Source organism: Pseudomonas neuropathica (assembly GCF_051174785.1).
Taxonomy (GTDB): Bacteria; Pseudomonadota; Gammaproteobacteria; order Pseudomonadales; family Pseudomonadaceae; genus Aquipseudomonas; species Aquipseudomonas neuropathica_A.
Genome location: NZ_CP195111.1, coordinates 2,707,501 through 3,158,299, shown reverse-complemented (window position 1 = coordinate 3,158,299; position 450,799 = coordinate 2,707,501). Strand labels below are relative to the sequence as shown.

General features: G+C 59.8%; 414 protein-coding genes, 1 tRNA gene, 1 other RNA gene, 2 pseudogenes and 1 riboswitch (2 of these 419 running past the window's edge). Of the genes and pseudogenes, 214 read left to right on the top strand and 204 right to left on the bottom strand.

The genetic code is table 11. The features are described from left to right. Both ACRRSD_RS14430 and ACRRSD_RS14425 read right to left on the bottom strand, forming a co-directional pair. Positions 1-565, bottom strand: partial view of a phospholipase D family protein gene (locus tag ACRRSD_RS14430; RefSeq protein WP_435038449.1) — the beginning only. It extends 1,004 nt beyond the left edge of the window; 565 of the gene's 1,569 nt are visible here — the first part of the coding sequence; the start codon lies at positions 563-565; the stop codon falls past the left edge of the window. Positions 566-625: 60 nt separating this feature from the next. Next, positions 626-2,047 carry a PLP-dependent aminotransferase family protein gene (locus ACRRSD_RS14425; protein WP_134178440.1) on the bottom strand — a complete coding sequence of 474 codons (1,422 nt, stop codon included), beginning with the start codon at positions 2,045-2,047 and terminating at the stop codon, positions 626-628. A gap of 179 nt (positions 2,048-2,226) precedes the next feature. Here ACRRSD_RS14425 and ACRRSD_RS14420 point away from each other — a divergent pair, with 179 nt between their 5' ends. Further along, positions 2,227-2,472 carry a DUF1127 domain-containing protein gene (locus tag ACRRSD_RS14420; RefSeq protein WP_122596710.1) on the top strand — a complete coding sequence of 82 codons (246 nt, stop codon included), beginning with the start codon at positions 2,227-2,229 and terminating at the stop codon, positions 2,470-2,472. A 143-nt stretch (positions 2,473-2,615) separates the two neighbouring features. Here ACRRSD_RS14420 and ACRRSD_RS14415 read toward each other — a convergent pair whose 3' ends face one another. Further along, on the bottom strand, positions 2,616-3,926 hold the full coding sequence (locus ACRRSD_RS14415) for an NAD(P)/FAD-dependent oxidoreductase (protein ID WP_435038448.1): 1,311 nt from the start codon (positions 3,924-3,926) through the stop codon (positions 2,616-2,618). 147 nt (positions 3,927-4,073) lie between these two features. On the opposite strand from ACRRSD_RS14415, the gene ACRRSD_RS14410 reads away from it, so the two are divergent. Continuing rightward, positions 4,074-4,427, top strand: coding sequence for a YkgJ family cysteine cluster protein (locus ACRRSD_RS14410; protein WP_435038447.1), 354 nt, complete (start codon positions 4,074-4,076; stop codon positions 4,425-4,427). Between the two features lie 110 nt (positions 4,428-4,537). On the opposite strand, the gene ACRRSD_RS14405 is transcribed toward ACRRSD_RS14410, so the two are convergent. Next, entirely contained in the window at positions 4,538-5,026 is a 489-nt protein-coding gene (locus ACRRSD_RS14405; protein WP_003177284.1) for an Lrp/AsnC ligand binding domain-containing protein, read from the bottom strand. 156 nt (positions 5,027-5,182) lie between these two features. Here ACRRSD_RS14405 and dadA point away from each other — a divergent pair, with 156 nt between their 5' ends. The 6 genes from dadA (at position 5,183) to ACRRSD_RS14375 (ending at position 11,498) form a co-directional block, all read left to right on the top strand. After that, the gene (dadA, locus tag ACRRSD_RS14400) at positions 5,183-6,487 is read left to right on the top strand and encodes a D-amino acid dehydrogenase (RefSeq protein ID WP_095113224.1); all 1,305 of its coding nucleotides are present in this window, start codon (positions 5,183-5,185) and stop codon (positions 6,485-6,487) included. Further along, entirely contained in the window at positions 6,459-6,812 is a 354-nt protein-coding gene (locus ACRRSD_RS14395) for a RidA family protein (RefSeq protein WP_038359209.1), read from the top strand. Before dadA ends, ACRRSD_RS14395 begins: the two co-directional genes overlap by 29 nt. Positions 6,813-6,907: 95 nt before the next feature. Then, positions 6,908-7,981, top strand: coding sequence for an alanine racemase (gene alr, locus ACRRSD_RS14390; RefSeq protein ID WP_435038446.1), 1,074 nt, complete (start codon positions 6,908-6,910; stop codon positions 7,979-7,981). 88 nt (positions 7,982-8,069) lie between these two features. Further along, positions 8,070-8,618 (top strand): cupin domain-containing protein, encoded by a 549-nt coding sequence (locus ACRRSD_RS14385; RefSeq protein WP_007920393.1) that lies wholly within the window; start codon positions 8,070-8,072, stop codon positions 8,616-8,618. Between the two features lie 180 nt (positions 8,619-8,798). Next, positions 8,799-9,212, top strand: coding sequence for a c-type cytochrome (locus tag ACRRSD_RS14380; protein ID WP_435038504.1), 414 nt, complete (start codon positions 8,799-8,801; stop codon positions 9,210-9,212). 363 nt (positions 9,213-9,575) lie between these two features. Next, positions 9,576-11,498: an acetyl-CoA hydrolase/transferase C-terminal domain-containing protein gene (locus tag ACRRSD_RS14375; RefSeq protein WP_435038445.1), complete on the top strand. Its 1,923-nt coding sequence runs from the start codon at positions 9,576-9,578 to the stop codon at positions 11,496-11,498. Positions 11,499-11,627: 129 nt separating this feature from the next. Here ACRRSD_RS14375 and ACRRSD_RS14370 read toward each other — a convergent pair whose 3' ends face one another. Beyond that, complete coding sequence (locus tag ACRRSD_RS14370; RefSeq protein ID WP_203419986.1) at positions 11,628-12,200, bottom strand: xanthine phosphoribosyltransferase; 573 nt, start codon at positions 12,198-12,200, stop codon at positions 11,628-11,630. Between the two features lie 59 nt (positions 12,201-12,259). Further along, positions 12,260-14,269, bottom strand: coding sequence for a DNA helicase Rep (gene rep / locus ACRRSD_RS14365; protein WP_007920400.1), 2,010 nt, complete (start codon positions 14,267-14,269; stop codon positions 12,260-12,262). Positions 14,270-14,531: 262 nt separating this feature from the next. Between rep and ACRRSD_RS14360 the strand changes: the two genes are divergently transcribed. Then, positions 14,532-16,205: a putative bifunctional diguanylate cyclase/phosphodiesterase gene (locus ACRRSD_RS14360; protein WP_435038444.1), complete on the top strand. Its 1,674-nt coding sequence runs from the start codon at positions 14,532-14,534 to the stop codon at positions 16,203-16,205. A 107-nt stretch (positions 16,206-16,312) separates the two neighbouring features. Here ACRRSD_RS14360 and ACRRSD_RS14355 read toward each other — a convergent pair whose 3' ends face one another. Then, positions 16,313-17,707 carry a NorM family multidrug efflux MATE transporter gene (locus tag ACRRSD_RS14355; protein ID WP_435038443.1) on the bottom strand — a complete coding sequence of 465 codons (1,395 nt, stop codon included), beginning with the start codon at positions 17,705-17,707 and terminating at the stop codon, positions 16,313-16,315. Positions 17,708-17,865: 158 nt separating this feature from the next. Between ACRRSD_RS14355 and ACRRSD_RS14350 the strand changes: the two genes are divergently transcribed. Together ACRRSD_RS14350 and ACRRSD_RS14345 are read left to right on the top strand one after the other, a co-directional pair. Beyond that, complete coding sequence (locus ACRRSD_RS14350) at positions 17,866-18,786, top strand: LysR substrate-binding domain-containing protein (RefSeq protein ID WP_034152038.1); 921 nt, start codon at positions 17,866-17,868, stop codon at positions 18,784-18,786. A gap of 184 nt (positions 18,787-18,970) precedes the next feature. Beyond that, positions 18,971-20,947 carry a Cache 3/Cache 2 fusion domain-containing protein gene (locus ACRRSD_RS14345; protein WP_435038442.1) on the top strand — a complete coding sequence of 659 codons (1,977 nt, stop codon included), beginning with the start codon at positions 18,971-18,973 and terminating at the stop codon, positions 20,945-20,947. Positions 20,948-20,959: 12 nt separating this feature from the next. Here the strand turns inward: ACRRSD_RS14345 and ACRRSD_RS14340 are convergent, their stop codons facing one another. The 9 genes from ACRRSD_RS14340 to ACRRSD_RS14300 form a co-directional block, all read right to left on the bottom strand. Beyond that, positions 20,960-21,673: a phosphocholine cytidylyltransferase family protein gene (locus ACRRSD_RS14340; RefSeq protein ID WP_435038441.1), complete on the bottom strand. Its 714-nt coding sequence runs from the start codon at positions 21,671-21,673 to the stop codon at positions 20,960-20,962. Between the two features lie 7 nt (positions 21,674-21,680). Then, positions 21,681-22,301 (bottom strand): gamma-glutamyl-gamma-aminobutyrate hydrolase family protein, encoded by a 621-nt coding sequence (locus ACRRSD_RS14335; protein WP_435038440.1) that lies wholly within the window; start codon positions 22,299-22,301, stop codon positions 21,681-21,683. Then, positions 22,298-24,613 carry a PEP/pyruvate-binding domain-containing protein gene (locus ACRRSD_RS14330; protein ID WP_435038439.1) on the bottom strand — a complete coding sequence of 772 codons (2,316 nt, stop codon included), beginning with the start codon at positions 24,611-24,613 and terminating at the stop codon, positions 22,298-22,300. The genes ACRRSD_RS14335 and ACRRSD_RS14330 overlap by 4 nt, the downstream gene beginning before the upstream one ends. A gap of 6 nt (positions 24,614-24,619) precedes the next feature. Further along, positions 24,620-25,369 carry a class I SAM-dependent methyltransferase gene (locus tag ACRRSD_RS14325; protein ID WP_435038438.1) on the bottom strand — a complete coding sequence of 250 codons (750 nt, stop codon included), beginning with the start codon at positions 25,367-25,369 and terminating at the stop codon, positions 24,620-24,622. Positions 25,370-25,371: 2 nt separating this feature from the next. Continuing rightward, the gene (locus ACRRSD_RS14320) at positions 25,372-25,914 is read right to left on the bottom strand and encodes an adenylyl-sulfate kinase (RefSeq protein WP_435038437.1); all 543 of its coding nucleotides are present in this window, start codon (positions 25,912-25,914) and stop codon (positions 25,372-25,374) included. A 73-nt stretch (positions 25,915-25,987) separates the two neighbouring features. Further along, positions 25,988-27,160: a hypothetical protein gene (locus tag ACRRSD_RS14315; RefSeq protein ID WP_435038436.1), complete on the bottom strand. Its 1,173-nt coding sequence runs from the start codon at positions 27,158-27,160 to the stop codon at positions 25,988-25,990. 351 nt (positions 27,161-27,511) lie between these two features. Further along, the gene (locus ACRRSD_RS14310) at positions 27,512-29,005 is read right to left on the bottom strand and encodes a YifB family Mg chelatase-like AAA ATPase (RefSeq protein WP_435038435.1); all 1,494 of its coding nucleotides are present in this window, start codon (positions 29,003-29,005) and stop codon (positions 27,512-27,514) included. A gap of 171 nt (positions 29,006-29,176) precedes the next feature. After that, positions 29,177-29,347 carry a hypothetical protein gene (locus ACRRSD_RS14305; protein ID WP_172828102.1) on the bottom strand — a complete coding sequence of 57 codons (171 nt, stop codon included), beginning with the start codon at positions 29,345-29,347 and terminating at the stop codon, positions 29,177-29,179. A gap of 34 nt (positions 29,348-29,381) precedes the next feature. Further along, entirely contained in the window at positions 29,382-29,834 is a 453-nt protein-coding gene (locus ACRRSD_RS14300) for an N-acetyltransferase (protein ID WP_435038434.1), read from the bottom strand. 915 nt (positions 29,835-30,749) lie between these two features. Here ACRRSD_RS14300 and ACRRSD_RS14295 point away from each other — a divergent pair. After that, the gene (locus tag ACRRSD_RS14295) at positions 30,750-31,019 is read left to right on the top strand and encodes a HigA family addiction module antitoxin (protein ID WP_435038433.1); all 270 of its coding nucleotides are present in this window, start codon (positions 30,750-30,752) and stop codon (positions 31,017-31,019) included. Here ACRRSD_RS14295 and ACRRSD_RS14290 read toward each other — a convergent pair. Next, positions 31,014-31,541 (bottom strand): BRO-N domain-containing protein, encoded by a 528-nt coding sequence (locus tag ACRRSD_RS14290; protein WP_435038432.1) that lies wholly within the window; start codon positions 31,539-31,541, stop codon positions 31,014-31,016. The two genes, ACRRSD_RS14295 and ACRRSD_RS14290, sit on opposite strands and share 6 nt — an antisense overlap. Before the next feature lie 359 nt (positions 31,542-31,900). Next, positions 31,901-32,161 carry an accessory factor UbiK family protein gene (locus ACRRSD_RS14285; RefSeq protein WP_242207687.1) on the bottom strand — a complete coding sequence of 87 codons (261 nt, stop codon included), beginning with the start codon at positions 32,159-32,161 and terminating at the stop codon, positions 31,901-31,903. A gap of 413 nt (positions 32,162-32,574) precedes the next feature. Between ACRRSD_RS14285 and glnK the strand changes: the two genes are divergently transcribed. The 4 genes from glnK (at position 32,575) to sutA (ending at position 35,359) form a co-directional block, all read left to right on the top strand. Then, positions 32,575-32,913, top strand: coding sequence for a P-II family nitrogen regulator (gene glnK, locus ACRRSD_RS14280; RefSeq protein ID WP_002555808.1), 339 nt, complete (start codon positions 32,575-32,577; stop codon positions 32,911-32,913). Between the two features lie 38 nt (positions 32,914-32,951). Further along, positions 32,952-34,289 (top strand): ammonium transporter, encoded by a 1,338-nt coding sequence (locus ACRRSD_RS14275; RefSeq protein ID WP_038359173.1) that lies wholly within the window; start codon positions 32,952-32,954, stop codon positions 34,287-34,289. Between the two features lie 215 nt (positions 34,290-34,504). Then, positions 34,505-34,930: a secondary thiamine-phosphate synthase enzyme YjbQ gene (locus ACRRSD_RS14270; protein WP_102901435.1), complete on the top strand. Its 426-nt coding sequence runs from the start codon at positions 34,505-34,507 to the stop codon at positions 34,928-34,930. A 102-nt stretch (positions 34,931-35,032) separates the two neighbouring features. Beyond that, complete coding sequence (gene sutA, locus ACRRSD_RS14265) at positions 35,033-35,359, top strand: transcriptional regulator SutA (protein WP_435038431.1); 327 nt, start codon at positions 35,033-35,035, stop codon at positions 35,357-35,359. A 193-nt stretch (positions 35,360-35,552) separates the two neighbouring features. Here sutA and ACRRSD_RS14260 read toward each other — a convergent pair whose 3' ends face one another. The 6 genes from ACRRSD_RS14260 to lptM are packed head-to-tail and all read right to left on the bottom strand — an operon-like array spanning position 35,553 to position 40,162. Continuing rightward, on the bottom strand, positions 35,553-36,260 hold the full coding sequence (locus ACRRSD_RS14260; protein ID WP_435038430.1) for an HAD family hydrolase: 708 nt from the start codon (positions 36,258-36,260) through the stop codon (positions 35,553-35,555). After that, the gene (gene xerC, locus ACRRSD_RS14255) at positions 36,257-37,156 is read right to left on the bottom strand and encodes a tyrosine recombinase XerC (protein ID WP_122842218.1); all 900 of its coding nucleotides are present in this window, start codon (positions 37,154-37,156) and stop codon (positions 36,257-36,259) included. The genes ACRRSD_RS14260 and xerC overlap by 4 nt, the downstream gene beginning before the upstream one ends. 2 nt (positions 37,157-37,158) lie before the next feature. Beyond that, positions 37,159-37,884, bottom strand: a complete 726-nt coding sequence (locus tag ACRRSD_RS14250) for a DUF484 family protein (RefSeq protein WP_122604533.1) — start codon at positions 37,882-37,884, stop codon at positions 37,159-37,161. Positions 37,885-37,897: 13 nt separating this feature from the next. Next, entirely contained in the window at positions 37,898-38,728 is an 831-nt protein-coding gene (gene dapF / locus ACRRSD_RS14245) for a diaminopimelate epimerase (RefSeq protein ID WP_007911094.1), read from the bottom strand. 3 nt (positions 38,729-38,731) lie between these two features. Continuing rightward, complete coding sequence (gene lysA, locus ACRRSD_RS14240) at positions 38,732-39,979, bottom strand: diaminopimelate decarboxylase (RefSeq protein WP_123376122.1); 1,248 nt, start codon at positions 39,977-39,979, stop codon at positions 38,732-38,734. A gap of 9 nt (positions 39,980-39,988) precedes the next feature. Further along, positions 39,989-40,162 (bottom strand): LPS translocon maturation chaperone LptM, encoded by a 174-nt coding sequence (gene lptM, locus ACRRSD_RS14235; RefSeq protein WP_007911098.1) that lies wholly within the window; start codon positions 40,160-40,162, stop codon positions 39,989-39,991. Between the two features lie 285 nt (positions 40,163-40,447). Here lptM and cyaY point away from each other — a divergent pair, with 285 nt between their 5' ends. The 3 genes from cyaY (at position 40,448) to rnk (ending at position 41,557) form a co-directional block, all read left to right on the top strand. Beyond that, positions 40,448-40,780 (top strand): iron donor protein CyaY, encoded by a 333-nt coding sequence (cyaY, locus tag ACRRSD_RS14230; protein WP_007911100.1) that lies wholly within the window; start codon positions 40,448-40,450, stop codon positions 40,778-40,780. Positions 40,781-40,784: 4 nt separating this feature from the next. Next, the gene (locus ACRRSD_RS14225; RefSeq protein ID WP_080750722.1) at positions 40,785-41,009 is read left to right on the top strand and encodes a DUF1289 domain-containing protein; all 225 of its coding nucleotides are present in this window, start codon (positions 40,785-40,787) and stop codon (positions 41,007-41,009) included. 128 nt (positions 41,010-41,137) lie between these two features. Then, positions 41,138-41,557 carry a nucleoside diphosphate kinase regulator gene (gene rnk, locus ACRRSD_RS14220; RefSeq protein WP_053124969.1) on the top strand — a complete coding sequence of 140 codons (420 nt, stop codon included), beginning with the start codon at positions 41,138-41,140 and terminating at the stop codon, positions 41,555-41,557. Between the two features lie 6 nt (positions 41,558-41,563). Here the strand turns inward: rnk and ACRRSD_RS14215 are convergent, their stop codons facing one another. The 3 genes from ACRRSD_RS14215 to ACRRSD_RS14205 all read right to left on the bottom strand — a co-directional run bounded on the left by ACRRSD_RS14215 (position 41,564) and on the right by ACRRSD_RS14205 (position 45,380). Beyond that, entirely contained in the window at positions 41,564-44,407 is a 2,844-nt protein-coding gene (locus ACRRSD_RS14215) for a class I adenylate cyclase (protein ID WP_435038429.1), read from the bottom strand. A 182-nt stretch (positions 44,408-44,589) separates the two neighbouring features. Next, entirely contained in the window at positions 44,590-44,835 is a 246-nt protein-coding gene (locus tag ACRRSD_RS14210; RefSeq protein WP_435038428.1) for a TIGR02647 family protein, read from the bottom strand. A gap of 260 nt (positions 44,836-45,095) precedes the next feature. Then, positions 45,096-45,380, bottom strand: coding sequence for a hypothetical protein (locus ACRRSD_RS14205; RefSeq protein ID WP_435038427.1), 285 nt, complete (start codon positions 45,378-45,380; stop codon positions 45,096-45,098). 123 nt (positions 45,381-45,503) lie between these two features. On the opposite strand from ACRRSD_RS14205, the gene ACRRSD_RS14200 reads away from it, so the two are divergent. Further along, complete coding sequence (locus tag ACRRSD_RS14200) at positions 45,504-46,163, top strand: glutathione S-transferase family protein (RefSeq protein ID WP_435038426.1); 660 nt, start codon at positions 45,504-45,506, stop codon at positions 46,161-46,163. A gap of 125 nt (positions 46,164-46,288) precedes the next feature. On the opposite strand, the gene argH is transcribed toward ACRRSD_RS14200, so the two are convergent. Beyond that, positions 46,289-47,683 carry an argininosuccinate lyase gene (gene argH, locus ACRRSD_RS14195; protein WP_007911110.1) on the bottom strand — a complete coding sequence of 465 codons (1,395 nt, stop codon included), beginning with the start codon at positions 47,681-47,683 and terminating at the stop codon, positions 46,289-46,291. A 334-nt stretch (positions 47,684-48,017) separates the two neighbouring features. Here argH and ACRRSD_RS14190 point away from each other — a divergent pair. The 8 genes and pseudogenes from ACRRSD_RS14190 to ACRRSD_RS14155 all read left to right on the top strand — a co-directional run. Continuing rightward, a pseudogene (locus ACRRSD_RS14190) lies at positions 48,018-48,158 on the top strand (sensor histidine kinase); the annotation flags it as partial. Then, positions 48,155-48,901 (top strand): LytR/AlgR family response regulator transcription factor, encoded by a 747-nt coding sequence (locus ACRRSD_RS14185; RefSeq protein ID WP_007911111.1) that lies wholly within the window; start codon positions 48,155-48,157, stop codon positions 48,899-48,901. The pseudogene ACRRSD_RS14190 and the gene ACRRSD_RS14185, both read left to right, overlap by 4 nt. 138 nt (positions 48,902-49,039) lie before the next feature. Continuing rightward, on the top strand, positions 49,040-49,981 hold the full coding sequence (hemC, locus tag ACRRSD_RS14180) for a hydroxymethylbilane synthase (RefSeq protein ID WP_435038425.1): 942 nt from the start codon (positions 49,040-49,042) through the stop codon (positions 49,979-49,981). Beyond that, positions 49,978-50,739: a uroporphyrinogen-III synthase gene (locus tag ACRRSD_RS14175; protein ID WP_435038424.1), complete on the top strand. Its 762-nt coding sequence runs from the start codon at positions 49,978-49,980 to the stop codon at positions 50,737-50,739. Before hemC ends, ACRRSD_RS14175 begins: the two co-directional genes overlap by 4 nt. 16 nt (positions 50,740-50,755) lie before the next feature. Continuing rightward, positions 50,756-51,898, top strand: coding sequence for a uroporphyrinogen-III C-methyltransferase (locus ACRRSD_RS14170; protein WP_038359134.1), 1,143 nt, complete (start codon positions 50,756-50,758; stop codon positions 51,896-51,898). Next, positions 51,895-53,133: a heme biosynthesis protein HemY gene (locus tag ACRRSD_RS14165; protein ID WP_435038423.1), complete on the top strand. Its 1,239-nt coding sequence runs from the start codon at positions 51,895-51,897 to the stop codon at positions 53,131-53,133. Before ACRRSD_RS14170 ends, ACRRSD_RS14165 begins: the two co-directional genes overlap by 4 nt. 218 nt (positions 53,134-53,351) lie before the next feature. Continuing rightward, positions 53,352-53,903: a disulfide bond formation protein B gene (locus ACRRSD_RS14160; RefSeq protein WP_150648992.1), complete on the top strand. Its 552-nt coding sequence runs from the start codon at positions 53,352-53,354 to the stop codon at positions 53,901-53,903. A 183-nt stretch (positions 53,904-54,086) separates the two neighbouring features. Continuing rightward, entirely contained in the window at positions 54,087-54,545 is a 459-nt protein-coding gene (locus tag ACRRSD_RS14155; RefSeq protein ID WP_016772602.1) for an Rsd/AlgQ family anti-sigma factor, read from the top strand. A 59-nt stretch (positions 54,546-54,604) separates the two neighbouring features. On the opposite strand, the gene ACRRSD_RS14150 is transcribed toward ACRRSD_RS14155, so the two are convergent. Further along, the gene (locus ACRRSD_RS14150) at positions 54,605-55,270 is read right to left on the bottom strand and encodes an FKBP-type peptidyl-prolyl cis-trans isomerase (RefSeq protein ID WP_150706299.1); all 666 of its coding nucleotides are present in this window, start codon (positions 55,268-55,270) and stop codon (positions 54,605-54,607) included. 192 nt (positions 55,271-55,462) lie between these two features. Here ACRRSD_RS14150 and ACRRSD_RS14145 point away from each other — a divergent pair, with 192 nt between their 5' ends. Further along, positions 55,463-56,695, top strand: coding sequence for an AlgP family protein (locus ACRRSD_RS14145; protein WP_435038422.1), 1,233 nt, complete (start codon positions 55,463-55,465; stop codon positions 56,693-56,695). Here the strand turns inward: ACRRSD_RS14145 and ACRRSD_RS14140 are convergent. Continuing rightward, complete coding sequence (locus tag ACRRSD_RS14140; protein WP_435038421.1) at positions 56,692-57,153, bottom strand: TIGR02444 family protein; 462 nt, start codon at positions 57,151-57,153, stop codon at positions 56,692-56,694. The two genes, ACRRSD_RS14145 and ACRRSD_RS14140, sit on opposite strands and share 4 nt — an antisense overlap. Positions 57,154-57,203: 50 nt before the next feature. Here ACRRSD_RS14140 and ACRRSD_RS14135 point away from each other — a divergent pair, with 50 nt between their 5' ends. The 3 genes from ACRRSD_RS14135 (at position 57,204) to rhtB (ending at position 60,534) form a co-directional block, all read left to right on the top strand. Then, positions 57,204-59,114, top strand: a complete 1,911-nt coding sequence (locus ACRRSD_RS14135; RefSeq protein WP_435038420.1) for an ATP-binding cassette domain-containing protein — start codon at positions 57,204-57,206, stop codon at positions 59,112-59,114. Beyond that, positions 59,114-59,695 carry a mechanosensitive ion channel family protein gene (locus tag ACRRSD_RS14130; protein WP_016985893.1) on the top strand — a complete coding sequence of 194 codons (582 nt, stop codon included), beginning with the start codon at positions 59,114-59,116 and terminating at the stop codon, positions 59,693-59,695. The genes ACRRSD_RS14135 and ACRRSD_RS14130 overlap by 1 nt, the downstream gene beginning before the upstream one ends. Positions 59,696-59,901: 206 nt before the next feature. Beyond that, positions 59,902-60,534 carry a homoserine/homoserine lactone efflux protein gene (gene rhtB / locus ACRRSD_RS14125; protein ID WP_077574998.1) on the top strand — a complete coding sequence of 211 codons (633 nt, stop codon included), beginning with the start codon at positions 59,902-59,904 and terminating at the stop codon, positions 60,532-60,534. Positions 60,535-60,613: 79 nt separating this feature from the next. Here rhtB and ACRRSD_RS14120 read toward each other — a convergent pair whose 3' ends face one another. The 5 genes from ACRRSD_RS14120 to ACRRSD_RS14100 all read right to left on the bottom strand — a co-directional run bounded on the left by ACRRSD_RS14120 (position 60,614) and on the right by ACRRSD_RS14100 (position 65,386). Continuing rightward, positions 60,614-61,357: a penicillin-binding protein activator LpoB gene (locus ACRRSD_RS14120; protein ID WP_435038419.1), complete on the bottom strand. Its 744-nt coding sequence runs from the start codon at positions 61,355-61,357 to the stop codon at positions 60,614-60,616. A 3-nt stretch (positions 61,358-61,360) separates the two neighbouring features. Next, positions 61,361-61,948, bottom strand: coding sequence for a penicillin-binding protein activator LpoB (gene lpoB, locus ACRRSD_RS14115; protein WP_016772610.1), 588 nt, complete (start codon positions 61,946-61,948; stop codon positions 61,361-61,363). A 36-nt stretch (positions 61,949-61,984) separates the two neighbouring features. Further along, positions 61,985-62,359: a YcfL family protein gene (locus ACRRSD_RS14110; protein WP_095119853.1), complete on the bottom strand. Its 375-nt coding sequence runs from the start codon at positions 62,357-62,359 to the stop codon at positions 61,985-61,987. Positions 62,360-62,374: 15 nt separating this feature from the next. Beyond that, positions 62,375-63,769 (bottom strand): COG3014 family protein, encoded by a 1,395-nt coding sequence (locus ACRRSD_RS14105; RefSeq protein WP_435038418.1) that lies wholly within the window; start codon positions 63,767-63,769, stop codon positions 62,375-62,377. A gap of 210 nt (positions 63,770-63,979) precedes the next feature. Next, positions 63,980-65,386 carry a COG3014 family protein gene (locus tag ACRRSD_RS14100; protein WP_435038417.1) on the bottom strand — a complete coding sequence of 469 codons (1,407 nt, stop codon included), beginning with the start codon at positions 65,384-65,386 and terminating at the stop codon, positions 63,980-63,982. Positions 65,387-65,644: 258 nt separating this feature from the next. On the opposite strand from ACRRSD_RS14100, the gene ACRRSD_RS14095 reads away from it, so the two are divergent. Together ACRRSD_RS14095 and ACRRSD_RS14090 are read left to right on the top strand one after the other, a co-directional pair. Next, a complete protein-coding gene (locus ACRRSD_RS14095; RefSeq protein WP_435038416.1) occupies positions 65,645-67,540 on the top strand; it encodes an FTR1 family protein in 1,896 nt (631 codons plus the stop codon). A gap of 122 nt (positions 67,541-67,662) precedes the next feature. Further along, entirely contained in the window at positions 67,663-68,118 is a 456-nt protein-coding gene (locus ACRRSD_RS14090; RefSeq protein ID WP_221730814.1) for a YaiI/YqxD family protein, read from the top strand. 130 nt (positions 68,119-68,248) lie between these two features. Here ACRRSD_RS14090 and elbB read toward each other — a convergent pair whose 3' ends face one another. Next, the gene (gene elbB, locus ACRRSD_RS14085; protein ID WP_038359087.1) at positions 68,249-68,917 is read right to left on the bottom strand and encodes an isoprenoid biosynthesis glyoxalase ElbB; all 669 of its coding nucleotides are present in this window, start codon (positions 68,915-68,917) and stop codon (positions 68,249-68,251) included. Between the two features lie 290 nt (positions 68,918-69,207). Beyond that, on the bottom strand, positions 69,208-69,858 hold the full coding sequence (locus ACRRSD_RS14080) for a DedA family protein (protein WP_134175996.1): 651 nt from the start codon (positions 69,856-69,858) through the stop codon (positions 69,208-69,210). Positions 69,859-70,065: 207 nt separating this feature from the next. On the opposite strand from ACRRSD_RS14080, the gene hemB reads away from it, so the two are divergent. Together hemB and ppk1 are read left to right on the top strand one after the other, a co-directional pair. Beyond that, positions 70,066-71,079, top strand: coding sequence for a porphobilinogen synthase (gene hemB, locus ACRRSD_RS14075; protein WP_435038415.1), 1,014 nt, complete (start codon positions 70,066-70,068; stop codon positions 71,077-71,079). 18 nt (positions 71,080-71,097) lie between these two features. Continuing rightward, a complete protein-coding gene (gene ppk1 / locus ACRRSD_RS14070; RefSeq protein ID WP_435038414.1) occupies positions 71,098-73,323 on the top strand; it encodes a polyphosphate kinase 1 in 2,226 nt (741 codons plus the stop codon). Between the two features lie 282 nt (positions 73,324-73,605). On the opposite strand, the gene ppx is transcribed toward ppk1, so the two are convergent. The 5 genes from ppx to ACRRSD_RS14045 all read right to left on the bottom strand — a co-directional run bounded on the left by ppx (position 73,606) and on the right by ACRRSD_RS14045 (position 78,189). After that, positions 73,606-75,108 carry an exopolyphosphatase gene (ppx, locus tag ACRRSD_RS14065; RefSeq protein WP_435038413.1) on the bottom strand — a complete coding sequence of 501 codons (1,503 nt, stop codon included), beginning with the start codon at positions 75,106-75,108 and terminating at the stop codon, positions 73,606-73,608. Between the two features lie 234 nt (positions 75,109-75,342). Beyond that, positions 75,343-76,080: an amino acid ABC transporter ATP-binding protein gene (locus ACRRSD_RS14060; protein ID WP_007911148.1), complete on the bottom strand. Its 738-nt coding sequence runs from the start codon at positions 76,078-76,080 to the stop codon at positions 75,343-75,345. After that, on the bottom strand, positions 76,067-76,717 hold the full coding sequence (locus ACRRSD_RS14055) for an amino acid ABC transporter permease (RefSeq protein ID WP_435038412.1): 651 nt from the start codon (positions 76,715-76,717) through the stop codon (positions 76,067-76,069). Before ACRRSD_RS14055 ends, ACRRSD_RS14060 begins: the two co-directional genes overlap by 14 nt. Next, entirely contained in the window at positions 76,714-77,382 is a 669-nt protein-coding gene (locus ACRRSD_RS14050; RefSeq protein WP_122604505.1) for an amino acid ABC transporter permease, read from the bottom strand. Before ACRRSD_RS14050 ends, ACRRSD_RS14055 begins: the two co-directional genes overlap by 4 nt. A 21-nt stretch (positions 77,383-77,403) precedes the next feature. Next, positions 77,404-78,189 carry a transporter substrate-binding domain-containing protein gene (locus tag ACRRSD_RS14045; RefSeq protein WP_095049377.1) on the bottom strand — a complete coding sequence of 262 codons (786 nt, stop codon included), beginning with the start codon at positions 78,187-78,189 and terminating at the stop codon, positions 77,404-77,406. A gap of 256 nt (positions 78,190-78,445) precedes the next feature. On the opposite strand from ACRRSD_RS14045, the gene ACRRSD_RS14040 reads away from it, so the two are divergent. The 6 genes from ACRRSD_RS14040 to ACRRSD_RS14015 all read left to right on the top strand — a co-directional run bounded on the left by ACRRSD_RS14040 (position 78,446) and on the right by ACRRSD_RS14015 (position 84,636). Beyond that, positions 78,446-79,153 (top strand): FadR/GntR family transcriptional regulator, encoded by a 708-nt coding sequence (locus ACRRSD_RS14040; RefSeq protein ID WP_435038411.1) that lies wholly within the window; start codon positions 78,446-78,448, stop codon positions 79,151-79,153. A gap of 120 nt (positions 79,154-79,273) precedes the next feature. Beyond that, positions 79,274-79,603 (top strand): thioredoxin TrxA, encoded by a 330-nt coding sequence (trxA, locus tag ACRRSD_RS14035; RefSeq protein ID WP_003206727.1) that lies wholly within the window; start codon positions 79,274-79,276, stop codon positions 79,601-79,603. Positions 79,604-79,852: 249 nt separating this feature from the next. Then, positions 79,853-81,112: a transcription termination factor Rho gene (gene rho, locus ACRRSD_RS14030; RefSeq protein WP_003229334.1), complete on the top strand. Its 1,260-nt coding sequence runs from the start codon at positions 79,853-79,855 to the stop codon at positions 81,110-81,112. A gap of 224 nt (positions 81,113-81,336) precedes the next feature. Continuing rightward, positions 81,337-82,803, top strand: a complete 1,467-nt coding sequence (gene ubiD, locus ACRRSD_RS14025; RefSeq protein ID WP_008081413.1) for a 4-hydroxy-3-polyprenylbenzoate decarboxylase — start codon at positions 81,337-81,339, stop codon at positions 82,801-82,803. Then, positions 82,803-83,771 (top strand): CDP-6-deoxy-delta-3,4-glucoseen reductase, encoded by a 969-nt coding sequence (locus ACRRSD_RS14020; protein ID WP_435038410.1) that lies wholly within the window; start codon positions 82,803-82,805, stop codon positions 83,769-83,771. The genes ubiD and ACRRSD_RS14020 overlap by 1 nt, the downstream gene beginning before the upstream one ends. A 196-nt stretch (positions 83,772-83,967) precedes the next feature. Next, positions 83,968-84,636 (top strand): gamma-glutamylcyclotransferase, encoded by a 669-nt coding sequence (locus ACRRSD_RS14015; RefSeq protein WP_435038409.1) that lies wholly within the window; start codon positions 83,968-83,970, stop codon positions 84,634-84,636. On the opposite strand, the gene glpT is transcribed toward ACRRSD_RS14015, so the two are convergent. After that, entirely contained in the window at positions 84,612-85,961 is a 1,350-nt protein-coding gene (glpT, locus tag ACRRSD_RS14010) for a glycerol-3-phosphate transporter (protein WP_122596666.1), read from the bottom strand. The two genes, ACRRSD_RS14015 and glpT, sit on opposite strands and share 25 nt — an antisense overlap. Positions 85,962-86,184: 223 nt before the next feature. On the opposite strand from glpT, the gene ACRRSD_RS14005 reads away from it, so the two are divergent. Further along, the gene (locus tag ACRRSD_RS14005; protein ID WP_435038408.1) at positions 86,185-86,814 is read left to right on the top strand and encodes a flagellar basal body-associated protein FliL; all 630 of its coding nucleotides are present in this window, start codon (positions 86,185-86,187) and stop codon (positions 86,812-86,814) included. A gap of 17 nt (positions 86,815-86,831) precedes the next feature. On the opposite strand, the gene ACRRSD_RS14000 is transcribed toward ACRRSD_RS14005, so the two are convergent. Further along, positions 86,832-87,809: an NADPH:quinone oxidoreductase family protein gene (locus ACRRSD_RS14000; protein ID WP_435038407.1), complete on the bottom strand. Its 978-nt coding sequence runs from the start codon at positions 87,807-87,809 to the stop codon at positions 86,832-86,834. A 150-nt stretch (positions 87,810-87,959) separates the two neighbouring features. Here ACRRSD_RS14000 and ACRRSD_RS13995 point away from each other — a divergent pair, with 150 nt between their 5' ends. Continuing rightward, positions 87,960-88,367 carry a flagellar basal body-associated protein FliL gene (locus tag ACRRSD_RS13995; RefSeq protein WP_034151993.1) on the top strand — a complete coding sequence of 136 codons (408 nt, stop codon included), beginning with the start codon at positions 87,960-87,962 and terminating at the stop codon, positions 88,365-88,367. A 142-nt stretch (positions 88,368-88,509) separates the two neighbouring features. Here the strand turns inward: ACRRSD_RS13995 and ACRRSD_RS13990 are convergent, their stop codons facing one another. Then, positions 88,510-88,962 carry an EVE domain-containing protein gene (locus ACRRSD_RS13990; RefSeq protein WP_435038406.1) on the bottom strand — a complete coding sequence of 151 codons (453 nt, stop codon included), beginning with the start codon at positions 88,960-88,962 and terminating at the stop codon, positions 88,510-88,512. Between the two features lie 198 nt (positions 88,963-89,160). On the opposite strand from ACRRSD_RS13990, the gene ACRRSD_RS13985 reads away from it, so the two are divergent. Then, entirely contained in the window at positions 89,161-89,316 is a 156-nt protein-coding gene (locus ACRRSD_RS13985; protein ID WP_007911192.1) for a hypothetical protein, read from the top strand. Between the two features lie 36 nt (positions 89,317-89,352). Here the strand turns inward: ACRRSD_RS13985 and ACRRSD_RS13980 are convergent, their stop codons facing one another. From ACRRSD_RS13980 to ACRRSD_RS13965, 4 genes are all read right to left on the bottom strand, one after another. Next, entirely contained in the window at positions 89,353-89,958 is a 606-nt protein-coding gene (locus tag ACRRSD_RS13980; protein ID WP_435038405.1) for a 5-formyltetrahydrofolate cyclo-ligase, read from the bottom strand. A gap of 81 nt (positions 89,959-90,039) precedes the next feature. Continuing rightward, a non-coding RNA gene (gene ssrS, locus ACRRSD_RS13975) (6S RNA) lies at positions 90,040-90,218 on the bottom strand. A gap of 30 nt (positions 90,219-90,248) precedes the next feature. Next, complete coding sequence (locus ACRRSD_RS13970; RefSeq protein WP_007911195.1) at positions 90,249-90,566, bottom strand: cell division protein ZapA; 318 nt, start codon at positions 90,564-90,566, stop codon at positions 90,249-90,251. Beyond that, complete coding sequence (locus ACRRSD_RS13965) at positions 90,563-90,772, bottom strand: TIGR02449 family protein (protein ID WP_007911197.1); 210 nt, start codon at positions 90,770-90,772, stop codon at positions 90,563-90,565. Before ACRRSD_RS13965 ends, ACRRSD_RS13970 begins: the two co-directional genes overlap by 4 nt. A 130-nt stretch (positions 90,773-90,902) precedes the next feature. Between ACRRSD_RS13965 and ACRRSD_RS13960 the strand changes: the two genes are divergently transcribed. The 10 genes from ACRRSD_RS13960 to gcvP all read left to right on the top strand — a co-directional run bounded on the left by ACRRSD_RS13960 (position 90,903) and on the right by gcvP (position 103,641). Beyond that, positions 90,903-91,463, top strand: a complete 561-nt coding sequence (locus ACRRSD_RS13960; protein ID WP_016985920.1) for a YecA family protein — start codon at positions 90,903-90,905, stop codon at positions 91,461-91,463. A gap of 27 nt (positions 91,464-91,490) precedes the next feature. Continuing rightward, the gene (gene pepP, locus ACRRSD_RS13955; protein ID WP_435038404.1) at positions 91,491-92,825 is read left to right on the top strand and encodes a Xaa-Pro aminopeptidase; all 1,335 of its coding nucleotides are present in this window, start codon (positions 91,491-91,493) and stop codon (positions 92,823-92,825) included. Continuing rightward, positions 92,822-94,009 carry a 2-octaprenyl-6-methoxyphenyl hydroxylase gene (gene ubiH / locus ACRRSD_RS13950; protein ID WP_134176012.1) on the top strand — a complete coding sequence of 396 codons (1,188 nt, stop codon included), beginning with the start codon at positions 92,822-92,824 and terminating at the stop codon, positions 94,007-94,009. The genes pepP and ubiH overlap by 4 nt, the downstream gene beginning before the upstream one ends. Then, positions 94,002-94,487: a DUF4442 domain-containing protein gene (locus ACRRSD_RS13945; RefSeq protein ID WP_127930175.1), complete on the top strand. Its 486-nt coding sequence runs from the start codon at positions 94,002-94,004 to the stop codon at positions 94,485-94,487. The genes ubiH and ACRRSD_RS13945 overlap by 8 nt, the downstream gene beginning before the upstream one ends. A 9-nt stretch (positions 94,488-94,496) precedes the next feature. Beyond that, a complete protein-coding gene (locus ACRRSD_RS13940) occupies positions 94,497-95,714 on the top strand; it encodes a 2-octaprenyl-3-methyl-6-methoxy-1,4-benzoquinol hydroxylase (protein ID WP_435038503.1) in 1,218 nt (405 codons plus the stop codon). A gap of 197 nt (positions 95,715-95,911) precedes the next feature. Beyond that, the gene (locus tag ACRRSD_RS13935) at positions 95,912-96,916 is read left to right on the top strand and encodes an extracellular solute-binding protein (protein ID WP_435038403.1); all 1,005 of its coding nucleotides are present in this window, start codon (positions 95,912-95,914) and stop codon (positions 96,914-96,916) included. 355 nt (positions 96,917-97,271) lie between these two features. Next, positions 97,272-98,888, top strand: coding sequence for an ABC transporter permease (locus ACRRSD_RS13930; protein WP_435038402.1), 1,617 nt, complete (start codon positions 97,272-97,274; stop codon positions 98,886-98,888). Positions 98,889-99,044: 156 nt separating this feature from the next. Then, positions 99,045-100,127 (top strand): glycine cleavage system aminomethyltransferase GcvT, encoded by a 1,083-nt coding sequence (gene gcvT / locus ACRRSD_RS13925; protein ID WP_435038401.1) that lies wholly within the window; start codon positions 99,045-99,047, stop codon positions 100,125-100,127. Positions 100,128-100,177: 50 nt separating this feature from the next. Next, entirely contained in the window at positions 100,178-100,561 is a 384-nt protein-coding gene (gene gcvH, locus ACRRSD_RS13920) for a glycine cleavage system protein GcvH (protein WP_435038400.1), read from the top strand. Between the two features lie 206 nt (positions 100,562-100,767). Beyond that, positions 100,768-103,641: an aminomethyl-transferring glycine dehydrogenase gene (gene gcvP / locus ACRRSD_RS13915; protein ID WP_435038399.1), complete on the top strand. Its 2,874-nt coding sequence runs from the start codon at positions 100,768-100,770 to the stop codon at positions 103,639-103,641. Positions 103,642-103,819: 178 nt separating this feature from the next. Here the strand turns inward: gcvP and ACRRSD_RS13910 are convergent, their stop codons facing one another. From ACRRSD_RS13910 to ACRRSD_RS13900, 3 genes are all read right to left on the bottom strand, one after another. Next, complete coding sequence (locus ACRRSD_RS13910; RefSeq protein WP_171057234.1) at positions 103,820-104,140, bottom strand: DUF2388 domain-containing protein; 321 nt, start codon at positions 104,138-104,140, stop codon at positions 103,820-103,822. A 66-nt stretch (positions 104,141-104,206) separates the two neighbouring features. Next, positions 104,207-105,991 carry a GspE/PulE family protein gene (locus ACRRSD_RS13905; RefSeq protein ID WP_435038398.1) on the bottom strand — a complete coding sequence of 595 codons (1,785 nt, stop codon included), beginning with the start codon at positions 105,989-105,991 and terminating at the stop codon, positions 104,207-104,209. Positions 105,992-106,083: 92 nt separating this feature from the next. Then, a complete protein-coding gene (locus ACRRSD_RS13900; protein ID WP_435038397.1) occupies positions 106,084-106,422 on the bottom strand; it encodes a hypothetical protein in 339 nt (112 codons plus the stop codon). A 126-nt stretch (positions 106,423-106,548) separates the two neighbouring features. Between ACRRSD_RS13900 and ACRRSD_RS13895 the strand changes: the two genes are divergently transcribed. Next, positions 106,549-107,013 carry an Lrp/AsnC family transcriptional regulator gene (locus ACRRSD_RS13895; RefSeq protein WP_016983809.1) on the top strand — a complete coding sequence of 155 codons (465 nt, stop codon included), beginning with the start codon at positions 106,549-106,551 and terminating at the stop codon, positions 107,011-107,013. 89 nt (positions 107,014-107,102) lie between these two features. Here the strand turns inward: ACRRSD_RS13895 and ACRRSD_RS13890 are convergent, their stop codons facing one another. Further along, complete coding sequence (locus ACRRSD_RS13890) at positions 107,103-108,473, bottom strand: inorganic triphosphatase (RefSeq protein WP_435038396.1); 1,371 nt, start codon at positions 108,471-108,473, stop codon at positions 107,103-107,105. Positions 108,474-108,628: 155 nt separating this feature from the next. Here ACRRSD_RS13890 and argE point away from each other — a divergent pair, with 155 nt between their 5' ends. Beyond that, positions 108,629-109,783, top strand: coding sequence for an acetylornithine deacetylase (gene argE, locus ACRRSD_RS13885; protein ID WP_435038395.1), 1,155 nt, complete (start codon positions 108,629-108,631; stop codon positions 109,781-109,783). Between the two features lie 265 nt (positions 109,784-110,048). Further along, positions 110,049-111,347, top strand: coding sequence for an amino-acid N-acetyltransferase (gene argA / locus ACRRSD_RS13880; protein ID WP_158961078.1), 1,299 nt, complete (start codon positions 110,049-110,051; stop codon positions 111,345-111,347). An 81-nt stretch (positions 111,348-111,428) separates the two neighbouring features. Here argA and tauA read toward each other — a convergent pair whose 3' ends face one another. Further along, complete coding sequence (gene tauA / locus ACRRSD_RS13875; protein ID WP_435038394.1) at positions 111,429-112,364, bottom strand: taurine ABC transporter substrate-binding protein; 936 nt, start codon at positions 112,362-112,364, stop codon at positions 111,429-111,431. Positions 112,365-112,782: 418 nt separating this feature from the next. Between tauA and ACRRSD_RS13870 the strand changes: the two genes are divergently transcribed. The 8 genes from ACRRSD_RS13870 (at position 112,783) to ACRRSD_RS13835 (ending at position 120,056) form a co-directional block, all read left to right on the top strand. Next, positions 112,783-114,138 (top strand): OprD family porin, encoded by a 1,356-nt coding sequence (locus ACRRSD_RS13870; RefSeq protein ID WP_435038393.1) that lies wholly within the window; start codon positions 112,783-112,785, stop codon positions 114,136-114,138. Positions 114,139-114,433: 295 nt separating this feature from the next. Then, a complete protein-coding gene (locus ACRRSD_RS13865; protein WP_122604481.1) occupies positions 114,434-115,072 on the top strand; it encodes a peroxiredoxin in 639 nt (212 codons plus the stop codon). A gap of 308 nt (positions 115,073-115,380) precedes the next feature. Then, the gene (gene ssuE, locus ACRRSD_RS13860) at positions 115,381-115,974 is read left to right on the top strand and encodes an NADPH-dependent FMN reductase (RefSeq protein ID WP_435038392.1); all 594 of its coding nucleotides are present in this window, start codon (positions 115,381-115,383) and stop codon (positions 115,972-115,974) included. A gap of 90 nt (positions 115,975-116,064) precedes the next feature. Continuing rightward, positions 116,065-117,045, top strand: coding sequence for a sulfonate ABC transporter substrate-binding protein (locus ACRRSD_RS13855; RefSeq protein ID WP_435038391.1), 981 nt, complete (start codon positions 116,065-116,067; stop codon positions 117,043-117,045). A 25-nt stretch (positions 117,046-117,070) separates the two neighbouring features. Further along, positions 117,071-118,219 (top strand): FMNH2-dependent alkanesulfonate monooxygenase, encoded by a 1,149-nt coding sequence (gene ssuD, locus ACRRSD_RS13850; RefSeq protein WP_018928626.1) that lies wholly within the window; start codon positions 117,071-117,073, stop codon positions 118,217-118,219. A gap of 8 nt (positions 118,220-118,227) precedes the next feature. Then, the gene (ssuC, locus tag ACRRSD_RS13845) at positions 118,228-119,010 is read left to right on the top strand and encodes an aliphatic sulfonate ABC transporter permease SsuC (RefSeq protein WP_435038390.1); all 783 of its coding nucleotides are present in this window, start codon (positions 118,228-118,230) and stop codon (positions 119,008-119,010) included. Continuing rightward, on the top strand, positions 119,007-119,813 hold the full coding sequence (ssuB, locus tag ACRRSD_RS13840) for an aliphatic sulfonates ABC transporter ATP-binding protein (RefSeq protein WP_435038389.1): 807 nt from the start codon (positions 119,007-119,009) through the stop codon (positions 119,811-119,813). Before ssuC ends, ssuB begins: the two co-directional genes overlap by 4 nt. A 27-nt stretch (positions 119,814-119,840) precedes the next feature. Then, positions 119,841-120,056, top strand: coding sequence for a TOBE domain-containing protein (locus tag ACRRSD_RS13835; protein WP_003229256.1), 216 nt, complete (start codon positions 119,841-119,843; stop codon positions 120,054-120,056). A 148-nt stretch (positions 120,057-120,204) separates the two neighbouring features. On the opposite strand, the gene ACRRSD_RS13830 is transcribed toward ACRRSD_RS13835, so the two are convergent. Then, complete coding sequence (locus tag ACRRSD_RS13830) at positions 120,205-120,843, bottom strand: TetR/AcrR family transcriptional regulator (protein ID WP_435038387.1); 639 nt, start codon at positions 120,841-120,843, stop codon at positions 120,205-120,207. A 226-nt stretch (positions 120,844-121,069) separates the two neighbouring features. Continuing rightward, entirely contained in the window at positions 121,070-122,446 is a 1,377-nt protein-coding gene (locus ACRRSD_RS13825; protein ID WP_007913842.1) for a glutamine synthetase family protein, read from the bottom strand. Between the two features lie 278 nt (positions 122,447-122,724). Between ACRRSD_RS13825 and ACRRSD_RS13820 the strand changes: the two genes are divergently transcribed. From ACRRSD_RS13820 to ACRRSD_RS13785, 8 genes are all read left to right on the top strand, one after another. After that, positions 122,725-123,081, top strand: a complete 357-nt coding sequence (locus ACRRSD_RS13820) for a gamma-glutamyl-gamma-aminobutyrate hydrolase family protein (RefSeq protein ID WP_435038386.1) — start codon at positions 122,725-122,727, stop codon at positions 123,079-123,081. A 94-nt stretch (positions 123,082-123,175) separates the two neighbouring features. Next, positions 123,176-124,534: a glutamine synthetase family protein gene (locus ACRRSD_RS13815; protein ID WP_122596641.1), complete on the top strand. Its 1,359-nt coding sequence runs from the start codon at positions 123,176-123,178 to the stop codon at positions 124,532-124,534. Positions 124,535-124,590: 56 nt separating this feature from the next. Further along, positions 124,591-125,955, top strand: a complete 1,365-nt coding sequence (locus tag ACRRSD_RS13810; protein ID WP_435038385.1) for an aspartate aminotransferase family protein — start codon at positions 124,591-124,593, stop codon at positions 125,953-125,955. Between the two features lie 172 nt (positions 125,956-126,127). Further along, positions 126,128-127,240: a polyamine ABC transporter substrate-binding protein gene (locus ACRRSD_RS13805; RefSeq protein WP_435038384.1), complete on the top strand. Its 1,113-nt coding sequence runs from the start codon at positions 126,128-126,130 to the stop codon at positions 127,238-127,240. Between the two features lie 188 nt (positions 127,241-127,428). Continuing rightward, positions 127,429-128,526, top strand: a complete 1,098-nt coding sequence (locus ACRRSD_RS13800; protein WP_435038383.1) for a polyamine ABC transporter substrate-binding protein — start codon at positions 127,429-127,431, stop codon at positions 128,524-128,526. A gap of 66 nt (positions 128,527-128,592) precedes the next feature. Further along, a complete protein-coding gene (locus ACRRSD_RS13795; protein ID WP_007913856.1) occupies positions 128,593-129,735 on the top strand; it encodes an ABC transporter ATP-binding protein in 1,143 nt (380 codons plus the stop codon). 35 nt (positions 129,736-129,770) lie between these two features. Further along, positions 129,771-130,652: an ABC transporter permease subunit gene (locus ACRRSD_RS13790; RefSeq protein ID WP_176091783.1), complete on the top strand. Its 882-nt coding sequence runs from the start codon at positions 129,771-129,773 to the stop codon at positions 130,650-130,652. Next, positions 130,649-131,539 (top strand): ABC transporter permease subunit, encoded by an 891-nt coding sequence (locus ACRRSD_RS13785; RefSeq protein WP_034151963.1) that lies wholly within the window; start codon positions 130,649-130,651, stop codon positions 131,537-131,539. The genes ACRRSD_RS13790 and ACRRSD_RS13785 overlap by 4 nt, the downstream gene beginning before the upstream one ends. Positions 131,540-131,680: 141 nt before the next feature. Here the strand turns inward: ACRRSD_RS13785 and ACRRSD_RS13780 are convergent, their stop codons facing one another. Then, complete coding sequence (locus ACRRSD_RS13780; RefSeq protein WP_435038382.1) at positions 131,681-132,322, bottom strand: HD domain-containing protein; 642 nt, start codon at positions 132,320-132,322, stop codon at positions 131,681-131,683. Positions 132,323-132,575: 253 nt separating this feature from the next. Between ACRRSD_RS13780 and ACRRSD_RS13775 the strand changes: the two genes are divergently transcribed. Further along, the gene (locus ACRRSD_RS13775) at positions 132,576-133,541 is read left to right on the top strand and encodes a GlxA family transcriptional regulator (protein WP_435038381.1); all 966 of its coding nucleotides are present in this window, start codon (positions 132,576-132,578) and stop codon (positions 133,539-133,541) included. Between the two features lie 186 nt (positions 133,542-133,727). Here ACRRSD_RS13775 and ACRRSD_RS13770 read toward each other — a convergent pair whose 3' ends face one another. Then, positions 133,728-136,136 carry a penicillin acylase family protein gene (locus ACRRSD_RS13770; protein ID WP_435038380.1) on the bottom strand — a complete coding sequence of 803 codons (2,409 nt, stop codon included), beginning with the start codon at positions 136,134-136,136 and terminating at the stop codon, positions 133,728-133,730. A gap of 102 nt (positions 136,137-136,238) precedes the next feature. Then, positions 136,239-136,817: a DUF6436 domain-containing protein gene (locus tag ACRRSD_RS13765; protein ID WP_435038379.1), complete on the bottom strand. Its 579-nt coding sequence runs from the start codon at positions 136,815-136,817 to the stop codon at positions 136,239-136,241. A gap of 98 nt (positions 136,818-136,915) precedes the next feature. Here ACRRSD_RS13765 and ACRRSD_RS13760 point away from each other — a divergent pair, with 98 nt between their 5' ends. Then, positions 136,916-137,863 carry an alpha/beta hydrolase gene (locus tag ACRRSD_RS13760; RefSeq protein ID WP_435038378.1) on the top strand — a complete coding sequence of 316 codons (948 nt, stop codon included), beginning with the start codon at positions 136,916-136,918 and terminating at the stop codon, positions 137,861-137,863. A 132-nt stretch (positions 137,864-137,995) separates the two neighbouring features. Here the strand turns inward: ACRRSD_RS13760 and ACRRSD_RS13755 are convergent, their stop codons facing one another. Then, positions 137,996-138,727, bottom strand: a complete 732-nt coding sequence (locus tag ACRRSD_RS13755; RefSeq protein ID WP_435038377.1) for a DUF2059 domain-containing protein — start codon at positions 138,725-138,727, stop codon at positions 137,996-137,998. A 108-nt stretch (positions 138,728-138,835) separates the two neighbouring features. Here ACRRSD_RS13755 and ACRRSD_RS13750 point away from each other — a divergent pair, with 108 nt between their 5' ends. Both ACRRSD_RS13750 and ACRRSD_RS13745 read left to right on the top strand, forming a co-directional pair. Then, positions 138,836-139,468: a 2OG-Fe(II) oxygenase gene (locus ACRRSD_RS13750; protein WP_007913869.1), complete on the top strand. Its 633-nt coding sequence runs from the start codon at positions 138,836-138,838 to the stop codon at positions 139,466-139,468. A gap of 1 nt (position 139,469) precedes the next feature. Beyond that, the gene (locus ACRRSD_RS13745) at positions 139,470-139,955 is read left to right on the top strand and encodes a DUF523 domain-containing protein (protein WP_435038376.1); all 486 of its coding nucleotides are present in this window, start codon (positions 139,470-139,472) and stop codon (positions 139,953-139,955) included. Between the two features lie 193 nt (positions 139,956-140,148). Here ACRRSD_RS13745 and ACRRSD_RS13740 read toward each other — a convergent pair whose 3' ends face one another. Continuing rightward, positions 140,149-140,712, bottom strand: coding sequence for a transporter substrate-binding domain-containing protein (locus ACRRSD_RS13740; RefSeq protein ID WP_435038375.1), 564 nt, complete (start codon positions 140,710-140,712; stop codon positions 140,149-140,151). 135 nt (positions 140,713-140,847) lie between these two features. On the opposite strand from ACRRSD_RS13740, the gene ACRRSD_RS13735 reads away from it, so the two are divergent. Continuing rightward, positions 140,848-141,273 carry a DUF4399 domain-containing protein gene (locus ACRRSD_RS13735; protein WP_160059803.1) on the top strand — a complete coding sequence of 142 codons (426 nt, stop codon included), beginning with the start codon at positions 140,848-140,850 and terminating at the stop codon, positions 141,271-141,273. Positions 141,274-141,335: 62 nt separating this feature from the next. Here ACRRSD_RS13735 and serA read toward each other — a convergent pair whose 3' ends face one another. Next, on the bottom strand, positions 141,336-142,565 hold the full coding sequence (serA, locus tag ACRRSD_RS13730) for a phosphoglycerate dehydrogenase (RefSeq protein WP_095121592.1): 1,230 nt from the start codon (positions 142,563-142,565) through the stop codon (positions 141,336-141,338). Between the two features lie 204 nt (positions 142,566-142,769). Between serA and ACRRSD_RS13725 the strand changes: the two genes are divergently transcribed. The 4 genes from ACRRSD_RS13725 (at position 142,770) to ACRRSD_RS13710 (ending at position 147,222) form a co-directional block, all read left to right on the top strand. Beyond that, on the top strand, positions 142,770-144,164 hold the full coding sequence (locus ACRRSD_RS13725) for an FAD-binding oxidoreductase (RefSeq protein WP_064116316.1): 1,395 nt from the start codon (positions 142,770-142,772) through the stop codon (positions 144,162-144,164). A gap of 41 nt (positions 144,165-144,205) precedes the next feature. Next, on the top strand, positions 144,206-144,871 hold the full coding sequence (locus ACRRSD_RS13720) for a fumarylacetoacetate hydrolase family protein (RefSeq protein ID WP_007913879.1): 666 nt from the start codon (positions 144,206-144,208) through the stop codon (positions 144,869-144,871). A 267-nt stretch (positions 144,872-145,138) separates the two neighbouring features. After that, the gene (locus ACRRSD_RS13715; RefSeq protein ID WP_435038374.1) at positions 145,139-146,062 is read left to right on the top strand and encodes an SdiA-regulated domain-containing protein; all 924 of its coding nucleotides are present in this window, start codon (positions 145,139-145,141) and stop codon (positions 146,060-146,062) included. Between the two features lie 242 nt (positions 146,063-146,304). Next, positions 146,305-147,222, top strand: coding sequence for an SdiA-regulated domain-containing protein (locus ACRRSD_RS13710; protein ID WP_150793182.1), 918 nt, complete (start codon positions 146,305-146,307; stop codon positions 147,220-147,222). Between the two features lie 145 nt (positions 147,223-147,367). Here ACRRSD_RS13710 and rpiA read toward each other — a convergent pair whose 3' ends face one another. Next, on the bottom strand, positions 147,368-148,042 hold the full coding sequence (gene rpiA / locus ACRRSD_RS13705) for a ribose-5-phosphate isomerase RpiA (protein ID WP_007913886.1): 675 nt from the start codon (positions 148,040-148,042) through the stop codon (positions 147,368-147,370). Between the two features lie 147 nt (positions 148,043-148,189). Between rpiA and ilvA the strand changes: the two genes are divergently transcribed. Then, a complete protein-coding gene (gene ilvA / locus ACRRSD_RS13700; protein WP_435038373.1) occupies positions 148,190-149,704 on the top strand; it encodes a threonine ammonia-lyase, biosynthetic in 1,515 nt (504 codons plus the stop codon). A 40-nt stretch (positions 149,705-149,744) separates the two neighbouring features. Continuing rightward, positions 149,745-150,158: a DUF2269 family protein gene (locus tag ACRRSD_RS13695; RefSeq protein ID WP_435038372.1), complete on the top strand. Its 414-nt coding sequence runs from the start codon at positions 149,745-149,747 to the stop codon at positions 150,156-150,158. 105 nt (positions 150,159-150,263) lie between these two features. Here the strand turns inward: ACRRSD_RS13695 and ACRRSD_RS13690 are convergent, their stop codons facing one another. Then, a complete protein-coding gene (locus tag ACRRSD_RS13690) occupies positions 150,264-150,920 on the bottom strand; it encodes an HAD family hydrolase (RefSeq protein WP_435038371.1) in 657 nt (218 codons plus the stop codon). 143 nt (positions 150,921-151,063) lie between these two features. On the opposite strand from ACRRSD_RS13690, the gene ACRRSD_RS13685 reads away from it, so the two are divergent. Both ACRRSD_RS13685 and ptsP read left to right on the top strand, forming a co-directional pair. Then, a complete protein-coding gene (locus tag ACRRSD_RS13685) occupies positions 151,064-151,543 on the top strand; it encodes an RNA pyrophosphohydrolase (RefSeq protein ID WP_003229203.1) in 480 nt (159 codons plus the stop codon). 22 nt (positions 151,544-151,565) lie between these two features. Continuing rightward, complete coding sequence (ptsP, locus tag ACRRSD_RS13680) at positions 151,566-153,845, top strand: phosphoenolpyruvate--protein phosphotransferase (protein WP_127930148.1); 2,280 nt, start codon at positions 151,566-151,568, stop codon at positions 153,843-153,845. Between the two features lie 353 nt (positions 153,846-154,198). On the opposite strand, the gene ACRRSD_RS13675 is transcribed toward ptsP, so the two are convergent. Continuing rightward, positions 154,199-154,945: an NRDE family protein gene (locus ACRRSD_RS13675; RefSeq protein ID WP_435038370.1), complete on the bottom strand. Its 747-nt coding sequence runs from the start codon at positions 154,943-154,945 to the stop codon at positions 154,199-154,201. Positions 154,946-155,077: 132 nt separating this feature from the next. Between ACRRSD_RS13675 and ACRRSD_RS13670 the strand changes: the two genes are divergently transcribed. From ACRRSD_RS13670 to ACRRSD_RS13655, 4 genes are all read left to right on the top strand, one after another. Next, positions 155,078-155,860 (top strand): sulfite exporter TauE/SafE family protein, encoded by a 783-nt coding sequence (locus ACRRSD_RS13670; protein ID WP_435038369.1) that lies wholly within the window; start codon positions 155,078-155,080, stop codon positions 155,858-155,860. A 79-nt stretch (positions 155,861-155,939) separates the two neighbouring features. Beyond that, complete coding sequence (gene lgt / locus ACRRSD_RS13665; protein ID WP_101161410.1) at positions 155,940-156,755, top strand: prolipoprotein diacylglyceryl transferase; 816 nt, start codon at positions 155,940-155,942, stop codon at positions 156,753-156,755. Between the two features lie 50 nt (positions 156,756-156,805). Beyond that, a complete protein-coding gene (locus ACRRSD_RS13660; protein WP_435038368.1) occupies positions 156,806-157,777 on the top strand; it encodes a thymidylate synthase in 972 nt (323 codons plus the stop codon). A 153-nt stretch (positions 157,778-157,930) separates the two neighbouring features. Then, positions 157,931-158,764: a hypothetical protein gene (locus ACRRSD_RS13655; protein ID WP_435038367.1), complete on the top strand. Its 834-nt coding sequence runs from the start codon at positions 157,931-157,933 to the stop codon at positions 158,762-158,764. 20 nt (positions 158,765-158,784) lie between these two features. Here the strand turns inward: ACRRSD_RS13655 and cadR are convergent, their stop codons facing one another. Further along, positions 158,785-159,234 (bottom strand): Cd(II)/Pb(II)-responsive transcriptional regulator, encoded by a 450-nt coding sequence (gene cadR, locus ACRRSD_RS13650; RefSeq protein WP_105704602.1) that lies wholly within the window; start codon positions 159,232-159,234, stop codon positions 158,785-158,787. A gap of 84 nt (positions 159,235-159,318) precedes the next feature. Between cadR and ACRRSD_RS13645 the strand changes: the two genes are divergently transcribed. The 7 genes from ACRRSD_RS13645 to ACRRSD_RS13615 all read left to right on the top strand — a co-directional run bounded on the left by ACRRSD_RS13645 (position 159,319) and on the right by ACRRSD_RS13615 (position 168,473). Then, positions 159,319-161,628 (top strand): heavy metal translocating P-type ATPase, encoded by a 2,310-nt coding sequence (locus ACRRSD_RS13645; RefSeq protein WP_435038366.1) that lies wholly within the window; start codon positions 159,319-159,321, stop codon positions 161,626-161,628. A 13-nt stretch (positions 161,629-161,641) separates the two neighbouring features. Then, positions 161,642-162,505 (top strand): LysR family transcriptional regulator, encoded by an 864-nt coding sequence (locus ACRRSD_RS13640; protein ID WP_034153701.1) that lies wholly within the window; start codon positions 161,642-161,644, stop codon positions 162,503-162,505. Between the two features lie 223 nt (positions 162,506-162,728). Beyond that, a complete protein-coding gene (locus ACRRSD_RS13635; protein WP_435038365.1) occupies positions 162,729-163,805 on the top strand; it encodes a putative 2-aminoethylphosphonate ABC transporter ATP-binding protein in 1,077 nt (358 codons plus the stop codon). Further along, a complete protein-coding gene (locus ACRRSD_RS13630; RefSeq protein WP_435038364.1) occupies positions 163,805-165,529 on the top strand; it encodes a putative 2-aminoethylphosphonate ABC transporter permease subunit in 1,725 nt (574 codons plus the stop codon). The genes ACRRSD_RS13635 and ACRRSD_RS13630 overlap by 1 nt, the downstream gene beginning before the upstream one ends. A gap of 34 nt (positions 165,530-165,563) precedes the next feature. Continuing rightward, positions 165,564-166,589 (top strand): putative 2-aminoethylphosphonate ABC transporter substrate-binding protein, encoded by a 1,026-nt coding sequence (locus ACRRSD_RS13625; RefSeq protein ID WP_435038363.1) that lies wholly within the window; start codon positions 165,564-165,566, stop codon positions 166,587-166,589. Between the two features lie 190 nt (positions 166,590-166,779). Beyond that, positions 166,780-167,916, top strand: a complete 1,137-nt coding sequence (locus tag ACRRSD_RS13620; RefSeq protein ID WP_435038362.1) for a TIGR03364 family FAD-dependent oxidoreductase — start codon at positions 166,780-166,782, stop codon at positions 167,914-167,916. Further along, a complete protein-coding gene (locus ACRRSD_RS13615; protein ID WP_435038361.1) occupies positions 167,913-168,473 on the top strand; it encodes a phosphonate degradation HD-domain oxygenase in 561 nt (186 codons plus the stop codon). The genes ACRRSD_RS13620 and ACRRSD_RS13615 overlap by 4 nt, the downstream gene beginning before the upstream one ends. A 160-nt stretch (positions 168,474-168,633) precedes the next feature. Here the strand turns inward: ACRRSD_RS13615 and ACRRSD_RS13610 are convergent, their stop codons facing one another. Together ACRRSD_RS13610 and ACRRSD_RS13605 are read right to left on the bottom strand one after the other, a co-directional pair. Then, on the bottom strand, positions 168,634-170,019 hold the full coding sequence (locus ACRRSD_RS13610; protein WP_435038360.1) for a GTPase/DUF3482 domain-containing protein: 1,386 nt from the start codon (positions 170,017-170,019) through the stop codon (positions 168,634-168,636). Beyond that, a complete protein-coding gene (locus tag ACRRSD_RS13605) occupies positions 170,012-171,385 on the bottom strand; it encodes a DUF2868 domain-containing protein (RefSeq protein WP_435038359.1) in 1,374 nt (457 codons plus the stop codon). Before ACRRSD_RS13605 ends, ACRRSD_RS13610 begins: the two co-directional genes overlap by 8 nt. An 85-nt stretch (positions 171,386-171,470) precedes the next feature. On the opposite strand from ACRRSD_RS13605, the gene ACRRSD_RS13600 reads away from it, so the two are divergent. Then, on the top strand, positions 171,471-171,983 hold the full coding sequence (locus tag ACRRSD_RS13600) for a dihydrofolate reductase (RefSeq protein ID WP_435038358.1): 513 nt from the start codon (positions 171,471-171,473) through the stop codon (positions 171,981-171,983). A gap of 99 nt (positions 171,984-172,082) precedes the next feature. Here ACRRSD_RS13600 and ACRRSD_RS13595 read toward each other — a convergent pair whose 3' ends face one another. Further along, the gene (locus ACRRSD_RS13595; protein ID WP_435038357.1) at positions 172,083-173,474 is read right to left on the bottom strand and encodes an L-cystine transporter; all 1,392 of its coding nucleotides are present in this window, start codon (positions 173,472-173,474) and stop codon (positions 172,083-172,085) included. Positions 173,475-173,715: 241 nt separating this feature from the next. Here ACRRSD_RS13595 and ACRRSD_RS13590 point away from each other — a divergent pair, with 241 nt between their 5' ends. Further along, complete coding sequence (locus tag ACRRSD_RS13590; protein ID WP_435038356.1) at positions 173,716-174,777, top strand: haloacid dehalogenase-like hydrolase; 1,062 nt, start codon at positions 173,716-173,718, stop codon at positions 174,775-174,777. Between the two features lie 191 nt (positions 174,778-174,968). Here the strand turns inward: ACRRSD_RS13590 and ilvD are convergent, their stop codons facing one another. From ilvD to ACRRSD_RS13560, 6 genes are all read right to left on the bottom strand, one after another. After that, positions 174,969-176,810 carry a dihydroxy-acid dehydratase gene (ilvD, locus tag ACRRSD_RS13585; protein ID WP_435038355.1) on the bottom strand — a complete coding sequence of 614 codons (1,842 nt, stop codon included), beginning with the start codon at positions 176,808-176,810 and terminating at the stop codon, positions 174,969-174,971. A 268-nt stretch (positions 176,811-177,078) separates the two neighbouring features. After that, complete coding sequence (locus tag ACRRSD_RS13580) at positions 177,079-178,311, bottom strand: multidrug effflux MFS transporter (RefSeq protein WP_435038354.1); 1,233 nt, start codon at positions 178,309-178,311, stop codon at positions 177,079-177,081. Beyond that, positions 178,304-179,281, bottom strand: coding sequence for a diiron oxygenase (locus ACRRSD_RS13575; protein ID WP_435038353.1), 978 nt, complete (start codon positions 179,279-179,281; stop codon positions 178,304-178,306). The genes ACRRSD_RS13580 and ACRRSD_RS13575 overlap by 8 nt, the downstream gene beginning before the upstream one ends. Then, positions 179,278-180,351 (bottom strand): SagB family peptide dehydrogenase, encoded by a 1,074-nt coding sequence (locus ACRRSD_RS13570; protein WP_435038352.1) that lies wholly within the window; start codon positions 180,349-180,351, stop codon positions 179,278-179,280. The genes ACRRSD_RS13575 and ACRRSD_RS13570 overlap by 4 nt, the downstream gene beginning before the upstream one ends. 448 nt (positions 180,352-180,799) lie before the next feature. Then, complete coding sequence (locus ACRRSD_RS13565; protein WP_435038351.1) at positions 180,800-181,996, bottom strand: class I SAM-dependent rRNA methyltransferase; 1,197 nt, start codon at positions 181,994-181,996, stop codon at positions 180,800-180,802. A gap of 180 nt (positions 181,997-182,176) precedes the next feature. Further along, on the bottom strand, positions 182,177-182,716 hold the full coding sequence (locus ACRRSD_RS13560) for a type 1 glutamine amidotransferase domain-containing protein (RefSeq protein WP_435038350.1): 540 nt from the start codon (positions 182,714-182,716) through the stop codon (positions 182,177-182,179). 228 nt (positions 182,717-182,944) lie between these two features. On the opposite strand from ACRRSD_RS13560, the gene ACRRSD_RS13555 reads away from it, so the two are divergent. The 3 genes from ACRRSD_RS13555 (at position 182,945) to ACRRSD_RS13545 (ending at position 184,975) form a co-directional block, all read left to right on the top strand. Then, positions 182,945-183,757, top strand: coding sequence for an HDOD domain-containing protein (locus ACRRSD_RS13555; RefSeq protein ID WP_435038502.1), 813 nt, complete (start codon positions 182,945-182,947; stop codon positions 183,755-183,757). A 12-nt stretch (positions 183,758-183,769) separates the two neighbouring features. Next, entirely contained in the window at positions 183,770-184,582 is an 813-nt protein-coding gene (gene mutM, locus ACRRSD_RS13550) for a bifunctional DNA-formamidopyrimidine glycosylase/DNA-(apurinic or apyrimidinic site) lyase (RefSeq protein ID WP_435038349.1), read from the top strand. Between the two features lie 69 nt (positions 184,583-184,651). Then, a complete protein-coding gene (locus tag ACRRSD_RS13545; protein WP_435038348.1) occupies positions 184,652-184,975 on the top strand; it encodes a multidrug transporter in 324 nt (107 codons plus the stop codon). A gap of 133 nt (positions 184,976-185,108) precedes the next feature. Here the strand turns inward: ACRRSD_RS13545 and ACRRSD_RS13540 are convergent, their stop codons facing one another. The 5 genes from ACRRSD_RS13540 to ACRRSD_RS13520 form a co-directional block, all read right to left on the bottom strand. Beyond that, positions 185,109-185,360, bottom strand: a complete 252-nt coding sequence (locus ACRRSD_RS13540) for a YfhL family 4Fe-4S dicluster ferredoxin (RefSeq protein ID WP_038358877.1) — start codon at positions 185,358-185,360, stop codon at positions 185,109-185,111. 141 nt (positions 185,361-185,501) lie between these two features. Next, positions 185,502-185,981, bottom strand: a complete 480-nt coding sequence (gene coaD / locus ACRRSD_RS13535) for a pantetheine-phosphate adenylyltransferase (protein WP_003229157.1) — start codon at positions 185,979-185,981, stop codon at positions 185,502-185,504. Positions 185,982-186,096: 115 nt separating this feature from the next. Then, positions 186,097-187,692, bottom strand: a complete 1,596-nt coding sequence (locus tag ACRRSD_RS13530) for a GMC family oxidoreductase N-terminal domain-containing protein (protein ID WP_435038347.1) — start codon at positions 187,690-187,692, stop codon at positions 186,097-186,099. A gap of 133 nt (positions 187,693-187,825) precedes the next feature. Next, entirely contained in the window at positions 187,826-188,371 is a 546-nt protein-coding gene (locus tag ACRRSD_RS13525; RefSeq protein ID WP_435038346.1) for a twin-arginine translocation pathway signal protein, read from the bottom strand. Positions 188,372-188,400: 29 nt separating this feature from the next. Continuing rightward, positions 188,401-189,831 carry a coniferyl aldehyde dehydrogenase gene (locus ACRRSD_RS13520; protein ID WP_435038345.1) on the bottom strand — a complete coding sequence of 477 codons (1,431 nt, stop codon included), beginning with the start codon at positions 189,829-189,831 and terminating at the stop codon, positions 188,401-188,403. A gap of 146 nt (positions 189,832-189,977) precedes the next feature. Between ACRRSD_RS13520 and ACRRSD_RS13515 the strand changes: the two genes are divergently transcribed. Both ACRRSD_RS13515 and ACRRSD_RS13510 read left to right on the top strand, forming a co-directional pair. After that, positions 189,978-190,649, top strand: a complete 672-nt coding sequence (locus tag ACRRSD_RS13515) for a TetR/AcrR family transcriptional regulator (protein ID WP_007913599.1) — start codon at positions 189,978-189,980, stop codon at positions 190,647-190,649. Positions 190,650-190,681: 32 nt separating this feature from the next. Beyond that, the gene (locus ACRRSD_RS13510) at positions 190,682-191,536 is read left to right on the top strand and encodes a sulfurtransferase (protein WP_435038344.1); all 855 of its coding nucleotides are present in this window, start codon (positions 190,682-190,684) and stop codon (positions 191,534-191,536) included. A gap of 110 nt (positions 191,537-191,646) precedes the next feature. Here ACRRSD_RS13510 and ACRRSD_RS13505 read toward each other — a convergent pair whose 3' ends face one another. The 6 genes from ACRRSD_RS13505 to ACRRSD_RS13480 form a co-directional block, all read right to left on the bottom strand. Continuing rightward, positions 191,647-192,489: an AraC family ligand binding domain-containing protein gene (locus ACRRSD_RS13505; RefSeq protein WP_435038343.1), complete on the bottom strand. Its 843-nt coding sequence runs from the start codon at positions 192,487-192,489 to the stop codon at positions 191,647-191,649. Next, positions 192,486-193,481, bottom strand: coding sequence for a hydrolase (locus ACRRSD_RS13500; protein ID WP_435038342.1), 996 nt, complete (start codon positions 193,479-193,481; stop codon positions 192,486-192,488). The genes ACRRSD_RS13505 and ACRRSD_RS13500 overlap by 4 nt, the downstream gene beginning before the upstream one ends. A 63-nt stretch (positions 193,482-193,544) precedes the next feature. Next, positions 193,545-194,159 carry a 16S rRNA (guanine(966)-N(2))-methyltransferase RsmD gene (gene rsmD / locus ACRRSD_RS13495; protein WP_038358861.1) on the bottom strand — a complete coding sequence of 205 codons (615 nt, stop codon included), beginning with the start codon at positions 194,157-194,159 and terminating at the stop codon, positions 193,545-193,547. Beyond that, positions 194,159-195,646, bottom strand: a complete 1,488-nt coding sequence (locus tag ACRRSD_RS13490) for a M16 family metallopeptidase (protein ID WP_435038341.1) — start codon at positions 195,644-195,646, stop codon at positions 194,159-194,161. The genes rsmD and ACRRSD_RS13490 overlap by 1 nt, the downstream gene beginning before the upstream one ends. Then, a complete protein-coding gene (locus ACRRSD_RS13485; RefSeq protein ID WP_025112091.1) occupies positions 195,639-196,994 on the bottom strand; it encodes a M16 family metallopeptidase in 1,356 nt (451 codons plus the stop codon). Before ACRRSD_RS13485 ends, ACRRSD_RS13490 begins: the two co-directional genes overlap by 8 nt. A 152-nt stretch (positions 196,995-197,146) precedes the next feature. After that, complete coding sequence (locus ACRRSD_RS13480) at positions 197,147-197,341, bottom strand: hypothetical protein (protein WP_435038340.1); 195 nt, start codon at positions 197,339-197,341, stop codon at positions 197,147-197,149. On the opposite strand from ACRRSD_RS13480, the gene ftsY reads away from it, so the two are divergent. The 4 genes from ftsY to rpoH all read left to right on the top strand — a co-directional run bounded on the left by ftsY (position 197,340) and on the right by rpoH (position 201,520). Continuing rightward, positions 197,340-198,860, top strand: coding sequence for a signal recognition particle-docking protein FtsY (gene ftsY, locus ACRRSD_RS13475; protein ID WP_435038339.1), 1,521 nt, complete (start codon positions 197,340-197,342; stop codon positions 198,858-198,860). The two genes, ACRRSD_RS13480 and ftsY, sit on opposite strands and share 2 nt — an antisense overlap. Beyond that, entirely contained in the window at positions 198,857-199,528 is a 672-nt protein-coding gene (gene ftsE / locus ACRRSD_RS13470; RefSeq protein ID WP_003229148.1) for a cell division ATP-binding protein FtsE, read from the top strand. The genes ftsY and ftsE overlap by 4 nt, the downstream gene beginning before the upstream one ends. After that, positions 199,525-200,550 (top strand): permease-like cell division protein FtsX, encoded by a 1,026-nt coding sequence (gene ftsX / locus ACRRSD_RS13465; protein ID WP_435038338.1) that lies wholly within the window; start codon positions 199,525-199,527, stop codon positions 200,548-200,550. The genes ftsE and ftsX overlap by 4 nt, the downstream gene beginning before the upstream one ends. Positions 200,551-200,665: 115 nt before the next feature. After that, complete coding sequence (gene rpoH, locus ACRRSD_RS13460; protein ID WP_003229146.1) at positions 200,666-201,520, top strand: RNA polymerase sigma factor RpoH; 855 nt, start codon at positions 200,666-200,668, stop codon at positions 201,518-201,520. Positions 201,521-201,700: 180 nt separating this feature from the next. Here rpoH and mtgA read toward each other — a convergent pair whose 3' ends face one another. Further along, positions 201,701-202,423 carry a monofunctional biosynthetic peptidoglycan transglycosylase gene (gene mtgA, locus ACRRSD_RS13455; RefSeq protein ID WP_435038337.1) on the bottom strand — a complete coding sequence of 241 codons (723 nt, stop codon included), beginning with the start codon at positions 202,421-202,423 and terminating at the stop codon, positions 201,701-201,703. Between the two features lie 74 nt (positions 202,424-202,497). Here mtgA and ACRRSD_RS13450 point away from each other — a divergent pair, with 74 nt between their 5' ends. The 4 genes from ACRRSD_RS13450 to trmB all read left to right on the top strand — a co-directional run bounded on the left by ACRRSD_RS13450 (position 202,498) and on the right by trmB (position 204,740). Beyond that, positions 202,498-202,878 carry a DUF423 domain-containing protein gene (locus tag ACRRSD_RS13450; RefSeq protein WP_435038336.1) on the top strand — a complete coding sequence of 127 codons (381 nt, stop codon included), beginning with the start codon at positions 202,498-202,500 and terminating at the stop codon, positions 202,876-202,878. A 71-nt stretch (positions 202,879-202,949) separates the two neighbouring features. After that, entirely contained in the window at positions 202,950-203,150 is a 201-nt protein-coding gene (gene thiS / locus ACRRSD_RS13445) for a sulfur carrier protein ThiS (RefSeq protein WP_122604433.1), read from the top strand. A 60-nt stretch (positions 203,151-203,210) separates the two neighbouring features. Continuing rightward, a complete protein-coding gene (locus ACRRSD_RS13440; protein WP_007913621.1) occupies positions 203,211-204,005 on the top strand; it encodes a thiazole synthase in 795 nt (264 codons plus the stop codon). Between the two features lie 9 nt (positions 204,006-204,014). Continuing rightward, positions 204,015-204,740, top strand: a complete 726-nt coding sequence (trmB, locus tag ACRRSD_RS13435) for a tRNA (guanosine(46)-N7)-methyltransferase TrmB (RefSeq protein ID WP_435038335.1) — start codon at positions 204,015-204,017, stop codon at positions 204,738-204,740. A gap of 131 nt (positions 204,741-204,871) precedes the next feature. Here trmB and ACRRSD_RS13430 read toward each other — a convergent pair whose 3' ends face one another. From ACRRSD_RS13430 to ACRRSD_RS13385, 10 genes are all read right to left on the bottom strand, one after another. Continuing rightward, entirely contained in the window at positions 204,872-205,195 is a 324-nt protein-coding gene (locus ACRRSD_RS13430) for a DUF3392 domain-containing protein (protein ID WP_007913629.1), read from the bottom strand. A gap of 22 nt (positions 205,196-205,217) precedes the next feature. Further along, on the bottom strand, positions 205,218-206,423 hold the full coding sequence (hemW, locus tag ACRRSD_RS13425; RefSeq protein WP_435038334.1) for a radical SAM family heme chaperone HemW: 1,206 nt from the start codon (positions 206,421-206,423) through the stop codon (positions 205,218-205,220). Then, the gene (gene rdgB, locus ACRRSD_RS13420; RefSeq protein ID WP_007913634.1) at positions 206,420-207,016 is read right to left on the bottom strand and encodes an RdgB/HAM1 family non-canonical purine NTP pyrophosphatase; all 597 of its coding nucleotides are present in this window, start codon (positions 207,014-207,016) and stop codon (positions 206,420-206,422) included. The genes hemW and rdgB overlap by 4 nt, the downstream gene beginning before the upstream one ends. Continuing rightward, positions 207,013-207,447 (bottom strand): DUF4426 domain-containing protein, encoded by a 435-nt coding sequence (locus ACRRSD_RS13415; protein ID WP_435038333.1) that lies wholly within the window; start codon positions 207,445-207,447, stop codon positions 207,013-207,015. The genes rdgB and ACRRSD_RS13415 overlap by 4 nt, the downstream gene beginning before the upstream one ends. Before the next feature lie 26 nt (positions 207,448-207,473). Continuing rightward, a complete protein-coding gene (gene metW / locus ACRRSD_RS13410) occupies positions 207,474-208,094 on the bottom strand; it encodes a methionine biosynthesis protein MetW (protein WP_064116270.1) in 621 nt (206 codons plus the stop codon). Between the two features lie 7 nt (positions 208,095-208,101). Then, positions 208,102-209,241, bottom strand: a complete 1,140-nt coding sequence (gene metX / locus ACRRSD_RS13405; RefSeq protein WP_435038332.1) for a homoserine O-succinyltransferase MetX — start codon at positions 209,239-209,241, stop codon at positions 208,102-208,104. Positions 209,242-209,570: 329 nt separating this feature from the next. Continuing rightward, positions 209,571-209,867 carry a DUF167 domain-containing protein gene (locus tag ACRRSD_RS13400; protein ID WP_435038331.1) on the bottom strand — a complete coding sequence of 99 codons (297 nt, stop codon included), beginning with the start codon at positions 209,865-209,867 and terminating at the stop codon, positions 209,571-209,573. Continuing rightward, entirely contained in the window at positions 209,864-210,454 is a 591-nt protein-coding gene (locus ACRRSD_RS13395; protein ID WP_007913643.1) for a YggT family protein, read from the bottom strand. The genes ACRRSD_RS13400 and ACRRSD_RS13395 overlap by 4 nt, the downstream gene beginning before the upstream one ends. 10 nt (positions 210,455-210,464) lie before the next feature. Beyond that, positions 210,465-211,283, bottom strand: a complete 819-nt coding sequence (gene proC, locus ACRRSD_RS13390; RefSeq protein ID WP_435038330.1) for a pyrroline-5-carboxylate reductase — start codon at positions 211,281-211,283, stop codon at positions 210,465-210,467. 23 nt (positions 211,284-211,306) lie between these two features. Then, a complete protein-coding gene (locus ACRRSD_RS13385) occupies positions 211,307-211,993 on the bottom strand; it encodes a YggS family pyridoxal phosphate-dependent enzyme (protein WP_435038329.1) in 687 nt (228 codons plus the stop codon). 56 nt (positions 211,994-212,049) lie between these two features. Between ACRRSD_RS13385 and ACRRSD_RS13380 the strand changes: the two genes are divergently transcribed. Then, the gene (locus ACRRSD_RS13380; protein ID WP_007953348.1) at positions 212,050-213,084 is read left to right on the top strand and encodes a type IV pilus twitching motility protein PilT; all 1,035 of its coding nucleotides are present in this window, start codon (positions 212,050-212,052) and stop codon (positions 213,082-213,084) included. 151 nt (positions 213,085-213,235) lie between these two features. Here ACRRSD_RS13380 and ACRRSD_RS13375 read toward each other — a convergent pair whose 3' ends face one another. After that, positions 213,236-213,853 carry a C40 family peptidase gene (locus ACRRSD_RS13375; protein WP_016985978.1) on the bottom strand — a complete coding sequence of 206 codons (618 nt, stop codon included), beginning with the start codon at positions 213,851-213,853 and terminating at the stop codon, positions 213,236-213,238. A gap of 248 nt (positions 213,854-214,101) precedes the next feature. Between ACRRSD_RS13375 and ACRRSD_RS13370 the strand changes: the two genes are divergently transcribed. After that, a complete protein-coding gene (locus ACRRSD_RS13370) occupies positions 214,102-214,533 on the top strand; it encodes an NINE protein (protein WP_007913651.1) in 432 nt (143 codons plus the stop codon). An 84-nt stretch (positions 214,534-214,617) separates the two neighbouring features. Here ACRRSD_RS13370 and ACRRSD_RS13365 read toward each other — a convergent pair whose 3' ends face one another. The 7 genes from ACRRSD_RS13365 to gshB form a co-directional block, all read right to left on the bottom strand. Next, positions 214,618-215,889 (bottom strand): dihydroorotase, encoded by a 1,272-nt coding sequence (locus tag ACRRSD_RS13365; RefSeq protein ID WP_435038328.1) that lies wholly within the window; start codon positions 215,887-215,889, stop codon positions 214,618-214,620. Next, positions 215,886-216,890 (bottom strand): aspartate carbamoyltransferase catalytic subunit, encoded by a 1,005-nt coding sequence (locus ACRRSD_RS13360; RefSeq protein ID WP_007913665.1) that lies wholly within the window; start codon positions 216,888-216,890, stop codon positions 215,886-215,888. The genes ACRRSD_RS13365 and ACRRSD_RS13360 overlap by 4 nt, the downstream gene beginning before the upstream one ends. Before the next feature lie 27 nt (positions 216,891-216,917). Then, entirely contained in the window at positions 216,918-217,424 is a 507-nt protein-coding gene (gene pyrR / locus ACRRSD_RS13355) for a bifunctional pyr operon transcriptional regulator/uracil phosphoribosyltransferase PyrR (RefSeq protein ID WP_034153653.1), read from the bottom strand. An 80-nt stretch (positions 217,425-217,504) separates the two neighbouring features. Continuing rightward, positions 217,505-217,942 carry a Holliday junction resolvase RuvX gene (gene ruvX, locus ACRRSD_RS13350; RefSeq protein ID WP_008077844.1) on the bottom strand — a complete coding sequence of 146 codons (438 nt, stop codon included), beginning with the start codon at positions 217,940-217,942 and terminating at the stop codon, positions 217,505-217,507. Then, positions 217,942-218,514, bottom strand: coding sequence for a YqgE/AlgH family protein (locus tag ACRRSD_RS13345; protein ID WP_016985971.1), 573 nt, complete (start codon positions 218,512-218,514; stop codon positions 217,942-217,944). The genes ruvX and ACRRSD_RS13345 overlap by 1 nt, the downstream gene beginning before the upstream one ends. A gap of 171 nt (positions 218,515-218,685) precedes the next feature. After that, positions 218,686-219,585, bottom strand: coding sequence for an energy transducer TonB (locus tag ACRRSD_RS13340; RefSeq protein WP_422610250.1), 900 nt, complete (start codon positions 219,583-219,585; stop codon positions 218,686-218,688). A gap of 107 nt (positions 219,586-219,692) precedes the next feature. Continuing rightward, positions 219,693-220,664, bottom strand: coding sequence for a glutathione synthase (gene gshB / locus ACRRSD_RS13335; protein WP_435038327.1), 972 nt, complete (start codon positions 220,662-220,664; stop codon positions 219,693-219,695). A 225-nt stretch (positions 220,665-220,889) separates the two neighbouring features. Here gshB and pilG point away from each other — a divergent pair, with 225 nt between their 5' ends. The 16 genes from pilG to madM all read left to right on the top strand — a co-directional run bounded on the left by pilG (position 220,890) and on the right by madM (position 239,287). Beyond that, positions 220,890-221,294 carry a twitching motility response regulator PilG gene (gene pilG / locus ACRRSD_RS13330; protein WP_007913673.1) on the top strand — a complete coding sequence of 135 codons (405 nt, stop codon included), beginning with the start codon at positions 220,890-220,892 and terminating at the stop codon, positions 221,292-221,294. Between the two features lie 60 nt (positions 221,295-221,354). Continuing rightward, the gene (pilH, locus tag ACRRSD_RS13325) at positions 221,355-221,720 is read left to right on the top strand and encodes a twitching motility response regulator PilH (RefSeq protein WP_435038326.1); all 366 of its coding nucleotides are present in this window, start codon (positions 221,355-221,357) and stop codon (positions 221,718-221,720) included. Positions 221,721-221,730: 10 nt separating this feature from the next. Then, positions 221,731-222,270, top strand: a complete 540-nt coding sequence (locus tag ACRRSD_RS13320) for a chemotaxis protein CheW (protein WP_007913675.1) — start codon at positions 221,731-221,733, stop codon at positions 222,268-222,270. A gap of 154 nt (positions 222,271-222,424) precedes the next feature. Next, positions 222,425-224,473: a methyl-accepting chemotaxis protein gene (locus ACRRSD_RS13315; protein WP_435038325.1), complete on the top strand. Its 2,049-nt coding sequence runs from the start codon at positions 222,425-222,427 to the stop codon at positions 224,471-224,473. An 11-nt stretch (positions 224,474-224,484) separates the two neighbouring features. Next, on the top strand, positions 224,485-230,382 hold the full coding sequence (locus ACRRSD_RS13310) for an Hpt domain-containing protein (protein ID WP_435038324.1): 5,898 nt from the start codon (positions 224,485-224,487) through the stop codon (positions 230,380-230,382). After that, on the top strand, positions 230,375-230,845 hold the full coding sequence (locus ACRRSD_RS13305; protein WP_435038323.1) for a chemotaxis protein CheW: 471 nt from the start codon (positions 230,375-230,377) through the stop codon (positions 230,843-230,845). The genes ACRRSD_RS13310 and ACRRSD_RS13305 overlap by 8 nt, the downstream gene beginning before the upstream one ends. Positions 230,846-231,377: 532 nt before the next feature. After that, positions 231,378-231,743, top strand: a complete 366-nt coding sequence (locus ACRRSD_RS13300) for a DUF6124 family protein (RefSeq protein WP_034153647.1) — start codon at positions 231,378-231,380, stop codon at positions 231,741-231,743. A 312-nt stretch (positions 231,744-232,055) separates the two neighbouring features. Then, positions 232,056-233,726 (top strand): malonate decarboxylase subunit alpha, encoded by a 1,671-nt coding sequence (gene mdcA, locus ACRRSD_RS13295; protein WP_435038322.1) that lies wholly within the window; start codon positions 232,056-232,058, stop codon positions 233,724-233,726. Further along, complete coding sequence (locus ACRRSD_RS13290) at positions 233,726-234,583, top strand: triphosphoribosyl-dephospho-CoA synthase (RefSeq protein ID WP_435038321.1); 858 nt, start codon at positions 233,726-233,728, stop codon at positions 234,581-234,583. Before mdcA ends, ACRRSD_RS13290 begins: the two co-directional genes overlap by 1 nt. After that, complete coding sequence (locus tag ACRRSD_RS13285; protein WP_007913697.1) at positions 234,583-234,882, top strand: malonate decarboxylase subunit delta; 300 nt, start codon at positions 234,583-234,585, stop codon at positions 234,880-234,882. The genes ACRRSD_RS13290 and ACRRSD_RS13285 overlap by 1 nt, the downstream gene beginning before the upstream one ends. Beyond that, the gene (locus ACRRSD_RS13280; RefSeq protein WP_435038320.1) at positions 234,875-235,726 is read left to right on the top strand and encodes a biotin-independent malonate decarboxylase subunit beta; all 852 of its coding nucleotides are present in this window, start codon (positions 234,875-234,877) and stop codon (positions 235,724-235,726) included. The genes ACRRSD_RS13285 and ACRRSD_RS13280 overlap by 8 nt, the downstream gene beginning before the upstream one ends. Continuing rightward, complete coding sequence (gene mdcE / locus ACRRSD_RS13275; protein ID WP_435038319.1) at positions 235,723-236,508, top strand: biotin-independent malonate decarboxylase subunit gamma; 786 nt, start codon at positions 235,723-235,725, stop codon at positions 236,506-236,508. Before ACRRSD_RS13280 ends, mdcE begins: the two co-directional genes overlap by 4 nt. Then, positions 236,502-237,122: a malonate decarboxylase holo-ACP synthase gene (locus tag ACRRSD_RS13270; protein WP_435038318.1), complete on the top strand. Its 621-nt coding sequence runs from the start codon at positions 236,502-236,504 to the stop codon at positions 237,120-237,122. Before mdcE ends, ACRRSD_RS13270 begins: the two co-directional genes overlap by 7 nt. After that, entirely contained in the window at positions 237,119-238,039 is a 921-nt protein-coding gene (gene mdcH / locus ACRRSD_RS13265; protein WP_435038317.1) for a malonate decarboxylase subunit epsilon, read from the top strand. Before ACRRSD_RS13270 ends, mdcH begins: the two co-directional genes overlap by 4 nt. A gap of 65 nt (positions 238,040-238,104) precedes the next feature. Then, positions 238,105-238,521 (top strand): malonate transporter subunit MadL, encoded by a 417-nt coding sequence (gene madL, locus ACRRSD_RS13260; protein WP_038358777.1) that lies wholly within the window; start codon positions 238,105-238,107, stop codon positions 238,519-238,521. A 1-nt stretch (position 238,522) separates the two neighbouring features. Further along, positions 238,523-239,287 carry a malonate transporter subunit MadM gene (gene madM, locus ACRRSD_RS13255; protein ID WP_064388097.1) on the top strand — a complete coding sequence of 255 codons (765 nt, stop codon included), beginning with the start codon at positions 238,523-238,525 and terminating at the stop codon, positions 239,285-239,287. 304 nt (positions 239,288-239,591) lie between these two features. On the opposite strand, the gene ACRRSD_RS13250 is transcribed toward madM, so the two are convergent. Continuing rightward, positions 239,592-240,512 (bottom strand): LysR family transcriptional regulator, encoded by a 921-nt coding sequence (locus tag ACRRSD_RS13250; protein ID WP_122596566.1) that lies wholly within the window; start codon positions 240,510-240,512, stop codon positions 239,592-239,594. A 187-nt stretch (positions 240,513-240,699) separates the two neighbouring features. Here ACRRSD_RS13250 and trhA point away from each other — a divergent pair, with 187 nt between their 5' ends. Beyond that, the gene (trhA, locus tag ACRRSD_RS13245) at positions 240,700-241,317 is read left to right on the top strand and encodes a PAQR family membrane homeostasis protein TrhA (protein ID WP_038358773.1); all 618 of its coding nucleotides are present in this window, start codon (positions 240,700-240,702) and stop codon (positions 241,315-241,317) included. A 175-nt stretch (positions 241,318-241,492) separates the two neighbouring features. Here the strand turns inward: trhA and ACRRSD_RS13240 are convergent, their stop codons facing one another. Together ACRRSD_RS13240 and ACRRSD_RS13235 are read right to left on the bottom strand one after the other, a co-directional pair. Next, positions 241,493-242,212: a 16S rRNA (uracil(1498)-N(3))-methyltransferase gene (locus ACRRSD_RS13240; protein WP_435038316.1), complete on the bottom strand. Its 720-nt coding sequence runs from the start codon at positions 242,210-242,212 to the stop codon at positions 241,493-241,495. 143 nt (positions 242,213-242,355) lie between these two features. Continuing rightward, complete coding sequence (locus ACRRSD_RS13235) at positions 242,356-243,762, bottom strand: adenosylmethionine--8-amino-7-oxononanoate transaminase (RefSeq protein WP_435038315.1); 1,407 nt, start codon at positions 243,760-243,762, stop codon at positions 242,356-242,358. Between the two features lie 222 nt (positions 243,763-243,984). Between ACRRSD_RS13235 and ACRRSD_RS13230 the strand changes: the two genes are divergently transcribed. Next, positions 243,985-245,754, top strand: a complete 1,770-nt coding sequence (locus ACRRSD_RS13230) for a flavin monoamine oxidase family protein (protein WP_435038314.1) — start codon at positions 243,985-243,987, stop codon at positions 245,752-245,754. Between the two features lie 371 nt (positions 245,755-246,125). Here ACRRSD_RS13230 and ACRRSD_RS13225 read toward each other — a convergent pair whose 3' ends face one another. Then, positions 246,126-246,623 carry a hypothetical protein gene (locus tag ACRRSD_RS13225; RefSeq protein ID WP_435038313.1) on the bottom strand — a complete coding sequence of 166 codons (498 nt, stop codon included), beginning with the start codon at positions 246,621-246,623 and terminating at the stop codon, positions 246,126-246,128. A gap of 322 nt (positions 246,624-246,945) precedes the next feature. Between ACRRSD_RS13225 and ACRRSD_RS13220 the strand changes: the two genes are divergently transcribed. Beyond that, the gene (locus ACRRSD_RS13220; protein ID WP_435038312.1) at positions 246,946-247,497 is read left to right on the top strand and encodes a cytochrome b; all 552 of its coding nucleotides are present in this window, start codon (positions 246,946-246,948) and stop codon (positions 247,495-247,497) included. Positions 247,498-247,528: 31 nt separating this feature from the next. Beyond that, complete coding sequence (locus ACRRSD_RS13215) at positions 247,529-248,107, top strand: YceI family protein (RefSeq protein ID WP_038358767.1); 579 nt, start codon at positions 247,529-247,531, stop codon at positions 248,105-248,107. 267 nt (positions 248,108-248,374) lie between these two features. Here the strand turns inward: ACRRSD_RS13215 and ACRRSD_RS13210 are convergent, their stop codons facing one another. The 4 genes from ACRRSD_RS13210 to ahcY form a co-directional block, all read right to left on the bottom strand. Beyond that, positions 248,375-250,252, bottom strand: a complete 1,878-nt coding sequence (locus tag ACRRSD_RS13210) for a DEAD/DEAH box helicase (protein ID WP_435038311.1) — start codon at positions 250,250-250,252, stop codon at positions 248,375-248,377. 222 nt (positions 250,253-250,474) lie between these two features. Beyond that, positions 250,475-251,287, bottom strand: coding sequence for a substrate-binding periplasmic protein (locus ACRRSD_RS13205; RefSeq protein ID WP_435038310.1), 813 nt, complete (start codon positions 251,285-251,287; stop codon positions 250,475-250,477). Between the two features lie 145 nt (positions 251,288-251,432). Beyond that, positions 251,433-252,278 (bottom strand): methylenetetrahydrofolate reductase [NAD(P)H], encoded by an 846-nt coding sequence (gene metF, locus ACRRSD_RS13200; RefSeq protein ID WP_435038309.1) that lies wholly within the window; start codon positions 252,276-252,278, stop codon positions 251,433-251,435. Positions 252,279-252,451: 173 nt separating this feature from the next. Continuing rightward, positions 252,452-253,861 carry an adenosylhomocysteinase gene (gene ahcY / locus ACRRSD_RS13195; protein ID WP_007913721.1) on the bottom strand — a complete coding sequence of 470 codons (1,410 nt, stop codon included), beginning with the start codon at positions 253,859-253,861 and terminating at the stop codon, positions 252,452-252,454. A 23-nt stretch (positions 253,862-253,884) separates the two neighbouring features. Then, positions 253,885-253,983: riboswitch (S-adenosyl-L-homocysteine riboswitch) on the bottom strand. A 198-nt stretch (positions 253,984-254,181) separates the two neighbouring features. Here ahcY and ACRRSD_RS13190 point away from each other — a divergent pair. Then, positions 254,182-254,589 (top strand): acyl-CoA thioesterase, encoded by a 408-nt coding sequence (locus ACRRSD_RS13190; RefSeq protein WP_016984776.1) that lies wholly within the window; start codon positions 254,182-254,184, stop codon positions 254,587-254,589. 174 nt (positions 254,590-254,763) lie between these two features. Next, positions 254,764-255,651 carry a formate/nitrite transporter family protein gene (locus ACRRSD_RS13185; protein WP_435038308.1) on the top strand — a complete coding sequence of 296 codons (888 nt, stop codon included), beginning with the start codon at positions 254,764-254,766 and terminating at the stop codon, positions 255,649-255,651. Here ACRRSD_RS13185 and ACRRSD_RS13180 read toward each other — a convergent pair whose 3' ends face one another. Both ACRRSD_RS13180 and ACRRSD_RS13175 read right to left on the bottom strand, forming a co-directional pair. Beyond that, entirely contained in the window at positions 255,652-256,917 is a 1,266-nt protein-coding gene (locus ACRRSD_RS13180; RefSeq protein ID WP_435038307.1) for a cation:proton antiporter, read from the bottom strand. It abuts the gene before it with no gap. A 289-nt stretch (positions 256,918-257,206) separates the two neighbouring features. After that, positions 257,207-258,376, bottom strand: a complete 1,170-nt coding sequence (locus ACRRSD_RS13175) for an MFS transporter (protein ID WP_435038306.1) — start codon at positions 258,374-258,376, stop codon at positions 257,207-257,209. A gap of 321 nt (positions 258,377-258,697) precedes the next feature. Here ACRRSD_RS13175 and ACRRSD_RS13170 point away from each other — a divergent pair, with 321 nt between their 5' ends. Continuing rightward, positions 258,698-259,531 carry an EamA family transporter gene (locus ACRRSD_RS13170; RefSeq protein WP_435038305.1) on the top strand — a complete coding sequence of 278 codons (834 nt, stop codon included), beginning with the start codon at positions 258,698-258,700 and terminating at the stop codon, positions 259,529-259,531. A gap of 39 nt (positions 259,532-259,570) precedes the next feature. Continuing rightward, complete coding sequence (locus ACRRSD_RS13165; RefSeq protein ID WP_122604394.1) at positions 259,571-259,954, top strand: MAPEG family protein; 384 nt, start codon at positions 259,571-259,573, stop codon at positions 259,952-259,954. A gap of 121 nt (positions 259,955-260,075) precedes the next feature. Here ACRRSD_RS13165 and mltA read toward each other — a convergent pair whose 3' ends face one another. Further along, entirely contained in the window at positions 260,076-261,254 is a 1,179-nt protein-coding gene (gene mltA / locus ACRRSD_RS13160; protein ID WP_435038304.1) for a murein transglycosylase A, read from the bottom strand. A 128-nt stretch (positions 261,255-261,382) separates the two neighbouring features. Here mltA and ACRRSD_RS13155 point away from each other — a divergent pair, with 128 nt between their 5' ends. Then, on the top strand, positions 261,383-261,832 hold the full coding sequence (locus tag ACRRSD_RS13155) for a c-type cytochrome (RefSeq protein WP_116028377.1): 450 nt from the start codon (positions 261,383-261,385) through the stop codon (positions 261,830-261,832). Positions 261,833-261,910: 78 nt separating this feature from the next. On the opposite strand, the gene ACRRSD_RS13150 is transcribed toward ACRRSD_RS13155, so the two are convergent. From ACRRSD_RS13150 to ACRRSD_RS13135, 4 genes are all read right to left on the bottom strand, one after another. Next, positions 261,911-262,306, bottom strand: coding sequence for a DUF1090 domain-containing protein (locus tag ACRRSD_RS13150; RefSeq protein WP_435038303.1), 396 nt, complete (start codon positions 262,304-262,306; stop codon positions 261,911-261,913). Between the two features lie 97 nt (positions 262,307-262,403). Then, on the bottom strand, positions 262,404-264,080 hold the full coding sequence (ligB, locus tag ACRRSD_RS13145) for an NAD-dependent DNA ligase LigB (RefSeq protein WP_435038302.1): 1,677 nt from the start codon (positions 264,078-264,080) through the stop codon (positions 262,404-262,406). 260 nt (positions 264,081-264,340) lie between these two features. Continuing rightward, positions 264,341-265,531 (bottom strand): methionine adenosyltransferase, encoded by a 1,191-nt coding sequence (metK, locus tag ACRRSD_RS13140; protein WP_034153622.1) that lies wholly within the window; start codon positions 265,529-265,531, stop codon positions 264,341-264,343. A gap of 18 nt (positions 265,532-265,549) precedes the next feature. Beyond that, positions 265,550-266,545 carry an ArsR/SmtB family transcription factor gene (locus tag ACRRSD_RS13135; RefSeq protein WP_435038301.1) on the bottom strand — a complete coding sequence of 332 codons (996 nt, stop codon included), beginning with the start codon at positions 266,543-266,545 and terminating at the stop codon, positions 265,550-265,552. A 259-nt stretch (positions 266,546-266,804) separates the two neighbouring features. Here ACRRSD_RS13135 and tkt point away from each other — a divergent pair, with 259 nt between their 5' ends. The 6 genes from tkt to fba all read left to right on the top strand — a co-directional run bounded on the left by tkt (position 266,805) and on the right by fba (position 273,144). Beyond that, the gene (gene tkt / locus ACRRSD_RS13130; RefSeq protein WP_093429867.1) at positions 266,805-268,802 is read left to right on the top strand and encodes a transketolase; all 1,998 of its coding nucleotides are present in this window, start codon (positions 266,805-266,807) and stop codon (positions 268,800-268,802) included. A 150-nt stretch (positions 268,803-268,952) separates the two neighbouring features. After that, entirely contained in the window at positions 268,953-270,005 is a 1,053-nt protein-coding gene (gene epd, locus ACRRSD_RS13125) for an erythrose-4-phosphate dehydrogenase (protein ID WP_435038300.1), read from the top strand. Positions 270,006-270,017: 12 nt separating this feature from the next. Then, positions 270,018-271,181, top strand: a complete 1,164-nt coding sequence (locus ACRRSD_RS13120) for a phosphoglycerate kinase (protein ID WP_435038299.1) — start codon at positions 270,018-270,020, stop codon at positions 271,179-271,181. Between the two features lie 34 nt (positions 271,182-271,215). Then, complete coding sequence (locus ACRRSD_RS13115) at positions 271,216-271,437, top strand: hypothetical protein (protein WP_007913756.1); 222 nt, start codon at positions 271,216-271,218, stop codon at positions 271,435-271,437. Positions 271,438-271,494: 57 nt separating this feature from the next. After that, the gene (locus ACRRSD_RS13110; protein ID WP_083353737.1) at positions 271,495-271,827 is read left to right on the top strand and encodes an MliC family protein; all 333 of its coding nucleotides are present in this window, start codon (positions 271,495-271,497) and stop codon (positions 271,825-271,827) included. Positions 271,828-272,079: 252 nt separating this feature from the next. After that, a complete protein-coding gene (gene fba / locus ACRRSD_RS13105; protein WP_008081027.1) occupies positions 272,080-273,144 on the top strand; it encodes a class II fructose-bisphosphate aldolase in 1,065 nt (354 codons plus the stop codon). A gap of 216 nt (positions 273,145-273,360) precedes the next feature. On the opposite strand, the gene ACRRSD_RS13100 is transcribed toward fba, so the two are convergent. Then, on the bottom strand, positions 273,361-273,708 hold the full coding sequence (locus ACRRSD_RS13100) for a hypothetical protein (RefSeq protein ID WP_435038298.1): 348 nt from the start codon (positions 273,706-273,708) through the stop codon (positions 273,361-273,363). 486 nt (positions 273,709-274,194) lie between these two features. Then, a complete protein-coding gene (locus ACRRSD_RS13095) occupies positions 274,195-274,557 on the bottom strand; it encodes a DUF6124 family protein (RefSeq protein WP_435038297.1) in 363 nt (120 codons plus the stop codon). 810 nt (positions 274,558-275,367) lie between these two features. Here ACRRSD_RS13095 and ACRRSD_RS13090 point away from each other — a divergent pair. Continuing rightward, the gene (locus ACRRSD_RS13090; protein ID WP_435038296.1) at positions 275,368-275,778 is read left to right on the top strand and encodes a hypothetical protein; all 411 of its coding nucleotides are present in this window, start codon (positions 275,368-275,370) and stop codon (positions 275,776-275,778) included. A 144-nt stretch (positions 275,779-275,922) separates the two neighbouring features. Here the strand turns inward: ACRRSD_RS13090 and ACRRSD_RS13085 are convergent, their stop codons facing one another. Further along, complete coding sequence (locus ACRRSD_RS13085; protein ID WP_122604384.1) at positions 275,923-276,591, bottom strand: polysaccharide lyase family 7 protein; 669 nt, start codon at positions 276,589-276,591, stop codon at positions 275,923-275,925. A 321-nt stretch (positions 276,592-276,912) separates the two neighbouring features. Here ACRRSD_RS13085 and ACRRSD_RS13080 point away from each other — a divergent pair, with 321 nt between their 5' ends. From ACRRSD_RS13080 to ACRRSD_RS13070, 3 genes are read left to right on the top strand one after another with little or no spacing between them, the layout of a single operon-like run. Further along, positions 276,913-279,036, top strand: a complete 2,124-nt coding sequence (locus ACRRSD_RS13080; RefSeq protein ID WP_435038295.1) for a putative bifunctional diguanylate cyclase/phosphodiesterase — start codon at positions 276,913-276,915, stop codon at positions 279,034-279,036. Between the two features lie 44 nt (positions 279,037-279,080). Beyond that, positions 279,081-279,575, top strand: coding sequence for a M48 metallopeptidase family protein (locus ACRRSD_RS13075; protein WP_435038294.1), 495 nt, complete (start codon positions 279,081-279,083; stop codon positions 279,573-279,575). A gap of 24 nt (positions 279,576-279,599) precedes the next feature. Beyond that, positions 279,600-279,896, top strand: coding sequence for a winged helix-turn-helix domain-containing protein (locus ACRRSD_RS13070; RefSeq protein ID WP_007913779.1), 297 nt, complete (start codon positions 279,600-279,602; stop codon positions 279,894-279,896). Between the two features lie 183 nt (positions 279,897-280,079). On the opposite strand, the gene ACRRSD_RS13065 is transcribed toward ACRRSD_RS13070, so the two are convergent. Further along, the gene (locus ACRRSD_RS13065; RefSeq protein ID WP_099757392.1) at positions 280,080-280,532 is read right to left on the bottom strand and encodes a GNAT family N-acetyltransferase; all 453 of its coding nucleotides are present in this window, start codon (positions 280,530-280,532) and stop codon (positions 280,080-280,082) included. A gap of 255 nt (positions 280,533-280,787) precedes the next feature. Here ACRRSD_RS13065 and ACRRSD_RS13060 point away from each other — a divergent pair, with 255 nt between their 5' ends. Next, complete coding sequence (locus tag ACRRSD_RS13060) at positions 280,788-281,525, top strand: substrate-binding periplasmic protein (protein ID WP_435038293.1); 738 nt, start codon at positions 280,788-280,790, stop codon at positions 281,523-281,525. Positions 281,526-281,646: 121 nt separating this feature from the next. On the opposite strand, the gene yccS is transcribed toward ACRRSD_RS13060, so the two are convergent. From yccS to betI, 9 genes are all read right to left on the bottom strand, one after another. Further along, the gene (yccS, locus tag ACRRSD_RS13055) at positions 281,647-283,839 is read right to left on the bottom strand and encodes a YccS family putative transporter (protein WP_422610281.1); all 2,193 of its coding nucleotides are present in this window, start codon (positions 283,837-283,839) and stop codon (positions 281,647-281,649) included. A 223-nt stretch (positions 283,840-284,062) separates the two neighbouring features. Beyond that, entirely contained in the window at positions 284,063-285,241 is a 1,179-nt protein-coding gene (locus ACRRSD_RS13050; protein ID WP_435038292.1) for an NAD(P)/FAD-dependent oxidoreductase, read from the bottom strand. A 147-nt stretch (positions 285,242-285,388) separates the two neighbouring features. Beyond that, positions 285,389-286,726: an ATP-dependent RNA helicase DbpA gene (gene dbpA / locus ACRRSD_RS13045; RefSeq protein ID WP_230669476.1), complete on the bottom strand. Its 1,338-nt coding sequence runs from the start codon at positions 286,724-286,726 to the stop codon at positions 285,389-285,391. A 128-nt stretch (positions 286,727-286,854) separates the two neighbouring features. Further along, positions 286,855-288,282 carry a multidrug transporter subunit MdtD gene (gene mdtD / locus ACRRSD_RS13040; protein WP_034153607.1) on the bottom strand — a complete coding sequence of 476 codons (1,428 nt, stop codon included), beginning with the start codon at positions 288,280-288,282 and terminating at the stop codon, positions 286,855-286,857. A 151-nt stretch (positions 288,283-288,433) separates the two neighbouring features. Then, positions 288,434-289,771 carry a TldD/PmbA family protein gene (locus tag ACRRSD_RS13035; protein ID WP_435038291.1) on the bottom strand — a complete coding sequence of 446 codons (1,338 nt, stop codon included), beginning with the start codon at positions 289,769-289,771 and terminating at the stop codon, positions 288,434-288,436. Then, positions 289,771-291,213 carry a TldD/PmbA family protein gene (locus ACRRSD_RS13030; RefSeq protein WP_435038290.1) on the bottom strand — a complete coding sequence of 481 codons (1,443 nt, stop codon included), beginning with the start codon at positions 291,211-291,213 and terminating at the stop codon, positions 289,771-289,773. The genes ACRRSD_RS13035 and ACRRSD_RS13030 overlap by 1 nt, the downstream gene beginning before the upstream one ends. Positions 291,214-291,477: 264 nt before the next feature. Beyond that, entirely contained in the window at positions 291,478-293,181 is a 1,704-nt protein-coding gene (gene betA / locus ACRRSD_RS13025) for a choline dehydrogenase (protein WP_435038289.1), read from the bottom strand. Between the two features lie 153 nt (positions 293,182-293,334). Continuing rightward, positions 293,335-294,807, bottom strand: a complete 1,473-nt coding sequence (gene betB / locus ACRRSD_RS13020; RefSeq protein ID WP_077574839.1) for a betaine-aldehyde dehydrogenase — start codon at positions 294,805-294,807, stop codon at positions 293,335-293,337. Positions 294,808-294,895: 88 nt separating this feature from the next. Continuing rightward, positions 294,896-295,489: a transcriptional regulator BetI gene (gene betI, locus ACRRSD_RS13015; RefSeq protein ID WP_077574838.1), complete on the bottom strand. Its 594-nt coding sequence runs from the start codon at positions 295,487-295,489 to the stop codon at positions 294,896-294,898. Positions 295,490-295,918: 429 nt separating this feature from the next. Here betI and betT point away from each other — a divergent pair, with 429 nt between their 5' ends. Continuing rightward, a complete protein-coding gene (betT, locus tag ACRRSD_RS13010; protein WP_435038288.1) occupies positions 295,919-297,916 on the top strand; it encodes a choline BCCT transporter BetT in 1,998 nt (665 codons plus the stop codon). 246 nt (positions 297,917-298,162) lie between these two features. Here betT and choV read toward each other — a convergent pair whose 3' ends face one another. From choV to ACRRSD_RS12995, 3 genes are all read right to left on the bottom strand, one after another. Then, on the bottom strand, positions 298,163-299,341 hold the full coding sequence (gene choV / locus ACRRSD_RS13005; RefSeq protein WP_034153601.1) for a choline ABC transporter ATP-binding protein: 1,179 nt from the start codon (positions 299,339-299,341) through the stop codon (positions 298,163-298,165). Next, entirely contained in the window at positions 299,338-300,183 is an 846-nt protein-coding gene (gene choW / locus ACRRSD_RS13000) for a choline ABC transporter permease subunit (RefSeq protein WP_122604374.1), read from the bottom strand. The genes choV and choW overlap by 4 nt, the downstream gene beginning before the upstream one ends. Positions 300,184-300,249: 66 nt before the next feature. Next, on the bottom strand, positions 300,250-301,194 hold the full coding sequence (locus ACRRSD_RS12995; protein WP_064119194.1) for a choline ABC transporter substrate-binding protein: 945 nt from the start codon (positions 301,192-301,194) through the stop codon (positions 300,250-300,252). A gap of 437 nt (positions 301,195-301,631) precedes the next feature. Between ACRRSD_RS12995 and ACRRSD_RS12990 the strand changes: the two genes are divergently transcribed. Both ACRRSD_RS12990 and ACRRSD_RS12985 read left to right on the top strand, forming a co-directional pair. Then, positions 301,632-303,008 (top strand): L-serine ammonia-lyase, encoded by a 1,377-nt coding sequence (locus tag ACRRSD_RS12990; RefSeq protein ID WP_435038287.1) that lies wholly within the window; start codon positions 301,632-301,634, stop codon positions 303,006-303,008. Between the two features lie 522 nt (positions 303,009-303,530). After that, positions 303,531-304,634 (top strand): GlxA family transcriptional regulator, encoded by a 1,104-nt coding sequence (locus ACRRSD_RS12985; protein ID WP_007949927.1) that lies wholly within the window; start codon positions 303,531-303,533, stop codon positions 304,632-304,634. An 88-nt stretch (positions 304,635-304,722) separates the two neighbouring features. On the opposite strand, the gene ACRRSD_RS12980 is transcribed toward ACRRSD_RS12985, so the two are convergent. From ACRRSD_RS12980 to ACRRSD_RS12955, 6 genes are all read right to left on the bottom strand, one after another. After that, positions 304,723-304,986 (bottom strand): hypothetical protein, encoded by a 264-nt coding sequence (locus ACRRSD_RS12980; protein ID WP_435038286.1) that lies wholly within the window; start codon positions 304,984-304,986, stop codon positions 304,723-304,725. Between the two features lie 403 nt (positions 304,987-305,389). Next, positions 305,390-306,553 carry a gamma-butyrobetaine dioxygenase gene (locus ACRRSD_RS12975; protein ID WP_435038285.1) on the bottom strand — a complete coding sequence of 388 codons (1,164 nt, stop codon included), beginning with the start codon at positions 306,551-306,553 and terminating at the stop codon, positions 305,390-305,392. Positions 306,554-306,577: 24 nt separating this feature from the next. Continuing rightward, positions 306,578-307,054: a thioesterase family protein gene (locus ACRRSD_RS12970; protein WP_435038284.1), complete on the bottom strand. Its 477-nt coding sequence runs from the start codon at positions 307,052-307,054 to the stop codon at positions 306,578-306,580. Positions 307,055-307,280: 226 nt separating this feature from the next. Next, on the bottom strand, positions 307,281-308,246 hold the full coding sequence (locus ACRRSD_RS12965; RefSeq protein WP_414870659.1) for an L-carnitine dehydrogenase: 966 nt from the start codon (positions 308,244-308,246) through the stop codon (positions 307,281-307,283). Positions 308,247-308,386: 140 nt separating this feature from the next. After that, on the bottom strand, positions 308,387-309,274 hold the full coding sequence (locus ACRRSD_RS12960) for a 3-keto-5-aminohexanoate cleavage protein (protein WP_435038283.1): 888 nt from the start codon (positions 309,272-309,274) through the stop codon (positions 308,387-308,389). Between the two features lie 119 nt (positions 309,275-309,393). Continuing rightward, the gene (locus ACRRSD_RS12955; protein WP_435038282.1) at positions 309,394-310,338 is read right to left on the bottom strand and encodes a choline ABC transporter substrate-binding protein; all 945 of its coding nucleotides are present in this window, start codon (positions 310,336-310,338) and stop codon (positions 309,394-309,396) included. A gap of 192 nt (positions 310,339-310,530) precedes the next feature. On the opposite strand from ACRRSD_RS12955, the gene ACRRSD_RS12950 reads away from it, so the two are divergent. Then, positions 310,531-311,475, top strand: a complete 945-nt coding sequence (locus ACRRSD_RS12950; protein ID WP_435038281.1) for a GlxA family transcriptional regulator — start codon at positions 310,531-310,533, stop codon at positions 311,473-311,475. A gap of 121 nt (positions 311,476-311,596) precedes the next feature. On the opposite strand, the gene ACRRSD_RS12945 is transcribed toward ACRRSD_RS12950, so the two are convergent. After that, entirely contained in the window at positions 311,597-312,013 is a 417-nt protein-coding gene (locus ACRRSD_RS12945; protein WP_064388145.1) for a DUF3010 family protein, read from the bottom strand. A 230-nt stretch (positions 312,014-312,243) separates the two neighbouring features. Here ACRRSD_RS12945 and ACRRSD_RS12940 point away from each other — a divergent pair, with 230 nt between their 5' ends. Beyond that, positions 312,244-313,209: a tyrosinase family protein gene (locus tag ACRRSD_RS12940; RefSeq protein WP_435038280.1), complete on the top strand. Its 966-nt coding sequence runs from the start codon at positions 312,244-312,246 to the stop codon at positions 313,207-313,209. 63 nt (positions 313,210-313,272) lie between these two features. Here ACRRSD_RS12940 and ACRRSD_RS12935 read toward each other — a convergent pair whose 3' ends face one another. Beyond that, a complete protein-coding gene (locus ACRRSD_RS12935; RefSeq protein WP_435038279.1) occupies positions 313,273-313,596 on the bottom strand; it encodes a helix-turn-helix domain-containing protein in 324 nt (107 codons plus the stop codon). Between the two features lie 101 nt (positions 313,597-313,697). Continuing rightward, positions 313,698-314,099, bottom strand: coding sequence for a lysozyme inhibitor LprI family protein (locus tag ACRRSD_RS12930; protein ID WP_186616184.1), 402 nt, complete (start codon positions 314,097-314,099; stop codon positions 313,698-313,700). A gap of 234 nt (positions 314,100-314,333) precedes the next feature. On the opposite strand from ACRRSD_RS12930, the gene ACRRSD_RS12925 reads away from it, so the two are divergent. The 6 genes from ACRRSD_RS12925 to etfB all read left to right on the top strand — a co-directional run bounded on the left by ACRRSD_RS12925 (position 314,334) and on the right by etfB (position 322,126). Then, positions 314,334-315,311, top strand: coding sequence for a dipeptidase (locus ACRRSD_RS12925; RefSeq protein ID WP_435038278.1), 978 nt, complete (start codon positions 314,334-314,336; stop codon positions 315,309-315,311). Between the two features lie 106 nt (positions 315,312-315,417). Then, positions 315,418-315,948: a DUF5943 domain-containing protein gene (locus ACRRSD_RS12920; protein ID WP_005792152.1), complete on the top strand. Its 531-nt coding sequence runs from the start codon at positions 315,418-315,420 to the stop codon at positions 315,946-315,948. 15 nt (positions 315,949-315,963) lie between these two features. Further along, the gene (dgcA, locus tag ACRRSD_RS12915) at positions 315,964-318,024 is read left to right on the top strand and encodes a dimethylglycine demethylation protein DgcA (protein WP_435038277.1); all 2,061 of its coding nucleotides are present in this window, start codon (positions 315,964-315,966) and stop codon (positions 318,022-318,024) included. Between the two features lie 152 nt (positions 318,025-318,176). Beyond that, on the top strand, positions 318,177-320,126 hold the full coding sequence (gene dgcB, locus ACRRSD_RS12910) for a dimethylglycine demethylation protein DgcB (RefSeq protein WP_435038276.1): 1,950 nt from the start codon (positions 318,177-318,179) through the stop codon (positions 320,124-320,126). Then, complete coding sequence (gene etfA, locus ACRRSD_RS12905; protein ID WP_435038275.1) at positions 320,126-321,346, top strand: electron transfer flavoprotein subunit alpha; 1,221 nt, start codon at positions 320,126-320,128, stop codon at positions 321,344-321,346. The genes dgcB and etfA overlap by 1 nt, the downstream gene beginning before the upstream one ends. 9 nt (positions 321,347-321,355) lie before the next feature. Then, on the top strand, positions 321,356-322,126 hold the full coding sequence (gene etfB / locus ACRRSD_RS12900) for an electron transfer flavoprotein subunit beta (protein WP_435038274.1): 771 nt from the start codon (positions 321,356-321,358) through the stop codon (positions 322,124-322,126). Positions 322,127-323,075: 949 nt separating this feature from the next. Here etfB and gbcA read toward each other — a convergent pair. Further along, positions 323,076-324,371 carry a glycine-betaine demethylase subunit GbcA gene (gene gbcA, locus ACRRSD_RS12895; RefSeq protein ID WP_008083155.1) on the bottom strand — a complete coding sequence of 432 codons (1,296 nt, stop codon included), beginning with the start codon at positions 324,369-324,371 and terminating at the stop codon, positions 323,076-323,078. 297 nt (positions 324,372-324,668) lie between these two features. Between gbcA and gbcB the strand changes: the two genes are divergently transcribed. Further along, positions 324,669-325,769: a glycine-betaine demethylase subunit GbcB gene (gbcB, locus tag ACRRSD_RS12890; RefSeq protein ID WP_435038273.1), complete on the top strand. Its 1,101-nt coding sequence runs from the start codon at positions 324,669-324,671 to the stop codon at positions 325,767-325,769. Between the two features lie 205 nt (positions 325,770-325,974). Here gbcB and ACRRSD_RS12885 read toward each other — a convergent pair whose 3' ends face one another. Both ACRRSD_RS12885 and ACRRSD_RS12880 read right to left on the bottom strand, forming a co-directional pair. Beyond that, the gene (locus ACRRSD_RS12885; RefSeq protein ID WP_435038272.1) at positions 325,975-326,799 is read right to left on the bottom strand and encodes an SDR family oxidoreductase; all 825 of its coding nucleotides are present in this window, start codon (positions 326,797-326,799) and stop codon (positions 325,975-325,977) included. A gap of 173 nt (positions 326,800-326,972) precedes the next feature. After that, positions 326,973-328,013 carry a low specificity L-threonine aldolase gene (locus ACRRSD_RS12880; protein WP_016772826.1) on the bottom strand — a complete coding sequence of 347 codons (1,041 nt, stop codon included), beginning with the start codon at positions 328,011-328,013 and terminating at the stop codon, positions 326,973-326,975. A gap of 126 nt (positions 328,014-328,139) precedes the next feature. Between ACRRSD_RS12880 and ACRRSD_RS12875 the strand changes: the two genes are divergently transcribed. The 8 genes from ACRRSD_RS12875 (at position 328,140) to fdhA (ending at position 338,198) form a co-directional block, all read left to right on the top strand. Then, entirely contained in the window at positions 328,140-328,850 is a 711-nt protein-coding gene (locus ACRRSD_RS12875) for a TraX family protein (RefSeq protein ID WP_435038271.1), read from the top strand. 236 nt (positions 328,851-329,086) lie between these two features. Then, complete coding sequence (locus ACRRSD_RS12870; protein ID WP_008086924.1) at positions 329,087-330,340, top strand: serine hydroxymethyltransferase; 1,254 nt, start codon at positions 329,087-329,089, stop codon at positions 330,338-330,340. A 20-nt stretch (positions 330,341-330,360) separates the two neighbouring features. After that, complete coding sequence (locus ACRRSD_RS12865) at positions 330,361-331,611, top strand: sarcosine oxidase subunit beta (protein WP_003206307.1); 1,251 nt, start codon at positions 330,361-330,363, stop codon at positions 331,609-331,611. Between the two features lie 14 nt (positions 331,612-331,625). Further along, on the top strand, positions 331,626-331,955 hold the full coding sequence (locus ACRRSD_RS12860; RefSeq protein WP_016772830.1) for a sarcosine oxidase subunit delta: 330 nt from the start codon (positions 331,626-331,628) through the stop codon (positions 331,953-331,955). Then, complete coding sequence (locus ACRRSD_RS12855) at positions 331,952-334,969, top strand: sarcosine oxidase subunit alpha (RefSeq protein ID WP_435038270.1); 3,018 nt, start codon at positions 331,952-331,954, stop codon at positions 334,967-334,969. The genes ACRRSD_RS12860 and ACRRSD_RS12855 overlap by 4 nt, the downstream gene beginning before the upstream one ends. 143 nt (positions 334,970-335,112) lie before the next feature. After that, positions 335,113-335,745, top strand: a complete 633-nt coding sequence (locus tag ACRRSD_RS12850; RefSeq protein ID WP_008086919.1) for a sarcosine oxidase subunit gamma — start codon at positions 335,113-335,115, stop codon at positions 335,743-335,745. A gap of 222 nt (positions 335,746-335,967) precedes the next feature. Then, the gene (gene purU / locus ACRRSD_RS12845) at positions 335,968-336,825 is read left to right on the top strand and encodes a formyltetrahydrofolate deformylase (protein WP_435038269.1); all 858 of its coding nucleotides are present in this window, start codon (positions 335,968-335,970) and stop codon (positions 336,823-336,825) included. Positions 336,826-336,998: 173 nt separating this feature from the next. Further along, positions 336,999-338,198 (top strand): formaldehyde dehydrogenase, glutathione-independent, encoded by a 1,200-nt coding sequence (fdhA, locus tag ACRRSD_RS12840; protein ID WP_016772834.1) that lies wholly within the window; start codon positions 336,999-337,001, stop codon positions 338,196-338,198. Between the two features lie 268 nt (positions 338,199-338,466). Here fdhA and ACRRSD_RS12835 read toward each other — a convergent pair. Next, a pseudogene (locus tag ACRRSD_RS12835) lies at positions 338,467-338,604 on the bottom strand (anti-sigma factor); the annotation flags it as partial. 224 nt (positions 338,605-338,828) lie between these two features. Here ACRRSD_RS12835 and ACRRSD_RS12830 point away from each other — a divergent pair. Beyond that, complete coding sequence (locus tag ACRRSD_RS12830; RefSeq protein ID WP_122599255.1) at positions 338,829-339,386, top strand: DUF2780 domain-containing protein; 558 nt, start codon at positions 338,829-338,831, stop codon at positions 339,384-339,386. A 1-nt stretch (position 339,387) separates the two neighbouring features. Here ACRRSD_RS12830 and ACRRSD_RS12825 read toward each other — a convergent pair whose 3' ends face one another. Further along, positions 339,388-340,275, bottom strand: coding sequence for an acyltransferase (locus ACRRSD_RS12825; RefSeq protein WP_435038268.1), 888 nt, complete (start codon positions 340,273-340,275; stop codon positions 339,388-339,390). Positions 340,276-340,532: 257 nt separating this feature from the next. Between ACRRSD_RS12825 and ACRRSD_RS12820 the strand changes: the two genes are divergently transcribed. The 4 genes from ACRRSD_RS12820 (at position 340,533) to creD (ending at position 344,743) form a co-directional block, all read left to right on the top strand. Next, entirely contained in the window at positions 340,533-341,036 is a 504-nt protein-coding gene (locus ACRRSD_RS12820) for an ATP-dependent zinc protease family protein (RefSeq protein WP_007909997.1), read from the top strand. 68 nt (positions 341,037-341,104) lie between these two features. Continuing rightward, the gene (creB, locus tag ACRRSD_RS12815; RefSeq protein WP_435038267.1) at positions 341,105-341,785 is read left to right on the top strand and encodes a two-component system response regulator CreB; all 681 of its coding nucleotides are present in this window, start codon (positions 341,105-341,107) and stop codon (positions 341,783-341,785) included. Continuing rightward, the gene (gene creC, locus ACRRSD_RS12810; RefSeq protein WP_435038266.1) at positions 341,785-343,203 is read left to right on the top strand and encodes a two-component system sensor histidine kinase CreC; all 1,419 of its coding nucleotides are present in this window, start codon (positions 341,785-341,787) and stop codon (positions 343,201-343,203) included. The genes creB and creC overlap by 1 nt, the downstream gene beginning before the upstream one ends. Before the next feature lie 169 nt (positions 343,204-343,372). Next, complete coding sequence (gene creD, locus ACRRSD_RS12805; RefSeq protein ID WP_435038265.1) at positions 343,373-344,743, top strand: cell envelope integrity protein CreD; 1,371 nt, start codon at positions 343,373-343,375, stop codon at positions 344,741-344,743. Between the two features lie 202 nt (positions 344,744-344,945). Here creD and ACRRSD_RS12800 read toward each other — a convergent pair whose 3' ends face one another. The 8 genes from ACRRSD_RS12800 to ACRRSD_RS12765 all read right to left on the bottom strand — a co-directional run bounded on the left by ACRRSD_RS12800 (position 344,946) and on the right by ACRRSD_RS12765 (position 354,216). Next, complete coding sequence (locus tag ACRRSD_RS12800) at positions 344,946-345,575, bottom strand: glutathione S-transferase (RefSeq protein ID WP_435038264.1); 630 nt, start codon at positions 345,573-345,575, stop codon at positions 344,946-344,948. 181 nt (positions 345,576-345,756) lie between these two features. Further along, positions 345,757-345,936 (bottom strand): hypothetical protein, encoded by a 180-nt coding sequence (locus ACRRSD_RS12795; protein WP_435038263.1) that lies wholly within the window; start codon positions 345,934-345,936, stop codon positions 345,757-345,759. Further along, the gene (locus ACRRSD_RS12790; protein ID WP_435038262.1) at positions 345,933-347,063 is read right to left on the bottom strand and encodes a PepSY-associated TM helix domain-containing protein; all 1,131 of its coding nucleotides are present in this window, start codon (positions 347,061-347,063) and stop codon (positions 345,933-345,935) included. Before ACRRSD_RS12790 ends, ACRRSD_RS12795 begins: the two co-directional genes overlap by 4 nt. Before the next feature lie 74 nt (positions 347,064-347,137). Then, positions 347,138-349,573 (bottom strand): TonB-dependent siderophore receptor, encoded by a 2,436-nt coding sequence (locus ACRRSD_RS12785; RefSeq protein ID WP_435038261.1) that lies wholly within the window; start codon positions 349,571-349,573, stop codon positions 347,138-347,140. Between the two features lie 208 nt (positions 349,574-349,781). After that, entirely contained in the window at positions 349,782-350,756 is a 975-nt protein-coding gene (locus ACRRSD_RS12780; RefSeq protein ID WP_435038260.1) for a FecR domain-containing protein, read from the bottom strand. Next, on the bottom strand, positions 350,753-351,229 hold the full coding sequence (locus ACRRSD_RS12775) for an RNA polymerase sigma factor (protein ID WP_007910013.1): 477 nt from the start codon (positions 351,227-351,229) through the stop codon (positions 350,753-350,755). The genes ACRRSD_RS12780 and ACRRSD_RS12775 overlap by 4 nt, the downstream gene beginning before the upstream one ends. Positions 351,230-351,577: 348 nt before the next feature. Further along, positions 351,578-352,285: a 3'-5' exonuclease gene (locus ACRRSD_RS12770; RefSeq protein WP_435038259.1), complete on the bottom strand. Its 708-nt coding sequence runs from the start codon at positions 352,283-352,285 to the stop codon at positions 351,578-351,580. Beyond that, positions 352,282-354,216, bottom strand: a complete 1,935-nt coding sequence (locus tag ACRRSD_RS12765; protein ID WP_435038258.1) for a putative nucleotidyltransferase substrate binding domain-containing protein — start codon at positions 354,214-354,216, stop codon at positions 352,282-352,284. Before ACRRSD_RS12765 ends, ACRRSD_RS12770 begins: the two co-directional genes overlap by 4 nt. Positions 354,217-354,474: 258 nt before the next feature. On the opposite strand from ACRRSD_RS12765, the gene ACRRSD_RS12760 reads away from it, so the two are divergent. Further along, positions 354,475-354,921, top strand: coding sequence for a response regulator (locus ACRRSD_RS12760; protein WP_435038257.1), 447 nt, complete (start codon positions 354,475-354,477; stop codon positions 354,919-354,921). A gap of 394 nt (positions 354,922-355,315) precedes the next feature. Here the strand turns inward: ACRRSD_RS12760 and ACRRSD_RS12755 are convergent, their stop codons facing one another. Continuing rightward, complete coding sequence (locus ACRRSD_RS12755; protein ID WP_435038256.1) at positions 355,316-357,493, bottom strand: malate synthase G; 2,178 nt, start codon at positions 357,491-357,493, stop codon at positions 355,316-355,318. 443 nt (positions 357,494-357,936) lie between these two features. Here ACRRSD_RS12755 and ACRRSD_RS12750 point away from each other — a divergent pair, with 443 nt between their 5' ends. Next, the gene (locus tag ACRRSD_RS12750; RefSeq protein WP_311997901.1) at positions 357,937-358,455 is read left to right on the top strand and encodes a glycine cleavage system protein R; all 519 of its coding nucleotides are present in this window, start codon (positions 357,937-357,939) and stop codon (positions 358,453-358,455) included. Positions 358,456-358,678: 223 nt separating this feature from the next. On the opposite strand, the gene rarD is transcribed toward ACRRSD_RS12750, so the two are convergent. The 5 genes from rarD to ACRRSD_RS12725 all read right to left on the bottom strand — a co-directional run bounded on the left by rarD (position 358,679) and on the right by ACRRSD_RS12725 (position 364,570). Continuing rightward, positions 358,679-359,566: an EamA family transporter RarD gene (gene rarD, locus ACRRSD_RS12745; RefSeq protein WP_435038255.1), complete on the bottom strand. Its 888-nt coding sequence runs from the start codon at positions 359,564-359,566 to the stop codon at positions 358,679-358,681. Between the two features lie 206 nt (positions 359,567-359,772). Then, positions 359,773-360,747 carry a serine/threonine protein kinase gene (locus ACRRSD_RS12740; RefSeq protein WP_016983182.1) on the bottom strand — a complete coding sequence of 325 codons (975 nt, stop codon included), beginning with the start codon at positions 360,745-360,747 and terminating at the stop codon, positions 359,773-359,775. Positions 360,748-360,914: 167 nt separating this feature from the next. Continuing rightward, a complete protein-coding gene (locus tag ACRRSD_RS12735) occupies positions 360,915-362,816 on the bottom strand; it encodes a PhoX family protein (protein WP_435038254.1) in 1,902 nt (633 codons plus the stop codon). 70 nt (positions 362,817-362,886) lie between these two features. Beyond that, positions 362,887-363,651, bottom strand: a complete 765-nt coding sequence (locus tag ACRRSD_RS12730; RefSeq protein WP_435038253.1) for a TOBE domain-containing protein — start codon at positions 363,649-363,651, stop codon at positions 362,887-362,889. A 184-nt stretch (positions 363,652-363,835) separates the two neighbouring features. Then, complete coding sequence (locus ACRRSD_RS12725; protein WP_435038252.1) at positions 363,836-364,570, bottom strand: ComF family protein; 735 nt, start codon at positions 364,568-364,570, stop codon at positions 363,836-363,838. 91 nt (positions 364,571-364,661) lie between these two features. On the opposite strand from ACRRSD_RS12725, the gene bioB reads away from it, so the two are divergent. The 10 genes from bioB to ACRRSD_RS12675 all read left to right on the top strand — a co-directional run bounded on the left by bioB (position 364,662) and on the right by ACRRSD_RS12675 (position 377,088). Beyond that, complete coding sequence (gene bioB, locus ACRRSD_RS12720; protein WP_435038251.1) at positions 364,662-365,717, top strand: biotin synthase BioB; 1,056 nt, start codon at positions 364,662-364,664, stop codon at positions 365,715-365,717. Positions 365,718-365,847: 130 nt separating this feature from the next. Next, positions 365,848-367,026: an 8-amino-7-oxononanoate synthase gene (bioF, locus tag ACRRSD_RS12715; RefSeq protein ID WP_435038250.1), complete on the top strand. Its 1,179-nt coding sequence runs from the start codon at positions 365,848-365,850 to the stop codon at positions 367,024-367,026. After that, entirely contained in the window at positions 367,019-367,750 is a 732-nt protein-coding gene (locus ACRRSD_RS12710) for an alpha/beta fold hydrolase (RefSeq protein WP_435038249.1), read from the top strand. The genes bioF and ACRRSD_RS12710 overlap by 8 nt, the downstream gene beginning before the upstream one ends. Beyond that, positions 367,743-368,552 (top strand): malonyl-ACP O-methyltransferase BioC, encoded by an 810-nt coding sequence (bioC, locus tag ACRRSD_RS12705; RefSeq protein WP_435038248.1) that lies wholly within the window; start codon positions 367,743-367,745, stop codon positions 368,550-368,552. The genes ACRRSD_RS12710 and bioC overlap by 8 nt, the downstream gene beginning before the upstream one ends. Next, positions 368,549-369,229: a dethiobiotin synthase gene (bioD, locus tag ACRRSD_RS12700; protein ID WP_435038247.1), complete on the top strand. Its 681-nt coding sequence runs from the start codon at positions 368,549-368,551 to the stop codon at positions 369,227-369,229. The genes bioC and bioD overlap by 4 nt, the downstream gene beginning before the upstream one ends. 108 nt (positions 369,230-369,337) lie before the next feature. Then, complete coding sequence (locus tag ACRRSD_RS12695; protein WP_435038246.1) at positions 369,338-369,634, top strand: pyrroloquinoline quinone biosynthesis protein PqqE; 297 nt, start codon at positions 369,338-369,340, stop codon at positions 369,632-369,634. Positions 369,635-369,908: 274 nt separating this feature from the next. Beyond that, a complete protein-coding gene (locus ACRRSD_RS12690; RefSeq protein WP_435038245.1) occupies positions 369,909-371,714 on the top strand; it encodes a phenylacyl-CoA dehydrogenase in 1,806 nt (601 codons plus the stop codon). Positions 371,715-371,906: 192 nt separating this feature from the next. Continuing rightward, positions 371,907-373,196, top strand: a complete 1,290-nt coding sequence (locus ACRRSD_RS12685; protein WP_122599231.1) for a GGDEF domain-containing protein — start codon at positions 371,907-371,909, stop codon at positions 373,194-373,196. A gap of 90 nt (positions 373,197-373,286) precedes the next feature. Then, positions 373,287-375,083, top strand: coding sequence for an acyl-CoA dehydrogenase C-terminal domain-containing protein (locus tag ACRRSD_RS12680; protein WP_435038244.1), 1,797 nt, complete (start codon positions 373,287-373,289; stop codon positions 375,081-375,083). Between the two features lie 226 nt (positions 375,084-375,309). Beyond that, positions 375,310-377,088 (top strand): acyl-CoA dehydrogenase C-terminal domain-containing protein, encoded by a 1,779-nt coding sequence (locus ACRRSD_RS12675; RefSeq protein WP_435038243.1) that lies wholly within the window; start codon positions 375,310-375,312, stop codon positions 377,086-377,088. Between the two features lie 227 nt (positions 377,089-377,315). On the opposite strand, the gene ACRRSD_RS12670 is transcribed toward ACRRSD_RS12675, so the two are convergent. Next, positions 377,316-378,230: a LysR family transcriptional regulator gene (locus tag ACRRSD_RS12670; RefSeq protein WP_435038242.1), complete on the bottom strand. Its 915-nt coding sequence runs from the start codon at positions 378,228-378,230 to the stop codon at positions 377,316-377,318. A 169-nt stretch (positions 378,231-378,399) separates the two neighbouring features. On the opposite strand from ACRRSD_RS12670, the gene ACRRSD_RS12665 reads away from it, so the two are divergent. After that, positions 378,400-379,683: an aspartate aminotransferase family protein gene (locus tag ACRRSD_RS12665; protein ID WP_435038241.1), complete on the top strand. Its 1,284-nt coding sequence runs from the start codon at positions 378,400-378,402 to the stop codon at positions 379,681-379,683. Between the two features lie 195 nt (positions 379,684-379,878). Beyond that, positions 379,879-380,037: a YqaE/Pmp3 family membrane protein gene (locus ACRRSD_RS12660; RefSeq protein ID WP_003228885.1), complete on the top strand. Its 159-nt coding sequence runs from the start codon at positions 379,879-379,881 to the stop codon at positions 380,035-380,037. Positions 380,038-380,169: 132 nt separating this feature from the next. On the opposite strand, the gene ACRRSD_RS12655 is transcribed toward ACRRSD_RS12660, so the two are convergent. The 16 genes from ACRRSD_RS12655 to rpsU all read right to left on the bottom strand — a co-directional run bounded on the left by ACRRSD_RS12655 (position 380,170) and on the right by rpsU (position 400,705). After that, a complete protein-coding gene (locus tag ACRRSD_RS12655; RefSeq protein WP_435038240.1) occupies positions 380,170-381,981 on the bottom strand; it encodes a S9 family peptidase in 1,812 nt (603 codons plus the stop codon). Further along, the gene (gene pqqE / locus ACRRSD_RS12650) at positions 381,947-383,086 is read right to left on the bottom strand and encodes a pyrroloquinoline quinone biosynthesis protein PqqE (RefSeq protein ID WP_435038501.1); all 1,140 of its coding nucleotides are present in this window, start codon (positions 383,084-383,086) and stop codon (positions 381,947-381,949) included. Before pqqE ends, ACRRSD_RS12655 begins: the two co-directional genes overlap by 35 nt. After that, on the bottom strand, positions 383,079-383,354 hold the full coding sequence (gene pqqD, locus ACRRSD_RS12645) for a pyrroloquinoline quinone biosynthesis peptide chaperone PqqD (RefSeq protein ID WP_095050301.1): 276 nt from the start codon (positions 383,352-383,354) through the stop codon (positions 383,079-383,081). Before pqqD ends, pqqE begins: the two co-directional genes overlap by 8 nt. After that, positions 383,351-384,103, bottom strand: a complete 753-nt coding sequence (gene pqqC / locus ACRRSD_RS12640) for a pyrroloquinoline-quinone synthase PqqC (protein ID WP_435038239.1) — start codon at positions 384,101-384,103, stop codon at positions 383,351-383,353. Before pqqC ends, pqqD begins: the two co-directional genes overlap by 4 nt. Before the next feature lie 136 nt (positions 384,104-384,239). Then, complete coding sequence (pqqB, locus tag ACRRSD_RS12635; RefSeq protein WP_435038238.1) at positions 384,240-385,151, bottom strand: pyrroloquinoline quinone biosynthesis protein PqqB; 912 nt, start codon at positions 385,149-385,151, stop codon at positions 384,240-384,242. Positions 385,152-385,232: 81 nt separating this feature from the next. After that, entirely contained in the window at positions 385,233-385,307 is a 75-nt protein-coding gene (gene pqqA / locus ACRRSD_RS12630) for a pyrroloquinoline quinone precursor peptide PqqA (protein WP_003422658.1), read from the bottom strand. A 156-nt stretch (positions 385,308-385,463) separates the two neighbouring features. Then, positions 385,464-387,878, bottom strand: a complete 2,415-nt coding sequence (pqqF, locus tag ACRRSD_RS12625) for a pyrroloquinoline quinone biosynthesis protein PqqF (RefSeq protein ID WP_435038237.1) — start codon at positions 387,876-387,878, stop codon at positions 385,464-385,466. Positions 387,879-387,916: 38 nt separating this feature from the next. Further along, positions 387,917-388,711 (bottom strand): carbon-nitrogen hydrolase family protein, encoded by a 795-nt coding sequence (locus ACRRSD_RS12620; RefSeq protein ID WP_435038236.1) that lies wholly within the window; start codon positions 388,709-388,711, stop codon positions 387,917-387,919. A gap of 12 nt (positions 388,712-388,723) precedes the next feature. Then, entirely contained in the window at positions 388,724-390,406 is a 1,683-nt protein-coding gene (locus tag ACRRSD_RS12615; RefSeq protein ID WP_435038235.1) for a flavin monoamine oxidase family protein, read from the bottom strand. 223 nt (positions 390,407-390,629) lie between these two features. Next, on the bottom strand, positions 390,630-391,091 hold the full coding sequence (locus ACRRSD_RS12610; protein ID WP_160042596.1) for an Lrp/AsnC family transcriptional regulator: 462 nt from the start codon (positions 391,089-391,091) through the stop codon (positions 390,630-390,632). Between the two features lie 378 nt (positions 391,092-391,469). Continuing rightward, positions 391,470-391,946: a PBECR2 nuclease fold domain-containing protein gene (locus ACRRSD_RS12605; protein ID WP_435038234.1), complete on the bottom strand. Its 477-nt coding sequence runs from the start codon at positions 391,944-391,946 to the stop codon at positions 391,470-391,472. A gap of 217 nt (positions 391,947-392,163) precedes the next feature. Further along, a tRNA-Ile gene (locus ACRRSD_RS12600) sits at positions 392,164-392,240 on the bottom strand. Between the two features lie 15 nt (positions 392,241-392,255). Continuing rightward, a complete protein-coding gene (locus tag ACRRSD_RS12595; protein ID WP_435038233.1) occupies positions 392,256-396,002 on the bottom strand; it encodes a bifunctional diguanylate cyclase/phosphodiesterase in 3,747 nt (1,248 codons plus the stop codon). Positions 396,003-396,128: 126 nt separating this feature from the next. Then, complete coding sequence (rpoD, locus tag ACRRSD_RS12590; protein ID WP_038363308.1) at positions 396,129-397,973, bottom strand: RNA polymerase sigma factor RpoD; 1,845 nt, start codon at positions 397,971-397,973, stop codon at positions 396,129-396,131. 67 nt (positions 397,974-398,040) lie between these two features. Beyond that, positions 398,041-400,005 (bottom strand): DNA primase, encoded by a 1,965-nt coding sequence (dnaG, locus tag ACRRSD_RS12585; protein WP_127930004.1) that lies wholly within the window; start codon positions 400,003-400,005, stop codon positions 398,041-398,043. 484 nt (positions 400,006-400,489) lie between these two features. Continuing rightward, positions 400,490-400,705 (bottom strand): 30S ribosomal protein S21, encoded by a 216-nt coding sequence (gene rpsU / locus ACRRSD_RS12580; RefSeq protein WP_002551877.1) that lies wholly within the window; start codon positions 400,703-400,705, stop codon positions 400,490-400,492. 199 nt (positions 400,706-400,904) lie between these two features. On the opposite strand from rpsU, the gene tsaD reads away from it, so the two are divergent. Next, positions 400,905-401,930: a tRNA (adenosine(37)-N6)-threonylcarbamoyltransferase complex transferase subunit TsaD gene (gene tsaD / locus ACRRSD_RS12575; protein ID WP_053124416.1), complete on the top strand. Its 1,026-nt coding sequence runs from the start codon at positions 400,905-400,907 to the stop codon at positions 401,928-401,930. Between the two features lie 23 nt (positions 401,931-401,953). Here the strand turns inward: tsaD and plsY are convergent, their stop codons facing one another. Next, the gene (gene plsY, locus ACRRSD_RS12570) at positions 401,954-402,523 is read right to left on the bottom strand and encodes a glycerol-3-phosphate 1-O-acyltransferase PlsY (protein WP_038363312.1); all 570 of its coding nucleotides are present in this window, start codon (positions 402,521-402,523) and stop codon (positions 401,954-401,956) included. A gap of 74 nt (positions 402,524-402,597) precedes the next feature. Here plsY and folB point away from each other — a divergent pair, with 74 nt between their 5' ends. Together folB and folK are read left to right on the top strand one after the other, a co-directional pair. Then, positions 402,598-402,954 (top strand): dihydroneopterin aldolase, encoded by a 357-nt coding sequence (gene folB, locus ACRRSD_RS12565; RefSeq protein WP_435038232.1) that lies wholly within the window; start codon positions 402,598-402,600, stop codon positions 402,952-402,954. Next, positions 402,945-403,460, top strand: a complete 516-nt coding sequence (folK, locus tag ACRRSD_RS12560; RefSeq protein ID WP_277759541.1) for a 2-amino-4-hydroxy-6-hydroxymethyldihydropteridine diphosphokinase — start codon at positions 402,945-402,947, stop codon at positions 403,458-403,460. The genes folB and folK overlap by 10 nt, the downstream gene beginning before the upstream one ends. Positions 403,461-403,551: 91 nt before the next feature. On the opposite strand, the gene ACRRSD_RS12555 is transcribed toward folK, so the two are convergent. From ACRRSD_RS12555 to ACRRSD_RS12505, 11 genes are all read right to left on the bottom strand, one after another. Further along, a complete protein-coding gene (locus ACRRSD_RS12555) occupies positions 403,552-404,775 on the bottom strand; it encodes a multifunctional CCA addition/repair protein (RefSeq protein ID WP_435038231.1) in 1,224 nt (407 codons plus the stop codon). Positions 404,776-404,838: 63 nt separating this feature from the next. Further along, positions 404,839-406,401, bottom strand: coding sequence for a SpoVR family protein (locus ACRRSD_RS12550; RefSeq protein WP_435038230.1), 1,563 nt, complete (start codon positions 406,399-406,401; stop codon positions 404,839-404,841). After that, positions 406,398-407,669 (bottom strand): YeaH/YhbH family protein, encoded by a 1,272-nt coding sequence (locus ACRRSD_RS12545; protein WP_160059652.1) that lies wholly within the window; start codon positions 407,667-407,669, stop codon positions 406,398-406,400. The genes ACRRSD_RS12550 and ACRRSD_RS12545 overlap by 4 nt, the downstream gene beginning before the upstream one ends. A gap of 121 nt (positions 407,670-407,790) precedes the next feature. Beyond that, positions 407,791-409,713, bottom strand: a complete 1,923-nt coding sequence (locus ACRRSD_RS12540) for a PrkA family serine protein kinase (protein WP_007910115.1) — start codon at positions 409,711-409,713, stop codon at positions 407,791-407,793. A gap of 297 nt (positions 409,714-410,010) precedes the next feature. Continuing rightward, positions 410,011-410,340, bottom strand: coding sequence for a thiosulfate sulfurtransferase GlpE (glpE, locus tag ACRRSD_RS12535; protein WP_016983139.1), 330 nt, complete (start codon positions 410,338-410,340; stop codon positions 410,011-410,013). A gap of 33 nt (positions 410,341-410,373) precedes the next feature. Further along, on the bottom strand, positions 410,374-411,255 hold the full coding sequence (locus ACRRSD_RS12530; protein ID WP_435038229.1) for a symmetrical bis(5'-nucleosyl)-tetraphosphatase: 882 nt from the start codon (positions 411,253-411,255) through the stop codon (positions 410,374-410,376). Further along, positions 411,255-411,635: a Co2+/Mg2+ efflux protein ApaG gene (gene apaG / locus ACRRSD_RS12525; RefSeq protein WP_435038228.1), complete on the bottom strand. Its 381-nt coding sequence runs from the start codon at positions 411,633-411,635 to the stop codon at positions 411,255-411,257. Before apaG ends, ACRRSD_RS12530 begins: the two co-directional genes overlap by 1 nt. Before the next feature lie 113 nt (positions 411,636-411,748). Continuing rightward, positions 411,749-412,567, bottom strand: coding sequence for a 16S rRNA (adenine(1518)-N(6)/adenine(1519)-N(6))-dimethyltransferase RsmA (gene rsmA, locus ACRRSD_RS12520; protein ID WP_038363334.1), 819 nt, complete (start codon positions 412,565-412,567; stop codon positions 411,749-411,751). Next, complete coding sequence (pdxA, locus tag ACRRSD_RS12515; protein ID WP_435038227.1) at positions 412,564-413,553, bottom strand: 4-hydroxythreonine-4-phosphate dehydrogenase PdxA; 990 nt, start codon at positions 413,551-413,553, stop codon at positions 412,564-412,566. Before pdxA ends, rsmA begins: the two co-directional genes overlap by 4 nt. Then, positions 413,550-414,866 carry a peptidylprolyl isomerase SurA gene (gene surA, locus ACRRSD_RS12510; RefSeq protein ID WP_038363338.1) on the bottom strand — a complete coding sequence of 439 codons (1,317 nt, stop codon included), beginning with the start codon at positions 414,864-414,866 and terminating at the stop codon, positions 413,550-413,552. Before surA ends, pdxA begins: the two co-directional genes overlap by 4 nt. Next, positions 414,847-417,648, bottom strand: a complete 2,802-nt coding sequence (locus tag ACRRSD_RS12505) for an LPS-assembly protein LptD (RefSeq protein ID WP_435038226.1) — start codon at positions 417,646-417,648, stop codon at positions 414,847-414,849. The genes surA and ACRRSD_RS12505 overlap by 20 nt, the downstream gene beginning before the upstream one ends. Before the next feature lie 130 nt (positions 417,649-417,778). Here ACRRSD_RS12505 and ACRRSD_RS12500 point away from each other — a divergent pair, with 130 nt between their 5' ends. From ACRRSD_RS12500 to ACRRSD_RS12490, 3 genes are read left to right on the top strand one after another with little or no spacing between them, the layout of a single operon-like run. Next, entirely contained in the window at positions 417,779-418,798 is a 1,020-nt protein-coding gene (locus ACRRSD_RS12500; protein ID WP_435038225.1) for an aminoglycoside phosphotransferase family protein, read from the top strand. Beyond that, a complete protein-coding gene (gene murU, locus ACRRSD_RS12495; protein WP_435038224.1) occupies positions 418,795-419,466 on the top strand; it encodes an N-acetylmuramate alpha-1-phosphate uridylyltransferase MurU in 672 nt (223 codons plus the stop codon). Before ACRRSD_RS12500 ends, murU begins: the two co-directional genes overlap by 4 nt. A 1-nt stretch (position 419,467) precedes the next feature. Beyond that, entirely contained in the window at positions 419,468-420,235 is a 768-nt protein-coding gene (locus ACRRSD_RS12490) for a TerB family tellurite resistance protein (protein ID WP_435038223.1), read from the top strand. 123 nt (positions 420,236-420,358) lie between these two features. Here the strand turns inward: ACRRSD_RS12490 and ACRRSD_RS12485 are convergent, their stop codons facing one another. Then, the gene (locus ACRRSD_RS12485) at positions 420,359-421,342 is read right to left on the bottom strand and encodes an alpha/beta hydrolase family protein (RefSeq protein ID WP_435038222.1); all 984 of its coding nucleotides are present in this window, start codon (positions 421,340-421,342) and stop codon (positions 420,359-420,361) included. 73 nt (positions 421,343-421,415) lie between these two features. Between ACRRSD_RS12485 and ACRRSD_RS12480 the strand changes: the two genes are divergently transcribed. From ACRRSD_RS12480 to trpE, 10 genes are all read left to right on the top strand, one after another. After that, positions 421,416-423,812, top strand: a complete 2,397-nt coding sequence (locus ACRRSD_RS12480) for a PAS domain-containing sensor histidine kinase (protein WP_435038221.1) — start codon at positions 421,416-421,418, stop codon at positions 423,810-423,812. Between the two features lie 124 nt (positions 423,813-423,936). Further along, on the top strand, positions 423,937-424,566 hold the full coding sequence (locus ACRRSD_RS12475) for a response regulator (RefSeq protein ID WP_038363404.1): 630 nt from the start codon (positions 423,937-423,939) through the stop codon (positions 424,564-424,566). 348 nt (positions 424,567-424,914) lie between these two features. Continuing rightward, on the top strand, positions 424,915-426,039 hold the full coding sequence (locus ACRRSD_RS12470) for an ABC transporter ATP-binding protein (protein WP_397483773.1): 1,125 nt from the start codon (positions 424,915-424,917) through the stop codon (positions 426,037-426,039). Positions 426,040-426,087: 48 nt separating this feature from the next. Beyond that, entirely contained in the window at positions 426,088-427,131 is a 1,044-nt protein-coding gene (locus ACRRSD_RS12465; protein ID WP_435038220.1) for an ABC transporter substrate-binding protein, read from the top strand. Positions 427,132-427,312: 181 nt separating this feature from the next. After that, a complete protein-coding gene (locus tag ACRRSD_RS12460; RefSeq protein WP_435038219.1) occupies positions 427,313-428,560 on the top strand; it encodes an ABC transporter permease in 1,248 nt (415 codons plus the stop codon). 12 nt (positions 428,561-428,572) lie between these two features. After that, positions 428,573-429,397: an ABC transporter permease gene (locus tag ACRRSD_RS12455; RefSeq protein WP_435038218.1), complete on the top strand. Its 825-nt coding sequence runs from the start codon at positions 428,573-428,575 to the stop codon at positions 429,395-429,397. A gap of 391 nt (positions 429,398-429,788) precedes the next feature. Continuing rightward, positions 429,789-430,937, top strand: a complete 1,149-nt coding sequence (locus ACRRSD_RS12450; protein WP_435038217.1) for an iron-containing alcohol dehydrogenase — start codon at positions 429,789-429,791, stop codon at positions 430,935-430,937. Between the two features lie 114 nt (positions 430,938-431,051). Next, the gene (gene rpe / locus ACRRSD_RS12445) at positions 431,052-431,726 is read left to right on the top strand and encodes a ribulose-phosphate 3-epimerase (RefSeq protein ID WP_003228808.1); all 675 of its coding nucleotides are present in this window, start codon (positions 431,052-431,054) and stop codon (positions 431,724-431,726) included. After that, the gene (locus ACRRSD_RS12440; protein ID WP_435038216.1) at positions 431,723-432,541 is read left to right on the top strand and encodes a phosphoglycolate phosphatase; all 819 of its coding nucleotides are present in this window, start codon (positions 431,723-431,725) and stop codon (positions 432,539-432,541) included. Before rpe ends, ACRRSD_RS12440 begins: the two co-directional genes overlap by 4 nt. 71 nt (positions 432,542-432,612) lie before the next feature. Beyond that, complete coding sequence (trpE, locus tag ACRRSD_RS12435; RefSeq protein ID WP_435038215.1) at positions 432,613-434,091, top strand: anthranilate synthase component I; 1,479 nt, start codon at positions 432,613-432,615, stop codon at positions 434,089-434,091. Positions 434,092-434,259: 168 nt separating this feature from the next. Here trpE and estP read toward each other — a convergent pair whose 3' ends face one another. After that, positions 434,260-436,167 (bottom strand): esterase EstP, encoded by a 1,908-nt coding sequence (estP, locus tag ACRRSD_RS12430; RefSeq protein WP_435038214.1) that lies wholly within the window; start codon positions 436,165-436,167, stop codon positions 434,260-434,262. Between the two features lie 408 nt (positions 436,168-436,575). Here estP and ACRRSD_RS12425 point away from each other — a divergent pair, with 408 nt between their 5' ends. The 4 genes from ACRRSD_RS12425 (at position 436,576) to ACRRSD_RS12410 (ending at position 439,895) form a co-directional block, all read left to right on the top strand. After that, positions 436,576-437,169, top strand: a complete 594-nt coding sequence (locus ACRRSD_RS12425) for an aminodeoxychorismate/anthranilate synthase component II (RefSeq protein ID WP_038363368.1) — start codon at positions 436,576-436,578, stop codon at positions 437,167-437,169. Positions 437,170-437,178: 9 nt separating this feature from the next. Continuing rightward, complete coding sequence (trpD, locus tag ACRRSD_RS12420; RefSeq protein ID WP_435038213.1) at positions 437,179-438,228, top strand: anthranilate phosphoribosyltransferase; 1,050 nt, start codon at positions 437,179-437,181, stop codon at positions 438,226-438,228. Then, the gene (gene trpC / locus ACRRSD_RS12415) at positions 438,225-439,061 is read left to right on the top strand and encodes an indole-3-glycerol phosphate synthase TrpC (protein WP_435038212.1); all 837 of its coding nucleotides are present in this window, start codon (positions 438,225-438,227) and stop codon (positions 439,059-439,061) included. The genes trpD and trpC overlap by 4 nt, the downstream gene beginning before the upstream one ends. A gap of 135 nt (positions 439,062-439,196) precedes the next feature. Further along, complete coding sequence (locus tag ACRRSD_RS12410) at positions 439,197-439,895, top strand: lipoate--protein ligase family protein (RefSeq protein WP_435038211.1); 699 nt, start codon at positions 439,197-439,199, stop codon at positions 439,893-439,895. On the opposite strand, the gene crp is transcribed toward ACRRSD_RS12410, so the two are convergent. Further along, positions 439,892-440,536, bottom strand: coding sequence for a cAMP-activated global transcriptional regulator CRP (gene crp / locus ACRRSD_RS12405; protein WP_095122650.1), 645 nt, complete (start codon positions 440,534-440,536; stop codon positions 439,892-439,894). The genes ACRRSD_RS12410 and crp overlap by 4 nt on opposite strands. A 236-nt stretch (positions 440,537-440,772) precedes the next feature. Between crp and ACRRSD_RS12400 the strand changes: the two genes are divergently transcribed. Further along, positions 440,773-441,195 carry an OsmC family protein gene (locus ACRRSD_RS12400; protein ID WP_435038210.1) on the top strand — a complete coding sequence of 141 codons (423 nt, stop codon included), beginning with the start codon at positions 440,773-440,775 and terminating at the stop codon, positions 441,193-441,195. 237 nt (positions 441,196-441,432) lie between these two features. After that, positions 441,433-442,227 carry an adenosylmethionine decarboxylase gene (gene speD, locus ACRRSD_RS12395; RefSeq protein ID WP_024014530.1) on the top strand — a complete coding sequence of 265 codons (795 nt, stop codon included), beginning with the start codon at positions 441,433-441,435 and terminating at the stop codon, positions 442,225-442,227. Between the two features lie 119 nt (positions 442,228-442,346). On the opposite strand, the gene coq7 is transcribed toward speD, so the two are convergent. The 6 genes from coq7 to hemJ form a co-directional block, all read right to left on the bottom strand. Further along, positions 442,347-442,994: a 2-polyprenyl-3-methyl-6-methoxy-1,4-benzoquinone monooxygenase gene (coq7, locus tag ACRRSD_RS12390; RefSeq protein ID WP_435038208.1), complete on the bottom strand. Its 648-nt coding sequence runs from the start codon at positions 442,992-442,994 to the stop codon at positions 442,347-442,349. Positions 442,995-443,192: 198 nt separating this feature from the next. Next, the gene (locus ACRRSD_RS12385; RefSeq protein ID WP_182402700.1) at positions 443,193-443,531 is read right to left on the bottom strand and encodes a histidine triad nucleotide-binding protein; all 339 of its coding nucleotides are present in this window, start codon (positions 443,529-443,531) and stop codon (positions 443,193-443,195) included. An 81-nt stretch (positions 443,532-443,612) separates the two neighbouring features. Continuing rightward, positions 443,613-444,401 (bottom strand): SDR family NAD(P)-dependent oxidoreductase, encoded by a 789-nt coding sequence (locus ACRRSD_RS12380; protein ID WP_034155108.1) that lies wholly within the window; start codon positions 444,399-444,401, stop codon positions 443,613-443,615. Positions 444,402-444,462: 61 nt separating this feature from the next. Further along, complete coding sequence (locus ACRRSD_RS12375; RefSeq protein ID WP_435038207.1) at positions 444,463-445,413, bottom strand: DUF805 domain-containing protein; 951 nt, start codon at positions 445,411-445,413, stop codon at positions 444,463-444,465. Between the two features lie 78 nt (positions 445,414-445,491). Then, entirely contained in the window at positions 445,492-446,460 is a 969-nt protein-coding gene (locus ACRRSD_RS12370; protein WP_435038206.1) for an NAD(P)H-dependent flavin oxidoreductase, read from the bottom strand. Between the two features lie 33 nt (positions 446,461-446,493). Further along, a complete protein-coding gene (hemJ, locus tag ACRRSD_RS12365; RefSeq protein WP_053124346.1) occupies positions 446,494-446,922 on the bottom strand; it encodes a protoporphyrinogen oxidase HemJ in 429 nt (142 codons plus the stop codon). Positions 446,923-447,055: 133 nt separating this feature from the next. Between hemJ and argC the strand changes: the two genes are divergently transcribed. Beyond that, positions 447,056-448,090: an N-acetyl-gamma-glutamyl-phosphate reductase gene (gene argC, locus ACRRSD_RS12360; RefSeq protein WP_134177989.1), complete on the top strand. Its 1,035-nt coding sequence runs from the start codon at positions 447,056-447,058 to the stop codon at positions 448,088-448,090. Positions 448,091-448,258: 168 nt separating this feature from the next. Continuing rightward, a complete protein-coding gene (gene erpA, locus ACRRSD_RS12355; protein WP_008077999.1) occupies positions 448,259-448,609 on the top strand; it encodes an iron-sulfur cluster insertion protein ErpA in 351 nt (116 codons plus the stop codon). A gap of 68 nt (positions 448,610-448,677) precedes the next feature. On the opposite strand, the gene ACRRSD_RS12350 is transcribed toward erpA, so the two are convergent. After that, complete coding sequence (locus ACRRSD_RS12350; protein WP_435038205.1) at positions 448,678-449,769, bottom strand: anhydro-N-acetylmuramic acid kinase; 1,092 nt, start codon at positions 449,767-449,769, stop codon at positions 448,678-448,680. 3 nt (positions 449,770-449,772) lie between these two features. Continuing rightward, positions 449,773-450,799, bottom strand: the 3' portion of a protein-coding gene (locus tag ACRRSD_RS12345; protein WP_435038204.1) for a peptidoglycan DD-metalloendopeptidase family protein. Its footprint extends 392 nt past the window's final position; the window shows 1,027 of its 1,419 coding nt (coding positions 393-1,419); its start codon lies beyond the right edge, outside the window; it ends in the stop codon at positions 449,773-449,775.

Sequence of the window (450,799 nt, the reverse complement as noted above, 5' to 3'; positions counted from 1 at the left end):
CCAGATTGCGCCCGCCGACGATGGCCACGCTGTTATCCGCCAGCCACAGCTTGTTGTGCATGCGCCGGTGCTGCAGCGACAGATTGAACAAGCGGCCTGCCGCGCGGGTGACGCCGGTGCTACGGCCCAGATGCAGCGGGTTGAACAGGCGAATCTGGATCTGCGGATGCGCCGCCAGTGTGGCGATGATCTGGTCGAGGCCATCACTGGTGGTGTCATCGAGCAGGATGCGCACACGCACACCACGATCAGCGGCCTTGAGCAATTCCTCCACCAGCATCCGCGTGCTGATGCCGTCGTGGACGATGTAGTACTGCAAATCGAGACTGCTCTGGGCGTTGCGGATCAGCTCAGCACGAGCGGTGAACGCTTCGCTGCTGTTGGACAGCAGGCGAAAACCCGAGCGGCCTTGATAGGGCGCCGCTTGCGCCTGAATCGAACGGCCGAAGCTGGAATCGGCCGCTGGCAACGCCTGACTCGGCTCGCGCGGGACATCGAAACTGGCACAGCCGCTGAGGAACGAGGCGAGTAACAGCAAAGCGAGTAGGGGCTGTTTGAAGCTCACGTAGGATCATTCCAGTTGGCGGCAAGGGTCGGCATATGGACGCGGTTCTCTGGAAAAAAGTCAGTCGGCTTCTGCCAGCAATCTGACAGCGGTCTCGCCGACCTTGCGCACCGCTTCTTCGATCTGCGCTGTCGGTTTGGCAGCGTAGTTCATCCGCAGGCAGTTGCGGTATTTGCCCGAGGCGGAAAAGATGCTGCCGACGGCAATCTGCACGCCTTGGTCGTGCAACTCACGATTGAGTTTCAGGGTGTCGAAACCTTCCGGTAATTCAACCCACAACATAAAGCTGCCTTGCGGCCGACTGGCGCGGGTGCCCGCCGGGAAATAGCGAGTGACCCAGTCGATCATCAGGTCCCGACTGCGCTGGTATTGCGTGCGCATGCGCCGCAAGTGCGGTTCGAAATGACCGGCCTTGAGGAATTCGGCGATGGCGATCTGCGGCTGCGGTGCGGTCGATCCGGTGCTGATGTATTTCATGTGCAGCACGCGCTCGAGGTAGCGGCCCGGCGCTACCCAGCCAATACGCAGCCCTGGCGCCAAGGTCTTGGAAAACGAACTGCACAGCAATACGCGGCCGTCTTCGTCGAAGGATTTGATCGTGCGCGGACGCGGGTAGGTGTAGGCCAGTTCGCCATACACATCGTCCTCGATGATCGCCACATCGAAGCGCTGCGCGAGGGTGAGCAGGGCGCGTTTGCGCGACTCCGGCATGATGTAGCCGAGCGGGTTGTTACAGTTCGGGGTGAGCTGGATGACCTTGATCGGCCATTGTTCCAGCGCCAGTTCGAGAGCTTCGAGGCTGATCCCGGTGAGCGGGTCGGTGGGGATTTCCAGGGCTTTCATGCCCAGGCCTTTGAGCGTTTGCATGGCGCCGTGGAAGCTCGGCGAATCGACCGCGACGATGTCGCCCGGCTCGCAGATCGCGTGGATGCTGGTGGACAGCGCTTCGTGGCAACCGGTGGTGATCACCAGATCGCTGGCGCTTAACTGGCAGCCGGAATCGAGCATCAGTCGAGCGATCTGTTCGCGCAATTCGAGGGTGCCGTGGATGTTGTCGTAATACAGACCGGGCATGTCCTGGCGGCGGCTGATCCGCGCCAGACCGCGCAGCAACGGTTTCATGGTTGGCGAGCTGATGTCGGGCATGCCGCGACCCAGTTGCACGACATCCTTGCGCGGCACCGCGCGAATCAATTCCAGTACTTGATCCCATTGCGAAATTTCCACCGGCCGCTGGGCCGGGCGGCCAACGGCGGGCAGCTCGGGCAGTTCGCGTCCGACCGGCACGAAGTAGCCGGATTTGGGTTTCGGCGTGGCCAGGCCACCGTCTTCAAGCACGCGATAAGCCTGCTGCACCGTGCTCAGGCTGACACCGTGTTCGACGCTCAAGGCGCGCACCGAGGGCAACCGATCGCCGGGACGATAGAAACCTTGTTCGATGCGCGTGCCGAGCAATTCGGCGAGGTTTACGTAGAGGGTCATGGCACAGCCTCGATGCAGGGATTCGATAAACCAGTACAGATGCGGCAGAAATCGACAATTCAGTCTTCGAAGCGGTAAATCTGTATGGAATTAATACAGCTGCTTTGAATCTGTAACGATTTTGTCCGCCCGCGCATCATGGAATCTCTGGCTACCCAAGTAAACAGGAGCATTGAAAAATGAACGGCTTGAGCGATGTGCGGCTGACGTTACACAGTCAGGAACTGGAGGCAGGGCAGAAGGATCGTGCGCGCAATGAGACTTTGCGTAATGCACCGTCCGGCCTGAGTCACTGGGATCTGTTCTGGCATCGTCTGCACACGCGCAGGGCGTTGCTGGCGCTGACGGCGGATCAGCTCAAGGACATCGGACTGACCCGTGAGCAAGCGCAGGAGGAGGGGTTGAAGCCGTTCTGGCGGATCTGAGATCTGTATTGTTCTTTCGATCCATTCGCGAGCAAGCTCGCTCCCACATTGATCTCCAGTGGATACAAGCCTCCCATCCACCGCAGATCCCCTGTGGGAGCGAGCCTGTTCGCGAAAGCGGCCTCAGAATTGCTGCAAAACCATCAGACCAACTCTTTCAGCCGATGCCACAGCATCCCCAACGCCAACAACGGCGAACGCAAATGCTTGCCGCCCGGGAAAGTGATGTGCGGCACCTTGGCAAACAGATCAAAGCCACCGCTGTGCTGCCCGCTGATCGCCTCGGCCAATAACTTGCCCGCCAAGTGCGTGGCATTCACCCCGTGCCCGGAGTACGCCTGGGCGTAATACACATTCGGCTGATCCGCGAGTCGGCCGATCTGCGGCAAGCGGTTGGCACCGATGCCGATCATGCCGCCCCACTGATAATCGATCTTCACCCCGGCCAGTTGCGGAAACACTTCGAGCATCTTCGGCTGCATGTACGCGGCGATGTCTTTTGGATCACGCCCCGAATAATGGCAGGCACCGCCAAACAACAAGCGCCGATCCGCCGAGAGCCGGTAGTAATCCAGCGCCACACGTTGGTCGCAGACCGCCATGTTCTGCGGTAGCAGGTTGTGCGCCTGCTCTTCGCTCAACGGTTCGGTGGCGATGATGTAGCTGCCGGCGGGCAGAACCTTACCGCTGAGCTGTGAATTCAGATCATTGAGATAGGCGTTGCAACCGAGCACCAATGTTTTGGCGCGCACCGAACCCTGAGCTGTGTGGACTTTCACTTCAGGGCCATAATCGATACGGGTCACTGCCGAATGTTCGAACAGCTTCACGCCCGACTGCTGCGCCGCTGCCGCTTCACCCAGCGCGAGATTCAGCGGATGCAGATGCCCGGAACCCATGTCGATCAAACCACCGACATAGCGCTTGGAACCGACCACCGTGTGCATTTCGTGGGCTTGCAGTAAACGGGTTTCGTAGCGATAGCCGAGGCTGCGCAGTTCTTCGGCGTCTTCGGCAAAGCCTTCGAGGTCGGAAGGCTTGTTGGCGAGGTCGCAATAGCCCCAGGTCAAATCGCAGGCAATCTGAAAACGCTCGACCCGCTGGCGAACGATTTCCACCGCTTCCAGGCCCATCAGTTTCATCTCGCGCACGCCGTCGCTGCCGATGACGTTGGCGAACTGATCGAGACCGTGGCCGACCCCGCGAATCAATTGCCCGCCGTTGCGGCCGCTGGCGCCCCAGCCGATCTTGTGCGCTTCCAGCAACACCACGCTGAGACCGCGCTCGGCCAGTTCCAGCGCGGTGTTCAACCCGGAAAACCCGCCACCAACCACGCAGACATCGGCCAGCACTTCACCTTGCAATACCGAGTGGTCGGGTTGCGGCAGGCTGCTGGCGGCGTAATAAGAGGCAACGTGGGGTTGGCTCGCGGAAGTGTGGGCGCGGGCGGTCATGGGCGTCATCCAACGGCTAAGTGTCGAGAAAATTTGACGGAGCATAAGCCGCACGCCCGAACGTGGGCAACATTGGTCGGCCGGCGGTGTCTGGATCACGGCTTTTGCGGCACAATTGCCGTCTATTTCACCTCGGTCGCCGCTGCAATGAGCTGCAACAGCCAGAAAATCCGCAACTTGCGTCAGCAGATACCCTCGTTCGAGTGCGTGCCCGGCTGCCACGATTGCTGTGGGCCGGTGACCACCTCGCCGGAAGAAATGGCCCGCCTGCCGCGCAAGACCCGCGCCGAGCAGGATGCGGCGATGGAAGAACTGAACTGTGTGCATCTGGGGCCGGATGGCTGCACGGTGTATGAAGAGCGACCGCTGATTTGCCGGTTGTTCGGTACGACGAAAACCTTGCCTTGCCCGAATGAACGGCGGCCGGTGGAGCTGATTCATCCGCGCGTGGAGAAGCAGATTTTCGAGTACATGGCGGCGAATCGGCAGGTGTTGGTTTAACGCGTTCACTCGAGACCGAGTTGCGGCCTTCGCGAGCAGGCTCGCTCCCACATTTGAAATGCATTCCCCTGTGGGAGCGAGCCTGCTCGCGAATGGAGCGCCACCGATCTTCAATCCGGAATAGGTAAGCTCAGGCTCTCCTTCACTTCTTCCATCACGATATAGCTCTTCGACTCGCGCACATGCGGCAGCTTCAGCAGAATGTCGCCCAGCAGCTTGCGGTACGAAGCCATCTCGGAAATCCGCGCCTTCACCAGATAGTCGAAATCCCCTGACACCAGATGACATTCCAGCACGTGCGGCAATTTCAGCACCGCGCGGCGGAACTCCTCGAACGTGTCGCCGGATTTGTAGTCGAGGCTGATCTCGACAAACACCAGCAAGCTACCTTTCAAGTGCTGCGGATTCAGCCGGGCGTTGTAGCCCATGATGATGCCTTCGCGTTCCAGACGCCGCACCCGCTCGGTGCACGGCGTGGTCGAGAGACCGACCTTTTCGCCGAGCTCGGTAAACGAAATCCGCCCGTCCGCCTGCAGGATCCGCAAGATGTTGCGGTCGATCTTGTCCAGCTCACGTTTGGTCTGAGTGTTGGTACGCATAGGGGATGCGCCTCCGTGAAAAGGGTTTTTGCCGAGAATTGTCGCCAAATATAGGCGCTTATATAGTGAAAAGCACTGCCATTTCTTTTTTACACTGCGCGCATCATTGCTCTAACAACAGACGTACGCGGCCCTGCCGCGATGAGGGATACAAAAATGCGCGTAATGGTCTTGGGTAGCGGCGTTATCGGTACCGCCAGTGCTTACTATCTGGCCCGTGCCGGGTTTGAAGTAGTGGTGGTCGACCGGCAGCCTGCTGCGGCCATGGAGACCAGTTTCGCCAACGCCGGCCAGGTCTCGCCGGGCTACGCCTCGCCGTGGGCCGCGCCGGGCGTGCCGCTCAAAGCGATCAAGTGGCTGTTGCAGCGCCACGCCCCTCTCGCGATCAAGGCCACCGCCGACATCGACCAGTACTTGTGGATGGCGCAGATGCTGCGCAACTGCACCGCCAGCCGTTACGCGGTGAACAAGGAGCGCATGGTGCGTCTGTCCGAGTACAGCCGCGACTGCCTCGATGAACTGCGCGCCGAAACCGGCATTGCCTACGAAGGCCGCAGCCTCGGCACGACTCAGCTGTTCCGCACCCAGGCGCAACTGGATAACGCCGCCAAAGACATCGCCGTGCTGAAAGAATCCGGCGTGCCGTTTGAAGTCCTCGACCGCGCCGGCATTGCCCGGGTCGAGCCAGCGCTGGCAGGTGTCACTGACATCCTCGCCGGTGCCCTGCGCCTGCCAAATGACCAGACTGGCGACTGCCAGATCTTCACCACCCGTCTCGCCGAAATGGCCGTGAAGCTGGGTGTGGAATTCCGCTTCGGCCAGGACATTCAGAAACTCGACTACGCCGGTGATCGCATCAACGGTGTGTGGATCGACGGCAAGCTGGAAACCGCCGACCGCTACGTACTGGCCCTCGGCAGCTATTCGCCGCAATTACTCAAGCCGCTGGGCATCAAGGCCCCGGTGTATCCGCTCAAGGGTTACTCGCTGACCGTGCCGATCACCAACCCGGCAATGGCCCCGACATCGACTATTCTTGACGAGACCTACAAGGTCGCGATCACCCGTTTCGATAATCGCATCCGCGTTGGCGGCATGGCCGAGATCGCCGGTTTTGACCTGTCGCTGAACCCGCGTCGGCGTGAAACCCTGGAGATGATCGTCAACGACCTTTATCCTCAGGGCGGTAATCTGGCCGAGGCGAGTTTCTGGACCGGTCTGCGGCCGACCACGCCGGACGGCACGCCGATCGTTGGCGCCACACCGTTCAAGAACCTGTTCCTCAACACCGGTCACGGCACCCTGGGTTGGACCATGGCGTGCGGTTCCGGTCGTTTGCTGGCCGACCTGATGGCGAAGAAAAAGCCGCAGATCAGCGCCGAAGGCCTCGATATTTCCCGTTACGGCAACAAAATTCAGGAGTCCGCAAAACATGGCAATCCAGCGCCAGCTCACCAATGAGCGCATGAGTCAGATCGTCAGCCACAACGGCACCGTGTATCTGGCGGGGCAGGTCGGCGACGACTTCGACGCCGGGATTGAACAGCAGACCCGCGACGTACTGGCCAACATCGAGCGTTTGCTTGATCTGGCCGGCACTGACAAACAGCACCTGTTGTCGGCGACCATCTACCTGAACGACATCGAAGCGCATTTTGCCGGGATGAACTCGGTGTGGGACCAGTGGCTGCCAAAAGGCGCCGCCCCGGCCCGTGCCACCGTCGAAGCGAAAATGGCCAAGCCGAGCATCCTGGTAGAAATCTCTATCGTCGCCGCGCTGCCGTAAGCCGTTGTAAAGATCCCTCTCCCGGCGCTGTTGGTGGTTCACGTCGTCAGTCGGCGCCGGTTTTTCTTCCCATGACCGCCTAGAAGTCTGCCGCCATGCGTCCTGCCCGTGCCCTGATCGACCTAGAAGCCCTGCGCCACAACTACCGAATTGCCCGCGAAGTCACCGGCGCCAAGGCGCTTGCGGTAATCAAGGCCGATGCCTACGGCCATGGCGCGGTGCGTTGCGCCCAGGCGCTGGAAGCCGAGGCCGACGGTTTTGCCGTCGCCTGCATCGAAGAAGCGCTGGAGCTGCGCGCGGCCGGCATCAAGGCCCCGGTGTTGTTGCTCGAAGGCATCTTCGAAGCCGATGAGCTGGAACTGATCGTCGAGCATGATTTCTGGACCGTGGTGCATTCGTTGTGGCAGCTCGAAGCGATCGAGCAGGCAACCCTGAGCAAGCCGATTACCGTGTGGCTGAAGCTTGATTCCGGAATGCACCGTGTCGGTCTGCATCCGAAGGATTATCCAGCGGCCTATCAGCGGTTGCTGGCCAGCGGCAAAGTAGCCAAAATCGTCTTGATGAGCCATTTCGCCCGTGCTGATGAATTGCATGCGCAGAGCAGCACAGAGCAAGTCGCGGTGTTTGAAGCGGCGCGTCAGGGCCTGGCGGCGGAAGTCAGCTTGCGCAACTCGCCGGCTGTGCTCGGTTGGCCGCAGATTCACAGCGATTGGGTGCGCCCGGGCATCATGCTTTATGGCGCGACCCCGTTCGAAGAAGCCAACGCCGTGGCTGATCGGCTGCAACCGGTGATGACCCTGGAATCGAAAGTCATCAGCGTGCGTGAACTGCCGGCCGGCGAGCCTGTAGGCTACGGCGCCAAATTCATCACCGACAAGCCGATGCGCATCGGCGTGGTCGCCATGGGTTACGCCGACGGCTATCCGCGTCAGGCACCGACAGGCACGCCGGTGCTGGTGGCCGGCAAACGCAGCCGCATTCTCGGTCGCGTGTCGATGGACATGCTTTGCATTGACCTCACCGACGTGCCGGAAGCCGACCTCGGTTCGACTGTCGAGTTGTGGGGCAAAAACATCCTCGCCAGTGAAGTGGCGCAGTGGGCCGACACCATCCCGTACCAGATCTTCTGCAACCTGCGTCGGGTGCCAAGGCTCTATTCCGAGGGTTGACGCCGCTGCGGGGGCCAAGTGTTGTAAATACTGAACGCTGTCGCCATGATAACGCTCAATATTCTTACAACATCAGGAGGCTCCCGCCTTGGACGTCGGTGAACGACTGCAATCGATCCGCAAGCTCAAAGGGCTTTCCCAGCGTGAACTCGCCAAACGCGCGGGCGTCACCAACAGCACCATTTCGATGATCGAAAAGAACAGCGTCAGCCCCTCGATCAGTTCGCTGAGGAAGGTGCTCGGCGGCATCCCCATGTCCATGGTCGAGTTCTTTTCCGAAGAAATCCTGCAGGAAGTCCCGACCCAGATCGTCTACAAGGCCAACGAGCTGATCGACATCTCCGACGGCGCCGTGACCATGAAGCTGGTCGGCCGCGCGCACCCCAGCCGCGCCATCGCCTTCCTCAACGAAATCTACCCACCGGGCGCCGACACCGGCGAAGAAATGCTCACCCATGAAGGCGAGGAAACCGGGATTCTGGTGGAAGGTCGTCTGGAACTGGTGGTGGGTCTGGAAACTTTTATTCTCGAAGCCGGCGACAGCTACTACTTTGAAAGTACCAAGCCGCATCGTTTCCGTAATCCGTTCGACGCGCCTGCGCGACTAATCAGCGCAGCCACGCCGGCGAATTTTTAACAAAGAGGTGCCAAGCCATGATGGCAAAGGCATCCGGAGAGTTTTCTACCGTGCGGTATAACCCCTTCGACTATGGGGTTGTTTCAGTGTGACGGGCTACCCGCTATACTTCCGCCCGCCTGCGAACCGTGGCCGCAGGCGTGAATAGCCACCATTGAGGGTGAACGCGTGAACCTAATTATGAAAATGCTGGCTGCACCAGCAACCGTACTGGCCCTCTGGGCTGTCAGCGCTCAAGCTGCGACGAATGATGACATTGCCAAACGCCTCGAGCCGGTCGGCCAGGTGTGTGTGCAAGGGCAGGAATGCAAAGGGATGGAAGTTGCCGCTTCCGCAGGTGGTGGCGGGGCGAAGTCCCCTGATGACGTGATTGCCAAGCACTGCAATGCTTGCCACGGCACTGGCCTGCTGGGCGCACCAAAAATCGGTGACACGGCAGCCTGGAAAGAACGCGCTGACCATCAAGGTGGCCTCGACGGCATCCTCGCCAAGGCCATTACCGGCATCAACTCCATGCCGCCAAAAGGCACCTGCGCCGATTGCTCGGATGACGAGTTGAAGGGCGCAATCCAGAAGATGTCCGGCCTGAAATAAGGCGCGCTTCTGATGAAAAAAACCGTCTTCGGACGGTTTTTTTGTGCCTGGGATTCAAGAGCCCTCACCCCAGCCCTCTCCCAGAGGGATAGGGAGCCGACCGAGGTGTCTTTCGCTATCCATCGACCTGAAAGACCTTAGCGATTATGGATTCGGTACAGCTCGTTCAGGTCGATGTAGATGCCGAGCATCCCCGAATCAGTCCCCTCTCCCTCCGGGAAAGGGCTAGGGTGAGGGCAAGCAAGCTCCAGCCGTAAACAACTCCTGTGGCCGACAATCGTCCAGGACTTTGAGCTGTTCATTGCAGCAAACTCAAGGCAAGCTCGGTCTACCCCTATTCACGGAACGGGCAGGAGGCTTCAGATGGTGCAGTTGTGTTCGATCGAACAGGCAGTGGACGACGTGCTGGCACGCTTGCCGGCGCACATCCACATGGGCCTGCCGCTGGGCCTGGGCAAACCCAATCACTTCGTCAACGCGCTGTACCGGCGGATCAAAGACCTGCCCGAGCGGCAACTGACGATCTACACCGCCCTGTGCCTTGGCCGGCCGGCGTTGGGCGACGGCTTGCAAAAGCGCTTCATCGAACCCTTCGTCGAGCGCGTCTTCGGTGACTACCCGGAATTCGATTTCCTCGCCGACCTGCACCGCGACAGCCTGCCCGCCAACATCCGTATCGAACAGTTCTTCATGCAACCCGGCAGCCTGCTCAACAGCGCGCCGGCCCAGCAGGATTACGTCAGCAGCAACTACAGCCATGCCGCCCGCGACATCAACGCTGCCGGGCTGAACCTGGTGGCACAACTGCTCGCCAGCAGCAGCGAACACCCCGACCGTCTGAGCCTGAGCTGCAACCCGGATATCACTCTCGACCTGTTGCCGATGATCGCCAAGCGCCGCGAAGCCGGGGAGACGATTCTGCTGGTCGGCCAGGTACACACCGATCTGCCGTACATGCCCGGCGATGCTGAAGTCGACATCGATACCTTCGACCTGCTGATCGATGCGAAGGACAGCAGTACGCTGTTTTCTACGCCGAACATGCCAGTGGGGTTTCAGGACCATTTCATTGGATTGCACGCGAGTACGCTAGTGCGCGACGGCGGCACGTTGCAGATCGGCATCGGTTCGATGGGCGATGCCCTGACTGCCGCGCTGCTCGCACGACAAGCCGATAACACCGGTTATCAAGCGTTGCTCGACGACATCAACCTCAGCCAATGGGCGCAATTGATCAACCGCGAGGGCGGCACCGGGCCATTCGCCAAAGGCCTTTACGGCTGCAGCGAAATGTTCGTCAACGGCCTGTTGGTGCTGGCGGATGCCGGGATCATCCGGCGCAAGGTTTATCCCGATGTACCGACCCAAGAACAGGCCAACGCCGGCACCCTCGACGAGGCCGCGCAGACTGACGGCATCTCGGTGCATGGCGGTTTCTTCCTTGGCCCGCGCAGTTTCTATGAACGGCTGCGTGAGCTGCCGCAAAGCAAACTGCTTGAGTTCAACATGACCCGCATCAGCTATATCAACGAACTCTACGGGCAGGAAGAACTCAAGCGTTTGCAACGCCTTGATGCGCGCTTCATCAACACCGTGTTCACCATGACATTGCTGGGTGCGGGCGTGGCGGACCAACTCGAAGACGGCCGGGTGCTGAGCGGTGTCGGCGGGCAGTACAACTTCGTGGCGCAGGGGCATGCGTTGCACGATGCCCGCTCGATCCTGATTCTGAGAAGTTGGCGTGAGTCCGGTGGCGATGTCAGTTCCAACATCGTCTGGGAATACGGCCACTGCACGATCCCACGGCACCTGCGCGACATCGTGGTCACTGAATACGGCATCGCCGATCTGCGCGGTAAATCCGACGCAGTGGTGATCGAGTCGCTGCTGAACATCAGCGATTCCCGCTTCCAGCAGGGCCTTATCGAGCAAGCGCAAAAGGTCGGCAAACTGCCAAAGGATTTCCGCCTCGACCCACGCTTTGCCGACAACACGCCACAGCGTTTGCAAGCGATTGCCGCACGGCATCCGAACCTGTTTCCGGAGTATCCGCTGGGCTGTGATTTCACCGCGATCGAACGGGATCTGCTGCGTGCGCTGAACTGGCTGAAGAGCAAATTCAAACTCACCGAAATCCTCGAACTCGGCAAAGCAGCCCTCGACGCTCCCGAGGCATCGCTATACCCCGAACACCTCGAACGCATGCAACTCACAAACCCGGAAGGCCTGAAAGAAGACCTCTTCCAACGCCTGCTCCTCACCGGCCTGAAAGCCACCGCGCAGTAACTGCCCACCGCAAAACCCACTGTGGGAGCGAGCCTGCTCGCGAAAGCGGTGTATCAGTCAACCAAGATGTCGACTGACCCTAAGCATTCGCGAGCAGGCTCGCTCCCACAGGGGGATTGCGGTGTGGCTTTATTCGATGAAAGTGACGACGCCGTCCTTCAGCGATTTCACGCGGGCCAGCGATTCAACGCGGTAGCCCTGCGAGTCCAGCTCGGCGCGGCCGCCCTGGAACGATTTCTCGATAACGATGCCCAGACCGGCAACGGTCGCGCCGGCCTGTTTGATGATCGAGATCAGTGCTTGCGAGGCCTTACCGTTGGCCAGGAAGTCGTCGATGATCAGCACGCGGTCGCTGCTGGTCAGGTGACGCGGGGAGATGGCCACGGTGCTTTCGGTCTTTTTGGTGAACGAGTAAACGGTCGCCGACAGCAGGTTTTCCGTCAGGGTCAGGGACTGTTGCTTGCGGGCGAAGATCACCGGCACGCCGAGGTTCAGACCGGTCATGATTGCCGGGGCTATCCCTGAGGCTTCGATGGTGACGATCTTGGTGATGCCCGAATCCTTGAACAGCGCGGCGAATTCGTCGCCGATCAGCTTCATCAGGGCCGGGTCGATCTGGTGGTTCAGGAAGGCGTCGACCTTCAGGACCTGGTCGGAAAGCACAATGCCTTGTTCGCGGATTTTCTGCTGCAATGCTTCCATGAAGCTGTCCTCTTTTGGCGCTTTGTGCGCCGAAGGTCTAGTAAAAAAAGTGGTCAATTCTAGCGCTTTAACATCGCGCGTATATCAGCCAATGCGCTATTGCCGCGCACGACTTTGACTTCGGTCGGCGTGTCGTCGTTGCCTTCCCAGGCCAGATCGTCCGGCGGCAGCTCATCGAGGAAGCGGCTCGGCGCGCAGTCGATGATCTCGCCGTACTGCTTGCGCTTGGCGGCGAAGGTGAAGGCCAGGGTCTGGCGCGCGCGGGTGATGCCCACGTAGGCCAGGCGGCGTTCTTCTTCGATGGTGTCGGCTTCGATGCTGGAGCGGTGCGGGAGGATTTCCTCTTCCATGCCCATGATGAACACGTAGGGGAATTCCAGGCCCTTGGACGCATGCAGGGTCATCATCTGCACGCCTTCGGCGCCGTCCTCTTCTTCCTGCTGACGCTCGAGCATGTCGCGCAGGACCAGTTTTCCGATGGCGTCCTCGACGGTCATCTCACCTTCTTCGTCCTTCTCGAGGGTGTTTTTCAACGCCTCGATCAGGAACCAGACGTTGCTCATCCGGTAGTCGGCCGCCTTGTCGCTGGAGCTGTTGGTGCGCAGCCAGTTCTCGTAGTCGATGTCCATGACCATGCTGCGCAGCGCCGAGATCGGGTCTTCGCCGGCGCACTGCTCGCGGACCTTGTCCATGAAGCGCTTGAAGCGCGACAGGCGATCGGTGAAGCGGCTGTCCAGATGTTCGCCCAGACCGATTTCGTCGGTGGCGGCGTACATCGAGATCTTGCGCTCGGTGGCGTAGTTGCCGAGTTTTTCCAGGGTGGTCGAGCCGATTTCACGGCGCGGCACGTTGATCACCCGCAGGAAGGCGTTGTCGTCGTCCGGGTTGACGATCAGGCGGAAGTAGGCCATCAGGTCTTTCACTTCCTGGCGGCCGAAGAAGCTGTTGCCGCCGCTCAGGCGGTACGGCACCTGATGGTGTTGCAGCTTCAGCTCGATCAGCTTGGCCTGATAGTTACCGCGATAGAGAATCGCGAAATCGCTGTAAGGGCGGTCGGTGCGCAAGTGCAGGCTGAGGATTTCCATGGCCACGCGCTCGGCTTCGGCGTCCTCGTTGCGGCAGCGAATCACGCGGATCTCGTCGCCGTGGCCCATCTCACTCCACAGCTGTTTTTCGAATTCGTGCGGGTTGTTCGAGATCAGCACGTTGGCGCAACGCAGGATGCGGCTTGTCGAGCGGTAGTTCTGCTCAAGCATCACCACTTTCAGCGATGGATAGTCGTCCTTGAGCAGCATCAGGTTTTCCGGCCGCGCGCCGCGCCAGGCGTAGATCGACTGGTCGTCGTCGCCCACAACGGTGAACTGGTTGCGCTTGCCGATGAGCATTTTCACCAGCAGGTACTGGCTGGCGTTGGTGTCCTGGTATTCGTCGACCAGCAGGTAACGCACCTTGTTCTGCCATTTTTCGAGGATGTCGGCGTGCTCTTCAAAGAGCTTTACCGGCAGCAGGATCAGGTCGTCGAAGTCCACCGCGTTGAACGCTTTCAGCGTGCGCTGGTAGTGGGTGTAGACGATGGCAGCGGTCTGTTCCTTGGGATTACGCGCGTTCTCCAGCGCCTGAGGCGGCAGGATCAGGTCGTTTTTCCAGGCGCCGATCATGTTCTTGATCTCATCGACGCCGTCGTCGCCCGCGTATTCCTTCTGCATGATGTCGGTCATCAGGGCTTTTACATCGGTCTCGTCAAAGATCGAGAAACCGGGTTTGTAGCCCAGCCGCGCATGTTCCTTGCGGATGATGTTCAGACCGAGGTTGTGGAACGTGCAGACGGTCAGGCCGCGACCTTCGCCGGCGCGCAGCAGGGTGCCGACCCGCTCTTTCATCTCGCGCGCGGCCTTGTTGGTAAAGGTCATGGCGACGATGTACTGGGCGCGGATGCCGCAGTTCTGGATCAGGTGCGCGATCTTGCGCGTGATCACGCTGGTCTTGCCGGAGCCAGCACCGGCGAGCACCAATAGAGGGCCGCCGACGTAGTTCACGGCTTCTTGCTGCCGGGGATTGAGTCGGGACATACGAAAATTCGGGAGTCGTTGACGAAATGGGCCGGCATTTTAACAGGCTCAGAGAATTGTGCTGCTCTGTCCGACTTGTGACGTACTACGCGATTCAAATTTGCCGGTTTTGTTACTTTCGCGGAGGATGCGCGGTGATTTTCCGGCTAATGTTCTCCTTCGTGACACAAAATAACGTTTTGATAACCGTTGTCATTTGGTCATTGAACGGCGCAACGGCATAATGCCCCGCCCACATCATTGCAGAGTCTAGGGAGCTAGCTTGTCTACGCCTGTCGAACCCTTGCGTTTGCTGCTACTGGCCGAAGAGCCAGCGTGGACAGCGTTATTGCGCGAGTGTCTGGCTCCGATGGGGAGCGCGGCGGTGCTGATCAGCGCCCCGAGCTGGGACTCGGTCAGCAGCTTGTTCGAAGATAACCGCAATGCGGTGTTATTGACCCTTCCGGCATTACAACCGGCACCGGGCCGTTGCAGCCTGCCGACGGTATTGCTGCTGGAACATGAACCGGACACCGCGCCGATTGGCGTCAGTGACTGGCTGGTGTTCGACGCCGTCGACGCCGGCATGCTGCGCCGTTGCCTGCGCCATGTGCGCGAACGCGGCGTTCTCGAAAATACCCTGCAACGCCTCGCCGAACAGGATCCGTTGACCGGCATCGCCAATCGCCAGGGTTTTCAGACCTTGCTCGCCGCGCGCCTCGCGGAAAACGACGGTCGTGGCCTGGCCCTTGGGCATCTCGATCTCGACAACTTTCGTCACGCCAACGATGCGCTTGGCCATCAGGCTGGCGATCGCTTGATCCTGCAAGTCGTCGCGCGGCTGAAAAGTCAGCTGGAGGCCGGTGATCAACTGGCGCGGCTGGGCAGCGACGAATTCGCTCTGTTGATAGACACCCGCCGTGCGCCGCAGCGCGCCGAGTGGATAGCTGAACGTATCACCGAAGCGCTCGCCGAGCCGTATTGGGTAGATGGTGAAAGCCTGCTGATCGGCTCCAGCCTCGGCATCGCCCACGCCCGGGCGCAGGGCGGCGCCGACCCGCTGATGTGGCACGCGCACATCGCCATGCAGCAGGCCAAGAGCACCCAGGGTTGCACCTTTCATATCTTCAACGAACGCATCAACCGCAATGCGCGGAGCATGGCTGATCTGGAAAGCGAACTGCGCCGGGCCTTGCGTCGCGATGAGCTTGAGCTGCATTACCAGCCACGCCTGAATCTTGCGGACGGCCAGATCGTCGGCCTCGAAGCGCTGGTGCGCTGGCGTCATGGCGAACGCGGCTTGCTGCCACCGAGCGAATTCGTGCCGCTGGCTGAGCAGAGCGGGTTGATCGTGCCGCTGGGTTACTGGGTGATTTCCCGGGCCCTGCGCGATATGCAGGCGCTGCGCGAACGCGGATTGCCGGCGCTGCACATGGCGATCAACCTGTCGTTCCGCCAGTTTCAGGACAGTCAGTTGTTGCCGACGCTCAGCCGCTTGATCGCTGAGCGCGGTGTTGAAGCGCAGTGGCTGGAATTCGAACTGACGGAGACGGCGGTGATGCGCCGCAGCGATCTGGTCAAGCAGACCATGGACGCCCTTGGCCGCCTCGGTGTGCGCTTCTCGCTGGATGACTTCGGCACCGGGTTCTCATCGTTCGTGCACCTCAACAGCCTGCCGATCACCTTGCTGAAAATCGACAAGAGCTTTGTCGGTGGCATGGAGCAGCGCGAAGAGAACCGCAAACTGGTGCACGCGATGATCAATCTTGCGCACAACCTGCATCTGGAAGTGGTAGCCGAAGGGGTCGAGACGCCGGAGCAACTGGAGCTGCTGCGCGGGTTTGGCTGCGATCAGGTGCAGGGGTATCTGATCAGCCGGCCGTTGCCGCTGGCGGAGCTGGTTGAATATCTCACCTACGGTTCAAGCCAACAGCCAGCCCTCGAAATCGTAAGCTGAACACATGACCCTGTGGGAGCGAGCTTGCTCGCGAAGGCTGCGACACATTCAACTCATATGTGTCAGTTACACCGCTTTCGCGAGCAAGCTCGCTCCCACAGGGGGGCTCATTCAGGTTGCGGGATGTTGAAGCCCCGAGATTGCGGCTCCAGCCGAATCATCCGCTTCATCTTCCACTCAAACGCCAGCGTCAAACTCACCGCCGCGCACGCCAGGCCCAGCGCCAAGCCCCACCAGACGCCCGTCGGCCCCCAGTTCAAGTGGAACGCCATCCACCACGCCGCCGGCGCGCCGATCAGCCAATAGCAGCCGAGCCCGACCAGAAACGTGGTCTTGGCATCCTTGAGCCCACGGATGCAGCCCATAGCAATCGTCTGCGTGCCATCGAACAGTTCGAACCACGCCGCCACCGCCAGCAGGCTCACCGCCAGGCGAATCACTTCGGCAAACGCCGGATCATTGTGATCGAGGAACAGCCCCACCAACTGGTTCGGCAACAGCCAGAACACCATGGCGAAACCCAGCATCACCACCGCGCCAAAGACGATCCCGACCCGCCCGGACATCCGCGCATCGTTCAATTGCCCGGCACCGTAATGCTGGCCGACGCGCATGGTGATCGCGTACGACATACCCGCCGGCACCATGAACGCCACCGAAACGATTTGCAGGGCAATCTGGTGTGCGCCCAACTGCGTGCTGCCCATGGTGCCCATGCACAGCGCCGCGAAGGCGAACAAGCCGACCTCCACCGCGTAGGTGCCGCCGATTGGCAGGCCGAGGCGCCACAACTCTTTCAGGTACTGCCGATTCGGCCGTGACAGACCTGCACGCAGTGGATAAGCGTCATAGGCCGAATGCCGGCGGATGTGCCAGGCCAATGCCAACGCCATGCAATTGGCGACAATCGCCGTGACCAGGCCGATCCCTGTCAGGCCCATTTTCGGTAGACCGAACATGCCCGTGATCAGCGCATAGTTGAGCAGGAAGTTGGCCACCGTGCCGGCGAGGCTGATGACCATCACCGGTGTCGCTCGGCCAATGGCACTGGTGAAGCCGCGCAGTGCCATGAAGCTGAGGTAGCCGGGCAGGGCGAAGGGCAGGGCGATCAGAAATTGCCCGGCAGCGTTGACGTTGGTTTCGGTCTGGCCGAACAGCAGCAACACCGGTTTCAGATTCCACAGCAACAACCCGGCGCCCAATGCCATCAGCCACGCCAGCCACAGCCCGGCCTGAGTCAGCCGTGCGGCGCCAATGATGTCACCGGCGCCCTTGCGAATCGCCACCAGGGTGCCGACGGCCGCAATCACGCCGATGCAGAAAATCGATACGAACGAATAGGTCGCTGCACCCAGTCCGCCACCGGCCAGCGCTTCGGGACTCAGGCGCGCCATCATCAGGGTGTCAGTCAGCACCATCAACATGTGCGCCAACTGTGAAGCAATCAACGGCCCTGCCAGCCGCAGAATGGCCCAGAGTTCGGTTCGCACAGGATGCTGCATGGTCATCACCACTCAATTTCAGAGGGAACAGGAGAGCGTCGATTCTCGGCGCTTGGCAGGCTTTGCACAAAGGGATAAAAAGGATGGGTGGCATGATTAAAACTCATCTTGAGCAGTTTTCGTCAGACTGGCTGCATCCCGCTATAGGAGCTTTATGTATGTCTCGTCGTCTTCCTCCCTTGTATGCCCTGCGCGCATTTGAAGCGGCGGCACGGCACAGTTCGTTCACCCGTGCGGCGGAAGAGTTGTCGATCACCCAGAGCGCAGTCAGTCGGCATATTCGAACGCTGGAAGATCATTTCGCTTGCCGGCTATTCCATCGCAGCGGTCGCAACCTGCAACTGACCGAGGCCGCTCGCCTGCTGTTGCCTGGCATCCGCGAAGGCTTCACGGCGCTGGAGCGGGCCTGCAATACCTTGCGCGCCGAAGACGACATTCTGCGCATGAAGGCGCCGTCGACCCTGACCATGCGCTGGCTGCTGGCGCGGCTCAGTCGCTTCCGCCATTTACAGCCAGGCAACGAGGTGCAACTGACCAGCGCGTGGATGGACGTCGATTCGGTGGATTTCAACGATGAGCCGTTCGATTGTGCGGTGCTGTTGAGCGACGGGCATTTCCCGCCGGACTGGGAGGCGAGCTTGCTGTTTCCCGAGGAGTTGATTCCCGTCGGTGCGCCGAACCTGCTCAACGATCAACCGTGGGATCTGGCCCGGCTGGCCTCCACCGAATTACTCCATCCAACCCCGGATCGTCGTGACTGGCGCAGTTGGCTGGAACATATGGGTTTGTCCGATCAGGTGTCGCTCAAGGGCGGACAGGTGTTCGATACCCTCGAGTTAGGGATGATCGCAGCGGCGCGCGGTTATGGTGTGTCGATGGGCGATCTGTTGATGGTCGCCGAAGACGTGGCGCAAGGAAGACTGAGCCTGCCATGGCCAACCGCCGTCGCCAGCGGACTGAATTATTACCTGGTGTGGCCAAAAACCCGTCCGGGAGGTGAACGTTTGCGCCGCCTCAGCGACTTCCTCCAAGGCGAAGTCCGCGCGATGGAGTTGCCGGCGGTTGCGCGCTTGAGCTGAAACGTTCGAGCCGCCACAATGGCGGCCTTGCGCCATACCCACGTTGCGCGCTCAAGTATTCGGTTTTCCCGCCGACTATGAGCAAGTGGAACCGTCGTGCCGGTATCCACGATTCACCCCCACTATTAGAAAATTATCCGAGTCGAGATCAAGGAGGATCCCGTGGCTCGGCCAGGAGCTGTCCATGTCTCAACCTCGCGCTCGGATCGCCTCGCAGCTGGGCCTCGCGCTCGCTGTAATACTGGCGATAGTTATCAGTGGCAGTACGGTGTTCGCCTTGCGTTCGCTGGATTCCGCCAACCTCGCCACCCGTGAAGAGCATCTGGCCAGTGAGGCGCGGCTGCTGGCCGACCAACTGAGTACCTTTCACGGCACGCTGCGTGAAAGCACCCAACGCCTGAGCGGGTTGTTCGAAAAGCGCTTCAGCGCGGGTTTGAGCATTCACCCGAGTGAACCGGTGACCGTGGCAGGCACCCAGACCCCGGGCCTGCACCTGGGCAGCGAAGTGTTGAACAACAACTTCAAGGAAGTCGACGAGTTCAAGCAAATGACTGCCGGCGTCGCCACGTTGTTTGTGCGCAGCGGCGAAGACTTTGTGCGCGTCAGCACCTCGCTGACCAAACAGGACGGCACTCGCGCCATCGGCACCTTGCTCGACCACGCGCACCCGGCCTACGCGAAGCTGATGGCAGGACAAAGCTACGTCGGTCGCGCCTTGTTGTTCGAACGCTCCTACATGACCCAATACACCCCGGTGCGCGATGGCAGCGGCAAGGTGATTGCGGTGCTGTTCGTTGGTTTCGATTACACCGACGCGCAGAACGCCCAGTTCGACAACCTCAAGCGCTTCCGCATCGGCCAGACCGGTTCGCTGGCATTGCTTGATGAGCAGAACAAATGGCTGGTCGCGCCGGCAGGCGTGCAGGCCGCGGATCAGGCCATTGCCGTGATCAATGGTTTGGCCAAATCGCCGGGCAAGGGGCAGTTCTGGAACGATAAATCCGAGGATTTCTACAGTGTTGCCGTGCCATTTGACGGTGGGCCGTGGTCGGTGGTGGCGAGCATGCCGAAAGCCGAGATTCGCGCGGTGACCTGGAGCGTTGGCACGCAACTGGCCATTGGTAGCCTGTTGGCGATGTTGTTGGCGGTCGGTTCCGTGGTCTGGTTGTTGCGCAGCAAACTGGCGCCACTGAGCGATCTGGTACGTCAGGCCGAAGCCTTGGGCGCTGGCGATCTGAGCGTGCGCCTGAGCGTATCGAGCAACGACGAAATTGGTCAGCTGTCGCGCGCCTTCAATCAGATGAGCCAAGCGCTGTCGACGATGGTCGAGCACATCCGTCGCGCCTCGCAAGAAGTCAACAGCCGTGCGCAGGCGTTGTCCGGTTTGTCCGGCGGTGCTTATGAAGGTATGGAGCAACAGTCCGGCGAAATCACCAGCATGGCCGGTGCGGTGGAAGAATTCAGCGCGACTTCGTTGAACATTGCCGACAACATGGGCGCGACCCAGCGTCTGGCCCAGGAAAATGCCCAGCAAACGCAGATCGGCCGCAGCTCGATGGAAGAAGCCTCGTCCTCGCTTGAGCAAATCGCTGGCGCTCTGAACAGTACCGCGACCGTGATCAACACCCTCGGTCAGCGTTCCCAGGAAATTGGCGGCATCGTTGGCGTGATTACTTCGATTGCCGAGCAAACCAATTTGCTGGCGCTCAACGCCGCTATTGAAGCCGCCCGTGCCGGCGAACAAGGTCGCGGCTTTGCTGTGGTAGCGGATGAAGTGCGCAGCCTGGCCTCGCGCACTCGTCAGGCGACTGATGAAATTTCCAGCATGATCCACAGCATCCAGCAGGAAACCGGCAACGCGATCAGCACCATGGAGCAGGGCAATGTGCTGATGCAGGAAGGTCTGTCGCGTAACGCCAATGTCGCCTCGGCGCTGGCGCGCATCGATGAGCAGAGCCGTTCGGCGGGTCAGCAGTTTGCCGCGATTACCACGGCGACTCAGGAGCAGAGCAGCACAGCGACCTTGCTGAGCAGCAACCTGCAAAGCATTGCCATGGCCAACAGTGAGCAGCGTGAAGTGGTGTCGAATCTGGCCGTGACCGCCAAGGAACTGGAAAGCCTGGCGGCCGAACTGCGTCAGGAGGTTGACCGGTTCCGTTAAGGCGCCGGCGCCTTATTGATATACCGAGAGGTCTTCACTGGAGTCGACCTCTCCCCATTCGCCGGTGTAGGCGACGGCTTCAATCGGCACACGACCGGCATCGATAACGCGTTGCAGGGTGTTGGTCATGTGCATGCTGTCGCGTTGCTGCGGCGACAGTTCGGCGCGCAGCCGCACGACTTCCGCCCAGCCTTTGGGGGTGAAGCGCAAAAGTCCCATGTACTGCCCCTGAACATCGTCCACCGATTGCGGCTTGTTGCCGATTTCGGCCAGCGTATGCGCGGCGGTCAGGCGAAAGGTTTCGGCATCCAGCAACGGGTCGCCGAAGCGTTCGGTCCACAGCTGCAACCAATTGGGATCGTAGGTTACGGCCAGCGTTGCGTCGCTGTTGATCAACGACTGTACGGCCACAGGGCTGTAGAAAATATCCGAATAACTGACGATGCACGGCTCGCCCTGAAGCCAGGACTCGGCGCAGGCCAGTGATGAAACCATGTTGGTCTCGGCCCAGCGCGGGTTGTGAAACTCGATCAGACCACGTTCTGCCAGCAGCTCGCGCTTGTAGCCGGTCACCACCGCGATGTCGCTGATACCCGCTGCACGCAATGACTCCAGCTGCCATTCCAGCAGCGGTTTCCCGCGCAATTCGACCAGACATTTTGGACGTTCATCGGTGAGGCTTTTCATGCGACTGCCACGTCCGGCAGCCAGAATAATGGCTTTCACAACAGGTCTATCCCGTGAATTCTTCAGTGGATTCGGTTTCGCCAAACAGTTGCTGCAGACGCTGAAGGTCGTGTGTTGCGAAATCGCTCTCGCGCTCCGGGTGCCACATCCAGCCTTGCCACGGTAGTTGCAGGTGGCGGATCGCTTCGATTTCGCCGTCCTCGCTGCGCGCCAGCACTTCGAACCCGGGCGGGCAATCGGCGAGGGCGAGGGTGTGATAGCTGTTGACCTCGGCGGCGATCTGTCCGGACAACTGATGCCGCGTGCGTACATGACCGGTGACCGGTTTCAGCGAGACACCCGACCAGTGCGCAAGCATCTGCATGCCCCGGCAAATTCCCACCAGCGGCAGATGGCGCGCATGGGCGTGTTCCAGCAGTCTGCTTTCAGTCAGATCACGGGGCGGGCACTGACCTATGTCATTGCCACCCGACAGCATGATCGCTTGCGGGTTAACCGCTGCCAGCCAGCAATCGAGGTCATCCGGGGTTTGCCAACGGTTGGGGACCGGCACGGGGATAAAGCCTGCCGCCAGCACAAACGCGATCAGGCGCTGATCCAGCGCATCACGGCTTTCGCCGCGCTCAGGGAGGGTGTCGACACGCTGACTGATCACGACCACTTTCATGACATCAGCTCCACACGGCGACCCGGGCAATCGAGGTGCAGAAAGTCCGCCGTCGACCAGCGCCGGTAGAGCACTTCGCCCGCGCCAATGACCGCCGGCAGGCCAAGTTCACCGGCACGGATCGCCATGTGCGAATTGGCGCCGCCCCACGCGGTGATCAGCCCGGCAATCGGATAGGCGAACAGCCAGTCAAACCCCGGATCGGCATTGGGAATGCAGACGATCGCCCCAGCGAGCTTTTCCCGGTCATCACAAAGTACCACCGGCGCGGTCACGCGTTTTTGCGTGATGAAGTTGGGCGCCGTTTCCGGCCACTCGAAACACCAGACATCTTCCGGGCTTGTGATCACCGGCGGCAGCGACACCTTGAGCGTTTCGGCGTAACGCGCCTTGCCCTGTTCGATGCTGCGCATCAGCACTTCCTTCGGATCTGCTGCAGCTACATGCAGCTCCTGGAAGGCGCTGATGTCGCAATAGGCCAGATCCTCGCGATCAATGCCGTACTGCGCACCGACCTGCGCGATCAGGGCCAAGGCATCGGAGAGGTTACGCGTGAAGTGAAACTTGGCCAGCTCGCGCAGCTCGATGCCGTTCTGCAGGAAGTCCAGCAGCCCCACCGGATCAGGCTGCAGGCCATGGGCTTCGAGCTGTTTGACGATTTCGCGCATCTGCGGCAGCGTCAGGGAAAACGGTCGCAGCGGTTCCGGCGCGGCGGGGCTTTGCGTCCAGTCGAAATACAGCTCTGGCGCCTCGTCGTAACGCGGCGAGAGGATGTCGTAAGTGCCCGGTCGCAAATGCCCGTAGCGGGCGAGGAACGTGGTTTTGTCGAGGGTGGCGCGGTCACGGGCCAACTGCCCGCTGACCGTGGATACCCCGGCCATGAACGCATCGTAATCCGCCTGCGAAAATACGCCCACGCTGACCAGCGATCGAAGCATCTGCACGGCAACAAACCCGGCGCGGGCCAGGCCGGCGAAGGGCAGGGTGCCGTATCGCTTGGCATCCTCCAGCAGCCAGTAGATGCGCTCGAGCGGATCGGCATTGGAGGCCAGCAGCTCTTCGCGACGAGCGTTGAGCACCTCGAGCTTGCTGGCATCGCTGCGCCACAAACCGTCCTTGGGGTGCACGATGCGGTTGGTCAGCTTGCGCAGACTGGTGCTGATGGCGTCCAGTTCATGTTCAAGAAAACCGGCATTGCGCAAACGCTCCAGTTGCTGCGACAAGTCGAGGGTGTAGCAGGAGAAAACGATCTCGAACTCTACCTTGTCGTGCAGCGTCGGTTCCGCCAGCAAGCGATCGATGTAGTAATCGACCAAACGCCCCGCCAGTCCTTCATCAAGATCGGCCGGGATAAACGAGTTGAACGACAGACGCACATCGATATACGGCAGACCGAAAAAATGCGGCATCAACGGGAAGCTGCGCAAGTTACGGTAGCCATAGTTGTGACGCTGGTAGGCCCAGATCGAGTCAGTGACCAGATCCCGATACAGCGAAAGCGCCAGCGGTTTGGGCCGGATGCCGATGATCTCGGCCGGATTCCAGTCGGGCATCACGCCGTACACCGTGCGCTGACCGATCAGAAACGGGTGCGGACGCATGCCCCGTTCGACTTTGCTCTGAATGCTTTGCAGGCGAGCGAACTGAGTGGCCGCAGACTCAGGCGCCGTCGGCAGAATCAGTGGCCGGGCTTGCAGCAGCCAGAGTGTCTCGCCTTCAGCATCGCGGGTGACCGCGAACTCGCAGTCGACCGGCCGATCACCAAACAGGCTGAGCAATTCTTCGAGCAAGGCCACCACCGGTGCGAGCGACGCGGGCGCTGCCACTGCACTGTGCGCCGCCTGCTGCCAGAGCCGCCCGCCCATGCCGCCAGTGACTGCGGCGGTGTCATCGCCCTCCGACCAATTCACCACGCGATACGGTGCGCAGGTGTTGGGGTCGTGGGAGAAGGCTACGCCGGAGCGCGCCACATTGCCGAGCATTGGCTGAATCAGAATCTCGTCGGTCAGGTGCACATCGCCGTAACTGGCGATGACCTGTTCGATCGCCGAGACCAGTCCAGCCTCATCGACATTCAGCACCGACAGGAAGGCGCCGGCGAACGACGCCTGCGCACTGTCCTCGCGCCCGCAACTGGAGCGTACGATCCACGGAGCGGCTGGCAGCCGACGCTGGATATCCTCAACGCAAGCGCGCTGATCCAGTTGCCAGTCCGCCACAGTGAATGACAGCAACGGCGCAATGTGCGCCGAGGCGAGCCGCCCTTGCAGGCTGGTCAGGGTGCCGGCCTTGGTTGAGAAATGCAGGGCCATCAGCGGTTATCTCAGTTGAGCAACCCAGATGTTGGTCGAGTACGGAATCTGGATCGACGGCGTCTGCAGGCTTTTCAGGTAGTCGTCGATGGCCGCGATCACTTCATGGAAGCTGGCGCCAGCCTGACGTTCCAGCGTGGCGTGCGAACGCCAGGCTTCGAGGCATTCTTCGATCGACTGCTCGTGAATCACGCGGGCATCCAGATGCACGACCGGGCCGAACAATTCGCTGGCATCGATCACCGCGGTCTGGTCTTCGCGACGGGTGCCGTAGCCATAACCGGCCACGCGCTCTTTGATGATCGCTTCGATGCGTGCCTGGATCGGGTCTTCCAGATTGCGGTGGTTCCACATGCAGGCAAACCAGCCGCGCGGCTTGAGAATGCGCGCGGTTTCCTTGAGGGCCTGCTGACGGTCGCAGACGTTGAAGGAACTGCCGAACGTGACCATGTCGAACGCTTGCGCCGACTGGCCGGTGGCTTCACCGGTGCCTTCGTGCCATTTGACGTTCGGCAGTTCTGCAGTGCGCTTGATGCCATTGCCGCGCATCGCATCGTTGGGTTCTACTGCTGTGACATCCAGGCCACGGGCGGCCAGCATCAGCGTCAAGTGCGCAACACCCGCACCGACGTCGCAGAACTTGTCGCCTTGCTCGGCACCGGCAATCGACAGCATGGCGTCGATGGCCGCGTCGGCGTAGTCAGGGCGCTTCAAATAGGCATCGGCCAGAGTGGTGTAGTCCCATTCGGTTTTCATAGTCAGTTCCTTCGAAGAATTTTAGGGAGCAAATCATCGGCCAGGCGTTGGCTGGAGCGTTCGCGATCGAACTCAACCAGGCAGTCGGCGGCCAGCGGTTCATCAATGGCCAGGTCGAGCCCGGCAACGTTGTGCAGTTCGCCTGCATCGAAACGGCGATAGATGTCCTTGGGGTCGCGGCGACGCAACTCCTCGACGGGCACCTTCAGATAAATCTCGAAATATTTGGGCAGGTGGGCGCGGTTCCACTCGTGAACCTCGCGAAACAGCGAAATCGTGGCGATCACCACGGTTTGTCCCTGTGCTGCAACCATTTTGCACAGACGAGCGTATTGCAGAGCGAGGGCCAGGCGACCTTCGCGGCCATGGTTCTGAGAGTTGGCGGCGGCTGCGCCAAACACTTCGCGCAGTTCATCGCCATCGAGCATGACCACCGATCGTCCTTCCGCACGCAGTCTGGCAACCAATTCACCGGCCAGCGTTGATTTGCCCGCTCCTGAAAGGCCCGTAATCCAGATTACCTGTCCACCCGCATCACATTTCATAGTGTTCTGACTTGTGTTCGATTCGAGTGTATCGGCAGGCTGTTTCCTCGCATGAGGTCAGACCTGCGTAATTTTAATGTTTGTCCCGCTCGTAAATGTCCCCGAAAGAGTCAATCGAGAGTGAGCAGTACTTCGACTCGTGCCGGTATTCAATCAGGTCTTGGAACACTTCCTGTGGCAGGGGCAATTCGCTGTATTGTGCCTGGTAGAACTTGTTGTATATGTAATAGCTGTCTTCTGGTTTCAGCAGGCTGAACCCCAGTGCCATGTCTCTGAGCTCATTACTGCTTCTGGCAATTGGCAACAGGTTGTCCATTTGCTTTAGCCAGGCGTCGACCGTGAGATTGCTCTCTTCGGTAAAGGGCACATAATAAATTGGCAGCTTGCAGGTGTTGAGCATGAACGAAACGCCACCGGTGGATGCATCGGTGATGACCGTGTCGCATTGTGCGTAGAAAACCGTGCTGCTGGTCCCGGTCTTGTCGATGGTTATCCAGTCATGGGCAGACAGTTGTTCGCACAGATCCTTCACGGTCGGATGGGAAAGTTCGGCCATGTACGGGCGCAAGATGAAGGTTGCGTGGGGAATTTGCGACTTGACTGCATTGATGACGGTCTGCAGGTTTTCATACAGTGTCGCCCCGTTCGGGCAGATACCCACTTGGGTCGGCAGAAGTCCGACGACATAGTTGTCCGAGGTTTTTTTCGAAGGTGGCGATGATTCAAAGATGCCGGGAATCTTCACCGGCAGCGTAGCCACCGGGCTGGTCGTGCGCATGTCCGAACGCAAGGCCAGCCCATCGATCAACATTGTTTTCAGGGCCTTTCTGTCGCGACGGTAGGCCTGCAGCCCGGCCGTCATCAAATCAAAGCCCGACCGGGAAGAAGAGATGATCGCATCCCAGTAAGAGGTCAGCTCAGCGTAGTAATACTTGTCTTTGGTCGGCATCCCGACATTGCCGTGGCTGATGAAGATGCCAAAATTTGAATGGTCCAATATGCGTCCGGCGTAGGCATCATTTGAAATGACAACCTGCGATTTCAGGCTCGCAATGAAGTCATTGCCAATCTGCTGTACCGGGTAGTCGAGGACAGCTTCGACTTCCTCTCGGCTTGAGCCGGTGCGATCAGTATTGAGTACAACACAGTTATATTTTTCTCGAAGCGAGTTGAGCGCCGGGATCAGATACTCGAGATATGTTTTGCCACCATCCGCAACGTTGCTGAGCAAATAAACTGTTTTCATGATGAAGTTTGGCTTTTTGAGTTGTTTAAATAAGGCCAGTGTCAAACGGAGTAATAACGTTGGGCAAAGGCTTTTTTAGTTGTCTGGATATAAACTAATGACCAGATACACGCACCCAGGCCAGGTTTGGCTTATGAATACGCTGGTTGATTGAGCAGTTTTGCCCGGTGAACAGTAGAAATCTTGTCCATGATGTCCCGCCTCCATTTCACGCTGAAAAATGCTCGATGCCTTGACGATAGACGGCTAAGTCGTAAAAAAGAGCGCTGTCGTTATATCACATGTCGGTCAATGGCCATCAGCGCTCGATGGTTATTTTCGGAGCAGTCCGTTGCGGTAGAGTTGCCATTTTCATTGTGTTGCCGGCCGATACTGCAAAGCCTCCGCCAAGTGTTCGCGCGTGATGTCCTTTTCCTGGCTCAGATCGGCCAACGTCCTGGCGACCTTGAGCAACCTGTGCGCCGAGCGCAGTGACAGGGTCAGCCGTTCACAGGCTGACTCCAGCCAGGCCTCATCGGCTGTGGATAACTTGCAGTGGCGACGCAGGCCTGGCAGATCAAGAAACGCATTGGCACATCCCTGGCGTTTCTGTTGTCGCTCGCGGGCCTCCGCTACCAGCGCGGCCGCACTGGCGCTGTTTTCTCCTGGCTTTACCGCAGGGTTCAGCGCTGTCGCCTCCCGCGCTACCGTCAGGTGTAAGTCGATCCGGTCCAGCAGCGGCCCTGACAACTTGTTGCGATAGCGTTGGACCATGTCCGGCGTGCACGAACACTTGCCACTGGGTTCGCCAAGATATCCACAGGGGCACGGGTTCATCGCCGCCACCAACTGAAAGCGCGCGGGAAAACGTACGCGGTCCTTGGCCCGGGCGATGACGATGTGCCCGGACTCCAGAGGCTCGCGCAGGACCTCCAGGACCTTGCGGTCAAACTCCGGCAGTTCGTCGAGAAACAACACACCATGATGGGCGAGGGTGATTTCGCCGGGTTGCGGTTTTGAGCTGCCACCGACCAGTGCCGGCCCGGATGCCGAATGATGCGGTTGCCGGAAGGGACGCTGCGGCCAATGGGTCAGTGGCGCGCCACTGGCAACTGACTGAATCGCCGCGACCTCCAGTGCTTCACTTTCGGTCAGCGGCGGCAACAGTCCCGGTAATCGGCTGGCCAACAAGGTCTTCCCCGTTCCCGGTGGCCCGCTGAACAACAAGTTATGCGCCCCCGCAGCAGCAATCAGCAACGCCCGTTTCGCCGCCAGTTGCCCCTGCACTTCATTCAAGTCCGGATAGGGCTTGCTGGCATGCATCAACCCGTCAGACACATAGGGCTCAACCGGCGTATGCCCATTGAAATGCGCCACCGCCTCGAGCAAATGATCCACCGCAAACACCTTCAATCCCGAAGCCAGACACGCCTCCTCGGCGTTCGCGCGCGGCACCACCAGCGCACGACCCGCCTTGCGCGCTGCCAGTGCGGCCGGCAACACGCCGCGCACCGCTCGTACGGCGCCGGACAACGCCAACTCACCCAGACATTCCACATCATCCAGCGTCAGACACGGCACCTGCACACTCGCCGACAGAATCCCCAAGGCAATCGCCAGATCAAACCGCCCACCGTCCTTGGGCAGATCCGCTGGCGCCAGATTCAAGGTGATCCGCCGCGCCGGAAACTGCAGCCCGGAATTGATGATCGCGCTGCGCACCCGATCCTTGCTCTCCTTCACCGCCGCCTCGGGCAGACCGACCATGGTCAGCGACGGCAGACCGTTGGCCAGATGAACTTCGACGGTGACAGCGGGGGCTTCCACGCCAATCTGGGCGCGGCTGTGGACGATGGAGAGGGACATGGTCGTTCCTTGAGCTGAATCGGGGGCCGCTTCCTGCGGGTTTTTGAAGGGTAGTCGTGGGAGGGGATGTTGGTAGGTGGGTTCTATGAGCGAATTTTCACCGGATGTTGCAGGAGACAATAACCTGCAGGCATAAAAAAACCGCCTGTTAGGCGGTCATTTTTGCGGTACTCAGGTTCCACCACCGGCAAGCCAACCATCGGGCTCCATTTCCTTGCCATAGGTCGCGGCCACTTTCAGAAAATGCCGCTGACTGGCTGAAACTCTGTCCGGCAGACCGAGTGCCTCGGTACCCGGTTTGGAAACCCGTGCCGGTTGGGTTTGCTGCTTCTTCTGCTTCATAAACACCTCACGTGCCGGGATGCTTGATTCGATCTTATTGGTCGTCCAATGGAAAGACAAGGCGACCGGTTGTATCAAAATAAAATCCCAGCGTTTGATAGTAAGGGATGGCGCCTGAGTCTGGCTCTTGTACTTCGATTTGCGTGCACCCCAGCTTCCGGGCGTAGAACTCTGTTGTCAGCAATGCCATCGGAGCGATCCAGCCCCGCAAGGTATTCGTCTTGCAGGTGTGTCCCTGCAAAAGGACAATTTTCATGCAGATCGTGCTTCTTCGCGGCGTTGCGTAGCACAGTCCGCACAGTTCTTCTTCGTACCAGAACGCCAAGTCCAGCCCTTTTGCATCTTTGGTCTTCCAGTCCAAAACAGCGTCCCAGGGATACCCAACGGGGCCGGTCCACTGGTGGAATGCTTTGATTGCTACTGGAGTAATCGGATCGATCCTGAGTGACAGAGCATCAACTCCAGCCGCCAGGGCTTCTGGGTCCATGGACATTGTTTGATGTGCGAGTTTTCGGGAATCAGATTTGAGTGTCTGATTTCGAAGTTCGGTACCTTTGCCTTTTCTTCGCATCGTCTTGTTCTGTGGGATCAATCTGCAGACGATATCGAAGGCATTGATGCTTACGTAATCAGACGTAGGGGACGGTCCTCGTAGGACTGTGCTTGCGTTAGTGAAGGACGTTGGAGATGGCCAGTTCAGGGTGTGAGAGGGCGGAGAGGCAATACTTTATACCGGCATGGATGAGGGTTTTGCGCTGCTCTCGATCGTAAATGAGCTTTGACTCCTGAGCGGTACTGAAGGATCCTCACGCTCGAGGACTGCAACTGCGCATTCGTCGGGACTGGGCACCAGCAAAGCTCCCCCGCATTTTTGGCAGCAGAGAAAGCTGGTTTCTCTGAAGTAGTGACGACGGGCTAGCCTGTCGGATTCTGAACCCAAGGCCGTGAAGTCGGGAGCTAAAGAATCGCTGCGACTACTCCTCCGAACACAAAAAAGGCGTCCTATGGACGCCTTTTTTATTTTTCACTCAGGACCTTCTACCGGCCAGCGCGCCGCTTGGCTCAAGCGCTGGCCCACATGTAACAGCAACTTCAATAAATCGCCGTTGGTTGGCTGACATATCCCCAGCCAAACGGAGTGCTTCGAGGTGCAAATCAACAATCTGAAATAGCTTTTCCTTCCTCTTCTTATCCTTCACAGATACCTCCATCATGATGGGCGTATTTCGTTTGCCAATGTAATGACATGCGTAAGGGCTGCATAACTGGGCGCAGACGCTGATGTTTGTAGGGCCATGCCCTAATAGTTGTAGGACGCCGGCGAAAGGGGGGGGTGAAGGTCTTGTATCCGGGAGTCGGATGCTCCAGTTTGGCCACTCAACGCAGCCTCTGGAGGCGAAAAATGAACCGCAATGGTATGCGCCCGATTCATCCGGGCGAGGTTCTGAATAAGGAATTCATGGAGCCGTTGGGCATGACTGTCATGGATCTGGCCATGCCCACGAAATGGCCCGAAAGTGAGATCGAAAAGCTTGTGAAATGCCAGCTCAGAATCTGCGCCGATCTGGCAATCAGCCTTGCCACTCATCTCAGCACTACGCCTGAGTTCTGGATGAATCTCCAATCGACTTACGATTTGCGCAGGGCCCAGCTCCGGCATGCGGGTTTATAGCAATTGCAGTATCCGCGAAGCTCTTTTCCACCATGGCCCTGCCTCGGAGTGTTTCTGCTTTTCCCGCTCCACCACCATCAACGGTACATCCTCCAATCGAATCCACGGCTGATTATTCCAGTGCAACAAACTCAACGTCATGTCCGGCCAACTGAGCAGGCTCAGGTGTGGACGTTCGCTTGTGCAGGGATGTTGGGTGTCGCGCAGGGTGGGGATGACTTGGTGGGTGAGCCATTCGCGTAGCGCTCGGTATTCGGGGCAGTAGTGGTAGACGAGGAGGGCGTAGATGCCGGATTCGCTGATCAGCAGGGTGTTTTCGATTCGATTGTGGATGAGGGTTTTGCGGGTTTGATATTGGTCGGGGTCGAGTTTTCGCAGCATGCGTTCGTTGAGGTAGATGTGCAGCAGGCGGCTCAGGTCTCGGGCGCAGAACCAGGGTTGGTTCTGGATGAGGAGAGCGTGGAGGGGGAGTTTGTGGCGGGTGAAGATGTGCGGGGTCAGATAAGTCTCTTCTTGATTCATTGAGCAGTTCCTCTTGCTTAAGGGGCTGCCCTCAATCGTCGCCAAACGATTGGGTGGCAGTTGTACGCGGGTTGGCGAACCGGAGCAAAAGGAACCCGGCAGACCCGAAGGTCTCCCACGCACAACCGCCATGAAACGATGTGGCGGTAAATGTAGCCGCCATCATGGTTGTCGTGCGCCTTAAGCTGTCCAGGTCGCCAAACCCGCTGCTGAACATTCAGCATCGGGTGAGCTTAGAAACCTGGGCTTTTCGGCGCAATCGGACGGCGGTGGTGAAGGTTGTAGGACGTTGCCGCAATGATTGAAGGGCTGGAGATCAAAAGATCGCAGCCTTCGGCAGCTCCTACAGGGGGCGCAGATTATTCCGCTGGCGGAATCAGCTTCGCTTCCATCTCGGCAACCTTGGCTTCAAGGCTCTCGAGGCGTGCGCGAGTACGCGCCAACACAACCATCTGACTATCAAACTCTTCACGGCTTACCAGATCGAGTTTGCTGAAGGCACTTTGCAGCAGCATCTTGAACTGGCTTTCGATTTCGGCTTTCGGCAGCGGTGTGTCGCCGCTGAACAGGCGGGAGGCGGTGCCGCTCAGGGCGTCGAGGAAGTCTTTGGGCGCGAGCATGATGGATGTCCTGGAAACAATGGCCGGCAGTGTACCACGCAGTGTCTATAGTCAATCCCGTGGTCAGGGATGCACGCTTTTCGCGCAGGCGGACGGACGGTGACGCACCGTTGTTGTGCGTATCCGGATAGCGTTTTGCGCGGGATGGCTGGCAGCAGCGGCCAAGGGATTGAAATCAGGGGATTTTGGCGAGATGGCAAGGTTTCTGCTTAGTCACCTTCGACCCATGCACTGATGCAGTCGCTGTGACGAATGCAGTGCGGCAGACGGAGCGGGGAGTTTCGTCAGCAGCGGTTAGCTGGCGTCAGTCGGGCAGGTACGGCCGACGATGCGTTACAAAGCCAGGCACTGCGCTTAGACTTGAGTCGGGTTTGTTTTCCTGGGGCAAGTCCACCAATTCGGGAGAGAGTTTCATGAAGCTAGTCACTGCCATCATCAAGCCGTTCAAGTTGGACGACGTGCGCGAGTCGCTGTCCGAAATCGGCGTGCAGGGCATTACCGTTACTGAAGTCAAAGGCTTCGGCCGGCAGAAGGGTCACACCGAGCTGTATCGCGGCGCGGAATATGTGGTCGATTTTCTGCCCAAGGTGAAAATCGACGTGGCCATCGACGACAAGGATCTGGATCGGGTGATCGAGGCGATAACCAAGGCGGCCAACACCGGCAAGATCGGTGACGGCAAGATCTTCGTGGTCAATCTGGAACAGGCGATCCGCATCCGTACCGGCGAAACCGATACCGACGCGATTTAAACGCCGCCACAAACCCCAACGCCCCAGGAGAAAACAATATGACTCTGCGTAAATTCGCAGGGCTAGGAGCCCTGTTGTCCATCGTAATGCCAAGCCTTGCAATGGCGGCAGACGAAGTGGCGGCCCCAGTCCTCAATTCCGGCGACACTGCCTGGATGCTCACCTCGACAGCCCTTGTGCTGTTCATGACCATCCCCGGCCTGGCGCTGTTCTACGGCGGCATGGTTCGCTCGAAAAACATTCTTTCCGTGATGATGCAGTGCTTCGCCATTACCGGTCTGATCAGCATCCTGTGGGTCATTTATGGCTACAGCATTGCGTTCGACACCACCGGCATGGAGCAGGGCGTCGTCAACTTCAACTCGTTCTTCGGCGGCATGGGCAAGGCGTTCCTCGCCGGTGTCACGCCTTCGAGCCTGACCGGCCCAGCGGCTCTGTTCCCTGAGGCGGTGTTCATCACCTTCCAGATGACCTTCGCGATCATCACTCCGGCGCTGATCGTCGGTGCGTTCGCCGAGCGGATGAAGTTCTCCGCGATGCTGATCTTCATGGCTATCTGGTTCACCCTGGTCTATGCACCGATCGCGCACATGGTCTGGTCCGGCAACGGCGGCCTGATGTGGGACTGGGGCGTACTCGACTTCGCGGGCGGCACCGTGGTGCACATCAACGCCGGTGTCGCCGGTCTGATTGCCTGCCTGGTATTGGGCAAGCGCAAAGGCTTCCCGACCACCCCGATGGCTCCGCACAATCTCGGTTACACCCTGATGGGCGCGGCGATGCTGTGGGTTGGCTGGTTCGGCTTCAACGCCGGTTCCGCTGCGGCGGCCAACGGCACTGCCGGTATGGCAATGCTGGTCACTCAGATTGCTACCGCTGCTGCGGCACTGGGCTGGATGTTTGCCGAGTGGGTTACCCACGGCAAGCCAAGCGCACTGGGTATCGCATCGGGTGTGGTTGCCGGTCTGGTAGCGATTACTCCAGCTGCCGGCACCGTAGGCCCGATGGGCGCACTGGTGATCGGTCTGGCTGCAGGCGTGGTGTGCTTCTTCTGCGCCACCACCCTGAAACGCAAACTCGGTTATGACGATTCCCTGGACGCGTTCGGCGTACACGGTATCGGCGGTATCCTCGGCGCGATCCTCACTGGTGTGTTCGCTGCACCGGCGCTGGGTGGCTTCGGCACCGTCACCGACATCGGTGCGCAAGTCTGGATTCAGGTCAAAGGCGTAGGCTTCACAGTGATCTACACCGCGATCGTCACCTTCATCATCCTCAAGGTCCTGGACGCCGTCATGGGTCTGCGTGTGACCGAGGAAGAAGAGTCGGTTGGCCTCGATCTGGCACAACACAACGAACGTGGCTACAACCTGTAAGTACGCGCATTAAAAAACTTGCCCGGTTCGCCGGGCATTTTTTTGTCTGGAATTTGTCGCAGAGAGAACAGCTGAAAGGATTTTTCGTACGGCTTTGGTCGTGTTTACGACGAGCGTTTTTCTGCGGCCAATGGCTTACATCATTGCAGGAATATTAGGGCCTTTGTTTTTTCCCAGAGCGCGCTAGAATGCGCCCCGAACGTGCGGAGAACTGTATGTGGCAACAGACTCTGATAACCCTGCGGGCACGGCCCAGGGGCTTTCATCTGGTAACGGACGAGTTGATCAAAGGCCTGCCTGAACTCAGGGAGTGCCGGGTCGGTCTGTTGCATTTGTGGCTGCAGCATACCTCGGCGTCGTTGACCATCAACGAGAACGCCGATCCGGCGGTACGTCGCGACTTCGAACGATTTTTCAATCGTCTGATCCCACAAGGAACAGACGGCTATGAGCATAACGACGAAGGCCTGGACGACCTCCCGGCGCACTTCAAGGCCAGCGTGCTTGGTTGCCAGATCAGTCTGCCGGTTTCGGCAGGTCGTCTGGCACTGGGGACCTGGCAAGGTGTTTATCTGGGCGAGCACCGTGATCATGGCGGTGCCCGAAAAGTCCTCGCCACCTTGCACGGTGAAGGGGCATAAACCGTTGGTCACCAATGGTTACTGATTTTTTAACGGCGACTTTCGACAGTTGCCAAAGCTGGTCTATAACTAATCTGCTTTTCGCAAGTCATGAGGTAGAACATGAGCGACGATGATCTGGAAAACGACGACCTCGAAGTAGGCGACGAAGACGAGGCCGAGGAAGGTCTGGAAGCAGCAGCGGAAGACGTTGCTGACGACGATAGCGGTGACGATACGCCGGCTCCGGCTGCCAAAGGCAAAGCCAAGGCTGCGGTGTCGGTAGACGAATTGCCGAGCATTGAAGCCAAGAACAAGGAGCGCGACGCCCTGGCCAAGGCCATGGAAGAGTTCCTGTCGCGTGGCGGCAAGGTTCAGGAAGTGGAGGCCAATGTGGTCGCCGATCCGCCGAAGAAGCCAGACAACAAGTACGGCAGCCGCCCTATCTGAGGCGTGCCGCTTGCTTGCTTGCTGAAAAAGCCCGCCGTCGCTGCGGGCTTTTTCATGTCTGGAATAAAGGAGCTGAAGTGAATGCAGTTCCCTTGTGGGAGCGAGCTTGCTCGCGAATGCGGTAGGTCATTCAGCATTGCAGTGACTGACCTGACGCTTTCGCGAGCAAGCTCGCTCCCACAGGGTTTGTGGATTATTTCGAGGTGGTATTCCAGCGGGCGAGTAGCGCGGGCAGATCCGTGAGGCTACGGATTTCGGCGTCCGGCAGGCGATCCGCTTCCCAGGCTTTGCCCGCCGGGTTAAACCAGATCGCCCGCAACCCCGCCTGTTGCGCCCCGGCAATGTCATCACCCGGATGATCGCCGATGTGAACGGCGGTTTCGGCCGTGGCGCCACCGCGCTGCAAGGCTTCATGAAACAACCGGGCATCCGGTTTGGCGATGCCGATATCTTCCGCGCACAACGCAAACTTGAAGTAGTCCGCCAGCCCTAACCGGCGTACATCGGCATTGCCATTGGTGACCACGCCAAGCGAGTAATGATTGGCAAGAATCTCCAGCACCGGTTCGACTTCAGGGAATACTTCGATCTGATGCCGCGCATGCAGAAACACTTCAAAGCCCTTGTCGGCCAGATCGGATGCCTCATCATGGGCGTACCCGGCGTCTTCCATCGCATGAAACAACACCCGCCGCCGAAGCGCACTGATGCGATGTTTCAACCCCGGCTCACTGGTCAACACCCGCTCACGAATCGCCCACAAATGTTCGACCGGCACCGCGCCCAGATTCGGCGCATGTTCGCTCAGCCATTCGCGCAATACTGCTTCCGCGCTGACGATCACCGGGGCGGTGTCCCACAGGGTGTCGTCGAGGTCGAAGGTGATCAACTGGATGCTCATGAATCATCGCCTTTCATGCGTTTGGCCCGTGGATGGGCGCTGTCGTAGACCGCCGCCAGGTGCTGGAAGTCCAGATGGGTATAGATCTGCGTGGTCTTGATGTCGGAGTGACCGAGCAATTCCTGCACCGCGCGCAGGTCTTGCGAGGATTCCAGCAAGTGGCTGGCGAAGGAGTGCCGCAACATATGCGGGTGCAGGTTCTGCCCCAACTCGCGCTCGCCGGCCAGTTTGACTCGTACCTGAATCGCTCGCGGGCCGAGGCGCCGGCCTTGCTGGCTGACGAATACGGCGTCGTCCGCCGGGTTGGTCATGGCCCGCAGAGGCAGCCATTGTTCGAGGGCTTCGCGGGCCTTTTTGCCGACCGGCAGCAGCCGGGTTTTACTGCCCTTGCCGAGGACTTGAACCATGCCGTCGGCGAGGTCGAGTTGATCGAGATTGAGTCCGGTCAGTTCGGAAAGGCGCAGGCCGGAAGAATAGAACAACTCAAGAATCGCCTGATCGCGGCGCGCGAGAAAATCATCCTCGACCGCCCCTTCAAGCAATTGCAGTGCACGGTCGGTATCGAGGGTTTTCGGCAGGCGTCGCTCGCCTTTCGGCGGTGCCAGACCGGTCGCCGGATCATGGTCGCAGAGGCCTTCGCGATTCAGATAGTGATAAAGCCCGCGCACTGCCGAGAGCAGCCGTGCGAGGCTACGCGAGGATTGGCCTTGCGCATGCAGACGAGCGATCAGGCTGCGCAAGCGCTGAATATCCAGCGCTGCCCAGCTGGCGATGTTCTGCTTCACACACCAACCGAGGACTTTGTCGAGGTCGCGGCGGTAGGCCGACAGCGTGTGCGGCGACACCTGTCGCTCACTGCGCAGGTGTTCGCAGTAAGCGTCCAGTTGTCGTTCCATGTTCAGCGTACCGAGCGCAGGGAGCTGTTGACCCGTGGCAGCACGCGGCCCATGACTTCGGCGATGTAGCTCAAGAACAGCGTACCGACCGAGCTCTTGTAGTGCTGCGGATCACGGCTGGCGATCGCCAGAATCCCATGGATGCCTTGATGGCTGACCGCGACGACTGCGGTGGAGCCGATCTGCTTGCGCTGTTCTTCGCCGAAGAGGAAGTCCAGTTCGTGCTCGCGCAGGGTGCCGCTGACGCTTTTGCCTTCGGTGAGCAAGCCGCCGATGGCGACTTGGGCGTCAGCGTGGGTAACCCAACGGCCGACTGGCGCCGGATTGTCGCCAAGCAGGATCAGGCTGACAAAAGGCACCTGGAAGTCCTGACGCAGACTGTCTTCGACGCTGATCACCACGTCTTCCAGGCTGCTGGCGTCCATCAAAGACAAGATCAAACGACGAGTCTTGTCGAACAGGCGATCGTTGTCGCGGGCGACATCCATCAAATGCGAGAGGCGGTGACGCATCTCGATGTTGCGGTCGCGCAGGATAGTCATCTGCCGCTCGACCAGCGAAACGGTGTCACCGCGCTGGTGAGGAATGCGCAAGGCGGGCAGCAGCTCTTCGTGCTCGACGAAGAAGTCCGGATGCGCCTCGAGGTATGCGGCAACCGCTGCCGCCTCCAGGCTCTCGGACGCTGATTCGTCGGACTGTCGGGCGGGTACCTGAGGCTTATCGGTCATGGTTTCTGCTCACTCAAAGACGTACTTGTCCTTCGTATACACGCACTGCCGGCCCGGTCATCAGCACCGGTTGGCCAGGGCCTGCCCATTCAATGGACAGGCGCCCGCCGGGCAGGTCGATCAATAGCGGCGAATCCATCCACCCCTGGCTGATCGCAGCGACAGCCGCTGCACACGCGCCGGTGCCGCAGGCCTGGGTTTCCCCGGCGCCGCGTTCCCACACGCGCAATTGCGCGCGATTGCGGTCGATGACCTGGAGAAAGCCGACATTCACTCGCGCCGGGAAGCGCGGGTGGTGTTCGATTTTCGGCCCCAGTTCATGCACCGGTGCGCTGTTGATGTCCTGCACGCGCAATACCGCGTGCGGGTTGCCCATCGACACAGCGGCCAATTCGACTGTGGTGCCGTCGACTTCCAGCTGATAGCTGGTCGCCTGCGCCGGCGCTTCGAACGGAATGTCCGCTGGCACCAAGCGCGGGGCGCCCATGTTCACGCCGATCTGGCCGTCGTTACGCACGTCCAGTTCGATGATGCCGCCCTTGGTCTCGACGCGGATCTGCCGTTTGGCCGTCAGGCGCTTGTCGAGCACGAAACGGGCGAAGCAGCGTGCACCGTTGCCGCACTGCTCCACTTCCGAGCCGTCGGAGTTGAAGATCCGGTAACGGAAATCCACATCCGGATTGCTCGGCGCCTCGACGATCAGCAATTGGTCGAAACCAATGCCAGTGTGGCGGTCGCCCCATTGCTTGGCGTGCTTTGGCTGAATATGCGCGTGCTGGCTGACCAGGTCGAGAACCATGAAGTCATTGCCCAAGCCGTGCATTTTGGTAAAACGCAGCAGCATGGGTTACTCCGGCAGCAGGCTTTCGCCGGCAAACAGCTCGGCCACGGTTTCGCGGCGGCGCACTTCAAAAACCTGATCACCGTCTACCAACACTTCAGCGGCACGGCCACGCGTGTTGTAGTTGGAACTCATCACAAAACCGTAGGCCCCGGCCGAATGCACGGCCAGCAGATCGCCTTCGGCCAGGGCCAGTTCGCGATCCTTGGCAAGGAAGTCACCGGTTTCGCAGATCGGGCCGACGATGTCGTATTTGCGCGCAGCGGAGTCACGCGGTTTGACCGCCGTGACGTCCATCCATGCCTGATAGAGCGCCGGACGGATGAGGTCGTTCATCGCCGCGTCGACGATGGCGAAGTCTTTGTGTTCGGTGTGCTTGAGGTACTCGACCTGCGTCAGCAGCACGCCGGCGTTGGCAACGATGAAACGGCCCGGCTCGAACACCAGCGCCAGATCACGACCGTTCAGACGCTCGCGTACGGCTTTGATGTAGTCGGCAGCCAATGGCGGCTCTTCATCGCGATAACGCACGCCCAAACCACCACCGAGATCGATGTGGCGCAGGTGAATGCCGCAATCGCCGAGACGATCGACCAGATCCAGAAGGCGGTCGAGGGCATCAAGGAACGGTGGCAGCGTGGTCAGTTGCGAACCGATGTGGCAGTCAACGCCCACTACTTCCAGGTTCGGCAGATGCGCGGCGCGCACGTACACGTCTTCGGCGTCGGCGATGGCGATGCCGAACTTGTTCTCTTTGAGGCCGGTGGAAATGTACGGGTGGGTGCCTGCATCGACATCCGGGTTCACGCGCAGCGAAACCGGTGCGCGAACGCCCAGTTCGGCGGCGACCACTTGCAGGCGCTCCAGCTCGTCGGTGGATTCGACGTTGAAGCAGTGCACGCCGACTTCCAGTGCACGACGCATGTCGTCACGGGTCTTGCCGACACCGGAGAAGACGATCTTGTCAGGGCTGCCGCCAGCGGCGAGAACCCGCTCCAGTTCACCACGGGAAACGATGTCGAAACCGGCGCCGAGACGGGCCAGGACATTCAGTACGCCGAGGTTGGAGTTGGCTTTGACCGCAAAGCAGACCAGGTGCGGCATGCCGGCCAGCGCATCGGCGTAAGCCAGATACTGGGCTTCGATGTGCGCGCGCGAGTAGACGTAGGTGGGCGTGCCGAAACGGTCGGCGATGGCGGACAGCGCCACACCTTCCGCGAACAGCTCCCCGCCACGGTAGTTAAAAGCGTCCATGGCGATCCCTTATTGGTAAACGTCGTGCTTGTGTGCTTTGGACGGTTGCTTCTGCGAAGACTGGGCTTGCTCGGCCGGGTCCTGATCATCATCGGGCAGGTACAGCGGGCCTTTTTGACCGCAGGCCGAAACAAGGCAGGCAACCGCGACGAGCGCAGCAAGGGAAGAGATCAGGCGCTTCATGGCGAAATCCTTGAAAATGCGTTAATTGCGCCGGAGTATACCGGCCACCCGGCGGCTTGCCTATGTGATGGGGTTCCCGTCCGGCGGGGCTCTCTAAATGCACCAATATCTCTGTGGGAGCGAGCCTGCTCGCGATTGCGGCGGGTCAGCCAGCAATAATGTTGAATGTGCCGGCCATTCGCGAGCAGGCTCGCTCCCACAGGTCGTTAATCTTTGCAATCGGCCAGCAGCGTCCGTATCTTTCGGCGCTTGAGCCTGATCAGAACATTTTTTGAGGTTGCCGCAATGAGTTTGTCCGAAGCCCGTTTCCACGATCTGGTCGATGAAACCCAGGAAAAACTGGAAGACATCTTTGATGAAAGCGACCTGGATATCGACATGGAGAACTCGGCCGGTGTGCTTACCGTCAAGTTCGAAAACGGCTCGCAGCTGATCTTCAGCCGCCAGGAGCCGCTGCGTCAGCTGTGGCTGGCGGCGGTGTCCGGTGGTTTTCACTTCGACTATGACGAAGAAAGCGAGCGCTGGATGTGCGACAAGAGCGAAGAGCAACTGGGCGAAATGCTCGAGCGCATCGTCAAGCAGCAGGCCGGCGCTGAATTCGACTTCGAAGGTCTGTGATTCCGTGACTGACACCGCTCCTGTTCGTCCACCGAAGCCGCTTTACAGCAACATCAGTCCGGCCGTGCCCTCGCCGTGCAGCGGTGTGTGCCGACTTGACGAACAAAAGGTCTGCCTCGGCTGCTTCCGCCATGTCGAAGACATTCGCGAATGGCGCTCGGCGGACGACGAACGGCGACGGGTAATTTGCGCGCAGGCGTCGCAGCGCAAACAGTGCGGCGGGGCGTGACTTGTATATTTTTTGAGCTGTGATAGTGTCCGAACACGCCTCAACCCATCGAGGCCTGGTGAAAACCCCGTCTTTTTTGGCGGGGTTTTGCTTTTTTTGTGTGCAGAAGAAAGGAGTCTGCCCGGATCATGACCGCACCTTCCATCACCCTTACCCGTCTGGACGTGCAACGTCTGGAGCGCCTGATCGACAACCTGAATGAGAAAGACCAGGCTGCGCCGGGCGTGATTGCGCTGCAAACCGAGCTGGACCGCGCCGACACCGTGGTCGGCCACGATGAAGTGCCCGCCGATGTCGTGACGATGAATTCCCGTGTGCATTGCCGCGAAGAAGGCAGTGGCAAGGATTACCACCTGACGCTGGTCTATCCCAAGGATGCCAACGCCGATGAAGGCAAGATCTCGATCCTGGCTCCGGTCGGCAGTGCGCTGCTGGGCCTGAAAGTCGGTCAACACATCGACTGGCCGGCACCGGGTGGCAAGACCCTCAAACTGACTTTGCTCGAAGTCGAATCGCAACCAGCCAACGGTGGCGCGTTTCCCGAGTAACCCGCCTCAGACCTGTTCGAGCGCTTCGTTCAGGGCGCGCTCCAGGTCAGCCTTGTAGCGCAGATACAAATTGCTTGAACTCTGCCCGTCACCGAGCAGGCCTGAAAGGTCGAGGTCGGTGATGTAGCAGCGATAGCGTTCGCTATCGCGGCGCTGCTCGACGATCTCCCGGGCGACCACGCTGAACAGCTGGTCGCCATGTTCCAGTTCGCTGAATTCCCGTTGATTGCAATACAGGGTGACCTGCACTTCGCCCGGTGCGGCTTTGCCGACGATCGCCTGCACGTCATAGAACGGCTTGTTCACCGGCGTCTGCGGTGCCGGCCGCGATTCGACCCGGCGTGCGCGCCCCGGACCCGAAGGCAATAACTGGTAATACAACATTTCGAGACGGGCATCGGGGCCGGCGTCCATCGGCAGCACGGCTTCGCGGCGGAACAGGATCGATTGCAGGAAGCGTTGCAACGGCACCAACAGACTTTGCTCGTCGTGGTACGGCAAATGCTGCTGCCACAGTGCATTGAACTCATCCAGCACGTACAACTCTGCCTGTTGCTCGGTGATCCGGTAGAACACCTGAATACATTCCGGCTGGCCCATCGGCAGGATCAGCGCGAGGTCGTGATCCTCCAGCGCCATCGGGTCCAGGTGCAGCGGGCTGTAGCGCGGCTGTTCTTCACCAAGGTAATCCAGCAACGCTGGCAATGTCGCGAGCGCGACGTGGTTGACCTGGCCCGGCACCAATTCCAGCACGTGATAATGCTGCTGCACCTGAATCAGGTAGCGATGGTTCAACTCGCTGAGCAACAGGTTTTGCGCGGTGTCGATGATTTCCTCGACGCGACGGGCAATGAACTGCGCGCGGTTGTGGCAGAAGCAACGTACCTTCAACGACGGCTGCAATGGCCCGCGCGGCAGATTGTTGAGGTAATCACGCAGGCAATCAAGCAGGGCATGCGGGCCGTCGAAACGGTTGACCAGCACTTCGTTCCAGCTGTTGAGCGTGACCTGATCCAGGGTCAGCACAAGGTTTTCGCGCACCCCGGCGTAGCTCAGCGAGTCGGTGCGTTCGGTGGTCATCAGAATGTTGAGATCGCGGTGATGCTTGAGCGGATCAATCCCGACGTTGACCAGAATCAACACTTCGCTCGGCACGGCGGCGCGCAGCAGCGGCTCTTCGGCCACCGTGGGCAGGGGCAGGGCGATGCACTGTTGCAGGCTGCCGAGCAGGTTGAACAGTTCGAACTCGCTCAGGTCGCTGGTGCCGGGATGCAAAGCCAGGCGCGTGCTGCTGTCGATCACACCGTTGCGGTGGCACCAGGTCAACAGCTCCAGTAACTCGCGGCTGCGCTTGATCGGCGCGAAGTGTTCCCACTCCAATGCGGTGAGGCTGCCGTTATACAGGCCCCACTGGGTTTGCCCGGGTTCCTTTTTGTTGCGCGACTGCACCAGGGTCAGGGTGTCTTCGGCCAGATCCGGGGCGATGCCGGGGTTGATGAATTCGACCTTGTCGGCCTTGCGTTCGAAGGCAGCATAGAGCCGGCGGCCGAGCACATTGAGATCACGCTTGTTGATCAGGCTGACGGTCTGCTCGGTGCGGGCGAACTGGGTGAGGAAGCGATAGCTGTAGTTCAGCTCATTGACCAGCGCGCGGCGTTCGGCGCTGACCTGGCGGACTTTCCACTGACTGCGGCTGTCGAGCAGCGTCAGTTGTCGCTGATCCCAATGCCACTCGCTGGCCAGCCGTTCCAGCAGCGAGCGTTGCCAGCTCTGGGTGCGGCTGTTGCCGGTGAGCTTGCGGTTGACCTTCAGGTACAGCGCGCGGCGCACCAGCTCCAGCCGTTCCGTTTCGTTGCGTGCGGTGAGGTACTCCTCGATGCGCCGGTACACGACCATGTACGGGTCCAGCTCATCCAGATCCAGTTGGTTGGCGAACACGGCTTTTTTGAAGCGCAGGCTGAGACACTGCACCTGCGGGTGTTCGCTGGCGTAAACCTCGGTGAGCAACAGTTTGAGCACCGACTTGTAGGGCGACTCGATACCTTTGAACAACTGCCACAATCCGGCACCGATGAACTCGCCTGGCGGAATCGTTGCCAGATGGCCAAGGTCGAGGGTTTCGTCGGCGCGGATAAAACGCTTCGACAGCAGGGTATGGGTGTAAAGATCGTAGGCGGTTTCTTCGTAAACCGGCACCAGCCACCAGATCGGCGTGCGCCCGGCCAGCCAGATTGCGGTGCGGTAGAACTCGTCGAGCAGCAGATAGTGCTGAGTGCTGCCGCAGTTCTCCGAGCTGAGCTGGGAGTCGCGTTCGCCTTTGACGAAGCGCTCCGGGTCGATCAGGAAGAAGTGCGCCTCGGCGCCCTGACTGGCCGCCCAGGCTTCCAGCAACTGACATTTCTTGCCCAGTTCAGCGAGTTCGCTTTCGCTCAGATCCGGCGCGTGGCAGACCCAAACGTCCATGTCGCTCTGATCGGCCTGTGCCAGCGTGCCGAGGCTGCCCATCAGGAACAGGCCGTGGATCGGTCGTGGCGGGTTGCTGCCGTGGCGCGGCTTGTAGGAGAACGAACGGGTCAGGCGTTGCGCTTCGGCGAGGGTGTTGGCGTCCGGCTCGTAATTCGACAGTCCGGCCGGTGTACTGCCCGAGACATAACCCGGCAGCAGCGGATGATTGACGTGGAAGAAAAGCGGCAACAGCGTCAGTACGCTTTGCTGGCGTGTCGACAACCCTTCCAGGGCACGACCGAGGCGGCCTTCATTGAGTTTGAGAAAGCGCGCGCGCAGCTGGCTGAGGACCTTGCGGTCAATGCCTTCGTCCAGGTCGGGGCGGATTTCGTGGGTGCGCGTCATGTCAGCTCAAACCGGCTCGCGGGCTCGGACGTAGAGGGTCTCGGAATGTCCGGCAGTTTAGCCTTAGCGCGGCGGGACTTTTAGCTGATTTTGTTTTTTGGCGTCAGATTTCTATCGCGGGCGGCAGGGCAGGCCCGCGGAAATCCCGTGGCAGGAGTTCCCGTGGGCAAAGTCGGGGAGGATCAGGCGGTTTGTTCTTCTCTCAGAATGGTCAGCACGGTTTGCACGTTTTGCGCCGCATCGCGACCGAGGCTGGTCAGATAGCCGCCATCGGGCTGATCGGTCAGTTCTTTATCAAAGAGGCGTTGGGCAGCAGCGATGTGCTTCGGGGCAGCGGTCTGATGAATTTTCAGACCTTCCTGGGAACTGTCCAGGTTGAAGAGTGCGAGGACTTCCAGTTCGGCAACCAACTCAGGGGTAAGCGACATAAGGACTCCAGACTTTCTAGGAATTGGACGACAGCGTCCCTAAGGTGAACCCGCTTTTGCGGCATGTCCAGTGCTCAGATCAGGGATTTTGTCTTGAGGCGGATTTCAGTGTAGTCGGGGCCGGGGAGTTGACTGGATGGATGGGTGACAAATTGTGTGGGAGCTAGCCTGCTCGCGAATGCGGTGTGTCATTCAGCGTTGTTTTTGCTGATACAGGGCATTCGCGAGCAGGCTCGCTCCCACAGGGGGATGTGTTTGGTTTACTGCTTTTCTGGCGGTAATTCCGGCAATGCACGCAGCGCCGCTTCGTACCATTCGGTGTCGAACGGGCGGTCTTCATCGAGCATCGCGTCAATCTCGTAGGCCAGCACGTGCGCCATCAGACTGAGGATTTCTTCGCGCTCAACGCCCACCAGTGTCAGCTTGTTGAACGTCGCTTTGGCCGCTGGCGGGTTGTCGCTTTCGATCTGGTTCTCGATGGCTTCGATCAACGTAGCCTCGGTGAACTCTTCTTCGTCGTTGTCGATGTCTGTCGGCTCGCTCATGGCAGGCTCCTCATGGAAAGGCGCCAGTTTACCCCCATTCAGCGGGGTGATGCTGCTGGCGCGATTCGCCTGCACGATCTATAAACAGGCCCTGCCCACCCCGCACGGCCTGGAGGCTATGTGATGCTCAAGCTCTACGGATTCTCAGTCAGCAACTACTACAACATGGTCAAACTGGCACTGCTGGAAAAAGGCCTGCCGTTCGAGGAGGTCACGTTCTACCCGGCGCAGACCCCGGAATCACTGGCCATCAGCCCGCGCGGAAAAGTACCGGTGCTGGGCGTGGACGCCGGTTTCATTAACGAGACCGCGATCATCCTCGAATACCTCGAACAGACCCAGGAAGGCACACAGCTGCTTCCGAGCGATCCGTTCGAGCGCGCGCAGGTGTTGGCGATTGCCAAGGAAATCGAGCTGTACATCGAGTTGCCCGGCCGGGCCTGTTATGGCGAAGCATTTTTCGGCATGAGCCTACCGGAGGCGATCAAGGAAAAGACCAAAACCGAATTGCTGCTGGGTTTTGCCGCGCTGGGCCGACACGGCAAGTTCGCCCCGTACGTGGCGGGCGACACTCTGAGCATCGCGGATTTGTATTTCCTCTACAGCGTGCCGCTGGCGTGTGCGGTTGGGCAGAAGCTGTTCGGAATTGATTTGCTGGCTGAGATGCCGCAGGCCAAGGCGCTGCTGGAACGGCTTGAGCAGAATCCGCATGTGCAGAAGATTGCGGCGGACAAGGAGGCGGCGATGCCGGCTTTTTTGGCGATGATCGCGGCCAAGAAGTGATTTGTTGTTGTTCTGAAGATCGCATTCGCGAGCAGGCTCGCTCCCACAGGGTTATGTGCTGAAACACGATTATGTGTCCGACGCAAAACCTGTGGGAGCGAGCTTGCTCGCGAAGCTTTTGGCTTTTAGCGGCTGGCGATCAGGGCCTGACCGCGTACCACAGCAGCCTTGACCTGCGCCGGCGCAGTGCCGCCGATATGGTCACGGGCATTCACCGAGCCTTCCAGGGTCAGCACGGCAAATACATCTTGCTCGATCTGATCGCTGAACTGACGCAGTTCTTCCAGGCTCATCTCGGCCAGATCCTTGCCGGTGTCCACGCCGTACTTCACCGCGTGGCCAACGATTTCGTGGCAGTCACGGAACGGCAGACCACGGCGCACCAGATAATCCGCCAGGTCAGTCGCGGTGGAGAAACCACGCAGCGCCGCTTCACGCATGATCGCGTGCTTTGGCTTGATCGCCGGGATCATGTCGGCAAAGGCCCGCAGCGAGTCGCGCAGGGTATCGGCGGCGTCGAACAGCGGCTCTTTGTCTTCCTGGTTGTCCTTGTTGTAAGCCAGCGGTTGGCCTTTCATCAAAGTCAGCAGGCCCATCAGTGCGCCGAATACGCGGCCGGTCTTGCCACGCACCAGCTCTGGCACGTCAGGGTTTTTCTTTTGCGGCATGATCGAGCTGCCGGTGCAGAAGCGATCCGGCAGATCGATGAACTGGAACTGCGCGCTGGTCCACAGCACCAGCTCTTCGGAGAAGCGCGACAAGTGCATCATCGCGATGCTCGCGGCCGAGCAGAATTCGATGGCGAAGTCGCGATCGGAAACGTTGTCCAGCGAGTTGCCGCCGACAGCGTCGAAGCCCAGCAGTTGCGCGGTGTATTCGCGGTCGATCGGGTAGGTGGTGCCGGCCAGCGCGGCGCTGCCCAGTGGCATGCGGTTGGTGCGCTTGCGGCAGTCGACCAGGCGCTCGTAGTCGCGGCTGAGCATTTCAAACCAGGCCAGCATGTGGTGACCGAAGGTCACCGGTTGTGCCGTCTGCAGGTGAGTGAAGCCAGGCATGATGCTCGCGGCTTCGCGCTCGGCTTGCTCCAGCAGGCCTTTTTGCAGGCGGGTGATCTCGGCGAGAATCAGGTCGATTTCGTCACGCAGCCACAAGCGGATGTCGGTCGCGACCTGGTCGTTGCGGCTGCGCCCGGTGTGCAGCTTCTTGCCGGTGACGCCGATGCGATCGGTCAGGCGTGCTTCGATGTTCATGTGCACGTCTTCGAGGTCGATACGCCAGTCAAACTGGCCGGCCTCGATTTCGCCCTGAATGGTCTTCAGGCCGTCGATGATGCTGTCGCGCTCGGCATCGGTCAGCACGCCGACCTTGGCCAGCATGGTGGCGTGGGCGATCGAGCCCATGATGTCGTGGCGATAGAGGCGCTGGTCGAAAGTGACGGAGGCGGTGAAGCGGGCGACGAAGGCGTCGACGGGTTCACTGAAGCGGCCGCCCCAGGACTGATTGGTCTTGTCAGTGCTCATGAATTCGCTCGTATCGGCTTGAAGAAAAAAGGCGTGAAACGCTGGCGCGGATAATAACAGGGTTGCCAATCCTGTCGCTGACACTGGTCGATACGTTTTTTTCTCATTGTGTGCGCCATAGTCGGCGCCGGCTCAGGAGGTTTCGCGCAAGGATATTTTTCGATTGAGCAATATCGGCGCGGCAAGCGTCTACAGTTGGACATAAGGGTCGGTGTGACTTGGATCGGGCAAAGGTCTGGCCGCCGACTATAAGAAGAGGGGATGGGTGTAATTGTCCTTCGGCAATCCCCGTGAAACACGCAGGAAACAGCGGGCTTTGAGCAGTACGACCCGGACACTGGCAAATATTGCTGGCCGACGTACGGCACTTTTTGGCGCTCGGGCTAGTCTTAGCGTGGATCGCGGTGACGGACGTCACTTCACCTGTCTACGCTATCCTTGTGCGAGACTCACGCAGGAATCCAGCGCAATATGAATGTCCTGATCGTTGATGACGAACCACTTGCTCGCGAGCGCCTCAGCCGAATGGTGAGCGAGCTCGAGGGCTACACAGTTCTGGAGCCCAGCGCCACGAATGGCGAGGAGGCGTTGGCACTGATCGACAGCCACAAGCCGGATATCGTGCTGCTCGATATTCGTATGCCGGGCCTCGATGGCCTGCAGGTTGCTGCCCGTCTGTGCGAACGCGAAACGCCGCCGGCCGTGGTGTTTTGCACCAGCCCCGATGAATTTGCCGTGGAAGCCCTGCAGGCCAGCGCCGTGGGCTATGTGGTGAAACCCGTGCGAACCGAACATCTGCATGACGCCCTTAAACGGGCTGAACGTCCCAATCGGGCGCAACTCTCGGCCCTGACCCGCCCCGCTGCCGAAAGTGGCACCGGCCCGCGCAGCCATATCAGCGCCCGCACCCGTAAAGGCATCGAACTGATCCCGTTGGATCAGGTGGTCTACTTTATCGCCGACCACAAATACGTGACCTTGCGCCATGAGGCTGGTGAGGTGCTGCTGGACGAACCGCTCAAAGCCCTTGAAGACGAATTCGGCGAGCGCTTTGTGCGTATCCACCGCAACGCACTGGTCGCCCGCGACCGCATCGAGCGTTTACAGCGCACGCCGCTGGGGCATTTCCAGCTGTTCCTCAAGGGGCTCAATGGTGATGCGCTGATCGTCAGCCGTCGGCATGTGGCCGGTGTGCGCAAGATGATGCAGGGCCTGTAACCCGGTCACTCCGGGCGGCTCCAACTCCTTTTTACCGGGCATTGCAGGCCAGGGAGGCCGCGCCGACTCTGATTCAAGTCAAAGTGGATTTGGCTGAGCTGTTATTATCCGCCGTATCTATTCAGTACGGATTGATCCATGTCCTCTCGCGAAATCCGCATCGCCACCCGTAAAAGTGCGCTGGCCCTCTGGCAGGCCGAATACGTCAAAGCCCGTCTGGAGGCAGCCCATCCGGGCTTGCTGGTGACGCTGGTGCCCATGGTCAGTCGCGGCGACAAGCTGCTTGATTCGCCACTGTCGAAGATCGGCGGCAAGGGTCTGTTCGTCAAAGAACTGGAAACCGCGCTGCTGGAAAACCAAGCCGATATCGCCGTGCATTCGATGAAAGACGTGCCGATGGATTTCCCTGAGGGCCTTGGTCTGTTCTGCATCTGCGAGCGTGAAGATCCGCGTGATGCCTTCGTTTCCAACACCTATGCAAGCCTTGAGGCGTTGCCTGCCGGCAGCATTGTCGGCACGTCGAGCCTGCGTCGTCAGGCGCAATTGCTGACTCGTCGTCCGGATCTGCAGATCCGCTTCCTGCGCGGCAACGTCAACACCCGCCTGGCCAAGCTCGATGCTGGCGAGTACGACGCGATCATCCTCGCTGCGGCCGGTCTGATCCGTCTCGGTTTCGAAGACCGCATCACTTCGGCAATCAGTGTCGATGACAGCCTGCCGGCCGGTGGCCAGGGCGCAGTCGGCATCGAATGCCGCAGCGCCGACACTGAAATCCATGCCTTGCTCGCACCGCTGCATCACGCCGATACCACGTCGCGGGTGACTGCCGAACGTGCCCTCAACAAACATTTGAACGGCGGCTGCCAGGTGCCGATCGCCTGCTACGCCGTGCTTGAAGGTGAGCAGTTGTGGTTACGTGGTCTGGTCGGTGAACCGAGTGGCGGCAGGCTGCTCAGCGCCGAAGCTCGTGCGCCACGTGCCGATGCCGAAGCGTTGGGCGTGAAGGTGGCCGAAGATCTGCTCAGCCAGGGCGCGGACGATATTCTCAAAGCGGTGTACGGCGAGGCAGGTCACGAGTGACTGGCTGGCGCCTGCTGCTGACGCGCCCTGCAGAAGACTGTGCGGCGCTGGCGCAGACGTTGGCGGAGCAGGGGATTTTCAGTAGCTGTTTGCCGCTTCTGGACATTGTTCCGCTGCCGGTCTCTGCCAAAATCCGTCAGGCGATTGCGCAGTTGCCGCGTTGCAACGCGGTGATTGTGGTCAGCAAGCCGGCCGCTCGCATTGCGCTGGATCTGCTCGGTAATTCGTCTTCGCTGACGATGCCGTGGTTCAGCGTCGGAGCGGCAACCGCGCAGATTCTTAGCGATCATGGTCTGGACGTGAGCTTCCCGGCGGATGGCGATGACAGCGAAGCGTTGCTGCAGTTACCTCGACTGCGTGATGCGGTCAGCCAGCCCGGCGCGCAGGTATTGATCCTGCGCGGGGAGGGCGGTCGCGAGTTGCTCGCCGAGCGCTTGCGTACGCTTGGTGCTAGTGTCGAGTATCTGGAGTTGTATCGACGCGACCTGCCAGCCTATGCCCCGGATGAGCTGCCACGGCGGATCGAAGCGGAACGCTTGAACGGGCTGGTGGTCAGCAGTGGACAGGGTTTCGAGCACCTGCGAAAAATGGCCGGCGATATCTGGTCAACCATCGCGCGGTTGCCGTTGTTTGTACCAAGCCCAAGGGTCGCCGAGCTGGCACGTGCCGCCGGGGCTCAAACAGTTGTGGATTGCCGCGGCGCGAGTGCCGTGGCTTTGCTGACGGCGTTGCGGGAGCATCCCGAACCCGTTTTCTAATGCAAAGGATGGATACGTGAGCGAAACAGCCTTGCCTAAAGATGACGTCCAGCCTGTGATTGAAACTCAGGTTGAAACTCCACCGCCGGCCACAGAGCCGCGCCGAGGCAATGGACTGGCCATCGTCGCCCTGTTGCTCGGCGCTGCCGGCGTCGCGATCGGTGGCTGGGGTGTCTGGCAGGTCCGTCACCTGCAGACCAATACTCAGCAGCAGTCCGGTGAAGTGCAGGCATTGAACGATCAGGCGCAGAGCCTGAAGCTCAATGAACAGCGTCTGACCGAGCGCCTCGCGCAACTGCCCGGTGCCGACGAACTTGCCGAACGCCAGCGTCTGGTGACGCAGCTTCAGGGCGATCAACAGCGCCTCAATCAACGTCTGGAAACCGTCCTCGGCGCCAGTCGCAAGGACTGGCGTCTGGCTGAGGCCGAGCACTTGTTGCGTCTGGCCAGCCTGCGTCTGTCGGCGTTGCAGGACATCAGCAGCGCTCAGGCGCTGGTGCAGGGTGCTGACGAAATCCTTCGCGAGCAAAACGACCCCGGTTCCTTCGCCGCTCGCGAGCAAGTGGCGAAAACCCTGGTGGCGCTGCGCAGCACGGCACAACCGGATCGCACCGGTCTGTTCCTGCGTCTCGGCGCATTGCGCGATCAAGTCATCGACCTCACCGAGCTGGCTCCGGAATACAAGGATCGCGGCGAATCACTGCTGGGCCTGACCGCCGACGGTGATGGCGCCAGTCGTTGGGCGCAGTGGTGGGATCAGGTCTCGCGCTACATCCGTATCGATTTCAATGCCGACAAAAATGTGCGCCCGCTGCTGGCCGGGCAGAGTCTGAGTCAGGTACGTCTGGCCCTGAGCCTTGCGCTTGAGCAGGCGCAGTGGGCCGCGCTCAACGGGCAGGCGCCGGTCTATACCCAGGCACTGGCCGAAGCACGTGATGTGCTCAAGGGCAATTTCAACCCGGACAATCCGCAAAGCAAAGTGATGCTGGAACAGGTTGGCGAGCTGAGCAAGGAACCGGTTACGGTCGTGACTCCGGATCTGGCCGGCACGCTGAGTGCGGTGCAAGCCTATCTTGAGCGACGCAACGTCAATGCCGAAGAGTCGGTGAAACCCTTTGCCAAACCTGCCGCCAACACCGCGCAGGAGACCACGCCATGAAACGCCTGTATGTGATCGTGTTTCTGGTGATCGCGGCGACGGCGGCGCTGGGCTTTGCAGTGGCACAGCATTCTGGCTACGTGTTGATTGCCTACAAGAGCTTCCGTTACGAAGCGAGTTTGTGGGCGACACTGGCGGTGATCGCGGTGTTGTGGCTGCTGATCTGGGGCATCAAGGTGCTGGTTGAACTGGTCATGACCTCCAGTGGCGTGGTCAATCCATGGTCGCGCCGCAACCGCAGTCGTCGCGTGCAGGTCGCGATCGAGCACGGTCAACTGGATCTGGCCGAAGGTCGCTGGGCCAGCGCGCAGCGTCATCTGTATCGAGCGGCTGAAGCCGAGCGCCAGCCGCTGCTGTACTACCTCGGCGCAGCCCGCGCGGCCAATGAGCAAGGAAACTATGAGGAATGCGATCGATTGCTGGAGCGCGCGCTGGAGCGTCAGCCTCAAGCGGAATTGGCAATCGCTCTGAGTCATGCGCAGCTGCAGACCGACCGTGGCGACACCGACGGTGCCCTGGTGACCCTGCAAGCGATGCACGATCGCCATCCACACAATGCGCAGACACTGCGTCAGTTGCAGCGTTTGTATCAGCAGCGCGGCGAATGGTCGGCGGTGATTCGTTTGCTGCCGGAATTGCGCAAGGATAAAGTCCTGCCGCGCGCCGAACTGGCCGAACTCGAGCGCCGCGCCTGGGGTGAAAACCTCTCGCTGGCTGCGCAACGTGAAGAGGATGGCAGCGTTGGTTTGCAGTCGCTCACGCGCGCCTGGGAACAGCTCACCTCGGCGCAACGGCAGGAGCCGCCGCTGGTGTTGGCGTACGCCGAACAGTTGCGTCAGTTGGGCGCTCAGGTCGAAGCGGAAGAAGTCCTGCGCACCGCGCTCAAGCGCAAATACGACAGCCATCTGGCCCGTCTCTACGGTCTGGTGCGCGGTAGTGATCCAGCCCGTCAGTTGCAAAGTGCCGAAGGCTGGCTGAAGGATCACCCGAACGATCCGAGCTTGCTGCTGACCCTTGGCCGCCTGTGTCTGCAAACCAGCCTGTGGGGCAAGGCGCGGGATTATCTGGAAAGCAGCCTGCGTGCGCAGCGCAATCCGGAGGCCTGTGCGGAGCTGGCGCGCCTGCTCGCCCAGTTGGGCGATACCGAACGCAGCAATCAGTTGTTTCAGGAAGGCCTCGGTCTGCTCGACGAACGCCTGCTGGCCGCGCCGTTGCCGGTTCCTGCTCACGTCTGAAGTGGCGAGGGAGTGTGCTCCCTCGCGTGTCTTTTGTGACTGGAATTTCAACTTCAGTGAGTGCTTGGGGCAAATTCCTACAGCGGGTTACATCTATTCCTCTCGAACCTGTCGGGTTTTCCCTACACCTCTGGTGAACTGTCGGCAGGGCCTTGCCTTGAAAGGCTGACACGCTTTCCTCTACCGTAACCGTCTGTCTCTATTGGTACGGAAAAGCCATGTCGTTGGCCTGCTCACGCTCCTTGTTCTTCATGGCTTTCACTGCGGGGGCCTTTGCTCTGGGAGCTTCCTATTATCTTGAATATGCTGTTGGTCTGACCCCATGCAGCCTGTGCCTGGTGCAGCGCCTGTTCCTCACGCTGCTGTGTGTGTCCAGCGGCCTGGCGGCGGTGCACGGCCCCAAGCGTGTCGGTTTGTGGCTCTACTGGCTGTTGGCGCTGGGCGCGAGTCTGGGAGGTACCACGGCGGCCTGGCGACAGGTATTGATCCAGAGTGATCCGCTGCTGCAACTGCTCAATTGCACGCCTGCCCCGGAGATGTTGTTCAGTGGTCTGCCTTGGATCTGTGCGTTGCAGAGGATGTTTAGCGGCGGTGCCGATTGTGCGGAAATTTCCTGGACGTTGTTCGATCTGAGCATCCCGGAATGGAGCCTGCTGTTCTTTGTCGCAGTATCCATTCTGGCGGTTTATCAATTGTTGCGGCTGGTCTGGAGTGCTCTGCAACGACCGCTCAGCGGCGAAGCGTCGCACCCGGTGCTGCTGCGGGATTAAACACTTGTATGAACTTTATCTCCTGCGTACCTTGAAGCCATAGGCGTGCGGGCATAATCTGGCCCGCACGTGTCATTGGATTTATGTTGCTCGATGACGCTCTGCCCGGCCGACCCCCTAGCCAAAATCAAAAGAGGGGCGCGGGTGTAGAGCAGCATGACCCACAAGGGAAGAGAGATCGCCATGCTCGAAAGTTGTCAGAATGCTCAGGAACGCTGGGGTGGAGTTCATCTGCTGATCGACCGCTGGTTGCAAGAGCGTGAAGAGCTGATCGGCGCCTACGACAAACTCGGTGCGCAGCCGGAGTCGCTGTCCGAGAGCCGCAAGCCTTTGCAGGAATTCTGCGGCGTGCTGGTCGATTACGTGTCGGCCGGGCACTTCGAAATCTACGAACAGCTGACTGGCGAAGCCAAGGCGTTCAACGACAAACGCGGTCTGGAACTCGCCGAGACGATCTATCCGCGCATCGACGTCATTACCGAGAAGCTGCTCGCGTTCAATGACCTTTGCGATGAAGGCAAATGCGTAGCCGAGAAGTTCAAAGAGCTCGGAGGCCTGCTGCACGAGCGCTTCGAACTTGAAGACTGCCTGATTGAAGTGCTGCACACAGCACACAAGGCGGAAGATCCGGTTCAGGCCTGATCCCGAACCCTGAACAAAAAAACGGTGCGCCCGAAAGCGCACCGTTTTTTATTGCCTGCTCAACTCGTCGCGCCGCGCAATTCCACTTCAAACACCAGCGGTGTGAACGGTGCGATAAGGTCGCCGGCACCGTCGGCGCCATAGGCCTGATCCGATGGAATCACCAGACGCCATTTCGCGCCCACCGGCATGTTCTGCAACGCGGTGCGCCAACCGGCAATCACACTGTCGAGATTGAACCATTGCGGCTGAGTGTTCTGGTCGAACACTGTGCCGTCGGGTAGTCGTCCGACATACAGCACCTGCACTTTTCCATCGGGACCGGCCTTGGTCCCCGTGCCAGGTGTCAGCTCGGTGAGCAGGATGCCATCGGCCAATTCCTTAACTCCAGGTTTGGCTTTTTCAGCGGTAAGAAAACGCTGTTCGTTTTCCATCGCCGCGTCGCTCGAAGGCTGTGCCGAGTGTTCGGCATTCTGCGATTCGTGATCAGCCAGAATCTGCTCGATGCGTGCCTCGCTCAATGCCAGCGGCTTGCCTTGATAGGCTTGCTGCAAGCCATCGACCAACGCTTGAATCTGCAATTGCGGCACTTCCTGGCGCAGCCGTTCACCGAGGCTGGCACCGAGGCTGTAGGCCAGATCGTGAGCATCATTCGCGGTGGTTTTTTCGTCAGCGTGAGCGGCCGAAAAAACCATGCAGAGGGATAAAAAAAAGTAGCGCGACATGGGCACTCTCCGTCCTGAGATGCGGTGAATTATGCCAGCGCGAACGTCGGCAACGGTGAACTGCTTTTGACTTCGCGCAGAACATTTTCGCTTCGGTGCAACGCAACGCAATCGATACTGTCAAGATGCCCTAGCGGCGGTAACTGCAGAGGTCTAGTATGAGCCGCACTCACGTCAGCCAGGAGGTAAACCATGTCGGCCACCAAGAAGCCTGTAAATACTCCGTTGCACTTACTCCAACAACTCTCGGGCAGCCTGCTCGAGCATTTGGAAAACGCTTGCTCCCAAGCCTTGGCTGATGCTGAAAAACTGCTCGCCAAACTGGAAAAACAACGCGGCAAGGCGCAGGAAAAACTGCACAAGTCCCGCACCAAATTGCAGGACGCAGCTGCCGCCGGCAAAGCCAAGGCACAGACCAAAGCCAAGGGCGCAGTGAAAGAACTGGAAGACCTGCTCGATGCCTTGAAGGATCGTCAGTCCGACACCCGCAGCTACATTCTGCAACTCAAGCGCGATGCCCAGGAAAGCCTGAAACTGGCCCAGGGTGTTGGTCGCGTTCAAGAAGCCGTAGGCAAAGTGTTGTCCTCGCGCGCAGCCAAACCGGCAGCGGCCCCGGCGAAGAAAGCAGCTGCCAAACCTGCTGCTGCAAAAGCTCCAGCGAAAACCGCAGCGGCCAAGCCTGCTGCTAACACCGCTGCAAAAACACCGGTGAAAACCGCTGCAAAACCTGCTGCAAAACCAGCTGCCAAAGCGGCCGCAAAACCTGCAGCGAAGAAACCTGCTGCGGCGAGCGCGGCAAAACCAGCGGCTAAAACCACGGCGGCAAAACCTGCTGCGCGTACTGCCGCTGCCAAGCCGGCTACCCGTGCCGCCGCTGCTAAACCAGCCGCCAAACCAGCTGCTGCAAAAGCTGCTCCAGCGAAAACCGCCGCCGCCAAACCGGCCGCTAAACCTGCTGACAAAGCTGCCGCAAAACCTGCTGCTAAAACTGCTGCTGCAAAACCAGCTGCCAAGACTGCCGCTAAACCAGCTGCCGCCAAACCTGCTGCCAAACCTGCTGCCAAAGCACCAGCCAAAGCTGCTGCCAAACCAGCCGTGAAAGCCGCCGCCAAACCGGTAGCCAAGCCAGCCGCGAAACCGGCCGCTGCGGCCAAACCAGCGACTGCTGCTGCCAAGCCTGTCGCTGCAAAATCAGCCGCCAAGCCAGCTGCAAAACCTGCCACAAAACCAGCCGTTAAAAAGCCAGCTGCCGCCAAACCAGCTGCCGCTAAACCGGCTACCGCGCCTGCCGCTAAGCCTGCCGCACCGGCAGCGTCGGTTGCGCCATCGGCACCTGCGCCAGCCGCGACTACCTCGACGCCATCGACTGCGCCATCTCCAGCCGCTGTGTCGAGCACCAGCAACAACCCAACCAGCGCTTCCTAAACGCCGGTTGCCGCGACGCGCAGCACTTGCAGCGCGTCGCGGTTCGGGCTGGCCGCTGTGCCGGCCAATCCCTCCAGCCAGGTCGTCGAACCTGTGTCGTTTCGCGTCCACTCCTGCGCCACACCTTCAAGTCGTGACAGCAACGCTCGCTCAGCTTCCAGCTCAAGTGATTTGATCTGTTCGCGTATGCCTTTCAACACCGCGTCATCAACTGCCCGCGTTTTCCACTGCATGCGCAGTGTTCGCAGTGGCTGCACCACCTCGACGTCCCAAGGCTCGGTCAGCGCCTGAAGCAGTCGTATGCGTTGTTGATCGCAGATCACTGCGCGCTGCTCCAGCCATAAACCGCACAGCAGCAGGCAGACATTGGCGCCTGCCGTTTGCAGTTGCAGGCAGGCGTCTTCCACACCCGGTCGGGCGTAGGTGGCAAGGGAAAAGCTCCACAGGTCAGAGGACATCGTGCTACTCGCGCCAGTTGTGAGCGAAGCTGGTAGACTCCGCCGCCATTATGATCCGACTTCAGAACCTGACTTTACAGCGTGGCCCGCAACGTCTGCTAGAAGACGCCGAGCTGACCCTGCACGCCGGCCACAAAGCCGGCCTCATCGGTGCCAACGGCGCCGGCAAATCGAGCCTGTTCGCCTTGATCCGGGGTGAGCTGCACCCGGACTCGGGCGATTGCTTCCTGCCGGCTGACTGGCGCATCGCCCATATGCGCCAGGAAATCGAGACGCTCGAGCGCCTTGCCGTCGACTATGTGCTCGATGGCGACCTGCGTCTACGCGATGTGCAACGTGACCTCGCCGCCGCCGAAGCGGCGCACGACGGTGCCGCTCAGGCCCGTCTGCATGCCGAACTCGACAGCGCCGACGGTTACACCGCCGATGCGCGGGCGCGAAAGCTGCTGGCCGGTCTGGGTTTCACCAACGAGCAGATGGATCGTCAGGTCGGGGATTTCTCCGGTGGCTGGCGGATGCGCCTTAACCTGGCGCAAGCGCTGATGTGCCCGTCGGACCTGTTGTTGCTTGACGAACCGACCAACCACTTGGATCTCGACGCGATCATCTGGCTCGAAGAGTGGCTGAAAAGCTACCCGGGCACCTTGCTGCTGATTTCCCACGACCGCGATTTCCTCGATGAAGTCGTCGATCACGTGGCCCATGTCGATCAGCGCAAAATCACCTTGTATCGCGGCGGCTACAGCGCATTCGAACGCGCCCGTGCCGAGCGTCTGGCCCAGCAGCAACAGGCCTACGAGAAGCAGCAGGCGCAACGTGCGCACATGGAAAGCTACATCGCCCGCTTCAAGGCGCAAGCGACCAAGGCCCGTCAGGCGCAGAGCCGGATCAAGGCACTGGAGCGGATGGAAGAACTGTCGGCGGCCCACGTTGATTCGCCGTTCGATTTCGTCTTCCGCGAGTCGAGCAAGATCTCCAGCCCGTTGATCGACCTGTCGGATGCGCGTCTGGGTTATGGCGACAAAACCATCCTCGAGAAGGTCAAGTTGCAACTGACCCCGGGTGCGCGGATCGGCCTGCTCGGCCCGAACGGCGCGGGTAAATCGACCCTGATCAAGAACCTCGCCGGCGAGCTGTCACCGATCGCCGGGCGCCTGACCCGTGGCGAGAACACCGTGGTCGGCTATTTCGCTCAGCATCAACTCGACTCGCTGGATTCCAAGGCCAGCCCGTTGCTGCACATGCAGCGTCTGGCCCCGACCGAGCGTGAGCAGACCCTGCGTGACTTCCTCGGCGGCTTCGACTTCCGTGGCGCGCGCATCGATGAGCCGGTGCTGAATTTCTCTGGTGGCGAGAAGGCGCGTCTGGCCCTGGCGTTGATCGCCTGGGAACGCCCGAACCTGTTGCTGCTCGACGAACCGACCAACCACCTCGATCTGGAAATGCGCCTGGCGTTGACCATGGCGCTGCAGGAGTTCAGTGGCGCGGTGCTGGTGGTTTCTCACGATCGGCATTTGCTCAAGAGCACCACCGACAATTTCTACCTGGTCGCTGACGGCAAGGTCGAAGAGTTCGATGGCGACCTCGAAGACTACGCACGCTGGCTGGTGGAATACCGCCAGCGCAACGCGCCGGTCAGTAATACTCCGGTCAATCCGGACAAGACCGATAAGAAGGCTCAGCGTCAGGCGGCGGCTGCGTTGCGTCAGCAACTGGCCCCGCACAAGCGTGAAGCCGACAAGCTCGAAGCCGAACTGGGCAAGCTCCACGAGAAGCTGGCCAAGGTCGATGCCAGCCTCGGCGACAGCGACATCTACGAGCCGGCGCGCAAGAACGAATTGCGTGATCTGCTCGCCGAACAGGCCAAGCTGAAGGTTCGCGAAGGCGAGCTGGAAGAAGCGTGGATGGAAGCCCTCGAGGTGCTGGAAAGCATGCAGGCGGAGCTGGAGGCGCTGTCCTGATGGAAGCGTTCAAGCTGCCGCTGCCGGCGGTGTGGGTCGAGCCGATCTGGTTTACGGTGCAGATTCTGCTGATCCTGCTGGCCGGTTACCTCACTCAGCGCTTCGTCGCCAAAGGCCTGACCCGGTTGGGCGAGCGCTATCCGTTCCCGCCGCAGTTGCTGATGCCGCTGCGTGGCGTGTTGCGCTGGCTGATCATGGGCAGCGCGCTGATCTTCGTGTTGGAGCGCCTCGGCGTCTCGGCCACGGTGTTGTGGACGGCGCTATCGGGTTTCGTTGCGGTGGCAGCGGTCGCGTTCTTTGCGATGTGGAGTGTGCTGTCGAATTTGCTCTGCGCGATTCTGATCTTCACGGTCGGGCCGTTTCGGTTGGGGGATATTGTCGAACTGGTCGATACCACCGACAAGCCAGGCGTCAAAGGCCGGGTGGTGGCGATCAATCTGCTGTACACCACGTTGATCGAGGCTGAAGAGTTGGGGACTGGCAGCGCCATGGTGCAGGTACCGAACAGCTTGTTCTTCCAGCGTTCGGTGCGGCGTTGGCGTGGGACGGATGTGTTTCCTTCCAGCGGTTTCGAGAAGTAAATTCTGCGGCGTCTGTTCTGACGCCTTCGTCGGAACGCCGCCCGGAGCAGGCTCGCTCCCACATTTGATCGCGGTCTACTGTGGGAGCGAGCTTGCTCGCGAAGGGGCCCTCAGCAGCACCTGCAACATTCAGCAAAAATTGGTAGTCATCCATTCAAACCCGCATTAGCTTAGGCATTTGTCACGAGCATGAGTCGAGGTGTGCGATGGAGCTTCAAACATGGCTGGCGTTTTTTGCCGCCTGCTGGGTGATCAGTCTGTCCCCGGGTGCCGGCGCCATTGCGTCGATGTCCAGCGGTCTGCAATACGGTTTCTGGCGCGGTTACTGGAATGCCCTCGGGTTGCAAATCGGTCTGGCGGTGCAGATTGCGATTGTCGGCGCCGGTGTTGGCGCGATCCTGACCGCTTCAGCCACGGCTTTCCACGCGATCAAATGGTTCGGTGTCGCTTATCTGGTGTATCTGGCCATCAAGCAATGGCGCGCGCTGCCCATGGATATGAGCGATGACGCGGCGGTACGGCCGATCGGCAAGCCGCTGGCGCTAGTATTCCGTGGCTTTCTGGTGAACATCAGCAACCCCAAGGCCTTGGTCTTCATGCTCGCGGTGCTGCCGCAGTTCATCAATCCGCATGCGCCGTTGCTGATTCAGTACGTGGTGATTGGCGTGACCATGATCTGCGTCGACCTGATCGTGATGGCGGGCTACACCGGTCTGGCATCGAAGGTGCTGCGTCTGTTGCGCACACCGCAGCAGCAGAAGCGCATGAACCGCACGTTTGCCGGGCTGTTCATCGGTGCAGCGGCGTTTATGGCAACGTTGCGCAAAGCGGCTGCATAAACATCGCGGACACAAAAAAGGCGACCTTTGCGGGTCGCCTTTTTTGTGGCTGGAACGCGGAGCGTTCCGGAGCCAGTCATCAGCGCAAGATCACCGGCGCGGTATCGCGCGGCAGGTTACTGCGCTGTGGTGCTTCACGCGGCTGCTCGTAACCACCGCCACCGAGCTGCATGCTCAGTTGCCCGGCCACGTCCTCACCCAGCGCCTTCGACACGTCACGCACCACCCGAGGACGGTTCAGCGAGATCTTGATGTCGCGGTGGTTCACCAGTTTGGTGTCCTGCGCTTCGCCCATCGCCGTGAAGGCCGAGGTGATTTCGAAGGTCTTGGTGTTGATCAGGCTGAAGTCCGCCACCAGCGTCAGGCCCAGCACCGCCGAATAGCTGTCGGTGTTCGCCAGTTCGTTGACGTCCTGAGTGAAGTCGATGTCCGACACCGTACCAAACAGCACATAGTCGGCGCCTTTGAAGTTGCCGGCCTTGATGCGCTTGATCACGTCGTAGACGTCACCCTTGGACGACGCGGTGTACGGCGTGCCCTGCACCAGTTGGAACATGCCGGTACGCAGGATTTCACCTTTGATGTCGCCAGTGAATTTGCGCAGCTCGCCTTGCTCGATGTAGCTGGTGCTCGCTTCGATCTCGTTGTAGCTCGAAGAACCGCTGGAGCTGTAGTAACCCTCGCGATGATTGCTCTGGGCCGAAACGATGTGGATGTATTGCTCCACACGTTCCTGATAGGCCAGATCCGTCACCGCGACTTTCGGGGCCGCTTGCGCGCTGAACGCGCAAGCCAGGGCCATCATGCCAATCCATGCGCGCATCAATTAACGCTCCGTGGTTTTGCGGATCTCTTTTTCGTCCATCCACTCGGCCAGACCGCTTTCAACATCGATCAGTTGCAGGCTGAATTTGTAGAAGACGTCCTTGTAGTCGCTGCTGCGCTTGACGATCGAGCTGATCGAACCTTCGATGCGGTACTTGGCGGCAACCATGTTGCCCGTCTTGGCCACGGTGCTTTTCTTGTACAGACCGCTCTGGTTTTGCAGCTTGAGCTGATCAACCTGGCTTTGCATCGCGTTGTTGTCGCTGGCGAAGCGTGCCACACCGGTCTTCATCAGCTGGGTCTTGATGCTGGTGGTGATTTCGCGGGTATCGATGTACTCGCTGGTCTTGTTCTTCACGTCGTAGACCTGAACCACCGGACGGCCCTGCAGGATGCCGGACTGAGCCAGCGAGCGGGTCATCGATTCGGCGATCATTTGCAGGTCGGTCGAACCGAATTCGTTGGTCACGGTTTCAACCGCTTTGGTGTCGCCGTAGCTGATGTTCTTGCTGCCCAGGGTCGGCGAGGTGTTGGCGCAACCGGAGGCCAGCAGGGCGATGACGGCGATGCAGGAAAAGCGTGCAAACATGGGAGTGCTCTCTAAAACAGGAATAGGGTGGCAGGCTTACGGCGTCTTGATTTCCAGACGGAAGTCCACGGCTTTCGGGGTCGGGGCGATGCCTTGAATGAAGCTGGTCTGGGCGCCGTACATCATTTGGCTTTTCCAGACTTCTTCTTCGGCAATCGGGAAGCCTTCCGCGCCGAGCCAGGCGAAGCGGTAGTAGAACGTCTTGTTGCTGTTGAGGGTGTTGCTCAACTGCACATTGACGGTCATGAAACCGTTTTCGCGAGCGACGCGCATGGCGCCGACGACGATGTGTTTCTGCGGACCCATGGCCACGACTTTGCTCGCGGCGCTGCCCGGCTCCGGTGGTGGCGGGGTGGCGCAACCGCTCGCCAGCAAGGCGAGGGCGGCGACGGCGATGAGTTTGAAGCGCATGCAAAGACTCCGTTCTTAAGGTTGTTTGAGGCTGGCGACGTTGGTCGCGCTGGCGCTCGGGATGACGTGTGCGGCAAGACCACCGGCGAACACCTGGTTGCCCACGGCGCGCAAAGTGATCACTTGGTAACGCTGATCGACAGTCACCTTGACCACCGAGCCGCCCACGGCGCTTGGCAGGGTAACCTGATGCTCACCCTTTTTCAGACGCAGACGCACCACTTGGGTGTTGTCCGGCAGGGTGCGCCACGTACGGGTATCGGCACCTTCGAGCACAGCTGAAGAGATACCGACGGCGAGACCCGCCAGCGGGTTGGTTTCGTTGATCTGCTTCTGCGCAACACCCTTGGTGATTGCCCGCACGGTGGTGCGCAGGATGATCCCCGGCATGTCGTCACGCAGGGCCCGGCGGGACATCGCGGTGGTGCTGTTGAGCGCGGTCAGATCGACCTGCTGACCGTCGACGCCGATTTGCGCGAAAGTCGCCGTGGAGGTGTCAGGCTTGATGATCGGGAACGACAGCGGCGTGATCACCACATTGTTGGAGATCGGCAATGGCAGCGGCACGCGGATCGAGTCGCGGGCTGGCGCCAGACCACTCTGGACGACGATGAGAATGTCGCTGTCGTCGGATTTCCCCGGCTTGTCGAGGTTGACCAGCGCCTGTTCCAGCAGCGGCGTGTTCGGACGCAATTCGGCAGCCTTGCGGTAGCCCGGTGCAGCCAGGCCTTTTTCGCCCAGGGCTTCATAGACGAAACCGGACAGGTAATGGCTGAACGCACTCTGGTAGCTGTTTTTCAGACCGACCACTTCCGGCGCGTCGAGACTGGCGACCGGATAGCCCTGCAGGTCTTTGTACTGCGTCTTGATGCCTTCTTTCTCGGCCTCTTCTTCGCTCTTGAGGTATTCCTTGTCACGCAGCTCGGCGATCACCGCTTCGCGCTCGTGAGTCTTCTTGATTGCGGTACGCGCGCCGTCGAAGTCATTGATTGCCAGCAGGTTCAGGGCCATCTGCGTGGTCAGCATGACTTTTTCGTAGTCGTAGCCTTCGTAGCGACGCACTTTGTCGTTGACCAGGAAACTGCCGAATTGAGCCAGGTACTTGTCGGTGTCGAGCTTGACCGAGTCTTCCCACTTGCCAACCACCTGGTCGGCGCTGGTCCAGGCATTCTGGCTGCCGGACAGATCGCCCTTGGCGCGCAGCAATTCACCTTTCTCGAAGTAATAGAGCAGGTCTTTGTCAGGGCCGGTGTTGTTCTTTTCCAGCAGGGTCAGCGCGGCGTCGACGTTGCCGGTGGCCAGTTGCTGATTGGTCTGGGCCAGTTCGGAGTCGTAGTTGCGAAACGCCGAACAGCCGGAGAGCAGAGTGACGGCGCTGAGCGCGATCAAGGTGGGAGCGCGGAAAACCATGGGGTACTTCTTCCCTGAGTAGCTGATTTAACTGCAGCCGCGTGTGCTGGTCGGGCTGATGTGACCCATCGACAGGGCGTTGGCCTCCTGCCAATTCCTCGTTACCGGAGGAGCTTTTGTGCCGGCTCGCATGGCGAGGGCGCGGCATTATAGGCGTGACGTAGTGGCTATGTAATTGCTTTTTGATTGCATGTGTTTGGTGGTGTGCCATTACTTGTCAGGCGTCGGCGTTTTTTCCGGCAACGGAGTGTCCCGCGGGACGAAAGCCGAACCCACCGTATATGTCTGATCCCGGAACACTCGCAGATGCAGAATCTGGTGGTCTTGGTCGACGCGTAATTGAAACGGGTAATCAGTCGGTGGAATTGGCAATCGAAACGTATGCAAACCTTTTTTCAGGCGCAGGCGGGCGATCAGTGTTTTGTCCGGCAGCGCCCGCCAGGTTCGCGTGTCAGCTTCTTCAAACGGGTCATGCTGGGTGACTGTCAGCGAAGCCTTGGCCGGATTGCGCTCGTTCTCCTGAGCCTGACTGATGGCGGCCATGTTGGCGCGGAACATCGCCCGCGAGATGATTGCCGGCATATCATCGCGTAATGTGCGGATGGACATGTCGGTGACGCTGTTGATCACGGTCAGCGGCTGTTTTCGACCATCCACCGTGACATGACTGAAGCCGGGGGTCACGGTGTCCGGCACCATCACCGGAAAAGAAATCGGCGCGACGATGACCAGATTTTCGTTCAGGCGCACAGGAATAGGCACTTGCACCGAACTGCGGGCAGGTGCCAGGCCACTCTGAATAATGATCAACACATCGCTTTCATCGGTTTTCGCGATGGGCTTGTCGAGATTGCGCAAGGCTTTTTGCAGAAAGGGCAGGTCCGGGCGCAATTCGATCGCTTGGCGATAGCCGGGGGCCGCGAGGTTTCGCTCGCCCAAGGCCTCGTAAGTGAAGCCAGCCAGATAATGGCTGAAAGCACTCTGATAGCCGTTCTTCAGCTCTACCACATTCGGCGCGTCAAGAATGGCCACGGGGTAGCCTTGCAGATCCTTGTAACGCAAGACGATGCCGTGGGTCTTGGCTTGTTCTTCGGCTTCTTCGTATTGTTTTTCCCGCTGCCGGGCGATCAGTGCTTCGCGTTCGTGGGTTTTCTTGATGTCGGCGCGTGCCCCGTCGAAATCGTTGATGGACAACTGATTGAGGGCCATTTGCGTGGTCAGCATGACCTTTTCGTAATCGTAGCCTTCGTAGCGCCGCAACTTGTCGTTGACCAGCATGGTGCCCATTTCATCGCCGAACCGTGCCAGCAACTTCATGGCGCCTGACGGGTTGGCTTCTTCATGCTGGAAGATCATCCGGTCAGCACTGCGCCACGCTTGCTGACTTTCGGGCAGGGCGCTGCCAGCGCTGAGGATGGCGCCTGTTTCCAGGTAATACAGCAGATCCTTGTCTTCCCACGGGTTGTGCATCTCGACCAGCGCCAGTGCACCGGTAAGGTTGCCCTTGGTCATCTCGTCGGTGGTTTGCTGCATTTCCTGATCGTAATCGCGGTAAGCCGCGCAACCGTTCAATAAAGGAGCAGTGGCGAGCAGGACGAGCAACGGGATGATCCGCATAAACGGGTGTGTCTCCTTGAGCCGAAATGTTGAGGGCGCGCGCAGTATAGTGGCGGATGCTGGCCAATGGCTGTGATTCAGGTTGGGGGCCGATGTGCGCCGATCAAGGACCCTGTCACTGCGGCAATCCTCGGCGATAGTGCGGTTTTCGTCTGCCGGGCATATCCGCCCAATAAAAGCGAAAAACCGACAAAGCTTGAGAGAAAAGTCTGCGAAGTGAACAATATGTAACTTCGCATTTCCATTTGAGATCCGTTCATGACTGCCTCGTCCCGAATTCTGGCCTGGCTGGTGCTCCCATTGTTTGCCTTGAGCAGCTTCAATCTGCTGGCCGATACCGTGGAAGGCGCGCCGCAAGCGCTGCACCTGCTCGATTACATCAGTGCGGATTACCCGCCGACGGTAGCGGCGGGCAAGGTTGTCGATGATTCTGAATACCGCGAGCAACTGGAGTTTACGCAGGCGCTGCAAGGCTTGATCGCCGGCATGCCGGCCAAGCCTGAAAAAGCTGCGCTGGAGCAAGGTGTCAGCGCTTTGAAGGCGGCGATCATCGCGAAGCAGGATGGCGCCGAAGTGGCCCGTCAGGCGCGGCAACTGGGCGCACAACTGGCGGTGGCATATGAAGTCAGCCAGGCACCGATCATCACCCCCGATCCCACCCGAGGCGCTCCACTCTATGCGCAGAACTGCTCGGTGTGCCACGGCGACAGCGGCGCCGGTGACGGCCCGGCGGGACTCGGCATGACCCCGCCGCCGGCCAATCTGCGGGATGCGGCGCGGTTGGATCACTTGAGTCTGTATGCGATCTACAACACCCTCGGCCAAGGCGTCGAAGGCACTGATATGCCGGCGTTTGCCGATCAGCTCGATGATCGACAGCGTTGGGATCTTGCCACCTACATCGCCGGTTTCAGCGCCGATCCTACGGCGGCCAATGCCGAGAAGACCTACAACATCGCCGATCTGGCGCGCCAGACACCGGCCGAAGTGCAGGCCGTCGATGGCGCGCAGGCCGCAGCGACGTTCCGTGCGCAACGCGCGCAGCCGCCGCAGGTCAAGCGTGGCCCGGCGCAGTTGCTCGACTACACCGCTGCAACGCTGGACAAGAGTCTGGCCGCGTATCGCGCCGGAGAGCACGATCAGGCCTACGACCTGTCGGTCGCGGCCTATCTGGAAGGCTTCGAACTGGTCGAGAGCTCACTGGATAACGTCGACGCCAATGTGCGCAAGGACACTGAAAAGTCCTTGATGGCCTATCGACAATCGTTGCAGGACGGCTTGCCGGTCGAGCAGGCCGAGCAGCGTCTGGACGCGGCCAAGGCGAAGTTGAAGGAGTCCGCCGGGTTGCTCGGCAGTGATGGCCTGAGCTGGTCGCTGAGCTACATCTCCGGCCTGCTGATTCTGCTGCGCGAAGGCCTAGAAGCGATTCTGGTGCTGGCGGCGATCCTCGCTTTCCTGCGCAACACCGGCCAGCAGTCGGCGGTGCGTAGCGTCAACGTCGGTTGGGGCCTGGCACTGCTGGCCGGCCTCGGCACCTGGGCGCTGGCGGCGTATGTGATCGACGTCAGCGGCTCGCAGCGTGAACTGCTCGAAGGCGCGACGGCGCTGTTTGCCAGTGTCATGGTCTTGTGGCTGGGCGTGTGGATGCACGACCGCCGGCATGCTGCGGCCTGGCAGGATTACATCAAGAGCAGCCTGGTCGGTGGCGGCGGGCGTTTCGGTTTCGCGATTCTGGCGTTCTTCTCGGTATACCGCGAGTTGTTCGAAGTGATCCTGTTTTACGAAACCCTGTGGCTGCAGGCCGGTCCAGCCGGGCATGACGCGGTGCTCGCGGGTGGCGCAACGGCGCTGGTGTTGCTGGTTGGTCTGGCTTGGGTGATTCTGCGCGGTTCGGCGAAGCTGCCGCTGACGCTGTTCTTCAGCATCAACGCGGCGCTACTGTGCGCGCTGTCGGTGGTGTTTGCCGGGCATGGTGTGAAGGCGTTGCAGGAAGCCGGGATCTTCGGCACGCGGCCGGTGGCGTTCTTTGAATTCGACTGGCTGGGGATTCATGCCGATGCGTATTCGTTGACGGCGCAGGCGGTGGCGATTCTGGCGATTGTTGTGCTGTATGGGCGTAGCTGGGTGGCGGAAAAGCGGCGGGTAGTCGCCTAAAAAAGCATTCGCTGCGCTCATATTCGCGAGCAGGCTCGCTCCCACAGGGTTTACGCGTAACCTGTGGGAGTGACGGTGCGACGATTCGACCTGCTCGCGAATTGTTTTTGGAGGTTAGAAAAATGCGTGTATGGATCGATGCCGACGCCTGCCCGCGAGCGGCGAAGGATCTGGTGGTGAAGTTTGCCCTCAAGCGTCAGTTTGAAGTGGTGCTGGTGGCCGGGCAGCCGCAGATCAAGCCGGGGCTGGCCATCGTCAAACTGATCGTGGTGCCGAGCGGCCCGGATGCGGCGGACGATTATCTGGTCGAGCACGCGGTACCGGGTGAGCTGGTGATTTGCAGCGATATTCCATTGGCCGATCGTTTGGTGAAGAAGGGCGTCGCGGCGCTGGATCCACGCGGCAAGGAGTTCGATGCGCAGAACATGGGCGAGCGCTTGGCCGTGCGCAACCTGTTCACCGATCTGCGCGAACAGGGCCAGATGAGCGGCGGACCCGCGCCGTTTGGCGATCGCGAAAAACAGGCGTTTGCCAATGCGCTGGACCGGATTCTCACCCGACTGACGCGCAAAACTTAAGCCCTACACAAATCCTCTGTGGGAGCGAGCCTGCTCGCGAATGCGTTGTATCAGACAACATAGAGTTGAATGACACACCGCCTTCGCGAGCAGGCTCGCTCCCACCTTTGGTTTTGTACGCAGTTGGGGATCAGGCGTCGTTTTCGTGGGTCAGTTCGAGGACGCGATCCACGAGCTTGTTGATCCCCGAAGCCGCCTCACTGATGTTCTGCGCCAGCATGTAAGCCGGGGTCGTCACCAGTTTGCGCGCCTTGTCTTCGATAATCTCCGTCACCGCACAGTCTTCGTGAGTGGCGCCCATCTTGTTCATCGCTGTGGCCGTGTCGGCATCATTGCCGATGGTGCAGGTCACGCCCGGGCCATAGATCTTCGCCGCCAATGCCGGGGAAATGCACATCAGGCCCACCGGTTTGCCTGCTTCGGCAAACGCCTCGGCCAGCGCCAGCACTTCCGGCTGCACGCTGCAGCCCGCGCCTTCAACGGCAAAGTTCGAAAGGTTCTTCGCCGCACCAAACCCACCCGGCACGATCAGCGCATCGAAGTCATCGACGTCGGCTTCGCGGATGTCTTTGATGTTGCCGCGAGCAATGCGCGCCGATTCCACCAGAACGTTGCGCGACTCGGGCATTTCTTCGCCGGTCAGGTGGTTGATCACGTGCAATTGCGCGATGTTCGGGGCGAAGCATTGTACCTGCGCGCCGCGTTGGTCGAGGCGCAGCAGGGTGATCACGCTTTCATGGATTTCGGCGCCGTCGTACACACCACTGCCGGACAGGATCACTGCAACTTTTTTGCTCATGGGTTTCTCTCCAGATTCATGGCGCTAAATGTCCACTAAATTGTCGCGCGTTGCCATAGGCTCAAGGGGTGGCTGCACCTGCATGGAACACCTTCTACATGGATCGCAACGACGGCGAGGTGTTCATTATTTGCGGTTGCCTGCTGCGTAACGAGCGGGAGATTTTTGGCGTGAGAACGCCGCTGGCGAACTTGAATGCGCCAGAGCAGCGAGGATAAAAGTGACGTATCTGACTGAAAGGGTCAGCTGGCCCGCTCAGTGCCGGCGGGCTGTAGCCAGTCGCCAGCGAGTTACTCGGCGGGCGTCTTCGGTTCGGCAGGTTTGGCCACTTCGGCTTGATTCAGCAGTGCAGCTTTCGCGGCTTGCTCGTCGGCGTAGACCTGTTTGGCCAGCCGCGCATTCTTGAAGCGGCGGCGCAGCCACAGGCCAACGCCAAGAATCAGCAGCGCGCCGAGCACCCACAGTTCGTACTTCTTGATGCTGCCGAGCATGCCTTCCAGCACCGCGCCGAAGTGGTAAGCCGCAGCGGCCAGCGCCGTGGCCCAGATCGCTGCACCGATGCCGTTGAGCAGCAGATAACGTCCCGGCGGATAGCCCGATAGGCCGATCGCCACCGGCATCACCGTGCGCAGACCGTAAACGAAACGGAAGCTCAACACCCAGATGTCCGGATGCTTGCGAATGTGCTCCAGCGCGCGGTCACCCATCAACTGCCAGCGCGGTTTGCGCGCGAGCAATTTGCGCCCGTGCTTGCGTCCCAGGAAGTACCACAGCTGATCGCCGGCATAGCTGCCGAAAAACGCCACGACCACCACCAGGTTGATGTCCATGTATCCACGGAACGCGAGGAAGCCCGCGAGCACCAGAATGGTTTCGCCTTCGAAGAACGTGCCGAGAAACAAGGCAAAGTAGCCAAAGTCATGCAGAAATTGTTGGAGCATTGTCTGGGTGCTGGCGAAATGAACGCGCAGCCTAACCCTTCGGACACATTCATGAAAGTGTCCAAATGTGTCTCGACGTGAACAATTCCTACACTGACAATGGAATGCGGCTACATGTCACGGGGCACACATAACTGTCATCTGTTCGTCATAATGGCCGTCTATAACTGTCACGCTCGCCCGTTTGCGCGGGCTCAGGAGTCCGCCGTGAGCTTTACCCCTGCCAATCGTCTGTTCCCTGCCACTCGCCTGCGTCGCAACCGTCGTGATGATTTTTCGCGTCGGCTGGTGCGGGAAAATGTGCTGACGGTCGATGACCTGATCCTGCCGGTGTTCGTGCTTGACGGTGAAAACCGCCGCGAAGCCGTGGCCTCGATGCCCGGGGTAGAGCGGCTGACCATCGATTTGCTGCTCGAAGAAGCGGCCAAGTGGGTCGAGCTGGGGATTCCGGCGCTGGCGCTGTTCCCGGTCACTCCAGCCGAACTGAAATCCCTCGACGCCGCTGAAGCCTGGAATCCTCAAGGTATCGCCCAGCGCGCCACCCGTGCACTGCGTGAGCGCTTCCCGGAACTGGGGGTGATCACCGATGTTGCGCTGGATCCGTTCACCACTCACGGCCAGGACGGCATTCTCGACGACGAAGGCTACGTACAGAACGACATCACCGTTGACGCCCTGGTCCGTCAGGCGCTGTCCCATGCCGAAGCCGGCGCTCAGGTTGTCGCGCCGTCGGACATGATGGATGGTCGCATTCAGGCAATCCGCGAAGCACTGGAAATCGCCGGTCACGTCAATGTGCGGATCATGGCCTACTCGGCCAAGTACGCCAGTGCCTATTACGGCCCGTTCCGTGATGCGGTCGGTTCGGCGTCGAACCTCGGCAAGGCCAACAAGGCCTCCTATCAGATGGATCCGGCCAACAGTGACGAAGCGCTGCACGAAGTGGGTGCGGACTTGTCTGAAGGCGCGGACATGGTCATGGTCAAACCGGGCATGCCCTATCTGGACATTCTTTTCCGGGTAAAAGATGCCTTCAAAGTGCCGACCTTCGTCTATCAGGTCAGCGGCGAATACGCCATGCACATGGCGGCGATCCAGAATGGCTGGTTGAGCGAGGCGGTGATTCTTGAATCACTGACCGCCTTTAAACGTGCCGGCGCTGATGGCATCCTGACTTACTTTGCTGTCCGCGCCGCTCAATTGTTACGAGAGCAGAAATAGCCCTCCCAGGAACATTCAATGAATACCGAAGGACTCACGGAAGTTGCAGTAAAAGAAGCTCAACCGGTGGTCGAGCAAGTCACCGAGACCCCACCGGAGCTGGAGCCTGCGCCACCCGTGCCAGTCGCCGAACCTGTCGTGGCGGCACCAGTGATTGCGATCCCGGGCCTGGATGACAGCAGCCTGTACATCCACCGTGAGCTTTCGCAACTGCAATTCAATATCCGCGTGCTGGAACAGGCGCTGGACGAGTCCTATCCGCTGCTGGAACGCTTGAAGTTCCTGCTGATCTTCTCCAGCAACCTCGACGAATTTTTCGAGATCCGCGTCGCCGGTCTGAAGAAGCAGATCACCTTCGCCCGTGAACAGGCCGGTGCTGACGGCTTGCAGCCGCATCAAGCGCTGGCGCGGATCAGCGAGCTGGTGCACGGTCACGTTGATCGTCAGTACGCGATCCTCAACGACATCCTGTTGCCGGAGCTGGAGAAGCACCAAGTGCGCTTCATCCGTCGCCGCCACTGGACGACCAAGATCAAAACCTGGGTGCGCCGCTACTTCCGCGACGAGATCGCGCCGATCATCACGCCGATCGGCCTCGACCCGACGCACCCGTTCCCGTTGCTGGTGAACAAGAGCCTGAACTTTATCGTTGAACTGGAAGGTATCGACGCCTTCGGTCGCGACTCCGGTCTGGCGATCATCCCCGCGCCGCGCCTGCTGCCACGGATCATCAAGGTGCCGGAAGAAGTCGGCGGCCCCGGCGACAACTATGTATTCCTGTCGTCGATGATCCACGCCCACGCCGATGACCTGTTCCAGGGCATGAAGGTCAAGGGCTGCTACCAGTTCCGTCTGACCCGAAACGCCGACCTGGCGCTCGACTCCGAAGACGTCGAAGACCTGGCCCGCGCGCTGCGTGGCGAGTTGTTCTCGCGTCGCTACGGCGATGCGGTACGTCTGGAAGTCGCCGACACTTGCCCGAAACATCTTTCGGACTACCTGCTCAAGCAGTTCAACCTGAGCGAGAGCGAGCTGTATCAGGTCAACGGCCCGGTCAACCTGACGCGGCTGTTCAGCATCACCGGTCTGGACAGCCATCCGGAGCTGCAATACACGCCGTTCACCCCGCAGATCCCGAAACTGCTGCAGAACAGCGAAAACATTTTCAGCGTGGTCAGCAAGCAGGACATCCTCTTGCTGCACCCGTTCGAGTCGTTCACCCCGGTGGTTGACCTGCTGCGTCAGGCGGCGAAGGATCCGCACGTTCTGGCTGTGCGCCAGACCCTGTACCGCTCTGGTGCCAACTCCGAGATCGTCGATGCGCTGGTGGATGCCGCGCGTAACGGTAAGGAAGTGACGGCGGTCATCGAGCTGCGCGCCCGGTTTGACGAAGAATCCAACCTGCAACTGGCCAGCCGTCTGCAAGCGGCCGGTGCGGTGGTGATTTATGGTGTGGTCGGCTTCAAGACCCACGCCAAGATGATGCTGATCCTGCGTCGCGAGGCTGGCGAGATCGTGCGTTATGCGCACCTTGGCACCGGTAACTACCACGCCGGCAACGCCAAGCTGTACACCGACTATAGCCTGCTGACTTCCGACGACGCCTTGTGCGAAGACGTCGGCAAACTGTTCAGCCAGCTGATCGGCATGGGTAAAACCCTGCGCATGAAGAAGCTGCTGCATGCGCCGTTCACCCTGAAGAAGGGCATGCTCGACATGATCACCCGCGAGACGCAATTTGCGCTCGACGGCAAACCGGCGCACATCATTGCCAAGTTCAACTCGCTGACCGATCCGAAGATCATCCGCGCGCTGTACAAGGCCAGCCAGTCAGGCGTGCGCATCGATCTGGTGGTGCGTGGCATGTGCTGCCTGCGTCCGGGCATCGCCGGGGTTTCGCACAACATCCATGTGCGCTCGATCATCGGCCGCTTCCTTGAGCACACCCGAGTGTTCTACTTCCTCAATGGCGGCGACGAGCAGATGTTCCTCTCCAGCGCCGACTGGATGGAGCGCAACCTCGACAAGCGCGTCGAGACTTGCTTCCCGGTGGAGGGCAAGAAGCTGCTGACCCGCGTGAAAAAAGAGCTGGAGCTGTACCTGACCGACAACACCCACAGCTGGAGCCTGCAGTCGGATGGCCGTTACATCCGCAACACGCCGACCGGTAACCAGAACCCGCGCAGTGCGCAGGCAACGTTGCTGGAGCGGTTGGGCAGCCCGATTTTGCCAGTGAGCAGTTGAGGTCTTAAAGGTCAAAAGCCCCTCACCCTAACCCTCTCCCGGAGGGAGAGGGGACTGACCGAGGTGGATGTCAGGGTTACGCCGACTTGCAATACCGAGTCGAACTCAGGCTTCGAAGCCAACGGAGATCGGCTCCCTCTCCCTCGGGAGAGGGCTGGGGTGAGGGGCAGGCCCACCCCCAATCTCAAACCGAACCCAATAAAAAAGGCGATCCGAGCGGATCGCCTTTTTTGTACCCGAAACCCCTTTGCAGAAGCTGCCGAAGGGGAGGTTGGCGGTGTATCAGTGAACAGTAAGAACAATCCCCACTCGCGTCAGCCAATCCGCCTCAAGCCCGAAATCCGCCTGAGTCAGCTGATTCTCATCCAGCCAGTTCTGCGGAAACTCCACATCCAGGTTGTTGCCCTTAGCGTGCAACACCACCTGCGGCATCGCCTGGGTGCCGCGAATGTGGTGGAACAGGATCGCAAAGCGCAGCAGCACGCACAGGCGGATCAGCTTGTCGCCGTCGTCACCGAAATCGGCAAACTTGTCTTTGGGGATGTTGCGGCGATGGCCACGCACCAATAGGGCGAGCATCTGTTGGTCTTCGCGAGAGAACCCGGCAAGGTCCGAGTGCTCGATCAGGTAGGCGCCGTGCTTGTGGTAGTGATAGTGCGCGATATCGAGTCCGACTTCGTGAACTTTCGCCGCCCAGCCGAGGAGTTCGCGCCAGATGCCGTCATCCAGTTCCCAGTCCGCCGCCACTTGATCGAACGCGTGCAAGGCTTTGCGTTCCACCCGCGCCGCCTGTTCCAGGTCGACGTGATAGCGCTCCATCAGCGAAGTTAACGTACGTTCGCGCACGTCTTCATGATGATGACGACCGAGCAGGTCGTAGAGCACGCCTTCACGCAGTGCGCCGTCGCAGTGGTCCATGCGTTGCAATTCGAGGGCGTCGAAGATTGCTTCGAGAATCGCCAGGCCCGCCGGGAAGATTGTCCGGCGATCAGGCTTGATGCCTTCGAAGTCGATCTTGTCGACGTCACCGAGCTTGAACAGGCGACGCTTGAGCCAGGCCAGACCTTCGGCATTCACCTCGCCGGTGCCGTGACCGCCAGCCTTCAGGGCCAGGCCGATCGCACGGATGGTGCCCGAGGAGCCGATGGCTTCATCCCAGGTCAGCCGGTGCAGGGCGTGTTCGATGCTCATGATCTCCAGCCGCGCTGCGGTGTACGCCTGAGCGTAGCGGGCTGGGGTAATCTTACCGTCCTTGAAGTAGCGCTGAGTGAAGCTGACGCAGCCCATTTGCAGACTTTCGCGCAGCAGCGGTTCGAAGCGTTGGCCAATGATGAACTCGGTGCTGCCGCCGCCGATGTCGGCGACCAGACGTTTGCCCGGGGTGTCGGCAAGGGTGTGCGACACGCCCAGATAAATCAGTCGCGCTTCTTCACGGCCGGAGATGACTTCCACCGGGTGGCCGAGGATTTCTTCGGCGCGGTGGATGAATGCGAGGCGGTTGCGCGCTTCACGCAGGGCGTTGGTGCCGACGATGCGCACGGCGCCCAGCGGCATACCGTTGATCAGTTGGGCAAAACGCTTGAGGCAATCGAGGCCGCGTTGCATCGATTCTTCGTTGAGTTTGCGCTCATCGTCGATGCCGGCGGCCAACTGAACCTTTTCGCCGAGACGCTCGAGAATGCGGATTTCGCCATTCTGGGCCTTGGCCACGACCATGTGAAAGCTGTTGGAGCCCAGGTCGATTGCGGCGATCAGGGACAGATTCTTGGCTTGGGATTGCGGCATGGTCAGGGGGTCTCGTTCGATAACCCCGACATCGTGCCACGATCAAAGGCTGGCGCCAACGCGCATGGTTCAAACCGTTGATTCAGCGCAGAAAAGCTTGAGACCGCGGCGCGGCCATTCGCGAGCAGGCTCGCTCCCACAGGTTTTGCAGCGAACTCACCATAGTGGTCCAACAGAGATCCCTGTGGCAGCGAGCCTGCTCGCGAAGGCGTCCGCCCCATCACTACGGCTATTTCAGGCTGTCGCTTCGACGGTGCCAATAAAGTTCGCCAGCTCCGCCGTCTGCGGGTTGGCAAACAACACTTTCGGGTCCCCCACCTCATGCACCTTGCCATGGTGCATGAACACCAATTTGTCTCCCACCTCGCGGGCAAAGCGCATTTCGTGGGTGACCATGATCAATGTCATGCCTTCCTTGGCCAATTGCCGCACCACGCTGAGCACTTCATTGACCAGTTCCGGGTCGAGCGCCGAGGTGATTTCGTCGCACAACAACACTTTCGGCGACATCGCCAATGCCCGGGCAATCGCCACGCGCTGTTGCTGGCCGCCGGATAATCGATCAGGGAACGCATCGAACTTTTCCCCGAGACCCACGCGCTCAAGCATCTCGCGCGCCAACTCCGCCGCTTTGGCTTTCGGCACTTTCTGCACCACTTGCGGCGCGAGCATGACGTTTTCGCCCACGGTCAGGTGCGGGAACAGATTGAACTGCTGGAACACCATGCCGACCTTCTGCCGCAGGCTGCGCAGATCGGCGCGAGCAGCGTCGAGGTATTCGCCGTCGACTTCGATCACACCGTCGTTGATCGACTCCAGGCCGTTAAGCGTGCGCAGCAGGGTGGATTTGCCCGAGCCGCTGCGGCCGATGATTGCTACCACCTGGCCTTCCTCGACGCTGAGGTCGATGCCTTTGAGCACGTGGTGATCGCCGTAGTATTTATGCAGGGCGGAAATTCTAAGCAGAGGCATGCAGTCTCCTTTCCAGGTAGCGCGCACTGAGGGACAAGGGGTAGCAGAGCAGGAAGTAGCCGAGGGCGACGAGGCCGTAGACCATGAACGGTTCAAATGTGGCGTTGGCGAGCATGCCGCCGGTTTTGGTCAGCTCGGTGAAGCCGATGATCGAGGTCACTGCGGTGCCTTTGACCACTTGCACCGAGAAGCCCACGGTCGGCGCCACGGCAATGCGCAACGCTTGCGGCAGGATCACGTAGCGCAATTGCTCCAGAGGATTGAGCGCCAGACTCGCCGAGGCTTCCCACTGGCCATTGGAGATCGACTCGACGCAGCCGCGCCAGATCTCTGCCAGATAGGCGCTGGTGAACAAGGTCAGGGCAATCGCTGCGGCCATCCATGGCGAGATTTCGATCCCGGCCAACGCAACGCCGAAGAACACCAGAAACAGCTGCATCAACAATGGCGTGCCCTGGAACAACTCGATCCAGGTGCGGGCGATGCTGCTTGGCAGAGAGTTTTTCGAGATGCGCATGATCAGGATCAGCAACCCGACAATCCCGCCGCCGATAAACGCCGCCAGCGACAACGCCAGCGTCCATTGCAGGCCGGTGAGCAGGTTGCGCAGGATGTCCCAGAAGGTGAAATCGCTCATGCGCGGCTCCTGCTGATGTAGCGCCGGCCGATCCAGTTCAGTAACTGGCGGATCAGCAGCGCCATGCACAGATAGATCAGCGTGGTCAGCGCGTAGGTTTCAAAGGCGCGGAAGTTGCGCGACTGAATGAAGTTGGCGGCGAAGCTCAGCTCTTCCGTGGCGATCTGCGAACATACCGCCGAGCCGAGCATGACGATGATGATCTGGCTGCTCAGCGCCGGCCAGACCTTGCCCAGCGCCGGCAGCAAGACCACATGACGAAACGCTTCGAAGCGGGTCATCGCCAATGCCGCTGCGGCTTCCAATTGCCCGCGTGGGATTGCTTGAATGCCGGCGCGAATGATCTCCGTCGAATAGGCGCCGAGGTTGATCACCATCGCCAGCACCGCCGCCTGCCACTCGGAAATCTGCACGCCAAGCGACGGCAGGCCGAAGAAGATGAAGAACAACTGCACCAGAAACGGCGTGTTGCGGATCAACTCGACGTAGACGCCGAAGATCGCCGAGAACGGGCGGATGTGCCACGCCCGCACCAACGCCCCGACAATCCCGACGCCGACCCCGAGCAACGCGCCGATGGCCGTCAGCTCAAGGGTGAACAGCGCACCGCGCAGCAACAGGTCGGTGTTTTCCACCACCGGCATGAAATCGAACTGATAAGCCATGAAGGTCTCCCGCGCAGTCGATCAGAGATCGGCCGGCAGCGGCTCTTTCAGCCAGGTCTGCGAATTCTTTTCCAGTGCGCCGTCAGCCTTGGCGGTGGTCAGGATGTCGTTGACCTTGGCCAGCAGCGCCGCTTCGTTCTTGTTCACGCCGACGTAAACCGGCGAGTCCTTGAGCTTCACTTTCAACGCCGGCACACGCTTCGGGTTCTTTTCGCTGATCGCGACCATCACCACGTTGCCGCTGGCGATCAGGTCCACTTGCCCGGCGAGGTAGGCGGCGATGGTCGAGTTGTTGTCTTCGAAGCGCTTGATGGTCACGCCTTCGGGGGCGACTTTGCTCAGCTCGATGTCTTCGATGGCGCCACGGGTGACGCTGATGGTCTTGCCCTTGAGGTCGTCGAGGCTGGCGATCGCCGCGTCTGGCGGACCGAACACGGCGAGGTAGAACGGTGCATAGGCGCGGGAGAAATCGATGACTTTCTCGCGCTCAGGGTTTTTGCCGAGGCTGGAAATCACCAGATCGACCTTGCCGGTGGTCAGGAACGGGATGCGGTTGGTGCTGTTGACCGGGGTCAGTTCGAGTTTGACCTTGAGTTGATCGGCCAGCAGTTTCGCGGTGTCGATGTCCAGGCCGCGAGGTTTCATGTCCGGGCCGACCGAGCCGAACGGCGGGAAGTCCTGGGGCACGGCGACTTTTAGCGTGCCGCGTTTGACCACATCGTCCAGACCGTCGGCGTGAGCGGGAGCCTGGCTGAGCAACAGAGAGGAAAACAGGGCGGCGAGGAGGGCGCTGTAACGCTTGGTCATGAACAATCTCCGGATCGGCGGGAAGTGATTTCTGCGATCGGACAGAGCATGGGCCGTGCCAATACGCGGTTGTCATCCCGGCAGGCCATGGTTTTAGCGGGTTTGTTCGGTCTTACTGGTCTGAACAGTCAGGTTGTTTTTCGCACTGCCATGGCGCACCGGCCCTGTGCACCGAACCCCGCTGGGGCACGACTTGCCGGACTCGCCGAATAGCTTTACAACTAGCCGCACATTGGCCTGGCGCGTCTGAAAAACCATGAACTCGATTTCCCGTGCGGTACCCGAAGTGGCGCTGCAAGCGATCCGCAAACTGATCACCGAGCAAGGTTTCGGTGCGGGTGATGCTTTGCCTTCGCAGCGGGACCTGGCGCTGCAACTGGGCGTCAGCCGGGCGTCGTTGCGTGAGGCGTTGTCATCACTGAGCGCGCTGGGTGTGGTCAGCATTCAGCCGGGCAAAGGTGTGTTCGTGCAGTCGCCGGTGGAATTGTCGCGGGGCGACAGCGCGCCGGGGTGGTCGTTTGCGGCGCAGGCGTCACCGCTGGACATTTTTCAATTGCGCTATGCGCTGGAAGGCTTTGCCGCCGGACTGGCGGCGGTGACGTTGAGCACGTTCGATCTGGATGCGCTGGAAGACAATATCGCGGCCATGCGCGAGCAATTGAAGGTCGGCGACTTTGAAGCGGCGGCGAAACTCGACTTCGAGTTCCACCGCCGCATCCTGTTGGCCAGCGGCAATCAGGCGATGCTGAGCATCCTCACCGCCAGCGCCGAGATGTTCCTGGAGAGCCAGAAACTACCGTTCATCCGTGCTGAACGCGCCATGGAAACATGGCAGGAACACCGCAAGATCCTCCGGGCCCTCGCGCGCCGGGCGTCGGGTGCTGCGCAAAAAGCCATGCAGGAACACGTGCGCAACGCCGCCCTGCGTACCGGAATTTCCTTCATTGCCCCCGCCACGGCTTGACTTGAGCTATACCCAAACTCATCAAGTGCCATAGCAAGACTCAATCAACTGCGGCTTCCTGAACAGGGGAAGGGCGGCTATGATGGGCCACGTTTTTTTGCTTACAACCTGGAGAATTCCATGAGCAGCGATCTTATCAAACACGTTAGCGACGCTAGCTTCGAAGCCGACGTACTCAAGGCCGAAGGCGCTGTCCTGGTCGATTACTGGGCTGAATGGTGCGGTCCTTGCAAAATGATCGCTCCGGTTCTGGACGAGATTGCCGAGACTTACAAAGGCAAGCTGACCGTTGCCAAACTGAACATCGACGAGAATCAGGAAACCCCGGCCAAGCACGGCGTGCGTGGTATCCCGACCCTGATGCTGTTCAAGAACGGCAACGTTGAAGCGACCAAAGTCGGCGCCCTGTCGAAGTCGCAACTGGCGGCTTTCCTCGACGCCAACATCTAAGCGTCGCTGTAAAGTGCCTGAAAAAAAGCCCCGCAATCAGCGGGGCTTTTTGCGTATTCAGGGCTAGACGCTCCGAAACTCAGGTGGTACATTCGGCCCCGCACTGGTTTCTCCATTGCCCCCTGCTAGCCGTCGCCGACGCACTCCTTTTCGAATAAGTACGCGATCCTGTCGCCTTCTCTGCGGCGCGGCCTCATTAAGCCAAAAGCTTAATTTCCCCCCCTCCATAAATGATTACGTCATTCCTATATGAATCTGACTGAACTCAAGCAAAAGCCGATTACCGAACTGCTCGAATTGGCCGAACAGATGGGCATAGAAAATATGGCCCGTTCGCGCAAGCAGGACGTGATTTTCTCCCTGCTGAAAAAGCACGCGAAAAGCGGCGAGGAAATCTCCGGTGATGGCGTGCTGGAGATTCTCCAGGACGGCTTCGGCTTCCTGCGCTCCGCTGACGCTTCCTACCTGGCCGGCCCGGACGATATCTACGTCTCGCCAAGCCAGATCCGCCGCTTCAACTTGCGTACCGGTGACACCATCGTTGGCAAGATCCGTCCTCCGAAGGAAGGCGAGCGGTATTTCGCCCTGCTCAAGGTCGATACGATCAACTTCGATCGTCCTGAGAACGCGAAAAACAAGATTCTCTTCGAGAACCTGACCCCGCTGTTCCCGACCGTGCGCATGAAGATGGAAGCCGGTAACGGTTCCACCGAAGACTTGACCGGTCGCGTGATCGACCTGTGCGCCCCGATCGGCAAAGGCCAGCGTGGCCTGATCGTCGCACCGCCGAAAGCCGGTAAAACGATCATGCTGCAAAACATTGCAGCGAATATCGCCCGTAACAACCCTGAAGTTCACTTGATCGTGCTGCTGATCGACGAGCGTCCGGAAGAAGTAACCGAAATGCAGCGCACCGTGCGCGGCGAAGTGGTTGCCTCGACCTTCGACGAGCCGCCGACCCGTCACGTACAGGTAGCCGAAATGGTGATCGAGAAGGCCAAGCGCCTGGTCGAGCACAAGAAAGACGTGGTGATCCTGCTCGACTCCATCACCCGTCTGGCCCGTGCCTACAACACCGTGATCCCGAGCTCCGGCAAGGTATTGACCGGTGGTGTCGATGCCCACGCCCTGGAGAAACCAAAGCGTTTCTTCGGCGCTGCGCGGAACATCGAAGAAGGCGGCTCGCTGACCATTATCGCCACCGCGCTGGTTGAAACCGGCTCGAAGATGGACGAAGTGATCTACGAAGAGTTCAAGGGTACCGGCAACATGGAGCTGCCTCTGGATCGCAAGATCGCCGAGAAGCGTGTGTTCCCGGCCATCAACATCAACCGCTCCGGCACCCGCCGCGAAGAGTTGCTGACTGCCGATGACGAACTGCAGCGTATGTGGATCCTGCGCAAGCTGCTGCACCCGATGGACGAAGTGGCTGCCATCGAGTTCCTGGTCGACAAGCTGAAAACGACCAAGACCAACGACGAGTTCTTCTTGTCGATGAAGCGCAAGTAAACGCAGCTGTGTAAAAGAACGCTCCCGAAAGGGGGCGTTTTTTTTACTTTCGAGGGGCATGATCTTGCTGATGCTTCAGTCCTTTTGTTTGATCGGCAGGTATCCATAAGGGCAGGAAGTGTTTTGCGCCCGTTTGGCAATCGACGGATTAAGGGCACTGACGGGCTGCTGTTTGCCCTTCAGAGCAGGTAGGATGTACGCCTATTTTGAGGGTGCCATCGTCAATGAAATTCAAGGATCTTCGGGATTTCGTGCAGCAGCTTGAGCAGCGCGGAGAGTTGAAACGCATTCAGATTCCCGTCTCGCCGGTGCTGGAAATGACCGAGGTGTGCGACCGCACGCTGCGGGCCAAGGGCCCGGCGCTGTTGTTCGAAAAGCCCACCGGCTACGACATTCCGGTGCTCGGTAACCTGTTCGGTACCCCTGAGCGGGTGGCCATGGGCATGGGCGCCGAGTCGGTCAGCGAGCTGCGCGAAATCGGCAAGCTGTTGGCGTTCCTCAAGGAACCCGAGCCGCCGAAGGGCTTGAAAGACGCGTGGTCGAAACTGCCGATCTTCCGCAAGATCATCTCGATGGCGCCGAAAGTCGTCAAAGACGCGGTGTGCCAGGAAGTGGTCATCGAGGGCGACGATGTCGATCTGGCCATGCTGCCCGTGCAAACCTGCTGGCCTGGCGACGTTGGCCCGCTAATCACCTGGGGCCTGACCGTCACCAAAGGTCCGAACAAGGAACGCCAGAACCTCGGCATTTACCGTCAGCAAGTGATCGGCCGCAACAAGGTGATCATGCGCTGGCTCAGCCACCGTGGCGGCGCCCTCGACTTCCGCGAGTGGTGCGAGAAGCACCCGGGTCAGCCGTTCCCGGTGTCCGTGGCGCTGGGCGCGGATCCGGCGACCATCCTTGGCGCCGTGACGCCAGTGCCGGACAGTCTCTCCGAATACGCTTTCGCGGGCCTCTTGCGCGGTAACCGCACCGAACTGGTCAAATGCCGTGGCAACGACCTGCAGGTGCCGGCCACCGCCGAGATCATCCTCGAAGGCGTGATTCATCCGGGCGAGATGGCCGATGAAGGTCCGTACGGCGATCACACCGGTTATTACAACGAAGTCGACAGCTTCCCGGTGTTCACCGTCGAACGCATCACCCACCGGATCAAACCGATCTACCACAGCACCTACACCGGCCGTCCGCCGGATGAGCCGGCGATCCTCGGCGTGGCGCTGAACGAAGTGTTCGTGCCGATTCTGCAGAAGCAGTTTCCGGAAATCACCGACTTCTACCTGCCGCCGGAAGGCTGCTCGTACCGCATGGCTATCGTGACCATGAAGAAGTCGTATCCGGGGCATGCCAAGCGCGTGATGCTCGGTGTCTGGTCGTTTTTGCGACAGTTCATGTACACCAAGTTCGTTATCGTCACTGACGACGATATCAACGCCCGCGACTGGAACGACGTGATCTGGGCCATCACCACGCGCATGGACCCCAAGCGCGATACGGTGATGATCGACAACACGCCGATCGACTACCTCGACTTCGCCTCGCCGATCTCCGGTCTGGGGTCGAAAATGGGCCTCGATGCCACCCACAAGTGGCCGGGCGAAACCACTCGCGAGTGGGGCCGCGTGATCGTCAAGGACGACGCCGTCACCCAACGGATCGATGCCATCTGGAATCAGTTAGGAATAGATTGATGCGTGTAACCCTGCAGCCCTCCGGAGCAGTGCTCGAGATACAGCCCGGTGAGCGGATTCTCGACGGTGCGCGGCGCCTGGGCTACGAATGCCCGCAAAGCTGCCGCAACGGCAATTGTCATGTGTGCGCGGCGCTGCTGGTTGAAGGCCGTGTCGCCCAGGACGGCAAGGTGCACGACCACGGCGAGTTCTACACTTGCATAGCCGAGCCGCTGGAAGACTGTATCTTGCTGTGGGATGGCGTGCTTGCGCTGGGAGAACTGCCGGTGCGCAGCCTGTCGTGTCAGGTCATCGAGTGCCGCGATGTGGGTGGTGACACCTGGCGCGTGCGCCTGCGTGCGCCGGCGGGCAAGCCGCCGCGCTATCACGCCGGGCAGTATTTGATGATCGAGCGCGAGAACGGTGAGAAATCTGCATTCTCCATGGCTTCGGCACCGCACGGCGGACGTGATCTGGAGATCCACGTGCTGGCGCGCGAAGCCAGTGCACTGAGCCTGATCGAACAGCTGCAACGCAACGCGATGGTGCGCGTCGAGCTGCCATTCGGTGACACGCATCTGGCTGAATTGCCGGACGGGCCGCTGGTGCTGATTGCCGCCGGCACCGGCATGGGCCAGATTCACGCACTTATCGAGCACTGCCGCGCCAACGGCTTCAAACACCCGGTGCATCTGTACTGGGGCGTGCGTCGTCCGGAAGATTTCTATGAGATCGAACACTGGGACGAATGGCAGAAGTTGCCCAACCTGTTCCTGCACAAAGTCGTTAGCGATCAATGTGGCTGGGAAGGGCGCTGCGGCATGCTGCACGAGGCGGTCTGTGAAGATTTCCCCGACCTGAAACCTTTGCACGTCTACGCCAGTGGCTCGCCAGCCATGGTCTACGGCACGCTGGATGCGCTGGTCGAAGCCGGGATGGATGCCCATCAAATGCGCGCAGACGTCTTCGCTTACGCCCCTCGCTCCTGATTCTTTATAACTCGCTATATAGCCGATCGGTATTTATGTAATTGCATAAATACCGCTAGGTTATATATCAATCAGGCAATCAATTAAGAACTGTGCCATGGCACTCAAATTGCCTTGAAACATATGTGCCTTATTGTTACAGCGGTGCGTTCTATTAAGTAATTCTTCACCCGCGGGGAGCTGAACGCTATTCGCCATGAGTGCCATTGAAAACGCTTTTCTGAATTTGAATTACCCTCCGCGGCTCGATCTAGGGCCGCAGTTGACGCACGAACAACTTCTTGCCTCCATGCAATCGACCATGGCGCGCCACAAGGGCGGGCCGGTGTGGCTGTTCGCGTACGGTTCGCTGATCTGGCGGCCGGAGTGCTCGGCGGTAGAACGGGTGCGCGGACGCGTGCATGGCTACCATCGCGGCTTGTACCTGTGGTCGCACGAGCACCGTGGTACGCCGGAAATGCCCGGTCTGGTATTTGGTCTGGATCGTGGCGGTTCGTGCAGCGGCTTCGCCTATCGCTTGCCGGAAGACAATCTCGACGCGGCGCTGTACGCACTGTGGAAGCGCGAGATGCCGGTGCCGTCCTATCGGCCACACTGGCTCAACTGCCGTCTAGCCGATGGTAGTCAGGTACAGGCGTTGGGATTCGTTTTGGAGCGGCACCTGCCCAGCTATGCCGGCAACTTGCCGGATCACGTGCTGAGCCAGGTGTTCGAAAGCGCCAGCGGGCGTTACGGTACCACTCGCGATTATGTCGAGCAGACCGCCCACGCCCTGCGCAGCCACGCCATGCCAGATCGCAATCTGGAGGCGCGGCTCAAGCGCTGTAAATCACAGGTCGATCAAGCGACCGCTTCACGGCTCTGACTGGCGACTTGCTTGTGCCACAGTGTCGGGGCCAGGAAGGCCATCGACAGCAGGCAAGCGCCCACCAGCAGGACAAAACCACCGTCCCAGCCGAAATGGTCCACGGTGTAGCCCATCGCCGCACTGGCCGCGACCGAGCCACCCAGATAACCGAACAGACCGGTGAAGCCTGCTGCGGTGCCGGCGGCTTTCTTCGGTGCCAGCTCCAGTGCCTGCAAGCCGATCAACATCACCGGGCCGTAGATCAGGAAGCCGATCGAGAACAGCGCGATCATGTCGACGGTCGGGTTGCCGGCCGGATTCAGCCAGTAAACCAGCGTTGCAACGGTCACCAATGCCATGAACACCATGCCGGTCAGGCCACGGTTGCCACGGAAGATCTTGTCCGACATCCAGCCGCACAGCAGCGTGCCCGGGATACCCGCCCACTCGTAGAAGAAATAGGCCCACGAGGTTTTATCGACGGTGAAGCCCTTGGCTTCTTTCAGGTAGGTCGGCGCCCAGTCCAGCACGCCGTAGCGCAGCAGGTAGACGAAGACGTTGGCCAGGGCGATGTACCAGAGCATTTTGTTGCGCAGCACGTATTTGACGAAGATCTCTTTCGCGCTGAATTCGTCTTCGTGGCTGGCGTCGTACCCTTCCGGGTAATCGTTCTTGTACTTCTCGATTGGCGGCAGGCCCACCGATTGCGGGGTGTCGCGCATGGTGATGAACGCGAACACGGCCACGCCCAGCGCCACAGCTGCCGGTACGTAGAACGCTGCGTGCCAGTCGTTGAACAGGCCCATGCCGAGCAGGAACAGCGGGCCGATCAGGCCGCCGCCGACGTTATGCGCAACGTTCCACACGGACACCACGCCGCCGCGCTCTTTCTGCGACCACCAGTGCACCATGGTCCGGCCACTCGGCGGCCAACCCATGCCCTGGGCCCAGCCATTGATGAACAGCAGGATGAACATCATGGTCACGCTGGACGTTGCCCAAGGTGCGAAACCGAAAATGAACATCACCCCGGCCGAGACCAGCAGGCCGAACGGCAGAAAGTAGCGCGGGTTGGAACGGTCGGACACCAGGCCCATGAGGAATTTCGACAAGCCATAGGCAATGGCGATCGCCGACATCGCCAGACCCAGATCACCGCGGCTGTAGCCTTCGTCGATCAGGTACGGCATGGCCAGGGAAAAGTTTTTGCGCAGCAGGTAGTAACCCGCATAGCCAAAGAAAATACCGGCGAAGATCTGCCAGCGCAGGCGTCGGTACGTGCTGTCTATTTTTTCTTCAGGCAATGGAGCCTGATGTGCGGCAGGACGAAAGAAAGCAAACATTCAAGAGCTCCAGATTTCTTGTTTTGACTGCGGATGCGAATGTTACAGTTTCGTTACCGAAAATAGCACCGGTTCGCATCGACCAAACAGCGGAAAATGTTGGAAGTCGCATGTTCTTTTACGAACCTGTCGCTCAGCTGTAAGAACAGGGCGTTTTTGTGGCAGCCGGAATGTTGTGGCTTAGACTCGCGATCAATAAACCCGACTGATCGCAGAGAAAATGATGGCCGTGAAAGTTCGCATGTTGCTGCCCAGATTGCTGGTTGCGGTAGCGCTCACTGTTTCAGTGCTGGCGCTGAGTTATGCGCAGGACTCTGCGGCGCCAGGTTTACGCAATGTCACTGTGCTGATCATTCGCCATGCGGAAAAGCCTGAGGTGGGCCGTGAACTCAATGCCCGGGGCGAACAGCGCGCCGCGGCCTACGCGGACTATTTCACCTCGTTGCAGCTGGACGACCAGGCACTCACGCCCCACCGTCTGATCGCTACCGCCGACAGCCCGGAAAGCATCCGGCCGCGTCAGACACTGATTCCGCTGTCGCAGCGCCTGCAACTGCCGATTGAACAGCCGTTTGCCAATAACGACGTCGACAAACTGGTCAGCTCTCTGCGCAAGAGCAATCAGGCGAAAACCGTGCTGATTGCCTGGCACCACAGCCATATCAACAAACTGATTGCCGCCTTCGGCGGTGATGGCCCAATGCTGATCGGCCAGCCGAAATGGCCGGTGGATGTCTACGACTGGCTGATTGTTCTGCGCTTCGATGACAAGGGGCAACTGGTTGAGTCGCGAAGCGAAAAGGTTCAGGAGCATCTGATGCCGGGCGACATTGCGGCGTCGCCCGGTGGTTGAAGCGCTTTCATTGTTAATTAGCGCACCTGCACCACCACCTTGCCCACCGCCTTGCGCTGGCCAAGATCATTGATCGCCTGCGCCGCATTGCTCAGCGGATACACCTGCGACACCAGCGGTTTCAACTTGCCCTCGGCGAACCAGCCGAACAATTGCTGGAAGTTCGCCGCGTTATCCCGCGGCTGGCGCTGGGCGAAGGAGCCCCAGAACACGCCGAGCACTGCCGCGCCTTTGAGCAGGGCGAGGTTGACCGGCAGCTCCGGGATGCGTCCGCTGGCGAAGCCGACCACCAGCAGGCGGCCGTTCCAGGCGATGGCGCGAATGGCTTGATCGAACATGTCACCGCCGACCGGGTCGTAAATCACGTCGGCGCCCTGGCCGTCGGTGAGGCGTTTGATTTCATCCTTGAGGCTGGTTTCGCTGTAATTGATCAACTCATCGGCGCCGGCCGCCTTGGCCACTGCGAGTTTCTCGGCGCTGCTGGCGGCAGCAATCACGCGTGCGCCCATGGCTTTGCCGATTTCCACCGCCGCCAGGCCGACGCCGCCGGACGCACCGAGCACCAGCAGGGTTTCGCCCGGTTGCAGGTTGGCGCGTTGCTTGAGCGCGTGCATCGAAGTGCCGTAGGTCATGCTGAAAGCGGCGGCGATGTTGAAGTCCATCGACGGCGGAATCGGCAGCACGTTGTACCCCGGCACCGCGACTTGTTCGGCAAAGCTGCCCCAACCGGTCAGGGCCATGACGCGGTCGCCGACCTTGAGGTGGCTGACCTTTTCCCCGACTTCGCGAACCACGCCAGCCGCTTCGCCACCTGGCGAGAACGGGAAGGGCGGTTTGAATTGGTACTTGCCCTCGATGATCAGCGTGTCCGGGAAATTGACCCCGGCGGCGTGCACGTCCAGCAGGATTTCGTTCTTCTTCGGGGCGGGGCTGGCGACCTCTTCCAGCACCAGCGATTCGGCAGGGCCGAAGGCTTTGCACAGCACGGCTTTCATCAGGGCTATTCCTTTGGGAGTGATGGCCGATAAGTGTAGGTGTGTCAGTCAACGGGTCAACGAGCATGCCCGGCCCTGATAGTCAGCCATAAGCTTGTGCTTGCGCGGCGGGTCGTTATGCTAGGCCGCAAACCGGATAAGGAGCGAATTGTGAAAGCGTGGATCATGTTGTTGCTGGCCCTGTCTCTGCCTGTGGCAGCGCTGGCCGAAGAAGCCAAAGAAGGCGAGGCGCCGAAGGTAAGCTACATCACCCTGAGCCCACCGTTTGTGGGTAACTACGGGCTGGATGGCACACCGAAACTCAAGGTCTACAAGGCTGACGTGGCGCTGCGTGTGACGGGCGAAGAGTCGGCGAAACTGGTCAAGGCCAACGAACCGTTGATCCGCAATCAACTGGTGGCGCTGTTTACGCAGCAGACCACCGAGGCGATGGGCAGCATCGAAGGTAAAGAGAAGCTGCGTCAGGAAGCGTTGAAGCAGACTCAGCAAGTGATGAATGACGAGACCGGCAAGCCGGTCGTTGAGGATCTGTTGTTCAACAACCTGATCATTCAGTAAGACTTCTGCTGTCCGGGCGGGCCTCTTCGCGAGCAGGCTTGCTCCCACACTGGACTTGTGATGATGCGCATTTTTGCGTTCACCGAAGATCCCTGTGGGAGCGAGCCTGCTCGCGAAGGCATTTTGTCAGGCGACGGATAATTCAGGGTTTGAGAGCGATGACCGCCGCCCATTGCTCCGCCGTCACCGGCATCACCGACAATCGTGAGCCCTTCTGCACCAACGGCATCTCCGCCAGCGCCGTCTGCTGCTTCAGATAATCCAGCTTCAACACCCGCGCAAACGTCTCGACGTGTTCAACGTCAATCGCACTCCAGGCATTCTTCTCCGGCGTCGCCTTCGAGTCGAAGTAATGACTCTCCGGCTCCAGTGCGGTGGGATCCGGGTACGCCGCCTCGATTATCTTGCCGATCCCGGCAATCCCTGGCTCCGGGCAGCTGGAATGGTAGAAAAAGAACTCGTCGCCCACCGCCATCGCGCGCAGAAAGTTACGCGCCTGATAGTTGCGAACCCCGTCCCAGCGTGCCGTGCCGAGTTTTTCCAGACCTTTGATAGAAAGTTCGTCGGGCTCGGACTTCATCAGCCAATAGGCCATGGTTTTTTGCTCCTGAAACGGTCATTGGGCAGGTTGTCGGGCAATTTTATGACAAACCGACAGTCGGTTGACGTCAGCGTTTGCGCGCAGGTTCACGTTGTCGCAAAATGCCGGCCTTTAAAGCTTGACGCTGCTGCACGGCCTACAAACGGAAACCGCTGCTGTCATCGTGATGATGTGCCTTGAGGGGGGCAATCGATGAAACGCAAACCGGATTTACTATGGACTTTGGTAATTTTGTTCGGCCTGGGCGTGGTGACCACGGGTTACGCGCAGAGCCTGTGGGCGAACAAGGCCGACGCGCCGATCGAAGTTGCACAGCAAGTACAACAGTCGACAGCCTTCAAGCGCTGAAACTGCTTTCTCGACGCCGCTGATCTGCGCGGCGTCCTATCCCGCGAAATACCACGCCTTGTCGCTGACTGTGCCTTGTAACGGTACATCCCAGCTTGCCTGCGCTAAACGCTCGACCTTCTGACATTCATGGGCCAGTCCCAGCAGCGTCGGTTTGCGCCAGTTTTTGCGTCGGGCCAGATACGCCAGGCTGCGATCATAAAAACCGCCGCCCATCCCCAGGCGTCCGCCGACATCGTCAAACCCTACCAACGGCAATAACACCAGATCCAGCGCCCAGACCTTGCGTTGCTGAGCCAGATTGGCGCGCGGCTCGAGAATGCGGAAGCGATTGGGTTTGAGTTTCTCGCCGGGACGAATTCGCTGAAAGACCATTTTGGTTCGCGGCCAGGCGCTGAGCACCGGCAGATAGGTGGCCTTGCCCCGACGCTGCGCTTCACGCAGCAACAGACGCGGATCGATTTCACCGTCGGTGGGCAGGTACAGAGAGATATGTTTCGCCCGGCGAAAATGCGGATCTTGAGCCAATTGCCGGTACAGGCCTTTGGCGGCCTGGCGTTGCTCGCTTTTACTCAGCGAGCGGCGCGCCTTGCGCAGCAGGCGGCGGAGTTGCGGGCGGGGCAGCAGCGCGGGTTCGGTCATGGTTCGGCTTCGGCAGGATGGATGCAAAAACGTACGCATAAAAAATCCGATGGCGGTTTTCACCGACATCGGATTCGAATCAGGCTCCCCGGATGAACCGCTGTCAACTTAGCCCTTGAACCCGAAAGTTCAAGGTGGAAGATGCAGTAGACTTTAAGGCTTTCCGTCTAGCGGACATGCACACCAGCCCAACGTGCAACTTCCAGGGTAGTGCGAATCGGCTCAGGGACATCGTCAACTGGCAAGCACCCCAGGGAGTGCCGCGAGTATACCGCAAGCGGCCAGTCGAATCAGCCCTTGGTGGTGGTCTGATCGTCGGCGAGCACCAGATCGACACGATCGAGCAAGTCGCGCACCTGTTCACGGGTCGAACCACTGGCCTGGATATCCGGGCGCTCTTCTTTGTGCAAGAGGTCATGGGTGATGTTCAGCGCGGCCATCACGGCAATGCGGTCGGCGCCGATGACTTTGCCGCTGCTGCGGATTTCGCGCATCTTGCCATCCAGATAACGGGCGGCACTGACCAGATTGCTGCGTTCTTCCTGCGGGCAGATGATCGAATACTCTTTATCGAGGATCTGCACGGTGACGCTATTGCTTGAACTCATGAGTCTTGCTCCAGGGCCTTGAGGCGCGAAATCATCGATTCGACCTTACGCCGGGCGATTTCGTTTTTTTCAATGAGGTGAGCGCGTTCCTCGCGCCAGGTTTTTTCCTGAGCTAGTAAGAGTGCGTTTTGACTCTTTAGTTGCTCGACTCGGCCAATCAGCAGTTCGAGTCTAGCCATCAGCGCTTGCAGGTCGGTGTCTTCCATTGTGTCCACTGGGTCGGAGTCTGTCTGATGGGATAGCTGGCGGACAGCCTTTAATAGTCTTGGCGAGTCTGTCGATGTAGGATACAAGGCCTTCATTCTAGACATAGCGCCGTCTGGCGCCTAGCTGCCCATGACCATTGCGAATTCCCCGTACCAAGCCTTTGCCACCCTGCTGACCTCCAGCGGCCACAACGTCTCGCCTGCCGAACTGCATGGCGTGCTGCTCGGACGCAGCTGCGCCGGTGCCGGCTTCGATAACGAAGGCTGGTTGATCGACGCCGCCGAACTGCTCGAAGGCGACATCCAGGACAACGTCCGCAACGCCCTGATCGGCCTGCAAGAGATGGTCAAAGGCGAACTGACCGGCGACGACGTCACCGTCGTTCTGCTGCTGCCAACCGACGACGCGCCACTGGCCGACCGCGCCGCTGCACTGGGCGAGTGGTGCCAGGGCTTCCTCAGCGGTTTCGGCCTGAACTGCCGCGACAGCAGCATGCTCAGCACGGAAGCCACCGAAGTGCTGCAAGACTTGGCGGCCATTTCCCAGGTGCAAGACGCCCTCGAAGAATCCGAAGACGGCGAAACCGACTACATGGAAGTCATGGAGTACCTGCGCGTCGCGCCGTTGCTGCTGTTCTCGGAAACCAAGAAAACCGACGTGCCGCCAGCCGCCAAGCCGTCGCTGCATTAATCGCGTGCCAGGGAAAGCCATCTGCCCATGACCCATATCCCGAAAGCGGAATACAGCCGTCGCCGCAAGGCCCTGATGGCGCAGATGGAACCCAACAGCATCGCGATCCTGCCCGCCGCCGCGGTCGCCATTCGCAACCGCGACGTCGAGCACGTCTACCGTCAGGACAGCGACTTCCAGTACCTCAGCGGGTTTCCCGAGCCGCAAGCCGTCATCGTCCTGATGCCGGGGCGCGAGCACGGCGAGTACGTACTGTTCTGCCGTGAACGCAATGCCGAACGCGAGTTGTGGGACGGTTTGCGCGCCGGGCAAGAAGGCGCGATCCGCGACTTCGGTGCCGACGACGCCTTCCCGATTACCGACATCGACGACATCCTCCCGGGCCTGATCGAAGGCCGCGACCGGGTGTATTCGGCGATGGGCAGCAACCCCGAATTCGATCGTCACCTGATGGACTGGATCAACGTGATCCGCTCCAAGGCGCACCTCGGTGCCCAGCCGCCGAACGAATTCGTTGCCCTGGATCATCTGCTCCACGACATGCGTCTGTATAAATCGGCTGCAGAAGTGAAGGTGATGCGCGAAGCCGCACGGATCTCGGCGCAGGCGCATATCCGCGCGATGCAAGCCAGTCGTGCCGGACTTTACGAATACAGCCTCGAAGCCGAACTCGATTACGAATTCCGCAAGGGCGGGGCGAAAATGCCCGCGTACGGCTCGATCGTCGCCGCCGGGCGCAACAGCTGCATCCTGCATTACCAGCAGAATGACGCGCTGCTCAAGGACGGCGACCTGGTCTTGATCGACGCCGGTTGCGAAATCGACTGCTACGCCAGCGACATCACCCGCACCTGGCCGGTCAACGGCAAGTTTTCGCCCGAGCAGAAAGCGATTTACGAATTGGTGCTGGCTTCGCAAGAAGCCGCATTCGCCGAAATCGCCCCGAACAAGCATTGGAATCAGGCGCACGAAGCCACGGTTCGAGTGATTACCACAGGGCTGGTGAAACTCGGTTTGCTGCAAGGCGAGGTCGACGAGTTGATTGCGAGCGAAGCCTACAAAGCTTTCTACATGCACCGCGCCGGTCACTGGCTGGGCATGGATGTACACGACGTCGGCGAATACAAGGTCGGCGGCGAATGGCGCGTGCTGGAAGTCGGCATGGCGCTGACCGTGGAGCCGGGCATCTACATCGCCCCGGACAATCAGAACGTCGCGAAGAAATGGCGCGGCATTGGCGTGCGTATCGAGGATGACGTGGTGGTGACCAAAACCGGTTGTGAAATCCTCACCCACGGTGTGCCGAAGACCGTCGCCGACATCGAAGCGCTGATGGCGCAAGCAAGGACACACGCGGCATGAGTCGAATCAATCTGGCAATCATCGGTGGCGGTCTGGTCGGCGCCAGTCTGGCGTTGGCTTTGCAGGCCGGAGCCAAGGCGCGTGGCTGGAAGATCGTGCTGATCGAGCCGTTTGCCCCCGGCGACAGCTGGCAGCCGAGCTACGACGCACGTTCGTCGGCGTTGTCCTTCGGCTCGCGGCAGATTTATCAACGGCTGGGCGTGTGGCAGGAAATCTCCCGTCGCGCCGAGCCGATCAAACAGATTCACGTTTCCGACCGTGGCCGCTTCTCTACCGCGCGTTTGTCGGCGATGGAAGAGGGTGTGCCAGCGCTCGGTTATGTGGTGGAAAACGCCTGGCTCGGCCAGTGCCTGTGGCAGCACATCGATAAAGACGTGATCAGCTGGCGCTGCCCGGCGGAAGTCACGCGCATGGAACCGCTGCCCGACGGCTATCGCCTGACCCTCAACGACGAAACAACCCTGGAATGCGACCTCGCGGTGCTTGCCGATGGCGGTCGCTCCGGTCTGCGCGAGCAGTTGGGCATCAACGTGCGCAAGCGTCCGTACAACCAGAGTGCGCTCATCGCCAACATCACCCCGAGCGAAGCGCACAACGGCATGGCCTTCGAGCGTTTCACCGACGAAGGGCCGATGGCGCTGCTGCCACTGCCGGAAAACCGCTGCGCTCTGGTCTGGACCCGTTTGGGCATGGACGCGCAACGTCTGGCCGATTTGAGCGAACGCGATTTCCTCAGCGAATTGCAGGGCGTGTTCGGTTATCGCCTCGGCACGCTGAAACAGGTTGGCGCGCGGCATCTTTATCCGCTGACGCTGGTCGAGGCCGAAGAACAAGTGCGTTCGCATCTGGCCGTGCTCGGCAACGCGGCGCATAGCCTGCACCCGATTGCCGGGCAGGGTTTCAATCTGTCGCTGCGGGATGCTGATGCCTTGGCCGCTGCGTTGTTGTCCAGTGAAAAGCCGCTGGGCGACTTCGCCACGTTGCAGGCCTATCGCGAGCGTCAGCGTCTCGATCAGGACCTTACCGTCGGTTTCTCCGATCAGGTCACGCGGCTGTTTGGCAGCACGCAACCGCTGGTTTCGCTGGGGCGTAATATCGGCCTGCTCGGTCTCGATCTGTTGCCGCCGGCCAAGCGTTGGTTTGCTCGTCAGGCCATGGGTTTGGGAACGCGTCCGGATGCTTAAGTGGCTGACCGCAAAATTCGGCAAGGCGCGACTGATGCGCTGGGTGATGACGTTTTACCCGCCGTATCTGGGTGCCGGTGTGCGGGTACGGCATATCAGCGATGACTTCCGCGACGTTCAGGTGTCGATGGGGCTGGGCTGGTACAACCGCAACTACGTCGGCACCCAGTTTGGCGGCAGCCTGTATTCGATGGTCGATCCGTTTTTCATGCTGATGCTCATGGAGAACCTCGGTTCGCGCTACATCGTCTGGGACAAGGCCGCTGACATCGATTTCATTGCGCCGGGCAAAGGCCCGGTGTTCGCCCGCTTCAATATCGACGAGACTTTGCTCGCCGAGATTCGCCGGCAAACCGCCAATGGCGAGAAATACCTGCCGCAGTTGCAGGTCGACATTCATGACGGCGCCGGCAATCTGGTGGCGCGGGTCGGTAAAACTCTTTACGTGCGGCTCAAGCCGCAAGCGAGACAGGCTTAAAGCATGGAAATGCGCGCAGATCTGCTGATTGTCGGAGCCGGAATGGTCGGCAGCGCTTTGGCGTTGGCGTTGCAGGACAGCGGGCTTGAGGTCCTGCTGCTCGACGGCAGCCCGTTGAGCGTCAAACCGTTCGATGCCGACGCCGCGTTCGAACCGCGAGTGAGCGCCTTGTCGGCGGCGAGCCAACGCATTCTCGAACGCCTCGGCGTGTGGGACGGCATCGCCAAACGCCGCAGCAGCCCGTACACCGACATGCATGTCTGGGACGGCAGCGGCACCGGGCAGATCCATTTCTCGGCGAGCAGTGTGCACGCCGAGGTGCTTGGCCATATCGTCGAAAACCGTGTGGTGCAGGATGCCTTGCTCGACCGTTTGCACGATTGCGATCTGGGCATGCTGGCTAACGCTCGATTGGAACAGATGCGCCGCTCTGGTGATGACTGGCTGCTGACGTTGGCTGACGGTCGGCAGTTGCGCGCGCCGTTGGTGATTGCCGCTGACGGTGCCAACTCGGCAGTGCGACGTCTCACCGGTGTGGCGACGCGTGAGTGGGATTACCTGCATCACGCCATCGTTACCAGCGTGCGCAGCAGCAAATCGCATCAGATGACTGCGTGGCAGCGCTTTACCGATCACGGGCCGTTGGCGTTTTTGCCGCTGGAGCGTGACGGGCAGCATGATTGGTGTTCGATCGTCTGGTCGACCACGCCGAGCGAGGCCGAGCGTTTGATGGCGCTGGATGAAGCGGATTTCTGCCGTGAGCTGGAGCGCGCCTTTGAGGGGCGTCTTGGTGAGGTGATCAGTGCTGACCCGCGACTGTGTGTGCCGCTGCGTCAGCGCCATGCCAAACGCTATGTGGCTGAGGGCCTGGCGCTGATTGGCGATGCGGCGCACACCATTCACCCATTGGCGGGGCAGGGGGTGAACCTTGGCTTCCTCGATGCGGCGGTGCTCGCTGAAGTGCTGTTGCAGGCGGCGGAGCGCGGTGAGCGTCTGGCCGATGTGAAGGTGTTGAGCCGTTACGAGCGTCGGCGCATGCCGCACAACCTGGCGCTGATGGCGGCGATGGAAGGGTTTGAGCGGTTGTTTCAGGCCGATCCGTTGCCGGTGAGGTGGTTGCGTAATGCCGGGTTGAAGCTGGTGGAGCAGATGCCCGAAGCGAAAGCGCTTTTTGTGCGGGAGGCTCTCGGGTTGACCGGTGATCTTCCGGCCCTCGCCAAACCCTGACCTCTTCATTGAGGCTGATAGCCCCTTCGCGAGCAAGCTCGCTCCCACATTTGAAATGCATTCCCCTGTAGGAGCTGCCGCAGGGGTGGCGGTCAATCATGCAACATCTGGTAACTCCTTCAAAAAGAGTTCGATTGAGGTGGTAAATGTGAGTCCTTATCATTTAGCCCACATTTCCCGACCGAGAGACCACTCCCATGTTGGCACCCAAGCGTCTTCTGTCCGCACTGGCCCTGACCCTGATCGGCAGTACAACCGCTCAGGCCGCTGATGAGGTGGTGGTTTACTCGTCGCGCATCGATGAGCTGATCAAACCGGTGTTCGATGCCTACACCGCCAAGACCGGGGTGAAGATCAAGTTCATCACCGACAAGGAAGCGCCGCTGATGCAGCGCATCAAGGCCGAAGGTGAAAACGCCACCGCCGACCTGCTGCTCACCGTCGATGCCGGCAACCTCTGGCAAGCCGAGCAGATGGGCATTCTCCAGCCGTTCACCTCGAAAACCATCGACGCCAACATTCCTCTGCAATATCGCTCTTCCAGCCACGCCTGGACCGGCCTGAGCCTGCGTGCGCGGACCATCGCTTACTCCACCGAGCGGGTGAAACCGGGCGAACTGACTACCTACGAAGCACTGGCCGACAAGAACTGGGAAGGGCGCCTGTGCCTGCGCACGGCGAAGAAGGTCTACAACCAGTCGCTGACCGCGACCATGATCGAAGTCCATGGCGCCGAAAAGACCGAGAAGATCCTCAAGGGCTGGGTCAACAACCTGTCCACCGACGTGTTCTCCGATGACGTTGCGGTGCTCGAAGCGATCAATGCCGGGCAGTGCGACGTTGGCATCGTCAACACGTACTACTACGGTCGCCTGCACAAGCAGAAGCCGGAGTTGCCGGTAAAACTGTTCTGGCCGAATCAGGCCGATCGCGGTGTGCACGTGAACCTCTCGGGCATTGGCCTGACCCAGCATGCGCCGCACCCGGAAGCGGCCAAGGCTTTGGTCGAGTGGATGACCACGCCTGAGGCGCAGAAGATTTTCGCTGACGTGAACCAGGAATTCCCGGCCAACCCGGCGGTGGCGCCTTCGGAAGAAGTGGCGGCGTGGGGCAAGTTCATCGCAGATACCTTGCCGGTGGAAGTGGCGGGCAAGCGCCAGGCTGAGGCGATCCGGATGATGGATCGGGCGGGTTGGAATTGAGGCTTTTTCGATAAACTTGTCTGCTTCAAGATCCAGCCCCTCACCCCAGCCCTCTCCCCAAGGGAGAGGGGGAAGGGAGCCGACTTGTAGTGTTTCGAAACCTGAGTTCGACTCGATATCTCAGGTCGATGTAGCTTGCATGAGCACCTCGGTCAGTCCCCTGTTCCTCCGGGAGAGGGAGCCGATCTATGTTGGATTCAAATCCTGAGTTCGACTCGATGTTTCAGGTCGGCGTAATTTCCATAAACTACGCGGTCAGTCCCCTCTCCCTCCGGGAGAGGGTTAGGGTGAGGGCAACAATCCCAACCTGAAACACTCAACCCAAGAACACCCCAATCCCTCCAGAGACCCAAAAGTGGCCCACCCCGCCCAACGCCGCTGGTACCCCATCGTCTTCACCATCGCCGCGCTGGTGCTGTTGCCCCTGAGCGTTCTGCTGCTCTCCTGGCAGACCATCGACCAACAAATCTGGGCGCACCTGTGGGAAACCCAGATGCCACGCCTGCTCGGCAACACCCTGACGCTGGTCGTTGGCGTCGGTGTCGGTGTGACCCTGCTCGGCGTCAGCCTCGCCTGGCTCACCAGCCTCTGCGAATTCCCAGGGCGGCGCTGGCTCGACTGGGCGCTGATGCTGCCCTTCGCCATCCCCGCGTACGTGTTGGCGTTCGTCTTCGTCGGCCTGCTCGACTTCGCCGGTCCCGTACAATCCCTGCTGCGCGAATGGTTCGGCACAGGCCTGCGCCTGCCACGTGTGCGCTCCACCGGCGGGGTGATTATCGTCCTGGTGCTGGTCTTTTATCCCTACGTTTACCTGCTCGCGCGCACGGCGTTCCTCGCCCAAGGCAAGGGCCTGATGGAAGCGGCACGGGTGCTTGGCCAGTCACCGTGGCAAGCCTTCTGGCGCGTCGCGTTGCCGATGGCGCGTCCGGCCATTGGCGCCGGAGTAGCGCTGGCGCTGATGGAAACCCTGGCGGATTTCGGTGCGGTCTCGGTGTTCAACTTCGACACTTTCACCACCGCAATCTACAAAACCTGGTACGGCTTCTTCAGCCTGCCGAGCGCCGCGCAACTGGCCAGCCTGTTGCTGCTGGTGGTGATGCTGGTGCTCTACGGCGAACGTCGTGCACGTGGCGCCAATCGGGCGAGCAACGAGCGGCCACGGGTGAAAGCCCTGTATCACTTGCGCGGGTTCAAGGCCTTCGCGGCGATGAGCTGGTGCGGCCTGGTGTTCGCCTGTGCCTTCGTCATTCCGGTGCTGCAACTGATCGTCTGGTTCTGGCAGCGCGGTCGGTTCGATCTGGATGAACGCTACGCCGGGCTGATCCTGCATACCCTGTATCTGGGCGGCATGGCGGCGCTGATTACCGTAAGCGTTGCGCTGCTGCTGGCGTTTGCCCGGCGCTTGGCGCCGACTCGGGCGATCAACTCCGGCGTCGGTCTGGCCAATCTTGGCTACGCCTTGCCGGGTTCGGTGCTGGCGGTGTCGATAATGCTGGCGTTCAGTTATCTGGATCGTGAACTGGTGATTCCGCTTTCCATTTGGCTGGGTGGCGCCGGTAAGCCGTTGCTGCTCGGCAGTCTGGCGGCGTTGCTGATGGCCTATCTGGTGCGCTTTGTGGCCGTGGCTTATGGACCATTGGAAAGCAGTCTGGCGCGTATACGGCCATCTTTGCCTGAAGCGGCACGTAGCCTGGGTGTCAGTGGGCCGCGACTGTTTTTCAAAGTGTATCTGCCATTGTTGCTGCCTGGCACGCTTAGCGCGGCGTTGCTGGTGTTCGTCGATGTGCTCAAGGAAATGCCCGCGACCCTGCTGATGCGCCCGTTTGGCTGGGATACGCTGGCCGTACGCATCTTTGAAATGACCAGCGAAGGCGAATGGGCACGGGCATCATTGCCAGCGCTGACCCTGGTTCTGGTTGGATTGTTACCGGTCATCGGCCTGATTCGCCGCTCTGCCCATCGAAACACTTAGTAGTGAGTCCTGAATCATGCGGCTACAATGCGCGGCATTCGGTGCGGTTCGTCTGACAGATCTTTTCGCTGAAATTGGCTGAAAGCCTTCTATTCCGAGGCTTTCACGCTGCGCAGCGACTGTCCGCACCTTCGCCACGCCCGGAAGGAGAAACCCATGGGACAGCGTACGCCTCTGTATGACCTGCATCTCGCCCTCGGCGCGAAGATGGTCGATTTTGGCGGTTGGGACATGCCCTTGCATTACGGCTCGCAGGTCGAGGAGCACCACGAAGTGCGCCGCGATTGCGGGGTGTTCGATGTATCCCACATGACCGTGATCGATGTCACCGGCACCCAGGCCAAAGCCTGGCTTCAGCATCTGCTGGCCAATGATGTCGACCGCCTGCACCGCCCTGGCCGTGCGTTGTACAGCACCATGCTCAACGAGCGCGGCGGCATCGTCGATGACATGATCGTCTACCGCCTCGACGATGCGTATCGTCTGGTGTTCAACGCCTCCACCCGCGATCAGGATCTGGCCTGGATGAACACGCAGCGCGGCGATTACGACGTGCAACTGCACGAACGCGCCGAACTGGCGATGCTCGCCATTCAAGGCCCGCAAGCCCGGCACAAGATTGCCGAACTGGTGACCCAGTCCCGCGCAACGCTGATCCAGCACCTCAAACCCTTCGAAGGCTACACCGACGGTGACTGGTTCATCGCGCGTACCGGTTATACCGGTGAAGATGGCCTGGAAATCTGCCTGCCGGCCAGTCAGGCGCCGGGTTTCTTCAACGATCTGGTCGGTGCCGGCATTTCCCCGATCGGCCTCGGCGCCCGTGACACGCTACGCGTCGAAGCGGGGATGAACCTCTACGGTCAGGACATTCATCAAGACGTTTCGCCGCTGGCCTCGAACATGGCCTGGAGCATTGCCTGGGAACCGGCCACGCGTCAGTTCATCGGCCGTGCTGCGCTGGAAGCGGAAAAAGCCGCCGGCGTTGCGCACAAACTGGTCGGTCTGGTGCTGGAAGAGCGCGGTGTTTTGCGTGCTCATCAAGTGGTTCGCATCGCCGATGTTGGCGAAGGGGAGATCACCAGTGGTAGTTTCTCTCCTACGCTAAGCAAATCGATTGCCCTGGCGCGTGTGCCGATGGCCACCGCCGACCGCGCCGAAGTGGAAATCCGTGGCAAGTGGTACCCGGTACGGGTGGTCAAACCGACCTTCGTACGCCATGGCAAAACCTTGATCTAACCTTTTTCCGGCGGGCATGACCGCTGACCCAATTCCCGAGGACACCGAAGATGAGCAATATCCCCGCTGAACTGCGTTTTGCCGAAAGTCATGAATGGGCCCGTCTGGAAGCCGACGGCACCGTCACCGTGGGCATCAGCGATCACGCGCAGGAAGCGCTGGGCGATGTGGTGTTCGTCGAACTGACCGAAGTGGGCAAGGTCTTCGCTGCCGGTGATCAATCCGGAGTGGTCGAGTCGGTGAAAGCTGCTTCCGACATCTATTCGCCGATCAGCGGTGAAGTCATCGCCGTCAATGAAGAGCTGGGCGGTTCGCCAGAGCTGTTGAACTCCGACCCGTACGGCGCGTGGATCTTCAAGCTCAAGCCAAACGACAAGGCTGAGCTGGACAAGCTGCTGGATGCTGCCGCTTACAAGGCTGCCATCGGCGAGTAAGCGTTAAGCAAAGACCCAAAGCCCCGACTCGTCGGGGCTTTTTTTTTAGGATCAAAAGATCGCAGCCTTCGGCAGCTCCTACAGGAGGATGGTGTACATCTTGTAGGAGCTGCCGAAGGCTGCGATCTTTTGATCTTCAAGGGCACTGCTATGCTGGTTTGACCGTGTTGCATTGACGCCGAGCGCCAGCCAAGAGAGAGCCCGTCATGTCCCAGTTGCCGTCCCTGAGCCAGTTACGCGATCCCGACGCTTTTCTGCGCCGCCACCTCGGTCCCGACGCCGCCGAACAGCAGGCGATGCTCGACAGCCTCGGCCTCGGTAGTCGAATCGAACTGATCGAGAAAACGGTGCCGCCAGGCATTCGCTTCAATCGCGCGCTCGACCTGCCACCCGCGCTGGATGAACAAGCCGCGCTGGCCAGACTGCGCAGTTACGCCGAGCAGAATCAGGTCTGGACCAGCCTGATCGGCATGGGCTACCACGGCACCCTGACGCCAACCGTCATCCTGCGCAATGTGCTGGAAAATCCCGGCTGGTACACCGCGTACACGCCGTATCAACCCGAGATCGCGCAGGGCCGACTCGAAGCGCTGCTGAATTTTCAGCAACTGACCATCGACCTCACCGGTCTCGAGTTGGCCAACGCCTCGCTGCTCGATGAAGCGACGGCAGCGGCGGAAGCCATGGCGCTGGCCAAGCGCGTCGCGAAGTCGAAGAGCAATCTGTTTTTTGTCGATGAGAACTGTCATCCCCAGACCATTTCCGTGGTGCAGACCCGCGCGGAAGGTTTCGGCTTCGAGCTCATCATCGATGCTGTGGATAACTTGAAACAGCATCAGGTGTTCGGTGCGTTGTTGCAGTATCCCGACACCCACGGCGAGATTCACGATCTGCGGCCCTTGATCGATCATCTGCATGCGCAGCAGGCGCTGGCCTGCGTCGCGACGGATTTGTTGAGTCTGTTGTTGCTGACGCCGCCGGGCGAATTGGGCGCGGATGTGGTGTTCGGTTCGTCTCAACGATTCGGCGTGCCCATGGGTTACGGCGGCCCGCATGCGGCGTTCTTTGCCAGCCGTGAGGAATACAAACGGGCGATTCCGGGACGGATCATCGGCGTGTCGAAGGACGCTCGGGGTAACGTCGCATTGCGCATGGCTCTGCAAACCCGCGAACAACATATTCGTCGTGAGAAGGCCAATTCGAACATCTGCACCGCACAAGTCCTGCTGGCCAACATCGCCAGTTTCTACGCGGTCTATCACGGCCCGGAAGGCTTGAAGCGCATCGCCCAGCGCGTCCATCGGCTGACCTGCATTCTGGCAGCGGGACTTGAGCGAAAAGGCATCAACCGGGTCAATGCGCAGTTTTTCGACACGCTGACGCTGGACGTCGGCGGTACGCAAACGGCGATCATCGAAAGCGCTCAAGCCGCACAGATCAACCTGAGAATTCTCGGCCGTGGACGGGTAGGCCTAAGCCTCGATGAGACAAGCGATGAAAGTACCGTGGCCAAGCTGTTCGATGTACTGCTCGGTGCCGATCATGGATTGAACGTCGACGAACTTGATGCTGAAGCGCTCGTTTCCGGCATCCCCGACAGCCTCCAGCGCGAAACACCCTACCTGCGCCATCCGGTCTTCAACGCCCATCACAGCGAAACCGAGATGCTGCGCTATCTCAAACAACTGGAGAACAAGGATCTGGCGCTCAACCAGTCGATGATTCCGCTGGGCTCCTGCACCATGAAACTCAATGCCACCAGCGAAATGATTCCGATCACCTGGCCGCAGTTCGCCAACCTGCATCCGTTCGTGCCGCGTGAGCAGGCGGTCGGTTACACGCTGATGATCGAAGAGCTGGAGCGCTGGCTGTGCGCAATCACCGGGTTCGATGCGATCTGCATGCAGCCCAACTCCGGCGCTCAGGGCGAATACGCCGGTCTGCTGGCGATCCGCAAGTATCACGAGAGCCGTCAGCAGGGTGCGCGGGATATCTGCCTGATTCCGTCCTCGGCCCACGGCACCAACCCGGCCTCGGCGCAGATGGTCGGTTTACGGGTGGTGATCGTTGAGTGCGACGAGGCCGGTAACGTTGATCTCGATGACTTGAAAGCCAAGGCCGCCGAGGCCGGGACGAAACTGTCCTGCCTGATGGCGACCTATCCTTCGACCCACGGCGTGTACGAAGAGGGCATCAGTGAAATCTGCGAAGTTATCCACCAGCACGGCGGTCAGGTGTACATGGATGGCGCCAACCTCAATGCGCAGGTCGGTTTGGCACGCCCGGCAGACATCGGCGCCGATGTTTCGCACATGAATCTGCACAAGACCTTTTGCATTCCCCATGGCGGCGGCGGACCGGGTATGGGACCGATTGGCGTGCGCGCGCATTTGGCGCCGTTCGTGGCTAACCACCCGGTGGTGCCGATTGACGGGCCGCAACCGCAGAACACAGCGGTCAGCGCGGCACCGTGGGGCAGTGCGAGCATTCTGCCGATCAGCTGGATGTACATCGCCATGATGGGCCCGCAACTGGCGGACGCCAGCGAGGTGGCGATTCTTGCGGCGAATTACCTGTCGCAGCATTTATCCGGCGCGTTCCCGGTGCTCTATACCGGGCGCAACGGGCGTGTGGCTCACGAATGCATTCTCGATCTGCGGCCATTGAAGGCGCTGACCGGGATCAGTGAAGAGGACGTCGCCAAGCGTCTGATGGATTACGGCTTCCATGCGCCGACCATGTCCTTCCCGGTGCCGGGGACCTTGATGGTCGAGCCGACCGAGAGTGAATCCAAGGCCGAACTGGATCGGTTTATCGTCGCAATGTTGAGCATTCGTGCGGAAATCACTGAGGTGCAGAACGGCAACTGGCCGGCCGAGGACAACCCGCTGAAACGGGCACCGCATACCCTGGCGGATGTCACCGGAGTCTGGGAGCGGCCGTACAGCATCGAGCAGGGCATCACCCCGGATGCCCACACCAAGGCGCACAAATATTGGCCGGCGGTGAATCGGGTGGATAACGTTTACGGCGATCGCAATCTGTTCTGCGCCTGCGTCCCGGTCGATGATTACCGCTGATTTCCCGGCAAGCATACCTTCCCCTGTGGGAGCGAGCCTGCTCGCGAAAGCGGTGATACAGTCACCGAAAATGTTGAGTGAAAGATTGCCTTCGCGAGCAGGCTCGCTCCCACAGGGTTATGGGGGTGGTTCTGAAATCCGGGCAAAAAAATGCCGCTCATTTGAGCGGCATTTTTTGTTACTCGGACGCTACGGCGTTTTTCGCCAGAATCGCATTCGCCAATTCCATATCGGTCGCCTGGAGGCCCGGATTGTCGGCGCGGACTTTCTGCATCGCCGCTTCCAGATACGGCCCGCGAATGCCGCCGTCACTGGCAACGAAGCTGCCGGCATCGTCCTGTGCGGCGATGATCAGCTTGTGATCCTTGAAGGTCAGATAGGTCGAACCGGTGGTGGCACCGGACGAGATGACGTTACGCCAAAAGCTGTCCGCCATGGCCGAACCAACGGGAAGGGACAGCAAGGCCAGTGTGGCGACAGCAAGTTTGAGACGCATGATGAGATGACTCCTGGGGGTTAACTACGGCGTTGGATTGCCAATCCCCCGATCCAGTTCCGTGCTGGATTATTTCTGCTCGCTCTGCGGCGTCACCCGCAGTACTTCCTCTACCGTTGTCAGCCCTGCCGCGACTTTCTGCGCGCCGGACAGACGCAGGCTGCGCATTCCTTCCTTGAACGCCTGCCGCCGAATGGCGGTGAGGTCGGTATCCGGGGTGATGAAGGCTTTGAGGCTGTCGCTCAATTGCATGATTTCGTAGACCCCGGCGCGGCCGCGATAGCCGGTATCGCGACACTCCACGCAACCAATGGCACGTTGCGCGTTGTTCGGCAACGGTGCCTGCCAGGGCCGGGTCAGAGTCTGCCAGTCCTCCTCTTCCAGCGTCAGCGGTGCCTTGCAATGCGGGCACAAGGTGCGCACCAAACGCTGGGCCATGACCCCGAGCACGGTGGCTTTGATCAGGTAATGCGGCACGCCGAGTTCGAGCAGGCGGCTGATCGCGCTGGGGGCGTCGTTGGTGTGCAGCGTCGACAGCACCAAGTGCCCGGTGAGCGCGGCCTGAATCGCCATTTCAGCGGTTTCCAGGTCGCGGATCTCGCCGATCATGATGATGTCCGGGTCTTGCCGCATCAGTGCGCGCACCCCGGCGGCGAAGCTCAGGTCGATGTTGTGCTGCACCTGCATCTGGTTGAACGCCGGCTCGACCATTTCGATCGGGTCTTCGATGGTGCAGAGGTTGACCTCAGGCGTCGCCAGTTTTTTCAGCGTGGTGTACAGCGTGGTGGTCTTGCCCGAGCCGGTCGGCCCAGTGACCAGAATGATGCCGTTGGGCTGACGCGTCATGTCCTGCCAGCGGCGCAGGTCGTCGGCGGAAAAACCCAGTTGATCAAAATCCTTGAGCAGCACTTCCGGGTCGAAAATCCGCATGACCATTTTTTCGCCGAACGCGGTGGGCAGCGTTGAAAGCCTCAGCTCGACTTCGCCGCCATCCGGGGTCTTGGTCTTGACCCGGCCATCCTGGGGTTTGCGCTTCTCGGCGACGTTCATCCGCCCGAGGCTTTTCAGGCGACTGACAATCGCCATGGTCACCTGCGGCGGGAATTGATAGACGTTGTGCAATACGCCGTCGATGCGAAAACGCACGGTGCCTTGCTCGCGGCGCGGTTCGATATGGATATCGCTGGCGCGCTGCTGGAAGGCGTACTGGAACAGCCAGTCGACGATGTTGACGATGTGTGCGTCGTTGGCGTCCGGCTCCTGATCGCTGGCGCCGAGGTTGAGCAGCTGTTCGAAATTGCCGAGATTGCCGCCCTGAGCGTCGGCATTGCTGGCGCCGCTGACCGATTTGGCCAAGCGGAAGAACTCGACGCTGAAACGCTGGATATCCGCCGGATTGGCCACCACTCGCTTGATCGGCAGTTTCAATACGTGGGTGAGATCGGCCTCCCAGCCGGTGACATAAGGCTGGCCGCTGGCGACAGTCACCGCGTCACGGTCGACCGCCACGGCGAGAATCTTGTGCCGTTGCGCAAAGGCGTAAGACATTAACGGCGTGATCGCGGCGACGTTGATTTTCAACGGATCGATGCGCAGGTACGGCTGACCGGCCTGTTGCGCCAGCCACAGGGTCAGGCTTTCCAGGTCGAGGTGTTTGCCTGGCCGGCTGAGGTCGTCAAGTTGCTGGCTGGCGATGAACTCCAGCGGATGCATCTGACCGTGGGCGGCGTGGCGCCGGCGGGCATTCAGAGCCTGCTCGGCCGAGTCCTGGCAGATAAAGCCTTGGGCGACCAGCTCACGCAACACCTCGTTGAGTTCCAGCCAGCGGTCCTGAGTGGCAAGTTGAACGGACATGCGGGCTTCCTTTTGAGCGACAGTGCGCAAAAGGATAGTCGTGGCCCCGCAGACCGTTGGGCCACTACCCGACGAAGCCGTTGCCGGACTTGTCAGCCGGCCGCTTGCGCAGGCGCATCCCAAGCGCTGTCGGCGCTCTGCAGGTTCACCGAGCAGACGCTGATCAGGTTACGAAGTTTTTCTGCGATCACTTGTGCACGGTGCCAGCTCAACCCGCCCATAACCAGGTCGATCGACAGCAGATCGTCCATGCGCTGCACGTTGACCTGCTCGGGCGTGAGGAACTGCAGGGCGAACAGGTTAAGCACCCGCACCAGCAAGTCCGGCTCAGCCTCGGCAAGAATCTGATACTGCGCCAGGCAATGGGCGTTGCTGACGTTCCAGACATCGGCACGGGTGGGCGTTGTGGTGACGGCTTCAAGGTGCGGCATGACGAGTCTCCAAAATTTCTGGAGGAATTTTTACATTCGGCGTGGGGTATTTCTTGGCTATGATCGGCGTTAATGACGGCTGATCTAAAAGATCAATTCGCATAATCAAGTTATTGAGGTTTTTCTATGCACAGCGAGCTGGACAGCTACGACCGCAAGATTCTCGCCCTGCTGCAAGAGGACGCTTCGCTCTCGAGTGCGCAGATCGCCGAGCAGGTCGGCTTGTCGCAATCACCGTGCTGGCGGCGGATTCAGCGGATGAAGGAGGAGGGGATCATTCGCGGCCAGGTGACTTTGCTCGATCGCAAGAAGATCGGCCTGAATACGCAGATCTTTGCCGAGATCAAACTCAACGCACACGGGCGTTCGAACTTCACTGAGTTCACCGAAGCGATTCGCGGCTTTCCGGAAGTGCTGGAGTGTTATGTGCTGATGGGCGCGGTGGATTTTTTACTGCGGATTGTCGCGGCGGACATCGAGGCGTATGAGCGGTTCTTCTTCGAGAAACTGTCGCTGGTGCCGGGGATTCAGGAAGTGAATTCGATTGTGGCGTTGTCGGAGATCAAGTCCACCACCAGCCTGCCGGTTTGACGCAAGGCAGCTGGCCTCTTCGCGAGCAGGCTCGCTCCCACAGGGGATTGCATTCCAATGTGGGAGCGAGCCTGCTCGCGAAAGCGGTATTACATGCGCAGCAGCATTTTCCAGGCACGATTCTGGTAAACCGCAATCGCCTGCTGCTTGCGTGCGTCGAGCAGTTCGTCAGTGATCGTCGGTTCGTTGGCCAGTTGCGCCAGCTTGTTCAGCTCGCCGTACAGACGATCCATTTCCGGGATCTCCAGCACGTCGCGTGCGTGGTGCAGCCAGACCTGAATACGCTCGATACGCGGCAGTTGTTCAGCCAGATCTTCCGGCTGTTGCTGATAACGCTGCAATTGCAGAGCCGTGGCTTCTTCGCCCAATGTGCGCGGCAACCAGCTGTGCAGCTGCGCACCACCCTGACGGTTGCCACGCACGTTACGCTCGGCGGTCCAGGTGCGGGCCAGCAACCAGCGCGACGTGGTCAGCGAGAACAGGCCCCAGCGCGGATCTTCGAGTTCTTCGAGGAACTGCTCTGGCGCAGCTTTGCGCACGTCTTCGTCTTCGATCCCGGCCTGCACCAGCGGGCGCCAGTCTTCCAGCAACGCATCCAGGGCAACGCGCAAGTCGTGGGTCGACTGACGCGGCGCGGCCTGGCCGAGGCTGCTGAGCAGGGCGCGCATTTCGGCGAGGTTCTCGACCCAGTCGAGCAACAGGCGCCAGTGGCCGTTGAAGCGATATTGTTCAGCCAGACGCTGGCTGCTGCCGAGCAAGTGCCAGCTCAGCGCAGCAAAGGCGTCGTCGAGCTGGGTTTCCGGGGTCAGCTCTGGCGCCGGCAGGCTCAGCGAGTAACTGTTGGCGTCGTACAGACGATAGCCACGTTCAGCCTTGCTGATGTCGCACGGCATCAGCGCCAGGGTTTCCGCCAGTTCGGCAGCCAGTTCCAGCAGCGCGGCAGGCTCGCCTTCGCGTAGTTCCAGTTCCAGTTCGCAGATTTCTTCTTTCTGCTTGCCGACGACAACATGACCGAGATCCAGCGCGGCTTCGATAACCACTTTGGATTTGCCACGACCCCAGGCGATTTCGGCGCGTTCGCGGACGAAATCAGTGGTGAAGATCGGCTTGAGGGTTTTCTTGTCCAACTCGGCCAGCGACTCGGGCCAGCATTCGCCGTCGAGTTTCTTCACGTCGAGCTTGGCTTTGGGCAACTTCCAGTCGTATTCATTACGCTCGGACAGGCCGGCGACGCTCTGGCCACGGGTCTTGAGGGTCTGAATCACTTCGTCACCGTCCTTGCGCAGGCGCAGGGCAACTTTGGCCTGAGCCAGATCGCGTTCGGGGGTGTCGAAGTACTGGTTCATCAACTCACGGCGTTCCCAGCCACTTTTGTTGCGTTTTTTCAGTAACGGGTGCTCGCGCAGGGCCGCGAGGGTTTCGCGGCTGACGCGGAGTTTGATTTCGGTTTCTTTCTGCATGGCCGGAAAATCCAGGATCGGGAGCGCAGCCGGGGAATATGTGGCTGCCAAGGCCGTGCAGTGTACAGGACTGATTCGTCCTACGCCCTGCGACGGTTTATTCCTGACGCCGGATGGCTCTATGATGGACTTCAAATCGGGAGTTGGAGTCAGCGATGCCTTTGCCGTCCATGCAAGACCAGTTCGCTGCGCTGATCGCCGCGCCATCGGTCAGCTGTACCCAACCGAACCTCGACCAATCCAACCGCGCGGTGATCGATTTGCTCGCCGGCTGGCTGGGGGATCTGGGTTTCAGCTGCGATATCCAGCAGGTCAGCCCCGGCAAATTCAACCTGCTCGCCAGTTTCGGCAGCGGCCCCGGCGGGCTGGTGCTGGCCGGACACAGCGACACGGTGCCGTACGACGATGCGTTGTGGCAGACCGATCCGCTGAAACTCACCGAAGTCGATGGCCGCTGGGTTGGTCTGGGCAGTTGCGACATGAAAGGTTTCTTCGCGCTGATCATCGAAGCGGTGCTGCCGCTGCTCGATCAGCCGTTCAAGCAGCCGCTGTTGATCCTTGCCACCTGTGATGAAGAAAGCTCGATGTCCGGCGCCCGCGCACTGGCCGAGGCCGGGCAGCCGCTGGGGCGCGCGGCGGTGATCGGCGAGCCGACCGGGCTCAAACCGATCCGCATGCACAAAGGCATCATGATGGAGCGCATCGATATCCTCGGGCAGAGCGGCCATTCGTCGGATCCGCGTCTGGGCCACAGTGCCCTTGAAGCCATGCACGATGCGATTGGCGAACTGCGCGGTCTGCGCCTGTTGTGGCAGCGTGAATTCAACAATCCGCAGTTCAGCGTGCCGCAACCGACGATGAACTTCGGGTGCATCCATGGTGGCGACAACCCCAACCGTATTTGTGGCCAGTGTTCGCTGGAATTCGATTTGCGGCCGCTGCCAGGCATGGACCCGAAAGTCCTGCGCGCGGAGATTCTGCGCAAGCTCAATCCGGTCGCCGAACGCCACCAAGTGAAGATTGATTACAAACCGCTGTTCCCGGAAGTGCCGCCATTCGAGCAGGATGAAGACGCCGAACTGGTGCGCATCGCCGAAAAGCTCACCGGTCACAGTGCCGAAGCAGTGGCGTTCGGCACCGAAGCGCCTTATCTTCAGCGCCTTGGCTGCGAAACCATCGTGCTTGGCCCCGGCGACATTGCCTGTGCGCATCAACCCGGTGAGTACCTTGAAATGTCACGTTTGCAGCCTACCGTGCATCTACTACGGCAACTGATTGAACATTACTGCCTGACAGCTGACGAACGATGATCAACCCCTGTGGGAGCGAGCCTGCTCGCGAAAGCGCCAGTTCAGACATCTCGATGTCGCCTGATACACCGCTTTCGCGAGCAAGCTCGCTCCCACAGGGGTATGTGTTTTATCCGATCGAACGCTGTAAATTGCCAGCATCCCAACCCGTATTCATGAGGAGAGCGCGCGTGTCGCCAAGCCTGTTCCGACGATAACCATCAGCCCGCTGTGCGTTTTCCGTTTCGCCCCTTTTTAGGCTGCTATTTATTACAGGCCCAGGTTCATGCCCGAATACGTTAATTGGCTTCGTCACGCGTCCCCTTACATCAATGCCCACCGCGACTGCACCTTCGTCGTCATGCTGCCCGGCGACGGCGTTGAGCATCCGAATTTCGGCAACATCGTCCACGACCTCGTCCTGCTGCACAGCCTCGGCGTGCGCTTGGTGCTGGTGCACGGTTCGCGTCCACAGATCGAAACCCGCCTCGCCGCCCGTGGCCTGACCCCGCATTACCACCACGGCATGCGCATCACCGATGCGGCAACGCTGGAGTGTGTGATTGATGCCGTTGGCCAGTTACGCATTGCCATCGAAGCGCGGCTGTCGATGGACATGGCTTCGTCGCCGATGCAAGGCTCGCGTCTGCGCGTAGCCAGCGGCAACCTTGTTACCGCGCGGCCGATCGGCGTGCTGGAAGGCGTCGACTATCACCACACCGGCGAAGTACGCCGGGTCGACCGCAAAGGCATCAACCGTCTGCTCGATGAGCGTTCCATCGTGCTGCTGTCGCCGCTGGGTTATTCGCCGACCGGTGAAATCTTTAACCTCGCCTGCGAAGACGTCGCCACCCGCGCCGCCATCGATCTGGGTGCAGATAAACTGCTGCTGTTTGGCGCCGACCTTGGTCTGATCGACGAGAATGGCAAACTGGTGCGTGAGTTGCGTCCACAGCAAGTGCCGGCGCATTTGCAGCGTCTGGGCAGCAACTATCAGGCGGAACTGCTCGATGCCGCCGCCGAAGCTTGCCGTGGCGGCGTGGCGCGCAGCCATATCGTCAGTTACGCCGAAGACGGCGCACTGTTGACCGAGCTGTTCACCCGTGATGGTGGCGGTACGCTGGTGGCGCAGGAGCAGTTCGAACTGGTCCGCGAGGCAGCGATTGAAGACGTCGGCGGTTTGCTCGATTTGATCAGTCCGCTGGAAGAACAGGGGATTCTGGTGCGTCGTTCGCGCGAAGTGCTGGAGCGCGAGATCGAGCAGTTCAGCGTGGTCGAGCGTGAAGGCATGATCATCGCCTGTGCGGCGCTGTATCAGATTGCCGATTCCGATGCCGGTGAGCTGGCGTGTCTGGCGGTGAATCCGGAGTACCGCCATGGCGGTCGCGGTGATGAGTTGCTTGAACGCATTGAAACCCGTGCAAGGGCGCAGGGTTTGAAGACCTTGTTCGTCCTCACCACGCGCACCGCGCACTGGTTCCGCGAGCGTGGGTTCGAGCCGAGCAGCGTTGAACGCCTGCCGGCGGCGCGGGCGTCGCTGTACAATTATCAGCGCAATTCAAAGATCTTCGAAAAAACCCTTTAACCGCGTTGCTCCATTCGCGAGCAGGCTCGCTCCCACATTTGTTCAATGAACCCATGTGGGAGCGAGCCTGCTCGCGAAGCTTTATTGCGCCACGAATTTCGCGCTGACGTACGGCGAATAATCCGGCAGCACCGTCTCAACCTTGCCCTGTTCCTTCAAAAACTTCGCCGTCGCGCCAATCGCTTTCGCCGTGCCGCCGTCCAGCAGCGCCGTGGTTTGCTGCGCCTTGGCGTCCGGGAACGCTGAACCTGCGAGCAACTCCGGCACATCGGCGGCATTGGCACCGGTCAGTTTGGCGATTTTCTGTACCGGTACCGAGTCAGCCGTCCAGCTGTCTTTATGCGCCGCGTAATCGGCAAATGAATCCAGCGTGACCTTGGCGAATTTCGCTACGACGTCAGGATGCTTCTCGGCGAAATCCTTGCGCGCCACCCAGACTTCGAAGGTCGGCGCGCCCCACTGACCGACCTGTGCGGCATCGGTCAGGGTCTTGCCGGTCTTGCGGATTTCCCCCAGCGCCGGCGACCAGACAAATGCGCCATCGATATCGCCACGCTTCCACGCCGCTGCGATCTCTGCTGGTTGCAGGTTCACCACTTTGACTTTCGAGCTATCCAGCCCCCAATGCTTGAGTGCGCCGAGCAGGCTGTAGTGGGAGGTGGAAACGAAGGGTGTAGCGATGGTCTTGCCGACCAGATCCTGCGGCGTGTTGATACCGCTGCCATTGCGCACCACTAGCGCTTCGGCGGCATTGATCTGCGCCGAAACGATGAACGCCACAATCGGCAGATTGCGCGAAGCGGCAGCGGCCAATGGGCTGGAACCGAGGTTGCCGATCTGCACGTCACCGGAAGCAATGGCTGTCACAACTTCCGGGCCACTGTTGAAGCGGCGCCAGTCGATTTTCTCGCCGATGGTTTTCTCGTAAACGCCGTCGGCCTGCGGGACTTTGCTCGGGTCGATACCGGTTTGATAGCCGACGGTGAGGTTGGCGGCGTGAGCAGAAAAACTAATCATCGCTGACACACAAACTGTAACAAATTGACTAGATAGTGCGCGTTTGGCCATCATGGCGTCGCCTTTTCGATAGGGTTTGACGATTCGGGGTTGCGCCAAAGCTAATCGATATAAAAAAAGGCTAACAAATACCATTTAGGAATGAGCTTAGTCGCCGATACGCTGTTTCCCGGCGGAGGTGGCACGATACTGGCCATATTCCGAAATGATATGAAAAAGAATGAATAAATTCTTTTTGGGTTTATCAGGAAATCTTTACTCTGCACGGACCAAATCACTGCGATTAGACCTTGGTCGTAGACACACAAGGTTACGATTGACTTGTCAGTCACGGTCTGGCGCTAATCGCGCATCTTAGGACTCAGGGCATCAGACCCCGGGCCAGGAACACAAGAATTAGAAACGAGAGGAGCTTTACATGAACAAGTCCACCTTGGCCCTGGCTGTGGCCGTAGGGGTTATGGCGCAGCAGGCAGGCGCCGCCGGTTTCATCGAAGACAGCAAAGCTACTTTGGGGCTGCGTAACTTCTACATCAACACTGATAACCGTAGCGGAACAAACGAACCAAGCCGCAACGAAGAGTGGGGCCAAGGCTTCGATCTGCGTTTCATTTCCGGCTATACCCAAGGCACCGTTGGTTTTGGTATCGACGCGATCGGCCTGCTGGGCGTACGTCTGGATTCGGGCGGCGGCACCAACGGCAACGTTACCGCTGATGGCAAACCTGGCCCCGCTTACGGCGGCACTGTTTTCCCAAGCGAATCCAACGGTCAGGCAGTTGATAACTTCTCCAGCCTGGGCCTGACGGCCAAAGCCAAGATCTCCCAGACTGAACTGAAGCTGGGTACCCTGCAGCCGAAGAACCCGGTCATCGTGACCAACGACGGTCGTCTGCTGCCACAAACCTGGCAGGGTGGTCAGATCACTTCCGGCGATATCAAGGACCTGACCCTGGTCGGTGGTCAGATCGAGCACGCCAAAGGGCGTAACTCCAGCAACAATGAACAGCTGTCTATCAACGGCGCGGCACCGCGTACCGTTAACAGCAACAAGTTCATCTACGCCGGTGGTGACTACAAAATCACCAAAGACCTGACTGCCCAGTACTACTACGGCAACCTGGAAGATTTCTACAAGCAACACTTCCTGGGTCTGGTTCACAACTGGGCAATCGGCCCGGGCGTGCTGAAGTCTGACTTCCGTTACTTCAACAGCTCCGACGACGGCGCCAACGGCAACACCCCTGCTTACTTCAGCAGCGGTAACTATTCCGGTGTTGCCAGCGGTCGCGGTAAAGTCGACAACAACCTGTACAGCGGCCTGTTCCTGTACACCGTTGCAGGTCACACCTTCGGTGGTGGCTACCAGGTTTCCAACGGCAGCAGCGACTTCCCTTGGCTGAACCAGGGTGACGGCTCGTCGAACTACACCATCACCGACATGCAGATTCAGAAGTTCGGCCGTGCCGGCGAACGTACCTGGCAAGCTCGCTACTCGTATGACTTCGCCAAAGTCGGCGTACCAGGCCTGACCGCTGGTATGGTTTACCTGCGTGGCGACAACATCGACACCGTTACTTCCCGCGGTCTTGAAAACGGTAATGGCGACTCCGAGTGGGAACGTGACCTGACTATCGGTTACGTCGTACCGGAAGGCCCGCTGAAAAACGTTGGCTTCATGTGGAAAAACGCTACCTGGCGTACCAACATCGCTGGCGTTCGCGACCAGGACGAAAACCGCCTGATCCTCAGCTACTCGATCCCGCTGCTGTAATAGCGAGTTCCTGCACCTGATGTAAAAAAAGCCCCGTCCGGCATCGCGCCGGACGGGGCTTTTGCGTTTTCGAGTCAGGCCCACCCCCGTAAGCCCTCCCCGAATTTCCCTCTTTACAGCAACTCAAGGCCTTCTCGAACCTTGCTAGCGATGTTCGTCGGGATGCCTGCTAGCGTCCAGTGAACAGAAGTTTAATATTCACTAATGATCTAGATATCTAGTTATTTATTCTTTTTAACGATGGCAAATCCCGAGCTACAGTTGAGGTCTCGAACAACTCATCAGGAGCAGCACCATGAGCCTCAGACTCGGCGACATCGCCCCCGATTTCGAACAGGATTCCAGCGCCGGCAAGATTCGTTTTCACGAATGGCTGGGCGATAGCTGGGGCGTGCTGTTCTCCCACCCGGCGGACTTCACTCCGGTGTGCACCACTGAGCTGGGCTTCACCGCCAAGCTCAAGGATGAGTTCAGCAAGCGCGGCGTCAAAGCCATCGCACTGTCGGTCGATCCGGTGGACTCGCACCACAAGTGGATCGAAGACATCAACGAAACCCAGAACACTATCGTCAACTTTCCGATCCTGGCCGATGCCGATCGCAAGGTGTCCGATCTGTATGACCTGATCCACCCGAATGCCAACGACACGCTGACCGTGCGTTCGCTGTTCGTGATCGATCCGAACAAGAAGATTCGCCTGACCATCACCTACCCGGCAAGCACCGGGCGCAACTTCCACGAGATTTTGCGGGTGATCGATTCGCTGCAGCTCACCGACAACTACAAGGTGGCCACCCCGGCCAACTGGCAGGACGGTGAAGAGGTGGTGATTGTGCCGTCGCTCAAGGATGAAGACGAAATCAAAAAGCGCTTTCCGAAGGGCTATCGCGCGGTGAAACCGTACCTGCGCCTGACGCCACAGCCGAATAAGTGAGATTTGCGGTGTAGCCACCACCGCTTTCGCGAGCAGGCTCGCTCCCACAGGTGATCGCATTCCAAATGTGGGAGCGAGCCTGCTCGCGAAGGCGTTAGTCCAGTCACCACGGAACTACTAAGCAGGGGATTTCAGGCCGTTTCGACGGCCTTTTTTTTCGTCTTGAATAACATGAATCTTATATCTCCAAAACGAATAACCAAATGAATAAATATGATTTATGGATATATAAATCAGCTGGTAAGGTCACTCCATCGAAGCGAGATCGCAACCCGCGAATCGCCTGTAATGCTTAAGGAATTGTCTCAATGCTGGTCGTCTCACTCGGTGGCAGTCCCAGCCTGCGCTCCCGTTCCGGAGTGCTGCTGGAGCGCTCGCAACGCTGGTTGCAACAGCAAGGGGTGGAAGTGGTGAGTTATCAGGTGCGGGACTTCCCGGCCGAGGATTTGCTCCATGCCCGCTTCGACAGCCCGAAGGTGCTCGACCTGCTGCAACAAATCGAAAACGCCGACGGCCTGCTGATCGCCACACCGGTTTACAAAGCGTCGTTTTCCGGCGCCCTGAAGACTCTGCTGGATTTGCTGCCCGAGCGCGCCCTGAACCACAAGATCGTCTTGCCGATGGCCACTGGCGGCAGCATCGCCCACATGCTGGTGGTCGATTACGCGCTCAAGCCTGTGCTGTCAGCGTTGAAAGCCCAGGAAATGCTCCAGGGGATTTTCGCCGAGGACAGCCAGATCGCTTACGGCGAAGGCAGTGCCGTAGCGCAACTGGCACCAGCGTTGGAGCAGCGTCTGCATGAAGCGCTGGATCAGTTTGTCGGCGCCATGGCGCGCCGGCCGAAACCGCTGGAACCGGGCCTGTTGAACGAACGTTTGTTGAGTGCTCGCTGGAGCATTTAAGTCTCATCGGAACTTGAAGTACTGGCCTTACTCGCCCGCTAACGGGCAAGCAGGTGCAGCCAAAACCCAACAGCAAAAAAGGAGAGCGCTATGCGCACTGTATTTTTGCGTCGTGGTCTGGTCGCTCTGTTTGCTGCGGCTGTCACCTTCGGCGCCATCACTCAAGCTCAAGCCGAGACACTTCGGATCGGTTACCAGAAGTACGGCACGCTGGTGCTGCTCAAAGCCAAAGGGACTTTGGAAAAGCGTCTGGCCGCCCAAGGCGTCGACGTGCAATGGACTGAATTCCCCGGCGGCCCGCAGTTGCTGGAAGGCCTGAACGTCGGCTCGATCGACTTCGGCGTCACCGGCGAAACCCCGCCAGTCTTCGCTCAGGCTGCCGGCGCCGATCTGCTCTACGTTGCCTACGAACCGCCGGCGCCGAATAGCGAAGCGATCCTCGTGCCGAAAGACTCGCCGATCAAATCGGTGGCCGATCTCAAGGGCAAGAAAGTCGCCCTGAACAAAGGCTCCAACGTCCACTACCTGCTGGTGCGTGCACTGGAGGACGCCGGCCTCAAATACACCGATATTCAAACCGTATTCCTGCCGCCGGCCGATGCTCGCGTTGCGTTCGAACGTGGCAGCGTCGACGCTTGGGTCATCTGGGATCCGTACCAGGCCGCCGCCGAGAAGCAACTGCAAGCGCACACCCTGCGTGACGGCAAAGGCATCGTCGATAACCACCAGTTCTACCTCGCGACCAAGCCTTACGCACAGAAAAATCCCGAGGTGATCAAGACTCTCGTGGAAGAAGTGCGCGCCGTTGGCGAGTGGTCGAAAGCCAACCCTGAAGACGTGACCCAACAAGTTGCGCCACTGCTCGGCCTGCCGGCGGACATCACCCTGACCTCGGTGAAACGCCAGGGCTACGGCGCGCTGTTCCTGACCCCGGAAGTGGTCGCCGCGCAGCAGAAAATCGCTGACACGTTCTTCCAGCTCAAGCTGATTCCCAAGCCGCTGAGCATCAAGGACGTGATCTGGACACCACCGGCCGCTGTGGCTCAAAGCTCGGCCACCCAAGCCCAGTAACTCGAATCCCCAAGGAGACCACTCCATGAGCCTCAATATCTTCTGGTTCCTGCCTACCCACGGTGACGGCCATTACCTTGGCACCGCCGAAGGCGCTCGCGCCGTCGACCACGGTTATCTGCAACAGGTCGCGCAAGCGGCGGATCGTCTGGGTTTCGGCGGTGTGCTGATTCCGACTGGCCGCTCTTGCGAAGACTCGTGGCTGGTGGCGGCGTCGCTGATCCCGGTGACCCAGCGGCTGAAATTCCTCGTTGCCCTGCGCCCCGGGATCATTTCCCCGACGGTCGCAGCGCGGCAGGCGGCCACGCTCGATCGTCTGTCCGGCGGCCGTGCGCTGTTCAATCTGGTGACTGGCGGTGATCCGGAAGAATTGGCCGGCGACGGTCTGTTCCTCAGCCACGAAGAACGCTATCAAGCCTCGGTGGAATTCACCCGCATCTGGCGTCGTGTGCTGGAAGGCGAAACCGTTGATTACGACGGTCAGCACATCAGCGTGAAGGGCGCGAAGTTGCTCTATCCGCCGATCCAGCAACCGCGTCCGCCGCTGTACTTCGGTGGCTCGTCGGAAGCGGCGCAAGACTTGGCCGCTGAGCAAGTGGAAATGGTTTTGACTTGGGGCGAGCCGCCGGCAGCAGTGGCCGAGAAGATTGCACAGGTTCGCGCCAAAGCCGCCAAGCTCGGCCGCACCGTGCGCTTCGGTATTCGTCTGCACGTGATCGTCCGTGAAACCAACGCTGAAGCGTGGCAAGCGGCGGATCGGCTGATCTCACACCTGGACGACGACACCATCGCTCGCGCTCAGGCTTCGCTGGCGCGCTTCGATTCGGTTGGCCAGCAACGCATGGCCGCACTGCACGGTGGCAGCCGCGACAACCTCGAAGTCAGTCCGAATCTCTGGGCCGGTGTCGGTCTGGTGCGCGGCGGTGCCGGTACGGCGCTGGTTGGCGATGGCCCGACCGTGGCCGCTCGCGTGAAGGAATACGCCGATCTGGGCATCGACACTTTTATCTTCTCCGGTTATCCACACCTCGAAGAGTCGTATCGCGTCGCTGAACTGCTGTTCCCGCACCTCGACATCGAGCGTCCGGAACTGCCGAAAAGTGCCGGTTATGTCAGCCCGTTCGGCGAGATGGTCGCCAACGATATTCTTCCCAAAGCCGCGTCGCAGAGCTGAGGCGCGCCATGAAGAAAATCATCCACAGCCTCGCGCCTTGGGCGTTGCCGGTGTTGTTGCTGGCGGTGTGGCAGTTGTCGGTGTCGGCGGGTTGGTTGTCGACACGGATTCTGCCGGCACCGGTGGCGGTGATCGAAGCCGGCGTGAGCCTGGTGTGCAGCGGTGAAATCTGGACGCACCTGGCGATCAGCGGTTGGCGTGCGGCACTGGGTTTCACCATCGGTGGCAGCATCGGGCTGGTCTTGGGTTTCATCACCGGCCTGTCGAAGTGGGGCGAACGCCTGCTCGACAGCTCGGTGCAGATGATCCGCAACGTGCCGCATCTGGCGCTGATTCCGCTAGTGATCCTCTGGTTCGGCATCGACGAGTCGGCGAAGATTTTTCTGGTGGCGCTGGGTACGTTGTTCCCGATTTACCTGAATACCTATCACGGCATCCGCAACGTCGATCCGGCGCTGGTGGAGATGGCGCGTAGTTACGGATTGAGCGGTTTCAGCCTGTTCTGGCAGGTGATTCTGCCGGGCGCGCTGCCTTCGATTCTGGTCGGTGTGCGCTTCGCCCTGGGCTTTATGTGGCTGACGCTGATCGTCGCCGAAACCATCTCGGCCAGCTCCGGCATCGGCTATCTGGCGATGAACGCCCGCGAGTTTTTGCAGACCGATGTGGTGGTGCTGGCGATCCTGCTTTACGCGGTGCTGGGAAAACTGGCTGACCTCGCGGCCCGTGGACTTGAACGTGTGTGGTTGCGCTGGCATCCGGCTTATCAGGTTGCCAAAGGAGGTGCTGCATGACTGCTCAACAACCTCCACGCCTGCTGCGCGGGATTCCGCTGGCGGTGCGCAACCTGCAGAAAACCTTTGGCGCGCGACAGGTGCTGCGGGACATCGATCTGCACATTCCGGCGGGGCAGTTTGTCGCCGTGGTCGGGCGCAGTGGCTGTGGCAAAAGCACTTTTCTGCGCTTGCTCGCCGGCCTCGATCAACCGACTGGCGGCGACTTGCTGGCAGGTGCCGCGCCGCTCAGCGATGCGCGGGAAGACACCCGATTGATGTTCCAGGAAGCACGTCTGCTGCCGTGGAAAAAGATCATCGATAACGTCGGCCTCGGGCTTAAAGGCAACTGGCGTCCGAAGGCTCTTGAAGCACTGGACGCGGTTGGCCTGGCCGATCGCGCCAATGAGTGGCCGGCGGCATTGTCGGGTGGACAGAAGCAGCGCGTTGCACTGGCCCGCGCACTGATCCATCAACCACGTCTGCTGTTGCTCGACGAACCGCTCGGTGCACTGGATGCGCTGACCCGCATTGAAATGCAGCAATTGATCGAGCGTCTCTGGCAGCAACACGGCTTCACGGTGCTGCTGGTGACCCACGACGTCAGTGAAGCGGTGGCGATTGCCGACCGGGTGATTCTGATCGAGGACGGCGAAGTCGGCCTCGACCTGCATGTCGAACTGCCGCGGCCGCGAGTGCGTGGTTCGCACCGCTTGGCAGCGTTGGAAACCGAAGTGCTTAACCGTGTTCTCTCCCTGCCCGGCGAACCGCCGGCGCCGGAACCTGTTTCACCACTGCCTACGCAACTGCGTTGGGCGCAATAACTCAAGCAAACGACAGGAATCAATGCCATGACTATCAAAGCCATCAACGTCCGTAACCAGTTCAAAGGCTCGATCAAGGAAATCGTCCTCGGTGACGTGCTGTCGGAAATCGACGTGCAGACCGCTTCGGGCATCGTCACTTCGGTGATCACCACCCGCTCGGTCAAAGAGCTGGAACTGGTGGTCGGCAGCGAAGTGATCGCCTTTGTGAAATCCACCGAGGTGTCGATCGCCAAGTTGTAAGCCGGTGAGCAAAAAACAACCCCGGAGGGCGTGAGCCCTTCGGGGTTTTTCATGGGGTTGGATCGGTGGTGCTGCCTTCGCGAGCAGGCTCGCTCCCACTGGGATCGCATTTCAAATGTGGGAGCGAGCCTGCTCGCGAAGAGGCCAGTCAGATCGCCAATGATCTCTTGGGCAGATACGGCGGCAAATACAGGCCGATATAGGCATCAAACACCCGCATCCCTTCCTCGGCCATGCGCGGCGTAATCTGCCCATGCTGCTGCACCGAGCGCGCATACACGCGGTCGCCCAGCTCCATTGCCAGAGCAAACACATCGACATCCTCCGGCAGTCTCGGCAGCTCGAAGTGATGATCGAACAGCTTGTGCATCAGATCGCCCAGTTCGATGTCGTGCTGACGATCAGCCTGAGTGACTTCGGTCAAACCATGTTGCGCGAGGATCAACTGCCGTGCGGCGGCGTCTTCGTCGTAGATCTCCAGCATCCGTTGTTCGACCAACCGCGACAGGTCACGCCAGTCTCGCAGTGCCTCGTGATCGATGGGCGCCTGAAGGCAGGCACGAAATGCGGCGTGCACATCCGCCGTTAGTGCTTCGAGCAATGCCGGGACGCTGGCAAAGAAGTGGTACACGGAGGAGGGCGGAATCTGCGCGCGCTCGGCGACGCTGTAGATCGACAGACTGGCCACGCCCTCGGCGGCCAGCAGCGTGCGTGCGGCGTCGAGTATCGAATCGATGCGCGCCTGGCTGCGGGCACGGGGTTTGCGGACGGGGGCGGGTCGCGTCATGGAAGTCTCCTGCGGGGCAGCGGGCATTGTACGAGCCGGCTTGTGTGTTGTCTGCCAGGACGCCTTCGCGAGCAGGCTCGCTCCCACAGGATCCGCTGCGTACATAAAGTCATCGTTCACCGGAGATCAATTGTGGGAGCGAGCCTGCTCGCGAACCGCCGCAGGCGGCCATAAAAAAGCGCTGCGGGCTGAAATAGCCGGCAGCGCTTTTTATTTCTGCACCCGCTTAAACGGTATGCAGATACCAGTTGTACTCAAGGTCGGAGATGGAGTGTTCGAACTCCTCCAGCTCGCTTTCCTTGCAGGCGACGAAGATATCGATGTACTTCGGATCGATGTACTTGGCCATCACCTCGCTGTCGTCCAGCTCGCGCAGGGCATCGCGCAGGTTGTTCGGCAGGCTTTGTTCGTTCTGCTCGTAGCTGTTGCCTTCAACAGGCGCGCCCGGCTCGATCTTGTTGGTCAGACCGTGGTGCACGCCCGCCAGAACCGAAGCCATCAGCAGGTACGGGTTGGCATCGGCACCGGCCACGCGGTGTTCGATACGCACGGCATCGGACGAGCCGGTCGGTACGCGAATCGCCACGGTGCGGTTGTCCAGGCCCCAGCACGGCGAGTTCGGCACGTAGAACTGTGCGCCGAAACGGCGGTAGGAGTTGACGTTCGGGCAGAGGAAAGCCATCTGCGCGGGCAGGGTCTCGAGCACACCGCCGATCGCGTGACGCAGCGCGGCGTTCTGCTCGGGATCCTCGCTGGCAAAAATGTTTTTGCCTTCTTTATCCAGAATCGAAATGTGTACGTGCAGACCATTACCTGCCTGGCCCGGGTACGGCTTGGCCATGAAGGTGGTGTCCATTTCATGGTCGTAGGCGATGTTCTTGATCAGACGCTTGAGCAGTACCGCGTAGTCGCAGGCCTTGATCGGGTCGGCGACGTGGTGCAGGTTCACTTCGAACTGCGCCGGGGCACTTTCCTTGACGATGGCGTCAGCCGGGATGCCTTGCTCTTTGGCACCTTCCAGAATGTCCTGGAGGCAGTCGACGTATTCGTCGAGGTCGTCGATCAGGTAGACCTGCGTCGAGTGCGGACGTTTGCCGGAGATCGGCGAGCGTGGCGGCTGTGGACGGCCGTTCACGTTTTCCTGGTCGATCAGGTAGAACTCGAGTTCGAAGGCGGCGCAGATGGTCAGGCCCAGCTCGTCAAACTTTGCAACAACTTGACGGAGCACTTCGCGCGGATCGGCGAAGAATGGGTCGCCTTCGAGTTCGTGCATGGTCATCAACAGTTGCGCGGTCGGGCGCTTCTGCCATGGCTCGTTGCACAGGGTATCGGGGATCGGATAGCAGATACGATCGGCGTCGCCGATGTCCAGGCCCAGGCCGGTGCTTTCCACCGTAGAGCCGTTGATATCCAGAGCAAATAGAGAGGCCGGCAGGTTGATGCCTTTCTCGTAAACCTTGTGGAGGCTGGTGCGTTCAATGCGCTTGCCGCGCACCACACCATTCATATCCGCAATCAGAAGGTCAACGTACAGAACCTCAGGATGTTCCTTAAGGAACGCGTTCGCTTCGTTAAGCTGAACGGCACGCGGGGGTACCGACATGATGCAACACCTTTGTTGTTAAAAATATCAATCATTGATCTTTTCTGGTTTCAGTCAACCCGAACGGCCTGCCGAAGTCAAGCGAGGCCTTTTTTGCCCTAAAAAAGCGCTGCGAGGGCATTTATGGGGCACTTTCGAGCGTTTTTTTGTCCTTCGGAGACTGTGCACCCGCAGGCTTGAGCAGGCCGTGTTGTATTTTTTACGGGGGTGTTGTGTAAAAAAATGAACAAGGCTAAGCTCCGATCAAACCCATAACAGCAATAATACCGGGGTGCTTCATGTCTCGCCTGCCGTTAATCGGCATCACCGACTGCTCGCAACAGTCCGGTCTGCATGCTCATCACATCAGTGGCGACAAATCCGTCCGTAGCGCAGCCAACATGGCTCGCCAGTTGCCGACGATGTTCCCGTCCATGGCCATTCAAGCGCCAGCGTCCGATATTCTGGACGTACGGGAAAGCATCCTGTTTATGGCGTCCCCTTCCAATATAGATCGCTTTCAACCTCAAAGCCTGTGCCGCTTCCCAAGCGGTGCTCATGATTCTGCACGCCTTGAGTGTGCACAGGAAATGCAACGCCAGCGTAAAGGGCAGGTAAGCTCCTCTTTCATTGTCTATGCGCGGTGCCGGGCGTAAGCCGGCACTGCGCGAGCAAGCCCCCTTTAACGCGACGCTCCAAGCGTCAAACTTTGCCTGACATCATGTCAGGAGACTCAGCCCAGAGGCATTTATGAGTAACAACCTCGACCAGCTCACCGATTGGTTGAAAGACCACAAGATCACAGAAGTCGAATGCATGATCGCCGACTTGACCGGGATCACCCGGGGCAAGATTTCGCCGACCAACAAGTTCATCGCCGAAAAAGGCATGCGCCTGCCCGAAAGCGTGCTGTTGCAGACCGTGACCGGCGACTACGTCGAAGACGACATCTATTACGAACTGCTCGACCCGGCCGACATCGACATGATCTGCCGCCCCGACCAGAACGCTGTGTACATGGTGCCGTGGGCCATCGAGCCGACTGCCCAGGTAATCCACGACACCTACGACAAGCAAGGCAACCCTATCGAGCTGTCGCCGCGCAACGTCCTCAAGAAAGTCCTCAAACTCTATGCCGACAAAGGCTGGCAGCCGATCGTGGCGCCGGAGATGGAGTTCTACCTGACCAAGCGCAGCGACGACCCTGACTATCCGTTGCAGCCGCCGATTGGCCGCTCGGGCCGTCCGGAAATCGGTCGTCAGTCGTTCTCGATCGAAGCGGCGAACGAATTCGACCCGCTGTTCGAGGACGTCTACGACTGGTGCGAACTGCAGGAGCTGGACCTCGACACGCTGATCCACGAAGACGGCACGGCGCAGATGGAAATCAACTTCCGTCACGGCGACGCACTGTCGCTGGCCGACCAGATTCTGGTGTTCAAACGCACCATGCGCGAAGCCGCGCTCAAGCACGATGTGGCCGCCACCTTTATGGCCAAACCGATGACCGGCGAGCCGGGTAGTGCGATGCACTTGCACCAGAGCATCATCGACATCGAGACCGGCAAGAACGTTTTCTCCAATGATGATGGAACCATGAGCCAGTTGTTCCTGCACCACATCGGTGGCCTGCAGAAACTGATTCCTGAGCTGTTGCCGCTGTTCGCGCCGAACGTCAACTCGTTCCGCCGCTTCCTGCCGGACACCTCCGCACCGGTGAACGTCGAGTGGGGCGAAGAAAACCGCACCGTCGGCCTGCGCGTACCGGATGCCGGCCCGCAGAACCGTCGTGTCGAGAACCGCCTGCCGGGCGCCGACGCCAACCCGTATCTGGCGATCGCCGCGAGCCTGCTCTGCGGTTACATCGGCATGGTCGAAGGCCTCAACCCGAGCGCGCCGGTGGTGGGCCGTGGTTACGAGCGCCGCAACCTGCGCCTGCCGCTGACCATCGAGGACGCGCTGGAGCGTATGGAAAACAGCGCCACCATCGAGAAGTACCTGGGCAAAACCTTCATCACTGGCTACGTCGCGGTAAAACGGGCCGAGCATGAAAACTTTAAGCGCGTGATCAGTTCCTGGGAGCGTGAGTACCTGCTCTTCGCCGTCTGATACGCCGGGCGCGGTCCTCAGCGGCCGCGTCTTCACCGATAACAAGGAGAATTGGCATGACCAGCAACAACCCGCAAACCCGCGAGTGGCAAGCACTCAGCAATGATCACCACCTGGCCCCGTTCAGCGACTTCAAGCAATTGAAAGAGAAGGGCCCGCGGATCATCACCAACGCCAAGGGCGTTTACCTGTGGGACAGCGAAGGCAACAAGATTCTCGACGGCATGGCCGGTCTGTGGTGCGTGGCCATCGGTTACGGTCGCGATGAGCTGGCCGATGCGGCCGCCAAACAGATGCGCGAACTGCCGTACTACAACCTGTTCTTCCAGACCGCGCACCCGCCGGCACTGGAGCTGGCCAAGGCCATCGCCGACGTGGCGCCGGAAGGCATGAACCATGTGTTCTTCACCGGTTCCGGCTCCGAAGGCAACGACACCATGCTGCGCATGGTCCGCCACTACTGGGCGATCAAGGGCCAGCCAAACAAAAAAGTCATCATCAGCCGCAAGAACGGTTATCACGGTTCCACCGTCGCCGGCGCGAGCCTCGGTGGCATGACGTATATGCACGAACAAGGCGACTTGCCGATCCCGGGCATCGTCCACATTGCGCAGCCGTACTGGTTCGCTGAGGGTGGCGAGATGTCCCCGGAAGAGTTCGGCATCTGGGCGGCCAATCAGTTGGAAGAGAAGATTCTCGAAGTCGGCGTCGACAACGTCGGTGCCTTTATTGCCGAGCCGATTCAGGGTGCCGGCGGCGTGATCATTCCGCCCGATACCTACTGGCCGCGCATCAAGGAAATCCTCGCCAAGTACGACATCCTGTTCGTGGCGGACGAAGTGATCTGCGGTTTCGGCCGCACCGGTGAGTGGTTCGGCAGTGATTTCTACGATCTCAAGCCGGACATGATGACCATCGCCAAAGGCCTGACCTCCGGCTACATCCCGATGGGTGGCCTGATTGTTCGCGACACCGTGGTGGCGGTGCTCAACGAAGGTGGCGATTTCAACCACGGCTTCACCTACTCCGGTCACCCGGTGGCAGCCGCAGTGGGCTTGGAAAACATCCGCATCCTGCGCGATGAAAAAATTATCGAGAACGCGCACAACGAAACGGCACCGTATTTGCAGAAACGTCTGCGGGAACTGAACGATCACCCGTTGGTGGGTGAAGTTCGCGGAGTCGGTCTGTTGGGCGCGATCGAGCTGGTGCAAGACAAGGCCACGCGCAAGCGTTACGAAGGCAAGGGCGTTGGCATGATCTGCCGCCAGTTCTGCTTCGACAACGGCCTGATCATGCGCGCTGTGGGCGACACCATGATCATCGCGCCGCCGCTGGTGATCAGCAAAGCCGAGATCGATGAGCTGGTGACAAAGGCACGCAAGTGTCTGGACCTGACCCTCAGTGCGTTGCAGGGCTAAGTGCTAGGCTTTGAGCGGGGGAGCCGTGGCGCTCGCGCTCAAAGCTGTCAGAAAGGCTGGTCTTTTCTTGAAAGACCGCCTCGGATCTTGCCAGACTAGCCGCGGTTCCAGTTGTCCGGGTTCGGCCGCTGAACAAAGTGGTTCAAAAAAGAAAAATTTGGAGCATTAACGCATGAAGGCATTAGGCAAAAAGCTCGCTGGCAAGACTCTGCTCGCCATATCCCTGATGGGAGTCATGGCGGCTGCGGCACAGGCGGACGACAAGGTGTTGCACGTCTACAACTGGTCCGACTACATCGCCCCGGACACCGTGGCCAACTTTGAAAAAGCCACCGGGATCAAAGTCGTCTACGACGTCTTCGACAGCAACGAAACCCTGGAAGCCAAGCTGCTGGCCGGCAAGTCCGGTTACGACATCGTGGTGCCTTCCAATAACTTCCTCGCCAAGCAGATCAAGGCCGGTGTTTACCAGGAACTGGACAAGTCCAAGCTGCCGAACTGGAAGAACCTCGACGAAGACCTGCTCAAGGCTGTTGGCGATGCCAGCGACCAAGGCAACAAGCACGCGTTCCCGTACATGTGGGGCTCGATCGGCATCGGCTACAACCCGGCCAAGGTCAAGGCTGCGCTGGGCATCGACAAGATCGATTCCTGGGACGTGGTGTTCAAGCCTGAAAACATCGAGAAGCTCAAAAGCTGCGGCGTAAGTTTCCTCGACGCACCGACTGAAATGATTCCGGCGGCGCTGCACTATCTGGGCAAGCCGACCAACAGCAAGGACAAGGCTGACCTGAAAGCCGCCGAAGACCTGTTCCTGAAAATTCGTCCGTCGGTTGCCTACTTCCATTCCTCCAAGTACATCTCCGACCTGGCCAACGGCAACATCTGCGTCGCCGTCGGTTACTCGGGTGACCTGGAACAATCCAAGACCCGCGCTCAGGAAGCCGGTGACAAGGTCAAGCTGGCCTACACCATTCCAAAAGAAGGTGCTGGCACGTTCTACGACATGGTCGCCATTCCCAAGGATGCCGAAAACGTCGAAGCCGCCTACAAGTTCATGAACTACCTGCTTGAGCCGCAAGTGATGGCCGGCATCACCAACGCCGTGCGTTTCCCGAACGGCAACAAAGCTGCCACGCCACTGGTGGACAAGGACATCACCAGCGATCCGAGCATCTACCCGTCGGCTGAAGTGAAGAAACAGCTCTACGCGATCAGCGACCTGGACGCAGCGACCCTGCGCCTGATCACTCGCAGCTGGACCAAGATCAAATCCGGTAAATAACCCGGTTTGAAGCAGCAACCGCTGGCCGTCATGCCCCGCGCGGGCGGCCAGCGGATCAATTAAATGACAGGAAGTTTTGCAGGAACGGTTTTTCGAGGGTAAGTTGCGCGCCGGTTTTGTTGCCGGGCAGCCACGGCTGTCATGCAGCGCGGGGCAACTTGGGCCCAACTAATTTAGAGGACCTCCACTTGCCTATTTTTTCTTCTTTGCGCAAAGCCCTGCTGGCCACTGCCGGCCTGACGATTGCTGTCGGAGCCCAGGCCGCCGGTACGGTGCATATTTATAACTGGTCGGATTACATCGGTGAGTCGACGCTGGCCGACTTCCAAAAGGCAACCGGGATCAAACCGGTCTACGACGTGTTCGACTCCAACGAAACCCTGGAAGGCAAACTGCTGGCCGGGCGTACCGGTTACGACGTGGTCGTGCCGTCGAACCACTTCCTCGGCAAGCAGATCAAGGCGGGCGCGTTCCAGAAGCTCGACCGCTCGCAGCTGTCGAATTATTCCAATCTCGACCCGGCGCTGCTCAAGCGTCTGGAGCAGAACGATCCGGGCAACCTGTACGCCGTGCCGTACCTGTGGGGCACCAACGGCATCGGTTACAACGTCGATAAAGTGAAGGCTGTACTGGGTGTCGACAAGATCGATTCGTGGGGCGTTTTGTTCGAGCCTGAGAACATCAAGAAGCTGCAAAGCTGCGGCGTGGCATTCCTCGATTCGGCGGATGAAATGATGCCGACCGTGCTCAACTATCTGGGCCTGAATGCCAACAGCACCAATCCGAAGGACTACGAAAAAGCCACCGACAAATTGCTCGCGGTGCGTCCTTACGTGACTTACTTCCACTCCTCGAAATACATCGGTGATCTGGCCAACGGCGACATCTGTGTGGCCATCGGTTTCTCCGGCGATATCTTCCAGGCGAAGAACCGCGCCGCCGAAGCCAAGAAGGGCGTGAACATCGCCTACACGGTGCCGAAAGAGGGTGGCGCGTTGTGGTTCGACATGCTGGCAATCCCCAAGGATTCGTCGAACGTGAAGCAGGCCCACGCCTTCATCAACTATCTGCTGAAACCTGAGGTGATCGCTCAGGTCAGTGATTACGTCGGTTACGCCAACCCCAATCCGGGGTCGGACAAGTTGATGGAGCAATCCATCCGCACCGATGCGTCGGTGTATCCACCGCAGGCCGTTATCGACAAGGCCTACGTATCGACTGAGTTGCCACCGAACATTCAGCGCCTGATGACCCGCAGCTGGACCAAGGTCAAGTCGGGGATGTAAGGCACACACTATCCTGGGTTCGCCTTGCGGGGCGAACTGCACTGTTTTTTTCTGGGAGTTTCGTAAATGGCAGTTGCCTCCGGCGCCTATAAGAAAGCCCTCGAGGGCGACCAGACACCGAAGCAGGTGTTGGTCAAAATCGACCGGGTCACGAAGAAGTTCGACGAGACGATTGCCGTGGACGATGTGTCCCTGGAAATCAAAAAGGGCGAAATCTTCGCCCTGCTCGGCGGTTCGGGATCGGGCAAATCCACTCTGCTGCGGATGCTGGCAGGGTTCGAACGGCCCACGGAGGGGCGCATTTTCCTCGACGGCGTCGACATCACCGACATGCCGCCGTACGAACGTCCGATCAACATGATGTTCCAGTCGTACGCCTTGTTCCCGCACATGACCGTGGCGCAGAACATCGCCTTCGGCCTCAAGCAGGACAAGATCCCGGCCGCTGAAGTCGATGCCCGCGTGGCCGAGATGCTCAAGCTGGTGCAGATGAGCCAGTACGCCAAACGCAAGCCGCATCAACTGTCCGGCGGTCAGCGTCAGCGCGTGGCGCTGGCACGTTCGCTGGCCAAGCGGCCGAAACTGCTGCTGCTCGACGAACCGATGGGAGCACTGGACAAGAAACTGCGTTCACAGATGCAGCTGGAACTGGTGGAAATCATCGAGCGCGTCGGCGTGACCTGCGTAATGGTGACCCACGACCAGGAAGAGGCCATGACCATGGCCGAGCGCATCGCGATCATGCACCTGGGCTGGATCGCCCAGATCGGCAGCCCGATCGACATCTACGAAACCCCGACCAGCCGACTGGTCTGCGAATTCATCGGCAACGTCAACATCTTCGAAGGCGAAGTGATCGACGACGCCGAAGGCCACGCGACCATCACCTGCAAAGACCTCGATCGGCAGATCTACGTCGGCCACGGCATTAGTACTTCGGTGCAGGACAAATCGGTGACTTACGCGATCCGTCCGGAGAAGCTGCTGGTCACCGCCGATCAACCGACCTGCGAATACAACTGGTCGAGCGGCAAGGTCCACGACATCGCCTACCTCGGCGGGCACTCGGTGTTCTACGTTGAGTTGCCGAGCGGCAAACTGGTGCAGTCCTTCGTCGCCAACGCCGAGCGTCGTGGCGCGCGTCCGACCTGGGGCGATCAGGTTTATGTTTGGTGGGAAGACGACAGCGGCGTGGTACTTCGCTCATGAACATGCGCAAGTTCAAACGCCGCATCAACCGAATAATCCCCAATGGCCGGCAGTTGGTCATCGGGGTTCCGTTCATCTGGCTGTTCCTGTTCTTCATGCTGCCGTTCTTCATCGTCCTGAAGATCAGCTTCGCCGAAGCCGACGTAGCGATTCCGCCGTATACCGAGATCTACACGTACGCCGAGCAGAAGCTGCAACTGCTGCTGAACCTGGGCAACTACGCGATGCTGGCGGGCGACGAGTTATATATCGCCGCTTACCTCGGCTCGCTGAAGATGGCGCTGATCAGCACCATCCTCTGTCTGGTGATCGGCTACCCGATGGCCTACGCCATCGCCACAGCGCGTAAAGAACTGCAAACGGTGCTGGTGCTGCTGATCATGATGCCGACCTGGACCGCGATCCTGATCCGCGTTTACGCGTGGATGGGCATCCTCAGCAACAACGGTCTGCTCAACGGTTTCCTGATGAGCATGGGCTTCATCGACGAGCCTTTGCAGATCCTCAACACCAACCTGGCGGTGTACATCGGTGTCGTTTACTCGTACCTGCCGTTCATGATCCTGCCGCTGTACGCCAACCTGGTGAAGCACGACAACAGTCTGCTGGAAGCCGCATCGGACCTGGGTTCGAGCACCTTCAACAGCTTCTGGAAAATCACTATTCCGCTGTCGAAGAATGGGATCATTGCCGGCTGCATGCTGGTGTTTATCCCGGTGGTGGGTGAGTTCGTGATCCCGGAACTGCTTGGCGGTCCGGAAACCCTGATGATCGGTAAAGTGCTCTGGCAAGAGTTCTTCAACAACCGTGACTGGCCGGTGGCATCCGCGCTGGCAGTGGTGATGCTGGCGATCCTGATTGTGCCGATCATTCTGTTCAACCGCAGTCAGGCCAAGGAAATGGAGGGCAAAGAATGAAGCGCATCCGTTTCTCCAGCCTGATGCTGGTCATCGGTCTGTTGTTCATCTACCTGCCGATGCTGATCCTGGTGATCTACTCGTTCAACGCCTCGAAACTGGTGACGGTGTGGGGCGGCTGGTCGATCAAGTGGTACGTCGGCCTGCTCGACAACACGCAACTGATGGGCTCGGTGCTGCGCTCGCTGGAAATCGCCTGCTACACCGCCGTCGCTGCGGTGGCGCTGGGAACCCTTGCGGCGTTCGTGCTGACCCGTATCACCCGCTTCAAGGGTCGCACGCTGTTCGGTGGTCTGGTGACAGCGCCGTTGGTGATGCCGGAAGTGATCACCGGTCTGTCGCTGTTGCTGCTGTTCGTGGCCATGGCGCAGATGATCGGCTGGCCACAGGAACGTGGCATCGTCACCATCTGGATCGCCCACACGACGTTCTGTGCGGCTTACGTGGCGGTAGTGGTCTCGGCGCGTCTGCGTGAGCTGGACCTGTCGATCGAAGAAGCGGCAATGGACCTCGGTGCGCGGCCGTGGAAGGTGTTCTTCCTGATCACCATCCCGATGATCGCGCCATCGCTGGCGGCGGGCGGCATGATGTCGTTCGCGCTGTCACTGGACGACCTGGTGTTGGCGAGCTTCGTCTCCGGGCCGGGTTCGACCACCCTGCCGATGGAAGTGTTCTCAGCGGTACGTCTGGGCGTGAAGCCTGAGATCAACGCTGTGGCGAGTCTGATTCTGCTGGCCGTGTCGATCGTGACCTTCATGGTCTGGTTCTTCAGCCGCCGTGCCGAAGAAGCGCGCAAGAAAGCCATCCAGCAAGCCATTGAAGAAAGCGCAGCCGATTCCTGGAAGCAACCGGACGTGCGCCGCGCACCGGCGCCGGAAGCGGCGTAAGCAATATCGGGTTGGCCTCAATCTTGAGGCCAAGCCAAATCCCAATGTGGGAGCGAGCCTGCTCGCGAAGACGGAGTATCAGTCGACTCAATATTGGCTGATACACCGCTTTCGCGAGCAGGCTCGCTCCCACAGTTCGTTTTAGGCAGTCCAGGGTGAATGGCGGATGATCTCAACGAAGTTCATCGGCTTGAACCCCGGCTCCTGATCCTTCAGCACATCGGTCTTCACATTGCCGAACGTGGTCTGCGGACGATGACGCAAACCCTCGGCAAACGCGCAGATGATGCACTCCTTGAAACTTTCTCCGCGTGGATGCGCATGCACCACCGCCTCACGCTGCACGGTGCTGAACGCTGCGTAGTCCATGCCCAGCACGTCCATCTCCACGCCTGCGGTCACCAGCGCCACGGTCGGACGCAAATGCTTGGGCACGCCCGGCGTGGTGTGCAAGGCAATCGACAGCCAGACCTGTTCGATGTCGTCATCGCTCAACCCGTAGGGTTTGAGGAACGCTGCCGCCGCATTGGCGCCATCCACTTCGAAACGCTCGTCATCACTGCGATGACCTTCGACCAGACCCAAGTCGTGGAACATCGCGCCGACGTAGAGCAACTCCGGATTGTAGGCCAGTTGCTGGCGCTCGCCGCTCAGTGCGCCGAACAGAAATACCCGACGCGAATGGTGGTAGAGCAGGTCGGATTCGATGTCGCGGATGTATTCGGTGGTGGCCCGGGCGAGGGCGCTGTCGGGGATTTTGATGCCGGCGATGGTGGTGCTCATAACGGTTTCCTCATCGAAAACGCCGTCGTGGCGCTGATGGGGGAAGTCTGTGCCCGAGGCTGAAAGCGAACAATCGATGCATGGCTGCGATCCTTGCCAATCGACCTGCAAATCGTGCCAAGCTAAAAGATCGTCCGATCGCGGCCCGAGCCTGCGGCAGCTCCTGCAGAAGCCCGCATTCCCCTGTAGGAGCTGCCGCAGGCTCGGGCCGCGATCGGACGATCTTTTGCTCTTGAAGGGGGAATCCACAGCCATGAACAAAACCGTCGCCATCGTGGTGTTCGCCGGCGTGCAGTCACTGGATGTCAGCGGCCCCATGGATGTGTTCGCCGAGGCCAATCGCTTCCTGGCGCCCGAGGATCACTATCGGCTCGAAGTGATCGGCGTCGAACGCGGTCCGATGGCCTGCTCCAACGGTTTGAACCTGAATGCCCATTGGCATTTCAGCGAAGCCCTCGAGGCCTACGACCTGTTGCTGGTCGCTGGCGGCCCGCAACTGCCATTCATGGATTTTGGCGCGACGTTTGATGATTGGCTGCGCGAGGCGTGTTCACGTGCGCGGCGCTTCGGTTCGATCTGCAATGGCGCGTTCGTGCTCGCGCGGGCCGGATTGCTTGACGGGCGCACCGTGACCACGCACTGGAACGATGCCGAAGCGTTGGCGCAGTTGTGTCCGACAACGCAGGTCGAAGCGGACCGCTTGTATGTCGAGGACGGCACGCTCTACACCTCGGCCGGGGTCACGGCGGGGATCGATCTGTCGCTGTACCTGCTGGCGCGGGATCATGGCGCTGAAGTGGCGCTGAGCGTGGCCAAGCGGCTGGTGGTGTTCACCCAGCGCTCTGGTGGCCAGTCACAGTTCAGTCCGTTTCTCACGCCGCATGCGGAACCTACTTCGGCGGTGGCGATGGTGCAGTTGTATGTGCTGGCCAATCTCACGGGTGATCTGACGATTGCCGATCTGGCCAATGCGGCGAACATGAGTGCGCGCAATTTCTCCAGAGTGTTTGCCCGGGAAGCCAAAGTCACCCCGGCGGAGTTCGTCGAGCGGGCGCGGGTGGATGCAGCGCGGGTGATGCTGGAAAGCACCACGGCGCCGTTGAAGACGGTGGCGTATCAGTGCGGGTTTCGGGATGCGCAGCATATGCGCGGGGTGTTCAGCCGGCGGTTGGGGGTGACACCGCAGCAGTTTCGGCTGAATTTTGCGGTGGCGCTTTAACCCTCACCCTCACCCCAGCCCTCTCCCGGAGGGAGAGGGGGCAGACCGCAGTGTCTGGTGTTTTACATCGACCTGAAAGACCTTATCGATTATGGATTCGGTAAAGCAGGATCAGGTCGGTGTAAGCCATGAGCATCCCCCAATCAGTCCCCTCTCCCCCAGGGAGAGGGTTAGGGTGAGGGGCTTTTAAGGTGCCCGCGCCGGCAACAACTTCAACGTACTGCGCGTATTCGCCGTCACCTCTTCGGCATTGAAATGCGCCTGCACATAAATCCCGTCGACATACGCTTCAGCCTGATCGTCATAGTGACTGTCGAACGGCACACCGCTCTGCCCAACCGGGTTAATGGTCAACCCGTGTGCCGGATCAGCAAAATCCACCAGGCGCCGCGCCGACGGCCCGTAAGTCACCGGCCATGGCGCCGGGCCGATCTTCGCTGAAAGGTTGTTCGGCACTTCATGACTGCCCGGCGCCGCAAACGGCCCGACATTGAAAATCCGATCCAGCGGCTTCTGCTGCCCCAACGGATGGCCGTGAGTCAGCGTGTGCGCCGCGCCCCATTTCCACTCGGCGGAGTTATCGCCCAAGGTCAGCTTCAAGTGCTGCATGCTCGCCTGCCACGCCGCGCGGACGACTTCGGCGCGGGTCTCCTTGTTCGGTGTGCTGCGGTTGTCCCACCACGGTGAGTCGGCATTCGCCGCCAGCTTTGGCAGCGCTGCATCGATCACCCGTGTCGACAGTAAAGTCTCGAAGAAGTCACTGCCCAACTCATCACGCATCGCCGCATCGGCCAGGTCGTAGAGGAACTGGTTGAACACCGTCGCGCTGACTGAATCCAGTGGATAGTCGCCTGGCCACTGCGCCAGTTGCTCGACCAGTTTCAGTTGCGCCGGATCGCTGACGACTTCACGCAATACCGGCAGCAACGGCGCGAGCAAGCGCGGGCCGTAACCGGTGGTGGTGCCCAGTTGCAGCTTCTGATTAGCCTCGTTGGTCCATTTCACGCTTTTGTCGCTGAGCTGACGATTCAGTTGCTGGCCGCGATCGGCGAGGTTGTAGTAACCGGGAATCTCCATGCCCGTCGACGAGACGGGTTGGAAGTTGGCCGAGACGATGTAGCCGCGCGCCGGGTTTTCTTCCTGCGGGTTGGCGCTGAACGGGTAGAAACCGTCCTTGTCGGCCTGATTGCTGCTGCCGTCGAGGATGAACTCCGGCCGCACCCCGGCCGGGCGCTTGGGCAGCAATGCCGAGGCCCACCAGGCGATGTCACCCCTGGCGTTGGCATAAACCAGATTCAGCCCCGGCGCCTGCACTTTCGCCGCTGCGGTGCGGGCCTTGGCCAGCGTGTCGGCGCGGTTGAGTTGATAGAAGCCTTCAAGGATCGGGTTCGGCGTTTCGAGGAAAGCCCACCACATGGCGATCGGTGTCTTGCCGGCAGCGGTGCCGAGCGCATCGTTGACGATGGGGCCATGAGGGGATTGGCGCAGGGTGAGAGTCACTGGCGACTGCCCCTTCACGTTGATCTGCTGCTGCGTGACGACCATGTCGGTCCACTGGCCGCGATACCAGACCTGATTCGGGTTATCCGGATTGACCTTCTCGGCGATCAGGTCCAGATCGTCGTTCTGGAACATGGTCAGGCTCCAGCCGAAATCGAGGTTGTGGCCGAGGAAGGCGAAAGGCACCAGCGCCTGATGATGGCCGTACAACTCGAAGCCCGGCGCCGACAATTGCGCTTCGTACCACACCGACGGCACCGAGAAGCGAATATGCGGGTCACCAGCCAGCAGCGGCTTACCGCTCTGGCTGCGGCTACCTGCGATGACCCAGGCGTTGCTGCCTTCGAACTGCGGCAGGCTATTGTCGATCAACGCTTGTTCGCTGAGGCGGGCGAGAGCGTTGAGGTCTTGCCAGTCGCCGGCGGCGAGGGCCGGCGCAGGCTTGGCGTGACCGTTGACCAGCACGCCTTTGGGCTGCCAGTCGAGGTCGAAAACGTTGAGGTAATCAGCGCCGAGCTGATCGCGCACATAGGTCAGCAACGGCTCGGTGCGAAACGCCGCGGCAAAGCTATAGGCCATGTAACCCGCGACGCTGATACTGTCTTCTGCCGTGAACGGCCGTTTGGGGATGCCCAGCACGTCAAACTCGATCGGCGCGGTGTGGCTGTCCTGATACTGGTTGATGCCATCCAGATAGGCTTGCAGGCCCTTCCACGCCGGCGACTGCTTATCGAGACTGGCGACGTAACTGGCGGCTCGCTCACGGATGCGCAGGCTGCGAAACAGTTTGTCGGTGTCGAGCAGTTTCGGCCCTAGCACTTCCGCCAGTTCGCCCCGGGCTAGACGGCGCATGGCTTCCATCTGGAACAGGCGATCCTGGGCATGCACATAGCCGAGGGCGCGGTAGAGGTCGGTTTCGTTCTCGGCACGGATGTGCGGCACACCGCGTTCGTCATAACGCACGATCACCGAACCCTGCAGGTTACGCAGTTCAACCTGGCCTTGGCGCGTCGGTTGTTTGCTGTAGACATACCATCCCCCGGCGCAGAGCAGAACAACAATGAGCAAGGCAAGAACGGTGAACACGCGCTTCATGGTGACTCCTTGTGCAGGCGGGATTGCCACCCGTCGGGCTGCAAACAATTAGCACAGACCTTCTGTGCCGTGCAGCGCTGTCCTTGAAAAGTCCGGAATGCCTTACGGTGTTTCCACCGGCCACGGGCAGTAACAACCGACCGCCAGGGTGTGCGTGGCGTTGACCGGGCGATCTTCCGTCAGGGCATTCAAAATCGGTTCGATAAAGCTGTTGCTGGAGTTGCAGGTCAGGCCTTCGCTGTAGGGGCCGAAGTAGGCCAGTTTGCCGCTGCGGTCCCAGATCGCCACGGCCGGGCTGGCGGGCACCTGTTCGGAACCAGGCAAAATCGTGATGGTTTTCAGGCTGCTGAGGGTCGCGGGTAACTGGCCGTGGCTGCCGATTTTTTGCACGGCGAAGAACTCCACGCCCTTGGCGCTGAACTGCTCGACCATCTCGGTCAGGTGCTGTTGATTGCCGACGTTGCACGGGCAGGCCGGGTCCCAAAAATGCACCAGACGAATCTTGCCCGGGCCGGCGAGATTGTCGGGAAGGCGCAGCGGGTCACCGGAAAACACCGCCGTGTGCTCGCTGAACGCGCGCAGATAACGCCCCTGAAACCAGTCGTACGCCGCCCACAATACCCCGGCGCAAATCAGCGCGAGCAGGCTGGCAAACAGTGCGGTGCGGCAGGGCGAACGCATGGATTTGGTTCCTCAGAGGCGGGCTAGCTTGCCATGTCTGTCACTACAGATGAATATCGCAGGCCGATAAAGTCTGTTCACCGTTTTGGAATTCCCGCATGCCTGCCACTTTCGAGCCCGATCAAATCCGCGCCAGCCTCAAGCCTTTGGCCGAGTGGCAGCCGTTGTCGGACGAGGCGAAGGCCTATCAGCGTTTCTACCAAACCGACTTTCCCGAGCGAGATGTCTGGCGTGGCATGGGCCGTTTCGAAGTCGATGGCTATGAAGTGGTCAGCCATTGCTGGTGGCCGGAGAAGGTCAAGGCGACGTTGTTTCTGCTGCACGGTTACTACGATCACGTCGGGCTCTACCGGCATGTGATCGAGTGGGCGCTGGATCAGGATTTTGCGGTGATCGCCTGTGATTTGCCGGGGCATGGTCTGTCGAGCGGGCCGCGCGCGAGCATTCGCGATTTCTCTGAATATCAGGATGTCCTGCAAGCCTTGTTCGCCGAAGCGCAGTCGATTGCGCTGCCGCAGCCGTGGCACTTGTGCGGGCAGAGCACCGGCGGGGCGATTGTGGTCGATCACCTGCTCAACCATGGCGAAAACAGCCCGGCGCAAGGCCAGGTAATTCTGATGGCGCCACTGGTGCGTCCGCGGGCGTGGGGCTGGTCGCAGCTGAGTTATTACCTGCTCAGACCTTTTGTCAGAGGGGTCACGCGGCGCTTCAGCGAGAACTCCAACGATCCGGATTTTCTGCCGTTTCTGCAGGCCGATCCGTTGCAACCGCGACGCTTGCCGACGAAATGGGTCGGGGCGCTGTCACGCTGGATCATCCGCGTCGAGCACGCGAAAAAAAGTCCGCGGCGGCCACTGATCATTCAGGGGCAGGCGGACATGACGGTGGACTGGCAGCACAATTTGCAGGTATTGAAATGGAAGTTTGATCGACCGCAGATTCTGCTGCTGGCCGAGGCACGGCATCATCTGGCGAATGAGACGGTGGAGATGCGTGAGGAGTATTTCGAGTTTCTGAGCAAGCGGATCAGAGGCCGGAATCTTTAGCGCCTGTGAGGGCCCTTTCGCGAGCAAGCTCGCTCCCACAGGGGCTTGGGGATGTTCACAATTTTGTGTTCGCTGAAGATCCAAATGTGGGAGCGAGCTTGCTCGCGAAGGCGGTTTGCCAGGCAACAAGGATCACTGCCCGACCGCCAACCCTGCGCGAATCGCCGCCAACGCCGCCTGATAGTAGGCCTTGCCCTCAGCCGACTCGGCAAACATTGCAAACTCTTCCAGCTCTTCATCCGACAAATCGCGATAGACATAGAGCAGCGTGTTGTTCATGTCTGCGCCAATCTGTTCCATCAAGCGCTGGCGCTGACCGTTCAACATGCCCTGCGCCTGGCCACCACCGAGCAGCCCCGGAATCATCGAACTCAAGCTGTCCGCCGCCACACCAGCAATCGCCAGGCTGACTTCGGCGCCAGCTTCACGCGCTGGCAGTGCCTGAGCCAGGTGACCGATGATCAGCAGGCGGCTGTCGCTGGCCTGCATCTTCGGCAGGCCCTTGGCGTTTTTCGCCAGTTGATCACGGCGGGTCGCGAGCAATTCAGCGGCGACGATCTTCTTGCCCAGTGGCGATTGAAAGAAAGTCAGCGCCGGTTTCGGATCGGCGAGCTTCTGCCGCAGTTGCGCTTCGGCGCGTTGATCCACGGCCTGCGGGGCGAAGCGCTGATTGCTGTTGTTCACCAATGCTTGAAACACCGCCGGCGGCAGGCTGTTCTGATAGCGCTGCTGTGCGGCCGTCAGGGCATCGTTGAAATGCGCACGTTGATCTGGCCAGCCGGCGACCTTGTACAACTGATCGTGGCCGTCCGCCCAAGCGGGCAAAACGCAGAACATCAACAGTGAAAAAAGCAAACGGCGCATAGGGACTCCTGTCAGCAGCGGACTATTCTCCGTGCGGTGCCGGTACTTGTCGAGAATTCGTAGCAAGCCGCCGCGTGGCTCTGTCGGATTTCTTGCCGCCGACATACTATGCGCGCCATGCAAATATCCTCTGAACACCCACTGCTGTTACGCATTGTCGATGACCTGGCCGAACACGGCTGGTCGCAGCAGAACATTTTCCTGCCCGCCGGTTTGACCCGCGAGCTGGCGGCCGAGTGCCGCAAACGTGAGGCTGAGGGTGAGCTGGCGCCAGCGGCGGTGGGGCGTGGGCCGTTTTCGGAGATCCGCGAGGGGATTCGTGGCGACCACATTCAGTGGATCGATCCCGGTCAGGCCGAGGCCAGCGACCGCTATCTGAACTTGATGGAAAGCCTGCGCGAAGCGCTCAACCGTGGCTTGTTTCTGGGTCTTGAAGATTTCGAATGTCACTTCGCGCTGTATCCGCCGGGCGCGTTTTATCGCCGACATGTCGACCGCTTTCGCGACGACGACAAGCGCATGGTCTCGGTGGTGGTGTACCTCAATGACGCGTGGCTGCCGGAGGACGGTGGTCAGTTGCGCATGTACCTGAATGATGAGCGCGTGCATGACGTGCAGCCTACTGGCGGGTGTCTGGTGGTGTTTCTCTCTGGTGAAGTGCCTCATGAAGTGCTGCCGGCGAACCGCGAGCGCCTGTCGCTGACCGGCTGGTTCCGCCGTCGTGGCAACGAGCCGTTCTGAGATGGAAAAGATTCTGGTCAGCCGCTGCCTGTTGGGCCATCGCGTGCGTTACGACGGTGGCGCGAGCGGGCCGTTTGATCTGCTTGAACAGTGGATTGTCGAGGGGCGGGTGGTGCCGTTGTGTCCGGAGGTCGCGGGTGGCTTGCCGACGCCACGGGCGGCGGCGGAAATCCCGGGCGGGCAGGGTGGTGAAGTGCTTGATGGTGTCGCGGCGGTGATCACCACTGAGGGCGAAGATGTCAGTGCGCAGTTTCTCGATGGTGCGCGGCAGGCGCTGGAGTTGGTGCAGAAGCACGGGATTCGCGTGGCGGTATTGAAAGCCAACAGTCCCTCCTGTGGAAACCTGCTGACCTATGACGGCACGTTTAGTGGCGTCAAAGTCAGTGGCGAGGGCGTGACGGCTGCGCTGCTCAAGCGCCATGGTGTGCAGGTATTCAGTGAACTGGAATTGCCGCAGGCCGCGCTGGCACTGGCTGCTTTGGACTGATCCGGAATCGTTGCCCTCACCCCAGCCCTCTCCCGGAGGGAGAGGGGGCTGACCGAAGTGTCTGGCGCTATTCATCGACCTGAAAGACCTTGTCGATTATGGATTCGGCAAAGTAGGTTCAGGTCGGCGTACCTCTAAAGCATCCCCAGATCAGTCCCCTCTCCCTCCGGGAGAGGGCTAGGGTGAGGGGCTTCTAAGGCTTCAACCACTTCTCGGTCAGCGCCGCCAGGCGTCCGTCGTCCTTGATCCGCTGCATCGCACTCGCAAGGCTGGCCTGAAACGCCGGATTACCCTTCTGAAACGGAATCGCCAAATCCACTGGCTCCGCCGCTTTCGGCTTCTCTTCAGTCAATGCCTGCACCAGCACCATCGGCCGTGGCTGCTCGTCTTTTTTCGCCAGCAACTGCGAATCGACCTTGCCGTAAGACTCGCTGAAGTCGAAACGATCCTTGAGTTCGGGTGTCAGTGCTATGTGGTTGAGCGCAACGTCGTACTTGCCGCTTTCAACGCCCTGGAACAGGTCGGCCTCGTCGGTGACGATGAAATCGGCGCGTACATCCAGCTCCCGGGCCAGCAGTTGCCCAAGCTCGACCTCGAACCCCGTGAGTGTGTCGCCTTCCTTGAAATTGAAGGGCGGTGTATTAGCCTCAAGGGCTATGCGCAGCTCGCCACGGTCGTTGACGTCATCAATCAGTTCGGCGTGAGCCAAAGGGCTCAAAAGGGGTAGCAGGCAGATCAGGCCAGGCAGAAAACGCATGGTCACTCCTTTGAAATCATTAACGCGACGCTCTGATTCAGGCTCGCTTTGCTATGGTTGTCGAGTGCCTTCGACAACGAATGGTCATGAAGTTGTCATGACCGTGCGGATTTTACGGAAAAACTGGAGAAGAAAATGAAAAGCTTTATGTCACGTGCAGCGTTCGCGGGTGTGCTGATGGGCGTTTCGGTGCTGGCCAGTGCCGCCACACCGGCCCCCAAAGGCGCCGAAGTGTTCATCGTTTCTCCCGAGGACGGGGCCACGGTTTCGCAGACCTTTACCGTCAAGTTCGGTACCAAGAACGTCGCACTGGCACCGGCCGGTGACGTCACCAAGAACACCGGTCACCATCACCTGCTGATCGACGCCAAGGAAATTGTTCCTGCCGGTTCGGTCGTCCCTACCGATGCCAACCATATGCACTTCGGCAAGGCGCAGACCCAGGCTGACATCAAGCTCGCCCCGGGCAAACACACCTTGCAGCTGGAACTTGGCGACAGCGGTCACATGGCATTCGATCCGCCAATCGTTTCGAAGAAAATCACCGTCAACGTCGAATAACCTTTTCGCCGTGTATGAAAAAGGGAGCCCGAAGGCTCCCTTTTTTGTCGCTCAGCGTTTGATCAGAACAACACGCGGCTACGGATAGTGCCGTTGACGTGTTGCAGCTTCTCTTGCGCCAGCTCCGAGTACTCGGCGTCGACGTCGATCACCACGTAGCCCACCTTCTCGTTGGTCTGCAGGAACTGACCGGAGATGTTGATGCCGTTTTCGGCGAAGACCTTGTTGATCTCGCTCATCACACCCGGGATGTTCTCGTGAATGTGCAGCAGGCGGTGCTTGCCAGGGTGAGCCGGCAGGGCCACTTCCGGGAAGTTCACCGACGAAACGGAGGTGCCGTTGTCGCTGTACTTGACCAGTTTCTCTGCCACTTCCAGACCGATGTTGGCTTGCGCTTCGGCGGTCGAACCACCGATGTGCGGAGTCAGGATCACGTTGTCGAGGCCACGCAGCGGGCTTTCGAACTCTTCGTCGTTGGAGCGTGGCTCCACCGGGAATACGTCGATGGCCGCGCCGATCAGGTGCTTGTCCTTGATCGCGTCCGCCAGGGCGTCCAGTTCAACCACGGTGCCGCGCGCGGCGTTGATCAGGATGCCGCCCTTCTTGATGGCGCGGATTTCCTTCTCGCCGATCATCCACTGGGTCGCAGCGGTTTCCGGAACGTGCAGGGTGACGATGTCGGACATGCCCAGCAGTTCGGTCAGGCTGCCGATCTGCGTAGCGTTGCCCAGTGGCAGCTTGGTCACGGTGTCGTAGAAGTACACCTGCATGCCCAAGCCCTCAGCCAGAACCGACAGCTGCGTACCGATCGAGCCGTAGCCGACGATGCCGAGTTTCTTGCCACGGATCTCGAAGGAGTTGGCTGCGGACTTGATCCAGCCGCCACGGTGGCAGGAAGCGTTTTTCTCCGGGATGCCGCGCAGCAGCAGGATCGCTTCGGCCAGCACCAGCTCGGCAACGGAGCGGGTGTTGGAGTACGGCGCGTTGAACACGGCAATACCGCGCTCGCGGGCAGCACTCAGGTCAACCTGGTTGGTGCCGATGCAGAAACAGCCGACCGCAACCAGCTTCTTCGCGTGATCGAAGATCTCTTCGGTCAGTTGGGTGCGCGAACGAATGCCGATGAAGTGAGCGTCAGCGATCTTTTCCTTGAGCTGGGCTTCCGGCAAGGAACCTGTCAGGTATTCGATGCTGGTGTAGCCCGCCGCCTTGAGGACGTCGACAGCCGATTGGTGGACGCCTTCGAGAAGAAGGAACTTGATCTTGCTCTTATCGAGAGAAGTCTTGCTCATCTGCGTAAACCTGTATCCCGGAGAAAAATGGCAGGAAATGGTCAACAGACGCTGACCCGGACGACAAGAAAGTCGTCTCCGCGGATCTGGCCTTGGGCACTGTCCTGCGGGGTCGATATGCTAGCATAGCCTCCCCGCTAAACACTCATTCCTGCGACGTGAAGCGTTCTCAGGATGACCATGAATTGTTCGAGAGTTCTGTCGATGACCAATCCTGCCCTGATTGATGAACTGAAGACCCTGGTCGAGCCTGGCAAGGTCCTGACCGACGCCGACTCCCTGAATGCGTACGGCAAGGATTGGACCAAGCACTTCGCCCCGGCGCCAAGCGCCATTGTGTTTCCCAAGACCATCGAGCAGGTGCAGGCCGTGGTCCGCTGGGCCAACACGCACAAGGTCGCGCTGGTGCCATCGGGCGGGCGCACCGGGCTTTCTGCGGCTGCGGTAGCGGCCAACGGCGAAGTGGTCGTGTCGTTCGACTACATGAATCAGATTCTCGACGTGAACCTCACCGACCGCACCGCTGTTTGTCAGCCGGGCGTGGTAACCGAGCATTTGCAGAACGTTGCCGAAGAAAAGGGCCTGTACTACCCGGTTGACTTCGCTTCGGCAGGTTCCAGCCAGATTGGCGGCAATATCGGCACCAATGCCGGCGGGATCAAGGTGATTCGCTACGGCATGACCCGCAACTGGGTCGCCGGCATGAAAGTCGTCACCGGCAAGGGCGATGTGCTGGAGCTGAACAAAGACCTGATCAAGAACGCCACCGGTTACGACTTGCGTCAGCTATTCATCGGCGCTGAAGGCACTCTTGGCTTCGTCGTTGAAGCAACCATGCGCCTCGATCGTGCGCCGAAAAACCTCACAGCGATGGTCTTGGGCACTGCTGATTTCGACTCGATCATGCCGGTGCTGCACGCTTTCCAGGGCAAGCTCGACCTGACCGCGTTCGAATTCTTCTCCGATAAAGCCTTGGCTAAAGTCATGGGGCGTGGCGACGTACCGGCGCCGTTCGAGACCGATTGCCCGTTCTATGCGTTACTGGAATTCGAAGCGACCACCGAAGAGGTGGCCAACAGCGCACTGGAAACTTTCGAACACTGCGTCGAGCAGGGCTGGGTGCTGGACGGCGTGATGAGCCAGAGCGAAACCCAGTTGCAGAACCTGTGGAAGCTGCGCGAATACATCTCCGAAACCATCTCGCACTGGACGCCGTACAAGAACGACATCTCGGTCACGGTCTCGAAAGTACCGGCGTTTTTGAAGGAAATCGATGCGATCGTCGGTGAACACTATCCGGACTTCGAAATCGTCTGGTTCGGCCACATCGGCGACGGCAACCTGCACTTGAACATTCTCAAGCCGGATAACCTGAGCAAGGACGAGTTCTTCGCCAAGTGCGCGACGGTCAACAAGTGGGTGTTTGAAACCGTCGAGAAGTACAACGGTTCGATTTCCGCCGAGCATGGTGTGGGCATGACCAAACGCGATTACTTGACCTACAGCCGCTCGCCGGTTGAGATCGAGTACATGAAAGCGGTCAAAGCGGTGTTCGACCCGAACGGCATCATGAACCCGGGCAAGATTTTCGCGGTTTGATCGGCAATCTTTGATGAATCAATGAAGGCAGGAGTCGGTAAATGAGCTATCAGCACCAGTACGTCGACGGCACGCGCATCCACTTCCCGATCGGGAAAGTCGTGTGCATTGGCCGTAATTACGCCGAACACGCCAAGGAACTGGACAATCCGGTCCCTACCGAGCCGCTGCTGTTCATCAAACCGGGCAGTTGCGTGGTTGAACTGGAAGGCGGCTTCGCCATTCCGACCGAGCGCGGTTCGGTGCACTACGAAGCGGAAATCGCCGTGTTGATCGGCAAGCCGCTGTCGACCAAGCCGAGCCGTGAAGAAGTGCTCGATGCCATTTCCGGTTTCGCCCCGGCGCTGGATCTGACCCTGCGTGACAAGCAGGCCGAGCTGAAAGCCAAGGGCCTGCCGTGGGAAATCGCCAAGTCGTTCGACGGCGCGGCGGTGCTTGCACCGTTCGTGGTCGGCAGCACCTTCGCTGACCTGACCGACATCGGCATCCGCCTGACCATCAACGGCGAAGTCCGCCAGGATGGCAACAGCAGCGCGATGCTCAACCCGATCGTGCCGATGATCCAGCACATGGCCGGCTGCTTCTCGCTGCAGGCCGGTGATGTGATCCTCACCGGCACACCGGTGGGTGTTGGTCCGCTGAACGTGGGCGACGACATCGTCCTCGAGCTGGTCGGCGCCAGCAGCTTCACCAGCAGCGTGCGCTAACCGCCACACTGCAAATCCCCTGTGGGAGCGAGCTTGCTCGCGAAAGCATTTTGTCAGTCAACAAAGATGTCGACTGACACTGCGCCTTCGCGAGCAAGCTCGCTCCCACATTGTTTTGTGGTGCCCGGAGATCGCTGACAACACACGACAATCCCGCCATTTGCCGTTTTTTTCACATCCTGTACGGATAATTCCTCTCATTCTGGCGTCTGAGCCGGCCTCTTTGTGCTATTACCCATAGCCTGAATTTTCGGAACGCGTCCCTCGATGTCATCTCAAACTCAGCTCAAGCCCACCCGCCGTTCACGTTTCGCCCTGCGTTGGTATGTCTGGCTGTTGCTGGTAATTGCCGCCGCCTATGCCTTGGCGTTTGCCATGCACTGGGATGATCGCGGTGTGCTTTGGCTGCAGGAACGCTTCGAAAGCCAGGCCGAGCAGAAGGAAAGTATCTGGCTGCCGGACTATCGGGTGGTGATCGATGCCAAGCCGCTGCCGGGCATGGAGAAGGATGAGGCCTCAGACCTGTCGTATAACCCGCAGACCAAAACGCTGTTTTCGGTCATGGGTAAAAACCCGTTTCTGGTGGAGCTGACCCTGCAGGGCGAGGTGCTGCGCAAGATGCCGCTGGTGGGCTGGAGCAATCCGGAAGGCCTGACGGTCATGGAAAACGGCCTGTTGGCCATTGTCGATGAACGCCAGCACACGTTGTCGATCGTTAAAGTCGATGCCACCACCCGCGAGTTGAACATCGCCGATTTTCCGAAATATGATCTCGGCCCATCCAAAGATCAGAACAAGGCGTTCGAGGCGATCACCTGGGATGCGCACAATCAGCAATTGCTGCTGGGCGAGGAGCGGCCACCGGCGCTGTTCACCTGGAAAAGCGATGGCAGCCAGACCCTCAAGGGCGACAAGCAAAAACTCGCCAGTGAAGAACTGGATATTCGCAACCTCTCGGCACTGGAAATCGATCCGCGCACGGGTCATACGCTGGTGCTGTCTGCTGATTCGCACCTGTTGCTGGAGCTGGACGAGAAGGGCGAGCAGGTCAGCTTCATGACCCTGCTTGGTGGCTTCAACGGTCTGAAAAACACCATCCCCCGCGCCGAAGGCGTGACCATGGACGAGGCGGGCACGCTGTACATGGTCAGCGAGCCGAACCTGTTCTACCGCTTCGAAAAACAGAAATAGCAGCCTTTACCGATTCCAATGTAGGAGCTGCCGAAGGTTCGGGCCGCGTTCGGACGATCTTTTGACTGTGGGACGCAGAGCGTCCCCGGCTGCATTCCCACGCAGAGCGTGGGAACGATCAGATCGCAGCCTTCGGCAGCTCCTACACGGGTTGGCTTGTGGTTTGAGGCAAGTGGCCATTAAGCTTCATTTCAGACAGGCGTGATATTTCATCCGCCTGTCTTGATCCCGAGCCTGCCCGAATGCGTCGACTTGCCCGTCCAAAACCTCTGATTATCATCCTGGCGGTGATTGCCCTGATCGCGTTGATTGCGATCGGCCAATACATGCGCCTGTTCGAGCGTGCCTGGTTCAATCTGCACACGCTGTGGCAACCGCAGAGTAGCGAGTCGATCGGGCTGGATCAGTATCGCGTCGAGATTGAAGCGCGGGTGATTGACGGGCTGGACGACGATGTTTCGGCGCTGACCTTCGATCCGGTGCGTAAAAGCCTGTTCACCGTGACCAACAAGAATTCCGAACTGGTCGAGCTGTCGCTCGAAGGCAAGATCCTGCGGCGCATCGCGCTGATTGGTTTTGGCGATCCGGAAGCCGTCGAGTACATCAGCGCCGACACCTACGTGATCACCGACGAGCGCCAACAGCGGTTGATCAAGATTCACCTGGAGGCAGACACCACCTTCCTCGACGCTGCTGATGCCGAGCAGATGACCCTTGGCGTGCATATGGCCAGTAACAAGGGTTTCGAAGGGCTGGCTTACGATTCGGTGGGCAAACGTCTGTTCGTCGCGAAAGAGCGCAATCCGATGCTGATCTACGAAGTGCACGGCTTTCCGCACTTCAATCCGGAGAAGTCCTACGCGGTGCATGTGATCAACGACCCCAAGCGCGATGCCGGGATGTTTGTGCGCGATCTGTCGAGTTTGCAGTACGACGAGCGCAGCGGCCATTTACTGGCGCTGTCGGATGAGTCGCGGCTGATTCTGGAACTGGATGTCGGTGGACGACCGTTGAGCACGATGTCCATTAGTGGCGGCCGGCAGGGTTTGAAGAAGACCGTGCCGCAAGCGGAAGGCATTGCCATGGATGATGACGGGACGTTGTATCTGGTGAGTGAGCCGAATCTGTTTTACGTCTTCAAAAAGCCAACGCCGAACTAACCAACACCACAAAACACTGTGGGAGCGGCCTGCTCGCGAAAGCATCGTGTCAGCCAATGAAGATGTTGGCTGAACTGGCGCTTTCGCGAGCAGGCTCGCTCCCACAGGTTTATTCGTCTGCCAATAAAGGGTGGGCAGTCTGGGTTTACTCAGCCTTGAGGGTTTTCACGCCTTCGCTGGTGCCCAGCAGCAACAGATCCGCCGGCCGTGCCGCGAACAAACCGTTGGTGACCACGCCGACAATCGCATTGATCTGCGCTTCCAGCTCCACCGGGTTGGTGATCTGCAGGTTGAACACATCCAGAATGATGTTGCCGTTGTCGGTCAAAACGCCTTCGCGGTACACCGGGTCGCCGCCCAGTTTCACCAGCTGCCGGGCGACGTGGCTGCGCGCCATCGGGATCACTTCGACTGGCAGCGGGAACTCACCCAGCACTGGCACCAGTTTGCTGGCGTCGGCGATGCAGATGAAGGTCTTGGCCACGGCGGCAACGATCTTCTCGCGGGTCAGGGCGGCGCCGCCGCCCTTGATGAGGTTCAGGTGCGCGTCGCTTTCATCGGCGCCGTCGACGTAGAACTCCAGGTCGCTGACGGTGTTCAGCTCATACACCGGAATTCCGTGGCCCTTGAGGCGCGCGGCAGTGGCTTCGGAACTGGCAACCGCGCCATCGAACGCGCCCTTGTGCTGGGCCAGGGCGTCGATGAAGCAGTTGGCGGTGGAGCCGGTGCCGACCCCGACGATGCTCTTGTCGTCGAGTTTCGGAAGGATGAAGTCGACGGCGGCCTGAGCCACTGCCTGTTTGAGTTGATCCTGGGTCATGCGGGCTCCGGAAGCGGGCAAGGTGAGAACGGAAAGGCCGGCATTATAGCCGCAAGCGCGGCTAAAACCTCTGGATTCGTGTGGTCGTGCGGGCAAAAGCCGGGTTAGACTCCCCGGTCCCGCTCAACCGCTCAGTGATGCTTTCCGATGCTCGAACAGTACGTCAAAAAGATCCTCACCTCGCGCGTTTATGACGTTGCCGTAGAAACCCCGTTGCAGAACGCTCGCCAGCTCTCCGAGCGGCTGGGCAATGACATTTGGCTCAAGCGTGAAGACTTGCAGCCAGTGTTCTCGTTCAAGATTCGCGGCGCCTACAACAAGCTGACGCAACTGAGCGATGAAGAACGCGCCCGTGGCGTGGTCACCGCGTCGGCGGGCAACCATGCGCAGGGCCTGGCCCTGGCGGCCAAAGTACTGGGCGTCAAAGCGACCATCGTCATGCCCAAGACCACCCCCGAGATCAAGGTCGAAGGCGTGCGTTCGCGCGGCGGCAAAGTGGTCCTTCATGGTGATTCGTTCCCGGAAGCCCTGGCCTACTCGCTGAAACTGGTCGATGAAAAAGGCTACGTCTACATTCACCCGTACGACGATCCGCACACCATCGCCGGGCAGGGCACCGTGGCGATGGAAATTCTGCGCCAGCACCCGCAGCCGCTGGACGCGATTTTCGTTCCGGTTGGCGGCGGCGGTCTGATCGCCGGCATCGCCGCGTACGTGAAATACCTGCGCCCGGACATCAAAGTCATCGGTGTCGAGCCGGACGATTCCAACTGCCTGCAAGCGGCGATGGCCGCCGGTGAGCGCGTGGTGCTGCCGACCGTGGGCATCTTTGCCGACGGCGTAGCGGTGGCACAGATTGGCCAGCACACCTTTGACATCTGCAAAGACTATGTTGATGAAGTGATCACTGTCAGCACTGACGAGATCTGTGCGGCTATCAAGGATATCTACGACGATACCCGCTCGATCACCGAACCTGCCGGCGCCTTGGGTGTGGCCGGGATCAAGAAATACGTCGAGCAACGCGGCGTCAGTGGCCAGACTTTCGTGGCCATCGACTCCGGTGCCAACGTCAACTTCGACCGCCTGCGTCATGTTGCCGAGCGCGCCGAGCTGGGTGAGGGGCGTGAAGCGATCATCGCCGTGACCATCCCCGAGAAGGCCGGCAGCTTCAAGGCGTTCTGCGAGGCCGTCGGCAAGCGCCAGATCACCGAATTCAACTACCGCTACAACACCGGCAGCGAAGCGCACATCTTCGTTGGCGTGCAGACCCACCCTGAAAACGACCCGCGCAGCGCATTGCTGGCGAGCCTGACCGAGCAAGGTTTCCCGGTCGTCGACCTGACCGACAACGAACTGGCCAAACTGCACATCCGCCACATGGTCGGTGGCCACGCGGCGCACGTGATTGATGAAGTGGTGTTCCGCTTCGAGTTCCCGGAGCGTCCAGGCGCGCTGTTCAACTTCCTCAATAAGCTGGGCGGGCGCTGGAATATCTCGATGTTCCACTACCGCAACCACGGCGCCGCCGATGGCCGCGTGGTCGCGGGCCTGCAGGTGCCGCACGATGAGCGTCATCTGGTACCGGCGGCCCTTGAGGAAATCGGGTACCCATATTGGGATGAAAGCGAGAACCCGGCCTATCAGCTGTTTCTTGGCTGAGCGGCTACGCTGATGGGCATGGCCCAAGGAAGAGAAATACATGGAAACCCTGACCACCCTGAAAGTCCTTCACGTCGCGGCGACCGTGGTCATACTCGCGAGCGGGCTGGGGCTTGCCGCTCTGACCTGGCGTAATCGCAGCGAAGGGCCGGCCAGCACGATGCAACGTCCCTGGCTGTTTATCTGGTGTCTGATGCTGATCGGTATGCTGAGCATGCCTTTCACCGGCTGGTGGTTGGTACACCTGATCGGCTGGCCATTGGGGCAGTTCTGGATTTTGGGGTCCAGTGTGATTTATGCCGTGGCCACGTTCAGTGCGGTCTGGCTGCTCGTTCGGCTTAATCGGCTGTGGACTAGCGGGGTTGGTAACTGGAAATTCACGTTGGCGCTGGCGATTGTCAGCGGCATCGGATTTCTCGCCATTGCGGCGTTGATGGGTGCCAAGCCTGTTTAAGGCTTGAGACCGAGTCGACCCCATTCGCGAGCAGGCTCGCTCCCACATTGGATTTGTGTGGTTCACAAATACCTTGTGGGAGCGAGCTTGCTCGCGAAGGCGTAATCAGCCGCGCAGCGAAATCACCGGCCAGCCACGCTTCTCGGCCTCGGCACGCAGATTCGGATCCGGATCGACAGCAACGGGATTCGCCACCTGCTCCAGCAATGGCAAATCATTCATCGAATCGCTATAGAAATAGCTGCCTTCCAGCGAATACCCGGTCTCTTCCAGCCAACGGTTCAGGCGCGTTACCTTGCCTTCGCGGAAGCACGGAATATCAGTGCTGCGCCCGCTGTATCGGCCATCGACCATTTCGCATTCAGTGGCAATCAGGGTTTCAACGCCCAAACGCACAGCAATCGGCGCGGTCACGAAGCGGTTGGTCGCGGTGATGATCACCAGTTTGTCACCGGCATCACGGTGCTTTTTCAGCAGTTCCAGCGCCTTGGGCAAGACGATCGGTTCGATGCAGTCGCGCATGTAATCGTTGTGCCACTGATCGAGCACGGCCATTTCGGTGCGGCCGAGGATCTCCAGGCAGAAGTTCAGGTACGCGGCGTTATCCAGTTTGCCGGCCAGGTAATCCTGATAGAACTCGTCGTTGCGCGCTTTGTACGCAATCGGGTCGAGGAAGCCGCGTTCACACAGATAGTCGCCCCAGGCGTGATCGCTGTCGCCGCCCAGAAGGGTGTTGTCCAAATCGAAGAGTGCCAGGCGCATTGCAGTTACCCGCTGATAAGTCTGTAAAAAGGCGACAAGAATACGGTCTTTTCACAAGAGTGCACATAAGGTAGGAAGCTTCGTTGCCGCCTTATCAACCTTTGTGGAACAATGCGGCGACATGCGTTTGCGAGGTTGTTGCCGTGATCGACCCCGATGGTTTCCGCCCCAATGTCGGGATCATTCTGACGAATGACGCCGGCCAGGTGCTATGGGCTCGCCGTATCAATCAAGATGCCTGGCAGTTTCCGCAAGGGGGAATCAACCCTGAAGAGACGCCGGAAGACGCCTTGTACCGCGAGCTGAACGAAGAAGTTGGCCTGGAACGTGAAGATGTTGAAATACTGGCCTGTACTCGGGGCTGGTTGCGCTATCGTTTGCCGCAACGTCTGGTGCGTACCCACAGCCAACCGCTGTGCATCGGCCAGAAACAGAAATGGTTTCTCCTGCGCCTGATCTCCAACGAGCAGCGGGTGCGGATGGATTTGACCGGTAAACCGGAGTTCGATGGCTGGCGCTGGGTCAGCTATTGGTATCCGTTGGGCCAGGTGGTGACATTCAAGCGCGAGGTGTATCGCCGCGCCCTCAAAGAGCTTGCCCCGCGCCTTTTAGCGCGCGACTGACGACGGAGTTCGACCCCGAGCCATGCTCAATACGCTGCGCAAGATCGTCCAGGAAGTTAACTCCGCCAAGGATCTCAAGGCGGCGTTGGGGATTATTGTGTTGCGCGTCAAAGAGGCCATGGGCAGCCAGGTCTGCTCGGTCTACCTGCTTGATCCCGAGACCAACCGCTTCGTCCTGATGGCCACCGAGGGCTTGAACAAGCGCTCGATCGGCAAGGTCAGCATGGCACCCAACGAAGGTCTGGTCGGTCTGGTCGGCACGCGTGAAGAACCCCTGAACCTCGAAAACGCTTCGGTTCACCCGCGCTACCGCTACTTCGCCGAAACCGGTGAAGAGCGGTATGCCTCGTTCCTCGGTGCACCGATCATTCACCACCGCCGCGTCGTCGGCGTGTTGGTCATCCAGCAAAAAGAACGCCGCCAGTTCGATGAAGGTGAAGAAGCCTTCCTCGTGACCATGAGCGCGCAGCTCGCCGGCGTAATCGCCCACGCCGAGGCCACCGGTTCGATCCGCGGTCTGGGCCGTCAGGGCAAGGGTATTCAGGAAGCCAAGTTCGTCGGTGTGCCGGGTTCACCGGGTGCGGCGGTCGGTACGGCGGTGGTCATGCTGCCGCCGGCGGATCTCGACGTGGTGCCGGACAAGACCATCACCGACATCAATGCCGAGCTGGCGCTGTTCAAGACCGCCATCGAAGGCGTGCGCGCCGACATGCGCGCGTTGTCCGCCAAGCTTGCGACGCAGTTGCGCCCGGAAGAGCGTGCGTTGTTCGACGTCTACCTGATGATGCTCGACGATGCCTCGCTGGGCAGCGAAATCACCACCGTGATCAAGACCGGCCAGTGGGCCCAGGGCGCGCTGCGTCAGGTGGTCACGGAGCACGTCAACCGTTTCGAACTGATGGACGACGCCTATCTGCGGGAACGTGCCTCGGACGTCAAAGACCTCGGTCGCCGCCTGCTCGCCTACTTGCAGGAGGAGCGCCAGCAGAATCTGGTCTACCCGGAAAAAACCATTCTGGTCAGCGAAGAACTGACGCCGGCCATGCTCGGCGAGGTGCCGGAAGGCACGCTGGTCGGTCTGGTTTCGGTATTGGGTTCGGGTAACTCCCACGTCGCGATCCTCGCCCGGGCCATGGGTATTCCGACGGTGATGGGTCTGGTCGACCTGCCGTACGCCAAGGTCGACGGCATCGAAATGATCGTCGACGGCACCCGCGGCGAGGTCTACACCAACCCGAGCGAAGTGCTGCGCAAGCAGTTCGCCGAAGTCGTCGAAGAAGAGAAACAACTGGCGCTGGGCCTCGACACCCTGCGTGACTTGCCATGCGTGACCCTCGACGGCCACCGCATGCCGCTGTGGGTCAACACCGGTTTGCTGGCGGACGTGGCGCGGGCGCAGAAGCGCGGCGCCGAAGGTGTCGGTCTGTACCGCACCGAAGTGCCGTTCATGATCAACCAGCGCTTCCCGAGCGAGAAGGAACAACTGGCGATCTACCGTGAGCAGCTCGCCGCGTTCCACCCGCAACCGGTGACCATGCGCAGCCTCGACATCGGCGGTGACAAGTCGCTGTCGTACTTCCCGATCAAGGAAGACAACCCGTTCCTCGGCTGGCGCGGCATTCGCGTGACTCTCGACCACCCGGAAATCTTCCTGGTGCAGACCCGCGCGATGCTTAAGGCCAGCGAAGGCCTGAACAACCTGCGGATTCTGCTGCCGATGATCTCCGGCACCCACGAACTCGAAGAAGCCCTGCACCTGATTCACCGGGCCTGGGGCGAAGTGCGCGACGAAGGCACCGACGTGCCGATGCCGCCGATTGGCGTGATGATCGAAATTCCGGCTGCGGTGTACCAGACCAAGGAACTGGCGCGGATGGTCGACTTCCTGTCCGTCGGTTCCAACGATTTGACCCAGTATTTGCTGGCGGTCGACCGTAACAACCCGCGTGTGGCCGATCTTTACGATTACCTGCATCCAGCGGTGCTGCAAGCCCTGCAGACCGTGGTGCGCGATGCCCATGCCGAAGGCAAACCGGTGAGTATCTGCGGCGAGATGGCCGGTGATCCGGCGGCGGCGGTGTTGTTGATGGCGATGGGTTTCGACAGTTTGTCGATGAACGCCACCAACTTGCCGAAGGTCAAGTGGATGCTGCGTCAGGTCAATCTGAGCAAGGCCCAGGAGTTGTTGGCCGAGTTGATGACCATTGATAACCCGCAAGTGATCCACAGCTCGCTGCAATTGGCGCTGAAGAACCTTGGGTTGTCGAAGATGCATCCGCCGGCGGTGGTCAAGGCCCTCTGAAGATCAAGAGCCCCTCACCCTAACCCTCTCCCGGAGGGAGAGGGGACTGATTGGGGGATGCTGCAGAACTCCGCCGACCTGAAAGTGCTGTGCCGAATCCGTAATCGATTCACACCGACCTGATAGTGCTGTGCTGAATCCATAATCGATTCACACCGACCTGATAGTGCTGTGCCGAATCCATAATTGATCCACACCGACGAAGGTGCTGGGTTGAAGCCGTATTCGTCTCACAGCGACTGAAGGTGCTGCCGAATCCATAATCGACTCGGTCTTTCAGGTCGATGTATGGCTCAAGACACCTCGGTCGGCCCCCTCTCCCTTTGGGAGAGGGCTGGGGTGAGGGTCTGCTTTTAAGCTTTTATCTCCACCTCGCCCAAATGCCCGCCATACGGCCCAAAACTCCGCTCCACCATCCGCCGAGTCCCATCCGCCTGGACGATCAACGCCGTACTCGCCCGTGTCCCGTAACTCTGGCTGGCAATAAACACACTCGACAACAATGACTCCGTCGCCAAGCCCACCCCGGTATTCGGCAATTCCGATTCCGGCGCGGTCTGTGCGTCGCTCAGCAACTGCAGCAAACGCTCAGGCGTCGGATCATCCAGCACCGCACTCAGCGCAGCCTTGGCCTTGAGCAACTTCGGCCACGGCGTATCCAGCCCGGCATTGGATAACCCATAGACGCCCGATCCCAGCATCACCGGCTCCGACATCCGCGCATTGAAGTGCCAGAGCTCATGACTGTTGCCGAGCAACAGATTAAACCCGGCATATTCCGCCGAACGCTCGACCACATCGCTCAAATAATCATCAATCGACGCATCGCCCGTCAGAAACCGCGCCACCAGTTCCCCTCGCGACTTGCGCGCTGGCGCCTGCTGCGGATCACGGATATTGGTCAGCGCGGCAAAGCGCCCATTCGCTCCAATCCCCAGCCAGGTGCCGCCGGCCTCAAGATCACGCCCGGCATGTACGTGCGGCGCTTCCGGCCATTGCGCCAGCGGCAGGCTCGGCCGGGCGTAAAACTCGTCACGGTTGGCCGCGACGATCAGCGGCTGGGCATGGCCCGGGCGCCAGGCGAAAACAATCAGGCACATAAGGTGGTCCTTGTGTGTTTTTTGCTCACTCTACGCATCCGGCGTCCGTGCATCCATCGCAAGTGGAGCAGAAGGGTGTGCATCCGTTACCATGCCGCTCCGGTTTTGCGGATGCGGTCTGGGGAGACGGTCATGGAATTTCTGCTCTATCTGGCGCTGGGCGCCTGTGCGGGCGTGCTGGCCGGGCTGTTTGGCGTCGGTGGCGGGATCATTATCGTCCCGGTGCTGGTGTTCAGTTTCACCTTGCAGGGCTTTGATCAGTCGATCCTCACCCACCTGGCGGTCGGCACGTCGCTGGCGACGATCATCTTCACCTCGGTCAACGCCGTGCGTGAGCATCATCGACGAGGCGCGGTGCGCTGGCCGATCTTCATGTGGATGGCCGTCGGGATTCTGTTGGGCGCCGGTTTCGGCGCACTGACCGCTGAAGCGATCTCTGGCCCGCACCTGCAAAAGATCATCGGCGTGTTCGCCTTGATCATCTCGGTACAACTGGCGCTGGACATCAAACCCAAGGCCAGCCGAACGGTGCCGGGCAAACTCGGTCTGACCGTGGCCGGCAGTGTGATCGGCTGGGCCTCGGCGATTTTTGGTGTCGGTGGCGGTTCGTTGACCGTGCCGTTCCTGACCTGGCGCAGCGTGCCGATGCAGCAAGCCGTGGCGACGTCATCGGCCTGCGGGTTGCCGATTGCCTTGGTCAGTGCAGCAAGTTTCATGATTCTGGGGTGGCACGATCCGTTGTTGCCGCCGCATAGTCTCGGTTTTGTGTATTTGCCGGCGCTGTTGGGCATCGCTCTGACCAGTATGGTTTTCGCCCGCATCGGTGCGCGATTGGCGCATCGATTGTCGCCGCGCTTGCTGAAACGGCTGTTCGCCGCTTTGCTGTTCAGCGTGGGTGTGAGCTTCCTGCTTTAATCGCGTCGCAATCCTGGCTTAATCCTGAGGTGGCAGCGTCGCCCGGGAATTCTGCTTTCAACTCTAACGAGGAGTCGCAATGCTGCCTTACCCGCAGATCGACCCGGTGGCCCTGGCCATCGGTCCGCTGAAAATCCACTGGTACGGGCTGATGTACCTGATCGGCATCGGCGGTGCGTGGCTGCTGGCGTCGCGCCGGCTCAACCGTTTCGACCCGACCTGGACCAAGGAGAAACTCTCCGATCTGGTGTTCTGGCTATCGATGGGTGTGATCGTCGGCGGCCGTCTGGGTTACGTGCTGTTCTACGATCTGAGCGCTTATCTGGCCAATCCGACGCTGATTTTCGAAGTGTGGAAGGGTGGCATGTCGTTCCACGGCGGGTTCATCGGTGTGATGCTAGCGGCCCTGTGGTTCGGCAAGCGCAACGGCAAGTCGTTCTTCCAGCTGATGGACTTCGTCGCACCAATGGTGCCGATCGGTCTGGGCGCCGGGCGCATCGGTAACTTCATCAACGCCGAGCTGTGGGGCAAAGCCACCGACGTGCCGTGGGCCATGGTCTTCCCGCCGTTCAGCGATCCGGCGCAACTGCCGCGTCACCCGTCACAGCTGTATCAGTTCGCACTGGAAGGCGTGGCGCTGTTCCTGATCCTGTGGATCTTCTCGCGCAAACCGCGTCCGACCATGGCCGTATCGGGCATGTTCGCGCTGTTCTACGGCATCTTCCGTTTCATCGTCGAATTCGTTCGCGTACCGGATGCGCAACTGGGCTACTTGGCGTGGAACTGGCTGACCATGGGCCAGGTGCTCTGCGTGCCGATGATCGTCGGCGGGCTGTTCCTGATCTGGCTGGCCTATCGTCGCGCACCGGCAGCACCGCTCGCGCCGACGGCTTAAACTACGAACCCCGGCGCGCGACGCCGGGGCTCAAAGGACACAGGTAACTCATGAAGCAATATCTCGAACTGGTCTCGCACGTCATTCAGAACGGCAGCAAACAGGCCAACCGCACCGGCATCAACACCATCAGCTTCCCGGGTGCGATGCTGCGTTTCGATCTGCAGGAAGGTTTTCCGGCGATCACCACGCGCAAAATGGCCTTCAAATCGGCCATCGGCGAGATGTGCGGTTTTCTCCGTGGCGTCAACAACGCCGCTGAATTCCGTGCGCTGGGCTGCAAGGTCTGGGACCAGAACGCCAACGAAAATGCGCAGTGGCTGGCCAACCCGTTCCGTCAGGGCGACGACGACCTCGGCGAAATCTACGGCGTGCAATGGCGCAAATGGCCGGCGTACAAGCAGATCCCGCTGAGCAATACCGCCGCCATCGAACAAACCCTGGCCAACGGCTACAAGCAGATCGCTCAGGGCGAAGAAGACGGCCAGGCCTACGTGGTGTTGTACAAAGCCATCGATCAGGTGCGCCAGTGCGTCGACACGATCATCAAGGATCCGGGCAGCCGCCGCATTCTGTTCCACGGCTGGAACGTCGCGCAGCTGGATGAGATGGCCCTGCCGCCATGCCATCTGCTGTACCAGTTCCACCCGAATGTCGAGACCAGAGAAATTTCCCTGACCCTCTACATCCGCTCCAACGATCTGGGTCTGGGCACGCCGTTCAACCTCACCGAAGGCGCCGCGCTGCTGAGCCTGATCGGACGCCTGACCGGCTACACGCCGCGCTGGTTCACCTATTTCATCGGCGATGCGCACGTCTACGAGAACCACTTGGACATGCTCAATGAACAGCTCAAGCGCGAGCCGTTCGCCATGCCGAAACTGAAAATCTCCGACCGCGTGCCGGAGTTTGCCAAGACCGGTGTGTATCAGCCGGAGTGGCTGGAACTGGTCGAGCCTAGCGATTTCTCGCTGGAAGGTTATGAGCACCATGCACCAATGACCGCGCCGATGGCGGTCTGAAAGACTGGCTCTGAAGCTTTTATATTCGGTATAGGTCTACCGGACTGTCATGTCTGACAGTAGGCAAATGAAAGAGAGGGTGTTTGACTGACCACGGGCCTAATGGACGTGGGTCAGTCAAACATTCTCTTTTTTCATTTAAGGAGCTTCATCATGACAAGTACAGCATCTGGCGCAACGGCTGGGTTCTCGGAGGTCTCTTTCGGTTTTGCACCAACCGGATCGAAGCCGTTGAACAGTTGGCCGTTTATCGGCTGTGAAAGTCGTTCGGGACTCTTCCATTCCATTCCGAGTATTGATCCATGGGGGTGCGTGGTGCCCATGGAAATATTCAATGGCGCGCCGATCTTCATCGACTCGCTGCGTGTCGTTGTGTCGGTCAATGAGCAGGATTTCAGGATTGGCGATCCGGTTCGGGTGCAATGGAACGCACTCGGCGGCTCCGGGGGCAGCTATAGATCGGAACCCCAGACAGTGGTGAGTTACACCCCTTTGCATTTTGCGGTTACCGACGAAATCGCAAGAGCGTTCACAGGCGATCGGGTCGAAGTCTTTTTTGTCATTGAAAGAGAAGCAGGCTCCTTGCCCTCTTCTTCGTTGTATATGACGTTTGCGCCGGAACTGGCACAGACAGGTCCGGTTTTCATTGAGGCCGTCTCGCAAGGCGTCCTTGAAATTGATCGGCATCCCGAGGGTGTTTGCCTGACTATTCCACGGATTGAAAACCTGAGAACCAACAATGCCATTGAAATGTTCTGGAAAAGCAGCATCAACGGCGGACAGACCGGCGCTTGGCGGGATTACCAACGCAAACTGACGGTCAGCCCCGACTCATCACTCAGCTTTCGGATTGAGCCGACGGTCTACCAGGCGCATCGCGGTGAGACTGTTCATTTGTTCTGCAGTGTTTTCCTCGGGTCCGGTATGGTCCCCGGCCTGGCCTATGGCATGGGTTCCCGGGGCGTATTGGAGTTCAAACTGGTGTAAGCGCTGTCGGCGACGAAGGACTAATGCCCATGACTTCTGCCGACATGGGAGTGCTCGACCTCCGTCGCCACCACCCCGCCACTCACTTCCAGGCGCTGCAAAATCCCGCATTGATCGGCCATCGGCCCTTCGCCACAGCGTTGGCGCAGGTCGAGCAATTGTGTTTGCAACGCCAACAACCCATCAATCCGCGCCTTCACATGCTGGATGTGTTCGTCGATCAACGCATTGACGCTTTCGCACTGATCCTGCGGGCTGTCGCGCAAGGCGAGCAGGCTGCGGATTTCTTCGAGGGTCATGTCGAGGGTGCGGCAGTTGCGGATGAAGGTCAGGCGTTCGGCGTGGGCCTGGGTGTAGACGCGGTAGTTGCCGTCGCTGCGCGCCGGTTCCGGCAAAAGATTTTCGCGTTCGTAATAGCGGATGGTTTCCACGGCGCAATCGGTGAGTCTGGCCAGTTCTCCGATCTTCATGACGGCAATCTCCAAAAGGGTGCTTGACCCTATAGTGGCTACAGGGTCTTTACTTGGCAACAGGCACCTTCATGGACGCGACCAATGAGCGATTCCCAGCACACCCACAAGCCCGGCGACGGCCACGACCACAGTCATAAATTGCAGCCTGTACATAAACATGCCCATGGCGGCGATTCCTGCTGCGGATCGAAAGCCGCAGCGCCGGCACCGGTTCATGCGCACGAAGACTCCTGCTGCTCGTCGAAAACGGCTGCGCCTGCGTTGGTGCAACTGAGCGAGAAAACCAGCGCCGATGCGCGCCTGAGCAGTTTCCGCATCGAGGCAATGGACTGCCCGACCGAGCAGACGCTGATCCAGAACAAGCTCGGCAAACTCGCCGGCGTGCAGCAGCTGGAATTCAACCTGATCAACCGGGTACTTGGCGTAACCCACAATCTGCCGGGTACCGAGCCGATCACCGAGGCGATCAAATCCCTCGGCATGCACGCCGAGCCGCTGGAGGCGGGCGTCGATGCGCCGGCCCCGGCACCGGTGAAAAAACACTGGTGGCCGTTGGCGCTGTCCGGTGTTGGCGCACTTGCCGCCGAAGTCATCCACTTTACCAACGCAGCGCCAACCTGGGTGGTAGCGATCATCGCGCTGGTGTCGATCCTCAGCGGTGGTCTGACCACCTATAAAAAGGGCTGGATCGCCCTGAAGAACCGCAACCTCAACATCAACGCACTGATGAGCATCGCAGTGACCGGTGCCATTCTTATCGGGCAATGGCCGGAAGCGGCGATGGTGATGTTCCTGTTCACCGTCGCCGAGCTGATCGAAGCGCGCTCGCTGGACCGTGCGCGCAACGCGATCAGCGGTCTGATGCAGATGACGCCGGAGCAAGCCACGGTGTTGCAGGCTGACGGCACCTGGGTTGAACAAGACGTGAAAAGCGTCGAACTTGGCGCCCGGGTTCGGGTGAAACCCGGCGAGCGCATTGCGCTGGACGGGGAAGTGGTCAGCGGCAGTTCGACCATCGACCAGGCGCCGATCACCGGGGAAAGCCTGCCGGTGGAGAAAACTGTCGGCGACAAAGTCTTCGCCGGCACCATCAACCAGGCCGGATCGCTGGAGTACGCGGTCAGCGCAGCGGCGAACAACTCGACATTGGCGCGGATCATCCACGCTGTCGAACAAGCCCAAGGCGCGCGCGCACCGACCCAGCGCTTCGTCGATCAATTCTCGAAAATCTACACACCTGTGGTGTTCGTGTTTGCCCTGGCCGTGGCGATTATTCCACCACTGTTTATGGGCGCCGTGTGGTTCGACTGGATCTACCGCGCGCTGGTGTTGCTGGTGGTCGCGTGCCCATGCGCACTGGTGATTTCCACCCCGGTGACCATCGTCAGCGGCCTCGCGGCAGCGGCGCGCAAAGGCATTCTGGTCAAGGGCGGCGTGTACCTCGAGGGTGGTTTCAAGCTCGATTATCTGGCGCTGGATAAAACTGGCACGATCACTCACGGCAAACCGGTGCAGACCGATTACCTGTCGCTGGACCCAACCGCCGATGCCTCCGCGCCGGCTATCGCTGCTGCGTTGGCGGGGCGCTCGGATCACCCGGTGTCGCTGGCCATCGCCAACGCCGCTGTGGATAAAAATTTCGCAGCGCTGATTGTGGATAACTTCGAAGCGTTGGGCGGGCGTGGCGTCAAAGGCGAGATCAACGGCCAGACCTATCACTTGGGTAACCATCGCTTGGTCGAAGAACTCGGTCTGTGCTCGCCAGCGCTGGAAGAAAAACTCTTCGCACTGGAGAAGCAGGGCAAATCTGTGGTGTTGCTGCTCGACAGCTCCGGCCCGCTGGCGCTGTTCGCCGTGGCTGACACGGTCAAGGAAACCAGCCGCGAAGCGATTCGTCAGTTGCACGAACTTGGGGTGAAAACCCTGATGCTCACCGGCGACAACGTCCACACCGCCCAGGCGATTGCCGCGCAGGTCGGTATCGACGAGGCCCACGGCGACTTGCTGCCGACCGACAAACTGCAAGCCATCGAAGACCTGTACAAGCAGGGTCATCGCGTCGGCATGGTTGGCGACGGCATTAACGACGCGCCGGCACTGGCCCGCGCCGAGATCGGTTTCGCCATGGCCGCCGCCGGCACCGACACTGCGATCGAAACCGCCGATGTAGCCCTGATGGACGACGATCTGCGCAAGATTCCGGCGTTCATCAGCCTGTCGCGCAATACCGCGAGCATCCTGAAACAGAACATCGCTTTGGCCCTGGTGATCAAAGCTATCTTTCTTGCGGTAACCTTCGCCGGGCTCGCCACCATGTGGATGGCGGTGTTCGCCGACATGGGCGTGAGCCTGTTGGTGGTGTTCAACGGTTTGCGCCTGCTGCGCAAATAGATGAGGAAAGGTTGTGCTGAGTGCCGAGCTGAAAGCGTTTTACATGGTCGCCCGCCTGGGCAGCATCACGCTGGCGGCGAAAAAACTCGGCCTTAGCCAACCGACCGTGACCACGCAGATTCGCAATCTGGAAAGTCAGTATTCGGTGGAGCTTTTCTACCGTGGCGGTCGGCGGTTAAGCGTCAGTGATGAAGGCGCGCGGTTGCTGCCGATGGTCAAGACGCTGTTGCAGCAGGAAGCCGACATCGAGTTTTTCCTGCGCAACAGCGGTCAGGTGCAGGGCACATTGCGCATCGCCGCGACGGCGCCTTATTACATTCTCGATCTGGTCAAAACCTTCCGCGAGCGTTTGCCGCAGGTGGAAGTGTCGGTGGAAATCGGCAACTCGCAGCAGGTGCTGGAAGCATTGGAGGATTACCGGGTGGACATTGCCGCATCATCGCAATTGCTCGATGACGCGCGGCTGATTCGGCGGGTGCTGGGCACTGATCCGCTGGTACTGGCGGTGCATCGCAATCATCCGCTGGCGGCGCAGGAGCATGTGGCGTTGAGTGCGCTGGCCGGGCATACCTTGTTGATGCGCGAAACCGGGTCAACGACGCGGCGGCTGACTGAAGAGCTGCTCGCCAGCGCCGGAGTGAGCTTCGGGCCGTTGCTGGAGATTGGCAGCCGTGAGTCGATCCGAGAAGCGGTGCTGCGCAATATCGGTATCAGCATCATTGCCCGGCAGGAGGTGCCGCATGACCCGCAGTTGCGCGTGTTGACCATTGAGAATGCGCCGCAGATTCCCGAGTATCTGTATTGCCTGAAAGAGAGAAAGGGCGCGCGGTTGCCGGCGGCGTTTCTCGGCTTGGCCCAGGAAATGTCCCCGGCCTGAGATCTTCAGTGCCTGTGCCGGCCTATTCGCGAGCAAGCTCGCTCCCACATTGGAATGCGTTCCCCCTGTGGGAGCGAGCTTGCTCGCGAAGGCGTCAGCTCAGGCAACACAAAATCTGAACCAAAATCCCTGAATACCACTATCGGCCGTTTTTGCCTCGTTGCCACATGACGGACGCATTACAACTCTAGGATTGGCCCCATCTGCTTGATGAGGTCTGTCCATGAATCCTGCCATCGCAACTGCCCTGACCAACCCCGGTGCGCCGATGAAAGGGCGCGGCGTGCAGAAACGCTTCGGCGCGTTCACCGCGCTGGATAACGTCTCCCTCGACGTCGCCGCCGGTGAACTGGTGTGCCTGCTCGGCCCCTCGGGCTGCGGCAAGACCACCTTGCTGCGCTGCATCGCCGGTCTGGAAAAACAGGACAGCGGCGAGCTGTACCTCGGCGAGCGCGACGTCTCACACCTCGCCCCGCAAGCCCGCGACTACGGGATTCTGTTCCAGTCCTACGCGCTGTTTCCCAACCTGACCGTCGAAGCGAACATCGCCTACGGCCTCGCCGGCAGCGGTCGCGACGAAGTGCGCCAGCGCGTCGGGCAGATGCTCGAACTGGTCGGCCTCACCGGCAGCGAGAAAAAGTACCCCGGTCAGTTGTCCGGCGGCCAGCAACAGCGCGTCGCGCTGGCTCGTGCTCTGGCGCCGGCCCCTTCGTTGCTGTTGCTCGATGAGCCGATGTCGGCCCTCGACGCCCGCGTCCGCGAGCATTTGTGTACCGAGCTGCGTCAACTGCAACGCAACCTCGGCATCACCACACTGATGGTCACGCACAATCAGGACGAAGCCATGCTGATGGCCGACCGCATTGCGGTGATGAACAACGGCCGCGTCGAGCAATACGCCACCCCGCAGGAAATCTACAACCACCCGGCCACACCGTTTGTGGCCGAGTTCGTCGGCCAGGGCAACTGGTTGCCGTTCCAGCGCAGCAGCGACAGCCACGCCCGGGTTGGCGGAATGAATGTGCGTCTGGCCGACGGCAGCGTCAGCGGAGCCTCGGGTCGGCTGTTCTGTCGCCCCGAAGCGATCAACGTCAATCCGCTGGTGCATGAGGAAAACCTGTTCCCGGCCAAAGTCCGCGAGATCACCTTCCTCGGTAACCGCTGCCGCATGAGCTTCGAACTCGATCAACTGCCGGGCCACGCGCTGCTCGCCGAACTCGCCCCGGAAGCCATGCCGCGCCTTGGCGCCCAGCAAATCATGGTCGCCTTGCCGCCGCGCAGCCTGCAGGTGTTTGCCTGATGAACAGCAACCTCGCGCTGCCGCTACCGCACAAGCAGGTGCGTCAGACTTCGAAAGCCGAGATTGGCGATCGCATTTTTGTCGTCGGCGGCAAAGTGCTCTTGCTGCTGTTACTCGGCGTCGCGGTATTGCTGCCGTTGCTGGCGATCTTCTGGCGTGGCTTCAGCAGCGAGGCCGGGCAGGGCGGTGGCTGGGTGGCGGCGAAGGAGTTGGTGAGCAGCGAGAATTTCCACTGGCTGCTTGGCAACAGTCTGAAAGTTTCCCTCAGCGTTGCGGCCATCGTCGTACCGCTGGCCTACCTGTTTGCCTACGCGCTGCAACGCACAATGATTCCGGCGAAGGGCATCTGGCGCGGGATTTCCTTGCTGCCACTGATGGCGCCGTCGATGCTGCCGGGGATTGCGCTGGTCTATCTGTTCGGCAACCAGGGCATGTTACGCGGGCTGCTCTCGGACAATATCTACGGGTTCTGGGGGATTGTGCTGGGCGAGGTGATTTACACCTTTCCCCATGCGTTGATGATTCTGCTCTCGGCGTTGTCGCTGGCCGATGCGCGGCTGTTCGACGCCGCGTCGAGCATGGGCGCCAGTCCGGCCAAGGCGTTTCGCAGTATCACCTGGCCGGCCACTCGCCAAGCAGTGTTCGCCGCGTTCTGTCTGGTGTTCACCCTGACCATCACCGATTTCGGTGTGCCGGTGGTGGTCGGCGGCGACTACCAAGTGCTGGCGCTGGAGGCCTACAAAGCCGTGGTCGGCCAACAACAATTCGGTCGCGGCGCGTTGATCGGCATGGTGCTGTTGCTGCCGGCGCTGTTCAGCTTTGGCGTCGATGCCTGGCTGCGTCGGCGTCACGGCGACTCCATGAGCGGTCGGGCGCAGGTGTTCAAACCGGCGCCGTCGAAACTGCGCGATGGCTGCTATCTGGCGATTGTCTTGCTGATCAGCGCCGCGTTGATTCTGGTGTTCGGCATGGCGGTGTTTTCCTCGCTGGTGAAGTTCTGGCCGTACAACCTGTCGCTGTCGCTCAACCATTACCAGTTCAACGAAACCGCTGGCGGTGGCTGGCTGGCCTACAGCAACAGTTTGAAGATGGCCTTGGGCACGGCGTTGATCGGCAGCGTGTTGATCTTTACCGGCGCTTACCTGATGGAGAAAACCCGCACTCAGCGCGGCCTCAACCTCGCGTTGCGCATGCTCAGTTTCGTGCCCATGGCGGTGCCGGGGCTGGTACTCGGTCTGGGTTACGTCTTCTTCTTCAACCTCAGCGGCAACCCTCTGCACGTGCTTTACGGGACGATGACGCTGCTGATTGTCTGCACCATTGCGCACTATCTGACCACCGCACAAATGACCGCGACCACCGCGTTGCGCCAACTCGACGCCGAGTTCGAAGCGGCTGCGCTGTCGCTGAAGGCGCCGCTGTACCGGCATTACCTGCGCGTCACCGTGCCGATCTGCCTGCCGGCGCTGCTGGACATCGTGCGCTATCTGTTCGTCTCGGCGATGACCACCGTGTCGGCGGCGATCTTCCTCTATAGCCCCGACACCATTCTTGCGGCGGTCGCAGTGCTGAACATGGACGACGCCGGCAACGTCGGCGGCGCGGCGGCGATGTCGAGCCTGATTCTGTTCACTTCGGCGGGCGTGTCCTTGCTGCTGGCGTGGGCTTCGCGCGGCTTGCTGCGCCGTTCTCAAGCCTGGCGGCAAACCGCGCCCGGTCACTGACTCACACCCTCAACTCAAAGACAGGATACCGATCATGTTCAAGCCTATGGCTCTGGCCGCTGCTGTGTTCGCTACTTTCAGCCTGAATGCCTTCGCGGCAAAAACCGAGTTGACGGTGTACACCGCCCTCGAAGCCGAGCAACTGAAGTCCTACAAAGAAGCCTTTGAAAAGGCCAACCCGGACGTCGAGATCAAATGGGTGCGCGATTCCACCGGGATCATCACCGCCAAACTGCTCGCCGAAAAGGCCCGTCCACAGGCTGACGCGGTTTGGGGCCTGGCGGCTTCGAGCCTGGCGATTCTTGATCAGCAAGGCATGCTGCAAAGCTACGCGCCGAAGGACCTCGGCAAGATCGGCGCGAACTACCGCGACGCCGCCAACCCGCCAGCCTGGGTCGGTATGGACGTCTGGGCCGCGACGATTTGCTTCAACACCGTCGAGGCCGAGAAGCAGGGTTTGACCGAGCCAGTGAGCTGGCAGGATCTGACCAAGCCCGAGTACAAAGGCAAGATCGTCATGCCTAACCCGGCCTCGTCCGGCACCGGTTTCCTTGACGTCAGCGCCTGGCTGCAAACCTTCGGCGAGAAGCAGGGCTGGGCTTATATGGATGGTCTGCACCAGAACATCGGCCAGTACGTTCACTCCGGTTCCAAGCCTTGCAAGTTAGCGGCGGCGGGCGAGTTCCCGATCGGGATTTCCTTTGAATACCCGGCGGTACAGCTGAAGCGTCAGGGCGCGCCGCTGGATATCATTCTGCCGAAGGAAGGGCTGGGCTGGGAGATCGAGGCGACTGCGGTGATCAAAGGTACGCCGCATGAAGACGCAGCGAAGAAACTGGCTGACTTTTCTGCCAGTGCCGAGGCGATGGATCTGTACAAGGAGAACTTCGCTGTTCTTGCGCAACCGGGCATCGCCAAGCCGCAGACCGAACTGCCGGCGGATTATGAGCAGCGTTTGATCAAGAACGACTTTGCCTGGGCCTCGAAGAATCGCGACGAAATCCTCACCGAGTGGCGCAAGCGCTATGACGGCAAGTCCGAGAAAGTAGCTGCCAAGTAAGATTTTTATCGACTGACCGGGCCCCTTCGCGAGCAGGCTCGCTCCCACATTGGATCGTGTTAAGCACACAATTCTCTGTGGGGGCTGACACATTGGATCTTCTGTGAACACAAATGCTGTGGGCACAAAAAATCCCCTGTGGGAGCGAGCCTGCTCGCGAAAGCGGTCTCTCATGCAGGACATCATCCAGATGACACAACTCAAAGACCTGCTCATCGTCGGCGCCGGCATCCTCGGCCTGTCCCACGCCTACGCCGCCGCTAAACGCGGCCTCAAGGTCGCCGTTTTCGAACGCACTGCCACGCCCCTCGGCGCTTCAGTGCGCAACTTCGGCCAGGCCCTGGTCACTGGCCAGCCACCCGGAACGATGCTCGAACTGGCCAAGGCCAGCCGCGAAATCTGGGGCGACTGGGCGCAACTCGCCGGTTTGCAGATCAAGCGTAACGGCTCTTATCTTTTCGCAAGAACCGAAGCCGAAGAGCACCTGCTCGAAGCTTTCTGCACCGGCCGCGCCATTGAACACGACTACAAGGTCGACCTGCTTCGCGGCGCCGCCCTGCGCGATCTGTACAACGGCCAGTTCAGTCACCACCGCGCCGCCCTCCACGGCATCGACGATCAACAGTTGTACTCACGAGAAGCAATCCCGGCGCTGATCGATTACCTGCGCCGCGACCTCGGCGTCGAGTTCCACTTCTCCACGCTGGTACGCGACGTGGAGCCGGGACGCCTGCACAGCACCGCCGGCAGCTTTACCGCAAAGCAGATCATCGTCTGCTCCGGCCACGATTATCAGACCTTGCTCGCCGAGCCGATCGCTGCGCTCGACCCGCAAATATGTCGCCTGCAAATGCTCCGCGCCAAACCGCAGATTGATCTCAATCTGCAACACGCCTTGCTCACCGGCCTGAGCTGCGTGCACTACGGCGCCTTCGCCGATCTCCCGGAAGCGGCGGCGGTACAGGCGCAGATTCTTCGAGAGCAACCGCACCTGCACGACAACGGCATCCACCTGCTGATCAGCCCGACGCCGTACGGCGAACTGATCATCGGCGACTCGCACCATTACGGCAGCGACCCCTCGCCCTTCAATGCCGAGCAAGTCGATAACTGGATGCTCGAACTGGCCGAACAGACATTGGGCTGCAAGGTGCAAGTGGTCGAACGTTGGCAGGGTGTCTATGGTTCTCGAGGGTCGGGGCCATTTTCATTCTTGCGCCCGGCAGCGGGTTTGAGCGTGGCGTTGATGCACAGCGGCGTCGGCATGAGCGTCGGCCCGGCGTTGGCCGAGCGCAACATTGCGCAGTTGCTGGAGGAGATTGAATGACAGGTCGCGAGCAAGTCATTGCCCGGGTATTCGGGTTGTACGAACGCTTCGGCACCAGCGATTACATCGGCGAGCCGGTGTCACAGATTGAGCACATGTCCCAGGCTGCCGAACTGGCGATGGCCGAGGGCTTCGATGATGAAGTGGTGCTGGCGGCGTTCTTTCATGACATCGGCCATTTGTGCGCCGAAGGCGCGGAGAACATGGGCGGTTATGGCGTGGTCAGTCATGAGCGCTTGGGCGCGGATTATTTGCGTGAGGCCGGGTTCAGCGAGCGCATGGCGCGGCTGGTGGAATATCACGTACAGGCCAAGCGGTATCTGACGTTGCGTGAGCCGGGGTATTTCGCGCGCTTGAGTGAGGCGAGTCGGCAGACGCTGGCGTATCAGGGTGGGGTGATGACAGAGGCAGAGGCGAATGAGTTTGAGCGCGATCCGTTGTGTGCGGTCAGCCTGCGGATGCGGCAGTGGGATGAGTTGGCCAAGGAGAGCGCGGTGCCGGTGATGGATTTGGGTGTGCTGAAGCGTAAGGCTGAAGTTTTGTTGTCGGCCGGGTGATTGCAACCCTCACCCCAGCCCTCTCCCAGAGGGAGAGGGAGCCGATTTTCATGCCTTTCAAACCTGAGTTCGACTGGATATCTCAGGTCGACGTATGACGGAAGAACAACACGGTCAGCTCCCTCTCCCTCTGGGAGAGGGCTGGGGTGAGGGGCGGCGTCTACAGCTCAAGCACCTTCCCTACCAACGCCTCAATCTGCTCCTGCCGTTCCGCCTGATTCAACTTCGCCTGCGGATTGAGCGACGACCACTGCGGATGCGCCCGCGCCTTGTTCAGCGCTTCCGGCAACTTGCCCTCACGCCAGGTTTTATCCTGTGGCGTGGCCACCTGAACGGCGTCCATCGCCGCATGCCCGCGCTGATCCAGCGCCAACACCAGTTGTCGCTGACGCAACGCCAACAGCCGCAGCACTCCGTCATCCACCGTCAGCTCACGCTGCCCTTTGATCTTGCCGAGCAACCGGCTGCCATAACTACGCGCCGTCTGCAGCGCGCCGCCAGCAATCGCGCCTGCCAGCGCCGCCGCGCCGAGGGTAATCCCGCCGACCAGCAAATCCACGCCAGCCCCCGCCGCTGCACCGGCAGCAATACCGCCGCCCACGCGTACGCCGAGTTGCTTGAGGGTTTCCGGGTTAAACAGGTCATCGCCCCAGCGCCCATCCAGCAATGGCAAATCGCTCGCCGCGGCATCCTGTGGACGAAACGCAAAGAGCTTGAGCAGCGCCTCGACGCATTTCTGCTCGCGCTGGCGCACGGCTTTGCGCAATTCGCTGATGGCTTGCTGTTCCTGCGCCGCCTCGCTGACCACACTGCGCCGGCACGCGGCGCAGTCAATCAACAATTCAGCAATCAATCGCGCCGCACTTTGCTGCCGCGCCAGGCGCTGAGCCTGTTGATCGGCAATCAACCGTTCCAGTTGCGGACGAGCATTTTCCAGCAGCAGCGCAAGGCTTTCATACAGCCGCCGCTCACCATCCTCGGGTGGCGCAACGCTGTCGAAACGTACCAGTGCATGCAGCCCCAGCCGCGCCAACGCTTCACGCCAATCCGGCTCGCGATGATTGGCGGTGCTGACGAAATTCAGTACCGGCAGCAGCGGTTTGCCGCAACTGGCGAGCACCTCCAGTTCATCGCGGTACTTGGCCAACACCGGTTCGCGCGCATCGATCACATACAAACCGGCGTCGGAGGCGAGCAGTTGCCGCAGCACTTTGGCTTCCTGCTCAAAGCGCTGGCGCGCCTCGCTGCCATCGAGAAATCGCGCCAATCGCGCCGGGCCATCGAGGCGTTCGCCGGGGCGTTCCAGGCGTTCGAGAAAATCCAGCAGGGCGATGGCGTCTTCCAGCCCCGGTGTGTCGTAGAGGTCGAGCAACGGCTCACCGTCCACCGACAACCGCGCACCTTCGACATGCCGCGTGGTGCTCGGGCGATGCGAGACTTCACCGAAGCCGACATCGCGAGTCAGCGTGCGCAACAGCGAGGTCTTGCCGACGTTGGTGTGGCCGACCACCGCGAGTTTCAGCGGCGTTTTCCAGGCATCAGTCATGGCCAGTCTCCAGCCAGTTCAACGGCGCGCAATCGGCGAACTTCAGATCAAGCTGTTGCAGCGCCACGTGCCAGTCGCCGAGGCGCTCGGCATCCAGTGCTTCACCGGGCGGCGCTTGCAGCAGCCAGACGCGGGTGGCGCTGGCACTGCGCGCCAGTTCAGCGATCAAGGCGAGGCTGCCGCGATCCGGCGAGCGCCGTGGATCGCAGGCAATGGCCAGACGTGCCGGCGGGAAGCGGCTCAATTGTTCGAGGAGTTTGTGCCGCGATTCGCGGCTGTCGAGGATGCCGGCGTTGCTGACATTTTTCGGCAGCGCGGGCGGCCATGGGCGTTGTTCATCGAGTTCGATGGCCACCAGCAACGCGCCTTCGCTGGCGAGTTCGCCAACGCCGCTTTCGACACGGTGCAATTGCGCAGGCTCAGGGTCGTTGACGCCGAGGCGTTCGCTGGTCGGCATCAGACGTTCGCGCAACTGCGCGTAGCCGGGCAGATTCAAGTCCAGACGCAGCGCGGCTTTGCCGCTGTTCCAGCGCCAGAAACACAACAGTGCGAGCAGCAGTCGCGGCAGCACGCCGTACACCACCAACACCCCAAACAGCCAGGTCGCCCAGGCCTGACGAGCGCTTTCGATATCGAGCGCGCCGTCGCCGCTGGCACGGATCATCTCCACCGTTGGCACATTGAAACCAAGCAGCGACGGCAAGTAACCGAGCGCATGGGTGACGTGAATAAACGTGTCGGCGCTGAGAATCGTGGTTTCCCAGACGAAGCCGTAGCGCCGGGTCGCCATGAGCGTCAGCAACAGAATCAGCGCGCTGAGCATTGCCAGCAACCACAAACCGTTGACCAGCGTACCGAGTGACCAGCGATTGAGTTTCTTGCGTTGCAGCATCACCAGCAGGGCCGGTGCCAGTTGCGCGGCTTTGGCGTCGCGGGCCATTTTTTCGCTGAGCCATAACCACAATCGGCCGAGCGTGGCGCCGTGCTCTCCGGCAAAGACCAATCCCAGCAACCAACTCAGTAGCAGAATCAGGTTCAGCCCGAGCAGGCTGCCCAAGGCCCAGAACACATTGACCGGGGTTTGGCCCAGCGCAGCAAAGGCCAGACCAGCGCCGCTAAGCACAGCGAAAATCATCAACAGCAGCAGCGCCAGACGCGCGCCTTGCAGCCAGTGTTTCAGAGCATTGGTCAGCCCGTCACGTTCGGCCAGCCACAACGCCCGGCGTTGAATGCGGCTCGGCAGATCACCGCCGGCGGTGCGCGCCAGACGATTGGCTTCCAGGTCATCCAGTGGGCCTGCGTGTTCTTCGCGCAGGCGCACGGTCTCGGTGAGCCAGAGGTTTTGCAGTGGAGTCAGTTCAGTCACGCAGCGTCCCGTCGCTTAAATGAGCGCTGAGCATAACCGCTGTGGCGCTTATCGGGGTAAGCGCGGCTCTGGTATCCTCGCCGGCATGACTAAATCACTCCCCCTCAGCCTGATCGCAGCCCTCGGTGAAAACCGCGTGATCGGCGTCGACAACAGCATGCCCTGGCACCTGCCGGGGGATTTCAAATACTTCAAGGCGACGACCTTGGGCAAGCCGATCATCATGGGTCGCAAGACCTGGGATTCGCTCGGTCGGCCGTTACCGGGGCGCCTGAACATCGTGGTCAGCCGTCAGGCCGGTCTGGTGCTCGAAGGTGCCGAGGTTTATCCATCGCTGGAAGCTGCTGTGGTTCGCGCCGAGGAATGGGCGAAGGAGCAGGGCGTCGATGAGCTGATGCTGATTGGCGGCGCGCAGTTGTACGCGCAAGGGCTGGCGCAGGCGGATCGTCTGTATCTGACTCGCGTGGCGCTGAGCCCGGAAGGGGATGCGTGGTTTCCGGAGTTTGATTTGCACCAGTGGAAGCTGGTGTCGAACGTTGAAAACCCGGCGGTTGAAGATAAGCCCGCGTACAACTTCGAAGTCTGGGAAAAAGCTTAAGAGCTTCGCGAGCAGGCTCGCTCCCACAGGGGATTTGTGTCGATCACAGATCCAATGTGGGAGTGAGCCTGCTCGCGATAGCGGTCTGTCAGGCGCTAATCAAGCCTGAGCCAACTCCGCATGCTCATCAGCATCCAGCAACGCTTTATCGGTCTGCTGCATCACCTGACTGGTAATCGCACCGGCGGTGATCGAACCACTCACGTTCAACGCTGTACGACCCATGTCGATCAGCGGCTCAACCGAAATCAGCAACGCCACCAGTGAAACCGGCAACCCCATCGCCGGCAGCACGATCAGCGCCGCGAAGGTCGCGCCGCCACCAACACCCGCCACGCCCGCCGAACTCAACGTCACAATCGCCACCAGCGTCGCGATCCACAGCGGATCCAGCGGGTTGATGCCGACCGTTGGCGCAACCATCACCGCCAACATCGCCGGGTACAGACCGGCGCAACCGTTCTGGCCGATAGTCGCGCCGAACGACGCGGCGAAACTCGCCACCGACTGCGGAATCCCCAGACGACGGGTCTGCGCTTCAATGCTCAGCGGAATGCTCGCCGCGCTGGAACGGCTGGTGAATGCGAACGTCAGCACCGGCCAGATCTTGCGGAAGAAACGCAGCGGGTTGATCCCGGCCGCCGACACCAGCAAGCCGTGCACGACGAACATCAGGCCCAGACCGAGGTAGGACACCACGACGAAGCTGCCGAGTTTGATGATGTCTTGCAGGTTGGAGCCGGCGACCACTTTGGTCATCAGCGCCAGTACGCCGTACGGCGTCAGCTTCATCACCAGACGCACCAGACGCATCACCCAGGCTTGCAGGGTGTCGATGGCGTTGATCACTTTCTGACCTTTCTCGACGTCATCCTTGAGCAGTTGCAGCGCGGCAACCCCGAGGAATGCGGCGAAAATCACCACACTGATGATCGAGGTCGGCTTGGCCCGCGCCAGATCGGCGAACGGGTTCTGCGGGATGAACGACAGCAGCAGTTGCGGCACATTCAGGTCGGCGACCTTGCCGGCATAGTCGGTCTGAATGGTTTGCAGACGGGCCATTTCCTGGGTGCCGGCGACCAGACCTTCGGCGGTGAGGCCGAACAGATTGGTCAGGCCGATGCCGATCAGCGCCGCGATCGCGGTGGTGAACAGCAGGGTGCCGATGGTCAGGAAACTGATCTTGCCCAGCGACGAGGCGTTGTGCAGGCGTGCCACGGCGCTGAGGATTGAGGCGAACACCAGCGGGATGACGATCATTTGCAGCAACTGCACATAGCCGTTGCCGACCAGATCGAACCAGCCGATCGACGCTTTCAGCACCGGGTTGCCGGCACCGTAAATGGTGTGCAGGACGACGCCGAACGCTACGCCTAGCGCGAGTGCGAGCAGGACTTTTTTCGCCAGGCTCCACGTGGTGTGGCGGGTTTGCGCCAGACCGAACAGGAGGGCGAGGAACACCAGCAGATTGAGGATCAGCGGCAGATTCATGAAAACTCCGATAAGACTTGTGCCAGTCGCATTCTTGGGCAACTGCGAACCGGCAAGCCTAACAGTTTGATTTGCAATGATTTAATACCGAAATAGCAGGGTGTCCGTCGTTTTTGGAATAAGCCTGTGTCGCTCTCGGCAATGCATCTGGCGCAATAGGGACGTGAGCGGTCGCTGACAGACGAGGACTGTCACACTTATTTGTTAGCGTCGATCTCTTTGAATCAGGGAGAAGAGGCGTATGAAGTTCGCACCGAAATTTCTGGCTGTCGCACTGACTGTGGGCATGGGCCTGGCCACTCAGGCCTTCGCTACTGACCTGAAACACTGGCCCGTCGATCAGGCCAAAGCGCTGGATGCGATGATCGCCGCCAACGCCAATAAGGGTAACTACGCGGTGTTCGACATGGACAACACCAGTTACCGCTACGACCTCGAAGAGTCATTGTTGCCGTTCATGGAAAACAAGGGCCTGATCACCCGCGACAAACTCGACCCTTCCCTGAAACTGATGCCGTTCAAGGACACCGCCGACCACAAGGAAAGCCTGTTCAGTTACTACTATCGCCTCTGCGAAGTCGACGACATGGTCTGCTACCCATGGGTGGCGCAGGTGTTCTCCGGCTTCACTCTCAAGGAACTCAAAGGCTACGTCGATGAGCTGATGGCCTCGGGCAAACCGGTGCCGGCGACGTATTACGAAGGCGATGTGGTGAAGAAGCTCGACGTCAATCCGCCGAAGATCTTCACCGGCCAGCAAGAGCTGTACAACAAGCTGATGGAGAACGGCATCGAGGTCTACGTGATGACCGCCGCGTCTGAAGAGCTGGTGCGCATGGTCGCGGCGGATCCGAAGTATGGCTACAACGTCAAACCGCAGAATGTCATTGGCGTGACCACGCTGCTGAAGAACCGCGAAACCAACGAACTGACCACCGCACGCAAACAGATCACCGCCGGCAAATATGACGAGAAGGCCAACCTGGGCCTGGAGTTGACGCCGTACCTGTGGACGCCGGCAACGTGGATGGCTGGCAAGCACGCGGCGATTCTCACCTACATCGACGAATGGAAAAAACCGGTACTGGTGGGTGGCGATACGCCGACCAGCGACGGTTACATGCTGTTCCACGATGTTGATGTGGCCAAGGGCGGGATTCACTTGTGGGTTAACCGCAAGGACAAGTACATGACGCAGTTGAACGGCATGATGGCCAAGCACGCAGCGGCGCAGGCGAAAGAAGGGTTGCCGGTGACGGCGGACAAGAACTGGGTGATCGTAAAGCCTGAGGAAATTCAGTAAGCCACACCGATTCAATGTGGGAGCGAGCCTGCTCGCGAAAGCGTAGTGTCAGTCGCCATCTCTGTTTCTGACATACCGCATTCGCGAGCAGGCTCGCTCCCACAGTTTGATCTGCAGTGACTTTGGGATTTCGGTCAGACAAAAAAATGCCCCGCACTTGGCGGGGCATTTTTGTTTCGGCGATTTGACGCTTACAGCCCGTCGAGCATCGCTTTGTTACGCACAGCACCTTTGTCGGCACTGGTCGCCAGCAGGGCGTAGGCCTTGAGTGCGGTGGTCACTTTACGTGGACGCACTTCCACAGGTTTCCAGCCTTTCTTGTCCTGCTCGGCGCGGCGTGCAGCCAGTTCTTCGTCGCTGACCAACAGGTTGATCGAGCGGTTCGGAATGTCGATCAGCACTTTGTCGCCGTCCTGCACCAGACCGATCGCGCCGCCGGCGGCGGCTTCTGGCGAAGCGTGACCGATGGACAGACCGGAAGTACCGCCAGAGAAACGCCCGTCGGTGAGCAGCGCACAGGCTTTGCCCAGGCCTTTGGATTTCAGGTACGAAGTCGGGTAGAGCATCTCCTGCATGCCCGGGCCGCCTTTCGGGCCTTCGTAGCGAATGATGACGATGTCGCCAGCCTTCACTTCGTCAGCGAGGATGCCGCGTACGGCGCTGTCCTGGCTTTCAAAGATCTTCGCGTTGCCTTCGAAGACGTGGATCGATTCGTCGACACCGGCGGTTTTCACCACGCAGCCATCGAGGGCGATGTTGCCGTACAGCACGGCCAGGCCACCTTCTTGCGAGTAGGCGTGTTCGAAGCTGCGGATGCAGCCGTTTTCACGGTCGTCATCCAGGGTTTCCCAACGGGTCGACTGACTGAACGCCGTCTGCGTCGGGATACCGGCAGGGCCGGCCTTGAAGAAGTGGTGCACGGCTTCATCGTCGGTCTGGGTGATGTCCCATTTGGCGATGGCTTCTTCCATGCTGCGGCTGTGCACGGTCGGCAGGTCGGTGTGCAGCAGGCCGCCACGGGCCAGCGAGCCGAGGATGCTGAAGATGCCGCCGGCGCGGTGCACATCTTCCATGTGGTACTTCTGGATATTAGGCGCGACTTTGCACAGTTGCGGAACGCTGCGCGAGAGACGGTCGATGTCGCGCAGGTCGAAATCGATCTCGGCTTCCTGGGCGGCAGCGAGCAAGTGCAGGATGGTGTTGGTCGAACCGCCCATGGCGATGTCGAGCATCATCGCGTTCTCGAACGCCTTGAAGTTGGCGATGTTGCGCGGCAATACCGATTCATCGTTCTCGCCGTAGTAGCGCTTGCACAGCTCGACGATGGTGCGGCCAGCCTGCAGGAACAGTTGTTCGCGGTCGCTGTGGGTGGCCAGAGTGGAACCGTTGCCCGGCAAGGCCAGGCCCAGTGCTTCGGTCAGGCAGTTCATCGAGTTGGCGGTGAACATGCCGGAGCACGAACCGCAAGTCGGGCAGGCGCTGCGCTCGTACTCAGCAACCTTCTCGTCAGAAGCGCTGGCATCGGCGGCGATCACCATGGCATCGACGAGGTCGAGGCCGTGGGACGCTAGTTTGGTTTTGCCGGCTTCCATCGGGCCGCCGGAAACGAAGATCACCGGAATGTTCAGGCGCAACGCGGCCATCAACATGCCCGGGGTGATCTTGTCGCAGTTGGAGATGCAGACGATGGCGTCGGCGCAGTGGGCGTTGACCATGTACTCGACGGAATCAGCGATGATCTCGCGGCTCGGCAGCGAATACAGCATGCCGTCGTGACCCATGGCGATGCCGTCATCCACGGCGATGGTGTTGAATTCTTTCGCTACGCCGCCGGCGCGTTCGATTTCACGGGCGACCAGTTGGCCCAGATCCTTGAGGTGCACGTGGCCCGGTACGAACTGGGTGAACGAGTTGGCAATCGCGATGATCGGCTTTTTGAAGTCGTCATCTTTCATCCCCGTGGCGCGCCACAATGCGCGGGCACCGGCCATGTTGCGGCCGTGGGTGGATGTTTTCGAGCGGTAATCTGGCATGGAGCACTCCGGGCGGCTAATCACTTACTAATCAGGTGCAAAAGGGGAGTGAGCTTCTATTGACGTCTGGAACACTCAGAAATGGCCGTGTGTTCGTGAAGTTGCCGATGACGTTGCGGGATCGCCGCTGGTCTCAGCCTGAGCTCATAAACCCGCCGGGGGATGAATGGCGATGAATCAGCCGATTCTACACCGCTGGCGTCTGGAGGGAATGGCGCAAAGCGTTGTTCCAGTGCCGACGGTGTGTATGGGATGACGACCGGTGGGTTTAATCACCGCCGGTCTGTGCAACGACATTGGCTTCAACGTTTCTTGCGCGGCGGCTGAGCCGGTTGTTGAGCACCAGCGCTGTCGCGCTCAATAGCACAAAGCTGTAGCCCAGCGTTGATTGCAGATTGGCCGGACTGAGGCTGATCAATGCGCTGATAAGCCCGCCACAAATAAAAATGATCGTACTGCCCGCCGAAGCCGAAGTACCGGCGTTCTCAGGAAACAGGCCCATGGCCCGAGAGGTGGCGGCGGGGCGGGAAATGGTGGTGCCCGCCGTGCAGATCAGCATTGGAATCAACACCGTGGCCGGAGCCAGCGCATGATTCGCCGCCAGGTACAGCATCGCCAATCCCGACAGCAGTATCAGGCAGAGCCCGGTGAAGATTTGCTGAACCGGCGTGATCCGCCGATTCAGTACGGCGGCCAGAAGGCCACCAACCACATAGGCGGCACCGTAAACCAGCAGGATCAGTGAAAAGTCATAAGGCGCGAGTTGCAGTTGGTCCATGAAGATCAGCGGCGAAATCACGATGAACGAGAAGTGACAGGCGAAGGCAAATGCAGAGATCAGCCAGTAACCGATAAACTCGAAATCCCCCAGCACGCGTTGGTAGGATTGAATGAAACCGAGCCGCGCACCACTGTAGGTCGGACGGTCGTTCGATAGAAACAACCACGCTTTGATCAGCACCATGGCGGACAGCGCGGTAAACACCCAGAAGCTGCCGCGCCAGCCGAGTGTGGCCTGCAGAAACGTGCCGGCCAGCGGCGACACCGAGATGAAAATCCCGGTGGCCGTAACCATCAGGATACGCAAACGATCGCGCTCCTCACCGTCGAACAGATCCTGCACCAGCGCCTGGGACAGTACGAAACATCCACAGCCCAAGGCCTGCAGAACCCGAAAGACCAGGAATAGCGTGTAATCGGAAGTCATCACGCAACCGAACGCACCCAGCATCGATACGCTCATGCCGACGAGTAGCAAGCCCTTGCGCCCGATCACGTCCGAGAGAGGGCCGATCAAGAGCTGGGCAAACGCGATCCCCACGGCGAACAGGCTGATGGACAGTGCGATGTCTGCCGGTGAACGGAGAAAGTGCGTCGCCATTGCCGGAAAGGAAGGCAGCAGCACGTCCAGTGGAAACACGCCAAGCAGCACCATGGCCAGCAATAGGCTGACAGCCCCACGGCGCTGTCGGGTGGTTGCCACGGATTGTCCTTTATCCATCGATCAGTCCTGCCTTGGCGAAAAGTTTCTGGTTATGGGGGAGTGCGAAAAATCCGGCCTTGCGCAGTGCGTCCAGGGTTGCGATGGCGCCTGATCGTGCACGTGCACGATTGGCTTGCACCGTTGCCATGCCGCCGACAATTTCCATCACATCACTGTCAGCGATGCCGGCTCCTCGCAAGCTCTGTTGCAGCCAGCGTTCGTCGGCCTCGAAAAAGATCCCGATGATTTCCAGCAAGGTTCTGCTCACAAACGTGCGCTGGCGGCTGTTCATCGACAGCCAGAAGTAATGGAACGCTTCGGCGAAGTAGCGACTGTGGCGTGCTTCGTCCGCCAGATGGTCGCGCAGCATGTCGTTGACGCTGGACACCAGGCTGTCGCGGCAGACGTCCAGCAGCTCCCGGGCAATGATGGTTTCCGAAACGAAGCCCAGCAGAAACCATGCCAGCGCCCGGTTCTTTTCCGGCGTGCGAGCAATCAGCGAGTTCAGGCGGGTGATGCGCTGCGGAATCGCCGGACGTCCGGTGATTCCATAGAAACTGGCGATCTGCTCAGCGAGACGATTGGAAAATAGCGCGTGGTAACCCTCGTCGGTGTAGAGCTGTAGCGCCGCGTGTTTCATCGACAGAGGCACGTAGATGGGCAATTCCCTGTGCACGATGACTTCCACGGCACGATTGACGATGCGATGTTCGAGCAGGGTGGTGTAATCGAGAAAGTGCACCAGGTGGTTGGCTGACAGTCGGTGCAGCACGTCGCGCCCCGCCGCCTGAATGGCCGGATGTGCCAGATAAGGCAGAAACGCCGGTGGAAACCAGTGGCGGGTTTGCAGTTGCAGTGGCACATCGTCGGGCAACAGATAGTTATGGGTACTGCTGCGCACCGAGGCGCGGCTCTCCCAGTCTGCCAGAGTGAACTTGAGCGCCCAGGAGACCGGTGTTTCATCCGGTGCCGACATCGGGAGGGTCATGGCTGTCCCTCGCGCAACAGATCGCGCATTTCGTGGCACATCACTTGCCCGTCGCTTTCTCCACAGCCAACAAAGAACAACGGTTGTTCAGCACTGCCCTCGATGTTGAGGAGTGCTTCAACCTGCTGGTCGGCAAACGCACCGGTCAGCCAGGTATTGAGGCCCAATGCCGTGGCGACCAGTTGGAAGGTTTGCGACAGGTGACCGGCCTCGACGAAGGCCATGCGATAGGCTCGCGAATGTTCGTACTTCCACCAGAGCCGGTCGAACCGGGCGGTGATGAATAACCCCAGCGGCAGGTTGTTGATGAAATGCTGACCGCCAAGCAAGTGGCCCAGCGCGGGTTCAGGTAACGGATTGACCCGGCTCAAGGTATGTTCGGCTGGATGATAGGCATAGATGCCCGGTTCAAGACCATCGACGTTCTGCACCAGCAGGAAACCTTCACAAGCGTTCAGGCCTCCTGCGGAAGGACTGCTGCGCCGTGCGCTGAGCCCGTGGGCGATGCTGTCGTCGCGATCGTTGTCACGTTCATGGAGATAACCGAGGGACAGGTAGAGCAGGGTGCCGACGTCATTCAGCGTTATCGCTGCACCTGTATAGCTGCGACAGGTTTTGCGCTGGAGCAGCACCTTTTCAAGACTGTTGTCACTCAATGCGCACGGTGCGGGCAGGGCAATACGCTGCCCGGTTTCAAGCGTCGGGCGGTCTGTTGCAGGCGTTGGTGTGGCCAATACTTCATTGCAGTGCGCCAGATATTGTCTGGACCACTCGTGAATATTCTGAGGGGTATGTTCACAGGGAATGTTCTGCGTGCCGATGTGGTAAATCTTCGACAGCTCATCCCAGCCCCATTGCGGATTGTCTGTTTTTGAAACGGTTAGAATGCCCGCACTTAATAGTTGAGTGTCTATTATGTTGTGGCTGTCAAAAAGTTCGGGGTTGTTGATTAGTTGTGCAAGGCGAATTGAAAAGTTGAGGTCGAGTTCGTGTTGTGTATGGTTTTTATAGTTCCATACAACTTGTCCAGGCGAACGCGGCAATATAAATAGAAAGGGGTTAATGTGCATGTGGGGCTATTCACTCTGGATAAAGTCAAAAGGACGCCGGGTTGCCGGCACTCCCCGGCGTCCTGACTTACTTAGCGGGCTTTAGAGGCAACCAGAAAAGCCAGGTTTGCGATTTTTTTACTTTCCAGAGAAATACTTTTCATGATGTGAACTCCTTGTTCATCGATAGTTGAAGTCACCTCGTGGTGACAACTTCATAATAGTTTGTAATGGATTATTGGCAAGCGGATATTAAGTAGGAAAATTCCAGTAATTTTGTCGGAGCAGTCTTCGGCTGCAAATAAACTTGTAGGGCAAGTTTCAGCAATCAAAAGATATAAGGAAATATCCTGCAAGTCGGCAGGAAGAGAATTGTAGGAAGTGCGGGGCGATAGCGAACTGGCAGGGCGCCAGCAGCGCGGCGCGCAAAGCAGACGAGGAGCCTGCTGGCTCCCCGTCATCCGCAGGATCAGCTGTTGGGCAGCAGGCGGCAGGTGATGCTCTTGATGTAACGCGTTTCGGCGATGGCCGGGTGCACCGGGTGATCCGGACCCTGGCCGCCGCGTTCCAGCAACTGGATATTGCGATCCAGGTGACGGGCGCTGGTCAGCAGGATGTTCTGCAGATCGTCTTCCGGCAGGTGCATCGAGCACGACGCGCTGACCAGGATGCCGTCCTTGTTAAGCAGGCGCATGGCTTGCTCGTTCAGGCGTCGGTAGGCGCCTTCGCCGTTTTTCATGTCTTTCTTGCGCTTGATGAACGCTGGCGGGTCGGCAACGATCACGTCGAAGCGTTCTTCGCTGGCTTTCAGCTCTTTCAGGGCTTCGAAAACGTCGCCTTCGATGCAGGTCATCTTGTCGGCGAAGCCGTTCAGCGCAGCGTTGCGCTCAACACCGTCGAGAGCGAAAGCCGAAGCATCGACGCAGAACACTTCGCTGGCGCCGAACGCGGCAGCCTGCACGCCCCAGCCGCCGATGTAACTATATAGGTCGAGAACGCGTTTACCTTTGGCGTAAGGGGCCAGGCGGGCGCGGTTCATGCGGTGGTCGTAGAACCAGCCGGTTTTCTGGCCCTGAATCACCGGGGCTTCGAACTTCACGCCGTTCTCTTCCAGCGCCACCCACTCCGGCACCAGGCCGAACACGGTTTCGACGTAGCGGTTGAGGCCTTCGGCATCACGCGCAGCGGAGTCGTTCTTGAACAGAATGCCGCTTGGCTTGAGCACTTGGGTCAGCGCGGCGATCACGTCATCTTTATGCGCTTCCATGGTCGCCGAGGCGATCTGGACGACGAGGATGTCGCCGAAGCGGTCAACGACCAGGCCAGGCAACAGGTCGGAATCACCGTAGACCAGACGATAGAAAGACTTGTCGAACAGGCGCTCGCGCAGCGACAGAGCGACGTTCAGGCGGTGCACCAGCAGGGATTTGTCCAGCGACAGCTTGATGTCGCGCGACAGCAGGCGGGCGCAGATCAGGTTGTTCGGGCTCATCGCCACGATGCCCAGCGGCTTGCCGCCGGCGGCTTCGAGGAGGGCTTGATCGCCGGCCTGGAAGCCGTGCAAAGGGGTAGCGGCTACATCGATTTCGTTGCTGTAGACCCACAGGTGACCGGCGCGCAGGCGACGGTCGGCGTTGGCTTTGAGGCGCAAGCTAGGCAGGGACATGACGTCGCTCCGGAAAAAAGAGCGGGAGTATAGCGTGTTGCGACTTGTGCCGGGTTTGGCGTGCGATGAAACGCTGATGACCTCTTCGCGAGCAGGCTCGCTCCCACAGGGGATTTGTGACTGACACAAGACCAATGTGGGAGTGACGATTCGACGTGCTCGCGAAGGCGGTTTTGACTTCTACGCAGACAGTGCGTCGATCAGCTCTTTGTTGAACGCCGGAATGTCATCCGGCTGACGGCTGCTGATCAGGTGACCGTCCTTGACCACTTCTTTATCGACCCAGTTGGCCCCGGCATTGACCAGGTCATCCTTGAGCGTTTTGAAACTGGTCATGGTCTTGCCGTTGACCAGCCCCGCCGAGATCAGCAACCAGCCGCCATGGCAGATCACCGCAATCGGTTTTCCGGCCGAGGCGCCGGTCTTGACCAGATGCTGGGCATCCTGATCGATGCGGATGGTGTCGGAGTTCTGCACGCCGCCCGGCAGGACGATCGCGTCATACTGCTCGCTGCTGGCTTCTTGAAAGGTCTGGTCGACCTTGAAGTCGTCCGCCGGTTTGTCGTGGTTCCAGCCTTTGACCTTGCCGGCCTCGGCGGAAAGGATGTCGACTTGCGCGCCGGCTTGCTCCAGTGCCTGCTTGGGACCGGTCAGTTCGACCTGTTCGAAACCGTCTGTTACCAAAATGGCAACGCGTTTGCCGTTGAGGGAAGTGGCCATCGATAAGCTCCTGAGTCTGTGGGAGTTTGCCGCCGTAAGGGACCGGAGTGATCCGTTGGGCATTACAGATTCCGAAGCCGTGGGCTGAATGAAAGTTCCTGACAATTGCCCACTGGTGTGTCGTCGTGCGGTTTTTAGAGGTTAGAATCGCCGCCTGTCCCAGAGTGTGTACTTATGTCCCAAGAGCTGACCACCGAACAGATTCAACAATCGCTGCAAGGCATCAGTGTGCCGGCGCAACCGCAGATCATGGTGGATCTGCAAATGGAGCAGTACATGCCCGACCCGGACCTGGAGGTGATCGCCAGGCTGATCTCTCAGGATCCAGGCTTGTCCGGTTCGCTGCTGAAAATCGTCAACTCGCCGTATTACGGCCTGAGCAACAAGATCACCTCGATTCAGCGCGCGGTAAACCTGCTGGGCAGCCGTTCGATCATCAACCTGATCAACGCGCAGTCGATCAAGGGCGAGATGAACGACGACACCATCGTTACGCTCAACCGTTTCTGGGACACCGCCCAGGACGTGGCGATGACGTGCCTGACGCTGGCCAAGCGTATCGGCACTCAGGCGGGCGATGAGGCATATGCCTTGGGTCTGTTCCACGATTGCGGCGTGCCCTTGATGCTGCAACGGTTCCCTAATTACATGACAGTTCTGGAAAAGGCTTACGCTAATGCCAGTGCCGAGTGTCGAGTGGTGGACACCGAAAACAGCGAGTTCAACACCAACCATGCCGTGGTCGGTTACTACACCGCCAAGTCGTGGCGCCTGCCGGAGCATGTCAGCGCCGCCATCGCCAACCACCACAACGCGTTGGCGATATTCAGCGATGAATCGTCAAAGAACAGCCAACTGAAAAATCTTTTGGCGATCCTGAAAATGGCCGAACACATTTGCGCGTCTTATCGCGTGCTGGGCAACCAGACCGAAGATTTCGAATGGAACGCCGTCGGCCCGCTGGTACTCGACTATGTAGGGCTGTCGGATTACGACTTCGAAACCCTTAAACAAACGATCCGCGACCTCGGCGCGCATTGATTCGAGAACACCATGCCTGAATTGCCGGAAGTCGAAACCACCCGTAGGGGCATTGCCCCGCATCTGGAAGGCCAACGCGTCAGTCGGGTGATCGTGCGTGATCGGCGCTTGCGCTGGCCCATCCCGGAAGACCTCGATGTGCGCCTGTCGGGGCAGCGCATCGTGTTGGTCGAACGTCGGGCCAAGTACCTGTTGATCAACGCTGAGGTCGGTACGCTGATCAGCCATCTGGGCATGTCGGGCAATTTGCGTCTGGTTGAGGTCGGACTGCCGGCGCTCAAGCACGAACACGTCGATATCGAACTGGAGTCGGGGCTGGCGCTGCGCTACACCGATCCGCGACGGTTCGGCGCGATGTTGTGGAGCAACGATCCGCTCAATCATGAATTGCTGATCCGTCTTGGCCCGGAGCCACTGACCGATCTGTTCGATGGTGAGCGTTTGTTTCAGCTATCACGCGGGCGCTCGATGGCGGTCAAGCCGTTCATCATGGACAACGCGGTGGTGGTCGGGGTCGGCAATATCTATGCGACTGAAGCATTGTTTGCCGCCGGGATTGATCCGCGCCGTGAGGCTGGGGGAATTTCTCGGGGGCGCTACCTGAAGCTGGCGACCGAGATCAAACGCATTCTGGCTGCCGCGATCGAGCGTGGCGGCACTACATTGCGTGACTTCATTGGCGGTGACGGTCAGCCGGGCTATTTCCAGCAGGAGCTGTTTGTCTACGGCCGTGGCGGTGAACACTGCAAGGTTTGTGGCACAGGGCTGCGCGAAGTGAAGCTGGGTCAGCGTGCGAGTGTGTTCTGCCCGCGCTGCCAGACCTGAGGCAACAGGCTGAAAAAGTCCTACGGTCTATAGTGAGTTGTCTCACTGTTAAGCCCGAAGGATCGTGCCATGAAATCCTTGCAAGTCCTCTTTGTTACGCTGCTGCTGTGTTCCGGTCTGGCTGTTCAGGCCGCGGAAAATGGCAGCGGTGACCCGCGTTACACCATCCAGAATCCCCCGGCCTACGCCATGCTTGGCGATTTGCTGATTGCCCGGCCTCTATTGGTGGTGGCGACGGTGATCGGTGCGGGCGCGTTTGTCGTGTCGTTGCCGTTTACCGCTCTGGGTGGCGGGATCGGCGATGCCGGGCAGGCGCTGGTGGTGGATCCGGCGAAGGCGGCGTTTGTGCGGTGTCTGGGGTGTCTAGGGGAGGGGTTTGAGCAACGTGAGTGAGCTGATCAGGATTTTGCGCTGCCGCTGATGGCCCTTTCGCGAGCAAGCTCCGCTCCCACATTGCAGCGCATTTCAAATGTGGGAGCGAGCTTGCTCGCGAAGAGGCCCGAAAGAGCGCTACAAATCCGGCGGATCAGGCCTTGCCGGTGATGATGCGGTACTTCTCCATCAACTGTTCTTCAGTCTCCGGATGCGCTTCGTCCAACGGAATGCAATCCACCGGGCAAACTTGTTGGCATTGCGGTTCGTCGTAGTGGCCGACGCACTGGGTGCACAGGTTCGGGTCGATCACATAGATCTCTTCGCCTTGGGAAATGGCGGCGTTCGGGCACTCGGGTTCGCAGACGTCGCAGTTGATGCAATCGTCGGTGATGATCAGGGACATGCTAACTCCAGCCGGGGCGGCAGGCCCGGGCGCTATAAATCAATGCGCGCAATTGTGCCGCATTGGCGCGCGCAGTGCACGCTGCTGCGATCAAGGGCTGTAATCAACAGCCAGGATCGCAGCCCGAGCCTTCGGCAGCGCCTACTTTTTGAAGCGCAGGGTCAGCGCATCGGCCACAGCGGGGTGGACGAACTTGCTGATATCGCCACCCAACGCGGCAATTTCCCGCACCAGCGTCGACGAAATGAACGAATAACGCTCGGACGGGGTGAGAAACAGACTCTCGACATCCGGGGCCAACTGGCGGTTCATGTTGGCCAGTTGAAATTCGTATTCGAAGTCCGACACCGCACGCAAACCACGCAGAAACACATTGGCGTTCTGCTCTTTGGCGAAATGCGCCAGCAGCGTCGAGAAGCCGACCACTTCCACGTTAGGCAGGTGTTTGGTGACCTCGCGAGCCAGTTCGACCCGTTGTTCCAGCGGGAACAGCGGGTTTTTCTTCGGGCTGGCAGCGACCGCAATAATCACGTGGTCGAACAGGCGCGAGGCGCGTTCGACCAGATCGCCATGGCCCTTGGTAATAGGGTCGAAGGTACCTGGGTACAACACTCGGTTCATCGCGTCGTCCTGGCGGGAGTCCGTTGGGGAGTCGGATGGTATCGCAGCCGTCCCGGTCGGCCAAGTCGCCTGTTGGGTAAGAAAGCACTATAGACGATGGCAATAATCGGTTTTTTCACGGGTTTCTCAGCCGATCGACGAGGGATGTCGCCAGTTGCGCGGTCAGTCCATACACCGACAGCTGCGGGTTGGCGCCGATGCTGGTGGGGAACAGTGAGCCGTCATGGATCGACAGATTAGCCAATTGATGATGCCGGCCGAGACTGTTGGTGACCGCGCTTTTCGGGTCTTCGCCCATCGCGCAACCGCCCATGACGTGAGCGCTGCCCAGCCGAGTGCGGTACAGCTCAAGGCTCAAACCGTCGATCAGCGTGCGCGCTTCGGCCAAAGTTTTCACGTAACGGGCGTCGGCGTGCATCGGCATCACCGCTTTCGCACCGCCGGCAAACTGGATTTCGGCCATGACGTGAAAGGCCCGGCGCAGGCCTTCCCAGGCGTAGGGCGAAACCTGATAGTCGAGTACTGGCGAACCATCGCCCCGCAACTCGACTGCACCGCCCGTGCTGTCCGGGTGAAAGCCGTCGCGCAGCAAGGCCAGCATGGCGTGGGTATGGGGCAGGTCAGCCATGTGTTGCGCACTCTCCTCACCAAAGCCGCCGAGCAGGGTAGCCGCCAACGCCGGATGCAGCGGTGGCACTTCGAGTTTGAAGGCCATCGGTCCGGTGGTGCCGTCCTTCCACTGAAAATGGTCGGAGTAGATTGACTGCGGCGCCCCGTAGAACGGATTGATGATTTCGTCGAAGCGCGCGGCGGACATGTTCACCGGGTGCAGGAAGGTGCGTTTTCCGAGGCTTTTATGCGGATCCGGCGCGTCCGAACGCAGCAACAGCGCCGGGCTGTTGATGCCGCCGCCAGCCAGTACGTAATGCCGCGCCTTGACCGTGATACTACGCCCGGTCGGCTCGACGCAGCGTTCATCCATCGCTACGCATTGCAGGCCGGTAACCTTGTCGCCGTTGATCAGCAGTTTCTCCGCGCGGGCCAGATAAAGCAGCTCGCCACCCTTTTCCAGCGTCGCCGGAATGGTCGTGACCATCATCGATTGCTTGGCGTTGGTCGGGCAGCCCATGCCGCAATAGCCGAGATTCCAGCAGCCGCGCACGTTGCGCGGGATCACGTGCCAGCTGTAACCGAGTTGCTCACAGCCTTTGCGGATCACGTCGTTGTTGGCATTGGGCGGGACCATCCACGGTGCAACGCCGAGGCGCTGTTCCATTTTCTCGAACCATGGCGCCATCTCCTCGGGGCTATGGCCTTTGACGTTGTGTTCTCTGGCCCAGTGCTCGAGGGTCGGCTCCGGGGTGCGAAAACTCGAGGTCCAGTTGATCAGCGTTGTGCCGCCAACCGCGCGGCCCTGGAGGATGGTGATCGCGCCGTCCTTGCTCATGCGGCCGATGCCTTCCTGATAGAGGCTGCTGTAGGCCTGGTCTTCAAGCATTTTGAAATCTGAACTGGTTTTCAGCGGGCCTTCTTCGATCAGCAGGACTTTGTAGCCGGCAGCGCTAAGGATTTCCGCCGTGGTGCCGCCACCGGCGCCGCTGCCGATGATCGCCACGTCGGCCTCAAGGTTGAGGTCGTCGGTCAGCTGTGCGCCGTTGTAGGTTTTCCAGCCTCGGGCGAGGCCTTCGCGGAACGGGTCGGGTACGGGCATCGATCAGGTTCTCTTTATTATTTTTGGATGCGGCGGTGTGGCGGCCGACCTCTTCGCGAGCAGGCTCGCTCCCACATTTGAAATGCATTTTCCTGTGGGAGCGAGCCTGCTCGCGAATGCCGCGCCGCTGATCTCAAGCGGTAGGCGGGCCGGGATAACCGCAATGCGCCCACGATTCTGCGCGGGTATACCAGGTCATCATCACCATTTGCTGCAACGAGCTATGCCCCATGCGCAACAAACTCAATGAGCTGTTTTCCCAGCGATCAAGAAAATGCCGCATCGCCTCGGCACTGGCGTTTTCCCAACTGCCCCAGATCCCGGTGAGTGGCCCGCGCGTCACCGCCATGCCGAGTACGTCGAACAATTGTCGGGTGAGTTTGAGCATTTCTGGCGACAGGTGCTCGAGGCTGTAGTCCAGCGACTTGAGCGTGCCTTCAACGGCGCCCGGCATCCTCTCGGCCGCTACGGCGCCGTCGAGCATCACCGGAATCAGTGCGCGCAGAAACAGCAGATCGCCATCGCGCAACGAGACAAAACCGTTGGCCGCGACGCTCGATGAGCAGCCAGTGAGGCTGGCGCCGAGTCCGGCGGTGGCGAGGAACGCCGTGGCGCCGAGGCTGAATTTCAGCAGGCCACGGCGTGACAGGGCGGGTGTTTCGGTCAGGCTTGGGTGCATTGTTGTTATTACCCGGCGGTGACGAATGTTTAGCGAATGAACAGTTTCTGGATCAGTTTCTGAATCGATTTGCCGTAGGGCGGGTAAATCAGTCGGGCTGCGTTGAACCGCTGTTTGATCAGCACGCCTTTGGCTTTACTGAAGGTCAGGAAGCCTTCGTGGCCGTGGTAATGGCCCATGCCGGAAGCGCCGATGCCGCCAAACGGCATGTCGTCCTGCGCCACATGCAGCAGCGTGTCGTTCAGGCACACGCCGCCGGAATGGGTTTCGTGCAGCACGCGGTTCTGTTCGCGTTTGTCGTAGCCGAAGTAGTAAAGAGCCAGAGGACGTGGCCGCTGATTGATGTAAGCGAATGCCTGCTCCAGGTCCTGATACGGCACGATCGGCAGAAGTGGGCCGAAGATTTCGTCCTGCATCACCGTCATTTCATCGCTGACATTCAGCAGCATGCTGTGCGGCATGCGCCGGCCCTGAGCCTGTTCGAACAACGGAATCAACAGCGCACCCTTGCTGGTCGCGTCGCTGACGTAGCCGTTGAGTCGCGCCAATTGGCGTTCGTTGATAATCGCCGTGTAGTCCGGATTGTCGGTGAGTGTCGGATAAAAACCCTGCACAGCCTGGCGATAGGCTTCGACGAAAGCGCCGACCCGATCTTCCGGCACCAGCACGTAATCCGGGGCAACGCAGGTCTGACCGGCGTTGAGGGTTTTACCGAAGGCGATGCGCTCGGCAGCATCCTTGAGCGGTACGTCGCGGGAGACGATGGCCGGCGACTTGCCACCCAGTTCCAGTGTGACCGGGGTGAGGTTTTCGGCGGCGGCGCGCATCACGTGTTTGCCGATGCTGGTGGCGCCGGTGAACAGCAAGTGATCGAAGCGCAGGCGGGAAAACGCCACGCCGATGTCGGCTTCACCGAGCACCACGCAAACCAGGTCTTCGGGGAAGATTCGCGCCAGCAATTCTTTGAGCAACAAGCCGGTGGCCGGGGTCGATTCACTGAGTTTGAGCATCACTCGGTTACCCGCTGCCAAGGCGCCGACCAGCGGGCCGACGGCCAGATACAGCGGGTAATTCCACGGCACGATGACGCCAACTACGCCCAGAGGCTGATACACCACTTTTGCCGAAGCAGGCTGGAACGCGATGCCGACCTTGCGTCGCGAAGCTTTCATCCAGCCTTTGAGATGACGGCTGGCGTAATGAATGCCGTGCAGGCTTGGCATCAGCTCGGCGAGCAGGGTTTCATCGGCGCTGCGATGGCTGAAATCGGAGCTGATCGCCTCGATCAAGGCCTGACGCTCGTTGCTCAGCAAATCACTCAGTGCTTTGAGCCATTGCTGGCGTTGGGCGGCGGGCGGCATCGGATTCGCGGCATACGCAGCCCGCTGCGCCTCGAACAACCGGTCCAGCTCGGCCAGCGGTTGTTGCAGCGTTTGCAGGTAGGCAATGTCGGCAGTCATGGTCTGCTCCGGATTTATTGTAATGATGAACTTTTTAGAGTCTATGCTCTATAAAGTCAAATGACTTCCTTGCACAGCATTGTTTTATCCATTTCCGGTTAGGTCGTAAGATGCCCCCCAACGCACTCTGAATTAAAGCTCAAGCCATGGCCCCACGAATAAAAACCAGCGAGCGTATCGTGCTGAACAGCCTTGAGCTGTTCAATCAGCAGGGCGAGCGCAGCATCAGCACCAATCACATCGCCGCCCACATGGAGATTTCTCCGGGCAACCTGTACTACCACTTCCCCAACAAGCAGGCGATCATCGCCGTGTTGTTCAGTGAGTACGAAAGCCTCGTCGACAGCTTTCTGCGCCCGCCGCAGGGGCGTGCGGCGACGGTCGAGGACAAGCGTTTCTATCTCAAGGAATTGCTTTCGGCGATGTGGCGTTACCGTTTTCTGCACCGCGATCTGGAGCATCTGCTCGACAGCGATCCGGAGTTGGCCGCCCGCTATCGGCGCTTCTCGCAACGCTGCGTGATTCAGGGCGCGGCGATCTACGAAGGTTTTGTCGCCGCCGGGATTCTCGATATGGACCGTGTGCAAATCGAATCCCTGACCCTCAATGCCTGGATCATCCTGACGTCGTGGGTGCGCTTCCTGTGCACCACCCGCGAGAATTCCAACCACCTCAGTGAACAAGCCATTAAACGTGGCGTGTACCAGGTGCTGGTGCTGGAAGCCGGGTTTGTCACCGAGCAGGCGCGCGACGAGGTCAATGCGTTGTTCGAGGAGTTCTACGTGCCGCTGGCCCAGGCCCTCGAAGACGTGAAATAAACCGTTCTGTTGAAATCCCTCAGGAGCCTGTTATGCCGATTGCGCAACTGATCAGCCCCGAAGCATTGGACGCCCGCAAGGCGCAGCCGGGGCTGGTGATTCTCGATTGTCGTTTTGCCCTCGAAGACCCGGACTACGGTCAGCGCAGCTATGCCGAAGGGCACATTGTCGGAGCGAGCTTCGCCGACCTTGAGCGTGACCTCAGCGGCAGCGTGGTCAAAGGCGTGACCGGTCGGCATCCGTTGCCCGAGCCGGCAGAGCTGATCGAGCGGCTGCAAGCGTGGGGCATCAACCACGACAGCGATGTGGTTTTGTACGACGACGGCCCCGGTGCCTATGCGGCGCGGGCGTGGTGGTTGCTGGCGTGGCTGGGCAAGCGCGATGGCGTGTTCATTCTCGATGGCGGGCTCAAGGCGTGGCATGCGGCGGGGTTGCCGCTGAGTCTGGATGCACCGACGGTCAGTCGCGGCACTTTCAGTGGTCAGCCGGATAAGAGCCTGCTGATCAGCGCCGAAAAATTGCAAAAGCGTCTTGGCCAACCTGCGTTGACCTTGATTGATGCTCGGGCTTTGCCGCGATTCAAAGGTGAAGTTGAGCCGATTGATCCGATTGCCGGGCACATTCCCGGCGCGCAATGCGCGGCGTTTAACGACAACCTCGGCAGCGATGGGCGATTCCTGCCAGCGGAGCAACTCAAGCAACGTTTTGCCGCGAAGCTCGGTGAGCGTTCGCCAGCGGATCTGGTTGCCTATTGCGGTTCCGGCGTGACGGCGTGTCACAACCTGTTTGCATTGTGTCTGGCCGGTTATCCGTTGGCTGCGTTGTACGCTGGATCGTGGAGCGAGTGGATCAACGAGCCTTCGCGCGGCATCGCCACCGGCGAATAATTTGCACAAATCCACCCTGTGGGAGCGAGCCTGCTCGCGAATGCGTCCTGTCAGCCACTATTTCTTGGACTGACACACCGCTTTCGCGAGCAGGCTCGCTCCCACATTGGTTAGTCGTTGTCTGAAGGAAATTGTCGGGCACTGCGATACGCCGCAGGCCCGACGCCATAAGCCTGCTTGAACTGCCGGCTCAAGTGGCTCTGGTCGGCAAAGCCCAATTGTGTGGCGACCTCTACCGGCAAGCAGCCGTGTTGCAAGAGTGCGCGGGCCTGGGCGATGCGTTGCTGCATCAGCCAAGTGTGCGGCGGCATGCCGGTGGCGCGGCGGAACACCCGGGCGAAATGGAAGGGCGACAGATTGACCGCTGCCGCCAGCTCTTCCAGTGACGGTGGCGCTGCCAGTTGTGCGTGCAGCAGTTCTTTGCCCAACAGCACCGCGCGGTGTTCCTTGCCGACTCGACCGGGCACCGGCACTGCCGCATGGCGCTGCAACAGCCGCAACATCATCTCGCGCCACACCGTCTGCTGTTGCAGCGCGGTGGCCGGGCTTTCGAGCAAACGATGCAATTGTGCAAAGCCGTTGACCAGATCCGCATCGCGATACAGCGTGGCGCCGAATGCCGGCAGGTTTGTGGTGGACAGCTCCAGCTCATCCAGCAGCGAAACGATTTGCGCGGTATCGGGATAAAACGCCCGGTACAGCCAGCCGTCCTTGGTGCCCTTGTGCCCGGTGTGCAGTTCGTCCGGATTGATCAACACCAGCGTGCCGCTGCCGGCCAGATGTTCGGCGCCGCGATAGCGATACCGCTGGGCACCGGCCATGATCATGCCGATCACGAATCCGTCGTGCACATGCGGGGCGAAACGATGCTCGATGTAGCGCGCCGACAACAACTCGACCCCGGCCAGCGGCGCGGTTTGCCAGAAGCGGATCGACTCGCCCTGTTCGCTCATGCGGGCACGCGCGCCAGCCACTGCGGGATGCGTCGTTCCAGGTAATAACCGGGCTGACGCAGCGAGCCGTCGACAAAGCCGACATGCCCACCGCGTGCCTGCAATTCGAAGGCGGTCGACGGCGACAGCTCACTGGCCTGCGGCAAACTGTGCGGGAACACGAACGGATCGTCCGCCGCCTGAATGATCAGGGTCGGCGTGCGGATCTCACCGAGGAAGTAACGGCTCGAAGCGCGGCGATAGTAATCCTCGGCATCATTGAAACCGTGCAACGGTGCGGTTACCCGGCCATCGAAATCCCAGAACGTGCGCATGTTTTCCAGCGAACCGAGGGCTGCCAGCGCGGCAAGTCCGTCTTCGCGACCGTCATGCTGAAACTGCCGTTGCTTGTTCTTGATGTAGGCGACCATCTCGCGCATGAAGTGCGCCTGATAGACCTTGGAAAAGCCTTGGCCGATGCGGTCGGCGCATTGATCGAGGCGAAACGGTACCGACACCGCCACCGCGCCGAGCACACCGCTGGCGCTGCCGGTTTCTCCGAGATGTTTGAGCAGCACGTTGCCGCCCAAGGAGTAGCCGACGGCATACAACGGCGCCAATGGGCGTTTGGCACGCAGGTGTCTGATGGTTTCGGCGAGGTCTTCGCTGGCACCGGAGTGATAGCTGCGCGGCAGCAGATTCGGTTCGCCCGAGCAGCCGCGCCAGTTCAGCGCAACACTGGCCCAGCCTTGATCGGCCAAGGCCTTTTGGATACCTGCTACATAAGGCGAATTGGAAGAGCCGGTCAGCCCATGCAGAACCAGCACCAGTGGCGCATCGGCGGTGTGCGGGCCGTGCCAGTCGAGGTCGAGGAAGTCGCCATCCTCAAGCCACAGGCGCTCGCGCTCACGTTCGATATGCACGGTTTTGCGCCACAGCGGCCCCCACAAGGTTTGCAGGTGCGGATTGCCGAGGCCGAAGGCGGGGTTGAAGTGTTCTGAAGAGGCGGACACGATGGTTCTCGATGCAGAGCGGCGACCCTGTTGGAAGGGGCGCCGCTTATTCAGACCGGTCAGTTAACCGGCGATCTCTGCCGTACGTTGCCACAGCGCGTAATAGACCCGGCCGGATTTCTGTTCGCGATGCAGGCGCCAGTTGCCCGGCAGACCCAGAGTCGACGGCGCGGTTTCGCTTTCAGTGTAGATCCACGAGTCCGGCGCCAGCCACTGACGCTCCTCGAGCAAGGTGCAGACGGCAGGCAGCAGGTTCTGGTTGAACGGTGGATCGAGGAACACCAGGTCGAACGGTGTCGCGGTCTGGGTTTCCAGATAACGCAGGGCGTCGGCAGTCTGCACCTGACCGTTGGTGCAGCGCAGGGTGCCGAGGTGTTCCTTCAGGCTGGAGACGGCGATGTTGCTGGCATCCAGCGCCTGACCCATGGCCGCGCCACGGGACAGCGCTTCGAGAAACAGCGCGCCGCTGCCGGCAAACGGGTCGAGCACCTTGGCCCCTTCAACGTACGGCGCCAGCCAGTTGAACAGGGTTTCACGCACGCGGTCCGGCGTCGGGCGCAGGCCCGGCGCATCGGGGAAGCTCAGCTTGCGGCTGCGCCATTGGCCGCCAATGATGCGCAACTGGTTCACACCGTTGTGGACGTTTTGCGCAGGTTTTTTAGGGGAACGAGTTGCCATTAATGCTCCGGAACCCCGAGCGGTTGCTCGGCAGGTTTATCAGATGGGGCCGGTAACGGCTTTTGCGGCACGGTCGGGCCAGCGGTGACGATGACCATTTTGTCCGTGCTCAGGTGTTTGTTCAGGGCGTCGCGGACTTGCTCGACGGTCAGGCTTTGCGACTGACGCATGAAATCGTCCAGATAGCTCAGCGGCAGATTATAGAAGCCCATCGCGCCGAGTTGGCCGACGATATCGGCATTGCTCGCAGTGGACAGCGGGAAGCTGCCGGCCAGCTCGCGTTTGGCGTCGTCGAGTTCTTTCTGCGTCGGACCGGTTTTCAGGTAATCGGCGAGCACGTCCTGCACCAGTTTCAGCGTGCCTTCGCTCATTTCCGCACGGGTCTGCAGGTTGATCATGAACGGGCCGCGCGCCTGCATCGGGCTGAACGCAGAATACACGCCGTAGGTCAGGCCGCGCTTCTCGCGCACTTCACTCATCAGGCGCGTGCCGAAACCGCCGCCACCGAGGATCTGGTTACCCATCGACAGCGCCGCGTAATCCGGATCATCCCGATCGATACCCAGTTGCGCGAGCATCAGATTGGTCTGCTTCGACGGGAATTCGATGTGGTTGATGCTGGCCTTCGGTTCCTGTGGCTGAGCGATCTTCGCCAACGCCGGGCCTTTCGGCAGGGCCGAGGAGATCTGATTGGCGATGGCTTCGGCGTCGGCGCGAGACAGATCGCCGACCAGCGCAATCACCACGTTGCCAGCGGCGTAGGCCTTGGCGTGGAACTCACGCAATTGCGCGAGGGTGATCTTCGGTACGCTCTGCGCGTTGCCGTCGCTCGAATGCGCGTACGGGTGATCGCCATACAGACGCTTCATCAGCTCGAGGCTGGCGAGTTTGCCGGGGTTCTGTTTCTGGTATTCGAAACCGGCGAGCATCTGGTTCTTGATGCGTGCGAAAGAGTCGGCCGGGAAGGTCGGTTTGCCGATGACTTCCGAGAACAGCTTCAAGGCCGGTTCACGTTTGTCGGCAGCACTCAGGCTGCGCAGCGAGGCCAACGCCATGTCCTTGAACGCACCGTTGCCGAAATCCGCACCCAAACCTTCAAAGCCCTGAGCGATGGCGCCGACGTCTTTGCCGGCAACACCTTCGTTGAGCATCGCGTTGGTCAGTACCGCCAGACCCGATGCGCTGCCGTCCTGGCTGCTGCCAGCGGCGAAGATCAGGCGCATGTCGAACATCGGCAGCTCATGGGCTTCGACGAACAGCACTTTGGCGCCTTCGGCGGTGTTCCAGGTTTGTACATCGAGCTTGCGGCTGGCCGGGGCCTTGCCGTCGAGTTCAGCCAGCGATTGCAGCTTCTGGCTGGTTTTGGCGTTGTCCAGCGCTTCGCTGGCATTGCTGTCAGCGCCTGGCGACAGGTAGAGCGCGGCAGAGCCGATCACCGCCACGGCAATCAGGCCGAGCAGCAAGCGTGGGGATTTGCGCTTACTCATGAGTCGTCTCCAGTGGCAGGACGTGGGCGACGCTGAGACGTTCGCGGGTGAAATACAGCTTGGCGGCGTTCTGGATGTCTTGCGGAGTCACGCTTTCCAGATCGGCGAGTTCGGTGTCCATCAGTTTCCACGACAGGCCGACGGTTTCCAGTTGGCCGATGGCGGTGGCCTGGCTGGTGATCGAATCACGTTCGAAGACCAGACCGGCGATCACTTGCGCACGCACGCGTTCCAGTTCTTCGGCGGACGGCGCGGTGGTTTTCAGCTGCTCCAGCAGTTTCCACAGGCCGGCCTCGGCCTGCGCCATGGTTTTTTTCTTCTGGGTGTTCGGGGTTGCTGACAGCGTGAACAGGCTGTCGCCTCGCGTGTAGGCGTCGTAGCTCGACGAACCGCCGGAGACCAGCTCTTCGCCGCGCTCCAGTTGCGTCGGGATGCGCCCGCTGTAACCGCCGTCGAGCAGCGCCGAGATCAGGCGCAGGGCGTTGACCGAACGCTTGTCTTCAGCGGTGGCGATGCTGGGCACGTTGAAGCCGAGCATCAAGCTGGGCAATTGCGTCTGCACGTGCAGGGTGATCTGGCGTTCGCCGGGCTCGGCGAGTTCCAGCGGCTTTTTCGCCGGTGGCACGTCGCGCTTGGCGATCGGGCCGAAATAACGCTGGGCGAGGGTTTTAACTTCGTCCGGGGTGACGTCGCCGACCACCACCAGCGTGGCGTTGTTCGGCACATACCAGGATTGGTACCAGTGGCGCAGCTCTTCGACCTTCATGCGGTCGAGGTCAGCCATCCAGCCGATGGTTGGTGTGTGGTAGCCGCTGGCCGGGTAGGCCATGGCCTTGTAGCGCTCGTAAGCCTTGGACATCGGCTTGTCATCGGTGCGCAAGCGGCGCTCTTCCTTGATGACTTCGATTTCCTTGGCGAACTCGTCGGCCGGCAGGCGCAGATTGGCCATGCGGTCGGCTTCCAGTTCAAACGCCACGCCCAGACGGTCGCGCGCCAGCACCTGGTAATACGCGGTGAAGTCGTCACTGGTGAAGGCGTTCTCTTCAGCACCGAGATCGCGCAGGATCAGCGACGCTTCGCCGGGGCCGACTTTTTCACTGCCCTTGAACATCATGTGCTCAAGCGCGTGGGACAAACCGGTCTGGCCCGGGGTTTCGTAGCTGGAGCCGACCTTGTACCAGACCTGCGAGACCACCACGGGCGCGCGATGGTCTTCGCGCACGACGACCTTGAGGCCGTTGTCGAGGGTGAATTCGTGGGTCGGTTGCGGGTCGGCCGCCAGGGCCGAAAGGGGCAGGCAGACTGTGCTGAGCAGCAGGCCTGCAGCGCGGCGGGCTAGAGCATTCATTCGTTTTTTAACCTGTTGGGCTGCCCGCTTGGTCTTAGCCTAGGCGGGCGAGGAGGTGCTAGGATACTGATCCGTTTTACTGGCGGCCACGCCTATCAAGCCACTGATCGGTCGATAGGTTGTATGGGTTCCCGGAAGAAGCTTTGAGTTTGTCAGCTAAACTCTGCGTTTTCGCCGATGATGCCGTTCCAGTCCTTCGTATTAATCGACCTTTGAGGTGCCTGTGGCGCCTCGACAAAATGTTGCGCGTGAACAAGCTGGATGAAACACAGTCTGTTCTGCATCGAATATTTATTTGCCGGGGCGCCCTTATGGCGCGTCGCTACCGTGAGATAGCCGTCCTCCATGTTTGGTTCCAACGACGACAAGAAGACCCCAGCTGCGGCTGGCGAGAAGAAAAGCCTGTTCGGATGGCTGCGTAAGAAACCGCAGGAACCCGTCGTCGAACAGCCGCCCGCGATTCCTGAGCCTGCTCCGGTAATAGAAGAAGAGCCGGCACCGATCGTTCTGCCGATTGCCGAGCCGGTGTTGCAACCGGTCGAGCCAGAACCCGAGCCTGAAGCGCCTGTAGCGGCGCAATTGCCGCTGACCCCGGCGGCTGAGCCATGGCTGACTTTGCCAGTGGCGGAAGAGCCGGTGGCATTGGTTGAAGAGGCTGCGCCGCACATCACCCCAGAGATTCCTGCGCCTGCTGCGTTTGTTCCTGAGGTTGCTCCGGCGCCGGTGGTTGAGCCGGTTGTCGAGCCTGCGCCGGTTGTCGCTGAGCCTGTTATTCCGATGTTTGCTGCCCCGGTTGCCCCTGTCGTTCAACAGCCCGAGCCTGCACCTGCACCTGCACCTGCACCTGCACCTGCACCCGTTGTTGTTGCTCCGGTTGCGCCAGTCGAAGTGGTGGCTGAAGCCCCCGTCGAAGCCCCGCGCACCGAAGAAGCCAAAGCCGGCTTCTTCGCCCGCCTCAAGCAAGGTCTGTCGAAAACCAGCGCCAGCATCGGCGAGGGCATGGCCAGCCTGTTCCTCGGCCGCAAAACGATCGACGACGACCTGCTTGATGACCTCGAAACCCGTCTGCTGACCGCCGACGTGGGCGTCGAAGCCACCACGCAGATCATCCAGCGCCTGACCCAGAAGGTCGCCCGCAAAGAGCTGGCCGACGCCGACGCGCTGTACAAATCTCTGCAGGCCGAGCTGGCCGCGATGCTCAAACCGGTCGAACAACCGCTGAAAATCGCCTCGCAGAACAAGCCGTTCGTGATTCTGGTGGTCGGCGTCAACGGCGCCGGCAAAACCACCACCATCGGCAAACTGGCGAAGAAGCTGCAGCTGGAAGGCAAGAAAGTCATGCTCGCCGCCGGTGACACTTTCCGCGCCGCAGCTGTTGAACAGTTGCAGGTCTGGGGCGAGCGCAACAAGATTCCGGTGATCGCCCAGCACACCGGCGCCGACTCGGCTTCGGTGATCTTCGACGCCGTACAGGCCGCCAAGGCCCGTGGCATCGACGTATTGATCGCCGACACCGCCGGCCGTCTGCACACCAAAGACAACCTGATGGAAGAGCTGAAGAAGGTTCGCCGCGTGATCGGCAAACTCGATGCCGATGCGCCGCACGAAGTGCTGCTGGTGCTCGACGCCGGTACCGGCCAGAACGCCATCAATCAGGCCAAGCAATTCAACCAGACCGTCGAACTGACCGGTCTGGCGCTGACCAAGCTCGACGGCACCGCCAAGGGCGGAGTGATTTTCGCCCTGGCCAAGCAGTTTGGCCTGCCGATCCGCTACATCGGCGTTGGTGAAGGCATCGACGATTTGCGTACCTTTGAAGCCGAACCCTTTGTCCAGGCACTGTTTGCCGAGCGGGAGCGTTCATGATTCGTTTCGAACAGGTCGGTAAACGCTACCCGAACGGTCACGTCGGCTTGCATGAGCTGAGCTTTCGAGTCCGTCGTGGCGAGTTCTTGTTTGTCACCGGCCACTCCGGTGCCGGTAAATCCACCTTGTTGCGCCTGTTGCTGGCGATGGAGCGTCCGACCAGCGGCAAACTGCTGCTCGCCGGGCAAGATCTGAGCACCATCAGCAACGCGCAGATTCCGTTCCTGCGCCGGCAGATCGGCGTGGTTTTCCAGAATCACCAATTGCTGTTCGATCGCACGGTGTTCAACAACGTCGCCTTGCCGCTGCAGATTCTTGGCTTGTCCAAGGCCGAAATCGCCAAGCGTGTCGATTCGGCGCTGGAGCGCGTGGCGCTGTCGGATAAAACCGATCTGTACCCGGGTGACCTGTCCACCGGTCAGCAACAGCGCGTCGGCATTGCCCGCGCCATCGTGCACCGCCCGGCCTTGCTGCTGGCGGACGAACCGACCGGTAACCTCGACCCGCGTCTGGCGGCGGAAATCATGGGCGTGTTCGAAGACATCAACCGTCTGGGTACCAGCGTGTTGATCGCCAGTCACGACCTGGCACTGATCGCACGCATGCGTCACCGCATGCTGACCCTGCAACGCGGCCGATTGATTGGTGACGGGGAGGCCGGGGTATGAGTGCGACACGCAGTCCGAAGGTTTCCGAGCGCGTGGCCCCGAAAGCCGCCGATCCGCAGCCGCCGAAGAAGAAAAGACACGACGAAGACGACGGTCCGGATTTCGCCACGCTGTTCCGTGCCTGGGTCGAAAGCCATCGTGCCAGCCTGCTCGACAGTTTGCGTCGTCTCGGCAAGCAGCCGATCGGCAGTTTCTTCACCTGCATGGTAATGGCGGTCGCGTTGAGCCTGCCGATGGGGCTTTCGCTGTTGCTCAACAACGTCGAGCGTCTTGGCGGCTCGTGGCAGCGTGCGGCGCAGATATCGTTGTATCTGCAACTCGACGCCAGCCCGGAACAGGGCGAGTCGCTGCGCGAACAGATCAAAGGCATGCCCGGTGTCGCTGATGCTGAATATGTCGGCCGCGATCAGGCGCTGGAAGAGTTCCAGCAGCAGTCCGGCTTGGGGGAAGCCCTGCGCGAGCTGCCGGAGAACCCGTTGCCGGGCGTCGTGCTGGTGACGCCAAACGAAGTCGACAAGCCGACGCTGGAAGCATTAAGACAAAAACTTTCCGAGCTGCCCAAGGTACAGCAGGCGCAACTTGATCTAGTCTGGGTCGAGCGTCTGGCCGCCATCCTCAAGCTGGGCGATCGTTTTGTCTTCGGTCTGACGGTGCTTTTGGTTTCCGCATTACTTTTGGTGATAGGCAATACCATTCGTCTTCATATTGAAAACCGCCGCACCGAGATAGAAGTGATTAAACTCGTCGGCGGCACTGACAGTTATGTGCGGCGTCCCTTCCTTTATATGGGCGCGCTGTATGGCTTCGGTGCGGGGCTGTTGTCCTGGGGTGTATTGGCGTTCGGCCTGAACTGGCTGAACGATGCGGTGGTTGGACTGGCCGGCTTGTACGGCAGTGATTTCGCGCTGGCGGGAGTGCCAGTTGCCGATGGTCTGTCGCTCTTGCTTGGCGCGGTGCTGTTGGGTTATATCGGTGCATGGATTGCAGTCGCACGCCATCTCAGGGAGCTGGCGCCGAAGTAGAATCTTTTTTGCGCGTGATTGACCTCGCGGTTTTTTTGGGAACTTGCACTTGAATTCCCGGTCAATTTTTCGCAGTGCCGAGAGGCACGAGTATGTAAGTGGGAGGTTTTTTCGTATGACCAATTCTTTGCAGCCTGCGTATGCGTTGGTTCCGGGTGCGAACCTGGAAGCCTACGTGCACACCGTCAACAGCATTCCATTGCTGACGCCGGAGCAGGAGCGTGAACTGGCCGAGAGTCTCTACTATGAGCAGGATTTGGGGGCGGCTCGGCAGATGGTGCTCGCCCACCTGCGTTTTGTCGTACATATCGCCCGTAGCTATTCCGGCTACGGTCTGGCTCAGGCTGACCTGATCCAGGAAGGTAACGTCGGCCTGATGAAGGCCGTAAAGCGCTTCAACCCGGAAATGGGTGTGCGTCTGGTGTCGTTCGCCGTGCACTGGATCAAGGCGGAAATTCACGAGTTCATCCTGCGCAACTGGCGCATTGTGAAAGTCGCGACCACCAAGGCCCAGCGCAAGCTGTTCTTCAACCTGCGCAGCCAGAAGAAACGTCTGGCGTGGCTGAACAACGAGGAAGTCCACCGTGTGGCGGAAAGCCTCGGCGTTGAACCGCGGGAAGTGCGCGAGATGGAAAGTCGCCTGACCGGCCATGACATGGCCTTCGACCCGGCTGCTGAAGCCGACGACGACAGTGCTTTCCAGTCGCCGGCCAACTATCTGGAAGACCACCGGTATGACCCGGCCCGTCAACTGGAAGATGCCGACTGGAGTGACAACTCCAACCACAACCTGCACGAAGCACTGGAAGTGCTGGACGAACGTAGCCGTGACATCCTCTATCAGCGCTGGCTGGCAGAAGAGAAAGCCACGCTGCACGACCTGGCGCAGAAGTACAACGTGTCGGCCGAGCGGATCCGTCAGCTCGAGAAGAGCGCGATGAACAAGCTCAAGTTGTCGATCGCCGCATAACCGGCGCCTCGGCAATAAAAAACGCCCCGATCAGCGATGATCGGGGCGTTTTCATTCAGGCTTCATACAAAACCCATGTGGGAGCGAGCTTGCTCGCGAAGGCGGAGTGTCAGTCACCGCCACTGCTGAATGATCCACCGCATTCGCGAGCAAGCTCGCTCCCACAGGGGATCTTCAGCGTTATTCAGACCAAGGCGCCCGGCGCGAATCATTGAGCCCCAGCAAATAACTATCCCCACCCAACTGACTCATCTGCTGCCGAATCCACCCGGCCCGGCGCGACACGTACCCAGTAGGGTGGCTGGCACTCCAGACACGCGGATTGGGCAGAACAGCCGCCAGATAACTCGCCTGCTGCCGTGACAACGCCTTCGCGCTCACACCAAAGTGATGCCGGGCCGCTGCTTCGGCGCCAAACACCCCGTCATCCCACTCGACGCTGTTCAGATACACCTCAAGGATCCGCTGCTTGGGCCAGAACACCTCGATCAGCGCGGTAAACCAGGCTTCCAGACCTTTACGCAGATAGCTGCGACCGGCCCATAGAAACAGGTTCTTCGACACCTGCTGGCTCAAGGTACTGGCCCCGCGAATCGAGCCGCCGAGTTCGTTGTGCGCCAGTGCAGCCTGGATCGCGCTGAAATCAAAACCCCAGTGCTCCGGGAATTTCTGATCCTCGCCGGCCATGACCGCGACTTTAAGATCGTCGGAGATCTCGTCCCACGGCTTCCACGTACGCTGCAGGTCAATCGGCTCACCATCGATCCAGGATTCAACCTTGCGTTCGACCATCAACGCCGTGCCCGGCGGTGGCACAAAGCGAAACACCAGCACCAGCAAGATGCTGCCGCCCGCGAACCAGAGCAGGGCCTTCGTGAGACGACGGAAAATAGTACGCAGCATAGAGATGGCTTGGCCGAACCGGTGGAGCGGGCCATTATACAGACCCTGCCGATCGCGTCTGACTGGAGTTCCCAATGCTGCGTGGCTTTTTGATGCTGGCCGCTTTTTTTGGTTTTACCGGGGTCGCTTTGGGCGCATTCGCCGCCCATGGCCTGAAAAATCGCCTGACACCCGAGTATCTGGCGATCTTCCATACCGGCGTCACCTATCAATTGGTGCACACCCTGGCTCTGTTCGGTGTGGCGCTGTTGGCCACGCAGATTCAGGGCCGACTGATCGCGTGGGCCGGCTTTTCCTTCGCAGCGGGTATCCTGTTGTTCTCCGGCAGCCTGTATGTGTTGACCACCACCGGCATCAGCAAGCTCGGGATCATCACCCCATTCGGGGGCCTGGCATTTCTGGTCGGTTGGCTGTGCCTGGGGCTCGCCGCCTGGCGCCTGCAACCAACCGCTTGACGCTTGGTGCTGACCTTTAGGTCATGATCGGGCTAGAATGCCAGCCCCTAAAAATGATGGCGGCGTTACGCATGCGCATTCAGTTGAACGGCGAATCCCTTGAACTGCCCGACGGCGAGACCGTTGCGGCCCTGATCACGCGTCTGGAACTGACCGGACGTCGAGTGGCAGTCGAACTCAATCTGGATATCGTCCCGCGCAGCCAGCATGCCGACACCACGCTCAATGACGGCGACAACGTTGAAGTGGTGCACGCCATCGGCGGCGGCTGATCGCCTGGCCCGAAAGGGTGCCGAATTCTGCAAGACCCTCACCCCTAAAGAGGATTCCCCATGAGCATCGTTCGTAGCGACAAGCCTTTTGTGCTGGCCGGTCGTACTTACCAGTCGCGTTTGCTGGTCGGTACCGGCAAGTACCGTGACATGGAAGAAACCCGTCAGGCCATCGAAGCCTCGGGCGCCGAGATCGTCACCTTCGCCGTGCGCCGCACCAACCTGGGCCAGATCGAAGGTGAGCCGAACCTGCTCGACGTGCTGTCGCCGGAGCGCTACACCTTTCTGCCGAACACCGCCGGTTGCTACGACGCCATCGAAGCCGTGCGCACCTGCCGTCTGGCTCGTGAGCTGCTCGATGGTCACAACCTGGTGAAGCTGGAAGTACTGGCCGACCAGAAAACCCTGTTCCCAAACGTCATCGAAACCCTCAAGGCCGCCGAAACGCTGGTCAAGGAAGGTTTCGACGTGATGGTTTACACCAGCGATGACCCGATCATTGCCCGGCAACTGGCGGAAATCGGCTGCATCGCAGTGATGCCGCTGGCCGGTCTGATCGGTTCCGGTCTGGGGATCTGCAATCCGTACAACCTGCAGATCATCCTCGAAGAAGCCAAGATTCCTGTGTTGGTCGATGCCGGTGTCGGTACTGCGTCCGACGCAACCATCGCCATGGAACTGGGTTGCGATGCGGTGCTGATGAACTCGGCGATCGCCCACGCCCAGCAGCCGGTGATGATGGCTGAAGCCATGAAACACGCCATCGTTGCAGGCCGTCTGGCCTACCTCGCTGGCCGTATGCCGAAAAAACTCTATGCCAGCGCCTCTTCGCCGCTGGATGGTCTGATCAAGTAAGAGCCATTGATGACTGAATCGAACGACACGCCTGTCCAGACGGAAGAAGGCGACGAGCGCCAACACCGCCGCATCAAGAGTTTCGTGATGCGCGCCGGGCGCATGACCGAAGGCCAGCAACGCGGTCTGGATCAGGGCGCGCCGCTGTACGTGCTGCCCTTGGCTGACGCACCAGTGGATTACGATCAGGTGTTCGGCCGTTCGGCACCGCGCTCGCTGGAGATCGGGTTCGGCATGGGCCACTCGCTGCTGGAAATGGCTGCGGCGGCGCCGGATCAGGATTTCATCGGTGTTGAAGTGCACCGCCCGGGTGTCGGCGCGCTGCTCAATGGCGTGCTGACTCAGGGCCTGACCAACCTGCGGGTCTACGATTGCGACGCGATCGAAGTGCTCAACCGTTGCATCGCCGACAACAGCCTCGATCGCCTGATGCTGTTTTTCCCGGATCCGTGGCACAAGAGCCGTCACCACAAGCGCCGTATCGTTCAGGCCTCTTTCGCTGAGCTGGTGCGCAGCAAGTTGAAGGTTGGCGGCATTCTGCACATGGCCACCGACTGGGAACCGTACGCCGAATACATGCTGGAAGTGATGAACGTCGCCCCGGGCTACCGCAACCTCGCCGAAAACGGTAAATGCGTACCGCGCCCGGCCGAACGCCCGATCACCAAGTTCGAACGCCGCGGCGAACGACTGGGCCATGGCGTGTGGGATCTGAAGTTCGAAAAACTCGCTTAAGCATCACGCACCAAAACCTGTGGGAGCGAGCCTGCTCGCGAAAGCGGATGTTCATTCAACACTGATGTTGACTGACACACCGTATTCGCGAGCAGGCTCGCTCCCACAGTTGTTTTGGGGTGTTTGCGGAATCAGCGGCGGTCGGCGACTACGCCAATGAGCACGAGGACTACCAGCAGCACTGGCGCCAGGCTGTAGTTGTTGAACTGGCTCAGGCCCTTGATCACCCAAGGGGTTGCATAGATCAGCGCGGCGCCGCTGCCGATTACGCAAAGCAGTGCCATCAGCGGCACGCGCAGGGCGCCGGCGATGCTGCCCAGGCGTTGCTCGACCCAGCCTTTGAAGTCGGCGCCGAACAGCACCAACAGGCAGCCGACCAGCGCCAGGGCGATTTCCGAGAGGTTGCTGCGGCTCCAGCGGGAGACGGTGGCGAGCAGGTCGAGTATCAAATCCATGCGTTTTCCCTTAGCACTGAAATCAGTTCAGAAATTGTTGCAGCAAGTCGTTGAGAAACAGCTGTCCGCGCTCGGTAGCCGCCAGACGTGACGGTTCGACCTGCAACAGACCGCTTTGTTCTGCCGCTGCCCGGCCTTCGGCGAGGCTGTCCAGCGACAGCCCGGTGCGCTGCGGATACAGGTGCGATTCGACACCAGCGGTCAGGCGCAAAGCATTCATCAGAAACTCGAACGGCATCTCGTCATTGGTCAGCGCTTTTTCGCCAGCCTGGAAACTTTTCGCCGGGTTGAGATAGTCCTTCGGCAGACGTGTCTTCCAGGTACGCACGATGCGCCCGTCCGGATGACTCAACTTGCCATGCGCACCCGCGCCGATGCCGATGAAGTCGCCAAAACTCCAGTAATTGAGGTTATGCCGCGCCGGACGCCCGGCCTGGGCATAAGCCGACACTTCGTATTGCGCGTAACCGTGCTCGGCCAGCAGCGCCTGCCCGGCTTCTTGAATATCCCACAGCGTGTCGTCTTCCGGCAGCACCGGCGGCTGATTCCAGAACACTGTGTTCGGCTCCAGTGTCAGCTGATACCAGGAGATGTGCGTCGGATTCAGCGCGATGGCCTGACGCAGATCGCTCAAGGCATCGTCCAGCGACTGATCGGGCAAGCCATGCATCAAGTCGAGGTTGAAGTTATCGAACCCGGCCTGCCGCGCCATATCGGCCGCACGCACCGCCTCGTCACCGTTGTGAATCCGCCCCAGCGCCTTGAGCTTTTCCTGCTGAAAGCTCTGGATGCCGATCGACAGGCGATTGATCCCCAGCTTGCGGTACGCGACGAACTTCTCTTGCTCGAAGGTCCCGGGATTGGCTTCCAGAGTGATTTCAATGTCTTCAGCAAACGGAATGCGCTGCTCGACGCCCTCAAGCAAACGCCCAAGCGCTTCGGCGCTGAACAGGCTCGGCGTGCCGCCACCAAAAAAGATCGAGCTGATTTCACGCCCGTAAACCGCGTGCAGATCCTGATCGAGATCGGCCAGCAAGGCGTCGACGTATTCCTGCTCCGGCAACACCGGGCTGGCGGTGTGCGAGTTGAAGTCGCAATACGGGCATTTGCGCACACACCACGGGATGTGGATGTACAGTGCCAGGGGCGGCAGCGTCGGCAGCGGCGCCCGAGGCGAAGAAGCGGCGCCGCCGACTATCAGCGACGACGCGGAAGAGTCACGGGTCATTTCAAGCCCAGGCGCTGGCGCAGCAAATCCATTGCACGGGCGCGGTGGCTGATCTGGTTCTTGTCGGCCGGGCTCAGTTCGGCGCTGGACACATCGCGCTCCGGCACCCAGAACAGAGGGTCATAACCGAAACCGTGTTCGCCGCTGGCAGCGGTGAGGATGCGCCCGTGCCACAGGCCTTCGCAGAGAATCGGCAACGGATCATCGGCGTGACGCACCAGCGCCAGCACGCAAACGAACTGCGCACCGCGCTCGGCTTGCGGCACATCTTTCAGGGCGTCGAGCAGTTTGGCGTTGTTCGCCGCATCGCCCTTGCCATCGGCATAGCGCGCCGAATAGATGCCCGGCGCACCACCAAGGAAATCCACCGCCAGACCGGAATCGTCGGCCAGCGCCGGCAACCCGGAAATGCGTGCGGCGTTGCGCGCCTTGAGGATCGCGTTCTCGACGAACGACAGACCGGTTTCTTCCGGCTCGACCTTGCTCCACTCGCCAATCGAGCGCAGTTGCACCGATTCGCCGAGCATGGCCTGGAGTTCTTTGAGTTTGCCGGCGTTATGGCTGGCCAGTACGAGCTGCTTGATGTTCATCATTCGCCGGGAAAGAGTTCTTGGTTGAAATTGATGGTGTTGATCTTGTCGCCGTTCTGCACCTTGATCTCAAAGGTGCGGGTTTCCTGCTGTTCGACCGGGTATTGGGCGATGTAGTAGATCGCGCCCTGTTCGGTGACCTGGCGGAAATTCAGCGGCACGCTCTGGCTGGTCAGGTCTTTGACCGTGCCGGTGACGTTGGCGACCAGCGGTTTGCCGTCCTTGATCACTGAGACATTGATCACGCCCTGATTTTTGCTGCGCACCAGTTCCGCGGCCTTGGCGATGTCCGGTTGCAGGAACGTCGAGTTGAAAGTGTTGTAGTGCACCGTGACGTCGCCAAAGGTTTCCTTGCGCTCACCCTTGATGACGTCGGCTGCCAGCGCGCTAGCGCTCAGGCAGGCAGTCAATAACAACAACGCTAAACGACCCATGATCGTGCTCCTCGAAATGACGGGATTCAGACCGCGACTTTGTGGTCTGCAAGCTGCGGGCTGCTGACGCGGTAGATACCGATCTCACCTAACAGATTAGGCCATAGCTTACTGGCCCACCCGTGACGGTGCTGTTGATCCACGGCAAGCCGATCAATGACCTTCGCATCACGTTCGCGGCAAAGTTCTTCAAAGTCTTCGAAGGTGCAGAAGTGGATGTTCGGCGTGTTGTACCAGGTGTACGGCAGAAACTCGGACACCGGCATGCGACCCTTGCTCGCCAGGTACCAGCGGCAGCGCCAGTGACCGAAGTTCGGGAAAGTGATGATGCACTGGCGACCGACGCGAAGCATTTCGTCGAGGATCCTGTCCGGATAGTGCACCGCTTGCAGCGCCTGGGTCATGACTACGATGTCGAAACTGTTGCTGGCGAAGTTGCCCAGCCCTTTGTCCAGATCCTGCTCGATGACGTTGATGCCTTTGGCTACGCATTCGGCGATGTTGTCGGCGTCGTTTTCCAGGCCATAACCGGTGACATTCTTGTTGTCGCGCAGCCAGGTCAGCAGCTCGCCGTCACCGCAACCGAGGTCGAGGACGCGGCTGCCGGCGGGGATCCATTCCTGGATGATTTCCAGATCAGCTCTCATGGCTTTCTCACAACGTGATGCGGTTCATGTAATTGCCGAACGCCTGCAAGTAGCGCGGGATCGGAATCAGGAAGGCGTCGTGGCCCTGCGGTGCGTCGATTTCCAGATAGCTGACGTCTTTGCGCGCCGCCATCAGCGCATCCACCAGTTCGCGCGAACGCGCCGGGGAGAAGCGCCAGTCGGTGGTGAACGACATCACGCAGAACTTGGCCGTGGCGTTCTCGAAGGTTTTCGCCAGATTATCGTCGAAGTTCGCCGCCGGATCGAAGTAATCCAGCGCCTTGGTCATCAACAGATAGGTATTGGCGTCGAAGCGTCCGGAGAACTCTTCGCCCTGATAACGCAGGTAGCTTTCGACCTGAAACTCGACACTGTGGAAGTCGTAGTTGAGCTTCTCGCTCTTCAGGCCACGGCCGAATTTTTCGCCCATCGAATCGTCGGACAGGTAGGTGATGTGCCCGACCATCCGCGCCAGCATCAGGCCGCGCTTGGGGATCACGCCCGCTTCCTGGAACGAACCGCCGTGGAATTCCGGGTCGGTGAGAATTGCCTGACGCGCGACTTCGTTGAAGGCAATGTTCTGCGCCGACAGCTTCGGGGCCGAGGCGATGGCCAGACAGTGCCGCACGCGATCCGGGTAAGTGATGGTCCATTGCAGCGCCTGCATGCCGCCGAGGCTGCCGCCGATCACCGCCGCCCACTGGGCGATGCCGAGCAGGTCAGCGAGACGTGCCTGGCTGTGCACCCAGTCTTCCACGGTGAGCACCGGGAAGTCGGCACCGAACGGTTTGCCGGTTTCCGGGTTGATGCTGCTCGGGCCGGTGGAGCCATTGCAACCGCCGAGGTTGTTCAGGCTGACCACGAAGAACTTGTTGGTGTCGATCGGCTTGCCGGGGCCGATGCAGCTGTCCCACCAACCGGGTTTACGGTCGTCGACGCTGTGGTAGCCGGCGGCATGGTGATGGCCAGACAAGGCGTGGCAAATCAGCACGGCGTTGCTCGCTTGCGCGTTCAGCGTGCCGTAGGTTTCGTAGATCAGGTCATAGGCGGCCAGCGAACGGCCACAGGCCAGCGCCAGCGGCTCGCTGAAGTGCGCGGTTTGCGGCGTCACCAGACCAACAGAATCGGGGGGAAAGGCAGTTGGCATCGACCCTGCTCTCGTTGAAATGAGGCGTAAGTCTAAAGACCGGGGGGGTAAGCAGCAAGCGGCCCTCACCCTAGCCCACTCCCAGAGGTAGAGGGGACCGACCTAGGTGTTCTTTTGAGCTACGCCGACCTGATCTATCGAGTCGAACTCAGGCCTTGAAAACCACCAAAGTCGGCTCCCTCTCCCGGAGGAAGAGGGGACTGATCGGGGGGATGTTCGAGATACGCCGACGAGGGATATCGAGTTGAGCTCAGGTTTCGAAAACACCATAGATCAGCTCCCTCTCCAGGGGGAGAGGGCTGGGGTGAGGGGCACAGACGCCGCAAAACTCAAGACAAGCGCCGAACCAACCCAGGCAAATCCGGCAACTTCTTCGGCGAACAAATCTTCACTCGCTTCTGCCGGTTCAACTCGCCGCTGAGCAAACTGACCTGACTCTTGGGCACCCCAAACGCCTTGGCCAGAAAGCCCATCAGATAAGCATTGGCCTTGCCCTCGACCGGCGGTGCGGTCAGGCGGATTTTCAGACGATCACCGTGCAGCCCGGCGAAGTCATCGCTGCGGGCTGCCGGTTGCAGGTGACACTCGAGAATCAAGTTGTCACCGTCCCATCGAAACCAGCTCACATCAGCAGACGGAGGATTTCCGGCATCATCGTCATCGCCGCCAGATTGTTGATCACCAGCATGTCGATCAGCTTCAGCGCGAGGAAGGCGAAGATTGGCGACAGGTCCAGACCGCCAAGGTTTGGCAGGAAGCGGCGGAACGGCGCCAGCGCCGGCTCGCAGATCTGGTTGACCAGCTCAGCACCCGGATTGTGGCTGCCCGGCGCAACCCACGACAGGATCACGCTGATGATCAGGGCGAAGAAGAAGATCTTCAGGAACAGCGCGGTCACGCCGATCAGCGACCAGATAAACAGTTGCAGCGGGTTACCGGTGGTGCCGTAAGTCAGCAGCAGGGTCAGCGCCATCAGTGCCAGTTGCACCAGAATCGCCAGAACCAGCGACGACATGTCAAGGCCGAACAGGCTTGGGATGATCCGGCGCAGTGGCTTGAGCAGCGGCTGGGTCGCTTTGACGATGAACTGGCACAGCGGGTTATAGAAGTTCGCCCGTACCAGTTGCAGTACGAAACGCAACAGCACGATCAGCAGGTACAGGCTGCCGAGGGTTTGCAGCACGTAAACCGCTGCGGTATTCAATCCAATCATGTAAGGCTCCTTATTTGCCCAGTTGTTCGGCCATTTCGGCCGAGCGGTGCGCGGCGGCGCCGAGTGCGGTTTCGACCAGGGCTTCAAAGCCATTGGCCTGGAATGATTTGATCGCGGCTTCGGTTGTGCCGTTTGGCGAAGTCACGCGACGACGCAGTTCGGCGGCGTCGACATCGCTGGAAACCGCCATGTGCGCGGCGCCGAGTGCGGTCTGCAGGGTCAGTTGCTCTGCGACGTCTTTCGGCAGGCCGAGTTTGACGCCAGCAGCGGTCATGGCTTCGATCAGCAGGAAGAAGTACGCCGGGCCGGAACCGGAAACGGCAGTGACCGCGTCCAGTTGCTGCTCTTCGTTCAGCCACAGGGCAATGCCGACGGCGGACAGCAGCTCTTGCGCCTGCTGGCGCTGTTCGGCGGTCACTTCGCTGGTCGCGTACAAACCGCTGACGCCCTGACGCAGCAGCGCCGGGGTGTTCGGCATGCAGCGCACGATCGGCTGTTCGCCGAGCCACGCGGTCATGCTGGCGCAGGTGATGCCCGCCGCGATGGAGACCACCAGTTGATTCGGTTTCAGGCTCGGGCGAATCGCCTCGCACACGGTTTTCATGGCCTGCGGTTTGACCGCCAGCACGATCACATCGACGCCGTCGATGGCCTGAGCGTTGTCGGCGAAGGTTTCGATACCGTGTTCGGCGCTGACCTTGGCGCGGGTTTCTTCACCCGGGTCGCTGGCGCGGATCTGCGCTGCTTCCAGGCCCTTGGCGCGCAGGCCGCCAATCAGACTGGCCGCCATGTTGCCCGCACCGATAAACGCAATACGTGTGTTGCTCATGTGTGGTCCTTATCTGGAAACGTTCAAGACTGGGAATAATCTCTGGCGCCAAACAGGGCCGTACCGATACGAACCCAGGTGGCGCCTTGGGCGATGGCCGACTCAAGGTCGTGGCTCATGCCCATGGACAGTGTGTCAAGTGGCAGATCAAGGCTGGCCTGCAATTTCTGTACTGCGGCGAAGGCCGCGTCCTGCTCGGCGCGATCTTCTGTTGGCTCGGGAATTGCCATCAGCCCGCGCAGTTTCAGCCGGGGCAGGGCGCTGATGGCTTCCGCCAATGCCGGCAAGTCAGTCGGGGTGCAGCCGGATTTACTCGCCTCACCGCTGACATTGACCTGAATGCAGATGTTCAGCGGCGGCAGCTCGGCCGGGCGCTGTTCGGACAGACGTTGAGCGATTTTCAGGCGATCCACGGAATGCACCCAGTCGAAATGCTCGGCAATCGCACGAGTCTTGTTCGATTGAATGGGGCCGATGAAGTGCCAGATCAAGGGCAGGTCGGCCAGTTCGAGCTGTTTGCCCAGGGCTTCCTGCAGGTAGTTCTCGCCAAAGTCGCGCAGGCCGGCGGTATACGCTTCGCGCAGCGCCTGAGCGGGTTTGGTTTTGCTGACCGCTAGCAACTGGACGCTGTTTTCAGCGCGATTTGCAGCTGTTACCGCTGCCTGGATGCGCGAACTAACCAGTTGGATGTTGTCTGCTATCGTGGACATCAAGAGGCGCCAGCGGTCTGAAGGTTCGCGGCATTCTACTGGAATTGAGGAGCGCTATGGATATCACTGAATTGCTGGCCTTCAGCGCCAAACAGGGCGCTTCCGACCTGCACCTGTCGGCCGGTCTGCCGCCGATGATCCGCGTCGATGGCGATGTGCGGCGGATCAATCTGCCGGCGCTGGATCACAAGCAAGTGCACGAACTGATCTACGACATCATGAACGACACCCAGCGGGTCGACTTCGAGAAACATCTGGAAACCGACTTTTCCTTCGAGGTGCCGGGTGTGGCGCGGTTCCGGGTTAACGCCTTCAACCAGAACCGTGGCGCCGGAGCGGTATTTCGTACCATTCCGTCGAAAGTGCTGAGCATGGAAGATCTGGCCATGGGCGATGTCTTTCGCAAGATCACCGATGCCCCGCGTGGGCTGGTGCTGGTCACCGGGCCGACCGGTTCCGGCAAGTCAACCACGCTGGCGGCGATGATCGACTACCTCAACACCCATCGCCATCACCACATCCTAACCATCGAAGATCCGATCGAGTTTGTTCACGAATCGCGCAAATGCCTGATCAATCAGCGTGAAGTCCATCGTGATACCCGCAGTTTCGCCACCGCTTTGCGCTCGGCGCTACGTGAGGACCCGGATGTAATCCTGGTCGGCGAGATGCGTGATCTGGAAACCATTCGTCTGGCACTGACCGCTGCGGAAACCGGGCATCTGGTGTTCGGCACGCTGCACACCACCTCAGCGGCGAAAACCATCGACCGCGTGGTGGATGTGTTCCCCGGTGACGAGAAGTCGATGGTGCGTTCGATGCTGTCCGAATCACTGCTGGCGGTGGTCTCGCAGACGTTGATCAAGAAGATTGGCGGCGGGCGGGTGGCGGCGCACGAGATCATGCTGGGGACATCGGCGATCCGTAACCTGATCCGCGAGGACAAGGTCGCGCAGATGTATTCGGCGATTCAGACCGGTGGGTCGTTGGGCATGCAGACGCTGGACATGTGCCTGAAGGATCTGGTGACCAAGGGCTTGATCAGCCGCGAGCATGCGCGGGAGAAGGCACGGACGCCGGATAATTTCTGAGGGAGATTTTCGGTGTTCTCACCGGCCCTTTCGCGAGCAAGCTCGCTCCCACATTTGCTTGCATTCCTTCAATTGGAATGCTTTCACCTGTGGGAGCGAGCTTGCTCGCGAAGAGGGCGGTACTGCTTGAGCAGATTACGGATCAGTCAGCTCAGCGCTGAACCACGCGCATCTGGCTTTGTTCTTTCGGCAACACACGCTTGGCAACTACGTAATGCTGCTGCCAGTACGGCTTGTTCAACGTATCGATGCTCACCGCTTTGCCACGACGCGGGGCGTGGATGAAGCGGTCGTTGCCCAGGTAGATGGCAACGTGGTTGACTCGACGGCTTTTGATGTTGAAGAAAATCAGATCGCCCGGTTTCAGATCCTTGCGCTCGACTTTCTCGCCGTGGCCGCTGGCCATGGCGTTCGAGGTGCGTGGCAGGTCGAACGTAGCGTCGTTGAAAGCGTATTTCACCAGGCCGCTGCAATCGAAACCTTTACTTGGGCTGCTGCCGCCCCAACGATAAGGTGTACCGAGGACGTTCACAGCACGGCTCAGCACGTTGCTGCTTTCCTTGCTCGCCATCGGTGGCACCAGCTTGCTGTGGCTCTTGCTGCTCAGCGTGGTGGTTTTGCTTTTGCTGCTTTTGCTCGAAGGAGCCGAAGCATGGGATTTAGGGGTAAAGCCGTTAACGTTGGGAAGACGTTGCTCACGATTGGTGGCGTGGGCGGCCAGTGGCATTAATAGGCAGATGGTTAGCCATGTCTTGAAAAATGGTCGCATTAGGCGTGGCTCTTTAGTGATAGCGCGCAACTTTATAACAGAGTTTTTTTTCATTCCGAGTCCGTTGGTCGATTCAGTTGGAGGCCAACGGAACCAAATAAGCGGCAAATGGACGCAATTGTCCGACAGAAGTCAGGTGCTATAAGGCTTTGACGGTAGCAACGGTAACATTTGCCGTACGTCGGCTACCTGTAAAAAAGTCACAAAGAATTCAAGAATATTTATCTATCGTGTGAATCGAGGTCTTCATGAACCCCTATCAACAATTTGTTCAGCAGCAAGATACGCACAGCAAAATCATCGGTTACCTGCTGTGGATTTTCGGTTTTACCGGCGCTCACCGCTTCTATTACGGCAAGCCGGTGACCGGGACGATCTGGTTTTTTACCTTCGGTTTGCTGGGTATTGGCTGGCTGATCGACCTGTTTCTGATCCCGGCAATGGATCGCGAGGCGGATCTGCGTTTTACCGCAGGACCGATCGAATACAACGTGGCGTGGATTCTGCTGACGTTCCTTGGCGCACTGGGCGTGCACCGGATGTATCAGGGCAAGTGGATCAGCGGCCTGATCTATCTGCTGACGGGCGGGTTGTTCTTTCTGGGTGTGCTGTATGACTTCTGGACGCTGAATGATCAGGTCTCGGTGCGTAACGCCGAAGGCAGAGGCGCTTTCCAATAAAGCTTCGCGAGCAAGCTCGCTCCCACAGGGTTCGCGGTGATCCTTGTGGGAGCGAGCTTGCTCGCGAATGGGGGCAACCCGGTATCAAGCCTGGTGGCTGATCCGCCCATCCACCAAGGTATAGCGAACCACGCCCGGCAAAGTGTGCCCGATGAACGGGCAGTTCTCACCCTTCGACAACCAGCCTTCACCGGCCACCGTCGAAGCCTGCGGATCGAACAGCACGATATCCGCCGCACCACCCACCGCCAGTTTGCCTGCCGGCAGACGCAGCGCTTCAGCCGGGCCTGCGCTCAGACGCGCCAGCAAGGTCGGCAGATCCAGCAACCCATCCTCAACCAGCGTCATCGCCAGCGGCAGCAGCAGTTCAACACTGCTGATGCCCGGCTCGGTCGCGCCGAACGGTGCCAGTTTGGCGTCACGTTCGTGCGGTTGGTGATGGCTGGAAATCGCCGACACTACGCCGGACTTCACTGCTTCACGCAAACCGTCGCGATCCGCGCGAGTGCGCAGCGGTGGCTGCACGTGGTACAGGCTGCTGAAGTCGATCAGCGCTTCGTCGGTCAGGATCAACTGGTACAGCGCCACGTCCGCCGTCACCTTCAAGCCACGGGCCTGCGCCTGAGCAATCAGGGCCACGCCGCGAGCGCTGGTCAACTGGCTGAAGTGCGCACGCACGCCGGTCTGCTCGACCAGCAACAGATCCCGGGCCAATGCCACGGTTTCAGCGGTTTCCGGAATACCCGGCAGGCCAAGGAAACTGGCAACCGCGCCTTCATGGGCCAAGCCACCTTCGGCCAGATCATGATCCTGCGAGTTGAAAATCACCGTCAGATCGAAGGTCGCCGCGTATTCCAACGCCCGGCACAGCGTGCGGGTGTTGCGGAAACTCTCCAGACCATTGCCGAATGCCACGCAACCGGCGTCGCGCAGGGCAACCAGCTCAGCCAGTTGCTCGCCATCCAGACCTTTGCTCAGCGCGCCAATCGGAAACACCTTGGTGTTGCCGGCTTCGCGGGCGCGGTCGAGGATCAATTCGGCCACGGCGGAGGTGTCGAGCACCGGTTTGGTCTTCGGCGGGCAGCACAGGCTGGTCACGCCACCGGCGGCCGCTGCGCGGGTTTCGCTGATGATCGAGCCTTTGCGGCTGTAACCCGGCTCGCGCAGGGCTACGTTCAGATCGACGAGGCCCGGAGCGGCGACAAGGCCTTGGGCATCAATGGTTTCTACTGCGCTGAAACCCGCTGGGGCCGCGCCGATGGCGACGATCTTGCAGGCTTCAACGTGAATGTCGGTGACTTGATCCAGGCCGCTGCTTGGATCGATGACGCGTGCGCCGAGAATGCTGAGCTTCACTGGGCGTTCTCCTGCTCGAATTGGCGCTGGGCTGTTTGTCCGCTCATGGCCATGGACAGCACAGCCATACGAATCGCGATGCCGTAGGTGACCTGATTGAGGATCACCGAGTGCGGGCCGTCGGCTACTGCGGACTCGATCTCAACACCGCGGTTGATCGGCCCCGGGTGCATGACGATGCAATCCGGTTTGGCCCCGGCCAGACGCGCGGTGGTCAGGCCGAACAGGCGGTAGAACTCGCCTTCGCTCGGCAGCAGGCCGCCGGTCATGCGTTCACGCTGCAGGCGCAGCATGATCACCACGTCGACGTCTTTCAGGCCTTCGGTCATGTCGGTATAGACCTTCACGCCGTACTGCTCGATGCCGATCGGCAGCAGGGTTTTTGGCGCGATCACGCGGATGTCCGGGCAACCGAGGGTTTTCAGCGCGAGCATGTTCGAGCGCGCCACCCGCGAGTGCAGGATGTCGCCGACGATCGCCACCGAGAGGTTTTCGAAACCGCCCTTGTGCCGACGGATGGTGAGCATGTCGAGCATGCCCTGCGTCGGGTGGGCGTGACGGCCGTCGCCGCCGTTGATGATCGCCACTTGCGGGCAAACATGTTCGGCGATGAAGTGCGCGGCGCCGGAGTCACCGTGGCGCACGACGAACATGTCGGCGGCCATGGCTTCAAGGTTGCGCAGAGTGTCGAGCAGGGTTTCACCCTTGCTTGCCGACGAGGTCGACACGTTCAGGGTGATCACGTCCGCCGACAGCCGCTGGGCCGCCAGTTCGAAGGTGGTGCGGGTGCGCGTGGAGTTTTCGAAGAACACGTTGCACACGGTCTTGCCGCGCAGTAACGGGACCTTCTTCACCGCCCGGGCACCGACTTCGAGGAACGAGTCGGCAGTGTCGAGGATTTCCGTCAGCAACTCGCGGCGCAGGCCGTCGAGCGAGAGGAAGTGGCGCAGCTGGCCCTGATCATTGAGCTGCAGCGGGCGCTTGGTATCTAGAGGCGTCATCGCGAAGGGGACTCTCAATAGGGCGGATTAAAGGTTGAAGTCTTGCAGTTCGAGCGTCAGCGGCTCGGGGCCGGACAGCTTCACCCGTTCGTGAGCGGCCAGCGACAGCGTCGCGCCAACCACGTTCGGGCGGATCGGCAGCTCGCCGGCATCGAGGTCCAGCAGGCAGACCAGGGTCACGCTGGCCGGGCGGCCGTAGTCGAACAATTCGTTCATGGCGGCGCGGATAGTGCGGCCGCTCATCAATACGTCGTCGATCAGCACCAGATGCTGGCCTTCGATTTCGAAGGGCAGGGCGGACGGGCGCACTTGCGGGTGCAGGCCGTTCTGGCTGAAGTCGTCGCGGTAAAAGGACACATCCAGCGTGCCCAGTGGCGCGTCGCTGCCCAGTTCCTTGAGCAAGGCCTGCGCGACCCAGATGCCGCCGGTGCGAATGCCGATGTAACGCGGTTCAGTGATTTCACGCTGGGCAAGGTGCGCCTTGAGGCGGGTCGCCATCTGGCTGATCAGATCGGCGGGATTTGGCAGGCTCATGGTTGCTCCTTGTTGGGGGCGAGTCAGGTCCTTGGACGCAACTCGGTTTTTCACTCAAAAGAAAAGCGCCGAAGCGCTTGTCAGGATTCAAACAATGCAGTGTTTTCATCGAGCCAGCCCTGCAACAGCAGAGCGGCGGCGATGGCGTCCACCGGGTTGTCGCGGTAACTGCCCTTTTGGCCGCCACGGACCAGACGCTCGCCCTTGGCCTCGAAGGTGGTCAGGCGTTCGTCGTGGGTATAGAAGGGCACGTTGAAGCGGCCATTGAGGCGGCGGGCGAATTTTTCTGCGCGCAGGCACATTTCGCTCGGCGTGCCGTCCATGTTCAGCGGCAGGCCGACGACGACGGCGTCGGGCTTCCATTCTTTTATAAGGGCTTCGACCTGGTTCCAGTCCGGCACACCGTTTTGTGCCTTCAACGTGCACAGCTCACGGGCCTGGCCGGTAATCACCTGGCCGACGGCAACGCCGATCTGTTTGGTGCCGTAGTCGAAGCCGAGAATCAGGCGCAGGGCCATCAGGCGTGACCTGCCTGGCTGGTCAGCAGGCTGAGGTTGATCCCTAAATGCCTGGCCGCCGCTTCGAGGCGCAGTTCGCTGCTGGTGTTGAAGAGGATGTCGGCGTCGTACGGGCAGTTCAGCCAGGCGTTGTCGGCAAGTTCCGCTTCCAGCTGCCCGGCTTCCCAGCCGGCGTAACCGAGGGCGATCAGGCTTTTCGCCGGGCCGACGCCGTCAGCGATGGCGAACAGCACGTCCTGCGAGGTCGACAACGCCAGATCGCCGTCCAGCTGCGCGGTGGCCTGGAAGGTCTTGCCCGCCGGATGCAACACAAAACCGCGATCAGTCTGCACCGGCCCGCCGATGAAGATCGGCACATGCTGGCAGAGTGCTGGCGGGTCGATGTCCGGGCGCAATTGCTCGAGGATGTCGGCCAGATTCAGCTCTTGCGGTCGATTGACCACAATCCCCATAGCGCCATTGGCCGTGTGCTCGACGATGTAGGTCAAGGTGTGGGCAAAGTTCGGGTCGGCCATGTGGGGCATGGCGATCAGGAATTGATGCTTGAGGTAGCTGGGGCTGACGTTTTTCATGTGCGCTAGTGTGGCGTTCGGGGGGCAAACTGACAAGCTGGAGATGTAAGCAACACACCGATCCAATGTGGGAGCGAGCCTGCTCGCGAAAGCGGTGGATCAGTCACATCAATGTTGAATGACACACCGCATTCGCGAGCAAGCTCGCTCCCACAGGGTTTCTGCGGTGTGTCAGTTGCTGGAGAGTTTGTCGCCCCGCGCAAATTTCCAGGTACGAATGATTTCCAGACGATCGATATCCGACAAGTCCCCGGTAAACGGGGCAAACGGTGCCGCCAGTCGAACAATGCGCTGCGCGGCCTGATCCAGCAGCGGCTGCCCGGACGATTCCAGCACCAGCACTTCATACAGCGAACCATCGCGATTGATCGAAACCATCAGGCGCAAATTGCCGTAGATCTGCTTGCGCCGTGCTTCCTCGGGATAATTGAGGTTACCGATGCGTTCGACCTTCTTGCGCCAGTCGTCCTTGTACCAGGCACCCTTGTCGCGCATGGTCGACGCCGCGCTTAAACGGTGAATCCGTGGGCGCTTGGCGTAGAGCTGTTGTTCCTTGGCCAGTTCGGCTTCAAGGCTGGCGATGTCGCTGGACAGCTGCGAGCTGTCGAATTCCGGCGCGTCGACTGTCGGTTTGACTTCTGTCTTGCTTTCTTCTTTCTTGGTCGGCGCTTTTTTCGGTTTCGGCGCGACGGTGGTCACTGCAGCCTTCGGCGCGGCCTCCTGCACTTGCGGCTTGGCGGCCGGTGGCGGGGTGACTTTCTTGACCTGATTGTCCTGGAATGGCGCCACTTCAGTGGTCTTGGGGATCGCCTTCTTGTCCAGCGTGCCGCTGCCTTCCTGATGCTCTTGAGCAAGAAAGTCAGCCTTCTCCGGCTTCTTTTCGCTCTTGAAGGTGGCGAGGGTGATTTCCAGGGTTTTGCTGATTTGCTTGGGCTCGACCATCGTGAAACCGACGCCGAGCAGCAGCGCCAAATGGATCAGCGCCGCGAGGAACAGGGTAAAACCGAGGCGATCGGCCGGGCGCACGCCACGGTGGGCGAGTTCTGCGGGCAGATCGGACGGGAGGGTCATGACAAGAAAACCAACATCGCGTTTTTCAGAGGCTGCGCATGATAACGCAATGTTGGTTTCACGCCTTGGGCTTCACGCTTCAAGCGACAGACTGCATGTGACGTGCATCAAGCTTGTGGCATTTTGCCGGCGGCTTGCAGCTTCTTGGCGATGGCGTCCATCAGCAGGCCGCCAATGTCGGTGCCAAACGCATTGTCGATTTCACGGATGCAGGTCGGGCTGGTGACGTTGATTTCGGTGAGACTTTCGCCAATCACGTCGAGACCGACGAACAGCAGGCCTTTTTCACGCAGGGTCGGGCCGACCTGGGCGGCGATCCAGCGATCCTTGTCGGTCAACGGACGCGCTTCGCCACGACCACCGGCAGCCAGGTTGCCTCGGGTTTCGCCCTGCGCCGGAATCCGCGCCAGGCAGTAATCCACCGGCTCGCCGTCGATCATCAGGATGCGTTTGTCGCCGTCCTTGATCGCCGGCAGGTAGGCCTGGCCCATGATCTGCTGGCCACCGAGTGCGGTCAGGGTTTCCAGAATCACCGACAGGTTCGGATCACCGGCGCGGTGACGGAAGATCGAAGTGCCGCCCATGCCGTCCAGCGGCTTGAGGATCACGTCGCCGTGTTTCGCGGCGAATTCGCGCAGCACATCGGCACGGCGGCTGACGATGGTTGGCGGCGTGCACTGCGGGAACAGCGTGGCGAACAGCTTTTCATTGCAGTCGCGCAGGCTCTGCGGCTTGTTCACCACCAGCACGCCAGCGGTTTCGGCCTGTTCGAGCAGGTAGGTGGAATAGACGAACTCCATGTCGAACGGCGGATCCTTGCGCATCAGGATCACGTCGAGATCGCTCAGCAGGTTGTCCTGCTCGGCGTCCAGTTCGAACCATTTTTCCGGGTTGGCGAAGACTTTCAGCGGCTTCATGCGCGCCCGTGCCTGACCTTCGCCCTGATACAGGTCGCGCTGTTCCATATAGAACAGTTCCCAGCCACGCTTTTGCGCGGCCAGCAGCATGGCCAGCGAGCTATCCTTTTTATAGGAGATGCTGGCGATAGGGTCCATGACAATCCCGACGCGAACGCTCATTGGGTTTTCCTCGAAAATTGGCTACCGGATCGGTATTGAAAAAGTGCCGCCAGAGTGGCGCCGGGCGGGTTTTCGGTCAAGGAAAAACCCGTCGATAGATTGCATCTGGAGACTGTGCTAAAAAGGCTGCCATGCCGTGCTGGCCCTTGAGCATCAAGGGTTTCCAGCCATCAGTCATCGCAAAACGGACAATTTGATTCGCAAAGGCGACGGTAGAGCCCTCTTATGGAACAGCAGTCCAGCGCCTTGAAGGTCATGGTGATCGACGACTCGAAAACGATTCGTCGCACCGCCGAAACCTTGTTGAAGAATGTCGGGTGCGAAGTAATCACGGCGATCGACGGTTTCGATGCTTTGGCGAAGATCGCCGACAACCATCCCGGGATCATTTTTGTCGACATCATGATGCCGCGTCTGGATGGTTATCAGACCTGCGCTTTAATCAAGAACAACAGTGCGTTCAAGGCCACGCCGGTGATCATGCTGTCATCGCGTGACGGGCTGTTCGACAAGGCCAAGGGGCGGATTGTCGGTTCTGATCAATTTTTGACCAAGCCTTTCAGCAAGGAAGAACTGCTCAACGCGATCCAGGCCCATGTTCCGGGCTTCGCCGCCGTTTTGCCGCAGTAAGACACGTACAGTGACGCTCGGCCAGCGGGCCGGGGGTCGACAAGAAAAATGGGGAAAACCATGGCACGTATCCTGATCGTCGATGATTCGCCGACTGAAATGTACAAACTGACCGGCATGCTCGAAAAGCACGGCCATGAAGTGCTGAAGGCCGAAAACGGTGCCGACGGCGTGGCCCTGGCCCGTCAGGAAAAACCCGACGCGGTATTGATGGACATCGTCATGCCCGGCCTCAACGGTTTTCAGGCCACTCGCCAGTTGACCAAAGATTCCGACACCAGCCACATCCCGGTGATCATCATCACCACCAAGGATCAGGAAACCGACAAGGTCTGGGGCACCCGTCAGGGCGCCAAGGACTACCTGACCAAACCGGTCGACGAAGACACCCTGATCAAGACCCTGAACAACGTGCTGAACGGTTGATCGCACGACCATGAGCGAATCGCTGACCGCGTTCGAACTGCTCTGGCAAATCGACCAGCGCTGCCGCTTGCTGGCGGCGGACCTGCCGTCGCAACCGGCGCGTCAGGATCGCTGGAGCGGCATCGGCTTTCGCCTCGGCGAGCATTGGTATGTGGCGCCGATGGGTGAAGTCAGCGAAGTGCTGCACGAACCGCGCTTCACTCAATTGCCCGGGGTCAAACCGTGGGTCAAAGGTGTGGCTAACCTGCGTGGGCGGCTGCTGCCGATCATGGATTTGTGCGGATTTTTCGGCCATGAACTGTCGCCGTTGCGTAAACAGCGGCGGGTCCTGGTGGTCGAGCATGGCGATGTGTTCGCCGGGTTGATGGTCGATGAGGTTATTGGTCTGCAGCATTTCGAGCAGGACAGCTTCGAACCGATCTCGATCAGCAAGCGCCAGGGTTCGAAGGCCGAGTTCGTCAAAGGCTACTTCCGCCGTGAGCAGAACTGGCGGGTGTTCAGCCTGTTTGCGCTGGCCAAGTCCCCAGTGTTCATGAGCGTCGCGATATAACAGATTCAACACCGTCCCCTGTGGGAGCGAGCCTGCTCGCGAAGAGGGCGTGTCAGGCAAGATAAATATTGGCTGACCCAGCGCTTTCGCGAGCAGGCTCGCTCCCACAGGGATTGCAGCAGGCCTCAAAGGTGTGGGTTAAGGGCGAGGACCGATGACAAAAGCAAAAACAGGCAAGCCGGCGGAAGGCTCGCGCAGTCGCTCGCAGATCATCGTGCTGTTCATCGCACTGATCGTGTTCATCATGCTGCTGTTCGCCAACTTCGCTTACCTCAACACCCAGGCGAACTACGACAAACAGTACATCGGCCACGCCGGTGAGCTGCGTGTGCTCTCGCAACGCATCGCCAAGAACGCCACCGAAGCCGCCGCCGGCAAGGCTGCCGCGTTCAAGTTGCTCAGCGATGCGCGCAACGATTTTGCCCAGCGCTGGAGTTACCTGAAAAAAGGCGACCCAACCACCGGCCTGCCGCCAGCGCCGGCCGCCGTGCGCCCGGAAATGCGCGCCGTGCAACTGGACTGGGAACGCCTGCTGAAAAACACCGACGCGATTCTTTCCAGCGAACAGACCGTGCTGTCGCTGCATCAGGTCGCCGCTACCCTGGCCGAAACCGTGCCGCAGTTGCAGATCGAATACGAAAAAGTCGTCGAAATCCTCCTCCAGCGCGGCGCACCAGCGGCGCAAGTGGCGATGGCCCAGCGTCAATCGCTGCTGGCTGAGCGCATTCTCGGCGCGGTCAACACCGTGCTCGCCGGCGACGAAAACTCGCAGCAGGCCGCCGATGCCTTTGGCCGCGATGCCAGCCGTTTTGGCCAGGTGCTCAACGGCATGCTGCAAGGCAACGCAGCGCTGAAAATCAGCCAGGTCGAAGACCGCGACGCCCGTGCGCGTTTGAGTGAAATCTCCGAGCTGTTCCAGTTCGTCTCCGGCTCGGTGGATGAAATCCTCGAAACCTCGCCGGAGCTGTTCAAGGTCCGTGAATCGGCGAGCAATATCTTCAGCCTCTCGCAAACCCTGCTCGACGAAGCCTCGCACCTGGCCACTCGCTTCGAGAACCTTGCCGGCGGGCGCAATACCGACACCATCGGCGGTTACGTCCTCGGTTTGCTGGCGTTGGCTTCGATCATCCTTATCGGTCTGGTCATGGTCCGGGAAACCAATCGCCAGTTGCGCGAAACCGCCGAGAAGAACGAGCGCAATCAGAACGCGATCATGCGCCTGCTCGATGAAATCGAAGACCTCGCCGACGGCGACCTCACGGTGACCGCTTCGGTGACCGAAGACTTCACCGGCACCATCGCCGATTCGATCAACTATTCCGTCGACCAATTGCGTGATCTCGTCGCGACGATCAACCTCACCGCCGGCCAGGTCGCCGCAGCGGTGCAGGAAACCCAGGCCACCGCCATGCATCTGGCCCAGGCCTCGGAGCATCAGGCCCAGCAGATTTCCGAAGCCTCGACGGCGATCAGCGACATGGCTGAATCCATCGATCAGGTGTCAGCCAACGCCGCCGAGTCTTCAGCGGTAGCCGAGCGCTCCGTGGAGATCGCCAACAAGGGCAACGAGGTGGTGCACAACACCATCCACGGCATGGACAACATTCGCGAGCAGATTCAGGACACCGCCAAACGTATCAAGCGTCTGGGCGAGTCGTCGCAGGAAATCGGCGACATCGTTAGCCTGATCGATGATATTGCCGACCAGACCAACATCCTCGCCCTCAACGCGGCGATTCAGGCGTCGATGGCCGGTGATGCCGGGCGCGGTTTCGCCGTGGTTGCCGACGAAGTGCAGCGCTTGGCCGAACGCTCGTCTGCCGCCACCCGGCAGATCGAAACCCTGGTGCGGGCGATTCAGACCGACACCAACGAAGCCGTGATCTCGATGGAACAAACCACCACCGAAGTGGTGCGCGGCGCGAGACTGGCGCAGGATGCCGGTGTGGCCCTGGAAGAAATCGAAGGCGTATCGAAGACCCTCGCGGCGCTGATTCAAAGCATCTCCAACGCAGCGCAGCAACAGACGACTTCCGCCGGGCAGATCTCGCTGACGATGAACGTGATCCAGCAAATCACCTCGCAGACTTCGTCCGGCTCCACGGCCACCGCCGAGAGCATCGGCAACCTGACGAAAATGGCCAGTCAGCTGCGGCGTTCGGTGTCCGGGTTCACCTTGCCGGCGGCGACAGATAAAGCGTGAGTGGAGTGGTTATGGGTGATCGGCACGACTATGTGGCCCTCGAATGGGTCAAAGGCGAAATTGCCGAAACGCTGAGGCTGGCGCATCAGGCGATTGAAGCCGTGCTCGATGATCCGCAAGCCTTTCCCGGGCTGGACGAGTGCCTGGATTACATCCATCAGGTCCACGGCAGTTTGCAGATGGTCGAGTTCTACGGCGCAGCCTTGCTCGCCGAAGAAATGGAACATCTGGTCGAAGCCTTGCAGCATGAGCGCGTCAGCCACCGCGACGAAGCTCTGCACCTGTTGCTGCAAGCCCTCGGGCAATTGCCGATTTACCTCGACCGTGTGCAGAGCGCTCGCCGTGATTTGCCGCTTGTGGTGTTGCCGCTGATCAACGATCTGCGCAGTGCCCGTGGCGAAAGCCTGTTGTCTGAAACCAGCCTGTTCAGCCCGCAACTGCCTGAGTTACCGCCCTTGAACGCCGAAGCACTGGCGCTGCTTGAGCCGGCAGAGTTGCCGAACGTGCTGCGCAAATTACGCCAGATGCTGCAAATGGCTTTGGTCGGTTTGCTGCGCGAACAGGATGACCAGACCCACCTCGAATATCTGGCCAAGGTCTTCACCCGCCTCGAAGCGCTGAGCGGTGATTCGCCGCTGAGCCCGCTGTGGCAAGTCGCCTCGGCGCTGGTCGAAGGCATGCGCGCAGGCGTGATCGCCAACAGTCCGGCGCTGCGCAGCCTGTTCAAGGATGCTGACAAAGAGCTGAAACGCCTGCTCGAGCAAGGCATGGCCGGCCTCAACCAGACGCCACCGCCAGAACTGCTGAAAAGCCTGTTGTTCTATATTGCCAAAGCCGAACATCCCACCGGGCAGATGCTGACCATGAAAGATCGCTACTCCCTGGACGACGCGTTGCCTGACAGCGCGATGGTCGACGAAGAACGCGCGCGCCTTGCCGGCCCCGACCGCGATGCGATGCGCTCGGTGTTGGCCGCGCTGTGCGAAGAACTGGTGCGGGTCAAGGAACGCCTTGACCTGTTCGTGCGTAGCGACCGTCAGCACACCTCGGATCTGGAAAGCCTGCTCGCGCCGTTGCGGCAGATCGCCGACACCCTCGCCGTGCTCGGTTTCGGCCAGCCGCGCAAAGTCATCATCGATCAATTGGCCGTGGTACTCAGCCTCGCCCAGGGCCAGCGTGAACCGAATGACGCGATCCTGATGGACGTTGCCGGTGCGCTGCTTTACGTCGAAGCAACGTTGGCCGGAATGGTCGGCACCGTCGAGCCGGAAAGCCCGGAAGATTCGCGCCTGCCGACCACCGACCTGACGCAGATCCATCAGATCGTGATCAAGGAAGCGCGCATCTGCCTGCAACAGGCCAAGGACATGATCGTCGACTACATCGACGCCGATTGGGATCGCCAGCACCTGCAACCGCTGCCGGCGCTGCTGACTCAGGTGCGCGGTGCGCTGGCGATGATTCCGTTGAATCGCGCGGCGAGTCTGGTCGAAGCCTGCAACAGTTTTATCCGCGAACATTTGCTGCTTGATCCGCACGAGCCAGGTTGGGAGCAACTCGATCATCTGGCCGATGTCATCAGCAGTCTGGAGTATTACCTAGAACGCTTGAGCGACGACCCACAGGCACCGGGCGAACAATTGCTGGACGTCGCACAGAAATCCCTCGCCAGTCTGGGTTTCTTTCCAAATGAGCCGCATGTGCCCGTGCTCGACGACGTGCTCAGCCCCAGCGAAGCGCTGGTGATGCAGGACATGCAGGCGCTCGATGATCCGGAAACCGTACAGTCGCTGGCCGATGTTCTCGCCAGCCCGGTTTCGGCGCTCAACCCGCCGGCTCTGATTACTCCCGGCAGCCTGATGCCACCACCGGCCGATGAAGAACCGGTCGATGATGAACTGCGCGAAGTGTTCCTTGAAGAGACCGACGAGGTCCTCGAAGTTCTCCACGAATACCTGCCGCGCTGGTCGGCCAATCCGCAGGATCGCGCCGCGCTGACTGAACTGCGCCGCGCCTTTCACACCTTGAAGGGCAGCGGGCGCATGGTCCGCGCGCTGATCCTCGGCGAGCTGGCGTGGGCGGTGGAAAACCTGCTTAACCGCGTCCTGGAACAGAGCGTCGAACCCGGCTCGGTGGTGCCACAACTGCTCACCGATACGGTGCTGTTGTTGCCGGAGCTGATCAATGAATTCGCCACTAACAGCCAGCGACAGCGCAGCGATGTCGATCAACTCGCCGCACGCGCGCATGCCTTGGCCAAGGGTGACGAGCCGCTGGCCGCCGAAGATGTCGACGATGTCGCCGCGCTCGATCCGCTGTTGCTGGAGATTTTCCGTAACGAAGCCGAGACTCACCTCGCCAGTCTCAACCGTTTTCTTGATCAGGCCGCCGAACACGTGCCGTTGCAAGCCAGTGACCAGTTGCAGCGCGCCTTGCACACGCTCAAGGGCAGTGCCTCGATGGCCGGCGTGTTGCCGATTGCCGAACTCGCGGCACCGCTCGATCAACTGGCCCGCGAGTTCAAGGCGCACCAGTTGCCGCTGGACCTCGACGAAGTGGAGTTGCTCCTCGAAGCCGAGGGCTTGTTCCGCGTCGGCCTGCGTCAGCTCAAGCACGATCCGCTGGCGCCGATTGTCGGTGCACAGTCGCTGATCAAACGCTCGGAAACCCTGCTTGCCGAGCGTCTGGCGTCGATCCTCGATGCGCCCAATACCGGCGTGCGGATCAAGCGCGATCCGCAACTGATCAATAACTTCCTCGCTCAAGGCATGGATATCCTGCTGGATGCTGAGAGCCTGCTACAGCGCTGGCAGCAACACCCCGGCGAGCGTCAGGAACTCAGCGCCTTGCTGGATGAACTGACCACCCTCGGCGAAGGCGCGCATTTGGCGGATTTGCTGCCGGTGGATGTGTTGTGCGAAGCCTTGCTCGATCTCTACGGCGCCGTGGAAGAAAGCAGCCTGGCGGTCAGCGAGCAGTTTTTCCAGGAAGCGCAAAACGCCCACGAAGCGCTGATCAACATGCTCGACGAACTGGCCGCCGGTCAGGAAGTCACGCCGCAGCCAGAGCGGATTCGGGCGTTGCATGATCTGCTCGATCAGAGCCTCGATCCTTCTTCCATGGGCCTGATTCGCAGCGATGGCAGCCGCACCCTGAGCATCCGTGAACTGGGCAGCGCCACGGCGGAATTGCAGCAGGCGGCCACCCCGTTTGAAGCGGATGACGAGATCGTCGAGATCTTTATCGAAGAGGCCGTGGACATCCTCGACAGCGCCGGCCAGGCCTTGCAGCGCTGGCTCAACGACCCGGACAACGGCGCGCCGCTGTCCTCGTTGCAGCGCGATTTGCATACGCTCAAGGGCGGTGCGCGAATGGCTGAAGTCGAGGCCGTCGGCGATCTGGCTCAGGAACTGGAAAGCCTCTACGAAGGTTTGGTCGATCGTCGCTACAGCCACAGCGAAGTGTTGGCGCGCTTGCTGCTCAAAAGCCATGAGCGTCTGGCGCTGCTGGTGGAACAACTGCAACAGCATCAGCCACTGACCCCGGCAGAGGATTTGATCGAAACCCTGCGTCAGCTGCGCCAGGGCCAAAGCGTTGGCGAAACGCCGCAACCCGCCGCCGATCACGACAGCGCTGGGCACGATCCGGAGCTGCTGGAAATCTTCCTCGAAGAAGGTTTCGACATCATCGAAAACTCCGGCGCCGCGCTGCTGCGCTGGCAGGCGGAGCCTGGCAATCGTCAGGAAGTGGAAACCCTGCTGCGCGATCTGCACACCCTCAAGGGCGGCGCGCGGATGGTCGAGATCGGCCCGATCGGCGACCTCGCCCATGAGTTGGAATACCTTTACGAAAGTCTTTCCAGCGGCGCTTTGCAGCCGTCGGCGGAGCTGTTTGCGCTGGTGCAGCGCGGTCATGATCGCTTGGCGCAGATGCTCGATGGCGTACGCGCCGGGCAACCGTGCCCGCCGGCCGATCGGCTGATCAACGCGATCCAGAATTTCAGCCACCCGGTGATGCCCGACACGCCGCCGGTGTTGCCGGTGCCAGTCAAGCCTGAAGTAGCGCCGCCAGCCGCCGAGGCTGGCGCGGACATGGTCAAGGTCTCCGCCGAACTGCTCGATGAACTGGTCAATCTGGCCGGCGAAACGTCAATCTTCCGTGGCCGTATCGAACAACAGGTCAACGACGCCCAGATTGCCCTGAACGAGATGGAAACCACCATTGAGCGCATGCGCGATCAGTTGCGCCGCCTCGACACTGAAACTCAGGGGCGGATTCTCAGTCGTCAGCAAGTCGACGCCGAACGCCTCGGCTACGAAGAATTCGACCCGCTGGAAATGGATCGCCATTCGCAGTTGCAGCAACTGTCGCGGGCGCTGTTCGAATCGGCCTCCGACTTGCTCGATCTCAAGGAAACCCTCGACCGCCGCAATCACGACGCCGAGAACCTGTTGCAGCAACAGGGCCGCATCAACACCGAATTGCAGGAAGGCCTGATGCGCACGCGCATGGTGCCGTTCGAGCGCATGTTGCCGCGCTTGAAACGCATCGTCCGCCAGGTCGCCGAAGAGCTGAACAAAGACGTCGCGTTTGTCGTCGGCAACGCTGAAGGCGAGATGGATCGCAACGTCCTCGAACGCATGGCCGCGCCGCTGGAGCACATGCTGCGCAACGCCGTCGACCACGGTCTGGAGTCCGCCGAAGTGCGGCTGGCGGCGGGTAAGCCGGCGCAAGGGCAGATCAGCCTCGACCTGTCCCGCGAGGGCGGCGACATCGTTTTCGATATCCGCGACGACGGCGCCGGGGTGCCGCTGGAAGCGGTGCGGAACAAAGCGATCAAGCGTGGCATGCTCGCGCCGGAAGCCGAGATCAGCGACCGCGATGTGTTGCAGTTCATCCTGCAGCCGGGGTTTTCCACTGCAGAAAAAATCACCCAGATTTCCGGACGCGGCGTCGGCATGGACGTGGTGCACGAAGAAGTGCGGCAGCTCGGCGGCAGCATGAGCATCGATTCCGTGCCGGGGCAGGGCGTGCATTTCCGTATTCGTTTGCCGTTCACCGTGTCGGTCAACCGCGCGTTGATGGTGCAGTGTGGCGAGGATCAGTACGCGATCCCGCTGAACACCATCGAAGGCATCGTCCGCGTGTTGCCGAATGATCTGGAAGCTCACTTCCGCGTTGATCCACCGCGCTACCAATACGGCGGCCAGACCTATGAGCTGTGCTACCTCGGCGAACTGCTGAAAACCGCGCCACGACCGAAACTGCTGGGCCAGAACCTGCCATTGCCGGTGCTGCTGGTGCACTACAACGACCGGCGCATCGCGGTGCTGGTGGATACCATGGCCGGTACCCGTGAGATCGTGGTCAAGAGCCTTGGCGCGCAATTCGCGGCGGTGCAGGGCGTATCCGGCGCGACGATTCTCGGCGATGGTCGGGTGGTGCTGATTCTCGATTTGCTCGCGCCGATCCGCGCCATGCAGGCACGCATTGCGCCGACGCCAACGCTGCCGGAGCTCGACAGCGAACCGCACAAACCGCTGCTGGTGATGGTGGTCGACGACTCGGTCACTGTGCGCAAGGTCACCAGCCGTTTGCTCGAACGCCACGGCATGAACGTGCTCACGGCCAAGGACGGGGTGGACGCCATGCTGCTGCTGGAAGAGCACATGCCCGACCTGATGCTGCTCGACATCGAAATGCCGCGCATGGACGGCTTCGAAGTCGCCACCCAGGTGCGCAACGACGAACGCCTGCAGCACCTGCCAATCATCATGATCACCTCGCGCACCGGGCAGAAACACCGCGACCGCGCGATGGCGATTGGCGTCAACGACTACCTCGGCAAGCCGTATCAAGAGTCGGTGCTGCTCGAAAGCATTGCCCAGTGGAGCAAGAAACATGCATGAGCGCCGGCATAATCAGCGCAGCAGCCAACTGACCGGGTTGCTGCTGCCATTGGCGGATCGCAATTTGATCCTGCCTAACGTCGCTGTCGCTGAGTTGATCGATTACCAGGCCAGTGCCTTCGATCTGGACACGCCGCCGTGGTATCTCGGTAAAGTTACGTGGCGAGAGCGGCAGATTCCGCTGCTGAGTTTTGAATCGGCGTGCGGGCAGAAAATCGTCATTGGCGAGCGGGCGCGGATCGTGATTTTGAATGCGCTCGGTGGATTGCCGGAGTTGAAATTCATTGCGCTGCTGGTGCAGGGGATTCCGCGGTCGTACAAGCTTGATAGTCAGTTGAGTTATGTCGATGTGCCGTTGTGTGGGCTGGAGCAGGCGGCGGTGCAGGTCGGGGAACAGGTGGCGAAGGTGCCGGATTTGTTGGGGCTGGAGAAGTTGTTGGTGGATGCTGGGCTCGTTTACTGATCTGGAATCTTCGGTGTTCTGACTGGCCTCTTCGCGAGCAGGCTCGCTCCCACAGTTGATCTTCAGTGATCCCGGATTTTGCGTACGACACAGACCCCCTGTGGGAGCGAGCCTGCTCGCGAAAGCGCCAGTCGCCACACCCCAATCCGACAGACAAATCCTAAATCTCTGTGAGTAATAAACACCATTCAGCTCAGCTGTTTAAAGACATCCGGTGTTACGGCTCCCGAGCCTACAAATCCTTGCGCCGCTGCCTACGCATGCACCAGAATCCGCCGGCTTGTGCGCTCTCGGCATGCTGCGTAACTTGATTCGCATCACTGATTTCCAGTGATCGGGTTTAGCAGCCCGTGGTTAATCTAAGGGTGCACATGCATCATCGTCAGGCTCAGCGCCTGCATTCGATGGCGGCTGTGCGCAGGGCGCTTCGGCGCGCCGGCTTCCTTAGGTTCCCCGGTCTGCTAACCTGCGTTCAGCTGCCACCCCTTCTTTTAGCAGAGAAGCGGTTCCAGCTTAATTTCGGAACCTGAAGATGATTAAACCTACGCCTAACCCCCCGCTCACAGATCCCGCATCCCCCTACGAATCCCCCGATTCGAAGAAATTCCACGAAGCCGCCGAACGCGCCCTCGACCATTACCTCGGCCCGACCAACGCCGACCTGATGGCCACGCCTTACACCCCCAACACGCTGTACATGGCCAACCCCAATGCCGACACCGAATCCCTGCTGGCCGACGCCAGTGAAACCCTCGGCTCGGCCACGGTCATGCTCAACAACCATGCGGCAATGGTGGAAGGTACGCACCGCAAGACTGTGCAAGGTATTGCGCAGGTGGTGATGGTGGCGGAGATGGCCGTCAACCGTTTGTTGGATAGGTTGGTGCCGACGGAGTGACTTGAAAGCTGACCCTCACCCCAGCCCTCCCGAAACGTCGGACCGCCCGTAGGGAGAGGGGGCCTACCGTGGGATGCTCACAAGTTACGCCGACCTGAAAATACTGCTGTGAATCCATAATCGACTTGGTGGGGCAGGTCGATGTATGGCGCCAGACACCTCGGTCGGTCCCCTCTCCCTCCGGGAGAGGGCTAGGGTGAGGGCGGCTCTTGATCATTACCCTGAGCGTAACGATTCACCACCGCGCTTGATTGATGCTCCCACCCCACACGCCTACCTTAGCTCCACGACAGCGAACCCCGTGGAGTGAGCATGACAACAACAATTTCCCCCGACTCGCGCTGGACGCGGCGGCGCGATGAGAAGCAGCGCCGCCTCGACAAGGTGCGCGGGCTGGCCGACGGTGTGGTGTTGCCCACCGACAAGATCGTCGCCGCGCTCGAAGCGCTGATCCATCCCGGCGACCGTGTGGTGCTGGAGGGCAACAACCAGAAGCAGGCGGATTTCCTCTCCCGTTCGCTGGCCAAAGCCGACCCGGAAAAGCTCCACGACCTGCACATGATCATGCCCAGCGTCGGTCGCTCAGAGCACCTCGACCTGTTCGAACGCGGCATCGCCCGCAAGCTCGATTTCTCCTTCGCCGGCACCCAGAGCCTGCGCATCAGCCAGCTGCTCGAAGACGGCTTGCTCGAAGTCGGCGCGATCCACACCTACATCGAACTCTACGCCCGACTGGTGGTGGACCTGATCCCCAACGTCGTGCTCTCGGCCGGTTTCATGGCCGACCGCGCTGGCAACATCTACACCGGCCCGAGCACCGAAGACACCCCGGCATTGATCGAACCAGCGGCGTTCAGCGACGGCATCGTCATCGTCCAGGTCAACCAGTTGGTCGACGACGTCAGCGAACTGCCTCGCGTGGACATTCCGGCGTCATGGGTCGATTTCGTCGTGGTCGCCGACAAGCCGTTCTACATCGAACCGCTGTTCACCCGTGACCCGCGCCATATCAAGCCTGTGCATGTGCTGATGGCGATGATGGCGATCCGTGGCATCTACGAAAAACACAACGTGCAGTCGCTCAACCACGGCATCGGCTTCAACACCGCCGCCATCGAATTGATCCTGCCGACCTACGGCGAATCCCTCGGCCTGAAAGGCAAGATCTGCCGCAACTGGACGCTCAACCCGCACCCGACGCTGATCCCGGCGATCGAGAGCGGCTGGGTCGAAAGTGTGCATTGCTTCGGCACTGAACTAGGCATGGAAAACTACATCGCCGCGCGCCCCGACGTGTTCTTCACCGGTCGCGACGGCTCGCTGCGTTCCAACCGGATGTTCTGCCAGCTCGCCGGACAGTACGCGGTGGATCTGTTTATCGGCGCGACGTTGCAGGTCGATGGCGACGGCCATTCTTCGACCGTGACCCGTGGCCGCCTCGCCGGTTTCGGCGGTGCGCCGAACATGGGCCATGACCCGCGCGGTCGCCGTCATGGCACCCCGGCGTGGCTGGACATGCGCCACGACGACTCGCAGCAACCGATGCTCGAACGCGGCAAGAAACTCGTGGTGCAAATGGTCGAGACCTTCCAGGAGGGCGGCAAACCGACCTTCGTCGAAACCCTCGACGCGGTCGAAGTGGCGAAGAAAAGCGGCATGCCGCTGGCGCCGATCATGATCTACGGCGACGACGTCACCCACCTGCTCACCGAGGAAGGCATCGCCTACCTGTACAAGGCGCGCTCGCTGGAAGAGCGCCAGGCGATGATCGCCGCAGTTGCCGGCGTCACCGCCATCGGCCTGCGCCACAACCCGAAAGACACCGAACGCATGCGCCGCGAAGGCCTGATCGCCTTGCCCGAAGACCTCGGCATCCGCCGCACCGACGCCACTCGCGAATTGCTCGCGGCGAAAAGCGTGGGCGATCTGGTCGAGTGGTCCGGCGGCCTGTACAACCCGCCCGCCAAATTCAGGAGCTGGTAATGCACGCATTTAACCTGCAAGCGAAACCGCTGTCCTTGGCAGATCGATTGGCCGATCTGGCGGTGGACGCGCTGATTGACGAAGCCGATCTGTCGCCGAAACCGGCACTGGTTGACCGTCGCGGCAATGGCGCGCACACCGATCTGCACTTGGGCCTGATGCACGCTTCGGCGTTGGCATTATGGCCAGCGTTCAAGGAAATGGTCGAAGCAGCGCTGGACATTGGCGAAGTCGGTTTGCCGTTGCGCGAAGCGATTGGCCGCATCGGCCGTGAAGGCGAGCAAGCCATGCTCACCACCACCCAAGGCGTCAACACCCATCGCGGCGCAATCTGGGCCTTGGGTCTGTTGGTGACGGCCGCCGCGCTGCAACCGAAATCCATTGCCCTGTGTGCCGCACGCCTAGCACTGCTCGACGACTGCTACGCACCGAAACCGCTCAGCCACGGCGCACAAGTCGCCCAGCGCTACGGCGCACGCGGTGCCCGCGAGGAAGCGCAACTGGGCTTTCCATCCGTGTTGCAACGCGGCCTGCCGCAACTGCAGAAAAGCCGCGCCAACGGCCACGGCGAACAGAACGCCCGACTCGACGCCTTGCTCGCGATCATGACTGACCTCGCCGACACCTGCGTGCTCTACCGCGCCGGCGAACCCGGCCTGCGCGCCATGCAACTCGGCGCGCAAGCCGTGCTCGACGCCGGTGGCAGCGCCAGCCTCAGCGGTCGCCGTCGCCTGCACGAACTCGATCAACAACTCATCGCATTGAATGCCTCGCCCGGTGGCGCTGCCGACTTGCTCGCCGCCACGCTGCTGCTCGATCGCATCGAGCGCGACGGCATCCTTCAGGGAGCGTTTTGATGGAAACCCTATCGTTTGAATTCCCCGCCGGGCAGCCGCCACGCGGTCGCGCGCTGGTCGGTTGTGTCGGCTCGGGTGATCTGGAAGTGCTGATCGAGCCGGGTCTGGCCGGCAAGCTGACGATCAATGTGCAGACCTCGGTCAACGGCGCGCAGTTGCGCTGGCAGCATCTGTTTGCGCGTATGTTCGACGGCACCACGCCGCCGGCCATGGCCATCGATATCCACGACTTCGGCGCGACGCCGGGGGTGGTGCGCTTGCGCCTGGAACAAGGTTTCGAGGAGATCGGCCATGACTGACAGCGCAGCGTTGCTCAACAAACACAGCTTCGTCGAACTCGGCGCACGGCAACGGGCGAAAGCCTTGCTCGATGCTGGCAGTTTTCGCGAATTGCTCGATCCGTTTCAACGGGTCATGTCGCCGTGGCTCGAACGTCAGGGCGTGGTGCCGCAGGCCGATGACGGCGTGGTGATCGCCAAGGGCAACCTCGATGGTTTGCCGGTAGTCATCGCGGCGATTGAAGGCGCGTTTCAGGGTGGCAGCCTTGGCGAAGTCGGCGGGGCGAAGATTGCCGGCGCGCTCGAACTGGCGGCGGAAGACAACCGCAAAGGCATTCCGACACGCGCGGTGTTGCTGCTGGAAACCGGTGGTGTGCGCTTGCAGGAAGCCAATCTCGGGCTGGCGGCCATTGCCGATATTCATGCGGCGATTGTCGATTTGCAGCAGTACCAACCGGTGGTTGGTGTGGTGGCGGGCAGCGTCGGTTGCTTTGGCGGCATGTCGATTGCCGCCGCGCTTTGCAGTTATTTGCTGGTGACTCAGGAAGCACGTCTCGGTTTGAACGGGCCGCAGGTGATCGAGCAGGAAGCCGGGATCGAGGAATACGACTCCCGCGACCGGCCTTTCATTTGGAGTTTGACTGGCGGTGAGCAGCGGTTTGCCAGTGGTCTGGTCGATCGGTATGTCGCCGATGACGTGGCGAAGATTCGTCAGCAGGTCGGCGAATTGCTCCAGCAAGGTTTGCCGGCGCAACCGCGCAGCCAACGCGCAGAATGGTTTCTGCAGCGTCTCGACAGTCTGAACACTGACCCGCAAATCGAACCGTCAGTGGTTCGCGATCTGTATCAAGGAGAGCGCTCATGAGCGGTTATTCGCTGCGCGGTTTGAATTGGTTCTACGCCTTGAGCGCGGGCGCTAAAAGCGTTGAAGGGCTGCCGGCCTCGTTGAAGGTGGCTGACGGTGAGCTGGGGCGTTTTATCGCTGTGGTCGCTGATCCAGACAATCGTTTCCCGCGTGCGCGCAACGGCGAAGTCGGCTTGCTCGAAGGCTGGGGTCTGGCCAAGGCTGTGGATGATGCGATCACTGTTGATCGCGACAAAGCGCAGAAGCGCCCGATCATCGCCATCGTCGATGTGCCAAGCCAGGCTTATGGTCGGCGCGAAGAAGCGCTTGGCATTCATCAGGCGCTGGCCGGTGCGGCGGACAGTTATGCCCGCGCACGGTTGGCCGGGCATCCGGTGATCGCGTTGCTGGTGGGCAAGGCGATGTCCGGGGCGTTTCTGGCGCATGGTTATCAGGCCAACCGCTTGATTGCGCTGCGCGATCCGGGCGTGATGGTACATGCGATGGGCAAGGCGTCGGCGGCGCGGGTGACGTTGCGCAGTGTTGAAGAACTGGAAGCGCTGGCCGCCAGTGTGCCGCCGATGGCTTATGACATCGACAGTTATGCGAGTCTTGGTTTGCTCTGGGAAACCCTGTCGGTGGAGCAGATTGAGCAGCCGACGGCGGAAGATCTATCAAGAGTCAACGAGTGCCTCAAACAAGCCATCGGCGATATTTCCAGTTCTGATCTGAGCAATCGCCTCGGCGCGAAAAATCGTGCTGCCTCCAGCCGTGTGCGCGAATTGCTGAGGGCGCAGTGGTGAACACGCCTCTGGCCCACGATCTGCTCTGGGGCATGACCCCGGCGCAGTTGCCGGCGGATGCGCCGCTGTGGGCAGTCGAGTCGCTGGGCGCCGGGCAACCGGTGGTGGTGCGGCGGGCGTTGAGCGAGGAAGGTTACGTCGCGGTCGGCGTGCGCGGTGTGTTGCGCGAGCAGCGGCTGGCGGTGTTTATGGCGGTCGATTCGATTGCCTGTCGGGTCAGTCCGGAAGCGCTGTGTCACGTCGACAGCGGGCGCGATCTGCCGGTCATGCACGCGCTCAAACAACTGCGGCCGATGCTCGACGATTGCGGTTGGGTCTGGGGTGTCAGCGGCAGTGTCGGGTTTGAATTGGCCAGTGGTTTTACCGCGATGCACGCGGCCAGTGACCTCGATCTGATTCTGCGCACACCGCAACTGATTACCCGCAATCAGGCACGCAAACTGGTCGCGCTTTTTGATCAAGCCGCGTGCCGGGTCGACCTGCAATTGCAGACGCCGTTCGGTGCTGTGGCATTGCGTGAATGGGCCAGCGGTTCGGCGCGCGTGCTGTTGAAAAATGCCCATCAGGCGTGCCTGGTGATTGACCCGTGGAACCCGCAGGAGCAGGCAGCGTGAGCAGTCTGCTGGTGTTCCCCGGCCAGGGCGCGCAGCAAGCGGGCATGCTTCAGCGCTTGCCCCGCGAGACCTTGGTCGAAGCCAGTGATGTGCTTGGCGAAGATGTTTTGTTGCTGGATTCCAGCGCAGCGTTGCGCACGACAAGGGCGGTTCAGCTCTGCCTGCTGATCGCCGGAGTCGCTGCTTCTCGGCAATTATTGCAGGACGGACTCACGGCGGATTACGTCGCCGGCCTGTCCATCGGCGCATATCCGGCAGCGGTGGTCGCAGGGGCTTTGAGCTTCAGCGATGCGTTGCATCTGGTGAGCCTGCGCGGTGATTTGATGCAACAGGCTTATCCACAGGGCTACGGCATGACCGCGATCATCGGCCTGCAATTATCCACAGTCGAAACGCTGTTGGCGCAGGTGCATAGCGAAGATTCGCCGGTGTATCTGGCCAATATCAACGCCGACAATCAGGTGGTGATTGCCGGCAGTGACGAGGCGATGCAAACGGTCGCGGAACTGGCGCGCAGTCGTGGCGCCGGTCTGGCAAAACGTCTGGCGGTGAGTGTGCCGTCGCACTGTCCGCTGCTGGAAAAACCGGCGCAAACCCTCGCCGAAGCTTTCGCCAAGATTGAATTGAAGAGCCCGAAAATCGCTTACCTGAGCGGCAGTCGCGCACGCCCTGTGAGCAAAGTAGAAGCGCTGCGCGACGACCTCGCCTTCAACATGTGCCGCGTGGTGGATTGGCGCGGCACCGTGCAAAGCGCTTACGAGCGCGGTGTGCGTCTACAAATCGAACTGCCGCCTGGTGCGGTGCTGACCGGGCTGGCGCGCCGGGTGTTCGAGCAGGGCACGGTCACTGCCTTCGACAGTGCTCGCCTCGACACCTTGCAGGCGCTGTTGCGAGAGGAGGGTGGCCGCCAACTCTAAAACCGCCGACTCAAGCTTCGAACAACAAAAACAACATTCGACGATGCACTTTGAGGACTACAACAATGATTATTTACGGTGTGGCGCTGCTCGCGATCTGTACGCTGGCAGGGGTGATCATGGGTGACATGCTCGGCGTGTTGTTGGGTGTCAAATCCAACGTCGGCGGGGTCGGCATCGCCATGATCCTGCTGATCTGCGCGCGGTTGTGGATGCAGAAGCGTGGCGGCATGACCAAGGAATGCGAGATGGGCGTCGGCTTCTGGGGCGCGATGTACATTCCGGTGGTGGTGGCGATGGCGGCGCAACAGAACGTCGTCACCGCACTGCATGGTGGCCCCGTTGCGGTGCTGGCGGCGATTGGTTCGGTGGTGGTCTGCGGCTGCACGATTGCCCTGATCAGCCGTACGCATAAAGGCGAGCCATTGCCTGATGAACCGGCGGAAATCTCCCCGGTCGGCACCCCAGTAGGAGGTCGCTGATATGTGGGATCTCATCGAGAAAGGTCTGGAACATAACGGGCTGGTCACTGCATTCGCTTTTGTCGGCGTGATCATGTGGGTGTCGGTGGTGCTCTCAAAACGGCTGACGTTCGGGCGCATTCACGGCTCGGCGATTGCCATTGTTATTGGTCTGGTTTTGGCGTGGGTCGGCGGCACCATGACCGGCGGGCAGAAAGGCCTGGCGGACCTGACGTTGTTCTCCGGCATCGGCCTGATGGGCGGGGCGATGCTGCGTGACTTTGCGATTGTGGCCACGGCGTTTGAAGTGCAGGCGACCGAGGCGAAGAAGGCCGGGATGATCGGGGTGATTGCGCTGCTGCTGGGCACGATCCTGCCGTTTATTGTTGGCGCGTGCATGGCCTGGGCGTTTGGTTATCGTGATGCGGTGAGCATGACCACCATTGGCGCGGGCGCGGTGACTTACATCGTCGGACCGGTGACGGGCGCGGCGATTGGCGCGACGTCGGATGTGATGGCGCTGTCGATTGCCACCGGGTTGATCAAGGCGATTCTGGTGATGGTTGGCACGCCGGTGGCGGCGCGTTGGATGGGCCTGGATAATCCGCGCTCGGCGATGGTGTTTGGTGGGTTGGCCGGGACTGTCAGCGGCGTTACGGCTGGGTTAGCGGCTACGGATCGGCGGTTGGTGCCTTATGGGGCGTTGACGGCTACGTTTCATACCGGGCTTGGCTGCTTGCTGGGGCCATCGCTGTTGTTCTTCATCGTTCGCGGGATTGTGGGCTGAAAATCAAAAGCCCCTCACCCTAGCCCTCTCCCGGGGGGAGAGGGGATCGACCGAGTTGTTTTGGCGTTATACATCGACCTGAAATTTCTGAGTGGAACTCAGGTTCTGAAAAGCCCCCGATCTGCTCCCTTTCCCCCTCTACCATTTGGCGGAGAGGGGACTGACCGAGTTGTTTTGGCGTTATACATCGACCTGAAAGTCCTGAGTCGAACTCCGGCCTTGAAACCCATGGAGATCTGCTCCCTTTCCCCCTCGCCCCCTTGGGGGAGAGGGCTGGGGTGAGGGGGTAGCTCTTGATCTTGATCTAAACCCCAGCCTGCCGATTCGCATACATCCGACACTCCGCCAGCAACGCCAGCAAATTCGGATCCCTTTCCTTGGCCTTCAAAAACACCACCCCAATGTGCTGCTGCAACCGGTACTTCTCCTGCAACGGAATCAGCTTCACCCGGTTCTCGTACACCGCCGCAATCCGCCCCGGCAGCAACGCATAACCCACCCCCGAGCTGACCATGCTCAACAGCGTGAAGATGTCATTCACCTGCATCGCCACCTTCGGCTCGAACCCCGCCTGCTTGAACACCCGCACGCCGTCCTGATGCGTGGCAAAGCCTTGGGTCAGGGTAATGAAGGTTTCATCGCGCACCTCAGCCAGATCCACGTCACTGCGCTGGGCGAACTTTGAATCCGCCGGGGTGGCGAGGAAGATGTCGTCGGAAAACAGTGCAATCTGCTCGCAATCCGGGTCATTGATGCTGTCGTCCAGCGACACCAGGATCGCGTCGACTTCCATGTTTTTCAGCTTGTAGAGCAGGTCGATGTTCGAGCCGAGGATCAGGTCGATGTTGAGTTCGCTGCGGCGAATCTTAAGGCCCATGATCAATTGCGGCACGGTTTTCACCGTCAACGAATACAGCGAGCCAAGCTTGAAGCGTTCAGCGGAAAAACCGGCCGCTTCGCGGGTCAGGCGCACGCTTTCGACGACGTCGTTGATCAGCTTCTGCGCGCGCTCCTCCAGCACATAAGCACTTTCCAGCGGCGTCAGGTTGCGGCCTTCGTGTTTGAACAGCGGGCAGCGCAGGGCGCTTTCCAGCGAGTGAATCGCGCGGTGCACGCTGACGTTGCTGGTCTGCAGCTCGGCAGCGGCGCGGGCGAGGTTGCCGGTGCGCATGAAAGCGAGGAACACCTCGAGTTTTTTCAGGGTCAATTCTTCGTCGATCAGCATGGCGCGGACTCTTTTTGGTATCGGCCGATTGTGCACGGAAGATCAAAAGATCGCAGCCTTCGGCAGCTCCTACATTGGAATGCGTTGGAAGGTAGGAGCTGCCGAAGGCTGCGATCTTTTGATTGCGCTTTTACGCTCAAGGCCCGAGCCTTGCGCGCTGCGGTAACGAATGTGAGGTGAGCAATACATGTATCACGGAGAACGATTGAACGCCTGGACCCATCTGGTCGGGGCAGTGGCGGCATTTATTGGTGGCGTGTGGATGTTGGTGATTGCCTGCCTGGATGGCAGCCCGTGGAAGATTGTCAGTGTGGCGATCTACGCTTTCACCCTGCTGGTGCTCTACAGCGCATCAACCGTGTACCACAGCGTGCGCGGGCGCAAGAAAGCGATCATGAAGAAGGTTGATCACTTTTCGATCTACCTGTTGATCGCCGGCAGTTATACGCCGTTCTGCCTGGTGACCCTGCGCGGGCCGTGGGGCTGGACGTTGTTCGGGATTGTCTGGGGGCTGGCGCTGATCGGTATTCTGCAAGAGATCAAACCGCGTTCGGAAGCACGGATTCTGTCGATCGTGATTTACGCGGTGATGGGCTGGATTGTGTTGGTGGCGGTCAAGCCGCTGATTGCGGCGCTGGGTACGACAGGTTTTGCCTGGCTGGCGTCGGGCGGAGTTTTGTACACGGTGGGGATTATCTTTTTTGCCCTTGATCACCGGCTGCGGCATGCGCATGGGATCTGGCATTTGTTCGTGATTGCCGGGAGTTTGCTGCACTTTGTGGCGATCTTGTTTTACGTCCTGTAAATGCAATTCCTGTGGGAGCGAGCTTGCTCGCGAAGGTGTCAGGTCAACCAACATTTTTGCTAAATGACACACCGCATTCGCGAGCAAGCTCGCTCCCACAGTAGATCTTCAGTGAACACAGATTTTGTGAACACCCTAGATCCCATGTGGGAGCGAGCTTGCTCGCGAAGAGGCCTTAGAAGTCACCCCAAAGCTGCTGGGCGACCGCCAGTGCAACCACCGGCGCGGTCTCGGTACGCAACACCCGCGGGCCGAGGCGGGCGGCGTGGAAGCCGTTGCCTTTGGCCTGCTCGACTTCTGCGTCAGTCAAACCACCTTCAGGCCCGATCAGAAACGCCAGCGTCGCGGGTTTGGCATGACTCACCAACGGCTCCGCCACCGGGTGCAGCACCAGTTTCAACTCGGCTTCGGTCTGCTTGAGCCAGTCCGCCAACAACACCGGCGGATGAATCACCGGCACCCGCGAACGCCCGCACTGTTCACACGCGCTGATCGCCACCTGACGCCAGTGCAGCAGGCGTTTGTCGGCGCGTTCGTCCTTCAGGCGGACTTCACAGCGGTCACTGAAGATCGGCGTAATTTCATTCACGCCCAGTTCGGTGGCTTTCTGAATCGCCCAATCCATCCGCTCGCCACGGGACAGGCCCTGGCCGAGGTGGATGCGCAGCGGCGATTCGACCTGGCCGGCGAATTGCTCGTCGATCTGTGCGGTCACGCGCTTTTTGCCGACTTCTAAAAGCGAACCACGAAATTCATGGCCAGAGCCGTCGAACAACTGCACCGCATCGCCCTCGGCCATGCGCAGCACGCGGCTGATGTAATGCGCCTGGGCCTCCGGCAATTCGTGTTCGCCGGTGCTCAGGGGGGCGTCGATAAAGAAGCGGGACAGTCTCATTTCGGGTCTCTGGAATGATGTGAATCAGTTGGATCGGTGTCGCCTTCATTCGCGAGCAGGCTCGCTCCCACATTTGGCATGCATTCCCCTGTGGGAGCGAGCTTGCTCGCGAAAGCGGCAGTTCAGGCGCCACAAATTTTGAATCAGCCCGGATCGCGGAACCCCGGGTGGAAGTCTTTCGGCACGGCCACGCTGACACTGTCACGCGTGGCGATGTCGATGCCTTCGCTGGCGACTTCGGCGAGGAAGTCGATCTGCTCCGGGGTAATCACGTACGGCGGCAGGAAATACACCACGCTGCCCAGCGGACGCAGCAATGCGCCACGCTCCAGCGCATGCTGGAACACCTTCAAACCGCGACGCTCCTGCCAAGGGTAGGCCTCTTTGGTGGCTTTATCCTTGACCATCTCGATGGCCAGGACCATGCCGGTCTGGCGCACTTCGGACACGTTCGGATGATCGACCAGATGCGCCGTCGCCGAAGCCATGCGCTGGGCCAGCGCCTTGTTGTTCTCGATGACGTTGTCCTGCTCGAAGATATCCAGCGTTGCCAGTGCCGCCGCGCACGCGAGCGGGTTGCCGGTGTAGCTGTGCGAATGGAGGAAGGCGCGCAAGGTTGGATAGTCGTCGTAGAAAGCGCTGTAGACCTCGTCGGTGGTCAGGCACGCGGCCAGCGGCAGATAACCGCCGGTCAGGGCCTTCGACAGGCAGAGGAAGTCCGGGCGGATGCCGGCCTGTTCACAGGCAAACATGGTTCCGGTGCGACCGAAACCAACGGCGATTTCGTCGAGGATCAGATGCACGCCGTAGCGATCGCAGGATTCGCGCAGCAGCTTGAGGTACACCGGGTGATACATGCGCATGCCGCCAGCGCCCTGAATCAGCGGCTCGACGATCACTGCCGCGACGCTGTCATGATGCTCGGCCAAAGTCTGTTCCATGGCCGCGAACATGTTGCGCGAGTGGTCTTCCCAGCTCATGCCTTCGGGGCGCCCGTAGCAATCCGGGCTCGGCACTTTGATGGTGTCCATCAGCAGGGCTTTGTAGGTTTCGGTGAACAGCGGCACGTCGCCGACCGCCATCGCCGCCATGGTTTCGCCGTGGTAGCTGTTGGTCAGGGTGACGAAGCGCTTCTTGTTCGGTTGGCCGCGATTGAGCCAGTAGTGAAAGCTCATTTTCAGCGCGACTTCGATGCAGGACGAACCGTTATCGGCGTAGAACACCCGGTTCAGGCCTTCCGGCGTCATCTTCACCAGCCGCTCGGACAACTCGATCACCGGTTGATGGCTGAAACCGGCCAGAATCACGTGCTCCAGCTGATCGACCTGATCCTTGATGCGTTGGTTGATGCGCGGGTTGGCGTGGCCGAACACGTTGACCCACCATGAGCTGACGGCGTCGAGGTAGCGCTTGCCTTCGAAGTCTTCGAGCCAGACGCCTTCGCCGCGCTTGATCGGGATCAGCGGCAGCTGTTCGTGGTCTTTCATCTGGGTGCAGGGATGCCACAACACCGCGAGGTCGCGTTGCATCCACTGGTTATTCAGGCCCATTTACAGTCTCCTCGAGGCGGCTCGCGTCAGGCGCGGGCAAACAATCGCGCAAGCCTATGCAATGCATCGCGTGGGGACAACCCATTGTGTCGATTGAGCTACTTTGTATGAGCCGATAGACGTCGCTGGCGGCGTTTTGATGGCTAACGTATTCTTCGCGGTTCTTTGGGTCGTCTGACCCGCACAACTGCTTTTTTCTGTGTTATTTCCGGAGTTCGCTGAATGTCTGTCGGTTGGCTGCGCGCCTGTGCGCTGGTGATGTTGGGGCTGTTCAGCGTTACGGCGCTGGCCAAGGATAAAACCGCAATCGTGATCGGCGGCGGCCTCTCGGGCCTGACTGCCGCTTATGAACTGCAAAACAAGGGCTGGCAGGTCACACTGCTGGAAGCCAAACCGAGCCTGGGCGGGCGCTCGGGCATGGCCACCAGTGAGTGGATCGGCAACGACAAGACGCAGCCCGTGCTGAACAAGTATGTTTCGACGTTCAAGCTCGGCACCACGCCGGCCCCTGAATTCGTGCGCACCCCGGGCTACCTGATCGATGGCGAGTATTTCTCCGCCGCCGATCTGGCGACCAAGCAACCGGCCACCGCCGATGCCCTGAAGCGCTACCAGAAAACCCTCGACGATCTGGCGCGCTCGATCGACGACCCGCAGAACCCGGCGGCGACCAGCACCCTGCACGCGCTGGACCAGATCACGGTATCGAGCTGGCTCGACAAGCAGAACCTGCCGGCCACTGCGCGTCAGCTGATCAACCAGGACATCCGCACTCACTACGACGAGCCGTCGCGTTTGTCGCTGCTGTACTTCGCGCAGCAGAACCGCGTCTATCGCGGCATCTCCGACCGTGACCTGCGCGCTTCGCGTCTGGTCGGCGGCAGCCAGGTGCTGGCGCAGGCGTTCGTCAAACAGATCAAAACCATCAAGACCAACTCGCCAGTTTCCGCGATCGTTCAGGACAAGGACGGCGTGACCGTCAAGGTCGGCAGCGTTGGCTATCAGGCTGACTACGTTGTGCTGGCCGTGCCATTGCGTGCGCTGAACAAGATTGCCCTGACCCCGGCACTGGATGCCCAGCATCTGGCGGCGATCAAGGGCACCAACTACGGTTGGCGCGACCAGATCATGTTGAAGTTCAAGACGCCGGTGTGGGAAAGCAAGGCGCGCATGTCCGGCGAGATCTATAGCAACACCGGTCTCGGCATGCTCTGGATCGAGCCCGCGCTGAAGGGCGGCGCCAACGTGGTAATCAACCTGTCCGGCGACAACGCTCGCGTAATGCAGGCCTTCGGCGACAAGCAGATGGTCGATCAGGTGCTGATCCGTCTGCACGCGTTTTATCCACAGGCCCGTGGCTCGTTCACCGGTTATGAAATCCGTCGCTACAGCACCGACCCGTCGATGGGCGGCGCCTACCTGGCTTACGGCCCGGGGCAGATCAGCAAGTTCTGGCGCCTGTGGGAGCGTCCGCTGCAACGCGTGACCTTCGCCGGTGAACATACCGACACCTTGTACCCGGGCACGCTGGAAGGCGCACTGCGCACTGGTCAGCGTGCGGCCAGCCAGGTTGAAGATCTGGCAGCAGGTAAATCGTTTGAACCGGCGAAAGTGGTGCCGGCTGCAGCAGCGGCAGGCGCGGCGGGTGCCGTGGCGGCGAAGAAGGGCAACTTCTTCAGCAACCTGTTCGGCGGTTCGGATGACGAGAAGAAGCCTGAGCCAGTGAAGACTCCAGAGCCGACTCCAGCGCCGGTCGCTCCAGCACCTGCGCCGACCCCGGCACCTGCGCCAGCTCCGGTGGAAGCACCGAAACCAGCGGCCCCGGTGAAAGCTGAACCGGCGAAGAAAGCGGCGGCCAAGCCTGCGGCGAAGAAGCCGGCGGCTAAAACCGAAGCGAAAAAGCCGGTGGCGAAACCGGCAGCGAAGAAGGCTGAGCCGGCGAAGAAGCCAGCGGCCAAGCCGGCAGCCACCACTGAGACCAAGGCACAGTAAGCCTTTGCTTCAATAAAAAACGCGGCCATACGGGCCGCGTTTTTTTTGCCAGAAGCGCGCACTTCAATCCTTCCCGGTGCAGTCTCAAGGCTTACCTCTGCGCAGGACACTTCCCACAAAACAATCAGAACGAAACGATAGCGGGTGCCAGAACTTCAAATTTATGCTTGAAGAAATTGGAGGCGCTCGATGAAAAGACTTACGGCAATACTTCTGTTGATGACACTTTCCGGTTGTGCCAATGGGCGTTTCTTTCCTGGGGGTTATGGCGCTGAACTTGCCCATCAATGCAAGATAGATCCATATAGCGCGGATTGCTTGCAGCCGCCGGCGGTTTTCACCAACTAATCAATAAAACTAACTAACGCTTGTTAAAAGTCCCATTTGAAGAACTCCGTGCCGTTCGGTAAGTTTCGGAGCCATCGTTGCTTGGGTTTTCGAATGCGCCCGGGGACAAAACCGAAGCGGGCCCAGCGCAGATTCCCGGTGCGCTGATCGTAGATGACCAGGTTCCCGTCGTCCTGCATTGTCATGTACGTGTTGTGCCACAGCGATTTGTCGAGGCTGTGAGTGCTTTCAGCAATCCATAGGCGCCGTCGGAAAGGGTCGTAGAGAAAACCGTTATTGCTGATGACAAACTGCAGTGGCTCACGCATCTTTTTTGGATGCAAAGTTAAACTGTAAGGCTGATGGTTATCGGCAATCCACACTACCGCTTCACCTTCTTTGATCACCAGATTTCCATCGGCTTGCAATGCAAGACGGAATTGACCGTTCTCGGATTGCAGATATTGGCCTGGGGTCAAAGTTTGGTTTGGCGGTAACTCGGAAGTACCACTTGCTTGAAAGGGGCTGTAACGAAGAGCCATGTTGTTGACCTTTTCAAAGGATGATTGAGTCATCATTTGAGCAGGTGCAGACGTACAACCAGCGATACATAGTTATCGATTGAGAATTTCTCTAGCGACGACCTTCCTGTGATCGCCACCTGCTCCGGGGAGCGTCGGATTGCCAGCGAGAAACGAGCAGCATGGCCCGAGCGCTGTGCGGAAAAACCGCCTTTAATCTTTCCTTAACACGCCACTTACAGACTCTTGATCGTATTTCTCGATATTTCAAAGCAAAATTTTCCGCTTTAATTCGATAGATAACTCGCTAGTCTTGGTTCGCAGTTCTCACAGGATTTGGGCAATGCAGCTACGTAACTCTTCTTCGCGCTATGGTTGGGTCAGCATCTTCATGCATTGGGGCGTGGCGCTGGCGGTCTTCGGACTGTTCGCACTGGGCCTGTGGATGGTCGGGCTGGATTACTACAGCAGCTGGCGCAAAGAGGCGCCGGATCTGCACAAGAGCATCGGTCTGGTGCTGCTCGGTGTGATGGTGTTGCGGGTGCTGTGGCGCTTTATCAGCCCACCGCCGCCGACGCTGCAAAGCTACAGCCGCATGACCCGTATCGGCGCCAAATTCGGCCACGGGTTTCTGTATCTGGCGCTGTTCGCTGTGATGCTTGCCGGTTACCTGATTTCCACCGCAGACGGTGTCGGGATCCCGGTGTTTGGCCTGTTCGAAGTTCCTGCACTGGTTTCCGGGCTACCGGATCAGGCAGATACCGCTGGGGTGATTCATCTCTGGCTGGCGTGGGCGCTGGTAATTTTTTCCGGTCTCCATGCGTTGGCAGCATTGAAGCACCACTTTATCGATCGTGATGCGACCCTGACGCGAATGCTCGGTCGCAAAGCCTGAAGTTCAACCTCGACTCAAAGGAAAAGAAAGCATGTTGAAAAAGACTCTGGCCGCTCTGGCAATCGGTTCTGCACTGCTCTCGGCTGGTCAGGCCATGGCTGCGGACTACAAAATCGACAAGGAAGGCCAGCACGCCTTCGTTGACTGGAAAATCAGCCACCTGGGTTACAGCTTCATCCACGGTACTTTCAAAGATTTCGACGGTACGTTCTCGTGGGATTCGGCCAAGCCTGAAGCCAGCAAGATCTCGGTTGATGTGAAAACCGCCAGCCTGTGGTCGAACCACGCTGAACGTGACAAGCACATCGCCAGCAAAGACTTCCTGGACGTTGGCAAGTTTGCTGATGCCAAGTTTGTCTCTACCGCCGTTAAATCGACCGGTGAAAAGACTGCTGACGTGACTGGCGACCTGACCCTGCACGGCGTGACCAAGCCTGTGACCTTCAAGGCTACGTTCAACGGCGAAGGCAAGGATCCATGGGGCGGCGAGCGTGCTGGCTTCAACGCCAAGACCACCCTCAACCTGAACGATTTCGGGATCAAGGGCCCAGGTCCTACCTCGCAAACTGCGGATCTGGACATCTCGCTGGAAGGCGTGAAAGTTAAGTAACTTTCGTCCCGACAGACAAAAACGCCCCCGGTTGAAAGACCGGGGGCGTTTTTTATTGTCCGTCACATGAGTTGAGACCAGCGCATATCACCTGTGGGAGCGAGCTTGCTCGCGAAGGCGGTGTGTCATTCACCAGAGGTCTCGACTGATCCGACGCTTTCGCGAGCAAGCTCGCTCCCACAGGGGGATCGTGGTGATACAGAGATTCGCGCCATAAAAAATGCCCCGGCTCTTTCGAGGCGGGGCATTTTTCATTGCAGCGTCAAATCAGCGATTGCGGGTCAGCAAAGCTGGTTTTTCGCCACGCGGGCGGCTTGGCAGTTGATCGAGCTGCTCAGGCGTCGGGAAGCGGTCGGCTTTAGATTCCTTGTGCATGATCTTCGGGCCGGTGCTGCGCGGGTTCTGCACGGCTGGCTCGCTGCGTGGCTGATCGTCACGGGCTGGGCGGCGGTTGCGCGAGGACGAAGCGGAATCGTCGCGACGACCCGACTGACCATCACGCGGTGCACCATTGCGCGGGCCGCTGCGTTTGGCTGGCGGGGTGCCGGTGCTCGAACCGTTGCTGTTGCGCGGACCGTTCTGACGACCCTGCGACTGACCGCCGCGAGGTGCGCCAGAACCTGCGCCTTGAGCCGGTGCGCCTGGACGGCGACCACGGCCGCCAGCAGGGGCAGGCTTTGGCACGTAGTCAACGCGGTTACCGAAGTTATCGATATCGTCGTCGAGGAACTCGTCCGGTGCGCGATCGGCTGCTGCACGAGGCGGCTGGCTTGGACGCTGTTCGCGGCTCGGCGTGCCTTCGCGCGGTTTCTGCTGACGGGCAGCGCGCTCGCCACGTTCACCGGCCGGTTTTTCCTTGCCCTTGTCTTTGCCTTTGTCCTTACGACCGCCACCACCGCCACCACCATTCGGGCCGTCGCCGCGTGGGCCACGTGGATTGCGCGGGTTACGCACGTCCGGACGCTCACGCACTTCCGGCTTCTCGGCTTCAATGGTGCTTGAATCGAAGCCCATCAGGTCGCCGTCGGCGATTTTCTGCTTGGTCATGCGTTCGATGCTTTTAAGCAGTTTTTCTTCGTCCGGCGCGACCAGCGAGATCGCCTCGCCCGAACGACCGGCACGGCCAGTACGGCCGATACGGTGCACGTAGTCTTCATCGACGTTCGGCAGCTCGAAGTTGACCACGTGTGGCAACTGATCGATGTCCAGACCGCGAGCGGCGATGTCGGTCGCGACCAGGATACGCACCTGGTTGGCTTTGAAGTCGGCCAGCGCTTTGGTGCGCGCGTTCTGGCTCTTGTTACCGTGGATCGCCACAGCCGGCAGGCCGTGCTTGTCCAGGTACTCGGCCAGACGGTTGGCACCGTGCTTGGTGCGAGTGAACACCAATACCTGTTCCCATGCGCCGGCGGTGATCAGGTGCGCCAGCAGCGCACGCTTGTGGCTGGCCGGCAGACGGAATACGCGTTGTTCGATGCGCTCGACCGTGGTGTTCGGCGGTGTGACTTCGATGCGTTCCGGGTTGTGCAGCAGCTTGCCGGCGAGGTCGGTGATGTCCTTGGAGAACGTTGCCGAGAACAGCAGGTTCTGACGCTTGGACGGCAGACGCGCGAGGACTTTCTTCACATCGTGCACAAAACCCATGTCGAGCATGCGGTCGGCTTCGTCGAGGACGAGGATTTCAACGTGGGAAAGATCAACACTGCCCTGGCCGCAGAGGTCGAGCAAGCGACCCGGGCACGCAACGAGCACGTCGACACCACGGGACATGGCCTGAACCTGTGGGTTCATGCCGACGCCACCGAAGATGCAGGCGCTGACGAATTTCAGGTCACGGGCGTAGATCTTGAAGCTCTCGTGAACCTGGGCCGCGAGTTCGCGGGTCGGGGTCAGGACCAGTACGCGCGGTTGGCGCGGGCCATGACGCTGGGATTTGTCCGGGTGACCGTTGGGGAACAACCGCTCCAGGATCGGAAGGGCGAAACCGCCGGTTTTACCGGTACCTGTCTGTGCCGCAACCATCAGGTCGCGACCTTGCAACACGGCGGGAATGGCCCGCTGTTGCACCGGAGTAGGCTCGGTATAGCCCGCATCTTCGATGGCGCGGACTAAAGCCTCGGAGAGACCGAGGGAAGCAAAGGACATGAGTAATCCTGTTTTAGTTAGGGCTTGGCCCAATGGGAGTCTTGCCTGGCGCGAATGGCGTTTAAGAGGACGCAATCCCGTCCGGTCCTGCTGCGGTTCCGAAGGCACGTCTGGAGCGCTCGCGCGGGCTGCAAAGCTGCGCTGTAGCGGGTCGAGAGGCCTGTTACGGTTCCGGGCGTCCGGGCGTGAGCCTGGCGGGAACGCCGGAGTATAACAGAGCAATCACTGTGCGCTGCTTTCCTGCTGCTCAACGGTTTTGCTGTCGGCCGTGGCTGAATTCATTGATGGGCTGCTGGCGGGTGCGGCACCGTAGCGTGCGCTCAGCTCGGCGTAGGCCGGTTCGCGCTTGAATCGCTTGAGTTCGGCTCCAAAACGCTGCACCAGCAAATCCATGCCGGCATTGCGCCGAACTGCCAGAAACTGGCTTTGGCGGCTAATGACGGTGGGGTTCTCAGTGATCTGATCGCGGACATTCAGTTCATCGAGCAAATGCTGACCGACGCGGCGATCGGTGATCAGCAAATCGATTCGACCGCGCACCAGTTTGCCGAAGTTGGCCTCGTGGGTCGGGGCCGGTTCACGGGCAAACAGGGTCGATTCGCGGAAATCCGGGCTGTAGAGATAACCCGGCGAGGTGCCGATGGTCAGGCCTTTGAGTTCTTCGAGTTTGCTGAAAGGGTGCGGCCGGTCGTTGGCATAGAACATCACGAACTCGACGTCCGACAGCGGCTCGCTCGGGTAGAGCAGGGTGGCGTCGCGTTCATCACTGTGAAAAATGTCCAGCGCGCCATCAGCCTGACCGGTCTCAAGCATCGACAGGCAGCGCTTCCATGGCAGGAATTGCCATTCGACTTCTATGCCCAACCGTTTGAATACGATGGCCGTGGTTTCGTAGTCCAGCCCGAGGTTCTTACCATTCTCTTCATACACGTAAGGCGCCCACGGCTCGGTGACAATACGCAGCTTCTCGCCTCGAGCGGCGAAGCTCAGGCAAGCAAAAACCAGCACGGCGAATAACTGCGTGATCAAAGGCATGGCTTGAGATTACGACGAGAAACGCGAAAGAGCCAGAAAGTGCCTGCACAAGCTCTGTTTCGGGCCTTTAAAAGCAAAAGATCGCAGCTGCGACACCCCTGTAAGAGCTGCCGAAGGCTGCGATCTTTTGATCTTTCTTTGAAACTTAACGAGGCAACTTCAGGTTATTCCAGATCGCCAGACTAGGTTCAGCCTGGTTCATGGAATAAAAATGCAGCCCCGGCGCGCCGCCCTGCAACAGGCGTTCGCACATCTCGCTGACAACTTGCTCACCAAAGCGCTGAATGCTTTGCGTGTCATCGCCATAGGCTTCCAGTTGCTTGCGGATCCAGCGCGGGATTTCCGCACCGCAGGCATCGGAGAAGCGCGCGAGTTTGCTGTAGTTGGTGATCGGCATGATCCCCGGCACGATAGGCAGATCGATACCCTGCGCCTGCAAACGGTCGACGAAGTAGAAGTAACTGTCGGCGTTGAAGAAGTACTGAGTGATCGCGCTGTCGGCACCGGCACGGGCCTTGCGGATGAAGTTGGCCAGATCGTCTTCGTAGTTGCGTGCTTGCGGATGCATCTCCGGGTAAGCGGCAACTTCGATGTGGAAATGATCGCCGGTTTCTTCACGAATGAATTCAACCAGTTCATTGGCGTGACGCAGCTCACCGCTGGTCATGCCCATGCCGGACGGCAGGTCACCACGCAGTGCAACGATGCGTTTGATGCCGGCAGCCTTGTACTCGTTCAGCAGGCCGCGCAGGTCGTCCTTGCTGTCGCCGACGCACGACAGGTGCGGTGCGGCCGGGATTTTGACTTCGCTTTCCAGTTGCAGAACGGTGTTGAGGGTGCGATCACGGGTCGAACCACCCGCGCCATAGGTGCAGGAAAAGAAATCAGGGTTATAAGTGGCCAGCTGACGGGCAGTGGCGAGCAGTTTTTCATGCCCAGCATCGGTCTTGGTCGGGAAGAACTCGAAGCTGTAGCGACGGTCTTGGGACATGGTCATACCCTTGGAAACAAGAACCTTCGAGGCGCTGCAATCCCATGTGGGAGCGAGCCTGCTCGCGAAAGCGGCGGGTCAGACGACACGGATACTGAATGATAAACCGCCTTCGTCGGGTCGCCGCCCGGAGCAAGCTCGCTCCCACAGGGAGAGCGAGCAGTCAGCGCCTGTTAGTAGCGGTAAGCGTGCGGCTTGAACGGGCCTTCGACGGTCACGCCGATATAGTCAGCCTGTTGCTTGGTCAGTTGGGTGACCACGCCGCCGAAGCCGCGAACCATCTCCAGGGCCACTTCTTCGTCGAGTTTCTTCGGCAGTACTTCAACGGTCAGACGCTCGGCTTTCTGAGCTGGCGACAGGTCGGCGTACTTCTGGCCGAACAGGAAGATCTGCGCCAGTACCTGGTTGGCGAACGAACCGTCCATGATGCGGCTTGGGTGACCGGTGGCGTTGCCCAGGTTCACCAGACGGCCTTCGGCCAGCAGGATCAGGTAGTCGTCGTTCTGAGCGTCGAAAGCGCCCGGGCCGGTACGGTGGATCTTGTGTACCTGTGGCTTCACTTCTTCCCATGCCCAGTTCTTGCGCATGAAAGCGGTGTCGATTTCGTTGTCGAAGTGACCGATGTTGCAGACCACGGCGCGCTTCTTCAGGGCTTTGAGCATGTTCGCGTCGCAAACATTGACGTTACCGGTGGTGGTCACGATCAGGTCGATCTTGCCCAGCAGCGCTTTGTCGATGCTTGCTTCGGTGCCGTTGTTGATACCGTCGATGAACGGCGAAACCAGTTCGAAACCGTCCATGCACGCTTGCATGGCGCAGATCGGGTCAACTTCGGAGACCTTAACGATCATGCCTTCCTGACGCAGGGACTGAGCGGAGCCCTTGCCCACGTCACCGTAACCGATGACCAGCGCTTGCTTGCCGGACAGCAGGTGGTCGGTACCGCGCTTGATCGCGTCGTTCAGGCTGTGACGGCAGCCGTACTTGTTGTCGTTCTTGGACTTGGTCACCGAGTCGTTGACGTTGATGGCCGGGATTTTCAGCTCGCCCTTGGCCAGCATGTCCAGCAGACGGTGTACGCCGGTGGTGGTTTCTTCGGTCACGCCGTGTACGCGGTCCAGTACTTGTGGGTACTTGTCGTGCAGCAGCTGAGTCAGGTCGCCGCCGTCGTCGAGGATCATGTTGGCGTCCCATGGCTGGCCATCCTTCAGGATGGTCTGCTCCAGGCACCACTCGTACTCTTCTTCAGTCTCGCCTTTCCAGGCGAAAACCGGGATACCGGCAGCAGCGATAGCGGCAGCAGCCTGATCCTGAGTGGAGAAAATGTTGCACGACGACCAGCGTACTTCGGCACCCAGGGCAACCAGGGTTTCGATCAGCACGGCGGTCTGAATGGTCATGTGGATGCAGCCGAGGATCTTGGCGCCTTTCAACGGCTGTTCGCCGGAGTACTTGCGACGCAGACCCATCAGAGCCGGCATTTCCGATTCGGCGATGATGGTTTCGCGACGGCCCCAGGCCGCCAGGGACATGTCGGCAACTTTGTAATCGTTAAAATCTGCAGGCGTGATAACAGCGCTCATGAAGAGCCTCCATTCGTAATGTATGCGAATGGGCGCCGTTGTGCGTTTAGTGTCTGGCCTGAGCCAGTCAACGCCCCATCCGAGCCTGACAGGTTGAACCTGCTGCAGCGCCCCTCGGACAGGTGGCGGGAAAACGGTATCAATTGAAGATGACCGTTTTGAAACGGTGGCGATTATAGCCGTCTAGACTGATCTTCCAAAGGGTTTCTGTCGGCCAGATGAAGATCGTTAATGACGACCATAGTCGAAGCCGCATGGAGCCTGACCGCTCAGTCTGCCAAGATACCGTCCATCGTTCGGCAAGACACTCAGGAGTGAAGATGAATTTCCACACCCGCAAATGGGTAAAACCCGAAGACCTCAATCCCAACGGCACCCTGTTCGGTGGCAGCCTGTTGCGCTGGATCGACGAAGAAGCGGCGATTTACGCCATCGTCCAGTTAGGCAATCAGCGCGTGGTGACCAAGTACATTTCCGAAATCAACTTCGTCAGCGCCTCGCGCCAGGGCGACATCATCGAACTGGGCATCACCGCCACCGAGTTCGGCCGCACCTCGATCACCCTGACGTGCGAAGTGCGCAACAAGATCACTCGCAAGAGCATTCTTACTGTCGAGAAGATGGTGTTTGTGAACCTCGGCGAAGACGGCTTGCCGGCACCGCACGGGCGCACTGAAATCAAGTACGTCAAAGACCAGTTTCAGGAAGATGAGTTAGTCACCAAATAACATCGGCGGTGCTTTCTTCGCGAGCAAGCTCGCTCCCACAAGGATCACGCTGTACCTGTGGGAGCGAGCTTGCTCGCGAATGCGGTTGTTCAGTCAGCGAAGAATCATCTGCCCACTGAACAGCCATGAACCGCCGGGGTCGTAGGTAAACACCACCCCCACGGTTCCCACGCCATGACCACCCCCACCGACGGCAAGACCCCCGATCTCTCGGCCAAAGAGCAACACGAAGTCGAGAAAAACCAGCCGCCCCGCGCGGCCGTCCTGCATGAAATCATCCGCAGCCAAGGCGATCAGGAACTGGAGCGCAGCATCGCCGCACTCTGGTGGTCGGCGCTCGCGGCGGGGCTGACCATGGGCCTGTCACTGATGGGTATGGGCTTGCTCAATTCGCGTCTGCCCGACGGTGACGAATTCAAGGTGATCGCCAGTTTCGGCTACTGCGCAGGTTTTCTCGCGGTGATCCTCGCCCGTCAGCAACTGTTCACCGAAAACACCCTGACTGCAGTGCTGCCGGTCATGACCAAGCCGACCCTGCAAAACTTCGGGCGGCTGATTCGACTGTGGACGGTGGTGCTGGTCGGCAACCTCTGCGGCACGATTCTGGTGGCGTACGTGATGCTCGAACTGCCGATCTTCGACAGCAAGACCGACCATGCCTTTCTCGAAATCGGCCGCAAGGTCATGGAGAACCACGCCAGCCAGATGTTCGCCAAAGGTATCGTTTCCGGCTGGATGATCGCCACCATGGTCTGGATGATTCCGTCCATGGAGAGCGCGAAGATGTGGATCATCATCCTCATTACCTATCTGATGGCGCTCGGTGATTTCACTCACATCGTGGTGGGTTCGGCGGAGGTGTCGTATCTGGTGTTTGCCGGCGAGCTGCCTTGGAGCGATTTCTGGATGGTGTTCGCAGGTCCCACGTTGGCGGGGAACATCATTGGCGGCAGCTTTATCTTTGCGCTGATCAGCCATGCGCAGATTCGCAGCGAGAGCGGGGCGCCGAAGGAGTCTGCGGATCAGGCCGGAAAACCTGATCCGCAGGAGATCAAAAAATGATCAGTGGTGAGCGGGATCGCTGGTGGTTGCGGGCTCATTGCGAGTCGCGAACCTGACCAGTTTGCCGATGGTCAGGCCCTGCAACAGGATCGACGACAGCACCACGATGTAGGTGATGCTCAGCAGCAGATCGCGCTCCGGGCCCAGCGGCAGGGCCAGCGCCAGTGCCACCGAGACACCGCCGCGCAAACCGCCCCAGGTCAGAATCCGGATGGTGCCGGCGGGCACTGTCCGCCAGCGGCGTAGCAGGACAATTGCCGGAGCCACGGTGAGCAGGCGTGAGAGCAGAATCGCTACCGCCAGCAAACCTGCCGCTGCCATGTGCAGCCAGTTGAATGGCAGCAGCAACAGCTCCATACCGATCAGCGCGAACAGCAGTGCATTGAGCATGTCATCGAGCAATTCCCAGAAGCCGTCGAGGTAGCGGCGGGTCATCTCATTCATCGCCAGATTGCGCCCGACGTTACCGATGATCAGACCGGCCACCACCATCGCAATCGGCGCGGAAACGTGAATCTCGGTGGCCATTGCCGAACCACCGATGACCAGTGCCAGCGTCAGCATCACGGTGATCTGATGCTGCTCGACGCTTTTGATCATCCGATAGACCAGGTAACCGATCAGACCGCCAAACAGCACGCCGCCAATCGCTTCGTGAACGAACAACATCGCGGTGGCGCTGATGGTCGGGGTTTCGCCGAGTTGCGCGATGCCGAGCAGCACGGTGAACACCACTACCGCCGTGCCGTCGTTGAACAGCGATTCACCGACGATGGTGGTTTTCAGCGGCTTCGAAGCGTTAGCGGTACGCAGCACACCGAGCACGGCAATCGGGTCGGTCGGCGAAATCAACGCGCCGAACAGCAGGCAATACAAGAAGCTCACGTGCCAGCCGAACAAGGCAAAAATGTAATAGGCGAGGCTGCCGATGACCGTGGTGGCGATCAACACGCCGAAGGTCGCCAACAGGCCGATGGGCCAGCGGTAGCTGCGCAGGTCGTTGAGGTTGACGTGCAAGGCGCCGGCGAACAGCAGGAAAGAGAGCATCCAGTTCATCAGCAGATCGCCAAAGTCGATCTGGCCGATCAGTTGCTGCACGCGTTCTTCGAGGCCGGGGTAGCCGAGCACGCTCAGGCCTTGCAACAGCAGAGAGAACAGCAGTGCGGTGACCATTACGCCGATGGTCGGCGGCAGGCCGATGAAGCGGAAGTTGACGAAGGTCAGGAGGGTGGTGAGGCAGATGAAAGCGGCGACAAGTTCAAGCATCCGGGGTCCTTTGGATGAGGGGTGAAAGATAGGGCACCGAATCTTTGGTGCAGGGATTGGATGGGCTGAGTCAGGATCGGGACACAGTTGATGGTGTGATGAGATCAAGAACCCCCTCACCCCAGCCCTCTCCCTTAGGGAGAGGGGGAAAGGGAGCAGATCTTCAAGTCTTTCAGGGCCTGAGTTCGGCTCGACATTTCAGGTCGATGTAACTCGAACATTCAACACGGTCAGTCCCCTCTCCCTCTGGGAGAGGGCTAGGGTGAGGGCTCTTACGGGTTAAACCCGATCAGCCGGACACATTGACCGCAACCGCGTTGCGACGTTGCAGATAGATAAAGCAAAGCGCCGTCAGCACTGTCAGCACGCCAACCAGCGCACCGGTCCACGGCAAGTCCGCCAGATCCGCACCACTGGCCACCACCAGCCCTCCGATCCACGCACCCGCTGCATTACCGAGGTTGAAAGCGCTCTGGTTCAAGGTCGAGCCGAGATTGGGTGCTTCATGGGCCTGATCGATGATCAGCAATTGCAGAATCGGGCACAGCGCAAAAGCGAAAATTCCCCACAGCACCAGGGTGATTGCCGCAGGTACCACCGAGCGACTGGTCTGGCTGAACGCTGCCAGAATCACCACCACCGCCAGGGCCACGCCGACCAGCGACGGCAGCAAACGGCTATCGGCCAGGCGCCCGCCAAGCATGCTGCCGCCGGTTAAACCAACACCGAACAGCAGCAACATCACCGTGACGCCGTGGGGGCTGACGCCGGTGATGTCCTGCAGGATCGGCGCGATATAAGTGAACACGCTGAACAGGCTGGTCGAGGCCAGCACGCTCATGCCCAGTGCCAGCAAGACGTTGACCTTGCCCAGCACCTTGAACTCGCTGGCAAGGTTGGCCTTGTCCATCGGGATGTGTTTCGGCAGCCACAGCCACTGCGCCAGGGCGGCGATTACGCCAATCACCGAGACCGCCCAGAAGGTCGAACGCCACCCGGCGTATTGCCCGAGCGCCGTGCCCAATGGCACGCCGAGGACGTTGGCCAATGTCAGGCCGGTGAACATCATCGCAATCGCCTGCGCGCGTTTGTTCGGCGCCACCAGTCCGGCGGCGACCACCGAGCCAATGCCGAAGAACGCGCCGTGACACAGCGCGGTGACTACGCGGGCGGCCATCAGCGTCGCGTAGTTTGGCGCCAGTGCGCAGAGTATGTTGCCGAGGATGAACATCAGCGTCATGCCCAGCAATGTTGCTTTGCGCGGCATGTTCGCGGTGCCGATCGCCAGGATCGGTGCGCCGAAGACCACGCCCAACGCGTAACCGGTGATCAGCAGGCCCGCGTGAGGAATGCTCACAGCGAGGTCGCGGGCGACGTCGGGCAACAAGCCCATGATGACGAATTCAGTGGTGCCGATGCCGAATGCGGCAACAGCGAGTGCAAGCAAGGCGAGTGGCATGCGCAAGGTCTCTGTCGGTAGTCTTGACGCTTTGATCAGGCATACGCAGGCCGACGACCGTTTTCGAAAGGAGGCGGTGCAGGCAAGAGTTATTGGAATTTTTCTGTGCGCAACTGAGTGCGGCGTGGTCGCTTGCAGTATAAACAGCTGCTGACACATCGCGAATCAATAATCTGACTATTCGACGTTTCACTGTAGGAGCTGCCGCAGGCTCGGGCCGCGTTCGGACGATCTTTTGATCTTGCTGTTAAAAATCAGAATCAAAAGATCGCAGCCTGCGGCAGCTCCTACATGGGGACTCATAAAAATAAGGGGTAAGACGTGCTGGCGACGGGGTTGGTATTGATGGCGGCGCTGTTGCATGCGACGTGGAATACGTTAATCAAGTTCAGCGCCGAACGGCTGCTGGTGGTGGCGTGCATGGACACCGTGGCGCTGTTGGTGGTTGCCATCGCGCTGCCATTCGTGAATTTGCCGCCAGTTGAAATCTGGCCATGGATTCTCGCCTCGGCCGCTTTCGAACTGCTCTATCGCTACCTGCTGATTCAGGCGTATCGGGTGGGTGATCTCGGGTTGGTCTATCCGCTGATGCGTGGGTTGTCACCGCTGGTGGTGCTGGCGCTGACCCTGATCTTCGCAGGCGAAGTGCTCACCACCCAGCAGATCTTCGGCATCATGCTGATTCCGTTCGGTATGGCCTGTCTGCTTTGGCAGGGTGGTGGCGGCAAGCATTTGCCGTGGTCGATGCTGCCGGTGGTGGCGCTGATTGGCCTGTGCATCGGCTCCTACACCTACATCGATGGCCAGGCGTTGCGGCGCTGGTCGCATCCGCTCGATTACCTGGTCTGGGTCACGCTGCTCAGTGCCTGGCCATTTCCGTTGCTGGCGTGGGTCGCCAAGCGACCGGCGTTCATGCAGTTCTGGCGTGAGCAATGGAAGCTGGGGCTGGCCGTCGGGTTCTGTGTGTTGTTCAGCTACGCTCTGGTGCTGTGGGCGATGCAGTTGGGCTCGATTGCCGAAGCGGCCGCGTTGCGCGAGATCAGCGTGATTCTGGTGGTGCTGTTCGGCATGCGCTACTTGAAAGAACCTTTTGGCCGGCCGCGGCTCTTAGCCTGTGGGCTGGTGCTGATCGGCATGCTGGTGATGAAGTTCTGACTGCCCGCGAATTCTATAACTCGAAAAAAGGACGGTGTTATGACGGTGGCTCTGTGGTGCGTGTTGATTGCGATTTTTCTGCCGTATGTGTGCACGATTGTGGCCAAGGTCTCGGGCGGTTTCAGGCTGGGGGACAATCATGATCCCCGGGATTTTCTCGATAGCGTGGGTGGTGTGGCCCGGCGGGCGCATGCGGCACAACTGAACAGCTTTGAAGTGATGCCGGCATTTGCCGCGGCAGTGATCGTCGCACATCTGGTAGGGACGGCGCAGCTGGTGACGGTCAATGTGCTGGCGGTGCTGTTTATCACCAGTCGCCTGCTGTACATCATCTGCTATCTGGCCGACTGGGCGATCTTGCGGTCGCTGGTGTGGTTTGTGGGGATGGGGTTGATTGCTTCGTTCTTCTTTGTCTCGGTCTGATTATCGGGTGTTGCCGATGGCCTATTCGCGAGCAGGCTCGCTCCCACATGGATATGCGTTCCAACTGTGGGAGCGAGCCTGCTCGCGAAAGCCATTGTTCAGACGACAAAGATCCTAAGGGTTACTTCTTTTCTGTATCCGCCACCTGCGGCACTTGTGGCAACGCCGCACCTTTAGGCCAGAGCATCCAGATCTGCCCTTGCTGTTTCATGTCCCCGGCCAGTTGTCCGGCCGCATCACCCGTACCCCAAAACAGATCCGCGCGAACCTCGCCGGCAATCGCGCCGCCGGTATCCTGTGCTGCCACCGGGCGCACCAGTGCCGTGCCGTCCGGGCGCGTGGTCGATAGCCACAACAGGCTGCCCAACGGAATCACTTTGCGATCCACCGCCGCGCTGTAACCGGCAGTTAGCGGCACGTTCAGCGAGCCGCGTGGGCCTTCGTTGCTGTCCGGGTTGCGGGTGAAGAATACGTAGCTCGGGTTACTGCCGAGCAGTTCGGGGATGCGCGACGGATTGGCCTTGGCCCAATTGCTGATCGCGTTCATGGTCACGTCTTCTTTCTTCAGCTCGCCTTGCTCGACCAGCCAGCGGCCGATTGGGCGGTACGGGTGGCCGTTCTGATCGGCGTAGGCGATGCGCAGCTGTTTACCGTCCTCGGTCTGAATGCGCCCGGAACCCTGGATCTGTAGGAATTGCAGGTTCATCGGATCGGTCAGGTAGGCAACAACAGGCGCTTTGACGCCTTTTGATTCGATGGTCGCGGCATCGTCGTAAGGCTTGAGCACGCGCCCTTCGAGGCGACCGCGCAGGCGTTTGCCTTTGAGTTCGGGATAAATGCTGTCCAGCGAGACGATGATCATGTCTTCCGGCACGCCATACACCGGCACATTGGCCGCGTCGGTGGGCGTCAGGCTGCCAGGGTAGACCGGTTCGTAGTAGCCGGTGATCAAGCCGTTGGGGTTGTCGTTTTCAGCGCGCAGGCCAAACACGTCGAGGTTCTGCTTGAGGAAGGCGCGAATTTCGCTGGCGCTCTGCGGCACATTCGCTGCTGCTGCGCAGGTTGTGCCCCAGACCGGATCAGCCTTCAGGCGGGTGCAGGCGCTGCGCCACGAACCGAAGCCGGCGACCAGATCGCTGTCGGACACCGCCGGCAGTGCTTCCCAGGTAGCGCTGGAATAGGTGGCCAGCGCGTGGGTTTTTGGCTTGGCGCTGTCACCACCGGTGCAGCCAGCGAGGATCGCCAGTAGCGGCAGGGTTGCGATCAGCGGGTGACGCCAGGCCTTGAGACGGCTGTTCATGGAGTGATTCCTGTGCCGGTTGCCCGTGTGCTCCATGCGCTCTGGCAACCCGTATTTTTAATAGGGCTATTGGTGTTTGGTGGTGACGCGAGGATACTGGCCGCCGAATTCCGTGACCTGAAGCCACCATGACTCTTAAACGCATTGCTGTTGTATTGCTGGCCTGTCTGACCTTGTCCGCCTGTGGCGGTGTCGATCCGAATTCTCCGTTGGGCCAGCGCAAGGCCATTTTCAAACAGATGCTCAAGACCGGCGAAGATCTGGGTGGCATGCTGCGTGGGCGCATTCCGTTCGACGGGCCGAAGTTCGCCGAGGGCGCGGTCAAACTCGATGCGTTGTCCCATGAACCCTGGAAGCATTTTCCGCAGGTTCGCGAAGAAGATCACACCAGCGCCAAGGATGATGTTTGGCAGAAACAGGCACAGTTTCAGGAAATGGCCCGCACCCTTGAAGCCGCCACCGGTGAGTTGGTGATTGCCAGCCAGGTTCAGCCGTACAAGGCCAGCAATCTCGGGCCTGCGGTGCAGAAAGTTGAAGATGCCTGCAGCGCTTGCCATAAACAGTTTCGCGATCATTGATATTTAAAAGATCGCAGCAAGCGTCAGCTCCTGCATTGATCAGGGTAGGAGCTGCCGCAGGCTGCGATCTTTTGATTTTTACTTGTCGATTTCGTCCAGCGCGTCTTGCAGTTCTTTGCGCGATTCGGCGAGTTTGTCTTTGCGCTTGTTGATCTTCTCCGGGTCGCCTTTCTTCATCGCCTTGTCTAGGTCAGCCTGACGCTGGCTCACTTCGTGTTTGGCTTCGAGCACCTTGTTTTCGCGTTCTTTCTTCAGACCGGCGTCGGTGCAGTGCTCGGTCACTTCACGCAAGGCCGTTTCCAGGCCTGCCTGCTGATCGGCGTTGCCGCGCGACTTGGCCTGTTCGATCTGGTTCATGATGCCCTGCTTCTTGGCGGCGCAACCGGTCAGGCCCGGGGCGTCTTCGTCGGCCATGACGGGGTTGGCCATTACGCCGCAAAGGGTCAGCATGGCAAGCGGTGCAAGAAATTTCATAAAAGCTCCATGTGCAAAGGCAATCAGGTCGGGGCGGCACTGCGCTGTTGGAGCGCCTCGGTGGTGGTTGGGTTCCCGGGTTAACGGGATTGCTTGCTCAGAAACCGTCGATACCGGCGGTACGCAGGGTGTCGCTCAAGGCTAGCACCTGCGGGTCGCGGAAGAAGGCGCTCAATTGCGCTGCGCGACCGGGCCCGATACCGGGTTCTGCCTGCCATTGTTCGGTGTCACGTTGTGCCAGCGCCTGCCATGAATCGGGGAGTCGTGCCTCACCGGTTGGCGGTAAGCCCAGGGCCTTCAGCCACTGAGCGAAGGGCCGTTGGCGGGCGCTGTGAAAACTGTTCATCAGGCGTTCGCTGCTGCGCTCGCCGAAGCCGGCAATGTTAGCAAGCTCTGGCGCGTCGAGGGTCAACCAATCCAGCAGGTTATTCACACGGCCTGTTTCGAAAAGTTTCTCCCAGGTACCGCGACCGACATGTTGCATCGCCAGTCCTTGTTTGCCACTGAGCCAGGTCAAGCGGGCGAGAAACTGGCTTTCGCAGCCGGGCGTGGGTTGCCAGCAGCTCAAGTTGTGGAAATCGTCGGCGTTGGGGATATTGATATCTGCCCGTTCGGTAGCGCGCAGCACAACGCTGTCGAGCCGTGGAATGGTCAGACCGGCGAGGCTGACTGCGACCTGATCACCGGGGCGAATATCCAGCGCTTGCCAGCGCTTCAACGAACTGGCGCTGACGCGTTTGATCTCCCGATCATCGAGCATGACGGGGATCAGCTCGATCACCGGGGTGATGCGACCGGTGCGCCCGATTTTGAAGTTGACCTTGCGGACTTCAGCCAATGCCTGAGCAAACGGGTATTTCCAGGCAACTGCCCAGTAGGGTGAGCGCGCCTGCCAGCGTTCTGCAGGTGGGCGCAGACGCTGGCGCAAAACCACGCCGTCAGTGGCAAACGGCAGAGGTGAGCGATACCAGTGATCGCGCCATTTCTGCGCCTCCGCCAAGTCGGCAACGGGATGGCTATACGGCTCAATCGTGGCGAAACCCAGGGTCGTCAGTCCGGATACTCGCTCGGGCAAGTCCAAAGGTCCTTGTGGCCAGTCCCAAACGAACAGCCCGATGCCGGAGGCTTGTTCTGCGCTCAGGGATTTGCGGCTCATCAATCCGGCCACGGTGGCGCGGGCGTTAATGCTGCCGGATCGAGCTTGCACATGCTGGTTCAGCCGCCAGTAAAGTTCACCCTGCACCAGTAAATCCAGTGGTTGTGACAGGCGTTGAGGGATAGCGCCGATCTTCCGCGCTGATGGCGTCCAGTCTTTCCCGCGAACCCCGTCACCGCGACTGATGGCCTGATGCAAAACGCCTGCGCGGTAAATCAGCGTCACCGCGACGCCGTCGACTTTGGGTTGTACCCAGACATCCTGGCGGTCGCGCAGCCATGTCTCCACGGCGGCTGCTTCGTGCAACTTGTCCAGGCCGGTGTGGGCAATGGGGTGTGCGATTGAGCCTGAGGCAGTACGCAGTGGCGCGGGCGTGGATGGCAGATTAAAGCAGTGTTGCCATTCGCTTAAGCGCAGGCGTGACTGATCGTAGAGTTCGTCGGCAATCAGTGAGCGGCCTTCGCGGTGGTAGGCGTCGTCCCATTGGGTGATCTGGTTTTGCAGGGTAGTGATTTCGCGTTGGGCTTGGGGCGCAGGCCAGTTCGGGCAGGTGGCTTGGGCGCTGAACGTTGCAGACATCAGCAGGAAAATAAATATCAGGCGCAGCGTGGCAAGCATCGTGAGCGTCCTTGCTCAAGGGGAGTGTTTGAAGGTTAGGTGAAGATATTTACTCTGCCGGGTGGGTGTTTTACCGCTTGTTTCTTTGCAGGGAAAACAGCCCCTCACCCTAACCCTCTCCCGGGGGGAGAGGGGACTGACCGAGTGGTTTGTTGGATATGCATCGACCTGAACGTTATGAGTTGAACTCCGGATTTCAGACATGAAAAAGCCCCGCACGGCGCGAACCGTGCGGGGCTTTTTGTACCGCCGAGGAAGTCTTACAGGCCAGCAGCAGAACGCAGGGCGTCGGCGCGGTCGGTTTTTTCCCAGGTGAACGTGGTGAAGGTGTCTTCGCCAACGGTCTTGGTCTCTGGCGCGCGACCGAAGTGGCCGTACGCTGCAGTTTCCTGGTACATCGGGTGCAGCAGATCGAGCATGGTGGTGATCGCGTATGGACGCAGGTCGAACACTTCACGCACCAGTTTGATGATCTTGTCATCGCTGATCTTGCCGGTGCCGAAGGTGTTCAGCGAGATCGAGGTAGGCTGAGCCACACCAATCGCGTAGGAAACCTGAATCTCGCAACGCTCGGCCAGGCCGGCAGCGACGATGTTCTTGGCAACGTAACGGCCAGCGTACGCAGCCGAACGGTCAACCTTCGATGGATCTTTACCGGAGAACGCGCCGCCGCCGTGACGGGCCATGCCGCCGTAGCTGTCGACGATGATCTTGCGACCGGTCAGACCGCAGTCACCTACCGGGCCGCCAATGATGAACTGGCCGGTCGGGTTGATGTGGAACTGGGTGTCTTTGCTCAGCAGTTCGGCAGGCAGTACGTGCTTGACGATCAGCTCCATCACGCCTTCGCGCAGGTCTTTGTACGAGACTTCAGGGTTGTGCTGGGTCGACAGAACAACCGCGTCGATTCCGACAACCTTGCCGCCTTCGTAACGGCACGTCACTTGCGACTTGGCGTCTGGACGCAGCCAAGGCAGCAGACCCGATTTACGGGCTTCGGCCTGGCGCTGCACCAGCTGGTGCGAGAAGGTGATCGGGGCTGGCATCAAAACGTCGGTTTCGTTGCTGGCGTAACCGAACATCAGGCCCTGGTCGCCGGCGCCCTGATCTTCAGGCTTGGCACGGTCAACACCCTGGTTGATGTCTGGGGACTGCTTGCCGATGATGTTCATCACGCCGCAAGTCGCGCCGTCGAAGCCGACTTCGGAGCTGGTGTAGCCGATGTCGCAAATCACGTCACGAACGATCTGCTCCAGGTCGACCCAGGCGCTGGTGGTCACTTCACCGGCAACGATGGCCACACCGGTCTTGACCAGAGTTTCCACAGCAACGCGTGCGTGTTTGTCCTGGGCAATAATGGCGTCCAGCACCGCATCGGAAATCTGGTCGGCGATTTTGTCCGGATGTCCTTCGGACACGGACTCGGAGGTGAAGAGGGAGTATTCGCTCATCTCGATGTTTTCCTGAATTTACCGATGGTGAGTGTCGCCAGCCGGTCGCTGAAAATGGCGGACCTGGATCTGGAAACCATTACGTAAGCCTACATAGAGGCTTTCCCCGGGAACGAGTCCCGCAGCGGTGGCCCAACGGGCCAAATCGTCCTGTTCAAACCCCAACCACAGATCACCGCAGGCCTCCCTGGCCCAACTCTGGTTGTGGCTACATAACTCTGTCACGAGCAGGCTACCGCCCGGTTGCAGCAGGTCGGCCATGTGCCTGAGCGCATCGGCCGGCGCGGCGAAATGGTGCAACACCATGTTCAACACTACGCAATTGGCCGTAAGGCTGGTGCCGTTCAATGCATCGGCCAATTGCAGGCTGACGTTAGCCAGCTGTTCACGTTCACATACCTGACGCGCCAGTTCGAGCATCGCCGGGCTGTTGTCCAGCGCGGTTACGGTGCCGAAGCGGCGGGCCAGTTCCGGCAGAAAAGCACCATCGCCGGGGCCGACTTCAATGGCCGTGGCCGCACCATTGAAGTTCAGTTTGTCGAGCAGGGCCAGCACGCTTTCGCGGTACTGCGGCAGGCCTGCGATCAAGTCTTGCTGGGCACGGAATTTCTCCGCGACCCTTGCGAAAAAGTCCTGGCTGGCAGCAGCGCGTTGGCTGTGAACCTGTTCAATACGCGCTTGCACATCGTCAGGCAGCGTCAGGTTGTCGACTTCTTCTAACAATGCCGCGTGCAGCTTGCCGCCCAACAATTCGGTGTGGGGCAGGGCACGGCGATAGAAAATCGCATTGCCTTCGCGGCGCGTCGCCACCAGATCAGCCTGGGCCAGCACCTTGAGGTGATGACTCATGCCGGACTGGCCAATGCCGAAAATCTGCGCCAGCTCCAGTACGCCGAACGAATCGTTGGCCAGCGCGCGCAGTACATTCAGCCGCAGCGGATCACCGCCGGCCTTGCACAGGGCCGCCAGCTCGTCGCAATCGTCATGGCGAATGGAAGGCACGCGTAAGTTCATAGGGCTGGCAGTCTAGAGAGGGGGGCAAATCATCGCAAGGTCAATATCAAAAAGTTTTGATATTGCTCGATAAATGGCACTTCTCAGGAGACGGTTAACTCTACAAACGAGTAGCGGAAAGGTTTCACCAACAGAAAGCGCCGCTATCCATTGGAAAAACGCCCCCCGATGACTATCTGTCATTGCCCCGAGGCGCCCCGGTGAGGGAAAATGCCCTCCTTTTTTCCGTTTCGACTTACCAGAACCCAGGAGATCAGCGATGCCTAGCCGTCGTGAGCGTGCCAACGCCATTCGTGCCCTCAGCATGGATGCCGTGCAAAAAGCCAACAGCGGCCATCCCGGTGCCCCTATGGGTATGGCAGATATCGCCGAAGTGCTTTGGCGCGACTACCTCAAGCACAACCCGAGCAATCCATCGTTCGCCGACCGTGACCGCTTCGTGCTGTCCAACGGCCACGGCTCGATGTTGATCTACTCGCTGCTGCACCTGACCGGTTACGACCTGTCGATCGAAGACCTCAAGCAGTTCCGTCAACTGCACAGCCGCACCCCGGGCCACCCGGAATTCGGTTACACCCCAGGCGTTGAAACCACCACCGGCCCGCTGGGTCAGGGTCTGGCCAACGCCGTCGGTTTCGCTCTGGCAGAAAAAGTCCTGGCGGCGCAGTTCAACCGTCCAAACCACAACATCGTTGACCACCACACCTACGTGTTTCTGGGTGATGGCTGCATGATGGAAGGCATTTCCCACGAAGTCGCTTCGCTGGCCGGTACGCTGGGTCTGGGCAAGCTGATTGCTTTCTACGATGACAACGGCATCTCCATCGACGGCGAAGTCGAAGGCTGGTTCACCGATGACACCCCGAAGCGTTTTGAAGCCTACAACTGGCAAGTGATCCGCAACGTTGACGGTCACGATCCGGAAGAGATCAAGACTGCCATCGAAACCGCGCGCAAGAGCCCGCTGCCGACGCTGATCTGCTGCAAGACCACCATCGGTTTCGGTTCGCCGAACAAGCAGGGTAAAGAAGACTGCCACGGCGCTCCACTGGGTGACGCAGAAATCGCCCTGACCCGTCAGGCGCTGAACTGGAACCACGGTCCGTTCGAAATCCCGGCCGACATCTATGCCGAGTGGGATGCCAAGGAAAAAGGTCGCGCGGCCGAAGCCGAGTGGGATCAGCGTTTCGCTGCTTACTCCGCTGCGTTCCCGACCGAAGCCAACGAACTGGTGCGTCGCCTGAGCGGTGAGCTGCCGGCTGACTTCTCCGAAAAAGCCTCGGCCTACATCGCTGAAGTCGCGGCCAAAGGCGAAACCATCGCCAGCCGTAAAGCCAGCCAGAACACCCTGAACGCGTTCGGCCCGTTGCTGCCGGAACTGCTCGGCGGCTCCGCTGACCTGGCCGGTTCCAACCTGACCCTGTGGAAAGGTTGCAAAGGCGTCAGCGCTGAAGATGCCAGCGGCAACTACATGTACTACGGCGTGCGCGAATTCGGCATGACCGCAATCATGAACGGCGTGACCCTGCACGGCGGTCTGGTGCCTTACGGCGCGACCTTCCTGATGTTCATGGAATATGCGCGCAACGCCGTGCGCATGTCGGCGCTGATGAAGAAGCAAGTGATCCACGTCTACACCCACGACTCCATCGGTCTGGGCGAAGACGGCCCGACGCACCAGCCGATCGAGCAACTGACCAGCCTGCGTACCACGCCGAACCTCGACACCTGGCGTCCAGCCGATGCCGTTGAATCGGCGGTGGCCTGGAAAAACGCTCTGGAGCGTAAGGACGGCCCTTCGGCGCTGATCTTCTCGCGTCAGAACCTGCAGCACCAGGAACGCGATGCCGGCCAGATTGCCGACATCAGCCGTGGCGGTTACGTGCTGAAGGACTGCGCAGGCGAGCCTGAGCTGATCCTGATCGCCACGGGTTCGGAAGTCGGTCTGGCGGTTCAGGCCTTCGACAAACTGACCGAGCAAGGTCGCAAGGTGCGTGTGGTTTCCATGCCGTGCACCAGCGTGTTCGATGCTCAGGACGCCGGCTACAAGCAAGCCGTGCTGCCGTTGCAGGTCAGCGCACGTATCGCGATCGAAGCGGCTCACGCCGACTTCTGGTTCAAGTACGTGGGTCTGGAAGGTCGCGTGATCGGCATGACCACTTACGGCGAATCGGCTCCGGCTTCGGCACTGTTCGAAGAGTTCGGCTTCACCCTGGAAAACATCCTGGGTCAGGCTGAAGAGTTGCTGGAAGACTGATCCAGAAAAGATGTTGCCTGAGCTGACGCCTTCGCGAGCAGGCTCGCTCCCACATTGGAATGCGTTTCCCTGTGGGAGCGAGCCTGCTCGCGAAAGCGTTGGTTCGGGCAACATCGCACTGCCTGATTCACCACGGTAATCGAGAACCCCATGCCTCAACCGCGTCCTTACAAAGTTGCACTAAACGGCTACGGCCGGATTGGTCGTTGCGTCTTGCGTGCGTTGTTTGAGCGAGGCGAGAAAGCCGGGTTTGAAATTGTCGCGATCAACGATCTGGCGGACATGGCCAGCATCGAATACCTGACACGCTTCGACTCCACCCACGGCCGCTTCCCGGGCGAGGTGCGAGTAGAAGACGATTGTCTGCATATTAATGGCGACTGCGTGAAGGTCCTGCGCAGTGCCACCCCCGAAGGCATCGATTGGGCGTCACTCGGCGTCGATCTGGTGCTCGAATGCTCCGGTGCCTATAACACCCGTGCCGACGGCCAGCGCTTTCTCGACGCCGGCGCGCCACGCGTGTTGTTCTCGCAGCCGATGGCCAGCGAGGCGGATGTCGACGCCACTATCGTTTACGGCGTCAATCAGGACTGCCTGACCGGCGACGAACTGCTGGTCTCCAATGCTTCCTGCACCACCAACTGCGGCGTGCCGTTGTTGCGCCTGCTCGACAAGGCCATCGGCCTCGATTACGTGTCGATCACCACCATTCACTCGGCGATGAACGACCAGCCAGTGATCGACGCCTATCACCACGAAGATCTGCGCCGCACCCGTTCGGCGTTCCAGTCGGTGATCCCGGTGTCCACTGGTCTGGCGCGTGGTATCGAGCGCCTGCTGCCGGAACTTGCCGGGCGAATTCAGGCCAAAGCCGTACGCGTGCCGACGGTCAACGTGTCCTGCCTCGACATCACGATGCAGACCGCCACCGCGACTGACGCCAATGAGGTCAACCGGATCCTGCGCGAAGCCGCCACCAATGGCCCGCTCAAAGGCTTGCTCGCCTACACCGAGCTGCCGCACGCCAGTTGTGATTTCAACCATGACCCACATTCGGCCATCGTCGATGCCAGTCAGACCCGTGTTTCCGGCCCCAAACTGGTGAACATCCTGGCCTGGTTCGACAACGAGTGGGGTTTTGCCAACCGAATGCTGGACGTTGCAGAACACTATCTGCAAACAGCAACTTCAAAAAAACCGTAGGAAGTGCGACCCATGACCGTGTTGAAGATGTCCGACCTCGATCTGCAAGGTAAGCGCGTATTGATCCGCGAAGACCTCAACGTCCCAGTCAAGGACGGTGTTGTCACCAGCGATGCGCGTATCCTGGCTTCGCTGCCGACCATCAAGCTGGCCCTGGAAAAAGGCGCGGCCGTGATGGTCTGCTCGCACCTTGGCCGTCCGACCGAAGGCGAGTTCTCTGCCGAGAACAGCCTCAAGCCAGTCGCTGAATACCTGAGCAAGGCGCTGGGCCGCGAAGTGCCGCTGGTGGCTGATTACCTGGGCGGCGTTGACGTCAAGGCCGGCGACATCGTGCTGTTCGAAAACGTGCGCTTCAACAAAGGCGAGAAAAAGAACGCTGACGAACTGGCCCAGCAATACGCGGCCCTGTGCGACGTGTTCGTGATGGACGCCTTCGGCACCGCACACCGCGCTGAAGGTTCGACCCACGGCGTCGCCAAGTTCGCCAAAGTCGCTGCCGCAGGTCCGCTGCTGGCCGCTGAACTGGACGCACTGGGCAAAGCCCTCGGCGCACCGGCTCAGCCAATGGCGGCTATTGTTGCCGGCTCCAAGGTGTCGACCAAACTCGACGTGCTGAACAGCCTGAGCCAGGTCTGCGATCAACTGATCGTCGGTGGCGGCATCGCCAACACTTTCCTCGCTGCGGCCGGTCACCCGGTTGGCAAGTCGCTGTACGAACCGGATCTGCTCGACACCGCGCGCGCCATTGCTGCGAAAGTCAGCGTGCCATTGCCGGTTGACGTAGTGGTTGCCAAGGAATTCGCTGAAACTGCTGAAGCCACCGTCAAGCTGATCGCTGACGTTGCTGCCGACGACATGATTCTGGACATCGGCCCGCAAACCGCAGCCAATTTCGCCGAACTGCTGAAATCGTCGAAAACCATTCTGTGGAACGGTCCGGTCGGCGTGTTTGAATTCGACCAGTTCGGCAACGGCACCAAAGTGCTGGCCCAGGCCATCGCTGAAAGCTCGGCATTCTCGATTGCTGGCGGTGGCGACACTCTGGCTGCGATCGATAAATATGGCGTGGCTGAGCAAATCTCCTACATTTCCACCGGCGGTGGCGCGTTCCTCGAATTCGTCGAGGGCAAAGTGCTGCCAGCCGTTGAAGTCCTGGAAAGCCGGGCCAAGGCCTGAGGCCGCCCGTTTGGCCAGGCAAAGGAGTGTTTTCATGGTCAAGTCGTTAGCGCTGTTGTTGCTGACCGGTACGCTGGCGGCCTGCGGGAGTAATCCGAAGGCCGAGGCCACGCCGGCACCGAGCGAGTCGCAGAAGGGCTGTTATCAGGCCGACTGGCAGGCCGAAACCAACCCGGTGCTGAACAAGCGTTCCGGGCCGGACGGCCTGGACAAATACGAGACGCAAACCCCGGCCAAGGAACATGGTTGTCCTTGACGGGTCTGACTCTTTAACTCAGGGCTGGCGGCGTGCGCCGTCAGTCGAGGAACACGGATGAAAGGCTTGATCGCCATTGCGGCGTTGGCATTGTTGGGCGGTTGCGCGCAGTTGAACCTGTTTCAGTCGTCTGCCCCGGCGGATAACTGGACCACCTGGACCTGCGACAGCCAGGCCAAAGTGCTGTGGCGTTACGCCGACGCCGGCCAGAAGGAAGTCGATGTTCGACTGGGTGGCGGTGATCAGGTCTATCGCCTGAAAGAAGAGCCGGGCGCCTCGGGCACGCTGTACAGCGACGGCATGCTGGCGTTTCACGTCAAGGGTGACGAAGGCCTGGTGTACTGGGTCGCCACCAATGACCTGATCGGCCGCGGCTGCAAAGCGCAGTAATTGACACACCACAGTTCTAATGTGGGAGCGAGCCTGCTCGCGAAAGCGGTCTGACAGGCACTGCATCAGCGACTGCAAGATTGCTTTCGCGAGCAGGCTCGCTCCCACAGGGGTTCTGTGTAGCTCTCAGGATTTTGCTTTATCGAATCACCAGACCGGGCCTCAACCCCCGATCTGCAATCACTTGAATAGCCGCCGCCGCTCCGGCAGGCTGGCACGATTAACGACCCTCAACCGGGAGAGACACACACAATGGCACTTATCAGCATGCGCCAGATGTTGGACCACGCAGCCGAATTCGGCTACGGCGTTCCAGCTTTCAACGTCAACAACCTTGAGCAGATGCGCGCCATCATGGAAGCCGCTGACAAGACTGACTCCCCGGTGATCGTCCAGGCTTCGGCCGGCGCCCGTAAATACGCCGGCGCGCCATTCCTGCGTCACCTGATCCTGGCCGCGATCGAAGAATTCCCGCACATCCCGGTGTGCATGCACCAGGACCACGGCACCAGCCCTGATGTCTGCCAGCGCTCGATCCAACTGGGCTTCAGCTCGGTGATGATGGACGGCTCGCTGGGCGAAGACGGCAAGACCCCGACCGACTACGACTACAACGTCCGCGTTACCCAACAAACCGTGGCCATGGCTCACGCCTGCGGCGTTTCGGTAGAAGGCGAGCTGGGCTGCCTGGGTTCGCTGGAAACCGGCATGGCCGGTGAAGAAGACGGCATCGGCGCTGAAGGCGTTCTGGATCACAGCCAGATGCTGACCGACCCGGAAGAAGCCGCTGACTTCGTAAAACGCACCCAAGTCGATGCCCTGGCCATCGCCATCGGCACCAGCCACGGCGCCTACAAGTTCACCAAGCCACCAACCGGTGACGTGCTGGCGATCGACCGCATCAAGGAAATCCACAAGCGCATCCCGAACACCCACCTAGTGATGCACGGTTCGTCCTCGGTGCCACAAGAGTGGCTGGCGATCATCAACCAGTACGGCGGCGACATCAAAGAAACCTACGGCGTACCGGTTGAAGAAATCGTCGAAGGCATCAAGCACGGCGTGCGCAAGGTCAACATCGACACCGACCTGCGCCTGGCCTCCACCGGTGCGATGCGCCGCCTGATGGCCACCAACCCGAGCGAATTCGACCCGCGTAAATTCTTCGGCGCGACTGTGACTGCGATGCGTGATGTGTGTATCGCTCGCTATGAGGCGTTCGGTACTGCCGGTAATGCATCGAAGATCAAACCGATCTCGCTGGAAGCGATGTATCAGCGTTATCTGAAGGGTGAGTTGAACGCTAAGGTTAACTAAGCCTGAGCGTTAGACTGCTTTAAAAGAAACCCGCCGTGAGGCGGGTTTTTTGTGGGCGATTTTGTCGCCTGACGAAGTCATCTAAAAGTAAGAGCAACCCATAATGCTTCGAAGATTAAGCCGATCTCGCTGGAGGCTATATATCAGCGTTATCTGAAGGGGTCAGCTGAGTGTAAGGTTAACTGGTTCATCCTGTTTCATAGGTAATGAAGGATATCAGCCTTTTGTGAATTTGATTCCATAGGTCTGGCCTACATTCGGCCCGCCTGCTTTAACGGTAACTGTACCTTCCAAGTAACTATCGGTTCCATCAGATGATTTCATGGCAATAGTCAGAGAGCTTGGGCCATGGTTGAGCTCATCTCTATTTTTTGCATCTGATTTCGCTTGAAGAGTAAAAGACCTGGTGGGCTTTGTGTAGGTGCCGGTGACGACGAAATCAAGTCCGCAATAGTCCATGTAACCTTTGTTTATATTGCCATTTTGCTGGCCTAGATCGTCAAATCTGAGTGTGGCGGCATGTTCCTCGCTGGAGTTAAATACGAAGCCATTGTAAGTTTTCATGATGTTTACCTTCTGTGTGTTCAAGTATTAAATTCAAATAGGTTGTCTCGTATTACGTCGATGAGATTAGGCGAGAAGTTGTTGCAGGTAACCTGTAATAAATGACAGGTTTTAATATTTTTTCGCTATAAGGGTTCTCGTTTTTTAATAAAATAAGGGAGTGGCAAAAGGAGATAATGTCAAATTGGCCGGATTTTTTTGATTAAGATCTCGGTGAAATCGCAAAAAAAGGGGGCGGATTTATTTATCAAGATTCCGTCCCCTTTATTCGCTTGTATCGTGTCAGTCCTTCTAGATCGGCAAGCTGCGCCTGCGTCAGGCCCCGATTTATACGTTTTACACGTAATTAAATGCCGAGACGGGTGATTAAAAGAGAGTAATCCATGTTGCGCTACCGTCACATTTTGATGTCGATGTTGCCTATGCGGAACATTTAATCTATTTGGCTCAAGAAGCCCGCGGTGAGGCGGGCTTTTTTGTGGACGACTATTCCTTCAGTTCAACGTGATCCAGCGCCTGATTTACCGCCAATTCAACGAGCATGACGACCTGCGCGATGCCCAGCGCAGTCTTGCGGTGTGAGGTGTCGAGCATGGCGGCGAAGTTGTTGAGCATTTCGCTGGCTGAACCCAGGGTTTCGCTGGCGTTGGCCAGCAGGGATTCGGTGTTGTACTTCGGGTTGGCGAGGTACATGGGTTCGGGTTTATGCGTGCAGGCCATGATGAAGGCGGAAGGTTTGAGGTAATGGTCGAGGGCGCGCTCGGCGGCGTCGTTGAGTTTTTTTGAGTCGAGGGATTCGTAAGGGGATGCGGGATCTGTTTCTGGCGGGTGTGGCGTTGATTTTGTCATTTGCTCGAAACCTGATTGGAGTGCCCCCGCTTTGGCTACTAAATCAAAGTGGAGGCAACTGTACGCAGGTTAGTAGACCGGGGTTTCGAGCAAGCCGGCGCACCCGAAGGTGCCCTGCGCACAGCTACCATCAAGCGCAGGTATGGAAATACCTGACTGACAGATGCTTGTGCACAACGCTTGAAACCTCGGGCTACTAAACCCGATCACTGGAAATCAGTGACGCGAATCAAGTTACCGATGGCCCGCCAGGCGCACAAGCCGGCGGATTCTGGGGTAATGGTAGGCAACGACGCAAGCTGTTGTAGGCATCCGGAAGTAACCGCCGACAGATCTAAACAGCGCTGTTTAAAGGCTGGATGTAAAAGCGGCTCAACCGAGCATCCTGCGCTTCAACCGACCGAATAACCCACCGTAAAGCGGTGCCTCCGCACTTGAATGAGCCCAGCTAATTGACTGGGCAGAGGCTTCTCTTTCAAGTGATAACCGATCAAGGCATGTCGCCCGTCGCATGAGCGCGGATTGAACTGAGTGTCGGATCATTTCTCAAGCAGTCCATTTCTCCCTGCCAGCTGCCTTTTGCGTCGGTGTTGTCGGTCATCAACCAAACCTCTGTGTAGGTACTGCCTCGGGGGCAATAAGAGCGAATACTCAGCTCTTATAGATTTTTTGGTTGTTTCTACCTGTTATCTACTATTGAAATGGTTTTTGATTTCTAAAAGCTCTAACAACCTGTCAGAAGTTACAGTTGGAAAGGGGAGGGTGTTTTCTTACTGTGGCGCTTCAATTGATTTTTGGAGTGAATAAGGTATGAGCTCGATCAAAGCGGAAGACTTGGATAAAATTCCAGAGATGGGTGATTTTGGAGTGGTAAACGTTACGCTGGACGTTGGGAACGGCCCGATTACCTATGAAAGCCGACCAAACAGACAAGCTTATGATGACTATTTTTATTTTAAAGCGCAGGGACGGGTATCTGAACGTCACTACTTCGTGATGCTGCGATTTGATCGAACGATGCGTGAAGGTGAGTACGACATTATCTTCAATCTAGACAAAATCGTAGCTCGCACGGATTTCCCGGGTCAGGGAGAGGTCGATTATCGTGATGGAAAATTGATTTTGACAAAAAACGGCGATTATCCAGAAGGGAGCTTTCTTTTTACGAAGCCGGGAGTAAAGGTTGAAGGGGAATTCAAGTTCAAAGGAGAAAAGGGCTAGTTGTTTTTGCTCTATGTCGTCGATTGGTTATTTTTTATAGTCTGTTGTGGATAAATAATAAATCAGGTGGCGAAGAGTTTGTCTTTTTCGCCACCTGCATTTATTCGATGATTTAAAAAACTTAATATATTTTTTGCGTGGTTACTACTTGTCGTGATCTATATCCAGTTTGCTGAACGTCACCTGCCCACCCTCACTCGTATACCCGGTGTTGTCCTGCACATAAACCCCTGCCTTGAAGTACAACGGCTTGTTCCGCCACGTCGCACTGATCTGTGAATCCCACTGATATCCCGCCGCACTCACACCCAACGCGCCGCCGGGGCTGAGGTGGATAAGGTAGTTGAATTCGCGATCCAGTTTGATCCCGGTCGCCAGGGTGATGACGCGGCTTTCGTCGTCATCCGGATGCATGCGCACCTTGATCACCAGGTTGCCGGTTTCAGTTTTGGTCTTGTACTGGTATTCGAGTTTGACCATCGGCTTCTGGCTTTCATAAGCGTGAATCTGGCCAATGACGATCTTGCCGGAACTCGGCACTTTGTTAACCGTGAGGGTCGCGCGCAGCAGGTTATCGGCGTCCGGGTAGTACCAGTTGCGCAGGGTGCCGTTGCTGTAGGTTTCGCGCAGTTCGGTGCGCGGATAAATGGCGTTTTCGGTTTTTGACCCGGTAACCGGTGACCAGAAGAACAAGGTACCGGTATCGGAATGGAAGTATTGATCCTTGAAGCCGTTCACCAGTTTTTCGGTTTCGACGGTGTAGGGCGGACTGCCAACGGGAACGCTGAGGTTCCAGGTTGCGAGATCGATCATAACGGTGCTTCCACTCAGTTCATCCTGAACGCGGGTACCAGAAGCTCTAGCCCGCGCCTTTTGGGGCGGCCTTTATAAGCGTAGAGGGATTTTTTGTTAATGCCCGTTTGGCAGATGATTGACGTCAACATCCTGTCGAAATGCCATCTCTGCCGGTTTCCGGGGGCTTCAGCGTTGACCGTTAGTCGGCAAATTCACGCTTTGGTTAAATGATGGCCTGAGGACAGCTTCTGCTTTCTTGGATCCAGTACTAGAGTGAAGGCTCAGTATGAGTGCGGTTTTTACCGGCAACCGACCAAAAGTCCCGACAAGAGAAGCAGCATGGAATGCGCGCAACCCCCGCCAGGTGAAGGCAGCTCTGTCCTTTTGATCGTTGATGATTACCCTGAAAATCTGATCAGCATGCGCGCGTTGCTGCAGCGCCAGGATTGGCACGTCCTCACCGCAGCCTCCGGTTTCGAAGCGCTCAATATTCTGCTCTCCCATGACGTCGACCTGGTGCTGCTGGACGTGCAGATGCCGGGCATGGACGGCTTTGAAGTGGCGCGGCTGATGCGTGGCAGTCAACGCACGCGCCTGACGCCGATTATCTTTCTGACAGCCAACGAGCAATCCCAGGACGCCGTGATCAAGGGCTATGCCAGTGGTGCGGTGGATTACCTGTTCAAGCCGTTCGACCCGCAGATCCTCAAACCCAAGGTGCAGGCGTTGCTGGAACACCAGCGTAATCGCCGCGCCTTGCAGCGTCTGAGTCATGATCTGGAAGTGGCGCGCGCCTTCAATGCTTCAGTGCTGGATAACGCTGCCGAGGGAATATTGGTGGTGGGCGAGGACGGTTTGATCCGCTTTGCCAACCCGGCGATTTCACGCTTGTTGAATGCGCCGGTGAAAGAGCTGGAAGGTAAGGAATTTCTCGATTATCTACAGAAGCCGCACATTCCGGTGTGGGCCGATTCCGAGTTTTATGCCGGCTATCAGCGCGGCGAAACCCTGAGACTGCACGATGCCTTGCTGCGTACGGCACCCGGCCAGCAGGTGCCGGTGGCCCTGTCCTGTGCGGCGTTGCCCGCCGAGCAACACGCGATGGTGGTGACCGTGCTGGACATGTCGGTGGTGCGTCACTTGCACCAGCAGCTCGAATTCCAAGCGGTGACCGATCCACTGACCGGTTTGCTCAACCGTCGTGGGTTTTACCAGACCGTTGAAAATCTGCTGCTGCGCGGCGAGCGCAGTGATAGCAGTTGGGTCTTGCTGTATCTGGATCTCGATGGCTTCAAACGGGTCAACGATTCGCTAGGCCACGATGCTGGTGATCGCGTGCTGCGCTGGGTCTCCGAGCAACTGAAGGCGTGCCTGCGACCGTTCGACATTCTCGCGCGCATGGGCGGCGATGAATTCACCGCGCTGCTGGATCTGGAGTTTCCCGAGCAAGCGGCAAAGATTGCCGAAAAGCTCATCGAGCGGGTGTCGATCTGTCAGCAGATCGAAGGGTTGGACATCGCCCTCGGCGCCAGTATCGGCATCGCCACTTATCCGGATTGCGGCTCCAACCTCGACGGATTGCTGCGCGCCTCCGACATCGCCATGTACGAAGCCAAGCGCGCCGGGCGTCAACAATATCGTTTCTATGATCATGAAATGAATGGCCGGGCGCGCTCGCGGTTGATGCTCGAGGAGAGCGTGCGTGCCGCCATCGAAAATCGCGATTTTAATCTGGTCTATCAGCCGCAAGTGGCCATCGACAGCGGCCAGATCCGTGGCTTTGAAGCGTTGTTGCGCTGGCAGCACCCGAGCGTTGGCGATGTGCCGCCGGGGTTGTTCTTGCCGCTGCTGGAAGAGGCGCGGTTGATCAGTCGCCTCGGCAGCTGGATTTATCATCGCGGCGCCGGCCAGCGCAAAGCCTGGGAAACCCTGTTTGCCGAAGATCTGGTGCTGGGCGTGAGTTTGAGCAACACCCAGTTCAGTCTGCCGAATTTGGTCACCGAGTTGCGTCAGGTGATGGAGCGACATTCCTTGCAACCCCGGCAGCTGGAGGTCGAAGTCACTGAAGAAGCGTTGATGCAAAACCCCGATGAAACCCGCAAACAGTTGCGTTTGCTGCGCAATCTCGGTGTGCGCGTGGCGCTGGATGACTTCGGTTCCGGGCCGTGTTCGCTGGCGCATCTGCGTGATCTGGAACTCGATACCCTAAAACTTGATCGCCATCTCATCGCGCGATTGCCGGACTCCAAACGGGATGCCTCGCTGGTCAGCACAGTCATCAGTCTGTGCAAGCAATACGGTTTGCTGGTGATCGCCGAAGGGGTGGAAACCGTCGAGCAATACCAATGGCTGCAAGCTCACGGCTGCGAATATGTGCAGGGCTTCCTCGTCGCGCGGCCATTGATCGCCGAGGACGCCGCAAGCTTCGCCGAACCGTTTGACTGGAGCGCGCTGCCCAGTTGAATTCGCTACACTGGCGGACCTTTTTCGAACCGTGTCGCCCTTCCATGACTGTGTTGAAGTACCTCCAGGCCTATCCCGCGCAATTGCAGGACCAGGTGCGCCAACTGATCGCCGAAGGGCGACTTAGCGAATATCTGAATCAACGCTATTCGGGGCGCCACGATGTGCAGAGCGACAAGGCCTTGTACAGCTACGCGCTGGACCTGAAACAGGAATACCTGCGCAACGCGCCAGCCATCGATAAGGTGCTGTTCGACAATCGCCTCGATCTGACCCACCGCGCACTGGGTCTGCACACCACGGTGTCGCGGGTGCAGGGCGGCAAGCTCAAGGCCAAGAAAGAGATTCGTATCGCCTCGTTGTTCAAGGACGCCGCGCCGGACTTTCTGAAGATGATCGTCGTGCATGAACTGGCGCATTTCAAAGAGTCGGATCACAACAAGGCGTTCTACAAATTGTGTGAGCACATGCTGCCGGGGTATCACCAGGTCGAGTTCGATCTGCGCGTTTACCTGACGTGGCGGGATATGCAGGCTTAACAGTACGCAACCAGGAAGGTGTGGATGGACGTCAGCAAGACCAAAAGCAGTTTCTACCGCCGCTTGTATGTGGCGTACCTGATCGACAGCGGTCTGGCGCCGAGTGTGCCGACGCTGACCGAAGTGACCGGCATGCCCCGGCGCACGGCGCAGGACACGATTGCCGCGTTGGCGGATCTGGATATCGTTTGTGAGTTCGAGCAGGAAGAGGGCGCGCGCAACCATGCGGGGCGCTATCGGATTCGCGAGTGGGGGGCGATAGATCGCGGGTGGATCGAGCGTAATTTGCGGCAGATCAAGGCAGTGCTTGAGTATCCCTAAATGCCCTCACCCCAGCCCTCTCCCGGAGGGAGAGGGGGCCGATTGGGGGATATTGGAGAAGTACGCCGACCTGGAAGTGTTGGTGTGAATCCATAATCGACGCGGTTTTGCAGGTCGATGTCCGACGCACGACAACTCGGTCAGTCACCTCTCCCTCTGGGAGAGGGCTAGGGTGAGGGTTGTTCAGGAGCGACGCATGCCAATGTGTGGAATGTCATCCTCCAGATACTCCTCACCCGCCACCACAAACCCATACTTGCCGTAATACCCCTGCAAATGCGCCTGCGCTGACAGATAGATCGGCACCTGCGGCCAATGCTTCTCGGCCTGTTTCAACGCCTGTTCCATCATTTCGTGGCCCAGCCCTTTGCCGCGACCCTGCGGTGCGGTAATCACCCGGCCGATCACCACGTCGCCGCCCTGGGATTCCGGATCCAGCAGGCGCAAGTAAGCCATCAACTGGTCATCTTCCCAACCCATCAGGTGATAGGTATCACCTTCCAGATCCTGACCGTCGAGGTCCGGATAGGCGCATTTCTGTTCGACCACGAACACGTCCGAGCGCAGCTTCAACAGCGCGTACAGCTGTTCCTTGCCCAGATCACTGTGATGTTTGCAGACCCATTCGATTGTCATTTGCCGATTCCTTGAACGTGTCGCCCGATACTAAGCGCCTGCGGCAAAGATGTCTTTATGGCGTAAGAGTCTGTGACAAAGGTCAAAATGCCATCATTCCTTTCTCGCAGCCTTGCCGACTTTGTGTAATCTGCTGGAGAGCCCTGTGCACTGGCTGCAATGAGCTAATGTTAGGGCCTGGGTTTTGCCGGTAAGGGGCCTTGGGGTTTTGGCTGAAAACATGCCGGGCAACTTGCCCGCTAAGGATTTTCAAGCATGCCGCGTTTGCATCGAGCCTTTGCTTTGATCGGATTGCTCTTGCTGGCTCAGACCGCTGCAGCGGAGAAACTGCGGCTGGTGTTTGATATCTGGCCACCCTTTACCGACGACACGCTGGTCAACGGCGGACTGGCCACCGACATCGTCAGCACCGCGCTGGCCCGGGCCGGTTATGCCAGCGGTTATGAGCAGGTGCCGTGGGCGCGGGCGCTGCTTGGCGTCGGCGAAGGCCGTTACGACGTATTGGTCAACGCTTGGTATAACGACGAACGGACCAAGCTCGGTCAGTTTTCCGGGGAATACCTGCTCAATCGCATCCGCTTTCTCAAGCGCAAAGACACGCCACTCGAGTATTCAAATCTGCAGCAACTGCACACCTATCCGATCGCTGTGGTGCGCGGTTACGCCTATTCGGCGCCGTTCGATGCCGACACGGCGTTGCAGAAAGTCCCTGTGCATAACTTCGCCATGGCCGTGCGAATGCTGGCGGCAGATCGGGTCAAGCTGACGCTGGAGGATGAGTACGTGGCCAAGTATTACCTGGCGCGGGAATCCGCCAAGGTGCGCAATTCGGTGGAGTTTTTGCCCAAGCCGTTGAGTGAGAACAGCCTGCACATTCTGGTGAGCCTGAAGAATCCGCAGCATGAGCAGATTGTTGCCGGGTTTGACAAGGCGATTGCGGCGATGAAGGCGGATGGGAGTTATGACAAGTTGCTTAGGCAGCATGGGATGTGAGTTCTGATCCTGAATTTGCTGGGTGTCTGATGGCCTCTTCGCGAGCAGGCTCGCTCCCAAATGGGGTCTGTGTCGTGCATAAATCCAGTATGGGAGCGAGCCTGCTCGCGAAGACCTCCTGTCAGCCAGCGCCAACCTCGCTGGTGTCCTTGATCAGATGCGCCGCCAACGTCCGCAACGGCCCCAACTGTCGGCAGATCAATGCCAGTTGCGTCTGCACCAGCCGCTGCCCTTCATCAATCTCGTCAGGCATCTGTTCCAGCTCATTGGCCAGCGCTTCTTCCTCGTCACTCTGAATCGCCACCGGCTGCTTGTTCGCCAGCCCTTGGGCGATTTCATCAATACTCGTCGCCAGTTTCACCCCGGCGCCATCAATCAAATGCTCGCGAACATCTGCCGGCAACTGCGTCTCGCGATGTGCGCCCAGCCCTGACAGATAACTCAACAGCGTGTGCGACAGCACCAGAAAGCGGAAGCCGACATCCGCTTCCTTACGGAAATGCCCCGGCTCCATGAGCATGTTTGCCAGTGTCGTCGACAGCGCGGCATCGGCGTTGTGCGCGTTGCGTCGGGCCAGACGATAGGCGAGGTCGTCACTCTTGCCGGCGGCGTATTGCTGCATGATCTGGCGCAGGTAGATGCTGTTGCAGGTCAGGGTGTTGGCCAGCACTTTGTTCAGGCGTCGGCCCTGCCAGTCCGGCAGGAACAGGAACACCGTCAGGCCGGCAATCAGGCTGCCCAGCAAGGTATCGAACAACCGTGGCAGGAACAGCCCGTAACCGTCACCGACCTGGTTGAAGCAGAACAGCACCATGATGGTGATCGCCGCCGTCGCCAGGGTGTAGCGGGTGGTGCGGTTGGTAAAGAACACCACGCCGGCGGCGATCGCAAAACACGACTGCACCAACGGGCTCGGGAACAGATCGAACAGCGCCCAGGCCACCGTCAGGCCGATGGCGGTGCCGAAAATCCGCTGACCGAGCTTGCGCCGGGTCGCGCCGTAGTTCGGCTGGCAGACGAACAGCGTGGTAAGGATGATCCAGTAACCCTGCGACGGGTGAATCAAGTGCACCATGCCGTAGCCGATACTCAGCGCCAATGGCAGGCGCAGGGCATGGCGGAACAGTAGAGAGGTCGGCGTCAGTTGCGTGCGCAGACGAATCCAGACGTCCTTGAGATTGCGCGGCGAACGGTCGAGCAGGCTGCTGTCGGTCGCATCGGCCAAAGCATCGGGATTGCTCGCGTCACTGAGCAAACGGTCGAGGGTGCCGAGGTTGGCCGCCAGTGCGCGCAGCGAACGCAAGAGTCCGCGCCACGCCGGGTTGCTCTGGATGCGCAGGTGTTCAAGGGACGCGTCGAGGTCGCTCAGGGCTTCGGCGAAACTCGCGTCGTAGATGAACGGCTGGCGCATCTGGATCGACTCGGCCAGCGCACGGCAGGCCTTGCCTTGCTGGCGCAGCAGACGCTGGCAGCGGAACAGCACGTCACTGTGGAAGAACGCTTCGGCCAGCGCGTTATACGGATAGTGCGAGGAGCTGGCGCGTTCGTGGATGTCCTGAGCGAGGAAATACAGCTTCAGGTAGCGGCTGACTTTCGATCCGGGGCGGCCATTGCCGACGCGGTGCAGGATGATTTCCTTGGCACTGTTCAGCGCCGCCACCACACGACCGTTTTGCTGGGCCAGTTCCAAGCGTCGGGCCTCGACGTCCATCTGCCGGATCGGCTCGAACAGCGATGATTTCAGCTTCAGGTAAAAACCCAGTTCGCGGAATAACCGCGCCAGACTCTGCTGCACCGGCTGGTTGGAGAACAGCGCCTGCCACACCACCGAGAGCAAGCCGTACCACGCTGCACCGGCCACCAGCAGCATCGGTTCATGCCAGAAATCGGTGACCGCGCCACCGCGTTGATCGACGCCGATCATCGTGTACACCGACAAAATCAACGTCGCCGAGGCAATCGCGCCATAACGCTCGCCGAGCGCCCCGAGCATGGTCAGGCCAAAACTGGCCAGCGCCAATGCAATGGCAAAGACGATCGGGTAGGGGAAGAGCAATTCCACCGAAAGCGCGGCGATGCTGAAACACACCAGCGTCACGGCGAGGGCGTTGAGGCGGCCCTGCCAACTGTCGTCGGTTTCGGCCAGGGCGCTGGCGATAATCCCCAGGAACAACGGGATCAGCAGGCCCATTTCATCCTGATACCAACACAGCGCCATGCTGCCGGTCAGGGCGATGAACACCCGCACGCTGTAGCTGAATTTATCCAGCGCCCACAGGCGCCGCAAAGACTGACGAAACGAGGTCGAGGACATGAAGTGCGAAGGCCTTCCGAGGCGATGCCGCTAAATTGAGCCAGTAATGACGCCGACGCAATGGCGCCGATCACATCTGACAGCAAAAAGTGTTCCTTTTACTTACACCACAAACCACTGTGGGAGCGAGCTTGCTCGCGAATGCGATGTATCAGTCACCACAATGTTGACTGAAAGACCGCTTTCGCGAGCAAGCTCGCTCCCACAGGGTTTTGTGTATTGATCAGGCGTACTGGGCGGCGGCGTAGCCGGAGGCCCAGGCCCACTGGAAGTTGAAGCCGCCCAGGTGGCCAGTGACGTCGAGCACTTCGCCGATGAAGTACAGGCCCGGGCTTTTCAGCGATTCCATGGTTTTCGACGACACTTCGCGGGTATCAACGCCGCCGAGGGTCACTTCGGCGGTGCGATACCCCTCAGTCCCCGCCGGCACGACTTTCCAGCTGCCGAGCTTCTCGGCGATTTCCGCCAGTTCCGCGTGGGTGTATTGCTTCATCGGCTTGGACACAAACCAGTTGTCCGCCAGCAGATTGGCCATCTTCTTGGTGAAGATCTCACCGAGCAGGGTTTTCAGTTCACTGTTCGGACGCTCGGCCACTTGCTGCTGCAGCCAGCTCGCCGCGTCGTGATCCGGCAGCAGGTTGATCTCCACCGTGTCGCCGGATTCCCAGAACGAGGAAATCTGCAAAATCGCCGGGCCGCTGAGGCCGCGGTGAGTGAAGAGGATGTTCTCGCGAAAGCTCTGATCGTTGCAGCTGACCAGACAATCCACCGAAGTGCCGGACAGCTCGGTACACAAATCCTTGAGCTGATCGGTGATGGTGAATGGCACCAGACCGGCGCGGGTCGGCAGCAACTCATGGCCGAACTGTTTGGCCACTTGATAACCGAACCCGGTAGCGCCCAGCGTCGGGATCGACAGACCGCCGGTGGCGATTACCAGCGACTGGCACTGGATCTGGCCGAGGGTGGTGTCGAGCAAGTAACCGCTTTCGACCTTCTCGATGGTCTGGATCGAGGTGTCGAGATGCAGCTCGACGCCGACCTGATCGCACTCGTCGAGGAGCATGCCGAGGATGTCGCTGGACTTGTTATCGCAGAACAGCTGGCCGAGTTTCTTCTCGTGGTACGGCACGGCGTGTTTGCCGACCATGCCGATGAAATCCCACTGGGTGTAGCGCGCCAGTGCGGATTTGCAGAAGTGCGGATTCTGCGAAAGGAAATTGCTTGGCTCGGTGTACATGTTGGTGAAGTTGCAGCGGCCACCGCCCGACATCAGGATTTTCTTGCCGGCCTTGTTCGCGTGGTCAAGCAGCAAAACCTGACGCCCACGCCCGGCGGCGGTCAGTGCACACATCAACCCAGCGGCGCCAGCGCCAATGATCACGACTTCGGTAGAGCGCAAAACGGTGTCCTCACACAAATTTCAAAATCACCGGAACCTAATGTGGGAGCGAGCCTGCTCGCGAAAGCGGTATGCCATTCAACATTGATGTTGGCTGACAGATTGCCTTCGCGAGCAGGCTCGCTCCCACAGGGGGGGACGCAGTCCTTACAGAATGCGTACGCGCAGCGAACGGCCCTTGATCTTGCCGTCGTTCAGACGCTGCAAGGCCTGCATGGCCACGGTGCGGTCCACGGCCACGTAAGCCTGGAAGTCGAAGATCGCGATCTTGCCCACCTGCGCACCCGGAATACCGGCGTCGCCAGTCAGTGCACCGAGAATGTCACCCGGACGCACTTTGTCTTTACGGCCGGCACCGATGCACAGCGTGGTCATCGGCGGCTGCAGCGGCGCGAGGCCTTGGGATTTCAGGTTATCGACCTGATCCCAGTTCAACGGCGATTTCTGCAGTTGCTCGATGGCTTGCGCGCGATGCGCTTCACCCGGTGCGACCAGGCTGATCGCGATGCCTTTCTCGCCAGCGCGACCGGTACGGCCGACGCGGTGAATGTGGATTTCCGAATCGCGGGCCAGTTCGACGTTGATCACCATGTCCAGCGCATCGATGTCCAGACCACGGGCGGCGACGTCGGTGGCGACCAGTACAGAAGTACTGCGGTTGGCGAACATCGCCAGCACCTGATCGCGATCACGCTGTTCCAGATCGCCGTGCAGGCCGACGGCGGAAATGCCTTTGGCGGTCAGGTGATCAACGGTTTCCTGCACTTGCTGCTTGGTGAAGCAGAACGCCACGCAGGACGCCGGGCGGAAGTGGTGCAGTACTTTGGTCACTGCGCTCATGCGGTCTTCCGGGGAAATCTCGTAGAAACGCTGTTCGATCTGCGTGTCATCGTGGAACGCTTCGGCTTTCACCGTTTGCGGATCACGCATGAATTTCGAGGCCAGTTGTTTGATGCCCACCGGGTACGTCGCGGAGAACAACAGGGTCTGACGACGCTCCGGGGTCTTGACGATGATGTCTTCGATGGCGTCGTAGAAGCCCATGTCGAGCATGCGGTCGGCTTCGTCGAGGATCAGCGTATTCAGGCCATCGAGGACCAGCGAACCCTTGCGCAGGTGCTGCTGAATGCGCCCCGGGGTGCCGACGATGATGTGCGCGCCGTGCTCCAGCGAAGCGATTTGCGGGCCGAACGACACGCCGCCACACAGGGTCAGGACCTTGATGTTGTCTTCGGCACGGGCCAGACGACGGATTTCCTTGGCAACCTGGTCGGCCAGCTCGCGCGTCGGGCAGATCACCAGCGCCTGGCAACCGAAATAGCGCGGGTTGATCGGGTTGAGCAGGCCGATGCCGAACGCGGCGGTCTTGCCGCTGCCGGTCTTGGCCTGGGCGATCAGGTCCATCCCCTTGAGGATCACCGGCAAGCTCTGCGCCTGGATCGGCGTCATCTGGGCATAACCGAGGGATTCGAGGTTAGCCAGCATGGCGGCGGACAGCGGCAGAGTATTAAAAGCGGTGGCGATGGTGGTCACGGGACTGGCCTGCAAAACAAAATGTCGCGCAGTGTAGCAGCCCCGTGCCACTTTCTTCGAAAGTTCTGGACGAACAGCGGTTAATGTTCGATGTGTTCTTCCGGACGTTTGGCGCGCCGGCCGTCTTCTTTCGACAGTTGCGAGAAGATCGTCGCGGCGAGCATCGCCATGATGCCGACGGTGACGAAGGTCAGCTGGAAGGCGCCGAGCACGGTTTCCACGCCATCATTACCGATCTCTGCCGTAAATCCACCGAGCAACGCACCGGCGCACGCCACCCCAAGACTCAGCGACAACTGCGCCACCACCGAGAGCAAGCTGTTACCGCTGCTGGCGCTGGCGTCATCCAGATCGATCAGGGTCACGGTGTTCATCGCGGTAAATTGCAGCGAGTTGATCGCGCCGAGAATCGCCAGCAGGCACAACAACAGCCAGTACGGCGTTTGCTCGCTGACCAGACCCATGCTCGCCAGCATGATCCCCAGCGCCAAGGTGTTACCAGTCAGCACGATGCGATAGCCGAAGCGTTCGATCAGCGGTCGCGCCATCCATTTGGCAAACATCGCCGCCGCCGCCAGCGGCAGCATGCTCATCCCCGCTTGCGACGGTGAATAACCCAGCGCCACTTGCAGCAGCAATGGCACCAGAAACGGCAACGCACCGCTGCCCAGACGCGCGAACAGGTTGCCGAGAATGCCAACGGCAAAGGTGCGGGTCTTGAACAGCGACGGTGCGAACAGCGGGTTTTCGATGTGCCCGGCGCGCAACCAGTACGCCGCCAGACAGGCCATGCCGCCGAACAACAGCAACATCACGCGCAGGTGCGGCAGATGCAATTCGCCAAGGCCTTCCATGGCGATGGTGATCAGGATCATCGCCGCGCCGAACAGCAGGAAGCCAAGGCTATCGAAACGTGTGCGTTCGGTGCCGCGCAGGTCGGGAATGAACTTCCACACCGCGTAGCAACCGATGACGCCGACCGGCAGGTTGATCAGGAAGATCCAGTGCCACGTCAGGTATTCGACCATCCAGCCGCCCATGGTCGGGCCGATCAACGGGCCGAGGAGGCCGGGGATGGTGATGAAACCCATGATCCGCACCAGCTCGGATCGTGGATAAGCGCGCAGTACCACTAGCCTCCCGACCGGCAGCATCAGCGCACCGCCCAAGCCCTGAATCACCCGAGCGCCAATCAGCATGCTCAGGCTGCTCGACAGCGCGCAGAGCAGTGAGCCGAAACTGAACAGCAGAATCGCGCCGAAGAAGATTTTCTTGGTGCCGAAGCGGTCGGCGATCCAGCCCGAAGCCGGAATCAGCAAGGCCACGGTGAGCATGTAGGCGATGATCACGCCCTGCATGCGCAACGGATCTTCGGCCAGATCGCGAGCCATGGCCGGCAGGGCGGTGTTGAGGATGGTCCCGTCGAGGGACTGCATGAAGAAAGCGATGGCGACGACCCACGGCAACCAGCGGGCGGTGATGGCGTCGAGAGGCGGGCGGTTGGGCATGGAACCTCTTGTCGTTGGAGTTAATGCATATCTATTGTCGAGCGCGGTCAGTGTGGGAGCGAGCCTGCTCGCGAAGAGGCCATTTCATTCAACATTGATGTCGATTGATCTACCGCTTTCGCGAGCAGGCTCGCTCCCACAGGTTTTCCGTTTACAGGGTCAGAGTCAAACGGCTGACCAGCGCACCCGGCAGCAACGCCGACGAGGTATTGCGCTGGCTGTACGTACTCGCCGACAGCAGCAACTCGCGCTCGGCGGTCAGAGCTTCGAGCTGCGAACCGAGCAGGCTGTAAGCGCTATCGTCGAAGCGCATGGTGCTGACCGGCGCCTGGATCTCGCCGTTCTCGACCCAGAAGGTCGCAAAACGGGTCATGCCGGTCATGCGTGCGGCCGGTTGATCCGAGTAGTTCAGGTACCACAGGTTGCTGATGTACAGCCCGGTGCCCAACTGCTTGAGGATCTCTGCTTGCGCCAGATCACCCGCCGCCATGTTCAACGCACTTGGCATTTCACCGCCACCGGCGCCGTTGGCGGTCAAACCGTATTCGGCAGCGCTGCGCGAGCCGACCAGTTGATCCCCCGCCTTGCCTTCGACGATCAGGCGCAGATCGCTGCGTGGATAACCTTCACCGGAAAACGCCGGGCTCAACGATTCGCTGACTTTCTCGTCCAGCGATACCAGCGGGCTGAACGCCTGATCGCCGACATACAGCTTCTGCAGCGGGCTGCTCTTGCTGGCGATCGACTGCGCCGAGAAACCGCCCCAGCTCAGCATGCCCATGATTTCTTCCAGCGCTGCCGGTGCCAGGTACGCGCGGTATTGCCCGGGCGCCAAGGTGCGCAGCGGTCGGCCGAGAAATTCCAGTTGCTCGCGTGCCTGGCCGAAGCGCTTGGCGAAACCTTCGCTGCTCCAGTCATGCCCGGCGTAGCTGGCTTTCACCGCTTCGCCGTTGTCGTGGAACAGGCTGAAGTCGAAGTTGAAACTGTTGGCTTGATGCCAGCCAAATGCGCCTGAAGAACTGGCGAAGCCACGGCTGATCGGGCCGGCAGCATAGAAGCCAACCAAGTCCAGACCTTCAGCGGCAGCACAGATCTCATCGACAACCTGTTCAGTGTCCGGCAGCGGATGTTCCTGGACGTTCTGGCTCTGCCAGCCGTTATGATTGAGCAGCAGGTACGGATCCTGCGGCAGCAGCGGCAGGGTGTCGCGCAGTTGTTGCAGACCTTCGGCAAGGCGTTGCAGATCGCCTTCCTGATCACCGGACAAAGTGACTTGCAGGTCGGCGTGACGCCCATCGTTAATCAACTTCAGAACGATATTGGCCTGCTGCACTTGCCCGGCCTGCCGCACCTTGGCGTGATTGAAACGCACGAACGCCGAAGATTCGGCGGCGTAGCTGAGGGTGAACTGTTCCGGCTCGCGCACGCTGTCGCGCAGCCACTCGACCATGACCTTGAAGGCGTCGGACTGACTCTTCGAAATGCTCATCAGGCGTCTCCCCCAAACACATCAACGTTGCTGAATACGCAGGCCGGCGAAGCGTGGCCAACGCGGATCACCTGGTTCGGTTCGCCCTTGCCGCAGTTCGGTGTGCCCAGCACCTTGACGGTGTTGGCGTCGCCGACGGCGCGCAGGCTTTTCCAGAAGTGCGCGGAAATCGCCCGGTAGTTCGGATTTTTTACCACGCCTTTGAGTTCACCGTTTTCGATCAACTGGCCCCATTCACAGCCGAACTGGAATTTGTTGCGCGCATCGTCGATCGACCACGAACGGTTGGTGCTCATCAGGATGCCGTGCTCGATGCCTTCGATCAGCTTGTTCAGCGGCTGATCACCCGGCTCGATGTTGAGGTTGGCCATGCGGTCGATCGGCGGCCGGTTCCAGCCACAGGCGCGGCTGTTGGCAACGCCATCGAGACCGGCGCGGAACTGCGACAGCGCACCGCCCAGCGGACGCAGCAACAGACCATCGCGGATCAGGAATTGTTTGCTCGCTTTGCTGCCGTCATCGTCATGACCGTAGCTGGCGAGTTCTTCGGGAATACCCGGATCGAAGGTCACGTTGAGCAGCTTCGAGCCATATTGCAGGCTGCCGAAGTCGCTGGCTTTGACGAAACTGGTGCCGGCGTAATTGCGCTCGTCGCCGAGGATGCGGTCGAGTTCCAGCGGGTGGCCGATGGATTCGTGGATCTGCAGCATCATCTGGTCCGGCATCAACAGCAGATCGCGCGGGCCTTGCGGGGTGTTCGGCGCGAGCAGCAGTTGCAGCGCCTGGTCGGCAACTTGCGGGCCGGCGCCGATCAAACCGCAACGGCTGATCACGTCAGCGCCGCCCTGTTGGCCGAAGTTTTCGCGACCTAGGGTGCGAGTCTGGCTGTCGTTGCCGTCGTAAGCGGTGACGTCGAGGCCTGGATAGACGAAGCGCTGGGCCTGGCGCAATTCAGCCCCGGCGCTGCTCAGGTAAATTTGTTCGACGTGGGTAATGCCAATGCTCACCTGCCAATTCACCAGGCGCTCATCCTTTGGCACCGAGGCGGATTCCACACCGAGCAGCTCGAAGCATTCGCTCAGGGATGGGAAGGGTTGTTCGAGATTGGGTGAAAAGTAATCAGCGCGATCGCTGGACACCGGCTGATCACGCAGGTCGAGCAAGGCGTGCGGCTTGAGCCGGCGTGCTTGCTGTTCGGCGCGTTCGAGGGCGGCTTGCAGACCTTGTTGCGACAGGTCATTGGTCGCGGCATAGGCTTCAACGCCGTTGACGCGAACGGTGAGCATCGCGCCTTCGTCGCGGCTCAGGCTCGGCGGTTCGGCGACGTTCTTGCGTACCGACAGGTACTGGCCGGACTCGCGTACGTATCGCAGGGAAAAAAACTCAGCGCCCGTGCGCAAGGCAGCGAAGCGCTGCTTGAGCTGGGGGTGGAAATCGAACATTCGGGAACCTCCTTGTCAGGGGGAAGCGGTAGAGCAACGGCGGGGAGGGGGTGAAACGGTTGCGCGAGGTCTAGAGTAGGCCTGCGTGGGGGTAGGATCAAGTGAAGAGGGGGTGTAGGGGGATTTACCGTGCAGCGGGGGAAATTTGTGTTGAATGTGAGGGCCCCTTCGCGAGCAGGCTCGCTCCCACATTTGATTTGTGAACGACACAGATCCAGTGTGGGAGCGAGCTTGCTCGCGAAGGCCGCGCCTCGGTATTACGTCTTACTGAGCAGCCGGGGTGATATCACGCATCGGCTTGCCCTTCACCGGCGCATCGCCCGCGACGTAGTACGGCGCGGTGCTGCGCGGCAGTGGCTGGCGGCCACGGATCTTGTCGGCGATTTTCTCGGCGATCATGATCGTCGGCGCGTTCAGGTTGCCGGTGGTGATGATCGGCATGATCGAGGCATCGACCACACGCAGGCTCTGCATGCCGTGCACGCGACCTTCGCCATCCACTACAGCCATCTCGTCGGTGCCCATCTTGCACGAGCAGGACGGGTGGAACGCGGTTTCGGCGTGCTCGCGGATGAACTTGTCCAGCTGCTCATCGGTTTGCACTTCGATGCCCGGGCTGATTTCGCGGCCACGGAAGGCGTCGAGTGCCGGCTGCTGCATGATTTCACGGGTCAGGCGGATGCCGTCGCGGAACTCCTGCCAGTCTTGCTCGGTGGCCATGTAGTTGAACAGAATGCTCGGGTGCTGGCGCGGGTCTTTCGACTTGGCCTGGATGCGACCACGGCTTGGCGAACGCATGGAGCCCATGTGCGCCTGGAAGCCGTGCTCTTTCACACCGTTGCTGCCGTTGTAGTTAATCGCTACCGGCAGGAAGTGGTACTGGATGTTCGGCCATTCGAATTCCGGACGCGAACGGATGAAACCGCCGGCTTCGAACTGGTTGCTGGCGCCGATGCCGGTGCCGTTGAACAGCCACTCGGCACCGATGGCTGGTTGGTTGTACCAGAGCAGCGACGGGTACAGCGAAACTGGCTGAGTGCACGCGTATTGCAGGTATAGCTCAAGGTGATCCTGGAGGTTTTCACCGACGCCCGGCAGGTCGTGAACGACCGGGATGTCGAGCGACTTCAGCAGTTCGGCGGGGCCGACACCGGAGCGCTGCAGAATCTGCGGCGAAGCGATGGCGCCGGAGCACAGCAGCACTTCTTTACGGGCTTTGGCTTCAACGCGCTCTTCGGCGTCGCCGACCAGGTAACGCACGCCAACCGCACGCTTGCCTTCAAACAGAATCTTGTCGGTCAGGGCGTGGGTGACGATGGTAAGGGTCGAACGCTTCTTGGCGGTGTCGAGGTAGCCACGGGCGGTGGATGCACGACGGCCGTTCGGCGTGACGGTGCGGTCCATCGGGCCGAAGCCTTCCTGCTGGTAACCGTTCAAGTCTTCGGTGCGCGGGTAACCGGCTTGTACGCCAGCTTCAACCATGGCGTGGAACAGCGGGTTGTTGCCAGCCTTCGGTGTGGTCACGCTGACCGGGCCTTCGCCACCGTGATAGTCGTTCGGGCCGATGTCGCGGGTTTCTGCTTTGCGGAAGTACGGCAGGCAGTCGAGGTACGACCAGTTTTCCAGGCCTGGCAGTTTCGCCCAGCCGTCGTAGTCCATCGCGTTGCCACGGATGTAGCACATGCCGTTGATCAGCGAAGAGCCGCCGAGGCCTTTGCCGCGACCGCATTCCATCCGGCGACCGTCCATGTGTGGCTCTGGATCGGTTTCGTACGCCCAGTTGTAACGACGACCTTGCAGCGGGAACGCCAGCGCGGCCGGCATTTGCGTGCGGAAGTCGAAACGGTAGTCCGGGCCGCCTGCTTCAAGCAGCAGAACGGTGACGCCGGCGTCTTCAGTCAGACGGGTCGCCAGGGTGTTACCGGCCGAGCCGGCACCGATGATGATGTAATCGAATTCTTGGGACATTGAATGCACCCTCTTTGATAGTGGTCAGGTCGGGCCTGACGAGTGCTTTGCACTCGATTCGCAAGTAGGCTCGCTCCCACATTGGAGTGGGATCTCCTGTAGGAGCGAGCCTGCTCGCGAAGACGGCCTCACGAGCAATACAAGACTCGGGTCTTAGAACACCGAAACGTAATCGCCCAGCTCGACCTGTACCGATTTGATGCGGGTGAAGTTGTTCAGCGAGCTGATGCCGTTCTCACGGCCAACGCCCGACTGCTTGTAACCGCCGACCGGCATTTTTGCGTCGGACTCGCCCCAGGCGTTGATCCAGCAGATACCGGCTTCCAGTTGATGAATCACGCGGTGCGCGCGGTTCAGGTCTTTGGTGACGATACCGGCGGCCAGGCCGAAGTCGGTGTCGTTGGCGCGGCGGATCACTTCTTCTTCGGTTTCGTAGGAGAGGATCGCCATGACCGGGCCAAAGATTTCTTCACGGACGATGGTCATGTCGTCGGTGCAATCGGTGAACACGGTTGGAGCCACGAACGCGCCTTTGGCGAATTCGCCGTCGGTCAGACGGTCGCCGCCGCAAAGTACGCGGGCGCCTTGTTCTTTACCCTTGGCGATGTAGCCCAGCACGCTTTCCATGTGCGCGAAGCTGACCAGCGGGCCGAAGTTGGTGTTTTCGTCTTCCGGGTTGCCGACGCGGATGCGTGCAACGCGCTCAACGATCTTGGCTTCGAAAGCGGCTTTCAGGTGCGCCGGAACGAACACGCGAGTGCCGTTGGTGCAGACCTGACCGGAGCTGTAGAAGTTGGCCATCATCGCGGTATCGGCAGCGCGATCGAGATCGGCGTCGTCGCAGATGATCAGCGGAGACTTGCCGCCCAGTTCCATGGTCACGTCTTTCAGCGACGAAGCCGAAGCGCTGGCCATCACCTTCTTGCCGGTGTCGGTGCCGCCGGTGAAGGAGATTTTTTCGATGCGCGGGTGCTCGGTCAGCCAGGTGCCGACTTCACGGCCGCTGCCGGTCAGCACGTTGAACACACCATTCGGTACGCCGGCTTCGGTGTAGATCTCGGCCAGTTTCAGGGTGGTCAGCGAAGTGACTTCGCTTGGCTTGAAGATCATCGCGTTACCGGCCGCCAGGGCTGGCGCGGATTTCCACAGGGCGATCTGAATCGGGTAGTTCCACGCGCCGATACCGGCGACTACGCCCAGCGGCTCGCGACGGGTGTAGACGAACGAAGTGTCGCGCAGTGGAATCTGCTCGCCTTCGATCGCCGGCACCAGGCCTGCGTAGTATTCCAGCACGTCAGCGCCGGTAACGATGTCGACGTACTTGGTTTCGGAGAAGGATTTGCCGGTGTCCAGGGTTTCCAGCGCGGCCAGTTCATCGTTGCGCTCGCGCAGGATGTCGACGGCGCGACGCAGGATGCGCGAACGCTCCATGGCGGTCATCGCGGCCCAGATTTTCTGGCCCTTTTCAGCGCTGACCACGGCGCGCTCGACGTCTTCCTTGGTCGCACGTTGCACCAGTGCGAGGACTTCACCGTTAGCTGGGTTGATGGCTTCGAAGGTGGCATCGCTGCCGGCGTCGGAGTACGCGCCATCGATGTAAAGTTTTTGCAGTTCGAAACGGGCCATAGTGTCCTCGCAAGTGCATTGGTGGTTGGCGTTGACCACCGCGGTGGGGCTGCGGTGGCGTTCAGGGGCCGAGCGTTTTCTGTGTGCTCTAGCTCACCTTCTTGGCCAATTGGAAATCCATGTATTCGTAAGCGATCTGTTGCGCTTGCGCCGTGTCGAAAGCGTCTCCCGACAAAGCGCCGCGCAACCACAAGCCGTCAATCAACGCTGCCAGGCCACGCGCTGCGCTGCGCGCATCTTCGAGCGGCAACACACGGCGGAACTCGCAGCACAGGTTGGAATACAGACGGTGATCGTTGATCCGCTGCAACCTGTGCAATGACGGCTGGTGCATGCTGGTGGCCCAGAAGGCCAGCCAGGTTTTCATTGCCGGGCCATTGACCTGGCTGGCGTCGAAGTTGCCTTCGATGATCACCTGCAGATGCGCCCGTGGGCTGCTGTCTGCCAGCGCCTGTCGGCGCGCGGTGACGTTCTCGCTGAGGACGTTCATCAGATACCGCATCGTGGCGGCAATCAGGCCGTTCTTGTCCTGAAAGTAATGACTGATGATGCCATTCGAGACACCGGCCAAACGGGCGATCAGCGCAATGCTGGCGTCCCCCATTCCGACCTGATCGACCGCCTGCAAAGTGGCTTCGATCAGTTGTTGGCGGCGGATGGGTTGCATACCGACCTTGGGCATCTTGCACATCTCCTTAGGCCTTCCGAGCGGCGAATGACGCCTATCGGATTGACGGCCAGTCTATTTTGTTTTGATTGAACGTTCAATCAACAAAGAATAAGATCTGCGACAAATCGTCGCTGCCTACAGATTTTTCCTACGTGTTAGTGGCGATAAAACCGACATCCGAAACAGCTCGAAACCTGCGTGGGGCATGGCGCGGTTCGCGATTCGATGGACGTGTTGAAAGGGCAAGACGCTCACGGCCAGGTTTCGGATGAACGTCCGTCCACCTTTGGCCACGAAAGCGATTCGCAGCGCCATTTCGGCAGGTTCGGGCTTTTTTCGGGGTGTCTTTATATCACCCGCCGGTCGGCTGCCAACTAACCGATTGGTCGGGTTCCGTGTTGCCTTGTGTTCTTCTCTCGCACTGCCTGGAGCATTTGTGCCATGAGTTCTGCCTCGCTTATAAAGACCCCGCCCGAGAAGGTGACGGTCAACGGTTGGGTGTTTTACACCTCTACCGCGCTGATTCTGTTGTTGACCGCCATTCTGATTATCGCCCCGCAAGAGGCCGGCAGACTGTTGGGTATCGCTCAGGCCTGGTTGTCGCGCAGCTTCGGCTGGTACTACATGGTGGTGATTGCCGCCTACCTGGTATTCGTCGTCGGTCTGGCGTTTTCCTCGTACGGCAAACTCAAACTGGGCAGCAAGGACGACACCCCGGATTTCAGTTACGGCGCCTGGGCGGGGATGCTGTTCTCGTCGGGTATCGGTATTTCGCTGCTGTACTTCGGCGCGTCCGAGCCACTGGATCACTACTTCAATCCGCCGGAAGGCGCATCGGCCAGCAACCTGGCCGCGCGTCAGGCGGTGCAACTGACCTTCCTGCACTGGGGCCTGCACGGCTGGGCGATCTATGCACTGGTCGGTCTGGCTGTAGCGTACTTTGCCTATCGCCATAACCAGCCGCTGGCCCTGCGTTCGGCGCTGTACCCGCTGGTGGGCGAGCGTTGGGTCAAGGGTGCGGCCGGTCACGCGGTGGACGGCTTCGGCATGTTCGTGACTCTGCTGGGTCTGGTGACCAACCTGGGGATCGGTTCGCTGCAAGTGTCGTCGGGCCTGGAAAACCTGTTCGGCATGGAGCACAGCAACACTAACCTCTTGATCGTCATCATCGTGATGAGCACCGTGGCGACCATCGCTGCCGTGTCCGGCGTAGAGAACGGCATCCGTCGTCTGTCCAACCTGAACATCGTGTTGTTCAGCGGTCTGCTGATTTTCGTCCTGCTGTTCGGCCCGACTCTGCACCTGCTCAACGGCTTCGTGCAGAACATCGGTGACTACCTTAATGGCATCGTGCTGAAAACCTTCGACCTTTATGTGTACGAAGGCGACAACGCCAAGTCCGAGCGCTGGATGGGCCTGTGGACCCTGTTCTACTGGGCGTGGTGGATTTCCTGGGCCCCGTTCGTAGGCATGTTCATCGCGCGTATCTCCCGTGGTCGTACCGTGCGTGAACTGGTCGCTGGCGTGCTGCTGATTCCGCTGGGCTTCACTTTGGCCTGGCTGTCGATCTTCGGTAACTCGGCACTGGACCTGGTGATGAATCAGGGCGCGGTCGAGTTGGGCAAGACGGCGCTGGAACAGCCGTCGATGGCGATCTATCAGTTGCTCGAGCACTACCCAGCCTCGAAAGTCGTCATCGGTGTGTCGATCTTTGTTGGCTTCGTGCTGTTCCTGACCCCGGCCGACTCCGGCGCGGTGATGATGGCGAATCTGTCCTGCAAGGGCGGTAACGTCGACGAAGATGCGCCGCACTGGCTGCGGATCTTCTGGTCGGTGGTGATCACCCTGGTGACCATCGGTCTGCTGTTTGCCGGTAACTTCGAAGCCATGCAAACCATGGTGGTGTTGGCTGGCCTGCCGTTCTCGGTGGTGCTGGTGTTCTTCATGTTCGGCCTGCACAAGGCGATGCGCCAGGACGTGCAGATCGAACAGGAGCAGGCGCAACTGGCGGAGCGCGGTCGTCGTGGTTTCAGCGAGCGTCTGACGCAACTGGACCTGCAGCCGAGCCAATCGGTGGTGCAGCGTTTCATGGACAAACACGTCACCCCGGCGCTGGAAGATGCAGCGGCGCAATTGCGTAATCAGGGGATTGAAGTGCAGACACTGCTGGGCAAAGCCAAGCGTTGCATGGGCGTGCGGGTCGAAATGGAAGAGGGCAACCCTTTCGTTTATGAAGTGAGCCTGGACGGTTATCTGGCGACTCCGACCGAATCGGCGCAATCGGATGAAGCGCGCCAGCGTTACTACCGCGCCGAGGTGTATCTGCACAACGGCAGCCAGGATTACGACCTGATGGGCTTCACGCAGGATCAGATCACGCGCGATGTGCTGGATCAGTTTGAAAGCCATCGGCAGCTTCTTGGCCGGGTGTACAGCTAAAGTCAAAAGCCCCCTCACCCCAACCCTCTCCCCAAGGGAGAGGGAGCTGACCGAGGTGTCTGGCGTTGTACATCGACCTGAAAGATCGAGTCGATTATGGATTCGGTGAAGCAAGATCAGGTCGGTGTAGATCTGCAGCATCCCCCGGTCAGTCCCATCTCCCTCTGGGAGAGGGCTAGGGTGAGGGGCTTTTACCTGACCCAATAAAAAAGGGATCGCTCACCGCGATCCCTTTTTTATCCCTCCTTAACCGAGGTTCTTGCCCAACAGCGCGTGATACAACTCGCTGTCACCCAGAATCCCCACCACATGATTGTCATCATGCAGCACCAGCTTGTTGCCGGTCTGATAACGAATCTGCAGCGCATCACGCATGCCGATGTTCGAGTCCACCAGCGTCGGCTTGCGCTCCAGGCCCTCGACCGCTTGCCCCGGTGCCCAGTTCTGCAGGTTCAGCACCGAACCATTCTGCCGCGCGCCTTTGATGGTGTTGCCTTCGGCCAGGTCCAGCCACGAGTCTCCGCCCGGATCGAGGCACACCGAACCGTTGATGCGTTTGCACTTGTCCAGGGTGCGCATCAGGCTGCGACCGCAGAGCACGTTGAGCGGGTTGGTGTGCGCGACGAAGGTGCGAACGTAGTCGTCCGCCGGGTTCAGCACGATCTCTTCCGGCACGCTGTACTGGATGATCCGGCCGTCTTTCATGATCGCGATGCGGCTACCCAATTTCAGTGCTTCATCGAGGTCGTGACTCACGAACACGATGGTCTTGCTCAGTTTGCGTTGCAGTTCCAGCAGTTCATCCTGCAGACCCTGACGGATCAGCGGGTCGAGCGCCGAGAACGGTTCGTCCATCAACAGAATATCGGCGTCCATCGCCAGTGCCCGCGCCAGACCGACACGCTGCTGCATGCCGCCGGAGAGTTCGTCCGGCTTCTTGTTGCGCCATTGGGTCAAGCCAACCAGTTCGAGTTTTTCGTCGACGAGTTTTTTGCGTTCCTTCTCCGGACGACCCTGCATTTCCAGACCGAAACTGATGTTCTCGCGCACCGTCAGCCACGGCATCAGGGCGAACTTCTGGAATACCATGGCGATGCGTTTGGTGCGCATCATTTTCAGCTCGGCCGGGGTGCAGGAGGCGATGTCGATCTGGCGGTTTTCATGCTCGACGAACAGCTTGCCGCGGCTCACGGTGTTGAGGCCGTTGATGCAGCGTAGCAGGCTCGACTTGCCGGAACCCGACAGGCCCATCAGCACGCAGATCTCGCCTTTGTTGATGTCCAGCGTGGCTTTTTCCACGCCGACAATCTGTCCGGTCTTTTTCAGGATCTCGTTGCGAGTCATGCCCTGATCCAGCAGCTTGAGCGCCTCGCGTGGATCCTTGGAGAAGATTACGTCGACGTCTTCGAAGCGAATTATGCTCATGCGTCACCCCCTACTTTGGCGTCGGGTTGTTTGCAGATACGGTCGAGCATGATCGCCAGCAGTACGATCGCCAGGCCCGCTTCGAAGCCCAGGGCGATATCAGCAGTGTTCAGTGCGTTGACCACCGGTTTACCGAGTCCGTCGGCGCCTACCAGTGCAGCGATCACCACCATCGACAACGACAGCATGATGCACTGGGTGATGCCGGCTGCGATGCTCGGCATGGCGTGCGGCAGTTCGATCCGTGAGAGCAGTTGACGACGCGAGCAGCCGAAGGCCTTGCCGGCGTCCATCAGTTCTTGCGGGACATCGCGGATGCCCAGGTAGGTCAGGCGGATCGGCGCAGCGATGGCGAACACCACCGTGGAGATCAGGCCCGGTACCACACCCAGCCCGAAGAGGGTCAGGGTAGGAATGAGGTAAACGAAGGTCGGTACGGTCTGCATCAGATCGAGTACCGGCCGCATCATGGTGTAGAACATCGGTTTGTGCGCGGCGACGATGCCCAGCGGCACGCCGATGACCACGCAGACCAGGGTCGCGAACATGACCTGGGCGAGGGTTTCCATGGTCTCCTGCCAGTACCCCAGATTGAGGATCAGCAGGAAGGAGGCGACCACAAACGCGGTCAGGCCCCACTTGCGTTGAATCAGATGGGCGATGATGGCAATCAGGCCAATCAACACCAGTGGGTTGAACCAGGTCAGCGCAAACGTCACGCCGTGGATCATCGTTTCCAGGGTCACGGCGATTGCGTCGAAGGTGTTGGCGCCGTGTTGCGTCAACCATTCAACGAAGCCCGCGATGTACTGGCCTAAAGGTATTTTCTGATCAATCAGCATGGTAGTGAACGTCCGCATGCAAGGAAATAAACAGCCCGGACGGCCGCAGCCGTCCGGCATAAGCGATTACTGAAGCTTGGCTTTCACGGCCTCCAGGCCAGGTTTACCGTCAATGGTGGTCACGCCAGCGAGCCAGGTATCGAGCACTTGTGGATTCTTTTTCAGCCAGGCCTTGGCGGCCGCGTCAGGCTTCATCTTGTCGTCGAGGATGTTGCCCATCAGTTCGCTTTCCATGTCGACGGTGAACTCCAGGTTCTTCAGCAACTGACCGACGTTGCTGCATTCCGCGGCGTAACCCTTGCGGGTGTTGGTCGCCACGGTCGCCGCACCGAAATCGGGGCCGAAGAAATCGTCGCCACCGGTCAGGTATTGAATCTTGAAGCGCTTGTTCATCGGGTGCGGTGCCCAGCCGAGGAAGACCACGGCGGTGTCGCGTTTTTGCGCGCGATCCACTTGCGAGAGCATGCCCGCTTCCGACGATTCGACGACTTTGAAACCGGCGGTTTTCAGGCCGAAAGCGTCCTTGTCGATCATGCTCTGGATCAGACGGTTGCCGTCGTTGCCAGGCTCGATGCCGTAGATTTTGCCGTCGAGTTCTTTCTTGAATTTGGCGATGTCGGCGAAGTCATGCAGACCTTTGTCATACAGGGCTTGCGGCACGGCGAGGGTGTACTTGGCGCCCTTGAGGTTGGTGCGCACGGTTTCCACGGTGCCGGCATCGCGGTAGGCCTTGATGTCGTTTTCCATGGTCGGCATCCAGTTGCCGAGGAACACGTCCATGTTCTTGCCGTCGGCCAGCGACTTGTAGGTCACCGGCACGGAGATCATGGTGGTCTTGGTCTTGTAGCCGAGGGCGTTGAGGACAACGGAGGTGGTGGCGGTGGTCGCGGTGATGTCGGTCCAGCCGACATCGGAGAAGTTAACGGTACTGCACTGCGCCGGTTCTGCAGCTTGCGCCAGTAACGGCAGACTCAGCATGGCGGCCAACAACAACGACGGGGAACCTTTCATGGATGGACTCCTTGGTGTTTTTTTTGGCAGTGTTCCGACTGTGGACCACCGCACTTATAGGTTGCGGTTGGATGGCGTTCTGGAGACAGCTCTGTCACGGCGCCTTGCAATCGAGTCATAACGATCATGTACCAGTGAAAATCTGACGCCTACAGGGGGGGTCGTATCCAGTACAGGGATGGTCGCATCCAGTGTCAGTGACGTCGTTTACAGCTTTTTTCAGCCCCGAATGGCCATCTGAACTGCATGAAAACGGCGAAAAACCGGGGCGAAAACGGCGCGGCGCTGGTGGACATGAGTGCGTCGGTGTCAGACGTCGTGCGTCCCGACAAAAGCCTGATGATGCGGGCATTCCGGCGGATCGCAGCTTGAGCGTAGCAGCTCCGCCAGCGGGCGCTTTTGCGTCCCGGACCGGTACCCTCAGGAGCTCTGCAGCAATGGCTATCAGTGTTTTCGACCTGTTCAAAATCGGCATCGGCCCTTCCAGTTCCCACACCGTTGGACCCATGCGCGCCGCGGCATTGTTCGTCGAGTCGCTACGGGACAAGCACCAGTTGGAACAGGTGCGCCGTATAGAAGTGCAGTTGTTCGGTTCGCTGTCGGCCACGGGTATTGGTCACGGCAGCGACAACGCGGTGATCATGGGACTGATGGGCGAGTGGCCGGACGCAATCGACCCGTCGCAGATCGGCCCGCGCATCCAGGCCCTGCGCGAAACGCACACCCTGCTATTGGATGGTCGCTTGTCGGTGCCGTTTGTCTGGGCGCGGGACATGCGCCTGATCGATGAGAACCTGCCATTCCACCCCAATGCCATGACCATTATTGCCGAGGGCGATCACGGCGAACTGCATCGCGACACCTACTATTCGGTGGGCGGCGGTTTTGTCGTGGATCAGGCGCAGGCCTCCAGCGGAGTGGTCGATCTGGATCGCACTGAATTGCCTTATGACTTTTCCAGCGCGGTCGAGCTGCTGGAGCTGTGCAAGAACAACAACCTGCGCGTTGCCGAACTGATGATGGCCAACGAAAAGGTCTGGCGCAGTGAAGAAGAAATCCGCGCCGGGCTGATGAAGCTGTGGCGGGCGATGCAGGACTGCGTCGAACAGGGCTTGAAACACGAAGGCATCCTGCCCGGCGGATTGAATGTACGGCGGCGCGCGGCGAAGTTGCATCGCAGTCTTCAGGAGTTGGGCAAGCCCAATGTGATCGGCTCGACGCTCAGCGCGATGGAGTGGGTCAACCTGTTCGCCCTGGCGGTGAATGAAGAGAACGCGGCCGGCGGGCGCATGGTCACGGCGCCGACCAATGGCGCGGCGGGGATCATTCCGGCGGTGTTGCACTACTTTATGAAGTTCAGCGAGGCGGTGACGGACGCCAACGTGGTCGACTACTTCCTCGGTGCGGCGGCGGTGGGGATTCTGTGCAAGAAGAATGCTTCGATCTCTGGCGCTGAGGTTGGCTGTCAGGGCGAAGTCGGTTCGGCCTGCGCGATGGCGGCGGCGGGGCTGGCGGAAATTCTTGGCGCTACGCCGGAGCAACTGTGCAACGCGGCGGAGATTGGCCTGGAGCATAACCTAGGGCTGACCTGCGATCCGGTCGGTGGCCTGGTGCAGGTGCCGTGCATCGAGCGCAATGCGATTGCGGCGGTGAAGGCGATCAACGCGGCGCAGATGGCGTTGCGTGGGGATGGTCAGCACTTTATCTCGCTGGACAGGGTGATCCGCACCATGCGCGATACCGGCGCTGACATGCATGACAAATATAAAGAGACATCGCGTGGTGGCTTGGCGGTTAGCGCGGTTGAGTGCTGACTCAGTGACACCGAGGTGAATTCTTCGCGAGCAGGCTCGCTCCTACAGGGGGACGCATTTCAAATGTAGGAGTGAGCCTGCTCGCGATAGCGCCAGACCAGTCAAAACTGCTCACCAAGTGAACACAGACAATAAATCACGCCACCTTTTAGCGCGTCGCAAACAGATAAGAGTCTTTCCCACCTGTTACAGGCAACCAGCACCCCCTACCGTCCATCACCTGTGCTTGCGGTGACACTGTCCTACAATCGCGCGCAGGCCAGTTCCCACAAGTGCTACCGATCTGCTCACACCTGCCGGAGCAGGGCTTTTGCCGCCGCTGATGGCACTTCGAAACTCCACTGGCGGACCACTCGTATAGACACGTCGCGACGTCGTTTTCAGGAGTTATTGAACGGCCATCCAATTTTAGGCATGGCAATTGCTCTGTCATAACAAAGCCCGTCTCCCACGCGAGAACGATGGCAATAACAAGAGCCTCCGCCTGAGGCCATCACCCGCTTTGTGTGAGGAGATACCGCGATGACGTCGTTCAACTCCGGGGCCCAACCCCAGAACCGTGCGCCTCAATCCATCGGCTTTCTGCTGCTGGACAATTTCACGCTGATTTCTCTGGCCTCAGCAGTAGAACCTCTACGCATGGCCAACCAATTGTCCGGTCGCGAGCTGTATCGCTGGAGCACCCTCACCGTCGATGGCGGGCAGGTGTGGGCCAGTGACGGTCTGCAAATCACGCCAGACGCGTCCATGCACAAAGCGCCACCGCTGGACACCGTGATTGTCTGCGGCGGCATCGGTATTCAACGCACGGTTACTCGTGAGCACGTCTCGTGGCTGCAAAGCCAGGCGCGTCAGTCCAAGCGTCTCGGCGCCGTGTGCACCGGCAGTTGGGCTTTGGCGTGTGCAGGCCTGCTCGACGGTTTCGATTGCAGCGTGCACTGGGAATGTCTGGCGGCGATGCAGGAAGCCTTCCCGCGCGTGGCCATGAGCACGCGCTTGTTCACCCTCGACCGTAACCGTTTCACCAGCTCCGGTGGCACCGCGCCGCTGGACATGATGCTGCACCTGATCAGTCGCGATCACGGCCGTGAACTCTCCGCCGCGATCTCGGAAATGTTCGTCTACGAACGCATCCGCAACGAGCAGGATCACCAGCGTGTGCCGCTCAAACACATGCTCGGTACCAATCAGCCGAAACTGCAGGAAATCGTCGCGCTGATGGAAGCCAACCTCGAAGAGCCTATCGACCTCGACGAACTGGCTGTATACGTCGCCGTGTCGCGTCGACAGCTGGAGCGCCTGTTCCAGAAATATCTGCACTGCTCGCCATCGCGTTATTACTTGAAGCTGCGCCTGATCCGCGCCCGGCAACTGCTCAAGCAGACGCCGATGTCGATCATTGAGGTGGCGTCGGTGTGTGGTTTCGTCTCGACGCCGCACTTCTCCAAGTGCTACCGCGAGTACTTCGGCATTCCGCCGCGTGACGAGCGCGTGGGCTCCAACACCACCCAGCAAGTGGCGATGCTGCCGCTGCCGCAGGCAATCGTGATGTCGCCGCTGTCGGGGCCGATGTCGGCGTTGAGTCAGGCGCGCAATGAGTCGACGTTTGCCAGTGTAAGGCTGTAAGGCAAAAGATCGCAGCGTGCGGCAGCTCCTACAGGGATATGCGTTCCAATGTAGGAGCTGCCGAAGGCTGCGATCTTTTGATCTGCTGTCAGGCGCTATGGCTTTGCTGATATTCCGCCAGTGCCGGCAACAACTGTTTGTCGATCGCCTGACGCACCGCAGGCTGGATACTGGCGCCGCTGGTGTACATGTCCTTGACCATCTTGCGCAGTTCAAACGCGCGAACATTATCCAGACCGCGTACCGCGCACTCGCAAGCCTGATCGGCGGTAGTGCCACTCGGTACTTGAATACCCAACGCCTTGAGCTGGCCCAACAAATCTTCCTGATCGATCAAATCGGCATACATCATGACGCGCATCCTTCTTCGGTAACGGAGGTCGTGGCTCGATTCTGGTAGCCATGCGGGGGCACGGCAAGGGCGATTTGTCGCAGTGGCTGCGACGGCTATGAACAGGTCGTTTTCGGCTAACTTGCCGCTCAAGGGAGTGGGCACACTGAACTCAGCTTGCAACACGAAGGTTTGGTCACCCTCGCTTGGCAGCTCCTCAACAGTACCCTCCTCAGCTCCGATCCTGTCACGGCTTGATCGGAGTTTTTTTTGCCTGTGAATCGGTAGAGATTTGTTGTTCCCATTGACGCTTTCGCGAGCAGGCTCGCTCCCACAGGTGACCGCGTTGATTCAGGGGAATGCGGTTAAAAGTGGGAGCGAGCCTGTCTCCGGGCGGCGTTCCGACGAATAACGATGACGCGGTCTAACGCTGCAACACCAGAATCCGCGACAACAACTCATCCCGGTCGACATAACAACCCTGGAAATGTCGCGCCCCCGTGGCTGGGTCAAAGGCATTGCGCGCATGCAAGGTGCGGCGATTATCAAAACACCACAACTCGCCAGGATTGAGCCGCTGTATCAGCCGAAATCGCGGCTCGCGGGTCATTGCGATGAAGCGTCGATAAGCCCGATACAACACTGGCATCTGCTCCACCGACGTATCAAATGCCCCACGCAAAAAGTTCGCCATGCGGATTTCTGCGACACGTCCCAAAGCATCCAAAGCAATGATCGGCGCCAGGTAGCGATAGTCGCTATGCCGATCCTTGTTGCGAAACTCCACAGGTATTTCACACAGCGCCTGAAACGACGTGGGGTCTTCACTGCGCAACGCATCGGCAATCGCAAAACCGTCGACAAAAATACTCTCGCCACCCTCGGCGTCATTCTCCAGACAGTGCAGAAATTGCAGCCCCGGTTGCAGCTCGCGGGTGGGTAGATCCGTGTGCAACGGCAGGTTGAAAGCGGTGTAGGCATTGCTGTCGGCATCGGCCTTGGATTGCACGTTGAACAGCACGCCGAAGTTGCTCTCGCGGATGAAAGAAATGCGTTGGGCGATGAGCTTCAGCGAGCCCGGTTCGGTGGGCACGCCACGTACTTGCGTCAGACCAATGTCGCGCACGGCGATCAGCCATTGCAGCAGGGCGGCGTCGTCGTTCATCAGTGCGGCGTATTCGAAAACCGGCAACTGCATATCGCTGCGCCACAGATAAGGCTTGGGTTTGGCGGCCAAGCGTTCGGCGCGGGATTGCTCATCGTAGGCATGGGCGCGCAACCAGCCTGGATCGAATCGGCTAAGGTGGCCGTCCTGCCAGTCGATGCGCAGGCAGCCGTCGGTGTCGATGTTTGCGGCTGCGGGTTTCAGATCTTCAGCGGCGTCGACAATCTCGAAAACCTGCTCACGGGTGACGTTGTAGACGCATTGCTGACACGGGCAATTGTCCCGTAACCAGACATGGTGAAACGGGCTGACGCGACCGTCAGCCCACTCAATGGCAACACGATCCGCCAGTCTCTGCACGCCGCTTAGCGCGCTGATCAACGGATAAGTACGGAAATCGGCAACAGCGGCAGCGGTGTTCATGGCGGCTCCTTGCGATCTATGGAATTACCGGGCGGGTGGCAGCGCGATAACGCGGCTGATGTAAGCGGGCGCGGGCAGGTCTTTTTGCTCGGCGACGATGTCTTGCAGGCGGCTCAAGGTGTCCGGGCTGAACAGCGCCGAGCGCGGGCCGGCGAGGTCGACGTGCAAGAGCATTTGTTCGTTGCCGGCCAGTTCCTGCTCGTCACCGACCTTGTGCAGGCTGTGATAGAGGTGCAGGCGTTTGCTGTCGTGACCGATGATTTGCGTGTGCACTTCGACCTCGGTGTCGAGCTTCACTTCGTGCAGATAATTGAGGTGCAGTTCGAGGGTGAACAGCGAGTGGCCGCTGGCTTCGCGGTTGCTGCTGTCCATGCCGAGGCGGTCCATCAGAGCGTCGGTGGCGTAGCTGAAAATCAGCAGATAGAAGGCGTCGCGCAGGTGACCGTTGTAGTCGACCCAGTCGGGGATGATTCTGGTTTGGTAGGTGGTGAGGGTGGGCATGATTGGGTTCCGGCAGTTGGCAGGTCATTAAGATCAGGAGCTACCCCCTCACCCCAGCCCTCTCCCCCAGGGGGGAGAGGGGGAAAGGGAGCCGATCTTTATGCTATTCAAAACTTGAGTTCGGCTCGGTGGTGCAAGTCGGCGTAGCTCGCAAAAACACCGCGGTCGGTCCCCTCTCCCCCCGGGAGAGGGCTAGGGTGAGGGCAGCGATGTCATGCCATACACATCACTCGCTAAAACTCATCCCATGCTTCTCCTTGGTGGTCTTCACCGCCTCAAGCACCGCCAGCAGACAATCATCACGATAGCGCTCCAGCGCCGAAATGCTGTGACGACCGAGCTGATCACTGGTGCCATCGACCACGTCATCAATCAACTTGTCAGTCAGCTCCGGAGCCGGCAGATAGGTCCACGGCAACTGCAACGCCGGGCCGAACTGCGACATGAAGTGACGCATGCCGGCATCACCACCGGCCAAGGTGTAAGTCAGAAACGTACCCATGAACGACCAGCGCAAACCAGCGCCAAAACGAATCGCATCGTCGATCTCGCCAGTGGTCGCCACGCCATCGTTGACCAGGTGCAGCGCTTCACGCCACAGCGCTTCGAGCAAACGGTCAGCGATGAAACCGGGCACTTCCTTGCGCACGTGCAGCGGACGCATGCCGAGGGATTCGTAGACTTTCATCGCCGCTTGCACGGCCTCCGGGGCGGTATTCTTGCCACCGACCACTTCGACCAACGGAAGTAGATAAACCGGGTTGAACGGGTGGCCGACCACGCAGCGTTCGGGGTGCGTCGAACTCTCGTAGAACTCGCTTGGCAACAGGCCCGACGTACTCGAACCAATCAAGGCATCGGGCTTGGCCGCGGCGCTGATTTTGCTGTGCAGATCGAGTTTCAGCTCGAGACGCTCCGGGGCGCTTTCCTGAATGAAGTCAGCATCGCGCACGCATTCTTCGATGGTCGCGACAAAGCGCAGACGATCCTGCGAAGCGCCCGGCGCCAGGCCGTTTTTCTCCAGCGCGCCCCAGGCATTGGCCACGCGTTTGCGCAGTGCTGCTTCGGCACCGGGTGCCGGGTCCCACGCCACCACGTCGAGGCCGTGGGCGAGGGCGCGCGCGACCCAGCCGCTGCCGATGACACCGCTGCCCAGCGCAGCGAAGGTTTTGATTTCGGTGATAAAGCTCATGGTCATGTCCTGAAGGTTGTGGAGTTCCCTGTGGGAGCGAGCTTGCTCGCGAAGGGGGCGGTACATCCGCAGCATCTTCATCAGCAGAGCCATCGCATTCGCGAGCAAGCTCGCTCCCACAGGGTTTTGAGGTGAGTTCGTTAGCCGCGCTGGGTCAGGCCCATCTTTTTGCGACCTTCCGCCGGGGTCAGCACGCGGGCGCCGAGGCGGCTGAGGATCTCGGTGGCGCGTTCGACCAGTTGGCCGTTGGTGGCCAGCACGCCTTTGTCCAGCCACAGATTGTCTTCGAGCCCGACCCGCACGTTGCCGCCGAGCAACACCGCTTGCGCCGCCATCGGCATCTGCATCCTGCCAATGCCGAACCCGGCCCACACCGCGTCAGCGGGCAAGTTGTCGACCATGGCTTTCATGGTGGTGGTATCCGCCGGAGCGCCCCACGGGATGCCCAGACACAGCTGGAACAACGGGTTATCCAACAAACCTTCCTTGATCATCTGCTTGGCAAACCACAGGTGACCGGTGTCGAAAATCTCCAGCTCGGCCTTCACGCCCAGCTCGGTAATACGCTTGGCGCCGGCACGCAGTTGCGCCGGAGTGGAGACATAAATGGTGTCGCCATCGCCGAAGTTCAGCGTGCCGCAATCGAGGGTGCAAATTTCCGGCAGCAACTCTTCAACGTGGGCGAGACGGGTCAGCGGGCCGACCAGATCGGTGTTCGGGCCGAACTCCATCGGGTTCTCGCCCGCGCCGATCTCCAGGTCGCCGCCCATACCGGCGGTGAGGTTGACGATGATGTCGACGTCCGCCTCGCGGATGCGCTCCATCACTTCGCGGTACAGCGCTACGTCGCGGCTGAACTTGCCGGTCTGCGGATCGCGCACATGGCAGTGCACAACCGTGGCGCCGGCCTTGGCCGCTTCAACAGCCGCCGCAGCGATCTGTTTCGGGGTGATCGGCACGTGTGGGCTCTTGGCGGTCGTGTCGCCAGCACCGGTGAGTGCGCAGGTGATGATGACGTCGTGGTTCATGGTGCGGTTTCCTTCAGGCGTGATGGGTCTGTCCGCAGCCCTTTTCCGGGCTGCGAAGCTTCGTCCAGTTCCCTCTCCCTTTGGGAGAGGGTCAGGGTGAGGGGCTTTTCAAAAGGGAGTTATTTGCTGGTCAGCTGCAGGTTTTCAGCGGCCGGTTTGCCATCGAACGTGGTCACACCTTCAAGCCAGCGCTGCTTGTCTTCCGGGTGATCCTTGAGCCATTGCTTGGCCGATTCGAAAGCGTCCTTGTGGTCGAGCAGCGGCTGCATCATCCGGCTCTCGTCTTCGGCGGTGAACGTCAGGTTGGTCAGCAAACGACCAATGTTCGGGCACTGCTCAGCGTATTTCGGCGCGGTCACAGTCCAGACGGTGGCCATGCCTTCGTTCGGGCCGAGGGCGTCGTCGCTGCCGGTCAGGTAAGTCATCTGCACGTTGACGTTCATCGGGTGCGGCGCCCAGCCGAAGAACACCACGGCCTCTTTGCGGCGCACGGCACGGTCGACGGCGGCGAGCATGCCGGCCTCGCTGGACTCGACCAGCTGGAACTTGCCGAGGCCGAACTGGTTCTTGGCGATCATTGCCTTGATCTGCGTGTTGGCGCCCGAGCCCGGTTCGATGCCGTAAATCTTGCCGCCCAGTTCCTTCTCGAATTTGGCGATGTCGGCGAAAGTTTTCAGGCCCTTGTCGGCCAGATAAGTCGGCACCGCGAGGGTGGCGCGGGCGTCTTTCAGGCTCGGTGCTTCTAGGACTTTGACTTGGTTGGCGTCGACGAACGGGGTAATGGTCTGGGTCATCAGCGGGTTCCAGTAGCCGAGGAACAGGTCCAGCCGCTGATCACGGATCCCGGCGAAGATAATCTGCTGAGACGCGCTGGTCTGTTTGGTGTTGTAGCCGAGGCCGTCGAGCAGGACCTGGGTCATGGCACTGGTGGCAATCACGTCGGTCCAGTTGACCACGCCCATGCGCACGTTCTGGCATGAGGCGGGTTCGGCCGCCATGACGCTGGCGCTGAAGAAAGCGGTACCGCTGAGTGCAAGAACACAGCTGCTGATCAGTCGTTTCATGTCGGGTTCCTCGGCAGGTCGTTTATTGTGAGTTCCGGCATCTGTCGTGCCGGTAATGCAAAGTTACGCAGCAATGCGCCTGTGAAAACGCACTGCGGCGACTGGCATTTGCACTGTAGCGACCTGTGCGCTTGAACGCTGACGACAATCGGCGTATCAACGATCCACGCTACCCGCCGACCGAGTGCGCACATGTTCCAGGATTTCTATTTCTTGCTGATGCCGGGGTTCTCCGCCATCGGCTTTATTTCCGCGATCGAACCGCTACGCGTGGCCAACCGCTTCCGTGGCGAGCTGTATCGCTGGCATGTGTTGAGTGCCGATGGCGGGGCGGTGCTGGCGAGCAATGGCATGTCGGTCAACGCCGACGCGGCGCTGGAGCCGTTGAAGAAAGGCGCAACGTTGTTGGTGGTGGCTGGGTTTGAACCGTTGAAATTTGCCACGCCGACCCTGGAGCATTGGCTGCGGCGGCTGGATAACGAAGGCGTGACCCTCGGCGCCATCGACACCGGCAGCTTCGTCCTTGCCGAGGCTGGCCTGCTCGATGGCCATCGCCTGACCCTGCACTGGGAAGCCATTGATGCGTTCAAGGAATCTTATCCACAGCTCAGCGTTACGCAGGAGCTGTTCGAGATCGACCGTCGGCGCATCACCTCGGCCGGTGGCACTGCTTCCATCGATCTAATGCTCGATCTGATCGCCCAGGCCCACGGCCCGCAACTGGCGATTCAGGTCAGCGAGCAGTTCGTGCTGGGGCGCATCCGTCCGCGCAAAGACCACCAACGTATGGAAGTCGCCACGCGCTATGGGATCAGCAACAAAAAACTGGTTCAGGTGATTGGCGAAATGGAGCAGCACAGCGAACCGCCGCTGACCACGCTGCAATTGGCGGATTCGATCAAAGTGACACGACGGCAACTGGAGCGCCTGTTCCGGCTGCACCTGAACGACACGCCGAGCAATTTCTATCTGCGGCTAAGGCTGGAAAAAGCCCGGCAACTGCTGCGCCAGACCGACATGAGCGTGCTCGAAGTCAGCATCGCTTGCGGCTTTGAATCACCGTCGTATTTCACCCGCAGCTACCGTGCACGCTTCGCCCGCTGCCCCCGCGAAGACCGCCGTACCGCCCAGGCCTAATTGGATGCACACAAAACCCCTGTAGGAGTGAGCCTGCTCGCGATAGCGGTAAGTCAGACAACACTGGTGTCGACTGACACTTCGTCATCGCGAGCAGGCTCACTCCTACAGTTTGATCGCGTTACTTCTTCACCAACGCCGAACACGCAGCCTTATAAGCCTCATGCTGATACTTGTTCAGCGTCCCCGGCAGTTCAAAATTGTGCTTCTTCGCCTGCGCATTGATCGTCTGCGGCGACAACAACGTCACCTCACACCCATCGAGCAACTGCAAAATCCCCTCAATCTTGAATGTCGTCGGCCCACCGGCAAACTCACCCTTCTTGCTGCGCTTCTTGATCGCAATCCGATCAACCGAATTCTCCCGCACAAACGACGCCACCTGCGCCGCAAAGAGCTTCACGTTGGCCGCTTCGTCATCGTCTTCGAGGGCGATCTTCTTGGTGGCAAGGGGAACGTGGCTCAATGCTGAACCGTCGAGAGCGGCCACGGCGATGATCGCTTCGCTGCCTTTGATTTCGATGCCGCAGATGTTCATGGGCGGAGTGACCTTATGAGCGAATTGGATGGCAATCATGTTGACGCAGTCGGGCGGTCAAGTCACCTCGCGTCGGTGCCCCAACGGTGCAGTACCGCTGGTCGGAAATCGTTGCCGACCTGTAATTTCTGACAGTAGACGGCCTTCCGACTGGCGCCTAGCTTGGTTGTTGGAGGATTGGGACGATTGTCGCCCTTTCTACACCTAACCTCGCTCAAGGGATTGAAGACATGAAGCTCCGCAAGAACATTCGCTCGCTGACCCCAATCGAAAAAGACAACTTCGTCGATGCCTGTCTCCAGCTCAAACAGTCAGGTCAATACGATGAGTATGTGCACCTGCATCACCAAGTCATGAAGCCCACGGTTTTGCCTCATGAACCAAACGATCCAAATTACCGCAATGGCGCTCATCGGGGGCCTTCGTTCCTGCCATGGCACCGGGCATTTTTACTGAAGTTCGAAAATGACCTTCAGGCGATTAACCGCTCCATCACGATTCCGTACTGGAACTGGACCGAAGATGCTGCCGATCCGCTCAACTCTCCGGTGTGGGCTGAGGATTTTATGGGCGGCAATGGTGTTGAAAGCGATGAGTGGCGTGTAGCAACCGGTCCGTTTGCTGTTCAAAACGGTAAATGGCCGGTTCCTTCCTATCCGGATGACGATTTGCCAGGTCCTGGTTTGAAGCGCCAGTTCGGCCTGGTCGTGAATACATTGCCGACCCCGCAAGATCTGCAAATGGCCTTGCGCGAAAGTCTTTACGACACCCCGCCTTATGATTCCGGCCCGACTGTGCGCGGTTTCCGAAATCGTCTGGAAGGCTGGATCACCCAGCGCGGCGATCCGCAGGTAACCACCACGGGTTCACAACTGCATAATCGTGTGCACCTCTGGGTGGGCGGCAATATGTTGCCGATGACTTCGCCAGATGATCCGGTGTTCTTCCTGCATCACTGCTTTGTCGACAAAGTGTGGGCAGACTGGCAGGCGCTGATGCTGCAGAGCAACGAGCGTTGGGCGCCGCATTACGCGCCGTTGGTTAATGGTCCGAAAGGACATAACTACGATGATGTGCTCGAACCGTTTGCTCAGACTGCTCGGGACGTGAGCGATATCGCTGACCTGGGGTATGAATATGAGGCACCACGTCTGATCCTCGATCACGCGAAACCTCGATCTCCATTTCACGACTGATGCTGGCATCGGGTGGCGGTGTGAATGCCTGGCTATTGCAGCAGGCAAACACGCCGTAACCGGCTAGAGCTCAAGCTGCTCAGAGGTGATTCCAAAGGCCGCCGCAATCTTTTCGCGAGTTGCTTTTCGTGGCTTGGCGACTGTTTCCTGCTGGGCAAACGCCGGTTGCGAAATACCCATGCGTTTGGCGACTTCTTCCTGAGTCAGGTTGAGTTGTTCGCGCCAGGCACGGATCGGTGTCGCCCCGCCGACCATCCGACTGACGACCTCATGGGGAATCAGGTCGGGCTGCATTTTTTGCGCAACGTACTGCGCGTAGGGAATGACCACGAAGGCGGGGTTGCCCTCGGCGTCGTTGATGATTTGGATATCTGTGGATAACTTCATATTCGGAGAAATATAAGTCTTTTATAAGATTTCAGAATCTTTGCTTATATTTCTCCCAATACCAATCAACAAGTTTGACGGCATGTTGCGAGAAGTCAGGATCACTCCTGCCCAATCGACTCCAAAAACTCCGACCGTTCATCACTCATCCGCGCCACGCAATCATTCTGCGCAATCGTGAAGGCTTTGCTGCCAGCGGTGGCAGGGAACGCCTCCACTGCGCAATCGGCATCCCGCGTCTTCAGCCATTGTTGCTGGGCGGTCTTGAGTTTGGCGGTGATGTCCGCCAGTTGCGTGGCGTTTTTGCCGTACGCCGTCTGCATGCGTTCGGTCAGGCTGGCGTAGTTGTCCTTGAGCAGGTCTTCGGCGGTGCTGCGGCTATAGGTCGAGCATTCCAGGGTCTGGACGTCGTTTTCCACCGCGTCGCACGGGTTGTTGTCGGACTCTTCGGCGGCGTGTACGCCGGTCGCAAGCAAAGCCAAAGCCAGAAAGATCGATTTCATTGTTGTCGCCGCTCTAATCCAGTGGTGTTTCCAAGATGCGCAAGATTCTGGCTCAAGCTGGCGGGCTTGAACAGGTAGCTGATCGGGGCGTCTGGCGACCCTTTGTCGCGGATTGACGCTTTCGGCAATTCCCCTGTCGTTTTTGCACCCGGTCGCCCCGGCACCGAGGCATATGCTGGCCCCAAAGCGCCGGCAGAGGTTTCGGCGCATGAATCGCCAATAAGGGGACGCCTGATGAGCCCAGCCGAATTACACGCCGACAGCATCGTTATCGACGGTCTGATCATTGCCAAATGGAACCGCGAGCTGTTCGAAGACATGCGCAAGGGCGGTCTGACGGCAGCCAACTGCACTGTGTCGGTGTGGGAAGGCTTTCAGGCGACCGTGAACAATATTGCCGCCAGCCAGAAGCTGATTCGTGAAAACAGCGACCTGGTGATGCCGGTGCGCACCACCGCCGACATCCGCAAGGCCAAGGAGCAGGGCAAGACCGGCATCCTCTTCGGCTTCCAGAATGCTCACGCGTTTGAAGACCAGATCGGCTATGTCGAGGTGTTCAAGCAGCTCGGCGTCGGCATCGTGCAGATGTGCTACAACACCCAGAACCTGGTCGGCACCGGTTGCTACGAACGTGACGGCGGCATGTCGGGTTTCGGCCGCGAAATCGTTGCCGAGATGAACCGTGTCGGCGTCATGTGCGACCTGTCCCACGTCGGTTCCAAGACTTCCGAAGAGGTCATCCTCGAATCGAAAAAACCGGTCTGCTATTCCCACTGCCTGCCGTCGGGTCTCAAAGAGCACCCGCGCAACAAGTCCGATGCAGAACTGAAGTTCATCGCTGATCACGGCGGTTTTGTCGGTGTGACCATGTTCGCGCCGTTCCTCGCCAAAGGCATCGATTCGACCATCGACGATTACGCCGAAGCGATCGAATACACCATGAACATCGTCGGCGAAGACGCCATCGGCATCGGCACCGACTTCACCCAGGGTCACGGTCAGGACTTCTTCGAATACCTGACCCACGACAAGGGCTACGCCCGCCGTCTGACCAGCTTCGGCAAGATCATCAACCCGCTGGGCATCCGCACCGTCGGCGAGTTCCCGAACCTGACCGAAACCCTGCTCAAGCGCGGCCATCCCGAGCGCGTGGTGCGCAAGATCATGGGCGAGAACTGGGTCAACGTCCTGAAGGACGTCTGGGGCGAGTAACGCTGACGCAAGACCGCCGCCGAACTGCCCCCTCTCCTGTGGGAGAGGGCTGGGGTGAGGGCAGCGGTCACCACTGAATCCACTATTTTTCTGGAGTTAAGTTTCCATGGCCAAGATCGCCCCGCAATTGCCAATCGAAGTCGACAGCGAGACCGGTGTCTGGACCTCCGACGCCCTGCCAATGCTCTACGTACCGCGCCACTTCTTCGTCAATAACCACATGGGCATCGAAGAAGTTCTGGGTGCTGACGCCTACGCCGAAATCCTCTACAAGGCCGGCTACAAGTCCGCCTGGCACTGGTGTGAAAAAGAAGCTGAATGCCACGGCCTGGAAGGCGTCGCGGTGTTCGAGCACTACATGAAGCGCCTGTCGCAACGCGGCTGGGGCCTGTTCAAGATCCAGGACATCGACCTCGACAAAGGCACCGCCAGCGTCAAGCTCGAACACTCGGCGTTCGTCTACGTCTACGGCAAGGTCGGGCGCAAGGTCGACTACATGTTCACCGGTTGGTTTGCCGGGGCCATGGACCAGATTCTTGAGGCGCGCGGCAGCAAGATTCGCACGGTTGCCGAGCAAGTTTACGGTGGCTCCGAAGAAGGCCACGACGACGGGCTGTTCACCGTCAAGCCGTTGTAAGTCGAGGAACCCGCCATGGCTTTCGAAGCAATGTTCCAGCCGATCCAGATCGGCAAACTGACCATCCGCAACCGCGTGCTCAGCACCGCGCACGCCGAGGTCTACGCGACTGACGGTGGCATGACCACCGACCGCTACGTCAAATACTACGAAGAGAAAGCCAAGGGCGGCATCGGCCTGGCGATCTGTGGCGGTTCCTCCGTGGTCGCCATCGACAGCCCGCAGGAATGGTGGAGCTCGGTCAACCTGTCGACCGACCGGATCATTCCGCATTTCCAGAATCTGGCCGACGCCATGCACAAGCATGGCGCCAAGATCATGATCCAGATTACCCACATGGGCCGGCGCTCGCGCTGGGACGGCTTCAACTGGCCGACACTGATGTCACCGTCGGGCATCCGTGAACCGGTGCACCGCGCCACCTGCAAAACCATCGAGCCAGAAGAAATCTGGCGGGTGATCGGCAACTACGCCCAGGCCGCACGCCGGGCCAAGGCCGGGGGGCTCGACGGCGTTGAGCTGTCGGCGGTGCACCAGCACATGATCGACCAGTTCTGGAGCCCGCGCGTCAACAAGCGTACCGACGAATGGGGCGGCACCTTCGAAGGCCGGATGAAGTTCGGTCTGGAAGTGCTGAAAGCCGTACGCGCCGAGGTCGGTGATGACTTTTGCGTGGGCATGCGTCTGTGCGGTGACGAATTCCACCCGGACGGCTTGTCCCACGAGGACATGAAGCAGATCGCCAAGTATTACGACGACACCGGCATGCTCGATTTCATCGGCGTGGTCGGCTCGGGTTGTGACACCCACAACACCCTGGCCAACGTGATTCCGAACATGAGTTATCCGCCGGAGCCGTTCCTGCATCTGGCCGCCGGAATCAAGGAAGTGGTCAAGGTGCCGGTGCTGCACGCACAGAACATCAAGGACCCAAACCAGGCCACGCGGATTCTCGAAGGCGGTTACGTCGACATGGTCGGCATGACCCGCGCGCACATCGCTGACCCGCACCTGATCGCCAAGATCAAGATGGGCCAGATCGACCAGATCAAACAGTGCGTCGGCGCCAACTATTGCATCGACCGCCAGTATCAAGGCCTCGACGTGTTGTGCATCCAGAATGCCGCGACGTCCCGTGAATACATGGGCGTGCCGCACATCATCGAGAAATCCACTGGGCCGAAACGCAAAGTGGTGATCGTCGGTGCCGGCCCGGCCGGGATGGAAGCGGCCCGCGTTGCCGCCGAGCGTGGCCACGACGTGACCCTGTTCGAGAAAAAAGAATTCATCGGCGGGCAGATCACCACCGCCTCGAAAGCGCCGCAGCGCGATCAGATTGCCGGCATCACCCGCTGGTTCCAATTGGAGCTGGCACGGCTGAAAGTCGATCTGCGCTTGGGTACAGCGGCCGATGCCGAGACCATCATGGACTTGCGTCCGGACGTGGTGGTGCTGGCGGTCGGCGGGCATCCGTACCTGGAACAGAACGAGCACTGGGGCGCCGCCGAAGGGCTGGTGGTCAGCAGCTGGGACGTACTCGACGGCAAGGTCGCGCCGGGCAAGAACGTGCTGGTCTACGACACCATTTGCGAGTTCACCGGGATGTCGGTTGCCGACTTCCTCGCCGACAAGGGCAGCCAGGTCGAGATCGTCACCGACGACATCAAACCGGGCGTGGCCATCGGCGGTACGTCGTTCCCGACCTACTACCGCAGCATGTACCCGAAAGAAGTGATCATGACCGGCGACATGATGCTGGAGAAGGTCTACCGCGAAGGCGACAAACTGGTCGCGGTGCTGGAGAACGAATACACCGGCGCGAAAGAGGAGCGTGTGGTCGATCAGGTGGTGGTGGAAAACGGCGTGCGTCCGGATGAGGAAATCTACTACGCGCTCAAAGAAGGTTCGCGCAACAAGGGCCAGATCGACGTCGAAGCGTTGTTCGCGATCCAGCCACAACCTTCGCTGAGCGAGGCGGGCGACGGCTACTTGCTGTTCCGCATCGGCGACTGCGTGGCGCAGCGCAACACCCACGCCGCGATCTACGACGCCCTGCGGCTCTGCAAGGATTTCTAAGGCTTGCACCAAACCCTGTGGGAGCGAGCCTGCTCGCGAATGCAATCTGTCAGTGAAAGATGAGCTGACTGATTCACCGCTTTCGCGAGCAGGCTCGCTCCCACAGTAAAGCGGATCGTGTTTCTCCAGGTTGTACTGGTGGGAGCTTCACCATGTTGAACACCCTTCTTCCAATCCTGTTGTTCGCAACTATCGGCCTTGGTGTCCTCGGCGCGTTGCGGCGGGTAGCGATGTGGCGTCGGGGCCGGGCCTCGAAGGTCGATCTGATCGGCGGCCTGTTCGCCATGCCCAAGCGCTACATGGTCGACTTGCACCATGTCGTGGCGCGGGACAAATACATCGCCAACACCCACGTTGCTACAGCGGGCGGTGCGGTGGCGTCGATTGTGCTGGCGCTGCTGGTGCACGGTTTCGGCCTGCATAACCGCATACTCGGTTACGCCTTGCTGCTGATGACGGCAGTGATGTTCGTCGGCGCGATCTTCGTTTATCTGCGTCGGCGCAACCCGCCTGCGCGGCTGTCGAAAGGCCCGTGGATGCGCCTGCCGAAAAGCCTGCTGGCGTTCTCGGCGTCGTTCTTCCTGCTGACCTTGCCGGTGGCCGGGATTCTCCCGGAGAACTTCGGCGGCTGGATACTCGCGGTCATTCTCGGGATTGGCGTGTTGTGGGGCGTGTCGGAGCTGTTTTTCGGCATGACTTGGGGCGGGCCGATGAAACACGCCTTTGCCGGTGCCTTGCATCTGGCCTGGCACCGCCGCGCCGAACGTTTTGGCGGTGGTCGTTCCACCGGCCTGAAACCGCTGGATCTCAATGATCCGTCAGCGCCGTTGGGGGTTGAGAAACCCAAGGATTTCACCTGGAACCAGTTGCTCGGTTTTGACGCCTGCGTGCAGTGCGGCAAGTGCGAAGCGGCGTGCCCGGCCTTCGCCGCCGGCCAGCCGCTGAACCCGAAAAAACTGATTCAGGACATGGTCGTCGGCCTCGCTGGCGGCACCGATGCCAAGTTCGCTGGCAGCCCGTATCCGGGCAAACCCGTGGGCGAACACTCAGGCAATCCACATCAACCTATCGTCAATGGTTTGGTCGATGCCGAAACTCTGTGGTCGTGCACCACCTGCCGCGCCTGCGTCGAGGAATGCCCGATGATGATCGAGCACGTCGACGCCATCGTCGACATGCGCCGTCACCTGACCCTGGAAAAAGGCGCGACGCCAAACAAGGGCGCCGAAGTCCTCGAAAATCTGATTGCCACCGACAACCCTGGCGGTTTCGCCCCGGGCGGGCGGATGAACTGGGCGGCGGATCTGAACCTCAATCTGCTCAGCGAAAAGAAATCCACCGACGTGCTGTTCTGGGTTGGCGACGGTGCGTTCGACATGCGCAACCAACGCACTTTGCGCGCGTTCGTCAAAGTGCTGAAAGCGGCGAAAATCGACTTCGCCGTGCTCGGTCTCGAAGAGCGTGACAGCGGCGACGTGGCGCGGCGTCTTGGCGATGAAGCGACCTTCCAGTTGCTCGCCAAACGCAACATCCAGACTTTGGCCAAATACAGCTTCAACCGCATCGTCACCTGCGATCCGCACAGTTTCCATGTGCTGAAAAACGAGTACGGCGCGTTCGACGGCAACTACCTGGTGCAGCACCACAGCACCTACATGGCAGAAATCATCCAGGCCGGTGCACTCAATCTCGGACAGCACAAAGGCAACAGAGTGACCTATCACGATCCGTGCTACCTCGGCCGCTACAACGGCGAGTACGAAGCGCCGCGTGAAGTGCTGCGCGCCCTCGGTATTGAAGTCAAAGAGATGCAGCGTTCCGGCTTCCGTTCGCGCTGCTGCGGCGGTGGCGGTGGCGCGCCAATTACCGACATTCCGGGCAAGCAGCGGATTCCCGACATGCGCATGGACGACATCCGCGAAACCGGAGCCGAACTGGTGGCTGTGGGTTGTCCACAGTGCACGGCGATGCTCGAAGGCGTGGTCGAACCGCGTCCGCTGATCAAGGACATAGCTGAACTGGTCGCCGACGCGTTGCTCGAAGACGCCGCGCCGAGCAAGCCTGCCACCCCGGCCAAACGTGAACCTGCGGAGGCCCACTGATGAGCGACATTATCCGCCGCGACCCGCGCGCCGAATGGATTGCGCGTAACCGCCTGCACCCGCTGCACGCGGCGATGCAACCGGCGCAACACAGCTGGATGGGGCCCAACGGCGTCATTCGCAAGAACCTGCACGGCATCGGTTTTATCGGCCCCAACGGCATCAAGCGTATCGACCGCAGCGGCGCGCAACAGGGCGGGGCGGTCAAACGTACCGCCGCTGTGGAAGTGCAACTGCCGCTGCATCAGGTGCCGGCCCCGGCGTTCTATATCAGTGTGGTACCGGACATGGTCGGTGGCCGCTTGAGCAGTCACGACCGTGATTTGCTTGGCCTCGCCCATCAGCTCGCCGGTAATGACGGCGCAGTGTTGGCGGTGGTCTTTGGCGAACATAAGGAAAACGCCTTCGCCACCGCAGGCGTGGACCGCTTGCTGGTGCTAGAAGGCGAACAGTTCAGCGGTTATGCACCGGAGCAGCGGGTGCAAGGTTTGCGCGCTGTGGATAACCAGTTCAATCCACGTCACTGGCTGCTGCCGGACAGTCGCAGCGGTGGTGGTGAACTCGGCCGGCGCTTTGCCGCGGCACTGGGTGAACGCCCGGCGACAAGGGTCTGGCAGGTCAAGGATCAGGAATGCATAGGCCGCGCTGGCGCTGGGCTGCAAGACCTTGCCCGTCCCGTCGCACGGTTGATTCTGGCGGCGGCCGAATGCGCCGAGCCAGTCAGCGAAACCCGACATGAAGCGTTGCCGGTGGAGTTATCCACAAGTGCCGCGCGTAGCCTGTCGCGAATCGAGGATCTTGGCGCGGTGGCGGTGGACCCGGCAGCGATTCCAATGGCCGAAGCCGAGTTCATTTTCTCCGGCGGTAACGGCGTCAAGGACTGGCAGCTGTTTCACGAAACGGCGGCGGCACTCGGCGCTACCGAAGGTGCGTCGCGGGTGGCGGTGGACGATGGCTTCATGGCGCGCGATCGCCAGGTCGGCGCATCTGGCACCTGGGTCACTGCGCGGGTTTACGTGGCTGTGGGTATCTCCGGTGCGATCCAGCACCTGCAAGGCATTGGCGCTTGCGACAAGGTGGTGGCGATCAATCTCGATCCGGGTTGCGACATGATCAAGCGTGCCGATTTGTCGGTGATCGGCGAGAGCGCAGAGATTCTGCAAGCGTTGATCGAGGCGGTGGCGGCTTACCGCAACGAAGCCAAGCGCGATGCGGCTTAAGGAAACGCTATGAACACGAAAGTAATCAGTCTGGTTTCAATCGGTGCTCACCCGACTTCCGGGCGGCCACGCCGTGCTGATCAGGATGCACGCGCCGTGGAACTGGGTTTGCAACTGGCTGGGGATAACCTGCAAGTGCTGCATGCCGGGGATGTCGCGGAGCCGGCGTTGCGCGCCTATTTGGGCATGGGCCTTGAGCAGATGCATGTGCTGGAGCAACCGGCTGGCGCCGATGCGTTGCCGGCGTTGACCGCGTATCTGCGCGATGCCGGTGCGCAGGTGGTGCTGACCGGCAGCCAGGCGGAAACCGGTGAAGGTTCGGGGATGCTGCCGTTTTTGCTCGCTGAAGGACTGGGCTGGCCGTTGGTGGTCGGGCTGGCGCAGGTCGAGTCGATCAATGACGGTTCGGCGCTGGTGCTGCAAGCGTTGCCGCGTGGGCAGCGGCGGCGGTTGAAGGTGAAGCTGCCGTTTCTGGCGACTGTGGATAACGCTGCGCCGAAGCCTCGGCAGAGTGCTTATGGTCCGGCGCGTCGTGGGGTGCTGGAAGCGGACGACGTTGAAGTTATCGACGATGAACTCCTCGCTGCCGCCACCCTGCAACCGGCCAAACCAAGGCCCAAGCGCCTGAAAGTGATCAAAGCCAAAAGCGGTGCCGACCGGATGAAAGCCGCGACGGCCAAGGCCAGTGGTGGCGGGGGACAGGTGCTCAAAGGAGTTACCGCGCAGGCCGGTGCTGAAGCGATTCTCAAGTTGCTTATTGAAGAAGGTGTGGTTCGCTGAAAGGCCCCTCACCCTAGCCCTCTCCCGGAGGGAGAGGGGACCTACGGTGGCGCGATCAGGGGTTGCATCGACCTGAACTGTCAGCGCGAACTCAGGTTTGGCCAAGCTAAGATCACCGTACAAGTCGCAGGTCGCTGCACTTTTCCAATCACCTCGGTCGGCTCCCTCTCCCTTTGGGAGAGGGTTGGGCGGGCGGCGTTCCGATGAGGGGAATTGTTTTACCCACAATCCCTGTTGGCGGATCTGTGGATAACATGTTCGCCCCTCTCTATACCCCACGCCATTCAAGCCCTGCAGCTACCCGATCAAAAAACACCCAGCCTAAGTCACGGATTTTCAGGGCTTTTTCGCCAGGATAACTCAGCAAGTTGCCCCCAATCTCTGTTGGCGCTTCTGTGGATAAGATGTTTGCTATCCGCTGAGACCCTTATAAAACGTGGTCTGTGAAGAGTTGATCAAAAAACAATCAATTCATCTGTTTTAACGAAAAACTCCCGCGCAAACCCCGATTTCACACAGCCTCCAAGGCTTTTCCACAGACAAGGCAAAGTTACCCCCGAACTCTGTTGGCGCTTCTGTGGATAACGTGTTTGCCATCCTCTACAGGCCATGCGGAACGTGGCTTACAGGAATGTGATCAAAAATCAACCAATGCGCCTTGCAAACAGTGCTTCTGGATAAGTCACGATTTTTCTTCACAAAACAGTCAGTTATTTTTGCGTTCATCCACAGTTACCCCCATTTGCTGTGGGTGGGTGTGTGGATAACTTGTTTGCGGAAGGCTGGGGGGCTTGGTGGGTGTGGGGTGTGGGGGGGTTGATCAGAAATTGTGCAATCAAGATTCAGGGATGTGGTGAATGTGAAATAGCTATCGCGAGCAGGCTCACTCCTACAAGGGAACGCATTCCACCTGTAGGAGCTGCCGAAGGCTGCGATCTTTTGATTTTGATCAGCCCTGCACAGGCACGCCTTTGAGATACGGCGCCGGCTCGGCGCCGAGGTTGTTCAGCAAGCGCTCGCTGTACCAATCAACGAAGTTGACCACGCCAAACTCATAAGTCTTGGAATAAGGCCCAGGCTGATACGCCGTGGAGTTGATCCCGCGCTGGTTCTCTTCCGCCAGACGACGGTCCTGATCGTTGGTCGCATCCCACACCTGACGCATGCGCTCGACGTCGTAATCCACGCCTTCGACCGCATCCTTGTGCACGATCCATTTGGTGGTGACCATGGTTTCCTGGGCGCTGATCGGCCACACAGTGAAGACGATGATGTGATCGCCCATGCAGTGGTTCCACGAGTGCGGCAGGTGCAGGATGCGCATCGAACCCAGATCCGGGTTCTTGATCCGGCCCATCAGTTTCGCGCAGCCCTGTTTGCCGTCGAGGGTCATCGACACGGTGCCCTTGAGCAACGGCATGCGCACGATACGGTTGCGCAGGCCGAAACTGGCGTGGGCGTAAGGGATCTTCTCGGCTTCCCAGGCAGCGGCGGAGGCGGCGACGTGATCCTTGAATGCCTGATCGGCGCGCGGGTCGGTAACGTCGTCCCATTCCAGCAGGGTTTTCAGCAGTTCCGGGTGCGACGCGTTGCAGTGGTAGCACTCGCGGTTGTTTTCCAGCACCAGTTTCCAGTTGGCCTTTTCCATCAAGGTGGTGGTGATCGCCACCTTGGTGTTCTCCATGTCGTACGGTTCCATGTAATGGTTCAGCGTCGACAGGAAGTCATCAATGGCCGGCGGATTCTCCGCCAGGCTGATGAAGATATAGCCGCCGGCGGTTTTCACGTTCACCGGTTTGAGGCCGTACTGCTTCATGTCGAAGTCAGCGCCCATCTCGGTGCCGGCGAACAGCAGGCGACCGTCCAGCTCGTACGTCCACTGGTGGTAGTGGCAGACCAATTTGGCGACCTTGCCTTTTTCACTGGTGCACAGACGCGAGCCACGGTGACGGCAGACGTTGTGGAACGCATGCACCACGCCTTCGGCGCCACGAATGACGATGATCGGGTTCTTGCCGATCTGCAGGGTCAGGTAATTGCCCTTGGCCGGGATTTCGCAGGTCATGCCGGCGATCAACCACTCTTTCTGGAAGATCTCCTGCATGTCGATATCGAACAGCCGCTCATCGCTGTAGAACGGTTGCGGCAGCGAAAACGTCCGCTCGCGCTCCTGGAGCATTTGTGCGGTGGCCTTGCGTGCGGGTTCCAGCGGATCGCCCAGGCTGATTTTTGCGGTGACGTCCATCGATGTGATCCTCATGGCCATCTGCGTGGCCGGCGAAAAGTGGCTGATCAGGTGTGCTGCTAACGGTTGCTACGCAAGGTGTAAAGAATCTGTCTTGGTGTTGTGGCGAGTGTGGGGCCGGCGCTGCCCTGAACCTTATCCATGGGCGACATGGTGCAATCTGTTCCCGACGCGCAACCCCCGGTGGCTGGGGGCTGGTCGCGATAAGTATGTGAATGTCGCGGATAGGTAAACGGGCGGTTCGCGCTATACGCAGAATCGCCGACATGAGGCCGACAGTCGGCCGTGGAGAACAGCATGTCCAACAGCTTCCTGAATCCGGTCACCACCCAGACCTGGGCCAATGGCCGACACATCGTCCGTTGCGTCAAAGTCATCCAGGAAACCTGGGATGTGCGCACCTTCTGCTTTATGGCTGACCAGCCGATCCTGTTCTTCTTCAAGCCCGGGCAGTTCGTGACCCTGGAGCTGGAAATCGAAGGCCAGCCGATCATGCGCTCGTACACGATCTCCAGTTCGCCGTCGGTGCCGTACAGCTTTTCGGTGACGATCAAACGTGTGCCGGGCGGCAAGGTTTCCAACTGGTTGCACGACACGCTTCATGAGGGGCAAGAGTTGGCGGTACACGGGCCGGTCGGGCTGTTCAACGCCATCGACTTCCCGAGCCCGAAAGTCTTGTACCTCAGCGGCGGTGTAGGGATTACGCCGTGCATGTCGATGGCGCGCTGGTTCTACGACACCAACGCCAACGTCGACATGACCTTTATCCACAGTGCGCGCTCGCCGAAAGACATCATCTATCACCGCGAGCTGGAGCACATGGCGTCGCGGATCGACAACTTCAGCCTGCACCTGATCTGTGAGAAGCACGGCTTGGGCGAGCCGTGGGCCGGTTATCGCGGTTACCTGAACCACAAGATGCTCGAATTGATGGTGCCCGACTTCCTTGAGCGCGAAGTGTTCTGCTGCGGGCCGACGCCGTACATGAACGCGGTCAAGCGCCTGCTGGAAGTGGCCGGTTACGACATGTCGCGTTATCACGAGGAATCCTTCGGCGCCACGCCACCGGAAGCCCGTGCCGATGCGGTGGAACAGGCCGAGCAGGCTGCAGATGCACCGGAAATCGATGCGGCGGATCTGCACCAGGTCGAATTCACTTCGTCCGGCAAGAGCATCCGTGTGGCACCGGGCGAGACCGTGCATGCGGCGGCGGCCAAGCTTGGGCTGATGATTCCAAAGGCCTGCGGTATGGGCATTTGCGGGACGTGCAAGGTGCTCAAGCTGGGCGGCGAGGTGGATATGGAGCACAACGGCGGGATTACCGAGGACGACGAAGCTGAAGGGTTTATCTTGTCGTGCTGCAGTGTGCCGAAGGGGGATGTGCGCATCGATTTCTGAAGTCCGCGCCACATTCAAATTCCCCCTCACCCTAACCCTCTCCCAGAGGGAGAGGGGACTGATCGAGTTGTTCTCACGAGGTACACCGACTTGTGATATCGAGTCGATTAGGGATTCGGCAAAGTAGTTTCAGGTCGGCGTAATTCTCAAATATCCCCCAATCAGTCCCCTCTCCCTCCGGGAGAGGGCTAGGGTGAGGGGCTTTTCAGTCGATAAACAAATCCGGCATCAACGCCGCGTCGCTTTCTCGATCAAAGCGATATTGACCGAACTCCGTCACACCGCTCTCCCGCAAAATCTCCTCATCAATCAACAACCGCCCGGTAATCTGCCGCCCGCTGCTATCCAGAATCACATGCGCTGCATCCGCCATAATCTCTGGCGTTCGCGCCTGCTTGAACGACTCCCGATTCCCCAACTGAAACTCAATCGCCGCCGTGGCAATCATCGTCTGCGGCCACAACGAATTGACGCTGATCCCGTAACTGGCAAATTCCTCGCTCATCCCTAGCGTCAGCATGCTCATGCCATACTTGGTCACGGTGTAAGGGCTGAACTGTGCAAACCACTTGCTCGCCAGATTCAGCGGCGGCGACAGGTTGAGAATGTGTCCGGCGGATTTCTTCAGATAGGGCAGGGCGGCCTGGCTGCACAGCAACACCGCGCGGGTGTTGATCTGGTGCATCAGGTCGAAACGCTTGAGTTCTATGTGTTGCACGCCAGTGAGTTTGATCGCTCCGGCGTTGTTCACCAGCGCATCGATCGCGCCGAAATGTTCGTTGGCCTGGGCGAGTGCCTGGCGCACGGCATCCTCATTACGCACATCCACCTGCAACGCTAGCGCCTTGCCGCCCGCCGCCTCGACTTCCGCTGCGACACTGTGAATGGTGCCGGGCAATTTGGCGTGGGGTTCGGCACTTTTCGCCGCGATGACGATATTGGCCCCGTCCTTCGCGGCACGCAGCGCAATCTCACGCCCGATGCCACGGCTGGCGCCGGTGATGAACAGGGTTTTGCCTTGTAACGACATGCCGATGCTCCTGCTTATTGTTATGTGAGCGAAGGGCTCGACAGACAATGTAGACCAAGCAGAAGCAAAACCTGAGTAGGAGCTGCCGAAGGCTGCGATCCTTTGATTTTGTTTTTCAAAATCAAAGGATCGCAGCCTTCGGCAGCTCCTACAGGGGAGGGTGTGACGTCAGATCAGGCGGACATGACTTCGCGAATGTCGCGGGCCAGTTCGCGTACGCGTTCTTCTTCGGTGTCCCAGGAGCACATGAAGCGTGCGCCACCCTTGCCGATGAAGGTGTAGAAGCGCCAGTTCTTCGCGGTCAGCGCGGCGATGGCCGGTTCCGACAGTTGCAGGAACACGCCGTTGGCCTGGACCGGGAACATCAGTTCGACGCCGGGAATGTCGCTGACCAGTTCTGCCAGCAATTGCGCGCAGTGGTTGGCGTGACGGGCGTATTTGAGCCAGGCGTCGTTTTCGAGGATGCCGACCCACGGTGCCGAGAGGAAGCGCATTTTCGACGCCAGTTGCCCGGCCTGTTTGCAGCGATAGTCGAAGTCTTCGGCCAGTTTGTGGTTGAAGAACAGGATCGCTTCACCCACCGCCATGCCGTTTTTCGTGCCGCCAAAGCACAACACATCAACGCCGGCCTTCCAGGTCAGATCCGCTGGCGAGCAGCCGAGGAATGCGCAGGCGTTGGAGAAACGCGCGCCGTCCATGTGCAGATGCAGGCCCAGCTCTTTGCAAGTCGCGCTGATGGCGCGGACTTCTTCCGGGGTGTAGACGCTGCCGACTTCGGTGGCTTGGGTCAGGGTCACCACGCGCGGTTTCGGGTAGTGGATGTCCTGGCGCTTGAGCGCCACTTCGCGGATCGATTGCGGGGTGATCTTGCCGTTTTCAGTGCCGGCGATCAGCAGCTTCGAGCCGTTGGAGAAGAATTCCGGAGCGCCGCATTCGTCGGTTTCGACGTGGGCGGTTTCCGAGCAGATCACGCTGTGGTAACTCTGGCACAGCGACGACAGGGCCAGCGAGTTGGCGGCGGTGCCGTTGAAGGCGAAGAACACTTCGCAGTCGGTCTCGAACAGTTTGCGGAAATGATCGGCCGCGCGCGCGGTCCATTCATCGTCACCGTAAGCGCGCTGGTGGCCGTGGTTGGCCTGCTCCATCGCAGCCCAGGCTTCAGGGCAGATTCCGGAATAGTTGTCGCTGGCGAATTGTTGGCTCTTGTCGGTCATGGCCGGCTTCCGTGGTCGAGACTCTTGTGAAGGCTCGTGGTCAATGAGGGTGCGCACTTTACCGAAGATCTTCCGGGGAGCACACGGGATGTCACGTTCAGGAAATTACCAGTTTGTAGGACGATTATGCACCTGAGCAAACGTGACGGCGCGCTGGATCTGCTCAAGTGGCTGGCGCTGCTGAGCATGTTGTTCGATCACCTGCGATATGTCGGGTTCTCCGCCGACTGGTTGTATGTGCCAGGACGGTTGGCTTTTCCGTGGTTTTGTCTGGCGATGGCGGCGAATCTGGCTCGGGAGGGTTCGCGCAAGATGGAATGGCGCTATCTGGGCTGGCTGGTGCTGTTCAGCGCCATCAGCGAAATCCCTTATCGCTTTTATATCCCCGACCCTGACACGTTCAACGTGATGCCGACGCTGGCGCTGGGCCTGCTGGTGGCGCGTGGCTGGCAGGATTCAGCCTCGGTGTCGCGATTGCTCGCACTGGCCGCGTTGGTGGTTGCGGCGGTTTTTTCAGAACGACTGATGTTCGGGTTCTTCGGCGTATTGTTGCCGTTGGCGCTGCTGCTGGTGTTCCGCCGACCCTGGTATTTCAGCCTGTTGCCGGGGCTGGTGTGTCTGGCGGCGAACCAATGGCAGGTGCTGCTCGAATCGGCGCGGTTCGGCAACAGCGTGGCGATTCTTGGTCTGGCGACGTGTCTGTTTGCGCCGATGCTGGGAATGTTCTTGTTGCGACATGGGCGACATCTGCAGCCACCACCGATGCGGCGCTGGGCATATGCGCTGTATCCCGCGCATTTCCTCCTGCTGCTCGCCATCCGCCAAATCATCGCCTGACCCCTGTAGAAGCATCTTCAAAGTCAAAGTCAAAAGATCGCAGCCTTCGGCAGCTCCTACAGGGGGAGTGCATTCTTCGGGTCATTTCCAGCCATGTCGTAAACGCACCTTTGCGTGGCGCGCGCAGGCATTTGAGCTGTCTGCGCCGGTCATACCATCGGCATCAAAGGGCACTGCCGTGATTGCCAGTGCCTTACCGAGACGAATGGCGCACAGATGCCGCTGGGAGAGACGCGATGTTCAGCAAGCAAGACCAGATCCAGGGTTACGACGATGCACTGCTGGCGGCGATGAATGCCGAAGAGCAACGTCAGGAAGATCACATCGAGCTGATCGCGTCGGAGAACTACACCAGCAAACGCGTGATGGAAGCGCAAGGCAGCGGCCTGACCAACAAATACGCCGAAGGCTATCCGGGCAAGCGCTACTACGGTGGCTGCGAGCACGTCGATAAAGTCGAAGCACTGGCCATCGAGCGCGCCAAGCAACTGTTCGGCGCCGATTACGCCAACGTCCAGCCACACTCCGGTTCATCGGCCAACAGTGCTGTCTACCTGGCGCTGATCCAGCCGGGCGACACCATCCTCGGCATGAGCCTGGCCCACGGCGGTCACCTGACCCACGGCGCCAAAGTGTCGTCCTCGGGCAAGCTCTACAATGCTGTGCAGTACGGCATCAACACCGACACCGGGCTGATCGATTACGACGAAGTCGAGCGTCTGGCCGTCGAATCCAAGCCGAAAATGATTGTCGCCGGTTTCTCCGCTTACTCGAAGACTCTGGACTTCCCGCGCTTCCGCCAGATCGCTGACAAGGTCGGCGCGCTGCTGTTCGTCGACATGGCCCACGTCGCCGGTCTGGTCGCCGCCGGTCTGTACCCGAACCCGCTGCCGTACGCCGACGTGGTCACCACCACCACCCACAAAACCCTGCGCGGTCCACGGGGCGGGCTGATCCTGGCCAAGTCCAACGAAGAGATCGAGAAAAAGCTCAACGCCGCCGTGTTCCCCGGCGCTCAGGGCGGCCCGCTGATGCACGTCATCGCCGGTAAAGCCGTGTGCTTCAAGGAAGCGCTGGAGCCGGGCTTCAAGGCTTATCAGCAGCAAGTGATCGACAACGCTCAGGCGATGGCCAGCGTGTTTATCAAACGTGGCTACGATGTAGTGTCCGGCGGCACCGACAACCACTTGTTCCTGGTCAGCCTGATCCGTCAGGGCCTGACCGGCAAAGACGCCGACGCCGCCCTTGGTCGCGCGCACATTACCGTTAACAAGAACGCCGTGCCAAATGACCCGCAATCGCCGTTCGTGACCTCGGGCCTGCGCATCGGCACCCCGGCTGTCACCACTCGCGGCTTCAAAGTGACCCAGTGCGAAGTGTTGGCTGGCTGGATCTGCGACATCCTCGACAACCTCGGCGATGCCGATGTCGAGGCCAATGTTGCCCAGCAAGTGTCGGCCCTGTGCGCAGACTTCCCGGTTTATCGCTGAGTGTTCTGGAGTAACTGACTATGCAACGCTATTCGGGCTTCGGCCTCTTCAAACACTCCCTCAGCCACCACGAAAACTGGCAGCGCATGTGGCGCACGCCGACGCCGAAGAAAGTCTACGACGTGGTCATCGTCGGCGGCGGCGGGCACGGTCTGGCGACTGCTTACTATCTGGCGAAAGAACACGGCATCACCAACGTCGCCGTGGTCGAGAAGGGCTGGCTGGGCGGCGGTAACACCGCGCGCAACACCACCATCGTCCGCTCCAATTACCTGTGGGACGAGTCGGCGCACCTCTACGAACACGCGATGAAATTGTGGGAAGGCCTGTCCCAGGATCTCAACTACAACGTGATGTTCTCTCAGCGCGGCGTTTACAACCTGTGCCACACCCTGCAGGACATTCGTGATTCCGAGCGTCGGGTCAGCGCCAACCGCCTCAATGGCGTCGATGGTGAACTGCTCAACGCCAAGCAAGTCGCTGACGAGATTCCGTACCTCGACTGCTCGAAAAACACTCGCTACCCAGTAATGGGCGCAACCGTTCAGCGTCGCGGCGGCGTCGCCCGTCACGATGCCGTGGCCTGGGGCTTTGCCCGTGCCGCCGACGCCCTCGGCGTGGACTTGATCCAGCAGACCGAAGTGATCGGTTTCCGCAAGGAAAACGGCGTGTGCATCGGTGTTGAAACCAACAAGGGTTTCATCGGCGCCAAGCGCGTCGGCGTGGTCACGGCCGGTAACTCCGGGCACATGGCCAAACTCGCCGGTTTCCGTCTGCCGATCGAATCCCACCCGCTGCAAGCGCTGGTGTCCGAACCGATCAAGCCGATTATCGACAGCGTGATCATGTCCAACGCCGTACACGGTTACATCAGCCAGTCCGACAAGGGCGACCTGGTGATCGGCGCCGGTATCGACGGCTACAACGGCTACGGTCAGCGCGGTTCTTACCCGGTGATCGAGCACACCATTCAGGCCATCGTCGAGATGTTCCCGGTGTTGTCCCGCGTGCGCATGAACCGCCAGTGGGGCGGCATCGTCGACACCACCCCGGACGCTTGCCCGATCATTTCGAAAACCCCGGTACCGAACATGTTCTTCAATTGCGGTTGGGGCACCGGTGGCTTCAAGGCCACACCTGGCTCGGGCAACGTGTTTGCCGCGAGTCTGGCCAAGGGTGAAATGCACCCGCTGGCCGCACCGTTTTCCATCGACCGTTTCCATAACGGCGCACTCATCGACGAACACGGCGCTGCTGCCGTCGCCCACTAACAGGAGAAATCCCCATGTTGCATATCTTCTGTCCTCACTGCGGCGAACTGCGCTCCGAAGAGGAATTCCACGCATCCGGTCAGGCGCACATTCCGCGCCCGCTGGATCCGAACGCCTGCACTGATGAAGAGTGGGGCGACTACATGTTCTTCCGCGACAACCCGCGCGGTCTGCACCACGAACTGTGGGATCACGTTGCCGGTTGCCGCCAGTACTTCAACGTCACCCGCGACACTGTGACCTACGAGATTCTCGAGAGCTACAAGATCGGCGAGAAGCCACAATTCACCGACAAGGCTGGCACTGCAAAAACAGCCACGACGGCGCTGGGAGAGAAGGTATGAGCCAGACCAATCGCCTGTCCAACGGTGGACGGATCGACCGCAACAAAGTGCTGAGCTTCACCTTCAACGGTCAGAGCTACAAAGGCTTCGAGGGTGACTCGCTGGCCGCCGCGCTGATTGCCAACGGCGTCGACATCATCGGCCGCAGCTTCAAGTATTCGCGTCCTCGCGGGATCTTCGCCGCCGGTGCCGAAGAGCCGAACGCGGTGCTGCAGATCGGTGCCACCGAAGCCACGCAGATCCCGAACGTGCGCGCCACGCAGCAGGCGCTGTATCAAGGTCTGGTCGCGACCAGCACCAACGGCTGGCCGAGCGTCAACAACGACATGATGGGCATTCTCGGCAAGGTCGGCGGCAAGCTGATGCCGCCGGGTTTCTACTACAAAACCTTCATGTACCCGCAATCGTTCTGGATGACCTACGAGAAGTACATTCGCAAGGCTGCCGGTCTCGGCCGTTCGCCGACCGAGAACGATCCGGACACCTACGATTACATGAACCAGCACTGCGACGTGCTGATCGTCGGCGCTGGCCCGGCCGGTCTCGCCGCTGCCCTGGCCGCGGCGCGCAGCGGTGCCCGGGTGATTCTGGCGGACGAGCAGGAAGAGTTCGGCGGCAGCCTGCTCGATTCCCGTGAAAGCCTCGACGGCAAACCGGCGATGGACTGGGTGGCCAGTGTCATCACTGAGCTGAAGAACACCCCGGACGTGCTGCTGTTGCCGCGCGCCACGGTCAACGGTTACCACGACCACAACTTCCTGACCATTCACGAACGCCTCACCGATCATCTCGGTGACCGTGCGCCAATCGGTCAGGTGCGTCAGCGTATTCACCGTGTCCGCGCCAAGCGTGTCGTGCTGGCGACGGGTGCTTGCGAGCGTCCGCTGGTTTACGGCAACAACGACGTGCCCGGCAACATGCTGGCCGGTGCGGTGTCGACTTACGTGCGTCGCTACGGCGTAGCGCCGGGCAAGAAGCTCGTTCTGTCGACCAATAACGATCACGCCTATCGCGTCGCTCTGGATTGGCTCGACGCCAGTCTGCAAGTGGTGGCCATCGCCGATGCGCGCAGCAATCCGCGTGGTGCGTTGGTGGAAGAGGCGCGTGCCAAAGGCATCCGCATCCTCACTGGCAGTGCCGTGATCGAAGCCCGTGGCAGCAAGCGCGTGACCGCTGCCCGCGTTGCGGCAATCGATGTCAAAGCGCACGCCGTGACCAGTCCTGGCGAATGGCTCGACTGCGATGTGGTTGCCAGTTCGGGCGGTTACAGCCCAGTTGTTCACTTGGCTTCGCACCTCGGTGGCAAGCCGACCTGGCGTGAAGACATCCTCGGGTTCGTACCGGGCGAAGCACCGCAGAAACGCGTATGCGTCGGTGGCATCAACGGCGTTTACGGTCTCGGCGATTCGCTCGCTGACGGTTTTGAAGGTGGCGTGCGCGCTGCCGCTGAAGCCGGTTTCCAGACCATTGAAGGCGTGTTGCCAAAAGCCCTGAGCCGTCACGAAGAACCGACGCTGGCGCTGTTCCAGGTGCCGCACGAAAAGAACACCGCACGGGCGCCGAAGCAATTCGTCGACCTGCAAAATGACGTGACCGCTGCGGCGATCGAACTGGCGACCCGCGAAGGTTTCGAGTCGGTCGAACACGTCAAACGCTACACCGCGCTGGGCTTCGGCACCGATCAGGGCAAGCTCGGCAACGTCAACGGTCTGGCCATCGCCGCTCGCTCGCTGAACGTGACCATCCCGCAAATGGGCACCACGATGTTCCGCCCGAACTACACGCCGGTGACTTTCGGCGCCGTGGCCGGTCGCCACTGTGGGCACATCTTCGAACCGGTTCGCCACACCGCGCTGCATGCCTGGCACGTGAAGAACGGCGCCGAGTTTGAAGACGTCGGTCAGTGGAAGCGCCCATGGTACTTCCCGAAAAACGGTGAAGACCTGCATACCGCCGTTAAGCGCGAATGCAAAGCCGTGCGCGACAGCGTTGGCCTGCTCGACGCCTCGACCCTCGGCAAGATCGACATTCAAGGCCCGGATGCCCGCGAGTTCCTCAACCGCGTGTACACCAACGCCTGGACCAAGCTCGACGTGGGCAAGGCGCGCTACGGTTTGATGTGCAAAGAAGACGGCATGGTCTTCGACGACGGTGTGACGGCTTGCCTGGCCGACAACCATTTCGTCATGACCACCACCACCGGCGGCGCGGCTCGCGTGCTGCAATGGCTGGAGCTGTACCACCAGACTGAGTGGCCGGACATGAAGGTGTACTTCACTTCCGTCACCGACCACTGGGCGACCATGACTCTGTCCGGGCCGAACAGCCGCAAGCTGCTCAGCGCCGTGACCGACATTGATCTGAGCAACGAAGCTTTCCCGTTCATGACCTGGAAAGAAGGTCTGGTCGGCGGTGTGCCGGCGCGGGTGTTCCGCATCTCGTTTACCGGTGAGCTGTCTTACGAAGTCAACGTGCAGGCTGACTACGCGATGGGCGTGCTGGAGAAAATCGTCGAGGCCGGCAAGCAATACAACCTGACCCCGTACGGCACTGAAACCATGCACGTGCTGCGCGCCGAGAAGGGTTTCATCATCGTTGGCCAGGACACTGACGGCTCGATGACCCCGGACGACTTGAACATGGGCTGGTGCGTAGGTCGCACCAAACCGTTCTCGTGGATTGGCCAGCGAGGCATGAACCGTGAAGACTGCGTGAAGGATCAGCGCAAACAGCTGGTTGGTCTGAAGCCGATCGATCCGAACGTGTGGCTGCCGGAAGGCGCGCAGTTGGTGTTCAACACCAAGCAGACCATTCCGATGACCATGGTCGGCCACGTGACCTCCAGTTATGCGCACAACTCCCTCGGTTATTCGTTTGCCATGGGTGTGGTCAAGGGCGGTCTGAAGCGCCTCGGTGAGCGGGTGTTTGCACCGCTGGCCGATGGCAGCGTGATTGAGGCGGAGATTGTTTCTTCGGTGTTCTTTGATCCGAAAGGTGATCGCCAGAACATCTGACGGCCTCGAGAACTGTGGGCGGGCGGCTATTCGCGAGCAGGCTCGCTCCCACATTCGACCGCGTTCCCCTGTGGGAGCGAGCCTGCTCGCGAAAGCGGCAGATCAGCCACCGCAGGAACCAACAGAATTCAGGAAGGTGCTTTATGACCACAGCCAATGTTTACCAACAACGCCCGACCACCGGTGCCAAGGCCGAGTCGTCGCTGCACCATGCCGACCTCGCCAGCCTGGTCGGCAAGGGCCGCAAGAACGCCGGCGTGATCGTGCGTGAAAAGAAACTCCTCGGCCACCTGACCATTCGTGGTGATGGTCACGATGCCGCGTTCGCCGCCGGTGTGCACAAAGCCCTGGGCATTGAATTGCCCGGCGCTCTGAGCGTCATCGTCAAAGGCGAAACCAGCCTGCAATGGATGGGCCCGGACGAGTGGCTGCTGATCGTGCCAAGCGGTGAAGAATTCGCTGCCGAACAGAAACTGCGCGAAGCGCTGGGTGATCTGCACATCGCGATCGTCAACGTCAGCGGCGGCCAGCAGGTGCTCGAACTGAGCGGGCCGAACGTGCGTCAGGTGCTGATGAAGTCCACCAGCTATGACGTGCACCCGAATAACTTCCCGGTGGGTAAAGCGGTCGGCACGGTGTTCGCCAAATCGCAGTTGATGATTCGCCACACGGCCGAAGACACTTGGGAATTGCTGATTCGTCGCAGCTTTTCGGACTATTGGTGGTTGTGGTTGCAGGATGCTTCGGCTGAGTACGGGTTGAGCGTTCAGGCCTGAAGATCAAAAGCCCCCCTCACCCCAGCCCTCTCCCCCTGAGGGGGAGAGGGGGAAAGGGAGCAGATCTCGGGTGTTTTTGTGATCTATATTCACCCGCGATATTTCAGGTCGGCGTAGCTCGAAACAACACCTCGGTCAGTCCCCTCTACCTCCGGGAGAGGGCTAGGGTGAGGGGAAAAAATCCCCCTGACACCCCGCACAAAGAACAGGAGTCACCGCACCATGAGCCGCGCCCCAGACACATGGATTCTGACCGCCGACTGCCCCAGCGTCCTCGGCACGGTGGACGCGGTCACGCGTTTTCTGTTCGAGCAGGGCTGCTACGTTACCGAGCACCACTCGTTCGATGACCGCCTCTCCGGGCGTTTTTTCATTCGCGTGGAATTCCGTCAGCCCGATGGCTTCGACGAGCAATCCTTCCGCGCAGGCTTAGCCGAACGCGGCCAGGCTTTCGGCATGCTCTTCGAGCTGACCGCGCCGAACTACCGGCCAAAAGTGGTGATCATGGTCTCCAAGGCCGATCACTGCCTCAACGACTTGCTCTACCGCCAGCGCATCGGCCAGTTGTCGATGGACGTTGCTGCCGTCGTCTCCAACCATCCGGATCTGAAACCGCTGGCCGACTGGCACCAGATTCCCTACTACCATTTCCCCCTCGACCCCAACGACAAGCCGTCGCAGGAGCGTCAGGTGTGGCAGGTGATCGAAGAGTCTGGCGCCGAACTGGTGATCCTCGCCCGCTACATGCAGGTTCTGTCGCCGGAGCTGTGCCGCAAGCTCGATGGCAAGGCGATCAACATTCATCACTCGTTGCTGCCGGGCTTCAAGGGCGCCAAGCCGTATCACCAGGCTTATAACAAGGGCGTGAAGCTGGTTGGCGCAACGGCGCATTACATCAACAACGACCTCGATGAAGGGCCGATCATCGCCCAAGGCGTCGAGGCGGTGGATCACAGTCATTACCCTGAGGATCTGATTGCCAAGGGGCGCGATATCGAAGGCCTGACGTTGGCGCGGGCGGTTGGGTATCACATTGAGCGGAGGGTGTTTCTCAACGCCAATCGCACGGTCGTTCTTTAGATCGCTTTCGCGAGCAAGCTCGCTCCCACATTGGAACGCATACCCTTGTGAGAGCGAGCTTGCTCGCGAAGAGGCCATAACAGGCAACACATAAACAGCATCTGTACCCGAGCATTCAACGCGCTGCCTGCCTGGGCAACGCAGTTCCATAAAAACAACAGCGAGGTGAAAGCATGTCTGGCAATCGTGGTGTGGTGTATCTCGGCGCTGGCAAGGTCGAAGTACAGAAAATCGACTATCCGAAAATGCAGGACCCGCGCGGTCGCAAGATTGAGCACGGGGTCATTCTCAAAGTGGTTTCCACCAATATCTGCGGCTCCGACCAGCACATGGTGCGCGGCCGTACCACGGCGCAGACCGGTCTGGTGCTGGGCCACGAGATCACCGGCGAGGTGATCGAAAAAGGCTCCGACGTCGAAAACCTGAAAATCGGTGATCTGGTTTCCGTACCGTTCAACGTGGCGTGCGGGCGCTGCCGCTCCTGCAAAGAGCAACACACAGGCGTCTGCCTGACCGTTAACCCCGCCCGTGCCGGCGGTGCTTACGGTTATGTCGACATGGGCGACTGGACCGGTGGCCAGGCTGAGTACGTGCTGGTGCCGTACGCCGATTTCAACCTGCTGAAACTGCCGGATCGCGACAAGGCCATGGAGAAAATCCGCGACCTGACCTGCCTCTCCGACATTCTCCCGACCGGTTATCACGGCGCGGTGACGGCGGGCGTTGGCCCGGGCAGCTCGGTTTACATCGCCGGCGCCGGCCCGGTCGGTCTGGCGGCCGCTGCGTCCGCGCGTCTGCTCGGTGCGGCGGTGGTGATCGTCGGCGACGTCAACACCATCCGCCTGGCTCATGCCAAGGCGCAGGGTTTTGAAGTGGTCGACCTGTCCAAGGACACCCCTCTGCACGAACAGATCGCCGCACTGCTGGGCGAACCGGAAGTGGATTGCGCAGTGGACTGCGTCGGTTTCGAAGCACGCGGCCACGGCCACGACGGCGTCAAAGCCGAGGCTCCGGCTACGGTGCTCAACTCACTGATGGGCGTGGTTCGCGTTGCCGGCAAGATTGGTATCCCCGGCCTGTACGTCACCGAAGATCCAGGTGCCGTGGACGCCGCCGCGAAAATGGGCAGCCTGAGCATTCGCTTCGGTCTGGGCTGGGCCAAGTCGCACAGCTTCCACACCGGCCAGACCCCGGTGATGAAGTACAACCGCCAACTGATGCAGGCGATCATGTGGGATCGCATCAATATCGCCGAAGTGGTGGGCGTGCAGGTGATCAGCCTCGATCAGGCGCCGGAAGGTTACGGCGAGTTCGATGCGGGCGTGCCGAAGAAGTTTGTGATTGATCCGCATAAATTGTTCAGTGCGGCGTAAGGCTTAAGCGCAATACAAAACGGCGACCTCAGGGTCGCCGTTTTTTGTTGGAAGGCAAGGTCAAAAGCGACCCTCATCGGAACGCCGCCCGCCCAGCCCTCTCCCTGAGGGAGAGGGGGCCGACCGAGGTGTCTCGCGTCGTACATCGACCTGAAAGATCGAGTCGACTATGGATTCAACGCAAGTCTTTCACGTCGGCGTATTACGTCAATATCCCACGGTCAGTCCCCTCTACCTCTGGGAGAGGGCTAGGGTGAGGGGCTTTGCTTTACAGCGCCGCCAAGACCCCCTGATACAGAACCGGCCCCGTCGGCTGCCCGGTCGGTGAACCACCTTTAGGCTCAAGACTTACCGCCAGCGCAATCGGTTTACCGATCAAGGCTTTCTGCGCCTCGTTCAACTCCAGGCAAAGGCCGGGCGACGAGGGCTGGGCTCGGAATGTTCACAGGCTAGTTCAGCGACAGCGGTTGTGCCATTCATCGTGAGGGTGTCCAGGATTTCACGTTTTATACACGCAGGCCGGATGAAAATGGATGCGCCGCGCCGGAACATGCCGGCGGATACCCGGTCAAACCGGCAGTTTCACTGCCCACTCATTGGGTGGTTTTTACAGCGCAAGAGGATGTCTGAATGAAGATTTCACGCGGTTTTGCCTTGGCATCGCTCCTGACCCTGGCCGCCGGGCCGGTGTTTGCCGGTTTCAGTCTCAACGACGTCGCTGGTGCGGTTTCGGGGATGCAGGGCGGTGACAAGGCGGCCGCTGCGGCGCCGACCTCGGAAACCGCCGGTTTGCTCAGTGCTCTCAGTGCGCTGGATGTCACGCCGGAGCAAGCCGTTGGCGGCACCAGTGCGATGCTCGGGCTGGCCAAGAATCAATTGAGCAGTACCGATTATTCGCAGTTAGCCAAGGAAGTGCCGGGCATCGATAAGTTGTCCGGTGGCAGCGGCAATCTGGCGGCGCTGGGCGCCTTGCTCGGTTCGTCCGGCAAGTCCGCTGGGCTTGAGAATGCGCTGGGCAATGTGAAAGACACCAACGACCTGAACAACGCCTTCAGCGCACTGGGCATGGACAGCGGCATGATCGGCCAGTTTGCTCCGGTGCTGCTGCAGTATCTCGGTCAGCAGGGTGTAGGCGGTTCGCTGTTGAGCAGCCTGGGCAGCATCTGGGGCACCGGCACCGGTAGCTGATTCAGCCGCGCTCGCCGCGCAGTTCGGCGATGCGCTGATCCTTCTCTCTCCAGAGCTGGTTGACCCAGCTCTGGACTGTCTGGCGAAACGCCGGATCATTCTCGTAATCGCCCTGCCACAGCGCCGGGTCGAGTTCGCGGGTCTTGATGTCGATGATCACGCGCGGCACGTTGCCGCTGATCAGATCCCAGAAACCCGGAATGTTCGCCTGTGGATAAACCACGGTGACATCGAGAATCGCATCCAGCTGTTCACCCATTGCCGCCAACACAAACGCCACGCCACCGGCCTTGGGCTTGAGCAAGTGCTTGAACGGTGATTGCTGCTGTGCGCTTTTCGCGGCGGTGTAGCGCGTGCCTTCCAGATAATTCACCACGGTCACCGGCTGACGCTTGAACAGCTCGCAGGCCTGTTTGGTGATTTCCAGATCCTTGCCTGCCAGTTCCGGATTCTTCGCCAGAAAAGCCTTGGTGTAGCGCTTCATGAACGGGTAATCCAGCGCCCACCACGCCAGCCCCAGAAACGGTACCCAGATCAGTTCTTTCTTGAGGAAGAATTTGAAGAACGGCGTGCGCCGGTTGAGGGTCTGGATCAACGCCGGAATATCGACCCAAGACTGGTGGTTGCTGACCACCAGATACGAGGTGTCGCCGCGCAGATTCTCGCCGCCGCGAATGTCCCATTGGGTGGGGATGCACAGGCGGAAAATCAGCTTGTCGATCTCGGCCCAGGTCTCGGCGATCCACATCACCGCTCCCGATGCGTAGTCGCGCCAGCGGCCGGGAGCGACCAGTTTGAGCAGGGCAAACACCAGCAACGGCCCGATCAGGATCAGGGTGTTGAGCAACAGCAGCAGGGTGACGAAACAGCCGGTGAGCAGGCGGCGCATAAGCAACTCTTTGCAAACGGATGGGCGCGCCATGATAAGCAGCTTCGCGCGACAGGCCAAATCGGCGGTGACGAATGTTTCACTTCAGTCGCGTTAACCTGATCGTTCCCACGCTCTGCGTGGTAACGCCGCCCGGGACGCTCCGCGTCCCTGTGACGCAGAGCGTCACTGGATGCATGCCCACGCAGAGCGTGGGAACGATCAAGCGCGCAACGGTCTAAAATCCCGTTGCCCAACCTCTCAAGGAAGCCCCTTACGTGAAATCTCTCCTTGCACTGTTTGCCCTCGTCGCCCTGCCGGTCATGGCCGCCGAGCCGACCCTGTACGGGCGCTACGAATACATCGCGCTGCCGGAAATCGGCGGTGAAGTGCTCAAGGCCAAGATGGACACCGGCGCGCTGACCGCCTCGCTGTCGGCCAAGGACATCGAAACCTTCACCCGCGATGGCGATGAATGGGTACGGTTCCGCCTCGGCACCAAGGACGCCAGCAACAAGGTCTACGAACACAAGGTCGCGCGGATCAGCAAGATCAAAAGCCGCTCGGACGAAGAGGATGAGGGCGAAAGCACCGAAGTCGCCAAACGCCCGGTGGTCGATCTGGAGCTGTGCCTGGGCAACGTCAAGCGTACCGTCGAGGTCAACCTGACCGACCGCAGCAACTTCAACTATCCACTGTTGATCGGTGCCAAGGCCTTGCGCGAGTTCGGTGCGGCAGTGAATCCGGCGCGGCGGTTCACCGCCGACAAGCCGGACTGCTAAGTGGTCTCATTGACGTAACGTCAGGCTTGGGGCACCGTTCGCGCACTTAACCCACGGGCTCGGACGCCATGCCTCATATCCTGATTGTCGAAGACGAAGCGGCGATTGCCGACACGCTGATTTTCGCCCTGCAAGGCGAGGGCTTTAGCACGACGTGGCTGAGCCTCGGCGCGGCGGCGCTGGAGCATCAGCGGCAGACGCCGGCCGATCTGATCATCCTCGACATTGGCCTGCCGGACATCAGCGGTTTCGAAACCTGCAAACAGCTGCGACGTTTCAGCGAAGTGCCGGTGCTGTTTCTCAGCGCCCGCGATGCCGAGATTGATCGCGTGGTGGGGCTGGAAATTGGTGCCGACGATTATGTGGTCAAGCCGTTCAGCCCGCGTGAAGTCGCCGCGCGAGTGAAGGCCATCCTCAAACGCATGGCACCGCGCCCGATAATTGAAGCCACGTCGGCGCTGTTTCGTATTGATCCGGAACGCATTCAAATCATTTATCGCGGCCAGACCTTAAGCCTGACCCGCCACGAATTCCGCCTGTTGCAATGCCTGCTCGAACAACCCGAGCGGGTGTTCAGCCGCGAGCAATTGCTCGATGCGCTGGGCGTGGCGGCCGACGCCGGTTACGAGCGCAGCATCGACAGCCACATCAAAAGCGTGCGCGCCAAACTGCGTCTGGTGCGTGCCGACGCCGAGCCGATCCAGACCCATCGCGGCCTCGGTTACAGCTACAGCCCGGGGCACAGCTGATGTCGCTGGGGCTGCGGATCTTTCTGGTGTATGTGCTGTTTGTCGGCCTCACCGGCTATTTCGTGCTCAACACGGTGATGGAAGAAATCCGCCCCGGCGTGCGCCAGTCCACCGAAGAAACCCTGGTCGATACCGCCAACCTGATGGCAGAAATCCTGCGGGACGATTTCAAGGCTGGCACCCTCAGTGAGAACCGCTGGCCCCAGTTGCTGCGTGCTTATGGCGAGCGTCAGCCGCAAGCGAGCATTTGGGGCTTGCCGAAAAATCAGGTCAACCACCGCATCTACGTGACTGACGCCAAAGGCATCGTCGTGCTCGATTCCAGTGGTGTTGCGGTCGGTCAGGATTATTCGCGCTGGAACGACGTTTACCTGACCCTGCGCGGTGAATACGGCGCGCGTTCGAGCCGCAGCGATGCGAATGACGCGAGTTCGTCGGTGATGCACGTCGGCGCGCCGATCCGCGATAACGGCAAAATCATCGGCGTGGTCACCGTGGCCAAGCCCAACAGCTCCTTGCAGCCTTATATTGATCGCACCGAGCGGCGCTTGCTGTTTTACGGTGCGGGTTTGATCGGTCTCGGTCTGTTGTTCGGTGCCTTGCTGTCGTGGTGGCTGAGCCGCGCGCTGCACCGTCTGACCGGTTATGCCCAAGCAGTGAGTGAGGGCCGGCGGGTGGAAGTGCCACATTACCGTGGCGGTGAGCTGGAGCAACTGGCCACAGCGGTCGAGCAGATGCGCACACAGCTGGAGGGCAAGGCGTACGTTGAGCGCTACGTGCATACGTTGACCCATGAATTGAAAAGTCCGCTGGCGGCGATTCGTGGCGCGGCGGAGTTGCTGCAAGGGGAGATGCCATCGGTTCAGCGACTGCGCTTTGTCGGCAACATCGACAGCGAAAGTGCGCGGATGCAGCAGTTGATCGAGCGGTTGTTGAATCTGGCTCAGGTCGAGCAACGTCAGGGACTGGAAGAGCGGGTCGCTGTGCCGTTGGCGGCGCTGGTTGATCAATTGTTGCAGGGGCAGGCGGCGCGGATTGAAGGCAAGCAGTTGCGCATCGAACAGGCGATTGCGGCTGATCTTCTGTTGATCGGCGAGCCGTTTCTGCTGCGTCAGGCGCTGGGCAATCTGCTGGAGAATGCGCTGGATTTCACCCCGTCACAGGGGGTGTTGCGCTTCAGTGCCGAGCGTGTTGGCGAGCAGATTGAGTTGCGGTTGTTCAATGAAACCGCGCCGATTCCCGATTACGCTTTGCCGCGTCTGACCGAGCGTTTTTACTCATTGCCGCGTCCGGACAGTGGGCGCAAAAGTACGGGGTTGGGGCTTAACTTCGTTGAAGAGGTGGTCAAGTTGCATGGTGGGTCGATGCAGATTCGCAATGTCGAAAACGGTGTTGAAGTGATATTGCGCTTGCCTTGATACCGTCAAAAGATCGCAGCCTTCGGCAGCTCCTACATTGGATTGTGTACACCTGTAGGAGCTGCCGAAGGCTGCGATCTTTTGATCTTTCCACACAATCTCCATATTCCCCCCACATTCCCCTCATACAGCACCAGCAGACTCTGCCCATCCAAACAGGGAGAGTCCCATGAACAAGAATCTGACGATCAAGCTCGGCGCCATCGCTCTGCTGATCCTGCTGTTATTGATCCCGCTGCTGATGATCGACGGCGTCATCGACGAGCGCCAACAGTTGCGTGACGGCGTGCTCGAAGACATCGCCCGCAGTTCCAGCTACAGCCAGCAACTGAGCGGCCCAGTGATGGTGGTGCCGTATCGCAAAGTGATTCACAACTGGAAAACCAACGACAAGACCAACCAGCGCTACGACGAACCGAGCGAAGAGCGTGGTCGTTTGCACTTCCTGCCGGAGCGTTTCGAACTCGATGGTCAGGTGCAAACCGAGCTGCGTGCGCGGGGCATTTATGAAGCGCGGCTGTTCCACGCCGACAACCGCATCGATGGCCATTTCTCATTGCCTGCACAGTTGGGCATCAAGGAAGACTTCAGCGATTACCAGTTCGATGCACCGTTTCTCGCCGTCGGTATCAGCGACATTCGCGGCATCGAAAATGCCCTGAAACTGGAACTCGACGGCCAGCGTCTGGACTTCGTCCCTGGTACGCAAGTCGGTTGGCTCGGTGAAGGCGTGCGGGTCACGCTGCCGCTGCTCGACACCAGCAAAACCACGGAGCTGAGCTTCGGCTTCGACCTGCGTCTGCAGGGCACCGGTTCGTTGCAAGTGCTGCCAGTGGGCAAGAGCAGCAGCGTCAGCCTCACCGCCAACTGGCCACACCCGAGTTTTGTCGGCAACTTCCTGCCGGCCAAGCGTGAAATCAACGATCAGGGTTTCAGCGCCGATTGGCAGACCACGTTTTTCTCCACCAACCTGCAAGATGCCATGAGCCGTTGCGTGAGCAGCAATGATTGCGAGGTGTTCAACAGTCGCAGCTTCGGTGTGAGCTTCATCGACCCGGTGGATCAATATCTGAAGAGTGACCGGGCGATCAAATATGCGCTGCTGTTCATCGTCCTGACGTTCGCTGGTTTCTTCCTCTTCGAAGTGCTCAAGAGCCTGGCGGTGCACCCGGTGCAATACGCACTGGTCGGTGTGGCGCTGGCGTTCTTTTATCTGTTGCTGCTGTCGCTGTCGGAGCACATCGGTTTTGCCCCGGCGTATCTGTTGTCGGCCAGTGCTTGTGTGTTGTTGATCGGGTTTTATGTCTGCCATGTGCTGCGCAGTGTGCGTCATGGTTTGAGCTTTTCGGCGGGGCTGGCGGCGTTGTATGGCCTGCTCTATGGCTTGTTGAGTGCTGAGGATTACGCGTTGTTGATGGGTTCATTGCTGCTGTTCGGTCTGCTCGGTGTGTTCATGGTGCTGACGCGCAAACTGGATTGGTACGGGATTGGGCAGAAGCCGGGCAAGCCGTTGGAGTTTGATGTGGGGGCGATGCAATGAGCGGGTTGCGTGAAGACCAGCGGGAGGTAGAGGTTTTGCTGACACTGATTTTTGCAGCGCTGCCGCCGGAACCGAGGTGGTGCATTCGCGAGCAGGCTCGCTCCCACATTGAATTTATGTCGTTGCATCCATGGCATGAACAACACAATACAACTGTGGGAGCGAGCTTGCTCGCGAAGAGGCCGGAACAGGCGCCGCCGATTTAAGGCTTGGGCATCGTGGCGATCATGGACGGTCGCTGACTCACGTCAAAGAACCAGTTAGCCAATTGCGGATTGGCGTCACGCCAGCCCAGGTCAGGGAAGCGCAAATCGAGATAACCCAACGCACAGGCCACGCTGATGGCGGCCACATCGAAATGGCTGGTCAGCTCGGCAATGGCATCTTTTTCCAGCACAGCGAGGGCGCGGCGGATCTTGTCGCGCTGCGCTTCGAGCCATTCGTCCCAATGTTTTTCCGGAGCACGCAGGACCATTTCATAACGCACCATCACCGACGCATCCATGATCCCGTCAGCCATCGAGGCCAGGGTCAGACGCCGCCAGCGGGCCGCACCTTCACGCGGAATCAGCGGATTGCCGACGTGCTGCTGGTCGAGGTATTCGAGAATGACGCGGCTGTCATGGATGACATTGCCGTCGGCCAGACGCAGGGCGGGGATCTTGCCCAGCGGGTTGTCGGCATTGAGCTCGGCACTCGGGCTGACCGGGCTGAGCACGCAGTCTTGCAAGGCGACACGATCCTGCTGGCCGGTTTCGTGCAACAACACCATTACTTTGCGCACGAACGGGGAGAGCGTGTTGTGGTACAGGGTCATGCTGGGGGCGGACATTGGCAAACCTCGGTGATCGTCGAGAGCAGGAGGTTAGCCTAGCCAGATGCGGCGATGCTGGCGAGGAATTGATGGTGTATTTATTGCCGCCTTCGCGAGCAAGCTCGCTCCCACATTTGGAATGCGTTCCCCTGTGGGAGCGAGCTTGCTCGCGAAGGGGCCATGTCAGGCAGCGCAGACTTCACCCGCGCAGCAACAATCCCCTGATCGCCAGAAATGCCGGGACACCCAGCCCGATCCAGCTCAACGCATCCCAAATCCCATCTCCAAGCAACGCCGCAAACAACCCCGCTGCACTCAGCAGCGCAATCACGATCGGCGTGCTGAACACTTTCCAGAAATTCGACTGACGCGGCTTCATGCAGAGGCCTCCACCGTTTCCGCTACAGGCTTGGCCGCTTTGCGCCGCACCACCCACAGATACATGCCACTGCCGAGCACAATGATGGTCAGCACATCCAGCGTGGCCCAGAGGATTTTCATCGGCATGCCGCCGTAGTCACCGAAGTGCAGTGGTTGCGACATGCCCATGGCGTCCATGTACCACGGCCGTTCGGCCACAGCGGTGACCTTCAGGGTGGTGGCATCGATCAGCACCGGTGTCAGCAGGTGTGAAGTCAAATGCGTGCCGCCCTTCATGAACACCGAATAATGGTGTTCGCTGGAAAACCGCGTGCCGGGGAAGGCGATGAAATCCGGCTTCATGTCCGGTGCCACTTCGCCAGCGATATCGAGCAAACGCGTGGCTGGCGCCAGGTGGGTCAGCGGTGGCGCATCGCGGTAAGGTTCGATCAGCGCAGTCAATGCATCGTTGCGCCAGGCCGCAATCAACAAGTCGGCGCAGGCGCTGATCACGCCGGTCACGCCGACCACCAGCGCCCAGGTCAAGGTGACAACACCGATCAGGTTATGCAGGTCGAGCCAGCGCAACCTTGTGGATTTGTCCTGACGCACCGTGCCGAATTTCAGGCGACGCATGAACGGCAGGTACAACACCGTCCCGGACACGATCGCTACGACAAACAGTAGCCCCATGAACGCCAGCAGCAACTTGCCCGGCAGCCCGGCGAACATGTCGACGTGCAGGCGCAGGATAAACAGCATCACACCGCCGTTGGCCGACGGGGTTTCCAGCGCTTCACCGGTGCGTGCATCAAGCATGAAGGTGTGCGAGGAGTTCGGTTCGGTGCCGGCGGTTTTTGCCATGATCGCGAACGCCGCGTTCGGGTCTTCATCGTCATAGCCGAAATACTGCATGACTTCGCCCGGCCGATGTTTCTGCGCGGCATCCACCAGTTGCTGCAGATTGAGCTGCGGCGTGTCGGCCGGCATCTCACGCAGTTCCGGGGCGTTACCGAGGAGGTGGTCGATTTCATGGCTGAAAATCAACGGCAAACCGGTCAGTGCCAGCATCAGCAAAAACACGGTGCAGACCAGGCTGGTCCAGGTATGCACGAACGACCAGCGGCGGATTGTTTTACTTTTCATTTCATGACCTTCAAAAACACCAAAGCCGTCCACGGGGGACGGCCAGGTAACAGGGCCTGTTTCAGCTCAAGCGCTTACCACTTGTAGGTGGCGCTGGCGACGACGCTGCGCGTGTCGCCGTAGTAGCAGTAGAAGCTGTCGCAGGTGGAAATGTATTCCTTGTCGAACAGGTTGGTTGCGTTGACGGCCAGCGATGCGCCTTTGAGGCTGTTGTCCAGACGACCGAGGTCGTAATGCACCGAAGCGTCGAACACCGTGTAAGCGTCCGCTTTGCCCAGCCAGGTATTAGCCTTGTCGCCGTAAGTGTTGCCGGTGTAACGCACGCCACCGCCAATGCCGAAGCCGTCGAGGACGCCGGCGTGCCAGGTGTAATCGGTCCACAGCGACGCTTGCTGGTTCGGCATCAGTTGCAGGCGATTGCCCTTGTCGACGCCATTCTGCACTTCGGATTTGGCCAGGGTGTAGGCAGCGATGACTTTCAGGTTGTCGGTGACGTCGGAAACCGCTTCCAGCTCCAGGCCTTTGACTTTCACTTCGCCGGTCTGACTGGTGATCGAGACGTTGTTGACGAAGGTGTTGACCGAAACGTTCTTCTGGGTGAGGTCATACACGGCGGCGGTCAGCAGGGTTTTGCTGCCCGGCGGCTGGTACTTGATGCCCAGTTCCCACTGCTTGCCTTCGGTCGGCTTGAGCGAACCGGTCGAAGTAGCGTCGGCGCCCGTCGTTGGCTGGAAGGATTCGGCGTACGACAGGTACGGCACGAAACCGTTGTCGAAGACATAACTGAGCGCTGCGTTGCCGCTGAACGCTTTGTCGCGCTGAGTGTTGGTGGCATCGCCCTTGTTGATGAACTTTGTGCTGGTGTGCACCCAGTCTTCACGTCCGCCGAGGGTCAGGCGCCACTGGTCGAGGGCCATCTGGTCCTGGATGTACAGGCCGGTCTGGTAGGTCTTCTGGTCGTAATCGTAAAACGCGGTGGAACGCGCTGGACGAATGATCGGCTGGCCGTAGATCGGGGTGATCACGTTGGTGCCCGGAGTGGTATCCGAAAAGCCGAAGATCGAGGTGTAGTTGGTGTTGCTGCGCTGGTGATCAAGGCCCAGCAGCAGGGTGTGGCGGATGTCGCCGGTGGCGAAGTCGGCCTGGAAGTTGTTGTCCACGGCGAACTGGCTGATGTCTTCTTCGACGCTGGTGCTGGTGCGTCCGACATTGCCTTGATCATCCACCTCGGTGAATGGGTACGACCCCGGCGTCAGCGACTGGAACGACAGATCCGACTTGGTGTAGCGCAGGTTCTGCTTGAACTGCCAGACATCGTTCAGACGATGTTCGAAGGCATAGCCCAGCGCGTAGTAGGTGCGATCGTAATATTCCCAGTCCGGATCACCCAGATTCTTGTGGTGGGAAATATCACCGAACGGTGACTTGATCTTAGTGCCCTGCACCGGCAGGAACTGGCTGGTGATGCCGGTATCGTCGCGGGTGAACTGGCTCAGCAGGGTGAATTTGGTGTCGTCGTCGATGTTCCAGGTCAGGCTCGGTGCGATGTTGTAGCGCTTGTTGTCGACGTGATCGACCTGCGTGCCGCTGTCGCGCACCACACCGCTGAGGCCATAGAGAAACTGGCCGGCGTCATCGATCTTGCCGGTGCTGGCGAAGTTGATCTGGCGGTGGTTGTCGCTGCCGTATTGCAGCTGGATTTCGTTGCTGGCTTCAGCGCTTGGGCGACGGCTGACCATGTCGAGCAGGCCGCCCGGTGGGGTCTGGCCGTAAACCGAGGAGGCCGGGCCGCGCAGCAGGGCGAGGCGGTCGAGGTTCCAGGTTTCCTGTTTCGGGTTGGCGTACACGCCTTTTGGCAGTGGCAGGCCGTCGAGGAACTGGGTCGGTTCGAAGCCGCGCACACGCAGCCAGTCGGCGCGGGTGTCGCTGCCGTAGCTGCTGGCGGTGATGCCTGGCATGTAGCGCACAGCGTCGTCGAGACTGTGCACGCTGCGGTCGTCCATTTGCTGGCGAGTCGCGACGGAGATCGAGCGCGGTGCTTCGACCAGTGCGGTGTCGGTCTTGGTGCCGGCGGCGGTGCGAGTCGCGGTATAGCCTTCGGCCGGGCCCCAGGCGCTTTCGAAGTTTTCCACACCGATAACCGATGTTTCCGGCAGGGCCAGCGTTCCTTCAGGCACGGCCACCAGGGTGTAGGTGCCGGTGCTGCTTTGTTCCAGTTGCAGACCGGTGCCGCGCAGTGCCGCACGCAGGGCGCCCGCCGCGTCGTACTGGCCGTTGACCGGCGCTGAGGTTTTGCCAGCCGCCAGCGACGGATTCAACGACAGCGCAATGCCGCCCTGGCTGGCGATCTGATTCAGCGTGGTCGACAGTGGCGCCGCCGGCAGATTGTAGGCGCGCACGCTGGACGCTTGTTCAGCGGCGAGCAACGGACTGCTGATCAGCGGTGCGCTGAGCGCGATGGCGACGGCCAGCAGACTGGGGCGCAACAAGGTGTCTAGCGAACGGGACATACGGCGGCTCCTGAATGGAAATATTTCTCAATTGCCTGTGTGCCGGATGAAATTCGAAAAGTGATAGGGCTGGATGAAAATAATTTTTATTAGCCGGAAATAGTGTTGTGGCGGATGACGCTTTCGCGAGCAGGCTCGCTCCCACATTTGGAATGCATTCTCCTGTGGGAGCGAGCCTGCTCGCGAAAGGGGTGGTTCTGCCGGCCTGTTACTCAGGCTTTATATCGGCCTTCGCGACAGTGACCCAATACGGCGTATGCCGCTCGATCTGCACCGGCAGGGTCGGCAGCAATGCGCTCAAGGCCTTATCGGTGTCATGCAGCGGAAAGCTGCCGGTAATCCGCAGATCCGCCACGTCCGGCGCCACACCCAGATGCCCGCGACGATAACGCCCCAGTTCATGCACCAGATCGCTCAGGCGTGCGTTATCCACCACCAACATGCCGCGGGTCCAGGCATCGGCGCCGGGATTGAGCGCGACGATCGAGCCCAACCCGTCACTGCGCAGCAGCACTTGCTGGCCTTCATGGAGAATCTGCTCTTGAGGATTGGATTGCGGGTGCGCCGCGACCGCCGACTGCAACACGCTCAGGCGCGTGCCTGCTTCTTCACGCTTGACCAGAAACCGCGTACCCAGGGCGCGCATGCTGCCTTCGCGGGTCTCAACGATGAAGGGACGCGCATCGCCATGACCGGTTTCGACGAGAATTTCGCCTTCCTGCAGGACGATCAATCGGCGCTTTTCATCAAAACGCACGTCCACCGCACTGTGGGTATTGAGATTCAGCACAGTGCCGTCAGCCAGGCGCACGGTGCGCTGTTCGCCCGTCGCGGTGCGCTGATCGGCGAGCCAATAGTCCAGCGGCAGAAATCGTTCGCTGGCGAACAGACCTAAACCGATGACCAGCGCCACGCTGGCGAGCCCACTGCCAAGCTTGCGTACCCGTCGGCGAATACCCTCGCGCGACTGCAGCAAGGCACTGCGGGCCGGACCTTTGGCCACGCTGAAACGCTGATCGAGCATGCCCAGTTGCTGCCACGCGCGAGCATGTTCTTCATGGGCCGCATGCCATTTGGCGAACTCCTCGCGCTCCAGCGGGCTGCTCGAATCGAGGGTCAACTGCCAGGCAATCGCCGCGTCCAGCACATGGGCCGGCACCGGTCTGGAACTGGCCGGGCTCACGTCGGCTCACCGTACAGGGCGATGTAGCACTGACGAATGCCTTGCGCCAGATACTGGCGCACGCGCGGCACCGAAACGCCGAGCTTGTCGGCGATCTCGGCATGGCTGAGCCCGTCGAGACGGTTATAAAGGAAAGCGGCGCGGGCCTTGGTCGACAGTTTGCCGAGCAAGCGGTCGATGGCTTTGAGGTCTTCGAGGATCATTTGCTGTTCTTCCACCGACGGTTGCTCGCCTTCGGGGATCAGCATCAACTCGGTGAGGTAGGCCTGCTCCAGCGCCGCGCGGCGGAAGTAGTCGAACAGCAGACCCTTGGCGATCGCCACCAGAAAGGCGCGCGGCTCGCGCGGTGTCAGCATTTCGTTGCGACCGAGCAGGCGTACAAAGGTGTCCTGACTCAGGTCTTCGGCACGCTCTGGACACGCCACATTGCGCCGCAGCCATGCCAGCAGCCAACCACGATGGTCGCGATACATCGCACCGACGAGCTCACTGTTAGGGCTTTGGACTGACGACACCGGACATCACCGATTGGGAAATGTTAACTAACGCGAATTGTTCGCGATTGTGGCAGAGGTGGGAATGGTTAGCAATTGGCCACTGGTCAGGTGGGCGTTTAAAGGCAGACCCTCACCCTCTCCCGGGGGGAGAGGGGACCGATCGGGGGGATATTGACGCAATACGCCGACGTGAAAGATTTCTGCTGAATCCATAATCGACTCGGTTTCTCAGGTCGATGGAAAACCCGAGACACCTCGGTAGGCCCCCTCTCCCTCCGGGAGAGGGCTGGGGTGAGGGGGATGGATCTTGGACTTGATTCAACTTCAGAGCGACGGCGCCTGCTGCCGCCGCTTCCACTGACTCAACCGCTGCTGCAAATTCAACGGACTATGAATCTGCTGCCCCCGCGCCCGGCTGAACAGAATCAAACACAGTTCCGCCGTCGCCAACGCATCGGCACTCGCGTTGTGCCGCTCGAACACCTCAAGCTTGAACCACTCGATCCACTCATCCAGCCCGGCCTCACGAATATTCGCTTGCGGACACACCAGCGGTGCAATGTCGGCGACATCCAGAAACACCTGTTGCAACTTGTGCCCCAGATGCTCCTTCAACGCGCGCCCCAGCATGTGCTGATCGAACGGCGCATGAAACGCCAGCACCGGGCTGTCACCGACAAACTCCATGAACTCCAGCAACGCCTCGGCCGGCTCACTGCCCGCCGCAATCGCACTCGGCCCCAATCCGTGAATCAACACACTGGGGCTGAGCTTCAGTTCGCGACATTGCAGCGTGCGCTCGAACTGCTGGCTGAAATCGATCGCGCCATCCTCGATCACCACCGCGCCAATCGACAGCACCCGATCCTTGTTCAGGTTGAGTCCCGTGGTTTCCAGATCCAGCACCACCCAGCGCTGTTCACGCAACGTGCATTCGCGCAGTTCGGTGATCGCCGGCAGCTTCGCCAGACGCTGCTGGAAATCCACCGGCACCACCGCACTCGTCGGACGCAGCCACGAAAACAGGCTCATAGCTGATACCGCAACGTCAGGCTGCTTTGCAGGCGCTGGGCCTGACGCAACGATTCACGCAGGATGCGCCGGTCGAGGTGATTGAGGCTGTCCGGGTCGACACGGTTGGAGTACGGCAGGTTCTCGCGGGTCTGCAGTTGATGCTGTTGCATGCGCGTCTGCTGAATGAAGTGATAGGCCTCTTCATACGCCGCGCCATCCAGTCGCTCGATGACTTCTTTCTCGACCAACTGACGGAAGCGTTCGAGGGTGTTATTGGCGTCGATGCCGTTGGCCAGCGCGAGCAATCGCGCGCCATCCACGAACGGCGTCAGCCCCTGCACCTTGAGATCCAGCGTAGCTTTCTCGCCATTCTTGCGCGCCAGCACAAACTCGCGGAAACGCCCCACCGGCGGACGATTGCGCAAGGCGTTCTCGGCCATCATGCGCTGGAACAAACGGTTGTCGCCGACCTGATCGAGAATGCCCCGGCGCAGTTGTTCACAGCCTTGTTCATCACCCCAGACCACACGCAAGTCGAAATAAATGCTCGACCCGAGCAGATTCTCCGGCGTCGCCTCACGAATAAAAGCTGCAAAGCGCCGTGCCCATTCTGCCCGTGACAGACACAGCTCGGGGTTGCCGGCCATGATGTTGCCCTTGCACAGGGTGAAGCCGCACAGCGCCAGACTCTGGTTGATCTGCTGGGCAATCGGCAGCAGCTTGCCGCGAATCTCCGCCGCATGCGCGGCATCGCGGGCGTCGAACAGAATGCCGTTGTCCTGATCGGTGTGCAGCGTCTGCTCACGGCGGCCTTCGCTGCCGAAACACAACCAGCTGAAGGGCACGCCGGGATCGCCTTTTTCGGCGAGGGTCAGTTCGATCACTCGGCACACGGTGTGGTCGTTGAGCAAGGTGATGATGTGGGTGATCTGCGTCGAGGACGCGCCATGGGCGAGCATGCGTTCGACCAGTTGGCCGATCTCGCCACGCAGGCTCACCAGTTGTTCAATACGCTGAGCGCTGCGAATCGTTCGCGCCAGATGCACCAGGTCGACCCGTTGCAGCGAAAACAGATCGCGCTCGGAGACCACGCCGCACAGGCGCTGATCCTTGACCAGACAGACGTGGGCGATGTGCCGTTCGGTCATGGCAATCGCCGCATCGAAAGCACTGTGATCCGGCGAAAGATAAAAGGGCGAAGGCGTCATGTGACGCTCGATGGCTTCGCCGAACTCGCCGATGCCTTCAGCCACCACGTGGCGCAGATCGCGCAGGGTGAAAATTCCCAGGGGGGCCTTGTGTTCATCCACCGCGACGATGCTGCCGACCTGCTGCTCGTGCATCAGCTTCACCGCTTCACGCAATGGCGTGTCGCGGTTGCACGTCACCGGGTGCCGCATCGCCAGTTCGCCCAGTCGGGTGTTCAGCGAGTATTGGGTACCGAGGGTTTCCACGGCTTTCTGCTGCACCTGCTGATTGACCTGATCGAGCAGGCTGCTGACCCCGCGCAAGGCGAAGTCGCGAAAAGTGCTTGAGAGGGCGAACAGCTTGATGAACGCCAGTTTGTTCAGTTGCAGGCAGAAAGTGTCCTCGCCGGCCAGATGTTCAGTGCGGGTCGCGCGTTCACCGAGCAACGCGGCTAGCGGAAAACATTCGCCGGTGGTGATTTCAAACGTGGTTTCGGTGCCGGGTTTGGTGATGTGCTGACGTTCGCCGACCACCCGACCTTGTTTGACGATATAGAAATGTTCGACCGGGCCGTCGGCGGGTTTGATGATGCTCTCGCCCTGGCCGTAGAAACGCAGCTGACATTGCTCCACCAGATAAGCCAGGTGGGCGTGTTCCATCTGATTGAAGGGCGGGAAGCGCTGAAGGAATTGCAGGGTGCCCTGAATGTTCTGCAATACCGCGGTTTTCCCTGCCTGGGTGAAGGCGTCCGCTTTACTCATAACCATTACCGCAGTCTTTTTCGAATTGTTGTTGTCGGATCGTTGCAGCCATGGTCGACCCCTGCGGGCAGGGTGCCCATTGGACGTAAGTCTAGGTTTTGCCACCATTGGCGCAGTTTCGGAGATGCCCTACGCAAACAGTCGGAAATTCCCTGGTTTGCCCCCTTGGAAAAAAATCCGACGAAGTGCACATTGAAGCTCTGCCCAGCGATGTCTGACCACTTGCCAGGTGATTGATTTGCACACTTAGAGAACGCTATGTCCGACCACGATATTTTGAGCGATGCGGAGCGAGAAGCGCTCAGTGCAGTCATGCTCGAACCTGATCTGCCACCTCAGCGTGTATTGATCGTTGATGACGACAAGGACGCCCGGGAGCTGTTGTCGGAGATTCTCGCGTTGGACGGTATTCGCTGCATGACCGCAGCCAGCGGTGAGACTGCGCTGAAGATGCTGGAGGAGAAACCTTCGATCGGGCTGGTCATCACCGATCTGCGCATGGGCAATGTCGATGGCCTGGATCTGATCCGTCAGGTGCGTGAGTCGGTGCGAGCGGCGATGCCGATCATCATTGTTTCGGGTGATGCCGATGTGAAAGACGCAATTGCGGCGATGCATTTGAGCGTGGTGGATTTTCTGCTCAAGCCGATTGATACGGACAAGTTGCTCGGTCTGGTGAAACATGAATTGGGGATAGAACCTTAAGAGCCCCTCACCCTAACCCTCTCCCAAGGGGAGAGGGGACTGACCGAGGTGGATGTGCAAGGTACACCGACTTGAAATTCCTGAGCCGAACTCAGGTTTTGAAAAGCACCAATATCTGCTCCCTTTCCCCTCAACCCTTGGCAATTCCTGAGCCGAGCTCAGATTTTGAAAAGCGTATAGATCTGCTCCCTTGCCCCCTCTACCTTTGGCAATTCCTGAGCCGAGCTCAGATTTTGAAAAGCATATAGATCTGCTCCTTTTCCCCCTCTAGCCCTTGGGGGAGAGGGCTGGGGTGAGGGGGATGGATCTGAAGCTCACCACAAATACCAGCCCACACCGCACAAACAAAAAAGCCCTGATCTCTCGACCAGGGCTTTTTCATATCTACGCAAATTTACAGGCCGTTAGCCGCTTTGAACTCACGACGACGACGGTGCAGCACCGGCTCGGTGTAGCCGTTCGGCTGTTTGGTGCCCTCGATCACCAGTTCGACCGCCGCCTGGAAGGCGATGTTGCTGTCGAAGTTCGGTGCCAGCGGACGGTACAGCGGATCGTTGGCGTTCTGACGATCCACCACCGGCGCCATGCGCTTGAGGCTTTCCATCACTTGCGCTTCGGTGACGACGCCGTGGCGCAGCCAGTTGGCAATGTGCTGGCTGGAGATACGCAGCGTGGCACGGTCTTCCATCAGGCCGACGTCGTTGATGTCCGGCACTTTCGAGCAACCAACGCCCTGGTCGATCCAGCGCACCACGTAACCGAGAATGCCCTGGGCGTTGTTGTCCAGTTCGTTCTTGATTTGCTCTGGCGTCCAGTTCGGATTGACCGCCAGCGGGATGGTCAGGATATCGTCCACCGAAGCGCGGGCACGTTTGGCCAGTTCGGCCTGGCGGGCGAACACGTCGACCTTGTGGTAGTGCAGCGCGTGCAGCGCAGCAGCAGTCGGCGATGGTACCCAAGCGGTGTTGGCGCCGGCCAATGGGTGCGCGATTTTCTGCTCAAGCATCGCGGCCATCAGGTCGGGCATCGCCCACATGCCTTTACCGATTTGCGCGCGGCCTTGCAGGCCGGTGCTCAGACCGATATCGACGTTCCAGTTTTCGTAGGCGCCGATCCACTTCTCAGCCTTCATATCAGCCTTGCGCACAACCGGGCCGGCTTCCATCGAGGTGTGGATTTCGTCGCCGGTGCGGTCGAGGAAACCGGTGTTGATGAACACCACGCGCTCGCTGGCCGCCTTGATGCAGGCCTTGAGGTTAACCGTGGTACGGCGCTCCTCGTCCATGATGCCGACTTTCAGCGTGTTGCGTTTCAGGCCCAGCACGTCTTCGATGCGACCGAACAGCTCGTTGGTGAACGCCGCTTCTTCCGGGCCGTGCATCTTCGGTTTAACGATGTACACGGACCCGGTGCGAGTGTTGCGGCGCGAGGTGTTGCCATTGAGGTTGTGCATCGCCGCGAGGCAAGTGACCAGACCGTCGAGGATGCCTTCCGGCACTTCGTTACCTTGACTGTCGAGGATCGCGTCGATGGTCATCAGGTGACCGACGTTGCGCACGAACAACAGCGAACGGCCGTGCAATGTCACTTCACCGCCATTCGGCGCGGTGTAGGTGCGATCCGGGTTCATGGTGCGGGTGAAGGTCTGGCCACCCTTGGACACGGATTCCGCCAGGTCGCCCTTCATCAGGCCGAGCCAGTTGCGGTAGATCACCACTTTGTCGTCGGCATCGACGGCGGCCACGGAGTCTTCGCAGTCCATGATGGTGGTCAGAGCCGCTTCCATCAGGATGTCTTTGACGCCGGCCGCGTCGGTCTGCCCGACCGGGGTGCTGGCATCGACCTGGATTTCGAAGTGCAGACCGTTGTGTTTCAGCAGAATGGCGATTGGCGCGTTGGCGTCGCCCTGGAAACCGATCAGTTGCGCATCATCGCGCAGGCCAGTGTTGCTGCCGCCCTTGAGGGTGACCAGCAATTTGCCGTCAGCGATTTTGTAGCCAGTCGAATCGACGTGGGAGCCGGCGGCCAATGGTGCGGCTTCATCGAGGAACGCGCGGGCGAAGGCGATGACTTTGTCGCCACGCACCTTGTTGTAGCCTTTGCCCTTTTCCGCGCCACCGTCTTCGCTGATCGCGTCGCTGCCGTAGAGGGCGTCATACAGCGAACCCCAGCGGGCGTTCGAGGCATTGAGAGCGAAGCGGGCGTTCATCACCGGCACAACGAGTTGCGGGCCGGCGGTACGGGCGATTTCATCATCGACGTTTTGCGTCGTTGCCTGGAAATCAGCCGCTTCTGGCAGCAGATAACCGATTTCTTGCAGGAAGGCTTTATAGGCCACGGCGTCGTGCGCCTGACCGTTGCGTTCCTGGTGCCAGGCATCGATACGAGCCTGGAAGTCATCGCGTTTGGCGAGTAGGGCTTTGTTCTTCGGCGCCAGGTCATGAATGACCTTGTCGGCACCTTCCCAGAATTTGTCGGCGGTGAGGCCGGTACCGGGAATGGCTTCGTTGTTCACGAAGTCGAACAGGACTTTGGCGACCTGCAGGCCACCGACTTGAACGTGTTCAGTCATTGCTTGCCTCACTCTGCTCAGCTATTTCGCTTTTCAGCTCTTCAATTTGACAATGAAGCCTCTGGCCATTTAAACCACAAACCTGCCGACCAGTACATGCCATTGCGGGCGGCTGGGCTGGGACCAATCAACGGCTTGGGGCCTTGCTGACGGGGCTTTCAGGGTTGCGAACAGGCCTTGGGCAGACATCGATCCGGCGTTATGTAGTGCGCGCTGCGGCATACTACATGATGAGTTGCGCTTGTGAAAATCAGACTAATTACGTCGTTCTGCGGCCTCATGTCGCATTGCGGTCACATCGCGGAACGGGATGTTCTCAAAAAACAGATAGATTGTTCCAGCTAAATATAAAAAGTTGTACACGATTTGTCGTTTCGAGCGTCTGAGGCGGCTGACCGTCCCTTGCCTATACTTGCCCTTCTACAACACAAGAGGGCTGCGCCATGGACCATCTCGTACTCACCGTATTCGCCCCGGACAAGCCCGGGCAGGTCGAGCGCATCGCCCAATGCATTGCCGAACACGGCGGTAACTGGCTGGAAAGCCGCATGTCGCGCATGGCCGGGCAGTTCGCCGGGATTCTTCGGGTGGGAGTGCCGGCAGAGGCTTACGACGAATTAGTCGATGCCTTACAAGCACTGTCTGCTCATGGCATCCGCGTGCTGATTGCCGAAAGCGGTATCGAGCAGTCCTGCACCTGGAAACCGATTGCCATGGAATTGGTAGGCAATGATCGGCCCGGCATCGTTCGCGACATCACCCGGCTGTTAAGCGAACAGGGCGTCAACCTGGAAAGACTGGTAACCGAAGTGCGTCCGGCACCGATGAGCAGCGAGCCACTGTTCCACGCCGAAGCGATTCTTGCGGTACCGCTGACACTGTCGCTCGACGTTTTGCAGTCGCGCCTGGAAACACTGGCCGACGATCTGATGGTGGAGCTGGTGTTACGCACAGACATTTAAGTGTCGGTGGGGTTATCCAGTTTAAACGTGCACCTGCCTGTGGATAACCTGTAGAGACAGCCCGCCACGCCACAGCCGCCGTGGCTTTGCGGTAACTGATCAAAAAACCGCCGGCAATCAGTGACTTGCGCACAAACGGCGGGGATCACGCTGTGGATAACCTTGGGAAGGAACGATGCAGGCCACGAGAATCGTGGCCTGTGAGGGTTTGTGTGTTTTTTGATCAGTTGCGTCGACGCAGACTTATCCACGCATCGACGCTGTAAACCGCCAAACCGGCCCAGATAAAGATAAACGCAACCAGCGTGCTCGACGACAGATGTTCGCCGAACAGCAACACTGCTTGCAGCAGCACGAGGGTTGGCGCCACGTATTGCAGGAAACCGATGGTGGTGTAGGGCAAGTGGCGCGTGGCGGCGTTGAAACACACCAGCGGCACCAGCGTCACCGGCCCCGCCGCCACCAGCCACCAGGCCTGTGATGTGGTCCAGAACTCCGGCTGAGCGCTGGTCGCGGTCTGGTTGAACAGCAACCAGGCAATAGCGATTGGCACCAGCATCCAGGTTTCCACCACCAGCCCCGGCAACGCCTTGACCGGCGCCTGTTTGCGGATCAGACCGTAGAAGCCGAACGTCAGCGCCAGCGCCAGCGACACCCACGGCAGACTGCCAACCTGCCACACCTGCTGCGCGACGCCAATCGCCGCGAGGCCGACCGCCACCCACTGCATCCGGCGCAGCCGCTCCCCAAGAATCACCATGCCCAACAGCACGTTGACCAGCGGATTGATGTAGTAACCCAGACTCGCCTCGAGCATGCGCCCGTTGTTCACCGACCACACGTAGGTCAGCCAGTTGGCCGCGATCAGCGTCCCGCTCAACGCCAGAATCGCCAGACGTTTGGGGTTGTCCAGCAATTCGCGCAACCAGCCCGGGTGTTTCCACACCATCAGCAACAACCCACCAAACAGCGCCGACCACAGCACCCGATGGATGATGATTTCAACGGCTGGCACGTCGGCGATGGCTTTGAAGTAGATCGGGAACAGGCCCCAGATGATGTAGGCACTCAGGCCCAGAATGTACCCGCGACGCGGGTTGGCGGCTTGCATGCAGAATCCTTGCTTAGGCAGCTGACAAAAGAGGGATTGTAAGGAGATTTGTCTACGAATGCCGTAGCGCAATGGTCGGGAAATTGTGAACAACGGACAATTGTGGGAGTGAGTCTGCTCGCGATAGCGCTCTGACATTCAACATTTTCATTGACTGATAAAACCCTATCGCGAGCGGGCTCACTCCTACAGAGGATGGAGGCGGGTCAGAAGAGTTTCAGCGGTTCTTCGTTCAGGGCAGACAGTTGCTCACGCAACGCCAACACCTGATCGCCCCAATACCGCTCGGTACCGAACCACGGAAAACTGTGCGGGAACGCCGGGTCATCCCAGCGCCGCGCCAGCCAGGCGCTGTAGTGCATCAGGCGCAGCGCGCGCAACGGTTCGATCAGCGCCAGTTCGCGCGGGTCGAAGTCGTGGAATTCGTTGTAGCCATCCATCAGTTCCGACAACTGTCCCAGGCATTCCTGGCGATCGCCGGCGAGCATCATCCAGATGTCCTGGACCGCCGGACCCATGCGGCAGTCATCAAGGTCGACGATGTGGAACATCTCGTCACGGCACATCATGTTGCCGGGGTGGCAGTCGCCGTGCATGCGAATGTTCTGGTGCGGCGTGTTGGCGTAGGCATCTTCCACGCGCTTGAGCAGGTCGCGGGCGACGGACTCGTAGGCCGGCAGCAGGCTTTTCGGAATGAAGTTGCCTTCGAGCAAGGTGTTCAGCGAGGCGTGGCCGAAGTTCTGCACGGCGAGGGCTTCTCGGTGTTCGAACGGCTTGGTCGCGCCGACGGCGTGGATCCGTCCTAGTAACTGGCCGAGACGATACAACTGATCCAGATTGCCTGGCTCCGGCGCCCGACCGCCGCGACGCGGGAACAGAGTGAAGCGGAAGCCGGCGTGTTCGTGCAGGGTTTCGCCGTTGTGGATCAGCGGCGCCACCACCGGAATCTCGACGTCGGCCAGTTCGAAGGTGAACTTGTGTTCTTCGAGAATGGCTTCGTTGGTCCAGCGCTGCGGGCGATAGAACTTGGCGATCAGCGGCTCGGAGTCTTCGATGCCGACCTGATAGACGCGGTTTTCGTAGCTGTTGAGCGCCAGGATGCGCGCATCGCTGAGGAAGCCGATGCTTTCAACGGCATCGAGCACGAGGTCGGGGGTAAGGGTTTCAAACGGGTGGGCCATGCTGACTCCTGCGCGCAGCAGGCTGCCGCGTCCGGCCCAGCATGGTAGCGCAGATGGCAGCGGGGGAGTTGGTTGGTGTCTGTGTCTGACGCCATCGCGAGCAGGCTCACTCCCACAGGGGATCGCATTCCCAATGTGGGAGCGAGCTTGCTCGCGAAGGCGGTGTATCAGGCGCCGACGATCCCGCCATCCTCACGAGTAATCGCCATCACCGAAGACCGCGGCTTGCCATTCGGTAAATGCTCAGGGAACGTCGAACCACCGTTCTCACCCGGATGCTGAATCCCGACAAACAGGGTTTTCTGATCCGGCGAGAAACTGATCCCGGTGACCTCACAACCAATTGGCCCGACCATGAAACGGCGAATTTCACCGGTCTTCGGATCGGCACAGAGCATCTGGTTATTGCCCATCCCGGCAAAATCCCCGGCGTTGCTCGAATCACCATCGGTGAGAATCCACAAACGCCCGGCCTTGTCGAAGCCCAGACCATCCGGGCTGTTGAACATGTTCTGCGGGGTGATGTTCTTCGAGCCGCCCTTCGGCGTCCCGGCATGCACGCCCGGGTTGCCGGCGACCACAAACAGATCCCAGGCAAACGTCTTCGACGCGTGATCATCGCGGTCGGTGCGCCAGCGCAGAATCTGCCCGTAGACGTTCTTCTCGCGCGGATTCGGCCCACCGACTGGCTGGCCGTCTTCGCCGCGCTTGGCGTTGTTGGTCAGGGTGCAATAGACCTGGCCATCCTTCGGACTGACGACGATCCATTCCGGACGGTCCATGCGCGTCGCGCCAACCACGCTGGCGGCAAGGCGCGCGTGGATCAGCACTTCAGCCTGATCGGCGAAGCCGCTGCTGGCGTCGATGCCGTTTTTGCCGTGAGTCAGCTCGATCCACTGGCCCTGGCCTTTCGGGTGATCGGGGTTGCTGTCGCCGTTGTCGAATTTCGCCACGTACAAGGTGCCGTGATCGAGGATGTCGCGGTTGGCCTTGGCGTTGCGGTGGTTGATGCGGTCGCGGCTGACGAATTTGTAGATGAATTCGCCGCGCTCGTCGTCGCCCATGTACACCACGGCGCGACCGTCGTCGGTCTCGGCCAGTGCGGCGTTTTCATGTTTGAAGCGGCCCAGCGCCGTGCGTTTCACCGGGGTCGATTGCGGGTCGAACGGATCGATCTCGACCACCCAGCCGTGACGGTTGAGTTCGTTGGGGTTCTTCGCCATGTCGAAGCGCGGGTCGTACGGGTGCCAGTTGATTTCGCGGCTGGCGGCGGATACTCCGTAGCGCTTTTGCGCCGGGTCGAACTGCTGCTGGGCGTTGCTGCTGCCGAAGCAGTCGGTGAAGTTTTCTTCGCAGGTCAGATAGGTACCCCACGGGGTTTTCCCGTTGGCGCAGTTCTGGAAGGTGCCGAGAACTTTTTTGCCGTGTTTGTCGGCGGCGGTTTTCATCAGCTCGTGACCGGCCGCCGGGCCGCTGATGCGCAGCGGCGAGTTGCCGTGGATGCGGCGGTTGTAGCGTGAGCCCTGAACGAACTGCCATTGGCCGTTTTTGCGCTGTACCTCGATCACCGACACGCCCTCGCAGGCCAGTGCTTTACGCACGTCTTCGGCCGATTGCGGCATGCCGCCGTGCGGGTAGAGGTAGCGGTAGTTGGTGTATTCGTTGTTGATCGCCATTAACGCGCGGTTGCGGTCGTCGGGGAAAGCGAACAGGCTCATGCCGTCGTTGTTGTCGCCGAACTGCACTTCCTGTGCGGCGGCGGTGCCGTTGCCGCTCGGGTCGAAGGCCGGGCCATTCTTGTGCAGCGGCTGGCCCCAACTGATCAGCACCGAAGACTTGTAGCCTTTGGGCAGCGTGATGACGTCAGTGGTCGCCGCCGGAATACTCTCGAAACCGAGCAGGCGGCTGTTGCCGGCGCTGACGCCGGTGGCCAGTGCGCTGCGGCTCAACAGACTGCCGCCGAGGAACATTGCCGCGCCGCACAGTGCGCCGGCGCCGATGAAACCGCGACGGCTGAGGCCGACCATTTTTTCCAGGTCAGTGGATTGGTTTTCTTCTAATAGGCTCACATCAGGCTCCCTGCTTGGTTTTGGCAGCCACCTTAATGAGCGTCGATGACGCTTTCGTTGCAGCGCCCGATTACAGCGGCGTGCCGATCAGCACGTTGGACGGCGAAAACTGCACCTGCACCGGTTGTTCCACGCTCAATCCGCGCGTGCGCAAATCGAGCGGCTCGGCCAGGGCGCAGAGGGTATGGCCGTTGGGAAGGGTAATGCGCACTTCGCTCGGGCCGTCCTCGGCGTCTAGAATCGCTTCGATGGTGCCCTTCAAAAGATTGTGACCAGACGTTGCAGATTGCTCGTGTCCGAGCAATTCCAGCCAGCCGGCCTTGATCAGCGCCACGACGTCGGTACCGGCTTGCAGCTCCAGATGCACGGTGCTGTCGTGGGTGATCTGCGCGTCGAGGCACAGACCTTCGGCCAGTTCGAGGCGGATCAGGTCATTGCGGCCCTGCGCTTCGATCGCCACGACTTTGCCGTGTAATTGATTGCGTGCGCTTGTTCTGAGCATCAAGCGACCGAGCAGGTCCAGATCGCTGGCGTCTTCCGCTGCTTCCAGCACCTGGGCCTGCAGGGCCTGCAGTTTTTGGTACAGGCGCAAAACGCGCTCGCCTTCGCTGGAGAGTTTCGCGCCGCCGCCGCCCTTGCCACCGACGGCTCGTTCGACCAATGGTTTTTGCGCCAGGTTGTTCAGCTCATCAATGGCATCCCACGCGGCTTTGTAGCTCAGGCCTGCGCTTTTTGCGGCGCGGGTGATCGAGCCCTGTTCGGCGATATGTTGCAGCAGGGCGATACGCTGCGGACGGCGGACGATGTGCTGGGACAACAGGGAAGGCATGGACATGCGTGGATGCTTTTTTGTGGCGGTGAACGTGGAAGTTGGTCGCTTGCAACGCGAGAGTCAAGCCTGACACAGAACCCTGTGGGAGCGAGCCTGCTCGCGAAAGCGGCGTGTCAGTCAACATTGATTTTGAATGTGCTGGCCACTTCGCGAGCAGGCTCGCTCCCACATGAGGATCGCGCTGACCTCAGCTTCCGGGCTTCGGAGTGCGGGCCAGGCAATAGACATCGACCCGCGCGGCGCCAGCGTTCATCAGCAACCGGGCCAGTGCCTGTGCGGTCGCGCCAGTGGTCAGCACATCATCAACCAACGCCAAATGCCGGCCTCGTATCTGCGCATCCGGCATGATCTCGAAGGCATCGCGCAGATTATGTTTACGCGCCTTGGCATCAAGATTCTGCTGGGCACTGGTCTCCTTGATTCGGCGCAGAACCTGTTCCTCACAAGGCAGATCCAGCGATTGACTCAACCACCGCGCCAGCATCGCCGCCTGGTTGAACCCCCGCTGGCGCAGACGTTTACCGGCCAGCGGCACCGGCAATAACGCATCAGGCCTTGGCAAACCCTCATCGAAGCGATGTTGCAGGTATTGCCCGAGAACGTCGGCGAGCAGGTGGCCAAACGGCCATTTCGTGTTGTGTTTAAACCGCGTAATCAAGCTGTCCACCGGGAAGCCATAGAGCCACGGCACCACCACCTGTTCGAAGGCCGGCGGCTCTAGCAGGCACTCTCCGCAGGTCATGCCGGCGGCGAGAAGTGGCAGGGCGCAGCTCTGGCAGTGGTCGCCAAGCCACGGCAGATCGGTTTCGCAAGCCACGCAGATTGGCATTTGTGCTTCTGCCGGCTCATCGCAAAGCAGGCAGGTCTGTACATTATTTAAACAGATGTAAACCTGTCCTTCGTATCGTGGTTGACAGCGCATGACTCTTCCTTAAATATGCCGAACATCCGTGTCGCGCCTGTGGGTATTCCGTTCCCGCAGCCGCCAGCCAAGCATAACCAAGGAACTACCCATGAGCGCGAGCACTACCGCCACCCTGCGTCACGACTGGTCTCTGGCCGAAGTCAAAGCACTCTTCGTACAACCCTTCAACGACTTGCTGTTCCAGGCGCAGACGGTGCACCGCGCACATTTCAACGCCAACCGCGTTCAGGTTTCGACCCTGCTGTCGATCAAGACCGGCGCCTGCCCGGAAGACTGCAAGTACTGCCCGCAGTCCGGTCACTACAACACCGGCCTTGAAAAAGAAAAGCTGATGGAAGTGCAGAAGGTCCTCGAAGAGGCGGCACGCGCCAAGGCCATCGGCTCGACGCGGTTCTGCATGGGCGCGGCGTGGAAGCACCCGTCGGCCAAAGACATGCCATACGTGCTGAAAATGGTTGAAGGCGTGAAAGCCATGGGCCTGGAAACCTGCATGACCCTCGGTCGTCTCGACCAGGATCAAACCGAAGCGCTGGCCAAGGCCGGCCTCGATTACTACAACCACAATCTTGACACCTCGCCTGAGTTCTACGGCAGCATCATCACCACCCGCACTTACAGCGAGCGCCTGCAGACGCTGGCCTACGTGCGTGAATCGGGGATGAAGATCTGCTCCGGCGGCATCCTCGGCATGGGCGAGTCGCTGGATGATCGCGCCAATCTGCTGATCCAGTTGGCCAATCTGCCGGAGCATCCGGAATCGGTGCCGATCAACATGCTGGTGAAGGTCGCCGGTACGCCTTTGGAAAACGCCGAAGACATCGATCCGTTCGACTTCATCCGTATGCTCGCCGTTGCGCGGATCCTCATGCCGCAATCCCACGTGCGCCTGTCCGCTGGCCGCGAAGCGATGAACGAGCAGATGCAGGCTCTCGCATTCTTTGCCGGTGCCAACTCGATTTTCTACGGCGACAAGTTGCTGACCACCGCCAACCCGCAGGCGGACAAGGACATGCAACTGTTTGCGCGTCTGGGTATTCAGCCGGAAGCCCGTGAAGAGCATTCCGATGAGGTTCACCAGGCTGCAATTGAGCAGGCATTGGTTGAGCAGAAGAGCAGCGAGCAGTTCTACAACGCCGTCGTCTGATCGCCATACGGATTCCATGTAGGAGCTGCCGAAGGCTGCGATCTTTTGATCTTGTCTTTTAAAAAACAACATCAAAAGATCGCAGCCTTCGGCAGCTCCTACACAGTCATTTTTCAGATGTGAGGCCTGCATGTCTTTCGATCTCGCCGCACGCCTTGCTGCCCGTCGTGCCGAAAATCTCTATCGCCAGCGACCGCTGCTCGAGTCCCCGCAGGGGCCGCAAGTGGTGGTCGACGGCAAACCATTGCTCGCCTTCTGCAACAACGATTACCTCGGCCTGGCCAATCATCCGCAGGTCATCGAAGCCTGGCGCGCCGGCGCTGAACGTTGGGGGGTCGGTGGTGGCGCCTCGCATCTGGTGATCGGCCACAGCGGCCCGCACCACGCTCTGGAAGAAGCACTGGCTGACCTCACTTGCCGACCGCGTGCGCTGCTGTTCACCACTGGTTACATGGCCAACCTCGGCGCGGTCACGGCGTTGGTCGGGCAGGGCGATACGGTGCTGGAAGATCGCCTCAATCACGCTTCGTTATTGGATGCGGGTCTGTTGTCTGGCGCGCGTTTCAATCGTTATTTGCACAACGATGCGGTGAGCCTGGCCAAACGTCTGGAGAAAGCCACCGGCAATACGTTGGTGGTCACCGACGGTGTCTTCAGCATGGACGGCGACCTCGCGGATCTGCCGGCGCTGGCCCGTGAAGCCAAGGCCAAAGGCGCGTGGTTGATGGTCGATGACGCTCACGGTTTCGGGCCGCTGGGTGTGAATGGCGGCGGCATCGTCGAGCATTTCGGTTTGAGTCAGGAGGATGTGCCGGTACTGGTCGGCACCCTAGGCAAAGCCTTCGGTACAGCAGGGGCATTTGTTGCTGGCAGCGAAGAGCTGATTGAAAGCCTGATCCAGTTCGCCCGCCCGTACATCTACACCACCAGCCAGCCACCGGCACTGGCCTGCGCGACGCTGAAAAGTCTGGAGCTGCTGCGCACTGAACACTGGCGTCGTGAATATCTGCGAACGTTGATTCGCCAGTTCCGCCGGGGTGCCGAGCAGATCGGACTGGAGTTGATGGACAGCTTTACGCCGATCCAGCCGATCATGATTGGCGATGCCGGGCGCGCGGTGCGCCTGTCGCAGATGTTGCGCGAGCGTGGGTTGATGGTCACCGCGATCCGCCCGCCGACCGTGCCCGCCGGCAGCGCTCGGCTGCGCGTGACCCTGACCGCTGCTCACAGTGAGGCGCAGGTGCAGCTATTGTTAGAGGGACTGGCCGATTGCTTTGCCCAACTGTCGTCGGAGCCAAGCCATGCGTGATCGCCTGATTCTGCTGCCTGGCTGGGGCCTCGGTGTGTCGCCGATGGAGCCTTTGGCCGCCGCATTGCAAGGCCTCGATGAACATCTGAAAGTCGACATCGAGCCGTTGCCGGAACTGGATTCCAGTGACCTGCAGGACTGGCTCGACGAACTTGATGAAAGCATTCCCCAGGACGTCTGGCTGGGTGGCTGGTCGTTGGGCGGCATGCTCGCGTCCGAGCTGGCGGCACGGCGTGGCGAGCGTTGCTGCGGTTTGCTGACGCTGGCGAGCAATCCTTCTTTCGTTGCCCATGAGCAGTGGTCGAACGCGATGCCCGGCGAAACTTTCGACGCATTTCTTGCCGGTTGCCAGGCCGATCCGCGCACAACGCTCAAACGCTTCTCGCTGCTCTGTGCTCAAGGCGCGCAAGACCCGCGCGGCTTGTCGAGATTGCTGTTGGGCGGCGCGCCGAATACCGCGCCGGCGGCGCTGATGGCGGGACTGGAACTGCTCGCACAACTGGACACCCGCGAAGCATTGCAGGCGTTTCGTGGCCCGCAGTTTCATTTGTTCGCCGGGCAGGACGGTCTGGTCCCGGCGGAAGCGGCGGGGGCATTGTTCGCCCTGTTGCCGGATATCGAAATAGGTCTGATCGAACAGGCCTGTCATGCGTTTCTTCTGGAAGACCCCCACGGACTGGCGGGCGCTATCCAGGCTTTTCTACATGAGTGCGGTGATGACTGATTTGTCTCTTGTGCTGCCTGGCGGCTTGCCTGACAAGCGTCAGGTCGCGGCCTCTTTTTCTCGTGCGGCGGCCAGTTACGACAGCGTCGCCGAGTTGCAACGTGATGTCGGTACACAGTTGATTGAGCGTTTGCCGCAGGAATTCATGCCGGCGCGTTGGCTGGATCTGGGCTGTGGCACGGGTTACTTCACCCGCGCGTTGGCTTCGCGGTTTGCCGAGGGTCACGGTCTGGCGCTGGATATCGCTGAAGGCATGCTTGAGCACGCGCGGCCATTGGGTGGTGCCGAGCATTTCATTACCGGCGATGCGGAGCGTCTGCCGTTGCAGGACTCGACTTGCGACCTGATCTTCTCCAGTCTCGCGGTGCAGTGGTGCGCGGATTTCGAGGCGGTGCTCAGCGAAGCGTTTCGCGTGCTGAAACCGGGCGGGATTTTTGCGTTTGCTAGTCTTTGTGTAGGGACGCTGTTTGAGTTGCGCGACAGCTGGCGGCAGGTCGACGGGATGGTGCACGTCAACCGCTTCCGCGATTTCGCCCGCTATGAGCAATTGTGTGCGGCCAGTGGCTTGCGCACGTTGAGTCTGGAGAATCAGCCGCACGTGTTGCACTACCCGGATGTGCGCAGTCTGACCCATGAGTTGAAAGCCTTGGGGGCGCACAATCTGAACCCGGGGCGCCCGGGCGGTTTGACCGGACGCGCGCGGATTCTCGGGCTGGTCGACGCTTACGAGCAGTTCCGTGAGGCATCGGGATTGCCGGCGACTTATCAGGTGGTCTACGCCGTGTTGGAGAAACCCGTATGAGCGCAGCCTATTTCATCACCGGAACGGACACCGATGTCGGCAAGACCACCGTTGCCGCCGGGCTGCTGCATGCGGCGCGCTCTGCCGGGCTAAGTACCGCGGCGGGCAAACCGGTGGCTTCAGGGTGCGAAGTGACGCCCAAGGGGCTGCGCAACTCCGATGCGTTGGCGCTGTTGGCCGAATGTTCGTTGCCGCTGAGTTATCAACAGGTCAATCCGGTGGCGTTCGAGCCAGCGATTGCTCCGCATCTGGCGGCGCGTGAAGCGGGAGTGGCGTTGACCGTGCAATCGCTGCTGGCGCCGATGCGTGAGATTCTGGCGATGAATGCCGACTTCACTCTGATCGAAGGCGCGGGGGGCTGGCGGGTGCCTTTGGCCGATCAGGATAATCTGTCGGATCTGGCGATTGCGCTGAAGTTGCCAGTGATTCTGGTAGTGGGCGTGCGGCTGGGTTGCATCAGTCACGCCTTGCTGACGGCGGAGGCGATTGCCCGTGATGGGCTGCAGTTGGCCGGGTGGGTGGCGAATATCATCGATCCGAAGACTTCGCGGCTGGAAGAAAACCTCGCGACGTTGGCCGAGCGGATTCCGGCGCCGTGTCTGGGGCGCGTGCCTAAACTCAAGACCTTGAGCGCGGAAGCGGTGGCCGATCATTTGCAACTGGATCTGCTCGACTAAGCTTTTTTCTATGGGCAGGCACTGTGCCATTAGTGTTTTTGACGGGTGTTTTTCTGGCGCCTCTGCTTCAATGACAGCCATTGATCCTTCCCAAGGATGAGAACCGTTATGGAAATCTCCGGTAACACAGCTTTTTATGCAGGTCTGAGTTCTATTCAGAACGGGCAGAACCGCGTCGATCAGGCTGCCAGCCAGATTGCCAACAATACTATCGAACGCTCGGTGACCAGCCAGTCGTCCGAAGTGCAGGTTGACCGTCTACGTGGTGTGGATCGTGCCCAGCAATCGGATCTGGCCAGCAATATGGTCGAGATGTCTCAGGGCAAGATCCAGGCAGAGCTGGGCGTGAAGGTCGTCAAAGCATCGGATGAAGTGCTCGGTACGATCATCGACACGTTCGCCTGATTTGTTCCAGTCTGCATGCTGAACGCCGCGCTTTGTCGCGGCGTTTTTCGTTATAAGTCCTTCTCCCTCAACTAATCTTTTTTCAGCGCCCGTGGCTCGTTCGAGCTCATGGCGGTTTGCTGTGTCCGGCGTTGGAAAATTCTGATGACGAACGGCAAAAGATCGATGCTTGACAAGATTTCGGCGTAAACGTATGTTTCAAACAACTGTTTGACCGTCACAACAAATCAACACGGTCGTTCATTCCCGGTTACATCAGCAGAGGTTTATCGCTATGCCTGACTACAAGGCCCCCTTGCGTGATATTCGCTTCGTTCGTGACGAACTGCTCGGCTACGAAGCGCACTATCAGAGCCTTCCGGCTTGCGCAGACGCGACTCCGGACATGGTTGACGCCATTCTCGAAGAAGGCGCCAAGTTTTGTGAGCAGGTACTGGCACCGCTGAACCGCGTGGGCGACCTCGAAGGTTGCACCTGGAGCGAGTCCGGTGTGAAAACCCCGACTGGCTTCAAAGAGGCTTACAAGCAATTCGTTGAAGGCGGCTGGCCAAGCCTGGCGCACGACGTTGAGCATGGCGGTCAAGGCCTGCCGGAGTCGCTGGGTCTGGCCGTGAGCGAAATGGTTGGCGAAGCCAACTGGTCGTGGGGCATGTACCCAGGCCTGTCGCACGGCGCGATGAACACCATCTCCGAGCACGGCACGCCAGAGCAGCAAGAAGCCTATCTGACCAAACTGGTCTCCGGCGAATGGACCGGGACCATGTGCCTGACCGAACCGCACTGCGGCACCGACCTGGGCATGCTGCGCACCAAGGCCGAACCTCAGGCAGACGGCTCCTACAAAGTCTCCGGCACCAAGATCTTCATCTCGGCCGGTGAACACGACATGGCCGACAACATCGTCCACATCGTGCTGGCTCGCCTGCCGGACGCTCCTGCCGGCACCAAAGGCATCTCGCTGTTCATCGTTCCGAAATTCATGCCGAATGCCGATGGCACCATCGGTGAGCGCAACGCAGTGAGCTGCGGTTCGCTGGAACACAAGATGGGCATCCACGGCAACGCCACCTGCGTGATGAACTTCGACGGCGCCACCGGTTACCTGATCGGCCCGGCGAACAAAGGCCTGAACTGCATGTTCACCTTTATGAACACCGCACGTCTGGGCACCGCACTGCAAGGTCTGGCCCACGCCGAGATCGGTTTCCAGGGTGGTCTGAAATACGCTCGCGACCGTCTGCAAATGCGCTCCCTGACTGGCCCGAAAGCGCCGGACAAAGCCGCTGACCCGATCATCGTGCACCCTGACGTACGCCGCATGCTGTTGACCATGAAGGCATTCGCCGAAGGCAACCGTGCGATGGTGTACTTCACCGCCAAACAGGTCGACATCGTCAAATACGGCGTCGATGAAGAAGAGAAAAAGAAAGCCGACGCACTGCTGGCCTTCATGACTCCGATCGCCAAAGCCTTCATGACCGAAGTCGGTTTCGAATCCGCTAACCACGGCGTGCAGATCTACGGCGGCCACGGCTTCATCGCCGAGTGGGGCATGGAGCAGAACGTTCGCGACAGCCGCATTTCGATGCTGTACGAAGGCACCACCGGTATCCAGGCACTCGACTTGCTGGGCCGTAAAGTGCTGATGACTCAAGGCGAGGCCCTGAAAGGCTTCACCAAGATCGTTCACAAGTTCTGCCAGAGCAACGAAGGCAACGAAGCCGTTGCAGAATTCGTCGCACCGCTGGCTGCGATCAACAAGGAATGGGGCGAGCTGACCATGAAGGTTGGTATGGCGGCCATGAAAGATCGCGAAGAAGTCGGCGCGGCGTCGGTGGACTACCTGATGTACTCCGGTTATGCCTGCCTGGCTTACTTCTGGGCCGACATGGCTCGCGTGGCAGCCGAGAAGCTGGCAGAAGGCAATGGCGACGCGGCGTTCTACACCGCCAAGCTGCAAACCGCGCGCTTCTACTTCCAGCGCATCCTGCCGCGTACCCGTACCCACGTGGCCACCATGCTGTCGGGTGCCAACAACCTGATGGACATGAAAGAAGAAGACTTCGCGCTGGGCTACTAAGCTTTAGCGCCGTCTCATGAAAACCGCTGCTCCTGTTAGGGGGCGGCGGTTTTTTTGTTAGTGAATCGCTCAGATAGTCGGGCTTCCGGCCGTTAAAGAGACAGTGTGTGATCTGGATCACATCCTGTGGGCTTGGCTGCACTTTGCAGGCACAATGCTATCTCTTTGCCATGACGGGTCGGAGCTTTACCCTTGCCGCGTTCTTCCGCTGTACGTTTCAGCCATTTCCTACCTTCACTGCTGTTGTTACTCGCGGGGTTGGCGGCTGCGTACGTCAAAGACCTCAGCGTGTTCTTCACTTCGCTGTTCAACGTGTTACCGACGTTGGTGCTGTTGCTGGGCGGCGCGTATTGCGCGGTTTACCGACGCCAGCGCGAACTGTTTCTGATGCTCACGGTGTACATCGCCTACTTTTTGCTCGACACCCAGACCGACTATTACCGCGACAATGGCAAGGTCCGCGAAGACGCTGCGGTGGTCTTTCATCTTGTGTGTTTGCTGCTGCCGTTGCTGTTTGGCCTGTTCGCGGCGTGGCAGGAACGTACGCACCTGTTTCAGGACATGGTCGCGCGTTTTGCGGTGCTGCTGGCCTTTGGCAGTGTGGCATTGGGCCTTGAGCAGAGTTATCCCCAGGCATTGCTGATCTGGCTTTCGGAAATCCGCTGGCCAGCGCTGCATGGCGCGTGGATGAGTTTGATCCAGCTCTCGTATCCGGTGTTTATCTCGGCGTTCCTGCTGCTGGCCTGGCAGTACTGGCGCAACCCGCGCCCGCTGCATGCGGCGCAACTGGTGGGTTTGCTCGGCGTGTTCTGGATGCTGCCGAAAACCTTCATCCTGCCGTTTACCTTGAACATCATGTGCAGTCAGGTGATGTTGATGATTGCCGCCGCAGTTGCGCACGAGGCTTATCAAATGGCCTTCCGCGACGAACTGACCGGTCTGCCGGGACGCCGCGCGCTCAACGAACGCATGCAGCGCCTCGGGCGCAACTACGTGTTGGCGATGAGCGACGTCGACCACTTCAAGAAATTCAACGACACCCATGGCCACGATGTCGGTGACCAGGTGCTGCGCCTGGTCGCCAGCAAGCTGTCGAAAATCAGCGGTGGCGGTAGGGCATATCGTTATGGCGGTGAGGAATTCGCCCTGGTGTTCGCCGGCAAAACCCTTGAGGAATGCATGCCGCACCTAGAAGTGATCCGCGAGTCGATTGCGTCCTACAACATTCAACTGCGCAATCAGGAAAACCGTCCGCAGGATGATCAGCAAGGCCGTCAGCGCCGCGCCGGTTCCGGTGCTTCCAGCGTTTCGGTCACGGTGAGCATCGGCGTCGCCGAGCGAGTAGAGCAGCGCAATCCCGAACAAGTGCTGAAGTCCGCCGACGAGGCGCTCTACGCCGCTAAAGGCGCGGGGCGTAACTGCGTGGTTGCGTTCGGCCAGAACCGTCGCGGTGCGGTGCGCATGGACACGGCCGCAGGTTGAGTGATGACGGCGCATTCAGCGTCTGCACAGTGATTGTGGGGCGTGGTGACCGGCAGTAGGTTGGAGAAATCTGCTGACGGAGAAGCCACCATGCCTGAGTACAAATCCCCGCTGCGCGACATGCGCTTTCTGATCGACCACGTCTTCGACTTTCACAGCAACTACGCCGCCCTCGGCGCGCACGACGCCAGCCCGGACATGATCAACGCGATCCTCGAAGAGGGCGCGAAGTTCTGCGAGAACGTTCTGGCGCCGCTTAATCGCAGCGGTGATGAAGAGGGCTGCCATTTCGACAACGGTGTGGTGACAACGCCTACAGGCTTCAAGCAAGCCTTCGCACAATATGTCGAGGGCGGCTGGCACGGTCTGGCGGCAGATCCGGCTTATGGCGGGCAGGGCTTGCCGAGTTCGCTGGGGCTGGTGATCAGCGAAATGGTCGGTTCCAGCAACACCTCTTGGGGCATGTACCCGGGCTTGACCCATGGAGCGATGTCGGCGATCCATGCTCACGGCAGCGCCGAGCAAAAAGACACTTATCTGAGCAAGCTCACCGCCGGCCAGTGGACCGGCACCATGTGCCTGACCGAAGCCCATTGCGGCACCGACCTGGGCATCATCAAGACCCGCGCCGTGCCTCAGGCCGACGGCAGCTACGCGATCACTGGCAGCAAGATTTTCATCTCCGCCGGCGAGCACGACATGAGCGACAACATCATTCATCTGGTGTTGGCCAAGTTGCCGGATGCACCGGCCGGGACCAAAGGGATTTCGCTGTTTATCGTGCCGAAGTTCTTGCCGGACGCGGCGGGTGAGGCTGGCGAGCGCAACGGCGTTTCCTGCGGTTCGATCGAGCACAAAATGGGCATCAAGGCGTCGGCCACTTGCGTGCTGAACTTCGACGGCGCCAAGGGTTACCTGATCGGCGAGCCGAACAAGGGTCTTAACTGCATGTTCACCATGATGAACCACGCGCGGCTAGGTACCGGGATGCAGGGGTTGTGTCTGGGGGAAGCGAGTTTCCAGGGCGCGATCAAATACGCCAACGACCGCTTGCAGATGCGTTCGCTGACCGGTGCCAAAGCCCCGGACAAAGCCGCCGACCCGATCATCGTCCACCCGGACGTGCGGCGGATGTTGTTGACCATGAAAGCTTTCAACGAAGGTAACCGGGCGCTGACCTACTTCACTGCGCAGTTGCTCGATGTCGCGCACCTGAGCAGCGACGCCGAGGCACGGCAGGAGGCGGAAGACCTGTTGGCGTTCCTCACGCCGATCTGCAAGGCGTTCATGACCGACACCGGGCTGGAAGTGACCAACCACGGCATGCAGGTGTTCGGCGGCCACGGTTTCATTCGCGAATGGGGCATGGAGCAGCTAGTGCGCGATTGCCGGATTGCGCCGATCTACGAAGGCACCAACGGCATTCAGGCGCTGGATCTGCTGGGGCGCAAGGTGCTGGGCAGCCAGGGCAAGTTGTTGCGCGGCTTCACCAAGATCGTCCACAAATTCTGCGCAGCCAACGCCGAGCACCCGCAACTGGGCAGCTTCGTTGCGCAGCTCAATGAGCTGAACCAACAGTGGGGCGACCTGACCATGAAAGTCGGCATGGCGGCGATGAAAAACCCGGATGAAGTGGGCGCGGCGTCGGTGGATTATCTGATGTACAGCGGTTACATCATCCTGGGTTATCTGTGGCTGCGCATGGCGTTGGTGGCGCAGGCGCAACTGGAAGCGGGCGAGGGTGAGGCGGATTACCTGCGGGGCAAATTGGCGACGAGCGAGTTTTACTTCAAGCGTTTGTTACCGCGTACGGCGGCGCATCGGTCGGCGATCGAGGCGGGGAGTGAGTGTTTGATGAAGTTGCCGGCGGAAATGTTTGCGCTTTAAGCAAGATCAAAAGATCGTCCGATCGCGGCCCGAGCCTTCGGCAGCTCCTACATGGGACCGAGTTTTATCTGTAGGAGCTGCCGAAGGCTGCGATCTTTTTGTGGTGACTAAAAATAACAAATCAGTCACCGGTTGACCCTATGTGTCGCAAAAGTTGTTGAGGTACACTCCAGCTCAACGAAAACACCATTCCACGAATCACCGTTTAGATCTTGCGAGGTTTGCCATGGCTGACTACAAAGCGCCGCTGCGCGATATGCGCTTCGTCCTCAATGAAGTGTTCGAAGTCGCCAAACTCTGGGCCGAACTGCCAGCTCTGGCCGAGACCGTCGACGCCGAAACCGTTGAAGCCATTCTCGAAGAGGCCGGCAAGGTCACCAGCAAAAGCATCGCGCCGCTGAGCCGTGCCGCTGACGAAGAAGGTTGCCATTGGGCTGACGGCGCCGTCACCACTCCAGCCGGTTTCCCACAGGCTTATCAGACTTACGCCGAAGGCGGCTGGGTTGGCGTCGGTGGCGATCCGCAATACGGCGGCATGGGCATGCCCAAAGCCGTATCGGCGCAGGTTGAAGAAATGGTCAACTCCGCCAGCCTGTCATTCGGTCTGTATCCGATGCTGACCGCCGGCGCCTGCCTGTCGATCAACGCCCACGCCAGCGAAGAGCTGAAAGCGGCGTACCTGCCGAACATGTACGCCGGCGTCTGGGCCGGTTCGATGTGCCTGACCGAGCCGCACGCCGGCACCGACCTGGGGATTATCCGCACCAAGGCCGAGCCTCAGGCCGACGGTTCCTACAAGGTCAGCGGTACCAAAATCTTCATCACCGGTGGCGAACACGACCTCACCGAAAACATCATCCACCTGGTGCTGGCCAAACTGCCAGATGCCCCGGCGGGCCCGAAAGGCATTTCGCTGTTCCTCGTGCCGAAATTCATGGTCAATGCCGACGGCAGCCTGGGCGCGCGTAACCCGGCGAACTGCGGTTCGATCGAGCACAAAATGGGCATCCAGGCGTCCGCGACCTGCGTGATGAACTTCGACGAAGCCGTGGGATATCTGGTCGGCGAGCCGAACAAAGGCCTGGCCGCGATGTTCACCATGATGAACTACGAGCGCCTCGGTGTGGGTATTCAAGGCCTCGCTACCGGCGAGCGCTCGTACCAGAACGCCGTTGAATACGCCCGCGACCGTCTGCAAAGCCGTTCGCCGACCGGCGCGCAGAACAAAGACAAAGTCGCTGACCCGATCATCGTCCACCCGGACGTGCGGCGCATGCTGCTGACCATGAAAGCCTCGAACGAAGGCGGCCGTGCGTTCTCCACTTACGTAGCGATGCAACTCGACACTGCCAAGTTCAGCGAAGACGCCACCACCCGCAAGCGTGCGGAAGATCTGGTCGCGTTGCTGACGCCGGTGGCCAAGGCATTCCTCACCGACCTGGGGCTGGAAACCACCGTGCACGGTCAGCAGATTTTCGGCGGCCACGGCTACATCCGCGAATGGGGCCAGGAGCAACTGGTGCGTGATGTGCGCATCACCCAGATCTACGAAGGCACCAACGGCATTCAGGCGTTGGACCTTGTCGGTCGCAAGATCGTCGGCAGCGGCGGTGCGTTCTATAAACTGTTTGCTGACGAGATCCGCCACTTCACCGCCACCGCGAGTGCGGATCTGGGTGAATTCACCAAGCCGTTGAACGATGCGCTCAATACCCTTGATGAGCTGACGTCGTGGTTGCTGGATCGGGCGAAAAACAACCCGAACGAAATCGGCGCGGCCTCAGTCGAATATCTGCAAGCGTTTGGATACGTTTCCTACGCCTACATGTGGGCATTGATGGCCAAAGCCTCGTTGGGCAAAGAAGCGCAGGACGATTTCTACGCCAGCAAACTGGGCACCGCGCGCTTCTACTTCGCCCGCCTGCTGCCGCGCATTCACTCGTTGAGCGCGTCGGTGAAGGCCGGTAGCGAGTCGCTGTTCCTGCTGGATGCGGCGCAATTCTGATGTGATAGCGTCATGTAAGCATTCTCTTACATGACGTGCTGCTGTTCTCCCATATGCGTAGATTGGATCCACGGCTAATCTACATTTCATGGACGTCGCGCAGGAAGCGCAAAGCAACAACACGGACACGTAGGATTCTGCCAGGGTGGCGGAGTGAAATGGATGTCAGGGAAACAGTCTGCAAAGCCCCGCTTCGGCGGGGTTTTCTTTTGCCTGAAGAAAAGTATTCAGGCCAGTGGATCCAGTGCTGGTTTCACCTCACGCTCCATCACTTCCTCCAGCAAAGTCCGCAACAGCGCCAAAGACGCTTGCTGGCGTTGTACATCGCGACACACCAGACCCACCTTCAGCGGCACCCGTGGTTCGCTCAGCGGTTTCCACAACAGATCCTGATCGTCGTACTCTTTTTGCGAACGCCCCGGCAGCACCGTCGCCAGTCTGGTGTGCGGCAGGCTGTCGAGAATACCCACCATATTGTTCAGTTCGGCCTGCACTTGCGGGCGTCGTCCCAGGGCGGTCAGTTGCGCCTGCCAGATCTGGCGAATCTGAAACTCTTCGCCCAACAGCAACATGGGCAGCTCGGCCGCCTGGCGCATCGAGACTTTCTTGAATTCACGCAATGGGTGGTCCGCCGGGATCACCAGTGTCAGTTCATCTTCGTACAGCATGACGCCATGCAGGCCCGGTTGGCGCGGTGGTAGATAGCTGATGCCGATGTCCAATGAACCGTTGAGCAAACGCCGCTCGATCTCAAGCCCGGTCAATTCATAAATCTGCACCACCAGATGTGGCTGTGCCTTGCGCACCCGCTCAAGCATTTGCGGTACCAGGCTGGTGTGCACCGTTTGCAGCACGCCAATTGCCAGCGTGCGCAAGGCCTGGCCCTTGAAGTTGCCCAACGCCTCGCGCGCCCGTTGCAGTCCGTCGAGCAGCGGCACCGCGTGGTTGTACAGCGTGTGTGCGGCGAGGGTAGGCAGCAGGCGCTTGCTGCTGCGTTCGAACAGGGTGACGTCGAGGTTCTGTTCGAGCTGGCGGATCTGCTGCGACAGCGCCGGTTGCGAGATCGACAGGCGCTCGGCGGCGCGGCCGACATGGCCTTCTTCGTAGACCGCGACGAAATAACGCAGTTGTTTGTAATCCATAAGTAATGCTTATCGAAAATGCTGGTAAATCGAAATGGCCCGCAGGCCCCAGTAAGCCTAGTCTAACCGCATTCACAAGGCTTACAGGGCCAGAAAGCGCGATGAATAGCGTTCGCTTCGACAGTGTTTGCATAGGCAGTTCAAAACACCTCAAACGAGGTTTTTTTCAATGAATCTGTTCAGTTTGCGGCGCCAGACGCCGAGTCTTGATGACCTCGCTGTCGAGGGCTATTCCTCTGATAACAGCGAAGATCTCAGCGTCGAGCGGCTGATGCCCAGCGTCGAGCGGCCACAACAGGTGTTCGTCCGAGGTCAGGGTTCGTGGCTGTGGGACAGCAACGACCGTGCCTACCTCGACTTTTCCCAGGGCGGTGGTGCCAACAGCCTTGGCCACAGCCCTTCGGCGCTGGTCAAAGCCATTGCCAGTCAAGCCCAGGCGCTGATCAATCCCGGTTGCAACCTGCACAATCGCGGCATGCTCAGCCTCGCTGAGCGCCTGTGTGCCAGCACCTCCAGCGATCAGGCGTATTTGCTCAACAGCGGCAGCGAAGCGTGTGAAGCGGCGATCAAACTGGCGCGCAAATGGGGGCAGCTGCATCGTGGGGGCGCCTCGCGGATCATTGTTGCGAAGCAGGGTTGCCATGGCCGCAGTCTGGCTACGATTTCCGCCTCCGACAGCTGCAACCTGCACAACCGTTTTGAGCCACTGCTGCCGGGTTTCGATCTTGTGCCGTTCAACGACTTGCCGGCGCTGCACGCGGCGGTCGACGCGCAGACCGTGGCGATCATGCTTGAACCGATCCAGAGCGATGCCGGCGTCGTTCCGGCCTCCGAACATTACCTCAAAGGTGTCGAACGTCTCTGCCGCGAACTGGGCATTCTGCTGATCCTCGACGAAGTGCAAACCGGCATTGGTCGCTGCGGCACGTTGCTCGCCGAGCAATACTTTGGCGTGCGCGCCGATATCGTCGTGCTCGGTAAAGGGCTTGGCGGCGGTGTGCCGTTGGCAGCACTGCTGGCGCGTGGCAAAGCATGCTGTTTCGAGGCGGGCGAACTCGGCGGCACTCATCACGGCAATGCGCTGATGACAGCGGCCGGGCTGGTGGTGCTAGACAGTGTGTACGACCGCAGCTTCCTCCAGCAGGTCAACGACAACGGCCAGCACTTGCGCGAAGGTCTGGCCCGATTGGCACACCGCTACGACCACGGCGAATTACGCGGCCAGGGCCTGTTCTACGGGCTGTCCCTGTCGGACGATTCCGCCGACGCGGTGGTCCACGCCGCCCTGCACGAAGGCTTGCTGCTCAACGCCCCGCAAGCCAACTGTCTGCGCTTCACCCCGGCACTCACCGTGAGCAAAACCAATATCGACGAAATGCTCCTGCGCCTGGGCCGCGCCTTCTCGCGGGTGCGCACTGCGCAACTGCAATGCCGCAAGGGGATTGCCGTCTGAACTGAAGTTTCCTACCTGATTCCAAGAACCGTCTCGCGGTATAACGCACGCCCCACGCCTGATTCTTTTGGCGTGGGGCGTTTTTTTGAGCGGGTGATGGCGATCAAATGGCCGTTGCACTGAACCCTGACGAACGGCGCGGGTCGATTAGCTTGTATGGCTCAAGTGAGCCAACCCCCATACAGGAGCTGCCCCATGGATTTCATTCGCATCATCATCGCCATTCTCTTGCCGCCACTGGGTGTGTTTCTGCAGGTCGGGTTTGGCGGGGCGTTCTGGTTGAACATTCTGCTGACGTTGTGCGGGTATATTCCGGGAATCGTGCATGCGGTGTACATCATCGCCAAGCGCTGAGTACTGCGGCGCCTAATAGATAGCTTTCGCGAGCAGGCTCGCTCTCACAGGGGATTTGTGAACAACACGGATACTATGTGGGAGCGAGCCTGCTCGCGAATGGGGCCGCGCGATTTCAACGGGGCGCGCTGATCAGTCCGCCAATCCCATCACCCGCCGATAGAACTTCCACTCCTGCTCCAGCGCATGCGCCTGATTGGCCGCGCGACGGAAGCCGTGGCGTTCGTCAGGGTAGTAGTGGGCTTCGACCGCGATGCCGTTCCGCTTCAGTGCCGAGGCCATGTCGCGGGTCTGTTGTGGGACAACGACGGCGTCCAGTTCACCTTGAAAGAAGATCACCGGTACGCGGATGTTGTTTGCGTGCAACAACGGCGTGCGGGCGGCGTAGCGTTCGGCGTCTTGCTCGGGATCGCCGATCAGCCAGTCCAGATAATCACCCTCAAATTTGTGCGTCGCACGAGCCAGCGCCACCGGGTCGCTAACGCCATACAAACTCGCTCCGGCGCGGAAGACTTGCTTGAACGCCAGCGCACATAACGTGGTGTAGCCGCCTGCGCTGCCGCCTCGAATGAATGCGCGCTCACCGTCGATCAGGCCCTGTTCGGCGAGATAAGCGACCACGGCGCAAGCATCCTCGACATCCACCTCGCCCCAGCTCAGATGCAAGGCCTGCCGATATTCCCGGCCATAACCGCTGCTGCCGCGATAGTTGAGATCGGCGACGGCAAAGCCGCGTTGCGTCCAGTACTGGATGCGTGGGTCGAGCATCGGGTAGCAGGCTGATGTCGGGCCGCCGTGAATGAACACCACCAGCGGCGGGTTTGTCTCGCCGCTCATTGAAGGATAAAAGAACCCGTGCGCTTCGCCGGAACCACTTGGGTAGCGCAGGGTTTGCGGACGGCTGATGCGTTCTGCCGGTAAGGGCGCCACGCCGCCGGCCAGCACGTCCACTTCACGCGTAGCTCGATCGATGGCGATGACCGCAGAAGGACTGATCGGCGAGGCGGCAATGCAGTAGATAAACTGTGCGTCCAAAGCGAGATGCCGGAAGCGGCTGTAGTCGCCAGTGAAGTCTTCGTCGCCGAACCCCAGGCGGCCAAAACCACCCTCGCTCCAGCTGGCTAAAAGCGAATCCTCAACAGGCAGCCAGGTGCAGCCGCCCAGTTGCCACGGCGCCGGTGCATAATCGGCCGGCACAGCGGGCAATGCTTTCAAACCGTCGCCAGTCTCGACCCATGGCTGCCAGAAACCACCGCGATCGGTCAGGCAATACAGGCGACCTGCGGCGTCGAATCGCGGTTGCTGAATGGACTCTTCAATCTCTGCGCCGGCAACGCATCGCGGTGAACTGAATGCGCCGTCGATCCTGCGTTCAGCGACCATCAACCGAGTCGAGGTCCACGGCTGATGCGGGCGACTCCACTCGATCCAGGCCAAACGCTGGCCATCCGGGCTGAGGGTTGGCGCAGCATAAAAATCCACACCTTCAGCCAGCAAGTGTCGACTGCCGTCAGCCAGATCAATCGCTACCAGTCGATGCTGATCGTGCTGTTCTTCTACCGCCAGCACTTGGCCGAAAGCGCAATGCAGATCGCCGTAACGACAATCGCCCGACGTCAGCGTCTCTGGCGAACCATCCAGCGTCTGCCGATACAACTGCTGATCCGCCTCAGCAACGAATACCACCCCATCCGGCGTCAGACAAAACGCGCCACCGCCATATTCGTACACGCGACTGCGCACGCTGAAGCCGTTCGGTGTCAGACATTTCGCCACACCATCGCGCCAATGCCAGATCCGGCACGCAGCATCTTCCGGGCGGTATTCATTCCAGAACAGCCCATTGGCGCCGAGTTGCAGTTCGGCGAAATCCATGCCGGCAGCGACGGCTTGCGAGGCGCTGAAAGGTTCAGCCCTTGGCGATGAGGCGCGAGTTTCGTTCATTGCGGAAGGCCAGTTGTTCAATGGTTTGGGTGGCGGTCACGGCTTCTTCGCGGGCCTTGAGGATCACGCCGTGATGTTCGGACTTGCTGCACACCGGGTCGGCATTGCTCGCATCGCCGGTGAGCATGAACGCCTGGCAGCGGCAGCCGCCGAAGTCTTTTTCTTTCTCGTCGCAGGAGCGGCACGGCTCGGGCATCCAGTCGTAACCACGGAAGCGGTTGAAGCCGAACGAGTCGTACCAGATGTGTTGCATGCTGTGGTCGCGCACATTGGGAAACTGCACCGGCATCTGTCGGGCGCCGTGGCAGGGCAGCGCGGTGCCGTCCGGGGTGACCGTCAGAAAGATGCTGCCCCAGCCATTCATGCAGGCTTTCGGGCGTTCTTCGTAATAATCCGGGGTGACGAAAATCAGCTTGCACGGATGCCCTTCGGCTTCCAGTTTTGCGCGGTATTCATTGGTGATGCGTTCGGCACGGACCAGTTGTTCCTTGGTCGGCAACAGGCCGACACGATTGAGCTGCGCCCAACCGTAGAACTGGCAGGTGGCGAGTTCGACGAAGTCGGCTTCGAGCGCAATGCACAGCTCGATGATGCGGTCGATCTTGTCTATGTTGTGCCGATGGGTGACGAAGTTCAGCACCATCGGATAGCCGTGGGCCTTCACTGCGCGAGCCATTTCCAATTTCTGCGCGAAGGCTTTTTTCGAACCGGCGAGCAGGTTGTTCACTTGTTCGTCACTGGCCTGGAAACTGATCTGGATGTGATCGAGGCCAGCCTTCTTGAAGTCGCTGATTTTCTGCTCGGTCAGGCCGATGCCGGAGGTGATCAGGTTGGTGTAGAAACCCAACTGCCGTGCTTCATGAATCAGCTCGGCGAGATCCTGACGCACCAGCGGCTCGCCACCGGAAAAGCCCAGTTGCGCCGCGCCCATCTCCCGCGCTTCGCGGAACACCTTGATCCACTGCTCGGTGCTCAACTCTTTGCCCTGCTCGGCGAAATCCAGTGGATTGGAGCAGTACGGGCATTGCAGAGGGCAACGGTAGGTCAGCTCGGCGAGCAGCCACAGCGGCAGGCCGACTTCAGGCTTGGGCGGCAGATCAGGCAAGTTCGATCCAGTGCTGCGCACGGGCAACCTCCATGAATTGCTCGATGTCGTCACCGAGCTCGGGCACGCCGGGGAACTGCTCATCGAGTTTGGCAATGATTGCCGCGACATCGCGTTCGCCGTCGATCAAACCGCCGATCAACGCAGCGGTTTCGTTGAGCTTGATCATGCCTTCAGGGTAAAGCAGCACATGACCTTTCTGCGCCGGTTCGTACTGGAAGCGGTAGCCGGGACGCCAGGTCGGGACTTTGCTGCGGTCGAAACTCATAAGGTGATTCCTTTATGCCAGACCCGTTGATCGGTGACGCTGTGATACGGCGGGCGGTTCAGTTCGTAGGCCATGCTCATGGCATCGAGCATGCTCCAAAGAATGTCCAGTTTGAACTGGAGAATTTCCAGCATGCGCTCCTGGCCTTCGCGGGTCTTGTAGTGCTCCAGCGTGATCGCCAGACCATGCTCGACATCACGCCGCGCCTGACCGAGGCGGGTGCGGAAGTATTCGTAACCGGCCGGGTCGATCCACGGGTAATGCTGCGGCCAGCTGTCGAGGCGCGACTGGTGGATCTGCGGCGCGAACAGTTCGGTCAACGAGCTGCTGGCGGCTTCCTGCCAACTGGCGCGGCGGGCGAAGTTGACGTAAGCATCGACAGCGAAACGCACGCCGGGCAGGACCAGTTCCTGCGAGCGCAGTTGATCCGGATCGAGACCGACCGCTTGACCGAGACGCAGCCAGGCTTCGATACCGCCATCTTCACCGGGGGCGCCGTCGTGGTCGAGCAGGCGCTGAATCCACTCGCGACGGATTTCCCGGTCAGGGCAATTGGCGAGGATCGCCGCGTCCTTCAGGGGGATGTTCACTTGATAGTAGAAGCGATTGGCGACCCAGCCCTGAATCTGCTCGCGAGTGGCGCGGCCTTGGTACATCGCCACGTGGTACGGGTGGTGGATGTGATAGTAGGCGCCTTTGGCGCGCAGGGCCGCTTCGAATTCGGCGGGGGACATTGGCGTGTCAGTCATTGCGGTTCTCCGGGGAACAACCGTTGGAATCCTGGGTGTCTATTCGGACGCCTTCGCGAGCAAGCTCGCTCCCACAGGGTTTGTGAACGCCACAGATCCAGTGTGGGAGCGAGCTTGCTCGCGAAGAGGCCGGTCGCTACAGCACAATACTCATGCCATCGAACGCCACTTCAACATTACGCCGCGCCAGTTCGGCACGCTCCGGCGAATCCTCATCGAGAATCGGGTTGGTATTGTTGATGTGGATAAGCACTTTGCGCTGCTCAGGCAACTGCTCCAGCACTTCCAGCATGCCGCCAGGCCCGTGCTGCGCCAAATGCCCCATCTCACGACCGGTGCGAGTGCCAACGCCGCGGCGCTGCATTTCATCGTCGTCCCACATTGTGCCGTCGACCAGCAGACAATCGCTGCTCGCCATGATTTCCAGCAGCGGCGCATCGACCTTGCCCAGACCCGGCGCATAGAACAATTTGCCGCCGGTGTTCAGGTCTTCAACGATCAAGCCAATGTTGTCGCCCGGGTGCGGATCGAAGCGGTGCGGCGAGTACGGCGGCGCAGCACTGCGCAGTGGCAGCGGGGTGAAACGCAGGTTTGGGCACGCTGCCACGGTGAAGCTCTGGTCGAGTTCGATGCGGTTCCAGTCCAGCCCGCCGTTCCAGTGGGTGAGCATCTTGAACAGCGGAAAACCAGTGCTCAGATCTTCATGAACCATGTCCGTGCACCAGACCTGATGCGGGCAGCCTTCGCGGAGGCTGAGCAGGCCGGTGGTGTGGTCGATCTGGCTGTCCATCAGAATGATCGCGCTGATGCCGGTGTCACGCAGAGCGCGGCCCGGTTGCATCGGGGCGAAGCTTTGCAGCTGTGCGCGGATGTCCGGCGAGGCGTTGCACAACACCCAGTTCACGCCGTCATCGGAAATCGCGATGGACGATTGGGTGCGGGCCTTGGCATTCAGGCTGCCGTCGCGAAAGCCTGCGCAATTGACGCAGTTGCAGTTCCACTGCGGAAAACCGCCGCCAGCGGCCGAACCCAGAATCTGGACGAACATGAACACTCCATCATTTCAACGCGGAAAATAAAACGCCTCGGCGAGCCGAGGCGTTGCACTGCAATTCTACGTAAGCAGAACTCAGCGGCTGGCGAAGTACATGGTGACTTCGAAGCCGATACGCAGGTCGGTGTAAGCCGGTTTTGTCCAGGACATGGTGTTTCTCCTCAGGGTGGGTGGGATAGCGCTGTCCATAGTTATAGTCCACGGCAGCGCAGAGATGTTCCAAATAGTTAGGCTGCTATGTTACTCAAAATTTCACCGGGTTTGCCCGTGAATCTTTGAGAAAGCTCCTTGCAGCCTCGGTAATGATCAATTTGTCGCTTGCCATGGGGTTTCGGGCGCTGGATCGCTGGCGAGGCAGAGCCAGCCGCCTTCGGCGTTGATTAAACGCTTAGCAGCGCTGAGCAATGCCTGGCGATCCAGTTGGCCGAGGGCGGCAAGTAGTTGCTCAAGATAATCCGACGAGTGGCCAGCGAGCTTTGCCTGCCAGAACAGTTCGGCGGCATCTTTGCTGGACAGATTGGTGTCGTCGAATTGTTCGGCGAGGCTTTTAAGTTGTTGGCTGAGGCTGAGTTCATCAATCTGCTCAATCAGGTCGGGAATGCCGCTGAGGAACTGTTGAATGTGCTCCAGCACTTCCACAGGCCTGGCACTCGGCGATTGCACGCCGAACAGGATGACGGTTTGGCCCTGCATCTGGCGCAGCGCACTGAACACCGCGTAACCCAATTGCAACTCGACGCGCAAACGCTGATAGAACGGTGTCTGGCACAGTTGCGCGAGCATTCGCCACGCCGCCTCGTCGGCGATGTCACGGCTGGCGGTGGGACAGAACAGCAGCAAAGCATGTTCGCTGGATGCGGTATCGATGTGACTCCAGTGTTTTTGCGCGCTAATGGTTGCTGGCGATGACAGCTTATTGTCCGCAATCCCGGGAACACGGCTCAGGGCCAAGCCCATGGCAGCTTGCGTTTGCGGGTTGAGACCCAAAGCGAGGCCGTCCCAGCGCGAAGTTGTCCACAGGTGTTTGGCATCATCGCCGGTTTTGGCTGATTGCAGAACATGTTCTGGCAGCACTTTGAGCAATTGGCGGATGGCGATCAGCGGCGTTTCCGGTTCGCTTCGCGGCGAATCAGCGTCAATTTGCGTCAGACATTTCAGCGCGTGCTCGAGGACGCTGGGCATCGACTCTTGCAGGCCGGTGAGTTTCAGCAGCCATTGATTGCCTGCGCCGCTGAAAGACAAATCGACTCCGGCCTCACGCGCGTCTTGCTGAGTTTGCCGAAATCCGCGTTGCAACCGCGAGAGCAGGTCGGCGCTGGCGGCAGCTTCCACCTGCCAACGCAGGTAAATCGCGCCTTCATCGCCATTGTCCGGCAAAGCCTGGCTGAATTGCATTGGCGAGCGTTCCCGACGGCCACGGGAGCGATCCTGCGCGAACGTGCGCAACCCCCGGTGAGCGCTGGTCTGGCCGCGAATCAGCCCGGCGTTGGCCAGAGGCTCGCTGACTCGCAGAAAAGGATTGGCAGCGGGCAGGTGCCAGTGCTCGCTGAAGTTATCCACAGTGCCGATTTCACCGAGGATCTGCCTGAGGGCTGTAACGCCGGAATCGGCCAGGCCGTGTTTCAACTGCTCACTGTCGAGTCGCGCCAGTTGCAGCGCGCCACTGACTTGCTGTTGACGTTGAATCAGGGCGGCGTATTCCTCGCGCAGCGGTGCCCAGTCCTGGCGAGCAAAGAAGCTCAACCAATCGAGCAGATGTTCGCGAATGGCTTTCAACGATTCGCATGGCGCAGTGAATTGCAGATGCAGCAATGCTTGCCCGGCGAAGTGATAAATCGGCGTGGCTGTTAATCCATCTGCCAGTTTTTGCTGTTGCAAATGCGCGAGCAATCCGCCGGGCTTGGCGCTGTTCAACCAATGGCAAAGAAACGCCAACGCCTCGCTGGACGATTCAGGCAGAGCCTCAAACGCAAACAGCAGATTGCTGCGTCGTTCATCGGCCTGTTGATAACTTTTCACCGCTAGCGACAGGGGCATAGCCTGGGTAACTTTATCCCCAGCCGGTAAAGTCGCTGCAAACTTCTGCGCCAGTGCTTTCAACTCATCAAGACTCTGCGGTCCGACCAGGCTCAAGGTCATTTGCCCAGTCTGATAAAACTGCTGGTGGAAATATTTCAACGCTTGTTGAAATGCAGCTTGTTCGACTTGCAGGCTGTCGCGATTCCCCGCGTGAAAGCCGCGCAATGGATGCTCTGCCGGCAAACCTTCGTACAAGGCAAACTGCTGCTGCGCTGCAGGATCTTGCGACCAGGCGACAAATTCCGCCTGCAACACCTCCCGTTCCCGCAACTGATCGTCCAGATTCATACGCGGCTTGGCGAGCATGTCTGACAGGCGCTCCAGCCCGGCGCTGAACGAACGCGTCGGTAGCTCAAAGAAAAAGTCGGTGGTACGTTCCCGCGTACTGGCATTCACCTGGCCACCGTGACCTTGCACGTAAGCCATCAACCCTTCATTCGCCGGGAAACGCTCGGTGCCGAGAAACAGCAAATGTTCCAGAAAATGCGCCAGCCCCGGCCACGCCGACGGCACGTCATGGCTACCGGCAGCCACGCGCAATGCAGCGGCACTGCGCTTCAGACCGGGCGCATGACGCAGGGTCACGCGCAAGCCGTTGGCCAGGGTTTCAGTGTGAGGGCGGGGGTGAGTCGGCGCAGGCATGGGCACATCCAGAACAGTGAAGTGCCAATGCTAGCGGATTAGCGCTGGTTCAGCGCGCCGTAAAGCTCCGGACGGCGGTCGCTGAGGTAGCGATTGGCCGCGCGTGAGTCGAGCATCAGCTGCCGATCCAGTTCGCCGACGATCAGCGCTTCGTCGAGACCGGCCTGAGCGATGCGGTTGCCATCCGGTGCGGCGATGCTGCTTTGCCCGCAATAGTGGATCTCGCCTTCGTTGCCGCAATAATTGGCGTAGGCCACGTAGCACTGGTTTTCAAAAGCACGTGAACGCACGGTGACATCAGCGACGAAATCGAACGGAATCATGTTCGCCGTCGGCACCACAATCAGCTCGGCGCCGGCGAGTGCCAGACGTCGGGTGTTTTCTGGAAACTCCAGGTCGTAGCAGATCAGGAAACCGAGCTTCCAGCCGTTGAGTTCGACGATGGGGAAATCATCACCGCCCGGGCTGAACATCGAACGATCCAGATCGCCGAACAGATGCGTCTTGCGGTAATTGCACAGGCGCTCGCCGCTCGAGTCGATCAACTGCACGGCGTTGTAAATCTGCCCTTCGGCGGTGCGCTCCGGGTAGCCATAAACAATCGCCAGACCGGCAGCCTTGGCGATCCGACCGATCTGCTGCGCCCATTCACCGTTGTAGACCTCGGCCAAGGTGCTGACTGCTTCGGCGCCGATGTTGTAGCCGATCATGAACATCTCCGGCAGCACCAACAGGTCGGCGCCCTTGGCCTCCATCGCCAGTTGATGCAGACGTTGCAGATTGGCGGCGGGGTCCAGAGGCAGCGGTGGACATTGGTAAAGGGCTACACGCATCGGGGATTCCTCTTACTCGGGCAGGGCGATAGGGCCGATGTCTTTGAACACGTCACCCGGGCCCGGGTTCGCTTTATGTGTCGACCCGCCGAAATGCTTCATGATCCCCCACACCGCGTTGAGCGAGGTTTGCACTGCGCCTTCGACCCACGCCGGTGTCCACGATACGTCGTCGCCGGCGATGAAAATTCCGCGCTGCTCGGCTGGCATCTCGTCCTGCATGAAGTGCGCGTACATGCGCTGGTTGTAGCGATAGTGGCCGGGCAGTGCACCTTTGAAGGCGCCGAGGAAGTATGGGTCGGCTTCCCACGACACGGTGATCGGATCGCCGATGATGCGCGCGGCGATGTCGACTTTCGGGTAGATCTTTTTCAGCGCGTTCAACGCCAGCTCAACGCGTTTTTCCACCGGGTGCGGAAGCATCTTCAAGGCGTCGCTCATCCACGAGTACGACAGGCAGATCACCCCCGGTTTGTCGTCGCCGTTGTCGAACAGATAAGTGCCGCGGGTCAGGCGATCGGTGAGGGTCATGCTCATCAGGTCGCGACCGGTTTCCGGATCCTTGTCCTTCCAGAACGGTCGGTCGACCATCACGAAAGTCTTCGACGACTGCATGTAGCGGGTGCGGTCGAGGGCCATCCACATCTTCTGCGAGAACAGGGTTTCGTCGCATTCGATCTGCGTGGTCAGCAACCAGCTCTGGCAAGTGGTCAGTACGGCGGCGTATTCACGGGTGTCGCCGTTGTTGTCGGTGACCGCGAAACGACCATCCGCCGCGTGGGCGATTTTCTTCACGCCGGAACGCGGCGCGCCACGGTGCAGGGATTTCAGGCTGGTGCCTTCAGGCCAGTGCACGCAGCGCTCCGGCACATGGCGCCAGATGCCTTGCGGCACTTGCTCGACACCGCCGACCACCAGGTGCTGGTGATCGTCGCAATTGGTCATCACCACACGGAAGATTTCCAACATCGAGTTGGGGAAGTCCGAATCCCAGCCGCCGGTGCCGAAACCGACCTGACCGAACACTTCGCGATGATGGAACGACAGTTTGGCGAAGGCCTCGGAGGTGGCGACGAAGTCATAAAAAGTGCGGTCGTCCCACAGCGGCACCAAGGTATTCCACAGCTCTTTGAGGCGCGGTACATCGCGGTCGCGGATGGCTTGCTGGATATCGGCGAACTGCGAGCCGGCCTCCAGCGCATCCGCCCAGGCGTCAGCCACTTCCTGAAACAGTGCAGGAAGATCCGCCAGCTTCTGTGCGTAATGGGTTTTGCCTTCCAGATCGATCACGGTGCTGCCGGAGGCCGGAGTCAACGGGTTCGGGAAAGGTTTGGTCTCAAGCCCGAGCTTGTCGACGTAGTGATAGAACGCGGTGGAGGACACCGGAAAGCGCATGCCGCCGAGTTCCGCGACGATGCCGTCAGTGCCGTTAAAGGCCTGCGAACGCAGACGCCCACCGAGTTTCGATGCTTCGTAAACCACGGGTTTCAAGCCGAGTTTCATCAACTCGTATGCGGCTACCAGCCCGGCAATGCCAGCGCCAACGATCGCCACTTCAGCGCCGTGATTGTGCTCAGGAATGCTGCCGAGACCGGCCGGGTGTTCGATCCAGTCGTCGAACGCGAACGGAAAGTCCGGACCGAAAATGGTGACTGGTTTCTTACCGTCTGCAGGATGGCGATTGTTCTTGTTCATGGCTGACCTTGCTGGCGACCCGACGCGGGATGCGCGTCTGAGTATAGGAAAAGATGCCAGCCATTCTAGGGAGCGTAGAACACGTTAATAAGACGCAAAGTGTCGTCGTTTTGCCAGATTAGCGATCAATATGACGAGCAGAGACTGCACACCGACCAAAATGTGGGAGCGAGCCTGCTCGCGAAGAGGCTCTGAAATTCACCCGAGAAGCTCGATCAAAACCTTAAACCGGCTGCCCCCGATCAATCTTGCTGCTCAAAATGATTGAAGTCGTGGTCTTCTCCACCCCGTCCACGCTGCCAATCTGATCGAGCAACTGATCCAGCTGCTCCGGCGAATCCGTACGCAACCACGCCACATAATCAAACTCGCCGCTCACCGCACACAGCTGCTGCACCTGCGCCATCGCACTCAATCGGCGCACCACGTCCTTGCCGGAACGCGGCTGCACCTTGATCCCGACGTAGGCTTGCAAGCCACCATCGACCACGCGTTGTCCAAGGCGCACGCCATACCCGGTGATCACTTTGGCTTTTTCCAGGCGCGCCAGTCGCGACGTCACGGTGGTGCGGGCAATGCCCAATTGCCGGGCGAGCATGGCCACACTTTCGCGGGCGTTGATCTGCAGGGCGGCGATCAGCTGACGGTCGATTTCATCAAGCACGGGGGGGCGGGTGTCGGGCAAGGGGCGGCTCCATGGCTGGGGGAAGTTGTGCATGTTACAGGCGCTATCAGCGACACGCTTGCAGGCGATGTTTGAACGCTTCACCCAGGCTTCGAGTTATCGTTGCGCTGAAACAAAACATCGGATATTTGATTTGACTTGCCTGGCCTATTTATCAAGAATTCCAGCAAGAGCGCGAAATCTGCTGCCTTGCAGGGCATTAGCGGACGTAGGTACCTCAGCGATGCTGCAACATCGGTGTAAGGTGAGACCTCTTCATCCCATTTCCTGAGGATGCAAATATCAGGATTTAAACATCAAGGGCAGCCAAATGGCTGCCCTTTTCTTTGTCTTCAAGAATGTACCGCTTGTACAAAAGCTCGCCTTGGCGGTGTTTGTTCATCGCTCTCGCCGGTGCGTGCGTAAAGTTCCAGAGGACATGTCCGTTTCGCACATGACCACGACAAGCATGTCGTTTTTTGCCTCATAGGCATTGATGAATGCCATTCGGTAACCGCCATTATCGTAAAGGACTTTCCAGACTTCGAAAGGTCCTGTGAGCGTATCGATGGCATGTCGAACATAGCGTTCTCGGGAGTCTGGACGTTTCTCAATGATATGAGCCAGTTTGTCTTTCATGACTGCCACCCTCCCAATGGGTGTGAGAATAGTGACGGTCAGTATGGACTCGTCGACGAACCCAAATTGATCCAGAAGGATTTTGAGGGCGTCTTCTGCGTTGTCAGCCCTTTTCATCTCGTCAATTGCCGCTGACCGAAGTTCTCTCGATAACGTTCTCAGATCAGGTAAAGCAAGGTTGATCCAGGTTGGTTGGTCGGCTGCTTCCTTTATCACTGGCGCAGCATTCACGAGCATAAAAACAATCCTGGACAGGCGGTGGCGTCCGGAGATTACTCGTTCGGAGAAACAGTCAACAACGCGCGGGGAGGGGAGAAAACATAGTTTGGGAACATTCCTACAGATCTTGCGGTTGTATTCCTAACAATGTGCTTCCGAATATTGTGCGCGCCAAGACTTCGAACCCTAATCCATCACCCATGAAAAAGCCGCGCATTTGCGCGGCTTTCAGGTTTGGTGGGCCCACACGGACTTGAACCGTGGACCAAAGGATTATGAGTCCTCTGCTCTAACCAACTGAGCTATAGGCCCTCAGTAGGTCGCGGATTATAGCGACGGTTTCTCGGCTGTGCTATCCGAATAATCCGATACGGTTACACGAAGAAACGTCGCGGCGAATTCTTCTGGTGGTAATGGCAGGCTGACGATGTAGCCCTGGATCTGCTCGCAGCCTTCAGCGGCGAGGAATTGTTGTTGTGCCTGGGTTTCCACGCCCTCGGCGATGACGGTGAATTGCATGCTCCGGCCCAGCGCGATAATGGCCCGCACAATGGCCGCGTCGTGGGGGTCATCGGGCAGTCCGCGGACAAACGACTGGTCGATTTTGAGGATGTCCAGCGGCAGGCGTTTGAGGTAACTGAGCGAAGAATAACCCGTACCGAAGTCGTCGATCGCCAGTTGCACACCGAGATGTTTGAGTTGGTGCAGTACGGCCAGCGCCTCTTCGGCCTGACTCATGATGAAATTCTCGGTAATTTCCAGTTGCAGTAAGTCTGGCTGCAGGCGGTTGTCGTTGAGCAATTGTTCGATGCGTCCGAGCAGGTTTGGCTGGCGCAGTTGCGCGCCGGCGAGGTTTACCGAGAGTGGGCCGAGGCTGTCGTAGATCTGATTCCATTCGAACATTTGCCGGCACGCGGTCTCGAGCACCCAGTCACCGATCTGCAGGATCATGCCGTTTTCTTCGGCCAGCGGAATGAAGTGCTCTGGCGGTACGTCGCCGAAGGTAGGGTGACGCCAGCGGATCAGGGCTTCAGCACCGACCAGGCGATGGTCGTCAAGGCTGATTTTCGGTTGGTAGTAGAGACGCAGTTCATCGCGTTCAATGGCCCGGCGCAGTTCGTGCTCTAGCGCTATGCGCTCGCTGGCTTGGGCGGTGAGATCGCGGGTATAGCTCTCGACACGGTTGCGGCCCTTGGCCTTGGAGCGGTACATCGCTGCGTCGGCGTTTTTCACCAGTGTGGCGACGTCGCAACCGTCTCGTGGGTAGAGGCTGGTGCCGATGCTGGCGCTGATGAAGAACTCATGCTCGCCGGCCTGGAACGGCGCACCGAAACAATTGAGCAGTTTGGTGGCGATGTTATCCGCGTCGCTGGCCTGTTGCAGGCCGGGCAGCAGGATGATGAATTCGTCACCGCCCAGACGCGCCACGGTATCGATGTCGCGCAGTTGCTCTTTCAGGCGCACGGCAATGCCCTTGAGCAGCAGGTCGCCGACCGGATGGCCGAGGCTGTCGTTGATGTGTTTGAAACGGTCGAGATCGAGAAACAGCACGGCGCCCTGACCGCCGTTTTCCTGCTGACTGTTCAGTGCCATCAGCAAGCGGTTTTCGAACAGTGTGCGGTTTGGCAAACCAGTGAGCGGGTCGTGGTGCGCCTGATAGTCGAGTTTGGCTTGTGCATGCTTGAGGCTGGAGATGTCGGCAAACACTGCAACAAAGTGGGTAATGAACCTGTCGCGATTGCGCACTGCACTGATGGTCAGCCAGCTCGGGTACAACTCGCCGTTCTTGCGCCGGTTGGAGATCTCGCCTTGCCAGTGACCTTCGTCGGTCAACTGGTGCCACATTGCCGCGTAAAACGCGCTGTCGTGCAAGCCGGAGGCAAGCAGACGCGGCGTATGCCCGAGAGCCTCGCTTTCGCTGTAGCCAGTGATCTCGGTGAAGGCGCGGTTGACTGCGCTGATGTGCTGTTGGGTGTCGGTAATCAGCACGCCTTCGGCAGTGCTTTCGAACACGGTGGCGGCCTGCTGCAGTTTTTCCTGCATCAGATGGCGCTCGGTGATGTCGCGGGCGATGGTCAGCATGCAGTCTTCTTCGCCAATGGGCAGAGGACGGCTGGACACTTCGCAGAGGCGAATCTGCCCGTCGCTGCGGCGGATGTGGCAGGTGAAGTCGCGCACAAAACCGTCCCGATGCAACAGGTCGAGCATCTGTTTGCGTTCATTGAGATTGACCCATATCCCCAGATCCAGCGCCGAACGATCCACCGACATGGCGCTGTTGAAGCCGGTAATTCGGCTGAAGCCTTCGTTGACTTCCAGCAGCAGGCCATCGCTCTGGCGCGACAACAACAAACCGTCCGGCGAGGCATGGAAGGCCTTGGCGAACTTCTCTTCGGAGGTTTGCAGTTGCTGTTGGGTTTCCTTGAGCTGGGTGATGTCACGCACGACGACAACCAGCGCGGGAGTGGTGTCGAGGTCGAACGGCTCGGCGGAAATCAGGCCAGTGAACAACTGGCCATTGTTGCGGCGAAAGGGCATCTCCAGATTGCGAATGCTGCCCGCCTGCAAGCGCTGCAGCAATCCGGGACCGACGCCGGGTATCCCCCAGATATTCAGGTCGGTGGCCGTTTGCCCCAGCACTTCTTCGGCTTTCAGGCCGATCTGTTCTTCAAATGCTTCATTGACTTCCAGCAGGCAGCCATCGGACAGCCGTGCAATCACCAGAATGTCCGGGCACTGCTGGAACACCGAAGCGAACTTTTGTTCCGACAGCCGCAGCGCCTCTTCGGTACGCTTGATTTCGCTGATGTCGATCATCAAACCGCGCATCACCGGCTCGTGGCCATGTTCGATCAGGCTGACGATGTCGCGCACCCACAAACAGCGGCCATCGGCGGTGATTACGCGATAATCGACGATGTGATCGCGACCCTCGCGCAGCGCTTCTTTGCAGTAGCTCTGTGTACGGGTCAGATCGGCCGGGTGAATGATGTTGTGCCAGAAACCGGGGATCAGCCAGTGCGATTGTGGATAGCCGAGCAAGTCTTCGGCGTGGGGCGACACATAGCTGTAGGTGAAGTCGCTCATCCGCGCTTCCCAGGCGATGGCCGACAGGCTCTCGACCAGGCCGCGATAGTGATATTCGCTGCTGCGCAGTTCCTGTTCGAGGTCGATACGACGGGCGATTTCCGAACTCAGACGACGGTTGATGCGGATCACCACGGCGAGAATCGTCACCAACAACAATAGCCCCGGTAAACCGTAGATCAGCAGGTCCGACCAGAATGTCCGATGATCAAGGACGTTGCCGACCCAGTGCTCCTGAATGCTGCTGATTTCATCTGGGCTCATGTCCGCCAGCACTTTGTCGAGAATCCCCACCAGCATCTTGTTATTGCGGGGCACGGCCATCGCCAGTTGGTAGCGATACGGGGTTTCGCCGCTGACGTACAGACCGTCGAGCTTGAGCTGGCGCAGGCTCCAGACACTGGAGGCGAGGTCGCCGACCACGGCGTCCACTTCGTCGGTCGCCAACGCTTGTAATGCCGAACTGACATTGGGCATGGCCACCAGATTCAGATCGGGGTGGTGAGTACGCAGCAGTTCGTGGGGCGCGTAGTTTTCCACCACGGCGATTTTCAAACCGTACAGGTCGTTGAGCTTGCGTGGTTGCGCGCCGCCGATATGGGCGAGGATGACGATCGGGAAGTCAAGATAAGGGCGGGTGAACGATAGGTAGGTCTGGCGTTCGGGGGTGGACATGATGCCGGGCAGGAGGTCGATCTTGCCCGATTTGACCTGTTCGAGCACCACCGTCCAGCTCACCGGTTCGATGGGGGTCAATTTGATTGCCAGGCGTTGGCGAATCACGTCGATATAGTCCGCCGCCAGGCCCTGATAACGGTTCTGGTCATCGCGAAATTCAAAGGGCGGCCACGACGCATCGACACCCAGGCGCAAGTCCGGGTGAGCCGCCAGCCAGCTACGTTCTTCATCGGTCAGAGTCAGCGCGTCAGCCGTTGCGGTCCAGATCATCAGTGACAGCAAAAAAAGCACGGACGCCAATCTGGGCATAACGCTCTCGTTATGGCTCGGGGATGATTGTTTCGAGTGTAGACGGGGTATGGGGGGGAGGGGCGTTGCGAAGGATTTAATCTGCCATACAAACAAAACCCCCGGCCTGGGCCGGGGGTTCTGGTATCACTCGTCGAGGAAGGAGCGCAGATGCTCGCTTCGCGTCGGGTGGCGCAGCTTGCGCAGCGCCTTGGCTTCGATCTGACGGATCCGCTCACGCGTTACGTCAAACTGTTTGCCCACTTCTTCGAGTGTGTGGTCGGTGTTCATGTCGATACCGAAACGCATGCGCAGTACTTTGGCTTCACGGGCAGTGAGGCCGGACAGCACTTCGCGAGTCGCTTCTTTCAGGCTCTCAACAGTGGCAACATCGATTGGCGACTGCATGGTCGAGTCTTCGATGAAGTCACCCAGATGGGAGTCTTCGTCATCACCGATCGGCGTTTCCATGGAGATCGGCTCTTTAGCGATCTTCAATACCTTGCGGATCTTGTCCTCAGGCATTTCCATGCGTTCGCCCAACTCTTCCGGAGTCGGTTCGCGACCCATTTCCTGCAACATCTGCCGGGAAATACGGTTGAGCTTGTTGATCGTCTCGATCATGTGCACCGGAATACGGATGGTGCGGGCCTGGTCGGCGATCGAGCGAGTGATCGCCTGACGGATCCACCAGGTGGCATAAGTCGAGAACTTGTAACCACGACGGTATTCGAACTTGTCTACCGCTTTCATCAGACCAATGTTGCCTTCCTGGATCAGATCGAGGAATTGCAGGCCACGGTTGGTGTACTTCTTGGCGATCGAGATCACCAGACGCAGGTTGGCTTCAACCATCTCTTTCTTCGCGCGGCGGGCCTTGGCCTCACCGATCGACATGCGACGGTTGATGTCCTTGATTTCTGCGATGGTCAGACCGGTTTCGGTTTCCAGCGCGATCAGTTTCTGCTGGCAACGAATGATGTCCGGCTGCACGCGACCGATGGCTTCGGCGTATTTGCTCTTGCCTTTGGCCAGGGCGTCAGACCAGCTTTCGTCGACTTCGTTGCTCGGGAACTGACGCAGGAAATCGGCGCGTGGCATACGTGCATCACGTACACACAGTTGCATGATCGCGCGCTCTTGCTGACGCAGACGATCCAGGGCACCGCGAACACGCTCGACCAGGCCTTCGAATTGCTTCGGTACCAGTTTGATCGGCATGAACAGCTCGGCCAGTGCCAGCAACTCGGCAATCGCTGCCTTGTTGTTGCGACCGTGCTTTTTCAGGGCCTTGCGGGTGATTTCCATCTGGTCAGCCACGGCGCCGAAACGCTGGGCAGCAATGACCGGATCCGGACCGCTTTCGGCTTCTTCTTCGTCATCGGAAGATTCGGCTTCATCGTCGTCGGTGTCGTCGTCGGCTTTCGCCACTTTTGCTTCGACAGGCGGCGGCACTTCGGCAGGCGGCGCAATGCCGTCGTCCGGGTCGATATAACCGCTCAGAACGTCGGACAGGCGACCACCTTCGGTGGTGACGCGGGTGTACTCGGAGAGAATGTGGTCAACCGTGCCAGGGAAGTGCGCGATTGCGCTCATCACTTCACGGATGCCCTCTTCGATACGCTTGGCGATTTCGATTTCGCCTTCACGAGTCAGAAGCTCGACCGTACCCATTTCACGCATGTACATGCGCACCGGGTCAGTGGTGCGACCGATATCGGTCTCCACCGCTGCCAACGCAGCGGCTGCTTCTTCCGCAGCGGCCTCGTCGGTATCGGCGTCGGCCAACATAAGGGCGTCCGCATCCGGAGCACTCTCGTGTACGGGGATCCCCATGTCGTTAATCATGCGGATGATGTCTTCCACCTGCTCAGGATCTGAAATATCCTCGGGCAGGTGGTCGTTGACCTCGGCGTAAGTCAGATACTTCTGCTCACGACCCAGTTTGATCAACTCAATAATACGAGACTGCTGTTGCGCTTTTCCGGACATAACACCCTATCCACTGAAGGTCTTGGCGGGCAAAAAACAAGCCGAGGATTATACCTGAGCTATGACCTCACGCGCCAGTTGAGGTCGGGTTTGATGCGGAAACATTGCGACTTAATAGGTCGCGCAGTTGATTTTTCTCTTCGATACTCAGTTCGCTTTGACGCGCTTTCCTGAGCAACTGTTCCAGATTTCGCTCGCGTTGGCGGGCTGACAAGCTAGTAATGGTGTCGAAAAACTGTTGTTCAAGGTTATCTCCGTCAATCAGCCACTCCTTTTCTGCCAGTGCCTTGAGCAGGCGACCCTGTTCAGTGCCGTGCCATCGCGCGATCAACTGAAATGAGTTTAGCTTGGGATTCTTCTGTACGGCTTCGAGCAGCGCCACAAGTAGCTGGGCGTTGGTCTGATTCTCGTCCGCTATGTGCCCGGCGTCTTCGACACGCTCGGCCAATTGCGGGTGATGGAGCAGGGTGCGCAGGGCGGTCAGGGTCGGCGACTCGACACCAATCGGCGTGCGCGGGCGTTGCTGATCGCGATCACCGCCACGCTTGCCGTTCTTGTCCCAGGGCTTCTTGTCCCACTTTTTGCCGCCAGCGCCGGGTTTCTTTGGCGTCCACTCCTGCTGCGGCACATACATGTCCTGTGCCTGCGGCTGATGGTAGTCGCTGTAGTCCGGCATTGCGTCGTAATCGATGCCCGGGTCGTAGGCGGGCGGCGCTTCCTGCGGCGCGCTTTGTGCGAGCTGGCTGACGGTCTCGCTGCTCAGGCCGGTAATTTCGGTCAGGCGTTGACGCATCAGGATGCGCAGGTTGGCGCCCGGCACTTTGTCGATCAGCGGTGCTGCGAGGGTGGCCATGTGCGCCTTGCCTTCGAGCGAGCGCGGGTCGGCCTCTTCGGTCAGTTGCTGGAAGAAATAATCCGCCAGTGGTTGAGCGTGCTGATTGATTCGCGCTTTGAACGCGTCAGTGCCTTCGGCGCGCACCAGGGTATCCGGGTCTTCGCCTTCCGGCAGAAACAGGAATCGCGCCCGGCGCCCATCCTGCAGGCTCGACAGCGTTGCTTCCAAAGCTCGCCATGCGGCGTTACGGCCGGCCTGGTCGCCGTCGAAACAGAACAATACGTTCGGTACGACGCGGAACAGACGCTTCAAATGTTCTTCGCTGGTCGCGGTGCCCAGCGTCGCTACGGCGTTCTTCAGGCCTTGCTGGGCGAGGGCGATGACGTCCATATACCCTTCGACGACAATGATTTCGTCGAGGTTGCGGTTGTTCTTGCGCGCTTCATAAAGGCCGTAGAGCTCCTGGCCTTTATGGAATACCGGGGTTTCCGGTGAGTTCAGGTATTTCGGCTTGTCGTCGCCGAGAACGCGACCGCCGAATGCGATGATTCGGCCACGGGTATCGCGGATCGGGAACATCACGCGATCGCGGAAGCGGTCATAGCGTTTGCCGGTTTCGGCGTTCTCGATCAGCAGGCCAGCGTCGATCATGGCTTTTTGCTGAAGCGTGTCGCTGCTCAAGTGTTTGAACAGATTGTCCCAGCCCGGCGGTGCGAAGCCGAGACCGAAGTCGCGGGCGATCTCGCCGGTCAGGCCACGGCCTTTGAGGTAATCCACGGCTGCCTTGCGGGCTGGATGGCTCTTGAGCGCCTGCTTGTAAAAATCCGCAGCAGCGGTGAGCAATGGGTATAGCGGCGAATCAGTCGGTTGCCGTGGCTTGCGCTCGCGGCCGCTTTCTTCGCGGGGGATTTCCATGCCGGCAGCTTTCGCCAGATCCTCGACGGCCTGGGGGAAATCCAGATTGTCGTGATCCATGAGAAAGCCGAGGGCATTGCCGCCGGCGCCGCAGCCGAAGCAATAGTAGAACTGCTTGTCGGGGCTGACGCTGAAGGACGGGGTTTTCTCTTTGTGAAACGGGCAACAGGCAGTGTAGTTCTTGCCAGCCTTCTTCAATTGCACGCGCGAACTGACCACGTCGACGATGTCGGTGCGGTTCAGCAGGTCGTCAATGAAGCTCTGGGGAATCAGCCCGGCCATGGCGTACTCGTCGTCTGCGCTGTAATAAGTCCGATGCGAAATGCTGCCGAACGCGGGTCATTGTTTGAAGCGCGCAAAATATGCGGCTCGACCGGTGTCGTCTGCGTAATCGCTGTCGGGAAGTGTATCTGCCGAAAATCCACTGACGTTAGTACTCATCAGTCTTCGACTATTTGAAAGTGTTGCGCTGAATCCGCTGACGGCCGGTAAGGGCCTCGGATAGCTCAATAAAGCGGGCACGCATGCAGGTGCCTTGGGCTGATCGTCGTGAGAGGAATCAGTGGGTGTGCTCGTCAGTAGCCTTGAAAGGCTCGTCAGAAAAGACGTGCACCGCTGGCAAAAGAGCCAGGTCTGACGCGTGAAGCAGATTTGTCTCGGTCGCGTGTGCGGCTTCGACGGTGAAGCATCAAGCGTTTTACGCAAATGCCATTAGCCCGGCTGAGAGCCGGGCTTAGGCAAGAAGCTTGCTACGAACGTCTGTGTATTAGTACAGACGAACGGCGCGGCGCTGTTCGCGCTGAACTTTCTTGGCGTGACGCTTAACAGCGGCTGCTGCTTTGCGCTTACGCTCAGAAGTTGGCTTCTCGTAAAATTCGCGGCTACGAACTTCAGCCAGTACACCGGCTTTTTCGCAGGAGCGCTTGAAACGACGCAGAGCTACGTCGAAGGGTTCGTTCTCTTTAACTTTGACGGCTGGCATCCAGAGCTACCTTCATTCATTACCGGGGTCAACATCCTCGCGGCAAAAGAGCACTTGAAGACGTCGGTTTTTAAGGGTTGCGGATGTTAACCCCTCATCGCTCGGAATGCAAAGCCTCTGATCGAAAACCGCTGGTCGGGGCATCACGCGGCGACTATTATGCGCGCCTTCGAATTCAGCCTAAACAAGGCGCAAACCCATGCTAGTACTGGGATTAGAAACCTCCTGCGACGAAACCGGCGTCGCATTATATGACAGCGAACGCGGCCTGCTGGCCGACGCACTGTTCAGCCAGATCGACCTGCACCGTGCTTATGGCGGTGTGGTGCCGGAGCTGGCCTCGCGTGACCACGTCAAACGCATGCTGCCCTTGATCCGTCAGGTTTTGGCCGAAGCTGACTGCGTGCCGACCGAGATCGATGCGATCGCCTATACCGCGGGTCCTGGCCTGGTTGGCGCGTTGCTGGTCGGTGCCTCCTGTGCTCAAGCACTGGCGTTTGCCTGGGGTATTCCGGCGCTCGGTGTGCACCACATGGAAGGGCATTTGCTGGCGCCGATGCTGGAGCCGAAACCACCCGAATTCCCGTTCGTCGCTTTGTTGGTCTCGGGCGGTCATACGCAGCTGGTTCAGGTTGATGGTATCGGCCAATACACCTTGCTCGGCGAGACACTCGACGATGCCGCCGGCGAAGCATTCGACAAAACCGCGAAGATGATGGGCCTCAATTATCCGGGCGGGCCGGAAATTGCCAAGTTGGCGGAAAAGGGCGTTGCAGGACGTTTCACCTTTCCGCGTCCGATGTGTGATCGCCCGGGTCTGCAATTCAGCTTCAGTGGTCTGAAAACCTCTGCTCTCAACGCCTGGCAGCAGTGCGTCAGCGCCGGGGACGACAACGAGCAAGCCCGTTGCGACATCGCGCTGGCGTTCCAGCAAGCCGTGGTGGAGACTTTGACCATCAAGTGCAAGCGTGCCCTGAAGCAGGCCGGCATGAAGCGTCTGGTGATCGCGGGTGGCGTCAGTGCCAACAAAGCCTTGCGCGTGTCGCTGGAGAAGATGCTCGGCGACATGAAGGGTGATGTGTTCTACGCCCGTCCCGAGTTCTGCACCGACAATGGCGCGATGATCGCGTTTGCCGGTTGCCAGCGCTTGCAGGCCGGTCAGCAGGAAAGTCTGGCAATCAGCGTACAGGCCCGCTGGCCGATGGAGCAATTGTCGCCGTTGTGATGGGTTGCGTTCATGGCCGATATTTAAAAATGTCGTTCGCGCCCGGCAAACAGGTCGCGTAGATTGCCGCGGTGGCGCCAGACAATCAGCAGGGTCAGCGCGCTCATCGGCAGCAGCGCCTCCGGTTCCTGCCAGGCCAGCAATGGCAAGGTCAGGGGCGTGGCGATCAGTGCCGCCAGCGAGCTGGTGCGGGTCAGGTAGAACGTCAGTAGCCAGGCGCACACGGCCAGCAGCGCGGCGGGTGGGTACAGGCCCAGCAGCATGCCGGCAGCGGTGGCAACACCTTTGCCGCCGCGAAAACGGAAGTACAACGGGAACAGGTGACCGATCACGGCACACACGCCGATCCATGCCTGATCCTGCAGCGACAGGCCCACAGCCGAGGCGATCAGCACCGGCACCAGGCCTTTGCACAGATCACCGAGCAGGGTCAGGATCGCCAGTTTGCGACCGGCCAGGCGCAGCATGTTGGTGGCGCCGGCATTGCCCGAGCCACTCATTCGCGGATCCGGATTTCCGGTCAGGCGGCTGAGCAAAATGGCGAAGGACAGCGAGCCGAGCAGGTAGGCGAAAGTCGCCAGTAACCAAAACATGCTAACTATTCCGGGCGAGGACGCCCTGATTCTAACGGCGCATTGCGCCCTTGTCGTGCAGCGGAGAGAAGTGCTTGGACAGAGTGTTTATCGAGGGCCTGGAAGTCGACACCGTGATCGGTGCCTACGACTGGGAGCGCGGCATCCGACAGTGCTTGCGACTTGATCTGAGCTTCGCTTGGGACAATCGCCCGGCAGCCGCCGGTGACGACTTGACCCTGGCGCTCGACTACGCCAGCGTTTCCACGCGGATTCAGACTTTTGCCGAGCAGGCGCAGTTTCAGTTGGTCGAGACCTTTGCCGAGCGTTTGGTCGAAGTGCTGATGAGCGAATTCAAAATCACGTGGGTGCGTCTGAAGCTGACCAAGCCCGGCGCCGTTCCGGCTGCGAAGGGTGGCGTGGGTGTGGAGATCGAGCGCGGATGTCGCTGACTCAGGTCTACCTCGGGCTCGGTAGCAATATCGAGCGCGAAACCCATTTGCGCGCCGGGCTGGATGCTTTGGCGACGTTTCTGGTGGATATCCGTTGTTCGGCGGTGTTCGAGAGTCAGCCGGTGGGGATCAAGAGCGGGCCGTTCTTCAACTTTGTGGTGTCGGCATACACCGACCTGCCGTTGATGGAGCTGGATCGACGTTTGAAATTCATCGAAGCGGATAACGGCCGTTACGCGCCGGATCGCAAGGGCTTGCCGCTGGATATCGACGTGCTGCTGTATGGCGAGCTGGCGGGGAATTTCGACGGTCTGGTTTTGCCGCGGGCGGAAATTCTGAAAAATGCTTTTGTGTTGTGGCCGTTGTCGCTGATTGCGCCGGATCGCGTGCATCCGGGCGTGGGAAAAAGCTTCGCGACGTTGTGGGCTGAGGCGCAGATTGATCAGGTGCTGGCGCCGGTTGCGTTCGAATGGCGTGGCGCGCAATTGACCCCGCAGAATCTTTAAAAGCAAAAGATCGCAGCCTGCGGCAGCTCCTACAGGGAAACGCATATTCCCGTGTAGGAGTTGCCGCAGGCTGCGATCTTTTGATCTTGCTTTAGCTGTTTTCCTTGTAAGCCTTCAACGCTTTCAGGCGCTCACGCTTCAGCGCTTCGCCCAACTCAGGGCCCTTGAATCCCTTCTCCAGCAACGGCTGCACCGCGACCTCCCGGGCGGCCTTCGCCGCACCGCGCAAATAATCCGCTTGTGGATAACTTCGCTGCTCCAGGCCTTTGCGGCCACGGGCATCCATTTCGCATGCGGCGATAAACTCTTCAAACCGCTGCGGTCGGCGATACACATCAAAACTCTGCAGCAGATCCAGCAATGTTGAGGCTTTCAACTCCAGCGCCCGGTGGCCATGGGTGTGGTACTTGCCGACCAGCAAGGCCAACTCCTGACAATCCTTCGGAGCCTTGAAACGTTCGTTGACCGCTTTGATCAGCTTCAGCCCGGTGTGTTCATGGGCGATATGTCGTGGCCACTGTTCTTCCGGGGTCAGGCCTTTGCCGAGGTCATGCAGCAGACAAGCCCAGCGTACGGTCAGCGGTTGTTTGTACAGCGCTGATTGCTCCAGAACGCTGAGCGTGTGCAGGCCGGTGTCGATTTCCGGGTGATGGGCTTCCGGTTGCGGCACGCCAAAAAGCGCATCGATTTCCGGCATCAGTACTTTCAGTGCGCCGCAATCACGCAGCACCTGAATAAACACCTGCGGCTGATCCTCCATCAATGCGCGGGAGATTTCTTTCCAGCTACGTTCGGCGGTCAATGCTTCCAGTTCGCCGGAATCGCTTAGCTCTCGCATCAATTCCAGTGTCTCTGGCGCGACGGTGAAACCCAATCCGGCATAACGGGCGGCAAAGCGGGCAACGCGCAAAACCCGCAGGGGATCTTCGGCGAACGCCGGAGAAACGTGGCGCAGGATTCGAGCTTCCAGGTCGCGCTGACCATGGTACGGATCGGTCAGATTCTGCTGGTCGTCCTCGGCTATGGCGTTGATTGTCAGGTCACGGCGGATCAGGTCTTCTTCAAGCGTCACTTCGGGGCTGGCGTGAAAGGTGAATCCGCCATAACCGCGACCGCTCTTGCGCTCGGTGCGGGCGAGGGCATATTCCTCGCCGCTCTTAGGGTGAAGGAACACCGGGAAATCGGCGCCCACCGGGCGGTAGCCCTTGGCGAGCATTTCTTCCGTTGTGGCGCCGACCACGACCCAATCGATGTCGGTGACCGGTTTGCCCAGCAAGCGATCACGAACTGCACCGCCAACCTTGAAAATCTGCATAAAAAACCTCCGTTAGCCCGACAGGATAACCCTTGCGTCAGACTTTCGGAGGCTGCAAGCGGATCAAAGATGAATCACGGCCAGGTCCAGCCGACCGTAATCCCCTTCGCTGTGGTCACTGCGTGGCGGAACGTGATGGGTTTTCATGATCTGATCGCCCTGCAGGGTTTCCAGATGAATATCGAAGCCCCACAGGCGATGCAGATGTTTGAGCACCTCTTCGGTGGATTCGCCCAATGGTTTGCGGTCATGTTGTTGATGGCGCAGGGTCAGCGAACGATCACCACGCCGGTCAATGCTGTAGATCTGCACGTTCGGTTCACGATTGCCGAGGTTGTACTGCGCTGCCAGGGTTTCGCGAATGATCCGGTAGCCGGGTTCGTCATGAATCGCAGGCACCAGCAAGTCGTCCTTCTGATCGTCATCCATGATGCTGAACAGTTTCAGGTCACGGATTACTTTTGGTGACAGGTACTGCAGGATGAAGCTCTCATCCTTGAAGCTGCTCATGGCGAACTTGATGGTCGACAGCCAGTCGGTCCCGGCGATTTCCGGGAACCAGCGACGATCCTCCTCGGTAGGTTCTTCACACATGCGCCGGATGTCCCGATACATTGCAAAGCCCAGCGCGTAGGGGTTGATGCCGTTGTAGTAGGGGCTGTCGAAACCCGGTTGAAACACCACGCTGGTGTGCGAGGTGAGGAATTCCATCATGAAGCCGTCGGTGACCAGCCCTTCGTCGTACAGGTCGTTCATCAGCGTGTAGTGCCAGAACGTCGCCCAGCCTTCGTTCATCACCTGGGTCTGGCGTTGTGGATAGAAATACTGGGCGATCTTGCGCACGATCCGCACGATTTCGCGCTGCCACGGCTCGAGCAACGGCGCGTGTTTCTCGATGAAGTACAGGATGTTTTCCTGTGGCTCGGCCGGGAAGCGCGCGTTGTCCCTATCGCTGTACTTGTCTGCGCCTTTGGGGATGGTGCGCCACAGATCGTTGATCTGCTTTTGCAGGTGCTCTTCGCGATCTTTCTGCCGACGCCGCTCCTCTTCGGCTGATATCGGGTACGGCCGTTTGTAACGGTCGACGCCGTAGTTCATCAGGGCATGGCAGGAGTCGAGCAAGTCTTCCACGGCATCGATGCCGTGGCGCTCCTCGCACTGCATGATGTACTGCTTGGCAAACACCAGGTAATCGATGATCGAGCTGGCATCGGTCCAGGTGCGGAACAGGTAGTTGCCCTTGAAGAAACTGTTGTGGCCGTAGCACGCGTGCGCCACCACCAGCGCCTGCATGCAGATGGTGTTTTCTTCCATCAGATAGGCAATGCACGGATCGGAGTTGATCACGATTTCGTAGGCCAGGCCCATCTGCCCGCGGCTGTAGGACTTTTCGGTGCTGAGGAAGTGTTTGCCGTAGGACCAATGGTGGTAACCCAGCGGCATGCCGACCGAGGCGTAGGCGTCCATCATCTGCTCGGCGGTAATCACTTCAATCTGGTTGGGATAGGTATCCAGCGCATAACGAGCCGCGATGCGGGCGATTTCGCGGTCGTAGGTCTGAATCAGCTCGAACGTCCATTCCGAGCCGGTGGAAATGGGTTGGCGCTTCTGCTCTTTGGCGGTCATGTCACTAACCTGCGCTGGAAGAGTTCACGGAAGACCGGATAGATATCTCCGGCCGAGACCAGTTGCTGCTGGGCAAAAGTGTCAGAAAAGGCTTCGGCGATGCGTTCGTACTCGTACCACAAGGCCTGATGTTCGCGCGGGGTGATCTCCACGTAAGTGTAGTACTGCACAAACGGCATGATCTGGTTGATCAGGATGTCGCGGCAGATCGGCGAGTCGTCGTTCCAGTTATCACCGTCGGACGCCTGCGCCGCGTAGATGTTCCACTCGTTGCTCGGGTAACGCTCGGCCATGATCTCCTGCATCAGTTTCAATGCGCTTGAAACGATGGTGCCGCCGGTTTCCCGTGAATAGAAAAACTCCTCTTCGTCGACTTCCCGGGCACTGGTGTGATGGCGGATGAATACCACGTCGATCTTGTCGTAGTTCCGTTTCAGGAACAGGTACAACAAGATGAAAAAGCGTTTGGCGATGTCCTTGGTCGCCTGGGTCATGGATCCGGAAACATCCATCAGGCAAAACATCACCGCTTTCGAACTGGGGTTCGGCTGTTTGATCAGGAGGTTGTATTTCAAGTCGAAGGTGTCGAGGAACGGAACGCGATGAATGCGCGCACTTAGTTTTTCGATTTCGGCTTCAAGCTCCTGAATATCGCCGAAGTTGTCTGGCTCTTCGCGTTTCAGACGTTCGAGTTCTTCTTTGGCTTCACGCAGCTTCGCCCGGCTGCTGCCGGAAAGGGCGATGCGCCGGGCGTGCGCCGAGCGCAAGGTCCGGATGATGTTGATCCGTGACGGGTTGCCCTCGTTGCTGATGCCGGCACGTACGGTCTTGAAAGTGTCGGTACCGCTGAGATTGCGTTTGACCAGGTTCGGCAGTTCGAGGTCTTCGAACATGAACTCGAGAAATTCTTCCTGGGTGATCTGGAAGACGAATTCGTCCATGCCCTCGCCGGAATTACCGGCCTTGCCCGGGCCGCGTCCGCCGCCACCTCCCGGTGGTCGGGCAATGTGTTCTCCAGCGGTGAATTCCTTGTTCCCCGGATGCACCACGGTCTGCTTGCCGCCACGACCATGGTGAAGCACCGGTTCGTCGATGTCGCGACCGGGAATGCTGATCTGTTCGCCGTGTTCCATATCGGTGATGGAGCGCCGGCTGACCGCCTCTTCGACAGCCTTCTTGATGTGGTCACGGTAGCGCCGCAGGAAACGCTGGCGGTTTACCGTGCTCTTGTTCTTGCCATTGAGACGTCGGTCGATCACATAACTCATAGGAAGCCCTCCGGGCAGCTTCAAGTTGTGAGCCTCAAGCTGCAAGTAAAAGCAGGTTCCCGGGGATCACTGGGTTACGCGCTTTGTTCTTGCAGCTCGTAGCTGAAAGCTTGCTGCTGCTTCACTGCGACTTCCGGACCCGTAGGTACCATTCGGACAGCAGTCGTACCTGTTTGTCGGTATAGCCACGTTCGACCATGCGTGTAACGAAGTCGTTGTGCTTTTGCTGATCCTCTTTGCTGGCCTTGGCGTTGAAGCTGATGACTGGCAGCAGGTCCTCTGTGTTGGAGAACATTTTCTTCTCGATGACCACCCGCAGTTTTTCGTAACTGAGCCAGGTCGGGTTCTTGCCGTTGTTGTTGGCCCGCGCGCGCAATACGAAGTTGACGATCTCGTTGCGGAAATCCTTTGGATTGCTGATGCCGGCCGGCTTCTCGATTTTCTCCAGTTCTTCGTTCAGCGCGACGCGGTTGAGGATCTCGCCGGTTTCCGGATCGCGGTACTCCTGATCCTGAATCCAGAAGTCGGCGTACAACACGTAGCGGTCGAAGATGTTCTGGCCGTACTCGCTGTAAGACTCCAGGTAAGCGGTCTGGATCTCCTTGCCGATGAATTCGATATAACGCGGTGCCAGGTATTCCTTGAGGTAGCGCAGATAGCGCTCGCGGGTTTCGGCCTGGAATTGTTCCTGTTCGATCTGCTGTTCCAGCACATAGAGCAGGTGCACCGGGTTGGCGGCGATTTCGTGCGGATCGAAGTTGAAGACCTTGGAGAGGATCTTGAACGCGAAGCGGGTCGACAGACCGTTCATGCCTTCGTCGACACCGGCCGAGTCGCGGTATTCCTGAATCGACTTGGCCTTCGGATCAGTGTCTTTGAGGTTCTCGCCGTCGTAGACGCGCATCTTCGAATAGATGTTGGAGTTTTCCGGCTCCTTGAGGCGCGATAGCACAGTGAACTGCGCGAGCATCTTCAAGGTGTCAGGCGCGCAATGAGCTTTGGCCAGCGAGCTGTTGAACAGCAGTTTGTCGTAGATCTTCACTTCGTCGCTGACGCGCAGGCAGTACGGCACTTTGACGATATAGATCCGGTCGATGAACGCTTCGTTGTTCTTGTTGTTGCGGAAGGTGTGCCATTCCGATTCGTTGGAGTGGGCGAGCAGGATGCCGGTGAACGGAATCGCGCCGAGGCCTTCGGTACTGTTGTAGTTGCCTTCCTGAGTCGCGGTCAGCAATGGGTGCAGCACCTTGATCGGTGCCTTGAACATTTCGACGAATTCCATCAGGCCCTGGTTGGCCCGGCACAGCGCACCGGAGTAGCTATAAGCGTCGGCGTCGTTCTGAGGGTATTCCTCGAGTTTGCGGATGTCGACTTTACCAACCAGAGCGGAAATGTCCTGGTTGTTCTCGTCGCCCGGTTCGGTCTTGGCCACGGCGATCTGATTAAGGATCGACGGGTACAGTTTGACCACGCGGAACTGGCTGATGTCGCCACCAAATTCGGCCAGGCGTTTGGTCGCCCATGGCGACATGATCGTATTCAGGTAGCGCCGCGGGATACCGAAGTCTTCTTCGAGGATCGCGCCATCTTCGGTGGCGTTGAACAGGCCCAGTGGCGATTCGAATACCGGCGAGCCCTTGATCGCATAGAAGGGCACTTTTTCGATCAGTTGTTTCAGCTTCTCGGCCAGGGACGATTTACCGCCGCCGACAGGGCCGAGCAGATAAAGGATCTGTTTCTTCTCTTCCAGGCCTTGGGCGGCATGGCGGAAATACGAGACGATCTGGTCGATGCATTCTTCCATCCCGTGGAAGTCTTCAAAGGCCGGATAGCGACGGATCACCTTGTTGGAGAAGATGCGTGACAGCCTCGAGTTGGTCGAGGTGTCGAGCAGTTCCGGCTCGCCGATGGCCAGTAACAGACGCTCGGCAGCGGAAACGTAGGCGCTACGGTCTTTCTTGCACAGCTCCAGGTACTCTTGCAGCGAGAGTTCTTCCTGGCGTGTGGACTCGAAGCGTTGTTGGAAGTGGCTAAAGATACTCATGACGTCACCTCGCTCGATACGTGGAGCCGACGCCGGATCACTCAGTCGATGCTGGCAAACAGCCGTTATGGCAGCTGTTTGTTTACCCCCCAGAACACTTCCACGATCGACAATCGTGAAAGTCACTCCCGATGACCCGTGCGCCGGTGTACCGGCTCTCCCCTGATTTGGATGGCCTGGGCTTAAGGATAGTTGGGAATTCGGGAGGTAAAGGCGAGATACGTAATTAGTTGTGGCAAGACCGTTCGTCTGCCCGCGCAGGCCCACGGCAGCCGGGGCCTGCGCGTGACAAAAAAATTATTCGGCGGTGCCTTGCGCGGTTTCTGCAGGATACGTCGTACGCCACAGCTCGAAGCCGCCGTCCATGCTGTAAACGTCGGAGAAGCCTTGGCTGATCAGGTACGCCGCGGCACCCTGGCTGGAGTTGCCGTGGTAGCAGACGACCACGGTCGGTGCATCAAGGTCGGCGCCTTGAATGAAGGCATGCAAGGAATGATTGTCCAGATGCTTCGAGCCGCTGATATGCAGGGCGGCAAAAGTCGCCGGGTCGCGCACGTCGACGACAACGGCGCCTTGTTCACGCAGGGCCTGGGCCTGTTCCGGGGGGATTCGTTTGAATTCGCTCATGGCGGGTTCCTGTTGCTCGGCTGAAAGCGCAGTCTAACGCGGTGCGCTGACTGGCGAAGTTTGGGGGATAAGTGGTGCGACGGTCGGGGCGAGGCCGCCGTGTTCATCGCATTTGCATGACAGCCGTTCGCCGCTGTCGACATTCATCAGGGTCAGGCTGCCGCCCCAGACACAACCAGTGTCCAGTGCCGAGATGCCTGGCTCATGGATATTACCTTCGAGTGCCGCCCAGTGGCCGAAGATGATCCGCAAGCCTTTGGTCTTGCGATCCTTGTGCTGGAACCACGGTTTGTAGCCGGGCGGGGCGGTGTCGAGACCTTCCTTGCTCTTGAGGTCGAGTTTGCCTTCGGCGGTGCAGAAGCGCATGCGCGTGAAGTAGTTGGTGATGACGCGCAGGCGGGTTACGCCTTTGAGGTCGTTGTCCCATTTCGCCGGATCGTTGCCGTACATGCCGTCGAGGTAGGCGGGAAACAGGTTGTCGTCACGCAGGGCGGTTTCGACTTCGTCAGCGCATTTCAAGGCGCGACGCAGCGACCATTGCGGTGGAATGCCGGCGTGAACCATGGCGACATCACGCGTCTCGTCGTAGTGCATGAGCTTTTGTTGGCGTACCCACTCCAGCAGTTCGGCGCTGTCCGGCGCCTCGAGAATCTCGCGCAGGGTGTCGGACTTCTTCAAACGCTCGATATTCTTTGCGGCAGCAAGCAGGTGCAGGTCGTGGTTGCCGAGCACGCAGATCAGCGATTCACGCATGCCGTACAGAAAACGCAGGGTTTCCAGTGATTGCGGGCCACGGTTGACCAGGTCACCGACCAGCCACAGTCGATCAAGCTTTGGGTCGAACGCGACTTGCTTGAGCAGGCATTTGAGGGGTTCGAGGCAGCCCTGCAGGTCGCCAACGGCATACGTTGCCATCAGTGCAGGGCTCCGGGCACCGCCAAGCGGAATGGAGCGATGATGGCGTCGAAATGCTTACCGTCGTCGGCAATCATCTGATAGGTGCCCTGCATGGTGCCGACCTTGGTGGTCATGACCGTGCCGCTGCTGTAGGTGTGGTTTTCGCCGACCTGGATCAGGGGCTGCAAGCCTACAACGCCCGCACCCTTGACCTCCTCGACATGCCCGTCACCGTCGGTGATCACCCAGTGCCGCGACAGCAGTTTCGCCGGTAGCACGCCATTGTTGTGCACGGTAATGGTGTACGCGAAGGCAAAGCGGTTTTGCTCGGGTTGCGATTGTTCTGCCAGATAGCGGGTAACGACGCTGACATCAACCTGGTAACGGGAATCGGACATGCAAGAGGCCTTAAACGAAGCGGAACGCGGGGCGTAGCTGATGGGGAATCAGTCTAGGCAAGTATCGGGCAGTAAACCAGAGTGGCGTCCTGCCCGATAGCGTTCATCGCCGGTCAGTCGGCGGCGGGGGAGGCCGGGACTTGTACGGCGAGCTGGTCGGCCAGGCGTACGAACGCCGCCAGATCCAGTTGCTCCGGGCGCAGGCTGCCATCGACACCGGCGGCTTCAATTTCAGCGTTGCTGAGCAATTGCTTGAGGGTGTTGCGCAGCGTTTTGCGGCGTTGGTTGAACGCTTCGCGCACCACGCGCTCGAGCAACTTGTGATCCTTGGCCGGGTGCGGCAGTACGGCGTGCGGTACCAGACGGACGATGGCCGAGTCGACCTTCGGCGGCGGATTGAACGCGCCTGGGCCGACGTTGAACAGGTGCTCTACTCGGCAATGGTACTGAACCATGATCGACAGACGACCCCAGTCACCGCCACCAGGGCCCGCTGCCAGACGCTCAACCACTTCTTTCTGCAGCATGAAGTGCATGTCGCGAATGATGCCGGCGTTGTTCAGGAGATGAAAAATCAGCGGTGTCGAAATGTTGTACGGCAGGTTACCGACCACACGCAGGCTGTTCGGTGCGGCATTGAGCGTGTTGAAGTCGAACTTCAGCGCATCGCCCTGATGCAGGTTGAAGTTGCTCTTGCCGGCAAACTGCTGGTTGAGGATCGGGATCAGATCCTTGTCCAGTTCCACTACGTCGAGTTGTGCGCCGGAGGACAGCAGGCCGGCGGTCAGTGCGCCCTGGCCTGGGCCGATTTCCAGCAGGCGGTCTTCAGACTTGGCGCTGATGGAGCGCAGGATGCGGTCGATAACGCCGGCATCATGCAGGAAGTTCTGGCCAAAGCGTTTGCGCGCCTTGTGTTGGTATTGCTCGGTCATAAACGGGTCTCGGCCATCTGGTAGGCGGTTTCCAGGGCGACTTGCAGGCTGCCGGTGTCGATCTTGCCGCTGCCGGCCAGATCCAGGGCAGTGCCGTGATCGACCGACGTGCGGATGATCGGCAGACCAAGGGTCACGTTGACGGCAGCGCCGAAGCCTTTGTACTTGAGCACAGGCAAGCCCTGGTCGTGGTACATCGCCAGCACTGCATCGCAGTGCTCCAGATATTTGGGGGTAAACAGAGTGTCGGCAGGCAGCGGGCCACGAAGGTCCATGCCCTCGCCGCGCAGGCGCTCTAATGTCGGTTCAATGATGTCGATTTCTTCATGGCCCAAGTGGCCGCCTTCTCCAGCGTGCGGGTTGAGCCCGCAGACCAGGATGCGTGGCTGGGCGATGCCGAACTTGTTTTGCAGGTCGCTGTGCAGAATCCGCGTGACCCGCTCCAGCCGTTCCGGCGTGATCGCATCGGCGATGTCACGCAGGGGCAGGTGAGTGGTGACGAGTGCGACGCGCAAACCGCGGGTGGCGAGCATCATCACCACTTGGGCGGTGTGGGTCAGATCAGCAAGGAATTCCGTGTGTCCGGAAAAGGCGATGCCAGACTCGTTGATCACGCCCTTGTGCACAGGGGCGGTGATCATCCCGGCGAAGTCACCGTTGAGGCAGCCATTGCCGGCACGGGTCAGGGTTTCGAGGACGAAAGCTGCGTTGGCCTTGTCAAGGTGCCCAGCCACCACGGGGGCGCTGAGCGGTGTGTCCCAGACGTACAGGCTGTTGGCGGGCGCTGGAGCATCCGGCCAGTGATCGGGCGCGACATCCAGCAGATTGACAGCCAGCCCCAGCTGCGCGGCCCGCTCAAGGAGCAGGTCGCGGCTGGTGATGACAATCAGGGGATGTGGCTGGGCTTGCGAGGCGAGCAGCAGGCACAGGTCGGGACCGATGCCGGCTGGTTCGCCGGGTGTCAGCGCGAAACGCTGGGGTTTCACTGCGCTGCCTGGTCTGCACCAGGGAGTTTGATCTCTACGTACGCTTCGTCACGGATCTGACGCAGCCAGGTTTGCAGCTCTTCGTCGTATTTGCGGTTACGCAGTACGGTCATGGCTTGCTGCTCGCGGGCCTGTTCAGTGCTGTCAGTGGCGCGACGGCCAAGGACTTCCAGAACGTGCCAGCCGTATTGGGTCTGGAACGGCTTGGACAGCTGACCTTGTGGGGTCTTGGCCATCACTTCGCGGAATTCCGGTACCAGTGCATTCGGGTCGATCCAGTTCAGGTCGCCGCCGTTGAGCGCCGAGCCTGGGTCTTCGGAGTAGCTTTTCGCCAGAGTGGCGAAATCTTCACCGGCCAGGATGCGTTCATACAGCGATTGCACCAGGGCTTTGGTCTTGGCTTCGTCGCGAATCGGGCTCGGTTTGACCAGGATGTGACGGACATGCACTTCGTCACGCATCTGCGCTTCGCCGCCGCGCTTGGCCAGCAGCTTGAGGATGATGAAACCACCCGGGGTGCGTGCAGGCTGAGTGATGTCGCCAACGGCCATGCTGCTCAACTCGCGGTCAAACGGCGGTGGCAATTGTGCGGCTTTACGCCAGCCCATGTCGCCGCCTTCCAGAGCGTTGTCGCTACCGGATTTGGCAACGGCCATCTGGCCGAAGTCAGCACCTTGCTTGAGTTGCTGGTAAACCTCCATGGCCTGACGGGCAGCACTCTGAATCGCGTCAGAGTTGGCGCTTTCCGGCGTCGGGATCAGGATGTTGGCCAGGTGCAGTTCTTCGGACAGTTGCATTTTGCCGAGGTCAGAAGCGAGGAAGTTCTTCACTTCCTGCTCGGAAACCTGAATGCGTTCTGCCACGCGGCGCTGACGCACACGGCTGATGATCATCTCGCGCTTGATCTGATCACGGGCGTCGTCATAGTTCAGACCGTCGCGAGCCAGAGCCGCGCGGAACTGCTCAACCGACATGTTGTTGCGCTGGGCAATAGTGCCGACCGCTTGGTTCAGTTCTTCATCGGTGATGCGGATGCCGGAGCGGTCGCCGATCTGCAGTTGCAGGTTTTCGACGATCAGACGCTCGAGCACCTGTTGATCCAGCACGCCAGGAGGTGGCAAGCCGCCGCCACGCTTGGCGATGGTCTGCTGCACTTCGTGGACGCGCTGGTCCAGTTGGCTCTGCATGACCACGTCGTTGTCGACGATTGCTACCACTTTGTCGATGGACTGTACCGCGGCGTTAGCCGCAGTACCCAGGAACAGCGCGCCCAGCATCAGCGGGCGCAGACAATCAGAAAGCTTGGTCTTCACGTTCACGATAACCTTGAATGCCTTTGTCGAGGAAGCTCTCTACCTTGGCGCCAGTGAGGCCGCCGAGTCCCTTCAGAACAATTTGGAGGAAGACGCCATGGTCGCCTTTTTCGTTTTGCGGAGCTTCCTGGCTGAACTCGTCATAGGAAACCCAGTAACGGTTGATCAGGCGCAGTTTCCAGCAGCAGTTGTCGTACTCGAAACCGCCGAAGGCTTCCAGGGTACGGTTACGGTTGTAGTCGTACTGCCAGCGGCTGATCGCGTTCCACTGTGGAACGATCGGCCAGATGACCGAGAAATCGTGCTGCTGGATCTTGTAGTAGTCCTTCACGTAGCCAGGTGTGCCCGGGGTGCCATAGTCACCACCACCCACCGACCATTTACCGGTGTTCTGGTCGTAACGAACCTGGTCATTGCGATAGCGATAGCCGGCGTTGATAACCTTGTTCGGATTGTCTTCAGGCTGGTAGTGGAACATCGCGCTGCCGGAGCGCGGGCTGCGGCTGTCCGGGTCCCAGTTGTAGTCGGCCGTGGTGCGCCAATCGCGGTTCCAGCGGTATTCGTATTCCAGCGCGTATGGCGAGACGTTGGATTTCGCGTCGTCGCGGGTTTTGGCATCGATACCTGGCAGTTGAACTTCACGATCCTTGAAATACAAAGCCTGGCCGACACTGATGCGTTGACGTTCGAAACCGTCGTCTTCGATCCAGCGACTGGTCACGCCCAGCGACAGTTTGTTCTCGTCGCCGACACGGTCGGAGCCGGAGAAGCGGTTGTCGCGGAACAGCGACGCGTAGTTGAAGGTGTATTCACTGGTGTCGAATACTGGAATGTCTGTCTGGTCTTTCTCGGGTACATAGAGGTAGAACAGGCGAGGTTCCAGAGTTTGGCGGTAGTTCTTGCCAAAGAACGACGTATTGCGGTCGAAGTACAGACCGCTGTCGATGCTGGCAATCGGTACGCCACGATTTTGCGAGCTGCTGAACGACTCGCCAAGTGCGGAAGCATTGTTGCGGTTGGTCACGAGGTCATCTTTACCCTGACCATCGAGATCCAGTTGATACTGGGTGTACTGATACTTCAGCGATGGCTTCAGGAAGCCATAAGTCCAGTTCATCGGCAGGCTGACACCCGGCTTGAGATTCAAACGATCGCCATTGGCACGTGCCAGACCCGCAACGTTGTTGTCCAGCCGCGACTCGGTCGTGACGCCGTCTTCCTGTACAAAAGTGCCACTTCTCAGATCGCGGTCGAAACGGACCAGCTCAGTCTCGTAATCGAAATTCAGGCCTTCCGGGTGATACGGCAGTTGACCGTTGAAGGTGATCTGCGGCAGGCGGTCGTACGGCGTGATGTTCGAAACGGTTGCCAGCTGATAGGCCTGAGCATTCAGGCGCGCTGTGTAGCTGTCACCACGATAGGTAACCGAACCCTGCTGATTGACGAAGTCTTCGGATTTCACACCAATCTGATCGGTCTGCAGATCCTGGAAGTAATACGGATCGCTGATCTTGGTGTAGTCAACCTGGGTGAGCACACGGGAGTCGAGACCGCCCTTGTGCTGCCAGTTGTACATGTAGCGAGTCTCGCTGTAGTCGGACTGACGCTTGCGATCATCGTCTTCGTCATTGAGATACGCCGCACCGAACTGACCTTCACTCGACTTGGTCAGGTAACGGAACTCACCCTCCACCAACATGCCACGCTTGCTCATGTAGCGTGGGTACAACGTGGCGTCATAGTTCGGCGCCAGGTTGAAGTAGTACGGGGTCACCAGCATGAAGCCGGTATCGCTGCCGCTGCCGATGGTCGGCGGCAGGAAACCCGACTGACGACGGTCGTCGATCGGGAAGTAGATGTACGGCGTGTACAGAATCGGAATGTCTTTGACGCGCAGCGTCACGTTGGTCGCGGTACCGAAGCCGGTGGCCGGGTTCAAGGTGATGTTGTTGCCCTTGAGCTGCCAGGCGTTGCTGTTCGGTTCGCACGTGGTGTACGTGCCGTCCTTCAGACGGATGATCGCGTTCTCGGCACGCTTGGCGTACAGCGCGTTACCGCGGATACGCGATTTGTGCATCACGTATTCGGCGTTGTCGACCTTGGCTTCACCGGTGTCGAGCTGCACGTCGGCGTGGTCGCCAACGATCAGCGCGCCGTTGTCACGGATACGCACATCGCCATTGAGTTCGGCGCGGCTCTCGGCCTGATACAGGCTGGCCTCGTCGGATTCGACCTGCATGCTGCCCTGACGCAGGACGACATCACCGGCCAGCGTACCGACTTGATCATCGGTGTTATAGCGCGAGGCTTTTGCGCCGATAAAGGTCGGAGCATCGCTTTTATTCGTCTTGTCATTCATGCCAGGACGAATCGGTTCGATATAGGCACCAGAGCAGTAAGGCCCGGTCTCGGCCAATTGAGCGGCGGTAAGCTTCTCGCGCGGAACCCAGTCGAGGTGACTGAAGTCTTCGCTACGGGATTTCAAACCGCGGCCCTTGGCTTCGGTGACGAGTGCCGTTTTCGGGCCAGTGTCGGTAGTCGAACCGTTCTCGGTTGGCGCTTCGCCAGCGGCGCTGACGGCACTGCCGTCATGCACCGGACGCGGCGGCAACGCAGCAGCCGGTGATTTGGGCGCACAGTCCCAACCACCCGAAGCCGAGACGGAGCAGTCATACTGCTCGGCGGCAACAACGAATTGACTGGCCAGAGGTTGCATAGCCAGCAGACTGCCGGTTACCAACAACGGAAATTTTTTACGAAACGCGGGGGATTTCAATGCCATCTTATTAGTCCGGGCTTCCTGCGTGCCATCTGCCCGCGGTGTGGGCCGCACGCCTCTCGATGGTCTGAAAAAGATGCTGGATAATAAAGCATGACCCGCTTGACGGCTAGCGCCGTCGGAGACCCTTGCAATGCCTGACCAAGATGTACGCTTGCAACACCTGAAAGTTTGGCTCGATGAGCAGTTGGCAATCCTGTTTGCAGATCAGGGCTGGGGCTCTGTACCCCCGGCCACGTTGACCGCGGCCAGCAGCGACGCGAGTTTTCGCCGCTACTTCCGTTGGGAAGGCGAGGGCAAAAGCTTTGTCGTCATGGACGCACCGCCGCCCCAGGAAAACTGCAAACCGTTCGTGGATATCGCTTTTTTGCTGGCGAAATCCGGAATAAATGTGCCGAAAATTTACGCTGAAGACCTCGAAAACGGATTTCTTTTGCTCAATGACCTGGGCAACAAGACTTATCTCGACGTTATCGATGGCGAAAATGCCGACGCTTTGTTCGACGATGCCTTGCAAGCGCTGCTGGCTTTTCAGCAATTGCCGATGGTCGCGCCGTTGCCGAGCTACGACGTTGCCTTGCTGCGTCGTGAGCTGGAACTGTTCCCCGAGTGGTATGTGAAACGCGAGCTCGGCATCGAATTTGATTCGACTCAGCAACAACAATGGCAGCAGGTCAGTAATCTGCTGATCGACAGCGCACTCGCCCAGCCGAAAGTCCTGGTGCACCGTGACTACATGCCGCGCAACCTGATGCTCAGCGAGCCGAACCCCGGCGTGCTGGATTTCCAGGATGCAGTCTACGGCCCGGTGACCTACGACGTGACCTGTCTGTTCAAGGACGCCTTTCTCAGCTGGCCTGAAGAGCGCGTGCGCGGCTGGCTGGAAAATTACTGGCAGCAAGCCTTGGCGCTGAATATTCCGGTGCAGCCGGATTTCGAAGACTTCCTGCGCGCCAGCGACCTGATGGGCGTGCAGCGTCACCTGAAAGTCATCGGCATCTTCGCGCGTATCTGCCACCGCGACGGCAAGCCGCGTTACCTGGCCGACGTTCCGCGTTTCTCCTCTTATATAGAAGCGGTGATTGCGCGTCGTCCCGAATTGGCGGAGCTGCAAGCGCTGTTCACCAGCCTGCGGGGTGGAGCAACAGCATGAAGGCAATGATTCTGGCGGCAGGCAAAGGCGAGCGCATGCGCCCGCTGACCCTGACCACTCCGAAACCGCTGGTGCGCGCCGGCGGCGTGCCGTTGATCGAGTATCACCTGCGCGCCCTGGCGGCTGCGGGGTTCAACGAGATCGTGATCAATCACGCCTGGCTCGGTCAGCAGATCGAGGATTATCTGGGCGACGGTTCGCAGTTTGGCGTGAGCATTCAGTACTCGCCTGAAGGTGAGCCGCTGGAAACCGGCGGCGGGATTTTCCGTGCGCTGCCGTTGCTTGGCGATGAGGCGTTCCTGGTGGTCAACGGTGATATCTGGACCGATTACGACTTCAGCGTCCTGCACCAGCCGATCAACGGGCTGGCGCATCTGGTGCTGGCGGACAACCCGGCGCATCACCCGAGCGGTGATTTCACCTTGCTCGATGGTCAGGTGATCGACGGCCAAAAAGACGCCTCGACTTTGACCTACAGCGGTATCGCCGTATTGCATCCGCAGCTGTTCGACGGTTGCGCCGAGGGCGCTTTCAAACTTGCACCGCTGCTGCGCAAAGCCATGGCCGAAGGTGAAGTCACGGGCGAACGTTTGAAAGGTCACTGGGTGGATGTCGGCACGCACGAGCGTCTGGCTGAAGCCGAAACCTTGATAGAAGCGAGTCGCTGACATGTTGTGGCCAGGGACTCTGATTGGAGCCGGAGCGGGTTTTGCGATCGCCAGTATTCCGGGGGCCATGCTTGGGGCATTGTTGGGGCAGGCGCTGGATCGGCGCCTGCACTTGCAGAGCTGGGGACATCTGCGCGAGAAACTCGGCGGTCGGCCGATGTTGCGCAACGACGAACTGTTGTTTGTGTTGCTCGGCCGTCTGGCCAAAAGTGACGGTCGAGTCACCGATGGCCATATCCAGCAGGCACGCAACGAGATGCGCGCGCTGGAAATGAGTGAGCCGGCAACACGCCGGGCCATTGCTGCGTTCAACCGCGGCAAGTCGGAAAATGACAATCTGCGCGGCTATCTGCGGCGCCTGAGCGCACAACCCCATGCGGCCGAAGGTGTGTTGCGGGCGTGCTGGCGGATGGTCTGGGCCGATGGTCGCGCGGGCGTCAGCGAGCGTGAATTGCTGGCTCAATGGGGCAAGTGGCTAGGCTGGACGCCGTATCAGGTGCAGGCGCTGGCCAGTGATTACGAGCCAGGCAAACGACCGATTGTCAGCGCTGCGGTGAGCTATCAGGAGGCGATGCGGTTGCTCGGGGTATCGGCGTCCAGCGAGCCGGCGCAGATCAAACGGGCTTATCGACGCCTGCTCAGTCGTCATCATCCGGACAAGATTGCCGGTACGGGAGCGACGCCGGCGCAGGTGCGTGAGGCGACCGAAAAAACCCGCGAGTTGCACAGTGCCTACACGTTGATTCGTGAGCGGCGGGATTTTCGCTAGTCGTTAGAGATGCTTCGTCTGTAAAGGCTTCTTCGCGAGCAGGCTCGCTCCCACAGTGGATTGTGTACGCAGATCCAATGTGGGAGCGAGCCTGCTCGCGAAGGGGACCACTCGGCCTTGCGGTCAGTCCGAGTTCTGCGGATTCAACCAGCCACGCACCCGGCGGAACAACTGTTCCTGTTCGGCTTTGTTATCCGGCAAGGCCTTGAGCGCGACCTGGCTGAACGCCGACGTTTTCAAACGCTTGCTCGCCTGCATGCGCTCCAGCGCTGCGTTTCGATCCAGCGGCTTGTCCATATGGAAAATATCCACGGTCGGCAATTTCAGCGTCGGCGTCAGTTCTACCAATGCCGGTTTGGCCTTGGTCGGTGTCTGCACGTCAACCATGACGAATTTTTCGATCTGCGAGGTTTGTTTTTCGCTCAGGTAGCGCGCGGCCCAATAAGCACCGCTACCGTGGCCAAGCACGACAATGCTGCGCGCGCTCTGCTGTTCGGCGTAGGCAATCGCCGCGTCGATGCGTGTGAAGATTCTTTCAGCGTCAGCCCTGGATTGCTCTTCAGTGGTTTCGGCGACCACTTGGTCCGCCACTTCGGCCTCACCGCCAGCGGCTTGCTCGATCGGCTGCGCGGTGGTTGCATCCTTGCTGCCGCTTTCCGGTGCTTTCGGCGCTGCGGCTGGCTCAATTACACGCGGGGCAATCGCATCGCTTTGCAGATCAGGCAGCGTGATGCTCAGGCTGCTCCAGTCGGCGTTAGGCAGTTTTTGTCGCAATGGGCCGATCGCCTGTGGCCAGTCAGCGGTTTCGCCAGCGCCAGGGATGATGATCACCGCGCCTTTGGGTTCGGCGGTGTTGGCCGGTTTCCACAGGGCGAGAAAGGTGTCGCTGCCGGCCTGCAACTGTTGCTGTTCCTGCGCCGGGACTTTACGTTGCAGTGCGACGGCCTCTTCCTGACTACGCTCAAGCAATGGCTGGCGTTCGACCGGTTTTTCTTCTGCCGGTTTTTCCGCCGCAGGGGCGGGGTCGGCGGCTTCGACTGAAAACGCACAAGGCAGGATCAGCGACAGGCACAATGCTGGCATTGCCAGGCGGTAAACAGAGGGCATCGGTTATTCCAGGCCAGAAAGTATCCCGGCAGCCTAATGGGTTGGTCAGAATTTGTCAGTGTATGAGACTTCAATGAAGCGATTTTGCTGCCTGTGGGTTATCGGCTGTTTGTGGTTTCCCTTGATGGGCTGGGCGGCGCCTGCGCCGCCGTCTCATCTCGCACAGTTGTCGGCGAGCCAGCAGCAATGGCTGGCGCAGCACAATGAATTGCGCGTCGGCCTGGTGTTGCAAGCGCCCTACGCTCAATACGACCGGCGTCTGCAACGCCTGTCCGGGGCTAACGTTGAGCTGATGAAGTTGTTGGCCAAAGCGCTCAATGTCGAGCTGAGCTGGCGCAACTTTCAGGATCTCGCACAACTGGAAACCGCCGTGCGCGAGGGCGAGATCGATATCGCGCCGGGCCTGAGCCAGACGCCAAGCGCCCTGCGCCTGTGGCAGTTCTCCGATCCTTACATGCGTGTCCCGCAACTGGTGGTCAGCGATCAGAAAGCCAGTGGCGTGGTCGATCTGGAGAAACTCGACAGCCAGACCCGCGTCGCTGTGCGCATGCCCAGCAGCACCGCCGACTATCTGCGCGGTAACTATCCGCATCTGAATCTGCAAGGTGTGCCGCTGGAGCGTCAGGCCTTGCAGTTGCTGTTGAGTCAGCAGGCCACTTACGCCGTGGTTGATGAAGCGCAGCTCGGGCGCTTGTCGGTAGAGCCTGAGTTCGCCGAACTGGTGGTGGTCGGTGATATCGGCTTGCCGCAACTGCTGCGAGTCGGCTCGCGCCGCGATTGGCCAGAGTTGGCCGGGATCATTCAAAGTGCGCTGCGTGCAATCCCGGCCAAGGATCTGGAGCAGTTGCACAACCAATGGCTGCAACCGAAATATCCGCGACTCTCGGAGTCACCGGGCTTTTGGCAGAACCTCAGCCTGTTGTTCGCGGTAATGCTGTCGAGTTGTGTCGCCATCGTGTTCTGGCAGCGTCGCCAACAGCACAGCCTTGAGCAGCGACTGCTGGCCGCCCGGGAAGACATCGCCTTGCGCGCGGCCAATGAAGAAGCGCTGCGGTTGACGCAGTTCTCAATCGATCAAAGCACCGTTGGCATCCTCTGGGTCAACTGGGACAGCCATGTGCGCTACGCCAATCACGCGGCGGAAGTCATGCTCGGTTATCCCTCAGGCGGATTGATCGAGCGACCGCTGATCGACTTCGAGCCGGGTTTGCACATGGATCGCTGGCTCAATCTGTGGAAGCGCGCGCGGGCCAGCGAAGAAGGTCCGCTGAGTTTCGAAACCAGTTGCGTGCGCGCCGATGGCAGTGTTTTGCCTGCGGATGTTTCACTGAGTTTTCTGCGTTTTCGCGACAGCGAGTATCTGGTGGTTTATCTCACTGATGTGACCGAGCGCCGTCGCGCCCTGGCGGCGTTGCAGGAAAGCGAGGCGCGTCTGCAAGGCATTGCGGCGAATGTGCCGGGGCTGGTGTTCCGTCTGGAGCGGGCGCCGGTGACCGGGCAGATCGACTTTGCCTATATCAGTGAGGGCAGCGAAAGTCTGGTCGGTTACGCCCCGGCCACCCTGGCCCATCGCGACATGGGCCTGCGCAGCCTGGTGCATCCGGATGACAAGGCCAGTTACCACCAAACCCAGGATCAGGCGCTGGACACCGATAGCGACTGGTCGTGGCAGGGCCGAATCCTCACGCGTCAAGGCGAGCAGCGCTGGGCCGAGATCAAGGCGATCACCCGGCAACTGGAGGATGGCGCTTACGTGTGGGACGGCATCGTCTGGGACATTACCGAGAGCAAGCGTATCGAGCTGGAACTGGCGGCATCGCGCGAGCAACTGCGCGAACTGTCGGCGCACCTTGAGAGCGTGCGCGAAGAAGAAAAGGCGCGAATTGCCCGCGAAGTTCACGATGAGCTGGGGCAGATGTTGACGGTGCTGAAGCTGGAAACATCGATGTGCGAGTTGGCCTACGCACAACTCGATCCTGGGCTGAACGAACGGCTGAACAGCATGAAACGCCTGATCGCGCAGTTGTTTCAGTTGGTGCGCGATGTGGCGACGGCATTGCGTCCGCCGATTCTCGATGCCGGGATTGCGTCGGCAATCGAGTGGCAGGCGCGGCGGTTCGAGGCGCGGACGCAGATTCCGTGTCTGGTGCAGGTGCCGGACAATCTGCCGGCGCTGAGCGATGCCAAGGCGATTGGCCTGTTCCGGATTTTGCAGGAAGCGCTGACCAATGTGATGCGCCATGCCCAGGCGCATACTGTGGAACTGACGCTGGCGCTGGAGGGCGACGAATTGTGTCTGACGGTCAGTGATGATGGCGTAGGATTTGTCGCCGCTGCCGGTCGGCCGACTTCATTTGGTCTGGTGGGCATGCGTGAGCGGGTGCTGATCATGGGCGGGCGGCTGGTGCTGGAGAGTGAGCCGGGGGAGGGCACCAGTCTGGTGGTGTGGGTGCCGGTGAGTGAGGTCTGATGGTCGGGTGGTGTTGATGCTGGCCTCTTCGCGAACAGGCTCGCCCCACCTTGCAGTGCATTTCCTTGTGGGAGCGAGCCTGCTCGCGAATTTTGGCTTCTAAACAAGAACAATGGAGAAAAACGTGATCCGTGTACTGGTAGCCGAAGACCACACCATCGTTCGCGAGGGCATCAAGCAATTGATCGGCCTGGCCAAGGATCTGCAAGTGGTGGGCGAGGCGAGCAATGGCGAACAATTGCTTGAGACCCTGCGCCATATTCCGTGCGAAGTGGTGCTGCTCGACATTTCCATGCCAGGGGTCAATGGCCTCGAAGCAATTCCGCGCATCCGGGCACTGAACAATCCGCCGGCGATTCTGGTGTTGTCGATGCACGACGAGGCGCAGATGGCTGCTAGGGCGCTAAAGGTTGGCGCCGCCGGGTATGCGACCAAGGACAGCGATCCGGCACTGTTACTCACCGCCATTCGCAAGGTCGCGGCGGGTGGGCGTTACATTGATCCGGATCTGGCAGACCGCATGGTGTTTGAAGTCGGCCTGACTGACGCGCGGCCGTTGCACTCTCTGCTATCCGAACGCGAATTCTCGGTGTTCGAACGCCTGGCCCAGGGCGCGAACGTCAACGACATCGCCCAGCAATTGGCGCTGAGCAGCAAAACCATCAGCACCCACAAGGCGCGGTTGATGCAAAAGCTCAACATCACTTCTCTGGCCGAACTGGTCAAATACGCGATGGAACACAAACTTCTCTGATCAGCACTGTTCCCCTGTGGGAGCGAGCCTGCTCGCGAAAGCGGTGTAACAGTCACCGAATAAGCTGAATGACCCACCGCATTCGCGAGCAGGCTCGCTCCCACAAGGGATCTGCTTTGGATCCGGATTGTGCGCATATCCCTAAGCGACACGCGTTTTTGCCATTGCTTGTGGCTCGCAGCTTGTCGCTTGTCACTGCCTTATCCATTAGCGCCATCCTTGTAGGGCAATCCCTACCCCAAACCTTCCATCCGGCTGAGGCGATTCTCTCCTGCGCCCCGATTTGCGTGCCTGTCAGCAGCCACTAGGCTTAAGCCACAAGCAGTCATCAACAACAAAGGTGTGGGTATGAGCCAGGTCGATACAAACGCAGGGGCCAGTGATGTGCTGGTCAGCTTTCGTGGAGTGCAGAAGAGCTACGACGGCGAGAACCTGATCGTCAAAGACCTCAACCTGGACATTCGCAAAGGCGAATTTCTCACCCTGCTCGGGCCGTCCGGTTCCGGCAAGACCACCAGCCTGATGATGCTCGCCGGTTTCGAAACGCCGACTGCTGGTGAAATCCTGCTGGCCGGGCGCTCGATCAACAACGTGCCGCCGCACAAGCGCGACATCGGCATGGTGTTCCAGAATTACGCATTGTTCCCGCACATGACTGTGGCAGAAAACCTCGCGTTCCCGCTGACTGTGCGTGGCCTGAACAAAAGCGACGTCAGCGACCGCGTGAAGAAAGTCCTCAGCATGGTTCAGCTCGATGCGTTCGCCTCGCGCTACCCAGCGCAGTTGTCCGGTGGTCAGCAGCAACGTGTGGCGTTGGCCCGCGCGCTGGTGTTCGAGCCACAACTGGTGCTGATGGACGAACCACTCGGTGCCCTCGACAAACAACTGCGTGAACACATGCAGATGGAAATCAAACACCTGCACCAACGCCTCGGTGTGACCGTGGTCTATGTGACCCACGATCAGGGTGAAGCGCTGACCATGTCCGACCGAGTGGCGGTTTTCCATCAAGGCGAAATCCAGCAGATCGCCCCGCCGCGCAGCCTTTACGAAGAACCGAAAAACACCTTTGTCGCCAACTTTATCGGCGAGAACAATCGCCTCAATGGCCGCCTGCTCAGCCAGAGCGGCGAGCGCTGCGTGGTCGAGTTGGGCCGTGGCGAAAAGGTCGAGGCGCTAGCGGTCAATGTCGGCCAGACCGGCGAACCGGTGACCCTGTCGATCCGTCCGGAGCGCGTCAGCCTCAACGGTTCGAGCGATCAATGCGTTAACCGCTTCTCAGGGAGGGTGGCGGAATTCATCTATCTGGGCGACCACGTCCGGGTGCGCCTGGAAGTTTGCGGCAAGACCGACTTCTTCGTGAAACAACCGATTGCCGAGCTCGATCCCGCGCTCGCCGTCGGTGACGTGGTTCCGCTTGGCTGGCAGGTCGAGCACGTACGCGCACTCGATCCGCTTCTAGAGGCGAACTGATCGCCCCGGCAATACCAACACCAACCCTGCACGTGGAGAGAACAATAAATGTTGAGATCCCTGAAGTTCACCGCCCTGACCCTGGGCCTGATGGGTGCGGCAAGCGCGATGGCCGCCGGCCCGGATTTGACCGTGGTGTCGTTTGGCGGGGCGAACAAGGCCGCGCAAGTCAAAGCCTTCTATGCACCGTGGGAAGCGGCGGGCAACGGCAAGATCGTCGCTGGCGAGTACAACGGTGAAATGGCCAAGGTCAAAGCCATGGTCGACACCAAGAGCGTGTCGTGGGATCTGGTCGAAGTTGAATCGCCAGAGCTGTCCCGTGGCTGCGACGAAGAGATGTTCGAGCAACTCGACCCGGCGCTGTTCGGCAAGACTGAAGACTACGTCAAAGGCGCGATTCAGCCGTGCGGCGTGGGCTTCTTCGTTTGGTCGACCGTACTGGCTTACAACGCCGACAAGCTGAAAATCGCACCGACCAGCTGGGCGGATTTCTGGGACACCAAGAAATTCCCGGGCAAGCGAGGCCTGCGCAAAGGCGCCAAGTACACCCTCGAATTCGCTTTGATGGCCGATGGTGTGGCGCCGAAAGACGTCTACAAAGAGCTGGCGAGCAAGGGTGGCCAGGATCGCGCGTTCAAGAAACTTGATGAGCTGAAACCGAGCATCCAATGGTGGGAAGCCGGCGCGCAACCGCCGCAATACCTCGCTTCCGGTGACGTAGTGATGAGCTCGGCCTACAACGGTCGCATCGCTGCCGTGCAAAAAGAATCCAACCTGAAAGTGGTGTGGAACGGCGGCATCTACGACTTCGACGCCTGGGCCATCCCGAAAGGTCTCGACGCCAAGCGTGCGGAAGCGGCGAAGAAGTTCATCGCCTTCTCGGTACAGCCGCAGCAACAGAAGACCTACTCGGAAAACATCGCCTATGGCCCGGCCAACACCCAGGCTGTGCCGCTGTTGGCCAAGGATGTCCTCAAAGACATGCCGACCACCCCGGAAAACATCGCCAACCAAGTGCAGATCGACGTCAGCTTCTGGGCTGACAACGGCGAGCAACTGGAGCAGCGCTTCAACTCCTGGGCTGCGAAATAACCGAGGGCTCGCTCTCCTGTGGGAGCGAGCTTGCTCGCGAAAGCGCCAGTACATTCAACATTGATGTCGACTGATGCGCCGCCTTCGCGAGCAAGCTCGCTCCCACATTTGGATCTGTGTGCATCAATCGATCGAGGTGGTTCGCCACCTCTGTCACGATCAAAGATTTGCGGAGTACGTCATGGCCATCGCCGTTCCCCTGAACGAGGGCAACAGCCCCACCTTGAAGCAGAAGCTCAAGCGCGCCGAGCGGGTCAACCGCTGGAAGGCTCAAGCGCTGATTGCGCCGCTGGTGCTGTTTCTGCTGTTGGTGTTTCTGGTGCCAATCGTGGCGCTGCTCTACAAAAGCGTCGGCAACCCGGAAGTGGTCGGCGGCATGCCGCGCACCGTGGCGGCCATCGCCAGTTGGGACGGGCGTGGCCTGCCCGCAGAACCGGTCTATAAAGCTGCCGGCGAAGACCTCGCCGAAGCACGCAAAAACCAGACGCTGGGCGATCTGTCCAAGCGCTTGAACATGGAGTTGGCCGGCTATCGCAGCCTGCTGACCAAAACCGCCCGGGCGCTGCCGTTCGCCAGCGAACCGGCCTCTTATAAAGAAGCGCTGGAAGCACTCGACGAACGTTGGGGCGACCCGGCCTACTGGCAAGCGGTCAAACGCAACACCAGCAGCCTCACCCCGTATTACCTGCTGGCGGCCGTCGATCACCGTATCGACGACCTCGGCGAAATCGCCCCGGCTACACCGGATCAGGCGATCTATCTCGACATCTTCGCCCGCACGTTCTGGATGGGTCTGGTCATCACCGTGATCTGCCTGCTGCTCGCCTATCCACTGGCTTACCTGCTGGCGAACCTGCCATCGCGGCAAAGCAACCTGCTGATGATTCTGGTGCTGCTGCCGTTCTGGACCTCGATCCTGGTGCGAGTCGCCGCGTGGATCGTGCTCCTGCAATCGGGCGGTCTGATCAATAGTGGCTTGATGGCCATGGGCATCATCGATAAACCGCTGGAACTGGTGTTCAATCGCACCGGCGTGTACATCTCGATGGTGCACATTCTGCTGCCGTTCATGATCCTGCCGATCTACAGCGTGATGAAAGGCATCTCGCCGACCTACATGCGTGCGGCGATTTCCCTCGGCTGCCATCCGTTCGCCAGTTTCTGGCGGGTGTACTTCCCGCAGACCTACGCCGGCGTCGGTGCCGGCTGTCTGTTGGTGTTCATCCTCGCCATCGGCTACTACATCACCCCGGCGCTGCTCGGCAGCCCGAACGATCAAATGGTCAGCTACTTCGTCGCCTTCTACACCAACACCAGCATCAACTGGGGCATGGCTACTGCGCTGGGCGGGCTGTTGCTGCTGGCGACCGTGGTGCTTTATCTGATTTACAGCTGGCTGGTCGGCGCCAGTCGCCTGCGCCTGAGCTAAGGGGAATTCGAGATGCTGAGTCCTTACATGTCGCCCATCGAACGGGTGTGGTTCTACAGCCTGCGGATCCTCTGCGGCTTGATCCTGTTGTTCCTGATTCTGCCGGTGCTGGTGATCATTCCGTTGTCGTTCAACTCGGGGAGTTTTCTGGTCTATCCGCTGCAGGGCTTTTCGCTGCAGTGGTATCAAGACTTCTTCGCCTCGGCGGAATGGATGCGTGCACTGAAGAACAGCATCATCGTTGCCCCGGCGGCGACGGTGCTGGCGATGATCTTCGGTACGCTGGCGGCGATTGGTCTGACTCGGGGGGATTTTCCCGGTAAATCGCTGGTGATGGCGCTGGTGATCTCGCCGATGGTGGTGCCGGTGGTGATCATTGGTGTGGCGAGCTATCTGTTCTTTGCGCCGTTGGGGTTGGGTAACAGCTTCTTCTCGCTGATCGTGGTGCACGCGGTGTTGGGTGTGCCGTTTGTGATCATCACCGTGTCGGCGACGTTGCAGGGGTTTAACCATAATCTGGTGCGTGCGGCGGCGAGTCTCGGTGCATCGCCATTGACGGCGTTTCGTCGGGTGACCTTGCCGCTGATTGCGCCGGGGGTGATTTCCGGGGCGCTGTTTGCGTTTGCGACTTCGTTTGATGAGGTAGTGGTGACGCTGTTTCTTGCAGGGCCTGAGCAGGCGACGTTGCCTCGGCAGATGTTTAGCGGGATTCGCGAGAACCTGAGTCCGACGATTGCGGCGGCGGCTACTTTGCTGATCGCTTTCTCGGTGATTCTGCTGCTGACCCTGGAATGGTTGCGCGGCCGCAGCGAAAAACTGCGTACGGCTCAGGTTTAACGGCCAGATCAAAAGCCACCCCCTCACCCCAGCCCTCTCCCCCAGGGGGGCGAGGGGGAAAGGGAGCAGATATTCGTGCTGTTCAGAATCTGAGTTCGACTCGGCATCGCACGTCGGTGTATCTCCTCCATCCACCTCGGTCAGTCTTTTTACCTTCGGGGGGAAGGGAGCAGATCGTTGTGCTTTTCAAAACCTGAGTTCGACTCGGTATCGCACGTCGGTGTACCTCTCACATTCACCTCAGTCAGTCCCCTCTCCCTCCGGGAGAGGGCTAGGGTGAGGGGCTCTTGCTCTTACCCTCAATGCGTCATTCACCACCTGAATAGCAGACAACCCCAAATCCCCAGCTAATCTTGTGCCCAGCTCCCACATCTATAAGAGGCTGCGCACGATGAGTCTGTCCCAGTTCAAAATCGCTCATAAACTGATCACCGGCGCCGCCGCCATCGAACAACTGGCCGCCGAACTGACCCGCCTCGACATCGACAACCCCCTGATCGTCACCGACGCCGCACTGGTCAAATCCGGCACGGTAGAGCTGGCGCTGGTGCAACTCGGTGGTCGCGACTACGAGATTTTTGACCGCGTTTTGCCAGACCCGGAAATCGCCATCGTCGAGGACTGCATGCGCGTTTACCGCGAAGGCGGGCATGACGGCTTGATCGGCCTCGGTGGCGGCAGCGCCATCGACATCGCCAAGAGTGTCGCTGCATACGCGGGATATCACGGCGCGCTGGAGGATCTGTTCGGCGTTGATCAGGTGCCGCGCAAAGGCCCGCCGCTGATCGCGATTCCGACCACCGCCGGGACCGGTTCCGAAGTCACCAACGTCGCGATCCTCTCGGACAAAGTCGCACAGCTGAAGAAAGGTATCGTCAGCGACTTTCTATTACCGGACGTGGCGCTGGTCAGTCCGCAGATGACCCTGACCTGCCCACGCAGCGTCACCGCCGCCAGTGGCGTCGACGCACTGGTGCATGCCATCGAATCCTATCTGTCGGTGAATGCCTCGCCGATCACCGACTCTTTGGCCCTCGGCGCCATCAAGCTGATCGCCAGAGCCCTGCCCAAGGCTTATGCCAACGGCGCCAACCTGCAAGCGCGCGAAGACATGGCCACCGCCAGCCTGATGGCCGGCATGGCGTTCGGCAATGCCGGGGTCGGCGCGGTGCATGCGCTGGCGTATCCGCTGGGCGGGCGTTTCAACATTGCCCATGGCGTCAGCAATGCCTTGCTGCTGCCGTATGTCATGACCTGGAACAAGATGGCCTGCGTCGAACGCATGCAGGATATTGCCGAAGCCATGGGGGTTAAGACCGCTCATCTGAGTGCAGCCGAAGCGGCAGACAAAGCTGTGCAAGCGATGACCGATCTGTGCGCAGCAGTAGAAATTCCTGCCGGCCTGCGCAGTTTCGGTGTCCCGGAAGACGCGATCCCGGCCATGGCCGTCGAAGCAGCGGGCATTGAGCGGCTGATGCGCAACAACCCGCGCAAACTCAGCGCTGCTGACATCGAGAAGATCTACCGCGCGGCTTATTGAGTCCGCGCCGGTCACCGGTCATGGCACAACCCAATCATCGCGGTCACGGTGCGCGCTTGGAAACTTGAGGTATACAATGCGCGCCATCGTGATTTAGCTCAGAAAAGGTGCGTCATGCAGCCCTTCGTAATTGCTCCGTCGATTCTCTCCGCCGACTTCGCCCGCCTCGGCGAGGAAGTAGACAACGTTCTCGCCGCTGGCGCCGACTTCGTCCATTTCGACGTCATGGACAACCACTACGTGCCAAACCTGACCATCGGCCCGATGGTTTGTGCGGCATTGCGCAAGTACGGCATTACCGCGCCGATCGACGCACACCTGATGGTCAGCCCGGTGGATCGCATCGTCGGCGACTTCATCGAAGCCGGCGCCACCTACATCACCTTCCACCCGGAAGCCACGCTGCACGTTGATCGTTCGCTGCAACTGATCCGCGAAGGTGGCTGCAAATCCGGTCTGGTGTTCAACCCGGCGACCCCGCTGGACGTGCTCAAGTACGTGATCGACAAGGTCGATATGGTCTTGCTGATGAGCGTCAACCCAGGCTTCGGCGGGCAGAAGTTCATTCCCGGCACCCTCGACAAGCTGCGCGAAGCGCGGGCGATCATCGATGCTTCGGGCCGTGATATTCGTCTGGAAATCGACGGCGGCGTCAACGTCAACAACATCCGCGAAATCGCCGCTGCGGGGGCTGATACCTTTGTTGCCGGCTCGGCGATCTTCAACGCGCCGAACTATCAGGAAGTCATCGACAAGATGCGTTCCGAACTGGCGCTGGCTCGCCCATGAGCGGGTTTGAGCAGCTGTTCCCGGGGAAACTGCCACGGCTGGTGATGTTCGATCTGGATGGCACGCTGATCGACTCGGTTCCGGACCTGGCAGCCGCGGTGGACACCATGCTGCTCTCCCTCGGCCGTCAACCGGCGGGCATCGATTCGGTGCGCGAGTGGGTGGGGAACGGCGCACCGGTCCTGGTGCGCCGCGCCTTGGCCGGTGGCATTGATCATTCGGCAGTCGATGACGTCGAAGCCGAGCATGCGCTGGAAGTGTTCATGCAAGCCTACGGCGCCAGCCATGAGCTGACCGTGGTCTATCCCGGCGTGCGCGACACCCTCAAGTGGCTGCACAAGCAGGGGGTGGCCATGGCGCTGATCACCAACAAGCCGGAGCGCTTCGTCGCGCCGCTGCTGGATCAGATGAAGATCGGTCGCTACTTCAAGTGGATCATCGGTGGCGATACCTTGCCGCAGAAGAAGCCTGATCCGGCGGCGCTGTTCTTCGTGATGAAAATGGCCAACATCCCGGCCTCGCAATCGTTGTTCGTCGGCGACTCGCGCAGCGACGTGCTGGCGGCGAAAGCGGCGGGGGTCAAATGCGTGGCGCTGAGTTACGGCTACAACCACGGCCGGCCGATTGCCGAGGAGTCGCCGGCGCTGGTGATCAACGATCTGCGCAAGCTAATTCCCGGTTGCCTCGGTACGGCCGCTGAGATAACGTTGCCCGACGCTGCTCAATCCCATTCTGGAAACGCCATCGTGGTGGTCACTCGCAAACTCTGGATGAAAGTCATCAAGGCCCTGGCCCGCTGGCGTTGGCGCGCCTGACTTGTTCCTGGCCGGCTTGCCGGTGCGTTTGCATACCTGACTGATTTGCCCCTCACACCACGAGGCACCTTATGATCCGCGAAGAATTCCTGCGCTTGGCCGCTGACGGCTACAACCGCATCCCGTTGGCCTGCGAAACCCTGGCCGACTTCGACACGCCGCTGTCGATCTACCTGAAACTGGCCGACCAGCCCAACTCCTACCTGCTCGAATCGGTGCAGGGCGGCGAGAAATGGGGCCGTTACTCGATCATCGGCCTGCCGTGCCGCACCGTGCTGCGGGTTCACGACCATCACGTCAGCATCACCGTTGATGGCGTCGAGACCGAAAGCCACGACGTGGAAGATCCGCTGGCCTTCGTTGAAACCTTCAAGGCGCGTTACAACGTGCCGACCATCGCCGGTCTGCCGCGTTTCAACGGTGGTCTTGTCGGTTACTTCGGTTACGACTGCGTGCGTTATGTCGAGAAGCGCTTGGGCAAGTGCCCTAACCCGGATCCGCTGGGTGTACCGGACATTCTGTTGATGGTCTCCGACGCCGTCGTCGTTTTCGACAACCTCGCCGGCAAGATGCACGCGATCGTGCTGGCCGACCCTTCCGAGGCCGATGCCTTTGAACAAGGTCAGGCACGTTTGCAGGAGCTGCTCGAGCAACTGCGTCAGCCGATCACCCCGCGCCGGGGCCTGGACTTCAGCAAGCAGCAATCCGCTGATCCAGTGTTCCGCTCCAGTTTCACTCAGGGCGATTACGAAAAAGCCGTCGACACCATCAAGGAATACATCCTGGCCGGTGACTGCATGCAGGTTGTGCCGTCGCAACGCATGTCGATCGACTTCAAGGCTGCGCCGATTGATCTATACCGCGCGCTGCGTTGCTTCAACCCGACGCCGTACATGTACTTCTTCAACTTCGGCGACTTCCACGTTGTTGGCAGTTCGCCGGAAGTGCTGGTGCGGGTTGAAGACAACCTGATCACCGTGCGTCCGATTGCCGGCACTCGTCCACGTGGCGCGACCGAAGAAGCCGATCTGGCGCTGGAAGAAGACTTGCTGTCGGACGACAAGGAGATCGCCGAGCACTTGATGTTGATCGATCTGGGTCGTAACGATACCGGTCGCGTTTCGGAGATTGGTTCGGTGAAGCTCACCGAGAAAATGGTCATCGAGCGTTATTCCAACGTGATGCACATCGTCTCCAACGTCACCGGCCAGTTGAAGGCAGGGCTGACGGCGATGGACGCACTGCGGGCGATTCTGCCGGCGGGTACTTTGTCGGGCGCGCCGAAGATTCGCGCGATGGAAATCATCGACGAACTGGAGCCGGTCAAGCGTGGTGTGTATGGCGGGGCGGTCGGTTACTTCGCCTGGAACGGCAACATGGACACCGCGATTGCCATTCGCACGGCAGTGATCAAAAACGGCGAACTGCACGTGCAGGCCGGTGGCGGTATCGTAGCCGACTCGGTGCCGGCGCTGGAATGGGAAGAAACCCTGAACAAACGCCGTGCGATGTTCCGTGCAGTGGCTCTGGCCGAGCAAACCCCGGACTGATCACTGATCTTCCCTGTGGGAGCGAGCTTGCTCGCGAAGAGGCCCCGTCAGTCAATATTTATGCTGGCTGACCCACCGCTTTCGCGAGCAAGCTCGCTCCCACATTCGATTTGTGTGTAGCCATAAAAAAGCGGCGCCTGTGAGGGCGCCGCTTTTTTGTGCGTGGGATTAAAAGTCCAGCACAACCCCGACATTCACACCCTGCTGGGTAAAGTCATCATCCTTGCGCAACGAATAACCGCCACGCAGCGCCAGATCCGCCGTGAGCTTGTGGCTCACACCGAGACTCAATCGGTTCAAATGGCTTTGCGGCGTATAGCCCTCAAGTGTGAAGTCGTTGGCCGGCAAGGTATTGAGCGCGATGTTGACCTTCTGCACGTCATCTTCGTACTCACGCTCGTGAGCGTACTCGCCGAACACCTGAGTTTGCGGCGTGATGTTGTATTTCCCCTGCAAGCCCAGCCCCAGGCGTTTCGAGTCGCGGGTCTGATCATCGAAGGTCAGCGCCGTGGCGCGATTGCTCTTCTCTGAGTAGCCATCGACATCGACACTGGCGTAATCGGCGCTGACGAATGGCGACAGGTGCCACTCGCTGCCCGGCTGGGCAATGTCGTAACCGACACGCGCGCTGAAGGCCCAGAGGCTGCCGTCGGTGTCGCCTTTCTCCGCACCTTCGCTGGCGCCGAGATCGAATTTGCGCTTGAGGTTGTCGTAGTCGAGTTTGCCGCCGGTCAACGCTGCGTCAGCCCACCAGCGGTTTTGCTGGAACTGGGCGAATGCCGTGGCCATGTAGCTGTTGAGTTTGTAGTCAGAATCGTTATGACCGGCTTCCAGATTCTGCCGGTAGAAACCGCCCGCCACGCCGACGCGCCAGGCTTCATTCAAGCGGTAGCTGCCGCCAACGTTGAGGTTGTAACCGCTGCCATCGGCGCTGACGCCGCTGCTTTGGCTGTCGACATCCAGATGTTGGCCACCGGCGGAAACAATCGCCCGCCATTGACCGACCGCTTGCCAGTTTTCCCAGTCCGCTTGCCATTGGTTGCGCAGTTCATCCTGATGCGCGCGTACAGTGGCGTGAGCCATTTCCGGTAGCAGCGCCAGTTCCCACGGTGCGGCGAGCAGGGAGTAGGCGTAGTCGGAGATCAGTTTTTGCCCGGCTTCGGTCGGGTGCACGCCGTCGTTGTAGATCAGCTTGGTCGGATCCGGCGTTGCACTGTTGATCCCGTAACGGGCGTTTTCGGCGCAGCCGCTGCCACTGAAGCAGGTCGCGGTCAGATTCTGATCGGTCGCGAGGCCAAAACGTCCTGGATCGGCAAACACTTCCGACAACAGCACCGGAATATTCAGCGGAATGATTTCAGCGTTGATGCCTTGCAGGCGTGTGACCAACTGACTGTTGAACTGGGTGGCGAGTTGACTGCTGAAGGTTTGCAGCGGCGTACCGTTGATCGCTGGCGTCAGCCCCACATCAGGCAACAGCCAGACCATCACGTATTTGGCGCCGGCGGTTTGCAGGGTTTGCACGCTGTCGGCCAGTCGATCGGCGGCGGCGTTGGCTTGCGGCAGGCTGAGAATGCGTCCTTGCAGGAAGTCGTTACCGCCGCCGGAAATGTAGTACAGCGCATTCGGGTCGGCGCGGAAACCGTTGGAGGGCAAGTAACCTGCGCGGGTGCGTTCACCAGTAGCGGATTGCGTCGTGATCGAGTCGAGAATCTGGTCAGTACGATAACCGCCCACGGCCCAGTTGTTGCCGTCGGCCTGGCCGTTTTCGGCACGCACTGCCGAGCTGGAAGAGGCTGTCTGGTCTGGCGAAAAGCCAAGGCGTCCGCCGAGCAACTGCGTGGAATTCAATGAATACAGTTCACCGCTGCCATCCTGATAAACCGGCCCGGTCCGGTTGGTGTAACGCTCGGTGGAGCCGGCCGGTCCGCCAGTGTCGGCGAAGGTTCCGGCGTCATTCAGACTGTCGCCGAAAACTATGAAATTCGAATAGGGATTGGGTGCAGCATTGGCCTGAGCACAAGCCAGTGCAAGCAGGCAGCCCGCCAGCGGTACAAACAACGTCTGTTTGATCATGAGCAAGTCCGTTTATTTATTGTTGTAGGTGAACGAAACGACAGTACCAAAAACTCCCGGCGTTTTGCCATCGGTCGCGAATCCTCCCCCGGTTTTATCTCCCGCAGCCCCGGCCATATTGCACGCTCAGCCCAGCTAAGTTACTGTGCCGGAACGTATGAACGAGACCTTCCCCGTGTTGATCACCAGCAAACTTCTGGATCAAGTCATCAAGGCACACGCCCGCTGGCGTTGGCGCGCCTGAATCTTTTCTGCCGGCCCCGCCGGATCTGTATCGCTTTGCCTTCCTTGCCTGTTTGAAATGCCGCTGTGCCGACGCATCTTCCTGCGTCCGACATCGTGCAGCGCCCTGCGGGCAAGTGATCTGAAGGCTGTTTTCAAATCAGAATTCAAGAGGTTCGACACGCCATGTTGCTGATGATCGACAACTACGACTCCTTTACTTACAACGTTGTGCAATACCTCGGCGAGCTGGGTGCCGAAGTCAAAGTGGTGCGCAACGATGAACTGACCATCGCTGAAATCGAAGCCCTCAAGCCTGAGCGCATCGTGGTTTCCCCCGGTCCTTGCACGCCGACTGAAGCCGGCATCTCCATCGAAGCCATCAAACACTTCGCCGGCAAGCTGCCGATCCTCGGTGTCTGCCTTGGCCATCAGTCCATCGGCCAGGCGTTTGGCGGCGACGTGGTGCGCGCCCGCCAAGTGATGCACGGTAAGACTAGTCCGGTATTCCACGAGGACAAGGGCGTTTTCCAGGGTCTGAATCATCCGTTGACGGTTACCCGTTACCATTCGCTGATCGTCAAGCACGACACTTTGCCTGATTGCCTGGAGCTGACCGCGTGGACCCAGCACGATGACGGTTCGGTCGACGAAATCATGGGCCTTCGTCACAAGACCCTGAACATTGAGGGCGTACAGTTCCACCCCGAGTCGATCCTGACCGAGCAGGGCCATGAACTGTTTGCCAACTTCCTCAAACAAACCGGCGGCACGCGCTAAGGACTTCCCATGAATATCAAGACAGCCCTGAGCCGTATCGTCGAGCACCTCGACCTCAGCACCGATGAAATGCGCGATGTGATGCGCGAAATCATGACCGGTCAATGCACCGACGCGCAGATCGGCGCGTTCATGATGGCCATGCGTATGAAGAGCGAGAGCATCGACGAGATCGTCGGCGCTGTGTCGGTGATGCGTGAGCTGGCCGACCTGGTTGAGCTGAAGACTCTCGACGGCGTGGTCGATGTGGTCGGTACCGGTGGTGACGGCGCGAACATCTTCAACGTGTCGACCGCTTCTTCCTTTGTTGTCGCCGCTGCCGGGTGCACCGTCGCCAAACACGGCAACCGAGCGGTCTCGGGCAAGAGCGGCAGCGCCGACTTGCTCGAAGCCGCCGGCATTTATCTGAACCTGACGCCGGTGCAGGTTGCGCGTTGCATCGACAACGTTGGCATCGGTTTCATGTTCGCCCAGACCCATCACAAAGCCATGAAGTACGCCGCCGGCCCGCGCCGCGATCTCGGCCTGCGTACGCTATTCAACATGCTCGGCCCGCTTACGAATCCGGCCGGTGTAAAGCATCAGGTAGTGGGCGTATTCAACAAGGCGTTGTGCCGGCCATTGGCCGAAGTCTTGCAGCGTCTGGGCAGCAAGCATGTGCTGGTGGTGCATTCGAAGGACGGTCTGGATGAGTTCAGTCTCGCCGCGCCGACTTTTGTCGCCGAGCTGAAGAACAATGAGATCAGCGAATATTGGGTCGAGCCGGAAGACCTCGGCATGAAAAGCCAGAGCCTGCACGGCTTGTCGGTCGACGGCCCGGAAGCCTCGCTGGCGCTGATCCGCGATGCCCTCGGCAAGCGCAAAACCGAAAACGGCCAGAAAGCCGCCGAAATGATTGTGCTCAATGCCGGTGCAGCGCTGTATGCCGCTGACCTGGCCAGCAGTTTGAAACAGGGCGTCGAGCTTGCACACGACGCGCTGCACACCGGTCTCGCTCGGGAAAAACTCGAGGAGCTGGGTGCCTTTACCGCGGTATTCAGAGTGGAGAATGAGGGATGAGTGTACCGACGGTTCTGGAAAACATTCTGGCACGCAAAGTTCAGGAAGTCGCCGAGCGTAGTGCCCGCGTCAGCCTGAGCGAGCTGGAAAGTCTGGCCAAGGCGGCCGATGCACCCCGTGGTTTTGCCCAGGCATTGCTGGCGCAGGCGAAGAAAAAACAGCCTGCGGTGATTGCCGAAATCAAAAAGGCTTCGCCAAGCAAAGGCGTGATCCGCGAGAACTTCGTTCCCGCCGACATCGCCAAAAGCTACGAGAAGGGTGGGGCGACCTGTCTTTCCGTACTGACCGACATCGACTACTTCCAGGGCGCCGATGCGTACCTGCAACAGGCCCGTGCCGCGTGCAGTCTGCCGGTGATCCGCAAGGATTTCATGATCGATCCTTACCAGATCGTTGAAGCCCGTGCGCTGGGCGCCGACTGCGTGCTGTTGATCGTCTCCGCACTGGATGACGTGAAAATGGCCGAGCTGGCCGCCATCGCCAAAAGCGTCGGTCTTGATGTGCTGGTGGAAGTACACGATGGCGATGAGCTGGAGCGCGCCTTGAAAACCCTCGACACACCACTGGTCGGGGTCAACAACCGTAATCTGCACACCTTCGAAGTCAGCCTGGAAACCACCCTCGACCTGCTGCCGCGCATTCCGCGTGATCGTCTGGTAATTACCGAGAGCGGTATTCTCAATCGCGCCGATGTCGAATTGATGGAAATCAGCGACGTGTATTCGTTCCTGGTCGGCGAAGCATTCATGCGTGCGGAGAATCCGGGCACTGAACTGCAGCGACTGTTCTTCCCGGAGCGTGGCGTGTCGATCAGCGGTTCGACTCTCGACTGATTGCCGTTAGACCGAGTCGACTGCTTCGCGAGCAGGCTCGCTCCCACATGAACATGCATTCCAAATGTGGGAGCGAGCCTGCTCGCGAAGGGTTCATCGAAACCTCTGAAGTTTTCCATATTGCCGGAGCCCTCCATGTCCCTGCCAACCCCGCTGACCATCGAAGCCGGTCTGCAAGCCGAACAGGATTTGCTGGCCTCGGTCTGCGCCGGTGACTCGGAGTTCGGTCTGCTGTTCTGGCAGCCCAGCGATCGCGCCCTGGTCATGCCGCGCCGCCTCAATCGTCTTCCCGGTTTCGACCACGCCTGTGAAGTCTCCGCCGCCGCCGGCTGGCCCGTCCTGCTACGCGAAACCGGTGGCGAACCCGTCCCACAATCAGCCGCCACTATCAACATCGCCCTGGTCTACGCGCCACCGCGCAGCGAAGGCGACCTCAATCGCATCGAGACCGGCTACCGTCGCCTGTGCGATCCGATCTGTCAGCTGCTGGATGAATTGGGCGGCACATCATCGTTGGGCGAAATCGACGGCGCGTTCTGCGACGGTCGCTTCAACGTCAATCTCGACGGCCGCAAAATGGTCGGTACTGCCCAGCGCTGGCGTCAGAGTCAGGGCGGACAGCGTCCGGTTGGTCTGGTGCACGGGGCGATGCTGATGGATAACGAGCGTGAATCGATGGTCGCGGCGGTCAATCGCTTCAACGAAGCCTGTGGCCTGGAGCAGCGGGTGCGTGCGCAAAGCCACATCGGTCTGCATGAAAAATTCAACGCGCCACAGGCTTTGGCGCGTCTGGATGAGCTGTTTCGTTTGATGCTGGCGCAGATGTACGCTTAGCGGGTACCAAAGACCACCATGGTCTTGCCTTTCACATCGACCAGGTTGCGCTCTTCAAGATCCTTGAGGACGCGCCCGACCATCTCCCGCGAACAACCGACAATCCGCCCGATTTCCTGTCGGGTCACCTTGATCTGCATGCCATCCGGGTGCGTCATCGCATCTGGCTGCTTGCACAACTCCAGCAGGCAGCGGGCAACACGACCGGTTACGTCGAAGAACGCCAGGTCGCCGACCTTGCGCGTGGTGTTGCGCAGGCGTTGTGCGATTTGTCCGCTGAGTACGTAAAGAATGTCTGGATCCTGCTGCGACAATTCGCGGAACTTGGCGTAGCTGATTTCCGCCGTTTCACATTCGACCTTGGCCCGCACCCAAGCGCTGCGCTGCTGTTCCTGACCCGCCTGTTCGAACAGGCCCAGCTCACCAAAGAAATCCCCGGCGTTGAGGTAGGCGATGATCATTTCGCGACCGTCGTCGTCCTCGATCAGGATTGTCACCGAGCCCTTGATGATGAAGTACAGCGTATCCGAACGATCGCCCGCACAGATGATGTTGCTCTTGGCCGCATGGCGACGGCGCTGACAATGCATCAACAGCTTGTCGAGATTCTTGATTTTGGGTGTGGGGGTAATAGCAACCATGGTTGTATCCCGAAAAGACTGCACGGTGATGTTTGATTTTTTTATGAGGCGCTGAAGGCGGTCGCTACACAGCTGACATGGGCGCCAGCGAATTGGCGCCAGCTTAACAGACACTTCGTCGAAAATTCGAGAAATTACCTACAGCGCAGAAGCATCTGTCCTAGGAATGTCACCCGCTGTGCGGACAAAACCCTGTGCTAAGCTGGCGACCCTTTTTTTACAGTGGAGTCTGGGCGATGAAGGCACGCATCCAATGGGCTGGCGAAGCCATGTTCCTCGGCGAATCCGGCAGCGGTCATGTCGTGGTCATGGACGGTCCGCCGGACGCCGGTGGTCGTAATCTGGGTGTTCGCCCGATGGAAATGCTTCTGCTGGGCGTTGGCGGTTGCAGCAACTTCGACGTGGTCAGCATTCTGAAGAAGTCCCGCCAGGCCGTGGAAAGCTGCGAAGCCTTCCTGGAAGCCGAGCGCGCGACCCAAGATCCGAAGGTGTTCACCAAGATTCACATGCATTTCGTGGTCAAGGGCCGTGGCTTGAAAGAAGCCCAGGTCAAACGCGCGATCGAGCTGTCCGCCGAGAAGTATTGCTCGGCTTCGATCATGCTCGGCGCGGCTGGTGTGGCGATTACTCACGATTACGAAATCGTCGAACTCGGTTGAACCGACATTCAACTATCATAAAAGCAGTGCAGACTCTGGCGATCCCCCGCTGACGTCTGCATAATGCGCCACTTTTTTCAGGGCAGTGATCGGTCAGCCGATGGATCAGCCGCCTGAACAGATAACCAAAATCGCCATCGCGAAGAGGTGTTAACCGTCCTACGCAGGTGCGTTGTTCGCACTTGACGGGCATGCTTGATCACGCGGCCGGGCCGCATACATAGAGAGTTTTTAACGGTGAAAAGCAAACTCAAGCTCCACGGGTTCAATAACCTGACAAAGACCTTGAGCTTCAACATCTATGACATCTGCTACGCGGAAACCCCGCAAGACCAGCAGGCTTACGTCGAGTACATCAATCAAGAGTACAACGCGAAACGCCTGACGCAGATTCTCACAGAAGTTGTCGAGATCATTGGTGCCAACATCCTGAACATTGCCAGTCAGGACTATGAACCTCAGGGCGCCAGCGTCACGATTCTGATTTCTGAAGAGCCGGTAACCCCGACTGACAGCCAGATTGAAGAGTCGCCGGGCCCATTGCCCGAAATTATCCTGGCCCACCTCGACAAGAGTCATATCACGGTGCATACCTACCCGGAGATCCATCCGGACGACGGTATTGCGACCTTCCGTGTGGACATCGATGTGTCGACTTGTGGTGTCATTTCACCGCTTAAAGCGCTCAATTTCCTCATTCACCAGTTCGATTCGGACATCGTGACTGTGGATTATCGTGTGCGCGGCTTCACCCGTGACGTTGAAGGCAACAAGCACTTCATCGATCACGAGATCAACTCGATTCAGAACTACCTTTCCGAAGACACCCGCGACGCGTACCAGATGACCGACGTGAACGTGTACCAGGAAAACCTGTTCCACACCAAAATGCTGCTGAAGAACTTCGAACTGGATAACTACCTGTTCGGCGACGCCACCAGCAACCTGTCCCCCGAGCAGCGTGCTCAGGTGACCGACCGGGTGAAACACGAAATGCTCGAAATCTTCTACGCGCGCAACATGCCGACCTAAGATTCACGAGCACAAAAAAAGGCGACTACTTTGCGGTAGTCGCCTTTTTTATTGCTGGAATAAAGAACCCTGTAGGCCTTCGCCTGCTCGCGATAAGGCCCTCAGCACCAACACAGGCCTCAAATCCGATAAGTACTCTTGGTCATCACCTTGGCCAGAATACTCATCCCGAACTTCACCGGCGCCGGAAAACGGAACCCGCCAGCCTCCAGTGCACTTTCGGCATGGTGTTCTTCATCAATGCGCATCTGCTCCAGAATCGCCCGGGACTTCTCGTCCTCTGCTGGCAATTGCTCCAGGTGTTCATTCAGATGTTTGCACACCTGATGTTCGGTCGCCGCAACAAAACCGAGGCTGACTTTGTCGCTGATCAGCCCGGCCACCGCGCCAATCCCGAACGACATCCCGTAAAACAGAGGATTGAGCACACTGGTATGGCTGCCCAACTGGTGAATGCGCTGTTCGCACCACACAAGATGATCAATCTCCTCTTCGGCGGCGTGCTCCATGGCCTCGCGCACCTGAGGTAGCTTGGCGGTCAGCGCTTGCCCCTGATACAGCGCCTGGGCGCAGACTTCACCGGTATGGTTGATGCGCATCAGGCCGGCGACGTGGCGGGTGTCTTCGTCGCTCATTTGCATTTCCGGTTGCAGAATCGCGGGCGACGGACGGTACGGCTGGCCGCTGAAGGGCAGCAGGGTTCGCATCGCAGTATCGGCTTGCAGCAGAAGACGGTCAATTGGCGAGTAGTGACGTTGGGTAGTCATGCTGACCTCCGGGAAGAATCTCGGCGGCCAGTTTAACCGAATCGGCCGGGGAAGGTTTGCGCTGGGTCATTTGCTGCGCGTGATGCGCTTTATGTAGGAGCTGCCGAAGGCTGCGATCTTTTGATTCTGTTTTTGATACCTCGAAGATCAAAAGATCGTAGCCTGCGGCAGGTCCTACACACAGGTCGCGGCGAGCCCTTAACCCGGTGGCCAGTTCATCTGACGCTGACCGAGTACGTGCATATGAATGTGGTAGACGGTCTGCCCACCCTTTTCATTGCAGTTCATCACCACGCGGAAACCTTCCTCGCAGCCCAGTTCCAGCGCCAGACGCTGCGCAGTGAACAGGATATGCCCGGCCAGTGCCTTGTCGTCTTCGGTCAGGTCATTGAGGGTGCGTACCGGTTTTTTCGGGATGACCAGAAAATGCACCGGTGCCTGAGGGGCGATGTCGTGGAACGCCAGAACCTGGTCGTCCTCGTAAATGATCTGGGCCGGGATTTCCCGGTTGATGATCTTGGTGAACAGAGTATCCACTGCTGTTTTCTCCGTTGTTTGGGCTGGTCTGAGTGTACGCAGGGCGGCTTATCCCGCCCAGTGTTTTACCTGTAGGGCATTTCAGCGCGGGCAGTAAGCCTTGTTGACCATGCCGACAATGGTGCGATTAAGCCAGCGCGAACCGAGTCGCGGCAAAAAGGCGAACCAGCGGTTGCGGCGCCCCGGGATGATGATCGCTCGGTTCTTGTCGAGGGCGCGCACGGTGTACAGCGCAACTTCTTCCGGGCTCATCAGCAATTTGCTGTCTTTGAGTTTGTCGCTGTTCAGTTGCGCCGTTCGGAAAAATGCCGTGCGCGTCGGGCCGGGGCAAAGCACCGAAACCTTCACAGCACTCTGTTTGAGTTCTACTCGCAAGGCTTCGGAGAAGTGCAGAACATAGGCCTTGCTGGCGTAATAAGTGCTCATCCACGGGCCGGGATTGAACGCGGCCACCGAAGCAACGTTGAGGATCTGCCCGCCACCCTGCAGCGCCATGCTGTTGCCGATCGCGTGGCACAGGCGGGTGAGGGCGAGGATGTTCACTTCGATCAGGTCCTGCTCGGTCATCCAGTCCTGCGCGAGAAATGGGCCGCAGGTGCCAATGCCTGCGCAGTTCACCAGCAAGTCGATCTGCCGGTCGCCTTCTTCCAGCTCCAGCAAAAAACCGGACAGGCGCAACGGCTCGCCCAGATCGCAGGCGCGGAACAGCACTTCAACACCGAAGCGTTGGGTTAACTCTATTGCAATACTTTCCAGCTGATCACGTTGTCGTGCCACCAGAATCAGGCTACGGCCGCGCCGGGCCAGCGCTTCGGCCATGGCCAGGCCGATGCCGCTGGAGGCGCCGGTGATCAGTGCGTAACGGGTCATGCAATTCTCCATCGCAACAGCTCCGCGCCGTCGACGCGGGTGTCACGGCGGGGAGCGCTGTTCATTCTTTCGCAGAGTCTACAGGGGCCTGCGCCGCTTCGGCGGCTTCGTCGGCGGAATCCGCTGGCGCTTCGACCTCTACTTCGACTTCATCAGTGGTCACCGAGCCACTTTCGTAGCTGCTTTCCAGATTGCTTTCATATTCCTGCTGGATAGCCGAGATCCCGCCGAGCATTCCACCGGCAAAGATCAGCGCGAAGAACACGATCCATAGGGAGCAAAGCACTTTCACGGCGGTACTGTTTGGCGGCGGGGGAGGACCATAACGATTCGCACCGGTGTTGCCCGGTACGACCATGATCACCAGCGGGAAGAAGCTGCCCACGAACGGTACAAGGTTCAATAGCCAGAGCCAGCCCGACCAGCCGATATCGTGCAGACGCTGAACGCTGAACAGAATGCTGACAATCAGGAAAGCGATAAACAGGAAGAAGGCGAAGATCCCGCCGATGATCAGGCCGGTAGTGGAGTCGCCCGCGACCAGCCCCAGAGCCAGCAGGGCGAACACGCCAACAATCGGCAACGTCACCAGACTCAGCACCATTGTCCACGCCAGAAAGCGCAGGCGCCCGATCCTGCCTTCGACGCTGAACGGCTTGAGTGTGGCGAACGCCGGCAAGCTTTCGCCAACGCTCGCGCGAGGTGGTGCATAAGGGGAGTCAGGTTCCGCCGCTGCTGGAGCATGTTCATGAACATCGGCAAGATTCAGCTCGATGACTGTTTCCGTTTCAATGCGTGCATCGATTCCGGTCTTGCTCAGCGCTTGCAGATACGCCTGCGCATCGCTGCGGGACAAGTCACGCTTGAGTGCGACGCTGCGGCCATTGAACAGGCGCTCGATCGCGGCAACGTCACTTTTGAACAGATCCGCCAGGTTGAGTTTGGCAGTGGTGATATCGACACCGGGCTGTAGCGCGCCGTCGAACACGATCTTGTAAAGGGGTTCGCTCATGGCCGAGGCATCCTTGTCGCGAATAGATTGAAAGGTCAGCAGTGTAAGGCCAGTCCATCGGGGCTGGCCTGATTTTTCTTAGCGTGGCCAGCGTTGCGGTAGCTGGGCTGCGCGTTCCTGTGCCTGGCGATACTCGGCGTCCAGCCGTGCGATCAATTGATCCACGCTCGGCAGGTCATCGATCTGCCCTACGCCTTGACCGGCCGACCACACAGTCTTCCAGGCTTTGGCTTCATCGCTGATCGGCTTGAGCTTGTCACCGAAATTAACCTCGCCCTTGCCTTGCAGGGCGGCCATATCGAAACCGGCCGCCTCCAGGCTCTGACGCATAAAACTCGCCGGCACTCCCGACACCGCTGGAGTATGGATGATGTCCGCAGCCTTGGCTGTCAGCAGCATCTCCTTGTAGGCGTCAGGCGCATGACTTTCTGTGGTGCCGATAAATCGCGTACCGAAGTAGGCCAAATCCGCACCGAGCAGCTGTGCGGCGAGAATCTCATGGCCGTGGTTAAGACATCCTGCAAGCAGCAGGGTTTTATCGAAGAACTGGCGGATCTCGGCGATCAGTGCAAACGGACTCCAGGTCCCGGCATGTCCCCCGGCGCCGGCCGCCACGGCGATCAAACCGTCGACACCCGCCTCGGCCGCTTTCTCGGCATGTCGGCGAGTGGTGACGTCATGGAAGACCAGGCCGCCATAGCTGTGTACCGCATCGACCAGTTCCTTCACCGCGCCGAGGCTGGTGATGACTATTGGCACTTTGTGCTCGACGCAGATGTTCAGATCCGCCTGCAAGCGCGGGTTGCTGTTGTGCACGATCAGGTTCACCGCGTACGGTGCCGGGTTGTCCAGTGCCGCCAGGCCCGCTTCGATCTGCTCCAGCCAGGCTTTGAACCCGCTGCTTTCGCGCTGATTCAAGGCTGGAAAACTGCCGACCACACCGTTACGGCAGCAGGCGAGCACCAGCTCAGGGTTGGAAATCAGAAACATCGGCGCCGCGACTACAGGCAGACGCAGACGTTGTTCGAGCAAAGCGGGCAGCGACATTATGGATACCCCAAAGATCTGTAGTTGTTGAAGTTAGAACGGCTTGACCACGACCAGAATTACGATAGCCAGCAATATCAGAACCGGGACTTCATTGAACCAGCGATAAAAGACATGGCTGCGGGTGTTTTCGCCACGGGCAAAGCGTTTTACTTGCGCGCCGCACATGTGGTGGTAGCCGATCAGCAACACTACAAGGGTCAGCTTGGCGTGAATCCAGCCACCCATGCTGAAGATGCTCGGGTTGAGGTAGATCAGCCAGCCGCCGAAGATTAGCGTGGCAATCATCGCCGGGCCCATTATGCCGCGATACAGCTTGCGCTCCATGACACTGAAGCGCTCTTTGCTGATCGTGTCTTCGCTTTGCGCGTGATACACGAACAAACGCGGCAAGTAGAACAGCCCGGCAAACCAGCAAACGACGCTGACAATGTGAAAAGCTTTGATCCATAGATAGAGCATTTTTAGTTATTCCAGGTTCACGGTAAGCCGGATAGTAGAGGCTTGAGCGTCCGCACGTCACCTTGACGGTTGTCGCAGGGCCGCGCGGCCCCTATTATCGACGGCTTTCCAGTGGGTTCTTTGAGGGCAGGTTATGGTCAAGGTCGGTATCGTCGGCGGCACGGGTTACACCGGTGTCGAACTGCTGCGTCTGTTGGCGCAGCATCCGCAGGCAGAAGTGGTGGTAATCACTTCCCGATCCGAGGCCGGTCTGGCCGTGGCTGACATGTACCCGAACCTGCGCGGTCACTACGACGGCCTGGCCTTCAGCGTACCGGACATCAAAACCCTCGGCGCTTGCGACGTGGTGTTCTTCGCCACGCCGCACGGTGTGGCTCACGCATTGGCTGGTGAGTTGCTGGCTGCGGGCACCAAGGTGATCGACCTGTCGGCAGACTTCCGTCTGCAAGACGCTGAAGAGTGGGCCAAGTGGTACGGTCAGCCGCACGGCGCGCCGGAGTTGCTGGACGAGGCGGTTTACGGTCTGCCGGAAGTCAATCGCGAGCAGATCAGGAAAGCTCGCCTGATCGCCGTGCCGGGTTGCTATCCAACCGCGACGCAGCTGGGTTTCCTGCCCCTGCTTGAAGCTGGACTGGCCGATACTTCGCGTCTGATCGCCGACTGCAAATCCGGTGTCAGTGGTGCCGGTCGTGGTGCGGCTGTAGGCTCGTTGTACTCCGAGACGTCGGAAAGCATGAAGGCCTATGCGGTAAAAGGTCACCGTCACTTGCCGGAAATTCGCCAGGGTCTGCGTCGCGCAGCGGGTAAGGATGTTGGTCTGACCTTCGTTCCGCACCTGACCCCGATGATCCGTGGCATTCACTCCACGCTCTACGCGACTGTGGTTGATCGCTCAGTGGATCTGCAGGCGCTGTTCGAGAAGCGTTATGCCAACGAACCGTTCGTCGACGTGATGCCGGCCGGCAGCCATCCGGAAACCCGTAGCGTGCGTGGCGCCAACGTTTGCCGTATCGCCGTTCACCGTCCGCAGGATGGCGATCTGGTAGTGGTGCTGTCGGTGATTGATAACCTGGTCAAAGGCGCGTCGGGTCAAGCGGTGCAGAACATGAACATCCTGTTCGGGCTGGACGAGCGCTTCGGTCTGTCCCACGCCGGTATGCTGCCGTAACACTTTAAGCCGCATAGCAAAGAGGCCCGTCAAACGGGCCTTTTTGCATTGTGAACAGCTCGTCGGCTTTATTGATATACCGTAACAATAGTTGACCGATTTTCTCGGACAAGCGGATAATGCGCGTCATCACGCATTATGGCGGCGTAACGCCGGGAGAGAGTCAGCATGAGCGTCGAATCCTTCACCCCCACGGCTTTGCAATTCACCCACGGTGCGGCGCACAAGGTGAAGAGCCTGGTCGATGAAGAGGGGAATGATCGCTTGAAGCTGCGCGTATTCGTTACGGGCGGCGGTTGTTCAGGGTTTCAGTACGGCTTCACTTTCGATGAGGATGTGGCCGAGGACGACACCATCGTCGAGCGCGAAGGCGTGAGTCTGGTGGTAGATCCGATGAGCTTCCAGTACCTGGCCGGTGCTGAGGTGGACTACCAGGAAGGTCTGGAAGGTTCGCGTTTCGTGATCAAGAACCCGAACGCCACCACGACATGTGGTTGCGGGTCTTCGTTCTCGATCTGATCGCTCGCTTCAGATAACAAAACGCCGCAGAGCCTTACGGTTCTGCGGCGTTTTGCTGTGCGTGATGTTTAAGCGGGGTAGATCGCGCCCAGTACCCGCAAGCCGCGGGCGCCGGTGACGCTTGGGCGGTTGGCAGCGATGCCTTCGAGGCAGCAATGGGCCAGCCAGGCAAAGGCCATGGCCTCGACCCAGTCCGGGTCAACACCGTGAGTGGCGGTGCTGGCGACCGTTGCGTTTGGCAGCAGGTCGGCCAGACGCTTCATTAATGTGGCGTTGTGCGCGCCGCCGCCGCAGACCAGCAGTTCCTGGGTATCAGTCTGAGCGTTTTGCAGGGACTCGACGATGGTTAATGCCGTCAACTCGAGCAGCGTTGCCTGCACGTTTTCAGCAGGGAAGGTCGGTAGGCGGGAAAGATGCTGCTCCAGCCAAGGCAAGTTGAACACTTCCCGTCCGGTGCTTTTCGGGCCTTTGGTCAGGAAGAACGGGTCACTGAGTAGTGCTGCCAGCAAGGTCGGCTCAACCGTGCCGGTTTTGGCCCAGTCGCCATTGCGATCGTAATTGTTACCGAGCTGCTGGTGAATCCACGCATCCATCAGAACGTTCCCCGGTCCACAGTCGAAACCGGCTACAGGCTTTGTCGGCTCTATCAGACTGAGATTACTGAAACCGCCGACATTCAGGACTGCCTGGTTACCGGTACGCTCTTCAAACAAAGCTTCATGGAACGCAGGAACCAATGGAGCGCCTTGGCCGCCGGCGGCGACATCGCGGCTGCGGAAGTCGCTGACTACTGTGATATCGGTCAGCTCAGTCAACAGAGCGGGGTTGCCAATCTGCACAGTGAAACCTCGTGCCGGCTCATGGCGGATGGTCTGGCCGTGGCTGCCGATTGCCCGAATGTCCGGGGGGGCGAGTTTCTGCTGATCGAGGAGGGTATGAATGCCCTGCGCCGCGAGCTTTACCCAGTTCTGCTGGGCAATCGCCGAGCGGGCGATTTCGTCAGGGCCGCTGGCGCACAAGCCAAGCAGCTCTGTGCGCAGGGATTCAGGCATGGGAATGTAGTGCGTGGCGATCAGTTTGATCGCCGAGGTCTGTTCGATCAGGGCAATGTCCAGACCGTCGAGACTGGTTCCGGACATCACACCGATATAAAGAGCCATGGCTTAACGCTTGCTCGAAGCCAGCATGGTGGCCTTCTCTTGATCCATACGCGCCATCAGCGGTTGGCTCTGTGCAAGGAAGCGAGCGCGTTCGGCTTTGGCAATCGGGTCAGCCATTGGCAGCTTCTGCCCTAGCGGATCGACGTGAACGCCGTTTACCTGGAACTCATAGTGCAAGTGTGGGCCGGTCGAGAGGCCTGTGGTGCCGATGTAGCCGATGACCTGGCCTTGCTTCACGGAACCGCCAGTCTTCACGCCTTTGGCGAAGCCTTGCATGTGGCCGTAGAGCGTGCGGTAGGTGTTGCCATGCTGGATGATCACCGTGTTGCCGTAGCCACCACGACGTCCAGCCAGTAGTACTTTGCCGTCACCGGCCGCCTTGATTGGCGTACCGCGTGGCGCTGCGTAATCAACGCCTTTGTGGGCGCGGATCTTGTTGAGAATCGGGTGTTTGCGGCCCATGGAGAACTTCGAGCTGATGCGGGCGAAATCCACCGGTGTACGGATGAACGCCTTGCGCATGCTGTTGCCGTCAGCGGTGTAGTAGCTGCTGTTGCCTTGTTTATTGGTATAGCGCACGGCGGTGTAGGTCTTGCCGCGGTTGGTGAAACGGGCAGACAGGATCGGGCCATTGCCGACTGCTTTGCCGTTGACCACTTTCTGCTCGTAGATCACATCAAATTCATCGCCCTGACGGATGTCCTGAGCGAAGTCGACGTCATAGCCGAAGACGCTGGCCATATCCATGGTCAGGCTGTGGGAGAGGCCGGCACGGGCTGCGGATTGTGAAAGCGAACTGTTGATTACGCCATGGACGTAAGCTGTGCGAACGGTTGGTTTTGCGGTGATCCGGTTGAAGGCGTAACCCTTGTCATTCTTGGTCAGGGTGATGGTTTCGACGTCGCTGACCTTGCTGTGCAGGCTGGTCAGTTGGCCTTGCGGGTTCAATTCGAATTCGAGTTTCTGGCCGTGTTTGAGCTGGCTGAACTGTTTGGCTTGTTTGTCGCTGGCTAAAACCTCATGGACGGAA

Excerpts from the sequence above, each read along its gene's own strand:
- ACRRSD_RS13655 (WP_435038367.1), top strand. The coding sequence starts at position 157,931 with ATGACAAGTACAGCATCTGGCGCAACGGCTGGGTTCTCGGAGGTCTCT.
- dadA (WP_095113224.1), top strand. The coding sequence starts at position 5,183 with ATGCGCGTAATGGTCTTGGGTAGCGGCGTTATCGGTACCGCCAGTGCT.
- ACRRSD_RS13935 (WP_435038403.1), top strand. The coding sequence starts at position 95,912 with ATGTTGGCACCCAAGCGTCTTCTGTCCGCACTGGCCCTGACCCTGATC.
- ACRRSD_RS14060 (WP_007911148.1), bottom strand. The coding sequence starts at position 76,080 with ATGCCTCTGCTTAGAATTTCCGCCCTGCATAAATACTACGGCGATCAC.
- ACRRSD_RS13370 (WP_007913651.1), top strand. The coding sequence starts at position 214,102 with ATGAACCCCTATCAACAATTTGTTCAGCAGCAAGATACGCACAGCAAA.
- ACRRSD_RS13115 (WP_007913756.1), top strand. The coding sequence starts at position 271,216 with ATGGTCAAGTCGTTAGCGCTGTTGTTGCTGACCGGTACGCTGGCGGCC.
- ACRRSD_RS13280 (WP_435038320.1), top strand. The coding sequence starts at position 234,875 with ATGACTGACAGCGCAGCGTTGCTCAACAAACACAGCTTCGTCGAACTC.
- glpT (WP_122596666.1), bottom strand. The coding sequence starts at position 85,961 with ATGTTTGCTTTCTTTCGTCCTGCCGCACATCAGGCTCCATTGCCTGAA.
- ACRRSD_RS13855 (WP_435038391.1), top strand. The coding sequence starts at position 116,065 with ATGCGCACTGTATTTTTGCGTCGTGGTCTGGTCGCTCTGTTTGCTGCG.
- ACRRSD_RS13715 (WP_435038374.1), top strand. The coding sequence starts at position 145,139 with ATGTCATCTCAAACTCAGCTCAAGCCCACCCGCCGTTCACGTTTCGCC.
- ACRRSD_RS12865 (WP_003206307.1), top strand. The coding sequence starts at position 330,361 with ATGCAACGCTATTCGGGCTTCGGCCTCTTCAAACACTCCCTCAGCCAC.
- ACRRSD_RS13300 (WP_034153647.1), top strand. The coding sequence starts at position 231,378 with ATGATTAAACCTACGCCTAACCCCCCGCTCACAGATCCCGCATCCCCC.
- ACRRSD_RS12740 (WP_016983182.1), bottom strand. The coding sequence starts at position 360,747 with ATGGCCCACCCGTTTGAAACCCTTACCCCCGACCTCGTGCTCGATGCC.
- ACRRSD_RS12880 (WP_016772826.1), bottom strand. The coding sequence starts at position 328,013 with ATGACCGACAAGAGCCAACAATTCGCCAGCGACAACTATTCCGGAATC.
- ACRRSD_RS13960 (WP_016985920.1), top strand. The coding sequence starts at position 90,903 with ATGACCATTGCGAATTCCCCGTACCAAGCCTTTGCCACCCTGCTGACC.
- ACRRSD_RS13570 (WP_435038352.1), bottom strand. The coding sequence starts at position 180,351 with ATGCACATTAACCCCTTTCTATTTATATTGCCGCGTTCGCCTGGACAA.
- ACRRSD_RS12530 (WP_435038229.1), bottom strand. The coding sequence starts at position 411,255 with ATGGCAACGTATGCCGTTGGCGACCTGCAGGGCTGCCTCGAACCCCTC.
- ACRRSD_RS13180 (WP_435038307.1), bottom strand. The coding sequence starts at position 256,917 with ATGCTTGAACTTGTCGCCGCTTTCATCTGCCTCACCACCCTCCTGACC.
- ACRRSD_RS12950 (WP_435038281.1), top strand. The coding sequence starts at position 310,531 with ATGTTCCAGGATTTCTATTTCTTGCTGATGCCGGGGTTCTCCGCCATC.
- ACRRSD_RS12765 (WP_435038258.1), bottom strand. The coding sequence starts at position 354,216 with ATGAGTAAAGCGGACGCCTTCACCCAGGCAGGGAAAACCGCGGTATTG.
- ACRRSD_RS14380 (WP_435038504.1), top strand. The coding sequence starts at position 8,799 with ATGAAAATGCTGGCTGCACCAGCAACCGTACTGGCCCTCTGGGCTGTC.
- ACRRSD_RS13290 (WP_435038321.1), top strand. The coding sequence starts at position 233,726 with ATGCACGCATTTAACCTGCAAGCGAAACCGCTGTCCTTGGCAGATCGA.
- dgcA (WP_435038277.1), top strand. The coding sequence starts at position 315,964 with ATGGCTTTCGAAGCAATGTTCCAGCCGATCCAGATCGGCAAACTGACC.
- ACRRSD_RS12730 (WP_435038253.1), bottom strand. The coding sequence starts at position 363,651 with ATGTCCATGCCTTCCCTGTTGTCCCAGCACATCGTCCGCCGTCCGCAG.
- proC (WP_435038330.1), bottom strand. The coding sequence starts at position 211,283 with ATGAGCAACACACGTATTGCGTTTATCGGTGCGGGCAACATGGCGGCC.
- ACRRSD_RS13560 (WP_435038350.1), bottom strand. The coding sequence starts at position 182,716 with ATGGCCACTTCCCTCAACGGCAAACGCGTTGCCATTTTGGTAACAGAC.
- ACRRSD_RS13890 (WP_435038396.1), bottom strand. The coding sequence starts at position 108,473 with ATGCAGAAAGAAACCGAAATCAAACTCCGCGTCAGCCGCGAAACCCTC.
- betB (WP_077574839.1), bottom strand. The coding sequence starts at position 294,807 with ATGGCCCGTTTCGAACTGCAAAAACTTTACATCGATGGCGCGTACTCC.
- mltA (WP_435038304.1), bottom strand. The coding sequence starts at position 261,254 with ATGAACAGCCGTCTCAAGGCCTGGCGTCACCCGCTGATCGCAACCCTG.
- ACRRSD_RS13085 (WP_122604384.1), bottom strand. The coding sequence starts at position 276,591 with ATGATCGATCTCGCAACCTGGAACCTCAGCGTTCCCGTTGGCAGTCCG.
- ACRRSD_RS13230 (WP_435038314.1), top strand. The coding sequence starts at position 243,985 with ATGTCTGTCGGTTGGCTGCGCGCCTGTGCGCTGGTGATGTTGGGGCTG.
- ACRRSD_RS13865 (WP_122604481.1), top strand. The coding sequence starts at position 114,434 with ATGAGCCTCAGACTCGGCGACATCGCCCCCGATTTCGAACAGGATTCC.
- ACRRSD_RS13870 (WP_435038393.1), top strand. The coding sequence starts at position 112,783 with ATGAACAAGTCCACCTTGGCCCTGGCTGTGGCCGTAGGGGTTATGGCG.
- ACRRSD_RS13590 (WP_435038356.1), top strand. The coding sequence starts at position 173,716 with ATGAAGTTCGCACCGAAATTTCTGGCTGTCGCACTGACTGTGGGCATG.
- ACRRSD_RS12690 (WP_435038245.1), top strand. The coding sequence starts at position 369,909 with ATGCCTGACTACAAGGCCCCCTTGCGTGATATTCGCTTCGTTCGTGAC.
- ACRRSD_RS13235 (WP_435038315.1), bottom strand. The coding sequence starts at position 243,762 with ATGGGCCTGAATAACCAGTGGATGCAACGCGACCTCGCGGTGTTGTGG.
- ACRRSD_RS12655 (WP_435038240.1), bottom strand. The coding sequence starts at position 381,981 with ATGAACGAAACTCGCGCCTCATCGCCAAGGGCTGAACCTTTCAGCGCC.
- ACRRSD_RS13760 (WP_435038378.1), top strand. The coding sequence starts at position 136,916 with ATGCCTGCCACTTTCGAGCCCGATCAAATCCGCGCCAGCCTCAAGCCT.
- ACRRSD_RS12400 (WP_435038210.1), top strand. The coding sequence starts at position 440,773 with ATGAAGGCACGCATCCAATGGGCTGGCGAAGCCATGTTCCTCGGCGAA.
- pepP (WP_435038404.1), top strand. The coding sequence starts at position 91,491 with ATGACCCATATCCCGAAAGCGGAATACAGCCGTCGCCGCAAGGCCCTG.
- ACRRSD_RS13515 (WP_007913599.1), top strand. The coding sequence starts at position 189,978 with ATGGCCCCACGAATAAAAACCAGCGAGCGTATCGTGCTGAACAGCCTT.
- rho (WP_003229334.1), top strand. The coding sequence starts at position 79,853 with ATGAATCTGACTGAACTCAAGCAAAAGCCGATTACCGAACTGCTCGAA.
- ACRRSD_RS13240 (WP_435038316.1), bottom strand. The coding sequence starts at position 242,212 with ATGAGACTGTCCCGCTTCTTTATCGACGCCCCCCTGAGCACCGGCGAA.
- ubiD (WP_008081413.1), top strand. The coding sequence starts at position 81,337 with ATGAAATTCAAGGATCTTCGGGATTTCGTGCAGCAGCTTGAGCAGCGC.
- ACRRSD_RS13940 (WP_435038503.1), top strand. The coding sequence starts at position 94,497 with ATGCGCGCAGATCTGCTGATTGTCGGAGCCGGAATGGTCGGCAGCGCT.
- ACRRSD_RS12425 (WP_038363368.1), top strand. The coding sequence starts at position 436,576 with ATGTTGCTGATGATCGACAACTACGACTCCTTTACTTACAACGTTGTG.
- argH (WP_007911110.1), bottom strand. The coding sequence starts at position 47,683 with ATGAGCACTGACAAGACCAATCAGTCCTGGGGCGGCCGCTTCAGTGAA.
- gcvH (WP_435038400.1), top strand. The coding sequence starts at position 100,178 with ATGAGCAATATCCCCGCTGAACTGCGTTTTGCCGAAAGTCATGAATGG.
- gshB (WP_435038327.1), bottom strand. The coding sequence starts at position 220,664 with ATGAGCGTTCGCGTCGGGATTGTCATGGACCCTATCGCCAGCATCTCC.
- ACRRSD_RS13740 (WP_435038375.1), bottom strand. The coding sequence starts at position 140,712 with ATGCGTTTTCTGCCTGGCCTGATCTGCCTGCTACCCCTTTTGAGCCCT.
- ACRRSD_RS13065 (WP_099757392.1), bottom strand. The coding sequence starts at position 280,532 with ATGACAATCGAATGGGTCTGCAAACATCACAGTGATCTGGGCAAGGAA.
- ACRRSD_RS13525 (WP_435038346.1), bottom strand. The coding sequence starts at position 188,371 with ATGCACCCAAGCCTGACCGAAACACCCGCCCTGTCACGCCGTGGCCTG.
- fdhA (WP_016772834.1), top strand. The coding sequence starts at position 336,999 with ATGTCTGGCAATCGTGGTGTGGTGTATCTCGGCGCTGGCAAGGTCGAA.
- ACRRSD_RS12695 (WP_435038246.1), top strand. The coding sequence starts at position 369,338 with ATGGAAATCTCCGGTAACACAGCTTTTTATGCAGGTCTGAGTTCTATT.
- ACRRSD_RS12770 (WP_435038259.1), bottom strand. The coding sequence starts at position 352,285 with ATGAGCCTGTTTTCGTGGCTGCGTCCGACGAGTGCGGTGGTGCCGGTG.
- folK (WP_277759541.1), top strand. The coding sequence starts at position 402,945 with ATGTCGCTGACTCAGGTCTACCTCGGGCTCGGTAGCAATATCGAGCGC.
- ACRRSD_RS12370 (WP_435038206.1), bottom strand. The coding sequence starts at position 446,460 with ATGTCGCTGCCCGCTTTGCTCGAACAACGTCTGCGTCTGCCTGTAGTC.
- ACRRSD_RS12725 (WP_435038252.1), bottom strand. The coding sequence starts at position 364,570 with ATGCGCTGTCAACCACGATACGAAGGACAGGTTTACATCTGTTTAAAT.
- ACRRSD_RS13030 (WP_435038290.1), bottom strand. The coding sequence starts at position 291,213 with ATGTTCGATTTCCACCCCCAGCTCAAGCAGCGCTTCGCTGCCTTGCGC.
- ACRRSD_RS14050 (WP_122604505.1), bottom strand. The coding sequence starts at position 77,382 with ATGGCTTATCAGTTCGATTTCATGCCGGTGGTGGAAAACACCGACCTG.
- ACRRSD_RS12620 (WP_435038236.1), bottom strand. The coding sequence starts at position 388,711 with ATGCGTGTAGCCCTTTACCAATGTCCACCGCTGCCTCTGGACCCCGCC.
- ACRRSD_RS14145 (WP_435038422.1), top strand. The coding sequence starts at position 55,463 with ATGTCGGCCACCAAGAAGCCTGTAAATACTCCGTTGCACTTACTCCAA.
- murU (WP_435038224.1), top strand. The coding sequence starts at position 418,795 with ATGAAGGCAATGATTCTGGCGGCAGGCAAAGGCGAGCGCATGCGCCCG.
- bioB (WP_435038251.1), top strand. The coding sequence starts at position 364,662 with ATGAGCGCGAGCACTACCGCCACCCTGCGTCACGACTGGTCTCTGGCC.
- ACRRSD_RS13095 (WP_435038297.1), bottom strand. The coding sequence starts at position 274,557 with ATGACAAAATCAACGCCACACCCGCCAGAAACAGATCCCGCATCCCCT.
- ppk1 (WP_435038414.1), top strand. The coding sequence starts at position 71,098 with ATGAATACCGAAGGACTCACGGAAGTTGCAGTAAAAGAAGCTCAACCG.
- ACRRSD_RS12680 (WP_435038244.1), top strand. The coding sequence starts at position 373,287 with ATGCCTGAGTACAAATCCCCGCTGCGCGACATGCGCTTTCTGATCGAC.
- rhtB (WP_077574998.1), top strand. The coding sequence starts at position 59,902 with ATGGAGCTTCAAACATGGCTGGCGTTTTTTGCCGCCTGCTGGGTGATC.
- choW (WP_122604374.1), bottom strand. The coding sequence starts at position 300,183 with ATGCTGATTGATCAGAAAATACCTTTAGGCCAGTACATCGCGGGCTTC.
- ACRRSD_RS13380 (WP_007953348.1), top strand. The coding sequence starts at position 212,050 with ATGGATATCACTGAATTGCTGGCCTTCAGCGCCAAACAGGGCGCTTCC.
- ACRRSD_RS13440 (WP_007913621.1), top strand. The coding sequence starts at position 203,211 with ATGAGCATCGTTCGTAGCGACAAGCCTTTTGTGCTGGCCGGTCGTACT.
- rpsU (WP_002551877.1), bottom strand. The coding sequence starts at position 400,705 with ATGCCAGCCGTCAAAGTTAAAGAGAACGAACCCTTCGACGTAGCTCTG.
- ACRRSD_RS14285 (WP_242207687.1), bottom strand. The coding sequence starts at position 32,161 with ATGCTCGCGCCCAAAGACTTCCTCGACGCCCTGAGCGGCACCGCCTCC.
- ACRRSD_RS12975 (WP_435038285.1), bottom strand. The coding sequence starts at position 306,553 with ATGAACACCGCTGCCGCTGTTGCCGATTTCCGTACTTATCCGTTGATC.
- etfA (WP_435038275.1), top strand. The coding sequence starts at position 320,126 with ATGAGCGACATTATCCGCCGCGACCCGCGCGCCGAATGGATTGCGCGT.
- ACRRSD_RS12980 (WP_435038286.1), bottom strand. The coding sequence starts at position 304,986 with ATGATGTATGCCGATTTGATCGATCAGGAAGATTTGTTGGGCCAGCTC.
- pqqC (WP_435038239.1), bottom strand. The coding sequence starts at position 384,103 with ATGACTGACACGCCAATGTCCCCCGCCGAATTCGAAGCGGCCCTGCGC.
- ACRRSD_RS12675 (WP_435038243.1), top strand. The coding sequence starts at position 375,310 with ATGGCTGACTACAAAGCGCCGCTGCGCGATATGCGCTTCGTCCTCAAT.
- ACRRSD_RS12665 (WP_435038241.1), top strand. The coding sequence starts at position 378,400 with ATGAATCTGTTCAGTTTGCGGCGCCAGACGCCGAGTCTTGATGACCTC.
- ACRRSD_RS13485 (WP_025112091.1), bottom strand. The coding sequence starts at position 196,994 with ATGAATGCTCTAGCCCGCCGCGCTGCAGGCCTGCTGCTCAGCACAGTC.
- ACRRSD_RS14080 (WP_134175996.1), bottom strand. The coding sequence starts at position 69,858 with ATGCTCCAACAATTTCTGCATGACTTTGGCTACTTTGCCTTGTTTCTC.
- ACRRSD_RS12760 (WP_435038257.1), top strand. The coding sequence starts at position 354,475 with ATGTCCGACCACGATATTTTGAGCGATGCGGAGCGAGAAGCGCTCAGT.
- ACRRSD_RS13505 (WP_435038343.1), bottom strand. The coding sequence starts at position 192,489 with ATGAGCGAACAGGGCGAGTCGATCCGCTTCTGGCAAACCGCGCCGCTG.
- ACRRSD_RS13540 (WP_038358877.1), bottom strand. The coding sequence starts at position 185,360 with ATGTCCCTGATCATCACCGACGATTGCATCAACTGCGACGTCTGCGAA.
- ACRRSD_RS14290 (WP_435038432.1), bottom strand. The coding sequence starts at position 31,541 with ATGAATCAAGAAGAGACTTATCTGACCCCGCACATCTTCACCCGCCAC.
- plsY (WP_038363312.1), bottom strand. The coding sequence starts at position 402,523 with ATGTTTTGGTTACTGGCGACTTTCGCCTACCTGCTCGGCTCGCTGTCC.
- ACRRSD_RS12875 (WP_435038271.1), top strand. The coding sequence starts at position 328,140 with ATGCACCTGAGCAAACGTGACGGCGCGCTGGATCTGCTCAAGTGGCTG.
- ACRRSD_RS14250 (WP_122604533.1), bottom strand. The coding sequence starts at position 37,884 with ATGACCGATAAGCCTCAGGTACCCGCCCGACAGTCCGACGAATCAGCG.
- ACRRSD_RS13735 (WP_160059803.1), top strand. The coding sequence starts at position 140,848 with ATGAAAAGCTTTATGTCACGTGCAGCGTTCGCGGGTGTGCTGATGGGC.
- ACRRSD_RS12945 (WP_064388145.1), bottom strand. The coding sequence starts at position 312,013 with ATGAACATCTGCGGCATCGAAATCAAAGGCAGCGAAGCGATCATCGCC.
- ACRRSD_RS13810 (WP_435038385.1), top strand. The coding sequence starts at position 124,591 with ATGACCAGCAACAACCCGCAAACCCGCGAGTGGCAAGCACTCAGCAAT.
- ACRRSD_RS13375 (WP_016985978.1), bottom strand. The coding sequence starts at position 213,853 with ATGCGACCATTTTTCAAGACATGGCTAACCATCTGCCTATTAATGCCA.
- ftsY (WP_435038339.1), top strand. The coding sequence starts at position 197,340 with ATGTTTGGTTCCAACGACGACAAGAAGACCCCAGCTGCGGCTGGCGAG.
- ACRRSD_RS13220 (WP_435038312.1), top strand. The coding sequence starts at position 246,946 with ATGCAGCTACGTAACTCTTCTTCGCGCTATGGTTGGGTCAGCATCTTC.
- xerC (WP_122842218.1), bottom strand. The coding sequence starts at position 37,156 with ATGGAACGACAACTGGACGCTTACTGCGAACACCTGCGCAGTGAGCGA.
- ACRRSD_RS13575 (WP_435038353.1), bottom strand. The coding sequence starts at position 179,281 with ATGACCCTCCCGATGTCGGCACCGGATGAAACACCGGTCTCCTGGGCG.
- ACRRSD_RS14335 (WP_435038440.1), bottom strand. The coding sequence starts at position 22,301 with ATGAAAGTGGTCGTGATCAGTCAGCGTGTCGACACCCTCCCTGAGCGC.
- ACRRSD_RS13565 (WP_435038351.1), bottom strand. The coding sequence starts at position 181,996 with ATGTCCCTGCCTAGCTTGCGCCTCAAAGCCAACGCCGACCGTCGCCTG.
- ACRRSD_RS14295 (WP_435038433.1), top strand. The coding sequence starts at position 30,750 with ATGAACCGCAATGGTATGCGCCCGATTCATCCGGGCGAGGTTCTGAAT.
- ssuD (WP_018928626.1), top strand. The coding sequence starts at position 117,071 with ATGAGCCTCAATATCTTCTGGTTCCTGCCTACCCACGGTGACGGCCAT.
- epd (WP_435038300.1), top strand. The coding sequence starts at position 268,953 with ATGCCTCAACCGCGTCCTTACAAAGTTGCACTAAACGGCTACGGCCGG.
- lgt (WP_101161410.1), top strand. The coding sequence starts at position 155,940 with ATGCTGCCTTACCCGCAGATCGACCCGGTGGCCCTGGCCATCGGTCCG.
- ACRRSD_RS13990 (WP_435038406.1), bottom strand. The coding sequence starts at position 88,962 with ATGGCCTATTGGCTGATGAAGTCCGAGCCCGACGAACTTTCTATCAAA.
- ACRRSD_RS12855 (WP_435038270.1), top strand. The coding sequence starts at position 331,952 with ATGAGCCAGACCAATCGCCTGTCCAACGGTGGACGGATCGACCGCAAC.
- ACRRSD_RS13075 (WP_435038294.1), top strand. The coding sequence starts at position 279,081 with ATGACTGTGTTGAAGTACCTCCAGGCCTATCCCGCGCAATTGCAGGAC.
- ACRRSD_RS12450 (WP_435038217.1), top strand. The coding sequence starts at position 429,789 with ATGAGTCTGTCCCAGTTCAAAATCGCTCATAAACTGATCACCGGCGCC.
- ACRRSD_RS14350 (WP_034152038.1), top strand. The coding sequence starts at position 17,866 with ATGTCTCGTCGTCTTCCTCCCTTGTATGCCCTGCGCGCATTTGAAGCG.
- ACRRSD_RS12605 (WP_435038234.1), bottom strand. The coding sequence starts at position 391,946 with ATGCTCGTGAATGCTGCGCCAGTGATAAAGGAAGCAGCCGACCAACCA.
- gbcA (WP_008083155.1), bottom strand. The coding sequence starts at position 324,371 with ATGGACGTCACCGCAAAAATCAGCCTGGGCGATCCGCTGGAACCCGCA.
- pqqB (WP_435038238.1), bottom strand. The coding sequence starts at position 385,151 with ATGTTCGTCCAGATTCTGGGTTCGGCCGCTGGCGGCGGTTTTCCGCAG.
- ACRRSD_RS13720 (WP_007913879.1), top strand. The coding sequence starts at position 144,206 with ATGAGCTATCAGCACCAGTACGTCGACGGCACGCGCATCCACTTCCCG.
- ACRRSD_RS13770 (WP_435038380.1), bottom strand. The coding sequence starts at position 136,136 with ATGAAGCGCGTGTTCACCGTTCTTGCCTTGCTCATTGTTGTTCTGCTC.
- ACRRSD_RS14305 (WP_172828102.1), bottom strand. The coding sequence starts at position 29,347 with ATGAAGCAGAAGAAGCAGCAAACCCAACCGGCACGGGTTTCCAAACCG.
- ubiH (WP_134176012.1), top strand. The coding sequence starts at position 92,822 with ATGAGTCGAATCAATCTGGCAATCATCGGTGGCGGTCTGGTCGGCGCC.
- ACRRSD_RS12460 (WP_435038219.1), top strand. The coding sequence starts at position 427,313 with ATGGCCATCGCCGTTCCCCTGAACGAGGGCAACAGCCCCACCTTGAAG.
- rdgB (WP_007913634.1), bottom strand. The coding sequence starts at position 207,016 with ATGATGAACATCAAGCAGCTCGTACTGGCCAGCCATAACGCCGGCAAA.
- ppx (WP_435038413.1), bottom strand. The coding sequence starts at position 75,108 with ATGCCGCAATCCCAAGCCAAGAATCTGTCCCTGATCGCCGCAATCGAC.
- rpe (WP_003228808.1), top strand. The coding sequence starts at position 431,052 with ATGCAGCCCTTCGTAATTGCTCCGTCGATTCTCTCCGCCGACTTCGCC.
- ACRRSD_RS14405 (WP_003177284.1), bottom strand. The coding sequence starts at position 5,026 with ATGCGTACCAACACTCAGACCAAACGTGAGCTGGACAAGATCGACCGC.
- rpiA (WP_007913886.1), bottom strand. The coding sequence starts at position 148,042 with ATGACCCAGGATCAACTCAAACAGGCAGTGGCTCAGGCCGCCGTCGAC.
- ACRRSD_RS14415 (WP_435038448.1), bottom strand. The coding sequence starts at position 3,926 with ATGACCGCCCGCGCCCACACTTCCGCGAGCCAACCCCACGTTGCCTCT.
- ACRRSD_RS13165 (WP_122604394.1), top strand. The coding sequence starts at position 259,571 with ATGACGGTGGCTCTGTGGTGCGTGTTGATTGCGATTTTTCTGCCGTAT.
- ACRRSD_RS13985 (WP_007911192.1), top strand. The coding sequence starts at position 89,161 with ATGAAACGCAAACCGGATTTACTATGGACTTTGGTAATTTTGTTCGGC.
- ACRRSD_RS13825 (WP_007913842.1), bottom strand. The coding sequence starts at position 122,446 with ATGTCGGTACCCCCGCGTGCCGTTCAGCTTAACGAAGCGAACGCGTTC.
- ACRRSD_RS13395 (WP_007913643.1), bottom strand. The coding sequence starts at position 210,454 with ATGATTGGATTGAATACCGCAGCGGTTTACGTGCTGCAAACCCTCGGC.
- ACRRSD_RS13205 (WP_435038310.1), bottom strand. The coding sequence starts at position 251,287 with ATGCCTTTGATCACGCAGTTATTCGCCGTGCTGGTTTTTGCTTGCCTG.
- creB (WP_435038267.1), top strand. The coding sequence starts at position 341,105 with ATGCCTCATATCCTGATTGTCGAAGACGAAGCGGCGATTGCCGACACG.
- ACRRSD_RS13490 (WP_435038341.1), bottom strand. The coding sequence starts at position 195,646 with ATGAGTAAGCGCAAATCCCCACGCTTGCTGCTCGGCCTGATTGCCGTG.
- ACRRSD_RS14420 (WP_122596710.1), top strand. The coding sequence starts at position 2,227 with ATGAACGGCTTGAGCGATGTGCGGCTGACGTTACACAGTCAGGAACTG.
- ACRRSD_RS13250 (WP_122596566.1), bottom strand. The coding sequence starts at position 240,512 with ATGCTGATCGACGAAGAATTGACCCTGAAAAAACTCGAGGTGTTCCTC.
- ACRRSD_RS13625 (WP_435038363.1), top strand. The coding sequence starts at position 165,564 with ATGTTCAAGCCTATGGCTCTGGCCGCTGCTGTGTTCGCTACTTTCAGC.
- ACRRSD_RS13090 (WP_435038296.1), top strand. The coding sequence starts at position 275,368 with ATGAGCTCGATCAAAGCGGAAGACTTGGATAAAATTCCAGAGATGGGT.
- ACRRSD_RS12440 (WP_435038216.1), top strand. The coding sequence starts at position 431,723 with ATGAGCGGGTTTGAGCAGCTGTTCCCGGGGAAACTGCCACGGCTGGTG.
- rpoH (WP_003229146.1), top strand. The coding sequence starts at position 200,666 with ATGACCAATTCTTTGCAGCCTGCGTATGCGTTGGTTCCGGGTGCGAAC.
- lpoB (WP_016772610.1), bottom strand. The coding sequence starts at position 61,948 with ATGTTTGCACGCTTTTCCTGCATCGCCGTCATCGCCCTGCTGGCCTCC.
- ACRRSD_RS13120 (WP_435038299.1), top strand. The coding sequence starts at position 270,018 with ATGACCGTGTTGAAGATGTCCGACCTCGATCTGCAAGGTAAGCGCGTA.
- dbpA (WP_230669476.1), bottom strand. The coding sequence starts at position 286,726 with ATGCTGGCTAACCTCGAATCCCTCGGTTATGCCCAGATGACGCCGATC.
- ACRRSD_RS14315 (WP_435038436.1), bottom strand. The coding sequence starts at position 27,160 with ATGAAAACAGTTTATTTGCTCAGCAACGTTGCGGATGGTGGCAAAACA.
- fba (WP_008081027.1), top strand. The coding sequence starts at position 272,080 with ATGGCACTTATCAGCATGCGCCAGATGTTGGACCACGCAGCCGAATTC.
- ACRRSD_RS14375 (WP_435038445.1), top strand. The coding sequence starts at position 9,576 with ATGGTGCAGTTGTGTTCGATCGAACAGGCAGTGGACGACGTGCTGGCA.
- ACRRSD_RS12455 (WP_435038218.1), top strand. The coding sequence starts at position 428,573 with ATGCTGAGTCCTTACATGTCGCCCATCGAACGGGTGTGGTTCTACAGC.
- ACRRSD_RS13310 (WP_435038324.1), top strand. The coding sequence starts at position 224,485 with ATGGGTGATCGGCACGACTATGTGGCCCTCGAATGGGTCAAAGGCGAA.
- sutA (WP_435038431.1), top strand. The coding sequence starts at position 35,033 with ATGAGCGACGATGATCTGGAAAACGACGACCTCGAAGTAGGCGACGAA.
- ACRRSD_RS13450 (WP_435038336.1), top strand. The coding sequence starts at position 202,498 with ATGCTGCGTGGCTTTTTGATGCTGGCCGCTTTTTTTGGTTTTACCGGG.
- ilvA (WP_435038373.1), top strand. The coding sequence starts at position 148,190 with ATGCTCGAACAGTACGTCAAAAAGATCCTCACCTCGCGCGTTTATGAC.
- metF (WP_435038309.1), bottom strand. The coding sequence starts at position 252,278 with ATGTCCCAAGACCGTCGCTACAGCTTCGAGTTCTTCCCGACCAAGACC.
- ACRRSD_RS14105 (WP_435038418.1), bottom strand. The coding sequence starts at position 63,769 with ATGGTTTTCCGCGCTCCCACCTTGATCGCGCTCAGCGCCGTCACTCTG.
- ACRRSD_RS12540 (WP_007910115.1), bottom strand. The coding sequence starts at position 409,713 with ATGAGTATCTTTAGCCACTTCCAACAACGCTTCGAGTCCACACGCCAG.
- ACRRSD_RS13595 (WP_435038357.1), bottom strand. The coding sequence starts at position 173,474 with ATGAATCTGCCGCTGATCCTCAATCTGCTGGTGTTCCTCGCCCTCCTG.
- ACRRSD_RS13815 (WP_122596641.1), top strand. The coding sequence starts at position 123,176 with ATGAGTAACAACCTCGACCAGCTCACCGATTGGTTGAAAGACCACAAG.
- ACRRSD_RS14355 (WP_435038443.1), bottom strand. The coding sequence starts at position 17,707 with ATGCAGCATCCTGTGCGAACCGAACTCTGGGCCATTCTGCGGCTGGCA.
- ACRRSD_RS13415 (WP_435038333.1), bottom strand. The coding sequence starts at position 207,447 with ATGGGTCGTTTAGCGTTGTTGTTATTGACTGCCTGCCTGAGCGCTAGC.
- ACRRSD_RS13750 (WP_007913869.1), top strand. The coding sequence starts at position 138,836 with ATGCGCGCCATGCAAATATCCTCTGAACACCCACTGCTGTTACGCATT.
- pilG (WP_007913673.1), top strand. The coding sequence starts at position 220,890 with ATGGAACAGCAGTCCAGCGCCTTGAAGGTCATGGTGATCGACGACTCG.
- mdcE (WP_435038319.1), top strand. The coding sequence starts at position 235,723 with ATGAGCGGTTATTCGCTGCGCGGTTTGAATTGGTTCTACGCCTTGAGC.
- ACRRSD_RS13135 (WP_435038301.1), bottom strand. The coding sequence starts at position 266,545 with ATGAACTTACGCGTGCCTTCCATTCGCCATGACGATTGCGACGAGCTG.
- ACRRSD_RS14005 (WP_435038408.1), top strand. The coding sequence starts at position 86,185 with ATGGCCGTGAAAGTTCGCATGTTGCTGCCCAGATTGCTGGTTGCGGTA.
- rep (WP_007920400.1), bottom strand. The coding sequence starts at position 14,269 with ATGTCCCGACTCAATCCCCGGCAGCAAGAAGCCGTGAACTACGTCGGC.
- ACRRSD_RS12850 (WP_008086919.1), top strand. The coding sequence starts at position 335,113 with ATGACCACAGCCAATGTTTACCAACAACGCCCGACCACCGGTGCCAAG.
- ACRRSD_RS14330 (WP_435038439.1), bottom strand. The coding sequence starts at position 24,613 with ATGGCCCTGCATTTCTCAACCAAGGCCGGCACCCTGACCAGCCTGCAA.
- apaG (WP_435038228.1), bottom strand. The coding sequence starts at position 411,635 with ATGTCCGATTCCCGTTACCAGGTTGATGTCAGCGTCGTTACCCGCTAT.
- ACRRSD_RS12960 (WP_435038283.1), bottom strand. The coding sequence starts at position 309,274 with ATGAACCACGACGTCATCATCACCTGCGCACTCACCGGTGCTGGCGAC.
- ACRRSD_RS14215 (WP_435038429.1), bottom strand. The coding sequence starts at position 44,407 with ATGACGCGCACCCACGAAATCCGCCCCGACCTGGACGAAGGCATTGAC.
- ACRRSD_RS13645 (WP_435038366.1), top strand. The coding sequence starts at position 159,319 with ATGAGCGATTCCCAGCACACCCACAAGCCCGGCGACGGCCACGACCAC.
- rpoD (WP_038363308.1), bottom strand. The coding sequence starts at position 397,973 with ATGTCCGGAAAAGCGCAACAGCAGTCTCGTATTATTGAGTTGATCAAA.
- ACRRSD_RS14020 (WP_435038410.1), top strand. The coding sequence starts at position 82,803 with ATGCGTGTAACCCTGCAGCCCTCCGGAGCAGTGCTCGAGATACAGCCC.
- ACRRSD_RS12825 (WP_435038268.1), bottom strand. The coding sequence starts at position 340,275 with ATGCGCCGCCTGCTCACCGGCTGTTTCGTCACCCTGCTGCTGTTGCTC.
- ACRRSD_RS13305 (WP_435038323.1), top strand. The coding sequence starts at position 230,375 with ATGCATGAGCGCCGGCATAATCAGCGCAGCAGCCAACTGACCGGGTTG.
- ssuB (WP_435038389.1), top strand. The coding sequence starts at position 119,007 with ATGACTGCTCAACAACCTCCACGCCTGCTGCGCGGGATTCCGCTGGCG.
- ACRRSD_RS12410 (WP_435038211.1), top strand. The coding sequence starts at position 439,197 with ATGTCCCTGCCAACCCCGCTGACCATCGAAGCCGGTCTGCAAGCCGAA.
- ACRRSD_RS13780 (WP_435038382.1), bottom strand. The coding sequence starts at position 132,322 with ATGAGCACCACCATCGCCGGCATCAAAATCCCCGACAGCGCCCTCGCC.
- ACRRSD_RS12750 (WP_311997901.1), top strand. The coding sequence starts at position 357,937 with ATGGACCATCTCGTACTCACCGTATTCGCCCCGGACAAGCCCGGGCAG.
- trpC (WP_435038212.1), top strand. The coding sequence starts at position 438,225 with ATGAGTGTACCGACGGTTCTGGAAAACATTCTGGCACGCAAAGTTCAG.
- ACRRSD_RS13965 (WP_007911197.1), bottom strand. The coding sequence starts at position 90,772 with ATGGAAGACACCGACCTGCAAGCGCTGATGGCTAGACTCGAACTGCTG.
- ACRRSD_RS14045 (WP_095049377.1), bottom strand. The coding sequence starts at position 78,189 with ATGACCAAGCGTTACAGCGCCCTCCTCGCCGCCCTGTTTTCCTCTCTG.
- rarD (WP_435038255.1), bottom strand. The coding sequence starts at position 359,566 with ATGCAAGCCGCCAACCCGCGTCGCGGGTACATTCTGGGCCTGAGTGCC.
- ACRRSD_RS13905 (WP_435038398.1), bottom strand. The coding sequence starts at position 105,991 with ATGTCCGTTCAACTTGCCACTCAGGACCGCTGGCTGGAACTCAACGAG.
- ACRRSD_RS13480 (WP_435038340.1), bottom strand. The coding sequence starts at position 197,341 with ATGGAGGACGGCTATCTCACGGTAGCGACGCGCCATAAGGGCGCCCCG.
- ACRRSD_RS13835 (WP_003229256.1), top strand. The coding sequence starts at position 119,841 with ATGACTATCAAAGCCATCAACGTCCGTAACCAGTTCAAAGGCTCGATC.
- ACRRSD_RS12500 (WP_435038225.1), top strand. The coding sequence starts at position 417,779 with ATGCCTGACCAAGATGTACGCTTGCAACACCTGAAAGTTTGGCTCGAT.
- ACRRSD_RS12545 (WP_160059652.1), bottom strand. The coding sequence starts at position 407,669 with ATGAGTTATGTGATCGACCGACGTCTCAATGGCAAGAACAAGAGCACG.
- mdcA (WP_435038322.1), top strand. The coding sequence starts at position 232,056 with ATGACAACAACAATTTCCCCCGACTCGCGCTGGACGCGGCGGCGCGAT.
- ACRRSD_RS12485 (WP_435038222.1), bottom strand. The coding sequence starts at position 421,342 with ATGCCCTCTGTTTACCGCCTGGCAATGCCAGCATTGTGCCTGTCGCTG.
- ACRRSD_RS12595 (WP_435038233.1), bottom strand. The coding sequence starts at position 396,002 with ATGCCCAGATTGGCGTCCGTGCTTTTTTTGCTGTCACTGATGATCTGG.
- ACRRSD_RS13615 (WP_435038361.1), top strand. The coding sequence starts at position 167,913 with ATGACAGGTCGCGAGCAAGTCATTGCCCGGGTATTCGGGTTGTACGAA.
- yccS (WP_422610281.1), bottom strand. The coding sequence starts at position 283,839 with ATGTCCTCGACCTCGTTTCGTCAGTCTTTGCGGCGCCTGTGGGCGCTG.
- ACRRSD_RS14205 (WP_435038427.1), bottom strand. The coding sequence starts at position 45,380 with ATGAGCGAGCCGACAGACATCGACAACGACGAAGAAGAGTTCACCGAG.
- ACRRSD_RS13150 (WP_435038303.1), bottom strand. The coding sequence starts at position 262,306 with ATGAAATTTCTTGCACCGCTTGCCATGCTGACCCTTTGCGGCGTAATG.
- erpA (WP_008077999.1), top strand. The coding sequence starts at position 448,259 with ATGAGCGTCGAATCCTTCACCCCCACGGCTTTGCAATTCACCCACGGT.
- ssuE (WP_435038392.1), top strand. The coding sequence starts at position 115,381 with ATGCTGGTCGTCTCACTCGGTGGCAGTCCCAGCCTGCGCTCCCGTTCC.
- metX (WP_435038332.1), bottom strand. The coding sequence starts at position 209,241 with ATGCCAACTGCCTTTCCCCCCGATTCTGTTGGTCTGGTGACGCCGCAA.
- gcvT (WP_435038401.1), top strand. The coding sequence starts at position 99,045 with ATGGGACAGCGTACGCCTCTGTATGACCTGCATCTCGCCCTCGGCGCG.
- ACRRSD_RS13520 (WP_435038345.1), bottom strand. The coding sequence starts at position 189,831 with ATGACTGCCGACATTGCCTACCTGCAAACGCTGCAACAACCGCTGGCC.
- betI (WP_077574838.1), bottom strand. The coding sequence starts at position 295,489 with ATGCCCAAGGTCGGTATGCAACCCATCCGCCGCCAACAACTGATCGAA.
- coq7 (WP_435038208.1), bottom strand. The coding sequence starts at position 442,994 with ATGACTACCCAACGTCACTACTCGCCAATTGACCGTCTTCTGCTGCAA.
- lptM (WP_007911098.1), bottom strand. The coding sequence starts at position 40,162 with ATGAAGCGCCTGATCTCTTCCCTTGCTGCGCTCGTCGCGGTTGCCTGC.
- ACRRSD_RS12995 (WP_064119194.1), bottom strand. The coding sequence starts at position 301,194 with ATGAAAGGTTCCCCGTCGTTGTTGTTGGCCGCCATGCTGAGTCTGCCG.
- ACRRSD_RS12555 (WP_435038231.1), bottom strand. The coding sequence starts at position 404,775 with ATGCAGATTTTCAAGGTTGGCGGTGCAGTTCGTGATCGCTTGCTGGGC.
- ACRRSD_RS13360 (WP_007913665.1), bottom strand. The coding sequence starts at position 216,890 with ATGACGCCTCTAGATACCAAGCGCCCGCTGCAGCTCAATGATCAGGGC.
- etfB (WP_435038274.1), top strand. The coding sequence starts at position 321,356 with ATGAACACGAAAGTAATCAGTCTGGTTTCAATCGGTGCTCACCCGACT.
- ACRRSD_RS13690 (WP_435038371.1), bottom strand. The coding sequence starts at position 150,920 with ATGCGCCTGGCACTCTTCGATTTGGACAACACCCTTCTGGGCGGCGAC.
- trxA (WP_003206727.1), top strand. The coding sequence starts at position 79,274 with ATGAGCAGCGATCTTATCAAACACGTTAGCGACGCTAGCTTCGAAGCC.
- ACRRSD_RS13185 (WP_435038308.1), top strand. The coding sequence starts at position 254,764 with ATGACCACCCCCACCGACGGCAAGACCCCCGATCTCTCGGCCAAAGAG.
- ACRRSD_RS13980 (WP_435038405.1), bottom strand. The coding sequence starts at position 89,958 with ATGACCGAACCCGCGCTGCTGCCCCGCCCGCAACTCCGCCGCCTGCTG.
- ACRRSD_RS14130 (WP_016985893.1), top strand. The coding sequence starts at position 59,114 with ATGGAAGCGTTCAAGCTGCCGCTGCCGGCGGTGTGGGTCGAGCCGATC.
- ACRRSD_RS13600 (WP_435038358.1), top strand. The coding sequence starts at position 171,471 with ATGACTAAATCACTCCCCCTCAGCCTGATCGCAGCCCTCGGTGAAAAC.
- metW (WP_064116270.1), bottom strand. The coding sequence starts at position 208,094 with ATGAGAGCTGATCTGGAAATCATCCAGGAATGGATCCCCGCCGGCAGC.
- pqqD (WP_095050301.1), bottom strand. The coding sequence starts at position 383,354 with ATGAGTTTCGACCGCAGCAAAGTCCCGACCTGGCGTCCCGGCTACCGC.
- trpD (WP_435038213.1), top strand. The coding sequence starts at position 437,179 with ATGAATATCAAGACAGCCCTGAGCCGTATCGTCGAGCACCTCGACCTC.
- ACRRSD_RS12990 (WP_435038287.1), top strand. The coding sequence starts at position 301,632 with ATGGCTATCAGTGTTTTCGACCTGTTCAAAATCGGCATCGGCCCTTCC.
- ACRRSD_RS13900 (WP_435038397.1), bottom strand. The coding sequence starts at position 106,422 with ATGCCGCACCTTGAAGCCGTCACCACAACGCCCACCCGTGCCGATGTC.
- ACRRSD_RS13190 (WP_016984776.1), top strand. The coding sequence starts at position 254,182 with ATGAATTTCCACACCCGCAAATGGGTAAAACCCGAAGACCTCAATCCC.
- ACRRSD_RS13820 (WP_435038386.1), top strand. The coding sequence starts at position 122,725 with ATGTCTCGCCTGCCGTTAATCGGCATCACCGACTGCTCGCAACAGTCC.
- ACRRSD_RS12775 (WP_007910013.1), bottom strand. The coding sequence starts at position 351,229 with ATGTATCGCGACCATCGTGGTTGGCTGCTGGCATGGCTGCGGCGCAAT.
- ACRRSD_RS12925 (WP_435038278.1), top strand. The coding sequence starts at position 314,334 with ATGAGCCCAGCCGAATTACACGCCGACAGCATCGTTATCGACGGTCTG.
- ACRRSD_RS14260 (WP_435038430.1), bottom strand. The coding sequence starts at position 36,260 with ATGAGCATCCAGTTGATCACCTTCGACCTCGACGACACCCTGTGGGAC.
- ACRRSD_RS12660 (WP_003228885.1), top strand. The coding sequence starts at position 379,879 with ATGGATTTCATTCGCATCATCATCGCCATTCTCTTGCCGCCACTGGGT.
- hemW (WP_435038334.1), bottom strand. The coding sequence starts at position 206,423 with ATGACCCGTGACTCTTCCGCGTCGTCGCTGATAGTCGGCGGCGCCGCT.
- ACRRSD_RS13830 (WP_435038387.1), bottom strand. The coding sequence starts at position 120,843 with ATGACGCGACCCGCCCCCGTCCGCAAACCCCGTGCCCGCAGCCAGGCG.
- mdtD (WP_034153607.1), bottom strand. The coding sequence starts at position 288,282 with ATGCCCAACCGCCCGCCTCTCGACGCCATCACCGCCCGCTGGTTGCCG.
- ACRRSD_RS12615 (WP_435038235.1), bottom strand. The coding sequence starts at position 390,406 with ATGAACAAGAACAATCGCCATCCTGCAGACGGTAAGAAACCAGTCACC.
- ACRRSD_RS12550 (WP_435038230.1), bottom strand. The coding sequence starts at position 406,401 with ATGACCGCCAAAGAGCAGAAGCGCCAACCCATTTCCACCGGCTCGGAA.
- ACRRSD_RS13755 (WP_435038377.1), bottom strand. The coding sequence starts at position 138,727 with ATGCGCCGTTTGCTTTTTTCACTGTTGATGTTCTGCGTTTTGCCCGCT.
- trpE (WP_435038215.1), top strand. The coding sequence starts at position 432,613 with ATGATCCGCGAAGAATTCCTGCGCTTGGCCGCTGACGGCTACAACCGC.
- bioC (WP_435038248.1), top strand. The coding sequence starts at position 367,743 with ATGACTGATTTGTCTCTTGTGCTGCCTGGCGGCTTGCCTGACAAGCGT.
- gcvP (WP_435038399.1), top strand. The coding sequence starts at position 100,768 with ATGTCCCAGTTGCCGTCCCTGAGCCAGTTACGCGATCCCGACGCTTTT.
- ACRRSD_RS14395 (WP_038359209.1), top strand. The coding sequence starts at position 6,459 with ATGGCAATCCAGCGCCAGCTCACCAATGAGCGCATGAGTCAGATCGTC.
- ACRRSD_RS12755 (WP_435038256.1), bottom strand. The coding sequence starts at position 357,493 with ATGACTGAACACGTTCAAGTCGGTGGCCTGCAGGTCGCCAAAGTCCTG.
- ACRRSD_RS14090 (WP_221730814.1), top strand. The coding sequence starts at position 67,663 with ATGCGTGTATGGATCGATGCCGACGCCTGCCCGCGAGCGGCGAAGGAT.
- ACRRSD_RS14160 (WP_150648992.1), top strand. The coding sequence starts at position 53,352 with ATGTCGTTGGCCTGCTCACGCTCCTTGTTCTTCATGGCTTTCACTGCG.
- ACRRSD_RS12710 (WP_435038249.1), top strand. The coding sequence starts at position 367,019 with ATGCGTGATCGCCTGATTCTGCTGCCTGGCTGGGGCCTCGGTGTGTCG.
- ACRRSD_RS13210 (WP_435038311.1), bottom strand. The coding sequence starts at position 250,252 with ATGTCCTTTGCTTCCCTCGGTCTCTCCGAGGCTTTAGTCCGCGCCATC.
- tsaD (WP_053124416.1), top strand. The coding sequence starts at position 400,905 with ATGCTAGTACTGGGATTAGAAACCTCCTGCGACGAAACCGGCGTCGCA.
- ACRRSD_RS14370 (WP_203419986.1), bottom strand. The coding sequence starts at position 12,200 with ATGGAAGCATTGCAGCAGAAAATCCGCGAACAAGGCATTGTGCTTTCC.
- ACRRSD_RS13175 (WP_435038306.1), bottom strand. The coding sequence starts at position 258,376 with ATGCCACTCGCCTTGCTTGCACTCGCTGTTGCCGCATTCGGCATCGGC.
- tauA (WP_435038394.1), bottom strand. The coding sequence starts at position 112,364 with ATGATTAGTTTTTCTGCTCACGCCGCCAACCTCACCGTCGGCTATCAA.
- ACRRSD_RS12350 (WP_435038205.1), bottom strand. The coding sequence starts at position 449,769 with ATGGCTCTTTATATCGGTGTGATGTCCGGAACCAGTCTCGACGGTCTG.
- ACRRSD_RS12965 (WP_414870659.1), bottom strand. The coding sequence starts at position 308,246 with ATGAGCTTTATCACCGAAATCAAAACCTTCGCTGCGCTGGGCAGCGGT.
- ACRRSD_RS13675 (WP_435038370.1), bottom strand. The coding sequence starts at position 154,945 with ATGTGCCTGATTGTTTTCGCCTGGCGCCCGGGCCATGCCCAGCCGCTG.
- ACRRSD_RS14275 (WP_038359173.1), top strand. The coding sequence starts at position 32,952 with ATGACTCTGCGTAAATTCGCAGGGCTAGGAGCCCTGTTGTCCATCGTA.
- ACRRSD_RS12970 (WP_435038284.1), bottom strand. The coding sequence starts at position 307,054 with ATGCCCACCCTCACCACCTACCAAACCAGAATCATCCCCGACTGGGTC.
- ACRRSD_RS13620 (WP_435038362.1), top strand. The coding sequence starts at position 166,780 with ATGACACAACTCAAAGACCTGCTCATCGTCGGCGCCGGCATCCTCGGC.
- cadR (WP_105704602.1), bottom strand. The coding sequence starts at position 159,234 with ATGAAGATCGGAGAACTGGCCAGACTCACCGATTGCGCCGTGGAAACC.
- ACRRSD_RS14040 (WP_435038411.1), top strand. The coding sequence starts at position 78,446 with ATGAACTCGATTTCCCGTGCGGTACCCGAAGTGGCGCTGCAAGCGATC.
- ACRRSD_RS13725 (WP_064116316.1), top strand. The coding sequence starts at position 142,770 with ATGACCAATCCTGCCCTGATTGATGAACTGAAGACCCTGGTCGAGCCT.
- ACRRSD_RS13340 (WP_422610250.1), bottom strand. The coding sequence starts at position 219,585 with ATGACCCTCCCGTCCGATCTGCCCGCAGAACTCGCCCACCGTGGCGTG.
- ACRRSD_RS12465 (WP_435038220.1), top strand. The coding sequence starts at position 426,088 with ATGTTGAGATCCCTGAAGTTCACCGCCCTGACCCTGGGCCTGATGGGT.
- ACRRSD_RS12480 (WP_435038221.1), top strand. The coding sequence starts at position 421,416 with ATGAAGCGATTTTGCTGCCTGTGGGTTATCGGCTGTTTGTGGTTTCCC.
- ACRRSD_RS13695 (WP_435038372.1), top strand. The coding sequence starts at position 149,745 with ATGGAAACCCTGACCACCCTGAAAGTCCTTCACGTCGCGGCGACCGTG.
- choV (WP_034153601.1), bottom strand. The coding sequence starts at position 299,341 with ATGAGCATAATTCGCTTCGAAGACGTCGACGTAATCTTCTCCAAGGAT.
- dgcB (WP_435038276.1), top strand. The coding sequence starts at position 318,177 with ATGTTGAACACCCTTCTTCCAATCCTGTTGTTCGCAACTATCGGCCTT.
- madL (WP_038358777.1), top strand. The coding sequence starts at position 238,105 with ATGATTATTTACGGTGTGGCGCTGCTCGCGATCTGTACGCTGGCAGGG.
- ligB (WP_435038302.1), bottom strand. The coding sequence starts at position 264,080 with ATGCTTGCCACGCTGCGCCTGATATTTATTTTCCTGCTGATGTCTGCA.
- ftsE (WP_003229148.1), top strand. The coding sequence starts at position 198,857 with ATGATTCGTTTCGAACAGGTCGGTAAACGCTACCCGAACGGTCACGTC.
- tkt (WP_093429867.1), top strand. The coding sequence starts at position 266,805 with ATGCCTAGCCGTCGTGAGCGTGCCAACGCCATTCGTGCCCTCAGCATG.
- dapF (WP_007911094.1), bottom strand. The coding sequence starts at position 38,728 with ATGCTGCTGCGTTTTACCAAAATGCACGGCTTGGGCAATGACTTCATG.
- ACRRSD_RS12790 (WP_435038262.1), bottom strand. The coding sequence starts at position 347,063 with ATGAAAAGTAAAACAATCCGCCGCTGGTCGTTCGTGCATACCTGGACC.
- ACRRSD_RS13545 (WP_435038348.1), top strand. The coding sequence starts at position 184,652 with ATGAAATCCTTGCAAGTCCTCTTTGTTACGCTGCTGCTGTGTTCCGGT.
- ACRRSD_RS13510 (WP_435038344.1), top strand. The coding sequence starts at position 190,682 with ATGCCGATTGCGCAACTGATCAGCCCCGAAGCATTGGACGCCCGCAAG.
- bioD (WP_435038247.1), top strand. The coding sequence starts at position 368,549 with ATGAGCGCAGCCTATTTCATCACCGGAACGGACACCGATGTCGGCAAG.
- ACRRSD_RS12920 (WP_005792152.1), top strand. The coding sequence starts at position 315,418 with ATGGCCAAGATCGCCCCGCAATTGCCAATCGAAGTCGACAGCGAGACC.
- estP (WP_435038214.1), bottom strand. The coding sequence starts at position 436,167 with ATGATCAAACAGACGTTGTTTGTACCGCTGGCGGGCTGCCTGCTTGCA.
- crp (WP_095122650.1), bottom strand. The coding sequence starts at position 440,536 with ATGGTTGCTATTACCCCCACACCCAAAATCAAGAATCTCGACAAGCTG.
- ACRRSD_RS13970 (WP_007911195.1), bottom strand. The coding sequence starts at position 90,566 with ATGAGTTCAAGCAATAGCGTCACCGTGCAGATCCTCGATAAAGAGTAT.
- alr (WP_435038446.1), top strand. The coding sequence starts at position 6,908 with ATGCGTCCTGCCCGTGCCCTGATCGACCTAGAAGCCCTGCGCCACAAC.
- gbcB (WP_435038273.1), top strand. The coding sequence starts at position 324,669 with ATGTCCAACAGCTTCCTGAATCCGGTCACCACCCAGACCTGGGCCAAT.
- ACRRSD_RS12830 (WP_122599255.1), top strand. The coding sequence starts at position 338,829 with ATGAAGATTTCACGCGGTTTTGCCTTGGCATCGCTCCTGACCCTGGCC.
- ACRRSD_RS14015 (WP_435038409.1), top strand. The coding sequence starts at position 83,968 with ATGAGTGCCATTGAAAACGCTTTTCTGAATTTGAATTACCCTCCGCGG.
- ACRRSD_RS13795 (WP_007913856.1), top strand. The coding sequence starts at position 128,593 with ATGGCAGTTGCCTCCGGCGCCTATAAGAAAGCCCTCGAGGGCGACCAG.
- ACRRSD_RS13100 (WP_435038298.1), bottom strand. The coding sequence starts at position 273,708 with ATGAAAACTTACAATGGCTTCGTATTTAACTCCAGCGAGGAACATGCC.
- ACRRSD_RS12375 (WP_435038207.1), bottom strand. The coding sequence starts at position 445,413 with ATGAGCGAACCCCTTTACAAGATCGTGTTCGACGGCGCGCTACAGCCC.
- ACRRSD_RS14210 (WP_435038428.1), bottom strand. The coding sequence starts at position 44,835 with ATGTCGCTTACCCCTGAGTTGGTTGCCGAACTGGAAGTCCTCGCACTC.
- ACRRSD_RS14155 (WP_016772602.1), top strand. The coding sequence starts at position 54,087 with ATGCTCGAAAGTTGTCAGAATGCTCAGGAACGCTGGGGTGGAGTTCAT.
- ACRRSD_RS13215 (WP_038358767.1), top strand. The coding sequence starts at position 247,529 with ATGTTGAAAAAGACTCTGGCCGCTCTGGCAATCGGTTCTGCACTGCTC.
- rnk (WP_053124969.1), top strand. The coding sequence starts at position 41,138 with ATGACCGCACCTTCCATCACCCTTACCCGTCTGGACGTGCAACGTCTG.
- ahcY (WP_007913721.1), bottom strand. The coding sequence starts at position 253,861 with ATGAGCGCTGTTATCACGCCTGCAGATTTTAACGATTACAAAGTTGCC.
- bioF (WP_435038250.1), top strand. The coding sequence starts at position 365,848 with ATGTCTTTCGATCTCGCCGCACGCCTTGCTGCCCGTCGTGCCGAAAAT.
- ACRRSD_RS12505 (WP_435038226.1), bottom strand. The coding sequence starts at position 417,648 with ATGGCATTGAAATCCCCCGCGTTTCGTAAAAAATTTCCGTTGTTGGTA.
- madM (WP_064388097.1), top strand. The coding sequence starts at position 238,523 with ATGTGGGATCTCATCGAGAAAGGTCTGGAACATAACGGGCTGGTCACT.
- ACRRSD_RS13660 (WP_435038368.1), top strand. The coding sequence starts at position 156,806 with ATGAAGCAATATCTCGAACTGGTCTCGCACGTCATTCAGAACGGCAGC.
- ACRRSD_RS14120 (WP_435038419.1), bottom strand. The coding sequence starts at position 61,357 with ATGCGCGCATGGATTGGCATGATGGCCCTGGCTTGCGCGTTCAGCGCG.
- pqqF (WP_435038237.1), bottom strand. The coding sequence starts at position 387,878 with ATGCCTGCGCCGACTCACCCCCGCCCTCACACTGAAACCCTGGCCAAC.
- ACRRSD_RS14140 (WP_435038421.1), bottom strand. The coding sequence starts at position 57,153 with ATGTCCTCTGACCTGTGGAGCTTTTCCCTTGCCACCTACGCCCGACCG.
- argE (WP_435038395.1), top strand. The coding sequence starts at position 108,629 with ATGCCTTTGCCGTCCATGCAAGACCAGTTCGCTGCGCTGATCGCCGCG.
- ACRRSD_RS13060 (WP_435038293.1), top strand. The coding sequence starts at position 280,788 with ATGCCGCGTTTGCATCGAGCCTTTGCTTTGATCGGATTGCTCTTGCTG.
- coaD (WP_003229157.1), bottom strand. The coding sequence starts at position 185,981 with ATGAACCGAGTGTTGTACCCAGGTACCTTCGACCCTATTACCAAGGGC.
- creD (WP_435038265.1), top strand. The coding sequence starts at position 343,373 with ATGAACAAGAATCTGACGATCAAGCTCGGCGCCATCGCTCTGCTGATC.
- ACRRSD_RS12380 (WP_034155108.1), bottom strand. The coding sequence starts at position 444,401 with ATGACCCGTTACGCACTGATCACCGGCGCCTCCAGCGGCATCGGCCTG.
- ACRRSD_RS13785 (WP_034151963.1), top strand. The coding sequence starts at position 130,649 with ATGAAGCGCATCCGTTTCTCCAGCCTGATGCTGGTCATCGGTCTGTTG.
- ACRRSD_RS12885 (WP_435038272.1), bottom strand. The coding sequence starts at position 326,799 with ATGTCGTTACAAGGCAAAACCCTGTTCATCACCGGCGCCAGCCGTGGC.
- cyaY (WP_007911100.1), top strand. The coding sequence starts at position 40,448 with ATGAGTTTGTCCGAAGCCCGTTTCCACGATCTGGTCGATGAAACCCAG.
- ACRRSD_RS13630 (WP_435038364.1), top strand. The coding sequence starts at position 163,805 with ATGAACAGCAACCTCGCGCTGCCGCTACCGCACAAGCAGGTGCGTCAG.
- pilH (WP_435038326.1), top strand. The coding sequence starts at position 221,355 with ATGGCACGTATCCTGATCGTCGATGATTCGCCGACTGAAATGTACAAA.
- purU (WP_435038269.1), top strand. The coding sequence starts at position 335,968 with ATGAGCCGCGCCCCAGACACATGGATTCTGACCGCCGACTGCCCCAGC.
- ACRRSD_RS13155 (WP_116028377.1), top strand. The coding sequence starts at position 261,383 with ATGACTCTTAAACGCATTGCTGTTGTATTGCTGGCCTGTCTGACCTTG.
- ACRRSD_RS13580 (WP_435038354.1), bottom strand. The coding sequence starts at position 178,311 with ATGGATAAAGGACAATCCGTGGCAACCACCCGACAGCGCCGTGGGGCT.
- ACRRSD_RS12795 (WP_435038263.1), bottom strand. The coding sequence starts at position 345,936 with ATGAAGCCGCGTCAGTCGAATTTCTGGAAAGTGTTCAGCACGCCGATC.
- ACRRSD_RS13315 (WP_435038325.1), top strand. The coding sequence starts at position 222,425 with ATGACAAAAGCAAAAACAGGCAAGCCGGCGGAAGGCTCGCGCAGTCGC.
- betT (WP_435038288.1), top strand. The coding sequence starts at position 295,919 with ATGAGTTCTGCCTCGCTTATAAAGACCCCGCCCGAGAAGGTGACGGTC.
- ACRRSD_RS14410 (WP_435038447.1), top strand. The coding sequence starts at position 4,074 with ATGAGCTGCAACAGCCAGAAAATCCGCAACTTGCGTCAGCAGATACCC.
- ACRRSD_RS14000 (WP_435038407.1), bottom strand. The coding sequence starts at position 87,809 with ATGAAAGCCGTGCTGTGCAAAGCCTTCGGCCCTGCCGAATCGCTGGTG.
- ACRRSD_RS13110 (WP_083353737.1), top strand. The coding sequence starts at position 271,495 with ATGAAAGGCTTGATCGCCATTGCGGCGTTGGCATTGTTGGGCGGTTGC.
- ACRRSD_RS13285 (WP_007913697.1), top strand. The coding sequence starts at position 234,583 with ATGGAAACCCTATCGTTTGAATTCCCCGCCGGGCAGCCGCCACGCGGT.
- ACRRSD_RS12870 (WP_008086924.1), top strand. The coding sequence starts at position 329,087 with ATGTTCAGCAAGCAAGACCAGATCCAGGGTTACGACGATGCACTGCTG.
- elbB (WP_038359087.1), bottom strand. The coding sequence starts at position 68,917 with ATGAGCAAAAAAGTTGCAGTGATCCTGTCCGGCAGTGGTGTGTACGAC.
- ptsP (WP_127930148.1), top strand. The coding sequence starts at position 151,566 with ATGCTCAATACGCTGCGCAAGATCGTCCAGGAAGTTAACTCCGCCAAG.
- ACRRSD_RS13805 (WP_435038384.1), top strand. The coding sequence starts at position 126,128 with ATGAAGGCATTAGGCAAAAAGCTCGCTGGCAAGACTCTGCTCGCCATA.
- ACRRSD_RS14345 (WP_435038442.1), top strand. The coding sequence starts at position 18,971 with ATGTCTCAACCTCGCGCTCGGATCGCCTCGCAGCTGGGCCTCGCGCTC.
- ACRRSD_RS12935 (WP_435038279.1), bottom strand. The coding sequence starts at position 313,596 with ATGAAGTTATCCACAGATATCCAAATCATCAACGACGCCGAGGGCAAC.
- ftsX (WP_435038338.1), top strand. The coding sequence starts at position 199,525 with ATGAGTGCGACACGCAGTCCGAAGGTTTCCGAGCGCGTGGCCCCGAAA.
- pyrR (WP_034153653.1), bottom strand. The coding sequence starts at position 217,424 with ATGAGCCTGCCAAATCCCGCCGATCTGATCAGCCAGATGGCGACCCGC.
- mtgA (WP_435038337.1), bottom strand. The coding sequence starts at position 202,423 with ATGCTGCGTACTATTTTCCGTCGTCTCACGAAGGCCCTGCTCTGGTTC.
- ACRRSD_RS14270 (WP_102901435.1), top strand. The coding sequence starts at position 34,505 with ATGTGGCAACAGACTCTGATAACCCTGCGGGCACGGCCCAGGGGCTTT.
- ACRRSD_RS13610 (WP_435038360.1), bottom strand. The coding sequence starts at position 170,019 with ATGACTGATGCCTGGAAAACGCCGCTGAAACTCGCGGTGGTCGGCCAC.
- ACRRSD_RS13225 (WP_435038313.1), bottom strand. The coding sequence starts at position 246,623 with ATGGCTCTTCGTTACAGCCCCTTTCAAGCAAGTGGTACTTCCGAGTTA.
- ACRRSD_RS13635 (WP_435038365.1), top strand. The coding sequence starts at position 162,729 with ATGAATCCTGCCATCGCAACTGCCCTGACCAACCCCGGTGCGCCGATG.
- rsmD (WP_038358861.1), bottom strand. The coding sequence starts at position 194,159 with ATGGCAACTCGTTCCCCTAAAAAACCTGCGCAAAACGTCCACAACGGT.
- ACRRSD_RS13070 (WP_007913779.1), top strand. The coding sequence starts at position 279,600 with ATGGACGTCAGCAAGACCAAAAGCAGTTTCTACCGCCGCTTGTATGTG.
- trhA (WP_038358773.1), top strand. The coding sequence starts at position 240,700 with ATGTATCACGGAGAACGATTGAACGCCTGGACCCATCTGGTCGGGGCA.
- ACRRSD_RS14055 (WP_435038412.1), bottom strand. The coding sequence starts at position 76,717 with ATGAGCGATTTCACCTTCTGGGACATCCTGCGCAACCTGCTCACCGGC.
- ACRRSD_RS13345 (WP_016985971.1), bottom strand. The coding sequence starts at position 218,514 with ATGAAAAACGTCAGCCCCAGCTACCTCAAGCATCAATTCCTGATCGCC.
- ACRRSD_RS13430 (WP_007913629.1), bottom strand. The coding sequence starts at position 205,195 with ATGGATTTGATACTCGACCTGCTCGCCACCGTCTCCCGCTGGAGCCGC.
- ACRRSD_RS12470 (WP_397483773.1), top strand. The coding sequence starts at position 424,915 with ATGAGCCAGGTCGATACAAACGCAGGGGCCAGTGATGTGCTGGTCAGC.
- rsmA (WP_038363334.1), bottom strand. The coding sequence starts at position 412,567 with ATGACCGAGCAATACCAACACAAGGCGCGCAAACGCTTTGGCCAGAAC.
- mutM (WP_435038349.1), top strand. The coding sequence starts at position 183,770 with ATGCCTGAATTGCCGGAAGTCGAAACCACCCGTAGGGGCATTGCCCCG.
- ACRRSD_RS12490 (WP_435038223.1), top strand. The coding sequence starts at position 419,468 with ATGTTGTGGCCAGGGACTCTGATTGGAGCCGGAGCGGGTTTTGCGATC.
- ACRRSD_RS14320 (WP_435038437.1), bottom strand. The coding sequence starts at position 25,914 with ATGAAATGTGATGCGGGTGGACAGGTAATCTGGATTACGGGCCTTTCA.
- ACRRSD_RS14185 (WP_007911111.1), top strand. The coding sequence starts at position 48,155 with ATGAATGTCCTGATCGTTGATGACGAACCACTTGCTCGCGAGCGCCTC.
- betA (WP_435038289.1), bottom strand. The coding sequence starts at position 293,181 with ATGTCCCAAGAATTCGATTACATCATCATCGGTGCCGGCTCGGCCGGT.
- ACRRSD_RS13385 (WP_435038329.1), bottom strand. The coding sequence starts at position 211,993 with ATGTCCACGATAGCAGACAACATCCAACTGGTTAGTTCGCGCATCCAG.
- ACRRSD_RS13670 (WP_435038369.1), top strand. The coding sequence starts at position 155,078 with ATGGAATTTCTGCTCTATCTGGCGCTGGGCGCCTGTGCGGGCGTGCTG.
- ssuC (WP_435038390.1), top strand. The coding sequence starts at position 118,228 with ATGAAGAAAATCATCCACAGCCTCGCGCCTTGGGCGTTGCCGGTGTTG.
- creC (WP_435038266.1), top strand. The coding sequence starts at position 341,785 with ATGTCGCTGGGGCTGCGGATCTTTCTGGTGTATGTGCTGTTTGTCGGC.
- ACRRSD_RS12955 (WP_435038282.1), bottom strand. The coding sequence starts at position 310,338 with ATGAAACGACTGATCAGCAGCTGTGTTCTTGCACTCAGCGGTACCGCT.
- ACRRSD_RS12785 (WP_435038261.1), bottom strand. The coding sequence starts at position 349,573 with ATGTCCCGTTCGCTAGACACCTTGTTGCGCCCCAGTCTGCTGGCCGTC.
- ACRRSD_RS13775 (WP_435038381.1), top strand. The coding sequence starts at position 132,576 with ATGAACAAAACCGTCGCCATCGTGGTGTTCGCCGGCGTGCAGTCACTG.
- ACRRSD_RS13035 (WP_435038291.1), bottom strand. The coding sequence starts at position 289,771 with ATGAGCATTTCGAAGAGTCAGTCCGACGCCTTCAAGGTCATGGTCGAG.
- trmB (WP_435038335.1), top strand. The coding sequence starts at position 204,015 with ATGACTGAATCGAACGACACGCCTGTCCAGACGGAAGAAGGCGACGAG.
- ilvD (WP_435038355.1), bottom strand. The coding sequence starts at position 176,810 with ATGCCAGATTACCGCTCGAAAACATCCACCCACGGCCGCAACATGGCC.
- ACRRSD_RS14200 (WP_435038426.1), top strand. The coding sequence starts at position 45,504 with ATGCTCAAGCTCTACGGATTCTCAGTCAGCAACTACTACAACATGGTC.
- ruvX (WP_008077844.1), bottom strand. The coding sequence starts at position 217,942 with ATGGCCCTGCGCCTGATTCTCGGCTTCGACTACGGCACCAAACAGATC.
- ACRRSD_RS14100 (WP_435038417.1), bottom strand. The coding sequence starts at position 65,386 with ATGCGGATCATCCCGTTGCTCGTCCTGCTCGCCACTGCTCCTTTATTG.
- ACRRSD_RS14165 (WP_435038423.1), top strand. The coding sequence starts at position 51,895 with ATGAAACGCCTGTATGTGATCGTGTTTCTGGTGATCGCGGCGACGGCG.
- ACRRSD_RS14425 (WP_134178440.1), bottom strand. The coding sequence starts at position 2,047 with ATGACCCTCTACGTAAACCTCGCCGAATTGCTCGGCACGCGCATCGAA.
- serA (WP_095121592.1), bottom strand. The coding sequence starts at position 142,565 with ATGAGCAAGACTTCTCTCGATAAGAGCAAGATCAAGTTCCTTCTTCTC.
- ACRRSD_RS13895 (WP_016983809.1), top strand. The coding sequence starts at position 106,549 with ATGCACAGCGAGCTGGACAGCTACGACCGCAAGATTCTCGCCCTGCTG.
- hemJ (WP_053124346.1), bottom strand. The coding sequence starts at position 446,922 with ATGCTCTATCTATGGATCAAAGCTTTTCACATTGTCAGCGTCGTTTGC.
- ACRRSD_RS13530 (WP_435038347.1), bottom strand. The coding sequence starts at position 187,692 with ATGCCCGTACCCGACCCGTTCCGCGAAGGCCTCGCCCGAGGCTGGAAA.
- ACRRSD_RS12985 (WP_007949927.1), top strand. The coding sequence starts at position 303,531 with ATGACGTCGTTCAACTCCGGGGCCCAACCCCAGAACCGTGCGCCTCAA.
- argC (WP_134177989.1), top strand. The coding sequence starts at position 447,056 with ATGGTCAAGGTCGGTATCGTCGGCGGCACGGGTTACACCGGTGTCGAA.
- ACRRSD_RS14110 (WP_095119853.1), bottom strand. The coding sequence starts at position 62,359 with ATGCGCTTCAAACTCATCGCCGTCGCCGCCCTCGCCTTGCTGGCGAGC.
- ACRRSD_RS12800 (WP_435038264.1), bottom strand. The coding sequence starts at position 345,575 with ATGTCCGCCCCCAGCATGACCCTGTACCACAACACGCTCTCCCCGTTC.
- hemC (WP_435038425.1), top strand. The coding sequence starts at position 49,040 with ATGTCCTCTCGCGAAATCCGCATCGCCACCCGTAAAAGTGCGCTGGCC.
- ACRRSD_RS14325 (WP_435038438.1), bottom strand. The coding sequence starts at position 25,369 with ATGAAAACCGAATGGGACTACACCACTCTGGCCGATGCCTATTTGAAG.
- ACRRSD_RS12940 (WP_435038280.1), top strand. The coding sequence starts at position 312,244 with ATGAAGCTCCGCAAGAACATTCGCTCGCTGACCCCAATCGAAAAAGAC.
- dnaG (WP_127930004.1), bottom strand. The coding sequence starts at position 400,005 with ATGGCCGGGCTGATTCCCCAGAGCTTCATTGACGACCTGCTGAACCGC.
- metK (WP_034153622.1), bottom strand. The coding sequence starts at position 265,531 with ATGAGCGAATACTCCCTCTTCACCTCCGAGTCCGTGTCCGAAGGACAT.
- ACRRSD_RS14095 (WP_435038416.1), top strand. The coding sequence starts at position 65,645 with ATGACTGCCTCGTCCCGAATTCTGGCCTGGCTGGTGCTCCCATTGTTT.
- ACRRSD_RS13080 (WP_435038295.1), top strand. The coding sequence starts at position 276,913 with ATGGAATGCGCGCAACCCCCGCCAGGTGAAGGCAGCTCTGTCCTTTTG.
- ACRRSD_RS12930 (WP_186616184.1), bottom strand. The coding sequence starts at position 314,099 with ATGAAATCGATCTTTCTGGCTTTGGCTTTGCTTGCGACCGGCGTACAC.
- ACRRSD_RS13745 (WP_435038376.1), top strand. The coding sequence starts at position 139,470 with ATGGAAAAGATTCTGGTCAGCCGCTGCCTGTTGGGCCATCGCGTGCGT.
- ACRRSD_RS14150 (WP_150706299.1), bottom strand. The coding sequence starts at position 55,270 with ATGTCGCGCTACTTTTTTTTATCCCTCTGCATGGTTTTTTCGGCCGCT.
- ACRRSD_RS14310 (WP_435038435.1), bottom strand. The coding sequence starts at position 29,005 with ATGTCCCTCTCCATCGTCCACAGCCGCGCCCAGATTGGCGTGGAAGCC.
- lysA (WP_123376122.1), bottom strand. The coding sequence starts at position 39,979 with ATGGACGCTTTTAACTACCGTGGCGGGGAGCTGTTCGCGGAAGGTGTG.
- argA (WP_158961078.1), top strand. The coding sequence starts at position 110,049 with ATGCCCGAATACGTTAATTGGCTTCGTCACGCGTCCCCTTACATCAAT.
- ACRRSD_RS14135 (WP_435038420.1), top strand. The coding sequence starts at position 57,204 with ATGATCCGACTTCAGAACCTGACTTTACAGCGTGGCCCGCAACGTCTG.
- ACRRSD_RS13710 (WP_150793182.1), top strand. The coding sequence starts at position 146,305 with ATGCGTCGACTTGCCCGTCCAAAACCTCTGATTATCATCCTGGCGGTG.
- ACRRSD_RS14300 (WP_435038434.1), bottom strand. The coding sequence starts at position 29,834 with ATGGACCCAGAAGCCCTGGCGGCTGGAGTTGATGCTCTGTCACTCAGG.
- glnK (WP_002555808.1), top strand. The coding sequence starts at position 32,575 with ATGAAGCTAGTCACTGCCATCATCAAGCCGTTCAAGTTGGACGACGTG.
- ACRRSD_RS12860 (WP_016772830.1), top strand. The coding sequence starts at position 331,626 with ATGTTGCATATCTTCTGTCCTCACTGCGGCGAACTGCGCTCCGAAGAG.
- ACRRSD_RS12670 (WP_435038242.1), bottom strand. The coding sequence starts at position 378,230 with ATGGATTACAAACAACTGCGTTATTTCGTCGCGGTCTACGAAGAAGGC.
- ACRRSD_RS13945 (WP_127930175.1), top strand. The coding sequence starts at position 94,002 with ATGCTTAAGTGGCTGACCGCAAAATTCGGCAAGGCGCGACTGATGCGC.
- ACRRSD_RS13320 (WP_007913675.1), top strand. The coding sequence starts at position 221,731 with ATGAGCGAATCGCTGACCGCGTTCGAACTGCTCTGGCAAATCGACCAG.
- glpE (WP_016983139.1), bottom strand. The coding sequence starts at position 410,340 with ATGAGCGAATTCAAACGAATCCCCCCGGAACAGGCCCAGGCCCTGCGT.
- ACRRSD_RS13765 (WP_435038379.1), bottom strand. The coding sequence starts at position 136,817 with ATGCGTTCGCCCTGCCGCACCGCACTGTTTGCCAGCCTGCTCGCGCTG.
- thiS (WP_122604433.1), top strand. The coding sequence starts at position 202,950 with ATGCGCATTCAGTTGAACGGCGAATCCCTTGAACTGCCCGACGGCGAG.